General features: G+C 73.0%; 421 protein-coding genes, 2 tRNA genes, 1 other RNA gene and 11 pseudogenes (2 of these 435 cut by a window edge). 170 read left to right on the plus strand and 265 right to left on the minus strand.

Features of this window, described 5'->3' with window-relative positions; genetic code table 11:
• The 6 genes from O7618_RS18940 to O7618_RS18965 form a co-directional block, all read right to left on the minus strand.
• Positions 1-808, minus strand: partial view of a pyridoxal-phosphate dependent enzyme gene (locus O7618_RS18940; protein WP_091063502.1) — the 5' portion only. 158 nt of this gene lie to the left of the window's left edge; 808 of the gene's 966 nt are visible here — the first part of the coding sequence; the start codon lies at positions 806-808; its stop codon lies beyond the left edge, outside the window.
• 10 nt (positions 809-818) lie between these two features.
• On the minus strand, positions 819-1,163 hold the full coding sequence (locus O7618_RS18945) for a MoaD/ThiS family protein (protein WP_278107436.1): 345 nt from the start codon (positions 1,161-1,163) through the stop codon (positions 819-821).
• Positions 1,164-1,232: 69 nt separating this feature from the next.
• Complete coding sequence (locus O7618_RS18950; protein WP_278107437.1) at positions 1,233-1,721, minus strand: M67 family metallopeptidase; 489 nt, start codon at positions 1,719-1,721, stop codon at positions 1,233-1,235.
• A 55-nt stretch (positions 1,722-1,776) separates the two neighbouring features.
• Positions 1,777-2,280, minus strand: coding sequence for a DUF2017 domain-containing protein (locus tag O7618_RS18955; protein ID WP_278107438.1), 504 nt, complete (start codon positions 2,278-2,280; stop codon positions 1,777-1,779).
• The gene (gene clpS / locus O7618_RS18960) at positions 2,277-2,567 is read right to left on the minus strand and encodes an ATP-dependent Clp protease adapter ClpS (protein ID WP_091063492.1); all 291 of its coding nucleotides are present in this window, start codon (positions 2,565-2,567) and stop codon (positions 2,277-2,279) included. The genes O7618_RS18955 and clpS overlap by 4 nt, the downstream gene beginning before the upstream one ends.
• Positions 2,568-2,682: 115 nt before the next feature.
• Entirely contained in the window at positions 2,683-4,245 is a 1,563-nt protein-coding gene (locus O7618_RS18965; protein ID WP_278107439.1) for a hypothetical protein, read from the minus strand.
• Positions 4,246-4,442: 197 nt separating this feature from the next.
• Between O7618_RS18965 and O7618_RS18970 the strand changes: the two genes are divergently transcribed.
• Genes O7618_RS18970 through O7618_RS18985 form a run of 4 tightly spaced genes read left to right on the plus strand, consistent with a single transcriptional unit; the run spans position 4,443 to position 10,302 of the window.
• Complete coding sequence (locus O7618_RS18970) at positions 4,443-7,115, plus strand: LuxR family transcriptional regulator (RefSeq protein ID WP_278107440.1); 2,673 nt, start codon at positions 4,443-4,445, stop codon at positions 7,113-7,115.
• Positions 7,116-7,131: 16 nt separating this feature from the next.
• The gene (locus O7618_RS18975) at positions 7,132-8,418 is read left to right on the plus strand and encodes a nicotinate phosphoribosyltransferase (protein WP_278107441.1); all 1,287 of its coding nucleotides are present in this window, start codon (positions 7,132-7,134) and stop codon (positions 8,416-8,418) included.
• A 15-nt stretch (positions 8,419-8,433) separates the two neighbouring features.
• Positions 8,434-9,015 (plus strand): isochorismatase family protein, encoded by a 582-nt coding sequence (locus O7618_RS18980; protein ID WP_278107442.1) that lies wholly within the window; start codon positions 8,434-8,436, stop codon positions 9,013-9,015.
• A 39-nt stretch (positions 9,016-9,054) separates the two neighbouring features.
• Complete coding sequence (locus O7618_RS18985) at positions 9,055-10,302, plus strand: MFS transporter (RefSeq protein ID WP_278107443.1); 1,248 nt, start codon at positions 9,055-9,057, stop codon at positions 10,300-10,302.
• A 478-nt stretch (positions 10,303-10,780) separates the two neighbouring features.
• Here the strand turns inward: O7618_RS18985 and ctaD are convergent, their stop codons facing one another.
• On the minus strand, positions 10,781-12,538 hold the full coding sequence (ctaD, locus tag O7618_RS18990) for a cytochrome c oxidase subunit I (RefSeq protein WP_278107444.1): 1,758 nt from the start codon (positions 12,536-12,538) through the stop codon (positions 10,781-10,783).
• A 128-nt stretch (positions 12,539-12,666) separates the two neighbouring features.
• Positions 12,667-13,773 (minus strand): FAD-dependent monooxygenase, encoded by a 1,107-nt coding sequence (locus O7618_RS18995; RefSeq protein ID WP_278107445.1) that lies wholly within the window; start codon positions 13,771-13,773, stop codon positions 12,667-12,669.
• Positions 13,774-13,994: 221 nt separating this feature from the next.
• On the opposite strand from O7618_RS18995, the gene O7618_RS19000 reads away from it, so the two are divergent.
• Positions 13,995-15,131, plus strand: a complete 1,137-nt coding sequence (locus O7618_RS19000; protein ID WP_278107446.1) for a cellulose binding domain-containing protein — start codon at positions 13,995-13,997, stop codon at positions 15,129-15,131.
• Positions 15,132-15,192: 61 nt separating this feature from the next.
• On the opposite strand, the gene O7618_RS19005 is transcribed toward O7618_RS19000, so the two are convergent.
• On the minus strand, positions 15,193-15,975 hold the full coding sequence (locus O7618_RS19005; protein WP_278107447.1) for an aldo/keto reductase: 783 nt from the start codon (positions 15,973-15,975) through the stop codon (positions 15,193-15,195).
• Positions 15,976-16,045: 70 nt separating this feature from the next.
• Between O7618_RS19005 and O7618_RS19010 the strand changes: the two genes are divergently transcribed.
• Positions 16,046-17,071 (plus strand): DNA polymerase ligase N-terminal domain-containing protein, encoded by a 1,026-nt coding sequence (locus tag O7618_RS19010; protein ID WP_278107448.1) that lies wholly within the window; start codon positions 16,046-16,048, stop codon positions 17,069-17,071.
• An 8-nt stretch (positions 17,072-17,079) separates the two neighbouring features.
• A complete protein-coding gene (locus O7618_RS19015; protein ID WP_278107449.1) occupies positions 17,080-18,243 on the plus strand; it encodes a threonine synthase in 1,164 nt (387 codons plus the stop codon).
• 64 nt (positions 18,244-18,307) lie between these two features.
• Here O7618_RS19015 and O7618_RS19020 read toward each other — a convergent pair whose 3' ends face one another.
• The 3 genes from O7618_RS19020 to O7618_RS19030 form a co-directional block, all read right to left on the minus strand.
• A complete protein-coding gene (locus O7618_RS19020; protein WP_278107451.1) occupies positions 18,308-18,700 on the minus strand; it encodes a cupin domain-containing protein in 393 nt (130 codons plus the stop codon).
• A gap of 245 nt (positions 18,701-18,945) precedes the next feature.
• Entirely contained in the window at positions 18,946-19,350 is a 405-nt protein-coding gene (locus tag O7618_RS19025; RefSeq protein WP_278107452.1) for a hypothetical protein, read from the minus strand.
• Between the two features lie 693 nt (positions 19,351-20,043).
• Entirely contained in the window at positions 20,044-21,381 is a 1,338-nt protein-coding gene (locus O7618_RS19030) for a cellulose binding domain-containing protein (protein ID WP_278107453.1), read from the minus strand.
• Positions 21,382-21,568: 187 nt separating this feature from the next.
• Between O7618_RS19030 and O7618_RS19035 the strand changes: the two genes are divergently transcribed.
• Positions 21,569-22,672: a hypothetical protein gene (locus tag O7618_RS19035; RefSeq protein WP_278107454.1), complete on the plus strand. Its 1,104-nt coding sequence runs from the start codon at positions 21,569-21,571 to the stop codon at positions 22,670-22,672.
• A 1-nt stretch (position 22,673) separates the two neighbouring features.
• Here O7618_RS19035 and O7618_RS19040 read toward each other — a convergent pair whose 3' ends face one another.
• Both O7618_RS19040 and O7618_RS19045 read right to left on the minus strand, forming a co-directional pair.
• On the minus strand, positions 22,674-22,955 hold the full coding sequence (locus O7618_RS19040) for an iron-sulfur cluster biosynthesis family protein (RefSeq protein WP_278107455.1): 282 nt from the start codon (positions 22,953-22,955) through the stop codon (positions 22,674-22,676).
• Between the two features lie 232 nt (positions 22,956-23,187).
• Positions 23,188-23,334, minus strand: coding sequence for a hypothetical protein (locus O7618_RS19045; RefSeq protein ID WP_278107456.1), 147 nt, complete (start codon positions 23,332-23,334; stop codon positions 23,188-23,190).
• An 18-nt stretch (positions 23,335-23,352) separates the two neighbouring features.
• Between O7618_RS19045 and O7618_RS19050 the strand changes: the two genes are divergently transcribed.
• The gene (locus O7618_RS19050; RefSeq protein ID WP_278107457.1) at positions 23,353-23,916 is read left to right on the plus strand and encodes an aquaporin; all 564 of its coding nucleotides are present in this window, start codon (positions 23,353-23,355) and stop codon (positions 23,914-23,916) included.
• 75 nt (positions 23,917-23,991) lie between these two features.
• Positions 23,992-25,575 (plus strand): D-alanyl-D-alanine carboxypeptidase/D-alanyl-D-alanine-endopeptidase, encoded by a 1,584-nt coding sequence (gene dacB / locus O7618_RS19055; protein WP_278107458.1) that lies wholly within the window; start codon positions 23,992-23,994, stop codon positions 25,573-25,575.
• Between the two features lie 26 nt (positions 25,576-25,601).
• On the opposite strand, the gene O7618_RS19060 is transcribed toward dacB, so the two are convergent.
• The 5 genes from O7618_RS19060 to O7618_RS19080 form a co-directional block, all read right to left on the minus strand.
• A complete protein-coding gene (locus O7618_RS19060) occupies positions 25,602-25,913 on the minus strand; it encodes a hypothetical protein (RefSeq protein ID WP_278107459.1) in 312 nt (103 codons plus the stop codon).
• Positions 25,914-26,003: 90 nt separating this feature from the next.
• The gene (locus O7618_RS19065; protein ID WP_278107460.1) at positions 26,004-26,345 is read right to left on the minus strand and encodes a DUF1330 domain-containing protein; all 342 of its coding nucleotides are present in this window, start codon (positions 26,343-26,345) and stop codon (positions 26,004-26,006) included.
• Positions 26,346-26,447: 102 nt separating this feature from the next.
• On the minus strand, positions 26,448-27,323 hold the full coding sequence (locus O7618_RS19070) for a hypothetical protein (protein ID WP_278107461.1): 876 nt from the start codon (positions 27,321-27,323) through the stop codon (positions 26,448-26,450).
• A gap of 157 nt (positions 27,324-27,480) precedes the next feature.
• Positions 27,481-28,701: a hypothetical protein gene (locus tag O7618_RS19075; RefSeq protein ID WP_278107462.1), complete on the minus strand. Its 1,221-nt coding sequence runs from the start codon at positions 28,699-28,701 to the stop codon at positions 27,481-27,483.
• A gap of 275 nt (positions 28,702-28,976) precedes the next feature.
• Positions 28,977-29,570 carry a pentapeptide repeat-containing protein gene (locus O7618_RS19080; RefSeq protein ID WP_278107463.1) on the minus strand — a complete coding sequence of 198 codons (594 nt, stop codon included), beginning with the start codon at positions 29,568-29,570 and terminating at the stop codon, positions 28,977-28,979.
• Between the two features lie 66 nt (positions 29,571-29,636).
• Between O7618_RS19080 and O7618_RS19085 the strand changes: the two genes are divergently transcribed.
• Both O7618_RS19085 and O7618_RS19090 read left to right on the plus strand, forming a co-directional pair.
• Entirely contained in the window at positions 29,637-30,869 is a 1,233-nt protein-coding gene (locus O7618_RS19085) for a serine hydrolase domain-containing protein (RefSeq protein ID WP_278107464.1), read from the plus strand.
• Between the two features lie 61 nt (positions 30,870-30,930).
• Positions 30,931-31,572, plus strand: coding sequence for an NAD(P)H-binding protein (locus O7618_RS19090; protein WP_278107465.1), 642 nt, complete (start codon positions 30,931-30,933; stop codon positions 31,570-31,572).
• Here O7618_RS19090 and O7618_RS19095 read toward each other — a convergent pair whose 3' ends face one another.
• Both O7618_RS19095 and O7618_RS19100 read right to left on the minus strand, forming a co-directional pair.
• Positions 31,573-32,037 (minus strand): PPOX class F420-dependent oxidoreductase, encoded by a 465-nt coding sequence (locus O7618_RS19095; protein WP_278107466.1) that lies wholly within the window; start codon positions 32,035-32,037, stop codon positions 31,573-31,575.
• Between the two features lie 31 nt (positions 32,038-32,068).
• The gene (locus tag O7618_RS19100) at positions 32,069-32,710 is read right to left on the minus strand and encodes a hypothetical protein (RefSeq protein ID WP_278107467.1); all 642 of its coding nucleotides are present in this window, start codon (positions 32,708-32,710) and stop codon (positions 32,069-32,071) included.
• Between the two features lie 192 nt (positions 32,711-32,902).
• Between O7618_RS19100 and O7618_RS19105 the strand changes: the two genes are divergently transcribed.
• Positions 32,903-33,679, plus strand: coding sequence for a D-Ala-D-Ala carboxypeptidase family metallohydrolase (locus O7618_RS19105; RefSeq protein ID WP_278107468.1), 777 nt, complete (start codon positions 32,903-32,905; stop codon positions 33,677-33,679).
• Between the two features lie 111 nt (positions 33,680-33,790).
• Here the strand turns inward: O7618_RS19105 and O7618_RS19110 are convergent, their stop codons facing one another.
• From O7618_RS19110 to O7618_RS19125, 4 genes are all read right to left on the minus strand, one after another.
• Complete coding sequence (locus O7618_RS19110; protein ID WP_278107469.1) at positions 33,791-34,312, minus strand: hypothetical protein; 522 nt, start codon at positions 34,310-34,312, stop codon at positions 33,791-33,793.
• Positions 34,313-34,399: 87 nt separating this feature from the next.
• Complete coding sequence (locus O7618_RS19115; RefSeq protein ID WP_278107470.1) at positions 34,400-35,824, minus strand: DUF234 domain-containing protein; 1,425 nt, start codon at positions 35,822-35,824, stop codon at positions 34,400-34,402.
• Between the two features lie 70 nt (positions 35,825-35,894).
• Positions 35,895-36,566 carry a response regulator transcription factor gene (locus O7618_RS19120; protein ID WP_278110069.1) on the minus strand — a complete coding sequence of 224 codons (672 nt, stop codon included), beginning with the start codon at positions 36,564-36,566 and terminating at the stop codon, positions 35,895-35,897.
• A gap of 5 nt (positions 36,567-36,571) precedes the next feature.
• Entirely contained in the window at positions 36,572-37,810 is a 1,239-nt protein-coding gene (locus tag O7618_RS19125) for a histidine kinase (protein WP_278107472.1), read from the minus strand.
• A gap of 133 nt (positions 37,811-37,943) precedes the next feature.
• Here O7618_RS19125 and O7618_RS19130 point away from each other — a divergent pair, with 133 nt between their 5' ends.
• From O7618_RS19130 to O7618_RS19165, 8 genes and pseudogenes are all read left to right on the plus strand, one after another.
• Positions 37,944-38,843, plus strand: a complete 900-nt coding sequence (locus O7618_RS19130) for an ATP-binding cassette domain-containing protein (protein ID WP_278107473.1) — start codon at positions 37,944-37,946, stop codon at positions 38,841-38,843.
• Positions 38,840-39,631, plus strand: coding sequence for an ABC transporter permease (locus O7618_RS19135; protein WP_278107475.1), 792 nt, complete (start codon positions 38,840-38,842; stop codon positions 39,629-39,631). The genes O7618_RS19130 and O7618_RS19135 overlap by 4 nt, the downstream gene beginning before the upstream one ends.
• 2 nt (positions 39,632-39,633) lie before the next feature.
• Positions 39,634-40,338 carry a hypothetical protein gene (locus O7618_RS19140; RefSeq protein WP_278107476.1) on the plus strand — a complete coding sequence of 235 codons (705 nt, stop codon included), beginning with the start codon at positions 39,634-39,636 and terminating at the stop codon, positions 40,336-40,338.
• A gap of 66 nt (positions 40,339-40,404) precedes the next feature.
• Positions 40,405-40,905 carry a hypothetical protein gene (locus tag O7618_RS19145; protein WP_278107478.1) on the plus strand — a complete coding sequence of 167 codons (501 nt, stop codon included), beginning with the start codon at positions 40,405-40,407 and terminating at the stop codon, positions 40,903-40,905.
• Between the two features lie 242 nt (positions 40,906-41,147).
• Positions 41,148-41,834: pseudogene (locus O7618_RS19150) on the plus strand (CDP-alcohol phosphatidyltransferase family protein); the annotation flags it as partial.
• 185 nt (positions 41,835-42,019) lie between these two features.
• A complete protein-coding gene (locus O7618_RS19155; protein ID WP_278107479.1) occupies positions 42,020-43,762 on the plus strand; it encodes a sulfatase in 1,743 nt (580 codons plus the stop codon).
• A gap of 13 nt (positions 43,763-43,775) precedes the next feature.
• A complete protein-coding gene (locus O7618_RS19160) occupies positions 43,776-44,531 on the plus strand; it encodes an FkbM family methyltransferase (protein ID WP_278110071.1) in 756 nt (251 codons plus the stop codon).
• A 15-nt stretch (positions 44,532-44,546) separates the two neighbouring features.
• Positions 44,547-45,086: a DUF1697 domain-containing protein gene (locus O7618_RS19165; RefSeq protein WP_278107480.1), complete on the plus strand. Its 540-nt coding sequence runs from the start codon at positions 44,547-44,549 to the stop codon at positions 45,084-45,086.
• Between the two features lie 4 nt (positions 45,087-45,090).
• On the opposite strand, the gene O7618_RS19170 is transcribed toward O7618_RS19165, so the two are convergent.
• Positions 45,091-46,071, minus strand: a complete 981-nt coding sequence (locus tag O7618_RS19170) for an MBL fold metallo-hydrolase (RefSeq protein ID WP_278107481.1) — start codon at positions 46,069-46,071, stop codon at positions 45,091-45,093.
• Between the two features lie 118 nt (positions 46,072-46,189).
• A complete protein-coding gene (locus tag O7618_RS19175) occupies positions 46,190-47,068 on the minus strand; it encodes a serine hydrolase (RefSeq protein WP_278107483.1) in 879 nt (292 codons plus the stop codon).
• Positions 47,069-47,106: 38 nt separating this feature from the next.
• Here O7618_RS19175 and O7618_RS19180 point away from each other — a divergent pair, with 38 nt between their 5' ends.
• The 7 genes from O7618_RS19180 to O7618_RS19210 all read left to right on the plus strand — a co-directional run bounded on the left by O7618_RS19180 (position 47,107) and on the right by O7618_RS19210 (position 53,969).
• Complete coding sequence (locus tag O7618_RS19180; protein WP_278107484.1) at positions 47,107-48,084, plus strand: LysR substrate-binding domain-containing protein; 978 nt, start codon at positions 47,107-47,109, stop codon at positions 48,082-48,084.
• A 40-nt stretch (positions 48,085-48,124) separates the two neighbouring features.
• Positions 48,125-49,288 carry an endonuclease gene (locus tag O7618_RS19185; RefSeq protein WP_278107485.1) on the plus strand — a complete coding sequence of 388 codons (1,164 nt, stop codon included), beginning with the start codon at positions 48,125-48,127 and terminating at the stop codon, positions 49,286-49,288.
• A gap of 134 nt (positions 49,289-49,422) precedes the next feature.
• A complete protein-coding gene (locus tag O7618_RS19190; RefSeq protein WP_278107486.1) occupies positions 49,423-50,277 on the plus strand; it encodes an aldo/keto reductase in 855 nt (284 codons plus the stop codon).
• Between the two features lie 109 nt (positions 50,278-50,386).
• Positions 50,387-51,370 (plus strand): aldo/keto reductase, encoded by a 984-nt coding sequence (locus O7618_RS19195; protein ID WP_278107487.1) that lies wholly within the window; start codon positions 50,387-50,389, stop codon positions 51,368-51,370.
• Between the two features lie 147 nt (positions 51,371-51,517).
• Positions 51,518-52,096, plus strand: a complete 579-nt coding sequence (locus tag O7618_RS19200; RefSeq protein ID WP_278107488.1) for an NAD(P)H-dependent oxidoreductase — start codon at positions 51,518-51,520, stop codon at positions 52,094-52,096.
• A gap of 5 nt (positions 52,097-52,101) precedes the next feature.
• Complete coding sequence (locus tag O7618_RS19205) at positions 52,102-53,115, plus strand: ATP-binding cassette domain-containing protein (protein WP_278107489.1); 1,014 nt, start codon at positions 52,102-52,104, stop codon at positions 53,113-53,115.
• Complete coding sequence (locus tag O7618_RS19210; protein WP_278107490.1) at positions 53,112-53,969, plus strand: ABC transporter permease; 858 nt, start codon at positions 53,112-53,114, stop codon at positions 53,967-53,969. Before O7618_RS19205 ends, O7618_RS19210 begins: the two co-directional genes overlap by 4 nt.
• Before the next feature lie 151 nt (positions 53,970-54,120).
• Here O7618_RS19210 and O7618_RS19215 read toward each other — a convergent pair whose 3' ends face one another.
• From O7618_RS19215 to O7618_RS19235, 5 genes are all read right to left on the minus strand, one after another.
• A complete protein-coding gene (locus O7618_RS19215; RefSeq protein ID WP_278107492.1) occupies positions 54,121-57,672 on the minus strand; it encodes an AAA family ATPase in 3,552 nt (1,183 codons plus the stop codon).
• Between the two features lie 103 nt (positions 57,673-57,775).
• Entirely contained in the window at positions 57,776-58,180 is a 405-nt protein-coding gene (locus O7618_RS19220; protein WP_278107493.1) for a hypothetical protein, read from the minus strand.
• The gene (locus O7618_RS19225) at positions 58,177-58,437 is read right to left on the minus strand and encodes a hypothetical protein (protein WP_278107494.1); all 261 of its coding nucleotides are present in this window, start codon (positions 58,435-58,437) and stop codon (positions 58,177-58,179) included. The genes O7618_RS19220 and O7618_RS19225 overlap by 4 nt, the downstream gene beginning before the upstream one ends.
• A gap of 13 nt (positions 58,438-58,450) precedes the next feature.
• A complete protein-coding gene (locus O7618_RS19230; protein WP_278107495.1) occupies positions 58,451-59,164 on the minus strand; it encodes a hypothetical protein in 714 nt (237 codons plus the stop codon).
• 133 nt (positions 59,165-59,297) lie between these two features.
• A complete protein-coding gene (locus tag O7618_RS19235; RefSeq protein WP_278107496.1) occupies positions 59,298-60,137 on the minus strand; it encodes a helix-turn-helix transcriptional regulator in 840 nt (279 codons plus the stop codon).
• Between the two features lie 99 nt (positions 60,138-60,236).
• Here O7618_RS19235 and O7618_RS19240 point away from each other — a divergent pair, with 99 nt between their 5' ends.
• The gene (locus O7618_RS19240) at positions 60,237-61,004 is read left to right on the plus strand and encodes an SDR family NAD(P)-dependent oxidoreductase (RefSeq protein ID WP_278107497.1); all 768 of its coding nucleotides are present in this window, start codon (positions 60,237-60,239) and stop codon (positions 61,002-61,004) included.
• A gap of 143 nt (positions 61,005-61,147) precedes the next feature.
• A complete protein-coding gene (locus O7618_RS19245; RefSeq protein ID WP_278107498.1) occupies positions 61,148-61,714 on the plus strand; it encodes a snapalysin family zinc-dependent metalloprotease in 567 nt (188 codons plus the stop codon).
• A 7-nt stretch (positions 61,715-61,721) separates the two neighbouring features.
• Here O7618_RS19245 and O7618_RS19250 read toward each other — a convergent pair whose 3' ends face one another.
• The 6 genes from O7618_RS19250 to O7618_RS19275 form a co-directional block, all read right to left on the minus strand.
• Positions 61,722-62,642, minus strand: coding sequence for a hypothetical protein (locus tag O7618_RS19250; RefSeq protein WP_278107499.1), 921 nt, complete (start codon positions 62,640-62,642; stop codon positions 61,722-61,724).
• Positions 62,639-63,988 carry a hypothetical protein gene (locus tag O7618_RS19255; RefSeq protein WP_278107500.1) on the minus strand — a complete coding sequence of 450 codons (1,350 nt, stop codon included), beginning with the start codon at positions 63,986-63,988 and terminating at the stop codon, positions 62,639-62,641. The genes O7618_RS19250 and O7618_RS19255 overlap by 4 nt, the downstream gene beginning before the upstream one ends.
• Complete coding sequence (locus O7618_RS19260; protein ID WP_278107501.1) at positions 63,985-64,293, minus strand: DUF6403 family protein; 309 nt, start codon at positions 64,291-64,293, stop codon at positions 63,985-63,987. Before O7618_RS19260 ends, O7618_RS19255 begins: the two co-directional genes overlap by 4 nt.
• Before the next feature lie 50 nt (positions 64,294-64,343).
• On the minus strand, positions 64,344-64,541 hold the full coding sequence (locus tag O7618_RS19265) for a hypothetical protein (RefSeq protein ID WP_278107502.1): 198 nt from the start codon (positions 64,539-64,541) through the stop codon (positions 64,344-64,346).
• A 69-nt stretch (positions 64,542-64,610) separates the two neighbouring features.
• Positions 64,611-66,998 carry a pentapeptide repeat-containing protein gene (locus O7618_RS19270; protein ID WP_278107503.1) on the minus strand — a complete coding sequence of 796 codons (2,388 nt, stop codon included), beginning with the start codon at positions 66,996-66,998 and terminating at the stop codon, positions 64,611-64,613.
• The gene (locus O7618_RS19275; protein WP_278107504.1) at positions 66,995-68,590 is read right to left on the minus strand and encodes an NERD domain-containing protein; all 1,596 of its coding nucleotides are present in this window, start codon (positions 68,588-68,590) and stop codon (positions 66,995-66,997) included. The genes O7618_RS19270 and O7618_RS19275 overlap by 4 nt, the downstream gene beginning before the upstream one ends.
• A 253-nt stretch (positions 68,591-68,843) precedes the next feature.
• On the opposite strand from O7618_RS19275, the gene O7618_RS19280 reads away from it, so the two are divergent.
• The gene (locus O7618_RS19280; RefSeq protein ID WP_278107505.1) at positions 68,844-70,301 is read left to right on the plus strand and encodes an NYN domain-containing protein; all 1,458 of its coding nucleotides are present in this window, start codon (positions 68,844-68,846) and stop codon (positions 70,299-70,301) included.
• A gap of 8 nt (positions 70,302-70,309) precedes the next feature.
• Complete coding sequence (locus O7618_RS19285; protein ID WP_278107506.1) at positions 70,310-71,059, plus strand: hypothetical protein; 750 nt, start codon at positions 70,310-70,312, stop codon at positions 71,057-71,059.
• Positions 71,060-71,264: 205 nt separating this feature from the next.
• On the opposite strand, the gene O7618_RS19290 is transcribed toward O7618_RS19285, so the two are convergent.
• The gene (locus tag O7618_RS19290; protein ID WP_278107508.1) at positions 71,265-72,527 is read right to left on the minus strand and encodes an AAA family ATPase; all 1,263 of its coding nucleotides are present in this window, start codon (positions 72,525-72,527) and stop codon (positions 71,265-71,267) included.
• A 185-nt stretch (positions 72,528-72,712) separates the two neighbouring features.
• On the opposite strand from O7618_RS19290, the gene O7618_RS19295 reads away from it, so the two are divergent.
• On the plus strand, positions 72,713-74,926 hold the full coding sequence (locus tag O7618_RS19295; protein WP_278107509.1) for a choice-of-anchor J domain-containing protein: 2,214 nt from the start codon (positions 72,713-72,715) through the stop codon (positions 74,924-74,926).
• 99 nt (positions 74,927-75,025) lie between these two features.
• Complete coding sequence (locus O7618_RS19300; protein ID WP_278107510.1) at positions 75,026-75,571, plus strand: flavoprotein; 546 nt, start codon at positions 75,026-75,028, stop codon at positions 75,569-75,571.
• Here the strand turns inward: O7618_RS19300 and O7618_RS19305 are convergent.
• From O7618_RS19305 to O7618_RS19325, 5 genes are all read right to left on the minus strand, one after another.
• Positions 75,546-76,316 carry a DUF6082 family protein gene (locus O7618_RS19305; RefSeq protein WP_278107511.1) on the minus strand — a complete coding sequence of 257 codons (771 nt, stop codon included), beginning with the start codon at positions 76,314-76,316 and terminating at the stop codon, positions 75,546-75,548. The two genes, O7618_RS19300 and O7618_RS19305, sit on opposite strands and share 26 nt — an antisense overlap.
• Before the next feature lie 34 nt (positions 76,317-76,350).
• Positions 76,351-76,965 carry a DUF6879 family protein gene (locus O7618_RS19310; protein ID WP_278107512.1) on the minus strand — a complete coding sequence of 205 codons (615 nt, stop codon included), beginning with the start codon at positions 76,963-76,965 and terminating at the stop codon, positions 76,351-76,353.
• Positions 76,958-77,227, minus strand: coding sequence for a hypothetical protein (locus tag O7618_RS19315; RefSeq protein WP_278107513.1), 270 nt, complete (start codon positions 77,225-77,227; stop codon positions 76,958-76,960). Before O7618_RS19315 ends, O7618_RS19310 begins: the two co-directional genes overlap by 8 nt.
• A 98-nt stretch (positions 77,228-77,325) precedes the next feature.
• Complete coding sequence (locus tag O7618_RS19320) at positions 77,326-77,670, minus strand: hypothetical protein (RefSeq protein WP_278107514.1); 345 nt, start codon at positions 77,668-77,670, stop codon at positions 77,326-77,328.
• Between the two features lie 64 nt (positions 77,671-77,734).
• Positions 77,735-78,631 carry an S-4TM family putative pore-forming effector gene (locus tag O7618_RS19325; RefSeq protein ID WP_278107515.1) on the minus strand — a complete coding sequence of 299 codons (897 nt, stop codon included), beginning with the start codon at positions 78,629-78,631 and terminating at the stop codon, positions 77,735-77,737.
• 250 nt (positions 78,632-78,881) lie between these two features.
• On the opposite strand from O7618_RS19325, the gene O7618_RS19330 reads away from it, so the two are divergent.
• Positions 78,882-81,206 carry a hypothetical protein gene (locus O7618_RS19330; protein ID WP_278107516.1) on the plus strand — a complete coding sequence of 775 codons (2,325 nt, stop codon included), beginning with the start codon at positions 78,882-78,884 and terminating at the stop codon, positions 81,204-81,206.
• Here O7618_RS19330 and O7618_RS19335 read toward each other — a convergent pair.
• The 4 genes from O7618_RS19335 to O7618_RS19350 form a co-directional block, all read right to left on the minus strand.
• Positions 81,190-81,684, minus strand: a complete 495-nt coding sequence (locus O7618_RS19335; RefSeq protein WP_278107517.1) for a hypothetical protein — start codon at positions 81,682-81,684, stop codon at positions 81,190-81,192. The two genes, O7618_RS19330 and O7618_RS19335, sit on opposite strands and share 17 nt — an antisense overlap.
• A 120-nt stretch (positions 81,685-81,804) precedes the next feature.
• Positions 81,805-82,065 carry a hypothetical protein gene (locus O7618_RS19340; RefSeq protein ID WP_278107518.1) on the minus strand — a complete coding sequence of 87 codons (261 nt, stop codon included), beginning with the start codon at positions 82,063-82,065 and terminating at the stop codon, positions 81,805-81,807.
• Entirely contained in the window at positions 82,065-83,057 is a 993-nt protein-coding gene (locus O7618_RS19345) for an FAD-binding oxidoreductase (RefSeq protein WP_278107519.1), read from the minus strand. Before O7618_RS19345 ends, O7618_RS19340 begins: the two co-directional genes overlap by 1 nt.
• Complete coding sequence (locus O7618_RS19350) at positions 83,054-83,266, minus strand: hypothetical protein (protein ID WP_278107520.1); 213 nt, start codon at positions 83,264-83,266, stop codon at positions 83,054-83,056. The genes O7618_RS19345 and O7618_RS19350 overlap by 4 nt, the downstream gene beginning before the upstream one ends.
• Before the next feature lie 258 nt (positions 83,267-83,524).
• On the opposite strand from O7618_RS19350, the gene O7618_RS19355 reads away from it, so the two are divergent.
• A complete protein-coding gene (locus tag O7618_RS19355) occupies positions 83,525-84,781 on the plus strand; it encodes a helix-turn-helix transcriptional regulator (RefSeq protein ID WP_278107521.1) in 1,257 nt (418 codons plus the stop codon).
• A gap of 54 nt (positions 84,782-84,835) precedes the next feature.
• Here O7618_RS19355 and O7618_RS19360 read toward each other — a convergent pair whose 3' ends face one another.
• Positions 84,836-85,861, minus strand: coding sequence for an IS3 family transposase (locus tag O7618_RS19360; protein WP_347405420.1), 1,026 nt, complete (start codon positions 85,859-85,861; stop codon positions 84,836-84,838).
• A complete protein-coding gene (locus O7618_RS19365; RefSeq protein WP_278104785.1) occupies positions 85,858-86,082 on the minus strand; it encodes a hypothetical protein in 225 nt (74 codons plus the stop codon). The genes O7618_RS19360 and O7618_RS19365 overlap by 4 nt, the downstream gene beginning before the upstream one ends.
• 430 nt (positions 86,083-86,512) lie before the next feature.
• Here O7618_RS19365 and O7618_RS19370 point away from each other — a divergent pair, with 430 nt between their 5' ends.
• The 4 genes from O7618_RS19370 to O7618_RS19385 all read left to right on the plus strand — a co-directional run bounded on the left by O7618_RS19370 (position 86,513) and on the right by O7618_RS19385 (position 90,547).
• Positions 86,513-87,040, plus strand: a complete 528-nt coding sequence (locus O7618_RS19370) for a very short patch repair endonuclease (protein WP_278110072.1) — start codon at positions 86,513-86,515, stop codon at positions 87,038-87,040.
• A 369-nt stretch (positions 87,041-87,409) separates the two neighbouring features.
• Entirely contained in the window at positions 87,410-88,726 is a 1,317-nt protein-coding gene (locus tag O7618_RS19375; protein ID WP_278107522.1) for an ATP-binding protein, read from the plus strand.
• Between the two features lie 574 nt (positions 88,727-89,300).
• On the plus strand, positions 89,301-89,525 hold the full coding sequence (locus tag O7618_RS19380) for a hypothetical protein (protein WP_278104785.1): 225 nt from the start codon (positions 89,301-89,303) through the stop codon (positions 89,523-89,525).
• A 32-nt stretch (positions 89,526-89,557) separates the two neighbouring features.
• Complete coding sequence (locus O7618_RS19385; protein ID WP_278109923.1) at positions 89,558-90,547, plus strand: IS3 family transposase; 990 nt, start codon at positions 89,558-89,560, stop codon at positions 90,545-90,547.
• On the opposite strand, the gene O7618_RS19390 is transcribed toward O7618_RS19385, so the two are convergent.
• From O7618_RS19390 to O7618_RS19415, 6 genes are all read right to left on the minus strand, one after another.
• The gene (locus tag O7618_RS19390; RefSeq protein WP_278107523.1) at positions 90,544-92,259 is read right to left on the minus strand and encodes a DNA cytosine methyltransferase; all 1,716 of its coding nucleotides are present in this window, start codon (positions 92,257-92,259) and stop codon (positions 90,544-90,546) included. The genes O7618_RS19385 and O7618_RS19390 overlap by 4 nt on opposite strands.
• A gap of 399 nt (positions 92,260-92,658) precedes the next feature.
• Entirely contained in the window at positions 92,659-94,731 is a 2,073-nt protein-coding gene (locus tag O7618_RS19395; RefSeq protein WP_278107524.1) for an AIPR family protein, read from the minus strand.
• A 9-nt stretch (positions 94,732-94,740) separates the two neighbouring features.
• Complete coding sequence (locus tag O7618_RS19400; protein ID WP_278107526.1) at positions 94,741-95,700, minus strand: PD-(D/E)XK motif protein; 960 nt, start codon at positions 95,698-95,700, stop codon at positions 94,741-94,743.
• A complete protein-coding gene (locus O7618_RS19405; protein WP_278107527.1) occupies positions 95,693-98,398 on the minus strand; it encodes a Z1 domain-containing protein in 2,706 nt (901 codons plus the stop codon). The genes O7618_RS19400 and O7618_RS19405 overlap by 8 nt, the downstream gene beginning before the upstream one ends.
• A complete protein-coding gene (locus O7618_RS19410) occupies positions 98,395-99,858 on the minus strand; it encodes an ATP-binding protein (protein ID WP_278107528.1) in 1,464 nt (487 codons plus the stop codon). Before O7618_RS19410 ends, O7618_RS19405 begins: the two co-directional genes overlap by 4 nt.
• A gap of 968 nt (positions 99,859-100,826) precedes the next feature.
• Entirely contained in the window at positions 100,827-102,986 is a 2,160-nt protein-coding gene (locus O7618_RS19415; protein WP_278107529.1) for an MMPL family transporter, read from the minus strand.
• Positions 102,987-103,032: 46 nt separating this feature from the next.
• Between O7618_RS19415 and O7618_RS19420 the strand changes: the two genes are divergently transcribed.
• From O7618_RS19420 to O7618_RS19430, 3 genes are read left to right on the plus strand one after another with little or no spacing between them, the layout of a single operon-like run.
• A complete protein-coding gene (locus O7618_RS19420) occupies positions 103,033-104,073 on the plus strand; it encodes a hypothetical protein (protein ID WP_278107530.1) in 1,041 nt (346 codons plus the stop codon).
• Positions 104,074-104,108: 35 nt separating this feature from the next.
• The gene (locus O7618_RS19425) at positions 104,109-104,474 is read left to right on the plus strand and encodes a VOC family protein (RefSeq protein ID WP_278107531.1); all 366 of its coding nucleotides are present in this window, start codon (positions 104,109-104,111) and stop codon (positions 104,472-104,474) included.
• 32 nt (positions 104,475-104,506) lie between these two features.
• Positions 104,507-105,241, plus strand: coding sequence for a DUF2071 domain-containing protein (locus O7618_RS19430; protein WP_278107532.1), 735 nt, complete (start codon positions 104,507-104,509; stop codon positions 105,239-105,241).
• 96 nt (positions 105,242-105,337) lie between these two features.
• Here O7618_RS19430 and yidD read toward each other — a convergent pair whose 3' ends face one another.
• The gene (gene yidD, locus O7618_RS19435) at positions 105,338-105,718 is read right to left on the minus strand and encodes a membrane protein insertion efficiency factor YidD (protein WP_278107533.1); all 381 of its coding nucleotides are present in this window, start codon (positions 105,716-105,718) and stop codon (positions 105,338-105,340) included.
• A 123-nt stretch (positions 105,719-105,841) separates the two neighbouring features.
• Here yidD and O7618_RS19440 point away from each other — a divergent pair.
• Positions 105,842-106,701, plus strand: a pseudogene (locus O7618_RS19440) (AraC family transcriptional regulator).
• Here O7618_RS19440 and O7618_RS19445 read toward each other — a convergent pair.
• Positions 106,698-107,951, minus strand: a complete 1,254-nt coding sequence (locus O7618_RS19445; RefSeq protein ID WP_278107534.1) for a phosphotransferase — start codon at positions 107,949-107,951, stop codon at positions 106,698-106,700. The pseudogene O7618_RS19440 and the gene O7618_RS19445 sit on opposite strands and share 4 nt — an antisense overlap.
• A gap of 108 nt (positions 107,952-108,059) precedes the next feature.
• Between O7618_RS19445 and O7618_RS19450 the strand changes: the two genes are divergently transcribed.
• On the plus strand, positions 108,060-108,206 hold the full coding sequence (locus O7618_RS19450) for a hypothetical protein (protein WP_278107535.1): 147 nt from the start codon (positions 108,060-108,062) through the stop codon (positions 108,204-108,206).
• 30 nt (positions 108,207-108,236) lie between these two features.
• On the plus strand, positions 108,237-108,653 hold the full coding sequence (locus tag O7618_RS19455) for a hypothetical protein (RefSeq protein ID WP_278107536.1): 417 nt from the start codon (positions 108,237-108,239) through the stop codon (positions 108,651-108,653).
• A 14-nt stretch (positions 108,654-108,667) separates the two neighbouring features.
• On the opposite strand, the gene O7618_RS19460 is transcribed toward O7618_RS19455, so the two are convergent.
• Entirely contained in the window at positions 108,668-109,822 is a 1,155-nt protein-coding gene (locus O7618_RS19460; protein WP_278107537.1) for a hypothetical protein, read from the minus strand.
• Between the two features lie 265 nt (positions 109,823-110,087).
• Here O7618_RS19460 and O7618_RS19465 point away from each other — a divergent pair, with 265 nt between their 5' ends.
• A complete protein-coding gene (locus O7618_RS19465) occupies positions 110,088-111,629 on the plus strand; it encodes a gluconokinase (protein ID WP_278107538.1) in 1,542 nt (513 codons plus the stop codon).
• Between the two features lie 22 nt (positions 111,630-111,651).
• Positions 111,652-113,169 (plus strand): SLC13 family permease, encoded by a 1,518-nt coding sequence (locus tag O7618_RS19470; RefSeq protein WP_278110073.1) that lies wholly within the window; start codon positions 111,652-111,654, stop codon positions 113,167-113,169.
• 273 nt (positions 113,170-113,442) lie between these two features.
• Here the strand turns inward: O7618_RS19470 and O7618_RS19475 are convergent, their stop codons facing one another.
• The 12 genes from O7618_RS19475 to O7618_RS19530 form a co-directional block, all read right to left on the minus strand.
• On the minus strand, positions 113,443-113,727 hold the full coding sequence (locus O7618_RS19475) for an antibiotic biosynthesis monooxygenase family protein (protein ID WP_278107539.1): 285 nt from the start codon (positions 113,725-113,727) through the stop codon (positions 113,443-113,445).
• Between the two features lie 35 nt (positions 113,728-113,762).
• A complete protein-coding gene (locus tag O7618_RS19480) occupies positions 113,763-114,521 on the minus strand; it encodes a MerR family transcriptional regulator (RefSeq protein WP_278107540.1) in 759 nt (252 codons plus the stop codon).
• Between the two features lie 54 nt (positions 114,522-114,575).
• Positions 114,576-115,208, minus strand: coding sequence for a hypothetical protein (locus O7618_RS19485; RefSeq protein WP_278107542.1), 633 nt, complete (start codon positions 115,206-115,208; stop codon positions 114,576-114,578).
• A gap of 119 nt (positions 115,209-115,327) precedes the next feature.
• Positions 115,328-117,607, minus strand: coding sequence for an EAL domain-containing protein (locus tag O7618_RS19490; RefSeq protein WP_278107543.1), 2,280 nt, complete (start codon positions 117,605-117,607; stop codon positions 115,328-115,330).
• A 199-nt stretch (positions 117,608-117,806) separates the two neighbouring features.
• Positions 117,807-119,360 carry a glycosyl hydrolase gene (locus O7618_RS19495; protein WP_278107544.1) on the minus strand — a complete coding sequence of 518 codons (1,554 nt, stop codon included), beginning with the start codon at positions 119,358-119,360 and terminating at the stop codon, positions 117,807-117,809.
• A 95-nt stretch (positions 119,361-119,455) separates the two neighbouring features.
• Positions 119,456-120,928 (minus strand): hypothetical protein, encoded by a 1,473-nt coding sequence (locus tag O7618_RS19500; protein ID WP_278107545.1) that lies wholly within the window; start codon positions 120,926-120,928, stop codon positions 119,456-119,458.
• A 145-nt stretch (positions 120,929-121,073) separates the two neighbouring features.
• Positions 121,074-122,144, minus strand: a complete 1,071-nt coding sequence (locus tag O7618_RS19505; protein WP_278107546.1) for a hypothetical protein — start codon at positions 122,142-122,144, stop codon at positions 121,074-121,076.
• 258 nt (positions 122,145-122,402) lie between these two features.
• Complete coding sequence (locus tag O7618_RS19510) at positions 122,403-122,636, minus strand: zinc-ribbon domain-containing protein (protein WP_278107547.1); 234 nt, start codon at positions 122,634-122,636, stop codon at positions 122,403-122,405.
• An 85-nt stretch (positions 122,637-122,721) separates the two neighbouring features.
• Entirely contained in the window at positions 122,722-123,549 is an 828-nt protein-coding gene (locus O7618_RS19515; RefSeq protein ID WP_278107548.1) for an SRPBCC family protein, read from the minus strand.
• A complete protein-coding gene (locus O7618_RS19520; RefSeq protein ID WP_278107549.1) occupies positions 123,542-124,102 on the minus strand; it encodes a helix-turn-helix domain-containing protein in 561 nt (186 codons plus the stop codon). Before O7618_RS19520 ends, O7618_RS19515 begins: the two co-directional genes overlap by 8 nt.
• A gap of 88 nt (positions 124,103-124,190) precedes the next feature.
• The gene (locus O7618_RS19525; protein ID WP_278107550.1) at positions 124,191-125,534 is read right to left on the minus strand and encodes a class I SAM-dependent methyltransferase; all 1,344 of its coding nucleotides are present in this window, start codon (positions 125,532-125,534) and stop codon (positions 124,191-124,193) included.
• On the minus strand, positions 125,531-126,916 hold the full coding sequence (locus tag O7618_RS19530) for an FAD-binding oxidoreductase (RefSeq protein WP_278107551.1): 1,386 nt from the start codon (positions 126,914-126,916) through the stop codon (positions 125,531-125,533). The genes O7618_RS19525 and O7618_RS19530 overlap by 4 nt, the downstream gene beginning before the upstream one ends.
• A gap of 93 nt (positions 126,917-127,009) precedes the next feature.
• On the opposite strand from O7618_RS19530, the gene O7618_RS19535 reads away from it, so the two are divergent.
• From O7618_RS19535 to O7618_RS19545, 3 genes are read left to right on the plus strand one after another with little or no spacing between them, the layout of a single operon-like run.
• Positions 127,010-127,480: a YbaK/EbsC family protein gene (locus O7618_RS19535; protein WP_278107552.1), complete on the plus strand. Its 471-nt coding sequence runs from the start codon at positions 127,010-127,012 to the stop codon at positions 127,478-127,480.
• 40 nt (positions 127,481-127,520) lie between these two features.
• The gene (locus tag O7618_RS19540; RefSeq protein WP_278107553.1) at positions 127,521-127,805 is read left to right on the plus strand and encodes a DUF427 domain-containing protein; all 285 of its coding nucleotides are present in this window, start codon (positions 127,521-127,523) and stop codon (positions 127,803-127,805) included.
• A gap of 58 nt (positions 127,806-127,863) precedes the next feature.
• Positions 127,864-128,574 carry an RICIN domain-containing protein gene (locus O7618_RS19545; RefSeq protein ID WP_278107554.1) on the plus strand — a complete coding sequence of 237 codons (711 nt, stop codon included), beginning with the start codon at positions 127,864-127,866 and terminating at the stop codon, positions 128,572-128,574.
• A 4-nt stretch (positions 128,575-128,578) separates the two neighbouring features.
• Here O7618_RS19545 and O7618_RS19550 read toward each other — a convergent pair whose 3' ends face one another.
• The gene (locus O7618_RS19550; RefSeq protein ID WP_278107555.1) at positions 128,579-129,868 is read right to left on the minus strand and encodes an MFS transporter; all 1,290 of its coding nucleotides are present in this window, start codon (positions 129,866-129,868) and stop codon (positions 128,579-128,581) included.
• Positions 129,869-129,939: 71 nt separating this feature from the next.
• Between O7618_RS19550 and O7618_RS19555 the strand changes: the two genes are divergently transcribed.
• A complete protein-coding gene (locus O7618_RS19555) occupies positions 129,940-130,944 on the plus strand; it encodes a helix-turn-helix domain-containing protein (RefSeq protein WP_278107556.1) in 1,005 nt (334 codons plus the stop codon).
• Here the strand turns inward: O7618_RS19555 and O7618_RS19560 are convergent.
• The 9 genes from O7618_RS19560 to O7618_RS19600 all read right to left on the minus strand — a co-directional run bounded on the left by O7618_RS19560 (position 130,909) and on the right by O7618_RS19600 (position 140,508).
• Positions 130,909-131,385: a hypothetical protein gene (locus O7618_RS19560; RefSeq protein WP_278110074.1), complete on the minus strand. Its 477-nt coding sequence runs from the start codon at positions 131,383-131,385 to the stop codon at positions 130,909-130,911. The genes O7618_RS19555 and O7618_RS19560 overlap by 36 nt on opposite strands.
• 129 nt (positions 131,386-131,514) lie before the next feature.
• On the minus strand, positions 131,515-132,066 hold the full coding sequence (locus O7618_RS19565; protein ID WP_278107557.1) for a hypothetical protein: 552 nt from the start codon (positions 132,064-132,066) through the stop codon (positions 131,515-131,517).
• Between the two features lie 403 nt (positions 132,067-132,469).
• Positions 132,470-134,422, minus strand: coding sequence for a VWA domain-containing protein (locus O7618_RS19570; RefSeq protein ID WP_278107558.1), 1,953 nt, complete (start codon positions 134,420-134,422; stop codon positions 132,470-132,472).
• A 2-nt stretch (positions 134,423-134,424) separates the two neighbouring features.
• On the minus strand, positions 134,425-135,867 hold the full coding sequence (locus O7618_RS19575) for a magnesium chelatase (protein WP_278107559.1): 1,443 nt from the start codon (positions 135,865-135,867) through the stop codon (positions 134,425-134,427).
• 77 nt (positions 135,868-135,944) lie between these two features.
• Positions 135,945-137,003 (minus strand): hypothetical protein, encoded by a 1,059-nt coding sequence (locus O7618_RS19580; protein WP_278107560.1) that lies wholly within the window; start codon positions 137,001-137,003, stop codon positions 135,945-135,947.
• Between the two features lie 73 nt (positions 137,004-137,076).
• Entirely contained in the window at positions 137,077-137,727 is a 651-nt protein-coding gene (locus O7618_RS19585) for a response regulator transcription factor (RefSeq protein ID WP_278107561.1), read from the minus strand.
• The gene (locus tag O7618_RS19590; protein ID WP_278107562.1) at positions 137,724-138,974 is read right to left on the minus strand and encodes a histidine kinase; all 1,251 of its coding nucleotides are present in this window, start codon (positions 138,972-138,974) and stop codon (positions 137,724-137,726) included. The genes O7618_RS19585 and O7618_RS19590 overlap by 4 nt, the downstream gene beginning before the upstream one ends.
• A 60-nt stretch (positions 138,975-139,034) precedes the next feature.
• The gene (locus tag O7618_RS19595) at positions 139,035-139,532 is read right to left on the minus strand and encodes a hemerythrin domain-containing protein (RefSeq protein ID WP_278107563.1); all 498 of its coding nucleotides are present in this window, start codon (positions 139,530-139,532) and stop codon (positions 139,035-139,037) included.
• 4 nt (positions 139,533-139,536) lie between these two features.
• Complete coding sequence (locus O7618_RS19600; RefSeq protein ID WP_278107564.1) at positions 139,537-140,508, minus strand: aldo/keto reductase; 972 nt, start codon at positions 140,506-140,508, stop codon at positions 139,537-139,539.
• A 416-nt stretch (positions 140,509-140,924) separates the two neighbouring features.
• On the opposite strand from O7618_RS19600, the gene O7618_RS19605 reads away from it, so the two are divergent.
• Positions 140,925-141,179 (plus strand): hypothetical protein, encoded by a 255-nt coding sequence (locus O7618_RS19605; protein ID WP_278107565.1) that lies wholly within the window; start codon positions 140,925-140,927, stop codon positions 141,177-141,179.
• 27 nt (positions 141,180-141,206) lie between these two features.
• On the opposite strand, the gene O7618_RS19610 is transcribed toward O7618_RS19605, so the two are convergent.
• Both O7618_RS19610 and O7618_RS19615 read right to left on the minus strand, forming a co-directional pair.
• Positions 141,207-141,782, minus strand: a complete 576-nt coding sequence (locus O7618_RS19610) for a hypothetical protein (protein ID WP_278107566.1) — start codon at positions 141,780-141,782, stop codon at positions 141,207-141,209.
• A 156-nt stretch (positions 141,783-141,938) separates the two neighbouring features.
• On the minus strand, positions 141,939-142,067 hold the full coding sequence (locus tag O7618_RS19615; protein ID WP_278107567.1) for a hypothetical protein: 129 nt from the start codon (positions 142,065-142,067) through the stop codon (positions 141,939-141,941).
• A gap of 309 nt (positions 142,068-142,376) precedes the next feature.
• Between O7618_RS19615 and O7618_RS19620 the strand changes: the two are divergent.
• A pseudogene (locus O7618_RS19620) lies at positions 142,377-143,145 on the plus strand (Scr1 family TA system antitoxin-like transcriptional regulator).
• Positions 143,142-143,336: a DUF397 domain-containing protein gene (locus O7618_RS19625; protein WP_278110075.1), complete on the plus strand. Its 195-nt coding sequence runs from the start codon at positions 143,142-143,144 to the stop codon at positions 143,334-143,336. Before O7618_RS19620 ends, O7618_RS19625 begins: the two are co-directional and overlap by 4 nt.
• Before the next feature lie 49 nt (positions 143,337-143,385).
• On the opposite strand, the gene O7618_RS19630 is transcribed toward O7618_RS19625, so the two are convergent.
• The 3 genes from O7618_RS19630 to O7618_RS19640 all read right to left on the minus strand — a co-directional run bounded on the left by O7618_RS19630 (position 143,386) and on the right by O7618_RS19640 (position 144,683).
• On the minus strand, positions 143,386-143,514 hold the full coding sequence (locus O7618_RS19630) for a hypothetical protein (protein ID WP_278107568.1): 129 nt from the start codon (positions 143,512-143,514) through the stop codon (positions 143,386-143,388).
• A 250-nt stretch (positions 143,515-143,764) separates the two neighbouring features.
• Complete coding sequence (locus O7618_RS19635) at positions 143,765-143,914, minus strand: hypothetical protein (RefSeq protein WP_278107569.1); 150 nt, start codon at positions 143,912-143,914, stop codon at positions 143,765-143,767.
• 622 nt (positions 143,915-144,536) lie between these two features.
• A complete protein-coding gene (locus O7618_RS19640; RefSeq protein ID WP_278107570.1) occupies positions 144,537-144,683 on the minus strand; it encodes a hypothetical protein in 147 nt (48 codons plus the stop codon).
• 225 nt (positions 144,684-144,908) lie between these two features.
• On the opposite strand from O7618_RS19640, the pseudogene O7618_RS19645 reads away from it, so the two are divergent.
• Positions 144,909-145,715 (plus strand): annotated as a pseudogene (locus O7618_RS19645) (aldo/keto reductase); the annotation flags it as partial.
• A gap of 39 nt (positions 145,716-145,754) precedes the next feature.
• Here the strand turns inward: O7618_RS19645 and O7618_RS19650 are convergent.
• Positions 145,755-146,675, minus strand: a complete 921-nt coding sequence (locus tag O7618_RS19650) for a lytic polysaccharide monooxygenase (protein ID WP_278107571.1) — start codon at positions 146,673-146,675, stop codon at positions 145,755-145,757.
• Between the two features lie 162 nt (positions 146,676-146,837).
• Here O7618_RS19650 and O7618_RS19655 point away from each other — a divergent pair, with 162 nt between their 5' ends.
• Positions 146,838-148,913 (plus strand): DUF4153 domain-containing protein, encoded by a 2,076-nt coding sequence (locus tag O7618_RS19655; protein ID WP_278107572.1) that lies wholly within the window; start codon positions 146,838-146,840, stop codon positions 148,911-148,913.
• Positions 148,914-148,966: 53 nt separating this feature from the next.
• Here O7618_RS19655 and O7618_RS19660 read toward each other — a convergent pair whose 3' ends face one another.
• The 3 genes and pseudogenes from O7618_RS19660 to O7618_RS19670 form a co-directional block, all read right to left on the minus strand.
• Entirely contained in the window at positions 148,967-150,310 is a 1,344-nt protein-coding gene (locus O7618_RS19660) for a SpoIIE family protein phosphatase (protein WP_278107573.1), read from the minus strand.
• A 10-nt stretch (positions 150,311-150,320) separates the two neighbouring features.
• Positions 150,321-151,418: a PAS domain-containing protein gene (locus O7618_RS19665; protein WP_278107574.1), complete on the minus strand. Its 1,098-nt coding sequence runs from the start codon at positions 151,416-151,418 to the stop codon at positions 150,321-150,323.
• Positions 151,419-151,549: 131 nt separating this feature from the next.
• A pseudogene (locus tag O7618_RS19670) lies at positions 151,550-152,306 on the minus strand (AraC family transcriptional regulator).
• A gap of 71 nt (positions 152,307-152,377) precedes the next feature.
• Between O7618_RS19670 and O7618_RS19675 the strand changes: the two are divergent.
• On the plus strand, positions 152,378-152,866 hold the full coding sequence (locus tag O7618_RS19675) for an anthrone oxygenase family protein (protein WP_278107575.1): 489 nt from the start codon (positions 152,378-152,380) through the stop codon (positions 152,864-152,866).
• Between the two features lie 62 nt (positions 152,867-152,928).
• Here O7618_RS19675 and O7618_RS19680 read toward each other — a convergent pair whose 3' ends face one another.
• From O7618_RS19680 to O7618_RS19690, 3 genes are all read right to left on the minus strand, one after another.
• The gene (locus tag O7618_RS19680; protein ID WP_278107576.1) at positions 152,929-153,816 is read right to left on the minus strand and encodes a hypothetical protein; all 888 of its coding nucleotides are present in this window, start codon (positions 153,814-153,816) and stop codon (positions 152,929-152,931) included.
• Between the two features lie 37 nt (positions 153,817-153,853).
• Positions 153,854-154,576 carry a hypothetical protein gene (locus O7618_RS19685; RefSeq protein ID WP_278107577.1) on the minus strand — a complete coding sequence of 241 codons (723 nt, stop codon included), beginning with the start codon at positions 154,574-154,576 and terminating at the stop codon, positions 153,854-153,856.
• An 84-nt stretch (positions 154,577-154,660) separates the two neighbouring features.
• Positions 154,661-157,423: a BTAD domain-containing putative transcriptional regulator gene (locus tag O7618_RS19690; RefSeq protein WP_278110076.1), complete on the minus strand. Its 2,763-nt coding sequence runs from the start codon at positions 157,421-157,423 to the stop codon at positions 154,661-154,663.
• A gap of 205 nt (positions 157,424-157,628) precedes the next feature.
• Between O7618_RS19690 and O7618_RS19695 the strand changes: the two genes are divergently transcribed.
• Entirely contained in the window at positions 157,629-158,954 is a 1,326-nt protein-coding gene (locus tag O7618_RS19695; RefSeq protein WP_278107578.1) for a glycoside hydrolase family 18 protein, read from the plus strand.
• 211 nt (positions 158,955-159,165) lie between these two features.
• On the opposite strand, the gene O7618_RS19700 is transcribed toward O7618_RS19695, so the two are convergent.
• Positions 159,166-159,621, minus strand: coding sequence for a DUF3592 domain-containing protein (locus O7618_RS19700; protein WP_278107579.1), 456 nt, complete (start codon positions 159,619-159,621; stop codon positions 159,166-159,168).
• Positions 159,622-159,790: 169 nt separating this feature from the next.
• Here O7618_RS19700 and O7618_RS19705 point away from each other — a divergent pair, with 169 nt between their 5' ends.
• The 3 genes from O7618_RS19705 (at position 159,791) to O7618_RS19715 (ending at position 162,022) form a co-directional block, all read left to right on the plus strand.
• On the plus strand, positions 159,791-160,618 hold the full coding sequence (locus tag O7618_RS19705) for an IS5 family transposase (RefSeq protein WP_278107580.1): 828 nt from the start codon (positions 159,791-159,793) through the stop codon (positions 160,616-160,618).
• A gap of 772 nt (positions 160,619-161,390) precedes the next feature.
• The gene (locus O7618_RS19710) at positions 161,391-161,615 is read left to right on the plus strand and encodes a hypothetical protein (protein WP_109904169.1); all 225 of its coding nucleotides are present in this window, start codon (positions 161,391-161,393) and stop codon (positions 161,613-161,615) included.
• Complete coding sequence (locus tag O7618_RS19715; RefSeq protein ID WP_278107581.1) at positions 161,606-162,022, plus strand: PIN domain nuclease; 417 nt, start codon at positions 161,606-161,608, stop codon at positions 162,020-162,022. The genes O7618_RS19710 and O7618_RS19715 overlap by 10 nt, the downstream gene beginning before the upstream one ends.
• Positions 162,023-162,802: 780 nt before the next feature.
• Here O7618_RS19715 and O7618_RS19720 read toward each other — a convergent pair.
• Together O7618_RS19720 and O7618_RS19725 are read right to left on the minus strand one after the other, a co-directional pair.
• Positions 162,803-162,875: transfer RNA gene (locus O7618_RS19720), tRNA-Ala, on the minus strand.
• 90 nt (positions 162,876-162,965) lie between these two features.
• Positions 162,966-163,556: a YqgE/AlgH family protein gene (locus tag O7618_RS19725; protein WP_278110077.1), complete on the minus strand. Its 591-nt coding sequence runs from the start codon at positions 163,554-163,556 to the stop codon at positions 162,966-162,968.
• A 149-nt stretch (positions 163,557-163,705) separates the two neighbouring features.
• On the opposite strand from O7618_RS19725, the gene O7618_RS19730 reads away from it, so the two are divergent.
• Both O7618_RS19730 and mdlC read left to right on the plus strand, forming a co-directional pair.
• Complete coding sequence (locus tag O7618_RS19730; RefSeq protein WP_278107582.1) at positions 163,706-164,545, plus strand: S-methyl-5'-thioadenosine phosphorylase; 840 nt, start codon at positions 163,706-163,708, stop codon at positions 164,543-164,545.
• A gap of 9 nt (positions 164,546-164,554) precedes the next feature.
• Entirely contained in the window at positions 164,555-166,150 is a 1,596-nt protein-coding gene (mdlC, locus tag O7618_RS19735) for a benzoylformate decarboxylase (protein WP_278107584.1), read from the plus strand.
• A gap of 1 nt (position 166,151) precedes the next feature.
• Here mdlC and O7618_RS19740 read toward each other — a convergent pair whose 3' ends face one another.
• From O7618_RS19740 to pruA, 8 genes are all read right to left on the minus strand, one after another.
• Positions 166,152-167,111: a hypothetical protein gene (locus tag O7618_RS19740; RefSeq protein ID WP_278107585.1), complete on the minus strand. Its 960-nt coding sequence runs from the start codon at positions 167,109-167,111 to the stop codon at positions 166,152-166,154.
• Positions 167,112-167,404: 293 nt separating this feature from the next.
• Positions 167,405-167,780: a transfer-messenger RNA gene (gene ssrA / locus O7618_RS19745) on the minus strand.
• Positions 167,781-167,856: 76 nt separating this feature from the next.
• Positions 167,857-168,336 (minus strand): SsrA-binding protein SmpB, encoded by a 480-nt coding sequence (gene smpB, locus O7618_RS19750; RefSeq protein WP_278107586.1) that lies wholly within the window; start codon positions 168,334-168,336, stop codon positions 167,857-167,859.
• Positions 168,337-168,445: 109 nt separating this feature from the next.
• Entirely contained in the window at positions 168,446-169,321 is an 876-nt protein-coding gene (gene ftsX / locus O7618_RS19755) for a permease-like cell division protein FtsX (RefSeq protein WP_278107587.1), read from the minus strand.
• Between the two features lie 66 nt (positions 169,322-169,387).
• On the minus strand, positions 169,388-170,068 hold the full coding sequence (ftsE, locus tag O7618_RS19760; protein ID WP_013284225.1) for a cell division ATP-binding protein FtsE: 681 nt from the start codon (positions 170,066-170,068) through the stop codon (positions 169,388-169,390).
• Between the two features lie 118 nt (positions 170,069-170,186).
• Entirely contained in the window at positions 170,187-171,308 is a 1,122-nt protein-coding gene (gene prfB / locus O7618_RS19765; protein WP_278107588.1) for a peptide chain release factor 2, read from the minus strand.
• A 45-nt stretch (positions 171,309-171,353) separates the two neighbouring features.
• A complete protein-coding gene (locus tag O7618_RS19770) occupies positions 171,354-171,869 on the minus strand; it encodes a PadR family transcriptional regulator (protein ID WP_278107589.1) in 516 nt (171 codons plus the stop codon).
• Positions 171,870-172,002: 133 nt separating this feature from the next.
• Entirely contained in the window at positions 172,003-173,631 is a 1,629-nt protein-coding gene (gene pruA, locus O7618_RS19775) for an L-glutamate gamma-semialdehyde dehydrogenase (RefSeq protein ID WP_278107590.1), read from the minus strand.
• A 552-nt stretch (positions 173,632-174,183) separates the two neighbouring features.
• Between pruA and O7618_RS19780 the strand changes: the two genes are divergently transcribed.
• Positions 174,184-175,191, plus strand: coding sequence for a hypothetical protein (locus O7618_RS19780; RefSeq protein WP_278110078.1), 1,008 nt, complete (start codon positions 174,184-174,186; stop codon positions 175,189-175,191).
• A gap of 10 nt (positions 175,192-175,201) precedes the next feature.
• Here the strand turns inward: O7618_RS19780 and O7618_RS19785 are convergent, their stop codons facing one another.
• Positions 175,202-175,711, minus strand: a complete 510-nt coding sequence (locus O7618_RS19785) for a hypothetical protein (protein WP_278107591.1) — start codon at positions 175,709-175,711, stop codon at positions 175,202-175,204.
• 194 nt (positions 175,712-175,905) lie between these two features.
• Here O7618_RS19785 and O7618_RS19790 point away from each other — a divergent pair, with 194 nt between their 5' ends.
• Complete coding sequence (locus tag O7618_RS19790; RefSeq protein WP_278110079.1) at positions 175,906-176,136, plus strand: helix-turn-helix domain-containing protein; 231 nt, start codon at positions 175,906-175,908, stop codon at positions 176,134-176,136.
• Positions 176,137-176,238: 102 nt separating this feature from the next.
• Complete coding sequence (locus tag O7618_RS19795) at positions 176,239-176,922, plus strand: Rv3235 family protein (protein ID WP_278107592.1); 684 nt, start codon at positions 176,239-176,241, stop codon at positions 176,920-176,922.
• Between the two features lie 110 nt (positions 176,923-177,032).
• Here the strand turns inward: O7618_RS19795 and secA are convergent, their stop codons facing one another.
• Positions 177,033-179,933 (minus strand): preprotein translocase subunit SecA, encoded by a 2,901-nt coding sequence (secA, locus tag O7618_RS19800; RefSeq protein ID WP_278107593.1) that lies wholly within the window; start codon positions 179,931-179,933, stop codon positions 177,033-177,035.
• Between the two features lie 170 nt (positions 179,934-180,103).
• Here secA and O7618_RS19805 point away from each other — a divergent pair, with 170 nt between their 5' ends.
• Both O7618_RS19805 and O7618_RS19810 read left to right on the plus strand, forming a co-directional pair.
• Positions 180,104-181,261 carry a GNAT family N-acetyltransferase gene (locus O7618_RS19805; RefSeq protein ID WP_278107594.1) on the plus strand — a complete coding sequence of 386 codons (1,158 nt, stop codon included), beginning with the start codon at positions 180,104-180,106 and terminating at the stop codon, positions 181,259-181,261.
• Positions 181,258-182,364 carry a GNAT family N-acetyltransferase gene (locus O7618_RS19810; RefSeq protein ID WP_278107595.1) on the plus strand — a complete coding sequence of 369 codons (1,107 nt, stop codon included), beginning with the start codon at positions 181,258-181,260 and terminating at the stop codon, positions 182,362-182,364. The genes O7618_RS19805 and O7618_RS19810 overlap by 4 nt, the downstream gene beginning before the upstream one ends.
• A 45-nt stretch (positions 182,365-182,409) precedes the next feature.
• Here the strand turns inward: O7618_RS19810 and raiA are convergent, their stop codons facing one another.
• From raiA to mtrA, 5 genes are all read right to left on the minus strand, one after another.
• Positions 182,410-183,054, minus strand: coding sequence for a ribosome-associated translation inhibitor RaiA (gene raiA, locus O7618_RS19815; protein ID WP_278107596.1), 645 nt, complete (start codon positions 183,052-183,054; stop codon positions 182,410-182,412).
• Positions 183,055-183,305: 251 nt separating this feature from the next.
• Entirely contained in the window at positions 183,306-184,007 is a 702-nt protein-coding gene (locus tag O7618_RS19820; RefSeq protein ID WP_278107597.1) for a ComF family protein, read from the minus strand.
• A 7-nt stretch (positions 184,008-184,014) separates the two neighbouring features.
• Positions 184,015-185,832, minus strand: a complete 1,818-nt coding sequence (locus O7618_RS19825; protein ID WP_278107598.1) for an LpqB family beta-propeller domain-containing protein — start codon at positions 185,830-185,832, stop codon at positions 184,015-184,017.
• Entirely contained in the window at positions 185,829-187,523 is a 1,695-nt protein-coding gene (gene mtrB / locus O7618_RS19830; RefSeq protein ID WP_278110081.1) for an MtrAB system histidine kinase MtrB, read from the minus strand. Before mtrB ends, O7618_RS19825 begins: the two co-directional genes overlap by 4 nt.
• A gap of 70 nt (positions 187,524-187,593) precedes the next feature.
• Positions 187,594-188,283 carry an MtrAB system response regulator MtrA gene (gene mtrA / locus O7618_RS19835; protein ID WP_091060316.1) on the minus strand — a complete coding sequence of 230 codons (690 nt, stop codon included), beginning with the start codon at positions 188,281-188,283 and terminating at the stop codon, positions 187,594-187,596.
• Between the two features lie 212 nt (positions 188,284-188,495).
• Between mtrA and O7618_RS19840 the strand changes: the two genes are divergently transcribed.
• From O7618_RS19840 to O7618_RS19860, 5 genes are read left to right on the plus strand one after another with little or no spacing between them, the layout of a single operon-like run.
• Positions 188,496-189,338, plus strand: a complete 843-nt coding sequence (locus O7618_RS19840; protein ID WP_278107599.1) for a hypothetical protein — start codon at positions 188,496-188,498, stop codon at positions 189,336-189,338.
• On the plus strand, positions 189,335-189,958 hold the full coding sequence (locus O7618_RS19845; RefSeq protein ID WP_278107600.1) for a DUF4129 domain-containing protein: 624 nt from the start codon (positions 189,335-189,337) through the stop codon (positions 189,956-189,958). The genes O7618_RS19840 and O7618_RS19845 overlap by 4 nt, the downstream gene beginning before the upstream one ends.
• A complete protein-coding gene (locus tag O7618_RS19850; RefSeq protein WP_278107601.1) occupies positions 189,955-191,226 on the plus strand; it encodes a DUF4350 domain-containing protein in 1,272 nt (423 codons plus the stop codon). The genes O7618_RS19845 and O7618_RS19850 overlap by 4 nt, the downstream gene beginning before the upstream one ends.
• The gene (locus tag O7618_RS19855; protein ID WP_278107602.1) at positions 191,223-192,200 is read left to right on the plus strand and encodes a MoxR family ATPase; all 978 of its coding nucleotides are present in this window, start codon (positions 191,223-191,225) and stop codon (positions 192,198-192,200) included. The genes O7618_RS19850 and O7618_RS19855 overlap by 4 nt, the downstream gene beginning before the upstream one ends.
• Positions 192,197-193,507, plus strand: a complete 1,311-nt coding sequence (locus O7618_RS19860; protein WP_278107603.1) for a DUF58 domain-containing protein — start codon at positions 192,197-192,199, stop codon at positions 193,505-193,507. The genes O7618_RS19855 and O7618_RS19860 overlap by 4 nt, the downstream gene beginning before the upstream one ends.
• Here O7618_RS19860 and O7618_RS19865 read toward each other — a convergent pair.
• Complete coding sequence (locus tag O7618_RS19865; protein WP_278107604.1) at positions 193,485-194,438, minus strand: stage II sporulation protein M; 954 nt, start codon at positions 194,436-194,438, stop codon at positions 193,485-193,487. The two genes, O7618_RS19860 and O7618_RS19865, sit on opposite strands and share 23 nt — an antisense overlap.
• Positions 194,439-194,479: 41 nt before the next feature.
• Here O7618_RS19865 and O7618_RS19870 point away from each other — a divergent pair, with 41 nt between their 5' ends.
• A complete protein-coding gene (locus O7618_RS19870; protein WP_278107605.1) occupies positions 194,480-195,406 on the plus strand; it encodes an RDD family protein in 927 nt (308 codons plus the stop codon).
• Between the two features lie 38 nt (positions 195,407-195,444).
• Here the strand turns inward: O7618_RS19870 and efeB are convergent, their stop codons facing one another.
• From efeB to efeU, 3 genes are read right to left on the minus strand one after another with little or no spacing between them, the layout of a single operon-like run.
• A complete protein-coding gene (gene efeB, locus O7618_RS19875) occupies positions 195,445-196,767 on the minus strand; it encodes an iron uptake transporter deferrochelatase/peroxidase subunit (RefSeq protein WP_278107606.1) in 1,323 nt (440 codons plus the stop codon).
• Positions 196,764-197,894: an iron uptake system protein EfeO gene (efeO, locus tag O7618_RS19880; RefSeq protein WP_278107607.1), complete on the minus strand. Its 1,131-nt coding sequence runs from the start codon at positions 197,892-197,894 to the stop codon at positions 196,764-196,766. The genes efeB and efeO overlap by 4 nt, the downstream gene beginning before the upstream one ends.
• A 30-nt stretch (positions 197,895-197,924) precedes the next feature.
• Positions 197,925-198,917 (minus strand): iron uptake transporter permease EfeU, encoded by a 993-nt coding sequence (gene efeU / locus O7618_RS19885; protein ID WP_278107608.1) that lies wholly within the window; start codon positions 198,915-198,917, stop codon positions 197,925-197,927.
• A gap of 178 nt (positions 198,918-199,095) precedes the next feature.
• Here efeU and O7618_RS19890 point away from each other — a divergent pair, with 178 nt between their 5' ends.
• Positions 199,096-200,790: a hypothetical protein gene (locus tag O7618_RS19890; RefSeq protein WP_278107610.1), complete on the plus strand. Its 1,695-nt coding sequence runs from the start codon at positions 199,096-199,098 to the stop codon at positions 200,788-200,790.
• Positions 200,791-200,839: 49 nt separating this feature from the next.
• Entirely contained in the window at positions 200,840-201,385 is a 546-nt protein-coding gene (locus tag O7618_RS19895) for a hypothetical protein (RefSeq protein WP_278107611.1), read from the plus strand.
• A gap of 63 nt (positions 201,386-201,448) precedes the next feature.
• On the opposite strand, the gene ahcY is transcribed toward O7618_RS19895, so the two are convergent.
• The 11 genes from ahcY to O7618_RS19950 all read right to left on the minus strand — a co-directional run bounded on the left by ahcY (position 201,449) and on the right by O7618_RS19950 (position 214,276).
• Positions 201,449-202,948 carry an adenosylhomocysteinase gene (gene ahcY / locus O7618_RS19900; RefSeq protein WP_278107612.1) on the minus strand — a complete coding sequence of 500 codons (1,500 nt, stop codon included), beginning with the start codon at positions 202,946-202,948 and terminating at the stop codon, positions 201,449-201,451.
• A 265-nt stretch (positions 202,949-203,213) separates the two neighbouring features.
• Positions 203,214-204,374 (minus strand): mannose-6-phosphate isomerase, class I, encoded by a 1,161-nt coding sequence (manA, locus tag O7618_RS19905; RefSeq protein WP_278107613.1) that lies wholly within the window; start codon positions 204,372-204,374, stop codon positions 203,214-203,216.
• Between the two features lie 3 nt (positions 204,375-204,377).
• Positions 204,378-205,421 carry a cation diffusion facilitator family transporter gene (locus O7618_RS19910; RefSeq protein ID WP_278107614.1) on the minus strand — a complete coding sequence of 348 codons (1,044 nt, stop codon included), beginning with the start codon at positions 205,419-205,421 and terminating at the stop codon, positions 204,378-204,380.
• 28 nt (positions 205,422-205,449) lie between these two features.
• Positions 205,450-206,646, minus strand: a complete 1,197-nt coding sequence (locus tag O7618_RS19915) for an SIS domain-containing protein (RefSeq protein WP_278107615.1) — start codon at positions 206,644-206,646, stop codon at positions 205,450-205,452.
• Positions 206,643-206,849, minus strand: coding sequence for a Trm112 family protein (locus O7618_RS19920; protein WP_278107616.1), 207 nt, complete (start codon positions 206,847-206,849; stop codon positions 206,643-206,645). The genes O7618_RS19915 and O7618_RS19920 overlap by 4 nt, the downstream gene beginning before the upstream one ends.
• Before the next feature lie 182 nt (positions 206,850-207,031).
• Complete coding sequence (locus O7618_RS19925) at positions 207,032-207,979, minus strand: hypothetical protein (protein WP_278107617.1); 948 nt, start codon at positions 207,977-207,979, stop codon at positions 207,032-207,034.
• Between the two features lie 114 nt (positions 207,980-208,093).
• Positions 208,094-208,765: an endonuclease V gene (locus O7618_RS19930; protein WP_278107618.1), complete on the minus strand. Its 672-nt coding sequence runs from the start codon at positions 208,763-208,765 to the stop codon at positions 208,094-208,096.
• On the minus strand, positions 208,762-209,082 hold the full coding sequence (locus O7618_RS19935) for a hypothetical protein (protein WP_278107619.1): 321 nt from the start codon (positions 209,080-209,082) through the stop codon (positions 208,762-208,764). Before O7618_RS19935 ends, O7618_RS19930 begins: the two co-directional genes overlap by 4 nt.
• A 148-nt stretch (positions 209,083-209,230) precedes the next feature.
• Positions 209,231-213,478 (minus strand): toxin glutamine deamidase domain-containing protein, encoded by a 4,248-nt coding sequence (locus O7618_RS19940; protein ID WP_278110082.1) that lies wholly within the window; start codon positions 213,476-213,478, stop codon positions 209,231-209,233.
• 24 nt (positions 213,479-213,502) lie between these two features.
• Entirely contained in the window at positions 213,503-213,859 is a 357-nt protein-coding gene (locus O7618_RS19945; protein WP_278107620.1) for a hypothetical protein, read from the minus strand.
• A gap of 3 nt (positions 213,860-213,862) precedes the next feature.
• Complete coding sequence (locus O7618_RS19950) at positions 213,863-214,276, minus strand: YbaB/EbfC family nucleoid-associated protein (RefSeq protein ID WP_278107621.1); 414 nt, start codon at positions 214,274-214,276, stop codon at positions 213,863-213,865.
• Positions 214,277-214,357: 81 nt separating this feature from the next.
• Between O7618_RS19950 and O7618_RS19955 the strand changes: the two genes are divergently transcribed.
• A complete protein-coding gene (locus O7618_RS19955; protein WP_278107622.1) occupies positions 214,358-215,590 on the plus strand; it encodes an SUKH-3 domain-containing protein in 1,233 nt (410 codons plus the stop codon).
• A gap of 6 nt (positions 215,591-215,596) precedes the next feature.
• Here O7618_RS19955 and O7618_RS19960 read toward each other — a convergent pair whose 3' ends face one another.
• Positions 215,597-217,036: an aldehyde dehydrogenase family protein gene (locus tag O7618_RS19960; protein ID WP_278107623.1), complete on the minus strand. Its 1,440-nt coding sequence runs from the start codon at positions 217,034-217,036 to the stop codon at positions 215,597-215,599.
• 142 nt (positions 217,037-217,178) lie between these two features.
• Here O7618_RS19960 and O7618_RS19965 point away from each other — a divergent pair, with 142 nt between their 5' ends.
• On the plus strand, positions 217,179-218,615 hold the full coding sequence (locus O7618_RS19965; protein ID WP_278107624.1) for a gamma-aminobutyraldehyde dehydrogenase: 1,437 nt from the start codon (positions 217,179-217,181) through the stop codon (positions 218,613-218,615).
• Between the two features lie 67 nt (positions 218,616-218,682).
• Entirely contained in the window at positions 218,683-219,972 is a 1,290-nt protein-coding gene (gabT, locus tag O7618_RS19970; protein ID WP_278107625.1) for a 4-aminobutyrate--2-oxoglutarate transaminase, read from the plus strand.
• Positions 219,973-220,031: 59 nt separating this feature from the next.
• On the opposite strand, the gene O7618_RS19975 is transcribed toward gabT, so the two are convergent.
• Entirely contained in the window at positions 220,032-220,691 is a 660-nt protein-coding gene (locus O7618_RS19975; protein ID WP_278107626.1) for a hypothetical protein, read from the minus strand.
• Positions 220,692-220,843: 152 nt separating this feature from the next.
• Between O7618_RS19975 and O7618_RS19980 the strand changes: the two genes are divergently transcribed.
• The 4 genes and pseudogenes from O7618_RS19980 (at position 220,844) to O7618_RS19995 (ending at position 223,831) form a co-directional block, all read left to right on the plus strand.
• Positions 220,844-222,127 (plus strand): transcriptional regulator, encoded by a 1,284-nt coding sequence (locus O7618_RS19980; RefSeq protein WP_278107628.1) that lies wholly within the window; start codon positions 220,844-220,846, stop codon positions 222,125-222,127.
• Positions 222,112-222,906: pseudogene (gene adh, locus O7618_RS19985) on the plus strand (aldehyde dehydrogenase); the annotation flags it as partial. The gene O7618_RS19980 and the pseudogene adh, both read left to right, overlap by 16 nt.
• On the plus strand, positions 222,906-223,253 hold the full coding sequence (locus tag O7618_RS19990; protein ID WP_278107630.1) for a DUF779 domain-containing protein: 348 nt from the start codon (positions 222,906-222,908) through the stop codon (positions 223,251-223,253). The pseudogene adh and the gene O7618_RS19990, both read left to right, overlap by 1 nt.
• A gap of 98 nt (positions 223,254-223,351) precedes the next feature.
• Positions 223,352-223,831 carry a hypothetical protein gene (locus O7618_RS19995; RefSeq protein WP_278107632.1) on the plus strand — a complete coding sequence of 160 codons (480 nt, stop codon included), beginning with the start codon at positions 223,352-223,354 and terminating at the stop codon, positions 223,829-223,831.
• Here the strand turns inward: O7618_RS19995 and O7618_RS20000 are convergent, their stop codons facing one another.
• The 9 genes and pseudogenes from O7618_RS20000 to O7618_RS20040 all read right to left on the minus strand — a co-directional run bounded on the left by O7618_RS20000 (position 223,832) and on the right by O7618_RS20040 (position 231,832).
• Positions 223,832-224,143, minus strand: a complete 312-nt coding sequence (locus O7618_RS20000; RefSeq protein WP_278107633.1) for an XRE family transcriptional regulator — start codon at positions 224,141-224,143, stop codon at positions 223,832-223,834. It abuts the gene before it with no gap.
• Positions 224,140-224,533: pseudogene (locus O7618_RS20005) on the minus strand (type II toxin-antitoxin system RelE/ParE family toxin). Before O7618_RS20005 ends, O7618_RS20000 begins: the two are co-directional and overlap by 4 nt.
• Before the next feature lie 39 nt (positions 224,534-224,572).
• Positions 224,573-225,586, minus strand: a complete 1,014-nt coding sequence (speB, locus tag O7618_RS20010; RefSeq protein ID WP_278107635.1) for an agmatinase — start codon at positions 225,584-225,586, stop codon at positions 224,573-224,575.
• Entirely contained in the window at positions 225,583-226,785 is a 1,203-nt protein-coding gene (locus O7618_RS20015) for a saccharopine dehydrogenase C-terminal domain-containing protein (RefSeq protein ID WP_278107637.1), read from the minus strand. The genes speB and O7618_RS20015 overlap by 4 nt, the downstream gene beginning before the upstream one ends.
• Positions 226,785-227,684, minus strand: a complete 900-nt coding sequence (locus O7618_RS20020) for an FAD-dependent oxidoreductase (RefSeq protein ID WP_278107638.1) — start codon at positions 227,682-227,684, stop codon at positions 226,785-226,787. The genes O7618_RS20015 and O7618_RS20020 overlap by 1 nt, the downstream gene beginning before the upstream one ends.
• Positions 227,681-228,514, minus strand: coding sequence for an ABC transporter permease (locus O7618_RS20025; RefSeq protein ID WP_278107639.1), 834 nt, complete (start codon positions 228,512-228,514; stop codon positions 227,681-227,683). Before O7618_RS20025 ends, O7618_RS20020 begins: the two co-directional genes overlap by 4 nt.
• Positions 228,511-229,425 carry an ABC transporter permease gene (locus O7618_RS20030; RefSeq protein WP_278107640.1) on the minus strand — a complete coding sequence of 305 codons (915 nt, stop codon included), beginning with the start codon at positions 229,423-229,425 and terminating at the stop codon, positions 228,511-228,513. The genes O7618_RS20025 and O7618_RS20030 overlap by 4 nt, the downstream gene beginning before the upstream one ends.
• Positions 229,422-230,642, minus strand: a complete 1,221-nt coding sequence (locus tag O7618_RS20035; RefSeq protein ID WP_278107641.1) for an ABC transporter ATP-binding protein — start codon at positions 230,640-230,642, stop codon at positions 229,422-229,424. Before O7618_RS20035 ends, O7618_RS20030 begins: the two co-directional genes overlap by 4 nt.
• A gap of 5 nt (positions 230,643-230,647) precedes the next feature.
• Positions 230,648-231,832 (minus strand): spermidine/putrescine ABC transporter substrate-binding protein, encoded by a 1,185-nt coding sequence (locus tag O7618_RS20040; RefSeq protein WP_278107642.1) that lies wholly within the window; start codon positions 231,830-231,832, stop codon positions 230,648-230,650.
• A 206-nt stretch (positions 231,833-232,038) separates the two neighbouring features.
• On the opposite strand from O7618_RS20040, the gene O7618_RS20045 reads away from it, so the two are divergent.
• Positions 232,039-232,551: an Lrp/AsnC family transcriptional regulator gene (locus O7618_RS20045; RefSeq protein WP_278107643.1), complete on the plus strand. Its 513-nt coding sequence runs from the start codon at positions 232,039-232,041 to the stop codon at positions 232,549-232,551.
• Here O7618_RS20045 and O7618_RS20050 read toward each other — a convergent pair.
• A complete protein-coding gene (locus tag O7618_RS20050) occupies positions 232,530-232,733 on the minus strand; it encodes a DUF397 domain-containing protein (protein ID WP_278107644.1) in 204 nt (67 codons plus the stop codon). The genes O7618_RS20045 and O7618_RS20050 overlap by 22 nt on opposite strands.
• Positions 232,724-233,495, minus strand: a pseudogene (locus O7618_RS20055) (helix-turn-helix transcriptional regulator). The gene O7618_RS20050 and the pseudogene O7618_RS20055 overlap by 10 nt, the downstream one beginning before the upstream one ends.
• A gap of 554 nt (positions 233,496-234,049) precedes the next feature.
• On the opposite strand from O7618_RS20055, the gene O7618_RS20060 reads away from it, so the two are divergent.
• A complete protein-coding gene (locus tag O7618_RS20060) occupies positions 234,050-235,396 on the plus strand; it encodes an aspartate aminotransferase family protein (RefSeq protein WP_278107645.1) in 1,347 nt (448 codons plus the stop codon).
• 8 nt (positions 235,397-235,404) lie between these two features.
• On the opposite strand, the gene O7618_RS20065 is transcribed toward O7618_RS20060, so the two are convergent.
• On the minus strand, positions 235,405-235,782 hold the full coding sequence (locus O7618_RS20065) for a DUF3499 domain-containing protein (protein ID WP_278107646.1): 378 nt from the start codon (positions 235,780-235,782) through the stop codon (positions 235,405-235,407).
• A gap of 154 nt (positions 235,783-235,936) precedes the next feature.
• On the opposite strand from O7618_RS20065, the gene O7618_RS20070 reads away from it, so the two are divergent.
• Entirely contained in the window at positions 235,937-236,386 is a 450-nt protein-coding gene (locus O7618_RS20070; RefSeq protein ID WP_018787548.1) for a metallopeptidase family protein, read from the plus strand.
• Positions 236,387-236,444: 58 nt separating this feature from the next.
• Here O7618_RS20070 and O7618_RS20075 read toward each other — a convergent pair whose 3' ends face one another.
• The 6 genes from O7618_RS20075 to O7618_RS20100 form a co-directional block, all read right to left on the minus strand.
• Positions 236,445-236,705 (minus strand): WhiB family transcriptional regulator, encoded by a 261-nt coding sequence (locus O7618_RS20075; protein WP_013284161.1) that lies wholly within the window; start codon positions 236,703-236,705, stop codon positions 236,445-236,447.
• A gap of 458 nt (positions 236,706-237,163) precedes the next feature.
• Positions 237,164-237,508 (minus strand): phospholipase, encoded by a 345-nt coding sequence (locus O7618_RS20080; protein WP_278107647.1) that lies wholly within the window; start codon positions 237,506-237,508, stop codon positions 237,164-237,166.
• 12 nt (positions 237,509-237,520) lie between these two features.
• On the minus strand, positions 237,521-238,918 hold the full coding sequence (locus O7618_RS20085; protein ID WP_278107648.1) for a DUF4331 domain-containing protein: 1,398 nt from the start codon (positions 238,916-238,918) through the stop codon (positions 237,521-237,523).
• Between the two features lie 71 nt (positions 238,919-238,989).
• Positions 238,990-239,280, minus strand: coding sequence for a hypothetical protein (locus O7618_RS20090; RefSeq protein WP_278107649.1), 291 nt, complete (start codon positions 239,278-239,280; stop codon positions 238,990-238,992).
• A gap of 151 nt (positions 239,281-239,431) precedes the next feature.
• On the minus strand, positions 239,432-241,927 hold the full coding sequence (locus O7618_RS20095) for a bifunctional FO biosynthesis protein CofGH (RefSeq protein ID WP_278107650.1): 2,496 nt from the start codon (positions 241,925-241,927) through the stop codon (positions 239,432-239,434).
• Between the two features lie 137 nt (positions 241,928-242,064).
• The gene (locus O7618_RS20100) at positions 242,065-243,099 is read right to left on the minus strand and encodes a hypothetical protein (protein WP_278107651.1); all 1,035 of its coding nucleotides are present in this window, start codon (positions 243,097-243,099) and stop codon (positions 242,065-242,067) included.
• A 99-nt stretch (positions 243,100-243,198) separates the two neighbouring features.
• Between O7618_RS20100 and cofD the strand changes: the two genes are divergently transcribed.
• Positions 243,199-244,146, plus strand: coding sequence for a 2-phospho-L-lactate transferase (cofD, locus tag O7618_RS20105; RefSeq protein WP_278107652.1), 948 nt, complete (start codon positions 243,199-243,201; stop codon positions 244,144-244,146).
• Entirely contained in the window at positions 244,143-245,228 is a 1,086-nt protein-coding gene (locus O7618_RS20110) for a coenzyme F420-0:L-glutamate ligase (protein WP_278107653.1), read from the plus strand. Before cofD ends, O7618_RS20110 begins: the two co-directional genes overlap by 4 nt.
• Before the next feature lie 28 nt (positions 245,229-245,256).
• Here O7618_RS20110 and O7618_RS20115 read toward each other — a convergent pair whose 3' ends face one another.
• A complete protein-coding gene (locus O7618_RS20115) occupies positions 245,257-246,255 on the minus strand; it encodes a helix-turn-helix domain-containing protein (RefSeq protein ID WP_278107654.1) in 999 nt (332 codons plus the stop codon).
• A 270-nt stretch (positions 246,256-246,525) separates the two neighbouring features.
• Here O7618_RS20115 and O7618_RS20120 point away from each other — a divergent pair, with 270 nt between their 5' ends.
• Positions 246,526-247,104, plus strand: coding sequence for an NUDIX hydrolase (locus O7618_RS20120; protein ID WP_278107655.1), 579 nt, complete (start codon positions 246,526-246,528; stop codon positions 247,102-247,104).
• 31 nt (positions 247,105-247,135) lie between these two features.
• Here the strand turns inward: O7618_RS20120 and O7618_RS20125 are convergent, their stop codons facing one another.
• Both O7618_RS20125 and O7618_RS20130 read right to left on the minus strand, forming a co-directional pair.
• Positions 247,136-248,227, minus strand: a complete 1,092-nt coding sequence (locus O7618_RS20125; protein WP_278107656.1) for a sugar phosphate nucleotidyltransferase — start codon at positions 248,225-248,227, stop codon at positions 247,136-247,138.
• 55 nt (positions 248,228-248,282) lie between these two features.
• The gene (locus tag O7618_RS20130) at positions 248,283-249,428 is read right to left on the minus strand and encodes a glycosyltransferase family 1 protein (protein WP_278107657.1); all 1,146 of its coding nucleotides are present in this window, start codon (positions 249,426-249,428) and stop codon (positions 248,283-248,285) included.
• 150 nt (positions 249,429-249,578) lie between these two features.
• Between O7618_RS20130 and O7618_RS20135 the strand changes: the two genes are divergently transcribed.
• Complete coding sequence (locus O7618_RS20135) at positions 249,579-250,268, plus strand: TIGR03089 family protein (RefSeq protein WP_278107658.1); 690 nt, start codon at positions 249,579-249,581, stop codon at positions 250,266-250,268.
• Positions 250,269-250,380: 112 nt separating this feature from the next.
• Here O7618_RS20135 and O7618_RS20140 read toward each other — a convergent pair whose 3' ends face one another.
• Both O7618_RS20140 and O7618_RS20145 read right to left on the minus strand, forming a co-directional pair.
• Positions 250,381-252,351, minus strand: a complete 1,971-nt coding sequence (locus O7618_RS20140) for an acetoacetate--CoA ligase (protein ID WP_278107659.1) — start codon at positions 252,349-252,351, stop codon at positions 250,381-250,383.
• A gap of 302 nt (positions 252,352-252,653) precedes the next feature.
• Positions 252,654-253,169: a hotdog domain-containing protein gene (locus tag O7618_RS20145; protein ID WP_278107660.1), complete on the minus strand. Its 516-nt coding sequence runs from the start codon at positions 253,167-253,169 to the stop codon at positions 252,654-252,656.
• A gap of 23 nt (positions 253,170-253,192) precedes the next feature.
• Between O7618_RS20145 and O7618_RS20150 the strand changes: the two genes are divergently transcribed.
• Entirely contained in the window at positions 253,193-253,846 is a 654-nt protein-coding gene (locus tag O7618_RS20150; RefSeq protein ID WP_278107661.1) for a hypothetical protein, read from the plus strand.
• 57 nt (positions 253,847-253,903) lie between these two features.
• On the opposite strand, the gene O7618_RS20155 is transcribed toward O7618_RS20150, so the two are convergent.
• Positions 253,904-255,067: an acyl-CoA dehydrogenase family protein gene (locus O7618_RS20155; RefSeq protein WP_278107662.1), complete on the minus strand. Its 1,164-nt coding sequence runs from the start codon at positions 255,065-255,067 to the stop codon at positions 253,904-253,906.
• A gap of 242 nt (positions 255,068-255,309) precedes the next feature.
• On the opposite strand from O7618_RS20155, the gene O7618_RS20160 reads away from it, so the two are divergent.
• Together O7618_RS20160 and O7618_RS20165 are read left to right on the plus strand one after the other, a co-directional pair.
• A complete protein-coding gene (locus O7618_RS20160) occupies positions 255,310-256,737 on the plus strand; it encodes a UDP-glucose/GDP-mannose dehydrogenase family protein (RefSeq protein ID WP_278107663.1) in 1,428 nt (475 codons plus the stop codon).
• Positions 256,738-256,900: 163 nt separating this feature from the next.
• Positions 256,901-261,814 (plus strand): permease, encoded by a 4,914-nt coding sequence (locus O7618_RS20165; RefSeq protein ID WP_278107664.1) that lies wholly within the window; start codon positions 256,901-256,903, stop codon positions 261,812-261,814.
• 332 nt (positions 261,815-262,146) lie between these two features.
• On the opposite strand, the gene purE is transcribed toward O7618_RS20165, so the two are convergent.
• The 3 genes from purE to O7618_RS20180 form a co-directional block, all read right to left on the minus strand.
• On the minus strand, positions 262,147-262,638 hold the full coding sequence (purE, locus tag O7618_RS20170; protein ID WP_278107665.1) for a 5-(carboxyamino)imidazole ribonucleotide mutase: 492 nt from the start codon (positions 262,636-262,638) through the stop codon (positions 262,147-262,149).
• Positions 262,635-263,795: a 5-(carboxyamino)imidazole ribonucleotide synthase gene (locus O7618_RS20175; protein ID WP_278107666.1), complete on the minus strand. Its 1,161-nt coding sequence runs from the start codon at positions 263,793-263,795 to the stop codon at positions 262,635-262,637. The genes purE and O7618_RS20175 overlap by 4 nt, the downstream gene beginning before the upstream one ends.
• 100 nt (positions 263,796-263,895) lie before the next feature.
• Complete coding sequence (locus O7618_RS20180) at positions 263,896-264,390, minus strand: hypothetical protein (protein ID WP_278107667.1); 495 nt, start codon at positions 264,388-264,390, stop codon at positions 263,896-263,898.
• On the opposite strand from O7618_RS20180, the gene O7618_RS20185 reads away from it, so the two are divergent.
• Positions 264,364-264,891, plus strand: coding sequence for a helix-turn-helix transcriptional regulator (locus O7618_RS20185; protein WP_278107669.1), 528 nt, complete (start codon positions 264,364-264,366; stop codon positions 264,889-264,891). The genes O7618_RS20180 and O7618_RS20185 overlap by 27 nt on opposite strands.
• A 38-nt stretch (positions 264,892-264,929) precedes the next feature.
• Here the strand turns inward: O7618_RS20185 and O7618_RS20190 are convergent, their stop codons facing one another.
• Both O7618_RS20190 and O7618_RS20195 read right to left on the minus strand, forming a co-directional pair.
• Entirely contained in the window at positions 264,930-266,966 is a 2,037-nt protein-coding gene (locus tag O7618_RS20190) for a thioredoxin domain-containing protein (RefSeq protein WP_278107671.1), read from the minus strand.
• 85 nt (positions 266,967-267,051) lie between these two features.
• Positions 267,052-267,942: a hypothetical protein gene (locus tag O7618_RS20195; protein WP_278107672.1), complete on the minus strand. Its 891-nt coding sequence runs from the start codon at positions 267,940-267,942 to the stop codon at positions 267,052-267,054.
• A 212-nt stretch (positions 267,943-268,154) separates the two neighbouring features.
• Between O7618_RS20195 and O7618_RS20200 the strand changes: the two genes are divergently transcribed.
• Positions 268,155-269,177, plus strand: coding sequence for a phosphatidylinositol-specific phospholipase C domain-containing protein (locus O7618_RS20200; RefSeq protein WP_278107673.1), 1,023 nt, complete (start codon positions 268,155-268,157; stop codon positions 269,175-269,177).
• 49 nt (positions 269,178-269,226) lie between these two features.
• Here O7618_RS20200 and O7618_RS20205 read toward each other — a convergent pair whose 3' ends face one another.
• The 3 genes from O7618_RS20205 to mca form a co-directional block, all read right to left on the minus strand.
• Positions 269,227-271,716, minus strand: a complete 2,490-nt coding sequence (locus O7618_RS20205) for a bifunctional diguanylate cyclase/phosphodiesterase (RefSeq protein WP_278110084.1) — start codon at positions 271,714-271,716, stop codon at positions 269,227-269,229.
• 221 nt (positions 271,717-271,937) lie between these two features.
• A complete protein-coding gene (locus O7618_RS20210) occupies positions 271,938-272,222 on the minus strand; it encodes a hypothetical protein (RefSeq protein ID WP_278107674.1) in 285 nt (94 codons plus the stop codon).
• A 48-nt stretch (positions 272,223-272,270) separates the two neighbouring features.
• Entirely contained in the window at positions 272,271-273,152 is an 882-nt protein-coding gene (gene mca, locus O7618_RS20215) for a mycothiol conjugate amidase Mca (RefSeq protein WP_278107675.1), read from the minus strand.
• A 246-nt stretch (positions 273,153-273,398) separates the two neighbouring features.
• On the opposite strand from mca, the gene O7618_RS20220 reads away from it, so the two are divergent.
• Both O7618_RS20220 and greA read left to right on the plus strand, forming a co-directional pair.
• Entirely contained in the window at positions 273,399-273,833 is a 435-nt protein-coding gene (locus O7618_RS20220) for a DUF4307 domain-containing protein (protein WP_278107676.1), read from the plus strand.
• A 146-nt stretch (positions 273,834-273,979) separates the two neighbouring features.
• Positions 273,980-274,480 carry a transcription elongation factor GreA gene (gene greA / locus O7618_RS20225; RefSeq protein WP_278107678.1) on the plus strand — a complete coding sequence of 167 codons (501 nt, stop codon included), beginning with the start codon at positions 273,980-273,982 and terminating at the stop codon, positions 274,478-274,480.
• 133 nt (positions 274,481-274,613) lie between these two features.
• Here the strand turns inward: greA and ilvA are convergent, their stop codons facing one another.
• The 4 genes from ilvA to O7618_RS20245 are packed head-to-tail and all read right to left on the minus strand — an operon-like array spanning position 274,614 to position 279,365.
• Positions 274,614-275,834 carry a threonine ammonia-lyase gene (gene ilvA, locus O7618_RS20230; protein ID WP_278107679.1) on the minus strand — a complete coding sequence of 407 codons (1,221 nt, stop codon included), beginning with the start codon at positions 275,832-275,834 and terminating at the stop codon, positions 274,614-274,616.
• The gene (locus O7618_RS20235) at positions 275,831-276,739 is read right to left on the minus strand and encodes a DUF4328 domain-containing protein (protein WP_278107680.1); all 909 of its coding nucleotides are present in this window, start codon (positions 276,737-276,739) and stop codon (positions 275,831-275,833) included. Before O7618_RS20235 ends, ilvA begins: the two co-directional genes overlap by 4 nt.
• A gap of 53 nt (positions 276,740-276,792) precedes the next feature.
• Entirely contained in the window at positions 276,793-278,205 is a 1,413-nt protein-coding gene (locus tag O7618_RS20240) for an amidase family protein (protein ID WP_278107681.1), read from the minus strand.
• Between the two features lie 17 nt (positions 278,206-278,222).
• Positions 278,223-279,365 (minus strand): cystathionine gamma-synthase, encoded by a 1,143-nt coding sequence (locus O7618_RS20245; protein ID WP_278107682.1) that lies wholly within the window; start codon positions 279,363-279,365, stop codon positions 278,223-278,225.
• 96 nt (positions 279,366-279,461) lie between these two features.
• Here O7618_RS20245 and O7618_RS20250 point away from each other — a divergent pair, with 96 nt between their 5' ends.
• The 11 genes from O7618_RS20250 to O7618_RS20300 all read left to right on the plus strand — a co-directional run bounded on the left by O7618_RS20250 (position 279,462) and on the right by O7618_RS20300 (position 290,414).
• Entirely contained in the window at positions 279,462-279,788 is a 327-nt protein-coding gene (locus O7618_RS20250) for a hypothetical protein (RefSeq protein ID WP_278107683.1), read from the plus strand.
• An 81-nt stretch (positions 279,789-279,869) separates the two neighbouring features.
• On the plus strand, positions 279,870-280,313 hold the full coding sequence (locus O7618_RS20255; RefSeq protein WP_278107684.1) for a nucleotidyl transferase AbiEii/AbiGii toxin family protein: 444 nt from the start codon (positions 279,870-279,872) through the stop codon (positions 280,311-280,313).
• A gap of 32 nt (positions 280,314-280,345) precedes the next feature.
• Positions 280,346-280,762 (plus strand): HIT domain-containing protein, encoded by a 417-nt coding sequence (locus tag O7618_RS20260; protein WP_278107686.1) that lies wholly within the window; start codon positions 280,346-280,348, stop codon positions 280,760-280,762.
• Positions 280,763-280,894: 132 nt separating this feature from the next.
• Complete coding sequence (locus tag O7618_RS20265; protein WP_278107687.1) at positions 280,895-281,869, plus strand: Fic family protein; 975 nt, start codon at positions 280,895-280,897, stop codon at positions 281,867-281,869.
• 76 nt (positions 281,870-281,945) lie between these two features.
• Positions 281,946-282,608: a peptide-methionine (S)-S-oxide reductase MsrA gene (gene msrA, locus O7618_RS20270; protein WP_278107689.1), complete on the plus strand. Its 663-nt coding sequence runs from the start codon at positions 281,946-281,948 to the stop codon at positions 282,606-282,608.
• Between the two features lie 192 nt (positions 282,609-282,800).
• The gene (locus tag O7618_RS20275; RefSeq protein ID WP_278107691.1) at positions 282,801-284,591 is read left to right on the plus strand and encodes an N-acetylglutaminylglutamine amidotransferase; all 1,791 of its coding nucleotides are present in this window, start codon (positions 282,801-282,803) and stop codon (positions 284,589-284,591) included.
• 2 nt (positions 284,592-284,593) lie between these two features.
• Positions 284,594-286,432, plus strand: a complete 1,839-nt coding sequence (gene ngg, locus O7618_RS20280; protein ID WP_278107692.1) for an N-acetylglutaminylglutamine synthetase — start codon at positions 284,594-284,596, stop codon at positions 286,430-286,432.
• Positions 286,429-287,613, plus strand: a complete 1,185-nt coding sequence (locus O7618_RS20285) for an osmoprotectant NAGGN system M42 family peptidase (RefSeq protein WP_278107693.1) — start codon at positions 286,429-286,431, stop codon at positions 287,611-287,613. Before ngg ends, O7618_RS20285 begins: the two co-directional genes overlap by 4 nt.
• A gap of 305 nt (positions 287,614-287,918) precedes the next feature.
• The gene (locus O7618_RS20290; RefSeq protein WP_278107694.1) at positions 287,919-288,848 is read left to right on the plus strand and encodes a ribonuclease Z; all 930 of its coding nucleotides are present in this window, start codon (positions 287,919-287,921) and stop codon (positions 288,846-288,848) included.
• On the plus strand, positions 288,845-289,354 hold the full coding sequence (locus tag O7618_RS20295) for a GNAT family N-acetyltransferase (protein WP_278107695.1): 510 nt from the start codon (positions 288,845-288,847) through the stop codon (positions 289,352-289,354). Before O7618_RS20290 ends, O7618_RS20295 begins: the two co-directional genes overlap by 4 nt.
• A 115-nt stretch (positions 289,355-289,469) precedes the next feature.
• A complete protein-coding gene (locus O7618_RS20300) occupies positions 289,470-290,414 on the plus strand; it encodes a trypsin-like peptidase domain-containing protein (protein ID WP_278107696.1) in 945 nt (314 codons plus the stop codon).
• 62 nt (positions 290,415-290,476) lie between these two features.
• Here O7618_RS20300 and O7618_RS20305 read toward each other — a convergent pair whose 3' ends face one another.
• Positions 290,477-291,847 (minus strand): cystathionine beta-synthase, encoded by a 1,371-nt coding sequence (locus O7618_RS20305; RefSeq protein WP_278107697.1) that lies wholly within the window; start codon positions 291,845-291,847, stop codon positions 290,477-290,479.
• Between the two features lie 74 nt (positions 291,848-291,921).
• Complete coding sequence (locus O7618_RS20310; protein ID WP_278107698.1) at positions 291,922-292,278, minus strand: YkvA family protein; 357 nt, start codon at positions 292,276-292,278, stop codon at positions 291,922-291,924.
• 130 nt (positions 292,279-292,408) lie between these two features.
• Here O7618_RS20310 and O7618_RS20315 point away from each other — a divergent pair, with 130 nt between their 5' ends.
• Genes O7618_RS20315 through O7618_RS20330 form a run of 4 tightly spaced genes read left to right on the plus strand, consistent with a single transcriptional unit; the run spans position 292,409 to position 297,110 of the window.
• Positions 292,409-293,455 (plus strand): SGNH/GDSL hydrolase family protein, encoded by a 1,047-nt coding sequence (locus O7618_RS20315; protein ID WP_278107699.1) that lies wholly within the window; start codon positions 292,409-292,411, stop codon positions 293,453-293,455.
• Positions 293,452-294,264 carry an SGNH/GDSL hydrolase family protein gene (locus tag O7618_RS20320; protein ID WP_278107700.1) on the plus strand — a complete coding sequence of 271 codons (813 nt, stop codon included), beginning with the start codon at positions 293,452-293,454 and terminating at the stop codon, positions 294,262-294,264. The genes O7618_RS20315 and O7618_RS20320 overlap by 4 nt, the downstream gene beginning before the upstream one ends.
• Before the next feature lie 58 nt (positions 294,265-294,322).
• The gene (locus O7618_RS20325) at positions 294,323-295,585 is read left to right on the plus strand and encodes an acetyl-CoA C-acetyltransferase (RefSeq protein ID WP_278107701.1); all 1,263 of its coding nucleotides are present in this window, start codon (positions 294,323-294,325) and stop codon (positions 295,583-295,585) included.
• A 40-nt stretch (positions 295,586-295,625) separates the two neighbouring features.
• On the plus strand, positions 295,626-297,110 hold the full coding sequence (locus O7618_RS20330) for a CYTH and CHAD domain-containing protein (RefSeq protein WP_278107702.1): 1,485 nt from the start codon (positions 295,626-295,628) through the stop codon (positions 297,108-297,110).
• 141 nt (positions 297,111-297,251) lie between these two features.
• On the opposite strand, the gene O7618_RS20335 is transcribed toward O7618_RS20330, so the two are convergent.
• The 3 genes from O7618_RS20335 to O7618_RS20345 form a co-directional block, all read right to left on the minus strand.
• On the minus strand, positions 297,252-297,572 hold the full coding sequence (locus O7618_RS20335) for a hypothetical protein (RefSeq protein WP_278107703.1): 321 nt from the start codon (positions 297,570-297,572) through the stop codon (positions 297,252-297,254).
• Between the two features lie 80 nt (positions 297,573-297,652).
• A complete protein-coding gene (locus tag O7618_RS20340) occupies positions 297,653-298,486 on the minus strand; it encodes a Bax inhibitor-1/YccA family protein (RefSeq protein ID WP_278107704.1) in 834 nt (277 codons plus the stop codon).
• A 110-nt stretch (positions 298,487-298,596) separates the two neighbouring features.
• Positions 298,597-298,677: transfer RNA gene (locus O7618_RS20345), tRNA-Leu, on the minus strand.
• A gap of 103 nt (positions 298,678-298,780) precedes the next feature.
• Here O7618_RS20345 and O7618_RS20350 point away from each other — a divergent pair.
• Positions 298,781-300,595, plus strand: coding sequence for a hypothetical protein (locus tag O7618_RS20350; protein ID WP_278107705.1), 1,815 nt, complete (start codon positions 298,781-298,783; stop codon positions 300,593-300,595).
• Between the two features lie 59 nt (positions 300,596-300,654).
• Here the strand turns inward: O7618_RS20350 and O7618_RS20355 are convergent, their stop codons facing one another.
• The 11 genes from O7618_RS20355 to O7618_RS20405 all read right to left on the minus strand — a co-directional run bounded on the left by O7618_RS20355 (position 300,655) and on the right by O7618_RS20405 (position 309,740).
• The gene (locus tag O7618_RS20355) at positions 300,655-301,989 is read right to left on the minus strand and encodes an NAD(P)/FAD-dependent oxidoreductase (protein ID WP_278107706.1); all 1,335 of its coding nucleotides are present in this window, start codon (positions 301,987-301,989) and stop codon (positions 300,655-300,657) included.
• 102 nt (positions 301,990-302,091) lie between these two features.
• Positions 302,092-302,652, minus strand: a complete 561-nt coding sequence (locus tag O7618_RS20360) for a hypothetical protein (RefSeq protein WP_278107707.1) — start codon at positions 302,650-302,652, stop codon at positions 302,092-302,094.
• A 55-nt stretch (positions 302,653-302,707) separates the two neighbouring features.
• Positions 302,708-304,072 (minus strand): DUF58 domain-containing protein, encoded by a 1,365-nt coding sequence (locus O7618_RS20365; RefSeq protein WP_278107708.1) that lies wholly within the window; start codon positions 304,070-304,072, stop codon positions 302,708-302,710.
• Positions 304,072-305,070, minus strand: coding sequence for a MoxR family ATPase (locus O7618_RS20370; protein ID WP_278107709.1), 999 nt, complete (start codon positions 305,068-305,070; stop codon positions 304,072-304,074). Before O7618_RS20370 ends, O7618_RS20365 begins: the two co-directional genes overlap by 1 nt.
• Entirely contained in the window at positions 305,070-305,651 is a 582-nt protein-coding gene (locus O7618_RS20375; protein ID WP_278107710.1) for a hypothetical protein, read from the minus strand. Before O7618_RS20375 ends, O7618_RS20370 begins: the two co-directional genes overlap by 1 nt.
• Positions 305,648-306,385, minus strand: a complete 738-nt coding sequence (locus tag O7618_RS20380) for a DUF4129 domain-containing protein (RefSeq protein WP_278107712.1) — start codon at positions 306,383-306,385, stop codon at positions 305,648-305,650. The genes O7618_RS20375 and O7618_RS20380 overlap by 4 nt, the downstream gene beginning before the upstream one ends.
• A 20-nt stretch (positions 306,386-306,405) precedes the next feature.
• On the minus strand, positions 306,406-307,119 hold the full coding sequence (locus O7618_RS20385; RefSeq protein WP_278110085.1) for a uracil-DNA glycosylase: 714 nt from the start codon (positions 307,117-307,119) through the stop codon (positions 306,406-306,408).
• Between the two features lie 19 nt (positions 307,120-307,138).
• The gene (locus O7618_RS20390; protein ID WP_278107713.1) at positions 307,139-307,825 is read right to left on the minus strand and encodes a dienelactone hydrolase family protein; all 687 of its coding nucleotides are present in this window, start codon (positions 307,823-307,825) and stop codon (positions 307,139-307,141) included.
• 252 nt (positions 307,826-308,077) lie between these two features.
• Positions 308,078-309,055, minus strand: a complete 978-nt coding sequence (locus tag O7618_RS20395) for a hypothetical protein (protein ID WP_278107714.1) — start codon at positions 309,053-309,055, stop codon at positions 308,078-308,080.
• The gene (locus tag O7618_RS20400; protein ID WP_278107715.1) at positions 309,052-309,384 is read right to left on the minus strand and encodes a PadR family transcriptional regulator; all 333 of its coding nucleotides are present in this window, start codon (positions 309,382-309,384) and stop codon (positions 309,052-309,054) included. The genes O7618_RS20395 and O7618_RS20400 overlap by 4 nt, the downstream gene beginning before the upstream one ends.
• A 68-nt stretch (positions 309,385-309,452) precedes the next feature.
• The gene (locus O7618_RS20405) at positions 309,453-309,740 is read right to left on the minus strand and encodes a hypothetical protein (RefSeq protein WP_278107716.1); all 288 of its coding nucleotides are present in this window, start codon (positions 309,738-309,740) and stop codon (positions 309,453-309,455) included.
• A 100-nt stretch (positions 309,741-309,840) separates the two neighbouring features.
• On the opposite strand from O7618_RS20405, the gene O7618_RS20410 reads away from it, so the two are divergent.
• On the plus strand, positions 309,841-310,020 hold the full coding sequence (locus tag O7618_RS20410) for a hypothetical protein (protein ID WP_089157072.1): 180 nt from the start codon (positions 309,841-309,843) through the stop codon (positions 310,018-310,020).
• A 160-nt stretch (positions 310,021-310,180) separates the two neighbouring features.
• Here the strand turns inward: O7618_RS20410 and O7618_RS20415 are convergent, their stop codons facing one another.
• The 7 genes from O7618_RS20415 to eno are packed head-to-tail and all read right to left on the minus strand — an operon-like array spanning position 310,181 to position 314,816.
• Positions 310,181-310,558 carry a Fic family protein gene (locus O7618_RS20415; protein ID WP_278107717.1) on the minus strand — a complete coding sequence of 126 codons (378 nt, stop codon included), beginning with the start codon at positions 310,556-310,558 and terminating at the stop codon, positions 310,181-310,183.
• Positions 310,555-310,758 (minus strand): Arc family DNA-binding protein, encoded by a 204-nt coding sequence (locus O7618_RS20420; protein ID WP_278107718.1) that lies wholly within the window; start codon positions 310,756-310,758, stop codon positions 310,555-310,557. Before O7618_RS20420 ends, O7618_RS20415 begins: the two co-directional genes overlap by 4 nt.
• Positions 310,759-310,806: 48 nt before the next feature.
• A complete protein-coding gene (locus O7618_RS20425) occupies positions 310,807-311,736 on the minus strand; it encodes a Ppx/GppA phosphatase family protein (protein ID WP_278110088.1) in 930 nt (309 codons plus the stop codon).
• Between the two features lie 37 nt (positions 311,737-311,773).
• Positions 311,774-312,286 (minus strand): amino-acid N-acetyltransferase, encoded by a 513-nt coding sequence (locus tag O7618_RS20430; RefSeq protein WP_278107719.1) that lies wholly within the window; start codon positions 312,284-312,286, stop codon positions 311,774-311,776.
• A gap of 1 nt (position 312,287) precedes the next feature.
• The gene (locus O7618_RS20435) at positions 312,288-312,845 is read right to left on the minus strand and encodes a DUF501 domain-containing protein (protein WP_278107720.1); all 558 of its coding nucleotides are present in this window, start codon (positions 312,843-312,845) and stop codon (positions 312,288-312,290) included.
• Between the two features lie 22 nt (positions 312,846-312,867).
• On the minus strand, positions 312,868-313,503 hold the full coding sequence (locus tag O7618_RS20440; protein WP_278107721.1) for a septum formation initiator family protein: 636 nt from the start codon (positions 313,501-313,503) through the stop codon (positions 312,868-312,870).
• Between the two features lie 29 nt (positions 313,504-313,532).
• Complete coding sequence (gene eno / locus O7618_RS20445) at positions 313,533-314,816, minus strand: phosphopyruvate hydratase (protein ID WP_278107722.1); 1,284 nt, start codon at positions 314,814-314,816, stop codon at positions 313,533-313,535.
• A 212-nt stretch (positions 314,817-315,028) separates the two neighbouring features.
• Between eno and O7618_RS20450 the strand changes: the two genes are divergently transcribed.
• Entirely contained in the window at positions 315,029-315,721 is a 693-nt protein-coding gene (locus O7618_RS20450; RefSeq protein ID WP_278107723.1) for a hypothetical protein, read from the plus strand.
• A 4-nt stretch (positions 315,722-315,725) separates the two neighbouring features.
• Here O7618_RS20450 and O7618_RS20455 read toward each other — a convergent pair whose 3' ends face one another.
• From O7618_RS20455 to mfd, 4 genes are all read right to left on the minus strand, one after another.
• Positions 315,726-317,345, minus strand: coding sequence for a DUF885 domain-containing protein (locus O7618_RS20455; RefSeq protein ID WP_278107724.1), 1,620 nt, complete (start codon positions 317,343-317,345; stop codon positions 315,726-315,728).
• Between the two features lie 314 nt (positions 317,346-317,659).
• Positions 317,660-318,646, minus strand: coding sequence for a nucleoside triphosphate pyrophosphohydrolase (locus O7618_RS20460; RefSeq protein ID WP_278107725.1), 987 nt, complete (start codon positions 318,644-318,646; stop codon positions 317,660-317,662).
• Positions 318,643-319,398: a hypothetical protein gene (locus tag O7618_RS20465; RefSeq protein ID WP_278107726.1), complete on the minus strand. Its 756-nt coding sequence runs from the start codon at positions 319,396-319,398 to the stop codon at positions 318,643-318,645. The genes O7618_RS20460 and O7618_RS20465 overlap by 4 nt, the downstream gene beginning before the upstream one ends.
• Before the next feature lie 47 nt (positions 319,399-319,445).
• Complete coding sequence (mfd, locus tag O7618_RS20470; protein ID WP_278107727.1) at positions 319,446-323,081, minus strand: transcription-repair coupling factor; 3,636 nt, start codon at positions 323,079-323,081, stop codon at positions 319,446-319,448.
• A gap of 781 nt (positions 323,082-323,862) precedes the next feature.
• Here mfd and O7618_RS20475 point away from each other — a divergent pair.
• A pseudogene (locus O7618_RS20475) lies at positions 323,863-323,946 on the plus strand (cyclase family protein); the annotation flags it as partial.
• A 118-nt stretch (positions 323,947-324,064) separates the two neighbouring features.
• On the plus strand, positions 324,065-324,187 hold the full coding sequence (locus tag O7618_RS20480) for a hypothetical protein (protein WP_278107728.1): 123 nt from the start codon (positions 324,065-324,067) through the stop codon (positions 324,185-324,187).
• Between the two features lie 353 nt (positions 324,188-324,540).
• On the opposite strand, the gene O7618_RS20485 is transcribed toward O7618_RS20480, so the two are convergent.
• Complete coding sequence (locus tag O7618_RS20485; RefSeq protein WP_278107729.1) at positions 324,541-325,581, minus strand: S66 peptidase family protein; 1,041 nt, start codon at positions 325,579-325,581, stop codon at positions 324,541-324,543.
• A 51-nt stretch (positions 325,582-325,632) separates the two neighbouring features.
• Here O7618_RS20485 and O7618_RS20490 point away from each other — a divergent pair, with 51 nt between their 5' ends.
• On the plus strand, positions 325,633-326,667 hold the full coding sequence (locus O7618_RS20490) for a hypothetical protein (protein WP_278107730.1): 1,035 nt from the start codon (positions 325,633-325,635) through the stop codon (positions 326,665-326,667).
• Positions 326,668-326,791: 124 nt separating this feature from the next.
• Positions 326,792-329,578 (plus strand): phosphoenolpyruvate carboxylase, encoded by a 2,787-nt coding sequence (gene ppc, locus O7618_RS20495; protein ID WP_278107731.1) that lies wholly within the window; start codon positions 326,792-326,794, stop codon positions 329,576-329,578.
• 65 nt (positions 329,579-329,643) lie between these two features.
• On the opposite strand, the gene O7618_RS20500 is transcribed toward ppc, so the two are convergent.
• Complete coding sequence (locus O7618_RS20500; RefSeq protein ID WP_278107732.1) at positions 329,644-330,471, minus strand: hypothetical protein; 828 nt, start codon at positions 330,469-330,471, stop codon at positions 329,644-329,646.
• 54 nt (positions 330,472-330,525) lie between these two features.
• Between O7618_RS20500 and O7618_RS20505 the strand changes: the two genes are divergently transcribed.
• Positions 330,526-331,668, plus strand: a complete 1,143-nt coding sequence (locus O7618_RS20505) for a DNA recombination protein RmuC (RefSeq protein ID WP_278107733.1) — start codon at positions 330,526-330,528, stop codon at positions 331,666-331,668.
• Positions 331,669-331,670: 2 nt separating this feature from the next.
• Here O7618_RS20505 and O7618_RS20510 read toward each other — a convergent pair whose 3' ends face one another.
• Together O7618_RS20510 and O7618_RS20515 are read right to left on the minus strand one after the other, a co-directional pair.
• Positions 331,671-332,075: a hypothetical protein gene (locus O7618_RS20510; protein ID WP_278107734.1), complete on the minus strand. Its 405-nt coding sequence runs from the start codon at positions 332,073-332,075 to the stop codon at positions 331,671-331,673.
• A 37-nt stretch (positions 332,076-332,112) separates the two neighbouring features.
• A complete protein-coding gene (locus tag O7618_RS20515) occupies positions 332,113-333,099 on the minus strand; it encodes a 4-hydroxy-3-methylbut-2-enyl diphosphate reductase (protein WP_278107735.1) in 987 nt (328 codons plus the stop codon).
• Between the two features lie 69 nt (positions 333,100-333,168).
• Between O7618_RS20515 and xseA the strand changes: the two genes are divergently transcribed.
• Positions 333,169-334,425: an exodeoxyribonuclease VII large subunit gene (xseA, locus tag O7618_RS20520; protein ID WP_278107736.1), complete on the plus strand. Its 1,257-nt coding sequence runs from the start codon at positions 333,169-333,171 to the stop codon at positions 334,423-334,425.
• 13 nt (positions 334,426-334,438) lie between these two features.
• Positions 334,439-334,651 (plus strand): exodeoxyribonuclease VII small subunit, encoded by a 213-nt coding sequence (locus O7618_RS20525; RefSeq protein ID WP_278107737.1) that lies wholly within the window; start codon positions 334,439-334,441, stop codon positions 334,649-334,651.
• Between the two features lie 84 nt (positions 334,652-334,735).
• Here the strand turns inward: O7618_RS20525 and O7618_RS20530 are convergent, their stop codons facing one another.
• Complete coding sequence (locus O7618_RS20530) at positions 334,736-335,572, minus strand: hypothetical protein (RefSeq protein ID WP_278107738.1); 837 nt, start codon at positions 335,570-335,572, stop codon at positions 334,736-334,738.
• 89 nt (positions 335,573-335,661) lie between these two features.
• Positions 335,662-336,351 carry a DUF4245 family protein gene (locus O7618_RS20535; protein ID WP_278107739.1) on the minus strand — a complete coding sequence of 230 codons (690 nt, stop codon included), beginning with the start codon at positions 336,349-336,351 and terminating at the stop codon, positions 335,662-335,664.
• A gap of 160 nt (positions 336,352-336,511) precedes the next feature.
• Between O7618_RS20535 and glpX the strand changes: the two genes are divergently transcribed.
• Entirely contained in the window at positions 336,512-337,543 is a 1,032-nt protein-coding gene (gene glpX / locus O7618_RS20540; RefSeq protein WP_278107741.1) for a class II fructose-bisphosphatase, read from the plus strand.
• 26 nt (positions 337,544-337,569) lie between these two features.
• Positions 337,570-338,496, plus strand: a complete 927-nt coding sequence (locus O7618_RS20545) for a DMT family transporter (protein WP_278110089.1) — start codon at positions 337,570-337,572, stop codon at positions 338,494-338,496.
• Positions 338,497-338,540: 44 nt separating this feature from the next.
• Here O7618_RS20545 and O7618_RS20550 read toward each other — a convergent pair whose 3' ends face one another.
• A complete protein-coding gene (locus tag O7618_RS20550; protein WP_278107743.1) occupies positions 338,541-339,470 on the minus strand; it encodes an NAD-dependent epimerase/dehydratase family protein in 930 nt (309 codons plus the stop codon).
• 140 nt (positions 339,471-339,610) lie between these two features.
• Between O7618_RS20550 and O7618_RS20555 the strand changes: the two genes are divergently transcribed.
• Positions 339,611-340,297, plus strand: coding sequence for a TetR/AcrR family transcriptional regulator (locus O7618_RS20555; RefSeq protein WP_278107744.1), 687 nt, complete (start codon positions 339,611-339,613; stop codon positions 340,295-340,297).
• A gap of 19 nt (positions 340,298-340,316) precedes the next feature.
• Here the strand turns inward: O7618_RS20555 and O7618_RS20560 are convergent, their stop codons facing one another.
• The 6 genes from O7618_RS20560 to O7618_RS20585 all read right to left on the minus strand — a co-directional run bounded on the left by O7618_RS20560 (position 340,317) and on the right by O7618_RS20585 (position 345,568).
• Complete coding sequence (locus O7618_RS20560) at positions 340,317-341,285, minus strand: NAD(P)/FAD-dependent oxidoreductase (RefSeq protein ID WP_278107745.1); 969 nt, start codon at positions 341,283-341,285, stop codon at positions 340,317-340,319.
• 107 nt (positions 341,286-341,392) lie between these two features.
• A complete protein-coding gene (locus O7618_RS20565; protein WP_278107746.1) occupies positions 341,393-342,052 on the minus strand; it encodes a rhomboid family intramembrane serine protease in 660 nt (219 codons plus the stop codon).
• 102 nt (positions 342,053-342,154) lie between these two features.
• Positions 342,155-342,856, minus strand: a complete 702-nt coding sequence (locus tag O7618_RS20570) for a lytic transglycosylase domain-containing protein (protein ID WP_278110090.1) — start codon at positions 342,854-342,856, stop codon at positions 342,155-342,157.
• A 292-nt stretch (positions 342,857-343,148) separates the two neighbouring features.
• Positions 343,149-344,555: a PhoH family protein gene (locus O7618_RS20575; protein ID WP_278107747.1), complete on the minus strand. Its 1,407-nt coding sequence runs from the start codon at positions 344,553-344,555 to the stop codon at positions 343,149-343,151.
• A 261-nt stretch (positions 344,556-344,816) separates the two neighbouring features.
• A complete protein-coding gene (locus O7618_RS20580; RefSeq protein ID WP_278107749.1) occupies positions 344,817-345,230 on the minus strand; it encodes a hypothetical protein in 414 nt (137 codons plus the stop codon).
• Positions 345,227-345,568: a hypothetical protein gene (locus O7618_RS20585; RefSeq protein ID WP_278107750.1), complete on the minus strand. Its 342-nt coding sequence runs from the start codon at positions 345,566-345,568 to the stop codon at positions 345,227-345,229. Before O7618_RS20585 ends, O7618_RS20580 begins: the two co-directional genes overlap by 4 nt.
• 264 nt (positions 345,569-345,832) lie before the next feature.
• On the opposite strand from O7618_RS20585, the gene O7618_RS20590 reads away from it, so the two are divergent.
• The 3 genes from O7618_RS20590 (at position 345,833) to otsB (ending at position 347,683) form a co-directional block, all read left to right on the plus strand.
• Entirely contained in the window at positions 345,833-346,273 is a 441-nt protein-coding gene (locus O7618_RS20590) for a helix-turn-helix transcriptional regulator (protein WP_278107752.1), read from the plus strand.
• Between the two features lie 163 nt (positions 346,274-346,436).
• A complete protein-coding gene (locus O7618_RS20595; RefSeq protein ID WP_091060788.1) occupies positions 346,437-346,790 on the plus strand; it encodes a hypothetical protein in 354 nt (117 codons plus the stop codon).
• 71 nt (positions 346,791-346,861) lie between these two features.
• Entirely contained in the window at positions 346,862-347,683 is an 822-nt protein-coding gene (otsB, locus tag O7618_RS20600; RefSeq protein WP_278107754.1) for a trehalose-phosphatase, read from the plus strand.
• 98 nt (positions 347,684-347,781) lie between these two features.
• Here the strand turns inward: otsB and O7618_RS20605 are convergent, their stop codons facing one another.
• From O7618_RS20605 to O7618_RS20620, 4 genes are all read right to left on the minus strand, one after another.
• Positions 347,782-348,552 carry an isoprenyl transferase gene (locus tag O7618_RS20605; RefSeq protein ID WP_278107756.1) on the minus strand — a complete coding sequence of 257 codons (771 nt, stop codon included), beginning with the start codon at positions 348,550-348,552 and terminating at the stop codon, positions 347,782-347,784.
• Between the two features lie 31 nt (positions 348,553-348,583).
• Complete coding sequence (locus O7618_RS20610) at positions 348,584-349,858, minus strand: geranylgeranyl reductase family protein (protein WP_278107757.1); 1,275 nt, start codon at positions 349,856-349,858, stop codon at positions 348,584-348,586.
• A gap of 117 nt (positions 349,859-349,975) precedes the next feature.
• On the minus strand, positions 349,976-350,815 hold the full coding sequence (locus O7618_RS20615; RefSeq protein WP_278107758.1) for a hypothetical protein: 840 nt from the start codon (positions 350,813-350,815) through the stop codon (positions 349,976-349,978).
• Between the two features lie 40 nt (positions 350,816-350,855).
• Entirely contained in the window at positions 350,856-352,697 is a 1,842-nt protein-coding gene (locus tag O7618_RS20620) for a phosphoenolpyruvate carboxykinase (GTP) (protein WP_278107760.1), read from the minus strand.
• 426 nt (positions 352,698-353,123) lie between these two features.
• Between O7618_RS20620 and O7618_RS20625 the strand changes: the two genes are divergently transcribed.
• Positions 353,124-353,660: a GtrA family protein gene (locus tag O7618_RS20625; RefSeq protein WP_347405426.1), complete on the plus strand. Its 537-nt coding sequence runs from the start codon at positions 353,124-353,126 to the stop codon at positions 353,658-353,660.
• A 63-nt stretch (positions 353,661-353,723) separates the two neighbouring features.
• Complete coding sequence (locus tag O7618_RS20630; protein WP_278107763.1) at positions 353,724-354,410, plus strand: GtrA family protein; 687 nt, start codon at positions 353,724-353,726, stop codon at positions 354,408-354,410.
• 25 nt (positions 354,411-354,435) lie between these two features.
• Here O7618_RS20630 and O7618_RS20635 read toward each other — a convergent pair whose 3' ends face one another.
• Both O7618_RS20635 and O7618_RS20640 read right to left on the minus strand, forming a co-directional pair.
• Entirely contained in the window at positions 354,436-355,005 is a 570-nt protein-coding gene (locus tag O7618_RS20635) for a PH domain-containing protein (protein ID WP_278107764.1), read from the minus strand.
• A 139-nt stretch (positions 355,006-355,144) separates the two neighbouring features.
• Positions 355,145-356,020 carry a biotin--[acetyl-CoA-carboxylase] ligase gene (locus tag O7618_RS20640; protein WP_278107765.1) on the minus strand — a complete coding sequence of 292 codons (876 nt, stop codon included), beginning with the start codon at positions 356,018-356,020 and terminating at the stop codon, positions 355,145-355,147.
• A 72-nt stretch (positions 356,021-356,092) separates the two neighbouring features.
• Here O7618_RS20640 and O7618_RS20645 point away from each other — a divergent pair, with 72 nt between their 5' ends.
• Positions 356,093-357,676, plus strand: coding sequence for an acyl-CoA carboxylase subunit beta (locus O7618_RS20645; RefSeq protein ID WP_278107766.1), 1,584 nt, complete (start codon positions 356,093-356,095; stop codon positions 357,674-357,676).
• A gap of 70 nt (positions 357,677-357,746) precedes the next feature.
• Here O7618_RS20645 and O7618_RS20650 read toward each other — a convergent pair whose 3' ends face one another.
• The 7 genes from O7618_RS20650 to O7618_RS20680 all read right to left on the minus strand — a co-directional run bounded on the left by O7618_RS20650 (position 357,747) and on the right by O7618_RS20680 (position 362,651).
• Positions 357,747-358,622, minus strand: coding sequence for a hypothetical protein (locus tag O7618_RS20650; RefSeq protein WP_278107767.1), 876 nt, complete (start codon positions 358,620-358,622; stop codon positions 357,747-357,749).
• The gene (locus O7618_RS20655) at positions 358,615-359,118 is read right to left on the minus strand and encodes a SigE family RNA polymerase sigma factor (protein ID WP_278107768.1); all 504 of its coding nucleotides are present in this window, start codon (positions 359,116-359,118) and stop codon (positions 358,615-358,617) included. The genes O7618_RS20650 and O7618_RS20655 overlap by 8 nt, the downstream gene beginning before the upstream one ends.
• 57 nt (positions 359,119-359,175) lie before the next feature.
• Positions 359,176-360,159, minus strand: coding sequence for a 2-dehydropantoate 2-reductase N-terminal domain-containing protein (locus O7618_RS20660; protein WP_278107769.1), 984 nt, complete (start codon positions 360,157-360,159; stop codon positions 359,176-359,178).
• 47 nt (positions 360,160-360,206) lie between these two features.
• Complete coding sequence (locus tag O7618_RS20665) at positions 360,207-360,377, minus strand: ABC transporter permease (RefSeq protein ID WP_278107770.1); 171 nt, start codon at positions 360,375-360,377, stop codon at positions 360,207-360,209.
• Between the two features lie 106 nt (positions 360,378-360,483).
• Entirely contained in the window at positions 360,484-361,227 is a 744-nt protein-coding gene (locus tag O7618_RS20670) for a M50 family metallopeptidase (RefSeq protein WP_278107773.1), read from the minus strand.
• Positions 361,228-361,458: 231 nt separating this feature from the next.
• The gene (locus tag O7618_RS20675; protein WP_278107774.1) at positions 361,459-361,932 is read right to left on the minus strand and encodes an NUDIX domain-containing protein; all 474 of its coding nucleotides are present in this window, start codon (positions 361,930-361,932) and stop codon (positions 361,459-361,461) included.
• Complete coding sequence (locus O7618_RS20680; RefSeq protein WP_278110091.1) at positions 361,929-362,651, minus strand: helix-turn-helix transcriptional regulator; 723 nt, start codon at positions 362,649-362,651, stop codon at positions 361,929-361,931. Before O7618_RS20680 ends, O7618_RS20675 begins: the two co-directional genes overlap by 4 nt.
• A 277-nt stretch (positions 362,652-362,928) precedes the next feature.
• Between O7618_RS20680 and O7618_RS20685 the strand changes: the two genes are divergently transcribed.
• Complete coding sequence (locus O7618_RS20685; protein WP_278110092.1) at positions 362,929-363,168, plus strand: flavin reductase; 240 nt, start codon at positions 362,929-362,931, stop codon at positions 363,166-363,168.
• 52 nt (positions 363,169-363,220) lie between these two features.
• Here O7618_RS20685 and O7618_RS20690 read toward each other — a convergent pair whose 3' ends face one another.
• From O7618_RS20690 to O7618_RS20710, 5 genes are all read right to left on the minus strand, one after another.
• A complete protein-coding gene (locus O7618_RS20690; protein WP_278107775.1) occupies positions 363,221-364,504 on the minus strand; it encodes a site-specific integrase in 1,284 nt (427 codons plus the stop codon).
• Positions 364,494-364,685 (minus strand): helix-turn-helix domain-containing protein, encoded by a 192-nt coding sequence (locus O7618_RS20695; protein WP_028191248.1) that lies wholly within the window; start codon positions 364,683-364,685, stop codon positions 364,494-364,496. The genes O7618_RS20690 and O7618_RS20695 overlap by 11 nt, the downstream gene beginning before the upstream one ends.
• Entirely contained in the window at positions 364,682-366,031 is a 1,350-nt protein-coding gene (locus tag O7618_RS20700; RefSeq protein WP_278107776.1) for a replication initiator, read from the minus strand. The genes O7618_RS20695 and O7618_RS20700 overlap by 4 nt, the downstream gene beginning before the upstream one ends.
• Positions 366,032-366,131: 100 nt before the next feature.
• The gene (locus tag O7618_RS20705) at positions 366,132-367,469 is read right to left on the minus strand and encodes an FtsK/SpoIIIE domain-containing protein (RefSeq protein WP_278107777.1); all 1,338 of its coding nucleotides are present in this window, start codon (positions 367,467-367,469) and stop codon (positions 366,132-366,134) included.
• A 26-nt stretch (positions 367,470-367,495) separates the two neighbouring features.
• Positions 367,496-367,819: a hypothetical protein gene (locus O7618_RS20710; RefSeq protein ID WP_278107778.1), complete on the minus strand. Its 324-nt coding sequence runs from the start codon at positions 367,817-367,819 to the stop codon at positions 367,496-367,498.
• A gap of 161 nt (positions 367,820-367,980) precedes the next feature.
• On the opposite strand from O7618_RS20710, the gene O7618_RS20715 reads away from it, so the two are divergent.
• On the plus strand, positions 367,981-368,547 hold the full coding sequence (locus tag O7618_RS20715; protein WP_278107779.1) for a GntR family transcriptional regulator: 567 nt from the start codon (positions 367,981-367,983) through the stop codon (positions 368,545-368,547).
• 492 nt (positions 368,548-369,039) lie between these two features.
• Here O7618_RS20715 and O7618_RS20720 read toward each other — a convergent pair whose 3' ends face one another.
• Complete coding sequence (locus tag O7618_RS20720; RefSeq protein WP_278107780.1) at positions 369,040-369,468, minus strand: hypothetical protein; 429 nt, start codon at positions 369,466-369,468, stop codon at positions 369,040-369,042.
• A gap of 504 nt (positions 369,469-369,972) precedes the next feature.
• On the opposite strand from O7618_RS20720, the gene O7618_RS20725 reads away from it, so the two are divergent.
• Complete coding sequence (locus O7618_RS20725; protein ID WP_278107781.1) at positions 369,973-370,533, plus strand: Uma2 family endonuclease; 561 nt, start codon at positions 369,973-369,975, stop codon at positions 370,531-370,533.
• A gap of 93 nt (positions 370,534-370,626) precedes the next feature.
• Positions 370,627-371,379, plus strand: coding sequence for a GH25 family lysozyme (locus O7618_RS20730; protein WP_278107783.1), 753 nt, complete (start codon positions 370,627-370,629; stop codon positions 371,377-371,379).
• Between the two features lie 71 nt (positions 371,380-371,450).
• Here the strand turns inward: O7618_RS20730 and O7618_RS20735 are convergent, their stop codons facing one another.
• Together O7618_RS20735 and O7618_RS20740 are read right to left on the minus strand one after the other, a co-directional pair.
• Positions 371,451-371,666, minus strand: a complete 216-nt coding sequence (locus O7618_RS20735; RefSeq protein ID WP_278107784.1) for a hypothetical protein — start codon at positions 371,664-371,666, stop codon at positions 371,451-371,453.
• An 87-nt stretch (positions 371,667-371,753) separates the two neighbouring features.
• Positions 371,754-373,748, minus strand: a complete 1,995-nt coding sequence (locus tag O7618_RS20740) for a serine/threonine protein kinase (RefSeq protein ID WP_278107785.1) — start codon at positions 373,746-373,748, stop codon at positions 371,754-371,756.
• Positions 373,749-373,839: 91 nt separating this feature from the next.
• Between O7618_RS20740 and O7618_RS20745 the strand changes: the two genes are divergently transcribed.
• The 5 genes from O7618_RS20745 (at position 373,840) to O7618_RS20770 (ending at position 378,424) form a co-directional block, all read left to right on the plus strand.
• Entirely contained in the window at positions 373,840-374,052 is a 213-nt protein-coding gene (locus O7618_RS20745) for an acyl-CoA carboxylase subunit epsilon (RefSeq protein WP_278107786.1), read from the plus strand.
• Between the two features lie 101 nt (positions 374,053-374,153).
• Positions 374,154-374,606: a hypothetical protein gene (locus O7618_RS20750; RefSeq protein ID WP_278107787.1), complete on the plus strand. Its 453-nt coding sequence runs from the start codon at positions 374,154-374,156 to the stop codon at positions 374,604-374,606.
• Positions 374,607-375,867: 1,261 nt separating this feature from the next.
• Entirely contained in the window at positions 375,868-377,094 is a 1,227-nt protein-coding gene (locus O7618_RS20760) for a S8 family serine peptidase (protein WP_278107789.1), read from the plus strand.
• A 10-nt stretch (positions 377,095-377,104) separates the two neighbouring features.
• A complete protein-coding gene (locus O7618_RS20765) occupies positions 377,105-377,761 on the plus strand; it encodes a Maf family protein (RefSeq protein WP_278107790.1) in 657 nt (218 codons plus the stop codon).
• 9 nt (positions 377,762-377,770) lie between these two features.
• Complete coding sequence (locus O7618_RS20770) at positions 377,771-378,424, plus strand: O-methyltransferase (protein WP_278107792.1); 654 nt, start codon at positions 377,771-377,773, stop codon at positions 378,422-378,424.
• Positions 378,425-378,504: 80 nt separating this feature from the next.
• Here the strand turns inward: O7618_RS20770 and O7618_RS20775 are convergent, their stop codons facing one another.
• The 4 genes from O7618_RS20775 to O7618_RS20790 form a co-directional block, all read right to left on the minus strand.
• The gene (locus O7618_RS20775) at positions 378,505-379,866 is read right to left on the minus strand and encodes an MFS transporter (protein WP_278107793.1); all 1,362 of its coding nucleotides are present in this window, start codon (positions 379,864-379,866) and stop codon (positions 378,505-378,507) included.
• 104 nt (positions 379,867-379,970) lie between these two features.
• A complete protein-coding gene (locus tag O7618_RS20780) occupies positions 379,971-380,726 on the minus strand; it encodes an ABC transporter permease (RefSeq protein ID WP_091060882.1) in 756 nt (251 codons plus the stop codon).
• A 17-nt stretch (positions 380,727-380,743) separates the two neighbouring features.
• A complete protein-coding gene (locus O7618_RS20785; protein WP_278107794.1) occupies positions 380,744-381,703 on the minus strand; it encodes an ATP-binding cassette domain-containing protein in 960 nt (319 codons plus the stop codon).
• 94 nt (positions 381,704-381,797) lie between these two features.
• On the minus strand, positions 381,798-382,391 hold the full coding sequence (locus tag O7618_RS20790) for a PadR family transcriptional regulator (RefSeq protein WP_278110094.1): 594 nt from the start codon (positions 382,389-382,391) through the stop codon (positions 381,798-381,800).
• Between the two features lie 132 nt (positions 382,392-382,523).
• Between O7618_RS20790 and O7618_RS20795 the strand changes: the two genes are divergently transcribed.
• Together O7618_RS20795 and O7618_RS20800 are read left to right on the plus strand one after the other, a co-directional pair.
• On the plus strand, positions 382,524-384,278 hold the full coding sequence (locus tag O7618_RS20795; protein ID WP_278107795.1) for a biotin carboxylase N-terminal domain-containing protein: 1,755 nt from the start codon (positions 382,524-382,526) through the stop codon (positions 384,276-384,278).
• A 119-nt stretch (positions 384,279-384,397) separates the two neighbouring features.
• Positions 384,398-385,838, plus strand: a pseudogene (locus O7618_RS20800) (GuaB1 family IMP dehydrogenase-related protein).
• 3 nt (positions 385,839-385,841) lie between these two features.
• On the opposite strand, the gene O7618_RS20805 reads toward O7618_RS20800, so the two are convergent.
• Complete coding sequence (locus O7618_RS20805; protein ID WP_347405388.1) at positions 385,842-387,461, minus strand: MFS transporter; 1,620 nt, start codon at positions 387,459-387,461, stop codon at positions 385,842-385,844.
• 56 nt (positions 387,462-387,517) lie between these two features.
• Between O7618_RS20805 and O7618_RS20810 the strand changes: the two genes are divergently transcribed.
• The 4 genes from O7618_RS20810 (at position 387,518) to O7618_RS20825 (ending at position 392,455) form a co-directional block, all read left to right on the plus strand.
• On the plus strand, positions 387,518-388,036 hold the full coding sequence (locus O7618_RS20810) for a MarR family transcriptional regulator (RefSeq protein ID WP_278107796.1): 519 nt from the start codon (positions 387,518-387,520) through the stop codon (positions 388,034-388,036).
• 62 nt (positions 388,037-388,098) lie between these two features.
• A complete protein-coding gene (locus O7618_RS20815) occupies positions 388,099-388,620 on the plus strand; it encodes a MarR family transcriptional regulator (protein ID WP_278110095.1) in 522 nt (173 codons plus the stop codon).
• Positions 388,614-390,347 (plus strand): ABC transporter ATP-binding protein, encoded by a 1,734-nt coding sequence (locus O7618_RS20820; RefSeq protein WP_278107797.1) that lies wholly within the window; start codon positions 388,614-388,616, stop codon positions 390,345-390,347. Before O7618_RS20815 ends, O7618_RS20820 begins: the two co-directional genes overlap by 7 nt.
• Before the next feature lie 158 nt (positions 390,348-390,505).
• Positions 390,506-392,455: an ABC transporter ATP-binding protein gene (locus O7618_RS20825; protein ID WP_278110096.1), complete on the plus strand. Its 1,950-nt coding sequence runs from the start codon at positions 390,506-390,508 to the stop codon at positions 392,453-392,455.
• Between the two features lie 73 nt (positions 392,456-392,528).
• On the opposite strand, the gene thrS is transcribed toward O7618_RS20825, so the two are convergent.
• Complete coding sequence (gene thrS, locus O7618_RS20830) at positions 392,529-393,746, minus strand: threonine--tRNA ligase (RefSeq protein WP_278107798.1); 1,218 nt, start codon at positions 393,744-393,746, stop codon at positions 392,529-392,531.
• A 562-nt stretch (positions 393,747-394,308) separates the two neighbouring features.
• Between thrS and O7618_RS20835 the strand changes: the two genes are divergently transcribed.
• Positions 394,309-395,121, plus strand: a complete 813-nt coding sequence (locus O7618_RS20835; protein WP_278107799.1) for a VTT domain-containing protein — start codon at positions 394,309-394,311, stop codon at positions 395,119-395,121.
• 64 nt (positions 395,122-395,185) lie between these two features.
• On the opposite strand, the gene O7618_RS20840 is transcribed toward O7618_RS20835, so the two are convergent.
• Positions 395,186-396,589, minus strand: coding sequence for an NAD(P)H-quinone dehydrogenase (locus O7618_RS20840; protein WP_278107800.1), 1,404 nt, complete (start codon positions 396,587-396,589; stop codon positions 395,186-395,188).
• Positions 396,590-396,754: 165 nt separating this feature from the next.
• Here O7618_RS20840 and O7618_RS20845 point away from each other — a divergent pair, with 165 nt between their 5' ends.
• Complete coding sequence (locus O7618_RS20845; RefSeq protein ID WP_278107801.1) at positions 396,755-397,210, plus strand: gamma-glutamylcyclotransferase; 456 nt, start codon at positions 396,755-396,757, stop codon at positions 397,208-397,210.
• A gap of 74 nt (positions 397,211-397,284) precedes the next feature.
• Here the strand turns inward: O7618_RS20845 and O7618_RS20850 are convergent, their stop codons facing one another.
• The 4 genes from O7618_RS20850 to O7618_RS20865 are packed head-to-tail and all read right to left on the minus strand — an operon-like array spanning position 397,285 to position 400,645.
• A complete protein-coding gene (locus O7618_RS20850; RefSeq protein ID WP_278107802.1) occupies positions 397,285-398,247 on the minus strand; it encodes a GNAT family N-acetyltransferase in 963 nt (320 codons plus the stop codon).
• A gap of 41 nt (positions 398,248-398,288) precedes the next feature.
• Positions 398,289-399,029: a hypothetical protein gene (locus tag O7618_RS20855; RefSeq protein ID WP_278107803.1), complete on the minus strand. Its 741-nt coding sequence runs from the start codon at positions 399,027-399,029 to the stop codon at positions 398,289-398,291.
• A 43-nt stretch (positions 399,030-399,072) separates the two neighbouring features.
• Entirely contained in the window at positions 399,073-400,020 is a 948-nt protein-coding gene (locus tag O7618_RS20860) for a hypothetical protein (RefSeq protein ID WP_278107804.1), read from the minus strand.
• The gene (locus tag O7618_RS20865) at positions 400,013-400,645 is read right to left on the minus strand and encodes an MBL fold metallo-hydrolase (protein WP_278107805.1); all 633 of its coding nucleotides are present in this window, start codon (positions 400,643-400,645) and stop codon (positions 400,013-400,015) included. The genes O7618_RS20860 and O7618_RS20865 overlap by 8 nt, the downstream gene beginning before the upstream one ends.
• A 123-nt stretch (positions 400,646-400,768) precedes the next feature.
• On the opposite strand from O7618_RS20865, the gene O7618_RS20870 reads away from it, so the two are divergent.
• Complete coding sequence (locus O7618_RS20870) at positions 400,769-401,731, plus strand: DUF4349 domain-containing protein (protein ID WP_278107806.1); 963 nt, start codon at positions 400,769-400,771, stop codon at positions 401,729-401,731.
• On the opposite strand, the gene O7618_RS20875 is transcribed toward O7618_RS20870, so the two are convergent.
• A complete protein-coding gene (locus tag O7618_RS20875) occupies positions 401,688-402,947 on the minus strand; it encodes an amidohydrolase (protein WP_278107807.1) in 1,260 nt (419 codons plus the stop codon). The genes O7618_RS20870 and O7618_RS20875 overlap by 44 nt on opposite strands.
• 482 nt (positions 402,948-403,429) lie before the next feature.
• Positions 403,430-405,013, minus strand: a complete 1,584-nt coding sequence (locus O7618_RS20880) for a methylmalonyl-CoA mutase family protein (protein ID WP_278107808.1) — start codon at positions 405,011-405,013, stop codon at positions 403,430-403,432.
• Positions 405,014-405,217: 204 nt separating this feature from the next.
• Here O7618_RS20880 and O7618_RS20885 point away from each other — a divergent pair, with 204 nt between their 5' ends.
• Positions 405,218-407,233 carry a serine/threonine-protein kinase gene (locus O7618_RS20885; RefSeq protein ID WP_278107809.1) on the plus strand — a complete coding sequence of 672 codons (2,016 nt, stop codon included), beginning with the start codon at positions 405,218-405,220 and terminating at the stop codon, positions 407,231-407,233.
• Positions 407,234-407,282: 49 nt separating this feature from the next.
• A complete protein-coding gene (locus O7618_RS20890) occupies positions 407,283-408,947 on the plus strand; it encodes a phospho-sugar mutase (RefSeq protein WP_278107810.1) in 1,665 nt (554 codons plus the stop codon).
• Positions 408,948-409,031: 84 nt separating this feature from the next.
• On the opposite strand, the gene O7618_RS20895 is transcribed toward O7618_RS20890, so the two are convergent.
• Positions 409,032-409,712: a GPP34 family phosphoprotein gene (locus tag O7618_RS20895; RefSeq protein ID WP_278107811.1), complete on the minus strand. Its 681-nt coding sequence runs from the start codon at positions 409,710-409,712 to the stop codon at positions 409,032-409,034.
• 128 nt (positions 409,713-409,840) lie between these two features.
• Entirely contained in the window at positions 409,841-410,473 is a 633-nt protein-coding gene (gene upp, locus O7618_RS20900) for a uracil phosphoribosyltransferase (protein WP_181571631.1), read from the minus strand.
• Positions 410,474-410,610: 137 nt separating this feature from the next.
• Here upp and deoC point away from each other — a divergent pair, with 137 nt between their 5' ends.
• The 10 genes and pseudogenes from deoC (at position 410,611) to O7618_RS20950 (ending at position 421,769) form a co-directional block, all read left to right on the plus strand.
• Entirely contained in the window at positions 410,611-411,570 is a 960-nt protein-coding gene (deoC, locus tag O7618_RS20905; RefSeq protein ID WP_278107812.1) for a deoxyribose-phosphate aldolase, read from the plus strand.
• A 5-nt stretch (positions 411,571-411,575) separates the two neighbouring features.
• Positions 411,576-413,006, plus strand: a complete 1,431-nt coding sequence (locus tag O7618_RS20910) for an aldehyde dehydrogenase family protein (RefSeq protein WP_278107814.1) — start codon at positions 411,576-411,578, stop codon at positions 413,004-413,006.
• Positions 412,999-413,823 carry an aldehyde dehydrogenase family protein gene (locus tag O7618_RS20915; protein ID WP_278107816.1) on the plus strand — a complete coding sequence of 275 codons (825 nt, stop codon included), beginning with the start codon at positions 412,999-413,001 and terminating at the stop codon, positions 413,821-413,823. Before O7618_RS20910 ends, O7618_RS20915 begins: the two co-directional genes overlap by 8 nt.
• Positions 413,824-413,855: 32 nt before the next feature.
• The gene (locus O7618_RS20920; protein ID WP_278107817.1) at positions 413,856-414,308 is read left to right on the plus strand and encodes a BlaI/MecI/CopY family transcriptional regulator; all 453 of its coding nucleotides are present in this window, start codon (positions 413,856-413,858) and stop codon (positions 414,306-414,308) included.
• 10 nt (positions 414,309-414,318) lie between these two features.
• Positions 414,319-415,224 carry a M56 family metallopeptidase gene (locus O7618_RS20925; RefSeq protein ID WP_278107818.1) on the plus strand — a complete coding sequence of 302 codons (906 nt, stop codon included), beginning with the start codon at positions 414,319-414,321 and terminating at the stop codon, positions 415,222-415,224.
• A 100-nt stretch (positions 415,225-415,324) separates the two neighbouring features.
• Complete coding sequence (locus tag O7618_RS20930) at positions 415,325-416,575, plus strand: cytochrome ubiquinol oxidase subunit I (protein WP_278107820.1); 1,251 nt, start codon at positions 415,325-415,327, stop codon at positions 416,573-416,575.
• A 10-nt stretch (positions 416,576-416,585) separates the two neighbouring features.
• Complete coding sequence (locus tag O7618_RS20935; RefSeq protein WP_278107821.1) at positions 416,586-417,608, plus strand: cytochrome d ubiquinol oxidase subunit II; 1,023 nt, start codon at positions 416,586-416,588, stop codon at positions 417,606-417,608.
• The gene (gene cydD / locus O7618_RS20940) at positions 417,605-419,284 is read left to right on the plus strand and encodes a thiol reductant ABC exporter subunit CydD (RefSeq protein ID WP_278107822.1); all 1,680 of its coding nucleotides are present in this window, start codon (positions 417,605-417,607) and stop codon (positions 419,282-419,284) included. Before O7618_RS20935 ends, cydD begins: the two co-directional genes overlap by 4 nt.
• Before the next feature lie 14 nt (positions 419,285-419,298).
• Positions 419,299-421,017: pseudogene (gene cydC / locus O7618_RS20945) on the plus strand (thiol reductant ABC exporter subunit CydC); the annotation flags it as partial.
• 59 nt (positions 421,018-421,076) lie between these two features.
• The gene (locus O7618_RS20950; protein ID WP_278107824.1) at positions 421,077-421,769 is read left to right on the plus strand and encodes a permease prefix domain 1-containing protein; all 693 of its coding nucleotides are present in this window, start codon (positions 421,077-421,079) and stop codon (positions 421,767-421,769) included.
• Positions 421,770-421,777: 8 nt separating this feature from the next.
• Here O7618_RS20950 and O7618_RS20955 read toward each other — a convergent pair whose 3' ends face one another.
• On the minus strand, positions 421,778-422,119 hold the full coding sequence (locus O7618_RS20955) for a helix-turn-helix transcriptional regulator (protein WP_278107825.1): 342 nt from the start codon (positions 422,117-422,119) through the stop codon (positions 421,778-421,780).
• Positions 422,120-422,235: 116 nt separating this feature from the next.
• Between O7618_RS20955 and O7618_RS20960 the strand changes: the two genes are divergently transcribed.
• The 3 genes from O7618_RS20960 (at position 422,236) to O7618_RS20970 (ending at position 427,016) form a co-directional block, all read left to right on the plus strand.
• Positions 422,236-423,207, plus strand: a complete 972-nt coding sequence (locus tag O7618_RS20960) for a DNA primase (RefSeq protein ID WP_278107826.1) — start codon at positions 422,236-422,238, stop codon at positions 423,205-423,207.
• Positions 423,208-423,270: 63 nt separating this feature from the next.
• Positions 423,271-425,667 (plus strand): transposase, encoded by a 2,397-nt coding sequence (locus O7618_RS20965; protein WP_278107827.1) that lies wholly within the window; start codon positions 423,271-423,273, stop codon positions 425,665-425,667.
• A gap of 125 nt (positions 425,668-425,792) precedes the next feature.
• Entirely contained in the window at positions 425,793-427,016 is a 1,224-nt protein-coding gene (locus O7618_RS20970; protein ID WP_278107828.1) for an ABC transporter substrate-binding protein, read from the plus strand.
• 117 nt (positions 427,017-427,133) lie between these two features.
• Here the strand turns inward: O7618_RS20970 and O7618_RS20975 are convergent, their stop codons facing one another.
• The 4 genes from O7618_RS20975 to O7618_RS20990 all read right to left on the minus strand — a co-directional run bounded on the left by O7618_RS20975 (position 427,134) and on the right by O7618_RS20990 (position 432,324).
• A complete protein-coding gene (locus tag O7618_RS20975) occupies positions 427,134-427,727 on the minus strand; it encodes an ATP/GTP-binding protein (RefSeq protein ID WP_091061022.1) in 594 nt (197 codons plus the stop codon).
• A 1-nt stretch (position 427,728) separates the two neighbouring features.
• Positions 427,729-428,106 (minus strand): DUF742 domain-containing protein, encoded by a 378-nt coding sequence (locus O7618_RS20980; RefSeq protein WP_278110097.1) that lies wholly within the window; start codon positions 428,104-428,106, stop codon positions 427,729-427,731.
• A 100-nt stretch (positions 428,107-428,206) separates the two neighbouring features.
• Positions 428,207-428,611, minus strand: coding sequence for a roadblock/LC7 domain-containing protein (locus O7618_RS20985; protein WP_013283992.1), 405 nt, complete (start codon positions 428,609-428,611; stop codon positions 428,207-428,209).
• Positions 428,608-432,324 (minus strand): nitrate- and nitrite sensing domain-containing protein, encoded by a 3,717-nt coding sequence (locus tag O7618_RS20990; protein WP_278107829.1) that lies wholly within the window; start codon positions 432,322-432,324, stop codon positions 428,608-428,610. The genes O7618_RS20985 and O7618_RS20990 overlap by 4 nt, the downstream gene beginning before the upstream one ends.
• Before the next feature lie 360 nt (positions 432,325-432,684).
• Between O7618_RS20990 and O7618_RS20995 the strand changes: the two genes are divergently transcribed.
• Positions 432,685-433,122, plus strand: coding sequence for an ATP-binding protein (locus O7618_RS20995; RefSeq protein ID WP_278107830.1), 438 nt, complete (start codon positions 432,685-432,687; stop codon positions 433,120-433,122).
• Here the strand turns inward: O7618_RS20995 and O7618_RS21000 are convergent, their stop codons facing one another.
• Complete coding sequence (locus O7618_RS21000) at positions 433,123-434,199, minus strand: adenosine deaminase (RefSeq protein WP_278107831.1); 1,077 nt, start codon at positions 434,197-434,199, stop codon at positions 433,123-433,125. It lies immediately after the preceding gene.
• 47 nt (positions 434,200-434,246) lie between these two features.
• Positions 434,247-434,666: a PPOX class F420-dependent oxidoreductase gene (locus O7618_RS21005; protein WP_278107832.1), complete on the minus strand. Its 420-nt coding sequence runs from the start codon at positions 434,664-434,666 to the stop codon at positions 434,247-434,249.
• Positions 434,667-434,730: 64 nt separating this feature from the next.
• Between O7618_RS21005 and O7618_RS21010 the strand changes: the two genes are divergently transcribed.
• On the plus strand, positions 434,731-435,582 hold the full coding sequence (locus tag O7618_RS21010; protein ID WP_278110098.1) for a putative RNA methyltransferase: 852 nt from the start codon (positions 434,731-434,733) through the stop codon (positions 435,580-435,582).
• On the opposite strand, the gene O7618_RS21015 is transcribed toward O7618_RS21010, so the two are convergent.
• From O7618_RS21015 to O7618_RS21055, 9 genes are all read right to left on the minus strand, one after another.
• Positions 435,579-436,259 (minus strand): DUF4272 domain-containing protein, encoded by a 681-nt coding sequence (locus tag O7618_RS21015; protein ID WP_278107833.1) that lies wholly within the window; start codon positions 436,257-436,259, stop codon positions 435,579-435,581. The genes O7618_RS21010 and O7618_RS21015 overlap by 4 nt on opposite strands.
• A gap of 99 nt (positions 436,260-436,358) precedes the next feature.
• On the minus strand, positions 436,359-437,639 hold the full coding sequence (locus O7618_RS21020) for a thymidine phosphorylase (protein WP_278107834.1): 1,281 nt from the start codon (positions 437,637-437,639) through the stop codon (positions 436,359-436,361).
• 143 nt (positions 437,640-437,782) lie between these two features.
• Positions 437,783-438,496 carry a cytidine deaminase gene (locus O7618_RS21025; RefSeq protein WP_278107835.1) on the minus strand — a complete coding sequence of 238 codons (714 nt, stop codon included), beginning with the start codon at positions 438,494-438,496 and terminating at the stop codon, positions 437,783-437,785.
• Between the two features lie 95 nt (positions 438,497-438,591).
• Positions 438,592-439,872 carry an ABC transporter permease gene (locus tag O7618_RS21030; RefSeq protein WP_278107837.1) on the minus strand — a complete coding sequence of 427 codons (1,281 nt, stop codon included), beginning with the start codon at positions 439,870-439,872 and terminating at the stop codon, positions 438,592-438,594.
• A 2-nt stretch (positions 439,873-439,874) separates the two neighbouring features.
• Positions 439,875-441,233 carry an ABC transporter permease gene (locus tag O7618_RS21035; RefSeq protein ID WP_278107838.1) on the minus strand — a complete coding sequence of 453 codons (1,359 nt, stop codon included), beginning with the start codon at positions 441,231-441,233 and terminating at the stop codon, positions 439,875-439,877.
• The gene (locus tag O7618_RS21040; RefSeq protein ID WP_278110099.1) at positions 441,230-442,840 is read right to left on the minus strand and encodes an ABC transporter ATP-binding protein; all 1,611 of its coding nucleotides are present in this window, start codon (positions 442,838-442,840) and stop codon (positions 441,230-441,232) included. The genes O7618_RS21035 and O7618_RS21040 overlap by 4 nt, the downstream gene beginning before the upstream one ends.
• A 202-nt stretch (positions 442,841-443,042) precedes the next feature.
• A complete protein-coding gene (locus tag O7618_RS21045; protein WP_278110100.1) occupies positions 443,043-444,116 on the minus strand; it encodes a BMP family ABC transporter substrate-binding protein in 1,074 nt (357 codons plus the stop codon).
• Between the two features lie 277 nt (positions 444,117-444,393).
• Positions 444,394-444,735: a hypothetical protein gene (locus O7618_RS21050; RefSeq protein WP_278107839.1), complete on the minus strand. Its 342-nt coding sequence runs from the start codon at positions 444,733-444,735 to the stop codon at positions 444,394-444,396.
• A gap of 258 nt (positions 444,736-444,993) precedes the next feature.
• Positions 444,994-445,518: a hypothetical protein gene (locus tag O7618_RS21055; RefSeq protein ID WP_278107840.1), complete on the minus strand. Its 525-nt coding sequence runs from the start codon at positions 445,516-445,518 to the stop codon at positions 444,994-444,996.
• Positions 445,519-445,882: 364 nt separating this feature from the next.
• On the opposite strand from O7618_RS21055, the gene O7618_RS21060 reads away from it, so the two are divergent.
• Positions 445,883-446,470: a TetR/AcrR family transcriptional regulator gene (locus O7618_RS21060; RefSeq protein ID WP_278107842.1), complete on the plus strand. Its 588-nt coding sequence runs from the start codon at positions 445,883-445,885 to the stop codon at positions 446,468-446,470.
• A 55-nt stretch (positions 446,471-446,525) separates the two neighbouring features.
• Here the strand turns inward: O7618_RS21060 and O7618_RS21065 are convergent, their stop codons facing one another.
• The 4 genes from O7618_RS21065 to O7618_RS21080 form a co-directional block, all read right to left on the minus strand.
• On the minus strand, positions 446,526-448,322 hold the full coding sequence (locus O7618_RS21065) for a glycoside hydrolase family 13 protein (RefSeq protein WP_278107844.1): 1,797 nt from the start codon (positions 448,320-448,322) through the stop codon (positions 446,526-446,528).
• Positions 448,323-448,459: 137 nt separating this feature from the next.
• Positions 448,460-449,371, minus strand: a complete 912-nt coding sequence (locus tag O7618_RS21070) for a sugar ABC transporter permease (protein WP_278107846.1) — start codon at positions 449,369-449,371, stop codon at positions 448,460-448,462.
• Positions 449,368-451,011, minus strand: a complete 1,644-nt coding sequence (locus O7618_RS21075) for an ABC transporter permease subunit (RefSeq protein ID WP_278107847.1) — start codon at positions 451,009-451,011, stop codon at positions 449,368-449,370. The genes O7618_RS21070 and O7618_RS21075 overlap by 4 nt, the downstream gene beginning before the upstream one ends.
• A complete protein-coding gene (locus O7618_RS21080; RefSeq protein ID WP_278107848.1) occupies positions 451,011-452,264 on the minus strand; it encodes a maltose ABC transporter substrate-binding protein in 1,254 nt (417 codons plus the stop codon). Before O7618_RS21080 ends, O7618_RS21075 begins: the two co-directional genes overlap by 1 nt.
• 196 nt (positions 452,265-452,460) lie before the next feature.
• On the opposite strand from O7618_RS21080, the gene O7618_RS21085 reads away from it, so the two are divergent.
• Together O7618_RS21085 and O7618_RS21090 are read left to right on the plus strand one after the other, a co-directional pair.
• A complete protein-coding gene (locus tag O7618_RS21085; protein ID WP_278107849.1) occupies positions 452,461-453,531 on the plus strand; it encodes a LacI family DNA-binding transcriptional regulator in 1,071 nt (356 codons plus the stop codon).
• A gap of 252 nt (positions 453,532-453,783) precedes the next feature.
• A complete protein-coding gene (locus tag O7618_RS21090; RefSeq protein WP_278107850.1) occupies positions 453,784-455,418 on the plus strand; it encodes a glycoside hydrolase family 13 protein in 1,635 nt (544 codons plus the stop codon).
• 132 nt (positions 455,419-455,550) lie between these two features.
• On the opposite strand, the gene O7618_RS21095 is transcribed toward O7618_RS21090, so the two are convergent.
• The 5 genes in view from O7618_RS21095 to trpS are tightly spaced (at most 56 nt apart) and all read right to left on the minus strand, a layout consistent with a single transcriptional unit that may run on beyond the window.
• A complete protein-coding gene (locus O7618_RS21095; protein WP_278107851.1) occupies positions 455,551-456,012 on the minus strand; it encodes a hypothetical protein in 462 nt (153 codons plus the stop codon).
• A gap of 52 nt (positions 456,013-456,064) precedes the next feature.
• The gene (locus O7618_RS21100; protein ID WP_278107852.1) at positions 456,065-456,460 is read right to left on the minus strand and encodes a GntR family transcriptional regulator; all 396 of its coding nucleotides are present in this window, start codon (positions 456,458-456,460) and stop codon (positions 456,065-456,067) included.
• A complete protein-coding gene (locus O7618_RS21105) occupies positions 456,457-457,404 on the minus strand; it encodes a YihY/virulence factor BrkB family protein (RefSeq protein ID WP_278107853.1) in 948 nt (315 codons plus the stop codon). Before O7618_RS21105 ends, O7618_RS21100 begins: the two co-directional genes overlap by 4 nt.
• A 56-nt stretch (positions 457,405-457,460) precedes the next feature.
• Positions 457,461-458,006, minus strand: a complete 546-nt coding sequence (locus tag O7618_RS21110) for a 2'-5' RNA ligase family protein (RefSeq protein ID WP_278107854.1) — start codon at positions 458,004-458,006, stop codon at positions 457,461-457,463.
• Positions 458,007-458,020: 14 nt separating this feature from the next.
• Positions 458,021-458,218 carry the 3' portion of a tryptophan--tRNA ligase gene (gene trpS, locus O7618_RS21115; RefSeq protein WP_278107855.1) on the minus strand. It continues 828 nt past the right edge of the window, so only the last 198 of its 1,026 coding nucleotides appear in the window; its start codon lies beyond the right edge, outside the window; the stop codon is at positions 458,021-458,023.

Genomic DNA, 458,218 nt, shown 5'->3' on the forward strand with positions numbered 1-458,218 from the left:
CGTGCAGGATCGCGCCGGTGGAGAAGCCGGCGAAGATCCCCTCCACCTCGACGAGCTGCCGGGTGCGCAGCACCGCGTCCCGGGTGCCCACCGAGAAGCGCCGGGACAGCACCCCGGCGTCGTACAGCTCGGGCACGTAGCCCTCGTCGATGTTGCGCAGGCCGTAGACCAGCTCGCCGTAGCGCGGCTCGGCCGCCACGATCTGGATGCCGTCGACCTTCTCGCGCAGGTAGCGACCGGTGCCCATCAGCGTGCCCGTGGTGCCCAGCCCGGCCACGAAGTGGGTGACGCCGGGCAGGTCGTGCAACAGTTCCGGCCCGGTCGTCTCGTAGTGCGCCCGGGCGTTCGCCTCGTTGCCGTACTGGTAGAGCATCACCCAGTCCGGATGCTCGGCGGCGATCTGCTTCGCGGTGGCCACGGCCTGGTTCGAGCCGCCGGCGGCCGGCGAGAAGATGATCTCGGCACCGTACATCCGGAGCAGTTGCACCCGCTCGGTGGAGACGTTCTCCGGCATCACGCAGACCAGCCGGTAGCCACGCAGCTTCGCCACCATGGCCAGCGAGATGCCGGTGTTGCCGCTGGTCGGCTCCAGGATGGTGTCGCCCGCCCGCAGCCGGCCGGCCTCCTCGGCCGCCCGCACCATGAACAGGGCCGCGCGGTCCTTGATGCTGCCGGTCGGGTTCCGATCCTCCAGCTTCGCCCAGAGCCGCACCGGCGGCGCGCCGTCGGGCACCGTCGGGGAGAGCCGGGGCAGGCCGACGAGCGGCGTGCCGCCGCAGGCGTCGAGCAGGCTGTCGTACCGCGCCATGCCGGCCCGCCTAGCGGGCGGCGGTGGCGCGCGCCGCTACCGCGTGCGAGGCGATCGCGGCGGCGGCGGCGAAGCCGAACGCGCCACCGGCCACCGCCGGCAGGATCGTCACGCTGTCGCCGTCGTTGAGCTTCGCGTCGAGCGCGCCCAGGAAGCGGACGTCCTCGTCGTTGACGTAGACGTTGACGAACCGGTGCAGCGCGCCGGCGTCGGTGACCAGCCGGCCGCGCAGGCCGGCGTGCCGGGCATCCAGGTCCGTGAGCAGGTCGGTGAGCGTGTCGCCGCTGCCCTCGACGACCTTCGCGCCGCCGGTGTAGCTGCGCAGGATGGTGGGGATGCGAACCTCGATGGCCATGGTGTCTCGTGCTCCTCGTTCAGGATCGTGCCGGGTGACGGGAAGGAAAGGTGCGCCGGTGCGCTGGGGTCAGCGGCCGGAACACTCGTAGTCGACCGTCGCCGGGCTCTGCCCGAACATGTAGGACTGGACGGCGTTCGGATCCACGGCGGCGTCCACGATCTCGACCGGCTCCTCGGCCACGACGCCGTCGACGATCCGGAAGGACCGGATCTCCTCGGTGTCCGGCTCGCGGGTCGAGACGAGCAGGTAGTGCGCACCCGGCTCGCCGGCGAAGGAGACGTCCGTGCGGGACGGGTAGGCCTCCGTCGCGGTGTGCGAGTGGTAGATGACGACCGGTTCCTCGTCGCGGTCGTCCATCTCGCGCCACACCCGCAACTGCTCCATCGAGTCGAACTCGTAGAACGTCATCGAACGGGCGGCGTTGTCCATCGGGATGTGCCGGGTGGGGGAGTCGCTGCCGGCGGGGCCGGCGACCACGCCGCACGCCTCGTCCGGGTGGTCCCGACGCGCGTGGGCGACGATCGCGTCGATGATCGACCGGTCGATGCTCAGCACGCCGACCAGCCTAGCGCCTGGCCGTCCCGGGCGGCGAGGTGGCGACCGTCACCACTCAGTCGATGAGCGCGTTGAGCAGGGACTCCTGGAGATATCCGAGATAGGCGTAGACCGACAGTTGGAACACCCGGGACGACGCCGGGTCGGTGGCGACCGCGTCGTCGAGCTCCTCACCCAGGTCGGTGCCGTCCTTGATCTCCAGCCGGACGCCCATCGCCAGCCGGGCGTCGTTGAGCGCCCGCAGCCACGCCTCGGCCGCCTCGGCGTCCAGCCGCACCTCGCCGCCGGCGTCGCCGTCGGGCAGCGCGGCGAGGATCGCGCCGGCCTGGTCGATCTTGGCGGTCTTCAGGTCGCCCTCGGTGTAGCGGCGGAACTCGGCGGTGCCGGCGTCGTCGTCCGGATAGACCTCGGGGAAGAGCCGGCCGACCACCGGGTCACCGTGGTCGAAGCCGTCGGTCAGCAGACCGACCACCTCGGAGGCCACCTTGCGCAGCACCCGCACCTCGTCGACGGCGAAACCGGCCACGTAGCGGTCGCCCCGGCGGCGGAACATGCTCATGACCTCTCCACGGTCGCCCACAGCCCGTACGCGTGCAACTGCGCCGCGTCGTGCTCCATCCGCTCCCGGGCCCCGCTGGAGACCACCGCCTTGCCCTTGTGGTGCACGTCCAGCATGAGCTGCTCCGCCTTCTCCCGGCTGTATCCGAACAGCTTCTGGAAAACCCAGGTCACGTACGTCATCAGGTTGACCGGATCGTCCCAGACGATGGTCACCCACGGCCGGTCGGAGACCGGCACCTCTTCGGTGTCCGGCGTCTCGACCGGCGCAACCTGTGGAGCCGCCATGCCCCCCATCGTGCCACCGGATCCGCCGAACCGATGAACCGGAACGCCGCGCCGGTCGGGTTCGCCCGCCCGGACCGCGTACGCGGGGCCGGAGCCCCGCGCGGCGGCCCCGGTCTCAGGCCAGCAGGATGCCGTGGTCGACAGCATCGGCGAGCACCACGCCCAGCGAGAGACGGATCACCTCGAAGCGGCGGGACACCTCGCGGGACAGTTCGAGTTCGACCTCGCGCAGCGCGCGCTGGGCCCAGGACCGGGCCGCGTTCGGGTCGTCGTTGCCGGGTGCCCGCCAGTGCTGCCAGCAACCGCCGTTGAGCGCCACCCCGATCGGCGGGAGCACCTCGTCCCGCGCCGCGCCGGGCAGCCCGGCCAGCGCGTCCAGCGCGCCGGTGCCGGTCAGCCCGGCCACTCCGGCGGTGCTGGTGACCAGGAGCACGCGGTCCAGCTCCCGGCCGTCCGGGTGGTCGGCCAGGCCCCAGCGCACCGCGTGGGTGATCCGCACGCGCACACCCTCGGCGAGCGGCGCGCCGAAGACCCGGGCGGCGGCGTCGTCGACGATGCCGCGGACCGCCTCGTCGCACTGGGCGGTGGCGAGCATCGACATCGCCTCCAGCTCGCGGTCGAGCAGCTGCGGCAGGCCGGCGCAGCCCACCCCGAAGACGATCTCCTGCACCACCCGGAGGTGGATGTTGGCCAGCTCCAGCGCGAGATGCTGGCGGATCCGCTGGGCGCAGGAGCGGGCTTGGCGGTCGATCCGGTCGGCGAGGTCGGTCGGGTCGACGCCGGCCAGCACCGGCACCCGACCGTGCGCCCCGGGCGGCTCGGGCGGCCGGGCGCTGGCCCGACGCAGCCCCTCGTCGGCGGCCCACCCGACCAGCGCGCGGCGCAGGTTCGGCAGCTCGGCCCGCCGGGCCGGGAACCACCGGGCCGAGGCGAGCGCGGGCACCGCGGCCAGCAGCGCCGCGCGGTGGGCCGCGATGGAGACCGCCACCGGGTCGAGCCGGCCGGCGGGGCCGGGCGGGCCGGATCGGGCGGGCGACGGCACGGACGCCCCCGTGCCCTCCGCCGTCGCGCCGTCCGCCGGCGCCGCCCGGCCGGTCACACCGGGGGTGACGGCGAAGAACACCGTGACGCGGGCCCGCGCCACCTCGGCCAGCAGGTGCAACTCGGCCGCGCTGAAGGCCTGGTCGGCGGAGATCACGAAGAGCAGCGCGCCGGCACGGCCGACGGCGTCGCGCAGCGTCAGCCCGCCGGCCACGCCGAGGGTGGCGGTGTCCGGTGGGTCGAGCACCGCGAAGTGCCGCAGCAGCGGGTCGGGCAGGCTGAGCTCGACCCGGCGCGGCGGTCGGGCCAGCGCCGGGCCGGCGGCGAGCGGGTCGGCGCCGTAGGCGTGCGGCGAGCGGTAGCCGGGGACGTACGCGGCGCGGGTGGCGACCTTGGCGTGGTTGACCAGCAGGTAGCTCCCGGCGGGCACGACCAGGGTGCCGGCGTCCACCCCGAGCAGGCCGGCGATCAGCTCACGCCGGCCGGCGCCGCCCGGGCCCGCCACGACGACGGCGAGCGGCTCGCCGGGCCCGGGCTCGGTCAGGCCGAGCCGGGCCGGCAGCAGGGCGCACCGTGGTGGCTCGGCACGGCCGCCCCGATCGGGCACGTCGACCGAGGGGAGTGGACCTGGTCTCATCAGGTGGCCTCCCGGTCAGGCGGCCGGCGCGTCAGCCCGGTCGCGGATTCTCCCTGGCCAAAGGGGATGGCTGAAGCCTACGGCTGTCGTGCATCCGACACCGAACACATTCGGTACTCATGAGTAAGCGGCAGATTACTCAACTTCACTGCGTGACGGCGCGCACGCGGACGGCACTCCGTCGATATGCTGCGTCGATGACCAGGTGGGAGTTCGTCGGCCGCACGGATGAACTCAACCGTCTGTTGTCGGCGGTCGGCGATCCGGACGGGCGCGGGCTGTTCTTCAGCGGCGACGCCGGCGTCGGCAAGAGCCGGCTGCTGCGCGAGGGCGTGGCCGCGCTCTCCCCCGAACGCCACGCGATCTGGTCGGTCGCGGCCAGCGCCACCACCGCCGCCCTGCCGTTCGGCGGGCTGGTCCAGATGCTGCCCGCCCCGCAGCCGCAGGGCCTCTCCCCCGCCGGGATCCTGCGCTGGGCGGTGGACCTGCTCCAGGAGCAGGCCGCCGGCCGGCCCATCGTGCTCGCCCTCGACGACGCGCACCTGCTCGACCCGCCGTCGGCCGCGCTGGTGCACCTGATCGCCCGCTCGGAGAACGCCACCGTGATCGGGACGCTGCGCAACGGCGAGCAGATCCCGCTGCCGATCCGCGCCCTCTGGACCGACGACCTGGTCGACCTGGTCGAGCTGGGCCCGCTCGGCCGCAGCGAGACCACCGGCCTGCTCGCCGCGATCCTCGGCGGACCGGTCGACGCCGGCTCCTCCGACCGGCTGTTCCGGCTCTCCGCCGGCAACCCGCTGCTGCTGCGCGAGCTGGTGCTGGCCGCCGACGGCGAGCTCCGGCGCACCTACGGGATCTGGAAGTGGACCGGCCGGCTGGAGCTGGCGCCCAACCTGACGGAGCTGATCGACACCCGGATCGGCCAGCTCACCCCCGGCGTCCGGGCGGTGGTGGAGCTGGTCGCCTTCGGCGAGCCGCTCGGCCTGCACCTGCTGGAGCAGGCGGTCGAGCCGACCGACGTGGAGGTGGCCGAGGAGCGCGGTCTCATCACGATGGTCCGCGACGACCGGCGGCTCAACGTCCGTCTGGCCCACCCGCTCTACGGGGAGGTGATGCGCCGCCAGTGCCCGGTCAGCCGCACCCGACGGCTCCAGGCCACCCTCGCCGGCCTGCTGGAGCAGGTCGGCAAGCGGCGCCGGGACGACCTGCTGCGGGTCGCGGTCTGGCGGCTCGACTCGGGTACGGCGCAGAACGTGGCGCTGCTGCTCGACGCGGCCGTGCAGGCGTTCGGCCGTTACGACGTGCCGCTGGCCACCCGGCTGGCCCGGGCCGCCCTGGAGGCCGGCGGCGGCACGGACGCGGCGGAACTGCTCGCCACCATCCTGATGTTCGGCGACCGGCCGGAGGAGGCGGTCCGGGTGCTCGACCAGGTCACCGACGAGATCCACGACGACCGGCGGCGCAGCCGCTGGCTGACCGTCCGGGGCATGGTCAGCTACTGGGGGCTCAACCAGGACTCCACGGTGGAGGACATCGCCGCCCGTGCCGAGGAGCTGACCGACCCCGCCGACCGCGCCCGGGTCCGCGCCTTCGAGGCCATCATGCGGCTGCACCGGCTCGACGTCGACGTCGCGGTGCGGCTGGCCCAGGAGGTGCTGGACCGCCCGGCCGCGCCGATGGCCGCCCGGGAGCTGGCCCGGTGCACCCTCGCCCACCTCCAGGCCGCCCAGGGCCAATACCGGCGCAGCGCCACCGCCATCGCCCGGGTGCAGGCCGAGGCGGCGTGCTGGCGGTCCGACATGCCCTACCTCCAACTGGCCATGGAGCTGGCCCGGGGCACCCGGCTCGCGCTCTCCGGCGACCTGGCCGGCATCGACGCGATCGTCGCCGACGAGTTCGCCGACCTGGCCGGCGCCGGCGACTTCCGGCTCGGCACCGGCTACCTGGCCATCCTCCAGGCGTACGCGGCGCGGCTGCGCGGGCGCGGCGACGACGCCCTCAAGACCAGCCTGGGCGCCTGCGCGGTGCTCGCCACCAGCCGGGTCTACGCCGGCCTGGCCCACGCCGAGCGCGCCCAGGCCGCCGCGCTGCGGGGGGACGCGGACCACGCGACCGAGGCGATGGCCGAGGCGGACCGGACGCACGCTCCCGGGATGGCCGTCCTCTATCCCTGGCTGGAGCAGGCCCGGGGCGCGGCGCAGGCGGCGGCGGGCGATCTGCCGGGCGCCACCAAGCACCTCTGCGCGCTCGCCGACCGACTGCGGGAGGACGGCCTCGCCGGCCACGAGCTGCTGGTCCTGCTCGACCTGGTCCGGCTCGACCAGGCCGCCGCGCCGGTCGGGCCGACCTGCACCGACGGTGGCCGGCGCAGCGTGGCGCAGCGCCTGGCGGAACTCTCCGAGCAGGTCGACGGCGTACTGCCGCCGCTCGTCGCCCGCTACGGCCGGGCCGCGCTCGACGGCTCCCCGGACGACCTGCTCGCGGTGGCCGACGGCTTCGCCGACCGGGAACTGGTCGTCTACGCCGCCGAGGCCACCGCGATGGCGCTGTGCCGGCTGCGCGACACCCGGGCCGCCGCGACCGGGCCGGTCCGGGAACGCCTCGCCGGCCTGATGCACCGCTGCGACGACATCTCCACCCCGGCGCTGCGGCTGTTACGCCCGGCGCTCAGCGACCGCGAGTGGGAGATCGCCCGCCTCGCCGCCGACGGGCTGACCAGTCGCGCCATCGCCGAGCGCCTCTACCTGTCGACCCGCACGGTGGAGAACCACCTCCAGCGGGTCTACAGCAAGCTTGGCGTCACCCGGCGTAACGAGCTGGGGGCCGCGCTGCGCTCGATGCCGGGGCACGACGGCACGGATGCCGCCTGAACTCTAGGCTGGGGCGGTGAGCACCCTTCGCCCCGCGCTGCTGACCGACCAATACGAGCTGACCATGGTCAGTGCCGCGCTCCGGGACGGCACGGCCGACCGCCGCTGCGTCTTCGAGGTGTTCAGCCGGCGGCTGCCGGCCGGCCGGCGGTACGGCGTGGTCGCCGGCACCGGCCGGCTGGTCGAGATGATCCACGAGTTCCGGTTCGACCCGGCCGAGATCGACTTCCTGCGCCGCACCGGGGTGGCCGACGACCGGGCCGCGCAGTGGCTCGCCGACTACCGCTTCACCGGTGACGTCGACGGCTACGCCGAGGGCGAGCTGTTCTTCCCCGGCTCGCCGATCCTCACCTTCTCCGGCACGTTCGCCGAGTGCGTGGTGCTGGAGACGCTGGTGCTGTCGGTGCTCAACCACGACTGCGCGGTCGCCGCCGCGGCGGCCCGGATGGTCACCGCCGCCCGGGGCCGCGCGTTGATCGAGATGGGCTCCCGTCGGGCGCACGAGGAGGCCGCGGTGGCCGCCGCCCGGTCGGCCTACCTGGCCGGGTTCCGGTTCACCTCCAACCTGGCCGCCGGGCAGCGCTACGGCATCCCCACCGCCGGCACCGCCGCGCACGCGTTCACCCTGCTGCACGACGACGAGCGGGCGGCGTTCGCGTCCCAGGTGGCCACGCTCGGCAAGGACACCACGCTGCTGGTCGACACGTACGACATCGCCCAGGGCATTCGCAACGCCATCGCGGTGGCCGGGCCGGAGCTGCGGGCGGTCCGGATCGACTCGGGCGACCTCGCGGTGATCGCCCAACAGTCCCGTGAGCTGCTCGACTCGCTCGGCGCCACCGAGACGAAGATCATCGTCTCCGGTGACCTCGACGAGTACGCGATCGCGTCGCTCGCCGCCGAGCCGGTCGACATGTACGGCGCCGGCACCGCCGTGGTCACCGGCTCGGGCGCGCCCACCGCTGGCCTGGTCTACAAGCTGGTCGAGGTGGAGGGGCGGCCGGTGGTCAAGCGCTCCGAGCACAAGGCCACCATCGGCGGCCGGAAGGTGGCCGTCCGCCGGCACAAGCCCACCGGCACCGCCACCGAGGAGGTCATCGTGCCGCAGGGTGTGCCGGACCGGCAGCCCAACGACCGGCTGCTCCAGCACTCGTACGTGGTGTCGGGGGAGCCGGTGGCGCTGCCGACGCTGGACGAGTCCCGGGAGCACCTGCGAGAGTGCCTGATCTCCATCCCGTGGGAGGGGCTCAAGCTCTCCGGCGGCGACCCGGCGGTGCCGGTGACCGTCGTACCCGCGACCTGAGAAGGGACCGACCAGATGGCGAACGCCTTGATCATCGTGGACGTGCAGAACGACTTCTGCGAGGGCGGCTCCCTCGCGGTCGGCGGCGGGGCCGGGGTGGCCGGCGGCATCTCCCGGCTGCTGGCCGCCGAGCCGGAACGCTGGGACCACGTGGTGGCGACCAAGGACTACCACGTCGACCCGGGGGCGCACTTCGGCGATCCGCCGGACTACGTCGACTCCTGGCCCCGGCACTGCGTGGTCGGCACCCCCGGCTCCGAGTTCCACAGCGAGCTGGACACCGGCCGGGTCGAGGCGATCTTCCACAAGGGCGAGCACGCGGCCGCGTACTCCGGTTTCGAGGGCCACGCGCCCGACGGCGAGTGCCTGGCCGACTGGCTGCGCCGCCACGACGTGGACCGGGTCGACGTGGTCGGCATCGCCACCGACCACTGCGTGCGGGCGACCGCGCTGGACGCCGCGCGGGAGGGCTTCCGCACCACGGTGCTGCTGGAGCTGACCGCCGCCGTCGCGCCGGACACGCTGGACGTGGCGCTGCGGGCGCTGGACGGTGCCGGGGTGGCGATGGTGGGCGAGCCTGTGATCAGGACCGCTTGACCAGGTAATCGCTTGCCGTTGTCGGACCCGACGCCCAGGATGGCGCGGGAGGTACGGCCCGTCGTGAACCTGAAGCCTTACCGGGAGGCGCTCGCCCTGCCCGGCCTGCGGTCGTTGCTGCTGGTGTCGGTGCTGGCCCGCGTCCCGCTGACCGCGGTCGGGGTGACGCTCACCTTCTACGTGGTGCTCGACCTCGGTCGCGGCTACGGCGCGGCCGGCCTGGTCGGTGCCGCCTCGACCATCGGCGCCGCGCTCGGCGCGCCGCTGCTCGGCCGGTTGGTCGACCGCCGGGGGCTGCGGCCGGTGCTGCTGCTCTGCACCGTCGCCGAGGGCGTGTTCTGGGCCGCCGCGCCCGCCCTGTCCTACCCGGTGCTGCTGCCCACCGCGTTCCTCGCCGGGCTGCTCGCGCTGCCGGTCTTCTCGGTGGTCCGCCAGTCGATCGCCGCGCTGGTGCCGGCGGAGCGCCGCCGCCCGGCGTACGCGCTGGACTCGATGTCGGTGGAGCTGTCGTTCATGGTCGGCCCCGCTCTCGCGGTGGCCCTGGCCACCGCTGTCACGCCGCGCCTGACGCTCTGGGCGGTCGGCGCCGGCATCGTCGCCTCCGGTATCTGCTTCTGGCTGCTGAACCCGCCCACCCGGGCCGCCGACGAGCCGGCCGGACCGCAGCGCCCGGTGCCGCGCCGGGAGTGGCTCACCCCCCGACTGCTCGCCGTGCTGGCGGTCAGCCTGGCCGCCACGCTGGTGCTGGGCGGCACCGACGTGGCGGTGGTGGCGGTGCTCCGGGCCGGTGACGAGGTGGGCTGGACCGGTGCGGTACTGGCCGCCTGGGCGGTCGCCTCGCTGGTGGGTGGCTTCGCCTACGGCGCGGTACGCCGCTCGTTCCCGCCGCTGGCGCTGATGGCGGTGCTCAGCCTCACCACCATCCCGGTCGGGCTGGGCGGCTCGCACTGGTGGCTGCTGTCCCTCGCGCTGATCCCGACCGGCGCGCTCTGCGCGCCCACCATCGCGGCCACCTCGGACGCGGTCAGCCGGCTCGCCCCGGCCGGCGTCCGCGGCGTCGCGATGGGCCTGCACGGCTCCGCCGTCACCGTCGGCATCGCCCTGGGCGCGCCGTTGGCCGGCGCGGTGATCGACGCGTCCGCGCCGGCCTGGGGGTTCGCGGTCACCGGCGCGATCGGGTTCCTGGTGGCGCTGGCCGTGCTCCCGGTCGAACTGCGCCACCGCCGCACCCCACCACCCGCCGTTCCCGCCGTCCTCGACCAGGACCTGGCCCCCGCCGCCCCCTGACGCCTCCCCCGCCGCCCGCCCACCCCGGCGCGGGCGGAACACCATCGCGCGAGCGCGCGGCCGAGTACCCGCCGAGCCCGCCCGGCGGACGCGGCCCGACATGCGCGGGCCCGGCGGACACGGCCCGACGTGCGCGGGCCCGGCCGGCGGACGCGGGCCCGCCGGACATGGACCGACGTGCGCGGGCCCGGCGCTGGAGAAGGGTCCAGTTTTCAGCGGTATACCTCTCAGGCATATTTATGCCTCCGAGGTATACCGCTGAAAAGTGATGTCTTCTCCGGTCACCTCACGCTCCGTGCGCGAGCGCCGAGCGGATGCGATCGTCGCGCGCCGCGAGCTGATCCGGGGGCTGCGGCACCCCACCGTGCTCGGCCGTCACCGGATGGACCCGTCGGCCGGACCAGGGCCGGCGGCACGGAACGGGCGCCGCGCCCCGGGTGGGGTGCGGCGCCCGTTCGGTGGTTCGGCGCGGGATGGGTCAGCGCTGGTCGAGGTTGCCGGCGGTGTCCTCCCGGTAGCTGGCACCACCGTTGACCTCGCTGGTCAGCGGCTTGGCACCACCCTCGGGCGGCCCGGCCACGCTCTGCCCGGCGGCCAGCTCGGGGAACTTCGCGTCGAAGGCGGGCCGCTCGGAGCGGATCCGCGGCATCCGGTCGAAGTTGCGCAGCGGCGGCGGGCAGGAGGTGGCCCACTCGAGCGAGTTGCCGTGGCCCCACGGGTCGTCGACCTCGACCACCGGGCCGGTCTTGTACGACTTCCAGCAGTTCCAGATGAACGGCAGGGTCGAGATGCCGGTGATGAACGCCCCGATGGTGGAGACCATGTTCAGCCCGGTGAAGCCGTCGTCGGCCTGGTAGTCGGCGTACCGGCGGGGCATGCCCTCGGCGCCGAGCCAGTGCTGCACCAGGAACGTGGTGTGGAAACCGATCATGGTCAGCCAGAAGTGGATCTTGCCGAGGCGCTCGTCGAGCATCCGGCCGAACATCTTCGGGAACCAGAAGTAGATGCCGGCGAAGACGGCGAACACGATGGTGCCGAAGAGCACGTAGTGGAAGTGCGCCACCACGAAGTAGGAGTCGTGCAGGTGGAAGTCGAGCGGCGGGCTGGCCAGCAGCACGCCGGTGAGACCACCGAAGAGGAACGTCACCAGGAAGCCGATCGCCCACAGCATCGGCGTCTCGAAGGTGATCTGCCCCCGCCACATGGTGCCGATCCAGTTGAAGAACTTCATCCCGGTGGGCACGGCGATCAGGTAGCTGAGGAAGCTGAAGAACGGCAGCAGCACCTGGCCGGTGGCGAACATGTGGTGCGCCCAGACGCTCATCGACAGCGCGGCGATGGCGACCGTGGCGGCGACCAGCCCCTTGTAACCGAAGATCGGCTTGCGGGAGAACACCGGGATGATCTCGGTGATGATGCCGAAGAACGGCAGCGCCACGATGTAGACCTCGGGGTGTCCGAAGAACCAGAACAGGTGCTGCCACAGCATCGGCCCGCCGGTCGCCGGGTCGTACACGTGGGCGCCGATGATGCGGTCCGCGGCGAGCGCGAACAGCGCGGCCGCCAGCAGCGGGAAGACCAGGATCGCCAGCAGGCTGGTGACCAGCATGTTCCAGGTGAAGATCGGCATCCGGAACATGGTCATGCCGGGGGCGCGCAGGGTCAGGATCGTGGTGATCAGGTTGACCGCGCCGAGGATGGTGCCCAGACCGGAGATGGCCAGGCCGACCACCCACATGTTGGCGCCGACGCCGGGCGAGTGCTCGACGGTGCTCAGCGGCGTGTAGGCCGTCCAGCCGAAGTCGGCCGCGCCACCGGGGCTGATGAAGCCGGCCACGGCCAGCGTGCCGCCGAAGAGGTAGAGCCAGTAGGCGAACGCGTTGAGTCGGGGGAACGACACGTCCGGCGCGCCGATCTGCAGCGGCACCACGTAGTTCGCGAAGGCGAACACGATCGGCGTCGCGAAGAACAGCAGCATGATCGTGCCGTGCATGGTGAAGAGCTGGTTGTACTGCTCGGGCGACAGGAACTGCAGCCCCGGTCGCGCCAGCTCGGCGCGCATGATCAGGGCCATCAGGCCACCGATCATGAAGAACGCGAACGCGGTGACCATGTACATGATCCCGATCTGCTTCGCGTCCGTGGTGCGCAGCAGCCGCGCGATGGCCGACCCCTTGACCGGCTCGCGGACCGGCCAGGGCCGGGTCACGACCGGCTTGGGTGCGACGGTGGTCACGAGTGGCCTCCGGTTCTGGGTTGTCCCGCTCGGCGCGCTGGTCATCGGCGCAGCCGTCATCCGCAAGGAGGATAGTCCCCGGTAGGTGGCCCCGCCGCGTGGGGTGGGCGGCTACGATCTTCGGCCCGCTACGGCGGTCCGGTGAGGAGTCGGTAGTGCTCCCCGAAGATCCGCCCGCCACGCCCGCGCAGCACCGGGTCGCGCAGCGCCGGCGGCACGTCGCGGGTGCGGTTGCGGTCCCGGGTCCGGTCCCGCACCCAGCGGGTACGCGGCCGGCGGCGGCTCTCGTACGCGAGCAGCGCGGCCTCGACGCTGCCCGCCGCCCGGAGCGACTCGGCGAGCACGACGGCGTCCTCCAGCGCCATGGCGGCGCCCTGGGAGAGGGTCGGCGCGACGGCGTGAGCGGCGTCACCGACCAGCAGCACCCCGCCGTGGAACCAGCGGCCCAGCTCGACCTCCTCGGTGCGTTCCACGTGCACCGTCTCCAGCGCGGCGAGCACCTCGGGCACCGGTCCGCCGTAGTCGCCGAACAGTTCGCGGAGCCGGGCGAGCGGGTCGGCCGGCAGGACGCTCCCGGCCTCGTCGGCATAGCAGTAGAGCCGGCCGGCGCCCAGCGGCACGACGAGGAAGCCGGCGCGCTGCCCGAGCAGGCCGGTCCAGTCGGCGATCCGCGGGCCGCCCTGCACGACGGCCCGGTAGACCACCTGCCCGGCCGGGCGGGGTGGACCACCGAGCGCGGCCAGGGCGCGTACCGCCGAGCGTGGCCCGTCCGCGCCGACCACCAGGTCGTACTCCCCGCCGGTGCCGTCGGTGAAGCCGACCGCGACGCCGCCCGGCAACGGCTCGACGGTGCTCACCTCGGCGCCGTGCCGGACCGCGCCGCCGGCGCCGGTGAGCAGGACCCGGTGCAGTTCGGCCCGGGGCAGGGCCCGGCACTCCCCCACCCCGGCCCAGAGCGCGTCGAGGTCCACCTCGCAGAGCGGCGCGCCGGCGGCGTCGAGGAAGCGCTGCCGGTGGATCACCTCGCCGAGCGGCCGCAGCGGGCCGTCCAGGTCGAGCCGGCGCATCGCCCGGGCCGCGTTGCCGGGCAGGTAGAGGCCGGTGTCGGTGTGCTCGGTGGGTGGCAACCGCTCGGTGACGTCGGGCCGGAACCCCGCCAGGCGCAGCGCCCGGGCCACGGCGAGGCCGGCGATGCCCGCGCCGACGACGAGGATGCGCAGGGGAGAACCACCCATCGTGGGGTACGCCTCCGGAGGGGGGTCGGAACGCGTTGGAGGCAAGACACTACTCGCCGCAATCAGGCGGCGGAAGGGCCCGCGGACCCGTCGGCGACTCTCTTAACCGGTTCAGTTGCACATCGGTTTCAAACATGTAAATGTGTTCTGGCGAACTTGGGAGCGCTCCCGCACGTACCCCCCGACAGTCCCGGCGCCCCCGCGCCGAACCAAGGAGCATCATGAAGCGTTCACTCAGAGCCCTCGCCGCGGCCGGCCTGCTGGCCGCCGGCAGCATCGTCGCCGTCGCGCTCGGCGGCACCGCTTCGGCCGACACCCAGATCTGCGAGCAGTACGGCTCCACCACCATCGGCGGCAAGTACGTGGTGCAGAACAACCGCTGGGGCACGAGCGCCCAGCAGTGCATCAACGTCACCTCGACCGGCTTCTCCATCACCCGGGCGGACGGCTCCGCGCCGACCAACGGGGCGCCGGTCTCCTACCCGTCGATCTTCGTGGGCTGCCACTACACCAACTGCTCCCCCGGCACGAACCTGCCGGTCCAGGTGAAGAACATCAGCAGCGCGCCGGCCAGCATCAGCTACAACTACGTCGGCGGCGCGATCTACGACGCCGCGTACGACATCTGGCTCGACCCGTCACCCAAGCGCGACGGCGTCAACCAGATGGAAATCATGATCTGGCTCAACCGGCAGGGCTCCATCCAGCCCATCGGCTCACCGGTCGGCAACGCCAGCGTCGCCGGCCGGACCTGGGAGGTCTGGCGGGGCAGCAACGGCTCCAACAACGTCATCTCGTACGTGGCGCCGTCCGCCGTCCCCAGCTTCAGCTTCGACGCGATGGCGTTCATCAACGACACCCGCAACCGGGGCGCGATCACCAACGACTGGTACCTGACCAGCATCCAGGCCGGCTTCGAGCCGTGGCAGGGTGGGGTCGGGCTGGCGGTGAACTCGTTCTCGCAGAGCGTCAACACCGGCAGCAACCCGCCGCCCACCAGCACGCCGCCGACCACCACGCCGCCGCCCTCGGGCAACACGGCCTGCACGGTTACCTACCGGTCGACGAACGTGTGGAACAACGGCTTCACCGCCGAGGTGACGATCAAGAACACCGGCGCCAGCACGATCAACGGCTGGACGCTCACCTACAACCTGCCCTCCGGGCAGAACGTGACCAGCGCGTGGAACGCCACCGTGACGCAGAGCGGCTCGGCGGTGACCGCGCGGAACGTCGCCTACAACGGCACCCTGTCCCCGGGCGCCTCGACCAACTTCGGCTACCAGGCCACGCTGAACGGCAGCTTCTCCGCGCCGAGCAGCTTCGCCCTCAACGGCGCCACCTGCGCCCGAGGCTGACACCACGACACGAAGGGGCGCGGTCCGCACCGGACCGCGCCCTTTCGTCGCGTACGCGGCGTCAGCCGCCGAGCGCGTCGATGTCGCGCATCTCCTCGGCGGTCAGCGAGAACCCGAACACGTCGGCGTTGGCCCGGATCCGCTCCGGCGTGACCGACTTCGGAATGACCACGGTCTCGTGGTCGATGTGCCAGCGCAGCACCACCTGCGCGGGCGAGACGTCGTGCGCCTGGGCGATGCGGGCCAGCACCGGGTCGGACAGGTCGCTGGTCTTGAACGGGCTGTAGCCCTCCAGCGCCACCCCCCGGTCCCGGTGGGCGACGTGCGTCTGCCGGTCGTACAGCGACGGGCTCCAGCGGATCTGGTTGAGCGCCGGCGTCTCCTCGGTGGCCTGGATCAGTTCGTCGAGCTGCGAGATCGAGTAGTTGCTCACGCCCACCGCGCGGGCCAGGTTCTCGTCCCGGGCGGCGAGCATCTCCCGCCACACCGGGATGCTGTCGCCGGGCGCGGGCGGCGGCCAGTGCACCAGCCACAGGTCGACGTACTCGGTGCCCAGCGCGTCGAGGCTGGCCTCGATGGTCTCCCGCTCCCGGCCCACCCGGTCCGGCGGCAGCTTGGTGGTGATGAAGAGGTCCTCCCGGCGCAGTCCGCTCTCGGCGACCGCGCGCCCGACCTCCTTCTCGTTGCCGTACATGGTGGCGGTGTCGAGGTGCCGGTAGCCGGCGTCCAACGCGGCGAGCACTGCCTGGTAGCCGTCCTCACCCGTCGCCTGCCAGGTGCCGAAGCCGAGCATCGGGATCCGGACGTCGCCGGTGAGGGGAAGGGTGGGCTGGTCGAGGTCCATGCCGACGGTTCTACCCCTGATCGTCGCCGCCATGCCGGCGCGCCGGCCGGACGTGCCGGAGAATACGGGCGTGGCGGACCGGCTGGAGGACTACCGGCGCAAGCGGGACGCGGCGCGTACCCCGGAACCGGTGCCGGCGGGGGCGACGCGCCGGAAGCGGCCGACGGGGCGCGCGCCCCGCTTCGTCATCCAGCAGCACCACGCCCGGAGCCTGCACTGGGACCTGCGGCTGGAGCAAGACGGCGTGCTGGCCTCCTGGGCGGTGCCGCGCGGCCTGCCCCGCGACCCGGGCCGCAACCACCTCGCCGTGCACACCGAGGACCATCCGATGGAATACCTGACGTTCGCCGGGGAGATCCCGGCCGGGGAGTACGGCGGCGGGCGGATGACCGTGCACGACAGCGGCACCTACCGCGCGGAGAAGTGGCGCGACGACGAGGTGGTCGTGGTGCTGGACGGCGAGCGGACGAAGGGCCGCTACGTCCTGTTCGCCACCGGCGGCCGGGACTGGATGGTCCGCCGTACCGACCCGGCGCCGCCGGGCTGGACGCCGATGCCCGGGCTGCTCCGCCCGATGCGGCCCGCCGAGGGGAAGCGGCTGCCGCGCGACGCCGCCTGGGGGTACGAGCCGCGCTGGGCGGGCGTGCGGGCGATGGCGTACGTCTCCGGTGGCCGGCTGCGGCTGCTCGACGGCGACGACGCGGACGTCACCGGGGCGTACCCCTGGTTGCGGGCGATGGCCGAGGGGCTGGCGCCCACCGAGGCGGTGCTGGACGGGGTGCTGGTGCGGATCGATCCGGCCGGGCGGCTGCGCCCGCCGACCCGGCGCGACGGCCAGTTCCTCGCCGTCGACCTGCTCTGGCTGGAGGGCGTGTCGAGCCTGGACGTGCCGTACGCGCAACGCCGTGGGCTGCTCGACTCGCTGGCGCTGGCCGGCCCGCACTGGCAGACTCCGCCGTGGTTCCCGGGCGTCGGCGCGGACGCCCTGCGGGCCGCCCGTGAGCAGGGGCTCCCGGGAGTGGTGGCGAAGCGCCTCGACTCGGAGTACGAACCGGGTCGGCGCAGCCGGCACTGGCTGAGCATCGACGCGAGCTGAGGACCACCGTGCACCTGACGCACCTGGAGTGCCCGCGCTGCGGCCTCGACCACCCGGCCGACAGACCGCAGAACCTGTGCGGCTGCGGTTCCCCGCTGCTGGCCCGCTACGACCTGGCGGCGGTGGCCGCCACCACGTCCCCGGAACGGTTCGGGCTGCGCCCGGCCGACCTGTGGCGCTACCGGGAACTGCTGCCGGTGGCCGACCCCCGGTTCGTGACCACGCTGGGCGAGGGCTGGACGCCACTGTGGCACGCCCCCGCCTACGGCCACGAGATCGGGGTGGACGAGCTGATCGTCAAGGACGAGGGGCTCACGCCGACCGGGTCGTTCAAGGCCCGGGGCGCGGCGGTCGGCGTGAGCCGGGCCCGGGAGCTGGGGGTCGAACGGATCGCCATGCCGACGAACGGCAACGCCGGCGCGGCCTGGGCGACGTACGCGGCCCGGGCCGGAATGGGCGCGACGATCGCCATGCCGCTGGCCGCGCCGACCATCTGCCGGCAGGAGTGCCTCGCCGCCGGGGCGGACCTGCGGCTGATCGACGGCCTGATCAACGACGCCGGCCGGGAGATCGCCGCGCTGGTCGCCGCGTCCGGCGGACGGATCTTCGACGCCGGCACGCTGCGCGAGCCCTACCGGCTGGAGGGCAAGAAGACGATGGGCTACGAGATCGTCGAGCAGCTCGGCTGGCAGGTGCCCGACGTGATCATCTATCCGACCGGCGGCGGCGTCGGGCTGATCGGCATCCACAAGGCGCTGCACGAGCTGCGCGAGCTGGGCTGGGTGGAGGACCGGCTGCCCCGGTTGGTGGCCGTCCAGTCGACCGGCTGCGCGCCGGTCGTGCGAGCGTTCGCGGCCGGCGAGGCCCGGGTCACCCCGTGGCCGGACGCGCACACCGTCGCGTTCGGCATCACCGTGCCCGCCCCGCTCGGCGACGAGCTGATCCTCGACGCGCTACGGGAGACCGGCGGCACCGCGATCGCGGTGGACGACGCGGAGATCCTCGGCGACCTGCGCAACTTCGCCGCCCGGGAGGGGCTGCTGCTGTGCCCGGAGGGCGCGACCTGCCTGACCGCGGCCCGGCACCTGCGTGCCGGCGGCTGGATCCGGCCCGGGGAGCGGGTCGTCGTCCTCAACACCGGCGCCGGCATCAAATACCCCGGCCTGGTGTAAGGAGGGGCCCCTTCTTAACGCTTCCGGTAGAGGAGGGGCCCCCTGTTAACACGCGCGCCCGCGCTCAGGACGTCGGCGGCTCGTCCTCGCCGGCCTCCTCGGCGGCGTCCGCCTCCTCCTTCGTCGTGTGCACCGCGCCGTCGGCGTGCTCCGGCGGGCCGTAGACGGTGTAGAGCACCAGCGGGTTCGGCCCGGTGTTGACGAAGTTGTGCTTCGTGCCGGACGGCACGACGACCAGGTCCCCGGCGACGACCTCCTTCTTCTCCCCGGCCACGCGCGCCTCGCCGGTGCCACTGACGAAGGTGAGGATCTGGTCGATGCCCTCGTGGACCTCCTCGCCGATCTCGCCGCCCGGCGGGATGGTCATGATGACCAGTTGGGTGTGCTCCCCGGTCCAGAGCACACGGCGGAAGTCGGGACTCTTCTCGGCGACGGTCGCGATCGTGAAATGCTCCATGGCCGGCACATACCCCGATCCCGCGCCCGCCACGCCGGGAGTGGCAGATGGTGGAATTCCCCACGACGCTCGGGTTTGAGCGCGCCGAGAAAGGGCATCTGCTGGCGACAAGACCGGTGCGGGACGGGCCGGTCGAGCCAGGTCCCCGCTGACGTACCGCCGTACGGCTGCGCCGGTGGGAGACGGCCAGAGCGCGGCGACGCTTCGACCTCGGGGTCGTGCGGCGCCGCGCGCTCGTGTACCGGTCAGGCGAGCACGGCCAGGTGGAACGGGCGGTCCGCGTGCCCGCCGGCGGCGTGGGTCTCGACGAAGACCGCGTTCGCGATGCCGGCCCGGGGAGCCACGGTGATGACGCCCTGCTGGGCGAGCCCACCGCCGGTGGCCGGGCCCACGGTCCCGACGTACGCCGCCCGGGCGACGTCCTGGTCGAAGGCGACCTGGTACATCCCGGCCGCGAGCCGGGTGGACGAGGTGGCCCCGAGGCCACGGATCAGGGTGCCGTTCGCGTCGACCACGGCGAACAGCACGCGGGCGGTGGCCGGCAGCCCGACCGCCGCACACGAATTGATCTCGGTGTCGACCCGCGCGGCCTCTTGCGCGTTCGGGGCGGGCTGACCGGGCGATCCCCTCCTCGGTCTGGGGCTGGGCATGGTGATCCTCTCTCCCACCGGTGCGCCGGCGGGAGGCGTTCGTGGTGCGTCCCGGCGATCAGCGGCGATCACTCTGCTGCTGTCGACGCTATGCCGCGCGGCCACCCGTCAACCAGCGACAGCCCTGTCCGATCACGGACAGTAGACGCCTCTGAGCTGCTGAAACGTCAGTCGTGGACGTCGCTGACCGGCACCGCGTCGCGGCAGGTCACCACGCGCACCCCGGCGGTTCCGCACTCGGCGAGCACACTGCCGCAGGCCGTCCCGAACCCGCGCCGCTCGGCCCCGCCTCGGGTACGGCGAACGCGCGCGCCACGTCCTGCTCGGTGCGCACCCCGCCGGCCGTGCCGGTGATGTCGCACCCACCAGGTCGACGGCGGCGAGCCCGACGAGCGTCGCCGCGGGCTCGTGGCGAGCCAGCCGGTGACGGCGAGGCGGGTGCGGCGGTCCAAGTCACCGGGTCTGCCCCGCAACCGGGTCGGGTGTCCTACCCGACGACCAGTCCGCGCCCGGCGGCCGGCGGCCGACGACCGACGACCGACGACCGACGACCGACGACCGACGACCGACGGGACAACTGGACGGCACCACGACCGACACGGAACGACTGGACGGCGGCGCCCGGGCGCCGCGCCGGTCGAGCGGTCGACCCGGAGGCCGGGTGCGGAACCTTCCGCACCCGGCCCGCGCGGTTCACCGCAGGGTGCAGCGCAGCTCCGCGGGCGGCTGGTTGTCACCGGAGACGACCAGCCCCCAACTGGTGACACCGCCGGCCGCCAGGGCGCCGTTCCAGGCCGCGTTCGTGGCGGTCACCCGCGCGCCGGACTGGGTGGCCGTGGCGTTCCACGCGTTCACCAGCCGCTGCCCGCCGGCGAAGGCGACCTCGCTGCTCCAGCCGGCCGCGGCGGACGTGCCGGTGTTGCGGACGCTCACCTCGGCCTGGAAGCCGCCGGCCCACGCGCCGGTGACCGTCCAGGTCGCCGCGCAGCTCGACCCGGACGGCGGCGTGGTGGTGGCGGTCGGCGTCGCGGTCGGGCTCGGTGGGACGGTCGGGCTCGGTGGGACCGTGGGGCTGGGCGAGCCCGTCGAGCCGTCCGACGTGGTGTAGGCGACCGGCGTGTACGCGGCCGAGCAGGTGCCGCCGCACGCGGCGGGCAGGGCGAACCGGTAGACCCGGCCGCCGTTGACGAGCGCGCCGGTGACATCCCGTACCCGGATCTGGAAGTCCGTGCCGCCCGCGGTGGTGGCGCCCAGGATGTACGACTGGCCCATGTCGCTGTTCATGGCGGCGGCCCGCCACACCCCGTCCGCCAGGTACTCGACGCCGTGGATGCCGTTGGCCAGGTGGGAGACCGCGATGGCCGGCCAGTAGCGTTGCGCGCCCCGCAGGAACGCGATCCGGATGTCACCGGAGTAGCCGGGCGCCGGCACGAACGACCAGGACACCCGCCGGTTGTTCCAGTGGTTCGGGTAGAGGTCGCCGACCGGCACGCCGGCCCTTGCGAAGCGGTTCAGCGAGCCGGTGGACAGGTCCAGGTGGTTGCGGTCGTCCCGGCACCAGGCGTTGCCGTCGCCGCAGGAGTCGGCGACCACCATGGTCAGGGTGGCGCCGTCGTAGCCGTCGGCGACCCAGGAACCGTTGCGGCAGAACGGTTGCCCCGGCGCGCCGTCGTTCGTGCCGGTGCAGCGGTCGCCGATGGTCACCTGGACGAACCGGCCGCAGTTGAGACCGTTGTTCCACAGTCCCACCCGGTCCGCCTGGTCCGGCGGCAGCGGCCGGACCGGGTAGGACGTGTAGTCGCCGGGCAGGTCGTAGACGTTGAGCGCGACGAAGTCCGGAGAGTCCAGTTCGGACTGCGGCAGGCCGCAGCCACCGTACGGGGAGCCGAGACCGTCGAAGTGGGTGGCGTTGCCGGTCACCGGGGCGGGCGGGTCGTCGACCGCGAGCGCCGGCAGTTGACCGGCGACGAGCAGCGCGGCGGCGCCGGCGGCCAGCGCCGCGACGAGCCGGAGGCGGGACTGCGGGATCATGGGTTGGCCTTCCGGGCGGGCCGACCCGGGCACGGGGCGGCTCAGGAGTGGTCATGGGTGCCCGTCCATGCCCGGCCGTGCCCGCGGAGACCATGCCACCACCGCCTCCTGCGGGCTGTCAATGGCCGTCCCCGCGCCCGGACCAACGCCCTGGTGACGCAGAGCAATCGAGTCGCTACATTGAAGTATGGTGCCCGTACCCGGCGGCCGGCCGCCGGACCCGGTCTACCGTCCCGTGCTGGCCGCTCGCCGGGGCGAACTCGAGGCCCTGACCCACCTCGACGACACCGCCGTCGGCCTTCTCGCGCCGATCGTCGACGTCACCTCGACCGACCCGGGCACGCCGGACGCGCTCGGGCGGCTCCCCACCGGGATCCTGCCCGCCGTCGACGCGTCCGCGTTGCCCGACGCCCCGGAACACGATCCGGTCCGCTGGGGCGTACCGCTGGTGCCGGTGATCGGTCTCGCGGAGAGTGACAGGCGGTTGGCGGCCCACGGCGCGGCGGCGCGGGCCTGGGCGGGTCGTGCGGTGGTCCGGCTGCGGACCGGCCCGGACCGCGCCGGGCCGGACGCCACCACGGCGGCGGCGGAGCGGGTGTGGCGGTCGACCGGGCTGGCGCCGGAACAGTGCGACCTGTTGCTCGACGCGGGAGACGTGTGCTGCCTGGCCGATGTCCGGCTGGCCGAGCCGCGCGTGCGGCGCGCGGCCCAGTGGGCCCGGCGGCACGCCTGGCGGTCGGTGACCCTCGCGGCGGGTGGGATGCCACCGACGCTGTCCCGGTTGCCCACCGACGAACCGGTCCGCCTGGACCGATTCGACTGGATGCTCTGGCAGCGCCTGGCCGACCTGCGGCTCGGCTACGGCGACTACGGGGTGGGTTGCGCGGTACGCGACGCGGACGGCCCGGGCGACCGGTTGCCGACGCTGCGCTGGGCGGCGGGTGGCGCGTGGTGGATCTACCGCTGGTCCCGGCGGGGCGGGCGGGGCGACGAGCGCTTCGCCGACCTGTGCCGCACGCTGGTGGCCGCCCCGCACTGGCCGGCGGCCGGGGCGGGGTTCTCGTGGGGCGACCACGAGGTGCTGCGCCGGGCGCGGCGCGGCGCCGGCGCCGGCTCCGAGGTCTACTGGATCGCCTGGAGCACCTCGCACCACCTGGCGTACGTGCTGGCCACGCTGGTCGGGCCGGACCGGGAGCGGCGCGGCGACTCCTGGCGGGCCGACCAGGACGCCCCGGAGTGGGGGCGCGCCGGCCGGCCGCAGCGCCGCGGGGAGTCCCGCAGCGCCGGCTGAGTCACTCCTTCTCGGTGAACCCGAACTGGACGACGCCCTCGTCGTCCACGACCGCGTCGACAGCGGTGTCGTTGAGCAGCTCGGCGGCGTCGGAGTCCAGGAAGATCCGCGCCCCCTCGGTGTCCACCACCTGGTCACCCCGCACGGGCTCGGGCACCAGCTCGATGGAGAGCGACCCGGCCTCGGTGTCCGCGGCGATCCGCAGCCCGCCCGCCTCGGCGAGGTCCTGCTGGGCGGCGAGGTCGCGGATCACCAGGACGGCGTTGTCGGTCATGGTCAGCATGGCGGAACTCCTCATGGCTGGGGTGCGAAGGCTCGCGGGCGACTCGGCCCGCGCGGTCGGCTCGCGACCGGAGGAAGCGGACGAAGCGGTGTTCGCCGCACGGAAGGGGGGCGGTCGGACGGCCCCTCCCCACCCACCGTGCCCGCTGCCGGTGGATCCGTCAAATAGAGCAGGATGATCGGCTGCGGCCGGCGTGAACAGGCGTTTCCCCCTCCGGATGGCCGGCGGCTCCCTAAGCTCGGGGTATGGGCGACCCGCGCAGGTACGCCGCCGAGTTCCTCGGCTCGCTGCTGCTGACCTTCTTCGGCGTGGGCAGCGCCGTCTTCGCCCGGGTCGAGGGCGGCGTGGTGGTGGTCGCCCTGGCCTTCGGCGTCACCATGCTGGCGCTGGTTACACGATGGGGCCGCTCTCCGGCGGCCACATCAACCCGGCCGTCACGTTGGGTGTGCTGCTCTCCGGGAAGATCTCCCCACTGGGGGCGGTGGCGTACTGGATCGCGCAGTTCGCCGGCGCGACCGTCGCCGCGTTCGTGATCTGGGCGCTCACCCGGTGGGGTGACGTGGTCGACCAGACCGGCGCGCTCGGCACCAACGGGTACGGCGTGCACATCAACCTGGGTGGCGCCGCCGTGCTGGAGACGGTGCTGACGTTCCTCTTCGTCCTGGTGGTGCTGGTGGTGACCGGTCGCGGCGAGCACGCCGCGTTCGCCGGAGTGCCGATCGGCCTGGCCCTGGCCGGGGCCCACCTGGTCGGTCTCACCCTGGACGGCACGTCGGTCAACCCGGCCCGATCGTTCGGCCCGGCCCTGTTCGAGGGTGGTTCGGCGCTGCGCCAACTCTGGGTGTTCATCGTCTTCCCGCTGCTGGGCGGCGCGCTCGCCGCCCTGGTCGCACCGCTGATCCTGCGTCCGGGCACGGGTGGGCGAGGGCCGGCGGCACGGGTGGCCACGCCGCGACCCTGAGCCTGAGCCTGAGCCTGACGGAAACTTTCGCTCTGGGATCTATCCCGCAGGAAAGCTCCATGACAGCATCTCCACATGCATCGTCGTCTCTTTCCCCGGGCCCTCGCGGCGCTGGTGCTGGTCGCCACCGCGGCCACCGCCGGCGCCCCGAACGCCACGGCCGAAGCGCCCACCCCGGCGCAGACCCGGCTGCACGCGACCATCGACGCGGTCCTCGCGGACAGCCGGCTCGACGGTGCGCAGGCCGGCGTGGTCGTGGTCGACACCGCCACCGGCCGCACGCTCTACGACCGCAACGGAAACCGGCGACTCGTCCCGGCCTCCAACACCAAACTGCTCACCTCGACCGCGGCGATGGAACTGCTCGGCCCGGGGCACCGCTTCACCACCGATGTCAGCGCCGGCGGGCCGCGCCGTGCCGGGCTGCTCTCCGGCGACCTCTACCTGCGCGGCGGGGGTGACCCGACCATCCTCGCGGCGGACTACGACCGGCTCGCCGCGCAGGTCGCCGCGGCGGGCGTCCGGGTGGTGACCGGCGATCTGGTCGCCGACGACACCCGCTACGACCGCAGCCGGCTGGGTCCGGACTGGACCTGGGACGACGAGCCCTACTACTACGCGGCGCAGGTGTCCGCGCTCACCGTCGCGCCGGACACCGACTACGACGCCGGCACCGTGATCGTCAACGCCACGCCCGGCGCCCGGGCCGGCGCGCGGCCGAAGATCACGATGACCCCGGACAACGACTGGCTGCGCGTCGACAACCGGGCCGCGACCGTGGCCGGCGGCGAGACCACCCTCTCGATCGAGCGGGAGCACGGGAGCAACACCGTGGTGGTGACCGGCCAGATCGCGGTCGGGCAGGCCGCCGAGAGCGACTGGGTGACGGTCTGGGAGCCGACCGGGTACGCCGCCGACGTCTTCCGCTCCGCGCTGCGCCGGCACGGCGTCCGCGTGCTGGGCCGTACGGTGCTCGGCGCCGCCACCCCGGACGACGCCCGGCCGCTGGCCCGGCACGACTCGATGCCGCTGGCCGACCTGATGGTGCCGTTCCTCAAGCTCTCCAACAACGGGCACGCCGAGGTGCTCACCAAGGAGCTGGGTCGGGTGCTCTCCGGCTCGGGCACCTGGTCCGCCGGCCTGACCGCGATCGGCGAGTACGTCGGCGACGCCGGGATGGACACCGGCACGCTGCGCCAGCGCGACGGCTCCGGCCTCTCCCGCCGCAACCTGATCCCGCCGGCGCAGTTCGTCACGCTGCTCTCGGCGGTCCGCGCCGAGCCCTGGTTCGACACCTGGTATGCCGCGCTGCCGGTGGCCGGCAACGCCGACCGCTTCGTGGGCGGGACGCTGCGCAGCCGGATGGCCGGCACCGCCGCCGCGAACAACGTGCACGCCAAGACCGGCAGCCTGACCGGTGTCTCCGGCCTCTCCGGTTACGTCACCGACGCCGACGGCCGGCTGCTGGCCTTCTCGATCGTCCTCAACAACTACCTGACCTCGTCGGTCAAGGGGCTGGAGGACCAGATCGCGATCGCCCTGGCCACGTACTCGGAGAAGGAGACCGCGACGGCCCGGCGGACGGTGCCGAGCGCGCCGGAGGCGCCGCGCGTGCCGGAGGGGCGGGAGTGCTCCTGGGTGAAGCCGGTCCGCTGCTGACCGGGCCGGACCGACCGGTCGGGCGCTCAGGCGCCGGGCCGGTACGGGCGCGGGTCGGCGGTGGGGTCGCCCCGCTCGACGAGCGCGTCGATCTCGGCCGGCGGCAGCCCGCGCAGGCCGAGCACCCGCCGCCCCCAACGGTGCAGCCGGCACGGGTGCGGGCTGGCGTCGTTGCGGCAGATCGTCCCGCCCGACCAGGTCCGGGGCGCGTGGACCACCACCGCCCGCACCGCGAACTGGACGTCCTCGACCGTCACGTACGGCGGCAGCGGGATCTCCCGCAGCGCGCCGCCGTCGGCGGGCTGGCGGGCGAGGGTTACGGGCGCGGGGCGGCTCATCGGTTTAGCCTCCACAGTGGATGGCCGGGCGGGACATCGAGAACGTACGACGCCCGACCCGGCCCGCGACGGACAAACTGTCCCGATGGCTCAGCCGAGCGACGCCCGCATCCGGGCGGCGGTCCGCGCGGCGTCGTAGTCCGGGCCGACCCCGTCCACGATGATCGTCTCGCCCTCGATGTTCCGCGTCCGCAACGGCAGGATCTCCTGGTACGCGGGCGACGCGTACCAGGCCCGGGCCCGCTCGACGTCCGGGAACTCGACGATCACCACGGTGCCCGGCCAGTGTCCTTCCAGGACCTCCGGGTCGGCTCCGTGCACCCGGAACCGCCCGCCGAACGGCGCGAACGTCGACTGCACCTTCTCGATGTACTCCAGGATCTCCTCGTTGAGCTGCGTCGGACGCAGGTTGGCGAGCGCGAAAGCGGGCACGGCCCCTCCCCGGGTGACGGCGCCGGCGGACCGGCGCGGCAGGTGTCACCGATTCTGCGCGGACGAGCCACGCCGGGTCGATTACCCGGGAGGTAACGGCGGTCAGCGCAACGCGACGGCCTGGAGGCTGACGTTGCCGCACTGCCCGAGGGACTCTTCGACGGTCCAGCTCAGCAGCAGCTTCACGCCGCGCGGCGCCCGGAACCGGACGGTGAAGTCGGCGGTCATCGCGGTGTGCGGGTCCTCCATCCGGAGGGTGCTGGCCGGACCGCCGGCCACCCGCACGTCGAGTCGGCCGCGGGCCATCCAGAGCCCGGCGTAGAGGTGCACCGTGCGCGGTTCATCGTTGCCGGTCACCGCCAGCCGGAAGCCGTTGCCGCGGTCGCAGGTGTAGACCCCGGACATGGTGCCGCTGGCCGACGCCACCGGGACGCCGTCCCGCCAGGCGTACTCCTCCGGGTTGTTGCTGAAGCTCTCCCGCTTGCCGCGGCCGCCCTCGTCCCGGATCTCGCCGGACCCGCCGCGCTTGCGGACCGGCCGGTCGGCGCCGAGCAGCCCCCACTGGACCCAGTCGACGGTGCCCACGGCGGTGAGGTCGACCCGGGCGGGCACCTCGGCGCGGCTGACCGCGACGGTCGGCGGCGCCGCGGTGGTGGGAGCCACGGTGGACGGTGTGGGGCTCGGCGACGGCGGACGCTGGCGGGGACGCAGACCCGGGGTGGCGACCGCGCCGTCGCCCTCGCTGGGCAGACCGACCCGGCCGGTCGGCGCCACCGGCAGCACCGCGCTCTCCTCGCGGGGCGTGTCGTGCCGCTCGGCGCCCAGATAGGCGACCAGCGCCGCGAGGCAGAGGAACGCGACCAGGCCCTCCAGCATCAGCCGCCGCCGGCGCCGCCACCGGCGCAGCGCCGACCGGGTGCGCGGGCGGGCGTCGCGGTGCGAGCCGGGGCCGGGTCGCAGACGGTCCTCGTCGCCCACCACACCTCCGCTTCGTGTAGCGCTGCGCCGTTCGGGAGCGGCCGGAGCGCGACGGGCTTCACGGTGTCACCGGCCGGCCCTTTGCGCCATATGTGAGCCGACGGGCGTTTCCAGTTCGTTACCAAGCGGTAGTCGGGCGCACCGCTCGCGCGGGCGGTCAGCCTACCGTGACCGCCTCCAGCGACACCCCGTCGTTCTCCCCACCGGTCACGGTCAGGGCCCGCCACGTGATGAGCAACCGTGCCCCGCGCGGGGCCCGGAAGTGGATGACGTACTGGTGGAAGCGGTCGCCCCGGGCCAGCGCCACCTCCCGGACGGCCGGGTCGCCCCCGCCGGAGAGGGATACGTCGAGCCGGGCGCCGGCCGAGAACACGCCGACGAACAGCCGGACCGTCCGCAGGTCCCCGCTGCCCGCCACGGCGAGCGAGAAGGACTTCCCGGCGCCCCGCTGGAAGACCCCCGCCCGGGTGCCCTCCTCCCGGGCCTGCGGGGTGCCGTCGGTCCAGGTCAGCGTCGACACCCCGGCGTTGTGCTCCAGCCGCGGGCCGCCCGGGTCCTGGATCTCCCCGGTGCCCCGCTGCTTGCGCTGCACGCTGTCCGCGCCCGCGCCGCCCCAGTGCCGCCAGTCCCGGGTGCCGAGCAGGCTGAGTGACACCGCCGCGGGCACCGCCTGCTGGTCCACCGTGAGCAGCGGACCGCCGGGCAGCGCCGGCTCACCCGTCTCGGGCACCACGGTGGCCGGCGCCGCGGTCGGCTCCGTCGGCGCCGCCGCCGGCACGCCCGCCCGGCGCGGGGGCGCGGCCGGCGGCCGGGCGGAGTAGGCAAGCGCCGCCACCGACGCGGTCAGCGCCGCGGCGACCAGCACCGCCCGCCGACGCCGACGCCGGGCCCGGGCCGCGCCGACGCGGGTGGCCGGGCTCTCCGGGGCGGTCCCGGCCGCCGGCCCGAGAACTCGCCACCGGGTGTACGCCGCGCGCAGCCGGACCGCGAGCGGCCCGCCCAGCCCGGCGAGCCGTGCGCGCAGGCTCTCCGGGGCGGTGTGCCGGCCCGGCGCCGCTCCCCCACCCGACGGGTACCCACCCGTGGACCCGGACCCGCCCGGGGGCCGCCAGGTGTCCCGCTCGGCCCGCGCCGACGGTCGGCCGGAGGCCGGGGCGGCCGCTCCGAGTCCGGTCGGCGCGGGCCCCACCAGCGGCACCCGCTCGGACGTCGCCCCGAGCGGCGCGGGCCCGGCCACACCTGGTCCGGCGAGGTCCGGATCCTCGGGCAGACGACGCGGCCCGGCGGGCGGGGGCGGCGTGGCGGCCGGCCCGGCCGGAACGGCGGGCAGCCAGCCACCGACCCGGATTCCGGACTGCGTGCTGTCGTCCTCAGCCAACGCCCCTCCCTCGGCCGCAGGCGCGGGCGGCCCGTCACCATGGCTCGCCGCAGGGCAGGATGACACATGCTTCGATCTTCGAAAAGCCGTCGGAGCGGGACAGATTTTCCACCGGTCGCTCCGGGCGCGTCACGTCGAGAAGAAACGGAGCGTCGAAACCGATATATCTCAGCGTCATCGCCGTGACTCCCGGGTATGCCGCTCGCGAGTGACTCAGCCCAGGATCTCGTTACCGAGCGTGACGGGAGGTTCCGTGGCGCACCGGGCCCCGCGCGTCAGCCGACCTGAAATCCGAGCGCCTGGGCGAGCGAGACGGCCTGCTCGACGTCGACCCGCGCCCCGGCGCGCTCGACGGCGGTCGGGTCGAGCGTGGACAGGTCGCTGCCGCGCAGGTCGGCACGGGTCAGCTTGGCGCCGCGCAGGTGGGCGCCGGACAGGTCGACCCCGGTGAGCACCGCACCGGTGAGGTCGGCGCCGGCCAGGTCGACCTCGCGCATCCGCACGCCGGTGATGCGCGCCCCGCGCAGGTCGGCGCCGGGCAGGGCGACGAAGGACCAGTCGCCCCGGTCGATCCGCAGCGGTCGCGTGTCGCACCTGTCGAAGCTGCTGCCGACCAGCTTGCAGCCGGTGAACTCGGCCTCGAAGAGGTTGCAGCGGGTGAACGTGCAGCGGGTGAACGCCGAGTCGGTGTGCCGGGAGGCGTTGAACGCCACGTTGCCGAAGACGCACTCGGTGAAGATCGCGCCCCGGCTGACCGCCTCGGTCAGGTCGACCTGGAGGAACTCGCAGCGCACGAAGTGCCTGTCGACCAGTTCTTCGGCGTACCAGTCCTGGTCGCGGTAGGTGACGTCCTCGGCGAGCTCCGGCATGCCGCCGACACTAGTGTGTCCGGCGGACACTTCCGGCTCGCCGTACCGGCGGGTAGGTTCGCGGGCGTGAGCGTCGCAGTGAGCACCGACCCCGGCCGTCTCGGCTTCGATCCCGCCCGGTTGGCGCGGATCGACGAGCACTTCGCCCGCTACGTCGACGACGGTCGGCTCGCCGGGTGGCAGGTCGTGGTGACCCGCCGGGGCGAGGTCGCCCACTCCTCGACGTACGGGCAGCGCGACCGGGAGGCCGGTACGCCGGTCGAGGCGGACACGCTCTGGCGCATCTACTCGATGACCAAGCCGATCACCTCGGTCGCCGCGATGATGCTCTGGGAGGAGGGCCGGTTCGAGCTGAACGACCCGGTCGGTCGCTGGCTGCCGGAGTTCGCCGACGTCCGGGTCTACGACCGGGGCTCGGTGCTCAAGCCGTACACCGTGCCGGCGACCGAGCCGATCCGCGTCTGGCACCTGCTCACCCACACCGCCGGCCTGACGTACGGCTTCGCCCAGGTCTCGGTGGTCGACGGCCTCTACCGGGCGGCCGGCTTCGACCTGGGCGTGCCGCCGGGCACGGACCTCGCCGCGGCCTCGACCGGCCTGGCCCGGCTGCCGCTGCTGTTCCAGCCCGGGACGAGCTGGAACTACGGCGTCTCCACCGACGTGCTGGGCCGGCTGGTCGAGGTGATCTCCGGGCAGTCGCTCGCCGTGTTCTTCACCGAGCGGATCCTGCGCCCGCTCGGGATGACCGACACCCGCTGGTGGGTGGACCCGGCGGACGCCAAGCGACTGGCCGCGCTCTACGCCCCGCACCCGGCGACCGGCCAGGCGGTCCGCGCCGACAAGATCGGCCGGAGCGCGCTGGCGGAGCCGAGCTGGCACTCCGGCGGCGGCGGGCTGGTCTCCACCGCCGCCGACTACCACCGCTTCACCCAGTTCCTGCTGCGCGGCGGCGAGCTGGACGGGGTGCGCCTGCTCGGCCCCCGCACGCTGCGCTTCATGACCCGCAACCACCTGCCCGACGGCCGGGACCTCGCCTCCTTCTCCCCCGAGGGGTTCAGCGAGACCGTGCTCGACGGGATCGGCTTCGGGCTGGGCTTCGCGGTGGTGCTGGACCCGGTTCCGTCGCGGGTGCCCAGCAGCGTGGGCGAGTACTACTGGGGCGGCATGGCCAGCACCGCGTTCTGGGTGGACCCGGTGGAGGATGTCACCGCGCTGCTCTTCACCCAGCTCATGCCGTCGAGCACCTACCCGCTGCGCAGCCAGTTGCGTCAGCTCGTCTACTCGGCGCTGGTCGACTGAGCCGTGCCGGTTCCGGCGGAACCGCAGCCGCCCGGCCGCCCCGCTGCCTAGCCTGTGAGGCATGAGCGACATCGTCGTGTTCGGCGCCGGCGGGACGGCCGGCTCCCGGATCGCCGCCGAGGCGGTCGAGCGGGGGCACCGGGTCACCGCGGCGGTCCGCCGCCCGGAGGCGGTCGGCTACCTGCCGCCCGGCGTGCGCACGGTGACCGGCGACGCGACCTCGGCGCGAAGCGTACGCGAGCTGGCCGAGGACGCGGACGTGCTGGTGGTCGCGATCGGCGGCGGCGAGCGCGACCTGTGGCGCGACGCCGCGCGGACGATCGTCGACACGCTCCGGGAGCTGCCCGACCCGCCCCGGGTGATCCACGTCGGCGGCGGCTCGACGCTGCTCACCCCGAACGGCACCCGGTTCCTGGACGAGCCGGACTTCCCGGCCGAATACCGGGACTCGGCGCGGGGGCAGGCCGACGCCCTGGAGTTCTACCGCTCCTCGGCCGACGGCGTGACCTGGACGTACGTCTCACCACCGCCGCTGGAGTTCCACCCCGGCGAGCGGACCGGGCACTACCGCACCGGCACCGACCACCCGGTCACCGACGCGCAGGGCCGGTCGGTGCTCACCTACGAGGACCTGGCGGTGGCGATCGTGGACGAGATCGAGAACCCGAGGTTCGGCAACGCGCGGTTCACCGCCGCGTACTGATCAGTCGGCCAGCCGGGCCGGGAACCCGCCGGTGGCGATCGGACCCCACGACTCGATCGTGACCCGGATCAGCGACTTGCCCTGCGCGACCATGGCGGCCCGGTACTCGTCCCAGTCCGGGTGCTCGCCGGAGATGCTGCGGAAGTAGTCGACGAGCGGCTCCAGCGCCTCGGGCAGGTCGAGCACCTCGGCCACGCCGTCGACCTGCACCCACGGACCGTTCCAGTCGTCGGAGAGCACGCACGCCGACACGCGGGGGTCACGGCGGATGTTCGTCACCTTGGCCCGCTCGGGATAGCTGGAGACGACCAGCCGGCCCTCGGCGTCGACCCCGCAGGAGACCGGGGAGGACTGCGGGCGGCCGTCGGCGCGGGTCGTCATCAGCACGACGCGGTGCCGGGGGCGGAGGAACTCGGTCAGGGCGTCCCGGTCGACCCGGGTGTTGCGCGCGATGCTGCGTGGCATCCCTCGGTTCTACCAGGCCCGGGGGCGGATCTCAGCGCGGGCGGGCGGCGGCCCGGCGCGGGGAGACCTGCTCGGGCACGCGGGGGCGCGCGGTGGGCCGCCAGGCCCGGCCGTTGGCGTAGATGACCCGGAAACCCAGGTACGCCGCCAGCGGCGCCCAGTGTGCCGAGCCCATCCGCAGCTCGGCCGCGTTGTGCCGCTGCCCGTTGGCCAGCACGTCGAGCAGCACGGTCTCGAAGGCGGCCGACTCGACCCAGTCGACGTCGCGGGTGAAGCCGCAGATCAGCGCCGCTCCGGTCACGTCGAGGAACTCGCGGAGCGTGGCGTCGGAGGCGCGCAGCACGGAGCAGCTGCCGAAGTAGAGGCGACGGCCCTCGCCGCGACCGGCCATCCGCTCGGCCACGTCGGACAGCTCGACCGAATCCCAGTCGGTGAGGCAGAGCCGGCTCGGCTCGCCGTGCATGGCGAAGAAGCCGACCCGGTGGTCGGCGTACTGCTTGAGCAGCCAGCGGTCGAGGAAGTAGAACAGCTCGTCGCGGGTGGCGGCGTCCTTGTGGATGTAGCGGATCCGGCCCAGCCGTTCGAGCAGGTCGAGCGTGGGCAGGACGGACCCGCGCTCGTTGAGGTCGCGGTGCCACTGCCCCTCGACGCAGAACACGCCGCCACGTGCCAACGCCCACCTCCCCCGCGCGAACCGGGCCCGGGAGCAGACGTTACCGCGCCCTCCGACCAGGACCGAATGTGAGAACAATTTCCGCTAATCGCCACGAAGCCCCCGGTGGGCTGTCACGGTGGGAAGGACGGGACGTACCGGTCTTTCCGCCCGTCCCGGCCTCAGATCCGCTCTCTCATCGGGAGGACTCCTGTGCGCGTCAACACCCTGAAGCGGGCGGCCGTCGCGTTCGCGCTGGCCCTGCCCGGGGCCGCCGTCGCGACCGCCGTCGCCGCGCCACCGGCCCACGCCGACGGCTGCTACACCTGGACCCGGACGCTCGCCTCGGGCAGTTCGGGCACCGACGTCCGGCAGCTCCAGATCCGGGTGGCCGGCTGGGCCGGATACGGCGGCATCGTGCGGGTCGACGGGCGGTACGGACCGGAGACGGCTGCCGCCGTACGGCGCTTCCAGGCCGCGTACGGACTGCGCGCCGACGGCGTCGCCGGCCCGCAGACGTTCGCCAAGATCTACGCCCTGCAGGACGACGACTGCACGCCGAAGCACTTCAGCTACGCCGAACTGGACAACGGCTGCGGCAAGGGCGGGTGGAGCGGGGGGCCGCTCTCGGCGTCGGCCACCCGGGAGAACGCGCTGCGCGCCATGTGGAAGCTGGAGGCGCTGCGGCGCAGCCTCGGCGACAAACCGCTCTACGTCACCAGCGGCTTCCGCAGCATCGCCTGCAACCGGCAGGTCGGCGGCGCCTCGGACAGCCAGCACCTGTACGGCGGCGCGGCCGACCTGACCTCGCGCAGCCGGACCCTCTGCGAGATCGCCCGCTCGGCCCGGGACCGGGGCTTCAGCGGCATCTACGGCCCCGGCTACCCGGACCACGGCGACCACGTGCACGTGGACTCCCGCCGGGAGAACACCAAGGACAAGTCACCGAACGCCACCGACTGGTCCGCCCCGAAGTGCGGGGTCAACTGACGGCACACGCCGGACGGCCCGACGCGGGAGTGGGGGCTCCCCGCGTCGGGCCGCCGTCCCGGCCCGGCCCGGCCGGCGCGGCCATCGCCGCGCCGGCCCGCACGCCGGGGGTCAGCTCGCCCTGGGCCAGCGCGGTCGGGCCACCGGAGCCGGTGGCGTGCTCGACCCGGTGGCGCGCGTCGGCCGGCCGACGCCGGGGCGTACCGGCGGGGCGGTGACCCGCGGGACCGGCCCGCGCGGCACCTGGCCGGGTGCGAGCCGGGCGGTCGAGCCGGGACGGACGGGCTGCGCCGAACCCGGGCGGGGAGCCGCACCCGGGCGGGCCGTCGACGGCCCGCTCAGCACGAACGGGAACGGCACGTGCACGAACGGGTTGCCGTGCCGGACCAGCGCGTCGATCTGGCGCTCGTTCAGCCCGTGTGTCTCCAGCACCCGCCGGCCCCAGCGGTGCAGCCGGCAGGGGAACGCCGCCCCGTCGTTGCGGCACTTCGGCCCCGCGGGCCACTCCTCGGCGGCATGCACCACCACCGCCCGGACAGCCAGGCGGACGTCCTCGGGGGTCAACGTCGCCGGCACCGGCACGTCGCCCAGGATCTGGTCGATGGGATCCCTCGACTGCTCACCAACTCGCACGGCAGGCCTCCCGCAGCTCGGCAGCGGTGCGGCGGACCGGCCGCACCACATCCTCGTCCACTGGTACGGCCGGACACCGGCAGGAGTTCAATCCCGCCACGCGGTGAGCAGTTCCTCCGGCCCGAGCACGGTCACACCGTCGACCGCACGCCCGCTGCGCACCACGGCGACGACCGGAGTGTGCTCGTCGGCTCCCGGCAGTTGTGCGCGGTGGTGGAGGAGCCGGCTCAGGTCGTGTGCGTCGAACGGCCCGTGCTCCAGCCACTTGACGGAGCCCACGAAGGTGATCCGCTTGGCCACCGGCCCTCGGTCGCCGCCGACGAGGTCGATCTCGGGATCGTTGGTACGGGTCCAGAAGCCGCTCACCACCGCCGTGTCGGCCGGCAGGTGCCCGGACGGCAGCCGGCGCAACGACTCTCGGACAACCGGTTCGACCGCACGCCCTCGCCAGGAGGTCCACGAGGAGTCGATCCGGGCCAGCGTCAGGTCTCCTCGACCACGCTCGATCTCCGAGAGGTAGGGCCCGAGGAAGGCGAGCCAGAAGCGCAGGTGCGGATCGGCGACGACGTAGCGGGTCTCGCGGGAGGCCCGGGTGGACAACGGAAGGGCTGCCTCGACGATCCGCTTGTCGGTGAGCAGTCGGAGCGCACGATGCAGCGACGCCTGCGGGATGCCGCCCGCGGCTCGGGCGATCGACGAGAAGGTGCGTTCCCCGGCCCCGATGGCGCGTAGCACCAGGTCCGGCTGGGACTGCGGGGGAAATTCGGCGGCGAGGGCCCGCTCGCCGCTCACGAGCAGGGCGGAAGTGGAGTCCCTGACCGCACCGGCGAGGTAATCGCGCAAACCCTCGCCAGGCGCCCAGTCGTCGACCACGAGCGGCAGACCGCCGGTGACGAGATAGGCGTCGATCGCGTCCGCAGGCGCGAGTTCGAGCATCTCACCCACGTCGGCCGGGCTGAGCGGTGGTACCACCATTTCCGTGGCGCGCTGGTGGAAGGGACGCCCGTAGTCGTTCAGCGCCTCCATCATCGCCAGATCGGACCCGACGCAGATCAACAGGACCGGCCGGCGGGACAACTCACGGTCGAAGACCTTCTGCAAGGTTCCCTCGAAGCCAGGATCAGTGGCGATCAGATAGGGCATCTCGTCGAGCACGACGACGCTCGGCCGGTCGTTGGGTAACGCGGCGGCAAGCAGGGTGAGTGCGGCGTCCCAGGTGGCCGGTGCCTGCCCCGCGAACAGTCCCGCGCCCGGGAGCGTCGAGCCCGCCACAGCCGACACGAACAGCGCCAGATCGGCGGCGGCGGTCGGCTGCGCCGAGGCGGTGAAGAACAGATGGGGCACATCCACGCGTTCGACGAACTCCTCCACGAGTCGCGACTTGCCCACCCGGCGACGCCCACGCATGAGCAGCGCCCGCCCCGGCCGCCCGGCTCGACCGCCGCGCGCCACCCGGCCGAGCATCCCGTCGAGCTGCGCCAGCTCACGAGTCCTGCCGACGAACCCATCCATGCGATCACCACGAAGCTCTCGTTAACGATAGTCTCATCCTTGATACTATCAATAATGAGAGACTTCCCGGTCAGGCCGGGTCGGCGTCCTGCACCAGCAGCGCCACCTGCACCCGGTTGTTCAGCTCCAGCTTGGTGAGCAGCCGCGACACGTACGCCTTCACGGTCGCCACGCTCATGAACAGCTCGGCGGAGATCTCCGCGTTGGTCCGCCCCCGGCCCAGCAGCAGCGCCACCTCCCGCTCCCGCTCGGACAGCCCACCCAGCAGCCGCACCGCCCGCTCCCGCCTCGGATCCGGGCCGGGCGTCGGCGCGGCGGCCGTCACGTGAGCGATCAGCTTCCGGGTCACCGCCGGGGACAGCGTCGCCTCCCCCGCCACGACCCGGCGCACCGCCGCCACGATCTCCGCCGGCGGGGTGTCCTTGAGCAGGAAGCCGCTCGCCCCGGCGCGCAACGCCCGCAGCACCTGCTCGTCGGCGTCGAAGGTGGTCAGCACCAGCACCTCGGGCGGGTCCGCCGAGGCCCGCAGCGCCTCGGTGGCGGCCAGCCCGTCCACCCGGGGCATCCGGATGTCCATCAGCACCACGTCCGGGGCGTGCGCGGCGACCGCCGCGGGCACCTCGGCGCCGTCGGTGGCCTCGCCCACCACGGTCAGGTCCGGCACCCCGCCGAGGATCATCGACAGCGCGCCCCGGACCAGCGGGTCGTCGTCGACGATCAGCACCCGCACCGGCCCACTCAGCCCGCTCACGCGGGGACCGCCCAGGGCAGCCAGGCGGTCAGCCGGAAGTCGCCGTCGGCGTTCCGCCCGTGGTCGAGGCGGCCGCCGGCGAGCGAGACGCGCTCGGCGACGCCGACCAGCCCGGTGCCGGTGCCGGGAATCGCGGTCGCCGGCCCGCTCACCGGCCACGGGTTGCTGATCTCGACCACCAGGCCGCCGCCGGGGCCGCCGGCCAGCCGGACCGTCACCACCGCGCCGGGCGCGTGCTTGCGGGCGTTGGTGAGCCCCTCCTGCACGATCCGGTAGGCGCTGCGCCCGATCGCCACCGGCACCTCGGCCGGCTCGGTCACCTCGTCGACCACGCTGACGCGTACCCCGGCCTGCCGGCTCTCGGCGACCAGCGCCGGCACGTCGCCGAGCGTCGGCTGCGGCCGTTCCGGGGTGGCCTCGGAGCCCCCCTCGGCCCGCAGCACGCCGATCACCTCGCGCAGGTCCTGCAACGCGGCGTGCGCGCTGGCCCGGATCACCCCGGCCGCCCGGGCGACCTCGTCGGCCGGCGCGTCCGGGCGGAACTCCAGCGCCCCGGCGTGCAGGCTGAGCAGCGAGATCCGGTGGGCGAGCACGTCGTGCATCTCGCGCGCGATCCGGCCGCGTTCGAGGTGCCGGGCCTGGTCCAGCCGGAGCTGCTGCTCGGCCTCGGCCCGCTCGGCGCGGTCGCGCAGCGACAGCACGAGCTGGCGGCGGGCCCGGACGAACAGCGCCCACGCCACCACGATGCCGAGGAAGAGCACGGTCCAGGCCGTGGCGGCCCAGAGCGGCATGGCCGGGTCGGGGCGAAGCGCGATGAAGGGCAGCGAGGTGACCACGTTCCAGGCGACAAGCGTCAGCCCCACCCGCAGCGGCCGGTGCACCAGCACGGTGAACAGCACGATCAGCAGCGCCGCCCCGGCGGTGACCGAGAAGAACGTCAGCGGCGCGGTGGCCACGGCCAGCCCGACCGGCCAGCGGCGGCGCAGCCAGAGCGCCCCGGTCGCCAGCAGTCCGACGATCAGGTCGACACCGATCAGCCAGTCCGGCCCGATGTTGAGCGCGAACTCCGGGTCCCGGCTGACCGCGTCGTCGTGCGCGACCGCCACCCAGAGCAACGCGATCAGGAACAGCAGGCCGTCGACGAGCCAGTCCCGCGGGGTACGGCGGGGCGCCCGGGCGGGCACCAGGGAGCCCGGCAGGAGCCAGGGGTGGTCGGGTGGGACAACGCTGCTCACCTGCCCAATGCTAGGGAGCCGTCCGGACCGGCTACCAGCTACCAAAGTCGACGTCTGCGGTGAACCGAGGTCGGTGCCGGCGGCGACCGCCGGCCGCAGCGGATCACCGGATGGCCCCGGCAGGCTTCTCGGCATGATCGAAGTCGACCATCTGACGAAGCGGTACGGCCCGCACTCCGCCGTCGAAGATGTCACCTTCCGCTGCGAACCGGGCACGGTGACCGGATTCCTCGGCCCGAACGGCGCCGGCAAGTCCACCACGATGCGCATGATCTGCGGGATGACGCCGCCCAGCTCCGGCGGGGCCACGGTGGCCGGCCGGCCCTACCGGCAGCTACCCAACCCGGGGCGGGAGATCGGCGTCCTGCTCGACGCCTCGGCCCAGCACGCCGGCCGCACCGGCCGGGAGACGCTCACCCTGGCCGCCCGCACCATGGGCGTGGACCGGGCACAGGTGGCCGCGAAGCTGGACCTGGTCGGGTTGAACGACACCGCCGCGCGGCGACGGGTCGGCGCGTACTCGCTCGGCATGCGGCAGCGGCTCGGCCTGGCGCTGGCGCTGCTGGGCGACCCCCGGGTGCTGATCCTGGACGAGCCGGCCAACGGCCTCGACCCGGAGGGCATCTACTGGATGCGCGGCCTGCTGCGCGACTACGCCGACCGGGGCGGCACGGTGCTGCTCTCCTCGCACCTGCTGCGCGAGGTGGAGGCGGTGGCCGACCGGCTGGTGGTGATCGGCGGCGGCCGGGTGGTCGCCCAGGGCGGCAAGGACGAGCTGCTGGCCGGCGCCGGCACCCTGGTCCGCGCCCGGGACCAGCACGCCCTGCGCCGCACCCTGGACCGCGCCGCGCTCCCGGCCACCGCCGGCACCGACGGCGGCTTCGTCGTCCGGGCCGAGCCGGTGGCCGTCGGCCAGGCCGCGGCCGACGCCGGGCTGGTCCTCACCGAGCTGCGGCCGGCCGGCACCGGCGGCCTGGAGCAGCTCTTCCTCACCCTCACCGCCGGCGCGTCGACCAAGGAGGCCGTCCGATGACCACCGCCACCGCTGGAGTTCCCACCGCCACGCCGACGCGGCACCAGCCGGTCGCCGGCCCGTCGCTGGGCCGACTGACCGGCGTGGAGCTGCGCAAACTCGTCGACACCCGGGCCGGACGCTGGCTGTTGATCAGCATCGGGCTGATCGCGGTCGCCATCGTGGTGGTCCAGCTCTTCGTCACCGACGGTCCGGAGCAGACGTTCACCGCGTTCTTCACGCCGTCGCTGCTGCCGGTGGGGCTGCTGCTGCCGGTGCTGGGCATCCTCTCCATCACCGGCGAGTGGTCCCAGCGGACGGCGTTGACCACGTTCGCGCTGGTGCCCCGCCGGGAGCGGGTGATCGTCGCCAAGCTCGCCGCGGTGGTGCTGGCCGCGCTCGCCTCGGTGCTGGTGACCCTGCTCGTCGCCGCCGCCGGCACGCTCGCCGCCAAGGCCACCGGCGGGGCCGGCGCCTGGACGTTCGACTGGCGGCTGCTGCCGTACGCGGCGGTGTTCCAGGTGGCGAACGTGCTGATGGGCGCCGGGTTCGGCCTGCTGCTGCTGAACACGCCGCTGGCGATCGTCACGTACCTGCTGCTGCCGACCGTGTGGAGCGTGCTGTCGGCGATGATCAAGGCGCTGCGCGAGCCGGCCGGCTGGCTGGACACCTCGCGCACCATGGAGCCGCTGCTCAGCCCGGACGTGACGGCCGGGCAGTGGGGTCGGCTCGGCGTCTCGCTCGCCGTCTGGATGGTCCTGCCGCTGGTCGCCGGCCTGGTCCGCACGATGCGGCGGGAGGTGTCCTGACCGTGTCGGTGCGGGAACCCGGCGACGTCGTGGTCGACGGCGGGGTCGGCGAGCTGGTGGTGATGTGGGCCGGGTTCCCGCTGCTCGGGGCGGGACTGGGCGCCGGGGTGACCGCCCTGTCGGGGTGGATCGCCGGGCTGTCCCGGTTCCCGTTCCAGGACGTGTTCGGGCTGCTCGACAGGTGGCCGGCCGAGCGGTCCTACCCGCTCGGCGCGGGGGTGGTGGCGCTGGCCGGCGTGGCGCTGGCCGTGGTGGGCACGCGGGAGCGGCTACGGGTCACGGTCGGGCGCCGGTCGGTGCGGCTGCACCGGGACGGGCACGGCCGGGACCTCGCGCGGGCCGAGGTGACAGGCGTGTTCACCGACGGCAAGGCGCTGGTGCTGTTGGACGGAGCCGGCGGCGAGCTGGCCCGGGAGCGGTCCGACCTGGGCGCCGAGCGACTGCGGGAGGCGTTCACCGGGCAGGGCTGGCCGTGGGTCGACCGGGATCCGCACCGGGACGCGTACCGGCGGTGGGTGCCCGGGCTCCCCGGGCTGCCGGCCGGCGCGGACGCGCTGCTGCGGGCCCGGGAGCGGGCGCTGCGGGACCGCCACGACGCCGAGGTCAGGGAGCTGCACGGGGAGCTGGCCCGGCTCGGCGTCGTGGTGCGCGACGAGCGGAAGCGGCAGTACTGGCGGCTGGTGGACCGGGACGGCGCGCCCGGCTAGTCGCGGGCCGGCACGATCGGCGGGGGCCGTCCTACACTCGGGGCCCCCGCCCGATGGGAGTTCCCGTTGCGTCCTCGGCTCGCGCCCCCGGCCCTGGTCCTGGCCCTGCTGCTCGCCGGCTGCGGCGGCGGCGAGACCGAACAGGTAGCCCTCCCGCCGCCGGCGAGTCCCACGCCGAGCACTGTGGTGCCGCTGACGGCCAAGGAGGCGAAGGGGCGCTACCTGGCGGTGGTGGCGGCGTACGACATCGCCCGCGACGAGTTGGCGGAGGCCGAGAAGGCGGGCCGACCTTGGCGGTCGGTGCGGGAGCGGGCCGCGGCGGTCGCCACCGCCAACGAGGCGTGCGCCGGTGAGCTGCGCGCGCTGCGCTGGCCGACGGCCGTGCAGGCGCCGATGGCGGCGCTGCTCGCCGAGCACGAGGTGGCGCTGCGGCACTGGAAGCTCGCGACCACCGCCGGCGACGCCGCCGACCTGCGCCGGGAGATCCGGGCCGCCGCCGCGCACGACGGCGTCCGGCAGGCGGCCAGGGTACGCGCCGCGCTGGGCCTGCCTCGTCGCGCCGCCTGACCGGACAACGGCCCGGCCCGTGCCCGGGCCGACGCCGTCGGGCCGCTCGCCGGTCAGCCGGGCCACCTCTCGCCAGGGCCGTCAGTCGCTCCTCCACGCTCGCCCCGGGACGAGCGGCGCATCCGACGCGGGGCTCCGACGCGAAGGACAGTCGTGATCGTGAGTTTTCGGCATCAGAGCGAACCGTTCGGGCATGTTCTGCGTACAGACCGGTGGGTCGTGGCGCGCAATTCGGAGGCACAGTGACAGCGGTTCGGACTGATCCATTCGCGGGGGCGATCCTCCAGGTGGGGGTGTTGGCAGGTCTCGCCGGCACGGTCGGCCTGGGTCCGGCCGGCTGGCTGGCCGGCCTCGTCCACGGGGTGGTGACGCTCGCCGTGCTCGGTCACGGGCTGCGCCGCTCGGGCGCGGACCGGCTCGGTCCGGCCGACTGGGTGACGCTGGGCCGGGCGACGCTGGCCGGTGGCGTGACCGCGCTGGTGGCGGACTCGTTCACCCGCCCGGTCGCGGTGCCGGTGCTGGTCGTGCTCACCGCGGTCGCGCTCTCCCTCGACTGGATCGACGGGCAGGTGGCGCGGCGCACCGGCACGGTCAGCGCGCTCGGGGCCCGGTTCGACATGGAGGTCGACTCCTTCCTCGTCCTGGTGCTCTGCGTCCACGTCAGCGGCCAGCTCGGCCCGTGGGTGCTGGTCATCGGCGCGATGCGGTACGCCTTCGTGGTGGCCGGCTGGGTGCTGCCCTGGCTGAACGGCTCGTTGCCGCCGCGCTACTGGCGCAAGACGGTCGCCGCGATCCAGGGCATCGCGCTGGCCGTGGTGGCGGCGGACGTGCTGCCCCTCGTGCCGGCCGGCGCGCTGCTGGCCGGCGCGCTCGCGCTGCTGCTCGAGTCGTTCGGCCGCGACGTGCTCTGGCTGTGGCGGCACCGCGCCGACGTCACCCGCCCGCAGGCCGTCCGTCCGCCGGTCACCCGCCCGCGGGCGGTCCGTACGCCGGTCGCCGCCCCGGAGGTGGCCGCGCGGCCCGGGACGCCCCGCCCGGTGGCGACGCGCCGGGGCGGCTGGGAGCCCGCCGCCCCGGTGCTGGTCGGCCGGGCCGAGGTCGGCGGTCGGCGCCCGTGACCGACGACGACCGGACTCCGCCCCCGACCGACCCGCGGGCGCGCACGACCGGCGGCACCGCCTCCGAGCCGGGCGTGCCGCGGGACGTCGGCTCCGGGAACGCGGCCACCGCGGCCCCGGGCGTCGGTGCCGGCGGGCGTCGCCGGGTCCTGCCGGTGCTCGCCACCGTGCTGGCCGGAGTGCTCGTGCTGGGTGCCCTGGTCGCGCCGACCGACGTCGCCGACCTCACTCCCGCCGCGTTCCTGCGGATCCCGGTGGAGGGGCTGGTCGCGGTCGCCCTGCTGCTCGTGCTGCCGCCGAGGCCGCGCCGGATCGTGGCCGTGGCGCTCGGCGCGTTGCTCGGTCTGGTCCTCGTCCTCAAGCTCGCCGACCTGGGCTTCTCGACCGTCCTGGACCGACCGTTCGACCTCGTCGCCGACTGGGCGTTCCTCGGCGCCGGCGCGGAGTTCCTGGCCGAGTCGTACGGGCGGCCCGCCCAGGTGGGAGCCGTGGCGGTGGCCGTGGTCGCGGTCGTCGCCGTACCCGTGCTGGTGACGTTGTCGATGCGTCGGCTGGCCCGGTTGCTGGGCGAGCACCGGCTCGTCGGCGCGCGTACCGCCGCGGCGTTCGCCGCCGCCTGGGTGGTCTGCGCCGTGCTCGGCGCGCACATCGTGCCCGGGCTGCCGGTCGCCGCCGACACCGTCGCGGCCGGCGTCTGGGATCGCACCCGGCAGGTCAACGCCGGCCTGCACGACCAGGAGCGGCTGACCGACCAGCTCGCCGGCGACCCGTTCCACGACGCCCCCGGCGACCAGTTGTTGACCGGGCTGCGCGGCAAGGATGTCCTGGTCGCCTTCGTGGAGAGCTACGGCCGGGTGGCGGTGGAGGACCCGGAGCTGGCCCCGGAGGTGGACGCCGCGCTCGACGAGGGGACCCGCCAGCTCGCCGCGGCCGGCTACGGCAGCCGCAGCGCGTTCCTCACCTCGTCCACCACCGGCGGGGGCAGTTGGTTGGCGCACGCCACGCTGATGAGCGGCATCCGGGCGGACAACCAGTTGCGCTACACCAACCTGGTGCGCAGTGACCGGCTGACCCTCAACGGCGCGTTCAAGCGCGCCGGGTGGCGCACCTCGCTGGTCATGCCGGCACTCACCCGGGCCTGGCCGGAGGCCGACTTCTTCGCCCCCGACCGGGTCTACGGCGCCGAGGACCTCGGCTACCGGGGGCCGACGTTCAGCTTCTCCTCCCCGCCGGACCAGTTCACCCTGGAGGCGTTCCAGCGCGCGGAGCGCGGGCCCGGGCACGCGCCGGTGATGGCCGAGATCCCGCTGCTGTCCAGCCACATCCCGTGGTCCCCGGTGCCGAAGCTGGTCGACTGGGACGACCTCGGCGACGGGTCGGTCTTCACCGGCACCAACCACGCGGACCGCGCCGACGAGGGCACTCGCGGGGCCTACCGCAACTCCGTCGTCTACTCGCTGCGCACCCTGGTCTCCTACGTCCAGCGGTACGGCGACGAGAACCTCGTGCTGGTCTTCCTCGGCGACCACCAGCCGGCCCGGGCGATCACCGGTGCGGGGGCCGGCCGGGACGTGCCGATCACCGTCGTGGCCAAGGACCCGGCCGTGCTCGGCCAGATCGCCGGCTGGGGCTGGCAGGACGGCCTCAACCCCGCCCCGGACGCCCCCGTCTGGCCGATGGAGTCGTTCCGCGACCGGTTCCTGCGGGCCTTCGGTCCGCAGTCCAGGACTCACAGTTAGGAACGTCGTGACGATGCTCGCACGGGCCTGGGGGATCACCCGGTCCCTGGCCATCTACCACGGTCAGCCGGCCAAGCACCGACGCGCCCGGGAGCTGTACGGCCGGTTCCTCTCCCCCGGCGACCTCGGCTTCGACATCGGCGCGCACGTCGGCGGCCGGGTCCGCACCTGGCGGCGGTTGGGCGCGCGGGTGGTGGCGGTCGAGCCGCAGCCGGACTGCCTGCGGGTGCTGCGCCTGGCCTTCGGCCGCGACGACGGCGTGACGATCGAGCCCACCGCGGTCGGCGCCCGGGCCGGTCGGGCCCGGCTGGAGCTGTCGTCGGCGACGCCCACGGTGTCCACCATGTCGTCGACCTGGATCGACTCGGTCACCGCCGACCCGAGCTTCGCCGGGGTGCGGTGGGACCGGTCGGTCGAGGTGCCGGTGGTGACGCTCGACGACCTGGTCGCCCGGCACGGCGAGCCGGCGTTCTGCAAGGTCGACGTCGAGGGCTTCGAGGTCGACGTGCTCGCCGGGCTGAGCCGGCCGGTGCGCGGGCTCTCCTTCGAATACCTCCCACCCGCGCACGACGCGGCGCTCGCCGCGCTCAACCTGGTGGAGCGGCTGGGGGCGGAAGCGGGCGGATACCGCTACAACTACTCGCCGGTGGAGACGATGCGGTTCGCCTCGGCCGAGTGGCTCGACGCGGCGGGGCTGGTGCGGCTGCTGGAGACGTACCGACCGGCCGGCCGCTCCGGCGACGTCTACGCCCGGCTGGCGTCCGCCTGACCTAGGCTGGCGACCATGACCCGCTACGCCGCCCTGCTGCGGGGCGTCAACGTCGGCACCACCCGACTGGCGATGGCGGACCTGCGCCGCGTCGTCACCGGCCTCGGGCACGACGACGTCAAGACCTACCTGCAGAGCGGCAACGTGGTCTTCAGCAGCCCGCCCACCCGCGACGAGGTGCTGGCCGAGGGCATCGCGAAGCGGCTCGCCGACGAGCTGGGCCTGCGCGTGCCGGTCCTGGTCCGGGACGCGGGCGAGCTGGCCGCGGTGGCCGACGCCAGCCCGTACGCCGGGCGCCAGGACGACCCGACGCGGGTGCTGGTGGCGTTCCTGTCCGCCGCGCCCACGGCGGCGCGGGTCCGCGCGCTGGCCGTGCCGTCCGGCGAGGAGATGGAGTACGCGGTGGCCGGCCGGGAGCTGCACCTGCACTACCCGGCCGGCAACTACGGGCGGACGAAGTTCACCACCGCGTACCTGGAGAAGACGTTGGGCGTGGTGGTGACGGTGCGCAACTGGAAGTCGGTGCTGGCGTTGCGCGACCTGACCGCCGGTTGACAGGTCAGAACCGGTACGCGGTGTGGTAGTCGGGCACCAGCACCCGGCTGCGCGGTGACACCCGGCGCACCTCGGCGATCAGGGCGTCCAGGCGGGCGCGGTCCGTGGCGGCGACCGTCGGCGGGTTGACCAGCGGGGTTTCGAAGTTGTCCCAGTGCACCGGCACCACGACCTTCGGGTGCCCCAGCGCGGCCATCAGCCGGGGCACGTAGTCGGCGACGGCTGTGGTGGCGGCGGAGGCGATCATCGCCACGTCCGGCGCGAGCCCGGTCAGCTTGCGCTCGTCGAGGTCGCTGGCGCCCATGAAGAACACCGACGGCCCGCCGTCCACCCGGACCTGGTAGGCGAGCGTGTCCCCCTCGGGCAGGTCGGAGATCCGCTCCGGGCGCGGCGGCGGGCTGACCCGGACGCCGGGGAAGGCCATCGACCAGCCGGCGTTGCGGCTGTGCAGTGAGCCGACCACCTCGACCGTGTAGCCGTCGAAGTCGAGCACCTCCCCGCCCTTGACCGGGGCGAGCTGACCGGCCGGCAGCCCGTACGCCAGACCCAGGTGGTAGGCGGTGAGCGTGCCGAGAACCCGGGCGCCGGTCCGGGCGGCGATGTGCGGCACGTCGTTGTAGTGGTCCCAGTGGGTGTGGGTGACCAGGATGTTCTCGGCCCGGTCGGCGAGCCGGTCGACCACGTCGGTGGCCACGGTCAGCGGGGTGTCCGGGCGGAACCCGCCGGTGAACAGGCCGGTGTCGTAGCGGCTCAGGTACGGGTCGACGAGCACGGTCCGGTCGCCGATGTCGATCCGCCAGCCGGCCGTACCCCACCAGCGGAAGCTCACCGCGCCGGGTTTCCGGCCGGCCGGGGCGGCAGTGGTGGTGGCGGCCCGGGCCGGGGCGCCGGCGACGAGCCCGGCGGTGGTGACGGCGGCGGCGCCGACGGCGGTGTCGCGCAGGAGGCGGCGGCGGGTGTGGCCGGTCGGTCGGTTCTCGGACATGGGTCGTCCTCCCCGTTCGGGTTCGTGGGATCGGTCGACCCACTCCACCACCGGACCGTCGGCCGTGTCCAAGATCGAAAGCCGGCAGGTTCGATATCCGAACCGATATCACCGCAGGTCAGCGCAGGGATTCGACGGCCGTCCGGGCGGCCTCCCCGATCGCCAGGTCCACGTCGATCCGACGGGTGTCGAGGCGGTCGGTGCGCGCCAGGACCGCGACGGCGTACCGGTCGCCGCCGGGATACTCCGCGACCCCGGCCTCCAGGTGCAGGCCGGGCAGGGTGCCGGTCTTGCCGGCGACCCGGACGCCGGGCGGGAAGCCGGCCGCGAGCCGGGTCCAGAAGAGCTGCCGGGCCATCAGCTCCCGGACCGTCGCGCAGGCCGCCGCCGGACCGGCCTCGTCCCGCCAGATCAGGCACAGCAGCCGGGTCAGCTCCCGGGCGGTGCTGGCGGACGTGTGCTCCGGGTCGAAGACCCGCATGGCCCGGACCCGCTCCGGCGGCAGGGTGGGGAAGATCCGCGCGAAGTCCGCCTCGGTCCGCGCGCCGACGTCGGCGAGCATCGTCTCGACCAGGTGCCGGGGGCCGCCGACGATCCGGGTACGCGGTAGCCCCAGCTCCGCGGCGAGCATCGACGGCACGTCCGGGCCGACCCGGCGCAGCAGCAGGTCGGCAACCGTGTTGTCGCTGACCGACATGGCGAGGTAGGCGAGGTCGCGCAGCGACATCTCGACGTCGTCGGCGCAGCCGGCCACCCCCCAGCCGCCGAGCCGGTCGGCGCTGCCGACCAGCACCCGCTCGGTCGGGTCGAGCTGACCGGCGGCGACCTGCCGGGCGAACTCCAGCACCAGCAGGATCTTGAAGACGGACGCGATGACGATCCGCTCGTCGGCCCCCAGCGCCACCTGGCGCGCCGGATCGTCCACGTCGGCCACGTGCAGGCAACCGGTCAGCCCGGCCCGCCCGAAGATCTCCGCCACCCGCTGCGCCGCGTCCACGCCGACACGGTAGTCAGCGCGCGGGTTAGGGTGCGCGGGTGGACCTGCTGCGACACCTGCGGCACTTCGTGGTGGTCGCCCGGGAGCTGCACTTCGGTCGCGCCGCCGAGACGCTGGGCATGGCGCAACCCCCGCTGAGCCAGTCGATCCGGCGGCTGGAACAGGAGTTGGGCACGACCCTGTTCGACCGGTCGCAGCGGCGGGTCCGCCTCACCACGGCCGGTCAACTGCTGCTGGGCGAGGCCGACGACCTGCTCACCGGGGAACGCCGGCTGCGCCTCCTCGCCGACCGGATGGGCCGGGGCGCGCTCGGCGCGCTGCGCGCCGGCGTACCCCCGGAGACGCCGGCCGTGACGCTGCGTGCGTTGCTCGACGGCCTGGCCGCGCGTGCGCCCGGGCTCGACCTGGATCTGCACGAGCTGACCAGCGCCGAGCAGCGGCGAATGTTGGCGGAGGGTCGGCTGGACGTCGGCCTGCTGCACCACCCGGTCGAGGAGGCCGGGCTGCGGTTCGGCGAGCCGGTGGACGTGACGGTCGGCGCGTTGCTGCCCCGGTTCTCGCCGCTGGCCCGGGGCCGCGAGGTCGCGCTGGCCGACCTGGCCGGCCTGGATCTGGTCACCGCGCCGCCGGCCACCGCGCCCGGCTGGCACGCGCACCTGCTGACCGTGTGCCGGCGGCACGGCTTCATCCCGCGCCGGGTCCGTCCGGCGGGTAACCCGGAGTTCCTGCTCGGCCTGCTCCTCGCCGGCGGCGCGGTGGCCGTCGAGCCGGCGACGCTGGCCCGTCGGGAGCCACGCCTCGCCTGGCGGCCGCTCGCCGGCGCGCCGCTGGTCCGGCGGATCTCCGCGGCCTGGCCGAGCCGGACGGCGCACCCGGCGGCGCCGATGTTCGGCCGGCTCGCCGCCGAGGTGCTGGCCGCGCCGGAGGTGCCGACCGGACCGGCGCCCCGCACGCCGCCGGAGCGCCCCTGGCCGGTGCTGTTCGAGGCCGGCCGGGGCGAAACGTTGCCGCGATGATCTCCCGGAGTTCACCGGACACCGGCTAGCATCGTCGTTCATGAATATCAGGAGCATCACCCGCTCGCGACCCGGGCGGCTGATCGCGGCGGTCGTGCTGACCGTCACCGTCGCCACCCCGCCGGCGGTGACGAACGCGGCGTCGGCGGCGGCCACCCTGACCGTGTCGCAGGCGCTCGCCGCGCAGGACGGCCGCACCGCCACGGTCAGCGGCTGGGTCGTCGGCCAGCCCACCGCCACGAACACGGTGATCACGTCCGGCTACACCGCGGACACCGCTATCGCGATCGCCGACCAGGCCGGCGAGACCAGCACCGGCCGGATGCTGTACGTGCAGGTCACCGCCGCCTGGCGGAGCACCTTCGGGCTGCTGACCAATCCGTCCCTGCGCGGGCGGCAGGTCACCGCCACCGGCACCCTGACCGCCTACTTCAGCCACGGCGGCCTGAAGAACCCGAGCGCGATGAGCCTGGGCGGCGGCGCCACGCCGAGCCCGACCCCGACCGGCACCGCCTCGCCCGGCGCCTACTACGCGGCCGCCGCCGGCAAGACCGGGCCCGCGCTGCGCACCGCCCTGCACACCATCATTAAGGTGCAGACCACGCTCACCTACGACCAGGTGTGGGAGGCGCTCAAGGACACCGACCAGGACCCGGCGAACCCGGTCAACGTGATCCTGCTCTACAGCGGCCGCTCGCAGCACAAGACCGCCAACGGCGGCGGCGCCGACGACTGGAACCGGGAACACGTCTGGGCCAAGTCGCACGGCGACTTCGGCACCGCCACCGGCCCCGGCACCGACGTGCACCACCTGCGACCGGAGGACGTGTCGGTCAACTCGGCCCGTGGCAACAAGGACTTCGACACCGGCGGCAGCGCGGTCGCCCAGGCGCCCGGCTGCTACACCGACGCCGACTCGTTCGAGCCGCGCGACGCGGTGAAGGGCGACGTCGCCCGGATGATCCTCTACATGGCGATCCGGTACGAGGGCGACGACGGCTGGCCGGACCTGGAGCCGAACGACTCGGTGGCCAACGGCGGCGCGCCCCGCCTCGGGCGGCTCACGAAGCTGCTGGCCTGGCACGAGCAGGACCCGCCGGACGCCTTCGAGCAGCGCCGCAACCAGCGCATCTACGAGCGCTGGCAGGGCAACCGCAATCCGTTCGTCGACCACCCGGAGTGGGCGCGGGCGATCTGGGGCTGACGCTTGTCCCAGATCACCCACCGGCGGCGTGAGGACGCCCGCGCAGCGGGTAGGAACACCGGGTGGCACGGCCCGGACGCCGGCTCGTGGAAGCGCTTCCGGGCACCCCCGAACGATCGGAGACGAGGCACGACATGGCCGACAACAGCGTTCCGGACATCTCGCTCAACGACGGCAACTCCATCCCACAGCTCGGCTTCGGGGTGTTCCAGATCGAGCCGAAGGACACCGCGAAGGCGGTCGGCACGGCGCTGGAGATCGGCTACCGGCACATCGACACCGCCCAGATGTACGGCAACGAGGCCGAGGTGGGTCAGGCCGTCCGCGCCTCCGGGCTGGACCGGGGCGACATCTTCGTCACCAGCAAGCTGAACAACGGTTTCCACCGCCCGGACGACGCCCGTAAGGCGTTCGAGCAGTCGTTGCGGGAGATGAAGTTCGACTACCTCGACCTGTTCCTGATCCACTGGCCGCTGCCCACGCTCTACGACGGCGACTTCGTCTCCACCTGGAAGGTGCTGGAGGAGCTTCGACGCGACGGGAGGGTGAAGTCGGTCGGCGTGTCCAACTTCCAGGTCGCCCACCTGGAGCGACTGGCCGCCGAGGCGGACGTGGTGCCGGCGGTCAACCAGATCGAGGCGCACCCCTACTTCGGCAACGAGGAGGTGCGGTCGTACGACCTGTCGCACAACATCCTCACCGAGGCGTGGTCCCCGATCGCCCAGGGCAAGGTGCTCGACGACCCGACCGTGGTGGACGTCGCCGAGCAGGTCGGGCGCACCCCGGCCCAGGTGGTGCTGCGCTGGCACGTGCAGCGCGGCGACATCGTCTTCCCGAAGTCGACCACCCCGAAGCGGATCGAGGAGAACTTCGGCATCTTCGACTTCACGCTCGACGACGCCGCGATGGACCGGCTCACCGCGCTGGACAAGGGCGAGGATGGCCGGCAGGGCCCCAACCCGGACACGTTCGACTACGTGCCGAACTGACCCACTACGCGCCGCAGGGGCCCCGGACGACCGGGGCCCCTTCCGTCGGTTGACTTCGCGCGCGCTCGAAGGGGCAGGGTGACCGGAACGCTCCGACGGGAGGAATTCCATGCGCTACCGCACCATCGGCACCGACCCGGCCACCCGCCGCGAGGTCAGCGTGCTCAGCCTCGGCGCGATGCTCTTCGGCACCGCCACCGACGAAGCCACCTCGTACGCGATCCTCGACCGCTACGTCTCCGCCGGCGGCACGTTCGTCGACACCTCCGACAACTACGCCTTCTGGCAGAACGGCGGGCAGGGCGGAGAGAGCGAGGAACTGCTCGGCCGCTGGCGGCGCAGTCGCGGCATCGGCGACGAGATCGTGTTCGCCACCAAGCTGGGCGCCCGCCCGCTCGCCCCCGGCACCAGCTACCTGGACAACCCGGAGGGCCTGTCCGCGAAGGTGATCCGCGAGGCTGCCGAGCGCAGCCGGGAACGACTCGGGGTCGACCGGATCGACCTGCTCTACGCACACATCGAGGACCGGACCGTCCCGCTGCGGGAGACCGTCGAGGGCTTCGCCGAGCTGGTCGCCGAGGGCACGGTCGGGCTGCTGGGCGCGAGCAACCACCGCGCCTGGCGGGTGGAGCGGGCCCGGGGGATCGCCGCGGCGGCCGGGTTGCCCGGGTACGAGGTGCTGCAGTACCACCGCAGCTACCTGCCGCCACGGGTGGACCTGCCGAGCGCGCTGGACCCGGACGGCGACGTCGGCTGGGTCGGCCCCGACCTGGCCAGCTACCTCCGGGCCGAGCAGCAGCTCACCCTGGTCGCGTACTCACCGCTGCTCAAGGGCGCGTACGCGAAGCCGGAACGGCTCGACGAGGCGTACGCCCTGCCCGGCACCCCGGCCCGGCTGGCGGCGCTGGAGGCGGTGGCCGCCGAGACCGGCGCGACGGTCAACCAGGTGGTGCTGGCCTGGCTGATGGGCGGCGACGTGCCGGCGATCCCGCTGGTCGGCTTCTCCTCGGTGGCGCAGTTGGACGAGGCGCTGGGCGCGGTGGGCCTGGAGCTGACCGCCGAGCAGCGGGCTCGGCTGGACGCCGCGCACTGACCGGCCAGCGTCGGTGCTCCACCGGATGATGCGTACCTCGGTCATGCCGCCGATCGGACCAGGAACCCTTGACAGAAGGCCCGCCAGAAGAGATCTGGCGGGCCTTCTGGCGCCTGCGGGGTGAGGCCGGCAGCGAGGGAGGGTGGCATGACGCCGTTACGGCTCGCCGTGATCATCGGCAGCACCCGGGAGGGGCGGGTCGGCGACCGGATCGGTCGCTGGTTCGCCACTCAGGCCCGCGGCCGGGCCGGGCTGGTCGTGCACGAACTGGACCTGGCCGGGTACGCCTTCCCGGCCGCGCTGCCCGCCGAGCCCACGCCGGCGATGCGGGACTTCGTCCGGCAGGTCGCGGAGGCGGAGGCGTTCGTCGTGGTCACCCCGGAGTACAACCACAGCTTCCCGGCCTCGTTGAAACAGGCGATCGACTTCGCGTACGACGAGTGGCAGGCCAAGCCGGTCGGCTTCGTCTCGTACGGCTGCCGGTCGGTCGGCCTGCACGCGGTCGACCAGCTCCGGACGGTCTTCACCGCGCTGCACGCGACGACCGTGCGGGACACCGTCGGCGTCGACCTGCTCGACGGCGAGCCCACCGGGCACGGCGAGGAGCGGCTCCGGCATGACGTCCGGGTGCTCCTCGACGAGTTGTGCTGGTGGGGTCTGGCGTTGCGCGAGGGTCGCGCGGCACGCCCGTACGCCTGCGGAGAACCATCCACGTCAGAGAGGTAATGATCATGAGTAACCGGAACACCGGCCTGGCCGTCGAGGCCGACGGCCTGGTCAGGTCGTTCGGCTCGACCCGGGCGCTCGACGGCCTGGACCTGCGGGTTCCCGCCGGCACCGTGTACGGGATGCTCGGGCCCAACGGCGCCGGCAAGACCACCGCCGTCCGGGTGCTGGCAACGCTGCTGCGGCCCGACGCCGGCACCGCCCGGGTCTTCGGCCACGACGTCGTCACCGAGGCCGACGCGGTCCGCGCCCGGATGAGCCTGACCGGCCAGTACGCCTCGCTGGACGAGGACCTGACTGGGGCGGAGAACCTGGTTCTGCTGGGCCGGCTGCTCGGGCTGGGCCGCCCGGCGACGCGGGAGCGGGCCGAGGCGTTGCTCGCCGCGTTCGGGCTGACCGAGGCGGCCGGCCGGCAGGTGAAGAAGTACTCCGGCGGGATGCGGCGGCGCATCGACATCGCGGCGAGCATCCTGAACACGCCGGACCTGCTGTTCCTGGACGAGCCCACCACCGGGCTCGACCCGCGCAGCCGCAACCAGGTGTGGGAGATCGTCCGGGCGGTGGTGGCGCACGGCACCACCGTGCTGCTGACCACGCAGTACCTCGACGAGGCCGACCAGTTGGCCGGGCGGATCGCGGTGGTCGACCACGGCCGGGTGATCGCGGAGGGCACCCCGGGCGAGTTGAAGTCGTCGGTCGGCTCCGGCACCGTCCACGTGCGACTGCGTGACGCCGGGCAGCGGTCCCGGGCCGAGCAGGTGCTGCGGACCGCGCTGAGCGTGCCGGTGCAGCTCGCGGCGGACCCGGTGGCGCTGACCGCCCGGGTCGGCGAGGACGGCACCGACCTGGAGGCCGGCGAGCAGGCGGCACGCGCGCTGGGCGAGCTGGCCCGCGCCGGCATCGTGGTGGACGACTTCTCCCTCGGCCAGCCCAGCCTGGACGAGGTGTTCCTGGCCCTGACCGACCATCCGGCCGTCGCGACCGACGAGCGGGACGACGAACTGGAGGCGGCGCGATGAGCGACACCGCGACCACCACGACCGGGCGGGCGCCGTCGGTCTATGTACCGTCCACCGAGGCGCTGGCCACCGTGCTCGCGCCCGGGGAGCGGCCGGCCCGGCCGAGCGCGCTGTCGGCGTCGCTGACGTTCGGCTGGCGGGCCGTGCTGAAGATCAAGCACGTGCCGGAGCAGTTGTTCGACGTGACCGCGTTCCCGATCATCATGGTGCTGATGTTCACCTACCTGTTCGGCGGCGCGCTCGCCGACAGTCCGCGGGCCTACCTGCAGTTCTTCCTGCCCGGCATCATGGTGACCAGCGTCGTGATGATCACCATGTACACCGGGGTCGGGTTGAACAACGACATCGAGAAGGGCGTCTTCGACCGGATCCGTACCCTGCCGGTGTGGCGACCGGCGGCGCTCGTCGGCATGATCTTCGGTGACGTGCTGCGCTACGTCCTGGCCGCGGTGGTCATCCTGGCCGTGGGGCTGGTGCTCGGTTTCCGGCCCGACGGCGGGTTGCTCGGGGTGCTGGCCGGGATCGGCCTGCTGGTGGTCTTCTCGTTCGCGTTCTCCTGGGTGTGGACGTTCTTCGGCCTGGTGCTGCGCAGCGAGAAGTCGGTGATGGGCGTCAGCATGATGGTGCTGTTCCCGCTGACGTTCCTGAGCAACGTGTTCGTCGAGCCGGCCACCATGCCCGGCTGGTTGCAGGCGTTCGTCAAGGTCAACCCGGTCACCCACCTGGTCGCCTCGGTCCGGGCCGCGATGGCCGGCTCCACGGACGCCACCAACACGATGTGGCTGCTGCTGTGGAGCGCCGGCTTCGTGGTGGTGTTCGGAACCCTGACCATGCGCCGCTACAACCGTCGCTGACCCTTTGATCCACACCAGCTCGCGAGGTGGCGGGGTTCGCGCAACCTGGACCCCACCACCCCGGCCACCGTCTCGGGAGCCGGAGAGATCTTGGAAGGAATGCGCCCCTCCAGGCGCCGTTTTTTTCCAAGATCTCGGGTGGTGGCGGCGGTCAGAGGCGCCAGGGCACCGGCTCGGCCGGCAGGTAGCGGCAGGTGCCGCCCGTGGTGACCGACTCCCGCAGGTGCGCGGCGAGCGCCGGGTGCCGCTGCTCGACCCGCCGTAGCGTGTCCCGGATCCGGCCGGTCACCGCCTTGCGCGCCCGTTCGGCCTGGTCGCCCAAGCGGCGGGTGCGCCCGGCCAGCCCGGCGGCGGCACGTAGCTGGTCGAGCAGGGCGGCGCGTTCGGCGTCCAGGGCGGCCAGCCGTCGCTCGTCGTCGCGCAGCGCGGCCCGGTCGATCTCGTCGTCGAGCCGCCGCACGTGCTGCCGGTAGCGGGCCTTGGCCTCGTCGTCGAGCACCGGGTCGGCGCCGAGCCGGCGGGCGGCGACCAGCTCCGCGCCGGCCGCCGGGTCCAGCAGCTCGACCGCGGGCACGTCCACCCCGGGCCGGCTCAGCAGCAACCGCAGGTCGTGCAGGCCCTTCGCGTCGGGCAGGTGCACCACCACGCCGGCCCAGGCGAGCCGCCACACCGACCCGTCGAAGCAGAACTCCGGCCGGCCCGCGCCAATGCCCTCGCCGGAACCGTCGATCCCGTCCACACCCGGACCGCCCGCGACGCGATCCCCCGCCGCGCCCGCACCTCGATCGCCCGCCGAGCCGGACCGATCGCCCGTGGCCGCGCCGATCGCCAGGCCAGACCACCCACTGACGCCGGGACCACCGGCCGGGCCGGACCGAACGCCCACGCCCGGAGCGACCGTCACGGCCGCCCCGACCGGCGAAGCCGGCGCGGGGAAGCCGACCACCACCGCGCCGGACGTGTCCTCACCGGAGGCAGCCACCACGCGATTCCGCCCGGCCCGCCAGTCGGTGCCGTCGTGGCCCGCGGCGCCTGCCGTCCGGGCGGAAGTGGCGGGCGACCCGGCCGCACCCAGCCGCTCGACCACGTGCGTCATGCCCAGCTCGCGCGCCTCGGCCTCCGTCTCGACCCGCACCCGGGCCGCCTCGGCCGCGTCACCCGGACCGCCGCGCCCGAGCAGCGCGGTCACCAGCCCGACCCGGCCGAGCACCGACCAGGGACGGGCGCCGAGGCGGTCGGCGGCGTCCCGGGCCGCCGCGTAGCCGGCGACCGCGGCGTCCCACCTCCGCTCCGCGGCGTCCACCCCGGCCAGCCAGAGGTCGACCGGGCCGCCGATGTCGCAGCCGAACAGCGCGACCAACCACCGCCCCCGGTGCGGGGCCAGGGCCGCCCGCGCCTCGGCGCAGCGGCGGGGGTCGCCGCTCGCGGCCGCCGCCTGGGCCCGCGACCGCAGCCACAGCGTCGACACCGGTCGGGGGTACGCGGTGCCCGCGGCCTCGATCGCGCCGGTGAGCCGCACCAGGGTCGCCGTGTCGCCGCGCTCGGCGGCGGTGATCGCGCGCAACAGCTCCACCTGCGGATGACTGGCCACGCCGGGCTGGTCGAGCAGCGCCTCGGCCGCAGCGAGGCGGCCGCGCAGCAGCAACAGGGACCAGCGCAGGTGGTGCGCCATGAAGGCGTGGTCCGAGTGCTCCCACTCGCCGAAGCGCGCCATCTCGGCGTAGCACGCCTCGGCGGCGGCGAAGTCACCCCGGAAGGCGGCGATGATGCCGCTGTCGACGGCCGCCGCCATCCGGTGCCGGGCCACGTCGCCCGCCCGGCAGCCGTCGACGAACGCCGCCAGCTCCTGCCGGTAGGCCGGGTCGCCCAGCTCCAGCAACGCCACCCAGCGCAGCGAGGTGGCCCACAGCTCGGTGTCGCGGTCGCCGCCGCGCCGGGCCACCTCACGGATCTCCGCGGTGACCACGGCCCGCTCCCGCGCGGTGCCGAGCCCCCAGGTGGTGTCGTGGCGGGCCCACAGGCTGAAGGTGAGCGCCTCGTCGTCGCGGCCGTGCCGGGCCAGCGTCTCGGTGGCGGTGATCAGGTCGGTGACCAGGGCACGCGTCGACCGCTCCGGGTCGGGCGGGCCGATCAAGCGCGCGTACGCCTCCCGGACCAGCGCGTCGGCGTCGAGGCGGCGGCGGGTCACCGAGTGCTGGCTGCGGGCGGTGAGCGCCACCCGGGCCAGCACGGCCGGCTCGGCCAGCCCACGGGCGAGCGCGGCGGCGTCGACCAGCAACTGTTCGGCCTCGCCCGGGGTGCCGGCGTGGTGCAGCAGCCCGGCCAGCTCCAGCAGCAGCCGGACCCGGCGGGTCGGCTCGTCGGTCAGGCGCAGCGCCCGCCGGAAGTGCCGCACCGACTCCTCCACCGCCAGCCGCCCACCGGCGTCCCGCGCGGCGGCCACCAGGAGGTCACCGGCGCGTACCGGATCGAGGTCGGCACCGGCGAGCCAGGCGTGCCGGGCCAGGTCGGCCGGGATGAGCCGGTCGGCGAGCGCGTCGGAGCGGTCGACGGCCCGCACCACGGCGGCGTGCCGGGCGCGGCGTTCGCCCTCCGGCAGCCCGTCGTAGAGCGTCTCGCGAACCAGGTCGTGCACGAAGCCGAAGCGGCCGCCGCCCCGCGCCAGCACCAGCCGGGCGGCGGCGGCCCGGTCGAGCAGCCGGTCGACCTGCGCGGCCGGGCCGGGCAGGCAGGCGGCCAGCGTCTGCCGGTGGAACTCCCGGCCGAGCACGGCGGCGACGGTCAACGCCTCGACCACCGGGGCGGGCAGTTGGTCGAGCCGGCGGCGCACCGCCTCCCGCACGCCGGGGGCGATGGTGTCGGCGAGCCCGTCGGTCTGCCAGAGCCGGGCGGTCTGCTCGACGAAGAACGGGTTGCCGCCGGTGCGCCGGTGGACCTCGTCGACGAGGCCCGCGCCGGGCTCGCGGCCCGCGGTGCGACTGATCAGGGCCGCCACCTCGTCGCGGCCCAGGCCGGTCAGCGTCACCGTGGTGGCCTTGGCGGTCAACGGCAGCAGCAGCGGCCGCAGCCGGTGGTCGCCGGCCTCGACCTCGGCGTCCCGGTAGGTGCCGATCAGCAGCAGCCGCTCGAACCAGGTGTGCTGGGTGGCAAACTGGAGCAACCGCAGCGACGCCGGATCGGCCCAGTGCAGGTCGTCGAGGATCACCACGACCGGCCGGTGCTGGGCGACCGCGACCAGCGCGCTGGTCACCGCGTCGTGCCGGGCGAACTCGGCCCGCCCGCCGTCGTCACCCGGCTCGACCGGATCGTCACCGCCGGATCCGCGCTCACCGTCCGCGGCGCGCTCGCCGACCGTGGCGCCCTCGGCGGCGCGCTCGCCGAGCAGGGCGGCCAGCCCGGCATCGGCGGCCTCCCGGGCCGGTGCCGGGTCGCCGGTGGCCAGGGCCAGCCGGCGCAGCACCTGCACCCAGGGCCAGTAGTCGGGAGCGGTGTCGGAATCCCAGCAGGCAGCGCCGAGCACCAGCGCCCCGCGCCGACGGGCCTCGTCGGCGGCGGCCGAGACCAGGGTGGTCTTGCCGATGCCCGGCTCGCCCGTGACCAGGACCAGGCCACCGTGGCTGTCGGCCACCCGCGTCACCTCGGCGCGCAGCAACCCGGCCGGGTGCTCCCGCCCGATGATCTCCTCGCCGAATCGCGGCTCCATGACCTCCCGACGCTAGTCGACACCTCCGACAGGCAGCAGCGCCATTTCTGCCGCCGGGGGTGCCGGCCTGGTCGGGGTCCGGGGGCGCGGCGGCGACCCGCGCTCAGCGGGCGTCGGTGACCACGTGTGAGCAGGCCGGGCAGGCCGCCGGCCCCTGCTCGGCGAACCACCGGCAGGTGCGCCGGATCGCGCACTTCGGCAACGTCTCCTCGGCCGGCGGAGCGGTGTCGGCGTACGAGCCGGCCATCCGGGCGCCCAGCCCGCAGTGCGAGCCGGTCCAGAAACCGCAGGACGAGGTGACGCAGGGGCCGGCGAGGCGGACGTGCGACTCGATCGGCCCGCCGGATTCGTCGACCGTGGCGAGCGCCACCTCGGCCGGAACGGCCGGAGTCACGTAGGCCACCCGGCCCGCCGGAGTGATCATGCCGAGGAACACGGTGGCGTTGGACGCCGGGGTGCTCGGGCACATCCGCTCCGGCGGGCCGGCGGATCGGGCGGCGTCGGTCACCGCTGGATCCAGAACCCGATGTCGTTGATCTTCTGGCCGAGGTCCTGCGCCGACTGGCCGTCGAGCACCCAGAGCCCGTACCACTCCGGACGCAGCCGGATGTTGCCGTGCCCGAGGGTGAGCGGGTTGGTGAGCTTGGCGTCGGCGGTACGCAGCGCCGCCAGGCCGGCCTTCTGGATCTCGCCGGCGATCAGGGTCTGTTGGTCGGCTGTCAGGTCGACACCGTCGACCACGAAGCGGAACTCGTTGCGGGCCATGTGCTACCTCCGGTCACTCGTACGATTCGGTGCCCAGCCCGCGACGCAGGCTGATCCGGGTGAAGGCCGCCCAGCCGAGGTGCGAGGCGGCGTCGGTGGGCGCTCCGGCGCGGGCGAGGACCCGAGCGGCGCTCTCCGGCCAGCGCCCGGCGGTGGCCGCCGGGTCGCCCCACAGCTCGCGGCAGGCGGCTACCGCGAACGCGACCTGCTCCGGCGCGCCGGTGAAGCCGGCGGGTCCGTCGCCGACCCGGACCGTGCCGTCCGGCCGGGCCCGCACGCTCGGGAAGTGGTGGTGCAGGCTGGCCAGGGTGGCCAGGTGCGTGGCGTCGCGCCGGGCGGCGGCGAAGCCGGCGTGCAGCTCGTCGGCGCGGCGGTAGCGGATGGCGTGCAGCACCAGCGCGTCGCCGGCCGGTTCGATCCGGGCGACCAGGTGCGCGGGCGCGCTCCACGCGGGGGGCGAGTTCGCCGACCAGAACGCCAGCCAGGCGGTGAGCCGGGCGTGGAAGTCGGCCTGGATCCCGACCGGCCGGGCGGCGCCGTCGGGTGTGCGCAGCGCGGCGGTGGCGACCCGGTCCCGGGCCGCCGTCGGCGTTCCGGTACGGGCCGGAGCCGCCGCCGCGGTGCCGGTGGTGCTGGCGACGGCCAGGCCGGTCAGGGTGACCGCCGAGGCCGCCGCCGCGCCGGCGAGGAGTCGCCGACGGTCGAGCGGGTGTCCGTTGTCGTTCATCGTCGGCCCTTCGTCGACGGCAGTGCATCGACGCTACCGACCGGAAGGGATCAGGAGAACACCGTGCGTGACGGGAGGTTGACAGCAAAGCCGGGGATTCCCAGCGGCGTGAATGACCGTTCCTGTGCCGGGTTCACGCCGGGAAGCGCTCGTGCCCGAGCACGGCGAGCAACCGCAGCTTCTCCGCGCCCTCGCTGCGCGGCGGCGCGGTGAGCACGAGCAGCGCCTGCGACTGGTCCTCGGTGAACAGCACCTGGCAGTCCAGCTCGATCGGGCCGAGTTCGGGGTGGATCAGCGTCTTCTGGTCGGCGAACCGCTGCGCCACCTCGTGCCGGTCCCACAACCCGGCGAACTCGGCGCTGGCCGCGCGCAACGCCCGGACCAGCTCGCCGGCGCGCGACCGCGGCCCCATCGACCCGTACGCGGCGCGCAGGTTGGCGACCTGGGCGCGGCTCTGCCGGTCGTGGTCCTCGGCCGGGTAGCGCCACCGCTCCCCCGGCTCGGTGAACCACCGGTAGACCTCGCTGCGGGCCAGCCCGGTGTGTTGCGACCGGTCGCCGAGCAGTGCGGCGGAGAGCCGGTTCTGCACCAGCGTCTCCCCCAGGTTCGACAGGATCAACGCCGGCGTGTCGGCCAGCCGGTCCAGCACCCGCAGCAGCGCCGGCGCGACGTGGGTGGCGGTGCCGACCGCCTCGGGCGGGCTGTTACCGGCCACCCGGAACAGGTAGTCGCGTTCGTCGCCGGTCAACCGCAGCGCCCGGGCCAGCCCGGCGAGCAGGTTCGGGCTCGGTTGCGGCCCGCGCCGCTGCTCCAGCCGGGTGTAGTAGTCGGTGGACATGGCGGCGAGCGCGGCGACCTCCTCCCGGCGCAGGCCGGGCGCCCGGCGTCGGGCTCCCTCCGGCAGCCCGACGTCGCCGGGGCGCAGCGCCTCGCGGCGGCGGCGGAGGAAGTCGGCAAGGGCGGCACGATCCATTATCCGAGTATCCGCCGGGCGGCGGCGCGAACCAGGGATCGGCGATCCCCCGATGACTGATCTCTGCACCGGGCCGGACCGACGGACCATGCTGGGGGCATGGACATCTCCGGAAACACGATCTTCATTCCGGGCGCCACCAGCGGGATCGGCCTGGCGCTGGCGCTCGCCCTGTGGGACCGGGGCAACACGGTGATCGTCGGCGGCCGGCGCACCGAGCTGCTCGACGAGATCGCCGCGGCCCACCCCGACCTGGACACCGTACCCGTCGACACCACCGACCCGGCGAGCATCGCGACGGCGGCGGAGGCGGTGCTGGCCCGACACCCGGACCTCAACGTCCTGGTCGCGATGGCCGGCGTGATGCGGGTCGAGGACTGGCGCTCGCCCCAGACGTTCCTCGCCTCGGCGGAGGAGGTGGTGACCACGAACGTGCTCGGTCCGATCCGGCTGATCGGCGCGTTCGTCGAGCACCTGACGAAGCGGGGGGACGCCACCATCGTCACCGTCTCGTCCGGCCTGGCGTTCGTGCCGCTGCGCGTCACGCCGAGCTACAACGCCTCGAAGGCCGCGATCCACATGCTCAGCGAGTCGATCCGGCTCCAGCTCGCCGAAACCGGCGTACGGGTGGTGGAGCTGGTGCCGCCGGCGGTGCGCACCGGGCTGCTGCCCGGGCAGGAGACCAGCGAGTTCGCCATGCCGTTGGACGAGTTCGTGGCCGAGGTGGTGACGCTGCTGGAGACCCGGCCGGACGCCACCGAGATCCAGGTCGAGCGGGTGAGGTTCCTCCGGCACGCCGAGGCGCGCGGCGACTACGACCAGGTGGTCGCCACGTTGAACGCGGCCGACCCGCACGCCGCCACCTGAGCCGGGCGTTAAGAGGGGGCCCCTCCTCTACCGCAGGCGTTAAGCGGGGGCCCTTCCTTCTCCCCAGACCTTGATATCGATAGATTCCTATCTATACGCTGTCGGCGTTCCCGCACACCCCCCATCCCCCAGGAGTGTGAACCATGCGCAAGCCGAAGCTGTCCCGGATCCTCGCCACCCTCGCGGCCGTGACGCTGTCGGCGCTGGGCGCGGTCGCCGTCAACCCGGCACCGGCCTCCGCCGCGGTCCGCAACGTCTGCTACAACACCAGCCAGGCCGGCCCGTTCGCCAGCTACGCGGTGCAGGCGGCGTCGATCTGGAACAACTACACCAACAACATCAACATGGCCCAGTGCGGGTCGAACCTGATGATCTACTACACCTACGGCGGCGGGTCCTACGCCCAGCGGACCAGCCTCGGCAACGGCCGCGTGGTCATCGACTACTACCAGGCCCAGCAGTACTCGCCGCTGCGCATCATGACGCACGAGATCGGCCACATCCTCGGCCTGCCGGACAACTACAACGGCAACTGCGCCATCCTGATGTCCGGCGGCAGCGCCGGCACCAGCTGCACCAACCCGTACCCCAGCTCGGCCGAGGCCGCCCGGGTCGACTCGCTGTTCGGCTTCGCCGCCCGCAGCGCGACGCCCGCCCAGGTCTTCAGCGGCAGCTGGCCGGCCGCCACGGTGGTCGGCGCCGGTCGCTGACGGCGCCTCACCGACGGGGTCGGCGGGTCACCGCCGGCCCCGTCCGCGCGTCCGGACCGTCGGCCAGGTCCGCCGCCCGGCGGCTCAGCTCCTCGACCCGCTCGCGCAGCCGACCCACGGAACCCCCGGCGTCCACACCGGACACCTCGTCGAGCAGCCCGACGTAGTCGGCGGCCAACCGCCGGGAGGCCGGACCGCCGGTGGCGTCCAGGTCGATGATCTGCTGGGCCAGCACGGCGGTGGCGGCGCCCAGCGCGGCCCGCTCGTCGGCCCGCGCGTCCCGCCCGGCCCGCCGCGCGTCGGCCAGCCGGCCGGCCCGTCGGCCGCCCCACCAGAGCACCGCCGCGCCGGCCACCACGCCGCCCACCGCGCCGCCGGCCAGCAGGTAGCGGGGCAGCGACGGGCTGATGGTCCGGCCGCCGTCGGGCACCAGGCCGGTGCGGACCAGCCTGTCGTAGTTGAGCACGATCACCTTCAGCGCCTCGACCGGCCGGTCCACGAACGCGTCCGCGCCCTGGCCGATCACGGTCTCCACGACCATCGACCGGCCGATGTCGCGCGGGCTGTCGCCGCCGAGACGGGAGCAGCCGTACGTGTCCCAGTCGTCGCCGTCGCGGCTCATCGCCAGCACCAGCGTCCCCTGCGTGGCGCGCTCGGTGTCGGCGCAGGCCCCGGGCAGGTCGGCGCCCGGCTCCATCATCAACACCACCAACCGCCGATTGCCGACGACCCGTTCGGCGGCGGCCCGGTCCAGGTCGACGCCGGGTGCCGCGTAGACCGACGAGGCGCGCACCTGCCGGGCCGCCGGCCCGTCGAACAGGCCGCCGGACCACAGCGCCCAGCCGGCCAGCGCCAGGCAGGCCAGCACCGCCCGGCCGAACGCGGTGCCGACCAGCCGGCCGAGCACCCGGCGCGGGGCGCCGGTCACGACAGCCTCCCCTGCAGGTAGACGTCCGGCCGGTAGCCGGGCATCCGCACCTCCCGGGCCACGCCGTCCAGCTCGGCCTCCGCGTCGGCCAGCAGCCCGCGTACGTGCTTGTCGGGCAGCCCGTCGTCGAGCGCGTACCGGGCCGAGCGCAGCCGGCCGATGCCCCGCACCAGCGCCGGGTCGCTGCGCGCGTCGGTCAACAGGGACAGCTCCACGGCCAGCGCGGAGAGCCCGGCCAGCCGCGCCGGCGCGCCACCCGGCCCGAGGTCGCCCGGCCGGCGCCGACCGGCGCGCACGGTACGGATCGACAGCGCCACGAAGCCGGCCACGCAGCCGGCGAAGAGCCACGGCAGCGCCGGCAGCGCCACCCGCAACGGGTCGAACGGCCGGTAGGGCAGCGGCCTGTCGAACAGCCCCGCGTAACGCACGTCGGTGACCCGGGCCAGGTACGCGCCGAGCACGTTGAGCTGCGGATAGGAGTAGCGGCTGAGCCGGCTGCCGTACTGCGCGTAGAAGCTGGCGCCGGCCACCTCGGCGAAGTCCGCCGCACCCGGACCGTGGTACTCGATCCAGCCGCCGTACATCACCACCAGAGGTCGGTCCGGGGCGAGCCGGTGCAGCGCCGGCCCGTACGCCGGCAGCGGCGTCCCGTACGGCTGGGCCGGGAGCACGACGAACCAGGCCCCGCCCGGGAATGCCTCCTTCGCGGTCTGCTCCGGGAGCCGGGGCAGTGTCGCGCCGGGAGCGACCCACCGGCCGGTCGCCCGCAGCGCGGCGGTAACCGGGGCCAGCTCGCCGGCGGTCGGCTCCCGCCAGCGCAGGTCGTCGCGGTCCGGCGGGGCGGGCTGCTCGCGCAGCGCGGCGAGCAGCGTGAGCACCTGGTCGGTGACGTCGTCGGTGGCGAACTGGGCCCGCCAGCCCGGCAGGTCGTCCGGCGTGGCCGCCAGCACGCCGCCGCTGACCTCGGTGCCGACGATCCGGATCTCGGCGTTCTCCACGTCCTTCACCCGCCGGCGTTCCGCCTCGTCCAGCCCCGGCGGCGCGACCAGGATCCGGGTGCCGCCGGGGCCGGCGGCGGCCCGCACCCGCCCTTCGTCCCAGCGGGCGACCGCGCCGGGCAGGCGGACCACCGGCTCGGCCGCGACCAGCGCGGTCATCTCCTCGACCGAGGGCACCGACGCGTCGCTCAGCTCACCGGCGGAGCCCTCGGCGGGCAGCGACGCCGACGACGGCGACCGCCCGTAGCTGACCTCGACGCTCTGCCGCTGCGCGACCAGGAACACCGCGAGCACGGCCGCCGCGACGGCCAGCAGGGACCAGCGCAGCAGTTCCCGGCGTACCCTCACGCGCCGGCCCGCCACAGCTCGTCGGCGCGGCGGGCGTGCCCGGCGGCCTCCCGGGCCGCGTCCGCGCCGCCGCCGGGCGCGGCGGCGAGCAGTTCGGCGCGGGCCAGCAGCCGCTCCGCCTCGGGCACCGGCGTGGTCGACGCGTCCCGGCTGACGGTGGCGTCGTGGATCGCCGCCCGCGCCGACGACCAGGCGACCTTCCGGCGGTCGGCGCGGGCGCGCCGCCGGGGCAGCAGCGCGGCCAGGAAACCGGCCGCCACCGCCACCACGGCCCCGCCCAGCCAGGGCAGCACGCTCACGGTCATGATCCCTGTCTAACGCACCGCCGCCAGCCGCGCGCGGCGAGGGCCGGCGCCTACGACGACGACGAGTAGCCCTCCTCGAAGCCGTCCATGAACGCGCCGGCCACCCCGGAGACGACACACCCGGCGCAGCAGAGGATCACCAGGATCGCCGGCACCACGACCCACAGCACCGTCACCCACCGGCCGGTGTCCTGGTGCGGCTGCGCGGGGTACGACGGCTGGTGCTGGTACGGGTCGTGTGAATACATCCGGCCATCCTGCCCACCGCCCGCCACCGCCGGAAGATCCGTTCGGACCGCGCGGCCGGACCTGAGGTGTCAGTCCCTGGCCGCGGTGGCGTTCTCCTGCACCACGTGCGCGCACCCGTCGACCCGGCAGGTGTCCTCCAGCAGCGACCGGATGGCCGGCGTCACCCGCAGGTTCTGGGCGAAGCCCACCATGTCCGCGTAGAGCTGGCTGTGCGTGCGCTCGTACCGGCGGCGCTTCGGGATGGCGGTGAGGAAACCGGCCCGCACCGCGCCGGTGAGCACCGAGCCCGGGTCGACGACGCGGCGCCCCGACAGCAGCCCCTTCTCGTCGAGCGAGTCCCGTCGGTAGTGCCCGTCGGGTCGGACGAACTTCAGGAACAGGAAGCGCAGTTGCAGGGCGGTCGGGCAGGGCCCGACGAAGGGTCGTTCCCGGCGGCCGTCCACGCCCAGCAGGCGGACGAAGTCGGCCACGTCCTCGATCGCCGGCCGGTCGTCGATCTCGGCCGAGACGAACCCGGTGAGCTGCCCGAAGTCGGCCTCGGCGAGCGTCGGCAGGCAGGCGTCGAAGCGGGTGCCGTGCAACGTGGCGTCGGACAGGTCGCACCCGGTCATGTCGCAGTGCTGGAACCGGGTCGACTCCAGGTTCGCGCCCCGGAAGCTGACCCCGACCAGCGACAGGTCGGCGAACGTCAGGCCGGACAGGTTCTGCCGCTCCAGCGGCGCGTGCGGCAGCAGCCGGTCGCAGTCGGGCAGCCCGAGCAGCACCTGGAGCATGTTGCGGAACGCGGTGGGCGTGACGGTCGCGCTGGCCAGCCGGTTCAGCAACTCCTCACCGGCGGCGAGTTCCCGGATCCGGGCGCAGAGCACCCGGATGGCGAACGAGTCCGGCGGGAAGGGCCGGCAGTCCAGCAACTGCGCGAACCGCACCGGGTTGACCGCGAAGTAGCGGGCGGCCCGGATGCCGATCTGGTGCTCGAAGATGACGTCCTGGGCGAAGCGGACCCGCTGGCGTTCCGAGGCGGCGCGGAACACCGGCAGCCGGCAGATCGCGTCGGTGCACCGCTCGCGCTCGGCGTCGGAGAGGTCGTGCGGGAGCACGAACTCGGCGAGTTCCCCGATGTCGTGCACGGGCACGCCGCGGTTGTCGTTCTCCAGCTCGGCCACGGCGACGTCGCTGATGATGTCCAGCAGGTCCAGCCGGGTGACCATGCTCTCCTGCAACTGCTCCTTCTTGTACTCCCGGTCCATGATCGCGTCCACCGCGTCGTCGACCAGGTTCATCTCCGAGTAGTCGTCGGGGATGCCGTCGGTCTGGCCGAGCGCGACCCGTTCGGCCAGCAGCTCCGCGTAGTAGGGCGTGCCACAGAGGCGCATCAGTTGCGGCTTCGCGTCCAGGATGTCGAGCAGTCGTCGGTCGTCGTCCTGGAGCCGGATCCGGGCGAACGTCCGGATCGACTGCGGCTGCCAGGGCAGCAGCCGGAACTCCTCGACGTACTCGTGCGCCACCGCCAGGAAGTCCCGCAGCGCCTGGTTGGAGCTGAGCAGCGAATCCCGCACGCAGAGCAGGATGCGCGGGGTGGTCGGATTGTCCGGCCGGGCCACGATCTCGCGGATGTACTCGAAGAAGTCCGGGTCCTGGGCGATGACCTCGTCCAGCCCGTCCAGCAGCCAGCTCGCGAACCCCCGGGTGAGCATCCACTGGAAGGTGGGCTGCTTGACCGGGCGGGCCACCTCGGTCTGCAACAGCGCGTCGACCATCGGGCCCAGCGCCGGCGCGCTGGCCAGCGCCGCGTAGTCCGGCAGCAGCGGCAGCGGCCGGTAGGCCCGCCGGAGTTGCTTCTTCGCCTTCTGGAAGTTGGCGTAGAGCGTCGCGAACAGGGACTGGAACAGGACGCTCTTGCCGAACCCGGCGGGCGCGGTGACCAACACGATCGGCCGATCCCAGCCGCGTTCGGCGTCGAACCGGTGGGCCAGCTCGGCCAGCAGGTCGGTGCCGACCTGCCCGGTGCCGACCGCCTGGAACGGCTGCGGGGTACGCCCGCGGGCGGCGGCCTCCCCGTCGCGACTGAGCTGCTGCGCGGCGGTGCCGGCCATCGCCGAGGTCGGCGAGTCGTCCCACTTGAACCGGGCGTCGAAGAACTGGATCGGGACCCGGATGTCGACGTTGAACTCGTGCTTGGCGAGCCGGCGGAAATCCGTGGACAGGCCCTGGGTGGACTCGACCAGCAGGAACTTCGCCCCCGGCGTACGAGCCTCCTCGCCGAAGCGTTGCAGCAGGCTCGCCTCGCGCCGGTGCAGGTCGTCGGCGTCCGGGACGGTCGGGCACCAGACCGTCATGTGCTCGCTGTTGTCCGCGTACGCGGCCCGCCGGGCCCGGATGACCTCGCTGCGGCTCTCCCCGGGAACCGACCACCCCTCCGACTCCAGGAACGTCACGGCCTCCTCGTAGAGCGTCATCGCGCATCCTCCATCAGGAATCGAACGGGCTCCCACCGGTCCGGGCGGCCGACGACGTGCAGGTAGGCGCAGGCCCGGCTGACCGCGATGTAGCTGGTCGTCCAGTCCTCGTCGCCGTCGTCGGCGTACACCACGGCCGGCGCCTCGCACCCGTGGAACTGGCGTACGGTGCAGACCGCCAGCCCGTCGCCGCGCAGCCCGCCGCTGGTCCGCACGCCGTGCTCGGCGAGCAGCCGCCGGATGGCGGCGTGGTGGGTGCGGGTGGCGGTCACCAGCACCGCCTGCGTCGCCGGCAGGTCCTTCAGCACCTCCAGCACCGCGTCGACGCAGGTCGCCACGATGTCGGTGGCGCCGTCGGCCAGGCGGGGCCGGCGGCCGGCCGGCCCCTCGACCGGGCCGTGCAGCATCCCGGCCACCCGCGCCACCAGCTTGGCGATGGGCAGCGTGTTACGGCAGTTCTCGGTCAGCCAGAACTCGTTGAAGCCGCCGCCGGGACGCCAACTGCCGGTCCGGTCCCGCTGGTAGGGGTCGGCGAACAGCACCACCGAGCCGTCGGGCCGGACCAGGTCGCGCAGCGCGACCAGCAGGTCCTCGTCGTGGCTCTGCGCCTCGTCCACGATGAGGCAGTCCAGCGGCCGGCCGTACGCCTCGACGAGGCTCAGCACCGTGGCCCACAGCGGCTCGCCCTCGTAGCCGCCGAGCCGCTCCGCGCCGAACAGGTCGCACAGCACGTCCTCCGGGTCACCGGAGCTGACTCCGGGCACCCGCAGCTGTCGCCGGATCTCCAGGCGCAGGTCGCGCTGCTGGCCGATCACCGCCACCCGCAGCCCCCGGGCGGCCAGTTCCCGGGCCCGTTCCTGGGCCAGCAGCGTCTTGCCGGTCCCGGCCGCGCCGAGCACCAGCGACGCCTGCCTGCCGGAGGTGGCGGCCAGCACCTCCAACTGCCGGTCGGTGAGCTGGATCTGACGGCGGGTCCGACGGTCCAGGTCGTCGGCGGCGAGGTCGACGTCGTACTTGAGGGTGCGCGCGACCACGGCGGTCGGCGCCAGCGCGGCGAGCGCCAGGTCGAAGTCGGCCCGGCTGCTCCAGCCGCGTTGGTCCCAGTGGGCCATCACGCGCTCGACCAGGACCGGCGCGTGTTCCAGCGAGGCCGCGGTCAGCACTATCGTGTCCGGGGCGTTCGGGCCGAGGTTGCCCGACGGCCGCCCGTCGGTGAAGACGACGCAGTGCCCGGCCGGCACGTGCCGGATGCCGGTGCTGCGGCGCAGCCAGCCGGCCAGCGCGTACCGGTTGCGGACAGCCTGGTCGAACGGGTCGGTGAGCGGGACGTCGTCGCCGCGTCGGCGCGCGAACCACTGCCGGCCGGTCACCCGGTAGGCGCCGTCCTTCACCTCCATGATCAGCAGCCCGTGCCGGGGGTGGAGCAGGACGAAGTCGGCCTCGCCGATCCGCAGGCGCGGCTGGCCGACGTCGACGTACGACAGGTTGTGCAGCACGCACCACGAGTCGTTCAGCGCTCGGAGTCGTTCGAAGACGACCCGCTCGCCGCGTGTGGCGTTCGTTCGCGGGTGCTTCGGGTAGAAGCGCGCCACAATCGCCTCCGGGGTGGAGAACGAGCAGGGAACCCCATTGTCGGCGCGTCTCCGACCGGCCCTGCTCCACCGGAATTGCCGTCCTGGATGGACCTTCGGTCATCCTACGGTCACACGCCGCACACCGAAACGCTTCGACGGCGTCGCACAAGCGACGGAGATCGTGCCCGAACGGATGAAGCGGCAGAGGGCGGGCAGGGGGCCAGAATTCGGAAACGACGTACGGCTCGATCAGCTCGGGGAGGAGCCGCCGATGCCGGTCGGAAGCAAGGGTGTCCTGCTCGTCGACTGGGACAATCTCAGCAGCGCGGTCATCAAGCGTGGTCATCTGGCCGAGCGGGGCATCGTCGACGCGCTGTGGCGCGACGCGACCACGAGGTGCGGCGGCCACCTGCACTACAAGCACATGGCCGCGGTGCGGTTCGACGGCACCATCAGCACCGCCATGGCCGAGCACCTGATCGACGCCGACGTGGTGGTCAGCCTCAAGGAGCAGGCCGACATCCACCTGACCGTGCTGGCGATGGACTACCTGCACCAGGGCTGCGGCCACTTCGTCCTGGTCACCGGCGACCAGGACTTCATCCCGCTGATCCGCCGGCTGCTGCGCGACGGCTGCCAGGTGACAGTGGTCTACGGCGACCCGGACCGGCTCTCCCCCCAGTTCCGGGGCATCCTCACCCTGCCCGGGCTGGACTCGCTCTGCATCGACGACATCTACGCCCTGCGGAAGCTGCCGCCGTCCACCTGCCGCGACGTGATCGGCCTGCTCGAACTGCAACGCCGGGGCTTCATCCTGGGCGGCCGGGAGACCGGTGAGCGCACGGCGCTGCTGGCCGGCTGGCGGATCCTGGACAACGAGGACGAGAGCCGCTACTGGGCGCTCGTGGAATCCGTCGGACGCAAGGTCACCCGCACCGACGCGGCGGCCCGCGACAGGTCCGGGTTCTCGCCGCGCAGCATGACCCGCACCTACCTCGACATCGACCCGGAGCGGTTCACCGACCTCGTGGCCGTCGACTTCGTGCTGCGGCGGCTCGCCGCCCGGGCGAAGGGCTACACCCTCGCCCAGTTGCGCACCGGGCCGCTGCAGACCGACGACGGGCCCCGGCTGCACCGGGTGCTCGACGCGCTCACCGGCGTGGGGCTGGTGCGCAAGGGCGCCGACGACACCTACGCGGTGACCACGGAGGACCTGGCCCTGGGCTATCTGGAGCCGTTGTGGCGGGTGCACGCGGCGCTGGCCGTGGAGTGCTACCGGCGGCAGCGGCGCACCATCCCCTACCGGAACCTCACCGGGCTGCTCAACGCCAGCGGTGTCGGCCAGGGGCCGGACCGCCGGGCCGCCGGGCGGATCAACCAGGTCGTCCGGTACGCCGCCGCGGCCGGTGTGGTCGACGCCGTCGCGGTCGACGGCGAGCGCCACGCGATCGCCGTCGACTCGCCGCTGACCCGGACGATCGAGACCGCCTACCACGAGCTGTACCGCGAGTTCGCCGACCGCGCCCCGAGTCCGGTGCCGGAGAGCCAGGTCCTGGAGTTCATGACCGTGCGGGACCGGACCCGGGCCGAGCCGGTGTTCGGCTACGACTCCCGCGACCGGCACCGGATCCTGCGCGTGCTCGCCCAGTCCCGGGCGCTGACCTGGCGCGACGAGAAGGTCACCGTGCCCCGGACGCGCTGGGGCGACTCCGGCTCGTCGTCCGCCTAGGGGGGCCGGTGCTGCGCCGAACGGCGGCCCGCCTGCGCACCCTGCCCCGGCACGGGCTGACGATCGCGGGGGCACTCGCGGTGTGCGCCGCCGCCGCCGCGGTCGTGGTGGCCGTCGCCTGGCCCACCCCCCGGGCCGCCCCCGTCGTCGGCTCCTTCGCCGCCATCGCCTCCACCGTCGGGGCGCTGGCCGCGATCCACCTCTCCCGGCAGGCGCTGGCCCGCACCGACCGGCAGCTCGAGGAGTCCCGCCGGTCGCTGGTGCTGAGCCGCTACCCGCTGCTGCTGCCGGTGCACCAGGCGGTGGCGTTCCCGGACGGCGGCGGGATGGTGGCCCCGCATCCACCCGCCGAGGAGCGCTATGCGCTGGCCTCCGCGCCGGCGCCCGCGTACGCGTTCCTGGCGCTCACGAAGGACCGGCTGGTGATCCCGGTGGAGAACGTCGGCGCCGGGCCGGCGCTGCGGGTCAGCGGGACGCTGTGGTGCTCGGACGGCCGAAGCGGCCCGGTGACCGGCGTGCCGGCGCTCGCCGCCGGCCAGAGCGGCGTGCTGGCGGCCGTGCTGCGCGACGCCCGGCGGCCGGCTCCCGCGCAGGTGCGGGCGCTGGTGGCGGACGACGGCGGGCCGGCCGTGGCCTACCAGCTCGACCTCGACTACGTGGACGTCTTCGCGCATCCCCGCCGCACGAGCGCGCTGTTCGACCCGCGCGGGCGTGGCGCCTGGCACCACCTGCCGGGCGACGACCCCGGCGCGCGCTGAGCCCGGCCCGGCCGGAAAAGGGGAAAGCCCCAGCAGCGAGGCTGGGGCCGGGTATTGAGACGGCTCGGACCACGACTACATGTCAGCTCGTCGTCGCCAGCCACCATCTCCCCTATGAGCAAGGTTAGGGTCACCCTCCGCGAGCGTCAACTCGGTCACCCGGACGGGACCGGCCGCCGATCAGGTCACCGACGCCGCCCGCCGGTCAGGCCCGATGCGTGTCGAGGTGGGTGAGGACGGTCTGGTTGGCCTCCCAGCCGTCCGGGAACTTCACCGGCACGTCCAGGTGCACCCGCTCGGTCGACGGGTAGGCGTCGAGCAGCTCGCCGATGCCGGCCCGGGCCACCACCACGCAGGCGTGCCGGTGCCGCGACGCCAGCACGCACAGCCGCCCCGACTCCAGGTGGAAGGCGGTGGCGTCGCGCCGGCCGGAGAGCGGGTGCAGCACGATCGTCACGTCGTACTCCCGGCCCTGGAGCCGGTTGGCGGTGTCCACGGTGATGCCCGCCCCGGCCGCGCCCAGCCGGGAACGGATGGCCGCGACCTGGTCGCGGTGGGCGGCGCCGACGGCGATCCGGTCCGCGGTGACCGGCGCGCCGCCGGGCGCGGCCTCGCTGACCGCTACCGCGCCGCGCCGCAACACCCGCAGGGCCAGCTCCGCGCAGGCGGTGGCGGCCTCGGCGTCGGTACGCACGGTGTGCCGGGCGGGCAGCTCGTGCAACGCCCAACCGGTGGCGGCGGCCAGCTCGACCGAGGCGTCGTAGCCGTCGCCCGGGCCCAGCTCGGTGAACGTGAGCGCCCGGTCGGCCGGCCCGGTGCCGGCGCGGAACCCGGTGAACGGGTAGAACGCGGCGGAGACCACCGGGGCGGCGGAGGCGGGCAGCCGCCACGACACCGGCAGCCGGTGCACCGGCAGCTCCGGGTTGTGCCGCAGCAGCGTGGCCACCGCCGACTGCATCGGATCCCAGGTCAGGCCGGTCCAGCGGGCGGTCTCGACGGTGGAGAACGGGTCGAGCTGCCCGGGGTCGCCGACGAACAGCGCCCGCTCGAACCGCCCGGCCACGCGCAGCAGCGCGTCGGCGCGCATCTGGTACGCCTCGTCGACGATCGCCCACGGCCAGGTGCCCTCGGTGAGGGTGGCCAACTTGGCCGCCGTGGCGATGGTGACGGCCGGCCCGCCCAGGTCGGCGACCTTCGCGGCGACCCGGACCGTCGCGTGACCCGCGACCCGCTCGGTGGGCCGGTAGTCGGCCGCCGAGAGCCGGCCGATGCGCAGCTCGGGCGCCCTGCGGGCGAGCCGGTCGATCAGGTCGTCGACCTGCTCGTTGGTCTGCGCCACGATCATCAGCGGGTCACCGGTGGCGGCGATCTCCGCGCCGGCGCGGACGACGAGCGTGCTCTTGCCGGCGCCGGGCGGCGAGTCGACCACCACGCCCCGGTGGGCACCGGAGCGCACATCGCTCAGCACACTTTCGATGACGTGCAAGGCCGGGCCCCTTCTTAACGCATTCGGTATAGGCGGGGCCCCTTCTTAACACGTTCAACTGGTTGCCAAAGGCAACGGCGTGGCGTACGAACGACGGTGAATATCACTCCGGTGGATACGACGGTGACCCCGTCGGCCGGATTCCGCACACCCGACAAGGGGGGCCAATGGCACGCAGCCGGATCGCCGGTACCGCAGCCATCGCACTCGTCCTACCGTTCCTCGGCGTCCTGCCCGCCACCGCCGCGTCGGCCGCCCCGGCCACGGGGAAGGCCAAGCCGGTCGTCGACGACACCCGCGAGCTGACCCGCAAGGACTTCACGCTCGACGGCAAGCCGGTGAAGACCCCGGCCCGTTACCAGAAGCGCGCCCAGGCGCGGTCGAAGGCCGCCGCGGCCACCACGCCCCCGGTCGGCACCGTCCGGCAGTGGCTCGGCATGGACGACTTCCAGGGCACCTACTACCGCAAGGACTACACGCTGCGCGGCGTCGGCGACAACGTCGAGGTGTGGGTCGCCAACGACATCGCGTTCCCGGCCGACGACTGCCGCAACCAGATCCCGACGTCGACGCAGATCACCGACGCCCAGGTGCAGAGCTTCGTGCACGAGTTCGACACGAACATGTACCCGAAGGAGACGGTGGCGTTCAGCCGGCCGCCGGACCGCGACGGCAGCAACTCGCAGATCCCGCCGGACGCGCAGGGCAACGGCGGCGACTACTCCGGCGGCGGCAACAAGACGGTCACCCTGATCGACAACGTCCGGGACGACAACTTCTACGACTTCCCGGCCGCGCCCACCTACATCGCCGGCTTCTTCTCGGCGCAGCTCAACGAGCTGTTCGACCGCAACGTGATGACCGTCGACGCGTTCGACTGGCTGCACCGCACCGGCGCCAACCCGCCGGACGAGCCGACCGACGACCTGTGCACCAGCCGCCCGGCGCGCCCGTTCAGCTACGAGGGCACGTTCGCCCACGAGTGGCAGCACCTGGCGCACTACTACAGCGACCCGTTCGAGACCACCTGGATGAACGAGGGCCTGTCGGACTTCGCGCAGACCCTCACCGGGTACGTGGACACCAAGGCCACCGTCTTCGACCGGGGCGCGGACAGCCACCTCTACTGCCAGCAGGGCTTCGGCACGGTCAAGACGCCGTACAACGCGAACCCGCGGGACTGCGGCGGGCCGGAGAACTCGCTGAACCTGTGGGGCGAGAGCCCGAACCCGAACGCGGTGCTCGCCGACTACGGCAACGCGTACGCGTTCATCCAGTTCCTCTACGACCGGTACGGCAACGACATCGTGCACCGGCTGCACAACGACGCCGACCTGCAGGGGCTGGCCAGCCTGGACGCGGCGCTCAAGGCCGAGGGCGCGAAGAACATGTACCAGGTGATCCACGACTACCAGACCATGACGCTGGTCGACAAGATCGTCGGGGAGTCGCGCACCGGCATCATGCTCGGCGTACCGAAGAGTCGGGTGACCACGAAGAGCCTGCGCTCCACCGTCAACCTGGCGAACCCGGCCGCGTACGCCACGCCCGGCGCGGCGCCCAACGGCGCCGACTACGTCCCGCTGTCGAAGGCCGACGGGACCGTGCTGCGCGGCCGTGACCTGCGGTCGCTGTCGTTCCAGGGCGCGAAGACGCTGCCGGCGCTGCCGCTGGCCTGGACCGTGGTGACCGACGACCCGGACCGTCCCGGCAACCCGGTGCTGTTCTCCGGCAACGTCAACAACACCGACGCTGCGGCGGTCACCCCGGTGACCGTGCCGACCGCCGACCCGACGTTGCGCTTCGTCGCCAAGTACGGCGCGGAGCTGGGCTTCGACTACGGCTACGTGGTGGTCTCCACCGACGGTGGCGCCACCTACACGGCGGTCGCCGGCGACAAGACCATCGACGGTCCGCTCGGCCCGGCGCTCAACGGCACCACCGACGGGTTCGAGCCGCACAGCTTCGACCTGTCCGCGTACGCCGGGAAGAACATCCTGCTCGGCTTCCGCTACGTCAGTGACGGCGGCGTCAACGAGGGCGGCCTGCTCGTCGACGACGTCACGGTCGGTGGCACCACGGTCAGCGACGGCAGCAGCCTCGCCCCGTTCGACTCGCCCACCGAGATCAAGCCGATCGCCGTCGCCAACTGGAACGTGCGGCTCATCGGCCTGGACGAGAAGCACTCGCTGGCCTGGCAGTTCGAGTTCGACGGCAAGTCGAGCCTGACGCTCAACCGGCTCCAGCTCGCGCTGCTCGCGCTGTTCCCGAAGGTGGTCGCCGTGGTCGCCTACGACGAGCCCACCGAGCAGGTCCAGCAGTACGCCCCGTACACCCTGAAGGTCAACGGCGTGGTGCAGAAAGGCGGGGCCCCCTCTTAACGCCTCCGGTATAGGAAGGGCCCCCTATTAACAACCTGCCCCGCCCGAGCACCCGCAGACGGTGCTCGGGCGGGGCCGTTTGCGGGTAGAACTGGCGGCATGAGTGAAGCGCCGGTGCTGCACCTGGTCGTCTGCGCCGCTCCCCCGGCCCAGCGGGTCGGCGAACTCGCCGAGCTGCTCGCCGCCGACGGCTGGCGGGTCTGCCTGATCGCCACCCCGACCGCCGCGAGCTGGCTCGACCGCGACGCGCTCGCCGCGCAGACCGGTCATCCGGTACGCGCCGAGTGGCGCCGTCCCGGCGACCCCGAACCGCACCCGCCGGCCCACGCCGCCGCGGTCGTGCCGGCGACCTTCAACACGCTGAACAAGTGGGCGACCGGGGCGAGCGACACGCTGGCCCTGGGCGTCCTCAACGAGCTGCTCGGCACCGGCCTGCCGATCCACGTCTTTCCCCGGGTGAACGCCGCGCTGTCGGCGCATCCCGCCTACGCGCCGAACTTGAAGTTACTGCGGGACGCGGGCGTGGTGGTGCACGACGGGGACGTGCTGCGTGCGCCGGAGGAGATGACGCCGAGCCGCTGGGCAGCCGTGGTCGACGCGCTGCGCCCTGCCAGGCGGCCTACGACTGGTCCCGTCGAGTGGTAAGTCGCCGCGCCAGGTAGCCGCCGGCCAGAGCCAGGCCACCGCCGAGGAGTACACCCCGCGCGAGGTGCACGGCAGGACGGTTGGGCAACGGGTCGCCAGGTGCCGGGCGGGCAGCCGCCGCATCGGCTGCCGGACCCGCCGTGACAGCCATCTGATAGCGCCGGTCCATGACCAGCGTGAAGCGCCGGGCACGGCGCGACGTCTCGGCCTTCATCCGCGGGCCCCTCGCCTCCGCCCAGAAGCGTCGCCCGGCGGCGCCCTTGAAGAACTGGTCGGCCAGCACCTCGAGGTGGGGCTCGCTGAGCGTGTCCACCTCCCACATGAGCTGCCAGTGGGTCACGATCAGATTGCTGTAGACGTGCTTTCGGAACCAGCCCAGATCGGTCGACTCCTCGATCGGGCCCCAGCACTCCAACAGGTCGGGGTCGTCGATGGCCATCTTGAGCAGGTCGGTGTGCAGCGCCCGGAGGGCCTGCTCCCGAGCCGCCTTGGCCTCGCGCGCCTGCACGATCAGGGAGACGACCACCCCGATGAGCGCAAGGGCGGCGAGGATAGCGGAGGCAGCGCCGTATGCCTGGCCGACGTTGCCGAGCAGGGGCCAGTCGTAGCCGGGACGGTCACCGATCCAGAGCAGGCCGAGCGGGGTGAGGAGCACCGCGACGAGGACGGCCAGCACGGCGAGCAGGAGTGCGGTGGGCGTTGCCGACCGGCGAGCGAGGCTGGTGACCATCCGCAGTCCGGGCACGCCTGCCTCCAGGGTCGCTGGTGCCGGCAGGCTACTACAGGTGGGATGTGGAGGGCGTCCGGCCGTCGACCTCCCGATAGAAGAACGATTCGAACGGCTCAGCCTCGTCGAGCAACGCCAGAATCCGGGATCGGCAGCCCTCGACGACCCTGGGTTCGACGGCCTTCTCCGCACCGACCGGAAGCCCTGTCTCGTCGTAGCGGACGTCGTAGACGGCGCGGCTGCCGGCCACCATCAGCTCCGGTATCCGGCCGTGCGCCCGCTCCGTCTCCGACACCGCCCCGGCGTCGAGCACGCGGATCCGCTCCCCCGCCTCGGCGCGGAAGCGGAGGAAGTTCAGCTCCCAGATCAGGTACGGCGTGAGAGGAAGCTCCACGATCCGCAGGCGGTGCAGCCCGGAGCCCAGTGTGTCGAGACGGGCGAAGAACTGCACCAACTCGGGATTGGGCTGGGCGGCGATCCGCAACGCCTCGTCCCACCGGCCGGCGGCGAATGCCTCCCAGCTCGGGCTGCCCGGCTCGCGGAACGTCTGGAGCCGCTCGGTCTTGAGGATCGTCCCGTCCACGGTTTCCACCGTGGCGTAGAAGTCGGCCTCGTACTCGGGCAGGCTCATCCGTTGCGCGGAAGCCGCCCGCAGAACGTCACGCATCCGGGATGTCCGGCTTGGCGGCACGGATCATGCTGCGCGGGATCACGACCAGCCGCTCGTCCTGGCCGACGCTAACCCCGTCCGGCAGGCGCCCGTCGTACGCGTCCGTGAGGTCGCGGCCGATGACTGCCACGTCGCCGTTGGAGAGTTCCCAGATGTCGGGGCAGGTGGTGGTGCCGCCGCTCTCGCCCAACTCGGCGGCGGACCGCCCGAGCCGCCGGGCGAAGGTCGCCGCCGGTTCCGCTTCCCATCGACCAGCCATCGTCAACTCCTCGGAGTAACGGGTCGAGCACTCAGAATAGCTAGGGCCAGCGAACGGCCGCGCATGGGTTTTCGCAAACTGAAGTAGATCTCCGATGGTCAGCGGGTCCGGGGCGCCTGACGGTTGAAGCGGGGTCGCAGCGCCAGGACCAGCGCTTCCTTCGTACCCTCGGGGTTGTCGGTCTCCTGCCAGCGGACCTCGCACCGCCCCAGCCACCCGGCGATGTCGCCGCGGGTCGCGGCCCTGCCCGGCGTATCGAGGAGCTGGCCGACCTGGTCGTGCAGCACCGACGAGTCGCGGTCGCCGGTGTAGCCGACGTAGGCGACCACGCCGCCGTCGAGCACCAGGTGCACGCCGGGCGCGGCGGGCGCGCCGGCGACGACATCCTTGGTGTACGGCTGGGGCGGCGTGAACCGGGCCAGCGGGTCTTCGGTGTGCGACACGCGACGGACGGTACCGGCGCCCGGGTCATCGCGTGACCCTGCACGGCTCGGCGTGACGGAGCGCTCACCCCGGGTTCAGCAGGTGGTCGAGGCCGGTCATGGTGGACTGGAAGTCGACCCGGTCGGCGGCGTGGAACCGGCGGAAGAACCAGTCGGGTACGCGGGGCTGGCCGCAGCGGGTGCGGAACAGCAGGTCCTGCACCTGCCGGGCCAGTCCGAGAAGGTCGGTGGCGGCCGACGGGTCACGGATGGCCGAGGTGATGTGGTCGTGGAGGACGGCGGTGGCCCGGTCGCGTTCGACGGCGACATCGCGTTGCCCGCGGTAGATCTCGACGCCGAGCAGCAGCGCGCCGAGCGACGGCACGAACCAGGCGAGCAGCAGGTGGGCGACGGTCAGGCCGGCGAGCACGCCGTAGACGACGCCGGTCGCCGCCCAGGCGGCCACGGCGGCGAGCACGGTGTACGCGTAGCGGCGGCGCAGCCGGGCGCCCCAGCCGAGGCTCTGTTGCTGGCAGGCGAGCACGTCGTAGGGCGCGGGGAGTTCCGGGATCTCGTAGTAGTCGCGCAGGTAGCGTTCGGTGCCCCGGAACGCGCGGTCGAGCCGGCTGATCTCGGGCGCGGTGACGCGCTTCCCGGCCGCGACCTCGTTCCAGGGCAGGCCGAACAGGTCGACGTCGAACATCTCCTGGATGGTGGCGGCCCGCCGGAGTTGCCCGCGGGACCAGGTGGCGAGCCCGAACGCGTTGACGACGGCCCAGAGCGCGCCGAGCGCGGTGACGGCGGTGGCCGACACGCCGATGAAGGCGACTACCGCGCCGGCGCCGGCGATGACCACGGAGACCGAGGTACGCAGCGCGTCGAGGCGTTGGGCGCGGCTGTGGCAGACCGACATGGCCCGCAGCAGCGCCATCATCGTCGGCTCGGTCTGCCGTCTGAGCAGGGAATCAGTCCGGTCCGTCACGCCGTCCTCCCGGTCCCCCGCACCGAGAATACATTCAATACCTTGGATCTCACACCGGGTAGTCGATTGTTACCGGTCGGCGCGAGAGCGGTTTCCGAAAAGTAAGGTTTCTCCCCGGGCGTCGAGTACCACCGGCTTCGTCGGAAGTTCCGGGTAGATTTCGACCCACGCGACCAGCGCACCTCCCGGCGGCCACACCCTCGGTCACCAGCGCCTTCCCATCCCTTCAGGCCAGAAGGTTCATACCACTATGGACGACCCCCCAGGTGACAGACCGGTGTGGCTCCAGCGGGACGACCCGCTGGTGTGGGAGGCGCTGGAGCGGTGGACGGCCGGCCACGGCACGGTCGAGGTGCTGTCGCGGCACGGCCCGATGTGCGGCTACAGCGGAGCGCGGCTGTTCGTGGTCAAACTGAACAGACCGGCGGGCCTGGGCCGCACGAGCAGTCACAAGCTGCTGGTCAAGGTCCACCCGGCCGGCGGCGGCCAGCGGCCGGAGGTGAGCCGGCACGCTCAGGCACGGGCCGACGCGCCCGGCTTCGCCGAGCGGCACATGGTCGAGCAGCACCACGGCTCGTACCCGGTGGCCGACGGCCGTCAGCTCTCCTTCCAGGACGTCGCCAACGGCGGCGATCCGGTCCGCACGCTGGACGAGATCGAGGACGACGACCAGCTCGTCGAGGCATTCCGCAAGGTCGTCGAGGTCCTGCTCGACGACTGGAACGGTGGGACCGCGCCCGTCGGCCGGTCGACCGCGCCCACCACCGTGCGGGAGTACGTCAGACGCGAGTTGGCGGTCACCGGGGCGCTGTCGGAGGTGACCGCCGCGGCCGGCCGGCTCGGCCTGGGCGATCTGAGCGGCACGCAGGTGGTCGTCGACGGCCGGAGGCTGCCCAACCCGCTGCGCCTCACCGAGGGCGGCGGGCCCCACGGTGACCTGCGCGTCGAATACCTGACCGGCCTGACACACGGTGATGCCCACGGGGGAAACGTCCTCTTCGCGGTGCGACCTGACGGCACCGTCTGCCCGAACACGTTCACCCTGATCGACTTCGACAGGTACGAGATCGACGCCCCGCTGACCCGTGACCTGGTGGCGCTGCTGCTCGCCACGGTCCTGCGCTGGGTGGCGCCCCGCCCCGGCCCGGACGGGCAACGACCGCAGGGCCTGCCGCCGAAACAGGCCGACGCTCTGCTGACCTGTCTGGTCCACCCCGACCGGCCCGAGCCGAGCAGCCTGCCGCCCGCACTGGCCCGGCTGGTACGCCTCACCTACGAGGCCGGTCGGCGGTATGCCACGTCCGGGAACTGGCGGCGGGAGTGGGGCCGGCAGTGGCGGCTGTCGCTGATCTCTCAGGCGCTCACCGCCGTCACCCTCGACAACCTCGGGCCGGAGGGCCACCGTTGGGGCTTCCGCCTGGCCGCCTACGCGACGAAGGCGCACCACGAGGACACGGCGACCGAGGCGCCCCCGAGGGTCGACCAGTCGTTCCTCGGCGACGACACGCCGGTCGTCGACCTGGCCCCGCCTTCGTGGCACGCGCCCGCACAGCGCGGGCACGAGGCGCGTCGCTTCCGCGAGTCGGCCCCCACCGGTGGCGACGGGGAGCGCGCCGGTCGGCCGTACGTCGTGCGGCCGGTCGGCGGGACGCGGGGCCGGCACGTCGCGGCGACCGCCGGCACGTGGCCTCGCCGGCGCCGGCTGGTCCTGCCCCTGACACTCGTCACCGCGCTCGGCAGCCTGGTGGTGTACCTCGTGGCGGAGGGCGCGTCGGACCAGGGCGGCCGGCCGCCGATAACGGTGCTGCCGCCCGGTCGGGCCGAGACGTCGCCCGGCCGTGGCGGCCCACGCGAACCGGCGCCCCCGGAGCCGGTGGACCCCGGCCCGAAGCTCGGCCAGATCGCCGACCGGGTGGCCCGGCGGACGGAGCCGCCGCGCCAGGGCCGGTACGCGTTCACCTGCCTACGCGTCTGGTCGCCAGAGAATCTCGTGCCCGGTTCGGACGACCCGACGCGCTATCGCGAGGAGTGGCTCTGGTGGACCCGGGAGCGGTCCGGCCGGCAGACCGTCCATGCCGTCGACGGCGGCCGGCGGTCGCAGCCGCAGGACGTCCGGTACGACCGGGGCGACCTGACCGACGTGCCGCCGGACCCGTCGGTGGACCTGGCCGAGCTGCGGGCGCAGGTGGACGAGGTGGTGCGGCAGATGCCGCCGGAGCTCCGCAACGCGGCCGGCACGCTGGAGGTGGTCTCCTGGATCTACCGGTTCCGGCCGCTGACCGCTCCGCAGCGTGCGACGCTGCTGCGGCTGCTCGCCGACACCGACGGCATCGTCCAGCAGGGCCGGTACCCGGACCGCGCCGACCGGTACGGCTATGCGATCAGCGCGGTCGACGGCGCGGGCCGGCGGGAGACGCTCCAGTTCGACGAGGAGACCGGGCGACTGCTCAGCCACCAGACGACGAGCACCGACGACTTCCTGGTCAGCTACTACCTGTTCCTGCACAGCGACCGGACCGACACCATCGCCGACGCGCGATGCGGCGACCCGGCGTCGGTCAGCATCTACGGCTGACGTGTGTCGCCCAGTCCCGCCAGGGCGCGGCGTCGGCGCGGACCGGATTGCCGAGGCCGACGCTGAACAACGCCATGTCGTTGTAGTAGAACGTCGCCGAGCCGCTGGACATGTTGTAGTGCGCGGACCCGATCCGGAACTGCCACTGCCAGGTGGCGAGGTCCTGCCGGCCGCAGGAGGAGAGCTTGCCCCGGGGGTAGCCGAGGTTCGGCCGGTCGTAGAAGCAGAACCAGCCTCGGGGGCAGTCGGCCAGCGCGTAGGCGCCGGCCGGCGCGCGCAGCGTGACCAGCAGTGCGCCGCCGCCGTAGCTGATCTCGTCGGCGCCGACCGGCACCCCACCCGGGTGGGCCGCCAGGTAGTCGGTCATCTCGCGGTTGACGGCGGCCATCCCCGGCGACGGAACGGGCACGGCCGCCGCGATCAGGAAGCCGCCGAGGACGGCGGCCACCACCATTCTGTACGCCCGGAAAAATGCCATGCCACGCCCCCCGAAGACAGTTACCGCGGCTTCTGTCCAAACAGAATAGGAAGGCGTCTTCCCTGATCACCAGGCCCCGCGTCGCACAAGTTGGCTGCCGCGCCGATATTCCGGCACCACTCAGTCGATGGAATTTCCAACGCTGGAACATTCTGATTGCCAATTGCGCAGCGCGGTTTTGATCCGGCGGTTCTCGGCGTTCACCATGCCGAGCTGACGCGACCGCTCGGCCAGCTCGTAGGCGAGGCGGTGCAGGACGGCGTCGACGTCCTCGACGCGGTATCCGCGCCGCAGCCGCGACGTCAGCGGCAGCTCGATGGCCTCGATCCGGCCCGAGGTGAGCGGCCCGGCCAACGCGTGCCGGCTGCGGTAGACGGCCATCACCGGTCCCCGATCACCGGCAGGTGCAGCCGCCCGGCGGGCACCCCGGCGAGGCTCAGCCAGCGTCGGGCGGCGGCGAGCATGGCGGGCGGGCCGCAGACGTGCACGTGCTGGCCGGGCCGGTGGTGGTAGGTCGCCAACGCGATCGCGGTGCCCTGCTCCGCCGGCTCGGCCTCGGGGTCGTCGGAGAACGCCGGCACGATCCGCAGCCAGTCGTGGGCCTGCTGGAGCTTGTCCAGCGCGACCGCGTCGTACAGGTCGGCGAACGTGCGGGCGCCGACGATCAACGTGACCCGCCGCCCGCCCGGCGCCTCGGCGACCTGTTCCACCAGGGCGCGCAGCGGCGCCAGCCCGGTGCCGCCGGCCACCAGCAGCAGGTCGCCTCCCCCGTCCACCAGCTCCAACCCCGAGTCCTGCGGCGCGCCGAGGTGCAGCAGCTCACCGGGGCGTACCTCGTCGACCAGGCTTCGCGAGACGCCCCCGGACGCGACGGCGCGGACATGGAGTTCGACCGTGCCGTCCCGGCGGGGGACGTTTGCCGGCGACAGCCACCGCCACCGCCCCGGCCGGCGCGGCGTGCACACCGGCAGCGCCTGGCCGGCGCGGTGCGGCAGCCGCCGCCACGGCCGTACCGTCAGCACCGCCACGCCCTCGGCGGCGCGGTCGTGGTCGATCACCTCGACCGGCCACCAGGCCGGGCCGTCCCCCACCCGCGCGGCGGCCCGCTCGACCAGCCGCCACGCCCGCCACCAGCCCATCCCCGGCGCGGGCAGCAACGCGCCGCCGACCGCCGCCGCGTGCCAGGGCCGCAGCCCGAACCTCCGGTACGCGCACCCGAGCACCCGCAGCAGCGCCAGCCGCCCCGCCCGGTCGTCGCCGCCCTCCAGCAACCGCAGCAGGGACGCGTGCAGCAGCGGCGCGTCCCGCTCCGGCAGCAACCCCGGGCAGCGATCCTCGACCACCGCCCAGAACCGGCCCGCCTCCTCGGTCACCGCGCCTCGCCCGCGCCGAAGCCGGCCGCGCGCAGCGTGCCGTGACCCCACCGGGCCAGGCGACGCGGGTATAGCACGCGCTCGCTGCGGCACAGCCGGCCCTGCGGCCAGCGCTCCGGCACGTGTACGCGCACGGCCAGCTCGGCGAGGAGCAGATCCTCGTCGGTGACCGGGGTGCGGTCGGGGAAGTCGGCGAGTACGGCGGACATCGGTGGGCGCCTCCGGGGTCGGGCTTCTGTCGTGGAGTGGCGCCGAGGCGGGCGGGGTCGGCGGATCGCCGCGATCGGGGGACGCGGCACCGCCGGAGCCCGGCACCCGCCCCGGGCCATAGGACCAGCCTCGGATGAGAGGGGATGAGGAACTACAGCGTCGAAGGAGCCCGTATGACGCAGAAATGAGGCATCCACCGCCCCACGATCTCGACGCGCGGTGACTACATTGACGACGGAGCGGAGGGAGGTCCGAGCGTGGCCCTGAAGCGGCAGCGGCTCTGTCAGCGGCGTAAGGCTCTCGGGTTCAGCCAGGAACGTCTCGCTGACACCGTCGGCGTGGAGCGGTCCACCGTGGTGCGGTGGGAGAACGCCGAGACGGACCCGCACCCCTGGCACAGAACCCGGATCGCCTTCGCCTTAGGCGTTACGCTCGAACAGGTCGACGACATGCTCGCCGACGTGTCAGTGGCCAAGCGCCGAGGACAAGCCATGGCAAACAGCAATCAGGACCACGACGCCAGCAGCACCGCCGCTGCCCGGCCGGAGCTTCTCAGCGACGTGCGGAGCTTCCTGACCGACTACCTCACGCCGCCGACCCAGCCAGTCCAAACCCTGGCCCACCTTCGACGCTCCATCCGACGCATCCACGATCTCTACCAGCGAGCGAGCTACACATCCGCTGCCCGCCTTTTGCCAGACGTACTGCGTCAGGCAACCGCATTGTCCGATTGCCCGGCAGGGCCCGACCGTAGAGACGCCTGTCGGCTTCTCGCCGCCGCCTATCTCGCAGCGGCCAAGCTCGCCGCCAAGGTCGGTGATGGAGAGACCGCCCTGCTCAGCGCCGACCGAGCCGCGAACGCCGCCAGGCTCAGCGACGACAAGGCCCTCGTCGCGATCGCGGCGTACCAAGCCGCCTGCGGCCTCCTGCGGATGCCGGGTCGAGCCGCCGAGGCCGAGGAAATCACGCGCAGCAGCATCGACCGCCTAGCCGCGAGTGGTTCGACAGCCGACCCCGACCTGCTGTCCGCCCATGGTGCGCTGCTCCTCCTCGCGGCCGTCATGTCCGCCGGACAGGGCAACACCAAGGAATCCGCTCAGCACCTGTCACAGGCGGAGCGGCTGGCCGCAGACCTCGGCACGGAACAGAACCGGTTATGGACCGCCTTCGGCCCGACGAACGTCGCCATCCATTCGGTCTCCGCCGCCGTCCACTCACGGAGAGCCGATCAGGCCCTCGAAGTTGGCTCGCGCCTCGACACGTCACGGCTGCCCGCCGTCATCGTGGGACGACGCGCTCAGGTGCACATCGACCTGGCCGCAGCGGCGTTCATGTCGACCACCGACAGGCCCACCGCCGTACTGCATCTCCTCGAAGCCGAGCGGGTAGCCGCAGAGGCGGTGTACGCCAACGTGCAAGCACGAGCAGTCTTGCTCGACCTCATGACCAGGGAGCGGCGAGCGGCGACGCCCGGGCTGCGCCCGCTGGCAGAGCGAGCAGGCTTACTCGCTTGAAGCGCCGGAGACCCGGAGCCTGTCAAGTCAACTGAGACATTTTCTTGATTTTGTTTAGCTTTGTGCTGCTGGTTGGTTGGGCACGGGCGAGGCGGTGGTCTGTTCGGGGTCGCTGTTGTCGGGTTTGTTGATCCATGCCCGGTCCGGGAGGCGGGGCGGGCGTGGACGGCGGCGGCCGAACCGTTGCGGGTGCGCTGCCCAGGCCGCGTCGAGGGTCTGTTGCCGCTGTTCACGGATCTGCCCGGCGGTGCCGTGATGCACCGATGCCGGGGTGTGCAGGCCGACCCCGGAGTGCCGGTGCTCGTGGTTGTAGTAGGTGTAGAACGCCTCGCAGTGCTGCCGGGCGTGCTGGATCGACCCGAACCGCTCGGGAAACGTCGGGTCGTACTTCAACGTCTTGAAGCTCGCCTCGATGTACGGATTGTCGTTCGATGTCTTCGGACGGCTGTGGCTACGGCCGATCTTCAGATCGGTCAGCAGCTGGGTGACGGTCTTGCTGGTCATCGCGGCGCCACGGTCGGCGTGCACGGTCAACTGATCGGCATCGACGCGTTCGCGGGCGGCCGCGTCAGCGATCAGCGCCTCGGCGAGCTGGCCGTCCTCGTGCGCGGCGACCAGGTGCCCGACGACGTAACGGGACCAGATGTCGATCACGGTGTAGAGGTGGAACCAGACGCCCTTCTGCGGGCCGCGCAGCTTGGTGATGTCCCAGGACCAGACCTGGTTCGCCGCGTCGGCCACGAGTTCGGGTTTGGTGCGGGCCGGATGGCTGGCCTGGCTGCGGCGTTCGCCGCTCTGCCCGGCAGCCCGCAAGATCCGGTACATCGTGGACTCCGAGCACCACCAGCGGCCCTCGTCGAGCTCGCGGGCCCACACCTGCGCCGGCGCCAGATCTTGGTACTCGGGCCGGTTTAGCAGTTGCAGCACCTGCTCACGTTCCGCCTCGGACAACGCCGACGGCGGTGGCCTGCGCGCGGTCCGCGGCCGTGAGATTAGCGGTGGTACGCGGTGCCGGTAGAGCGTCGCGCGGGAAACACCGGTCAGCCGGCAGGCCCCGGCGATGCCCCACGCCGGGGTCAGCGCCTGCTGTGCCTCGGCGAGGACGGGTTCGGCATCGGCGCGGAATCCGCGCTCTCGGAGAGCAGTTCCAAGAGCGCGTGCGCTTTTCCCATGATCTGCAACGCGGTCTCAGTCTTGGCCAGCTTGGCCTGCAAGCGGGCGTTCTCCCGCTGAAGACGGGCAAGTTCGGCGCTCTCGGCCTTCTTCGCTGCCCGCGCGGCCGATTGCCGCCGGTCCGTCAAGCCGGCCGACGCTCCGGCGTCTCGGGCCTTGCGCCAGTCGAGAATGTGTGACCCGTACAACCGTTCCCGGCGCAGAATCGCCCCGCGAGCCGCCGCGTCCGGCGCCGCGTCGTACTCGTCCAGGATCCGCGCCTTGAACTCTGCGGTGAATGTCCGCCGCTGGGGCCGGGCGTCCGGATCCAGGCTCTCGTGGGGCTTCGACGTTATGCTAATGATCTCTCCTCAGGACCGTCCAGGAAGAGTATCCCCTGGTAGACGGGCTGTCTCACATCAGCGTGACAGGGAGGGACCCGTCATGGGCGCGTGGATCGCAATCTGCGCCCGGCCGCGAGCCGTTATGCCAACGGTCACGGCGCGATGGGTTACTGGTAGACATGGTTAGCCTTGGTCGTGGGGGCGGAAAGTTCACTTGACCGAGGTGACAGACGTGATGACCCGATCCGACGACGGCGGTCTCCTGCCGAAGGATGGCTCCAAGGTCTGGGTTACCACAGCCCAGGGATCGCATTTGCGAGGACGGCGTACACGGGACACAGCTCCCGAGATGGCGTTGCGCCGCGCCGTGCACGCTCTCGGTTTCCGGTTTCGCCTGGGGCGAACCCTGTTCAACCGGTGCCGGCCGGACCTCGTGTTTCCCGGTCCACGCGTCGCGGTGTTCGTAAACGGATGCTTCTGGCACGGATGTCCACAACACGGACCCTCCCGGTTCCGGGGTCCCAATGCTGAGAAGTGGGAAACAAAGATCGCCACGAACAGGGCCCGTGATCAGCGGGTCGACAACGAGTTGGTCGAGGCCGGTTGGCAGGTGATCAGGGTGTGGGAGTGCGAGGTGCGCCGGGAGGCTGGGGAGGCGGCGCATCGGGTTGCTGTCGAGGTGCGTGGCCGGTCGCGCGCGGCCACCACCCGCCAGAGTCTGGTCGGCCCGACGGCTGTTGGTCAGCACCCCGCTGCTGGATAACTTTGGCTACCTCCCGTATGCCGGCACTGCACGGCCTATCGCGAGTCGAAGTGCGATCCCGCCTGCTGTCCGTCACATCTCCTCGACCGAGCGGTTCAACCTGGCCGCACCGGCGCACTCCGTCGTACCCCTGTTCTAATCTGGCTGGCATGCGGGAAGCGCGGCGTCGCACGTGGGGGTGTCACGCTGATCCCCCGCCGACGAAGACCGGGGTTGGCAAAAAGCCCCTCCCAGTTCGGGTAGGGGCGCTCGCGCCTGCTTCCGCGCCACAGGTAGGTTTCTGGCGCACCGGTGTGCGTCCCGCGGGGTGGGTTGCGGAGGAGTATGACATCCTGGTCCCCGTCATCGTTTTCGACCGTAGGAGGCGTCGTGAGCGCTCGGAACCTCTACAGCGTGGCGCCGTCTGCTGCGCGGTTGACCGACTCGCTGCGCGACATCGGTTACGACTTTCCGACCGCGGTGGCCGACGTGGTGGACAACAGCGTCGCCGCGGGTGCGAATCGCGTCGAGATCGACATCGTGTTCGACGGCTCCGACTCGTGGGTGATGGTCGCCGACGACGGCGAGGGCATGAGCGCCAACGGTCTGTTGGAGGCCTTGCGCTACGGCAGCCGGCGTGACTACGGTCGCGGTGACCTCGGCCGGTACGGGCTGGGGTTGAAGACCGCATCTCTGTCGCAGTGCCGGTCCTTGACGGTGGTCAGTCGCCGGAGGGCGGCCACAGCCCGCACTGTGTCGCGGATGATCGATCTCGACCTCATCGCCGAGATGGATGACTGGGTCGTTGCCGAACCGGCGAACGACGAGCAGGTCCTCAAGGCCCGCGAGACGGTCGCGGACACGGGGGGCACCGTGGTGCTCTGGCGCGGACTCGACCGCGTTTTGCCCGAACGTAAGCCAGACGGCGGCTGGGCGCGTCGCCGGTTGGAAGCACTGGCGGGCAGGACGGCTGACCATCTGGGTACGGTTTTCCACCGTTTCCTTGAGGGTGAGGTCGGCGGCGGCCTCGTGATCACGGTCAACGGCGAGAAGGTTCGGCCGTGGAACCCCTTCGCCCCGGACGAGCCAGCACGGGAGGTGCTTCCTCCCCTCCGTTTCGAGGTGACCGTCGGTGAGGCCACCGGAACGGTGTCATTGCAGCGGTACGTCCTGCCATCCCGCGACCAGTTCTCGTCGCAGGCGGAGTTCGAGCGACTCTCGGGCCCGCTGAACTGGAACCGTCAGCAGGGCCTGTACGTCTACCGTGCCGAGCGGCTGGTCCAGTGGGGCGGCTGGAACGGCATGCGAGGCATCGATGAACACACTAAGCTCGCGCGGGCAGCGCTGGACTTCGACACGGATCTTGACGTGGTGTTCAACATCAACGTGGCGAAGATCAGGGTGGCGATGCCGCCGCAGTTGCGTCAGCTGCTCGAACGCCCGGTGCACGAGCTGTGCATGCGGGCGGACGACGCCTACCGCAAGAACTCGCGCGGTGCCTCCGAGGGCCCGAGGGTAGCCTCCGAGCAATTGGCCGCCCTGTCTCGCAGCGAGGCGTCCGGGGCGACGCCGCCCATGCCGGTTGTCGGCTTGGCGCTGCGAGCCGCTGCTATGCGTGCGGGTGAGTACGCCGCCCTGCAACGCATCGGGGAGAGGCTGCGGGCCGAAGCCCCTGACATCGCCGCCGCGCTCGGCTTCAGGGACTGACCAGCGGCTGCCGTTCGGTCCGACTGCCCCGTTTTGCTGCCTCGCTGCATGCCTTGTTGAGGGGGCAGCGTGGGCAGGCAGGGTCGGTGGGGCGGCAGACGGTAGTGGCAAGCTCGATCAGGCCGAGGTGTGCCCGCCGCGCGTCGGTGTCATCGCCGATCATTCGGGCGATGGCCAGACGCCCCGCCGTCATCCTGTTGCTGCGTTCGACGTGCTCGTCCTCGTGCGTGAAGCGGGCGGCGACGCGGTGGGTGCCCTTGGTGATGAGAACGGGTTCCTCCGCGTTCCCTCCCTGTCACGCTGATGTGAGACAGCCCGTCTACCAGGGGATACTCTTCCTGGACGGTCCTGAGGAGAGATCATTAGCATAACGTCGAAGCCCCACGAGAGCCTGGATCCGGACGCCCGGCCCCAGCGGCGGACATTCACCGCAGAGTTCAAGGCGCGGATCCTGGACGAGTACGACGCGGCGCCGGACGCGGCGGCTCGCGGGGCGATTCTGCGCCGGGAACGGTTGTACGGGTCACACATTCTCGACTGGCGCAAGGCCCGAGACGCCGGAGCGTCGGCCGGCTTGACGGACCGGCGGCAATCGGCCGCGCGGGCAGCGAAGAAGGCCGAGAGCGCCGAACTTGCCCGTCTTCAGCGGGAGAACGCCCGCTTGCAGGCCAAGCTGGCCAAGACTGAGACCGCGTTGCAGATCATGGGAAAAGCGCACGCGCTCTTGGAACTGCTCTCCGAGAGCGCGGATTCCGCGCCGATGCCGAACCCGTCCTCGCCGAGGCACAGCAGGCGCTGACCCCGGCGTGGGGCATCGCCGGGGCCTGCCGGCTGACCGGTGTTTCCCGCGCGACGCTCTACCGGCACCGCGTACCACCGCTAATCTCACGGCCGCGGACCGCGCGCAGGCCACCGCCGTCGGCGTTGTCCGAGGCGGAACGTGAGCAGGTGCTGCAACTGCTAAACCGGCCCGAGTACCAAGATCTGGCGCCGGCGCAGGTGTGGGCCCGCGAGCTCGACGAGGGCCGCTGGTGGTGCTCGGAGTCCACGATGTACCGGATCTTGCGGGCTGCCGGGCAGAGCGGCGAACGCCGCAGCCAGGCCAGCCATCCGGCCCGCACCAAACCCGAACTCGTGGCCGACGCGGCGAACCAGGTCTGGTCCTGGGACATCACCAAGCTGCGCGGCCCGCAGAAGGGCGTCTGGTTCCACCTCTACACCGTGATCGACATCTGGTCCCGTTACGTCGTCGGGCACCTGGTCGCCGCGCACGAGGACGGCCAGCTCGCCGAGGCGCTGATCGCTGACGCGGCCGCCCGCGAACGCGTCGATGCCGATCAGTTGACCGTGCACGCCGACCGTGGCGCCGCGATGACCAGCAAGACCGTCACCCAGCTGCTGACCGATCTGAAGATCGGCCGTAGCCACAGCCGTCCGAAGACATCGAACGACAATCCGTACATCGAGGCGAGCTTCAAGACGTTGAAGTACGACCCGACGTTTCCCGAGCGGTTCGGGTCGATCCAGCACGCCCGGCAGCACTGCGAGGCGTTCTACACCTACTACAACCACGAGCACCGGCACTCCGGGGTCGGCCTGCACACCCCGGCATCGGTGCATCACGGCACCGCCGGGCAGATCCGTGAACAGCGGCAACAGACCCTCGACGCGGCCTGGGCAGCGCACCCGCAACGGTTCGGCCGCCGCCGTCCACGCCCGCCCCGCCTCCCGGACCGGGCATGGATCAACAAACCCGACAACAGCGACCCCGAACAGACCACCGCCTCGCCCGTGCCCAACCAACCAGCAGCACAAAGCTAAACAAAATCAAGAAAATGTCTCAGTTGACTTGACAGGCTCCGGTTGTCCTCGTCCTGGGTTGGGATTGCGAGGACGGCGAGGTCGATTACCGAGGCGTCGACCCCGCGAAGGCTGTGGATCTTGTCGTCGTCGAGCAGGTCTGGTTGCAGGGTGAGCGTGCGCGCCAGTTCGAGCAGCCGCTCGGCACGGTGCTCGCGGTTGATCCACCGCCCGATCTCGACGAGTTCGTCGCCGGCGCCGACGGTGTCCTGCGGCTGCTCCCATCGTTCGAGCAGTGACCAAAGGATTCGTACCTGCTCGGGCGCTGCCCGGTCGAGGAGCATCTCCGCGGAGATGACCTGCCACCGTGTTCGGGCGCGCAGCCACGGGAGGGCTGGGTCGCTGAGGTCGTCGAACCAGGTGGCGAGGGCTTGGGCGATGTCGCGGCTGCGGTAGGCCACTGGCGTTGGGGCGTCCAGCGCTGTCATCACGGCGCGCCCGAGCTGGGTACCGAGCGCCGGGGGTACGGCGTTACCGATCTGACGGAACGCGGCCGACGGTGGGCCGGCGAAGCGGAACCAGTCGGGGAAGGTCTGCAGCCGCGCCGCCTCACGCACGGTCAGTGTGCGGTCCTGTCGGGGATGGATGTACCAGTAACCATCCTTGGCGATGTGCGCGGTGATGGTGCGGGAGTACGTGTCCTCGCTCAGGCGCTTGTACTTGTCGTCGAAGATGTCGTCGCGGTAGCGCTTGACGTCCTCCGGCAGGTCCGAGTACCGGGTGTCGGCGTCCATCATGTCGAAGGCACGCAGGTCGTCCTCGCGTACAGGTCGGGTGATGTGGTCGAATACCTTGCCCGTGTCCGCCTGTGCAACACCGCGACGCATCTGCCTCTGAAAGGCAGAAGCGGGACCGGCGTAGTCTGACCAGCCGTCGGCGCCCCCCTCGGGCCTCCAGCCGCCCTCGACCTCGGGTAGGTCGCCGATCGCGTTCCACACCGACACCCGGTCCGGTACCTCTGTCGGCCAGTCGAAGGCGACTCCATCTCGCAGCGCAACCAGGATCAAGCGCTGGCGGAACTGGGGTACGCCGTAGCGCAGGGTGTCAACGACCCGTTCCTCGACTGCGTAACCGATCGACTCCAACTCGTGAACCATGGTGCGGAGAATGAACATCTCCCGATCGAGCGCCATGTCGGGAACATTCTCCATGATCACGGCGGCAGGTCTGGCCAGTTGAATGACCTCCAGGAATGAGCGCCAAAGGTCCCGCCGTTCGTCGTGCGCCGGGCGGAGGCCATGACGGACCTGGTGACGGATCAGTGAGCGGCCCGCCCGGGAGAAGGGTTGGCACGGTGGGCCGCCAGACAGCAGCTCGATCCCCGCTTCCTTCACCAGGGCAGCGATCCGCCGAACGTTGACGGACTCCCCGAGGTCGCAGTCGAGGGTGAGACCGGGGTAGTGGTGTCGGTGCGTCTCGACGGACTCGGGGTCCCGGTCGGCTGAAAGGACCACGCGAAACCCGGCCTCGGTGAGGCCCAGACTCAGGCCACCTGCACCACTGAACAAGTCCGCCGCCAGCCGCTCACCCCGCTCACGGCAAGCTGCGGCGAAACGGAGGAACTCTTGGTCGTCCCCGCATGCCTTGGGGTGTGGCGCGAGACGGACGAACGGGCCGCGCACGAGCTTGACGCCATAGCCTGCCCGACGTCGTTCGACGGTGTCGTCCGTCACCTGTGCTACCTCCCCGATCGATCAAACGCCCTGCGCAGGTTACCTCTTTGGCCCGACGCCGTACCTCGGCTGCCCCGACGTTTCCATGACGGCTTGGTCGGCGGGTTCGGAGAGCCTCGTTGTGCTAACGGGCATGTGCCGCCCTCTTGACCGGCTGGGCCTCACCCATAAGTTGGCCTAAATTACCGGCGATGGATAACCCTTGCTGGTAGTGCCGCCTTTTGCGAGCACCGAGTATTCGCTTCGCGTACGAGTGTCGGGCATACGATGATATCCAAATGAGCTTCGACCACTAAAGCAGTTATGTCCTGCTCGCCATGGATCATCTTGTAGCTGCCGTTGAACATATCCGTGCGAGCACGACTGGCCAGGCCCCGAGAAGGAGTCGTGCCGTGACGTTCAGTGGCCGAGCTCAAATCCATTCTCCTCTGCGGTCCTGAGTAAGCCGAGCAATACGGCGCACTGCTTCTCGGATGGGATCCCTCTCTTTCGCCCGGCCGCGATGTCCAGGATGCCGAGGTGGGTGGGTGACGCAAGACGCCGCGCCACGGCGAACCGCCGCACCGATTCCCAGGCAGGCGCACCCATATGGAGAACCGTGGTCTGAGCCATGATCCCGGAATCGATCTTCTGCACCGCCACTGCGTCCGCGCGGCGTTGGGCGACCCGTTCGCGAGACTCCAAGGATGCCAGGAAAGCTTCTGGTACATCCACGGACGCCTTCCGGATCGACTCCCAGCATGCCTCCCGCTTGGCCCATTCCGTCACGTTCACGATGGGACGGCGCTCATCGGTAAGTAGGTCAAAGACCTTCTCCGCCACAACGAGACTGGTCTCCTCAACCTCAGGTGACACTGACTGCCGCGCCCAGATGAGGTCGAAGTCGAACGACTTACCCGGCGCGTGGGTCTCGACGATCACCGCCAACTTCGACATCGTGTACGTGACGATGTTCGCGAGGTAGCCGCTCTGGTACCAGCTCGCCTTGGCAACGAGTGCGCGGATGCGGTGGTAGAGGAGCGCTTTCGCCACGAGGTGCTTGAAGTAGACCTCGTTGAAGTTCGCCTCCGATGCCCCCCACTGGGCGGCCACCTGATCGGCGAAGGCTAGGAAGTTGCGCTGAGCGCCGGCGCTCACCAGATGGGGCTTCTTCGCCCACGACACCTCGTACTTCGCCGCGTCGGTCTTGGTGATGACCTGCCCCCGGGGGAACAGGGCGGCGAACTTCTTGGCGTCAGCCACGCTCAGCTTGCGTTGCTCGTTGGCGTACTGGCCCCGGGTGCGCTCGTAGAACCACTTGGTCTGGAAGTTCACACCGGGCTTCGCCGGCGCGAGGATCCGGCGTGACAGGTCCTCCATCCTCACGTGGAAGGGGCTGTTGGAGAAGAAGTCCGCCTCACTGACCTTGTTCTGGCTATTGGCGTAACGTGAGATACGCGGGACCATCTCAACCGCTTGTTCGGGCCGCACCACCACAAGCTTGGTCTGCACAAAGACATCGTCGAAGTATGGGATGTCCTTGTTGTCGCGGCGGACGTAGAACAGCGTAGCGGTGGTCTGGCCGCCGTTGACGATCTGGAGGTCGCGGATAGTCTTGATCGCTCGTCCGTCGGCCGTCCACTCCAAGTCGGTAGCCGTCGCCGTGATGCCGTTGTTGTAGGCGAGGAACCGTGCCGGCTCCGACAGCACTGTGGAGCGTATTCCCTTGTTCACTCTGCCGGTCGTGCTCAGGTAGGAGCGGACGTTGCCCTCCAAGAGCCGGCTTCCGTACCGCCCGTAGAGGTCTGCCAGTACGCGGGCAGGGATGGCGGTGAGGTAGGTCTTGACGTCGGAGGCCGTCTCGGAGGTCCGCAGAGCATCCAGCCCGCGCGGAAGCCATTCCGAGAGGTCGATTTCCAGCTCCTCGCGGCCCTGACTGGACTCATGCACCTGGAGCAGCCGGCGCAGGTCCCAGATGTGGTAGTCGATCCTGATTCCGTCACGTTCTGAGCTGTTGAACGCCTTCGCGCGTCCGCTCATCTCCATGTTGGTGATGAGGTACATCCGATAGCGGGTTACATTGCGACCGCGCATGCGGAGGTCCTCGGCGAGCTGGTACTCGGGCCCGCTCTCCTCTCGTCCCTGCTGGAAGACGCCGCGGACGGCCTCGTCGAGATAGGTGGCGAGCGACTGAAATGCCTTGCGGGCGTCGGCAGTAGACAGGGTCAGTGGCTCGTCCGAGTCCGCGAAGACTGACACCGCTAGCGCGACCGACCCGTCCTGGTCAGTCAGGTCGAACCCGTTCACAGCGACCGCACGTTTACGCTCGCCGGTGCCGACGAAGTGCAGAACGGTGAGCTGCTCAACCTCCTCCGCTTCCGCCAAGCGATCGGAAACCTCAGCAAGGAATGCTGTTGATCGATAATCGTTCTCAACCTCAGCCCGCGTATCCACGGTGTTCATGAGGTCCTTGTAAAAGTCCGCCAGGTCCATCAGTGCCCCCTACTCCGCGGTTCTGCGCCAGCGGTCGGTGATGAAGTCCTTGATCGCGCTGATCCGAATGTCGTAGGTGGCGCCTACGACTGCCTCCGGGATGGCGGAGCGCCGTATGGCCGGGAAATCAGGCGCCACGTTGTACTCGGTGCATTCCGTGGCGACGAACCAGTGGTCGGCGTAGCGACGGTCTGTGGAGTCGACCTGGAGCGCGTCGAGAGCCTTGTCGAAGGCGAGGGCGGCGTCCCGGTCAGCAACCAAGTCCGCACAGATTCCATCGACCAGCATCGGGAGGTTGACGGCGTCAGCGGTTCCTTCATCGACCTCGACCAGCGTCACCGTCGCCAGGATGATCGGGTCCGCGTCAAGTTGCTCGAGTGAAGAGATCCGGATGCTCTTCGCGTCGGTCCGCCGGGACTTGACCTCGTACCTCGGGCCCAGCGGGAAGACATAGTCCTGATGACTGCCGTGCGGGCCCCGCCAAGCCAGCGCGACCTTGGCTGCCTCCGCCCGCTGCCTCAGGAGGTGGACGCCGAACCACAGCTCGGCGATGAGTCCTCTCAGGGCATCCTCACTGAGCGGAGGTCGGGGTCCACGAGCAAACATCCGCTTCCACTCGGCGACGACCTTGAGCAGCGTCACCACGGCCTGCGCCTCGGTGGCCGCATCGGCAGTGCGGGACACCAAGTCGGTGGAGAACTGAAGGTACGGTTCGAGGAAACGGCGATCGGTCAGTGACAGCGCCAGTGTCCATTTATGGTCGCCGGTCCGCTGCCGCCGCTCCACCTCGATGATCCCGGACAGATCCGGGAGCGGCGGTTTGTCCTTGACGATGATGAAGATCATCGGGTCATCGCGGTCGTTGACGCCGACTATGAACCGGAGGGGGTGGGAGGAGTCGACCTCGAATTTTCCGGGACTGGGCGACGCTATGATTTGCCGCCAGCGTAGGACGAAGAGGTCAGTCATCGACCTCATCCGCAATCTCGGACTCGTCGATCTCGATGAACCACTTCCGCTGCGCGACCGTGTTGATGACGTACTCGACGTCGCCCCGTGAGTCCTTGGGATCACCGGCCCTGCCTGGTATGGCAAGCTTTACGGCAATGATGATCTTGTTACTATCAACCCCCTGCGGAAGCTTGTCATCCTGCGGCAGCAGCGGGTACAGCAGCATGGCTGGCCGGCGAAGGCGGCTGTAGAAGACCGTTTCCGGAGGATTCTTGCCTTTGCCATCGGCGCCTGCGTCAGCGACGGCAGCTTGGACGTCATTATTAGACAGGAGAACGCGGACGTCGGTGGGGCCCGCTAGTCGGCTACTCGTGCCGCTTACGCGCAGCTCCTTATCCGCCCCCCTGTCAATCGTTCGCCGCGGAGGGTAAAACTTCACACCAGCGAACTCCTCTGGGACCTGCTCCCTACTGCCGTTGACCACTACGACGTCCCAGGTCTGAAACTCAGGTGCGGTCGCATGCCTCGCGAATGAGCTGAGCGCCGACGCGGAGAAGATCGCGTCCGACGGGTGTGCCTGGTACTGGCTGAGGAAGTTGGCGATGACGCGCTTCGGTACGCCGGTCCATCGCGGCCAGCGACCCGTCACGTTTCGGGTGGCGGTGCTCGCGGCGATCGCGTCGCCGAGCCGCTGGAATGCCGACCAATTTTCCGAAATCACCTTTTTTTCAGAGGACAGCTTGGTGGTCTCGATGCGTTTACCGGCGAGAGAGATGGTCTTGCTTCGGGTCTCGGCGGCCCTCATCTTGTTTTTGGCGGTGATCAGCAGCGCGCCAGGGTGCTTCTTGACCGCGATGCCGAAATCCTCCGGAGTGAGCTTCTGGCGGAGCATCAGCCGAAGATCGCGGCGGAGTTCCTCCACCGAGTCCGCGACGTGCCGGTAGTCGGAGGCGGATGCCTTATCGATCCAAATCCGGCAGATGTCCTTGTAGCCGTCGCGGTAGCCGAACCAGCGCGCCATCTGCATCAACGTGTCGGAGGCGACGACCCGGCGGTAGAAGTAGCTCACCGTCAGGCCCTGGAGTGTCAGCCCTCGGCTGAGCACGTCACCGCCGACGGCGATCATCCGCTGCGGCCGGTCCCAGTGCTCATCCTCCTCACCCAGGACGCGGTCCTTGTCTGAGTTGAACAATTGAACGCGGATGTCCGCCGCCGCGGCCGCGAGTACGTCCAAGACCTCCTCCCACGTCTCTGTGATGTTCGGGTACCGCCGATTGAAGGTCTCCTTGACGATGTCGAGGGTCCTGTTCGGATGGCCCATGCGGTACTGGGCTGCGTGGGCCTCGATCTCGTTACGCAGCGTGAAGACCTCGTCCTGTACCGAGTCGAACACCTGGCTCTGCACGCGCTTGAAGCGGGAGACGTTCACGAGCATCGAGCGTGGCGCGCGTTGGCCTCGCAGGTCACGGACCGCGTTGGCGACGAAGAAGGTGCGGATCGCCTCGCGGAGGGACCCGGGTACTTCTCCGATGTTCCAGTGTGCTTTGTGCCCGAGACGGGTGAACTCCTCGGCGTCACCCAGTTCGACGAGCATCGCGCCGGAGGGCTCCTCAAGGGATCCGAAGGTGGCCTGTGAGCCCACGTAGTTGGACGGTGACTCAAGGCCGTAGATGTAGTGACGCGGGAACAGATCATTCTCGACCTCGTGGTCGATGAAGATGTTCGCGAACGGGGTCGCGGTAAACGCGACGTAGGAGCTTCGCGAGAACAGATCGAGGATGCCACGAATGCCGCTGTTGATCGTCGTCGGATTGTGGTCCTCCCGGGTGTTGACCGAGGCGTAGTCGGACTCGTCATCGAGGAGCAGCAGGGGAAGGGGCAGCTTGCCGCCTACCTTGCGCTGCCGGCCCAGCCATTCGGTGAGCGCTTCCAGCACCGCCTTGTTCTTCTTAACCACGAAGACGTAGGGCTCGGCTGAGTCGGTGCCGACCGTGATGTTGGATGCGGCGAGGCTGCTGGTCCGGAAGTCCTGGATTACCGTCGTCATGCCTTGGGCGTTTGCGAGCCGCGAGTCCAATGCCCCGACTCCGATGTAACGGGTCTGGGCGGGGATGCCGGGCCGGGCGACACTGAGGCTGGTGTCGCGACCGATGAGCCCCTCGTCGACGCGCTCCTGGGTCTGCTGACGCAGCGATTCCGTGTTCCCCGCCAAGACGATGATCAGTCGGTAGCCGGCATCGACCGCCTTGTTGAAGAGCGCGAGGTACGTAGAGGTCTTGCCGGACTGAACTTCGCCGATGACGAGGCCCCGACGCGCCCACGGACCCGCGGCAGTAGGGTCGCCTGCGAAGTCAAGGATCTCGTCGGTGAGCTCGTCCATCTTGTCGATGACTCGCGGCGGCCGCCCATCGTTCAACATCCACTGCTTGAAGTTGAGCCATCGCGACCAGTCCATCTGCCGCTTCTTGTCCTGCAGCCATGGCTTGAAGTCCTCGCCGACGATGGCGACGCCCTGCTCGACGTCGATGCTGAGCCGCTCCGTCAGCCGTCGGACCAATGCGGCGACATCCTCGTCAGTGGCGTCGGGCGCGGCCGCTCGGCGGTACTGCTCCACCATCTCGGTGAGGTGTACCTCCGAGTGGGTCCTGCCAGCGAGCAATGCGCCGACGACCTTCTCCAAGGCCGCGATCTGCTCCTGACTGTTTCCGTTGATCAAGACGCGGCCTTCCTCAACAGTGCTTCAGGGTTTCGGGAGAGTGTGAACGGTTCGACATACCGCAGTCGGGCGACGAAGTCGTCCGCGGACTCGCCGGTTCGGCTGAACACGGACCACAGGGTGACCGCGTAGTCGAGGAGCTCACCCTCGTCCGAATGCTGGGGCGCGTGCGCGCTGTCACCGCCTAGGCGGTTGTAGGCGTCCTCGACGGGAAAGGACGACTCGATGGTCCTCAACAGCTCACACAGCAGCCGACGTGCGCCGTTCTCCAGTTGCTCGTCAAGGGCGGCGAGCAGCGGGTGCTCGCGATTGAGCTCATATCGGAACGAGCCGCGTTCGTCGATAAGTTTCCACGTCCTGACGACCCTATCCGAAGCTGCCGCGGGCCGGCCCCGGTACAGCTGAGTGCGCTGACTCGGGTGGACGATCCGGTCCACCAAGCGCTTCAGCTGGTCTCTGATCTCCGTCGGCGGGACGGCCGCGGACTTCTTGATGTCAAGAGACCACAGGTGGTCGAGGGTGTTCGGGATGTCGACGCGGACGCGCGCCAGTTTGCCGAGGTCGTCCTTCGGCACAAGGCGGAACCAGGTTCCCCAGATGACTAGGCGCCTGGCCCGGTAGATGTAGAAGCCCTGGCTGTCGCGCAGCCGGCCGGCGATCTGCGCGGTCTCCTTATCGGTCTGCGAAAGCTTCGAGATGTAGGGCAAGGTAAACGGCTGAACGTCGATCCTTGCGCCAGCGATGGCAAAGGACTCGGCCGGCCCTTTCTGGGTGGCCCGGTGCACCGTGAGGAAGGGGTCGACAACCTTCAGCCGGACACCGTTCAGCGCCATCGCGACCTTGGGCTTGTCGTCCTCGCCCGAGATGAAGCGATGGAAGACGAGTGAGAGGTGCGCCCGAGCGTTGAGCATCTGCTCATTGAAGGCCTTGGCAAAAATTGTCTGGCTGGCCGAGGGGAGACGGTCGAAGTGCCGCCAGACGACCAAGGTCCCGCTCGGGTTCGCTTTGATCTCGTCGTAGCGGGGGAGGTTCGAGGCCTCCGCCTCGGAGAGGGTGAGCAGCGCCCAGCGCCTCGAGCGGGTGAGGTAGTCAAGGTCCCAACGCAGCGCCGTCACCACACCGTCCCGTTTGGTCACCACCGTGAGCTCGCGGCATTGGGAGAGTGACGCGGTCTTGAGTCCTAGTCCGAAGCGACCAAGGTCGTCGGGCCGCCTGCTCCTAGCGGCGCCCGTGCCCGCCAGACACATCGCAGCGCGAGCCTCGTCGGCGTTCATTCCGGTTCCGTCGTCGACGATAGCCAGGTAAGGCTCGCCCTCCGCGCTAAAGAACACCTCGACACGGTTTGCCTGCGCGGTGATCGAGTTATCGATCAGGTCGGCGACCGCCGCCTCAAGTGAGTAGCCGACGGCTCTAAGCGACTCCATCAGCTGAGGCTCCGGAGGGAGCTCCTCCTCGTTCACACTTTCTCTCCCGCTGGTCAGGTCTGTTACTAGTCGATGGTTCGAGGAGCCGAGCGGTCAGCCCGGCGGGGCCTGGCACATCCACGGATTACGACTCGCCTGCGACATGTGCCGCGACAACACGTACATCACAACCGACCTCCCCATGACGGTCTTTGGACCCTACCGGTCGGAGTCCCGTGAGCGGGAGTCCTCGGTCGTCAGCAATTCACTGACCGAGCTGACACGATCAAGGTCCGTTTCGACATGTTTCGGAGCCCGCTCGGACGAAAGCCGGCCGAAAGCGGTTTCCCGCCGCCATCGTGGCTTGCGCCCGGCTGCCACCATCCCGGCCGGAACCTCGGGGCGCGGGGCTTGACGATGGAGCTTCGCCGGCGCCGGCTCATACTCGCCGGCGGCATGACGAGGGTGGCCTTCGGTGCGTTCGTGCTGCTGTGCGTCCGCCGGGACAGCAGCTTCCGCGTGGTCGGGAATCTGGTCTTCGGGGCGCCCAGCCTTTGCTCGGCGCTAGTCCACGGTCATGAGCATGCGGCCGATCCGGTTCCACATCGGCGCTCCCGGACTGACCGTTCGGCAGGCCGACCTCAGGATCGACCGTCTGCGGCTGTGGACGGAGATCGACTGTCTGATCCTCGACAACAGGTGCTGGTCTCCACCTGCTACAAGGTCAACATGAACCCGTCCGCGGGGCTTCTGCTGATACCGGCCGACGGGTAGCCTCTCAATCTTTCGCTGACCCACCGGAGCCCGACGGACGGCCGCCCCTGCCTGGTACTCCTCGAACTCGACGACATGCGGGAGTCGTCGGACCAGGTGGCGTAGTCACTCGCCCGTTTCGGCGGGCCGTGAAGAGCTTCCTCTCGTCGCACACGGATACGACCGTGCACAGTTCGACGCGTTCCTCGACGACCTGTGCGCGGCGCTGGGTCGCTGGGAGAACGAACCGCAGGACGCCGACTAGCGGCCGGTCAGACCTCGGCCGCGCCCACCGGCTCCGCCGCCGCGTGCCGTCCCCCGCCGTCACGCCGCTCGTCCCCGTGCCCCGGCCACCACGCCTTGTGCCCGATCAATCCGGTCAGCGCCGGCACGAAGAACATCGACATCACGAACGCCGACAGCACGATCCCGATCGCCACCGCGAACCCCATCTGCTGGAGGAACGAGATCGGCGCGAGCATCAGCACCCCGAACGTGCCGGCCAGGATCAGCCCGGCCGCGGCCACCGTCGGCCCGGCGTGTTCCACGCCGATCGCCGCGGCCTGGTGCGGTTCGTGGCCCTCCCGGGCCTCCTCGCGTAGTCGGGCGATCATCAGGATGTTGTAGTCGGTGCCGATCGCCACCACGAACAGGTAGAGGATGATCGGCAGCTGGAACGTGACGCCGGGGTTGCCCTGGAGCCCCTGGAACACGTAGACGGTCGCGCCCAGCGTGGCCGCGAAGTTGAGCAGCACGGCGATCACCAGGTAGATCGGCGCGACGAGGCTGCGCAGCAGCAGCGCGAGGATGAGCGCGATCAGGCCGGCGGCGACCGGCAGGATGACCGACAGGTCCCGGTTGTTCGCCGAGTTGATGTCGGCGAAGATCGCGGTCGGGCCGCCGACCAGTGCCTTCGTACCCGATGGGGCCTTGTCGTGCAGCGCGTCCCGCAGGTCGTCGCGGACCAGGGTGATCGCCTCGTTGGAGACCGGGTTCTCGTCGAGCAGCAGGCTGATCCGGGCGACGCTCGGGTCGGTGGCGCTGCGTTCGGCCGGCTGCACCCGGGCCACGCCCGGCGCGCTCGCCGACGCGGCGGCGAAGTCGTTGACCTGCTGGTCGGTGAGCGGGGTGCCGTTGCCGGTGGTCAGGTAGACCTCGGTGGGCGCGAGCGCGCCGGCGGCGAAGCCGCGCTGGAGGTCCTGGGCGGCCCGCGCCGACTCGGTGTCCTGCGGGAAGCCGGCGCTGAAGTCGTAGTCGGCCTTGTAGCCGAGCACCCCGGCGGCGAGCGCGACGAGTAGCACGCCGGAGGCCGCGGCCACCACCGCGGGCCGGCGGCCGACGACGGCGCCGAGCCGCCGGGACAGGGTCGCCTTCGGCGTACGCTGCCACGCCTTCGACGGCCAGAACACCCAGCGGCCGAGCAGCGACACGATGGCCGGGATCAGGGTCAGCGAGGTGACCAGCATGACGCCGACGGCGATGGCGAGCGCCGGGCCGAGCGAGCCGAAGAAGCCGAGCGAGGCGAGCAGCAGCACCAGGAACGCGACGATGACCGCGCCGGCGGCGGACGTGATGACCTCGCCGACCCGCTGCACCGTGACGATCATCGCGGTGCGCTTGTCGTCGCCGGCGCGCAGCCGTTCCCGGTAGCGGAACAGCAGGAACAGGATGTAGTCGGTGCCGATGCCGAACAGCACGATCAGCAGGATGGTCTGGAGGTCCTGGCTGACGTTCAGGTCGAACGCCTTGCCGGCGGCGGCGACCAGCCCGGTGGTGACGGACATGACCACGCTGATCACCACGACCGGCAGCAGCGCGGCGATCGGGCTGCGGAAGATGATCAGAATCAGCCCGATGATGAGGATGATGGTGGCGACGCCGACGATCGCGAACGCCGAGTTGAATGTGTCCTCGTTGTCGACGAAGCTGGCCACGTCACCGGCCACCCCGGCGGTCAGGCCGCTGCCGGCCAGCTCCGGGCCGAGGGCGGCGCGCAGGTCGCGTACGGCGTCGAGCAGCTTCGGGGCGTCGGGGCTGTCGGCGTCGAGGCCGACGGTGATGATCTGCACCGACCTGTCCGGCGCGACGGCCTGCGGGCCGGTGAGGTAGCCGGTGGTCTGCGGGATGTTGCGCCCCTTGAGCGCCTGGGCGAGCTGCCCGACGCGGGCCTCGTCGGCAGCGGTGAGCGGCTTGCCGTCGGCGCGCTTGACCACGACGGTGGCGGTGGCGGTGGCCGCCTGCGGGAACGCCTTGCTGGCCAGCTCGGTGGCCTGCACCGACTCGTAGGAGCGCGGCAGGAAGCTCTCCTGGTCGGCGGAGGTGATGTCGCTCAGCGACGGGCTGGTGACCACGATCGCGATCGCGGCGAGCAGCCAGCCGCCGATCACCCACCAGGCCTTGCCGACGACGAACCTGCCCAGTCGCTCGAACATCGCTTCCCCCGTGTGTCCGACTGTGTCACCGGGTATCCTACCGTCGGTGACCAATCCTTTTCGGACGGCGCGCGCGGAGGTGCTGACGGCCTGGTTGCTGGCCACCGTACCGGCCCCGCTGGTCTTCTTCGGATGGACCCACCGCTGGGAGGAGGACCCGCCGGTCGTCGCCGCGCTGTGGTGGCCGGTGCTCGCGTCACCGGTGCTCGCCGCCGTGGTCGCGGCCGGTCAGCCGCGGCATCGCGGCCCCGCCGGCCCGGCGCTCGCGGTCGCCACGTCCACACTGGTCACGGCCCTGCTGCTGGGCGCGTCGCTGGCCTTCTTCCGCTGGGTGGCGCCGCTGACCGGCGAGGCCCGCTGGGGGCGGGCGCTGCTCGGCGGCCTGGCGCTCGCGGTGGTCGGGGCCCTGATCGGGTACGCCGTCGGCGGCCGTCGTGCCCACCGGGGCCGCCCGGCGTCGCGGCGCGGCTACCTGGTCGGCTGCCTCGCCGTCGTGTTCGGGGCGTTGCTGGCGCAGTCCGCGGTCCGGCTCGGCGCCGAGGGCAGCACGAGCGGGCTGGTCCCGAGCGAGTACGGCGGAACGGGCCCCTACGCCACGTCGGCCGGGCGGGTCACGGTGCCGGCGCCCGGCGCGTACGCGATCTTCGGGGTGGGTGACGCCCCGGCGGGCGCGGACTGCCGGCTCACCGACGCCGCCTCGACGGTCCGGGTGGCCGAGCCGGTCTCCGTGCCGCCCGGCAACTTCGGCGGTGACGCCACCGCGTTCGCCTGGGTCGCATCGGTCCGGTTGCCGGCGGCCGGCGCGTGGACGCTGGAGTGCCGGTCGTCGGACCCGCAGGCGTCCTACGTGCTCAGTGAGGTGCCCCGGGTGCGGGGCGCGGTCGGCGCGCTGATCCACTGGCCGGTGGGCCTGATCTGGCTGCTCGGCGCGCTTCCCGGCCTGCTGATCGGCGCGGACACCGCCCGGCGGCGGCGCACCGGCCGCCGTCCGGGTGGGACCGGGTCCGGGGGTGCGTCCGCGCCGCCGGACGAGGTCGCGGGCGGGGGTGCGGTCGGTGCGCCGGGAAGTGTCGTAGCCGGCTCGTAGCCTGGCGGGGTCATCGGCGATCAGCGGGAGGCGACGTGCTCGACCACTTCTCCGTAGCGGTGCGCGACCTGAAGGCCAGCGCCGCGTTCTACGACACGGTGCTCGCCCCGCTGGGCGGGCGGCGGATCATGGAGCCCGGCCCGATCGGCTACGGCGTCGACGCGCCCGACTTCTGGGTCGAGCCCGCGCCGGCCGACTCCGCCCCGGCGCCGCTGCACATCGCGTTCACCGCGCCCGACCGGGCGGCCGTGCGGGCGTTCCACGAGGCGGCGGTGGCGGCCGGCGCCGAGGTGTTGCACGCGCCGAAGGTGTGGCCGGAATACCACGCCGGCTACTACGGCGCGTTCGTCCGCGACCCCGACGGCAACAACGTCGAGGCGGTCTGCCACCGGCCGGAGTGACCGGCCGGCCCGCCGGGAGGCAGGATGGGCGGGTGGAGATCGAGCCGGTCGAGCACGCGCCCACCCGCGCCATCCGTCGGGCCTGGCTGGCGCAGCGCTGGCACGACCTGACGTTCCTGCACTGGGCGGCCCCGCCGGAGCGGGTCGCGCCGCTGCTGCCGGCCGGCACCCGGCCCGACACGATCGACGGGCTCACCTACGTCGGGCTGATCGGTTTCCGGATGGTCGGGCTGGGGTTCGGCCGGGGGCCGGGCATCCCTTATTTCGGCACGTTCTGGGAGACCAACGTGCGGCTCTACTCGGTCGACGGCGCCGGCCGGCGGGCGGTGGTGTTCCGCTCGCTGGACGCGTCCCGGCTGGTGCCGGTGCTGGTCGCCCAGCTGAGCCTCCGCCTGCCCTACAAGTGGTCGGCGATGCGGCTGGACCGCGCCGGCGAAACGCTCACCTACCGCTGCCGACGCCGCTGGCCCGGCCCGGCCGGCGCGTCCAGCCGGATGACCGTCCGCGTCGGCGCGCCGATCGCCGAGCCGACGCCGCTGGAGCACTTCCTCACCGCCCGCTGGGGCCTGCACACCCGGGCCCACGGGCGCACCCTTCACCTGCCGAACTGGCATCCGCAGTGGCCGCTGCACCGCGCCGAGCTGCTGCACCTGGACGACGAGCTGGTCACCGCCGCCGGCCTACCCGCGCCGGACGGCCCACCGGTCAGCGTGCTGCACTCCCCCGGCGTCCCGGTCGTCTTCGGCGGCCCCACACCGCTCCCCTGACTTCCAGTCCAGCCCGGTCTGGCGCGGTCAGCCCGGTCCCGCGCGGTCAGCCCGGTCCAACCGGTCCAGCCGACCGGCCAGCGCGGCCCGATATGGTCAGAGCAGCGGGTCGTGGGTGCCGCGCGGGACGCCCGGGCGGCAACGGCGTACCCGATCGGCGGCCAGCCGCCCGCCCACCGCCAGGCCGTGCCGTTCCACCGCCGCCAGTCCGTACGCGCTGCACGTCGGCGTGAAGCGGCAGGTCCCCGGCCAGCGGTGCGACAGCCGACGCCGGTAGCCGAGGATCGCCGCCCGCCCGGCCCGGTCCACGACCGGGGCGCGCGCGATGCCGGCGGTCACCGAGCCGAGGGTGAGCAGTGTCGAGAAGAGTCCGAGGTCGCAACAACCGGGGCCGTCGCAGTCGACCAGGTCGCAGTCGCAGTCACACCAGTCCCGGTCCTTCTTCTTTTTCTTGTGGCGCCGCTTCCAGTTGATCACGACGCCATGATGCGACACCCCCGCCAGTCGCCCCGGCCGGGCGACCGGAACGGGTCCGGTGAGGTCGAATCGGCGGGTGGGCGGCACCCTAGCGTCGTAGGCGTAACCAGGAGGGAGCATCGGGTGCTGGATCGGCTCAACCACGCCATGGACCACCTCGAACAACGGCTCGACCAGCCGCTCGACGTGGCCGCGCTGGCCCGGGTCGCCTGCGTGTCGGAGCACCACTTCCGGCGGCTGTTCTCGGCGCTGGCCGGGGTGCCGCTGTCGGAGTACGTACGCCGCCGCCGGCTCACAGTGGCCGCCGCCGACGTGCTCGCCGGCCGGGAGTCGCTGCTCGACGTGGCGGTCCGCTGGGGGTACGGCTCGAACGAGGCGTTCGCCCGCGCGTTCCGGGCCGTGCACGGCGTCGGCCCGGCCGAGGCGAGGCGCGTCGGATCGGTGCTGCGGTCCCAGCCCCGGATGTCCTTCCGGCTCGTCGTCGAAGGGAGCACAAGCATGGACTATCGAATCGTGACCAAGGAGGCGTTCCGGCTCGTCGGGTTGAAGGCGCGGGTGCTGCTGGTCCACGAGGGGATGAACCGCACATCGTGGCGTTCCTCAAGAGCGTGGACCCGGAGACCGTACGCCGGATCGAGGCGCTCTCCGACCAGGAGCCGCGCGGCGTCGTCAACGTCAGCGACGACCTGGCCGGTGACCGCGCGGAAGGCACCGAGCTGGACTACTGGCACGGTGTGGTGACCGGCGCGGAGGTGCCGGAGGGGCTGGACAGCCTGCCGGTGGCGGCCGGCGACTGGGCGGTGTTCCGCAGCTCCGGGGCGTTCCCGCAGGCGTTGCAGCATCTGTGGCGGGACGTGTTCACGCAGTGGTTCCCGTCGAACCCCTACGAGACGCGGCCCGGGCCGGAGATCTCCCAGGTGCGGATCGCCGAGGGCGGCGACACCGCCGACGCGGAGTTGTGGATCCCGGTACGCCGGGTCTAGCGTCGCGCCTCGGCTGCGGCCTGCGCCAACGCGGCCGGCACGTCGTGTACGTGGTAGGGATGTTCGCTCGGCTCGATGCCGGCGAGGAACATCGCGTACACGGCGGCCAGCCGCAGCGGCGCGACCGGCCGGAGCAGGTCGAGCGCCCGGCGCGGGTCGCCGCCCGGCGCGGCGGCCCGCCACCGGTCGGCCCACGCCTCGACCAGCCGGGCGGCGGCGGACGGGGCGAGGTCCTCGGTGAGGCGCAGGATGTCGAACCCGGGGTGGCCGACGAACGCGTCCGCCCAGTCGATGACGACCGGGCGGGTGCCGTCGCCGCGCACGTTGCCCGGGTGCAGGTCGCCGTGCACGAGCGTGTCCGGCAGCCCGCAGTCGCGGACCCGCCGCAGCCGCTCGTCGAGCCCGTCGAGCAGCCCGGCGGCCACGGACACGTCGTGCCCGGCCAGCCGAGCCCGGACCCATTCCGCCAGCCGCGCTCCCCGAAGATCGGGTACGCCGTTCCCGACCAGCCGGTCCACCGCCCCCACGGCCCTCATCTGCACCGCGTGGTGCGCCACCGCGATCCCGGCCCGCTCGACCTCCCCCGCCCCGTACCGGTCCTCCCCCCGCACGTCCTCCACCAGCACCCGCCCCTCCCCACCCACCGCCAGCACCACCGGCCCGCCGACGAGCCAGGTCAGGACGGTGGGCTCGTGGTGGGCGAACGTGGGGAGCTGCTTCAGCCAGGCCGGGCCGTGCGGGGTGTCCAGGCGCCAGATCGCGGAGAGGTTCCAGGTGCGCTGCTGCGCCACGGCGGTCACCGGGCGGCCGAGGCGGCGCAGCTCGTCGGTGGCCCAGGCGACGCTGCGGGCCGGGCCGCCGGCCTCCGCCCACGGCTGGCGCAGCGGATGCGGCGCGAGGTCCACGGCCGCCGGTTCCAGGGGTACGCCGGCGGGCTCGCGTTCCCGCGCGCCGTGCCCGGCGGGATCGCGTTCCCGCGCACCCTGCCGGCCGAGATCGCGTTCCGGCGCACCGTGACCGGCGGGCGGGCCGAGGAGCTGGGCGAGGTAGCGGACGTGGCCGCCGGGTGGGTGCGGACGGTCGGCGCCGAGCAACCGCAGCACGGCCACGTCGACGCCGTGCCGCCGGCGGGCGCCGTCGACGACCGAGGCCACCTGCTGCCACCACGGGTCCGGCACCTCGAACGGGGGCAGCGCGCCGAGCGGCCGTCCGGCGGCGTCGACCAGGACCACTGTCACGGTGCGGGACACGGCCGGACGCTAACCGAGCACCCCTACGGGAGGCGAGCGGATTCATCCGGGAGCGGCGCGGGGCCGACCCCTGATGTCCCGGCGGCCGGCGGCGGACAGGCTGAGGCAATGAGCCTTCTCGATTCCCCGACGCATGCGGCGATCCGCTGGTTGCGGCCGGTAGGTGTGACATCGGCGTCGCTGCTGCTCGGCTACGGGCTGCTGCGCCTGCTCGACCGCCTGGACGGGCACAGCGACAAGGGCGCCTGGGCGTGAAACACCGGGCACACCCTGTTCCTGGTCGGCGTGCTCGGGTTCGCCGCGCTCATCGTCGGGCTGCACGGTGTGCTGCGTACCCGGTCGGGCCGGCTGCGGACGCTCGACGACGTGGCCGCGCTGGCCGGCCTGGTCGGCGCCGCCGCGTTCGTCTGGGTGATCCTCGGTGACCTGTTCCCGCGCCTCGCCGACGCGGTGGACACCCCGGGCGTGGTGCTGTTCGGTGGCCCGGCGCTGTTCGAGCTGGGCCTGCTGGTGCTGCTCTACCGGGCGGCGGCGACGCGGCTGCTGCCGGTGTGGGCGCCGGTGCTGGTGCTGCTCGGGTTCGTGGCGATCGCGGTGAACCTGGACCTGCTGCCGGTCGGCGCCGCGCTGGTCCTGTCCGGCCTGCTGCCGCTGCGCGCCCAGGGTGTTAAGCGGGGGCCCCGCCTATACCGGAAGCGTTAACAGGGGGCCCCTCCTTACATCCAGACGGTGCGGCGCGGGCCGCGGTGGCCGGCGCACACGTCGCGCTGCCCGCCGGTGCGGCTGATCGCGCCGTCGCGGCACTGCACCAGCCAGCCCCGGCCGGACCAGAACCCGGACGCGCACTCGAACCAGTCGCACACCTCGGCGGCGGGCCTGCGGACCCGCTGGCCGCCGCAGAAGTCGTACCCGAAGGGGTTCGGCGGCGCGCCGCAGCGGCGCTCGACGGTCGGCTGCGGGTCGGCGCCGCGCGGCGCGGACGGGCTGCGGCGCGGCTCCGGGCCGGTGCTGGGCCGGACCTGCACGGCGGGGGCGACCGCCGGCGGCGCGGGCGAGGCGGTGGCGGCCGGGGTGGCGGCGGCGGCGCGTTCCGACCCGGCCCGGGTGGGCGGGTTGGACTCGACGAGCATCGCCGGCACCGCCAGCGCGAGCGCCGCGCCGACCGCCACGGTGCGCCGGCCGCCCGGCAACCGTGCGGAGAACCGGGCCTGGGCCGGGGTGAGCACCGCCGGGCGTCGCGGGCGCAGCTCGGCGTGTTCGGCGAGCAGCTCGTCCAGTTCGGCGACGACCGCGGCACGCTGCTCGATCGCGTCGGCGAACGCCAGCGTGAGCGTGAACCGGAAGTCGGCCGCCGCGCCGGTGGGCAGCAGCAGGCCCGAGGTGCGCCGCCGGTCCAGCACCTGGATCAGGGTGACCGGCGCCGCCGGGTCGTGGGACAGTCCGGTCATCCGGCCGTACGTCCAGTCGCGCCGGCCGCGGCCGCCGAGCAGGACGAGGCGGCGGTTGGTGAGCACGGCCAGCCCGGCGTCGACGACCCGGATCCCCTCCGGGCGGCGTGGGCGCAGCACCGGCGGGTCCGGGTCGACGGTCAGGTCGGGGGCCGGCAGCACGGCGGTGTGCCGCACCTCGACCAGTTGCGCGGCCGGCAGCGTCCAGAAGACCACCTCGCCGGGGGTCAGCTCCATCGGCAGGCCCACGCCGGCCCGCTCCGACCCGTGGAAGGACACCGCGAGGGTACGCAGGCGGCGCAGCTCGTCGTCGCGGCGGCGCCACGCCTCGTCGGCCGCGCGGAACGCGCGCTGCCGCCGCTCGTTCTGCCGGTGCGCCCACCGGTAACGCCATGTGGAACCCGTCGAATCAGTCATCGCCACGCCGACTCCTCCGCCGCGCGAGCCCACCAACCGGGGTGTCACCGGTATCAACGGCCGGGCAGGGGTGCGAAGACACGCGAAAGTCACTAATTAGACCGATTGGTTGATTGACGGACGCGATCGGCGGAAAACGCCGCGTCGATCCATGTTTCGTGCCGGGCCTCGTCCGGTCGCTCCGCTTCGCCATGCGGGCCGCTGGACTCGTCGGTAACGTCAGCCGCAGGGCCGGGCGTACGCGGCCCCCGCTGGGAGCGGAGGTGCACCGGTGGGCGACCCGACCGTCGTGCTGGGCGTGGACATCGGCACCACCAGCAGCAAGGCGGTCGCGTTCGACACCGACGGCCGGCAACTGGCCAGTCACTCGATCGGCTATCCGCTCCAGGAGCCGCACCCGGGCTGGGCCGAGCAGGACCCGGACGTCATCTACCAGGCCGTGCTCGGGGTGATCCGCGCGGTCGTCGACGAGCTGGGCGCGCCGGTCGCCGGCCTGTCCTTCAGCACCGCCATGCACAGCCTGATCGGGCTGGACGCCGAGGGCAACCCGCTCACCCCGTCGATCACCTGGGCCGACTCCCGGGCCAGCGCGCAGGCCGAGCGCCTGCGGGCGGCGCCGTCCGGGCTGGCGCTGCACCGGCGCACCGGCACCCCGGTGCACCCGATGGCGCCGCTGCCCAAGCTGGTGTGGTTCGCCGAGCAGGAACCCAAGCTGCACGAGCGGGTCTCGCACTGGGTCGGGATCAAGGACCTCGTCCTGCGGCGACTGGCCGAGGCGCTGGTCACCGACCACTCGGTCGCCTCGGCCACCGGCCTGATGGACATCCACCGGCTGGCCTGGGACACCGAGGCGCTGCGCATCGCCGGCATCACCGAGGAGCAGCTCCCCCAGCTCGTCCCCACCACCCACGTGCTGCCCGGGTTGACCGCCGACGCGGCCCGGGCCACCGGCCTGCCGGCGGACACCCCGCTGGTGGTGGGTGCCGGCGACGGCCCGCTGGCCAACCTCGGCCTCGGCGCGGTACGCCCCGGCGTGGTCGCCTGTTCGATCGGCACCAGCGGCGCGATGCGGGTAATGGTGGAGCGCCCGGGCGTGGACCCACTCGGAGGCGTCTTCTGCTATGCGCTGACCGAGGACCGGTGGGTGGTCGGCGGCGCGATCAACAACGGCGGGATCGTGCTCCAGTGGGCGCACGACGCGCTCGCCCCGGAGCTGGGCGAGGACGCCGAGGAGGAACTGCTCGGCCTGGCCGTGCAGGCGCCGGTCGGCTCCGGTGGGCTGATCATGCTGCCGTACCTGCTCAGCGAGCGGGCGCCGCACTGGAGCGCGCTGCCGCGCGGCGCGTACATCGGGTTGACCCACGGCCACGGCCGCCCGCACCTGGTGCGGGCCGCGCTGGAGGGGGTCTGCCAGCAGCTCGCGCTGGTCCTGGCGTCGGTGCGCGCGGCCGGCAACGAGGTCCGCGAGGTGCGCGCCAGCGGCGGCTTCGCCCGCAGCCCGCTGTGGCGGCAGATCCTCGCCGACGCGCTGGGCACGCCGGTGCGCTTCCCGGCCGGGCACGAGGGGTCGGGTTTCGGGGCCGCCCTGCTCGGCATGCAGGCGCTCGGCCTGATCTCCTCGGTCGAGGTCGCCGCCGACCTGGTCCGGATCGACGAGACGGTCCACCCCGATCCCGCCGCCGCCGCGACGTACGCGGCGCTGCTCCCCCTCTTCTCCGAGTTGTACGACGCGCTCGTGCCCACGTTCGCGTCGCTGCGACGGCTGGCCCCGAGCCTGCCGCCGGAGCCACCACCGACCGCCCCTCCCCGATGACCAACCAGAGGTCGTGATTGCCGTGGTAACACTGCTCGCCGCGCCGGCGGAACCACTCACGAACGCCGGCGACACGCAACTCGTCATCGCGGCCCTGCTGGGCATCGCCGCGGTGGTGCTGCTCATCGCCTGGGGCAAGGTGCACCCGTTCCTGGCGCTGATCCTCGGCGCCGCGGTGCTGGGCGTGGTCGCCGGCGTCTCCGCCGACAAGGTCGTCACCTCGTTCAGCGGCGGGGTCGGCTCCACGGTCGGCGGCGTCGGCCTGCTGATCGCGCTCGGCGCGATGATCGGCGGCATGCTCGCCGAGTCGGGCGGGGCGGACAGCATCGTCGAACGGGTCGTCGGCCGGGTCTCCGGCGGCGCGCTGCCCTGGGCGATGGCCGGGGTGGCCGCGCTCATCGGCCTGCCGCTCTTCTTCGAGGTCGGCGTGGTGCTGCTGGTGCCGATCGTGCTGCTGGTCTCCCGCCGGGTGGACGTGCCGCTCATGAAGATCGGCATCCCGGCGCTGGCCGGCCTGTCGGTGCTGCACGGCCTGGTGCCGCCGCACCCGGGCCCGCTGGTGGCGATCGACGCGCTCGGCGCCAACCTCGGCCAGACGCTCGCGCTGGGCCTGCTGGTGGCGATCCCCACGGTGATCATCGCCGGCCCGGTCTTCGGCAACTTCATCGCCCGCTACGTGCCGGCCACCGCGCCCGAGGCGCTGCTGCCCACCCGCCGCGACCTGGCGGTCGCCGGTGACCGCAGCCCGACCCGCCCGGGTGACGGCCGGGTCGACGCCGACGGCGACCTGGTCACCGAGGACGACCTTCTCAACCCCGGCGCGGGGCGTCCGGGCGCGTCGATCGACGAGCCGGCCGGGCCGCGCTCCCGCCGCGCGCCCGCCCTCTGGGCCGCCGTGGTCACCGTGCTGCTGCCGGTGGTGCTGATGCTGCTGCGGGCCGTCGGCGAGCTGACCCTCGACGAGGGCACCGCCGGCCGCAGGGCGCTGGACATCGCCGGCACCCCGATCGTGGCCCTGCTCGCCGGCGTCATCTTCGCCATGATCTTCCTGGGCTACCGCAACGGCTTCAGCCGCAGCCAGGTCTCCGGCTTCCTGGGCGGCTCGCTGCCGGCGATCGCCGGCATCCTGCTGATCGTCGCCGCCGGCGGTGGTTTCAAGCAGGTCCTGGTCGACGCCGGCGTGGGCAACCTGGTCGCGAACGCGGCCGAGGGCGCCAACCTGTCACCGCTGCTGCTGGGCTGGCTGGTCGCGGTCGGCATCCGGGTCGCCACCGGCTCGGCGACGGTCGCCACCATCACCGCCGCCGGCATCGTCGCGCCGCTGGCCGGCACGCTCCAGGGCCCCGAGGTGGCGCTGCTGGCGCTGGCGGTCGGCTGCGGCTCGCTGTTCTTCTCGCACGTCAACGACGCCGGTTTCTGGCTGGTCAAGGAATACTTCGGGCTGACCGTGGGGCAGACCATCAAGAGCTGGTCGGTGATGGAGACCATCATTTCCGTGGTCGGCTTCCTCGGCGTCCTCCTGCTCGACGTCTTCATCTAGCCGGCCGCCGCGCCGGCCCGCCTGGGCGGATGTCCGTCCGCGACCGCCTTTGGAGCTGATAGCACCGACGACTCGGTCGGTCATGCCGACCGGCGGCGCTGTCGGGGACAGCGGGCACGGCCGGGCGCGGGCCCCGCCGGCCGGTGACATCACCAACGACTCAGCTCCAAAGGCAGTCCGAAGCGCACTCTGGCGGAGACGCGGAGACGCGGACGAACCGGCGGGACCGGTCCGCGGAGCGCCGCCGCCGAGGTCGGGCGGCGGCGGTGGCGGTCAGGGGGCCTCGACGCCGGCGATGCGGAACTTGTGCACCTCGGCGCCGAGGATCGCCGTGATCTGCTCGGCGTCCGGTCCGGAACTCCGGAACGCGAGCAACTGCTCGTCGGACTCCCACCGCTCGTACACGTTGATCCGGCCCGGCTCGACCAGGTCGGCGCTGACCGCGAAGTCGACGCAGCCGGGCGCGGCGCGGGCGGCGCGGACGGCGTCGGCGCAGGACGCCAGATAGGCGTCCCGCCGGGCCGGATCGACGTAGAGGGTGCCGGCGACGATGAACATCCGGCCATCGTGCCAGGAGTGCCGGCGATGCCGGGTCAGGACCGGCTGATCGCGTTGGCGTGGATCGCCTCGTTCAGATAGGCGGCCATCCCCGGCCGGATCGCCTCGAAGTACGCGGTGAACCGGGGGTCCGCCACGTACATGTCGGCCAGCCCGGTGTGCATCTCCAGCGGGCAGTCGTACCACCACTCGGTGATGAGCCGGCGGTGCTCCTCGGCCAGCGCCATCGCCTCCGGCCCGTCGGCCGGCGCGCCCGAGTCCATCAGCGCGGCGAACCGCCGGCCCCAGTCCTCGTTCACCTCCTTGTTGCGCAGCCAGTCCTCCTTCGAGTAGCGACCGGCCCGCTCCTGCGACTGCCGGTACGCCTCGGTGTCGCCCCAGCGCCGCTCGACCTCCTCGGCGTGCTCGTCCGGGTCGACGTCCCCGAACACCTCGAACCGCTCCTCCGGCGTCAGGTGGATCCCCAACTTCCTCGCCTCCATCGCGCGTTCGATCGCCGCCACCATCTCCTGGAGCTTGCCGATCCGCCCGGACAGCAGCTCGTGCTGCCGGTTCAGGTGCGCCACCGGGTCGGCGGCCGGGTCGTCCAGGATCTCGGCGATCTCGTCCAGCGGGAACCCCAGCTCGCGGTAGTAACGGATGAGCTGCAGGCGGTCCAGGTCCGCGTCGTCGTAGCGGCGGTAGCCCGCCGGCGTGCGTCCGCTGGGCCGCAACAGCCCGACCTCGTCGTAATGGTGGAGCGTGCGGACCGTCACCCGGGCCGCACGCGCCACCTGTCCCACCGTGTATGCCATGGTTCCCTCCCTTCCACGACCGAGGCTCCCGCCTCCCGCGGCGTGAGGGTCAAGTCAGGTGGTGATTCTCTCCTGCGCCGGAGCGGCGAAGGCGGCGTTCGCCGGGGTACGCACGGCGTGCACCAGGCCGGCGGCCGAGAGCAGCAGGAGCAGCGCCGCGCCGAGGTACATGGCCAACGCGCCCTGCTCGGCCTTGCGGCCGAACTCGCTGAAGCCGTACGAGGTGAGCAGCAGGCCGCGCAGCGTCTCGCCCTTGAACACGGTGTCCCGCTGGGCGCTGACGTCGGCGAGCTGCTTCTGCAGGTCGGCCAGGTTGGCGGCCTTCGCCTGCTCGGCCTGGGCCACCTGCTCGCCCAGCGCGGTCTGCGGCTCGCCGAGGTCGGCGTACGTCTTGCCGCCGGCGATCGACGTCAGGTGCAGGCCGATGAACTCGTTGGCGTAGCACTCGGCCTGCTTGCCGGTGGTGAGCTGCTGTCCGGCGTACTCGCGCAGGCAGGCCGACTTCTGCTCCTCGTCGGTGAGCTGTCCGGCCGGCTTGAAGCTGATGTGCTGGGCGGCGAGCTGGTCGTGCACGTAGTTGTTGGCGAAGTTGGCGTTCGTCGTCAGGACGACGCCGACGACGAGCAGCAGGACCGCGAGACCCAGTCCGCAGATGCTGAACAACAGGTCGAGTGTGCGTCGCTTCATCTCTGGCTCCCGGCTGGAGGGGATTGACGAGAACCATCGTGGCGGCGGCCGGGGTGCCCGGAGCAGGGTCGAACCCCCCGTCCCGGCCGGGACCTTCGACCCGTGTGGGCCCGGGCCGGTCAGCGGGTGGCGTCCGCGGCGGCCAGCGCGGGCAGCAGGTCGGGCAGGGCGGTCGGGCGGCCGTACCGCCAGCCCTGACCCTGCCGGCAGCCGATCGCGGTGACCGCGGCGTGCTGCGCGCCGGTCTCCACCCCCTCCGCCACCACCGCCAGGTCGAACGCGCCGGCCAGCCGGTTGACCATCTCCACGGTGGCGTACGCGCGGGCGTCTCCGGCATCCAACCGGGACACGAAGGACCTGTCGATCTTCAGCTCGGTGGCCGGGATCCGATGCAGGTAGCTCAGCGACGAGTAGCCGGTGCCGAAGTCGTCGATGGCGATGCGGATGCCGAGGTCACGCAGTTGCGCCAGCCGGTCGAGCACCGCCTCGCTGCCCTCGATCAACGCCGACTCGGTGAGTTCCAGCGTGAGCGCGCGGGGCGGCAGGCCCGCCGCGCCCATCGCGCCGGTGACGGTGGCGATCAGGTCGGGCCGGCACAGGTGGGCGGCGGCGATGTTGACCGCGACGGTCACCTCGGGCGCGTGCTCACGCCAGGTCGCCGCCGCCCGGCACGCCTCGTGGATCACCCACCGGTCGATGGCCAGGATCAGCCCGGTCTCCTCGGCCAGCGGCAGGAACCGCGCCGGGGTGAGCACGCCGAGACGGGGATGCCGCCAGCGGACCAGCGCCTCGGCGCTGCGGACCGTGCCGGTGGCCAGGTCGACGATGGGCTGGAACTCCATCAGCAACTGGCCCTCGTCGACCGCGCGGCGCAGGTCGGCGATCAGCTCGGCCCGGCTGACCGCCGACTCGCGCAGCTCCGGCGTGCACGTCCGCCAGGCGGACTTGCCGGACGCCTTCGCCGCGTACATCGCGATGTCGGCGTCGCGGAGCAGGTCGGTGTGCGAGCTGTGCTGCGGGCCGTACTCGGCGACGCCGATGCTGGCCGACGGGTGGACGCCGAGGTCCTCCTCGCCGGGCAGCGGTTCGAGCGCGGCGAGCAGCCGGACCGCGAGCCGCTCGGGCGACACCGGGCGGTCCCCGGCGACCAGCACGGCGAACTCGTCGCCGCCGAGCCGGGCGATCATCCCGTCCGGGCCGATCGCGTCCCGCATGCGCTCCGCGGTGGTGGTGAGCAGGCGGTCCCCGGCGGCGTGCCCGAACCGGTCGTTGACCTGTTTGAAGCCGTCGAGGTCGAGCAGCACCACGGCGACCGGCCCGCCCTCGCGCAGGGCCCGGCGCAGCCGCCGGATGAAGGTCAGCCGGTTGGGCAGGCCGGTGAGCTGGTCGGAGTAGGCGAGTCGGCGCAGCCGGGCGACCAGCCGCAGGTTCTCGTTGGCGGCCAGACCCTGCCGCAGCGCGAGCACCCCGAGCAGCGCCATCATGCCGACGAAGACCAGGTGCGGGGTCTGCCCGGTGGGCCGCCGGGACAGCATCACCGCGACGATCGCGCCGCCCACCGGCAGGTACGGCAGCGCGACCCGCCACCACGGCGGCAGCGGCGACTCACCGGCGTCGTCGTCGGCGTCCCCGCCGCCCGGCGGCGGGTAGCGGGTGGCGAGGCCGACCAGCAGGTAGCTCAGCGGCCAGCAGACGTCGACCGGGTGCCCCGGGGCGTAGCTGCCGTGCGCGACGAGGGAGACGTAGACCGCGTCGGCGCCGGCCCGGATCGCCAGCCCGGCGCCGATCACGGTGAGCGCCCGCCACATGTGCCGGCCCGGCCCGGCGACCGCCACCAGGATGGTGAGCTGCATCAGGTCGAACATCGGGTAGAGCAGCCCGAACGTGCGCAGCGGGTCGGACAGGTCGGCGTCGGCCAGGTCGCGGAACACCACCACCCAGCCGACCGGGATGAGGGCCAACGCGACGATCACGCCGTCGAGCAGCGTGCGGGCCTGCCCGACCAGGCTGCGCGGGCCGGCCCGGGAGCACAGCAGCGCGGCGGTGCCGGTGACGATGCCGGCGGTGAAGAGGCCGCCGACCAGCGGCGTGTGCGGCAGGTCGATCCCGCCGAGCCGTTCCACGGTCCACACCGCCCGGCCCAGCGCGGCGAGCAGCATGGTGGCCGCGAGGAGCCCCCAGAACCGCCGCAGCGCGACCGGGTGCCGGCGGGCCGCGCCGACGCAGAGCACCGCCGACCAGCTCGACACCGCCATCGCACCGAGGTCGCTGACCAGGGCCGCGCCGGGCAGCGCGGCGACGAGCCAGATCATCTCCCCGAGTACGACGACGGCGGCCGCGACGAGTCCGACACGGCCGGCGAGCGGTTGACGGGCCGGCGCCGCGACGGCGAGGCTCACGTCGTGCTGGGGGACAACGATGCGCTCCGGCTCTCTTCCAGACGTGCGCCCTCGGCGACGAGGACCGGACGGCGGACGACGAACGGCGCAAGCCTAGTCAGCGCCGGGAGCCGCCGCCAGAGTCGTGCGTTGTCGGTCACCGGACCTGCGCGGGCTCGCGGTCCGGCCCGGCGCGGTGGCCGGGCCGGACCTGTCGTCCTCACTGGACGCTGACGTTGTCCACGTAGATCGCCGAGGTGCCGCTCGCACCGGAGCCCGGCACGAACTGCACGCCGATCTCCCGCACGTCGCCGAGGTTGGCCACACCGGACAGCGACAACGACAGGTTCACCCCGGCCGACGTCACCGCCACCGTGCCGCCGTCGAACCACTGCCAGCCGGCGCCGGTCTTGACGTACAGCTTGGCCTGACTGCCGGCGCCGAAGCTGCCCCACGGCGCGACCCGCGCGGTGGCCCGCAACGTGCCGCGCCCGCTCAGGTTGGTGGTGGCGGTCTTCTTCAGGTACGCCGCCCCGGCGGCCAGGTTGACGTCGGACTTGAGTGAGCGGATGCCCTGCGAGGCCCACTCGGTGACCTGCCACGGCCCGCCGGTGACGCCTGCGCCGGTCCAGCCCTCGGTGCCGGTCTCGAAGCCGTTGAGCAGCGTCCCGCCGGACGGGGGCGGGGTGGTGCCGCCGCCACCCGGCTCGGTCACGGCGCCCAGGTCGACCTCGCCCCGGTTGGCGATCCAGGAGTTGTTGAACAGCGTGCTGCCACCGGAGTTGCGGGCCGGGCCCCAGCCGTCGTTCCAGGCCAGGAAGTAGGAGGTCTTCGGGTAGCTCTGCTGGAACGCGGTGACCCAGCGCCCGTAGTCGAAGGAGCCCTGGCTGTCCGGCCCGATCTCGGCGAACGCGAACGGCTTGCCCAGCCCGACCAGTTCCCTGTACGCGGACTGGATGCCGGAGACCTGCGGGTTGTCGTCGTAGGCGTCCATCCCGACGATGTCGACGTAGGAGCCGCCCGGGTAGTAGGCGGTGCGGTTGCCCCGGCTGAAGTCGGCGGAGTAGACCCAGAGCAGGTTGTCCAGCCCCTTGGTGGTGGTGAGGTAGCCGTACATCTGCTGCCAGACCTGCCGGAACGTGTTGGGGTCGCGGTTGCCCCACCAGAACCAGTCGCCGTTGACCTCGTGGAACGGCCGGAACAGCACCGGCACCCCGGCGTTCTCCAGGTCCTGGAGGCCGGCGGCCATCTTGTCCTGGAGCTGGCGCCAGCGGGCGCCGGCGGCGGTGGACGGGTTGAGCAGGTCGGCGAAGTTGCCCATCGGCGTGTTCAGCCCGCCGCCGTTGGCGTTGGCCGGGCTGGGCAGGTGCACGCTGATGGTGACCAGGCCCCCGTTGGCGGACCAGGACTTCAGCGACGGGTTGCAGGAGTGGTCGACGAGCGCGGTGATGTCGTTGTTGGTCGCCCAGCCGGAGCCGTAGTCACAGCTCAGGATCGCCGGGTACTGGCCGGTGGCGGAGCGCAACTCCTCGGTCTGGGTCAGCGAGAAGCCGCTGTTGCTGTAGCCGCCGAAGAAGCCGGAGGCGATCCGGTTGCTGCTCCGGTTGGGCAGGTGGGCGAGCCAGTTGAGCACGGAGCGGGTGGCGGTGGACGCGTTGGCGTTGACCGGGGAGACGGTGTGCGCCTCGGCCGGGGTGACGACGGAGAGCGCGGTGGCGGCGGCCAGGACGGTGGCGGCGGCGGTCGACGCGAGGCGGAACCTGCTTCGTCGCATGGGGCACCTTTTCGGGTCGGGACGGTGGTGGTGCGGTGCCCACAAGTGCACTACTGAACCGATTAAGTTTCAAGCATGTAAATGAGTTGATACCACTACTCCTCGTGGTGCTGCGGTGGGCCACCGTGCGTCCACGGCGTCTCCTCCGGCGCCGGAAACGCGCCACCCGGCAGGAAGCCGTCCGACAGGCCGGTCAGACAGACCCGCTCCCCCACCTCCGGCACGCTGCCGGCCGGCGCGGACAACCCCCGACCCATCCCGCCGGACAACTCCAGCACCACAGCGGTCTTCCCGTCCGCGCCCGGCGTCACGAACACCACAGTCGCGTTCTGCCCCGGCCGGGCCGGCGAATACAGCGTCGCGCCCACCGGCATCGGCACCGGCTCGGTGGTCACCACCTGGATCCGGGGCCGCAACACCGGCCGCCTACCCGAGTCGTCCACCCGCTTCGGGTCGGCCAGCGTCACCTCACCCACGAACGCCTCCCCGGCCAGCCGGTGCTCCGCCATCACCAGCGGATCGTCGTAGGCCCGCTGCACCGCCCACGCGGTCAGCGCCCGCTCCAGCCGCTGCAACCGCAGCGCCGCCGCGACCGCGCCGTCGCGGCGCGGCTGCGGACCGCCACCGGCGTCCACGTGCTCCGCGAACCCGGTGAACGCGTCCCGGTCACCGGCCCACCGGCCGGCCACCCGCGCGCCGGGCGGCAGCGCCCGGAGCAACCCGACGCCGCGCCACATCAGCTCCCAGGTCGGCGCGAGCTGGTCGCGCAGCAGCCCGCGGAGTTCGTCGTACGCGGCGGCGCGGGCGGCCGGGTCGTCCTCGGCCGCCGCGTACGCCTCGATCGCCGGGGCCAGCCGGTGGTTGTCGAAGTCCGGGTCGGTGGCCGGTCCGGCCGGCGGGCACACCGCCGGATCCTCGGCCCACGCCGCCGCCTCGGCGCCGGTCGACCCCGGCGGCGGATCCAGCCAGCCCAGCACCGCCGGCAGGTGCAGATCCTCCACCGCGCTCTGCCCGGTCGCCCATTGCAGCGTCAACGCGTCGGTCAACGCCAGCAACGCCGACGAGCCGGGCTGCTCGGCCCGCTCCGCGAAGAACGTCAACCAGCGGCCCAGCAGCGGCACCGACGGGTGCACCGGATGGTCGCCGTCCGGGCGGCGGAACCGGGTGGACCGGCCGAACAACCGCAGGAACGTGATCCCGGCCGGGTTCGGCACCAGCAGTTGCGGCGCGTCCACGTAGCGGTGGCGGACGTCGCGGCCCCGGTCCACCGCGACCGCCTCGGTCACCTGACGGAACGAGTCCAGCCAGGGCAGCAGCACACCGGCCAGCTCGGCGGCGAACGCGAACCGCTGGTCCCGGTTGCGCGGCTGCGGCACGACCAGCAGCCGGGCGTCGTCCGGCGCGGACCCGACCAGCGCGGCCAGCGGGGCGTTCGCCTCCCCGGCGAGGGACAGCGGCACCAGCACCAGCGGCCGGTCCGACAGGTGCAGGTGCCGGACCGTGGCCACCGGCTGGGCCCGGCCGGCGGCGACCGCCTGCGCCCGGGCCAACGCGCGCAGCGTGCTCACCGTGACCCCTCGACCCGCCGTCGGAGCCCGGCGGACACGCGACGGTCACCCCACATCCGACCCACCGGCGCGGCACCACCCGACACCGCCCCGGCGGGCACGCGACGGTCACCTGGCGGGGGTCGACGCGCGCTTCGGGGCGTACTCATGCGGGGTCTCCGGTGAGGGCGTCGGCGCGCAGGCGCGCGGCGGCCCGCAGCAACGCGGCGGCCTCCGCCTGCTCCGGCTCCGGGGCGCGCCCGCCCTCGGCGAGCGCCAGCACGTCCGCCACCTCGACCACGCCGCCGAGCGCCTCCCGCACCGGGCGGCCCAGCGCCCCGGTCTGGCCGCGCGCCTCGTGCCGGCAGAAGTAGGCCAGCTCGCAGACGGCCAGGCAGTCCGGCGCGTAGCGGGCCGGCACCCGGCGCAGCGCGGCGGCCAGCGCCGCCGGGTCGGCGGCCGGATCGGCGGTGAAGTCGGCCGGCACGGTCGCCAGCAGGTCGTCGACGCGGGCCATCCGGGCCAGTTGGCGGCGCAGCACCAGCAACTGCTTGCGGACGTCGAGCAGGCTCGCCACCGGCCGGTTGCCGAAGTCGCGCGGACAGACCAGCACCACCTCGTGCGAGACCAGCTCCGGGTCGCGTCCCCCGGCGGCGAGCAGCTCACGCAGCGCCAGCACGTAGACCGCGGACTGGATCGCGGCGGCGGCCACCTTGGCCGGGTCGGCCTGCCCGTCGATCACCGGGAACGACTTGATCTCCACCACGTGGAACCGGCCGGCCAGCCGGGCGGCGACCAGGTCCGGCTCCAGGTGCACCCGCCGGCCGGCCACGTCCAGCCCGAGCAGCGGATGGTCGAACAACGCCGGGCCGTCACCGTCCGCGGTCAACGCCGCGCGGGACCGCTCCGGCCGATCGTCGTCACCACCCAGATCCGTCCAGGTCGCGCCGGGCGGCACCGGTACGCCGAGCCGCTCCGCCACCAGCCGCAGCAGTTCCACCCCGCCGTCCGCCTTGAGCTGCGCCTCGAACGCGTTGCCCCGGCCGATGGCGAACCGGGACTGGCCGAAGCGGGCCGGGAAGCCCAGCCGCTCGGCCAGCGCCGGCTTGTCCGCGCCGGCGCTGTCCAGCACGGCCCGCCGGGTGCATCCGGGATTACCGGTCAGCGCCGCGATGGTGCGGGCGTTGTGCCGCCGCGGCGGCCCCCCACCCCGAATCTCCCCCAGCCGATCTTCCACCCGGTGAAGTGTAAGGAGGGGCCCCTTGTTAACGCCTCCGGTAGAGGAGGGGGCCCCTGTTAACACCTGCGCCACCGGCTCAGCGGCCGGCGGAGCGGTTCCACGGGGAGCGGGGAGACAGCGCTCCCGCCGTCGGGCGGCTACGGCGACGGTGCCGACGGCCGGGCGTGCACGGCGGGCGGGCAGCGGTGTGCACCGGTACGGCGGGCGGGGTGGCCGGCTGCCGCCCGATCAGCCAGCAGAGGAAGCGGGTCACGGTCAGCCGACCGGGAGGCGCTCGGCCTCGGCGCGGGAGATGTCGTACTGGGCGCCGCAGAACGTGCACTGCTGCGCGTAGCGGGTGCGAACCGGGATCAGCGGGATGAAGAAGAGGCTGAACTTGGTGATCCGCCGGGTGATCACCTGGGCCGCCTGGTTCCCGCAGTGGCGGCAGACCTGGTTGACGACGCCGGATCGGTCGACCTTGGTCCGCAGCCCGAAGATGAAGAACATCGCCCGCCATTACCCACCGGCGGCAGGTGTTAAGCGGGGCCCCCTGCTATGCCGAACGCGTTAACAGGGGGCCCCTCCTTACACCTCAGAGCCAGATGGGGTGCCAGGCGGGGAGTTCGTGGAAGCGGCGCAGCTCGGCCAGGCCGGCGACCGTGCCGGTCCAGGCCGCGTACGGGGGGTTGCCCTCGTCGAAGCCGGACTGCACGAACGTCAGCTTCGTCCGGCCGCCGGACTCGGCCAGCTCCCACGTGCTCACGCCGGTGGGTCCCCAGTCGACGGAGAGGGCGCGCCCCGGCGTCACGTCGAGGATCTTGGCCGCGTAGCCGGTCTCGAAGCCGCCCATCGCGTAGCGGCCGCCCGCCCAGGGCTCGATGCCGATCGGGTAGCCGAACCAGGCGCTGGCCTGCTCCGAGTCGGTCAGCGAGGTCCACACCTTGTCGACCGGGGCGTCGATCAGCAGCTCGCCGCGCAGGTCGGCGGAGGTGAAGTCGGTGCGCGGCAGCAACGGCCGGCCCTCCAGGTGGGCGTTGAGGTTGGCGACGCAGAGCGCCCAGTAGGTCTGGAGCACGCCCCGGATGGTGCTGCCGTTCATCGCCTCCTCCAACGAGAAGTGGCTCTGCCGCAGGGTGAGGACGGTGGCGTCGCCGTCGGGCGCCAGCTCGAACTCGGTGGTGGTCTCCACCCCGTCGAGCGTCCAGGCGAAGCGCAGCGACTTGTCGTCGGCGTGCAGCAGCCGTTGGTGCGGCGCGTCGCCCTCGGGCGTGAAGCGGCCCCAGAACTCGTAGCGCCGGGGCAGGTCGACCTCGACGTGCTCGGCCAGCCACACGCGCAGCTCGCCGGGGTCGGTCAGGGCGCGGCGGACGGTCGCCACGTCGGCGGCGAGGCGGGCGCGGACGGTCAGCGGCTCACTCATGGTTGTCGCCTTTCGGGTAGCAGGCCACGGCGAGCTTGAAGGCGTCCCCTTCGGCGCCGCCGTAGCGGGTGAACAGGTCCCGCAGCGTCGACTGCAGGTCGTGCAGGAACTCCTGGCGCCGCTCGGCGGGCACCCGGATCTCGCCGGACACGCCGATCGAGGGCAGTTCGGGGGCGGCCCGGTCCAGCGCGGCGATGTCGGCCTGGACCTCTTCCATCAGGTCGAGCAGGTAGCCGAGGCTCAGCTCGTCGCGCGCCCGGCGCCCGTCGCCGATGCGGCCGACCAGCTTCGGGGAGAGCCAGTAGGAGCGGGCGACGGCCTGGTAGATGCCTTCGGTGATGCCGCGCACCCGCCGGTCGGCGACCTGCTCGGCCAGGCCGGCCGCGACCAGTTGCTTGACGTGGTAGTAGACGCGCTGCGGCGTCTGGTCCAGCCGGGCCGCGACCTCGGTGCAGGTGTGGGGCTCGGCGAGTTGCCGCAGCACCTCGATGCGTTGCGGCTTGAGCAGGGCTTCGGCCTGCTCGCGTTCTTCCAGGTACAGGACGTCTCTCATGGCAAAATCAGTTTGTACGTACAAAACTTCTTTGTCAATAGGATCGACGAGAGGCCGCGCGGTCGGCGCGGCCTCTCGTCGGTACGGGTCAGGGCGTCCAGTCGGGACGCAACGGATAGCCGTTGACCCCCTGCGGGCCGTTCTGGGTGGCCAGCACCTGGTGCAGTTGGATGCCGTTGCGCTCGAACGCCATCCGGGAGCCGGCCATGTAGAGGCCCCACACCCGAGCGGTGCCCGCGCCGACCTCGTTCACGCAGAAGTCCCAGTTGTCGACCAGGTTGCGGCACCAGCCGGCGAGCGTCAGCGCGTAGTGCTGGCGCAGGTTCTCCTCGTGGTGCACCTCGAACCCGGCGTCGTGGATCTCGCTGACCAGTCGCCCGGGGCCGGCCAGCTCGCCGTCCGGGAAGACGTACCTGTCGATGAACGCGCCGGAGCGGTGCGGCGCCCGGTTGTCGGCGCGGGTGATGCAGTGGTTGAGCAGCCGCCCGCCCGGCTTGAGCCGGGACCGCAGCGCGCCGAAGTAGGCCGGGTAGTTGCGCACCCCGATGTGCTCGGTCAGCCCGATCGAGGAGATCGCGTCGAACTGCTCGCGCGGCGCGTCCCGGTAGTCGAGGTGCCGCACCTCGGCCAGGTCGCCCAGCCCCTCCCGCTCGATCGCGGCCCGCGCCCACTCGGCCTGCGCCCGGGACAGCGTCACCCCGAGCGCCTTGACGCCGTACTCCCGGGCCGCGTGCCGGACCATGCCGCCCCAGCCGCAGCCGACGTCCAGCAGCCGCATCCCCGGCTTGAGCGCCAGCTTGCCGGCGACCAGGTCGTACTTGGCCCGCTGCGCCTCCTCCAGCGTGTCGCCCGGGCTGCGGAAGACCGCGCAGGTGTACGTCATGGACGGGCCGAGCACCTTCTCGTAGAAGGCGTTCGACACGTCGTAGTGGTGCGAGATCGCGCTGCTGTCCCGGACCTTCGAGTGGCGCAGCCCGGTCATCACCCGCCGCCAGCGCGGCGCGGCCTCCTGCGGCGGAGGCGGCGGTGGTCGCAGCCGCTCCCAGCCCAGCCCCTTGACCAGGGCCAGCGCGTCGGCGACCGGCGGCATCCGCAGCGGCATCTCGTCCTTGAGCACCCGCAACGCCTCGTAGGGGTCGCCCGGGTGCACGCCGTCCAACCCCAGGTCACCGCTGACGTACGCCCGGGCCATGCCCAGGTCACCCGGCGCGGTGAGCAGGTAGGACAGGCCCCGCTCGGTGCGGATCGAGAGGGTGATCCCGGCGTCGGCCGGGCCCACCGCGCTGCCGTCGTAGCCGGTCACCCGGACCGGCAGGTCCCCGGTGGTGACCGCGCGGATGACGTCCGCCACGGTGGGTCCGGTGCGCCGGCCGCCCGCCGGGGGGCCGGCGGAGGCGCTCGCCGCCCCCGGTGTTCGGTCGGTCAGGCTCATGCTCGGGATACCGCCTTCTCGTACAGTCCGGTGAGTCGGTGATCCGGGTCGTAGCGGTCCTTCACGGCGCGCCAGGTCTCCCCGCCGTAGAGCCGGTCGAACGCGGCCCGGTCGTAGTACGCGTCGGAGTAGAGCGACTTGTGGCCGCCCGACTCCGACACCATGTGCTCGATCCGTCGGTTGACGTCGCCGTCGGCCGCGCCCGCGGTGATCGGCACGCTTCCCCAGAAGCCGATGTTCACATACGTTTCGCCCGGTCGGAGCGGATATAACGGCCAGGCCCGGGCCGATCCCGGACCGGCCGGCTCGCGCAGCCGCAGCGGGCAGAGCCACACCGGATTCATTTTCACGTGCCCCGCGAACCAGCGGAGGAACTCGGGCGTCCGGTCCAGCGGGATCTCCACGTCCTGCACGACCCGCTCGCGCGCCGGGCGGCCCCGCCACCTGTCGACCCGGGCAGCCACCTGATGGCGGTGCTCCAGCCGCACGATCCTGTGATAGACGTCGCTGCGCCGGTAGCGCTGCGGCCAGACCCGCCGGACCAGCGGGTGCTGCACGCCGAACGCCGACGAGCACCAGAACCAGTCGGTGTCCCACCGCCAGAGATAGTCGTACCCGGTGAGCGTGTCCCGTGTGCGGCGGCGCAGCGAGCGGTAGTAGATCTCCTGGCCGGTGTAGTCGGACGGGCGCCCCTCGGCCTCGTCGGTGAACGTGGCGAGCACCAGGTAGGACTCGCCGGGGCTGAACATCACGCCGTCCATGGCGTCGACCGGCTCGCCCGCGAACGCGCCCTTGTCGACCACCTCGCCGATCGCGTCGACGAGCTCCGCCAGCCGGGTGAACCGGATGTTGCGCAGCGCCACCCGCCGGCCCACCGGCTGCAGCTCGATGCGCAGCCGGGTGGCGTAGCCGAGGCTGCCCAGCGAGTTGGGGAACGCCCGGTGCAGGTCGGCGTGCTCGCCCTGGGGCCGGGTGGTGACCAGCTCCCCCGCTCCGGTGAGCACGTCCATCTCCACCACCGACTCGTGCGGCAGGCCGTTGCGGAACGAGGTGGACTCGATGCCCAGCCCGGTCACCGCGCCGCCCAGCGTGATGGTGCGCAACTGCGGCACGACGAGCGGCATCAGCCCGTGCGCAAGCGTCGCGTCGACCAGGTCCTCGTAGGCGCACATGCCCTGCACGTCGGCGGTGCGGCCCGCCGCGTCCACGGCGAGCACCCCGGTCAGCCCGCGCACGTCGAGCCCCGGCGTCCGCGGCGCGGAACGAGGGCGGAACAGGTTCGAGGTCTGCTTGGCCAGCCGCACCGTCTCGCCGGCGGGCACCGCGGCGTAGGACCGCCGGAGGGCGTCCACCGCCCGTTCATGATCACGGACAGCTCGCATGAGATCATTTTACGCCAGGGTACGACAGTTCGTGGGATGTCCACGGTGGCCTTTCGCCGTCCCGTCGGCGACGCGCGGGTTACCGTGACGACCATGGTCAACCCCGCGCTCAGCGCCCTCGACGCCGCCGGACTGCCCTACCGCGTCATCCGGCACGGGGCGGTCGCGAGCCTGTCCGAGGCGGCCGCGGCGCGCGGCGTCGAGGTGCCCGACGTGGTCAAGACGATCGTGGTCCGCCGTGGCGAGGGCGACCACCTGTTCGTGCTCACCCCGGGTGGCCGGGTCGTCTCCTGGCCGAAGCTGCGCGCCCTGCTCGGGGTGAGACGGATGTCCCTGCCCGACGCCGCCGCCGCGAAGGAGGCCACCGGCTACGCGCGCGGCACCATCACGCCGTTCGGGTCCACCACGGCCTGGCCGGTCGTCGCCGACGAGCGGCTGCGCGGCCGGGAGATCACGCTCGGCGCGGGCGAGCCCGGCCTCGCCGTCGCGGTGGACGCCGACACGGCGCTGGCCGCACTCGACGCCACCGTCGCCGACGTCACCGACCCGGAGCCCACCCGCTGACCGGTGGCCGGCGCGCGGCCACCGGCATAGCGTGGAGGGCATGCCGAAAGCAGTCTGGAACGACCTTGTCGTCGCGGAGAGCGACGACACCGTGCTGGTCGAGGGAAACCACTACTTCCCCCGGTCCGCCCTGCGCGACGACCTGATCCGCCCCTCCGACACGCACACGGTGTGCCCGTGGAAGGGCATCGCCTCCTACTACACGCTGGAGCACGACGGCGCCACCAGCGCGGACGCGGTCTGGTACTACCCGGAGCCGAAGCCGGACGCGGAGATGGTCCGCGACCGGGTGGCGTTCTGGAAGGACGTCCGGGTCGTCGACTGAGCCACCGGCCGGCCCTGTCGACTGGCCCTCGGACGCCTCGGTGGGTCAGGATGCCCCCATGGCCGAGGAGCACACCGACCCGCCCGGCACCGTCTACGGCGCCCGCCCCGCCCGTGGCGCCCGGCTGCCCGGGGACCCGCTGATGCGCGTGGCGCTGGGCGTCGGCCTGGTCGGCGTACTCCTGGGGGTCTTCTTCGCCACCGGCGTGCTGGGTGGCGGGGCCGACCGGCAGGTGGTGCCGGCGGCGGCCGCGCCGACCCCGGCGGAGAGCGAGTCGAGCGCGGCCCCGCCGACGACGGAGGCCGCGCCCCCGCCCACGCCGAGCGCCGGGCCGACCACGCCCGCCGCGCCGGTGGCCACCCCGAAGGTGGTCCGGGGCGTGCCGTCCGGGCGCTGCGTCGGCGTCACCGGCGACGAGCCGGAGGGCGCGCGGGCCGCGCTCGCCGACTGCACCGGCGGGCCGGAACAGCAGTGGGTGGTCACGCCGGTCTCCGCCGACACCTACCTGCTGGTCAACGCGGCCAGCGGCAAGTGTCTGGACGTCAACGCCGCCAGCGGCGACGACGGCGCCGCCGTGTTGCAGTGGTCCTGCAACGGTCAGCCCAACCAGCAGTGGAAGCTCAACCCGACCGGCGCCGGCCCGGTGCTCCTGGTCGCCGTGCACAGCGGCAAGTGCGCGCAGGTCCACGACGCCGGCACCGACGCCGGGCGGGAACTCGAACAGGCGCCGTGCACCGGCGCCGCCGAGCAGCAGTGGGCGCTCGGCTGACCGGTCAGCCCCGGTAGCTCCAGGCCCGCCGGCCGACCGGCGCCGGCAGCGCGAACGCCGGCTCCCCGACGCGCCGGCGCAGCAACAGCGAGAGCCCGGCCGCGCCGACCGACAGCGCGCCGGCCACGTACCAGGCCACCGCGTAGTCGCCGAGCCGGTCGCGGACCAGGCCGGCGCCGGTCGCGGCGACCGCGGCGCCCGCCTGGTGCGCGGCGAACACCCAGCCGAAGACCACCGCCCCCGACGCGCCGAACCACTCCCGGCACAACGCCACCGTCGGCGGCACGGTCGCCACCCAGTCCAACCCGTAGAAGACGATGAAGACCAGCATGCTCGGCCGGGCCGCGCCGGCGAAGAGGCTCGGCAGCACCAGCAGCGACGCCCCGCGCAGCGCGTAGTAGGCGCCGAGCAGCAGCCGGGCGTCGACCCGGTCGGTGAGCCAGCCGGAGACGATCGAACCCGCGATGTCGAAGAGCCCCACCACGGCGAGCAGCCCGGCGGCCGTCGTCTCCGGCATCCCGTGGTCGTGCGCGGCCGGCACGAAGTGCGTGCCGACCAGCCCGTTGGTGGTCGCGCCGCAGATCGCGAAGCCGCCCGCGAGCAGCCAGAACGGCCGGGTCCGGGCGGCGGCGGCCAACGCGCCGACCGCGCGGGCCGCCGCACCGCCCTCCGGCCGGACCGGCGGGGCGACAGCGGTAGCGCCGTAGGGCGGCCGGCCCAGGTCCGCCGGGTGCTCGCGCAACAACCACACCACCAGGGGTACGACCGCCAGCGCGGCCCCGGCGACGACGAGCGCCGCCGTGCGCCAGCCGTGGTCGCGCACCAGCACCGCGAGCAGCGGGAGGAACACGAGCTGACCGGCCGCCCCACCGGCGGTGAGCACGCCGGTGACCAGGCCCCGACGCCTCACGAACCAGCGTCCGGTCACCGTCGCCACGAAGGCCAACGCCATCGACCCGGTGCCCAGCCCGACCAGCACGCCCCAACAGAGGACGAGCTGCCAACTCTCGGTCATCGCCACGGTCAGGCCGCTGCCGGCCGCCACCAGCAGCAGCGCGCAGGCGACCACCCGGCGGATCCCGAACCGGTCCATCAGCGCCGCGGCGAACGGGGCGGTGACGCCGTAGAGCAGCAGGTTCACCGAGACGGCGGCGGAGATCGTGGCGAGCGGCCAGCCGAACTCGGCGTGCAGCGGGTGCAGCAGCACCCCGGGGGTGGCGCGGAAGCCGGCCGCGCCGACCAGCGCCACGAAGGCGACCGCGGCGACGAGCCAGGCCGGATGCAGTCTTCTCACCCCGCGAGTCTCGGCCGGCCGGGGGGTGGTGGACGAGTGGCCGGGAAGCCATCGTGCGCAACAATCGGGCCATGGCCGTCGTACCGCACCGCGTCGCGGTGCTCGCCCTGGACGGGGTGGTCGCCCTCGACCTCGGCACCCCGGCCCAGGTCCTCGGCGCCGCCCGCACCGAGGACCGCACCCCGCTCTACGCGGTGACCACCTGCACCGCGGGCGGGCGGCCGGTCCGCAGCACCGCCGGCTTCCAGGTGCTCCCCGACCACGGGCTCGACCTGCTCGACACCGCCGACTCGGTGATCGTCCCCGGCATCCACGCCGGCCCACCGCTCGCCGACGGCACGGTCACCGAGGAGGTGGCGACCGCGCTGCGCGCCGCCCACGACCGGGGCGCCCGGATCATGTCCATCTGCACCGGCGCGTTCGTGCTCGCCGCCGCCGGTCTGCTCGACGGCCGCCCCGCCACCACCCACTGGGCGTACGCGTCCCGCTTCCGCAAGCTGCACCCGGGCGTACGCCTCGACCCCGAGGTGCTCTTCGTCGACGACGGCCGGGTGCTCACCTCGGCCGGGGTGGCCGCCGGCATCGACCTCTGCCTGCACGTGATCCGCACCGACCACGGCAGCGCGGTGGCCAACCGGGCGGCCCGACGCTGCGTCGTGCCGCCGTGGCGCGACGGCGGTCAGGCACAGTACATCGAACGACCGGTGCCCCGGGTCGCGGAGACCGGCACCGCCGCCACCCGGGAGTGGGCCCGGCAGCGCCTGCACGAACCGGTCACGCTGCGCGACCTGGCCGGGCACGCGCGGATGAGTGTCCGCACGTTCACCAGACGCTTCCGTTCCGAGACCGGGCTCAGCCCGGCGCAGTGGCTGCTCCAGCAGCGCACCGAACACGCCCGGGTGCTGCTGGAAACCACCGACCTGAGCGTCGACCGGGTCGCCCGCGATGCCGGCTTCGGCACCACCGCCGCCCTGCGCCAGCACTTCCACACCCGGGTGGGCGTGGCGCCGACGGCCTACCGCCGCACCTTCCGCGCGCCCTCAGGCCAGGTGGGGTTGGCGGCGCAACGCGCGTAGCTGGGTCAGGTGCAGCGGCAGGTGCACCCGCACGTGCAGGTCCAGCGCCCGCCCCCAGGGCAGCGACTCGTCCACGTCCAGGTCGAAGCCCTCCCGCAGCACGGTCTCCACGGGCGTCTCGGCGGCCGGGCCGAGCCGCGCGGCCAGGGCACAGAGCTTCTGACTGGTGCCGCGCAGCAGCGCGGCGAGCCCGTCCAGCCCGCCGCACTCGGAGACGAGCGCGTCGAGCTGCGGCCGGTGGATGGTGTCCACGTCGTAGTAGGCGAACGGCGAGCCGGCCAGCACCGCCTCCGTCGCCTCGCTCATCAACTCGTCGTTGGCGGCGAGGTGCGCGACGATCTGCTCAGCGCTCAGCTCGCCCTCCGGCGGCGGCCCGAACCCGCCCGCGTCCACCTCCGCGAGCAGCTCGTCGTACGCCCGCCGCAGGTCGGCGGCGTCCACCTCGTCCATGCCCGCATCCAACCCCGGCCGCCGCCGGCCGCACCCCGGCTACCCGGCCCGGTTCACCCGTTCCGGGTACGCGGAAAGGCCGGCACCCGTCGTTCGGGTGCCGGCCTTTCGCGATGCTGCTTACCTGGTCCAGTGCTGGGCGACCAGGTCGGTGGCCTGCTTCTCCCACTGGGCGTAGGCGTCCGGGTACGCGCTGACCTGCACGGTCTGGGCGGCCTCGGTCAGCGGCATGTCCTGCCAGCCGTCGACCTGCTTCAGGCCCTTCAGGAACGCCAGGGTGGCGTGCTCGGGGTCGGTGATCTCCTCGGGCGTGCCCCAACCACTGGAGGGGCGCTGCTGGAACAGGCCCAGCGAGTCGTGATCGTTCTTGTCGCCGAGGTGGCCGAGGTTCTCCAGCTTCGACTCCTGCAGGGCGGTGGCGATCGAGACGACCGCGGCGCGCTCGGGCAGGCCGGCCTTCTTCGTCGCCGCGACGATCGCCTTCACGTTCGCGGTCTGCTCGTCGTTCAGGCTGATGCTCGACTGCTCACCCTGCGCGCTCGCGGCGGCCGTGACCGGCGTGGCGGCGTGGGCGGGAGTGTCGGCGTGCGCGGCGATCGGACCGGCGAACACACCACCGGTGAAAGCCAGACCAGCGACACCCAGGATGCTCTTACGCAGGATCGTGTTCATGGTGGGGGCTCCATTCGGGGGTCGACACACCCGCGGGGGCGGGGTGTGGGCACCGTCAGGCGCTCAAAAGATCAGGGGGGTCGGCTGCTCGCGGTGCGGCGCCGGGAGTGTGTGCAACGACCGGCCGGCCACGGTCATTCCCGCGGGGGCGGGGCTGTGGGGCTTGCCTTCCTCGGTCGTTCACCGGGTTACAACGCCCCGCACCCCGCCCCGATTCCACCGCCCGAGTGCCGCCCACCACCCCCGAACCGGACAACACACCCACCCGGGTGGATACCACCCCCGGTCGCGGCGCGGGAGCCGGTCGTGCTCTGGCCGGCCGCCCACCGGTTCGCCCCCGTGCACAGCGGTCGCGCCCACCCGATGGAACGCCATGGGCGCAGCCCGCCCGCGCGTTGTCACCTCAGCGGCGGCCGTGGCGGGCGCGTAGGTAGTCGGAGACCACGTACTCGCCGAGGTCGTCCAGGTCGGGGGTGAACATCCGGCCCTTCGACCGACGGGCCACCGCGTCGACGAACCGGCGCAGCCCCGGGTCGTCACCGAGCATGAACAGGTTGAGCGTGGCGCCGTAGCGGGTCAGCCGGTCCACCTCCCGGATCGTCGCCTCGATCGTCTCCGGCAGCGGCGGCCAGTGGAAGTACGCCTCGCCGTCGTCGGGGTCCAGGTGGGCGGTGGGCTCGCCGTCGGTGACCACGAGCACCACCGGCTCGGCCCCCGGGTGGCGGCGCAGGTGCCGGCCGGCCAGCCGCAACGCGTGCTGGAGGTTGGTGCCCTGTTGCATGTCCGGCTCCGCCGCCGCCAACTCCTGCTGGGTCAGCGGCATCGCCTCCCGACCGAAGCCGACGATCTGCAACGCGTCCTGCGGGAAACGGGTGGCCGTCAGGTGCGACAGGGCCAGCGCGGTCTGCTTCATCGGGCCCCACCGCCCCTGCGAGATCATCGAGTAGGACAGGTCGACGCAGAGCACCACCGCCGCCGACGCCCGCCGCTCGGTCTCCACCACCTCGAAGTCCTCCAGCGCGAGCTGCACCGGCACACCGGTGCCGGCCCGGCGGACGGCGCGGGTGAGCGTGCGCACCACGTCCAGTGGCTGCTCGTCGCCGTACTCCCATTGGCGGGAGCTGCCGCTCACCTCGCCGGCCGCGCCCGCCGTACGCAGGTCGTGCTGGCCGCGCGGGCCGGCGGTCAGGTCGGCGAAGATCCGTCGCAGCGCGGTGCCGGCGAGCCGGCGCAGCGCCTTCGGGCTGAGCGTCAGCCCGTCGGAGTCCCGGCTCACCCAGCCCTGGCGGCGCAGCTCGCGTTCCAGGTCGCGCAGGCGGCGCACGTCGTCGGCGGCGTCGCGGCCCAGCGTCCGGGCCACCGTGTCGACGTCGACGTCGTCCAGGGTGGCGCCGGCCTGGTCCTGGTCGAGGGAGTCGAGCAGCTCGTCGAGTTCGGCGATCTCGTCGAGCGCGCCGGCAGCCTCGCCGTAGCCGAGCGGCTGGTCGCCGCGCACCCGCTCGCCGCGCTGCCAGTTCAGGTCGGGACGCAGCGACCGCAGGTGGTCGTCGAGTTGGGACAGCTCCCCGGCGAGCCGGTCGCCGAGCGACTGGCGCATCAGCCCGGCCAGTTCCTCGCGTTGCCGGTCGGACAGCGACCGCATCAGCCGCTCCCCCGCCGCCGCCCGGCGGGCCAGCACGTCGATCAGCTCCTCGACGTCCCGGGGCTGTTCCGGGAAGAACCGGCCGTGCCGGCGCATGAACTCGGCGAACGCGTCGGTGGTGTCCTCCGCGCGGGCGTGCCGGGCGAGCAGGTCGTTGAGGTCACGCATCATGTCGGCGAGTTGCTGCTGCGCCTCCGGGTCGGCGGCGGCGCGCGCCGCGTCCCGCAGGCCGGTGAAGCGCTGCTCCAGCACCTCGCCGCGCAGCCCGTCCATGATCCGCTGGTAGGTCCGGCGCGCCTCGGCGCTGGTCCAGTCGTACCCCGCCAGCTCGGCCACCGCGCGGGCGGTGGAGCGGGGCAGGTTGTCCAGCACCGCCTCGGCGAACCGGGCGTCGTCGCCGTCGCGCCCGCGCAGCTCGTCGCGTTCGGCCGCGAGCGCCTGGTCGAGCAGGGCGCGGGCCCGGGTGACCGCGCCGTCGAGGTCACCGCGGCGCAACGCCTCCCGGCGCAGCCGGCGGGCCCGGGCGGCCAGGTCGGCCAGACCGCCGCGCCCGTCGGGGCCGCGTCGCAGCAGGTCCCGCAGCGCCTCCCGCAGGCTGCCGCCGTTCAGCACCTCCGCGCCGACCGCGTCCACCGCGGCGCGCACGTCGTACGGCGGGGCGAGCGGATCGGGTCCGCCGCGCCACTGCCCGTACCGGAACCGGTTGCCGGCCATGGTCAGCCCCGGCCGCCGTAGACGGTGCGCCCGGAGTCGGTGAGGTCCTTGCCCAGCCGGCGGGTCAGGTGCAGCCCTTCCAGGACGAACTCGACGCCGGCGGCGGCCTCCTCCGGCCTGGGCGCGTCGCCGAGGCCGAGCCGGTCGAGCACCTTGGCCAGCCCCGGCACGGTGCCGACCTGACGCAGCAGCTCCGCCGAGGAGACCAGCTCACCGGTCTCGATCACGGCGCCCTCGGCGACCAGCGCGGTGAAGCCGGACAGGTCCAGCCCGGCCAGCCGGGCCCGGAACGTCTCGGCGGTGGCGGTCCGCAGCAGGTGCCCGAGCACCTCGATCTCGCGCCCCTCCTCGCCGCTCTCGAACTCCACCTTGCCGCGCAGCGTGGAGGTCACCGAGGTGGCGTCGCCGACGCGCGCCACGGGCGCCTCGGCCGAGCCGGAACCGGCGGCGAGCAGGCCGGAGCGGCGCAGCGCGGCGGCGGCGACGGTCTCCGCGGCGGCGATGGCGAACCGGGCGGAGACGCCGGAGCGCGGGTCCACCGACGGCGACTCGCGCACCTCGCGGGCGAACCGGGCGAGCACCTCCAGCACGTGCTCCGGCACGTCGGCGACCAGCTCGGCCTCCTGCCGGATCAGGGCCAGCTCCACCTCCAGGTCGAGCGGGTAGTGGGTGCGGATCTCGGCGCCGAAGCGGTCCTTCAGCGGGGTGATGATCCGGCCCCGGTTGGTGTAGTCCTCCGGGTTGGCGCTGGCCACCAGCAGCAGGTCCAGCGGCAGCCGGAGCTGGTAGCCGCGCACCTGGATGTCGCGCTCCTCCAGCACGTTGAGCAGCGCCACCTGGATGCGTTCGGCCAGGTCGGGCAGCTCGTTGACGGCGAAGACGCCCCGGTTGGTGCGGGGCACCAGCCCGAAGTGGATGGTCTCCGGGTCGCCGAGGGTGCGCCCCTGGGCGAGCCGCACCGGGTCGACGTCGCCGATCAGGTCGCCGACGCTGGTGTCCGGGGTGGCGAGCTTCTCACCGTAGCGCATCGCGCGGTGCAGCCAGCCGATCGGCAGGTCGTCGCCGGCCGACTCGACGAGCGCCCGCGACGCCGGGGTGAGCGGGTGCATCGGGTGTTCGTTGAGCACCGAGCCGGGGAGCACCGGCGTCCACTCGTCGAGCAGCGCGCCGAGCGAACGGATGAGCCGGGTCTTGCCCTGCCCGCGCTCACCGAGCAGCACCATGTCGTGGCCGGCGAGCAACGCCCGCTCGACCTCGGGCAGCACCGTGTCCTGATAACCGACGACGCCGGGGAAACGGTCCTCGCCGGCGCGCATCCGGGCGAGGAGGTTCTCGCGAAGCTCCTGCTTGACCGTGCGGTAGCGGTGACCGGTCGCGCGCAGCGCGCCGAGCGTGCCGGGCAGCTCGGCGGGCGGGACCGGGGAGATCTGGGTGTGAACGCTCACCGCACCACGCTAGCTCGGATTTCCCGCACCGCCCGGTGGTCGGTCCCGCCCCGTGACCGGGACCGACCACCAGTGGGTCAGCGCCCGCAGCGCCGGCAGACGCCGCGGCGGCGCAGCAGGTAGGCGTACGTGGCCGCGCCGAGCGCGACACCCCAGAGCGGCCAGAGCAGCATGGGCAGCGTGGTGAGGCTGAGTCCGCCGGTCAGCTCCCAGAACCGGGGGGCGGTGACCAGCCCGAGGGAACCCGCGGTGACCGCGAGCGCGACGAGCGTGGCGGGCACGACCGCGAGCGACACCGGCACCCGGCGGCCGGCCAGGCCGACGGTCCACCGGGGGAACCGCTCGCCCCAGGGGCGGACCAGCCCGAGCGTGAGCACCGCCCCGACCAGCGCGAAGGCGGCCAGCCCGGCGCCCGCCCAGACGAGCCCGGTGTCGCGCATCTCGTCGAGGAAGTCGCGGGAGATGCCGAGCGGGATGCCGGCGGCCCAGGCGAGCCGGGTCAGCGCGTACAGGGCGGGGATGACCGCGGCGGTCCAGGCCGCCCGGCGGCCCCAGCGCGCCGCGGCGGCCGCGGTGGTCCAGCCTTCGACCGCGTCGTCCCGGCCGCAGGCGGCGCAGGCCCCGGCGGTACGGCGTTGCCAGCCGAGCACGGTCAGGGCGAGCAGCACCCCGCCCGCCATCGCGGCGGCCTTGCACAGCAGCGTCCAGGTGAACGCGTCGGCGTAGTCGACGGGCGGCCAGCCGAACGGCGCGCCGACGAGCAGGATCGGCGCGTAGCCCAGGGTGATCAGCACCCGGGTGTCCGGCACCACCACGGCCAGCACGAACGCGACCGTCCAGCCGTAGCCGAGCAGCAGCGCGCGCAGCGGTCGGGACGGGTGGGCGACCGGACCGGCCGTGGCCAGCGCGACGATCGCGGCGGTGAGCAGCAGCGCCGCGAACAGCGCCGGCCCGACCGACTCCGGCACCAGCCGGAGCAGGTTGACCTCGCGGTCCCGGTCGTGGTGGCCGAACGGATAGCCGGCCCCGGTCACGGTGCAGATCAGGGCGAGCACGCCCCAGAGCGCGAGCCAGCCGACGGCGAGCGGCGCGGTCCGGGACCGGTGACGGGTCGGTGCGAGCAGCGTGGCGGTCATGGTTCGAGCGTCGCCTCCCGGCGCTCCGGAACCCTCCCGTGGCGGGGTGAGCCGCCTCCCCCGCCCGGGGGACTCAGCCGGTCGGGACCACGAACCCCGACTCGTACGCGGCGATCACCGCCTGGGTGCGGTCCCGCACCCCGAGCTTGGCGAGCACGTTCCCGACGTGGGTCTTGACCGTCTCCACGCCGAGCACCAGCCGGGCGGCGATCTCCGGATTGGAGAGCCCGGCCGCCATCAGCCGCAGCACCTCGCCCTCCCGCTCGGTCAGCCGGGCGGCGTCCAGCCGGTCCCCGCCGCGCCGCCCGTACGCGCCGACGAGCTGCCGGATGGCGGCCGGGAAGAGCAGCGACTCGCCGGCCGCCACCACCCGGATCGCCTCCACCACCTCGCCCGGGCGGGCCCGTTTGAGCAGGAATCCGCTCGCGCCGGCGCGCAGCGCCTCGTAGACGTACTCGTCGTTGGCGAACGTGGTGACCACCAGCACGCGCGGCGGGTCGGCGGAGGCGGCGAGCAGCCGGCGGGTGGCCTGGATGCCGTCGATGGCCGGCATCCGCACGTCCATCAGCACCACCCGCGGTCGCAGCCTGGCCACCAGCGGCGGCACCTCCGCGCCGTCCGCCGCCTCGCCGACGACGCGCAGGTCCGGCTGGGCGTCGACGATGGCCCGCAGGCCGACCCGGATCAGCTCGTCGTCGTCGACGACGAGCACGTCGATGGTCACCCGCTCTCCTCCCGGGGCGCCGGCAGGGTGGCCCGGACCCGCCAGCGCTCCCCGTCCGGGCCGGCGTCGAGCCGCCCGCCGAGCAGCAGCACCCGTTCCCGCATGCCGTCCAGCCCGCGCCCGCCACCGGTCGCCCGGGCGCCGCCACGCACGGCGTTGACCAGCTCGATCTCCAACCCCTCCGGGGGTACGCCGACCCGCAGCGTCACCGGCCCCCGGCCGTGTCGGGCCGCGTTGGTCAGCCCCTCCTGCACGATGCGGTAGCCCTCGCGGGACACCACCGCGGGCAGCGCGTCCAGCGGACCGCCGACCCGGGAGTCGACCGCCAGCCCGGCGGCCCGGGCGGCGGTGACCAGCCCGTCCAGCCCGGCCAGGGTGGGTTGCGGCGCGGTGGGCGCCGGCCGCCGCCCGGCGTCGCCGTCGCGGAGCAGCCCGAGCACCTGGTCGAGGTCGTCCATGGCCCGCCTGCTGGTCTCCTCGATGGCCCGCAGCGCCCGCCTGGTGAACTCGGGGTCGGTGTCGAGCAACTCCCGCGCGGCCCCGGCCTGGAGCGTCGCCACGGTCAGCGCGTGTCCCACCGAGTCGTGCAGCTCCCGGGCCAGCCGGTTGCGCTCGGCCAGCCGCACGGCGCGGGCCTCCAGCGCGGCGATCCGCTCGGCCTGGGCCGGGCCGAGCAGCACCGGCGCCATCGAGGCGGCGAGCGCGCCCAGCCCGGCCACCGCGTAGCCGAGCGCGACGAGCACGACCATCCCGGCCAGCCCGGCCGGCACCGGGCGGGCCGGGTCGAGCGGGCCGAACCGCTCGCCCGGCCCGGCCCCGGTGTCGATCCCGGTCAACCCGACGAGGAACACGAGCGCCATCGGGAACGCGCTGATCGCGGCGAACAGCACCGCCGCGCCGGTGCCCAGGTGCATGGCGATCCAGAGCGCGGACCGCAGCCGGGTCTCCCGGTCGACGCGGTGACCCGGCAGCGGCTCCGGCAGGTCGACCGCGAGCAACGCCCGGGCGGCGGCGATCTCCAACGCCCGGCTGCCGGCCAGGAACACCGGCACCACGGCCAGCCCGGCGCCGACCAGCAGCAGCCCGAACCCGAGCGGCCGTGGCACCTCAGTGCTGGTCAGCAACTGCGCGAACGCGACGGCCAGCAGCACGTAGGGCAGCGCGAGCACGCCGCCGAGGAGCAGGAACACGGCACGTCGCCAGGTGCTGCCGCGCACCAGCGGCGCGAACACCACCCGGACCGTCATCCGGTCATTGTCCCGCCGCCACCGGCCGCGCGACTCCCCCGCGCCGGGGAGATCGGCCGATCAGCGGTGCTCGCGCACGTAACCCTGCGGGTCCTTGTCGCGGAACGGCAGGTCCCGGCCGTTCTTGTGCTCGCCGTAGAACGTCAGCCAGCGCGCCCCCAGCTCGGCCCGCAACTCCACGCTCGCGTGCCGGCGGAAGTCGGGCAGCGCCTCGTCCTCCTCCTCGGCCAGGTGCTCACTGTTCTCCTTGCGCGCCTCACCCACGGCCGCCCACCAGGCGTCCGAGCCGACCTCGTGCAGCTTGGCCTCGGCGATCGCGTCGCGGATCTTGTTGTGGTCGCCGATCGCGTCGGCGGTCTCGTCCTCGCCGTCGTCGCCGTGCTTCACCAGGTGCGGATAGAGGATCGCCTCCTCCGCCTCGGCGTGGATGTCCAGGTGCAGGGCGAGCGCCTCCCAGACCGCCAGCATCTCGGCCGGGTCGCGCGCGTCGTCGAGTCGGGCGAAGCCGCGCCGGAAGGCGGCGTGGTCGTCGAGGATCAGTGCGGTGATGTCGTCCATGCGGTCACTTCTTTCCCAGTCGGGCGCGGATCATCCGGGGCACCGCGGCCAGGCCGGTGACCGGCCGGAACGCGTGCGCGGCGGCGACCAGCGCGGCGTACTCGTCGTCGGTGAGGTCGATGTCGGCGGCGGCGGCGTTGCGTTCCATCTGCTCCACCCCGGACGCGCCGGGGATCGCCACCACGTTCGGGTGCCGCAGCACGTAGGCGAGCGCGATCTGGCTGGGCGTGGCGTCGTGCGCGTCGGCCACCTCGCGCAGGGTGGCGACCAGCTCGGTGCCGCGTGCCAGGTTCTCCGGCAGGAAGTACGGGTTGGCCCGGCGCACCGCCCCGGCCGGCGGGTTGGTGGCGTCGTAGCGGCCGGAGAGGAACCCCTGCGCCAACGGGCTGTAGGCGATGACGATCCGGCCGGCCTGTTCCGCGTACGGGATCAGATCGCCTTCGGGGCCGCGGTCGATCATGCTGTAGCGGACCTGGTTGCTCAGCACCCGGCGGCCCAGCGCGGCCTCGGCGAACCGCCACCGGCGCAGGTCGTAGTTGCTGACCCCGACCTCGCCGACCAGCCCGACGTCCTGCAACGAGCGCATGCCGCGCATGGTGGTGGTGTCGGCGACCACCGGGTTCGCCTGGTGCACCTGGTAGAGGTCGATGCCGTCGACGCCGAGCCGGGCCGCGGAGGCGACCGCCCGCTGCTGCACCACCGGGGCGACCGGGAGCAGCGGGAAGATCTTGCTGGCCACCACCACCTTGCCCCGGTCGTCACCGAGCGCCGCGCCGAGGATCCGTTCGCTGCGGCCGAAGCCGTACAGCTCGGCGGTGTCGAAGAGGGTGACCCCGAGGTCGAGCGCCCGCCGCACGATCTCGGCCGCCCGGCGCTCGTAGTCGGGGCCGTAGCCCCACTCCCGGGAACCGAACTGCCACGTGCCGAGGCCGATCTTGGAGATGGGCTTGGGGGTGTCGAGCCGCACGAAACGCATGTCGACGACGCTACCCGCGCCGGTGGCACCGCACGCCTGTTCGCCGGGCGCGGCAGAATGATCGGGTGGCCTACCTCGCCAGCGACGACCGTTACGACTCGATGCACGTTTCCGTGGAATGCCGCAAGTTTCGTCAGTTCTGGTGAGTATACCTAGCGAGGGAGAGAGAACTAAGAACTAACCGGGGATGACGGAACTTCGTCAGTTCCACGGAAAACCATCACTCGCTTTTGCCACGCCTCTGCCCCGGCGCTGCCCCCGGCGTCGTTCAGCGGCGGCACCCGCTCACCCGGCGCGTGTAAACAGGCCCGCCCCAGGTCGTCCCTCACGGGGGAAGGAGACGGCCCCAGGGCGGGCGGCTCAGGTGGCGCGGGTCGGTGTCAACGTGGCGCGAGGCTGGGTGCCATGCTGGCGGTATGAGCGAGCTAACCCGGGAAGAGCTGCTTACGCTGCTTCAACTGGTGGTGCGACTTCAAGGTGAGGTGATGCTGAAGCTTCTGGGGGACGGGTCCGTCCGCCACCTCGCCAACTCCTTTGACGGCTTCGACGAGCTGCCGTCGGCGGAATCGGACTCTGCCCGGTTGATTCAGGGGCTAGAGCGCTTGGGCCCCCGCTTGCGGCTGGCGCTGGGGGAGATCGTGCACCCCGACGAGGCCCGGCCGCTGACGTGACCGAGCCTCGCTGCGCGCTAGCGGGGGTTACCGCTGGCGAAGTCCTCCGCCCCCGCCCGAGGCGGACAGGGTCACGCAGGCGTAGTGGCTGGCGGTCACCTTGGCCGTGTTCCCGTTGGACGAGACATAGTAGTAGGCGAAGCCGATCGTGTCCACGCAGTACTTCACGGTGCTGGTGGCGGGCCACCGCACGCCGTAGCTCGGGCCGGTCCGGTCGCAACTGGTGATCGGACCGGTTGCGCCCGTGCCGGAGTTGCTGCCGGTCTTGACGATCGATCCGCCGTTGTCGCGGATCTTCCACTCCAGGTTGAGCTTCCGGTACGCCCGGTTGCTGGTCGCCCACCCGCTCGACAGGCCGGTCGTGTAGACCGTGGCGTCGCAGATCTTCACGCCGCTCTGGACGGCGCAGATGGGGGTGCCCTGGTAGATCGTGCCGCGCACGTTGCCAGCGGCGGGCGGCGGCCAGGTGGAGAACGACGACGGCTTGACGGCGGCCCCGGCCGATCCGGTCATCAGCGCCAGTGCCGCGATGCAGACGGCCATCCCGGTGACGGCGGCCCGCATCAGTCGCGCGAAGGTGCGGGGTGTGCTGCAGGGGTGCATAGAAAGCCCTTCTGTGCTCTCGCTGCGGATGGGGGATTCCTTATTCGCGTTGCGTGCTGGTAGGGCCTAAGGCGTGTGCGGCAAGGTCGTCTCCGTCCGATAGCGGGGGCCGGTTCGGCGTGCGGCCGGCGGACGGGAACGGCAGCATCGACGAGATCACCACCGGCCCCCGTTCGCGCGGAACGTCTGGGCCGGCGTCAGGTTGCCGACCCGGCCCGGGGCCATCACGGGAAGATCGTCGGCCGGCTCGGTGGCCGTCGGGTAGCCATGGCTCGGGACAGTCATGGTCGGGAAGACCTCAGTCGGAGCGGTAGCCCACGCCGGGCGCTGCGGTACCGGGCGCGGGCCGGGCTTCGGCGAATCGGGGTCACAGCGCCACAACCGGAGTCGCATGGTGGTGTCTCCTTCGCGGTGGCCTTATGTGGGGCCGCTCCGCTGACCCTCGGAGCGGCCCCGATACGTACACGATCGCCGGGCTACTCACCTCCACCGGCCGCGCCGTCTACAGAGCACCTGCCGGAGGGTTGCCGTCCAAACACACTCCGTAAGACAATGTCTTTCGGGCATCTGGTTTGGGACGGAATTGAGCCCGCAATGAATCACTCGTTCGTCGCAGCGACGACCGAGACAGGGCAGATACCCGAAAGCCTCGCAGCTCAGCTCGCCGTAGACCCGAAGACGGTCGCCCGCTGGGCAAACCCAGGACACATCCCGCAGAGTCGGCACCGCGCGAAGGTCGCTCAGGCTTTGGGGCGGGAGGTTCCCGACCTCTGGCCGGATGTCCAGAAGCGACGCGAGTCGGTGTGGTTCCGGCCATGGACCGAGCACGAACGCGACGCGCTCACCCTGCGGTGGTTCGAGCTGGCATGGGTACCCGGCCTCCTTCAGACCGAGGCACACGCGCGGGCCACCCTCGCGGGCGAAACGCTGACCGGCGAGGGAGGTCGACCGGCTGGTCTCCGCGCGCATCGGCCGCCAGTCCGTCCTACGCCGCGAACGCTCGCCCCTGCTGACCGCCGTTATGGACCAGGGGGTCCTTCACCGGACGGCCGGCGGGGACCGGGCCATGATGCGGGCCCAGTGCGACTACCTCGCCGAGTGCGCCGAGCTGCCATCGGTGCAGATTCTCATCGTGCCGTCGTCCGTCGGCATGTACGCGGGCCTGGGTGGGGCGTTCATCCTGGCTGACCTGCCCGACGGTTCGCGGATGGCGCACGTAGACGGCCAGGCCAGCGCGCAAATCATCGACGCGAAGGCGGAAATTGCTACCCTTGACCGGCGGTGGTCCCGTATCACTGGAGACGCGCTTCCGCGAGCGCTGTCACTAGAACTCATCAGGAAAGCGGCCGAAGCATGGACGTGACCGGCGCGCAGTGGTGCAAGAGCACGAAGAGCGGCAACAACGGCGGTGCGTGCGTGGAGGTCGCCGACAACCTTTCCGGTGTCGTCCTGGTTCGTGACACCAAGGACCGCGAGGGCGGAACGCTCGCCTTCCCGCCGTCCGTGTGGGCGAGCCTCGTCAGCATGGCGAAGGAGATCGGCCCGCTCGGCTGACTCACGTACGGCAGGAGCCCCGGCGATTCGCTCGGGGCTCTCGCGTGGGTCAACGGTTGAGCAGCGACCGCCAGGCGGCGAAGCCGGCATCATCGGGCCGCAGCACTTCATAGCCGGCGGGCACCGGGCCGTCCGGCGTCAGGGTCATCCGGCGGACCAGGATTGACCCGTCCGGCATCCGGCGCGGGGATCGGGCCGGGCGGCGGCCACGGGTTGCTCTTGGTAGGGCATGGGCGGAACTCCGGGGTGTCGGGCGTATCGGTACGGTACCCAGCATGGGTTCTCTCAGGCCGTGGCATGTTGCCACGCTTTGCTGTCTCGTCTCGTCCGCCGCGCTCATTGGCGGCGTGCTCTGGCTGCTGGCTAAGCGGAGGAACCGCGGATAGCCGGGGCCGACCGGTGACGTTCCGGCCGACCCCGGCGGGCGGTCAAGCGGTGGCCGGGGCGGCGGCCATGGCCGGGCGGATCGCGGCCAGGTGCCGGCGGGCAAGCTCCCGCATGTGGTCGTAGCTGCCGACGGCGGCGATGACGGTTACGGCCACCGTCCCGGCCAGCGAGGCGACGCGGCGGGCGTTCACAGGTCACCGGCCAGCGCTTCGGAGCGGCAGGGGCCGCAGTTGCCGGCAGGGGATCCCCGGTGCCGCGCACAGTGCGCGGCGGTGGGGTTGGGGGAAGGGCTGCGCCGCGATGCGAGCGCTTGCCCTCTTGGTTATTGATGGGCAAGGACGGTTCGTAGGACGGGGGCGTCCGGCCGCTCGGTCGTGTACGTCCGGTCGCTCGGTCGCCTACGTCCGCCCCCGCCCGGTGCTGTAGCGGGAGGACGCGGCCGTACGGTCGGTTATCCACAGGCTCCGGCGTCTCGGTCGGGCGGCCCGACTGCGGCTCCGCGAACGGGTCGAGCGCGCCGGGAAGCGGCCGACGGCGCTCCGTCGCCAGGTCATAGACAACGGGCCGGCGGTCCGCCGTGTGCCGCTGGTCGCCGCGCCGGATCAGGCCGAGCCGTAGCAGCTCGTCCAGGTCACGCCGGGCCGACCGGACCGACCGGACCGACTTGCGGGCGTATTGCGCAAGACGCTCCTGAGACGGGAACGCCGCGCGGCCGTTGGCGTGCGCGTGGTTAGCGAGGCGATCAGCACCGCGAGGCACTGCGGCGGCACGTCGGGGCGTCACTGAGCGCCCACGACACAGCTTCGATGCTCATCAGGCAGCCGCCCCGGCGAACACCTCGGCCAGGGCCACCACCGGCACACCGGCATACGCGGCGGCGACCGGTTCGGCCAGCGCCGAGCAGTCGCCAACTGTGACGACCAGCTCAGCGGCGTACACCGCCGCACGATCGGCGGCCATCGCGTCGAGCAGCCCGTAGCGTCCAGCCCGGCGGACGGGGTCGCGGTGGTCACGGCACAGCCGGCGGCTGTCAGCAGGGCGGCGGCGCTGTTCAGCGCGGCGGAACGGTCAGCGGCGGCGCACAGGCACCATGTGGTCACTGGTCGGGGGCTCCGTCCCGATCTGCGGCCCCGGCGGTGGTAGGACACCCCGGGGCCGAACCGTCGGCGAGGCCGAAACTAGGTTCACTACGGCTTGCCGCCGGGCGCGGCGGAGGAGGCGTTCGGCCGGCTACTCGCCACCGACCTCAAGGCCCACCGGGACGAGCTGGTGGTGTCCAGCAAGGCCGGCTACCTGATGTGGCCCGGCCCGTACGGCGAGTGGGGCTCCCGGAAGTACCTCATCTCGTCGCTGGACCAGTCGCAGCGCCGGCTGGGTCTGGACCACGTCGACATCTTCTACTCGCACCGGTTCGACCCGGACCCGCCGCTCGAGGAGACGATGGGCGCGCTGGACACCATCGTCCGCTCGGGGCGGGCGCTCTACGTCGGCATCTCGAACTACGACTCGGAGCAGACGCTGCGGGCCGCCGAAATCCTCCGCGACCTGGGCACGCCGCTGCTGATCAACCAGCCGTCGTACTCGATGCTCAACCGCTGGACCGAGGCCGACGGGCTGCGGGACACGCTGGCGCGGGTCGGCGCCGGCTGCATCGCCTTCAGCCCGCTGGCCCAGGGTCTGCTCACCGACCGCTACCTGGGTGGCATCCCGGCCGACTCGCGCGTGCGCACCAGCGCCTTCCTCAACGAGAGCGACCTGGACGAGGCGACCATGGCGACCATCCGCGCGCTCGCCGAGGTGGCCCGCCGGCGGGGGCAGACGCTGGCGCAGCTCGCCCTGGTGTGGGCACTGCGGAACCCGCGGATGACCAGCCTGATCATCGGCGCGAGCAGCGTCGCCCAGTTGGCGGGAAACGTCGCCGCGCTGGACGGTCTGGACCTGGCCGGCGAGGACCTGGCCGAGATCGACCAGATTCTCGCCGGAGCGCGGTGACGGCCCCGCCGGTCGACCGCGTCGACCGGGCAGCCGGCCTCACCAGATCCGGCGCCGTCCGGCACGGTGGTTGCGGACCCCGCAGGGCCGTCCGGGGGGCGGACCGCCAGCGCGCCGCAGGCGCAACCCGACCACGGCCGCGAACAGCACCGTGAGCCCGACGACCGCCGCGCCGACGAGCATCGGCCGGGAGAGCGGGCCGGTCTCGGTCACCGCCGCCACCGGCACCCCCGCCGGCTCGCCGCCGGTCGCCGACTCCGAGCGGGTACGCGGGGCCGCCGCGCTCGCCGCCGGTGTGCCCGACCGGGTGACCCGCGTCCCCGAACCGCCCTGGGCGGCCCGGAAGACCACGTCGGCGCAGGAGTAGTAGGTGTCCTGGGTGTTGGAGTTCTGCCAGATGACGTAGATGACGTGCCGGCCCGTGCGCCCGGTCGGCAACCGCCCCGGCATCTCGTACGCGCCGTCGCGGATCGGCGGGTCGGTGACCGCGAGGAACGGCTTGGTCTCCACGTCGGCCCAGGTCAGCCGCTGCGGCGGGGCGTACGAGTCGGTGGTGACGTAGAACCGGAACGTGCCCCGGTGCGGGATCGTGGTGCGGTAGCGGAAGGTGTGCCGGGCACCGGCGGTGAGCGTGGTGGCCGGCCAGTCGGCCCGGGGCAGGTCCAGCCCCCGGTAGGCGGAGAGCCCGCCGCTGCACAGCTCGCCGTCCGGGATGCGCTCCCGGTCGCGCCCGTCGATCCGGGCCACCCGGATGGTGTCCCACTCGCGGACCGCCGCGCCGGCGGCGATCGCCGCCCGACAGGCGGGCGTCGCGGCCCGGCCGCCTTCCGGTCCGCACGCCGCTGCCCGGCTCATCGGGCTGGTCGGCGCCCCGTGGGCACCCGCCGGTGCGGCGGTGAGCAGCAGCATCGCGGCGACGGCGACGGCGGCGAACGCGGCGAACGCGCGGCGTGTGCTCATGTGATCGACCTCCCGCGCACTGGTACGTGCCGAAGGCGGCAAAGGTTCGATGCCGCCGGTGCCACGACCGGTCAGGCTCGGTCGGCCGAACGGAAGACCGGGGCGGCGGGGCGACCGGAGTGGGCCCTACAGTGACGGCACCCTGTGATCAAGGAGCGCGCCTTGCCCGAGCCGGCACAGCCTTCCGAGCCCCCCCGCATCCCCCCGGCGGACGGGTCCCCGCCCGGTGAGATCCCGCCCGGCGCCCGGCCGTACCTGCTGGTGCTGCCCACGACGGAGGGCGCGCCGCCGCCGGTGGCGTGGCCCGGCGCGGCGGGTGAGCCGGCCTGGGCCATCCCGGTCAGCGTGCCGCCCGGCACGCTGGGCTACGCGCTGTTCGTGCCGCTGGTCCCACCGGTCCCGGCCGGCGTGCCGGCGCAGCCGTCCGCGCCGGCCGTCGAGTCCCGGCCGGACCAGCGCTCCGCCGGGGCCCCCGCACCGGGCAGCGCGGCCGGGCCCGTGCAGTCCACCCCGGCACCGCCCGGTCCACAAGCCACCCCGGCGCCGCCGAACCCGCATGGCCCCCCGGCGCCCTCCGGTCCGCAGGCGGCCCCGCCAGTGGCCGGTCAAACCGCCCCGGCGCCGTCCGGCGCAACGCTGCCGCCGGGGACCGGGCCGGCGTACCAGGACGTCCGGCCCTGGGCCAACTACCCGCCACCGCCGGGCTGGGCCCCCCGACCGCCGAAGCCCCGCACCTCCTTCCTCGGCGCGACGTGGCCCGGGCCGAAACCGGCCACCGGCCGGGCGGTGCCGCTGGCGGTGCTGGCCGGGGCGCTCGGCAGCGCGGTCTTCGTGCCGCTGGGCCGCGTCGGCGTCGGCTGGTTCCTCGGCTGGCTCACGCTCACGCTCGGGGTGCTGCTGGCGGTCCGCACCCGGACCGCCGAGCTGCCCCGCGCCGACCGGCTGATCCGGGCCGGCTGGGCGGCGGCGGCCCTGGCGCTGCTCGCCGTGCCGGCGTTCCGCAACGCCTGGTGGCTGGTGACGTTCTGCGTGCTCGGCGCGCTGGGCTGCGCCACCCTGGCGATCGTCGGCGGCCGGCTGGTCCGCTCCATCCTGTTCGGCCTGTTCGCCACGCCCTTCGCGGCGCTGCGCGGCCTGCCCTGGGTCCGCCGGCACGTCGCCGCCTCGCCGGAGGCCGGCGCGGTCCGCAAGGTCACCGTCTCGGTGGCCGCCACGCTGGCCGTGCTTGTCGTCTTCGGCAGCCTGCTCGCCTCGGCCGACGCGGCGTTCTCCGAGGCGGTGGGCGCGCTCGTGCCCGACGTCGACCTCGGCGTGGTGTTCCGGGGCCTGTTTCTGGCCGCGGTAGGCGGGCTGATCGCGGTCGCCGCGGTCTACACGCTCGCCGCCCCGCCCGAGCTGTCCACCGTGGACTGCACGAGCGAACGCCGGCTCAGCCTGCTGGAGTGGGCGCCGGCCATCGGGGCGCTGACCGTGCTCTTCGCCGGCTTCGTGGTGGTGCAGTTCACCACGCTCTTCGGCGGGCAGCGACACGTGCAGCGGGTCGCCGGGCTCAGCTACGCCGAGTACGCGCGCAGCGGCTTCTGGCAGCTGCTCTTCGTCACGCTGCTGACCGTGGCGGTGCTCGGCGGCGTGACCCGCTGGGCCGGCCGCGAGCGGCCGATCGAGCGCACGCTGCTGCGCGTGCTGCTCGGGCTGCTCAGCGCGCTGAGCGTGGTGATCGTGGTGTCCGCGCTGTCCCGGATGTGGACCTATCAGAAGGTCTACAGCTTCACCGGCGAGCGGATCTTCGTGATGGCGTTCGAGATGCTGCTCGGCGCGGTCTTCCTGATGATCCTGGCCGCGGGCGTGCGGTGGCGGGGCCGGTGGATCCCGGGCACCACCGTGGCGCTGACCGTGGCGATGCTGCTCGGCCTGGCGCTGCTCAACCCGGAGGACTACGCCGCCCGGCGCAACACCCTCCGGTACGAGCAGACCGGCAAGATCGACGCCTGGTACCTGCGCGCGCTCTCCGCCGACGCCACACCGGCGCTCACCAAGCTCCCCGACCCGGTGCGTCGCTGCACGTTGAGCTGGATCGCCGACGAACTCGCCGAGCCCGACCCCTGGTACGCCTGGAACCTGGGCCGGCACCGGGCCCGCCAGGCCCTCGACCGGGTCGGCCCGGGCGCGGTCGGCGGCCCGAAGGACTGCCGCCGCGCGGACCAGTTCGACCTGCCGAAGACCCGGCGACCCCGCTGACCTCCGCCGCCCCGGGCCGCGCACGTCGTGGCCCGGGGCCCGGTTGGCCCTCCTCAGCCGCCGACGCGCAGCGCGAGGATCGCGATGTCGTCGGCGACCGGGCCGAGCTGGTAGGCGGCCACCCCGTCGCGCACCAGCTCGACCAACCGCCGCGGTTCGCCGTCGGGCGCGCCGCGCAGCAGTGCCACGAGTCGTTCCTCGCCGAAGAGGCCGCCCGGCCCGCGCGCCTCGATCACCCCGTCGGTGTAGAGCAGCACGGTGTCGCCCGCCGCCAGGGCCACCGACCGGTGCCCCAGCCGCACCTCGGGGAAGGCCCCCAGCAGCACACCGGGCAGGTTGATCACCTCGACCCGCCCGTCGGCCCGCCGGACCAGCGCCGGCGGGTGGCCACCCGAGGCCAGCTCCAGGTCGGCACCGCCGTCGCGCAGCCGCAGCCGCAGGCACACCACGCTGAGGAACCGGTCCACGTCCGGGTCGTTGCGCAGCCGGGCGTGCAACTGGCGCAGCGCGGTGGCCGGCTCGGCCAGGGCCGCGGTGATCCGCAGCGTGTGCCGGGCCAGGCCGGTGACGGAGGCGGCGTCCACGCCCCGGCCGGCCACGTCGCCGACCACGAGGACCCACTCCCGGCCGGCGGCGCCGTCGACCGGGAACACGTCGTAGAAGTCGCCGCCGACCCCGACCGAGTCACCGGCCAGGTAGACGGCGGCCAACTCCGCGCCGGGCACGTGCGGCAGCCGCGAGGGCAGCAGACTGCGTTGCAGGCGGACGGCGGTGGCGTGCTCCCGCTCGTAGAGCTGCGCCCGGGCGAGCGCCTGACCGGCCAGCCCGGCCAGGGTGACGAGGAAGGTGCGGTGCGCCGGCTCGAACTCCTGCGCGTCGGCGTACCCGAAGATGAGCACCCCGGCGGCGGTCCCTCGGCCGTGCAGCGGCACCATCGCCCACGACCGGTGCGGGCTGCGTCGCACCGCCTCGGCCACCTCGGGATAGTCGTCGACCAGGGGTCGGATGTCCGGGAAGAAGCGGGGTTCCTCGTCGCGGAAGGTCGCCGCGATCGGATGGACGGCGTCCCGCCCGACGGCCTTCCACCGTGCCGGTGGCTCCTGGCCGGTGGGCGCGAACCGGATCTGCCGGCCGCTCTCGTCCATCAGCGCGACGGCGGCGAGGGCCGCCTCGGCGGCCGCGCCGGCGCCGTCCCGGACCGCCTCGACCACCTCGGCCACGGAGGCCGCCTGGGAGAGCGCGGCGGTGAACTCCTGCACCCGGCGGGCCCGCAGCTTCTCCCGCCTGCGGCGGGTCACGTCGGTGACCAGGACGGCCACCGCACCGGCCCGGCCACCGCCGCCGGGCACGGCGAGGAAACTGCCGAGGTACGTCCGCCCCGCCCGGACGAACTCCACGTCGCGGACCTCACCGGCGGCCGAGATGATCCGCCACCGGGTGGCCGTCCCACTCCGCCAGGACGGCGTTGATCCGGAGGTAACGCAGGTCGGTGTCGAGCAACGCGACGCCGATCGGCGCGTTCTCGACGAGCGTGTCGAGCGCGGTGAGCATGGTGGCCCGCTCGGCGGTGACCTGCTCGACGCCGAGCGTCGCCCGGTCGGCCACCTCGTCGAAGACGGCCGCGACGCCGACCGGCCCGACCGGCGTCGCCCCGTGCACCGGGTAGTAGCTGCCCCGCCACCGTCGCCGGCCGGGCCGGCCCGGGGTGGCGCCGACGACGTCCAGGTTGACGATCGGTCGCCCCGTGTCGAGCACCTGCCGGAGCTGCCCGGCGAACGACTCGGGCAGGTCCGGCAGCACCTCGCGCAGGTGCCGCCCCACGTGGTCGGCGGCGGGCCGCCCGTTGATCTCGGCGGCCCGCTGGTTGACCGTGACGAAGCGCAAGTCCCGGTCCAGCACGCTCACCCCGACCGGCAGGTGGAGCAGGACCGTCGCCAGCAGCGCCTGGTCGATGGCGGTGCCCGTCGGCGCCCGCCCCAGAGCGGCCACCGGCGAGGGACCGGGCGGCCCGGGTTCGTCGGCGACCGGCCGGCGCGCGCCGTGCCGCAGACCGGCCGCGCGTACCCGCCGGGCGGCGGTCGCGGCGAGTGTCGTCGCCGCCGACGCCGTACCGGGCGGCACCACGCCACGGAAGCCGAGGCTGATCGCTCCGATGATCGTGCCGTCGGCGCCGGGATGCCAGAGCGGCGCGGCCACCAGACCCTCGACGTCGGCGGTCGGCAGGCTCGCGGTCGCCGGGAAGCGGATCAACCGATCCCGGAACGAGTCCGCCTCGATCACCTCGCCGGTGCGGGCGGCCCGGGAGATCCCGACCGGGGCGGCGAGCGGGAAGCGGGCCCAGGTCTCGGCCAGCTCGGGCACCATGCCGACCTGGTCGACCAGGTCGAGCTGCGTGCCGCCCGGGTCGAGCAGCACGAGGACCGCCACCTCCGCCCCGGTGCGCCGCAGGACGTCGGACGGAAGCAACTCACCGTCACCGACCGCGAGCCCGGTCCGATACGTCACGCTGCATTCCCCACCCGACCCCAGGGCCGAACGCACGGGCCCGAGCAGACGCTACCGCCGCCGGCACGTCCGGGCGAGCCTTCGCACACCGGGCCGCTCCGGGGCTGTCGGTCAGCTCACACGCGCTCCGGTCAGTCGGCCCTGCCGGGCCCGTCGACGTGCTGACGCGGGCTCACGCCGTAGCGGCGTTTGAAGGCGGTGCTCAGCGCGAACGAGCTGCCGTAGCCCACCCGGCGGGCCACCGCGCCGACCGTGGTCCCGGGCTCGCGCAGCAGGTCCGCCGCGAGCGCCAGCCGCCACCCGGTGAGATACGACATGGGCGGCTCGCCGACCAGCCCGGTGAAGCGCCGGGCCAGCGCCGCCCAGCACCGCCTCCTGACCGAGGTCGTCCTTGACGATCTCGGCGGCCAGCAACGGGACCAACGGCGAGTCCCAGGACGCGTGCGGGACGACCGCGAGCGTCGGCAACGCGTCCAACAGCCGCCGCCCGACCGCGCCCCGGATCGGGTACGTGCCGGTGAGCAGCACGGTCCGGCCGTCCGGGCCGTTGCCCCAGGTGCGTACGCCGAGGGTCGTCATCTCGAACAGCTCGCGCCCGTCCGGCGTGGTGCAGCGCTGGCCCGGGTGGATCACCACCTGCGGCGGCGTGGCCGGCTCGTCCGCGACGGTGTACGGGTCGGGGCCGCGCACGATCGCCACGTCACCGGCGCCGAGCGACACCGGTGTGCCGGCTCCGGGCACGATCCAGGCATCCCCGCGCACCACCGCGACCACGGTGAGCGGCGCCTCGTCCCGGATCAGCATCGACCAGGGCGGGGTCAGGATCGAGCGGAGCAGGAAGGCGCCCCGGGCCCGGGGCCCGTCGAGCAGGCCGGCGACGGCGTCCACGGAGACGATTACACACAGGATCGCCCGTCCTGGCCATGGGCCGTCTCACCGCGTGGCGGTGGGATGGACACATGCGACTCGTACAGCACCTGTCGTTGCTCGCGGCCACGGTCGGGGCCGGGTTGATGGCCGGGCTCTTCGCCGCCTTCGCCTACGCCGTGATGCCGGCGTTGCGGGGCGCCGACGACCGCACGTTCGTGGACGCCATGCAGCGGATCAACGTGACCATCGTCAACGGCCTCTTCCTGCTGGTCTTCCTGGGCACGCCGGTGCTCGCCGCGTTGTCGGCGTTCCTGGCCCGGCGGGGCGTGGGCCGGGCGGCGCTGCCGTGGATCGTCGCCGGGCTGGTCCTCTACCTGGTGATGTTCGCGGTCACCGCCGCGGTCAACGTGCCGCTGAACGACGCGCTCGCCGCGGCCGGCACGGCGGACTTCGCCGCCGCGCGGCAGCGGTTCGAGGCGTCCTGGGTGGCCTGGAACGTGGTCCGGGCGCTGGCGAGCACGGCCGGCTTCGGCGCGCTGTGCGGGGCGCTGCTGGTCACCGGCCGCCCGGTCGGTTGACGCGGTCGCGGCGACCCACCGCCGTCCGGGTCCGGACGGCGGTGGGTGACGGAGGCCGCCGGCTAGAACCCGCTCCACGGGCGGGCCGAGCACTTCCAGGTCTTCCCGTCGTCGTGCGAGACGCAGACCGCGAGCACCTTCCCGATGACCGGAAGGCTGAAGGTGAAGATGTGCGCCCGCGTCTTCGCGTACGGGACACCGGACTTCTCGGCCACGTCGACCAACGCCCAGTCGGGATCCGGTGCATCCACGGTCGCCACCCGCCGCAGCGATTCCACGGCCCCGCCGTCGAGGAGCGTCCTGACCTCGTCGGCCGAGGGCTCCCGGTCGCCGACCAGGGTGTCCACGGCGTCCGGTCCGGTGACGTCGACGCCGTTGGCCTTCTCGAAGGCACTCTTCACCCCGCCCACGGTGGTGTCACCGGTGAGGTCGAGGGTGAGGATCTGGTCGGCTCCCCGGCGCGACAGGAGGCATTCCCAGATGGACTTGCCGTTGGCGACGCACATGGTCAGACACCAGTCCCGACCGCCGGGCACCGACGAGGCGAAGATCAGCGACGTGGTCGCGGTCCCCCCGCCGTCGACACCGTCGTAGCTGCCGTCGGCGAGGTCGGCCATGGTCGTGTCGAGGATGCCACGGTCGCCCGGCATCGTGCCCACGACCTCGACGCCCTCGACCTTCTCGCCGGCGACGAGCGCTTCGAGCTGATCGCCGGTGAGGCTTCGACCCCCGGCGTCGATGGCCAGCACCGTGTCCAGGTCGCCGACGGGCCGGCCGGTCAGGTCCTCGAACTGTCGAAGCATCGTCCCCGGAGCGCCGGGGTGGTCGGTGATCGTCGTCCGCGCCTCCTCCTCGGCCGCCTGCGACGGGGAGTACGAGGCAGTCAGCGCGACGATCAGGGCCGCGGCGACGACGGTGGCGCGCCTGGTGATGTTCCGTGGAGCTGTCATTTCGTCCTCCTCGTTGTCTCGGTACGGTCGCGACGGCCTACCACCGGCACTCGAACACGGCGCCCACGCCGCTGGTCGACGGCCACCAGCGGCAGTGCCGGTCGATCCAGTCGTCGATCCCGCTGATCGTGTCCACGATCCACGCGAACACCGCCTTGATCGCGCCCCAGAGGCTGAAGTAGACGACAGTCGTCTCGGGTGTGCCGCCGGCCTCGTCGACGATGTCCTTCACCGACATGGCGGCATCCGGCTTCTCGACGGTGCCCAGCACCCGCACCCCGGTGTCGTCCTTGCCGGCCAGCAACGCCGCGACCTGCTCCGGGGTCCGCTGCTTGCCGTCGTCGACCGCCACGATCGCGCGATCGATCACCGTTCGCCCGCTGCCGGAGACGGCCTGCTCGATGGCGGCGATCTCGCCCAGCGTGAGGTCGCCGCCGAGCGCGGGGCCGGTGAAGCGGCGTACCGAGACGGCGCCGGACGGACTGATCCAGATCTCGTCCGACGTGATCATGTCGTCCGCGTCGAACGGCGCCCAGGCGAACGTCCACTTCCCGCCGACGCAGCGGAACTGGCCCTGCTCCCGGCCCTCGGGCTCGGTGCCGGTCCGGACGACCGTGCCCTGGTCGTCGGTGTACTGGACCACACAGTCGGTGTCCTTGTCCGGTGTCTCGTCGGTCCCGGCCACGGCTGCGGAGGACATGGCCAGCAACGTCCCGCTGACCACCCCGAGCACCGCGAGGCGGCGCGCCAAGCGATTCATCGCACACTCCATTCCTGGAAGGAATCTGGTGTCCGCAGCGTGCCGGGCCGCGCGGAAACGGCCCGGAAAGGACGTGGAAAGCGGTCAGCGACGGGGGGCGGCGTCGAGCTGTCGCAGGTCGGCGCGGATCGAGTCGGCGTCGGCGTCGCCGAGTTCGTCGAGGATGCTCAGCGCGCGGTGCCATGCGGCGCGGGCGGCGTCGAGATCCGCGAGTGCTCGGTGGCTGCCGCCGAGCTTGACGTACGTGCTCGCTTCGGCGTAGCGGTCGTGGACCTGCGTGAAGAGCTCCAGGGCGTGCTCGTAGCAGGCGATCGCCCGCCGGTCGTCCCCGAGCTGGTGTTGGGCGTGGCCGAGGCTGTCCCAGGTGTCGGCCTCGCCCTGCACGTCGTCCACCTCCCGCAGGATCCGCAGTGCCTCGCCGCACGATTCGAGGGCCCGGTGGTAGTTGCCGAGCAGCGCCTCCTGCCAGCCGACCGCGTTGAGCGTGTAGCCCAGCCCGGCCCGGTTGCCCGCCGCCCGGAACAGGGCCAGCGCCCGCCGGGAGTGGTCCAGCGCCTGCCGGTGGTGCCCCTGCCGCTCGGCCAGTTGACCGAGGTTCAGGCAGGTGTGTGCCCGCCCGGCGTCGTCGCCGACGTCGGTGAACAGGTCCAGTGCCTGGCCCAGGTGGTCGCCGGCCTCGTCGTACCGACGGAGCCGGGAGCAGGCGAGGCCGAGGCTGCGATGCGTGTGGGCCTGCCCGGCCCGGTCCCCGATCCGGGACGCGGCGGCGAGCGCGATCTGCTGGCTGCCGAGCCAGTCCTGCCAGTGCCCCTGCCGGTGCAGGAAGCCGGCCATGGTCCAGGCGAGCCGCCAGGCGTGTCCCTCGAACCCGGACCGCGCCGCGAGCGGCACCGCGGCGAGCAGGACGGGAAGTTCGGCGGTGAGCCACGCCGTGGCGGCCGCCTTGCCGGCGGGGCGTTCCGGCGTCACGCCCGCCCGGGGCGGCGCGAGGCTGATGTCGCTGAAGTGCGGATGCAGGGCCAGGTCGGCGGCGTACGCGGCGTGCAGGTAGTGGTCCAGCAGCCGGTGCACGGCGGTCCGGCGCTCGGCCGCCGGTTCGGCGGTGTCGGCGAGACCCGCGGCGTACGCGCGCAGCAGGTCGTGGAACGCGAACCGCCCGTAGGTGTGCTCGGTGAAGAGGTTAGCCCGGGTCAGCTCGGCGAGCAGCGGGCCGCTCCCCTCCCGGGCGACGCCGGCCAGGCTGGCCACGGCCGGGGCCGAGACGTCCGGGCCAGGATGGAGGCTCAGCAGCCGGAACAGCCGGATCGCGGGCGGGCTGAGTGTCCGGCACGACCAGGAGAAGACCGCCCGGACGTCGGTGACCTCGTCGCCACCGTGGAAGGCGTCCAGGTCGCCCAGCTCATCGGCGATCGCGGCCAGTGAGAAGTGCCGGTTGGTCGCGGCGCGGGACGCGACGACGGCCAGAGCGAGGGGCAGCCGCGCGCATCGGACGGCGATGTCGTCGGCCGCGCCGGGGTCGGCGTCGACCTGGCCGGCGCCCAGTCGACGGACCAGCATGTCCCGGGCTTCGTCGAGGCTCAGCAGGCCGAGGTTCACCGGTTCGGCGCTCTGGGTGACGACCAGCGGGACGAGTTGGTCGCGGCTGGTGACGACCGCGAGGCAGCCGGGCGAACCGGGCAGCAGCGGTCGGACCTGGTCCGCGTCTCGTGCGTTGTCCAGCACCACCAGCAGGCGCTTGCCCGCCACCGAGGTTCGGTACAGGCTCACCATGAGATCCGGTTCGGTGGGTATCCGCGCCGGCGGAACCCCGAGCGCCTCCAGGAACCCGTGCAGCACTCTGGCCGGCTCGGTCGGTGTGGCCGCCGGGTCGAAGCCACGCAGGTTGGCGTAGAGCTGCCCGTCGGGGAAGCGCGCCGCCGCACGGTGCGCCCAGTGCACGGCGAGCGCGGTCTTGCCGACGCCTGCGGTGCCGGACACCACCACCGCGCCGCCTCGCCCGGCGAGCGCGTCGAGCGTGGCGATCTCCGCGTCCCGCCCGGTGAACGTCGGCAGCGCGGGCGGGAGCTGCGCCGCCACCGGGGTGGGTGCCGGCACGGGCGCGGCTATCGCCGGGTCCTGCCGCAGGACGGCACACTCCAGGTCCCGCAGCCGCGGGCTCGGGTCGACACCGAGGTTCTCCCGGAGAGAGTCGCGCAGCCGGCGGTACGTGGCGACCGCCTCGCCCTGCCGGCCGTCCCGGTAGAGGGCGAGCATGAGCTGCGCGTGCAGGTGCTCGTCGAAGGGGTGCTGCCGGACCAGCCGTTCCAGTCCGGGGACGAGCCGGGCGTGCTCGCCGGCGGACAGCCGGGCCTCGACGAGCGCCCGTTCGGCGTCCAACCGCAGGCGGGCCAGGTATTCCGCCTGCTCCTCGAGCCATCCGGCGCCGGCCACGTCGGCCAGCGGCGGGCCACGCCACAGGGTCACCGCGGCGGTCAGGTGGGCCAGCTGTTCGGTCCGGTCCGCCGAGCGCCGGGCCAGGTCGAGCAGGTGCTCGGCGACCTGGACGTCCGTCGAGCCCGGCCCGGTGTCGAGCAGGTAGCCCGGCCGGCGGGCCACGATCGACCCGGGATCGCCGAGCACCGCGCGCAGGTAGGACACGTGGCGCTGCAGCGTGGTCGCGGCGGTGGCCGGTGGCTGCCCGCCCCACACCACCTCGACGAGCCGGTCCACGCTCACCACCCGACCCGCCCGCAACGCCAGGGTGGCCAGCACCGCACTGCGGCGTACGCCGTTGACCGCCTGCGGGCGGTCGGCGACGACCACCTCCACCGGCCCGAGCAGCCGGACGCGGACGCCCGCACCATCCATCGATCCCACCGAATCACGCTAATTCCCGGACCTGGCGGGCCCGATCCGTTCGTCGCGCATTGGACACCACCCGCGCGAGGAGGTGTGGTCCCCGCCGGTGCGTTCACGGCGGGGCCTTGACCCCGGCAAGAGCAGCACCCCAAACTTCTTCAACATCAGGAAAGTTTGTTCACTGTTTCGCATCGCCAACCGCCCGGGAGGGCACATGCGCGGAACGTTCCCCCGCCGGCTCGCCACCTTCGTCACCGCTCTGACCGTCCTCGCCGCCGGCACCCCGGTCGCCGCCGCCCAGGCCTCGCCATCCAGGGCGTCGCAGCCCGACGGCTTCCACCGGGTCGGCTATTTCACCCAGTGGGGCATCTACGGCCGGGCCTTCCCGGTCAAGAAGCTCGACACCTCCGGGGCCGCCGCGAGGCTGACCCACATCAACTACGCGTTCGGCGACGTCACCGCCGACGGGCTCTGCGCCTCGGGCGACGTCTGGGCGGACTACCAGCGCCCGGTGTCGGCCGAGGAGAGCGTCGACGGGGTCGCCGACGCGGCCGGCGAGTCGCTGAACGGCAACTTCGACCAACTGCGCAAGATCAAGGCGAAGCACCCCGGCCTGCGGGTGCTCCTCTCGCTCGGCGGCTGGAGCTGGTCGACGTACTTCTCCGACGCGGCCCTCACGCCGGCGTCCCGGCGGGCCTTCGTCACCTCCTGTGTGGACCGGTTCATCAAGGGCGACCTGCCGGTGGTCGGCGAGGTCGGCGGAGCCGGCTCGGCCGCCGGTGTCTTCGACGGCATCGACCTGGACTGGGAGTGGCCCGGCTCGGCGGGTGAGCCCGGCAACATCGTCCGCCCGGAGGACAAGCAGAACTTCACCGCGCTGGTCGCCGAGTTCCGCCGCCAGCTCGACGGCTACGGCCGGGTCACCCGCAAGCACTACGAGCTGACCGCGTTCCTCCCGGCCAACCCGGTCGCGATGGACGCCGGCTTCGAAACCAGGAAGATCTTCAAGGACCTGGACTTCGCCACCGTCCAGGGCTACGACTTCCACGGCACCTGGGAGCCGGTGACCAACCAGCAGTCCGCGCTGCGCCGGCCGCCCGCCGCTCCGGACAACCCGGACTTCACCGTCGATCGGGCCGTTGGCGGATGGCTCGACCGGGGCGCTCCGCGCGGCAAGCTGGTGCTCGGCATCCCCTACTACGGCCAGGGCTGGACCGGCGTGACCGGCGGCGGCAACGGCCTGTTCAAGCCGGCCACCGGCCCGGCGGCGGGCACCTGGGCGCCCGGCAACGAGGACTACAAAGTGCTCAAGAACCTGCCCGCGCGGGGCTACCGGGTGCACCGCGACCTGCGTGCCGGGCACGCCTGGCTCTTCGACGGCACCACCTTCTGGACCTACGACGACCCGGTCACCGTGCTGCAGAAGACGCTCTACATCCGCAAGGAGCGCCTCGGCGGGGCGATGGTCTGGTCGCTCGACGGTGACGACGACCGGGCCACCCTGACCCGGACGATCGCCGCCGGCCTCTGGACCCCCTGACCCACCCGCGCCGCCGCGCCGCCGCGCTTCCCGAGTGGAGACGCGGCGGCGCGGCCGTTCGAGGGCGCGGGCAGGCCGCGGCCAGATCAAGCAGAACGGCACCTCACGACGAGAGATGCCGTTTGAGGCGGTCTCACCATGAGTCGGCGACTCCGCGCGGACCTGCCGCCCCGACCAACGCCGAGGCGGCAGTCGGATCCCGCCAGACCACCTAATCGCGCCGAGGACCCGTTCTGATCAACGCGAGTGAGATCACGATTACGGCTAGGCCGAGGCTTGCCAGGACGGTCGGCGCCTGCAGGAGCAGATCCTCCGTCGCGTACCCGTCGGGCGTGGCAGCCCGGGTCGGATCCGTCCGGTCGACGCGTACGTCGAGTACCTCCCCGACGCGGAACTCACTCTCGTCGAGTTCGCTGGAGAACCGCTCCCGGTGCCGCACGCCGTCGAACGTGTAGTCCACAGTCAACCTCGTGGCGGCGAACGACCGGCTTATCCTGAACCGATCGACGTGGACCACGTGGCCCGTCGTCTCGGCGCCGACGCGAACCCGCTCGTCGATCGCCTGGTTCAGCCGCACGGTGAGCAGCATCCCCCCGGCGACCAGAAGGGTGCCCAGGGCAACCCAGAGGACCAGCTTCACCTCTCGCCGGCCGAACGGGCTCGCCACTGCCGGCCCTCCTAATTTCTCGGTTCACACCGGTCAGCTGCCGGGGGGAACTTCACATGTATCAGATCAAGTTCTTTCAGAGCGCGTTTGGTTTGTGGGTGGGTCGGGTGTGTCGCACAGTGGGTCCGGTCGATGGTTGTAGCCGGTTCGGTAGACAGGTATGGATCGAGTGCGGCGATACCCGTCTGACCTGACCGACGCCGAGTGGGAGATCATCGAGCCGATGCTGCCGTCCCCGCAGTGGATGGGCAGACCGGAGAAGCATCCACGGCGGGCGGTCATCGACGCCATCTTGTACGTGGTGCGCACCGGTTGCGCGTGGCGGTACCTGCCGGTGGACTTCCCGCCGTGGCAGACCGTGTACGCGCACTTCGCCCGGTTGAACAGGCGGGGTGTGACCGAGCGGATCCTGACCGAGTTACGCGAGCAGATCCGGGTGGCTCACGGCCGCGAGCCCGAGCCCACGGCGGGAATCATCGACTCGCAGAGCGTGAGAGGCGCCGACACCGTGCCACGGGACTCCCGCGGCTACGACGCCGGGAAGAAGATCAACGGCCGGAAACGGTTCATCGTCACCGACACCCTCGGCTTGCTGGTCACCGTCTGGGTACTCGCGGCGTCATGGCAGGACCGCGACGGCGCCAAAGGCGCCCTGCTCGCCACCTACGCGGCCACCCCCATCCGGCACGTCTTCGCCGACTCCGGCTTCGCCGGCCGTCTCGTCGACTGGGCCCGTGACCTGCTGCGCACGACCGTCGAGATCGTCCGCAAACCCGCCGACCAACGAGGGTTCGTCGTGCACCCACGCCGCTGGGTCGTGGAGCGGACCCTGGCCTGGCTCACCGCGCACCGCCGCCTGGCCCGCGACTACGAAACCCACCGCGCGACGTCCGAGGCCATGATCAGATGGGCTGCGCTCGGCGGCATGCTCCGCCGCCTTGCCCGAGGCGAAGCCGCCACCCGCCAACAACGCCTCACCTTCAACACACCCGACTGACAGCAATGTGAAACGCGCTCTGAGAAGGGGCGGCCGTTTATTGCAGGAACCTGAGGCGAAATAGCCGAGCGCCGGATCCGGCGGTTGCGCATCGGCGCCGACGGGCATCCCGAACGAGCACGACCAGCAGGCCAACCGCCACCGGCAAGGCAGCGGCGGTGGCAGACCAACCAAGGTCGACAGGCAGCTCCGCACCCGGCGCCTCCATCTACGTGCGGCAAGGCCACAGGCGAGGACGTCGCCCTCGGTGAACGGCGTGCCCCGACCTGCAGCAACTGGTGGACAGCGGCCAACAACAGGCTCGCCCTCGAAGATGTCATCTCAGTATCGCAAGCGTCCGCCGTCAGCACCGTGTCACACCTCGTACAGGCGCAGTGACGGCTGGGCCGACGAGACCTGCTGTCATCCAAGGGACAGTCAAGGCGAAGTGTCAACGACGGCGGGACTGAGTTGCGTCGATGCGACTGATGAGCAGCTGGATCGCTGTGACGGCCTGCGTACATCGGCCGGCACGTAGTCTTCAAGGCCCTCGGCTGCCGCCGAGTATAGGTAGGCCGGAGAACGAGCACGATAGCACGTACGGGTCGCCCCTGTACCACCACCCGGAAGCCGAAAGATTTCATGAAGGAGCAGTGCTCCGGGCCGAGACCGGCCTCGGCCTGGGCCTGGGCCTGCAGCACAAGTTTCTTATCAGGGAGGTAGGAGCGGCGGTCGGATCCGTCCCACGTCACCGCCAGCATGATATCGTGATAACACCCGAGGGAGGTGTCACATGCCCAACATCCTCGTCCGCGATCTCAGTCAAGAAGCCGTCGACCGCATCGACGCGGCAGCCGCCAGCCTCGGACTGTCTCGCAACGAGTACCTACGCCGCAAGTTCGAGGAGAACATCAGCCCCGCCGGCGAGCGGACGGTCACAGCCGAGGACTGGCAACGGTCCGCAGAGGCATTCGCTGATCTCGCCGACCCCACGGTGATGGAGGCAGCGTGGCGGTGACGAGCTGGCTGATCGACAAGTCCGCGTACGTACGACTCCAACTGGGCCAAACGACGAACCGCGACGAGTGGAGCGCACGCATCAGCCGCGGGCTCGTCCGACTCTCCACCATCACCCGCCTCGAACTCGGCTACTCCGCACGCTCCGGAGAAGCGGGACGCCGACAGTTCGCCGCCCCACCGCTGTCCCTGATGCCAGTCGAACACCTCACACCTGCCATCGAAGACCGGGCACTGGAAGTGCAGATGCTGCTCGCTGACCGCGGCCAGCACCGCGCCCCGTCAATCCCCGACCTGCTGATCGCGGCGACCGCTGAAAAGACCGGCCTGACCGTCCTGGCCGTCGACAAGGACTTCGACCTCATCGCCGCGCTCACCGGCCAGCCGATCGAAACCCTGCCCGGCTGAGCCCACAGACCACGTACGCATGCCGCCACCGTCAATCGGCACCGCCCGCCACCCAACCGTGCATTGACGCGGCAGCGCCTCCTACGTCCGGTCAATATGCCTCCCGCCGTCCGGCGGCAACTGTTCACCGCTGCACCACTCGGCTCGACCGCGACAACCGCAGCGCGCAACCCGAGCCAACCTGTTGGCCCACCGCGTCTGCCGATTAGCTCACGGTCAGCTGACGCCCTCAACAAGCGCACCAGATCAGCTGGCGACGCATCGCCGGATGGTAGGACCGCCGTGGTAGACACCGCCGAACGCGATCACGCACGGTACCATCTCGACGACGCGCTGCATGGCCGGTGATGATCAACTGTCTTGGACGGCACGTTCAGACCATCCCTCATCGATCGACACGACCGCCTGCACGACACGGGCAACCCTGAGCGCTTCGGCAGCGGCCGGGGCCCCGAACGTCCACCAGTCCATGATCACCCGCTGTGATGTCCGTCCCCGAGAACAGGCATCGAGCGGGTAACACAGCGGCGGATCCGCACGTAGCGGCATTCAGCGACACCCGCCGCACCACACCAATCTGCGCCCCACATTTCGACCTGGGCACCTCGGACGGCCCGAGGGGCAGCAATAACCCCTGTTCAGAGGCGACTTCCTCGGGCGCTTCAACACTGGCTGCCGCAGCGCAGTGTGGGGCGCTGCGTGACCAAATCTGTGACCAAAAAATCAAGAAAAGCGGCATTCCTCGATGAGAAATGCCGCTTGACCTGCACAAACACAAGGTGGAGCCGAGGGGACTCGAACCCCTGACCCCCACACTGCCAGTGTGGTGCGCTACCAGCTGCGCCACGGCCCCTTGCGGTCGTCCCCGGTCGCCCGGGCACGGGAAGAACTATACACACGCCGCCAGGCATGGTCATCTCGCGGGGGGTCCCCCCGGCGAGGGTCAGTTGAGCGCCACGTCGGGCGGGAAGTGGGCCACCGCCGCCATCATGCCGCCCTGGCGGCGCAGCACCATCGGCCAGAGGTCGTCCGGCCGGTCGACGAAGGCGTCACCGGGCAGCGCGTCCAGCACGAACCAGGACCCCTCCTCGATCTCCCGCTCCAACTGGCCGGCGCCCCAGCCGGAGTAGCCCGCGAACACCCGGATCCCGCCGACCGCGTCGCGCAGCTTCTCCGGGTCGACCGAGAGGTCGATGGTGCCGACCGCACCGGAGACCCGGTGGAAGCCCTTCACCGGTTTGACCGGGTGGCGCATCCGGGCCAGACAGATGGCGGAGTCGGGCTGGACGGGACCGCCCTCGAAGAGCACCGCGGGTTCCCGCGCCAGATCGCTCCAGTCGCCCAGGACGTCGGCCACCGGGACCTCGGTGGCCCGGTTCAGCACCACACCGAGGGCACCGCCGGGCTCGTGGGCGACCAGCAGCACGACCGTACGGTCGAAGTTCGGGTCCTTGAGCACAGGTGTCGCGACCAGCAGTCGTCCGGTCATCGACTCCATGGCTCGGCCACCGATCGCCTGCCCCTCACCCTGCATGTCCGACACCCGTCAGTCGTGCGCCCGTGCGGGCCCGACGCCGCCAACCGTCCACCCTGTCGACGCCATGTCACGCACCATAGCTTGCGTCCCGCCCGCTGGCTAAGGTCTGACCGGCGGGTGATCGCAACGGATCGAGGGAGGGTCGGATGGCTGCGGAGGCCGAACTGGCGGTGATCGGCGGGTCGGGTCTCTACGCCCTGCTCGACGGGGTGGAGCACGTCCTCGACACCCCGTACGGCGCGCCGTCGGATCCGGTCACGATCGCCGAGGTGGGCGGGCGCCGGGTGGCGTTCCTGCCCCGGCACGGACGCGACCACCGGCACCCGCCGCACCGGATTCCCTACCGGGCCAACCTCTGGGCGTTGCGCTCGCTGGGCGTACGCCAGGTGCTGGCGCCCTGCGCGGTCGGCGGCCTCCGGCCGGAGCTGGGCCCGGGCACGTTCGTGGTGCCGGACCAGTTGATCGACCGCACCAGCGGGCGGGCGCAGACCTACTACGACCGGGGCGCGGTGCACGTCTCCTTCGCCGACCCCTACTGCCCGGCCGGGCGACGGACGCTGCTGAACGTGGCGGCCAGGCGGGACGTGCCGGCGGTGGACGGTGGGACGGTGGTGGTGGTCGAGGGCCCGCGCTTCTCGACCCGGGCGGAGTCGCGCTGGTACACCTCGATCGGCGGCACCGTGGTCAACATGACCGGGCACCCGGAGGCGGTCCTCGCCCGCGAGTTGGCGCTCTGCTACACGTCGATCGCACTGGTCACCGACCTGGACGCGGGTGTCGAGGCGGGTGAGGCGGTCACCCAGGAGGAGGTGTTCCGGGTCTTCGCGGAGAACACCGACCGCCTGCGCGCGCTGCTGCTGGACGCGGTCGCCGCGCTGCCCACCGAGCGGGGCTGTCCCTGCGGGGCCGCGCTGGACGGCATCAGGCTCCCGTTCCCGCTGCCCGGAGACCCCGAAGCGCCCGAAAAGTCGGCTTCCGCCCGCTAGATTCAGGCGATGGCGACGGTGCGCGAGGCGACCTACGACCTGCTGCGCGCGCTCGGGTTGACCACCCTCTTCGGCAACCCCGGCTCGACCGAGGAGCCGTTCCTCGCCGACTTCCCGGCCGACTTCCACTACGTGCACGCACTCCAGGAGGCGTCCGCCGTCGCCATGGCCGACGGCTACGCCCAGGGCACCGGCCGGCCCGCGCACGTCAACCTGCACACCGCGCCGGGCACCGGCAATGGCATGGGCAACCTGGTCACCGCGTGGCACAACCGCACCCCGCTGATCGTCAGCGCCGGCCAGCAGACCCGCGAGATGCTGCTGATCGAACCCCGGCTGGCCAGCCCCCGGGCGGTCGAGCTGGCCCAGCCGTACGTCAAGTGGGCCCACGAACCGGCCCGCGCGCAGGATATCCCGGCGGCCTTCATGCGGGGGTACGCGTCGGCGGTGCAACCTCCCGCCGGGCCGGTCTTCCTCTCCCTGCCGATGGACGACTGGGACCGGACCGCCGACCCGCCGCCGCAGGTGCGTACCGTCGCCACGCGGATCGGGCCGGACCCGGACCGGCTGCGCGGCTTCGCCACCGCGCTCGCCGCCGCCCGCGCCCCGGTCCTGGTGCTCGGCGCGGCGGTGGACCGGGCCGACGCCTGGCCGGCGGCCGTGGCGTTGGCCGAGCGGCTGGCCGCCCCGGTGTGGGCGGCCCCGGCGCCGGAGCGCGGCGTCTTCCCCGAGCGCCACCCGCAGTTCCGGGGCGTGCTGCCCTATGCGATCGGGCCACTGTCGGAGGCGTTGCGCGGGCACGACACGGTGCTGGTGGTCGGCGCGCCGGTGTTCCGCTACTACCCGCACGTGCCCGGCGACTACCTGCCCGGCGACGCCCGGCTGCTGCACGTCACCGACGACCCCGACGAGGCGGGCCGGGCACCCGTCGGCGACAGCCTGCTCGGCGATCCCGGGCTGACCATGACCGCGTTGCGGGAGCTGCTGCCGCCGACCGACCGGCCGCCGCCCCCGCCGCGCGAGCCGCCGGCGCCGCCGGAGCCCGCCGACCCGCCCAGCGCGGACGGACTCTTCGCCGCGCTGGCCGACGCCTGGCCGGCGGAGGGCGTGCTGGTGCAGGAGTCACCGTCCAACCTGTCCGCGCTGCGCCGACGGCTCCGGATCGACCGGCCGCGCTCGTACTTCACCATGGCCAGCGGCGGGCTGGGCTTCGGGCTGCCCGCGGCGGTGGGCCTGGCACTCGCCGAGCGGGACACCGGGCGCGGCCGACCGGTGGTCGCGGTGATCGGCGACGGCTCGTTCCACTACTCGGTGCAGGCGTTGTGGACCGCGGCGCGGCTGCGCCTGCCGCTCGCCGTCGTGGTGCCGGTGAACCAGCAGTACGCGATCCTGAAGGCGTTCGCCGAGCTGAAGCACACCCCCGGCGTGCCCGGGCTGGACCTGCCCGGACTGGACGTGGCGGCGGTGGCGCGCGGCTACGGCTGCGCGGCGGTCGCGGCGGTGTCGCCGGATCGGCTCAACGTGGCGCTCGCCGACGCGCTCGCCGCGGACCGGCCCACGGTGCTGCCGGTGCCGATCAGCACCGAGGTGCCCCGGATCCTGTGACTCAGCCGGCGCGCAGCAGCAGCGGGGCACCACTGCCGACGTCGAGCACGGTCCGGGCGCCCAGCGGGGCGGCGAGCGTGACGCTCACCGGCTTCAGGACGAGCTGCGCGGTGCAGATGACGGTGGACCTGACCACCGAGGCGCCGACCACCACCACGTCCGGCCGTTCCAGCAGCAGCGGGGTGGGCGCGCCGTCGCAGGCCCCGACGCCGACCACGTAGTCGAGGCGGTTGCCCGCCACCGCCCGCAGTTCCTGCGCGGCGACCAGACCGTCCGGCAACCGCCGGCCGTCCGCCGCGCCGCCTGGCGCATCGCCCACCGCGCGCGGCGCTACCGCCACCCGGACCACCGGCGCGGTCAGCTCGTCCACGGTGAACACCCAGGCCGGCACGTCGACCCGGCCCCGGCTGGTCCACACCGGCGTGGTGTCGAGCCGCGCCGCGGTGACGGTGAGCGGCACGCACGGCGTGGGCGCGGTCGTCGACACCGGGGAATCCGGACCGGGCTCGACGGTGGGCCCGCCCGCCGCCGGCCGTCCGGGCCCCGACGGCGCGCCGGGCCGGCCGTCGCAGGGCGGCGGATCCCCCTGGTCGAGCTGGGCGTAGGCGTCGGCGGCGCTGACCAGCGGCACCCGCAACACGCCGTCGGGGAACCGGATGGTGCCGTCCGGTGGCACCGCGGTCGGCATCCGGATCTGGTCCCGGTACCACCCCGCGGCGAAGGCCACCTTCGTCTCGTCAGTGAAGCCCGGTTCGCCGGCGAGCACGGTGGCGTCCTGGAGCGGGACGTATCCCTGGTGCCACCGCGGCCCGGGGCGCCAGCGCCCGGCCACCTCCTCGGCCCGCTGGGTGAACTCCGGCCGCTGGTCCGGGGCGGTGGGCGGTGCCGAGCCGGCGCCGGGCGCAGCGCAACCGGAGAGGACCAGGAGCGGCAGCCCGAGCAGGGCGAGAGATCGGCGCATACGGATCGGACGACGCGCGGGCCCGATCGGTTCCCCACCGTCCCGTCGACGGCCGTCACGCGACGTGATGCCCCCAAAGGAACAACCTACTTCTCAACGGTATACCTCCTGGTCATGAATATGACTCTCCGGCATGTCGCTCGAGACCGGTGCATACCGTTCGCCGCGACACGCCCGACGTCCCGCCGCCGCCGGTCGGCGAGGCGCCGGGCATCACCTCATCTGGCTCATCGGCACCGGCTGCCCCGGAAGACGACTGTGCGCCCCGGTCCGGTGGACCGGGGCGCACAGGGTGGTGGAGGTGCCGGGAATCGAACCCGGGTCCTTCGCCGGTTTGTCAGGGCTTCTCCGAGCGCAGCTCGCTGTGCCTCTACTCGGCCCCACCGCTCACGCGAGCAAGTTGGTGTGACGGGCCCAGTCGCTGATTGATCTCGCCGCACGGACCCCGCGACCGGGTCCGATTGGCCAGCCTCCTAGCTGATGCCGGCTAACTGGGTCGAAGGCACTCCCAGGCCGACAGACTTGCTACTCGCCTCAGGCGGCGAGAGCGAAGTCAGCGCGATTGTTCTTGGCGCTTATTGGTTTCCGACGACCGATTTTCGAGACGACGTCGGCTTCCTCGGCTCGCTTCCCCTGTCGCTGCGTACGAAGTCGAAACCAGTCACCCCCTCGACGGGCCACCTGATGTGGTGGCACCGACAAGCGTAACGCCTGCCGCAACCGGATTCATCCCGAGGCCGGCGGGTCAGTCGTCCATGCCCTTGCCGCGCCGGCCGGCCGCCCGCTGGATCTCCCGGTCGGCGTCCCGTTTGGCGAGGTCCTGGCGCTTGTCGTAGGACTTCTTACCCCGAGCCAGGCCGATCTCCACCTTCGCCCAGCCGTCGGAGAAGTAGACCTGCAACGGCACCAACGTCAGCCCGCTCTCCTTGAGCTTGCCCAACAGCCGGTTGATCTCCAGCCGGTTGAGCAGCAGCTTGCGGGTCCGCCGGGGCTCGTGGTTCGTCCAGGTGCCCTGCGCGTACTCCGGGATGTGCATGCCGTGCAGGTAGAGCTCGCCGTCGCGCTCCTGGGCGAACGCGTCGACCAACGACGCCCGCCCGGCCCGCAGCGACTTGACCTCGGTGCCGGTCAACGCCATGCCCGCCTCGTAGGTGTCGAGGACGGCGTAGTCGTGGCGCGCCTTCTTGTTGGAGGCGACCACCTTGCGACCCTTCTCCCGTGGCACCGGCGCCACCCCCTTCCAGTCGTTCGAAGATCATGCTACCGGAACCACAAGAGCCCTCCCGCGCCGTTTATTCCGGCGCGGGAGGGCTCCGCGGAGAGCCGTACGGTACCTAGACCCGCAGGTAGAAGCGGAGCGTGACCCAGGCGGTGATCGCGCTGACCAGACCACCGACGGCGGCCATCAGCGGGAAGGTCAGGAAGATCTCGGACCAGGAGATCGGGGTGATCAGGCCCTCCAGGGCCGCCATCGAGCTGCCGGCCGCCACCGTCTTCACGCCGATCAGCGCGAGCAGGCCGAGGATCGAGCCGATCAGACCGGCCACCACCGCCTCCAGCACGAACGGCGCCTGGATGAACCAGTTGGACGCGCCGACCAGCTTCATGACCGCGACCTCACGACGCTTGCTGTACGCGGCCACCTGGATGGTGTTCGCCACCAGCAACAGGGCGGCGGCGGCCATCACGATCGCCAGCGCCAGCGCGCCGTTCTGGATGCCGGTCAGCACGCCGAAGACCTTGTCGAGCAGCTTGGACTGGTCGACGATCGTGTCGATGCCCTCGGCGGTCTTGTACTGGTCGTAGATCTGCTTGTACTGCTGCGGGTCGTTGAGGGTGATCCGGAACGACTCCGGCAGTTGGTCGGCCTTGACCGCGTTGACCAGGTCGGGCGCGTCGGCGTACATCTGCTGGAAGCGCTTGTACGCCTGGTCCTTGTCGACGAACTCGATGTCCTTGACCAGCGGGTCGGCCTCCAGCTTGGCCTGGAGCGCGGTGCGCTGGTCCTCGGGCGCGTCGGTCTTCAGGAAGATCGAGACCTGGACGTTCTCGTAGTAGAGATCCTTCATGTCGCCGACCTTCTGGTACAGAAGGCCGCTGCCGCCCAGCATGAACAGCGACACCGCCATGGTGATGATCATGGCGACCGTCATGGTGACGTTGCGCCACAGTCCGACCAGTACCTCGGACAGGACGTACTTCATCCGCATCGGGATATTCCTCCGGCTCTCCGGCGTGAGGTGTTCGTCGTCAGGGTCTACGCGCCGTCGTCAGGCTCAGCCGTAGACGCCGCGTGCCTGGTCGCGCACGATGCGGCCGCTCTCGATCTCGATGACCCGGCGGCGCATCTGGTTCACGATGTTGGAGTCGTGCGTGACCATCACGACGGTCGTGCCGGTGCGGTTGATCCGGTCCAGCAGGCGCATGATCTCGATCGACGTGTCCGGGTCCAGGTTTCCGGTCGGCTCGTCGGCCAGCAGGATCAGCGGCCGGTTCACGAACGCCCGGGCCACCGCGACACGCTGCTGCTCACCACCGGAGAGCTCGTGCGGGTAGCGGTGCTCCTTGCCACCGAGACCCACCAGCTCCAGCACCTCCGGCACGACCCGACGGGCGACCGCCTTCGTCTTGCCGATCACCTCCAGCGCGAACGCCACGTTCTCGTACGCGGTGCGGTTCGGCAGCAGCCGGAAGTCCTGGAAGACACAGCCGATCGAACGCCGGAAGTGGGGTCGCTTCCAGGAACGCATCGACGTGACGTCCTTGCCGTTGACCACGACGCGGCCCTTGTTGGGGGTCACCTCGTGCAGCAGCAACTTGATGATCGTGGACTTGCCGGAGCCGGATGGACCGATGAAGAAGACGAACTCGCCCTTCTCGATCGAGACGGACACGTTGTCGAGCGAAGGCCGGGACGCCTTCGGGTACGTCTTCGTCACTTGCTCAAGCTGAATCACGGGTCGAGAGTCTACGCGGTGTAACCGCAGAGCCAAGCCCCACGCCCCGCAGATGCGGTTCGCGTCATCGATTTACCGGGTCAGCACGAGATCGATGACGCGCTGCGTCGGAGCGTGATCACGCACCGTCAGCGGTGAGCTGCTGCTGCTTCCGCCAGCGGATTCCCGCCTCGATGAAGCTGTCCAGCTCACCGTCGAAGACGGCGGACGGATTGCCCGTCTCCTGCTCGGTACGCAGATCCTTCACCATCTGATAAGGATGCAGGACGTACGACCGCATCTGGTCGCCCCACGAGCCGGCGGCGTCGGTCTTCAGGCCGGCCATCTTGGCCTGCTCCTCCTGCCGCTTGCGCTCCAGCAGCCGGGCCTGGAGCACCCGCAGCGCGGAGGCCTTGTTCTGCAACTGGGACTTCTCGTTCTGGCAGGTGACCACGATGCCGGTCGGGATGTGCGTGATCCGGACCGCCGAGTCGGTGGTGTTGACGCTCTGCCCACCCGGGCCGGAGGAGCGGTAGACGTCGATCCGCATCTCGTTCTCGGGGATGTCGATGTGGTCGGTCTGCTCCACCACCGGCAGCACCTCGACGCCGGCGAAGCTGGTCTGCCGGCGACCCTGGTTGTCGAACGGGCTGATCCGCACCAGCCGGTGGGTGCCGGACTCCACACTGAGCGTGCCGAACGCGTAGGGCACCTTCACCGTGAAGGTCGCCGACTTCAGGCCCGCCTCCTCGGCGTAGGACGTCTCGTAGACCTCGGTCGGGTAGCCGTGGCGCTCCGCCCAGCGCAGGTACATCCGCAGCAGCATCTCGGCGAAGTCCGCCGCGTCCACGCCGCCGGCGCCGGCCCGGATGGCGACGAGCGCCTCCCGGGAGTCGTACTCGCCGGAGAGCAGCGTGCGGACCTCCATCTCCTGGATGGCCTTGGTCAGCCCGGTGATCTCCGACTCGACCTCGGTCAGCGCGCCCGGGTCGGACTCCGCCTGGGCCAGCTCCAGCAGCACCCCGGCGTCGTCGAGGCGGGAGCGCAGGTCGCCGAGCCGGCCGATCTCACCGTTGACGTACGAGAGCTGCGACGTCACCTGCTGCGCCTTGGCCTGGTCGTCCCACAGGTCGGGCGCGGAGGCCTCCTGCTCCAGGCGGGCCTTCTGCTCGTGCAGCTTGTCGAGGTCGAGCACGGCCTCGATGTTGCGCAGGGTGGCGTCGAGTTCCTTGAGCTGTTCGGCGTAATCGGCAGCGGTCACGACAGACAACAGTACTGCGTCGGTCCGTCAACCTCGCGCAGGTGGTCAGCCGACCGGTGCGGTCTTCAGCCAGGACAGCGCCGCCCGGTGGTAGGCGACCGCGAACTCCAGCGCGCTGGCGTCGTAGCTGTCGCCTTCCTTCTTCGCGTTCTTGACCTGCTCGCGCACCGCCGCCAGCGCCTCGGTGTGGTATTCGTTCGCCGAGGCGTACAGGTTCTTGAGCTGGCTCGACGAGTGCAGGTTGCCGAAGGCCATCCGTAGCGCGATCGGGTTACGGATGGTGTCCTTGCCGGGATTCTCCGCCAACCAGCGGGAGAATGTCCGTTTCCCGGCCGCCGTGAGCGCGTACGGCTGGCTCATCCGCGGCCCGGGCTTGCCGAGCCGCACCAGACCCTTCTCGGCCAGGACCGGAAGTTCCCGGTAGACCTGGCTGCGGGTCATCGACCAGTACGGCGCCAGCCGGCGCTCGGCAGCGGCCATCAACTGACCGCCAGTCATCGGGCCGTCGTGCAGCAGACCCAGCAGGGCCGCCGCCGTCGGGTTGACTCCGGAATCCGCCATGCCCTCTAAGCTGCCACTTTGTCGGCTCTGGCGTCCAGGATTTGCCGTTTTCGCCACTCCTAGGCGGTCCAGAGTGCACTGTCGGGTAGGGAAGAGGCCCGCCTCATGGTCGAGGCGGGCCTCTTCGCACAGGTCAGCCCATGTGCGGGTAGGTGTGGTCGGTCGGCGGGACGAAGGTCTCCTTGATCGTCCGCGGCGACGTCCAGCGGACCAGGTTGTGCCAGGAGCCGGCCTTGTCGTTGGTGCCGCTGGCCCGGGCGCCGCCGAACGGCTGCTGCCCGACCACCGCCCCGGTCGGCTTGTCGTTGACGTAGAAGTTGCCCGCCGCGTACCGCATCCTCTCCGCCACCTGGTCGACCACCCGGCGGTCGGTCGCGAAGATCGACCCGGTCAGCGCGTACGGCGCGATCGACTCGGCCTGCGTGACCACCTCGTCGAACCGGGCGTCGTCGAAGACGTGCACGCCGAGGATCGGGCCGAAGTATTCGGTGGTGAAGGTCTCGTGCGCGGCGTCCGAGCACTCGAAGAGCGTCGGCCGGACGAACCAGCCGACCGAGTCGTCGGCGGTGCCGCCGGCCAGGACCCGGCAGCTGTCGTCACCCTTGATCAGCTCCAGCGCGGCGGTGTGCCGGCCGAACGCCTTGTCGTCGATCACCGCGCCGCCGAAGTTGCTGAAGTCGGTCACGTCGCCGTAGGTCAGCGCGTCGGCGGAGGCGGCGAGCCGGTCCCGCAGCCCACCTTCCCAGATCGAGCGCGGCACGTACGCCCGCGAGGCGGCCGAGCACTTCTGCCCCTGGTATTCGTAGGCGCCCCGCAGCAGCGCGGTGTGCAGGGCGTCCACGTCGGCACTCATGTGCGCGACCACGAAGTCCTTGCCACCGGTCTCGCCGACGAGCCGGGGGTAGCCCCGGTAGCGGGCGATGTTGTCACCGACGGTCCGCCAGAGCTGCTGGAAGACCTTGGTGGAGCCGGTGAAGTGGATGCCGGCCAGGTCCGGGTCGGCGAGCACCACGTCGGAGACCTCCTCGCCCCGCCCGGTGACCATGTTGATCACGCCGGGCGGCAGGCCGGCCGCCTCGAACAGCCGCATGGTGAAGTGCGCCGCGAACTGCTGCGTCGGGCCCGGCTTCCAGACCACGGGGTTGCCGAGCATGGCCGGCGCGGACGGCAGGTTGCCGGCGATCGCGGTGAAGTTGAACGGGGTGACCGCGTAGACGAAGCCCTCCAGCGGCCGGTGGTCGAAGCGGTTCCACACGCCGGCCGAGGACATCGGCTGCTCGGCCAGGAGCCGGCGGGCGAAGTGCACGTTGAACCGCAGGAAGTCGATCAGCTCGCAGGCGGCGTCGATCTCGGCCTGCACCGCGGTCTTGGACTGGCCGAGCATGGTGGCCGCGTTGAGCGTGTCGCGCCACGGGCCGGCGAGCAGGTCGGCGGCGCGCAGGAAGATCGCGGCCCGCTCCTCGAACGGCAGCGCCCGCCACATCGGCGCGGCGTCCTTGGCCGCCTGGACCGCGGCACGCGCGTCGTCGTGGGTGGCGTGCCCGGTGACGCCGAGCACGTGCGCGTGCTTGTGCGGCTGGACCACGTCGGTCGACTCACCGCCGGCCATCCGCTGCTCGCCGGCGATGGTCATCGGCAGCTCGATCCGCTCGGCGGCCAGCTCGGCCAGCCGCCGCTGGAGCCGCTCCCGGTCGGCGCTGCCGGGCTCGTAGGTGTGGACCGGCTCGTTGCGCGGCTCGGGGACGGAGAAGACGGCGTCCATCACAGGCTCCTGTGCGATCTCGACGGCGATGGCGAAACCGGACCCGCGGGCCCCGGCCGGGCGGCCGGATGCCGGACACCGCGCGGTGGACCGGTCGCGGCGGCGGGACCTGCGCCGATTGTTTCACGCGGCCCGGCCGGAGACCCGCGCTCCCCGGGGGCGGCACCGCACGACGGACACCGCGCCCAATTTCGTACCCTCACCCTGGCCCCCTCGCTTCTGACGAAACGTCGGCCATCGGCTCATCCGACCAGCGATTCTTCGGCACCCCATTGGCCCGCTCCCCGACCCCGCCTCGCCCTCCCCACGCCGGGCCACGGTCCCGGCGGCCCGCGCGGGTCCGCGGCTTTCCGACGTTGATCCACTCCATCTCGGCGAGGTGGCGGCATCGTCGTGCTCCGGAAGGCGCCACCTCGGCGACGTGGCGCCGATCCGGGCGGGCGGCCGCAGCGCCCGCCCGCACCGGCCGGCGGGACGCGCCGCGTACCCTGGATGGTCGGTGACCTGCCCGGCCCGGCGCTGGGGGAACCGGCGTGCGTCGAAAGGGAGACGATGAGCAACCAGCCCGGCAGCTCCACGGCCGCGGAGCCGGACCGGCCCGAGGCCGTCGAGCCGCCCGCCACCGACCAGGCCGCCGACGACGACGCGCCGGCGAGCGGCCGACCGGGGTACGCGCCGGGAGCACTGCCGCTGGCCGTGCTCTCACTGGCCTGGCTGGTGGCCATGCTCTGGTCCACCCGGGAGGCGATCACCTCGACCGCGGCCGGGGTGACCGCGATCAGCCTCTCCGCGTACGCGCTCCCCGGCGTGATCACCGCGGCGCTGGTCACCGGCGCGGCGGTCGCGTTGGCCGCCACCAACCGGCTCGGCCGCCCCTCCCTGCGCTTCCTCACCACCGTCGCCACCGGGCTGCTGGTCGGGCTCGTCGCCGCGGTGGCGATCAACCTGACGTACGCCGACAACGCCACCACCAACACCTTCGCCGGCACCGCCGCCGCGGCCGCGATCATCGGCGGGGCTACCGCGGGTGCGCGCCAGGCGCGGGTGGTGGCCGGGATCGCCGCCGCCACGCTCGCCGCGCAACTCTTCGTGGTGCTGTTCAGCCGGGCCCGGGACCCGCTCTCCGACCTGTTCGGCGCCGGCGACACCCAGCAGTCGGTGCTCGACGCCGCCAAGTGGGTGTCCCGCACCGAGTCGCTGCTCGCCGGCCTGCTCGCCGGCCTGGTGGCCTACCTCTACCTCACCTGGTCGCGCCGTCGGGCCGAGCGCCGCGACGGCGCGGCGACGCCGCTGCGCTGGCCCGCCTACCTGGTGGCCGGCGCCGGTGCCGGGCTGCTCCTGCTGCTCACCGAGGTGATCATCCGGATCGGCGGGCGCGGGCTGCTCGACCTGGCCGCCGCGCTCAGCGAGGCCGACCAGGTGGCGCAGACGGCGCTCGGCACCTCGCGGGTGGACAACGGGATCTGGGTGCTCTTCGTGGGCGCGCTCACCACGCTCATCGCGTTCGGGCGCACGCTCGGCCCGCGCGTCGACGTCGACGAGGACGAGCCGGCGGCCTGAGCCGGTCGCCTCAGCCGACGTCGCGCAGCAGCAGGTCCAGCTCGGTCACGTCGTACCACTCCAGCTCGTGGTCCTCGACGCCGTCGACGGTGAACTGGGCGTCCGGGTCGCCGGCCTGCGCCTCCGCCACCACGTCGACGGCGGCGGCCACGTCCTCGGCGGCCTCCGCGCCGTCCACGTGGATCGCCGCGATCGACGTCACCGGCACCGGCCCGGTCGGCCGGATCACGCTGGAGCCCAGCTCGCCGTCGCCCCGACCGACCGCGCCGGCCGGCAGGTCGGCCGAGACCACCACCCGCCGCCGCGGGGCGGCGGGATCGGCCCGCAACAGCAGCAGCGCGTCCTGGGCGGCCCGGGTGAAGGCCACGTACTCCAACTCCTCCTCGTCGCCCTCGGCATACCACTCGCGCAGTTCCGGGGTGACGGCGTGCGCCGCCTCGACGGTCAGGCCCTCGTCGCGCAGCCGGGCGAGCATCGGCACGGTCCCCGGCAGGTACACCCGGACAAGCTCGTCGGTCACCGGTTTCTCCCCGCACTCTCCGCCGTCCGCCGGCGGGCGCCGGCTCCGGGCGCCGATCATGCCGTACGCCGTCACCGTCATACACCCCGCACCGGTCCAGGAGAAGTCTCCGGCCGGTGTGTCCGCCGAGGCGGGCCTGGGCGGTGTCGTGGCGTGATGGCAAACTGAGGCAAACGAAGCCAACCTCGGGAGTCATCGTGGAGTCGAGATTCCTGCTGCTGTCCGACGTCGCCGCCGAGCTGAACGTCTCGGACTCGCAGGTCTATCACATGGTGCGCAGCGGTGAGCTGCCCGCGATCAAGATCGGCGGCCGGGGCCAGTGGCGGGTCGAGCGGGCGCGGCTGGAGGAATACATCGAGCGCAAGTACGCCGAGACCGCCGAGTGGGTCCGCGGCAACCCGCTCGGCGAGCGCGACGCGGAGTGACCCCGCACTGACCGTCGGCCATTGACGCCCGCGCCTTCGGTAGCCAAAAATGAGAACTTGTTAGAGGCAAACGAAGGCAAACGCAAGGATTCGAGGGCTCACATGGTCGACACCCGCCGTCCCCGGTCACCGCGTCCACCCGCCCGGCTGCGGCCGGCGCCGCCGCTCGACCCGCCGTGCACCGACGACGACCCGGTCTGGAGCCACGGCCAGCTCGCCCTCGACCTGATCGATCCGCGCCGCCGGGACCTCGGCCGACCGCCGGGCCGCACGGCCGACACCCCGCCCGGCCGGACCCACCCGCCGGCCTCCGGCGTGTCCGGCCACGTCAACGTGGCCCCCGGCGGCCCGGCAGACGGCACCGCGACCGCAGGTGGCGCGGCGGGTGGGTTCCCGGTCGGCCGGCTGCCCGGCGGGCCGGCGGTGTCCGCGCTCGCCACCGCCTCACCCGAGGCGGCCCGGGCGGCACACCGGTTCGTCCGCACGTTCCTGGAGATCGTCAACGGCTTCCGGCCGCCCGGGCAGATCCGGCCGCTCTGCCTGCCCGACGCCGCCGGCCGGGTCTCGGCCGCGCTGACCCGGGCGGCCCGGCGGGTGACCCCGGTCCGCCGCCGCAGCGCCCGGCCGGCCCTGCTCCTACGCCGCCTGCGGGTGTGCGAGCCCCGGGCCGGTGCGGTCGAGGCCACCGCCGTGTTCGCCGGCGCGGGCGACGCCAGCTGGGCGATCGCCCTGCGCCTCGAGCACCGCCGAGGCAACTGGCTCTGCCTCGTGCTGGACGTCCTGTGACGCCCTGATCCACACCACTTCGGGGAAACGGCGCCTGCCCTGCTGCTGGACGGCGGGACGCCGACGGGCCCCGGCCGGTGGCCGGGGCCCGTCGGGCGATGCGCTGAAGATCAGTTACCGCCGTTGGGCGAGCCGTGGCAGCGCTTGTACTTGCGGCCGGAGCCGCACGGGCACGGCGCGTTCCGGGACGGGCCCTCGCCGCCGTCGGTCTGGGGCGACGCGGCCCGTCGAGCGGTGCTCGCGGCGACCGCCTGACCACTCGCCCCGGCCGGGGACCGGCGCGGCGTCGAGGCGGCCGGACGCTCCGACGGCTGGCCGATGCCCAACGCCGGCGCCTGCTGCTCGGCCCGCTCGATCACCGGGGCGCCGCGACCGGCCTCCCCGTCGACGGCGGGCGCGGAATATTGCAGGCCCTGCTGCTGCGGGGTGCGGTTGAGACCCTTGGCCCGGATCTCCACCGGCTTCTCCAGCAGCTGCACCTCCTCCTCCGCCTCCGGCTCGGCCTCCTCGACCTGCACGTCGAGGTTGTAGAGGAAGCCGACCGTCTCCTCCTTGATGCCGTCCATCATGGTGGCGAACATGTCGAAGCCCTCGCGCTGGTACTCGATGACCGGGTCGCGCTGGGCGTAGGCCCGCAGGCTGATGCCCTCCTGGAGGTAGTCCATCTCGTAGAGGTGCTCACGCCACTTGCGGTCGATCACCTGGAGCAGGACCATCCGCTCGAGCTGGCGGACCGCCTCCTCGCCGAGCTGCTCCTCCCGCCTGTCGTACGCGGCGTTCGCGTCCTCCTTGAGGCGGGCGAGCAGGAAGTCCTGGTCGAGGCCGGCGCGGGAGCCGACCTCCTCCTCCAGCTCCTCGACCGTGACGCCGACCGGGTAGAGCTGCTTCAGGCTGGACCAGAGCTGGTCGAGATCCCAGTCCTCCGCGTAGCCGTCGCTCGTCGCGCCGACCACGTAGGCGCCGACCACGTCGTCGATCATGTTGCGGACCTGGTCGGAGAGATCCTCGCCGTTGAGCACCCGGAGACGCTCGGCATATACCACCTGGCGCTGCTTGTTCAGCACCTCGTCGTACTTCAGGACGTTCTTCCGGATCTCGGCGTTCTGCCCCTCGATCTGGGCCTGCGCGCTCTTGATCTGGCGGGTGACCATCTTCGACTCGATGGGCACGTCCTCCGGGATGTTGAAGCGGTCCATCACGGCCTCGACCGCGCCGGCCCGGAACCGCTTCATCAGCTCGTCCTGCAGCGACAGGTAGAAGCGGGACTCGCCCGGGTCGCCCTGCCGGCCGGCGCGACCGCGCAGCTGGTTGTCGATCCGGCGGGACTCGTGCCGCTCGGTGCCGAGCACGTAGAGCCCACCGACGGCGGCCACCTCCTCCGCCTCGGCGTCGCAGGCCTGCTTCCAGGTCGGCAGGATCTCCTCCAGCGCCTTGGCGTATTCCTCAGGCTGCTCGACCGGGTCGAGGCCGCGCTGCCGCAGCTCGTTGGCGGCGAGGAACTCGGGGTTGCCGCCGAGCAGGATGTCCGTGCCGCGGCCGGCCATGTTGGTGGCGACCGTGACCCCACCCTTGCGCCCGGCCTGGGCGACGATCTCCGCCTCCTTGGCGTGGAACTTGGCGTTCAGCACCGAGTGCGGGATGCCGCGGCGGCGCAGCATGTGCGACAGGATCTCGGAGTTCTCCACCGAGACGGTGCCGACCAGCACCGGCTGACCCTGCTCGTGCCGCTCGGCGATGTCCTCGACGACGGCGTTGAACTTGGCCTTCTCGGTCTTGTAGATGACGTCGGGCCGGTCCATCCGGACCATCGGCCGGTGCGTCGGGATGGTCACCACGCCGACCTTGTAGACCTTGTTGAACTCGCCCGCCTCGGTCTGGGCCGTGCCGGTCATGCCGGAGAGCTTCTCGTAGAGGCGGAAGTAGTTCTGGAGGGTGATGGTGGCGAGGGTCTGGTTCTCCTGCTTGATCTCCACCCCCTCCTTGGCCTCGATCGCCTGGTGCATGCCCTCGTTGTAGCGGCGGCCGTGCAGGATGCGGCCGGTGAACTCGTCGACGATCAGGACCTCGCCGTCGCTGACGATGTAGTCCTTGTCGCGCTTGTAGAGCTCCTTGGCCTTGATCGCGTTGTTCAGGTAGCCGACCAGGGGCGTGTTGACCGACTCGTAGAGGTTGTCGATGCCGAGCCGGTCCTCCACCCGGGCCACGCCGCACTCGGTGACCGCGATGGTGCGCTTGGCGTGGTCGACCTCGTAGTCGCCCTCGCCGTCGGTGCCGGGCTGGAGGCGGGCCACCACGGTCGCGAACTCCTGGTACCACCGGGCGGAGTGCTCGGCCGGACCGGAGATGATCAACGGGGTGCGGGCCTCGTCGATGAGGATCGAGTCGACCTCGTCGACCACCGCGAAGAAGTGGCCGCGCTGGACCAGCTCCTCCTTCGACCAGGCCATGTTGTCGCGCAGGTAGTCGAAGCCGAACTCGTTGTTGGTGCCGTAGGTGATGTCGCACTCGTAGGCCGCGCGGTGCTCGGTGGCGGGCCGGTTGGGCAGCACCACCCCGACGTTCAACCCGAGGAACTCGTGCACCCGGCCCATCCAGGCGGCGTCCCGCTCGGCCAGGTAGTCGTTCACGGTGATCACGTGCACGCCCTTGCCGGCGAGCGCGTTCAGGTAGACCGGCATGACCGAGGTGAGCGTCTTGCCCTCACCGGTCTTCATCTCGGCGATGTTGCCGAAGTGCAGCGCCGCGCCACCCATCACCTGGACGTCGTAGGGCCGCTGGCCGAGCACCCGCGAGGCGGCCTCGCGGCACACCGCGAACGCCTCGGGCAGCAGGTCGTCGAGCGTCTCGCCGTCGGCGAGGCGCTCCCTGAACTGGTCGGTCATGCCGCGCAGCTCGTCGTCGTCGAGGTTGACGTAGTCGTCCTCGATCGAGTTGACGGCGGCCGCGATGGCCTTCAGCCGACGCACCATGCGGCCCTCGCCGGCGCGAAGGACCTTTTCCAGAATCGACACGGATCAACGCTCCCCTAGACGGTCTCGAACCATCGTAGGCGCTCCGGCGCGGCGATGGTCACTGGTGGCGGCGGTCCGGACCCGCGAACCCGACATAACACCGCGACCATGTGCCCGGTGGCCGCAAATCGGGTTACGCCGTCCGCGAACGATCCGGCACCATGGCTCGGATGGAGCCTGTGGAGATCGTCGAGGACGGGCTGTTACTGCGCCCCTGGCGGGCGGCGGACGCCGACGAGGTGCACCGCGCCTGCCAGGACCCGGACATTCAGCGCTGGACCACCGTACCTCGCCCGTACCTGCCCGAACACGCCCTCGCGTTCGTGACCACGATCAGCGCGACGGCCTGGGCGCAGGACACCGGAGCGCCGTTCGCGGTCTGCGACGCCGACACCGGTGAGCTGCTCGCCTCGTGCGGCCTGGTCTCCGTCGACCGCGCGCTGGACTCCGCCGAGGTGGGTTACTGGACCGCGCCGTGGGCCCGCGGGCGCGGCGTCGCGGTACGCGCCACCCGGGCCGTCGCCCGCTGGGCGTTCGACGCGCTCAAGCTGCGCCGGCTGACCTGGCAGGCCGAGATCGGCAACCACGCCTCCCGGCTGGTCGCGCTGCGCGCCGGCTTCCGGGTCGAGGGCGAGCTGCGGCTGGCCCACCCCGCCGACGGGGGCCGGCCGGAGGGGTGGATCGGCTCGCTCCTCCCGGCCGAGCTGACCGCGCCGGGCGCTCCGGTGCCGTACGGCCCGGCCACGCTCCAGGCCCGCCGCGCGGCGGTCTTCGGCCGGCCGCAACCCGTCCTGTTCGCCACCGCCGGCGGCACCGAGCTGCGGCTGCGCGCGCTGGAGGAGAAGGACCTGGCCGAGGTCGTCCGGACCTGCCAGGACGAGGAGACGGTGCGCTGGACCACCGTGCCGCACCCCTACCGGCCCGAGCACGCCGAAGGCTACCTGCACGACCTGGTGCGGCCGGCCTGGGCCCGGGGCACCGCGGCGATGTTCGCGGTTGCCGACCCGGAGGACCGCTACGTCGCCTCGCTCGACCTGCGGATCCTCGCCGCCGACCCGCTGGTGGCCGACGTCGGCTTCATGACCGCGCCGCACGCCCGGGGCCGGGGCTATCTGCCGGCCGCGCTCATCGCGGTCTGCGCCTGGGGCTTCACCACGCTCGGCCTGGCCCGCGTCGAGTGGCGGGCGAACGTCGGCAACACCGCGTCCCGCCGGGCCGCCGAGAAGGCCGGCTTCACCGTCGAGGGCACGCTGCGCGGCGGCATCCCGCACCGCGGGGAACGACAGGACGTGTGGGTCGGCGGGCTGCTGCCGCAGGACCTCAGGTGACCCCGGAGACGATCGAGGCGTACGGGGTGCGGCTGCGGCGGACCCGGCCGGGCGACGTGCCGGACCTGGTGGCCGGCTGTGGCGACCCGGAGACCCGACGTTTCCTGCCGGCCCTGCCCGACCCCTACGACGCGGACAGCGCCCGGTGGTGGATCACCGAGGGCGAGCCTGCGGTGTGGGCCGCCGGCGGCTGCGCGTACGCGATCGCCGCCCCGGACACCGACCGGCTGCTCGGCGGCATCGGGCTGACCCGGCTCGCCCCGGCCCGGGGGGACTTCGAGATCGGCTACTGGGTGGCGCCGTGGGCCCGTGGACGGGGCGTGGCGACCGCCGCCACCCGGGCGCTCGGCGAGCGCGCCTTCGCCGCCGGCGCGGCCCGGCTGGAACTGCTCACCCACCGGGAGAACGAGCCGAGCCAACGGGCCGCGCTGGCCTGCGGCTACCGGCACGAGGGCGTCCGCCGGGCGGCGAGCGCGGCCCGCGACGGCGGACGCCACGACCTGGTGGCGTGGGTGCGACTGGCCGACGACCCGCCCGGGCCGACCGCCCGGTTGCTGCCGGACCTGCCGGGCGGCCGGCTCGGCGACGGCGTGGTGACGCTGCGCCGGCTGGCGCCGGCGGACGCCGACGCGCTGCACCGGCTGCACACGCTGCCGGAGGTGGTGGCGAACCGGGTGCCGCCGGTGCCGCCGGATCGGGAGTCGATCGCGCGTCGCTGCCGGCTCGCGGCCGGTTACTGGTTGGCCGGTGACGCCGCCGACCTGGCGATCGTGGACGCGGCCACCGGCGCGCTGGTCGGCGGCTGCGCGCTGGGTTACGACGAGCCGACCGCCGGCCAGGCCACGGTCGGCTACAGCCTGTTGCCCGAGGCCCGGGGCCGAGGGCTCGCCACCCGGGCGATCCGCCTGCTGGCCGGATGGGCCTTCGACATCGGCGTCGCCCGGCTCTGGGCCGGCACCCGACCGGAGAACGTCGCCTCCCGACGGGTGCTGGAGCGGGCCGGCTTCCGGCGCGAGGGGCTGCTGCGCGGGCGGATGCCCGGCGCGGACGGCGCCCGCACCGACGCCGTGGTCTACGGCCGGTTGGCCTCGGACCGGGACTGAACGGGCCCCCGCGTGCGGCGGGGGCCCGCCTCGTCGGCCAAGGGGTCAGGTGTCGAGCGAGATGATGCCGTAGTCGTAGGCGCGGCGGCGGTAGACCACGCTCGGGCGGCCGGACTCCTTGTCGAGGAACAGGTAGAAGTCGTGGCCGACCAGCTCCATCTGGAACAACGCGTCGTCGACGGTCATCGGTTCGGCCGGGTGGACCTTCTCCCGGGCGATGTGCCACGGCTGGTCGTCGGATTCCTCGGGACCGTTCTGGTCCGGGCGTTCGGCCACGGCGGTGGCCGTGCCGTGCCCGTTGAGCGAGGCCAGGCCGGGCCCGTCGAGGTCGGCCACCGGCAGGCCGGCGGTCGCGGCGGCCACCGAGAGCGGCGCGTGCCGCCCGCGGTGCACCCGGCGGCGGTCGGCCGCCCGACGGAAGCGGGTGTCCAGCTTGGCGATGGCGGCGTCGAGCGCGCTGTAGAAGTCGTTCGTGCAGGCCTCGGCCCGGATCACCGGACCACGCGTGACGCAGGTGATCTCCACCCGCTGGCAGTGGTCGGCCTGGCGCGGATTGCGCTCGTGGAACAACTCGACATCAACGCGGATGAGCTTGTGGTCGTAGCGTTCGATCTTTGCGAGCTTTTCGGCTACGTGCACCCGGTAATGGTCCGGCACTTCGACGTTACGGCCCTTGACCACGATGTCCACGTGACCTCCCTTGTTCGGACGGTCGTTCGGTCCGGATCTTTCCGGTCGACGCGCCTGGGAGGACTCCGCTCGGCGTCGACCGGTGGTGTTCGGCTACGCCTCCTTCCGATGCCGGGGGAAGGTTGGCATCCTCACTACCCCCGACACCGAAACGCTAACTCCTGTTGGGCCCCCCGTCACCCCCGGTTGCGGAGAGCGGTCGCGAAATTTAACACCTCATACACCATGGGGTGAAAGGGATGCACGAAGCGTCACCGACGCCGCCACTTTTGCGTTGCGGCGAGCACCACCGCGACCTTTGGCGTCATTCCCGCGGCGTGCAATTTCCGGCTCACCGCCGCCAGCGTGGCGCCGGTGGTGACGATGTCGTCGAGCAGCACCACCGTTCCGGCCGGCCGCACCGACGCGGACCGGCGCAACCGGAACGCCGACTCGGCCGCCGCGGCCCGACCGGCGCTGTCCAGCGCCACCGAGTCCGGGCGGGGCGACGCCCGCAGCGGTCGCCGCACCTGAACCGGCCAACCGGCGGCACGCAGCCGGGCCGCCGCCGGACGCGCCATCCGGTCCAGATGGTCGCCGTACCGCGCCCGGGCCGCCCGGGCGGTGTCCGGCACCGCCACCAGCGTCACCGGGCCCGGCCGCCCCACCGCCACGGCCACCACCTCGGCCAGCAACGCGCCCAACGGCCGGGCCAGCCCGTGCCGACCCCGCTCCTTGTACGCCAGCAGCCCCTCCCGCAGCGCTCCGGCGTACGGGCCGAGCGCGACGCAGGGCGGCAGACCGGGCGGGGCCGGGTCGGGGCGGGTCGGCGCCGGCCGCAACGACTCCAGCTCGCCGACGCAGCGTGGGCAGAAGCCCTGCCGCAGAACCGGCGCGCGCGCGGCGCAGCCGGCGCACCCGGCCGGCAGCACCAGATCGGTCAGGTCCGAGAAGAGCCCGCCCAGATCCGGCATCGGGGCCTCAGTAGAGGAAGAAGGGCGCGGTCGGGTTGACCACCCGGCTGCCCGCCGGCACGTCCAGCACCTGCTGCCGCTTGATGAACTCGAACGGGTTGTTCTGGTAGGCCGCGCCGTTCGCCTCGTACATGAAGGAGAACGCGGGCAGCCCGCGGTCCCCACTGCCCGGATATCCGGCGAGCTGGGTCACCGCCGAACCGACGTCGTTCTTCAACGGGGACTCGAAACCGCCGTCGACGCTGAGCTGGTGGATGACCGGACGCCGGTCCGGGTCGTTGCCGGCGAGGACGAGCTGGTCCTCCGAGATCCAGTCGGCGGCGGTGACGCCGGTGAGCAGCGTCGGCAGCCGACGCGGCTGGCCCACGCTGACCACGCCGCCCTCGACGTTCACCGGCGCGACGTAGATCGCGCCGCCGGCCACCAGCGTGATCCGCTGGCCGTCGAGCGACCCGGCCACCGCCACCACCTTCCCGGCCACGTTGAGCGGGACCGGGCTGAGCACGGCCGACCCGTCGAACCGGCAGAGCTTGCCGTCGGCCGCCACCAGGCCCGCCGGGTGGGCCCGGTCCAGCGAACGCAGCCAGGTAGGCCGGCTCATCGTGCCGAACGTCGCCGCGCTGCTGGCGAAGACGGTCACCGGGTCGAGGCCGGTGCCCACCTTGAGCCGGAGACGCCGCTCCGGCCCGGTCACCACCAACGCGGCGAGCACCTGGTCGTCGGCGCGGGCGATCGACGCGGAGACCACGTTGCGGTTCTCGGCCGCCGGAAGCGGAACGGCGCCCCGCCGCTCGCTGGCGAGCGCGAGGGGATGGATGACGCCGTCGTAGACGGTGAACCGCGTCGGGTCCGCGCCACGCGGGTAGGCGTCGTGCTCGGTGCGCTCCCGCACCAGGTCGACGCTGAACCGCTTCTGGTTCTGGATCTTCAGGTCGAGCTGGCCGGTCAACTCCGGCAACGACCAGGCCAGTTGGGTGCCGAGCCGGGCCAACCGCTCCTCGTTGGCCCCGGGCATGTCCAGGTTGACCTCCCACTGGGAGTTCGCGCCGGTGGCGTTGTTGATCGGCCGGGTCCGGTCGGGCAGCCCGGTCACCCCCGGCTCCAGCCAGTCGGACGGGCCACCGGCCAGCCACTTCACCACCTCGGTGACCAGCCGCTCGGCCGGCACCGCCGGCAGGTAGCGCAGGTCGGGCACCAGGCGGGTCAGATCCGAGTTCCAGAAGTAGACCTTGTGCTGGCGGTAGTACTCGCGCAGCGCCGAGTCGCTGGTCAGCAACGGGGGTGGCAGCCGGGTGATCAACAGACCGCTGCCCGGGGGCTCGGCCCGGCGCAACTCGAAGACGTACTCGGTCTCGGTGGCCGTCGGCGGCCCCAGCGTGCCGTCGGCGCGCAACACACCGACCTGCTGCACCTTGATCCGCACCGTGCTGGTGCCCTGGTTGTTCGGCGGGGTGCTCTCGGGCTTCGCCCGCAGCCGCACCACGGTCAGCTCGATCTCGCTGCTCTGCGGCTTGCCCGGGAGCTGGTCGCGGGCCTCGGTGGCGAGGAAGCTGCGGGCCCGGGCGTAGGCCTGGTCCCGATCCCCGGCGGCGGCGGCCCGCAGGTAGTTCTCGATGAACGGCACCGGCTCGTCGCTGTCGGTCGGCGCCGGCGGCGCGGCCGGCGGGCCGTTGAGCGAGCCGGGCTCGGCCACCGGCACCGACCCGTCCACCTGGACGTCGGTCTCGGCCGGGATGCCACAGCCGGCGGGAATCAGCAGCGCGCCGGCCAGCAGCCCGACCAGCAGGCGCCGGGTTGTCGACCGCCGCCCGCTCCGCGCGCTCATGGCCGGGCCTCCGCGTGCTCGGGATCGGCGGGGCCGACGGCCAGCGCCCCGGCGCCGCTGCCCGGGCCGATGGCGAGCAGGCCGCCGTCGCGCGGGCCGCCGAACGGCAGGGTGGCGTCGGCCGGCACCAGTCGCAGCGGCGAGGTGGTGAGCCGGTCACCGGCCCGGGCCGGCAGGGTCAGCCGGAACTGGGCGCCCTGCCCCGGCGCGCCCCACGCCTCCAGCCAGCCGCCGTGCAGCCGGGCATCCTCCAGGCTGATCGACAGCCCGAGGCCGGTGCCACCGGTCTGCCGGGCCCGGGACGGGTCGGCGCGCCAGAACCGGTTGAACACCAGTTTCTCCTCGCCCGGCTTGAGGCCGACGCCGTGGTCCCGCACGGTGACCGCCACCGCGCTCTGGTCCATCCCCAGGGTGATCCGCACCGGCTTGGCCTCACCGTGCTCGACCGCGTTGCCGACCAGGTTGCGCAGCACCCGCTCGACGCGGCGCGGATCGACCTCGGCGATCACCGCCGTGCCCGGCAGGTCGAGCTCGATCGCGACGCCCACCCGCTCGGCCAGCCCGGCCAGCCGCTCGGTCACCCGGTGCACCACCGGCACCAGGTCGGTGGGTTCGCTGTCCAGCACCGCGAAGCCGGCGTCGAACCGGCTGATCTCCAACAGGTCGGTGAGCAGCTCCTCGAACCGGTCCAGCTCGGCCTGGAGCAGCTCGGCGCTGCGGGCCACCGCCGGGTCGAACCCGTCGCGCTCGGTGAAGATCAGGTCGGCCGCCATCCGCACCGTGGTCAACGGGGTACGCAGCTCGTGCGAGACGTCCGAGGTGAACCGGCGTTGCAGCCGGGACATCTCCTCCAGCCGGAGGATCTGCCGTTGCAGATTGGTCGCCATCTGGTTGAACGAGGCGGCGAGCAGGGCCAGGTCGTCCTCGCCGGAGACCACCATGCGCTGGTCGAGCAGCCCGGCGGAGAGCCGCTGCGCGGTGCGCGCCGCGACCCGGACCGGGGTGACCACCAGGCGGGTGACGAGGGCGGCCAGCAGCCCGAGCAGGAGCACCAGGGCGACGCCGGTGGCCACCACCGTGGCGCGGGCGTCGGCCGCCGTGGCGTCCTGCCGGGCCAGGGGTACGAGGTAGTAGAGCTCCACCTGCCCGAACTTGGTCGGCACCGGCGAGCCGTAGACCAGGTATTTCGTGCGCTCCCCGCCGAGCGTGCCGGTGCGGATCTGGTGGGCCACCTTGCCCGACGTCACGGTGCGCCGCAGCTCGTCGCCGATGACCGCCCGGACCGACACGTCGGGCGACACCCGTGGCTCGATGAACTCGGCGAAGTTGTCCGCGGTGATCGCCACCACCACGCCGCTGGTCTGCGTCGGGTCACCGCCGGCCAGGTAGTTGACCGTGCCGTCGATGGTGTCCTGGAGCTGGGCCTCCTGCGGCTGGCTGTAGAGGTTGAACTGCTTCGCGGCGTATTCGCTGCCGTTGCTCAGCCGCAACCGGACGTCGGTCTCGGCGTTCTCCAACAGGATGTTGGTGATCTTGTCGGCGATCAGGTAGGCGAAACCGCCCACCAGCAGACTCGACGCCACCAGCGTGATGGTGACCACGCGGACCTGGAGCGAGCGCCGCCATGCCTGGCGCACGCCCGCGACGAGCCGGGCCGACCGGCCGACCAGGTCGCGTCGGAGCGCCCGCACGGCGTGCAGCCGGCGGGACGCGTGCGTCGGCGGGTCGGGCAGCGAGGTGGTCACCACAGTGCTGCCCAGGTTATCCGGTGCCCGCCTTGTAGCCCACGCCCCGAACGGTGAGGATGATTTCGGGTCGCTCCGGGTCCGGCTCGATCTTGGCGCGCAGCCGCTGCACGTGCACGTTGACCAGCCGGGTGTCGGCGGCGTGCCGGTAGCCCCACACCTGCTCCAGCAGCACCTCGCGGGTGAAGACCTGGCGCGGCTTGCGGGCGAGCGCGACCAGCAGGTCGAACTCCAGCGGCGTCAGCTTCACCTCCTCGGCGTCCCGGCTGACCGTGTGCGCCGGCACGTCGATGGTGATCTGGTTGCCGGGCGGGCCGATGGTGAGCAACTCCGGCGCGACGTCCTCGCCGCGCCGCAGCCGGGCCCGCATCCGGGCCACCAGCTCCTTGGGCTTGAACGGCTTGACCACGTAGTCGTCGGCGCCGGACTCCAGCCCCAGCACCACGTCGACGGTGTCGCTCTTGGCGGTCAGCATCACGATGGGCACGCCGGACTCGGCCCGGATCGCCCGGGCCACGTCGATGCCGCTCATGCCGGGCAGCATCAGGTCCAGCAGGACGATGTCGGGCCGGCTGTCGCGGAACGCGGCCAATGCCCGTTCTCCGTCGGCGACGAAGGACGGCACGAAGCCCTCGCTGCGCAGCACGATGCCGAGCATCTCGGCAAGGGCGGGGTCGTCGTCGACCACGAGTACGCGGGCTCTCATGGGGTTTATCGTTCCATCCCCGTTCAGTCGGAGGTCGGAGTCTTGCCGGCACGGTAGCGCCGAGCGCGCCCACGCACCACAGCCGGCGGCGTGCCCGGCCAGCGTGGCGCGCCCACGGCGGACGGGTCCACCGGATGCGGACCCGCCGTGCAACCATGATCCCCCGGGTGTCGCCCCGCCCGCCACCTCTGCCCCGCCGTCCAGGAGTTCGCGTGTCCGACGCCGGCCCGATCGCGGTGCTCCCGCGCCGCCCGGTGACCGTCGGTGAGCTGCTGGACGCCGCCGTCCTGCTGCTGCGCGACCAGGCCCGGGTGCTCGTCCCGCTGGCCGTCCCGCTGGCCCTGGCCGAGCAGATCCTGCTCCACCCGGTGCGGATGCTGGCCGGCGCCCACCCACCCGGCTGGTGGCCGGGCGGCGAGCCGCGCCTCGGCTGGTACTGGCTGCTGCTCGCGGTCGGCGCCGCCACCGAAGCCATGATCATCGCGTTGCTCGGCAACCCGGCCGCGCGCGCCGGCGGGGCGGCGCTGCTCGACCGCCGCCTGGCGCCGGCGGAGCTGCTGCGCGCGGCCCGCCCGGGCGCGACAGTGCTCGTCGCGCTCGCGGTGGGGCTGCTCGTCGGCCTCGCCGGGCTGGCCGGCCCCGCCTGGTTCGTGGCGTACGGGCTGCTCGGCCTCGTGGTGCCGGTGCTGGTGCTCGACGGGGTTCCGGCGCACCGCGCCCCGGGGCGGGCGGTCCGGCTGGCCGTCCGGGTCGGCGGGCGCGCCGCCGCCGTCCGGCTGCTCGGCTACCTGGGCTGGTGGCTGGTCCGGATCGGCATCGGGTTGGGCGTCCCCTACGGCCTCGGGCGGCTGGGCCTGTTCGACGTGTCGGCCTTCGCGCTGCCGGTGGCCGTCGCCGCCCAGGTCGCGGTGAACGCGCTCGCGTACCCGGCGCTGGCCTGCCTGGACGCGGTCCTGCACCTGGAGACCCGGATCCGCACCGAGGGATTGGACATCCGGCTCTCCCGGGCGCCTGCCGGCGTGCCGGAGCCCGTGCTGTTGGCGGCCCGGCGGTGAGCCGGTGGTGGACCGAGACGGCCGCCGCGCTCGGCGACGTGATACCCCTGCCGCTGGTCGCCTTGCTGCTGCTCGCCGTCGCGCTGCTCGCCGCGCTGGCCTGGTATTCCCTCCCGGCCTGGGTGCCCCGCCGGCTGCCCCGGTTCGCGCTGCCCCGGCTCCGCCGGCCGAGGCTGCCGCGCTTCCGGTCACCCCGGTTCCGACTCCGGCTGCCCCGGATGCGCCGGCCCGCCCGCCGGCGTCGGCCGGACCTTCCGGCGGCGCGCGTGCCCGCCCCCCGCGAGGCGCCGTCCGGGCCGACCGACCACCTCGGCGCGGCGGACCGGCTGGCCGCCGAGGGCCGGTACGCCGAGGCGGTCCGGGAACGGCTGCGCGAGATGGTCCGGCTCCTGGTCACGCGGCAGTTGGTGGAGCCACGGGCCGGGCTCACCGTCACCGAGGTGGCCGAGGCGGCGGCCCGGAACCGGCCGACGCTGCGGCCCACCCTGCACGCCGCCGGAACGATCTTCTCCGACCTCTGGTACGCCCAACGCACCGCCACCGCCGGGCACGACCAGCGGATGCGCGTCCTCGCCGCCGACCTGCGACGTGAGCTGACCGGCGAGGAGGAACCGCGGTGACCGCCACTCCGGCGCCGACGCGCCGCCGCCGGCACCGGATCCTGATCCCGCTCGGGCTGGGCCTGCTGCTGATCGTGACCACCCTGGTCCTGCACGGGGTGGACCAGCCCGACCCGGACGAACGCGGCTTCCTCTCTCCCGTGGCCACCGACGACGACGGGGGCAGCCGCCTCGCCGAGGCGCTGGCGGCGCAGGGGGTGTCGACGAGCCGGGCGACCGACACGGCCGCCGCGCTGCGTACCGCCGGGGCCGCGCCGAGCACGCTGTTCGTGCCGGCGCCCGACCTGCTGCGGCCGGACACCCTGGCCGTCCTGACCGCGTTGCCGCCCGGCAGCCGGCTGGTGCTGGTCGAGCCGTCCCGCCGCGCGCTCGTGGAGCTGCGCGCGCCGGCCGAACCGACCGACCGCCGCTGGGCCGCCCGGGCCCTGCCGCCGGACGCCGACGACGCGTCGTGCCGGCTGCCCGAGGCGGTGCGCGCCGGCACGGCCGCGGTCGACCGCCAGCGGTACGCCGGGCCGGACCGCGCCGACCGCTGCTACGGCGGCGCGCTGCTACGGATCCCCGGCGGCGTGGAGATCGTGCTGGTCGGCGCCAGCGACCCGTTCCGCAACGACCGGATCGACGAGTGGGGCAACCAGGTCCTCGCCACCGGCCTGCTCGGCGGCGGCGGCCGCCCGGTGGTGTGGCTGGACCTGCCCGCTCCCGAACCCGAACCGACCAGTCCGAGCCCGTCGCCGACCCGGGAGGTCGACGGCGCGCCCGCGCCGAGCGGGACCGCCTCGGCACGCCCCGAGCGGACGGATCCGCCGCCGGGTGTCGACAACCCGCTGTGGGGCGCGTTCCCGACCTGGTTCTGGGCGATCCTGGCGCAGCTCGCCGTGGCCGGACTGCTGGTGGTCCTCTGGCGGGCCCGCCGGCTCGGCCCACCGGTGGCGGAGCCGCTGCCGGTGACCGTCCGGGCCGCCGAGACCGTACGGGGCCGGGCCCGGCTCTATCGGCGGGCGGGCGCCCGGGACACCGTCGCCGCGACGCTGCGGGACGCCGCGTCGGACCGCATCCTGCCCCGGCTCAACCTGCCTCCCGACACCCCGGACGAGGAGGTGGCCGCCCGGGTCGCCGCCGACATCGGTGGCGACCCGCAACGGGTCGCCGAGCTGCTGCACGGGCCCACGCCGGGCACCGACCGGGAGCTGCTGGAGCTGGCCCGTGAGCTGGACACGTTGACCCGTACCCTGGCCCCGCATCCGAGCGAAGGAGAAACCCGGTGACCGGACCCGTCATCGCCGCTGCCCCGTCGGACGCCCGCGCCGCCCTGCACCGGCTGCGCGCCGAGGTGGGCAAGGCCGTCGTCGGGCAGGACGCCGTGGTCACCGGCCTGGTGATCGCGCTGCTCTGCCGGGGCCACGTGCTGCTCGAGGGCGTGCCGGGGGTGGCCAAGACGCTGCTGGTCCGCACCCTGGCCGCCGCGCTCGACCTCGACGCCAAGCGCGTGCAGTTCACCCCCGACCTGATGCCCGGCGACGTCACCGGCTCACTGATCTTCGACCCGCGCACCGCCGCGTTCACGTTCCGCGAGGGGCCGGTCTTCACCAACCTCCTCCTCGCCGACGAGATCAACCGGACCCCGCCCAAGACCCAGTCGGCGCTGCTGGAGGTGATGGAGGAGCGGCAGGTGACGGTCGAGGGCGAGCGCCGCCCACTTCCCGAGCCGTTCATCGTCGCGGCCACCCAGAACCCGGTGGAGTACGAGGGCACCTACCCACTGCCCGAGGCGCAGCTCGACCGCTTCCTGCTCAAGCTGACCGTGCCGCTGCCCGGCCGGGACGAGGAACTGGGCGTGCTCCGCGCGCACCACGCCGGCTTCGACCCGCGCGACCTGCGCGCCGCCGGCGTACGCGCGGTGGCCGGCGCGGCCGATCTCGCCGCGGCCCGGGCGGAGGCCCACGCGGTGCACGTGGCCGAGCCGGTGCTCGGCTACATCGTGGACCTCTGCCGCGCCACCCGGTCCACCCCCGCCCTGGAGCTGGGCGCCTCTCCCCGGGGTGCCACCGCGCTGCTCGCCACCGCGAAGGCGTGGTCCTGGCTGGCCGGCCGCGACCACGTCACGCCGGACGACGTGAAGGCGGTCGCCCGCCCCACGCTGCGCCACCGGCTCCGGCCCCGGCCGGAGGTGGAGCTGGAGGGCGTCACGGTGGACGCCGTGCTGGACTCGGTGCTGGCCACCGTGCCGACGCCGCGATGACCTGGCGGGCGGGCCTGCTGCTCGCGGCGGGCGCCGCGACGCTGCCGGCCTGGCCGGCGCCGTTCCTCGGCGTCGCCGTGCTGACCGCGGCGGTGCTGCTGCTGGTGGCCCTCGACCGGGCGCTCGCGGCCCCGCCGCACGCGCTCACCGTGCACCGGGTCGGCGACCGGACGGTCCGGCTCGGCGGCACCGCCACCGTCACCCTGCACCTGGCCAACCCGACCGACCGCACGCTGCACGCCCAGGTGCGGGACGCGTGGGTGCCGTCGGCCGGGGCACGACCGGAACGGTCCGCCCACGAAGTGCTGACCGTCCCGCCCGGCGGCACGGCCGCCCTGCCGGTCCGCCTCACCCCGACCCGACGCGGCGACCGGCCGGCGGTGGCGCTGACCGTACGCTCGCTCGGGCCGCTGCGGCTGGGTTTCCGGCAGCGGGCCGGGCGACCCGCCACCCCACCGTGGACGCTGCGGGTGCTGCCGCGCTTCGACTCCCGCCGGCACCTGCCGGAGAAGCTGGCCCGGCTGCGGGTCATCGACGGCATGCAGGTGACCCGGGGCCGCGGCCACGGCACCGAGTTCGACACCCTGCGCGAGTACGCGGTCGGCGACGACGTCCGGTCGATCGACTGGCGGGCCAGCGCCCGCCGTGCCGACGTGCTGGTGCGCACCTGGCGCCCGGAGCGGGACCGGCGGCTGGTCTGCGTGCTCGACACCGGCCGCACCGCGGCGGTCCGGCTCGGCGACGAACCCCGGCTGGACACCGCCATCGACGCGGCGTTGCTGCTCACCGCGCTGGCCGCCCGCGCCGGCGACCGGGTCGACCTGCTGGCCGTGGACACCGTCGTGCGCGCCCGGGTGACCGGCAGCGGCCGCCCGGCGTTGCTCACCCGCCTGGTGGAGGCGATGGCGCCGCTCCAGCCGGCGCTGGCCGAGACCGACTTCGAGCTGATCGCCGCCGAGGTGCTGCGCCGCGAGCGGCGACGCAGCCTGGTGGTGTTCTTCACCGCACTGGACCCGGGCGCGGTGCGGGAAGGACTGCTGCCGGTGCTCCCCCGGCTGGCCGCCCGGCACCGGGTGGTGCTGGCGGCCACCCACGACCCGGCGCTGACCGGGCTCACCACCGCCACCCCGACCGGCCCCGACGACCCCTACGCGGCCGCGTCGGCCTGGCGCGCGCTCGCCGAGCGAGGCCGGGTGCGCGCCGCCCTGTCCCGGCACGGGGTGACGGTGGTGGACGTGCCCGCCCACCGGCTCGCGCCCGCCGTCGCCGACACCTACCTGCGGCTCAAGTCGCTCGGTCAGCTCTGACCGCACGCCCGCCGAGCACCAGCGCGTAGGCCAGGAACGCCATCCAGACCAGGGCGCCGGCCGCCACCCGCGCGGCGGTCGGCAGCGGGGCCGGGGTGACGAACGCCTCCAGCAGCGCGGACACCGCGAACAGCCCGACCAGGCCGGCCGCCACCACGATCGCCGCCCGTCCCGCCTCGGCGACCGCCCGGCCGCGGCCGAGATGCGCGGGCGGGGCGATCCACGCCCAGGCCGTCCGCAGCCCCACCCCGGCGGCGATGTGGATGCCGGTCAGCTCCAGCAGGCCGTGTGGCGTGATCATGCCGAAGAAGACGTCCGCCCGGTCGTAGGAGATCATCACCCCGCCGACCACGCCGATGTTCAACGCGTTCTGCCACAGCAGCCAGAACACCGGCAGCACCAGCACGCCGGCGGCCAGGCACTGGGCCGCCAGCCAGGCGTTGTGCGTCCACAGGTGGAACGCGAAGGTCGGCGCGGCGAACTCGGTGTAGTAGCCGGCGAAGCCGGAGTCGACGAGTTGCCGGGCCGACTCGGCGCCGATGAACGCGGCGGCGGTGTCCGGGTGGCCGGCGACGAACCAGATGAGGAACGCGGTCAGCGCGCTGAACGCGGTCGCCACGCCGCACCACCACGGCCAGGCCCGGTAGAGGGCGGCCGGCAGGTCGGCCAGCAGGAACCGGCGCACCGACGCCCAGGAGGGCCGGGGACGACCGGTGATCCGGGCCCGGGCGGCGAGGACGAGGTGGGAGAGCCGCCCGACCAACACCGGCTCGGGAGCCCGGCTGCGCAGTGTGGAGAGGTGGGTGGCGGTGCGTTGGTAGAGCGTGACCAACTCGTCGACCTCGGCCGGGTCCAGGCGGCGCCGGGCCGTCAACTGCTCCAGCCGACGCCACTGCGCCCCGTGCTCCGCCGCGTACGCGTCGAGATCCACCAGTCCTCCCCCGTCCGGCGTCCATGGTGTTCACTGTCGGGGTGCGCGCGCAACCTCCGCCGTCCCGCTGGGCCGACGCCGGTCTGGTCAGCGGCGAGGCGGTGGAGCTGGACGTCCGGGTCGCCCGGCTGGGCTCCCGGGTGCTCGCCCTGCTCGTCGACCTGATCGTCCAGATCGGCCTCACGCTCGTGCTCGGCGCGGCGCTGTCGATGCTGGTGCTCGCGCTGCCCCCGGACGTGCTGGACGCCGCCCTGGCCGGCGGCCTCCAGGTGGTCCTGCTGGTGCTGGTGTTCGTCGGCTACCCGGTGGTGATGGAACGGTTCGTCGGTGGCCGGACGGTCGGCAAGCTGGCGGTGGGACTGCGGGTGGTACGGGCCGACGGCGGGCCGGTCGGCGTCGGGCAGTCGCTCACCCGGGCGCTGGTCGGCGTCGCGGTGGAGTGGCCCGGCCTGGTGCTGCCGCTGCTGAGCTGGGCGGCGACCGTGACGGTGATGCTCACCGACAGGCGCGGGCGGCGGCTGGGCGACCTGGTGGCCGGCACGCTCGTGGTGCACACCCGGGGCGCCGGGGTGTGGCGACCGCTGCCGCCGGCCGTACCGCCGCTGCTCGCCTGGGCGGCCACACTGGATCTGACCCAGGTGGACGACGGGCTGGCCCTGGCCGTCCGGCAGTACGTGGACCGGCTGCCGCAGCTCGCCACGCCGGAGGCGGTGGGGCTGGGCCGGGAGCTGTGGGCGGAGGTGGCGGCCGTGACGTCACCGCCACCGCCGTGGCGGGCGCCGGAGTGGGCCTACCTGGCCGCCGTGCTGGCCGAGCGGGGGCGCCGGGCCGCCCACCGGCTGGGTCGCACCCGGGTGGTCACCGACACGCTCTGGCCGGAGCTGGCCGGCACGCCGGCCGCGCCGGTCCCGACGCCGCTACGGCGGGCCGCGCCGGAGCCCGCCGAGCCCGGCCCGCCCCGCCGCTGAGCGCGGGGCCCCACGCCGACGCCCGCCGGCGGGCCGGCTCAGGAGAACAGCGCGCGGCCCCACCAGTCGGCCGCGTCGCGCACGCCGGGCGGGCAGGCGAACAGGCCGCTGGAGACGTGCCGCAGGTATTCGTTCATCGCGTCGTTGCGGGCCAGCCGGGTCTGGATCGGCACGAACTGCTTGCCCGGGTCCCGCTGGTAGGCGATGAAGAACAGCCCGGCGTCGAGCCGGCCCAGGCCGTCCGAGCCGTCCACGAAGTTGTAGCCGCGGCGCAGCAGCCGGGCGCCGCCGTTCTGGTCGGGGTGGGCGAGCCGCACGTGCGCGTTCTCCGCGATGACCGGTTGGCCGTCGTCGCCCTTCGCGGCGAAGTCCGGCTCGTCGAACTCGTCGCGCCGGCCCAGCGGGGCGCCGCTGCCCTTGGTCCGGCCGGTGATCGTCTCCTGCTCGGCCAGCGGGCTGCGGTCCCAGGTCTCGATCAGCATCCGGATCTTGCGGGTGACCAGGTAGGAGCCGCCGGCCATCCAGTCCGGGCCGTCGCCCGGCTGCACCCAGAGCTGCTCGCGGAGCAGGCCGGCGTCCTCGGCCTTGAGGTTGGCGGTGCCGTCCTTGAAGCCGAACAGGTTGCGCGGCGTGGCCTGGTCGCGCGACGTCGACGAGGTACGCCCGAAGCCGAGCTGCGACCAACGGACGCTGACCACGCCCATGCCGATCCGGGCCAGGTTGCGGATGGCGTGCACCGCCACCTGCGGGTCGTTGGCGCAGGCCTGGACGCAGATGTCGCCGCCGGACAGCTCCGGCTTGAGCGCGTCGCCGGCGAAGTGCGGCAGCTCGGCCAGCGCGGCCGGGCGGCGGGCGGCGATGCCGAAGCGGTCCCGGCCCTGGGCGTCGCGGAACAGCGACGGGCCGAAGCCCACGGTGACGGTGAGCTGCGACGGGGGCAGCCCGAGCGCCTCGCCGGTGTCGTCCGGCGGGGCCTCCGGCATGCCGTCGACGGCGCCGATCAGCCCGGCGTCCCTGCCGGCGGTCATCCGGGCCGCGGCGGCGGTCCACTCCTGGAGCATCGTGACCAGCCGGTCCCGGTCCTTGGTGACGACGTCGAACGCGACGAAGTGCAGCCGGTCCTGGGCGGCGGTGGTGATGCCGGCCTGGTGCTCGCCGAGGAACGGCACCGCTCCGGCGGCGGTCCCGGTGGCGGACGCCTGGTCGCCGCCGGCGAGCAGGGCGCCCGCGCCGGCCGCCGCTCCGGCCACGCCGGCCACGCCGACGCCGGCCAGGGTCATCGCCCGGCGCCGGGAGACGCCGCGTCCAATGCGGGTGTCGTTCGGCTCGCTCGTCGCGTCACCGCCGGCCGGGGTGGTCATCGCGCGACGGCCGCCGCGATCTTGCTGACCGGCTCGGCCAGCGCGTTGATGCTGTCCGAGAGCTCCTTCAGCTCGGTCTTGCTGAGCTGGGTGTGCAGCTTCCAGCCGTCGCCGGCCCGGTGCTTGCCGAGCGCGGCCTCGACGGTGGCGAACTCGGCGTCGAGCTGCTTGACCAGGTCCGGCGCGCGTTGTTCCAGGGCCGGACGCAGCGCGGCGACGGCAGCCTTCGAGCCTTCCAGGTTGGCGTTGAAGTCCCAGAGGTCGGTGTGCGAGTACCGCTCCTCCTCGCCGGTGATCTTGCCGCTGGCGACCTCGTCGAGGAGCGCCTTGGCGCCGTTGGCGAGCTGGAGCGGGGTGAGCTTCTCGGCGTCGGCCTTGGCCACGATCGCCTTGACGTCGACCAGGAGCTGGTCGGCGATCGGGCCGTCCTTGCTGATGTCGCCGGTGGTCCAGAGGTCCTTCTCGATCCGGTGGAAGCCGGTGAACTCCATGCCCTCCTCGATCACCTCCTCGCGGCCGTCGATCTTCGGGTCGAGGTCGCCGAAGCTCTCCGCGACCGGCTCGATCCGCTCCCAGTAGGTGCGGGTCACCGGGTAGAGCGCCTTGGCCTTCGCCACGTCGTTGGCCTTGACCGCGGCCACGAACTCCTCGGTCTTGGTCAGCAGCGCGGCGGTCTGGCTGCGCACGTAGCGCTGGTAGCTGGCGGTGGCCTCGGTGAGCGCGGCGTCCGGCGCGACGCTCGCGGCGGTGCCGCTGACCTTCAGCGCGCCCCGGATGCCCCGGCCGCTCATCCCCGGCTTGCAGGCGGTCTCGTACGTCCCGGCGGGCAGCTCGACGCGCAGTTCACGGCTCAGCCCGGGGGCGATGTTCTCGACCTCGCCCATCACCCGGTCACCCGCGGCGTAGACGTAGAACTCGTTGACCTTGGAGCCGCTGTTGGTCACCTTGAAGGTCACCTGACCCGCGTCGATCGCGGTGCGGCCGACCTCGCAGGCGGTGTCGGTGGCCTTGACGGCGATCGGGCCGCCCGCGGTGGCGTCGGCGTCGTCACCGCCCCCGCAGCCGGCCAGGCCGGCGACGGCGAGCAGCCCGGCGGCGGCGGGCGCGACGAATCGAGTGGTACGCATCGGTGCGGGTTCTCCTCGGAGACGGGCGCGTCAGGCGCGCGGGGGCGGGGCGGTGGCGGCCGGCTGCGACCGCTCGGCCGGGGCGTTCCGGGCCGGGGCGGCGGGCTCGGCGGCCGGCCGGATCGGCTCGGCCGGGGCTGCCGTGGGCTCGGGGGACCCGGCCGGCGTCGCGGACTCCGGGGCCACGGCGGGCGTGGCCGCAGGCGCAGCGGGCCGGGTCGGCTTGCGCAGGAAGAGCACGAGCACCGGCACCGCGTAGGCGACCCAGGCGATCAGCTCCAGCACGCTCGGCGCGGCGGTGATGTTGAACATCCCGGCGAGCAGCGCGCCGTACCAGGCGTTGGGGTCCAGCGTGGCGGAGATGTCGAAGGCCTGGTTGTTCAGGCCGGGCAGCACCCCGGCCTCCTGGAAGTCGTGCACGCCGTACTTGAGGATGCCGGCGGCGACCAGGATCAGCAGCGCGCCGGTCCAGGTGAAGAAGCGGCTCAGGTTGATCCTCAGAGCGCTCCGGTAGAGCCCGAAGCCGATTACCACGGCGGTGCCGATGCCGCCGATCAGGGCGAGCAGCGAACCCGCCCCGGTGCCGCCGGCCACGCTCTCGGCGGCGGCGTAGAAGATCAGCGCGGTCTCCAGGCCCTCCCGGACCACCGCGAGGAAGGCCATCCCGGCCACCGCGAGCGACCCGACGGCGAGCGCCTCGGTCAGCTTGCCGCGCAGCTCGCCCGCGATCGACCGGGCCGCCCTGCGCATCCAGAAGATCATCCAGGTCACGAAGACCACGGCGGCGACCGATGTCACCGCCTCGAAGAACTCGCGCGACTCGGAGGTGCGCAGCAGCGAGGTCGAGGTGTACTGGATCAGCGAGCCGAACACGACGGAGAGCGCCACGGCCAGGCCGACGCCGGCCCAGACCTGGGGCAGCCGGTCACGCCGCTGCGACTTCACGAGGAAGGCGACCAGGATGCTGACCACCAGGGTCGCTTCCAGGCCCTCCCGCAGGCCGATCAGGTACGTGGCGAACATCCGTTACTCCGTCGTAGGTCAGGCATGCCTCAGTTAACTTAGGGCAGCCATACCTTGCTCCTGGTTCGGGCCGGTCGTCAAGTCGTTCATGGCAACCTGACTCCCCCGCGCGGGCAGCTCGGGTGGCTGCCGGCCCCGAGGTCGATATGGTGGCCGGAGCCACGGCGGCGGGGGCGAGATGACCGAGGGGTTCGACGCGGCCGACTTCGGCCGGCAGTTTCAGCAGTTCATGCGGGCGATGTCCCGGCTCGCGCCGGCCCCGCCGCCGGGGCCCCTGTTCGACCGGCTGGAACGGCATCTCGGGCGGAGTCCGCTCGACATGCCGGTGGTGACGGCGACCTTCCCGCCGCACGAGCACGCCAACGTCGCGATCGCCCTCGACGCACTGACGTCCGCCAGGAGCGAGCCGGCCTCGCTCATCGGGGTACGAAGCCCGGGCCGCGAGTACGCCGGCCTGGGCGACATCGTGGACGGCGCCGCACGGCACCAGTACGGACTGGGCGCGACCGCTCTATGCCGGCACGCCGGCCGAACTCGCCGAACTCGGCACCGCGAGCGAACGCGGGGAGAGTCGCATCGAGCGCGGCTATGCCGCGGTCGTCAGAGATGCCACGAGGTCACCCCGATGAGCCGACAGATACTGATCGAGATACGTCGCTCGCCGCTGCTCTGGTGCGCTCCGGTGCTCATCGCGCTCGAACTGCTGCTGGTCTTCGGACGACCGGGCGAGTGGACGACGGTCTGGTCCCAGGCCAGTGCCCGCGCCCAGTGGCCCGTACTGATCGTGGGACCGGCCGTCGCCGCGGTCGCGACGTGGTCCGGCGGTCGAACCCGGCGCGACGGGATGCGGGAGCAGCTCAGTCGCGCCGCTCGCCCCGCCTGGACCGTCGAACTGGTCCGGTTCGCGGTCGTGGTCCTCCTCGGGCTTCTCGTCTACGCGGCTGCCCCGCTCGCGGTCCTCGCGATCGCGGCGGCGGACGGCGCGCCGGGCCGGCCCTGGCCCGGCTACCTTCTGCTGGGCGCCGGCACGCTCGTGACCTGTGCCGCGATCGGCCACCTGGCCGGGACCCGCTTCTCGTCCCGCGCCGCGCCCCCGCTCGCCGCGATCACGACCTTCACCGCCCTGTCCTGGCTCCAGGACGACCCGCGCTTCGCGCTGTCCGTGCTCTCCGGTCATCCACAGGTGGCGTTCGCGCCTGCCGCGCTCGGCGTTCGTCTCGCCCTGGCCGGGGCCGCGACGGTGGCCGCGGTCGCCGGTGCGGCGGTGCTCGGCCGGCGGGCGATGCGCTCCGGCATCCGGTTCGAGCGAAGGCTCCTCGCCGGCGGTGGCGTCGCCGCCCTCGCCCTGGTGGCCGCCATGCCGCTGACCGGGCCACTGCGTGTCGGGCGTCCGGCACCCGCCCGTCCCGTGTGCGCGGGCCAACAGCCGCAGGTGTGCGTCTGGCCGGAGGAGCAGCGTCATCTGGCGGACGCCGTGCACGCCTCGCGACGGCTGGCCGCCGCGGCGGTGAGTGCCGTACCGCTGCCGGCGACGCTGCACGAGGAGGGGCTCACCGGCACCGGCCCGCAGAGCGGATTCTGGGTCGGGTACTGGGACCGCGCCATGGTGACGTCGATGATCTCGATGGTGCTGCCCGCACGTTGGACATGTCCGACCATGGCCACGGATCAGCGCCGGGCCTGGGCGGAGAACAGCGTGATGCTGCGGACCTGGCTCGCCGTCCGGGTGACCGGCGACGACACTCTTCTCGACCGGACACCGCCACGGGTCCGGGACACGGTGCGGGAGGTGCTCGGCCAGGATCCACTCCAGCAGGCGTCCTGGGCCCGAGCCCGCTACCAGGTGGTCGGTGACAAGACCTGTGCCCAGTAGCGAGCTGGGCCGGTATCTCCGCGCCAGGCGAATCGGTCGGGCGGCGCCCGTGCTGGGGCTGCTGGCGGCGACGGTGGCCCTGGTCGGCCGGCAGACGGTCTACTTCCCGGCCGTCGGTGTCCATTCCGCCCCGGTCAACGCCCTGGTGCTGATCTCGTTGGCGTTCGCCGTGACGCTGTCGGTGCATCTGCACAGCGACATGTCGGACGTCGAATCCTCGTCGGCCAGGCCGCTCTGGCGCTGGGAGATGCTGCAGACGGTGGTGGGTGGGCTGACCGGCGTGGTCACCTTCCTCGGCCTCACCCATGTCAGTGGCGCCGGGCATCTGGCGTTCGGCGCCGCCCGCGACTTCCTCTTCTGGCTGGGTGTGGCGCTGCTGTCCGGTCGGCTGCTGAGTTGGGAGCTGTCCTGGGTGGCACCGGTCGTGCTGGCACTGGCCGTGGGGGTGGCCGGTACGGCCCCGACGGGCCACCCTCGCCCCTGGGCGGTCCCGCTGCTCCCGGCGGACTCGGTGCCGGCCGCCGCGGCATCCGGACTCGTGCTGGCCCCCGGGCTGCTCGTCCTGGGGAGAAGCCGGGCGACACGCGCCCGGTGAGGGGACGGATCATCCCGGTCGGCCCGTCCGGGCCGGGCGAGTGCCCGGCCCGGGAGGCGTCGATCAGTAGCGGTAGTGCTCGGACTTGAACGGGCCCTCCGGGGAGACGCCCAGGTAGGATGCCTGCTCCTTGGTCAGCGTGGTCAGCTTGGCGCCGAGCGCGTCCAGGTGCAGGCGGGCGACCTTCTCGTCGAGGTGCTTGGGCAGCACGTAGACGCCGATCGGGTACTCGTCGGTCTTGGTGAACAGCTCGATCTGCGCGATCGTCTGGTTGGCGAACGAGTTCGACATCACGAAGCTCGGGTGCCCGGTGGCGTTGCCCAGGTTCAGCAGGCGACCCTCGGAAAGCACGATGATGGCGTGGCCGTCCTCGAAACGCCACACGTCGACCTGCGGCTTGATGTTCTCCCGCGTGACGTCCGAGCGCTTGGCCAGGCCGGCCATGTCGATCTCGTTGTCGAAGTGGCCGATGTTGCCCACGATGGCCTGGTGCTTCATCCGGGCCATGTGCTCGTTGGTGATCACGTCGAAGCAGCCGGTCGCGGTGATGAAGATGTCGGCCTGCTCCACCACGTCGTCGAGCGTGGCGACCTGGTAGCCGTCCATCGCCGCCTGGAGCGCGCAGATCGGGTCGACCTCGGTCACCACGACCCGGGCGCCCTGGCCGCGCAGCGACTCGGCACAGCCCTTGCCCACGTCGCCGTAGCCCATGACGACGGCCATCTTGCCGCCGATCAGCACGTCGGTGGCCCGGTTGATGCCGTCGATGAGCGAGTGGCGGCAGCCGTACTTGTTGTCGAACTTGCTCTTGGTCACCGAGTCGTTGACGTTGATGGCCGGGAAGAGCAGGGTGCCGGCCCGGTGCATCTCGTAGAGCCGGTGCACGCCGGTGGTGGTCTCCTCGGTGACGCCCTTGATGCCGGCGGCGATCCGGGTCCAGCGCTGGGCGTCCTCACCGAGCGAGCGGTGCAGCAGTTCGAGGATGACGGCGTATTCCTCGGAGTCGGCGGACTCGACCGGCGGCACCACACCGGCCTTCTCGAACTCGGCGCCCTTGTGGACGAGCAGGGTGGCGTCGCCACCGTCGTCGAGGATCATGTTCGGGCCCTGCCCGTCCGGCCAGGCGAGCACCTGCTCGGTGCACCACCAGTATTCCGGCAGCGACTCGCCCTTCCAGGCGTAGACCGGGACGCCCGCCGGGGCCTCCGGGGTGCCTTCGGGGCCGACCACGATCGCGGCGGCGGCGTGGTCCTGGGTGGAGAAGATGTTGCAGGACGCCCAACGGACCTGCGCGCCGAGCGCGACCAGGGTCTCGATCAGGACGGCGGTCTGGACGGTCATGTGCAGCGAGCCGGTGATGCGGGCGCCGGCGAGCGGCTGGGCGTCGGCGAACTCGCGCCGGATCGCCATCAGGCCGGGCATCTCGTGCTCTGCGAGCCGGATCTCCTTGCGGCCGAACTCGGCGAGCGACAGATCCGCCACCTTGTAGTCGCCCTCGGCGAGGGTGCTCGGCCGGGCGCCGGACGACGGGCCGCTGGTGGCCGCCGGGAGGGTGCTGGTCATGGAAGCTCCTGTCGAAGGAAGTGCTGCGCAGCCTTCCACCCTACGCGCGTGAAGCCGCTCACCCAGGGCCGGTTGGCGGACGGGTGCCGGACAGCGCACGGGGCGGACGGTCGTGAACGGACTTTCCGCCCACGGCCCAGCCGCCCCGTGCATCCCCCCGGTTTGGTTCCCCGCGCGTTCCCGGACCTTCGTCGCGACAACGCTGCGCACTCATAACGTTACCGTCAGCCACTGAACTCCGGGCCGTTTCGCGAGATCAGGCGGATCAGCGCAGGCCGCAGGTGGCCACGAAGGCCTCACCGTCCCCGGCGAGCGCCAGCGCACCGCCGGCCGCCGTGCCGACCGCGGACTGGCCGGCGCCCAACGTCACCACGCCCACACCGTCGTCCACGGACAGCGTGCCGGCCCGGCAGAGCACCACCCGCGGACCGGGCAGCGTCAGCCGCACCCCGGGCGAACCGGCGCCCACCGCCACCCGGTGCAACGCGAAATCCTCCACCGGCACCGGCCAGGTCAGCACCCCCGGCGCCACCGGCTCCGCGCGCAGCACCGGATCGGCCAGCACCTCGAAGCGCAGCACCCGCAGCAACTCGTCCACGTCGACGCGCTTCGGGGTCAGGCCGCCGCGCAACACGTTGTCACTGGCCGCCATGATCTCGACGCCGGTGCCGCGCAGGTAGGCGTGCAGGTTGCCGGCCGGCATCCAGATCCCGTCGCCCGGCGCCAACCGGACGTGGTGCAGCAGCAGCGCCACCACCACGCCCGGATCGGCCGGGTACCCGGCGGCGAGCGTGCGCACCAGCGCGGCGTCCGGCGACGCCGGCCCGGCGGTCGCCGCCGCCAGCACGGCCGCCACCAGCCCCGCACGCTCCGCCTCCGGCCAGCTCAACAGCGCGCGCACAGCCTCCCGCAGGCCCGCCGGCCCGGTGCGCAACGCGGCCACCACGGGCGCCAGCGCGGGTACGCCGAACCCGGCGATCACCGCCGCCGACCCGGCCGGGTCGCGGAAGCCGCAGAGCGCCTCGAACTCGCTCAGCGCCACCAGCAACTCCGGCTTGTGGTACGGGTCGACGTAGTTGACCCGCCCGTCGTCGGCCGCGTGCCCGGCCCGCGCCTGCTCGGCGTCGGGATGCGCCTGGAGGCTCAGCGGAGCGTCCGCGGCCAGCACCTTCAGCAGGAACGGCAGCCGGGTGCCGAACCGGCCGACCAGCCGCTCACCCAACCAGTGCCCCGGCTCGGCCACCAGCAGCTCGGTGAGGCTCACCGGCCGGCCGTCCCGGTCTACGGTGGCCGGGGCGCCCGGGTGGGCACCCAGCCACAGCTCGGCCTCCGGCCCGTCGCTCGGCACCGGCCGGCCCTGCAACTCGGCGATCGCGGTGCGCGAGCCCCAGGCGTAGTCCCGGATCCGGCCCTGCAACAACTCCATCGGTCAGCTCCCGGGTCGTCCGGCCACCTCGTCGGCCGGCACGGCCTCCGGCGCGCCCGCGCCGGCGGCGTCGTCCTCCGCCGCCTCCGGCACGGCGGTGTCGGCGGCCTGGCCGGTGCCCGCCCGCTGGGCCGCCGCGCTCCAGATGTCCGGCTCCAGATAGATCACCCGGGCGATCGGCACCTCGCGCCGGATCCGCGCCTCGACGGCGTTGATGCCCCGGGCCAGCTCCTCCGCGCTCTCGCAGGCCGGCACCGCGATCTTCGCGGCCACCAGCAGCTCCTCCGGGCCCAGGTAGAGCGTCTTCATGTGGATGATCCGCTCGACCTCCGGGCCGCCGGTGACGGCCTGCTCGATCTTGGTCAGTTCGCTCCGCTCGGCGCCCTCACCGAGCAGCAGGCTCTTCGTCTCGATCGCCAGCGTGATCGCGATGACCACCAGCAGCACGCCGATCATGGCGGTGCCGGCGGCGTCCCAGATGCCGTTGCCGGTAGCCAGCGTCATGCCCACACCGAAGAGCGCGAAGACCAGACCCACGAGCGCGCCGAAATCCTCCAGCAGCACCACGGGCAGCTCCGGAGCCTTGGCCCGGCGGATGAACCGGATCCAGGTCTGCTTGCCCCGGATCAGGTCGGACTCCTTGATCGCGGTGCGGAACGAGAAGCCCTCCATCACGATCGCGGCCAGCAGCACCACCACCGGCACCCACTGCCAGCTCTCGATCGGGTGCGGGTCGGACGCCTTGTGGTAGGCCTCGTAGAGCGCGAACAGGCCGCCGAGGCTGAACAGGATGATCGCCACGATGAACGCGTAGATGTAGCGCTCCCGGCCGTACCCGAACGGGTGCTGCGGCGTCGCCTCCCGCTTGGCCCGCCGACCGCCGATCAACAGCAGACCCTGGTTGCCGGAGTCGGCCACCGAGTGGATCGACTCCGCCAGCATCGACGACGAGCCGGTCAGCAGGAACGCGATGAACTTGGTGACGGCGATGCCGAGGTTCGCCGCCAGGGCGGCGACGATCGCCTTGTTGCCCCCGTTTGCGCTCATTCCCCGCCTCGCTCGATGCCGCACGTGCTCACTGGTTTGCCAGCTCCTTCATTTCCGTGATGGCCGGAACCGCCATCGGGTCCAGCCCGTGTGCCAGAGCGAGATAGATCGAGGCGAAGTCGGGAACCGCCACCAGCGACGCGAGCCGCTCCAGCGCGGAGCCGCCCTCGGCGGTCACCACGTCGCACCGCACCCCGCGCCGCTCCGCCAGCGTCTGCACCGCGTCCGCGCGGCGCTCCTCCACCGCCAACGGCTCGTCGGTGTCGTCGTCGGCGTTGAGCCCGCCGTCGCGCAGCAGCACCAGCCGCAGCCGTATGCCCCGCTCGGCGGCGTCGTCGGGGTCGGCGAAGATGTCCCGCTCGCCCTCGGCCAGACCGCCGAAGACACCGTCGAGCAGGCCCACCCGGCCCCGGCCCGCCTCGCCCAGGGCGCCGCTGACCACCGGGTAGCGGGCGTTCGCCGACAGCGTGTCGCCGAACCGGCGGGCGGCCACGGTGGCCAGCGGGGACGACCCCCAGACGATCGGGATCGAGCCCGACAGGCCCAACGCGAGGGACTTCGCCGGGTTGACGAAGGACTCGGCGGTCGGCCGGCACCGGTCGGCGTCGGCGTCCAACCGGGCCGCGGTCTCGGCCAGGTCCGCCTCGTTGACCTTCACGAGGCCGAGCGTACGGGCGGCCAGCAGAACCGGCACGGTGAGCGCCCAGAGGCTGGCCCGGGCCGGCGCGCGCCGGGGCACCGGGATGAACGGCGCGCGGGCCCGCTCGGCCACCGACTGGAGTTGCGAGTCCGGCGCGCCGACCGCGACCAGCCGGGCGCCGCGCCGGTGCGCCGCCTCGGCCGCCCCCAACGCCTCGGGGCTGCGGCCGGACGCGCTGACCGCGATCACCACGTCCGCCGCGCCCACCCAGCCCGGCACGCCGGCGCTGCGGTGCGGGATGACCGGCACCGGACAGCGCGGCCCGGCGACCGTGGCCAGCACGTCACCGGTGCGCCCGGCGGTGCCGATCCCGGCGATGACCACCGCGCGCGGGCGCCCGTCGTCGCCGAGCACCGACAGGTTCGCCTCGGCGGCCAGCGCCGCCGACTCGCGCACCTGGGCGCCGGCCGAGGCGGTGAACCGGAGCATGCCACCCGGGTCGCGCTCGGCCAGCAGCGCGGGATCGTCCAGCAGTGCCTCGTCCGCGTGCCGGTGCCCGCTGACCCCGGCCGTACCGTCCATCACCGCGACGACCCGCCCCGCGCCTCGTCGGGCGCGGGCCCACCGAGCGCCTCGTCCAGGAGCAGCACCGGCACGTCGTCACGCACCTCGAAGACCCGACCGCACTGGGTGCAGGTGAGCGTCTGCGCCTGCGGGTCGTAGTCGAGCGGGGCGTGGTGCGTGTCCGGGCAGGCGAGGATCTCGAGCAACTGCGGGTCCAGGGCCACGGCGCGGCTCCTTCCACGTATGCGGTCTCACCGGGCGGCGGTGCCGTCCGGCGCACGCGATCTTAACGGCGAACCGCCCCCGGCACCGGGTCCCGTTCGACACCCGCCGATCGGACCGGCGACCGGGTCACCCCGCCGCCACTCACGGTCACCGTAACCCTGGTGACCCGCCGCGTTCCGGCTCAGTCCGGCATGCGGGGCAACACGCTCGTGGCGTCCTCGGCGGGCGGGGCCGGCGGTGCGCCGTACACGTTGCCCGTCGGCCGGGGCGGCGTCGCGCCCCCGTACACCGTCGGGGCCGGCCCGGGCGTCTGGGTGCGGTAGGTGGTGCTGCTGCGCGGCAGCGGGACCGGCGGCTGGTCGGCGGCCGGGCCGCCGTCCGTCCGGTCCGCGCGGCTGCGCCGCACCAGCAGGACGATGAGTGCGGCGCCGACGAGGACCAGCGCGATGCCGAACCACATGATGAGCGAACCTCCGAAGGACGAGTCGTCGGCGGCGGCGCCGGCCGCCGGGTCGACGGCGGCGGCCACCGGCGACGTGCCGGCCGGCTCGGCCGCGGTGGACGCGACCGCGCTGGGCTTGGGGGTCGGCGACGGCTTGCCGGACGGCGTCGGGCTCGGGCTGGGCGTGCGCTCGGCGCCCACCAGCCGGGCCGACCGGCCGGCCCGGCCGAGCACCTGGCCGTTCGCGGCGCGCGCCTCACCGGCCAGCTCCAGCCGCCCACCGACGGCACCGGCCAGGAACGTCACCCGGTAGCGCACCACGGCGCCCTTGCCCTTGCAGAGCGGTCGATCGACCGGCGCCACCTGCCCGGTGGTGACCACGCCGCCGCCACCAGCCACCGGTACCGCCTGCCAGCGCCCGCCGGTCGCCACCTGCACCCGGACCTGGTCCGCGCGCAGGCCCTCCAGCCTCAGCCCGAGCACGGCGCGCAGCTGCACGCACCCCTCGGCGCGCTTGCGTACCTCGATCGCCACCGCGCCCGCCGAGCCGCCCGCGGTGAAGCTGCCCACCGAGCGCAGCCCGACCCGGTCGCCCTCGGCCAGCGCCGGCGACGCCGGGGCGGCCACCAGACCACCCAGCAACGCGCCGACCGTGGCCCAGCGCTCCGCGTGCCGCCTCACCGACATCTCCACCTCACCGTTTCCGTCCCGGACGGGATCCGCCGGGTGAGGTTACTACCCGCGCGTCAGCGCCCCTGCTCATCGAACGCACGACAGTTGTGCCGCGACACGCGGCCGCCGTCAGCCCGGGCCGCCACCCGCCGCCAGCGCCCGCCGGCAGAGCCGGTCGGCCGTCCGGGTGGTCTCCGGCAGCCGATACCGCGGCGTCAGTGCCAGCACCCGCTCCACCGCCTCGGCCAACCCGATCCGGTGCCCGACGCTGACGAAGACCGGGCGGGTCCCGTCCCGGGTCCGCAACACCCGCCCCACCACCTCGCCGCCGTCGCGCAACTCGGCCCAGTCACCCCGCCGGGGCCCCGGCGGCGTCCACGACCCGACCAGCGGCGTCTTGCCCACCCCGATCGCCGGCAGCCCGGTCACCAGACCCAGGTGGCAGGCCAGCCCGAACCGGCGCGGATGCGCCACTCCGTGCCCGTCGCAGACCAGAAGATCGGGCCGGACGGCGAGCCGGTCCAGCGCCGGCATCTCGCGGAACGCGAACAACCCGGGCACGTACGGGAACGCCGGTCGCCCCGCGTGCACCGCCTCGTCCACCACGTCGAGGCTGCCGGCGTCGAGCACGGTGACGGCCGCCGCGAGGCGGTCACGAGTCTGCGCGTACGCGACATCCAGCCCGGCCACCGTGGTCGGCACGCCCGACCCCGGCCCGACCAGCTCGACCCGCGAGCGCAACTCCTCCTGTACGCGTCGCGCCTCCGCCACGTCGGCCGGCGGCCGGTACGGCACCGTCACGAGCGCTCGGCGTCCCCGCCCGTCGCGGCGCTGGCGACGGTGGGGTCGGCGCCGGGGTCACCGGCCCGCTGGAGCTGCTCCTCGAACATCACGAAGGTCCGCCGCCGGATACCCCGAACGAGCGCCTGCTCCTGCGGCGTCGGATAACGGCGTTCCTCACGAATGGTGTCCTCAAGCGCACGGACCGTCTCGTACAGAGCGAAGATCGGCCCCTCACCATGGAGATTGCGTCCGCGCTCCTGCTCCACGTACCAAACGAATTCGTCACGTCCGATCTGATGCACATCGTCACCACCCGCGAAGAGCACCTTGTCCACGAGGTTGTTAGCTACTCGCCAACCCCCTGTGTCTGGCGAGAGCCGCCAACCAGCGGCCCCGCCCCCTTCTGTCTTCACCAGCTTGAGCGGGGACTCGTAGTAGAGGAAGAACCTCGGAAGCACCAACCCGGTCAGGTCTGCCACCCTGTCAAACTCCCCCGAGCGCGTCCTGTAGGACGCTCCAGTAAATGCTCTGAGCGCGCCTGAGGAGGCCGTCCCGAACTGCCGTCTCGAACCTCGTCAACGGTCGATCACCCAACTCTGCCAGCGCATCCAGATCCCGCCGAATCTCGTACAACGCATGTTCCCACTTGGCCACGTCTTCGAGGACCGCGAGGTGCAGGCGCAACTCTCCCACGTGCCCGTTTGACAGAGCGACGTTCAGAAGGATGTCTCGGTAGCCGCTCCCCTGCGGGGATGCGAAGCGATCCTTGATGTCCAAAATTAAGACATTGGGGTCGTCAGCCAGGGAGCCCAGGGCCAGATAGAGGTCATCCAGCCTCTCGAACTCCACCTTCGCGCCCGCCAAGTCCTTAAGCCGGGCGGCGTTGTTGCCGTACTCGACCAGCTTGTCCAGCACGCGTTCACGGCCCTTGGGCTCCGTGCGCCAGTCCGGCCTGCCGTTCTCGCCCGCGACACCACGGGCGATCTGGTTGAGCTCCACCTGGGCTATGGCCGCGTCATCGTACAGCCGATCAAGGTACTCGCTGACGTAAGCCGAATCGTCCTTCCGGCTCTGTTCGAAGCCAGCCTGCTGGGCAAGTTGCCTTCTCGACGCAACCTTCCGAGTGACACCGCTCTGTTCGGCGGTCAACGGGGTGGGGAGAGGAATCCGCTCACCCTCAATGACGAGCTCGTCTGGCCCATCCATCTGGATGTCCGCCAACACGTCCTGTAGTACGTCGATGGCCTGCTGGTGGCTCGCCAGATGGTGCAGGGTCACCGGTCGGGCCGTCAGTGAGTTGGCGAGCTCCGGTGTTGCCAGCATCATCCGGACCAGGTCGGGTCGCTCCGCGAGCTGCCGCACCAGCGTCTCGGCCAGCAACTCCTCGCGCCGGGGCGGCGCCTCCCAGCTCTGGTCGAGCATCCGCTGGACTCGGGGCTCGGTGAACAGCCGCGTCAGGTCGCCGGCCGCGGTCTCGTCCAGCCCCGGCACCAGCCGTCTCAGCGTCGGCCCGTCGGCGTGCTGCGCCAATTCGACAGGCGTCACGCCGGCGGCGAAGGCGGCGTCCAGGCTGCCGCTCGCCGCCAGCGCGTCGCGCACGTAGAGCCCGGCGGCGATCCGTGCCGCGTGCGCCTCCCGGTGGGCACCGCGTACCTGGTCCGGCTTCGGCTCGGCCGGTGGCGCGCTGCCAGGCGGCGAGGCACCCGGCGGACGCTGGAACGTCGTCGACTCGCCGAGCAGGTGGACGCGGTTGAAATCCGGCGCGGCCCCGCCGTCGAGTGGTGGGTCCGGCAGCCGGGGCACCGGACGGGGCCGCGGCTCCGGCAGGACGGTGAAGTTGCCGGGCGGCCGGCCGGAGAGCGGCATCGGGCGACCGTCCGGACCGAGGACCAGGGCGTCCACGTCCACCACGTTGCCGACGAACGGCGCACCGCTGTGGCGGTAGAGCGGCTGATCCGCCACCGTCCCGCTCTGCGGATCGAGGTAGAGGACGGTGCCGTTCTGGTTGAGCGCCACCCAGGCGTGCGAGCCGCCGCCCTCGAAGCTGGTGATCAGGAAGGCGTAGCTGCCGTGTCCACCCGACGCCAGTTGCGCGTGCAGGTCGCGGTAGCCACGCTCGACCACCCTCCGCCGGTCGGCGCCCGTGGCTCCGGATCGGTCGGGCCCGCACAGGTCCTGGAACCGGCCGCCGGTCGTCTCCTCGACCCGCAGCGGCCCGTCCACCTCACCGCCGACCGGCCGGTGGACGTCGCCCGCGAGGTAGCCGTCGAAGGTACGCGGGGCGGCAACCCGTGGCCGTCCGTGCATCCACGTCTCGAAGAGCGACAGCGTGCAGTCCAGGCAGTTGATGCCCCGGGTGGCGTCGGCGGCCGGACCACCGTCGTTCGCCAGCCGGAACCACCCGCCACGCCGAGGGTCGGCGGTGCGAGCCACGGTGCCGTCCGGGTTGCGGGGCATGCGCCGTTCGAGATCGGTCTGGTGCAGTGCGAGCGGAGGCCGGAGACCACCACGTCGACCGTAGGGGCGCGACCGGTCGACAGGTGGTGGATGGCGGTGACCGCTCAGCGCGGACTCGTCGGCCGTCTCGACCGCGCCGGGCGCCAGGTCGGCCACGTCGTCGTTGATCCGGTAGAAATCGAGGTCGTCCTCGACCATGACCCGCTCCGGCAGGCGCTTGCCGGCGCGTACCGCGTCCGCTTCGTCGACCGCCCGATAGTGCAGCTGCTCCCGCAGCCGTCCCTCCCGCACGTGCTGGTCTGCAAGGTGGTGCTGCCCGGCCTCGCGCAGTTCGTAGCCCCTCGTCAGGAGCCAACGCGCCGCCTCGTAATGCTGCTCGGCGAGATCCCGCAGCTCCCTGACCTGCGACTGTCGCCTGTTCTCCTCGTGCAGCGCCCGCTGGGACGCCAGGTAGCCCTGGTAACGGCGCCGGTCCAACGCCTCGCGGTCGGCCGCCACGCGCGCGGCCCGCTGCTGCGGGGTCTCGCGACGCGGTGCGGGGCGGTCGGGCGGACCGTGGAAGGGGGCCGGGGAGTCGGTTGAGGGGCGCGGCGGGGCCAACGTCTCCAACAGCGGAAATCGGGGGTTCGGGGCTGGTCGGGGCTCCGGACCGATGGCCGGTGCGCCCGGGCTCGGGGTGGTGTGCGGGTGGACCGTCGGGGCCGTGGACGCGCCGATGTGTCCTTCGCCGCCTCCAGGGACGAGCCGGTCCGGAGGAGTCGTCACCACGGAGTACGTGCTGTCGGTGGTCGGTGGCGACAGCGTCACCGAGGCCGCCGCGTGCACCGGCGTGGCTGGGGGTGAGGCCATGTCGGGTGGGGCCGGGGCCAGACCGCCTCGGACGTCGGTCGGACCGACGAGGGAGGCACTGGCGGTCGGCGCGTCGACGGTTACCGAGGACAGCGTCGGAGTGGTGATGATCGCACCGTGCGCCGGACCGATCGTCACCGCTGGCGCCCCGGCGCTCTCCGAGGGCGACGCCGGGGAGGTGCTCGCCCCCGGCGCCGGTCGCGCCGAGTCCGCCGGAGAAGGATGAGTGCTTGCCGATGCGTCGATCGCGGGCGCGGCGACGGATGGGGTGCCACTGGTGAGATCGGTCCGAGCGTGACCGGCCACCGGCCCGCCAGTGTGGACGGACACCGCCGGCTCCGGTGGCCGCTGCGCCGGGATGGACGCGGCCGGATCGGTCCCGGGCGGCACGTCCAAGCCGACCGGCAGAGCCGTACTGCCGCCGAGCTTCCCGTCGAGCCGGTGGTGCAGCGCCGTGTCGGCCTGCCCCGTGGCGGAGCCGCTCACCCCGGAGGCCGCGGCGCGGGCCAGGTCCTCCAGCGACGGCCCTTGACCTGTCGCCAGCCCCGCCGCGGTCTCCGCGAGGCTCTCGCCGGCCATCTCCCGCCCGAAGTGCTCCCCGACCCGGGCGAACCGCCCGCTCGCGTGCCGACCGAGACCGGCGAGGGGCGCGGCCGCACCGCCGGCGAAACCGCCGAGCCCCGACGCGCCGACGTCGGTGAGGTCGAGGCCGTCCCGCCGGCCGGTGGAGTTCTGGTAGGCCTGGGTGGCCAGGCTGGTGCCGGCCTCCTGCCCGGCCTCCACCAGGCCGCCGAGCACCGCCTTGCGGGCGAGCCCTCGGGCACCGCTCTTGACGACCTCCTTGGCGGCCCGCTCGCCAGCCTCCTTCAGGCCCTCCCGGACGGCGTTGCGGGCCAGTTGGGCCACCAGCCGCTTGAAGATCTGCTGCACCGCGACCCGGGTGGCGGCGATCGCGGCACCGGCCGCCGGTGACGCCGTGCCCAGGGTCAGCGCGGTGACCACCACGAGGGACAGCAGTTCGACGACCAGGATGCCCAGCTCGATCCAGGCCTCCAGCTTCGCGCCCTCGATGTCGCAGCCGCAGGAGTCGACCAGTCGTCCCAACTCGTCGGTGGCCGCGGCCAGGACGTGCAGCGGGGCGTCCTCGTCGCCGGCCACCTTGTCCCAGGCCGTGTCGAACGCGTGGGCCACCAGGCCGACGCCGCCGTATCCGCTCTTCACCTCGCCGGCGGCGGTCACCGCGTCGTCACGCGGGCCGGTCAGGACGCCGGCCACGCCGTACCACTGGTCGGCCAGGTCCCAGACGGCGCGCTCGTTGCCCTCGGGCCATTCCACGCCGACCACCCAGTCGAGCGTCTCGTAGATCCAGCCGGGCAGTTCCCAGGGACAGTAGTCGAGCGGATGCGGGATCGGGCTGGGCAGCATGCTCACGCGCGGATCCTCCGGTGGTCAGCGCCAGGGCCGATGCGGGTTGTGCCGCTGGTGCGGGATCTGCCCGAGGTCACGGGCATTGCCCAGGTCTGTCTCGACGGTCGCGGTGACCGAGCGGACCACGTCGGAGCCGATCCCTTCGAGCGACCGGCCGAGCAGCTCCCAGGCCCGCAGCAGCGTCGCGGCGTAACCCTGGTAGTGCTTGTCGAACGCGGCGCCGATGTCGTCCCGCCCCCACGGACGTTGCGCGCCGGCCGCGGCAATCGGGTCACCGGTCTCCCGTCGCGCCGCGTTCACCGCCCGGCCGGTCGCGGCCAGGTCGGCGCCGCCGCGCCGGGCGCGCTCCGCGTCCAGCCAGATCTCTCCCCCGGTCACCGGTCACTCGCCGCGCGACACGGCCGCGTCGGCCCGGCCCAGTAAGGCGCCGAAATCATGGGTACGCAGGAACTCGACTGACGGCGAGCCGGGTGGCAGATAGCCGGCGACCAGTTCACGGGTGGTGGTGCCCGCGGCGGCGTTGGCCCGCAGCACGGTCTCGGTGATCTTCCGGCTCAGCGCCCGGGCGTCGCGGTCGTGGAACACCGCCGGGCTCACCTCGACGCTGATCAACTCACCTCGCGCCCCGACCACGGCGGTGACCTGGCCGTCGTCGGAGCGTTCGGTCACCCGCAACTCGGCCAGCCTGGCCTGGAGTTCATCCAGGCCGGACCGCAGGCGCTGGTACTGGCCGTACACCTCGTCGAATCGTGCGCGTAGTGCACGGTTCGCATCCCGGTCCGCACTCTCGGCCACCGCCACTCCCCTTCCGTCACCGTGGGTAGGGCCGACCATACCGGGTGCCACGAAATCCATGGGGTCCGGTAATTTCAGGTGGTGATCGAGCGACAGCAGGCCGAGCAGATCGCCTCCGTGTGGGCCCGCAGGGACTCCGACCGCCTCGGCTTCCCCTGCACGCCCGTGGTCGAGGAGTTCGACCTGGGCTACGTGATCGTGTCCACGGTGTCCACCGAGGCCCGGGCGCTGCCCGGCGACCTGCCGACCACGGTCATCGACAAGGAGACCGGCGAGGTGTCCACCTGGCCCCGGGTCCCGGCCGGCGCGGTGGAGGAGATGTACCGGCAACGCCGCCCGGCCGAACCGCGCGCCCTCCGTACCGTCGACCCGGCCGCGCAGTTGCTCCGCGAGCTGACCCGGCTGCCCACCCCCGGCGCCGCCGCCCACCTCACACTCGACGGGCGACTGCACGTGGCACAGGGCGCCAAGGGTGACGTCGAGCTGCGGCACCACCCGCTCGTCCGGTCCTACCTGGACGAGCTGCCCCCGGGCCATCTCGTGCGTGGCGGTGAACGGCACGCCGAGGTGATCGTCGTCTCCGACGCCCTGCACGAGCACGACCACCGCCGCGCAGCGGAGGGGCTACCGCCGCTCACCCACGAGGAGGCCCGCGAGCTGTTGGGCACCGGCCGGATCCAGTTCTTCCGGAGCCGTGAACCAGGTGATCCGGCGGGCGGCGCGGCCGAACTCCCCTGCGACTCGTGCGTCAGGTTCCTGGTGCGGTTCGCGGTCCTACCCTGGTCCGATCTGGCCTTCGTCGAGGAATGGCGCCCGGAGCCGCAGGACGTCGTCCAACCCGGACGGCTCCCGGACGAGGTGGCTCTCGCACTCACGGACGGCGGCTGGCAGGTCAGCATGTTCAACGAGGCCCTCGCGCTGGGTGCGATCGCCGAGACGATGGAGAGCACAGGGCAACACCACCAACACGAGATCTTCTCGGCCGCCGAGGCGGCGCTCACCGCGTTCCCGGCCGTCCTCAGCCGACGTCGCGGCCCCGGGGAGCAGGTGTGGATCAGTCGGTTCACCACGAATCCGCTGCGCGCCGCGCACACCGCCGACACCCTCGCCGACTTCGGCGCGGTCCTGGGCGCCCGCCTCTTCCCACTGGGCAGCGAACGTCAGGAGAGCATCCTCGCGGTCGACGAGCACGGCCGGGTCTTCGCCCTCGACCAGGCCGGCGAGTGGTTCCTCGGCGCCGACATCGACGCCGCCCTCACCACCCTGCTGCTCGGCCGTGCCCCCGCCCGGATCCGCGACGACGGCACATGGTGACCGGCTCTACAGCTCGACCCCGGTGAGCACCGTGACGCGCTGATCGGTGTAGTCCTCCATGGCGCTGCGCACCCCTTCCCGCCCGACCCCCGAGCCCTTCACCCCGCCGTACGGCATCTGGTCGGCCCGGTACGACGGCACGTCGCCGACGATCACGCCGCCGACCTCCAGCGTGCGGGCGGCGGCGAACGCCACGTCGAGCCGGTGGGTGAAGACGCCGGCCTGCAGCCCGTACGCGGAGTCGTTGACCGCGGCGAACGCGGCCCGGTCGTCCGCGACCGGGGCGACCACCAGCACCGGCCCGAACACCTCCTCGGCGCAGACCTTGGCGTCTGTGGGCACCCCGCTGAGCACGGTCGGTGGACAGGTCGCGCCGTCGCGCGGGCCGCCCGCCTCGACGGTGGCCCCGGCGGCGACCGCCTCGTTCACCCAGGCCTCGATGCGCCGCGCCGCCTCGACGGACACCAGCGGCCCGACGTCGGTCGACTCGTCCCGGGGATCGCCGGTGCGCGGCGCCTCGACGGCGGCGACGAGCCGGGGCAGGAAGCGGTCGTAGAGGCGTTCGTGCACGTGGACCCGTTGGACGGCGATGCACGACTGCCCGGCCTGGTAGTTGGAGAACGTGGCGATGCGCTGCGCGGCGAACGTCAGGTCCTCGTCCGTCGACCAGTCCGCGCAGATCACCGCCGCCGCGTTGCCGCCCAGCTCCAGGGTGACGTGCTTGTCGTGGGCGGTCCGGCGGATGGCGGCGCCGACCGACCCGGAGCCGGTGAACGAGACCACCGGCAGCCGGGGGTCGGCGACCAGTTCGGCGGCGCGCTCGTTGGGCAACGGCAGCACCGAGAACATGCCCTCGGGCAGCTCGGTCTCGGCGAGGATCTCGCCGAGCAGCAGCGCGGTGAGCGGGGTGGCGGGTGCCGGCTTGACCACGATCGGGGCGCCGACGGCGAGCGCCGGGGCGACCTTGTGGGCGACCAGGTTGAGCGGGAAGTTGAACGGGGTGATGCCGAGCACCGGCCCGCGCGGCACCCGCCGGACCAGGGCGATCCGCCCGGTCGCGGCCGGGTCGGTGTCGAGGCGTTGCAGGTCGCCGGAGAACCGTCGGGCCTCCTCGGCGGCCCAGCGGAACACCGAGACGGCGCGTCCGACCTCGGCCTTCGCCCACTTGACCGGCTTGCCGTTCTCGGCGGTGATCAGCGCCGTGATCTCGGTGGCGCGTTCGGCGAGCCGCCGGGTGACGTGGTCCAGGGCCGCCGCGCGGGCGTGCGCGGGCAGGGCCGCGGCGGCCGCCGCCACCCGGGCGGCGCCCGCGACGGCGGCTTCGACCTGGTCGGTGGTGGCGAGCGTGGTACGCCCCACCGCCTGCCCGTCGTACGGGTGGGTGACGGTCAACTCTTGATCGCCGTGGGCGGGGCGGCCGGCGACATAGCAGGCTCTCGGCTCCACGTCCGGCAGCGTAGACCAGAGACGCCCGCGCGGAAACAGTTGCCCAAACCCTTGTCTGCCTCGAATTCAGTAGCCAAGATGGCAGTCAGATTGCGAGAACCTCCGCTGACCTTCCTCCCGGCCACCCTCTCGGAGACTTGACATGAGCGACCGGCAGCAGCTGCGCAACTTCGTCAACGGCGAGTATGTCGACCCGGTGGACGGCGACTACGCCGATCTGGTCGACCCGTGCACCGGCGAGGTCTTCGCCCGGGCGCCGGTGTCCGGGCCGGCGGACGTGGACGCGGCGATGACGGCCGCCGCCACCGCGTTCGAGGGCTGGCGGGACGCCACCCCGGCCCAGCGGCAGCGGGCGATGCTGAAGTTCGCCGACGCGGTGGAGGCGCGGGCCGCGGAGCTGGTCGACGCCGAGGTACGCAACACCGGCAAGCCCCGGCAGCTCACCACCGACGAGGAGCTGCCGCCGGCCGTGGACGAGCTGCGGTTCTTCGCCGGCGCCGCGCGCCTGCTGGAGGGTCGCTCGGCCGGCGAGTACCTGGCCGGCCACACGTCCTACGTGCGGCGGGAGCCGATCGGCGTCTGCGCGCAGGTGACCCCCTGGAACTATCCGCTGATGATGGCGGTCTGGAAGATCGCCCCGGCGCTGGCGGCCGGCAACGCGGTGGTGTTGAAGCCCTCGGACACCACGCCGGTGTCGACGCTGCTGCTGGCCGAGATCGCCGCCGAGCACCTGCCGCCGGGCGTGTTCAACGTGGTCTGCGGCGACCGGGACACCGGTCGTACCCTGGTCTCCCACCCGACGCCGCAGCTGGTGTCGATCACCGGCTCGACCCGGGCGGGCATGGAGGTCGCGGCGGCCGCCGCGCCGGACCTGAAGCGGACCCACCTGGAGTTGGGCGGCAAGGCCCCGGTGGTGATCTTCGATGACGCGGACGTCGCGGCGGCGGCCGAGGCGATCGCGGTCGGCGGCTACTTCAACGCCGGTCAGGACTGCACCGCCGCCACCCGCGTGCTCACCGGCCCGGGCATCCATGACGACTTCGTCGCCGCGCTCACCGAGCAGGCCCGCAACACCCGCACCGGCGGACCCGACGACGCGGACGTGCTCTACGGCCCGCTGAACAACGCCAACCAGCTCGCCCGGGTCAGCGGCTTCGTGGACCGCCTGCCCGACCACGCGGACGTGACGACGGGTGGATCCCGGGTCGGCGAGCGCGGCTTCTTCTACGCCCCCACCGTCGTCTCCGGCGTGCGGCAGGCCGACGAGATCATCCAGGACGAGGTGTTCGGGCCGGTGATCACGGTGCAGCGGTTCACCGCCGAGGACGAGGCGGTGCGCTGGGCCAACGGCGTCGAGTACGGCCTCTCCGCCTCGGTCTGGACCCGGGACCACGGCCGGGCCATGCGGATGACCCGGCGGCTCGACTTCGGCTGCGTCTGGGTCAACACCCACATCCCGTTCGTCTCGGAGATGCCGCACGGCGGCTTCAAGCACTCCGGCCACGGCAAGGACCTGTCGGTCTACAGCCTGGAGGACTACACCCGGGTCAAGCACGTCATGCACAACATCGAAGGCTGACGTGAGCGCGAGGAGTGAGCCGGTTTTGCGAGCCCCGCAGTCGCGAACGAAAGAAGGGTGAGACCCGGTGTCTTCCAGCGAGGAGCTGCGCAAGCGCCGCGGATCGGCGGTGGCCCGCGGGGTGGGCAGCGTCGTCGACGCGTACGTCGACCACGCGAGCGGCGGCACGCTCACCGACGTGGACGGCCGGGAGTGGATCGACTTCGCGGCCGGCATCGCGGTCACCAACGTGGGCAACTCCGCCCCGAAGGTGGTCGAGGCGGTCCGCGCCCAGGTCGAGCGGTTCACCCACACCTACTTCATGGTGGCGCCCTACGAGTCGTACGTGGCGGTGTGCGAGCAGCTCAACGCGGTGACGCCGGGTGGTTTCGAGAAGCGGTCGGCGTTGTTCAACTCCGGCGCCGAGGCGGTGGAGAACGCGGTCAAGATCGCCCGGCACGCCACCGGCCGGCCCGCGGTGGTGGTGTTCGACCACGCCTACCACGGCCGGACCAACCTGACCATGGCGCTGACCGCGAAGAACATGCCGTACAAGCACCGGTTCGGGCCGTTCGCCGGGGAGATCTGCCGGGTGCCGATGTCCTACCCGCTGCGGGACGGTGGGCTGGACGGGGCGACGGCGGCGGCCCGGTCGATCGAGATGATCGAGAAGCAGGTGGGCGCGGAGAACGTGGCCGCGCTGCTGATCGAGCCGATCCAGGGCGAGGGCGGCTTCGTCGTACCCGCCGAGGGGTTCCTGCCGGCGTTGCGCGAGTGGGCGACGGCGGCCGGGGCGGTCCTCGTCGCCGACGAGATCCAGACCGGTTTCTGCCGCACCGGCGACTGGTTCGCCTGCGCCCACGAGGGCGTCGAGCCGGACCTGGTCACGCTGGCCAAGGGGATGGCCGGCGGGCTGCCGCTGGCGGCGGTGACCGGGCGGGCCGAGCTGATGGACGCCGTGCACGTCGGCGGCCTCGGCGGCACCTACGGCGGCAACCCGATCGCCTGCGCCGCCGCGCTCGCGGCGATCGCCACCATGCACGAGCTGGACCTGCCGGCCGCGGCCCGGCGAATCGGCGCGGTGGTGGGCGACCGGCTGCGCGCGATCGCCGCCCGCGACCCACGGATCGCCGAGGTACGCGGCCGGGGCGCGATGCTCGCCGTGGAGATCGTGGCGCCGGGTGGCACGACGCCCGACCCGGTGGCGACGGCGGCGCTCTCGGCGGCCTGCCACGCGGCCGGGCTGCTCACCCTGACCTGCGGCACCTACGGCAACGTGCTGCGTTTCCTGCCCCCGCTGGTGATCTCCGACCGTGAGCTGGGCCGGGGCCTCGACATCCTCGATGCCGCCTTCGGCCGGGAGGTGTCGGCCCCCTGATCGTGGAACACCACGGGCGTAGATCCCCCCAGGTTTCGCCCGTGGTGTTCCACCCCTGCTCAGCGCAACAGTTGCACGACGTTGCGGCGGACGACGTTCTTGCCCGGTTCGCGGATGGCGTCCATGGCCGCGACGTTGAGCAGGACGCAACTGCCGGACGGCCCGACCACGGTCACGGTGGTCGCCCGGTTGTTGTCCAGGTTGGTCACCCGCAGTCGGGTGCCGACCGGGAACTGGCCGCTGGTGGCGGCCGGCGCCCCGGCCTCGGCGGAGAACGTGATCGAGCCGGTGCAGACGCTGCCGCCGATCGGCTGGGCGTTGCCCGGGCGGGTCTCGACGGGCTGCGCGCCGCCGGGCGCCGGCGCGGCGGCGTCGAGGCGTTCCACCACGTTGCGCCGGATGACGTTCTTGCCCGGCTCCCGCACCAGGTCCATGGCGGCGGCGTTGAGCAGCACGCAACTGCCCGACGGCCCGACCACGGTGACCGTTGTCGCCTTGTCGTTGTCCAGGTTCGTCACCCGCAGCCGGGTGCCCGCCGGGAACCGGTCGCTGGTCGCCGCCGGCGCGCCGCCCTCGGCCGAGAAGGTCACCGACCCGGCGCAGACCGACCGTCCGGTCGGCGCGGTCTCGGCAAAACCCATCCCGGTGCCCACCGAGACGACCCCGACGGCGGCCACCGCCACGGTCGCCGCCAGCACGTGCTTACGCTGCACCCTCACGTTCACTCCCGTCGTCGGTGTCCTCGACGCCTGATACGGACGGCAGGCCCCAGCCGTTCACCGCGGCAGGTGTTAAGCGGGGGCCCCGCCTCTACCGAATGCGTTAAGCGGGGGCCCCTCCTTGCACCTACCATGGGTGGAGGAGGTCGGTGGTGGCTGACCCGTGGCTCGCTTTGGAGTTCGGCGCGGATCCGGCGGAGCGGATCGCGCAGGTCGGTGCCGCCCACGAGGCGTTCCTCACCGCCGGCACCGCCACCGGCCGGGTCCGGGAGGTGGTCCGCCGGTCCTGGGAACGCTCCGCCCGGCTCGACCCTGACGCCACCGCGCCTGTCGACCTCGCCGACGACGCGCTGCACAGCTATCGGGCCGCGCATCCGCTGGCCCGGGTGCTGCCGCTCTTCCGCGACCTGCTCGGCGGCATCGCGCAGGACGGCGCGCACCTGATGGCGGTCTGCGACGCCGGTGGCCGGCTGCTCTGGGTGGAGGGTCATCCGGGCGTGCTCCGGCACGCCGAGCGGATGAACTTCGTGCCGGGCGCCCGGTGGGACGAGGCGCACGTCGGCACCAACGCGCCGGGCACCGCGCTGGCCGTCGACCACAGCGTGCAGATCTTCGCCACCGAGCACTTCGTCCGGCCGGTACAGCGCTGGACCTGCGCCGCCGCGCCGATCCACGATCCGGTCACCGGCCTGCTGCTCGGCGCCGTCGACATCACCGGCGGCGACCACCTGGCCAACCCGCAGAGCCTCGCGCTGGTCCGGGCCACCGCCCGCGCCGCCGAAGCGTTCCTGGCCGGCGCCGCACCCGCCGCGCCGGGTGTGCCGCACGTGGCCGCGCTCGGGCGGGACGAGGCGGAGCTGCGCGTCGGTGGCCGACGCGTCCGGCTCGGCCGCCGGCACAGCGAGTTGCTGGTGCTGCTGGTCGCGCACCCGGAGGGGCGCACCGGGGAACAGCTCGGCCTCGACCTCTACGGCGACGACCGGTTGCATCCGGTGACGTTGCGTGCCGAGTTGTCCCGGCTGCGCCGCGCGCTCGGCGAGGAGGTGCTCGACTCGCGCCCATACCGGCTGCGCGGGCCGGTGCGCGCCGACTTCGGCACCGTCACCGAGCTGCTGGAACGCGGCGATCCGGCGGCGGCGCTGCGCGCGTACCCGGGATCGTTGCTGCCGGCCTCCGACGCGCCGGGAGTGGCGCGACTGCGCCGCCTGGTCGACGGCCAGGTGCGCGCGGCGGTGTTGGCGAGCGCGGACCCGGGTCTGCTCGCGGCCTGGACCGCGACGCCCACCGGCGCCGACGACCTGACCGCCTGGCAGGCACTGGCCCGGGCGTTGCCGGCGGGCGAGCCCCGCCGGCCGCTCGCGGTGGCACGGGCCCGCCAGCTCGCCGAGGAGTACGCGCTGCCGCGCGCAACGTTGCTGCAACGTCGCGGAAACTGATCATGCAGTACGCCAGCGAGAACATCAAACCGGTCACGCTGGAGCTGGGCGGCAAGAGCCCGAACCTGTTCTTCGACGACGTCAGCGCCGCCTCCGACGACTTCCTGGACAAGGCGCTCGAAGGCTTCACCATGTTCGCGCTCAACCAGGGCGAGGTCTGCACCTGCCCGTCCCGGGCGCTGATCCAGCAGGGCCATTACGCCGACTTCCTGGCCGCCGCCGTGGAGCGGACCGGGCAGATCACGCAGGGGCACCCGCTGGACACCGACACGATGATCGGCGCGCAGGCGTCCAACGACCAGTTGGAGAAGATCCTGTCCTACCTGGACATCGGGCGGCAGGAGGGTGCCAAGGTGCTCACCGGCGGTGAGCGGGCGGATCTCGGCGGCGAGCTGTCCGGCGGCTACTACGTGCAGCCGACCATCTTCGAGGGCGACAACTCGATGCGGATCTTCCAGGAGGAGATCTTCGGACCGGTGGTGTCGGTGACCTCCTTCGCCGACCTGGACGACGCCGTCAAGATCGCCAACGACACGCTCTACGGGCTCGGCGCCGGCGTGTGGACCCGGGACCTGACCACCGCGTACCGGGCCGGGCGGGCGATCCAGGCCGGCCGGGTCTGGACGAACTGCTACCACGCCTACCCGGCGCACGCCGCGTTCGGCGGTTACAAGCAGTCCGGCATCGGCCGGGAGAACCACAAGATGATGTTGGAGCACTACCAGCAGACCAAGAACCTGCTGGTCAGCTACTCCCCGCAGAAGCTGGGCTTCTTCTGATGGGTGACCCGGTGACAGTGACCCCCGCGGCGGCCGCCCTGATCCGGTCGCTGCGGGGGCAGCACGGCCCGCTCATGTTCCACCAGTCCGGCGGCTGCTGCGACGGTAGCGCCCCGATGTGCTACCCGGCCGGCGAGTTCCGCACCGGCGGCTCGGACCTCCTGCTCGCCGCGCTGACGGTGGACGGCGTGCCCGAGCCGGTGGGGTTCTGGATGTCGAAGGCCCAGTGGGACCTGTGGCAGCACACCCGGCTCACCGTCGACGTGGTGCCCGGGCGGGGCAGCGGCTTCTCCCTGGAGGCCCCGGAGGGCGTCCGCTTCCTCATCCGCTCCCGACTCGCCGACTGACAGTCCAAGATCTTGCAGCTCGCGGCCGCCACGGCGGTGGGATGCTGGCGCCGTCCACATCGGAGCAGCGTCCCACCACCGCCCGACAGGAGCCGCGCATGTACCCGGTCCGCCCGTCCCTGCTCGCCGCCTTCGCCACGGCCACCACCGTCACCACGCTCGGATTGGCGCCCGGCACCGCCGTCGCCGCGCCGGCGGCCCCGACCCCGGCCGGCGCGGTCGTGGCGACTCCGGCCCCGGCGGTCTCGGTCGACCGGTTCGGCACCGCCGACGCCCGCGCCCGCACCGCCACGGTCCGGGGCCGGTTCGAGTGCGGCGACGAGCGCGGCCTGGCGTACGTCGAGGTGCACCTGAGCCAGCGGGTGCGGCGCGCCTCGGTCACCGGCTTCGGGTTCGGTGTGATCGGCGCCTGCACCGACGACCGCACCGCCGGCACCTGGACCGCCACGATCCCCGCCGACGCCGGCACGTTCCGCCCCGGCCCCGCCACGACCACCGCCCGCCTGGTCGTCGAGCCCAACTCCCTCACCGAAACCACCGAACCGGTACGCCTCCGCCCCTCCTGCCCCCGCCCCTGATCAGGCGATCTGCCGGAGGTCGTCGCCGTAGTCGAAGATGATCCGCAGCCGGGCGCCGAGGGCGTTGGCGTAGCGGCTGAGCGTGGCCACCTCGTTGACGTCGAGATCGCCGTTCTCGATCTGACTCACCCGCCCTGGGGTGACCCCCATGATCTCGGCGACCTGCCGCTGGGTGAGCCCCAACCGCTTGCGCTCCTCGGCCAGGTGGAAGGCGTTCACCCATGCCTCGGTCCGGGCACGCTCCCGCGCGTACGCCTCGTCGTCGCCACCGAGTTCGGTGCGGACCTCGTCCCAGTCGTGGAACTCCGTCACGGCTCCCCCCTTCGTTCACGCTCGTTGTCGAGCCACGCCTTGTAGGCGATCTCCGCCACCGGGATGTTCCGCTGGTACCAGCGGCTCCAGTCGCCCGCTTTGTTGCCGGCGACCAGCAGGACGGCCTGGGACCACGGGTCGAAGACGAACAGCACCCGGATCGCCACGTCGCGACCGGAGCGGGGCCGCAGCTCCTTGAGGTTGCGCAGACCGCTCCCCCCGGAGCGTGTCCACGAGTGGGCGCCCCAGGCCGGGCCCGACCTCGACGAGCTTGTCCACGGCCACGCGCACGCTCTCGTACGACGCCGGATCGTGTTGCCGCAGGTCGCGCAGCCAGTGCCGGACCTCACCGGTGACCCTGACCGACGAACGCTTCCCGTCCGCACCCATACCTCGACTATAGCCTGAGCTAAACCCGAAGGGTCAGGTTCAGCGGGCGTCGAGGAGGGGTTGGGTGGGGTCCCAGGGGGTTCCGGTTTCGGCGTCTCGGCGGCGGCGGGCGATCGCGGACAGGGCCTCCAGGACCACGCGGTTGCCGAGGTAGGCGGTGATGTCGGCGTGGTCGTAGGGCGGGGCGACCTCGACCACGTCCAGGCCGACCACCGGCAGCTCGTAGCAGACGCGGCGGACCGCGTCGAGCAGCTCGCGGGAGGTCAGCCCGCCCGGCTCGGGGGTGCCGGTGCCGGGGGCCATGCCGGGGTCGACCACGTCCACGTCGACGGAGAGGAAGACGCCCTCGCACTCCTCGGTGGCGATGCCGAACGCCTCGGTGAGGCAGGTGTCCAGCCCGCGCGCCACGATCTCGGTCATCTCGTACGAGCGCATCCGCTGTTCCGCCATCCAGGCCAGCGTGTCCGGGCCGGGCCAGTAGCCGCGCAGGCCGATCTGGAGGAAGCGGTCGCCGCGTACCGCGCCGGACTCGATGAGCCGGCGCATCGGCTGGCCGTGCCCGTGCAGCGAGCCGAACTCGACGTCCCCGGTGTCGGCGTGCGCGTCGAAGTGCACCAGCGACACCCGGCCGAGCCCGTGGTGCCGGGCCACCCCGGTGGCGTCCGGCAGCGCGATGGAGTGGTCGCCGCCGAGCACCACCGGGATCGCCCCGGCGGCGGCGACCGCGTGCACGGCCGTCTCCAACGCGGCCAGCGAGCGCTCGATGTCGCCGCCGAACATCTCCACGTCCCCGGCGTCGTAGACGCAGAGGTCCTGCAACGCGTCCACACGCAGCGCCAACGACGGGCGGGAACCGTCGTGCGGCAGGTAGCAGGCCTGCCGGATGGCGGACGGCCCGAACCGGGTGCCGGGCCGGTGCGAGGTGCCGCCGTCGAACGGCGCGCCGATGACCACCACGTCGGCGTCGGCGTAGGTGACCGGCTCCTCGACCGTGCACGGCGGCACGCCGAGGAACGTCACGTCGGGGCCGTACATCGGGCCGTAGCGGGTCATCGCTCCTCCATCCCCCAGAGGGAACCGTAGCCGGTGAGCAGGTCGAGGAAGGGCTTCGGCGGGAACGCCTCGGGGCCGAGCACACCCGCGCCGGACCAGGCACCGGCGGCCAGCAACTCCAGCGCGACGACCGGGTTGACCGCGGTCTGCCACACCACCGCCTGGTGGCCGTACTCGGCCATCGACCACTCGTTGTCGACCACGTGGTACAGGTAGACCCGGCGGGCCCGGCCGTCCGGCCCGGCGCCGGTCACGTACGTGCCGGCGCAGGTCTTGCCGCTCATCCGGTCGCCGAGCGTGGCCGGGTCGGGCAGGGCGGCGACCACCAGGTCGCGCGGCGACACGTCGACGCCGCGCACCCGCACCGGTTCGGTCGAGTCCAGGCCCAACTTGTGCAGCGTGCGCAGCACCTCGATGAACTCCGCGCCGAGGCCGTACTTGAAGGTGACCCGCTTGGCCTTCACCCAGCGCGGGATGAGCAGCACCTCCTCGTGCTCCACGTTGACGCACTCGACCGGGCCGATGCCGGCCGGGAAGTCGAAGACCTCCGGCTCGCTGAACGGCTCGGTGGTGAACCAGCCGCGCTCGGCCTCCCAGATCACCGGCGGGTTGAGGCACTCCTCGATGGTGGTCCAGATGGAGAACGAGGGCGCGAACTCGTGGCCGGCGACGGTGAGGTTCGCGCCGTCGCGTACCCCGATCTCGTCGATCTCGGCGAACAACTCGTCGGCGGCGTAGCGGGCGAACACGTCGGACAGGCCGGGTTCGACACCGATGCCGCAGAGCGCGAGCCGGCCCGCGTCGGCCCACCGCTCGGCGACGGCGAACTGCTCGTCGCCGAGCTTCACGCCGGGCTCGGCGTAGGGACGCTCGGGGTGTGGCCGGGACAGCGACATGGCCATGTCGAGGTAGTCGGCCCCGGCGGCGAACGCGCCGTCGAAGATCGGCAGCACGAAGCGCGGGTCGACCGCGTTGAGCACGTGGGTGATCCGGTGTTCCCGGCAGAGCGCGGTGACCGCCTCGGCGTCCGACGCGTCGACGGTGGCGGCGACGAACCGGTCGCCGTGGCCGGCGACCGCCCGGGCGGCGCGCGCCGGGTCGTGGTCGGCGACCACCATGACCTGGAAGAACGAACGGCGGGCGGCGATGGATACGGCGGCGGAGCCGACGCCACCGGCGCCGACGAGCAGGATACGCATCAGGAGTCGAACCCCAGTCCAGAGCGGTCGAGAGTACGGAGCCAGAGGTTGCGCCGCCCGTCGCGCGCGTCGGCGCGGGCGAGCGACCAGCGGGTGAGGTTGATGCCGGCGGCCCGGAACGGCTCCGGCGGGAAGGCGTTGGTGGCGAGCGCCACCCGGGCGGCCCGCACCGCGCCCGGTGCGGCGTCCGCGCCGCCGGCCGTGGTGGCGCGCAGCGCGGCGCCGTCGGCGGCCAGCCCGCTGACGCGGGTGTGCTCGTGGATCCGCACGCCCAGGCCGAGCGCGGCCCGGCGCAGCCCCCAGGCGAGCCTCGCCGGGTCGAGCAGCGCCGTCCGGTCCCGATCCCACATCCCACCGAGGTACGTCGGCGAGGCCACCTCGGCGCGCACCTGGTCGCGGTCGAGCAGGCGTACGTCGCGGCCGTACCGGCGGCCCAGGTCGGCGTCGGCAGCGAGCCCGTCGAGCTGGTACGGCTCGACCGCCACCGCCAACTCCCCGGTGCGCTCGAAGTCGCAGTCGATGCCGTGCCGCGCCACCGTCGCGGCGATGGCGTCCAGGTTCTCCCGGCCGAGCCGTTCCAGCTCACCGATCTCGTCGGGGAACCGCTCGACGCCGTTGGCCAGCCCATGGGTGAGCGAGGCGGCGCAGAACCCGCCGTTGCGGCCGGAGGCGGCCCAGCCGCAGGTGCCGGCGTCGACCAGGAGCACGTCGCGGCCGGGGTCGGCCTCCTTGGCCAGCAGCGCGGTCCACAGCCCGGCGTAGCCTCCGCCGACCACCAGCAGGTCGGCGGTGTGCGCGCCGGTCAGCGGCGGCAGCGGGTCGGGGCGGTCCGGCCGGTCCAGCCAGTACGGGACGGGTGCGGCGTCGGCCAGCGCCCGACCGGTATGCGGGCGCGTCATGGCTTCCCCGCCGGGGTGGCGCTCACCGCGAGCGCGGCCCGCCGGGCGCGCCGGCCGCGCAGCGAGCTGGCCCCGACCAGCAGCAGCGCGATCACGAACATGGCCGTGCCGATCACGTTGACCTGCGGCGGGATGCCGCGCTGGGCGGCGCCCCAGACGTACATCGGGAACGTGACTGTGGCGCCGGCGTTGAAGTTCGTGATGATGAAGTCGTCGAAGCTGAGCGAGAAGGCGAGCAGCGCGGCGGCCACGATGCCGGGCAGCACCAGCGGCAGCGTGATCCGGCGGAATGTCTGCCACTCGCTGGCGTAGAGGTCCATCGCGGCCTCCTCCAGCCGCCGGTCCATGCCGGCGAGCCGGGCCTTCACGGTGACCACCACGAACGACACGCAGAACATCACGTGCGCGATGACGATGGTCCAGAAGCCCTGCGGCACCCCGGCGGCGACGAAGAGCGCGAGCAGCGAGGTGCCCATCACCAACTCCGGGGTGGCCATCGGCAGGAAGATCAGGCCGTTGATCCCGGACCGCCCGCGGAAGCCGTACCGCACCAGGGCGAACGCCATCAGTGTGCCGAGCACGGTGGAGACCACGGTGGCGATCAGGCCGATCTCCATGCTGCGCACCACCGCGTCGCACATGTCGGCGGTGGCGCAGGGGTGGACCCAGTTGTCCAGCGTGAACTCGTTGAAGTCGTAGGAGAGCCGGCTGGAGGGTCGGTTGACGGAGAGCCCGGCCACCACCAGGATCGGCAGTGTGAGATAGCCGAGGACGAGCACTGCCACGCCCATCACCCACCGGTCGGCGACCCAGCGCCTGACGTTGCTCACAGCACCTCCTCCGTGCCGGCCCGGCGCAGGTAGGTGAAGACGATCGCCAGGATCGCGGCCATCAGCAGGAACGACAGCGCCGCGCCCTGCGGGTAGTCGAGCCGGACCAGGAACGCCGAGTCGATGACGTTGCCGATCATGTATTCGTTCGGGGTGCCGAGCAGCTCGGCGTTGATGTAGTCGCCGGTGGCCGGGATGAAGAAGAGCAGCGTGCCGGCGATCAGCCCGGGCATCGACAGCGGCAGGGTGACCTTGCCGAACGCGCGCAGCGGGCTCGCGTAGAGGTCGCTCGCCGCCTCCAGCAGCCGGGGATCGAGCCGCTCCAGGCTCGCGTACAGCGGCAGCACCAGGAACGGCAGGAAGTTGTACGTCAGGCCGAGCACCACCGCGACCGGGGTGGCGAGCAGCCGGCCGTCCGGGCCGAGCAGGTGCACGTCCCGCAGCAGCCCGACCAGCGCGCCATTGTCCGACAGGATGGTCTTCCAGGCCAGCGTGCGCACCAGGAAGCTGGTGAACATCGGCGCGACCACGGCCACCAGCAGCAGGTTCTTCCACCGGCCGGCCTTCTGCGCGATCGCGTACGCGAGCGGGTACCCCATCAGCAGCGCGAACACGAGCGCGACCGCCGAGTAGAGGAAGGACCTGAGGAACTGCGGCCAGTACGCCTGCAACGCGTCCGGGTAGTTGCCGACCGCCCAGGTCATCGCGTATCCGGTGGAGAGCGAGCCGGCCGGGTCGTAGAGGCTGGCGGCGGCGAGTTGGAGCAGCGGCAGCGCGAAGAAGACCAGCAGCCAGGCCGCGCCCGGCAGCAGCAACAGGTACGGCAGGAGGCGGTGCCGCCGCCTCCGGTCGGGTGCGGGCGCGGCAGGCGTGGGGGGCGACGCCCCGCCGAGGTGCGCCAGCGCCGTCATGTCGTGGCTTCCAGACGCTGCGGTGGCGCGCCGACACCACCGTCCGCCGGTCCGCCGTCCGCTCGGCCGCCGCTCGTGGCGCCGGGCCGGGTGGCGCTGCCGTCGGCGGCGTCGCTGGTGGAGTCGTCGCGGGGCAGGACGAAGGAGTGCCGGGGATGCCAGTGCGCGGTTACCTCGGCGCCGGGCACCAGCCGGGCGTCCGGGTCGTTGTTGGCGGTGAACACCGACATCTCCTGCCCCCAGGCGGTGCGGAGCAGGAACTCGGTGCTCACGCCGGCGTAGCAGATGTCGGTCAGCACGCCGCTCACCGCGTTGCCCCCGTCCGGGACGCGCTCGCGGCCGGCGACCAGGTGCAGTTTCTCCGGCCGGACGCCGAGCCAGACCGGGCCCTGCCGGGACCGGGCCCGCTCCAGCGGGGTGGCGAACCGGTTGCCGTGCCCGGTGACCAGCAGGTCGTCCGCGTCGTGGCCGCTGACCTCGGCGGCGATGAGGTTGGACTGGCCGAGGAAGTTGGCCACGAACGGGCTGGCCGGGTACTCGTAGATGTCGGCGGGCGCGCCGAGCTGCTCGATCCGCCCGGCGTTCATCACCGCGACCGTGTCGGCCATCCACATCGCCTCTTCCTGGTCGTGCGTGACGTGCAGGAAGGTGATGCCGACCTCGGCTTGGATCCGCTTCAGCTCGATCTGCATCTGCCGGCGCAACTTCAGGTCAAGCGCGCCGAGCGGCTCGTCGAGCAGCAGCATCTGCGGGTGGTTGATGAGCGCCCGGGCCAGCGCCACGCGTTGCTGCTGGCCGCCGGAGAGCTGGGCCGGCCGGCGCCGGCCGTACCCGTCGAGCTGGACCAGCGCGAGCATCCGCTCGACCTGCTCGCCCACCTTGCGGATGCCGCGGCGGCGCAGACCGAAGGCCACGTTCTCGTGGATGTCGAGGTGCGGGAAGAGCGCGTAGCTCTGGAACACGGTGTTGACCGGCCGCTTGTACGGCCGCAGCCCGGTGATGTCCCGGTCGCCGAGCAGCACCCGCCCGCTGGTCGGCGCCTCCAGCCCGGCGACCATCCGCAGCGTGGTGGTCTTCCCGCAGCCGGACGCGCCGAGCAGGGCGAAGAACGAGCCCTGCGGAACGGTGAGGCTGAGGTCGTCGACGGCGGTGAAGGCGCCGAACCGCTTGGTGACGTCGGCCAGTCGCAGATCGCCGGCCGGTGCTTCCTGCGCCATCTGCCTCACGCCCCGATGACCTGCTGGAACTTGGTCTCATACTCCTTCTCGCGCTGTTCGTCCAGCGCCATGAAGACCTTCGACTTCGCCAGGATCGCGTCGTCCGGGAAGATCAGCGGGTTCTTGGCGAGATCCGGGTCAATCTTTTCCATCTCGGCCTGCGCGCCCTGCACCGGGCAGATGTAGTTGACGTAGGCGGCGAGCTTGGCGGCCACCGCCGGGTCGTAGTAGTGGTTCATCAGCGCCTCGGCGTTGGCCTTGTGGGTGGCCTTGTTCGGCACGAGCATGTTGTCCGACCAGAGCATCACCCCGGACTCGGGCACCACGAACTTGATCTTGGGGTCCTCGAAGCCGAGCTGGATCACGTCGCCGGACCAGCCGATGCACGCGGCGATGTCGCCCTTGGCCAGGTCGGGGGCGTAGTCGTTACCGGTAAAGCGGCGGATCTGCTTGCTGTCCACGGCCTTCTTGAGCTTGTTGAGCGCGTCGTCGAACTGGGCCGAGGTGAAGGTCGCCGGGTCGTGGCCGCCGGCCTGGAGCAGCAGGCCCATGGTGTCGCGCATCTCCGACAGCACGGTCACCTTGCCCCTGAGATCGGCGCGGGTGAGCAACTCGTCGACGGTGCGGATCTCCTTGGTCACCTTGGCGTTGTAGGCGAGACCGGCCAGACCGGACTGCCAGGGGACGGCGAGCTGGGTGTCCTTGTCGAACGAGCGACCGCGCAGCGACGGCAGCAGGTTCGCCTCGACGTTTCCAATCTTCGCCTTGTCCAGCTTCTGGACCCAGCCGAGCCGGATCATCCGGGCGGCCATCCAGTCGGTGAGCACCATGATGTCGCGGCCGGTGCTCTGGCAGCCGGCGAGCTGGTTCTGCACCTTGCCGAAGAACTCGTTGTTGTCGTTGACGTCCTCGGTGTAGGTCACCTGGATGCCGGAGGCGGCGACGAAGGCGTCCAGGGTGGGGCGCTTGGCCGCGTCCTTCTCGTCGGTGTCCATGTACTGCGGCCAGTTCGAGAACGCCAGCTTCTTCTCGGTTTCGGACAGGTCCTCGCTCTTGCATCCGGCCTCGGTCTGCTGGGCGCCCTTGGTGCCGCAGCCGGCGAGCGTGCCCGCGGTGGCGAGCAGCGCGGCCGAACCGAGGGTCCCGGTGAGCAGACCACGCCGGGTGAGCGTCCGGAGGGGACTACGCATGTGACGACTCCTTGGGGGGCATCGTCGGCGGCGGGACGGGGGCGGCTCGCCGGCGGGAGGGTCAGTGGCGATGGGGCACTGATCCTGACATGAGAAACCCTCCCTTACAAGGGATTCCGTTGCCGGAATAGCTAACGGCCACGAAATACGCCAGACTGCGCCGGGGCATTACGCTCAGCACAGAGAATCGGACATGGGGAGCGACGATGGTCAACCGGCAGTCGGAGAACGGCAACGGCAACCGTCGGGTCACCGTGCGTGAAGGATCCAACCACGCTCTGCTCGACGACGTGGCCAAGCAGATCATCGAGCAGCTCCAGGAGGACGGCCGGCGACCCTACGCGAGCATCGGCAAGGCGGTCGGCCTCTCCGAGGCGGCGGTCCGCCAGCGGGTGCAGCGCCTGCTCGACGCCGGGGTGATGCAGATCGTCGCGGTGACCGATCCGCTCCAGCTCGGCTTCCCCCGCCAGGCCATGATCGGGCTGCGCACCGACGGCGACCTGGAGCCGGTGGCCGACCGGCTGGCCGAGTTCGACGAGATCGACTACGTGGTGATCACCGCCGGCTCGTTCGACCTGCTGGCCGAGGTGGTCTGCCGCAACGACGCGCACCTGCTGGAGATCCTGCAGAAGCTGCGCGGGGTGCCCGGGGTGCTCTCCACCGAGGCGTTCGTCTACCTGAAGCTGCGCAAGCAGACCTACAGCTGGGGCACCGCCTGAGCGGGGGCGTGGCCGACGAAGGCCCGCCAGGCGGTCGGGGTGAAGCTGAGCGTGCCGCCGGCGCGGTCCTTGCTGTCGCGCACCAGCACCCGGCCGGGCAGGTTGTCGGCCACCTCGACGCAGTCGCCGCCGTTGTTGCTGCTGCGCGTCGCGGTGCGCCAGCGGGCGCTGGTCATGTCCATGTCTCCGCCACTTCCCTGATCAGCTCGATCGAGCGCCGGCGGGGCAGCGCCTCACCGGTCACGCTCTCCCACCTCCGACTCAGGCTAGCGACGTCGACGGGATCGGTCACGATCTGACCGCGGAGCTGATTGTCGAGATACGCCAATTCCGTCCCGTCGGGCAGCCGGCCCAGCACGAACGGGCCGGCGAGGCCGGTGTGCCACGGACCGTCGGCCGGGATCACCCGGACCTGGACGTGCTCGCACCCGGCGACCACCGCGAGATGCCGGAGCTGCCCGGCCATCACCGACCCGTCGCCAACCGGCCGGCGCAGCACCACCTCGTCGATCACCGCGACGAGTTGCGGCGGGTCGTCCCGGTCGAGGACGCGTTGACGTTCGATCCGGCTCGCCACGATCTCGTCCACCTCGGTGGGGGCGAGCAGCGCGCCCGTGTCCAGCACCGCGCGGGCGTACCCCTCGGTCTGGAGCAGGCCCGGCACGAGCAGCGGTTGGTAGGAGCGGATCGAGGTGGCGTCCTGCTCCAGCTCGGCCCACGGGCGGAACCACGGCAGGTCGCGGCGGCGGAACGGCTCCGGCCACAGCTCGGCCGCGTCCCGGCCCAGGATCCCGGCCACCGCGACCCGGGTGTGCGGATGCGGGATGCGGCCGGCCGCCAGCCCAGCGCGCCGCCGTCTTCGGGTCGATCCGCACCTTCGCCGCGAGCGACTCGGCCGTCTCGCCCCGCTCCGCCATCGCCACTCGCAGCACCTCGTTCGCCATCCGCGCCTCCCGTCCGGTCACCCATGGGCGGCACCGTAGCGACGCTCCGTATCGATGTCCGCACTCACCCGGCGTGTCGCGCCCGGATCTCTTGCCGACATCGGAGGTGGGCGACCGGCGCCCAGGAAAGGCCCCGGAGGTGTCCTCGCCGGCCGGGGGCCGCGTCCTCCCGAGCGAGCCTTTAGAGCTGATATCGCAAACGACTCAGAGTCTGGGAGCGCGAGGTGGCGGGAGAGCGGCGGACCGGGCGACGGGACGCGGGCCGACGGACCGGGCGGCGCACCGGGCGACGGGCCGAGCGAGAGTGGTGCCGCTACGGTGCCGCCTGCGCGATATCACCAACGACTCAGCTCCAAAGGGAGTCCGACCCCTACCTGCCGGCCCGTCCGGACCTCACGGCAGGAGCCGCGAAATCCGTCGATGATGTAAACAGTGGTCGCTGAATCCGTCGCGTCAGCACTCACTCACTTGCCATTTCGGCATCGGCTGTGGGATAACCGTGGGCAGAGCGGCCGGTGTCACCCCGGACCGGCCCGCGACCCGATGGGGCTGACATGGCCAACGCGACCGACCACCTCTGGATGCACTTCACCCGGATGGCCAGCTACTCCGCCGGCGAGGTCCCGACCATCGTGCGGGGCGAGGGCGCGTACGTCTGGGACGCACAGGGCCGCCGCTACCTCGACGGGCTGGCCGGGCTCTTCGTGGTCAACGCCGGCCACGGCCGGACCGAGCTGGCCGAGGCCGCCGCGAAGCAGGCCGGCGAGCTGGCGTACTTCCCGCTCTGGTCCTACGCCCACCCGACCGCCGTGGAACTGGCCGAGCGGATCGCCGCGTTGACCCCGGGCGACCTGAACCGGGTCTTCTTCACCACCGGCGGCTCGGAGGCCGTCGAGGCGGCGTGGAAGCTCGCCCGGGCCTACTTCAAGCGCACCGGCCGCCCCAACAAGCACAAGGTGGTCAGTCGCTACATCGCCTATCACGGCACCTCGATGGGCGCGCTGTCGATCACCGGCCTGCCCGGCATCAAGAGCGACTTCGAGCCGCTGGTGCCCGGCGGGATCAAGGTGCCGAACACCAACTTCTACCGGGCCCCGGAGCACGGCGACGACCCCGAGGCGTTCGGCCGGTGGGCCGCCGACGAGATCGGCCGGGCGATCGAGCGGGAGGGGCCGGACACGGTCGCCGCGGTGTTCCTGGAACCGGTGCAGAACTCCGGTGGCTGCTTCCCGCCGCCGCCCGGCTACTTCGCGCGGGTCCGCGAGATCTGCGACGCGTACGACGTGCTGCTGGTCAGCGACGAGGTGATCTGCTCCTGGGGCCGGCTCGGCGAATACTTCGGGGCCGTCCGCTACGGCTACCAGCCGGACATCATCACCACCGCCAAGGGCATCACCTCCGGCTACGCCCCGCTCGGCGCGATGATCGCCAGTGAGCGCCTGATGGAGCCGTTCCTCACCGAGACCGGCATGTTCGCCCACGGCGTGACGTTCGGCGGGCACCCGGTCTCCTGCGCGGTGGCCCTGGCGAACCTGGAGGTCTTCGCGCGGGAGGACCTGGTCGGGCACGTCCGGGCCAACGAGGACGCGTTCCGGTCCACCCTGGAGAAGCTGACCGACCTGCCGATCGTCGGCGACGTGCGGGGCGACGGCTACTTCTACGGCATCGAGCTGGTCAAGGACAAGGCGACCCGGGAGACGTTCGACGAGGCGGAGTCCGAGCGACTGCTGCGCGGCTTCCTCTCCACCGCGCTCTTCGCCGCCGGGCTCTACTGCCGGGCCGACGACCGGGGCGACCCCGTGGTGCAGCTCGCCCCGCCGCTGATCGCCGAGCAGCAGCAGTTCGACGAGATCGAGCAGATCCTGCGGGCCGTGCTCACCGAGGCGTGGTCCCGGCTGTAGACCGAGGGTCAGTGGTTGGGGGGGATCACCCGGAGGTGACCGCGGCGGCCCTGCTGGTGGGACGGCTGCGACTGGGGACGGGACTGGTCGTCCTCCGGCGGGCGCGGCGGAGTCGGGCGGGCGGCCTCGCGAACCGCCTCGGCGAGCGCGACCAGGTCGTCGGTGGTGGGCGGCGGCGGCTCGAACTCGCCCTCGTGCCGCACCACGTCCCAGCCGCGCGGGGCGGTCAGGCTGCGGGCGTGCTGCTCACACAGGTCGTACGTGTGCGGTTCGGCGAACGCCGCGAGCGGGCCCACCACCGCTGTCGACTCGTTGTAGACATAGGTCAATGTGGCGACCGCTTGCCGGGGGCAGCCGTTACGGGAGCAGCGCCGTGGTGACCTCACGTGCGGCAGGGTATCCCCATTACCGGGTCCGGCGCACCGCTTCGCGTTACGACACGCCCGTCATGGTGATCACAATTCGCCCGATCGGCGACCGGCACGCCGGGCGGGCCGCGCGACGGCGGCCGGCCCGGGTCACCGGGCTACCCTGTCCGTCATGACGAGCCCGCAGAACCGCCGCCCCGGCTCCGGCCGGCGCACCCACCGCGACCGGCACGGTCGGGGGCTGCGCGGGCGGCTGGTGCCGGCCACCGTGCCGCTGGCCCGGACCAAGGCCGAGGTCTTCGACGACCTGGTGCTCGACACCGTGGAGACGCTCGAGCGCCGGTTCGCCAAGGAGTTGGCCGGGGTGGAGTTCGCCGTCGAGGACGTCCCGCCGGACCTGAACGTCTACGACTCCGATGTGCTGGAGGACGGCGAGGTGCCGCTCGCCCGCCTGCTGCCGGGCCGGCCCGGCCGCCAGGAGGTGCCGCCGCGCATCGTGCTCTACCGGCGACCGCTGGAGTTCCGCGCGATGGACCGGGAGGACCTGGCGGATCTCGTGCACGACGTGATCATCGAGCAGGTGGCGAACCTGCTCGGGGTCGACCCCGACGAACTGGCCTGAACGACAGGGTCGGACCGTCGGACCCGGGCGGCCCCCACCGCCCCGGCCCGCACGCTCCTCAGGCGGCGACCCGCCGCTTGAGCTTGCGCCGCTCCCGTTCGGAGAGGCCGCCCCAGATTCCGAACCGCTCGTCGTGGCCGAGCGCGTACTCCAGACATTCCGTCTTCACTTCACACCGCGAGCAGATGCGCTTCGCCTCGCGGGTCGAGCCGCCCTTCTCGGGAAAGAACGCCTCCGGGTCGGTCTGCGAGCAGAGCGCCCGCTCCTGCCACTCCGGCGCGTTCCCGAGCAGGTCGGCCACCTCGAGCTGGCCGTCCATCGATTGCCTCCTTGTCGCGCACCGGCGTCATTCGCCGCTGCAACCCCCCACGCGAAAGGCGTGCTTGTCCGTACGGGCCCAATTGGTGCGCTTCCGTGCGAACAACCCCATTCAAATTACACGCGTGTAATGCGTGCGCCGTCAAGCCAAACTTGATAATGGAGTCGCCCTCCCGACACGTCCGGGACAGCCGCCGCGGCCGCCCGTAGCCTCGCAACCTGCCCTATCGATTCAGACCCCGGACGAGTAACGCCCTCCCCGGCGAGTTGCGCCAAGTTTTCTGCCGTGGCGCGGCGCCGGGTGGGCCGGTCGGACGCCCCCGCCGACCGCCGCCCAAGATCACTAATGGTGGGGCAAAGGGTAACGCGCCCGGCTGGGTACCGCCTGTCGAGGCCGGCAACGCCGATCGCGCCCCGTCCACCAGGTGGACGGGGCGCGTGGGCCGGCGGAGTGGTCGGTCAGTCTTTTCGCGACGGTGAGCTGGTCGGCCAGGTGAATTCGGTGATCGAACCGCCGGTGACGGAAACCGCGCCGGCCGGCGTGTCGTCGTCCCACCAGACGGTATATACACCCGCTTCCAGGTCCGGGTAGACGGCACTGTGGAAGACCCCGTCCAGGACGTGCCGCTCCCGCACCGCCGAATGGGTACGCCCGCCGTCGGTGTCCGCGCGGCTGATCTCGATCTCGCGCCCGTGCAGGTCCCGGCCGGTGTGGATGATCAGCGCGCCGGAGTCGCCGCCGAGGTCGAGCATGACGGTGCCGCTGTACGACGGGCCGAGGTCGTGGTGCCGGTGCTGGTGCATGCCGCGCCCCCGTCAGGACTTCTTCACCGGCGGGTTGTTGAACCCGTCGTACGGGGTGCCGAGGAAGGGGAAGTCGGCGAGGAACGGCGCGGTCACGTCGCCGGCGTCCAGGCCCGGCGTGACGGCGGCCGCCGCGGCGTCCGGCCTGAACGTCTTGTCCACCAGCGGCACGGTGAGCCCGGCGATCGCCCGCAACGCGATGGTCACCACGTCGTCGGTGACCCGCCGGCCGTTGGGGAAACCGGCCAGGTCGCCGCCGAGCACCCCGAACCGGTCCGGCTTGGCGCTGGGCCGGATCGCGGTGTTCAGCCGCAGCATGTCGGCCTGGGTGTCGCCGGTGGTGTTGGCGAAGCCGTCGATCAGTCCGGCCGGTACGCCGGTGAGCAGGATCGCCACCAGGTCGGCGCGGAGTTTCTTCGCCTTGTTCAGCTTGTCCAGGTTCGGAAACACGCCCGGGTAGAGCACCGGCAGCAGGGCGGCGAACTCGGGCCGCTCGACGAACCCGGCGAACCGCTTGTCCTCCGACGGCGGCAACGCGTTCCACAGATCCTTCTTGGACATCGGCACAACGACCTCGTTGAACAACGGGTTGCCGAGCCGCGACACCTGGGTGAACGGACCGGTGGCGAGGTCCGCCGACACCCGGTCCCCGAGCACCCGGACCTGCTGGCGGGACGCGCTGGTCCAGACGCCGATCGTGGACGCCCGGTCGGCGTAGCCGTACCGGCTGGCCTTGCGGCGCACCTTGGCCAGCGGCACCTGGATCGCGATGCTGTGCACGTTCAGCCGGTCCAACGCGTTGACCGGCTCACCCTCGGTCTTGAACAGCTTCTTGCCGGCCACGTGCAGCTGCTGGAACGGCCGCAGCGTGCCCAGGTCGAACACGCCGCCCAGGTCCACGAAGAAGCCGTCGGCGCGCTGCCCGGCGAACACCTTCTCCTCGGTGGACAGCCTGAACGTCGCCTGCTTCACCAGGTTCTGGTAGTTCGGCGTGGACAGCGGACCCACGTTGCACGGCGGGCACGGCAGCTTCGTCGCCAGCACGTGCTCGCGACCGTCCGCCACCCGGGTCAACCGGTAGAACTGGCGCCGGTTCCAGTTCTTGCTGTCCAGCGACTCGATCGGGCCGGTGTTGTAGAGAAAGCTGTTCTGATTCGTGATCTCGGTGGTGAATTCGAAACGATAGGTGACGTCCGGGTAACCGTCTCCGTCGTTGTCGACGTGGATCTCGTACCGGACGTCGTCGCCGAACTCGAAGAAGTTGGGGCCGCCGGACGGAAGCTGCACCGGCACGTAGTTGGCGATCAGCGTGACCGTGTCCGGCCGGGTCGGACTGACGAACGCGTAAAGATCGGAGCTGTCGGCGACCGGATCCTTGGCGATCTCCGGGGCCTCGCGGTGAGAGGACATGGCGGACCACACCTTCGTCGGGAAACGTGAGTCGGACCGGCGTCGGGAGCCCGCGCCGGGAGGGGCGGGAATCAGCGACGGGCGGCGCGCACCAGGCGGTCGGCCAGACCGCGGTCGCGCACCTCGACCCGGGTCGTGCCGACGAAGATGTCCATCGTGCCGGTGGCGGCGTCGCGGAGATGGACCACGATCGGCTCGTCGCGCCGGCTCGCGGACGGGGCGTTCTGCGCGGCGGACAGGCCCGGCACGGCCAGCGCCGCCGCGCCCAGGGTGGCGCTCGCGGCGGCGGTCAGCGTCTGCCGCCGGGTCAACCGCGGCCAGGCCCGCCGCCTCGGCGCGTCGGTGGTCTCGTCAGTGCTCATCGGCAACCTTTCCGCGACCGGCGCCGCAGCGCCGCAGGGGCCGGGCACCCGGACGCCGCCGGATCCCCGGGCTGGGGTCACCGGCGGCGGTCCTCGCCGCAACCGCCGCCGGCATCCACAGGTACGGCGCGGCGCGGGGAAAGGTTCGACGTCAGGCGGCGGTGTGACCGTACGCGGTCGTCCGCTTGCGGAACGGTCGCCCGGCCGCCTCGGCGATGGCCCGCAACTGCTCCTCGGTACGCGCCGAACCGTTGCCCGACCCGGCCATCCGGGAGATGGTCTCCTCCATCAGCGTGCCGCCGAGGTCGTTGCAGCCACCACGCAGCATCTCCACCGTGCCGGCGTCGCCGAGCTTCACCCAGGAGCACTGGATGTTGTCGATCCGGCCGTGCAGCAGCAGGCGGGCCATCGCGTGCACCACCCGGTTCTCCCGCCAGGTCGGCCCCGGCCGGGCGATGCCGGCCAGGTAGATCGGCGCGTTGGTGTGCACGAACGGCAGCGCCACGAACTCGGTGAACCCGCCGGTGCGGTCCTGCACCCCGGCCAGCACCCGGAAGTGGGCCAACCACTGCCCGGGGTGGTCGACGTGGCCGTACATCATCGTGGAGCTGGACCGGATGCCCAGCTCGTGGGCCGTGCTGACCACCTCGACCCAGGCGGCGGCCGGCAGTTTGCCCTTGGTGAGCACCCAGCGCACGTCGTCGTCGAGGATCTCGGCGGCGGTGCCCGGGATGGTGTCCAGGCCCGCCTCCCGCAGCATGCCCAGCCACTCCCGCACCGGCACGCCCGCCTTCGCGGCCGCGGTGACGATCTCCATCGGGGAGAACGCGTGCACGTGCAGCCCCGGCACCCGCGCCTTGATCGCCCGGACGATGTCGGCGTAGCCGGTCACCGGCATCTTCGGGTCGATGCCGCCCTGGAGGCAGACCTCGGTGGCGCCCGTCGCCCACGCCTCCTCGGCCCGGTCGGCGACCTGCTCCAGGGACAGCCGGAACGCGTCCGCGTCGCTCTCCCGCTGCGCGAACGCGCAGAACCGGCAGCCCACGTAGCAGACGTTGGTGAAGTTGATGTTCCGGTTGACCACGTACGTCACGTCGTCGCCGACCGCGTCGCGGCGCGCGTCGTCGGCGAGCCGGCACAGCTCGTCCAGCGCCGGCCCGTCCGCGCCGAACAGGGCCAGCGCCTTCGCCTCGTGCGCCGGCGCCAGCAACGCCGCCGGGTCGTGCGCCGCCAGGTTCAGCCCCGCGCGCAGGTCGCCGTCCGTGCCGCCGGTCGCGGGATCGCCGGCCGGATACCTGACCTTGTTGGCCACCTCGGACCAGTCGCCGTAGACGCTGTCGAAGTCGCCCCGCCGGTCCTCGGTCCGGCCGGTGACGTCGATGGTGGCGTGCAGGTCCGTGCGACCGCCGAAGACCTCCTCCGGCTCCTGCCAGGGCCGGCCCACCGGGCGGGCCTCCTCGACCGCCAGGCCGGTGACCGGATCGGCGAGCGCGGTCACGTGCGGCAGCAGGCGCGGATCCAGCCACGGCCCGCCGGCGCGCACGTACTCCGGGTAGACGGTCAGCCGCTCGCGCAGCGTGAACCCGGCAGCGGCGGTACGCGCGGCCAACTCGTCGAGCTGCGGCCACGGCCGCTCCGGGTTGACGTGGTCCGGCGTCACCGGCGAGACGCCGCCCCAGTCGTCGATGCCGGCACGCAGCAGCAGGTCGTACTCGCCGGCGATCAGGTTCGGCGGCGCCTGGATGCGGGCCTTCGGGCCGAGCAGCACCCGGGCCACCGCCACGGTCGCGGCCAGGTCGTGCAGCTCCGCGTCCGGCATGCCGCGCATCGCGGTGTCCGGCTTGGCGCGGAAGTTCTGCACGATCACCTCCTGGAGGTGGCCGTACTCCCGCATGGCCCGGCGGATCGCGAACAGCGCGTCGGCCCGCTCGACGCCGGTCTCGCCGATGCCGATCAGGATGCCCGTGGTGAACGGCACGCCGACCCGGCCGGCGTCGTCGAGCACCCGCAGGCGGACCGCGGGCTCCTTGTCCGGCGAGCCGAAGTGTGGGCCGCCCGGCTCCGACCAGAGCCGGGTCGAGGTGGTCTCCAGCATCATGCCCATGCTCGGCGCGACCGGCTTGAGCCGCTGCAACTCCGACCAGGAGAGCACGCCGGGGTTGAGGTGCGGCAGCAGGCCGGTTTCCTCCAGCACGGCCACCGCGCAGGCGCGCAGGTAGTCGAGCGTGGAGTCGTACCCGCGCTCGTCCAGCCACCGCCGGGCCGCCGGCCACCGCTCCTCGGGCCGGTCGCCGAGCGTGAACAACGCCTCCTTGCAGCCCTGCGCGGCGCCCTCGCGGGCGATCGCCAGCACCTCGTCGCGTTCCAGGTAGGCGGCCGGCAACCGGTGCGGCACGGTGGCGAACGTGCAGTAGTGGCAGCGGTCCCGGCAGAGCCGGGTCAGCGGCACGAAGACCTTCTTGGAGTACGTCACCACGCCCGGCCGGCCGGCGTCCCGCAGCCCGGCGTCGCGGATGCCACCGGCGACGTGGAGTAGCTCGTCGAGGGCCTCGCCGCGCGCGGTGAGCAGCGCGGCCGCCTCGTCCGTGTCCAGTGCCCGGCCGGTGGCGGCGCGGCCGAGCGCCCGCCGCACGCTCGCATCAACCATCGGCTCAGCCTATGCACCCGCACGGGGTGCAAGGAGGGGCCCCCTCTTAACGCCTCCGGTAGAGGAGGGGGCCCCGCTTAACACTTCGCGCCGGCCTGGGCGGGCGGCGGCGGTCCGCCGCCCGCCCGCCGGCCGGGTCACCGGGGCTGGTTCGGGTCCTCGCGGTCGAAGCGTTGGGTGCGCTCGTCGTCGCCCGGGGACGCCTGCTGGCCCGGCTCGGCGGACTGGCGCGGGATCGCCTGGGTCGGGTCGGCCGACGGCGGCTGGCCGAAGGGCGGCGCCGGCGGCGGAGCGCCGAACCGAGGTGCCTCGGACTGCTGGCCACCGAACGGCGGGGCGCTGGACGGCGGGGAGCCGAACTGCGGGCCGGGTTGCCCGGAGCCGAACTGCGGGCCGGGCTGGGCCCCCGGCGGCGGGGAGCCGAACGGCGGGGCCGACTGCGGGGCGTGCGGCGGCGCGGTGTTGAACGGCGGGGCCGACTGCGGCTGGCCGTACGGGCCGGCCTGCGGCCAGCCGGGCTGCGCCGGCGCGCCCCCGTGCGGGTAGCCCGCCGGGGCCTGGCCGGGCTGCGGGGGCACGCCGGCCGGCGGGTAGCCACCGGGCGCCGGGTATCCGCCGGGCTGGCCGGGCTGCTGCGGCCAGCCCGGCTGGGCCTGACCGTAGACGCCGGGCTGCGGCTTGGGCTTCGGCACGTAGTAGAGCGTGCGCCAGATCTTGAACACCACGTACGCGGCGACCGCGAAGATCGCCAGCCAGGCCACCCGGGTGAGCAGGCCGAGGAACGCGTCGAGCACCTCGCCGTCGGCGAGCCGGCCGACCAGCCAGGCCAGGAACGTCAGCGCGCCGAAGGCGGCGGAGAACGCGTACTCGCCGAACGCGACCTGGGTGATCAGTTTCGCCTTCGGCAGCACCGGGCGGACGTGGGTGGCGAGCAGGACGGCCAGCAGCGGCAGGACCGTCGCCTCCAGCCCGACGAAGGTGAAGAAGGCGCTGCCCGCCCGGCCGCTGAACGTGCTGTAGTCGTCGGCCGGCACCAGCAGGCGCAGCAGGCCGACGAAGAGCAGCACGGCGTTCGCGCCGAGCAGGACGAGCGCGGCCAGTTCGCGTAGCGGTTTGGTCAGTTGGCTGGCCTGCGCGGCGTCGCCGGACGCGGGCTCGGCGGGGCTGGTCACGAACTCCCCCAGGGGACGAAAGCGGACAGTTGGCGAAGTGAGCCTAGTCTCTCCGGCCATCGGGCGATCGACGGCGGCACGTGCGGAAGGATGGACGGCATGCGCATCGTGGTACTGACCGGCGGCATCGGGGGCGCCCGCTTCCTGCTCGGCGTCCGGGCGTACGCCCGGGAGGTGGGCGCCGAGGTGACCGCCGTGGTCAACGTCGGCGACGACCTGCTGCTGCACGGCCTGAAGGTCTGCCCCGACCTGGACAGCGTGCTCTACACGCTCGGCGGTGGCGCCGACCCGGAACGTGGCTGGGGTCGGGTCGGCGAGACCTGGACCGTCAAGTCCGAGCTGGCCGCCTACGGGGCCGAGCCGAGCTGGTTCGGGCTGGGCGACAAGGATCTCGCCACCCATCTGGTGCGCACCACGATGCTCAACGCGGGCTATCCGCTGTCGCAGGTCACCGAGGCGCTGGCCGCCCGCTGGCAACCGGGCGTACGCCTGCTGCCGGCCACCGACGAGCGCCTGGAGACCCACGCGGTCATCGAAGACGACCAGGGGCGGCGGGCGATCCACTTCCAGGAGTGGTGGGTGCGGTACCGGGCCGACGTGGCGACGCACCAGTTCGTGTTCGTCGGCGCGGACGCGGCGAAGCCCGCCCCCGGCGTGGTCGAGGCGATCGGGGCGGCGGACGTGGTGCTGATCGCGCCCAGCAACCCGGTGGTCAGCATCGCGCCGGTGCTGGCCGTGCCCGGCCTGCGCGACGCGGTGGCCGGCGGCCCGGCCCCGGTCGTCGGGGTGTCGCCGATCATCGGCGGCGCGCCGGTGCGCGGCATGGCCGACAGGTGTCTGGCCGTGCTCGGCGTCGAGTGCAGCGCGGCGGGGGTGGGCGGCCTCTACGGCGGTCGGTCGGCCGGCGGGCTGCTCGACGGCTGGCTGGTCGCCCCGGAGGACGCGGGGGCCGTGGTGCCGGACGTGCCGGTCGCCTCGGCGCCGCTGCGGATGACCGACGAGGCGGCGACCGCCGCGATGGTGCGTGCCGCGCTGGAGTTGATGTGAGGCTGGAGATCCTGCCGGTGCGGGGCATCGGCCACGTGACCGAGGGCGACGACCTGGCGGCGCTGATCGCCGGCGCGGCCCCCTGGCTGCGCGACGGCGACGTGCTGGTGGTCACCAGCAAGATCGTGTCGAAGGCGGAGGGCCGGCTGGTCGACGTGCCGGCGGACGGCCCGGAGCGCCTCGCCGAGCGGGACCGGGTGCTGGCGACGGAGACGGCCCGGGTGGTCGCGACCCGGGGCGCGACCCGGATCGTGCAGACCCACCACGGGTTCGTGATGGCCTCGGCCGGCATCGACGCGTCCAACGTGGACAAGACGCGGCTGGTACTGCTGCCGGTCGACCCGGACGCCTCCGCCCGCGCCCTGCGGGCCGCGCTGCGCGACCGGTTCGGCCTGGACGTCGCGGTCATCGTCAGCGACACCATGGGCCGCCCGTGGCGCAACGGTCTCACCGACGTGGCGCTCGGGGTGGCCGGCATGCCGGCGATCCGCGACCACCGGGGCGAGGTCGATCCCTACGGCAACGAACTCCAGCTCACCCAGATGGCCGTGGTCGACGAGCTGGCCGGCGCCGGCGAGCTGATCAAGGGCAAGTGCGACCAGGTTCCGGTCGCGGTCGTCCGCGGTTATCTCGACGCGACCCGCGACGACGACGAGGGCGCCCGGACGCTGGTCCGGGACGCCTCGCTGGACCTCTTCTCGCGGGGCACCGCCGAGGCGCGCGCCGACGGCCTGCGCGCGGCGGCCCTCCTCGCCGACGGCACCGGCGCGGCGCCGGCCGACCCGGCCGCGGTGGACCGGGCGATCGCCGCGGTCGCCGAGGTGGTCGCCTCCGGCACGGTCTTCACCCACGTGACCGACCGGGAGGTACGCGAGGGGCTCGCCGCCAGCGTGCCCGACTGGCCGGCCACCGCGACCGACCTGGTGCTCGGCGCGGCGCCGACGCCCGTCGACCGGGCGGATCTGGTCCGGTTCGGCGCGGACCTGCAACGCCTGCGCACCGCGCTGGCCGCCGAGGGTGTCGCCTCGACCCTGCTGCCGCCCCCGGCGGGCACCACCGCCAGCGCCACGCTGGCGCTCTGACCGCGTTCCGAGCCGCCCGGCGGGCGGGTCAGGCGTCGAGGACCGCGCGGCCCAGCGGCGTCAGCGTGTGCAGCACCGTGTTGCGGTCGCGGTTGCTGACCAGCAGCCCGGCGTTGCGCAGCACGGCGGTGTGCTGGCTGGCCGCGGCGGCGGAGATGTGCAGCCGACGGGCCATCTCGCCGGTGGTGCAGCCCTCGTCGGCGACCTGGAGCACGGCCGCGCGGGTGCGCCCGAGCAGCGCGGCGAGCGCCTCCCGCTGGGCGGCGTCGCTCTCCCGGCCACCGCCGGCCTCCGGGGTGAGGCCGCCGAGCCGGTCGACCGGATAGACCAGCACCGGGGGCAGGCTCGGGTCGAGCAGCGCCACCGGCGTGCGGGAGCAGAAGAACGACGGGACGAGCAGCAGCCCCCGGCCGTCCAGGTGCAACTCGCGGGTGTCCGGGTAGTCGAGCACCTCGAGCACCCCGTCGGCCCAGCGCATGGCCGGCTTCAGGCTGGCCAACAGACCCTCGGCGCCGCCGTCGAGCATGGCCCGGGCACGACGGGACCGGTCCGCCTCGACGGCGGCCTGGACCCGGGCCCAGTACGGCGTCACCGCCAACTCCTGGTAGCGCGCCATGGTTTCGGTGAGATCCTGGAGCACCTCGGGCTCGCCCCGGGCGAGCGCGCTCGCCGACGGCGGCAGCGCGGTCTCCCCGGCGAGCACGGTCAGGTCGCGGCGCAGCATGCCGAGCGGGGTGCCGCGGACCGCCTCCAGGCCGGCCTCGAAGCCCTCCCGGCTGGCGGAGGGGGTGAGGAAGTCCGGGAAGTAGCCGCGCGGCGGGTTGAGCGCGAGGAGCAGTCGGTAGCGCTCGGCGCCGGTGTCGGTGCGCAGGCCCCGCGCCACGCCGCGCCGCCAGGTCGTCAACAGTGGATCGCGGCCGCGCCCTTGGAGCAGGTGCAGACTGAGGACCAACTCCCAGAGCGGGTCCGCGGCCGGGGCGACCCGGGTCCGCAGGATGTCCTCGCTCGAGAAAATGATCTTCAACATGGAGCACTCCCGGGTGGACGGCGGATGTGCCCGCCACCCCTGGCACTTTACCCGGCGGTACTAATCTCCATCTTTAAGCGTGACGTGAAAGACCTCGACGCCGGAACTCAGGTTCGGCAGACTCTCAAGTGCCCGCCGACGCCGGGGCGCAGTGTCGACCCGGTCGCCGGCCGACGGGCGTGGCCGGACGGCACCACGAGGGTCTGCGGATTCGTTCCGCAGGGGTGCCGTCCGGCCCTCGCTCATCCGCGCGCTCGTAGAGTTGTCCGGGTGCCCGACACCGATCTCGCCACGTACGCCCACCTGCACGCCGACGCCGTCGCGGAGCTGAGCCGCTGGACGGCGACCAGCCCGGCGGCCGCCGCCAACGCCGACCGCACCCTGGCGCTGCTGGCCGCCGGCCCGGTGGCGATGAGCCGCGGGCACCGGCCCGGGCACGTCACCGCGAGCGCGTTGGTCCTCGACCCGACCGGCGGCCGGGTGCTGCTCTGCCTGCACCGCAAGCTGCGCCGGTGGGTGCAGCTCGGCGGCCACTGCGAGCCGGGCGACCGGACCCTCGCCGGCGCCGCCCTGCGCGAGGCCACCGAGGAGTCCGGGATCGCCGGCCTGACCCTGGACCCGACGCCGATCGACGTCGACGTCCACCCGGTCGCCTGCCAGGGCGGCTCCCTGCACTACGACGTCCGGTACGCGGTCTTCGCCCCGGCCGGGGCGATCGAACGGACCAGCGACGAGTCCGAGGCGCTCGGCTGGTTCCCGCCGGACCGGCTGCCGGAGCCGCTCGCCGACGGCACCGCACACCTGGTGGCGCCGGCACTCACCGCGCTGGCCCGCCGCGCCGACGGCTGAACGTCCCGCGCCGGCCCGACGGGCGCCCGGCTCAGACCAGGCCCTCCTCGCCACGCTCCTTGAGCTGGTCCACGACCTTCTTCACGTCCTGCGCCCGCTCGCGCGGGCAGACCAGCACCGCGTCCGGGGTGTCCACCACGATCAGGTCGTGCACACCGACCGTGGCGACCAGCCGGCCGGAGTGCGGCACCACCACGGTGCCCGTGGTGTCGTGCAGCAGCACGCCCGGCTTCGCGTCCCCGCCGAGCACCACGTTGCCGGCCGCGTCGGCCGGGAGCACCTCGCCGAGGGTGTGGAAGTCGCCGACGTCGTTCCAGCCGAAGTCGCCGGGCACGGTCGCCACCCGGCCGGCGGTGGCCGCGCCCTCCATCACCGCGTAGTCGACCGAGATCTTCGGCAGCGTCGGCCACACCGTGCCGAGCACGTCGTCCTGCTCCGGGGTGCCCCAGGCCGCCGCGATGGCCGTGATCCCGGCGTGCAACGCCGGCTGCTGGCGGGCCAGCTCGGTCAGGAAGACGTCCACCCGCCAGACGAACATGCTCGCGTTCCACAGGTGCCGGCCCGAACGGAGGTAGCCCTCGGCCACCTCGGCCGCGGGCTTCTCCTTGAACTCGCGGACCGGTCGCAGCGGCCCGCCGTCCACCGGGTCGCCGGTCTCCAGATAGCCGTAGCCGGTCTCCGGCCGGGTCGGGGTGATGCCGACCGTCATCAGCAGCCCCCGCTCGGCGCCGCGGATCGCCTCCCGCACCACAGCGGCCAGGCGGTCCGCGTCGCCGATCAGGTGGTCGGCCGCGAACGAGCCCATCACCGCGTCCGGGGCGCGGTCGGCGATCACCGCGGCGGCCAGCGCGATGGCCGCGCACGAGTCCCGTGGGGAGGGCTCCACCAGCACGTTCTCCTCCGGCAGGCCAGCCAGTTGCCGGGCCACCGCCGCGGCGTGCGCGGCTCCGGTGACCACGAGCGTGCGCTCCGGCGTGGTCAGCGGCGCCAACCGGTCGACCGTGGCCTGCAACAGCGAGGCGGGGGTGCCGGTCAGCGGGTGGAGGAACTTGGGATGGCCGGCGCGGGACAGCGGCCACAACCTTGTGCCGCTGCCGCCCGCCGGGATGACGGCGTAGAACATCAGCACATCATGCCCGAAGCGGGCGAGCCCCCACGGCGCGTCGGCGGCGCGCCGCTCAGGAACGTGCCCGCCGCCAGGCGGCGATGTGCACCTCGGCGCTGGACTCCCAGGTGAACTCCTTGGCCCGGTCGAAGCCCGCCTTGGCGAGGGAGAGCCGCCGCTGCTCGTCGTCGAGCAGCGCGGCCAGGTCGGTGGCGATCTGGTCCGGGTCCTCGCTGGTGTAGGCCACGGCGTCGCCACCGACCTCGGGCAGGGAGAGCCGCGGCGTGGTGAGCACCGGCGCCGCGCAGGCCATCGCCTCCAGGATCGGCAGCCCGAAGCCCTCGCCGTAGGACGGGTAGGCGGCGACCAGCGCCCCGCCGAGGAACCCGGGCAGGTCGGCGTAGCGCAGGTAGCCGGGGCGGAGCAGCCGCAGGTGCGACGGCACCTCGGCCACCGCGCGGTCGATGTCGTCGTCGTGGCCCTGGCCACCGGCCACCACCAGCACCGGCGGGTTGGGCCGGTCGGCCACCGCCCGGGCCCAGCCGCGGATCAGGTTGGGTACGTTCTTGCGCGGCTCCTTGGCGCCCAGGAACGCGATGTAGCTGTTGTCGCCCAGCCCCAGGCGGGCCCGGACCCGCGCCTTCTCCTCGTCGCCCGGGGCGTGGAAGGCGGCCTGGTCGACGCCGTGGTAGGCCACGTCGATCCGGGTCGGGTCGGCGTCCAGCAGCCGGATCAGCTCGTCGCGGGTGGCCTTGCTCGGCACGATCACCCGGGCGGCGCGGCGCAGCGAGGTCTTGATCGCGCTGCGGAAGAACGTCCGGCGGGACTTGTCGTAGTGCTCCGGCTCGGTGAAGAACGTCGCGTCGTGCACGGTCACCGTCACCGGACAACCGGCCCGCAGCGGGCAGGTGTAGAACGGCGAGTGCAGCACCTCCGCGCCGACCTGCTGGGCCAGCAGCGGCAGGCCGGTCTGCTCCCAGGCGAGCCGTGCCGGCCGGTGCGCCACCGCCGCCGGCGCGGGGATGATCTCGGCGCCGGGCAGCATCCGGGTGTAGCGCTCCAGGTCGGTGCGCAGGCTCACCACGGCCAGGTCGACGCCGTCGCCGCAGACCCGGCCGAGCGCGCCGAGCAGGCCGTCGACGTATCTACCGACGCCGCCGCGATCGGCGGGGACACTCGTGGCGTCGATGAGAACGCGGGGCGGGCGACCGGCGGTCACGGGGCGACTCCTCAGGTGGCGCGGTTGTGGGCAAGAACACTGTCGGCAAGCCTACGCCGGGCGGGGTGTCCGACGCTGACTGCGACCCGACGGTACGCCGACTTGTCGTTGTCATCGAGTACGCAGCCGGGGCGCGTATCGTTCGCGCCGATGGCCGACAACATTGCCCGGGTGTTCGCCGACGCGATCGCGTCCGACCCCACCCGACCACTGCTGACCTGGTATGACGACGCCACCGGCGAACGCACCGAGCTCTCCGGCGCGACGCTGGCGAACTGGGTGGCGAAGACCGCCAACCTGCTCGTGGACGAGGCCGGCTGCGCACCCGGCGATCCGGCCGGTGTGTTGCTGCCGCCGCACTGGCAGACCGCCGCGGTGCTGCTCGGCTGCTGGTCGGCGAAGCTCACCGTGGCCGACGCCCCGGCTCCGGTGGAGGTGCTGTTCACCGCCGTCGACCGGGTCGACGAGGCGGGCCGGTGGCCGGCCGGCGAGCGGTACGCGCTGGCGCTGGACCCGTTCGCGCTGCCGATGCGTCAGGTGCCCGCCGGGTGCGTCGACTTCGTGAGCGCGGTCCGCGGGCACGGTGACCACTTCACCCCGTACCCCGAGCCTGGTGAGGGCGACGCGGCGCTGCTGGCCCGCGCGGAGGCCCGCGCCGCGGAGCTGGGCATCGGCCCCGGCGACCGCCTCCTGGTCGACGTGACCCGGCACCCCGACCTGGTCGACTGGCTGCTCACCCCACTCGCCGCCGGCGCCAGCGTGGTGGCCTGCGCCCACCCGGACTCGACCCGCCTGGGCTCCCGCGCCGAAACCGAGAAGACCACCCACACCCTCCCCTGAACCCACCCCCACCCTCCCCGCGATCTTGCACCTGCCGCCCCACTCTCGGGGCGTTCACCCCTTTCGTCGGCGCAGAAACCGCAAGATCGGGCAGGAGGGGGCGGGGGCAGGGTCAGGAAGGATGGCGCTGTCGGGCCAGGGCGGCGAAGGCCGTCAGGGACTCGGGGTTGGCCAGGGCGCCCCTGGCCGCGGCGCGGTCGACCGGGGTGCCCGTCAGAATCTTCTTGACCGGGACCTCGAGCTTCTTCGCGCTGAGCGTGCGGGGCACGGCGCGGACCTGGTGGATCTCGTCCGGCACGTGCCGGGGCGACAGGGCGGTACGCAGCTCGCGGCAGATCTTCTTCCGCATCTCGTCGTCCAACTCCAGTCCGTCGGCGAGCACCACGAACAGCAGCAACTCTCCCGCGCCGCCCTCGTCGTCCTCCAGGTGCACCACCACCGAGTCGACCACCTCGTCGAGGCCCTCCACCACGGAATAGAACTCGGCCGTGCCGAGCCGCACCCCGCCCCGGTTCAGCGTGGCGTCGGAGCGGCCGGTGATGACGCAGCCGCCACGCTCGTTCACCGTGATCCAGTCGCCGTGCCGCCACACCCCGGGATAGACCTCGAAATACGCCTCCCGGTAGCGGGCGCCGTCCGGATCGTTCCAGAACCCGACCGGCATGCTCGGCATCGGCTCGGTGATCACCAGCTCGCCGAGCTGGCCGATGACCGCCGAACCGTCGGCGGCGCGAGCCTCCACCTTCGCGCCCAGCGCCCGGCAGGCGATCTCCCCGGCGTGCACCGGCAGCAACGGCACCCCGCCGACGAAGCCGGTGCAGACGTCCGTGCCGCCGGAGAGCGACTGGAGCTGGAGCTGGTCGCCGACGTTCTCGTACACCCAGGTGAAACCCTCGGCGGGCAGCGGCGCGCCGGTCGAGCCGAGGCCACGCAGCGCGGACAGGTCGGCGACCTCCCGCGGCACCAGCCCGGCCTTGCGGCAGGCCAGCAGGAACGGGGCCGAGGTGCCGAAGTAGGTGGTGCCGGTCTCCGCCGCCAGCCGCCACAGCGCGCCCAGGTCCGGGTGGCCCGGGTTGCCGTCGAACAGCACGATCGCCGCGCCCACCGCCGGCCCGGAAACCAGGAAGTTCCACATCATCCAGCCGGTGGTGGTGAACCACAGGAACCGGTCCGCCGGGCCCAGGTCGTGGTGCAGCGCCAGCATCTTCAGGTGCTCCAGCAGGATGCCGCCGTGCCCGTGCACGATCGGCTTCGGCAGGCCCGTGGTGCCGGAGGAGTAGAGCACGTAGAGCGGGTGGTCGAACGGCACCGGGGTGAAGGCCGCCGGCTCGTCGGTCTCCGCCGCCAGCTCCGCCCACGGCAGCGCGCCGTCGGGGGCCGGGCCGTCCGGGTCGAGGTACCCGATCGCGACGGTGTGCCGCAGCGACGGCAGCGCGGCCCGGATCGCGGCCACCTCGGCGCGCCGGTCGACCGGCTTGTCGCCGTAGCGGTAGCCGTCCACCGCCACCAGCACCGACGGCTCGATCTGCTGCCAGCGGTCGGTGACGCTGCGGGTGCCGAACTCGGGCGCGCAGGACGAGAAGATCGCGCCCAGGCTCGCGGTGGCGAGCAGCAGGACGTACGTCTCCGAGATGTTCGGCGCGTACGCCGCCACCCGGTCGCCGGGACCCACGCCGAGCCGGCGCAGGCCGGCGGCCACCCGGCGGACCCGGTCACGCAGCTCCGCCACGGTGAGCGTCTCCGGCGCGCGGGTCTGCCCGTGCGCGATCACCGCCGGGTCGTCGTCGCCGAGCCCCGGCATGCGCAGCACGTTCTCGGCGTAGTTGAGCGTCGCACCGGGGAACCAGCGGGCGCCGGGCATGGACCTCCCGGCCAGCGTCGCGGTCGGGCGCGTGTGTGCGAGCACCTGGAAGTAGTCCCAGATCGAGGACCAGAACGCGTCCAGGTCGGTCACCGACCACTGCCACAGCGCGTCGTAGTCGGCGAACTCCAGCCCCCGGTGCTCGGTCAGCCAGCGCAGGTAGTCACCGATCCGGGACCGTTCACGCACGTCGGCCGGCGGCGTCCAGAGCACGTCACCCACAGTTCCACCCTCCCCTGGGGCCCGGCACGACACTGTGCATGGGCCGTGGCGCCATCTTGCCCTACCTCGTGCCGCCATTCTCCGCACCGGCCCCCGCCCACGGGGCGTGCCCACCCCACACCCCCCGCCCCTCACCCATGTGGGCCAGACGTAAGGAGGGGCCCCCTGTTAACGCATTCTGCATAACAAGGGGCCCCGCTTAACACCCCGCGCCCCGGCACGACGACGTCAGCGCGGGCCGGGCCGTCAAGCGGGGCGCGTAGCTCTACCGGAGGCGTTAAGAGGGGGCCCCTCCTTACGCTTCAGGCGGCGCGGTGGGCCTGGATGGCGCGGCGGCGGGCCAGGCGGTGGGCCCGCCGGATCTCCGCCTCGCGGAAGCGGCGCTCGTCCTCGGGCGTCTCGGGCAGCACCGGACGCACCGCGCGGGGCGCGCCGCCGACGTCCACTCCCACGAACACGAGGTATGCCGTGGCGACCCGCACCGGCTCGTCCTCGGCCGAGTCCCAGCGCTCGCCCACCACCCGCACCCCGACCTCCATCGAGGTGTTGCCGGTCCAGTTGACCTGGGCGTGCGCGTGCACCAGATCCCCCACCCGGACCGGCTCGGAGAAGACGATCTCGTCGATGGAGGCGGTGACCGCGGTGCCACCGCTGTGCCGGGCCGCCGCCGCGCCGGCCACGTCGTCGACGAACTTCATCAGTACCCCACCGTGCACGGTCCCGTACAGATTGACATCGACAGCGGTCATGATGCGACTCAGCGTGACGCGGGAGTACGAGGTCGGCTTACCCGGCGGCACCACGGGATGATCTGTCATGGCGAAAACGGTACGGTGCGCGGATGCGACATCTCTGGAGCTTCCTCGCCGGGTTGGTGGTGGCGCCCGTCACCTGGGTGCTCGTCACCCTCGGTCAGGACGGATCTGGGCGGACCGTCAACCGCTGGGTGGAGATCGGTACGTACAGCACCCCGAACCTGATCGAGCCGGCCGTCTACCTGGGCGTCGTCGGCGTCCTGCTCGGCCTGCTCGGCACGCTGCGATTCTCGCCGCTCGGCCCGCTGGTGGCGGGGCTGCTGCTGGTGGCCCCCTACGTCGGGCTGTTCGTCGCGCCGTTCACCGTGCGGGACCGGGTCCCCGACGACCTGAGGATGCTCGGTGACCCGCTGCCGCTGCGCCAGCCGCTGGACAACGGCACGCTGTTCCTCATCGGCATGCTGCTGCTGATGGCCGTCTTCAGCGCGGGGCGGTGGCGGCGTCGACCCGAGCCGCGTACGGACGGGGCGGAGCTGACCCCGGCCGTCACCCCGGTGGAGCACAAGCCGGCGCTCACCGACTGGCCCCCGCCCGGCCCGCCGAAGGACCCGGACACGGCCCCGCTCACACTGGCCTACCCGGAAAACCCCACCGAACCCCTGCCCCGTCGCACCGGCGGCGAGTCGCCGTGGTCCGCGCCCCCGCGCGGCACCAACCGGCCGGACGACGAGGGACGTTGACCAGCGCGGGCGGGCCGGGTCGACCCCGGCCCGCCCGCCCGAACGCCTCGGCGCCGGTCAGCCCTTGAGCAGCTGGCGGGCCATCACGATGCGCTGCACCTGGTTGGTGCCCTCGTAGATCTGCGTGATCTTGGCGTCGCGCATCATCCGCTCGACCGGGTAGTCGCGGGTGTAGCCGTAGCCGCCGAGCAGCTGGACCGCGTCGGTGGTGATCTCCATGGCGGCGTCCGAGGCGAAGCACTTGGCGGCCGCACCGAAGTAGGTCAGGTCCGCGTCGCCCCGCTCGGACTTGCCGGCGGCGGCGTACGTGAGCTGCCGGGCCGCCTCCAGCTTCATGCCCATGTCGGCGAGCATGAACTGGACGCCCTGGAACTCGGCGACCGCCTTGCCGAACTGCTTGCGCTCCTGGATGTAGCCCTTGGCGTAGTCCAGCGCGCCCTGCGCGATGCCGATCGCCTGCGCCGCGATGGTGACCCGGGTGTGGTCCAGCGTCTGCATGGCGGTGGCGAAGCCGGTGCCTTCGGCGCCGATCATGCGGTCGGCCGGGATCCGGACGTTGTCGAGGTAGACCTCGCGGGTCGGCGAGCCCTTGATGCCGAGCTTCTTCTCCGGTGCCCCGAAGCTGACGCCCGGGTCGGACTTCTCGACCACGAAGGCGGAGATGCCCTTCGAGCGGGCTGTGGGATCGGTCACCGCGAAGACGGTGTAGAACTCGGAGACCCCGGCGTTGGTGATCCACCGCTTCACGCCGTTGAGCACCCAGTGGTCGCCGTCACGCACCGCCCTGGTGGTCATCGACGCGGCGTCGCTGCCCGCCTCCGGCTCGGAGAGGCAGTAGGAGAACATCGCGTCACCGGAGGCGACCGGCGTCAGGTATTTCCGCTTCAGTTCCTCGGAACCGGCCAGCAGCAGCGGCATCGTGCCCAGCTTGTTCACGGCCGGGATCAGCGAGGACGAGGCGCAGGCGCGGGCCACCTCCTCGATGACGATGGCCGTGGCGAGCGCGTCCGCGCCGGCGCCGCCGTATTCCACCGGGACGTGCGGGGCGTGGAAGTCGGCCGCCCGCAGCGCGTCGTAGGACGCCTTCGGGAACTCACCTGTCTCGTCCGCCTCGGTGGCATGCGGCGCCACCTTGGCCGCACAGACCTCACGGACCGCCTCCCGGATCGCCTCGTGCTCCTCCGGCAACCGGTAGACGTCGAACGACTGCTCTGCGGCCATGTCGGCCCTCCCCTTCCACCGCTATCATGCGCAGTCTGTGCCGCCCGGGGGTCGCCGACTGCCGCAGACTGAAGAATAGCCACCAGGCCCGACCGAACCCTACCGGCGGGTAGGCCCGCGACCGGACGTCGCCCGTCCGACCAACTACCCTCAAACAGAATCAGTCCCCTCGGTGCCCGGCCTAGGCGCCCCAGCAGATGCGACGCGAGGATGCGCCGCCAGCGCGAGCGGAGAAGACAGGCGTGACGATCCCGTACCCGAACTCCCAGCCGATGCCCGCCATCGCCGCGGTCACCCCGCCGTCGGGCTCGGCCCGGCCCCGGGTGACCTTCCTCGGCACCGGCTACCTCGGCGCGACGTACGCCATCTGCTACGCCGAGCTGGGTTACGAGGTGCTCGGCTTCGACGTCGACGCGGACAAGATCGCCAAGCTGAACGCGGGTGAGGTGCCGATCCACGAGCCCGGCCTCGACGAGCTGCTGCGGCGCAACCTGGCCGCCGGCCGGCTGCGGTTCAGCACCGACATCCAGGAGACCGCCGACTTCGGCGACGTGCACTTCATCTGCGTCGGCACCCCGCAGCGGGCCGACGGCATGGGCGCCGACCTGTCGTACGTCGAGGCGTCGGTGACCAACCTGGCCCAGCACCTGACCCGCAAGGCGCTGATCGTCGGAAAGTCCACCGTGCCGGTGGGCACCGCCGAGTGGGTGGAGCAGCTGGTCGGCAAGCACACCCCGACCGACCTCGGCGTCGAGGTGGCGTGGAGCCCCGAGTTCCTCCAGGAGGGCTTCGCCGTCGACGACGTGCTGCGCCCCAACCGGATCGTGGTCGGGGTCAAGAGCGAGTGGGCCAACGGCATGCTCTTCGCCGCCCACAAGGGCGTCTTCGACCTGGCCGCCACCGAGGACCGCGAGGTGCCCCTGGTGGTCACCGACTTCGCCACCGCCGAGCTGGTCAAGGTCGCCGCGAACGCGTTCCTGGCCACCAAGATCTCGTTCATCAACGCGATGGCCGAGGTCTGCGAGGCCGCCGGCGGCGACGTCACCCAGCTCGCCCGCTCGATCGGCTACGACCCGCGGATCGGCAACCGCTTCCTGCAGGCCGGGCTCGGCTTCGGGGGCGCCTGCCTGCCCAAGGACATCCGCGCCTTCCAGGCCCGCGCCCAGGAGCTGGGCGCCGGCGAGGCGCTGCGGTTCCTGCACGAGGTCGACCTGATCAACAATCGCCGACGCACCCGCGTGGTGCAGCTCGCCGCCGAACTGCTCGGCCGCCGGTCCGGCCCGGCCGGGCCGGACCTCTCCGGCACCCGGGTCGCCGTGCTGGGCGCCACTTTCAAGCCCAACACCGACGACGTACGCGACGCGCCCGCCCTCGCGGTGGCCGCGCTGCTCGGCAAGGCTGGTGCCGACGTGCACGTCTTCGACCCGCAGGGGATCGAGAACGCGCGTCGCGCGGTGCCCGGTCTGGCCTACGAGGACACCATGAACGACGCCGTCCAGGGCGCCGACCTGGTCTGCGTGCTCACCGAGTGGGCCGAGTTCCGCAACGCCGACCCGGTCGCCATGGGCGAGCTGGTCAACGGCCGCAAGGTCGTCGACGGGCGCAACTGCCTCGACTCCACACTGTGGACGCAGGCCGGCTGGGAGTACCGCGGCCTGGGCCGCCCCTGACCGATCGGCGCCGGACCGGCCGCCCCGGGGACCCCGCTCCCCGGTCGGCCGGTCCGTTTTTGTTGTCCGGAACGCGCCGGCAACTGTCGAAATCCCGGCCCGGTCAAGGCATGCTTCTGAGTGGTCCACAGTGCGACGGGCGCGGGCGGACGGGAGACTGGTCGTGGAGAGCTTCAGGTGCGCCGCGTGCGGGCGGGAGAGCAAACCGGCCGCCGTCTGCCCACACTGCGGCGCGGCGCAGCCCCAGTGGGCCGAGCACCTGGCCGACATCGAGCGCTCGATCGCCGAGATGAAGGCCCGCGACGCCGAGATCGCCCGCGAGCAACGACAGATCGCCGCCAAGATGCAGGCCGCCCTCTTCCAGCGCGACATCCTCGCGCACGCCGGTGAGGAGCGGATCAAGCAGGCCACCCGGCCGCACAAGGTGCTGCGCCGGCGTCCGGGCCGCCGCCCGCCCACCGCCGCCACCGGCGCCCCGCCCCGGGTGCCCCGGCAAGGCACCCCGCCACCCGCGCCCGACGATCCGCCCCCGTCGCCGCCCCGCGGGCGTCCGCAGTGGCTCGACGTCGACGATCCGGAGCACCCGCCGGAGGCGTCCTCGCGCGAGGTGCAGAACATCCCCCTCGGGCTGGGCGCGCTGCTGCTCGGCGTCGCGGCGGTGGTCTTCGCCGCCGTCGCCACCAGCTCGATGGACGCGTTGGCCCGGCTCGGCGTGCTGCTGGTCGCCACCGTGCTGATGCTGCTCGCCCCGCCGGTGCTGGCCCGCCGCGGCCTCACCTCGACCGCCGAGACCATCGCCGCGGTCGGGCTGCTGCTGGTGCCGCTGGCCGGCTACGCGGTCTGGGCCGTCGACCGGATCGGCGGCGGCACCTCGGGGGCCGCGTTCGCCGGGTCGATCTTCCTGGTCACCACGGTGGTCGCGGTCGGCTACGCGTACGGCACCGGGCTGCGCGCCCCCCGCTTCGCCACCGTGCTGGCCGCCCAGCCGGTGCTGCCGCTGCTGGCCTACGAGCGGATCACCGGCCCGGCCGGCTGGGCCCTGGTGCTCACCGTGGTGGCCGTGCTGGACCTGGCACTGGCCCGGTCGGCGGTGGTGCGGGAACGACCGGTCCGGTCGGATCTGCCCGCCACCGCGCCCCGGGATCCGGCGCCGCCCCCGCGGCGTGCCGACGACGACCGGCCCGAGTCCGCGCCGGAGGAGTCCGCCGAGGTGCTCGGCGGGGAGCCGCCGCCCACCGGCCCGGATGACGCCGCCATTCGACCGGTGCCGTGGCTGCGCGAGCTGACCTGGTTGCTGCACGGCGCGGCGGTCGCGCTCGCCCTGGCGTACGCGGTCACCGCCCTGCTGCGGTCCGCCACCGTGCCGGCGGCCGCGGCGGCCGGCACGGTGCTGCTGCTGGCGGCGCTGACCGCGCTGGCCGGCGCGCTGGTGCTGCGCCGTCCGCCGCTGCCCGACGTGGGCGCCGGCATCGTCACGCTCGCGGTGATCGGCGCGCTCGGCCGGGTCGCCTCGGTGGCCCTGCCCAGCCGGTCCCTCCTGCTGATCGCCGCGGTCATCGCGCTCACCGGGTTGGCCGTCCGGGTGGTTCCGGAGGCGGCCCGCCGGGGGCCGCAGCTCGCCGCCGCGGTCGCTCTCACGGTCAGCGGCCTGGTGGTGGCCGGCGGGGCACTGCGCGCCGGGCTGGCCCCGGTGCGGGCGGCGCTGCCCGCCTGGTCGGCCGACCTGAGCGACTGGCACGCCGAGCTGGCCCGCGCGGTCGGTCCGACGGGCTGGCAGCTCGCCGCGAGCGCGCTGCTGCTCACGATCGCCGCGGTGGTCGCGTTGCCGGTCGAGATCCGGCGCGAGTTCGCCGTGGTCGGCGCGGCGCTCACCGCGCTCGCCGTGCCGGCCTCGCTCGGCCTGGGCTGGGCGGTGGCCTGCTGGCCGATGCTGCTGACCGCGGTCGCGGTCGGGGTGCTCGGGCTCACCGCCGGCACCGCACGCGCCGCCGTGGTGCACGCGGTGACCGCCGCCGTGCTGGGGTCGGCCGGAGCCGGGGCGGCGCTCGCCCGGCCGGCGCTCACCGCGGCCGCGCTGACCCTGCTCTTCCTGGCCGGCGCGCTGGTGTCGCTCGCGCCCCGGATCCACATCGCCGCCGCCGCGACCGATCCGGTCTGTGCCTGGGCCGCCGGCGGGGCCGCGTTCGCCCTGCCCGGCGCGGGGGCCGCGTTCGTCGCCGCCACCGTGCCGAGGCCGCCGGCACCCACCCCGGCCAACCTGCGCGAGATCACCGTTCCGATCCTCGCCGCGAGCTTCCTCGCCGTCTGCGTGACGCTCGCCTACGCCGCGCTGGTCCAGGTGGCGCAGCGGCAGCTGAGCATGCCGCACGCGCTCGGCACGGTGTTCGGCGCGGTGGCCGTCGCCGCCGCCGGCTTCGGCGCGCCCGGCGCCACCTCGGCCGACGTCTGGGTGGGCGGCCTGCTGCTGATCAGCGCCGCGTTGCTGGCGTTGGCCCCGCGGATCGACGCCGGGCGCCGCGCCGACATGTCGCTCGACGGATCGGACCTGGCCCTCGCCGCCACCACGGTGGCGCTCGTCGCCACGCTCGCCCGGATCGCCGCGGTGCTCGCGCCGGGTGGCCAGCTCGTGGTGGCGGCCGCGCTGGTGCTGGTGGTGGCGGTCGCCGCCCGGGCGCTGCCGGAGGAGTGGCGGCGCGGGCCGATCCTCGGCATCGCGGCCGGCGGCACGCTCATCGGTCTCATCGCCGCCTGGAGCGCCCTGCGCGGCGGTGTCGGGGTGCTGGCCACCCCCGGCCCGATCTGGGCCGGTGACCTGAGCGGCTGGCCGGCCGCGCCCACCGGCGGGGCGACGTGGCAGGCACCGGTGGCGCTGGCGCTGCTGGCGGTGACCGCCGCCGTCCTGCTGCCGCCACCCTGGAAGTACGACGTCTCCGGCGTGGCCGCGGTGCTCGCCACCGTGGGCGCGCCTGCCGCGTTCGACCTGCCCTGGTGGTCGCCGGTGCTGGTCGGCGCCATGGTGGCCACGGTGTTCGGGACGGCGGCGGTGGCCGCGGCGGACCCGCGGGCCGCGTTGTCCCGGGCCACCGTGGCCGGGGTGGTGGCGCTGCACGCCACCGGCGCCGGGCTGGTCCGGCCCTGGACCACGGCGCTGGCGCTGGGCAGCATCGCGGTGATCGGGGTGACGGTGGCGGCCCTGGCCCGGTCGTTCGCGCCGACCCTGGTGGAGGACGTCCGCACCGAGGGCATGCCGCCGCACCTGGTCCAGGTGGGCGGCGCGGCCGCCGGGGCGGCCCTGCTCGCCCTGCCCGGCGCGGTGGCCGCGCTGTCCGCCGAGTTCGGCCGTCCCGCGCAGGTGGTGCTCACCGCCGCGCTCGCCGCCGCCAGCATCGGCCTGGCCGTGGTCGCGGCGGTCCGCCGGCAGGTGCCGCAATACCTTCCGTACGCCAGCGTCGCCGTCGTCGGCGCGGCCACCGTGACCGCCGCCGCCGCGCTCCTCGTCCACCTGCCGGCCGGCGTGTTCGCCGCCGCCGCGGCGCTGCTCGGCGTGCTCGCCGAACTGATCCGGGCGGCCACCGTGCCGCCGGCCGGCTCGGCCCGGCCGGTGCGCCGCTGGTCGGTGCTGCTGAACGAGGCGCTGCGCCGGGACCGGGACGATCCCACCGAGCTGCGGTGGCGGGTCAGCCCGGCCGCCGGGGCGCTGGCCGCGGCGGCGCTGCCCACCGCGCTGGCGCTCGTCACCCTGGCGCCGCCGCTGGTGGTGGCGCTCTTCTCCACATTCGTCGTGCTGGGACAGGTGTGGCAGGGGCCGCCGCCGGAGCTGCTTACCCCGCCGCCGGACGCGGTGGACCCCACCCACGTGCTCACCGCCCTGTTGCTGACCGCGACGGCGGCGCTGGCCGCGACCGGGTTCAGCGGCGGTCGCCGCTCCCGGGCGGTGCCGGTGGTCCTACCCGGGGCGGCCCTCACGCTGCTGATCACGCCGGTGGCGCTCGGTCAGGGGTGGCCGGTCACGGCGCAGGCCGGGCTGGTCGTGTTCACCATCTCGATGCTGGGGCTGGCGCTGACCCCGCCGCCGGCGCTGGCCGAGCCGGGCCGGTCGATCCGGGTCGCCCGGGTGCTGGTCTTCGTCATCGGGCTGGCCGCCGGTGGCGCCGGGCTCGCCGGCGCCCTCGCCACCCGTGACCTGACCCTCATCACGCTCGGCAGCGCGGTCGCCGTGGGCCTGGTCGCCGCGTTCTTCGGCACCACCCAGCGGGCCCGCATCCTCGGTTGGCTGTTCGCCTCGCTGATGGCGCAGCTCTTCGTGCTGACGCTGGGTCTGGTAGCCGGGCTCGCGCCGGTCTGGTCCGCGTTCGGGGTGCTGGCGGTCGGCGCGGCGTTGCAGGTGTTCGCCGCCACCCTGCCCCGGCTGCGCCGCCCCGAGGCCTACCGGGAGGCGGCCACCGTCGAGTGGAGCGGTTACGGCGCGGCGCTGATCGCGCTGGCCCTCGCGTACGACTCGCCCCGGCACATCGCCGCGCTGCTCGCCGCCTGGGGTGCGGTGCTCGGGATCGCGGCCAGCCGTCCGGGGCGGCGCCCGATGGAGCGGAACCTGCTGTTCTGGGCGGTGGTGGCCTGCGAGATCAGCGCCTGGTGGATCCTGATGCGGGTGTCCGACGTGGCCCTGCTCGAGGCGTACACGCTGCCGTTCGCGGCACTGGCCCTGCTGGTGGGGGTGCTGCAACTGCGTCACCGGCCGGACATGTCGAGCTGGGTGGCGTACGGGCCGGCGCTGGTGACCGCGTTCCTGCCGTCGCTGGCGATCGTGGTGGCGACCGACTCCAGCATGCTGCGGCAGGTGCTGCTGCTGCTCGGCGCCGTGGCGGTGCTGATCTTCGGTTCGACGAGCCGGCAGCAGGCGCCGGTGATCGTCGGCGCGACGGTGACCGCGATCGCCGCGGTGCACGCGCTGTTCAGCCTCGGTCCGTGGCTGGTGCTGATCCCGGTCGGCCTGGTCCTGCTGGTGCTCGGCGCGAGCAACGAGCGCCGCCGCCGCGCCCAGGAGCGCCTGCAGACCGCGCTGCGCGGGATGCGCTGAGGCGTCGCCGTGCCCCACGCGCCAGCCGTCGCCCTGCCCGGCGCGTCGACGTGTCGCCCTGCCCGGCGCGTCAACCGGTCACTTTCCGTAGCGGTCGGCCGAGGCGGCCCTCACCCGCCCCGCCGCCTTTGCTCTGCAGCTGCGGGCGCATCGGTAACCGAACGCGACCGCGAACGACCGCGCGGGATCCGAGCATCGGTACCAAACACCAGCCCGGAGCCGTGCTGCGTCGGTGGCTGCAGAGCAAAGGCGGCGACGGGCCATAGCCTCACGTCACGAATTTGGTTACTCTCCGCGACCGGGGGCTCGACACGGAGGGTGAGCGTTTCGGGTCAGCGCAGCGAGGCACGGAGCGCGGCTTCCTTCTCGGCGACCAGGTCCTCCAGGCTCGCCTGATAGCCGGCCATCTTCTCGCGCAGCACCGGGTCGGCGGCCCCCAGGATGCGGACGGCGAGCAGCCCGGCGTTACGGGCGTTGCCGATCGACACGGTGGCGACCGGCACGCCGGCCGGCATCTGCACGATGGACAGCAGCGAGTCCATCCCGTCCAGATACTTCAGCGGCACCGGCACGCCGATCACCGGCAACGGGGTGACCGAGGCGACCATGCCGGGCAGGTGGGCCGCCCCGCCGGCACCCGCGATGATCACCCGGACGCCACGGCCGGCGGCCTCCCGGCCGTACTCGATCATCTTCAGCGGGGTGCGGTGTGCGGAGACCACGCCGACCTCGTGCGGCACGCCGAACTCGTCCAGGGCGTCGGCGGCGGCCCGCATGGTCGGCCAGTCCGAGTCGCTGCCCATGATCAGCCCGACGGTGCTCATTGGCGTCCCTCCTGGAGCCAGCGGGCCGCGCGCGCGGCCCGGGCCCGTACCTCGGCCAGGTCGGTCCCGAGCACCGTGACGTGCCCGATCTTGCGGCCCGGACGCACCTGCTTGCCGTACAGGTGGACCTTGGCTCCGGGCGCGGCGGCGAAGAGGTGGTGCAGCCGCTCGTCGATCGAGATCCCGCCCGGCTCGCCGCCGAGCACGTTCGCCATCACCACCACCGGCGCGGTGAGCGAGGTGTCTCCCATCGGATAGTCGAGCACCGCCCGCAGGTGCTGCTCGAACTGCGACGTGCGGGCGCCCTCGATGGTCCAGTGACCGGAGTTGTGCGGGCGCATGGCCAGCTCGTTGACGACCAGCCCGCCGGGCGTGTCGAACAGCTCGACCGCGAGCAGCCCGACCACGCCGAGCGCGGTGGCCAGGTCGATGGCGAGCTGCTGCGCGGCGACCGCCTGCTCCTCCGGCAGGTCGGGCGCGGGCGCCAGCACCTCGACGCAGATGCCGTCGCGCTGCACCGTCTCCACCACCGGGTACGCGGCGACCTGCCCGAACGGCGACCGGGCCACCTGCACGGCCAGCTCCCGGCGCAGCGCCACCCGCTCCTCCGCCAGCAGCGGGGTGCCGCCGTCGAGAAGCGTCGCGGCCAGCTCGGCGGCCTGGTCGGCGTCGTCGACCATCCAGACGCCCCGACCGTCGTAGCCGCCCCGGGCGGCTTTGAGCACCACCGGCCAGCCGACCTCCGCGCCGAACGCGACGAGGTCGGCCGGCGACTCCACCGGACGCCAGGCCGGGTTCGGCGCGCCCAGCTCGCCGAGCCGCTCCCGCATCACCCGCTTGTCCTGCGCGTGCACCAGCGCCTCGGCCGGCGGGAACAGTTTCACGCCCTCGTCGGTCAGCGCCCGGACGTGCGCGTTGGGCACGTGCTCGTGGTCGAAGGTGACCACGTCGCAGCCCTTCGCGAACGTGCGCAGCGCGGTCAGGTCGGTGTGGTCGCCGTACTGGACGTCGGCGGCGACGAGCGCCGCCCCGTCGTCCGGAGCGAGTGCCAGCACGCGCAGCGACTGGCCGAGGGCGATGGCGGCCTGGTGGGTCATCCGGGCGAGCTGGCCGCCGCCCACCATGCCGACGACGGGGAGTCCGGTACGGGAGTCCATAGCGCCGCCAGCCTAGCCGGACGGGCGACCGGGCCGGACCGCGAGGGCGGATGGTCCCACCGGCCCGCCTTGCCGACCGGCCCGTCGACGCGGCCACGGGTCAGCCTGCGGCCGGCACCACGACCCGGCGGGGCGCGCGGGCGACCTCGCGGGCGGTGACCCGGGCGATCAGGACCGAGCCGACCACCGTGGGCGCGAACCAGGCGATCAGGTTGCCGTCGGTCATCTCCACGGCGAAGCCGGTGACGAACGCGATCACGGTGCTGCCCATCAGGTTCAGGTGCCAGATCCGCCAGCCACGCGCGCCGAGGCGAGGCGGCCGGCGACGGGCGATCCAGACGCCGCCCACCAGCCAGCCGAGCGTCAAGGTGCCGAGCACGGCCAGCCCCCACAGCCGGGCCGGATCGAGGGCGAAGAGCCCGAACGCGCTGAGGCTCAGGCCCAGCGTCGCGACCGTGTACGCCCAGCCGAGCCGGGTGTGGCGGCCCCGCCGCTTCGACGCGAGCAGCACCGGCAGCGCGAGCAGCAGGCCGGTGGCACCGCAGGCGGCATGGATGAGAACGGGCCGATGACGGGTTGGGACCTGCTGGAACACGCCCAGCAGCGGATCGGTGCGTTCTGGTCGCTGACCCAGAGCCAGGTCTACCGGGAACTCGCCGCCATGGCGTCCGCCGGGCTGGTCCGGGCCGGCGAGCGAGGGCCACGCGACAGGCAGCCGTACGAGATCACCGACGCCGGTCGCGAGGCGTTCGCCGCGTGGGCCGTCAAGCCTCCGGCCGACGAGACCATCCGCTTCCCGCTGCTGCTCACCGTGCTCTTCGGGCGGCATCTCCCGCCACCGCGGCTCGCCGGACACCTCGCAACGCAGCGGGCCGCGCACGCCGCCCGGCTCGACGAGTACGAGCAGGTGGCCGCAGCGCTGCCGGACGGGGCCGACGACATCGAGCCGTACGCGGTGGCCACGCTGCGCTTCGGCCTGGCCTACGAGCGGGCGGTGCTGGAGTGGTTCGACACGCTGCCCGCGGCGCTCCGGCCGGCGCCCCCGGACGACGGAACCGGGGCGAGCGGCGGGGCCACGCCGACCGCCACCGACTGACGGCCGACCGGGAGCGCCGGCACGTCCGCCCCGACCGCTCAGGTGAGCTCGGCGACCAGCTCGTCGACGCTGGTCACCGGCCGCCGGCAGACGAACCCCCGGCAGACGTACGCGGTGGGCCGCCCGTCGACCAGCGGCCGGTCGGCCAGCAGCGGAACCCCGGGCTGATCGCTGCGCCCGGCCACCAGCACCGCGCCGGGCGGGGCGTGCCGGCGGGCCGCCGCGACGAGCGGGTCACCCTCCGGGTCGTCGGTCACCACCGCGATCTCGTACGGCCCGGAGAGCAGCGCCTCGCCGACCGTGGCGGCGTAGCCGGTGAACCGGGCGTGCCGGTCGACGATCGGCGCGACGGTCGACAGCGTCCGCTCGGCCGCCTCCCGGTAGCCCGTCTCGCCGGTCAGCGCCGCGTACGCGACCAACGCCGCGACGATCGCGGAGCGGCCGGAGGGGGTCGCGTTGTCGGTCGGGTCGGCGGGGCGGGCGACCAGACGCTCGGCGTCGTCGGCGGTGTCGTAGAACCCGCCGTCCGGCGCCGCGAACCGGGCCAACGCCACGTCGAGCAGCTCGCCGGCCAGAGCGAGCCAGCGCCCCTCGCCGGTGAGCTGGTGCAGCGCGCAGAACGCCTCCGCCACGCAGCCGTAGTCCTCCAGCACCCCGGCCGGCTCGCCGACCACCCGGTCCCGGGAGACCCGGCGCAGCCGGCCGTCCACCAGGTGCACGGCGGCCAGGTGCTCGGCGGCGTCGCGCATCGCGCCGTCGGCGACGATGACCACGCCCTCCATCAGGTTCGCGTCCTCGTCGTCGGGGGACGCGTGGAGCGCGGCGACCTGCTGGAACTCCGCGAGCGCGGTGATCGCCAACCCGTTCCAGGCGGCCACCACCTTGTCGTCGCGGGCCGGTTGGGGACGGGTGTCCCGGGCGGCGAGCAGCCGGCCCACCACCTCGCGCCAGCGGGCCCGGACCGCCGGGTCGGCGTCGTCGACGTCCCGGGCCAGCCTCAGCACGCTCGCGCCCTCCTCGAAGGTGCCCGCTTCGGTGACGGTGAACAGGTCGGCGGCGAAGCGGCCGTCGGACTCCCCCAGCACCTCGACGAGCTGGGCGGGCGTCCACACGTAGGTGAGCCCCTCGACCCCCTCGGTGTCGGCGTCCAGGGCCGAGGCGAAGCCCTCACCGGCCCGGTGCAGCTCGTCGGCGAGGAAACGCGCGGTGTCGCGGGCCACCCGGCGGGCCAGCCGGTCACCGGTGACCCGCCAGAGCTGGGTGTAGACCCGCAGCAGCAGCGCGTTGTCGTAGAGCATTTTCTCGAAGTGCGGCACGGTCCAGTGGCCGTCCACAGAGTAGCGGGCGAAGCCGCCGGCGAGCTGGTCGTTCAGGCCACCGCGGGACATCGCCTCGGCGGTGTGCCGGACGATCTCCAGGCTGCGCGCCGAGCCGGTGCGACGGTGGTGCCGGAGCAGGAAGAGCAGGTTCATGTGCGGCGGGAACTTCGGCGCGCCGCCGAAGCCGCCGTTCGTCTCGTCGTACTCCTGCGCGAGCTGGGCGGCGGCGGCGTCGAGCAGCCCGGCGGTGAGCGGGGCGGTCACGCCGCCGACGGCCTGGGCGCCGCCGATCGCCTCGACCACGGCGGCGCCCTGGCGCAGCACCGCGTCCCGCTGCTCCCGCCAGGCGGTGGCGACGGAGCCGAGCAGGCGGATGAAGTCGGCCCGGGGGAAGTAGGTGCCGCAGAAGAACGGGGTGCCGTCCGGGGTGGCGAACACCGTCATCGGCCAGCCGCCCTGGCCGGTCATCGCCTGGGTGGCGGTCATGTAGACGGCGTCGACGTCGGGACGTTCCTCCCGGTCGACCTTCACGCAGACGAAGTCGTCGTTCATCAGCCGGGCCACCGCGTCGTTCTCGAACGACTCGTGGGCCATCACGTGGCACCAGTGGCACGCCGCGTAGCCGACCGAGATGAGCACCGGCACGTCACGCCGTTCGGCCTCGGCGAACGCCTCGTCGCACCAGGGCCACCAGTCGACCGGGTTGTCGGCGTGCTGGAGCAGGTAGGGCGAGGTGGCCTGGGCGAGTCGGTTCACCGTCCGACCATAGCGAGCGCGCGGGGTCGGCGCGCCACGAGTGCACCGGCCGGACCGGGACGGCGGCCCCGGCCCGGCCGGTGGGTCACCGGGTCAGCGTGAGCGTCGAGGTGTCCGTCACGGTGAACTCGTTCGAGTATTCGAAGTCGCGGACCGGCACCTCGGTGACGGCCTGCGCGGTGCCGCGCCGGAACCTCACGTCGGCCGGGTAGGTGGTGGCCGACCAGGGCACCGCCCGGCCCGGGGCGCACGGGACCTGGATGTCGTAGCGACCGCGCACCAGACCCGCCTTCTTCTGCTGCTGGGCCAGGTCGCCGCCCACGTCGATGGTCTCCGCCCGGGTGCAGGTCACCGTGCCGCGCACGGTGGCGATGCCCTTCTTGCTCACCGTGGCCACCGGGTCGACGGTCAGGGTGACGTCGAGCGCCGGCACCGGTGGCGGGTTCGAGATGTGGATCTCACCGCGCAGACCGCCGGTCGCACCCTCGCAGCGGATCTCGAAGGTGGCGTCGAAGCGCTCGACGTAGTCGAACGGGCCCCAGGCGGCGTCGAGAACGGTGAACGAACCGGTGCTCTGCGCGCAGGAGCGCCCCCAGCCGCCGTTGGCGAGGCTGATGCCGGCCACGTGGTTCTCGCCGTCGGGCTGCCCGACTTTCTGGTAGGTGTCACCCGCCTCCAGCGCCGGGGCCGTGAGGGCGAGGTCCCAGGTGTTGTCGAGGTCGTTCCAGAAGGCCATCTGGAACTGCTGCCCGTGCCAGCCCGACGCGTTCATCTCGTCGCCCGGTGTCGGCTGGGCGGAGCTGTAGGAGTAGGACCTGCCGGCGGTGATCGGATCACCCGGCTCGCCGGTGACGCTGAACGACCAGGTCTGCACCGGACGGGCCTGGGCCGGCGCGGAGCCGGCCAGACCGGCGGCGCCGGCCGTCAGCGCCGTCGTCGCGGCGAGCAGGACCCGTCGCCAGGAGCGTCTCGTCATCGTCGTCCCCCCCGTGTGGACATCCGCAGGACGTCGTCGCCGAGCGCTGCCCGAAGACTATGGCCGATCGCTCGCACCCGCTGCCCCGCACCGGCGAGATGTCGGCACCTCGACGACTCGCCACGGATCATCCTTCCACTATTCACCTTTGTCTATTTGAATCAGCGCATGCCCGGCGCGCCCACCGCCGGTACGTCCGAAGGAGACGGTCCATGCGCAGACTCCCCGCCCTGCTCGCCCTCGCCGCCCTCGCCGGCGCGCTCACGCCGGGCACCGCGTCCGCCGCCGTGCCGCCGGAGACCCGGTGGTCCGCCAGCACCGCCGTCGGGATCCACAACACGTACGAGCGTGGCACCTACACCTACCTGGCCCAGGCGCTCGACGCCCGGCCCGGGCTGATCGAGCTGGACGTCTGGCCGGACGTGCTCACCCGGCAGTGGCGGGTCAGCCACAGCAACCCGCTCGGCAACGACAACAACTGCGTGGCGGCCACCAGCGCCGCGCAGCTCTACACCGGCACCCGGAACAAGAACCTGGAGAACTGCCTGGACGACATCCGGCTCTGGCTCGGCGCCCACCCCGACGCCGGTCCGGTGGTCCTCAAGCTGGAACTCAAGACCGGCTTCAGCAGCCGTACCGGGCAGGGCCCGGCCCAGCTCGACGCGGTCCTCGCCGCGCGCCTCGGCGACCGGGTGTTCCGCCCGGCCGACCTGCTCGGCGGCCACCCCACCCTGGACGCCGCCGCCCGCGCCGACGCGTGGCCGACCCGGGCGCAGCTCGCCGGCAAGGTGCTCGTGGAGCTGATCCCCGGCACCGTCGAGGAGGGCAACCCGACCGACACCCTCTGGACCGACGTGGAGTACGCCCGCCACCTGGCCGGCCTGGCGGCTGCCGGCACGCTGGGCACCGCCCGGGCGTTCCCGGCCGTGCACCGGGCCCAGTCCGGCGACCCCCGGTCCCGGTACGCGGACACCGCGCTACGGCAGTGGTTCGTGCTCTTCGACGGCGACACCTCGGCGTACGTCGGCGGCGGCATCGACACCGCCTGGTACGACGCGAACCACTACCTGCTGGTGATGACCGACGCGCAGAACGTGTCGCCGGCCGTCCCCGCCGGTGACGCCGACGCGGCGGCGGCCCGGGTCGCCCAGTTGGCCCGCGCGCACGCCAGCATCGCCTCGGCCGACTGGGCCGCGCTGCCCACCGTCCTCGACGACGTGCTGCCGCGCGGCTGAGCACCCCGCACCGCGCCGCCGGAGGTGCCTCCGGCGGCGCGGATCCGGCTCAGGAGGCGCCGTCGGCGCGCAGCGGGAAGACGTTGTCGCGGGCGGTGTCGCGCAGCGAGCCGAGCACCGCGCCGATCTTGTCCGCCGGCATCGGCTTGAAGAAGTGGTAGCCCTGGGCGGCGGTGCAGCCCAGCTCGGCCAGCGCGGTGCGCTGCTCGGCCGTCTCCACGCCCTCGGCCACCACCCGCAGGCCCAACTCGTGGGCGAGCCCCACGGTGGTCCGCACGATCGCCGCCGCCTCCGGCGAGTCCGCCATCCGGATCACGAACGAGCGGTCCACCTTCAGCTCGTCCACGGCGATCCGGGTGAGGAACGTCAACGAGGAGAAGCCGGTGCCGAAGTCGTCGACGGCGAGCTGCACGCCCATCGTCCGCAGCGTGGCCAGCACCTCGTCGATCACCTCCAGCTCGCTCATCACCACCGTCTCGGTGATCTCCAGGACCAGCCGGTGCGGTGGCACCTGGTGCCGGCGCAACGCCTCCTCGATCTCGGCGGGCAGCCGGGGGTCGAGCAGGCTGCGCGCCGACAGGTTCACCGAGATGGGCACGTCCAGGCCCTCCCGCGCCCACCCGGCGGCCACCTCCAGCGCCTTGTTCAGCACGTAGCGGGTGAAGCTGCCGAGCTGCTCGCTGTTCTCCACCGGGCGGATGAAGTCGGACGGGCCGAGCCAGCCCCGGCGCGGGTGCCGCCAGCGGATCAACGCCTCCACCCCGGTCGGAGCGCCGGTGGCGAGGTCCACCGCCGGCTGCAACGCCAGCACCAGCTGGTCGTCGGCGGCGAGCGCCTCCCGCAGCTCCGCGAGCAACGCCAGGTGGTCGGTGCTCGCCGCGTCCCGGGAGCTGTCGTACGCGGCGACGCTGCCGCCACCCTCCTTCGCCTGGTACATGGCGATGTCGGCACGTCGCAGCAGCTCGGTCAGGTCGGCGGTGCCGGCGTCGGCCACCACCACGCCGACCGCCACCTCGACGGACATCCGCACCCCGGCCACCTCGGTCGGCGCGGCGAGGCGCTCGGCGACCTCCCGGGCCTGGCGCAGCGCGTACGCCAGCGGGGCCGTGCGGTCCTCGACCATCGGGACCGAGGTGAGCAGCAACGCGAACTCGTCGCCGCCGAGCCGGCCGAGCAGGTCACCGGGCCGGGTCAGCACCGCCAGCCGATGGGCGGTGAGCCGCAGCAACTGGTCGCCGGCGGCGTGCCCGAGGGTGTCGTTGACCTCCTTGAACTGGTTCACGTCCAGCAGCAGCAGGGCCACCGGATGATCGTGCGGGCGCTGCCGCAGCGCCTGGTCGCCGCGGGTCAGCAGGGCCGCCCGGTTGAGCAGCCCGGTGAGCTGGTCGTGCACCGCCTCGTACGACGACCGGGCGGTCACCAGCCGCAGCTCGCGGTGGGTCGCGGCGTCGTGCAGGGCGGCGGCCAGCGCGTCGGAGAAGGCGGCCACGCCGTCGCGTTCGGCGTGGCTGGGCGGGGCGGACCTGGCGAACCGCACCCGCAGCCGGCCCACCTCGACGGTGCCCACGGCGAGCCGCCGCACCAGTTCGTGCTCGCTCGGGCCGGCGCACGCCTCGGGCTCCGCCTCGCAGTCGCGCACCTGCCCGCCGAGGTCGGCCCGGTAGCGGCGCCAGCGCCCATCCCCGCGCGCCACGTCCACCTCGACCAGCTCGGCGCCGAAGAGGGTGAGCGCGCCGTTCACCGCGGCGGTCGCCACGCCGCGTTCGTCGAGCTGGTTGAGCGCGGCGGTGGCCTCGGCGAAGGCCCGCCAGGTGCGCCGTTCCGCGTCGGCCCGGAGCCGGTGCCGGTAGGTCTGCTGGAGCAGCCACAGCGGCGGCGGCAGGAGGAGCAGCCAACGTGGGTCCAGCTCCAGCAGCACGACCACCACCAGGCCGACCGCGACGTTGCCGACGAACATCGGCAGCTTGCCGCGGAGCGCGGCGAGCAGCGGCGGCCCGATCGGGATGCCGTGTCGCAGGGCGATGGTGGCGGCGCCGAGCCAGCCGGTGGTGACCAGGTACGTGGCCGCGCCGGCGGCCAGCGCGAGGGCCAGTTCCGGGGTGGGCGCGGCCAGCAGCGGCTGGCCGAGCGCGCTGGCGACGGCACCCGCCAGCGCGGTGGCCGCGGTGAGCGAGGCGGTGATGCGGACCAGTTCCAGCACCGGCCGCCGGTCGGACACCAGCGACATGGTGGTCCAGGCGGCGCCGGCGCCGAGCAGCGCCGCGGCCGGGAGCCAGCCGGCGGGCACCAGCCAGAGGCAGACCACGAGCGCGGCCTCGCCCCAGGTGATGCTGACCATGCCGGCCGCGGTGCGGAAGCGCAGCCGGGCGAGTTGGGCGACCGCGAAGGCGACGGCGGCGAGGCCGAAGCGCGCCGGACCGGGCAGCGGGTCGTCCGCCGGCAGGTGCGCCGGGACGCCGAGCCCGAGCACGGCGGCCAGCAGCGCGGTGACCGCGACCGCGGCGGTCAGCAGCACGACGCTCACCGGCGTGCCGCGCAGGCCGAGCCGGTCCGGGGGACGGTCGGCCGGCTCGGACGTCACGGCTCCGCTCCGGCGGGACGTTGATTCGGGGCACGGTCGGGACCCGCTGCTGCCCTCGACATCGGCGCCCCCTTCCGCGCAGGGTCCGGGGCCTGACGGTCCCCCCGGCGGAAGGCTAAGCCAAAGCCGGTGGTCGCAACAGGGGTGAACGACCGGCTCGGGCGTGATTCACGCGGTGTTCAGCCGTTGCGGCGCTGCTGGGAGCCGTTGGGAGCATTCGTCGGTGAATCCTGCTCGACGGCCCCGTCTGTCGGATCAAGGACTGCCGCGTCCGCCCGGCCCGGCTCGCCCGGGCGCGGGAACCGGTCGGGCAGCCGGCGCAGCCGAGCGTTCATGTTGCGGATGAGCAGGACGGTGGCGGTGGCCAGCACGATGATGAGGAAGAGGCCCATCGGGCCGGCCAGACCACCCGTGCGGGTGTCACCGAAGTTGTTCTCCGCGAGCACCTGGGCGGTGGTCAGCATGGTGTTCCTCCGATGTGCGGCTGACGACCAGGGTAGCTCCCGCCGACGTCAGCGGGCACGGCACGTCTCGCGCACCCCGGCGAAGAGGTCGGACTCGGGCAGCGGGCTGTCCACCAGCGAACGGGCGAGCTGGAAGTCCTCCGTCGGCCAGGCGCGCTGCTGCAGGTCCATCGGCACCTGGAACCAGAACCCGTCGGGGTCGATCTGGGTGGCGTGCGCGCGCAGCGCGTCGTCGCGGACCGGGAAGTAGGTGGCGCAGTCGACCCGGGTGGTGATCCGCTCGCCCTTGTCGGGTCGCTCCTCCCAGCGCTTCATCCAGTCGCCGTAGGGCGACTCGTGGCCGGCGGCGAGCATCGCCTCGTGCAGGCTCATGATCTTGGCGCGCGAGAAGCCCACGTCGTAGTAGAGCTTCAGCGGCTGCCACGGCTCGCCCAGCTCCGGGTGACGCTCGGGGTCGCCGGCCGCCTCGAACGCCGCCACCGCGACCTTGTGGGTCATGATGTGGTCCGGGTGCGGGTAGCCGCCCTCCTCGTCGTAGGTGGTGACCACGTGCGGGCGGAACTGTCGCATCAGCCGCACCAGCGGCGCGGCGGCGACCTCCACCTCCTGCAGCGCGAAGCAGCCCTCCGGCAGCGGCGGGAGCGGGTCGCCCTCGGGCAGCCCGGAGTCGACGAAGCCGAGCCAGGCCTGCTCGACACCGAGGACGGCGCGGGCGGCGTCCATCTCGGCCCGGCGGATGTCGCCGATGTTGGCCCACACGTCGGGGCGGTCCATCTTGGGGTTCAGCACGCTGCCCCGCTCACCACCGGTGCAGGTGACGACCAGGACATCCACCCCCTCGGCGACGTATTTCGCCATGGTGGCGGCACCCTTGCTCGACTCGTCGTCGGGATGGGCGTGCACCGCCATGAGACGCAGTTGCTCTGCCACCTTCGGCGCTCCTCGTCTGTGCCGGCCGACCGGCCCGTCCCCGGGCCGACCGGCTGACCTGCCGGAATCTCCCCCCGCGCCCGCGAACGCCCCCGTGACGGCCGGTCGGGACCGTTGCCGGAGTGGTCGGGACCACCCTGGCCGGTCGAAGCCGACCTGCCATCCTTGACTCAGCGCCGGGCTGGGAAGATGGACCCTGCCATTCTTGCCGATGCCGCCGACAACAACGCCAGGAGATACCCGCCGGTGAGCGAGACGCACACCACAGTCGCACCGGACACGCCCGTCTTCCCGCCCGGCCGGTACGGCCGCCGCCGGGAGCCGGGGCGCCGCCGGCCACTCCTGCTCGCCCTGGTGGTCGCGGTCGTGCTGGCCCTCCTCGGGTTGGGCGCCGCGAAGCTCTACACCCAGTACGGCGATCCCGACTACCAGGGCGAGATGATCAGCTACACCGGGATCACCGACTCCCGGGTGGTGGTCGACTTCCGGGTCACCGTGCCGCCGGGCGGCTCCGCCACCTGCCTGCTGCGGGCCCGCTCGCACGACGGCGCCGAGGTGGGCCATGTCGAGGCCACGGTGACCGCCGCACCCGGCCAACGCCACGTCCGGACCACGCGGGAGGTGCCGACCACCGCCCGGCCGTTCATCGGCGAGGTGCTGCGCTGCCGACCGGCCGGCTGAGCCGGACCCCCGGCGAGCCGCCGGGACACGCACCCCAGGTCCCGCCACCGGCACCCGGGGTGATCGACCACACCCCGACGGGTGCGGCACTGGTAACTTGGTGGTTTCACCTGTCAGCCAGTCCGCACCAACCGAGGAGATCGCCTGTGTCCACAAACGGAAACGAGGCGCCCGCCACCTGGCTGTCCCAGGACGCTCACGACCGCCTCCAGGCCGAGCTCGACGAGCTGATCGCCAACCGGCCGGTCATCGCCGCCGAGATCAACGCCCGGCGCGAGGAGGGCGACCTGCGGGAGAACGGTGGCTACCACGCCGCCCGCGAGGAGCAGGGCAAGGCCGAGGGTCGCATCCTCTACCTCAAGGAGCTGCTGCGCACCGCCAAGGTCGGTGAGGCGCCGGACGCCGACGCGGTGTCGCCCGGCATGGTCGTCACGATCTACTTCGACGACGACGCCGACGACACCGAGACGTTCCTGCTCGGCTCCCGCGAGATCGCCTCCACCACCGACCTCACCGTCTACAGCCCCGAGTCCGCGCTCGGCAAGGCGATCCTCGGCGGCAAGGCGGGGCAGACCTGCACCTACACCGCGCCCAGCGGCGCCGACATCAAGGTGACCGTGGTCTCCTTCGAGCCCTACTCGGGCTGACCCGCCGGCGGACCCGCGCCGGCCGGCTCGGGTCCGACCCGACCGAGGCTGACAGGCTCCTCGGCCCGAGCCACACATCGCCGAACGCCCCGACCGGATCATCCGGCCGGGGCGTTCGCGGGTGCGGGCGCGCTCAGCCCTCGCCCGCGAAGACCACCTGGTAGCCGCTGGCGCGCAACGCGCTGATCAACGTGTCCGAGTGCTCCACCCCGCGGGTCTCCACGGAGAGCGCCACCTCCACCTCGCCGAGCCGCAGGTGCGGGTTGGCGCGCTGGTGCACCACGTCCACCACGTTGGCCCGGTGCTCGGCGATCTCGCCGAGCAGCGAGGCGAGCTGACCGGGCCGGTCGGTGCAGCGCACCGTGATGCGCAGGAAACGCCCGGCCGCCGCCAGGCCGTGCTCGATCACCCGGAGCATCAGCAGCGGATCGATGTTGCCGCCGGAGAGCACCGCCACCGCCGGCGTGGCCACCTCCACGGCGCCGGCCATCAGCGCCGCCACGCCGACCGCCCCGGCCGGCTCCACCACCTGCTTGCCGCGCTCCAGCAGCATCAGCAACGCCCGGGAGATGTCCTCCTCGGAGACCGTGACGACCTCGTCGACCAGCTTGCGGACGTGGGTGAAGGTCAGCTCGCCGGGACGACCGACGGCGATGCCGTCGGCGATCGTGGCGAAGGCGGGCAGCCGGACCGGCTCGCCGGCCCGCAGCGAGGGCGGGAACGCGGCGGCGCTCGCCGCCTGAACCCCGATCACGCGTACGTCCGGACGCAGCGCCTTGGCCGCCACCGCCATCCCGGAGACGAGCCCGCCGCCGCCGACCCCGGTCACGATGGTGCGCACGTCCGGACACTGTTCGAGGATCTCCAGCGCCACCGTGCCCTGGCCGGCGATGACGTCCGGGTGGTCGAACGGGTGGATGAACACCGCGCCGGTCCGCTCCGCGAACGTCTGCGCCGCGACCAGAGACTCGTCCACCGTGTTGCCGACCAGCTCGATCCGGGCGCCGTACCCCTTGGTCGCGGCGACCTTCGGCAGCGGCGCGTTGACCGGCATGAAGACGGTGGCCTGCGCGCCGACCAGGCCGGCGGCGAGCGCCACGCCCTGGGCGTGGTTGCCGGCGCTCGCCGCCACCACGCCGCGGGCCCGCTCCTCGGCGGAGAGCCGGGAGATCCGCACGTACGCGCCGCGCACCTTGTACGACCCGGCGCGCTGGACGTTCTCGCACTTGAGCCAGACCGGCCCGCCGAGCGCGGCGCTGAGCGGCCGGGACGGCTCCAGCGGGGTGGTGCGGGTGACGCCGGCGAGCAGTTCCCGCGCGGCCTGAACGTCGGCGAGGCCGACCATCTCCGTCATGCCCCGATCGTGCCACCCACCCCCGGCGGAACCTGCGGCGACGTCGGCGACGGCCCGCCGGTACCAGGCGCGGAGGCACCGGGCACGGGCGCGGGGGCACCCGGCGCCGGCCAGCCGGGCTGCCCGTTGGGCCAGCCGGGCCAGGCGGGCACCGCCCGGGCGAGGCGGTCCTGCTGGGCGGCGGAGATCCGGCGGACCAGCACCACGAACGATGCCGCGGCGACCAGGCAGGCCACCGCCGGCACCAGGCGCGGCAGGAGCGCCTCCTGGTAGAAGTCGACGTAGGTGGCGAACTCCTCGTCGTTGCGCGGGAACTCGGTCAACCGGTCGTACCGGCCCTCCTCCATCTTCGCGACCACCCGCTCCCCGATCGAGAAGACCAGCCAGGCCGACCACCAGAGCACGACGAGCCCTGGCACCCGCCGACGCCACAGGCTGAACCGGGCCACCTCGGCCACCACCCGGACCGGCACGACGAAGTTGGCGATCGGCACCAGCCAACCGGCGATCGCCCAGGCGGCGCTCTGGGTCGGCGCGGCGCCGAACGCGTCCAGGTTCTTGCGCACCCGCCAGGTCCAGATCACCACGAGCGTCGCGGCGACCAGCATGGCCACGATGAACGGCAGCGTCACCAGCACCTCGGCCAGCACCGCGCCGAGCAGCACGTCCCGGTCGAGCTGCTCGGCGGCGGACCGGGCCAGGCGGACGCCCACCAGCGGGAACAGCGCGGAGAGCGTGAACAGCACGGCGGTCGCGCCGACCGCGACGCCGGCGGCCAGCCCCAGGCCCCGGACGGCGTACGTGGGCACGCCGGGCAGGACCGCGGGCTGGCCGTGGCGGGTGCCGCAGCGCTGGCACTCGTCGAAGGCGGGGGACGTGGCGTCGCCACAGGTCTGGCAGTGCATCTCAGGACCGTCCGAAGGGGTGCGCGCGAGGGGGGTGCGCACAACTTAGACGATCACGCCGCGGCGGGTGACCCCGTTCCGACCCGGGGGTAGCCGGGGGCGTGCCGCGTCCACGGCGCCTGCATCTCGAACTGGCCGGCGACCCCCAGCAGCAGCAACTCGGAGCCGGGCGGGCCGACGAACTGCACCCCGACCGGCAACCCGTCCGGGCGGCGGCCCACCGGCACCACGATCGACGGCAGGCCGGCGATGTTCCACGGCGCGGCGTACGGGGCGTACCGGATGTTCGTCCGCATGTTCGCCAGCCAGGACCGGCCGGACCAGCCGACGGCCTCCGGCGGCGGCCCGGCCAGCGCCGGGGTGAGCAGCAGGTCGACCGAGTGGTCGTCGAAGAAGTGCACCGACCGCTCGCGCCAGGCGGCCCGGTCTGCCTCCCGGACGTACCCACGGCGCTGCGCCCACTCGCCGAGCGCGACGTGCCGGCGGCTGCGCCGCTGGAGCTGGCGCGGCGCCACCCCGGCGGCGCGCACGTCGGCGGCGGCCGCCGCGAACCAGGTGGCGATGCCCTGCAGGCCGAGCCGGGTCGGGTAGACCGGGTCGGTGGGCACGGTGTCGTGCCCGGCGGCGGCGAGCAGCCGACCGGCGGCGGTGACCGCGTCGCGGTTCGACGAGTCCGGGGAGACGCCCTTCACCGGGGAGCGCAGCGACACGCCCACCCGCAGCCGGGGCGGCGGGACCAGCTTGTCCGGCCGACGACCGGCCAGCACCGAGAAGCCGACCACCGCGTCGGCCACCGTGCCGGTCAGCACGCCGTGCTCGGTGAGCCCGAACCAGTCGTCCGCGCCGAGCTGGCAGGGCACCACGCCCCGGCCGGGCTTGAGCCCGACCAGGCCGCAGCAGGCCGCCGGGATGCGGATCGAGCCGAGGCCGTCGTTGCCGTGGGCCATCGGCACCATCCCGGCGGCCACCGCGGCGGCCGCGCCGCCGGAGGAGCCGCCGGGGGTACGCGCCGGATCCCAGGGATTGCGGGTCACCGCGGTGTCGTCGTCGGTGAGGGCCCACAGGCCCAGCTCCGGCATCCGGGTCACGCCGAGGATCACCGCGCCCGCGCCGCGCAACCGGCGGACCACCTCGTGGTCGGCCTCGGCCACGCCGGTACGCATCGCGGCGGACCCGTTCCAGGTGGGCAGGCCGGCCACCGGCGTGTTCTCCTTGACCGCCACCGGCACCCCGGCCAGCGGAAGGTCGGCCAGCTCCTCCTGCTCGTCGACCTTCTCCGCCTCGGTGATCGCCTCGCCGCCGCGTACCGTGCGGAACGCGGCCAGTTCGGCGTCGACCCGGGACACGTGGTCGAGGTGGTCGGCCACCACCTGGGTGGCGGAGACGTCGCCGCGGCGTACCGCGCGGGCGATCTGTTTCGCGGTCGCCCCGACCCAGGTCGTCGGCAAGATGTCCGGCACTGCCACCCTCCGTCGTCCAGCGGTCAGCCCAGTGCCTGCTCCAGATCCGCGAGCAGGTCGTCGACCGTCTCGATGCCGACAGACAGTCGCACGAGATCACCGGGAACTTCAAGCGGCGAGCCGGCAGCGCTCGCGTGTGTCATCCGGCCCGGGTGCTCGATCAGGGACTCGACGCCGCCCAGCGACTCGGCGAGCACGAACAGCCGGGCCCGGTTGCAGATCTCGACGGCGTGCTCCTCGCCACCGGCCGCCCGGAACGAGATCATGCCGCCGAACCGGCGCATCTGCTTGGCGGCCACCTCGTGCCCCGGGTGCGACGGCAGGCCCGGGTAGATGACCTGGGCGACCTTCGCGTTGCCGTCCAGGAACGCGGCGATCCGCTCGGCGTTGTCGCAGTGCCGGTCCATCCGTACCCCGAGGGTCTTGATGCCGCGCAGGGTGAGCCAGGCGTCGAACGGGCCGTTGATCGCGCCCATCGCGTTCTGGTGGTAGCGCAACTCCTCGCCGAGCGCCCGGTCCGCGGCGACCAGCGCGCCACCGACCACGTCGGAGTGCCCGCCGACGTACTTGGTGGTGGAGTGCACCACCACGTCCGCGCCGAACGCGATCGGCTGCTGGAGATAGGGCGAGGCGAACGTGTTGTCGACCACCAGCAGCGCGCCGGCGTCGTGCGCCACGGCGGCCAGCGCGGCGATGTCGGCGATGCCGAGCAGCGGGTTGGTCGGCGTCTCCACCCAGACGATCCGGGTGGCGCCGGGCCGGATCGCGGCGCGGACCGCGTCCGGGTCGGAGACCTTCGCCGGGGTGTAGTCCAGGCCCCAGCGTTCGGCCACCTTCGCGAACAGCCGATAGGTGCCGCCGTACGCGTCGTCCGGGATCACCACGTGGTCGCCGGGCTTGCACACGGTGCGCAGCAGCGTGTCCTCGGCGGCGAGGCCGCTGGCGAAGGCGAGCGCCACCGGGCCACCCTCCAGCGCGGCCAGGCACTCCTGCAACGCGTCCCGGGTGGGGTTGCCGGAGCGGCTGTACTCGTAGCCCTCGCGGGGCGCGCCGACGGCGTCCTGGGCGTAGGTGCTGGTCTGGTAGATCGGTGGAATCACCGCGCCGGTGCGGGCCTCGGGGTCCTGGCCGGCGTGGATGGCGAGCGTCTCGAAGCCGTGACTCATGCCCGAGACGTTAGTCGGCCGGTCCGTCCGGCCGCCGGGAACCCGGGCGCGGGTCACATCCATGAGGTTGTCGGGCCGGTCGGCCATACTGGGCCGGTGAGTTCGACCGACGCGCTGCCGTCCCGCCTGCTCGGCGTGATCGACCGGATCCCAACCTCGCTGGAGGCCCTGGCCGGTCCACGAACGGGCCGGGTGAGCCTGCCGCTGAGGCTCGCGTGGTCGGGCCCGACCGATTACGACCTCGACGATGCGCGTGAACGGCTGACCCTCTACTGCCTTCTGCTCGACTGCGGCCAGCGGAGCGATGTCGTCCGATACGTCAACGCCGCGCTCCTCCGCCAGGACTGGCCGCGCATTCGACGGTTGACCGCGCGCCGCGTGACACGCCTCTGGGAGCGGCGTCTACCGGACCTCGCCGCCTGACGATGGACGAACTGCACCGTCGCCTGCTGGAAATCGGCTTCGCCGCCGGCGACGACCTGGGGCTGGTGCTCGCGGGTGGCTATGCCATGTGCGCTCACGACCTGGTTGACCGCCCCTCCCAGGACATCGACTTCGCTACGGCCGCTGCCATGCCGCTTTCCGGTGCTCGCCTTCGAGGACGCGATCGGGCTCAAAGTCCGCGCGTTGCACGACCGCGCCGCACACCGGGACTACATCGACGTCCGCGCCGCCAACGAGCGGCTCGCATGGTCTGAGCTGGAGCGTCTCGCCGCCCGCCATACCGCTGGATTCGCCCTCGAAGAACTGGCCGATCGTCTGGGTGGGGTGACGGAGCGGGACAGCCGGACCTTCCGTTCGTACGGGCTCACCGAGCCTCAGGTCGATGAGCTACGCCGGTGGGCGCTGCGATGGGAGGCGGACATCCGGGCGCGCCTGGCCAACGGCGAGACCGGCCCGACCGGCGTCCCCGACGACGACTGGGACACCTATCTCGACCAGCGGTGACGCACCGGTCCACCCGGTCCTAGGCTGCCTGGATGAGCGGGTGCGTGTTCTGCGGCATCGTGGCCGGCGAGGTGCCGGCCTTCACCGTCAGCGACGAGCCGGACGGGGTGGCGTTCCTGGACACCCGGCCGGTGTTCAAGGGACACGTGCTGGTGGTGCCCCGTACCCACCTGGTGACGATCGCCGACCTGCCCGCCGACGCGCTGCCCGGCTACTTCCGGCTGGTCCAGCGCATGGCGGTAGCGGTGGAGGCCGGTCTGGGGTCCGGTGGGACGTTCGTGGCGATGAACAACACTGTGTCCCAGTCCGTCCCGCACCTGCACACCCACGTGGTGCCCCGGACCAAGGGCGACGGGTTGCGCGGCTTCTTCTGGCCGCGTACCCGGTACGCCGACGACGCCGAGGCGGCCGACTTCGCCGGCCGGATCTCCGCCGCGCTGGACGGCTGACCGGAACCCGCCAGACATCCGCTCGGCGCGTCGACCGAGGGCGGCGAATTTGTTCGGTACGTTTTGATTCCTCGAACCGAACAAAATTGGGAGCAGGTCATGTCCGGCCCTGGGCGCCCTTCCCGCGCCGCCGTGTATCAGCGCATGGAGGAGGCGGTTGGCGAGCTGCGCGACCGGCTGGGCGGGCTACCGACACCTGCCGAAGCGGAAGACATCTGGGCCGAGATCTGGCACCAGGAGGCGCACAACAGCACCGCGATCGAGGGGAACACCCTCGTTCTTCAGGAAGTCGAGAAGCTTCTCGACGAGGGCCGGGCCGTCGGCGCCAAACCACTGCGGGACTACATGGAGGTGCGGGGCTACGCCGACGCAGCCCGTTGGGTCTACGGCCAGGCGCTGGAGCCCGGTGACTGGCCGTCCGACGCGCTGCTCTCGCTCCAAGAGGTGCGGCACATCCACCACGTCGCGATGACCCCGGTCTGGACCGTCGATCCGCACCCGCACGCTACCGATCTCGAAGGGCCCGGCAACTTCCGGCGCCACGAGATCGCACGCTTCCCCGGAGGGATGAAGCCCCCATCCTGGCCTGAGGTGGATGCGCGGATCCGCAGTTGGCTCGACCAGGTCGGAGAACTGCCGGCGAAGGCGGAGACTCCCCTCGCCGAGCGGTTGGCGGTGCTTCACAACGAGTTCGGGGCCATTCATCCGTTCCTCGACGGAAACGGCCGAACCGGCCGCTTGGTGCTCAGTCTCCTGCTCGGCAGGCTGGGTTATCCGCCCGCCATCATCTACAAGCGGGACCGCGACACCTACCTACGCGCCATGCGCCGTGCCGACGTCGGCGACCCGGGGCTGCTGGGAGAGCTGATCGCTCGCAGTGTCACGGCCAACCTCTACCGCTTCGTCATGCCGGCAGTGGCAGGTCCGGTGAAGTTGCTGCCGCTCCCGGCCTTGGCTACGGCCGACCTGTCCGAGAACGCCCTTCGCGTTGCTGCCATGAGGGGCCGACTGAAAGCCGTCAAGGCGGATGACGGCACGTGGCGGAGCGGCCAGAAATGGGTGAACGACTACACGAAGAACCGCTACCGGCGCGGTCGGCCCGCCTGACGGTTGCCCGAACGGGTAAGGAAGCGGGGACCGGCGCTGTTGTACACGCTGGGAAAGCCACGAGAGGAGTCCCACCGTGTTCCTCCGCCGCATGAAGGCCGAGATGATCTCTCCTGACCAGGCCCTGCCGGGTCGCCCGCTCGCCATGCCGATCGCCGACCGGCACGAGGTGCTGCCCTCTTCGCTGAAGGGGCCCTTCCCCGAGGGCGCGCAGGTCGCCGTCTTCGGCATGGGCTGCTTCTGGGGCGCCGAGCGCCTGTTCTGGACCCTGCCCGGCGTGATCACCACGTCGGCCGGTTACGCGGGCGGTTTCACCACCAACCCGACGTACGAGGAGGTCTGCTCCGGCATGACCGGGCACGCCGAGGTGGTCCAGGTGGTCTACGACCCGTCGAAGATCGCCTACGAGGACCTGCTCAAGGTCTTCTGGGAGAACCACGACCCGACCCAGGGCATGCGCCAGGGCAACGACGTGGGCACCCAGTACCGCTCGGCGATCTACACCACCACCGACGAGCAGCGCACCGCGGCGCAGGCCTCGCGGGACGCGTTCGCGCCGATCGTGGCCCGCGCCGGCAAGGGCGAGATCACCACGGAGATCGCCCCGCTGGGCGACTACTACTTCGCCGAGGACTACCACCAGCAGTACCTGGCCCCGACGAAGAACCCGAACGGTTACTGCAACCACGGCCCCAACGGGCTGAGCTGCCCGGTCGGCGTCGCCCGCACCGGGAGCTGACCCGGCGACCCGGGCCTGCGGTGTTCGTCACACCGTGGGCCCGGTGCATTTCCGGCATCCGCCGTCGGGCGGGCAGGAACCGGCGCCGTGACGGGCGACCACCCTCGGTGACGGCGCACTGTAGCAAGCTGTCACACGTTCGTCATCGTCTCAACAGGCGAACCGCAACAAGCTCTGGCAGCATTGGCTCGTATGTGCGGACTTGCGGGAGAGTTCCGCCGTGACGGTTCACGCGCCGACGTCTCGGCCGTGGAGCGGATGGCGGCCACGATGAGTGACCGAGGGCCCGACGACAGCGGCGTCTGGTCGCAGGGCCCGACCGCGCTGGGACACCGGCGCCTCAAGATCATCGACTTGTCCGCAGCCAGCGGCCAACCGATCGTCGACGCCGCCGCGGGCCTCACCGGGGTCTTCAACGGCTGCATCTACAACTACCGGGAACTGCGCGCCGAACTCCAGGCCAAGGGCCACCGCTTCTTCTCCTCCGGGGACAGCGAGGTCGTGGTCAAGGCCTACGCGGAGTGGGGTCTCGACTTCGTCGACCACCTGATCGGCATGTTCGCGGTGGCGATCAGCGAACGCGACACCGGCCGCCTGGTGCTGGCCCGGGACCGCCTCGGCATCAAGCCGCTCTACCTGGCCGAGAGCCCCGGCGTGGTGCGCTTCGCCTCGACTCTGCCGGCGTTGCTGGCCGGCGGCGGCGTCGACACCACCATCGACCGCGTGGCGCTCGCCCACTACCTGAGCTTCCACAGCATCGTGCCGCCGCCGCGGACCATCCTCGCCGGCGTCACCAAGCTGCCGCCGGCCACGGTCAAGGTGTACGAGGCGGACGGCACCACCCGGGAGCGGGTCTACTGGGACCCGGCGTTCGGGCGGGCCGACGAGCGGGCCGGCTGGTCCGAACGGGACTGGCAGGACGCGCTGCTCGACTCGCTGACCACCGCCGTGCGCCGGCGGATGGTGGCCGACGTGCCGGTGGGCGTGCTGCTCTCCGGCGGCCTCGACTCCAGCCTGGTGGTCGCGCTGCTGGCCGGCGAGGGGCAGGGTCGCTCCGGCCTCGGCACGTTCTCCATCGGCTTCGACGCGGTGGGCGGCCGGGAGGGCGACGAGTTCGTCTACTCCGACCTGGTGGCCAAGACCTTCGGCACCGACCACCACCAGATCCGGGTGCCCACCGGTGACCTGCTGCCGCCGCTGGAGGCCGCCGTCGCGGCCATGAGCGAGCCCATGGTCAGCCACGACTGCGTGGCGTTCTGGCTGCTCAGCCAGGAGGTCGCCCGGCACGTGAAGGTGGTCCAGTCGGGCCAGGGCGCGGACGAGATCCTGGGCGGCTACCACTGGTACCCGCCGCTGGCCGGGGTGGACCGGGAGGCGGCGCTCGACACGTACGCCAAGGCGTTCTTCGACCGCGACGCGGCCGGGCTGGCCCGGGTGCTCAACCCCGACTGGCTGGCCGACGGCGACCCGGCACGCGAGTTCGTGGCGGCGCACCTGGGCCGGGCGGGCGCGCAGACCGCTGTCGACGCGGGCCTGCGGATCGACACCCAGGTCATGCTGACCGACGACCCGGTGAAGCGGGTCGACAACATGACCATGGCGCACGGGCTGGAGGCCCGGGTGCCGTTCCTCGACCACGAGTTCGTCGAGCTGGCCGCGAGCTGCCCGCCGGAGCTGAAGCTGGCCCAGGGTGGCAAGGGCGTGCTCAAGGAGATCGGCCGGCGGGTGCTGCCGCACGAGGTCATCGACCGGCCCAAGGGCTACTTCCCGGTGCCCGGCCTCACCCACCTGGAGGGCAAGCTCCTCGACCGGGTACGCGACGCGCTCGGCGCCCCGGAGGCGCGCCGCCGCGACCTGTTCCGCGCCGACTACGTCGACGCGCTGCTCGCCGACCCGAATGCCGAACTGACCCCGTTGAACGGAAACAAGCTGTGGCAACTGGGACTTCTGGAAATGTGGCTCCAGAGCCACGGAATCGACTGACCATGACCGACACCCTCGCCACCGGCACGGCACGTACCGACCGGGAACGGGTGCTGGGCCGGCGCCGGGAACGCACCGGCCCGGGCGGCGACCCGGTCGCGCCGGGCACGCCGGAGCCGCGCCGCCCGGATCCCGAGCCCGCCGACGCCTCCGGCGTCGTGCTGGACTGCGGCTGGGGCCGGCTGGTCTTCGGCCAGACCTTCGCCGACCAGGTGCACGTGGCCGACGTGCTGCGCTCCGAGGCGAACGGCGCCCGGGACATCTGCATCTACCTGCGCGACCCGCACGTGCTGGTCTCCCGGCTGCCGGACGAGTTGTTCATCGACCCGTCGCTGACCTACCGGCTGCCGCTGGGCGAGCGCCGGCCGGCGGCCACCGAGGGCGGCGAGATCCCCGGGCTGACCATCCGGGCGCTGCGCGACGCCGAGGACGCGGACGCGGTGAACCGGATCTACGCCCGCAACGGCATGGTCACCGCCCCGGTCGAGGTGCTGGTGGACAACGCCGGCACCGACCGGTTCCTGCACCTGGTCGCCGAGGACGTCACCGGCGAGGTGGTCGGCACCATCACCGGCGTGGACCACGTCGCGGTCTTCGACGACCCGGAGAACGGCGCCAGCCTCTGGTGCCTCACGGTGGACTTCAACACCGCGCCGCCCGGCACCGGCCAGGCGCTGCTCACCGCGCTCGCCGACCGGCTGGACGAGCGCGGCCGGGCGTACGTGGACCTGTCCGTGCTGGCGGAGAACTCGGGCGCGATCCGGCTCTACGAGCGGCTCGGCTTCCACCGCACCGGCACGCTCTGCGTGAAGCGGAAGAACCCGATCAACGAGCGGCTCTTCCTGCCGGCCATGCCGGAGGGCTACGACGGGCTGAACCCGTACGCCAAGATCGTCGCGGACGAGGCGATGCGACGTGGCATCCGGGTGGAGGTGACCGACCCGCACTGGGGTGAGCTGAAGCTGACCAGCGGCGGCCGGACCATCCACACCCGTGAGTCGCTGTCCGAGCTGACCTCGGCGGTGGCGATGAGTCGCTGCGACGACAAGCGGGTCACCCGGCGCATCCTCACCGAGGCGGGGCTGTCCGTGCCGCGCGGGCGCACCGCCACCGGCGAGCCCGACGACGTGTCGTTCCTGAACGACGTCGGGCCGGTGGTGGTCAAGCCGGCGCGGGGCGAGCAGGGCAACGGCATCACCGTCGGCGTACGCACCCCCGAGGCGCTGACCGCCGCCGTGGAACTGGCCCGCCGGTTCTGCCCGGACGTGCTGATCGAGGAGCTGCGCGCGGGCGACGACCTGCGGGTGGTGGTGATCGACCACGAGGTGGTGGCCGCCGCGGTCCGCCGGCCGGCGCAGATCACCGGCGACGGGGTGCACGACGTCACCGAGCTGATCGAGCGGCAGAGCCGCCGCCGGGCCGCCGCCACCGGCGGCGAGTCCCGGATCCCGATCGACGGCATGACCCGCGAGGTGGTGGCCGAGGCCGGCTTCCAGATGCACGACGTGCTGCCGGAGGGGCAGGTGCTGGCGGTCCGCCGGACGGCCAACCTGCACACCGGCGGCACCATCCACGACGTGACCGCCGAGCTGCACCCGACGATCGCCGAGGCGTGCGTGACCGCCAGCCGGGCGCTGGACATCCCGGTCACCGGGCTGGACCTGCTGGTGCCGGCCCCGGACGCGCCGGAACACGTCTTCATCGAGGCCAACGAACGGCCGGGCCTGGCCAACCACGAGCCGCAGCCGACCGCCGAACGGTTCGTCGACCTCCTCTTCCCGGGCACGCGGGCACCGCAGCGACTCTGGTCGCCGGCCGGTGCGGCAGGCTCTGGGGCATGACCGCACGGAAACCCGAACCGCTCAAGCTCGACCTCGAATATCTGCGCCAGGTGCTGGTGGAACTGCTGGAGATCCCCAGCCCGTCCGGGCGTACCGACCACATCCAGCAGTACGTGGGCGAACGGCTCTCCGCGCTCGGGATCAGCTCCACGCTGACCCGGCGCGGGGCGCTGAGCGCCTGCCTGCCCGGGCCCCGGGCCACCGGCGCGGACCGCGCGGTCGTGGTGCACACCGACACCATCGGCGGCATGGTGAAGCGGCTCAAGGAGAACGGCCGGCTGGAGATCAATCCGATCGGCACGCACAGCGCCCGCTTCGCCGAGGGCGCCCACGTGCGGATCTTCACCGACGACCTGGACCGGGTGGTCACCGGCCAGATCCTTCCGCTGAAGGCGAGCGGGCACCGCTACAACGAGGCGGTCGACCTGCAGGGCGTCGGCTGGGAGCTGGTCGAGGTCCGGGTGGACGAGCCGGTCACCGACGAGGCCGGCCTGCGGGCGCTCGGCATCGACACCGGCGACTTCGTAGCGCTGCTGCCCAACCCGTCGATCACCCCCAGCGGGTACGTGAAATCCCGCCACCTGGACGACAAGGCCGGCGTCGCCGCCGTGCTGACCGCGTTCAAGGCGATGGTCGACGCGGGCGTCACCCCGGCGGTCACCGCGCACCTGCTGGTCACCGTCACCGAGGAGATCGGCCACGGCGCCAGCCACGGGCTCGACCCGGACGTGGCGGAGATCGTCTCGGTGGACGCGGCGGTGGTCGCGCCCGGCCAGCAGTCCCGGGAGAACGCCGCCACCCTGGCCATGGGCGACGGCGTCGGACCGTTCGACTACCACCTGACCCGCAACCTGGCCTCGATCGCCAAGGAGCACGGCGTCGACCTGGTCCGGGACGTGTTCGACTACTACCGCTCGGACGCGGCGTCGGCGGTCGAGGCCGGGGCGCACGCCCGGGTGGCGCTGCTCGGCTTCGGCGTGGACGCCACCCACGGCCACGAGCGCACCCACCTCGACGGCCTGCACCAGCTCACCCAGTTGCTCTGCCTCTATCTGCAGAGCCCGCTGGTCTTCCCCGAGTGGGACGCCGAGCCCGAGGGCGACCTGGCCAACTTCCCGTCGCTGGCGGTGCAGCCCGCGCACACCGACGGCCCTCGCGAGGGTCCGATCGGCGTGGAGTGAACGTCTGTGATCGAAATCCGTTGCCGAGGCCGCCGGGAAGTGGATAGCGTGGCGGTACACGGGAAAGGAGGTGGTCCAGACTTGTATAGCAATCGGACTCGTGAGGTGGCTGTCCGCTAGCCGCTGTCCTCGACAGTGAAAACTCGTCCGCCGCGAGGCGGGCACAGCACGATCGTCGAGACCGTGTGGCAGCGGTGCGGCGAAACCACGACAGCCACCCGACCCCCGGGGGTGCCGGCCCAGTCCAGCCGGCCCGCGCGCGAGCGCGGAAGCCCCGGGGGTCGCTTCATGTCTGGGGGACGACCTTGTCGATGCGCGAGCTGGTGGTGCTCGGTACGGCCAGCCAGGCCCCCACCCGGGCGCGCAACCACAACGGCTACCTGCTGCGCTGGGACGACGAGGTGATCCTCTTCGACCCGGGCGAGGGCAGCCAGCGCCAGATGCTGCACACCGGGATCACCGCCACCGACCTGACCCGGATCTGCGTCACCCACTTCCACGGCGACCACTGTCTCGGGCTGCCCGGCATGATCCAGCGGCTCTCCCTGGACCGGGTGCCCCGCCCGGTGGCCGTGCACTTCCCGGCCGGCGGCGCCGAATACTTCGCCCGGCTGCGCCACGCGTCCAGCTTCCACGAGACCGCCGAGCTGGCCGTCGAGCCGATCGACGCCGACGGGCAGCGGATCAGCCTGGGCATCGGCACGCTGGAGGCGCGCCGGCTGCGGCACCCCGTCGAGACGTACGGCTACCGGCTGGTCGAGCCGGACGGCTGCCGGCTGCTCCCGGAGCGGTTGTCCGCGTACGGCATCGCCGGTCCGGCGGTCGGAACGCTGCTCCGCGAGGGCCACCTGGACCTCGACGGGCGTCGCGTCAGCCGGGACGAGGTGAGCGTCGTCCGACCGGGGCAGCGGTTCGCGTTCGTGATGGACACCGGGCTCTGCGACGGGGTGTACGCGCTGGCCGAGCACGCCGACCTGCTGGTCATCGAATCGACGTTCCTGGCGTCGGAGGCCGCACTCGCCGCCGAGGTCGGCCACCTCACGGCGGGGCAGGCCGCGCGGGTGGCGACCGAGTCGGGGGTACGCACGCTCGTGCTCACCCACTTCTCCCAGCGGTACGCCGACCCGCGCCGGTTCCACGACGAGGCCCGGGAACACTTCACCGGGGACCTGGTGATCGCCGAGGACCTGCGGACGGTGCCGGTGCCGCCCCGGCGGGTACCGTCGCCGGGGTGACCGTCTCCTTACGCCCCGCGACCGAGGCCGACCTGATGGCGGTCGGCGCCCTGCACCAGCGTTCCCGGGTGGCGGCGTACTCGTCGTTCCTGCCGCCGGAGGCGCTGGCCGACCCCAGCGAGGAGGCGATGGGCTACTACTGGGTGGAGCGGCTGACCTGGGAGGGCGCGGACCACCGGATGACTGTGGTCGAGCGGGACGGGCGGCTGGTGGGCTTCAGCTACCTGGGTCCGGACGACGAGGGCGACCCGGCGACCGGCCTGCTCAACGCCATCCACCTGGAGCCGGACGAGCGGGGCCGGGGCACCGGGCGGGCGCTGATGGTGGACGCGCTGGCCGCCATGCGGGACCGGGGCTGGACGCGGGCGGCGCTGTGGGTGCTGAAGGACAACGCCGCCGGGCGCCGCTTCTACGAGCGCGGCGGCTGGCGCGCCACCGGCGAGCGGCGCACCGACCGCATCGGCACCGCCCTCGTCCCCCAGCTCCGCTACACGCACGCGGTGTAAGGAGGGGCCCCTTTTTAACGCATTCGGTAGAGGAGGGGCCCCCGCTTAACACCTCCGCCGTTCGCTCTCAGCGGATGCGGGCATGGGCGCGGACAGGTGCCGCGTTGGGGGCGACATGGACACCGAGGACACCGGGCGGGCCGACGACGCCGCGCTCGACGCGTACTCCCGGGTGGTGACCGGCGTGGCGGCGAAGGTGCTGCCCGCGGTCGCGGCCCTGTCGGTGCGGACGCCGCGCGGCGCGGGCGCCGGCTCGGCCGTGGTGATCGACCCGGACGGGTTGCTGCTGACCAGCGCGCACGTCGTGCAGGGCGCGAACGGCGGCGTGGCCGCCTTCGGCGACGGCACCGAGACCCGGTTCCGGGTGGTCGGCGCGGACCCGCTGTCGGATCTGGCCGTGCTGCGCGCCGAGGAGGTCGGCGTGTCGCCGGTCGAGCTGGGCGCCGCCGACCGGCTGCGGATCGGGCAACTGGTGGTCGCCGTCGGCAACCCCATGGGGCTCGCCGGGTCGGTCACCGCCGGCGTGGTCTCCGGGCTGGGCCGCTCGCTGCCCGCGCGGGACGGTCGGCTGGTCCGGCTGATCGAGGACGTCATCCAGACCGACGCCGCGCTCAACCCCGGCAACTCGGGCGGAGCGCTCGCCGACTCCGCCGGCCGCGTCGTGGGGGTGAACACCGCGGTCGCCGGGTACGGGCTGGGGTTGGCCGTGCCGGTGAACCCCACCACCCGGCAGATCGTCGCCGACCTGACCGGGCAGGGGCGGGTGCGGCGGGCGTGGCTGGGGGTGGCCGGCGCGCCGGTGCCGCTGCCGCCGGAGGTGACCGCGCGAACCGGCCAGCGGCGCGGGCTGCGGGTGGTGGAGGTGGTGCCGGGCAGCCCGGCCGGGATCTACCTCGGCGACGTGATCGTCTCGGTGGGCGGGCGACCGGTGCGGGACGGGCAGAGCCTGCAACGGCTGATGCTCGGCCCGGCCATCGGCGTCCGGTTGCCGGTGACCCTGCTGCGCAAGGGAGCGTACGTCGACGTGGTGGCGGTCCCCACCGAGCTGGGTGCCCGGTGAGGGGTGTTAATAGGGGCCCCTTCCTATACGCCAGGCGTTAAGAAGGGGCCCCGCCTTACATCTCAGTGGGCGCCGAGGTGGGCGAGCAGGTCCTGGCGGGTGAGGACGCCCTTGGGCTTGCCGTCGACGAGCACCAGCGCCGCGTCGGCCTTCTCCAGCAGCCCGACCGCCTCGCTGACCGGCTGCCCGCCGCCGATCATCGGCAGCGGCTCGCCCATGTGCCGCTCGATCGTGTCGTGCAGGTGGGCCTGGCCGGTGAAGAGCGCGTCGAGCAGGTCCCGCTCGGCGATCGAGCCGGCCACCTCGCCGGTCACCACCGGCGGCTCGGCCTTGAGCACCGGGAGCTGGGAGACGCCGTATTCCCGCATGTAGTCGATGGCGTCGCGGACCGTCTCGGTCGGGTGCACGTGCACCAGCTCGGGCAGGCCCCCCGGCTTGCCGGCGAGCGCGTCGGCCACGGTCGGCTCGGTGCCCGAGTCGTCCAGGAAGCCGTAGCGCGCCATCCACCTGTCGTTGAAGATCTTCGACAGGTAGCCCCGGCCGCCGTCCGGCAGCAGCACCACGATCACGTCGTCCGGGCCGGCCTTACGGGCCACCTCCAGCGCGCCCACCACGGCCATGCCGCAGGAGCCGCCGACCAGCAGCCCCTCCTCCCGGGCCAGCCGTCGGGTCATCTCGAAGGACTGCTTGTCGGACACCTCGACGATCTCGTCGGCGATCGACCGGTCGTACGTCGTCGGCCAGAAGTCCTCGCCGACGCCCTCGACCAGGTAGGGCCGGCCGGTGCCGCCGGAGTAGACCGAGCCCTCCGGGTCCGCGCCGATCACCTTGACCCGGCCCTCCGACGCCTCCTTGAGGTAACGGCCGATGCCGGTGATGGTGCCGCCGGTGCCGACACCGGTGACGAAGTGGGTGATCTTCCCCTCGGTCTGCCGCCACAGCTCCGGGCCGGTGGTCTCGTAGTGCGAACGCGGGTTGGCCGGGTTGCTGTACTGGTCGGGCTTCCACGCGCCGGGGATCTCCCGGGCCAGCCGGTCGGAGACGTTGTAGTAGGAGCGCGGGTCCTCCGGCGCGACAGCGGTCGGGCAGACCACCACCTCGGCACCGTACGCCCGCAGCACGTCCTGCTTGTCCTGGCTGACCTTGTCGGGGCAGACGAAGACGCAGCGGTAACCCTTGAGCTGGGCCACCAGGGCCAGCCCGACGCCGGTGTTGCCGCTGGTCGGCTCCACGATCGTGCCGCCCGGGCCGAGGATGCCGGCCTTCTCGGCGTCCTCCACCATCCGCAGCGCGATCCGGTCCTTGACCGAACCGCCGGGGTTGACGTATTCCACCTTCGCCAGCACCGTCGCCTGGATGCCCTCGGTGACGTTGCGCAGGCGGACCAGCGGGGTGTTGCCGATCAGCTCGACGACGTTGTCGTAGTACTGCACCTCGTTGTGCCCTTCGTCGCGCCGCCGTCGTGGGGCGGCCGGTCAGCCGGTTTCGCCGCCCAGCGTACGTGCCGTCAGGGGGCCACATGCCCCGGGATGACGGAGCCGCGACGTGCCTCCCACTCCAGGAACCGTTCGGTCTCGGCGAGCACGCTGCCGGCCAGCCAGGTGACCATGACCGCGTCGTCGGCCAGCCCGAAGATCGCCAACGGGATCTCCGGCAGCAGGTCGATCGGGGAGACGACGTACGCCGCCGCCCCGGCCATCAGCGCCAGCCGCAGCCCGCCGTCGTACTCCCTACGGCTGGTCGCCCGGATCATCCGGGGCAGCGCCGCCAACCGGACGCCCAGCGACGGCCCGCCGCGCGCCCCGGCCGCCAGCGCCCGGGCCAGCGCGGCGAACGCGGCGCTGCGCTTCAACGTCTTTCCCATGATTCCGCCCTTCTCCGCCGACCAGGGTGCGCCCCGGTGGCAAGCCCACCCCTCAGGTACCCAGAACGGCCATCCGCCAGCCACCCGATCAAGGACAGCGACGGTCGGGCCGGCGCGATACTGTCGGTTCATGGGGGACGCTGGTTCCGTCGCGCCGGTCCGCCGGCGACGCGCCTGGCGGATCGCCCGCCTCGCGGCGATCGGCACGGGCGCCACGGTGGCGGCCACGGCTGCCACCGGTGGGGTGCTGCTCGGGCAGGCCCGGCAGGCCCGGCGCACCATCCCGATGGCCGAGGCGCCCCCGCCACGGTGTGACGGCGTCTACGGCGCGCGCTTCCCCGGCCGGCCGGTCACCATGGTCGTCCTGGGTGACTCCTCCGCCGCCGGCTACGGCGTGCACCGGCGCCGCGAGACGCCCGGCTCGCTGCTGGCCACCGGGCTGTCCCGCCGCCTGCACCAGCCGGTCCGGCTGCACCGGTTCGCCGTGGTGGGCGCCCTGTCCGCCGGTCTGAAGCCGCAGGTCGAGTCCGCGCTGGAGGTCGCGCCGGACGTCGCGGTCGTGCTGGTGGGCGGCAACGACGTCACCAACCGGACCCCGCCCGCGATGGCGGTGCGCTACCTGGTCGACGCGGTTCGCACGCTGCGCGCCGCCGGTTGCGAGGTGGTCGTCGGCACCTGCCCCGACCTGGGCACGATCCGGCCGATCCAACCGCCGCTGCGATGGTTGGCCCGGCGCTGGAGCCGCCAGTTGGCGGCCGCCCAGACGGTCGCCGTGGTGGAGGCGGGCGGCCGGACGGTCTCCCTCGGCGATCTGCTGGGGCCGCGGTTCGCCGCCGAGCCCGGCCGGATGTTCGCCTGGGACCGTTTCCACCCGTCCGCGGAGGGTTACGCCATGGCCGCGGCGGCGCTGCTGCCCACCGTGCTCTCCGCGCTGGGGGCGGCGCCCGAGCGCAGGTCTTCGCTTGCCGGCCTGGAAGGCGTACGGTCGCTCCCGGAGGCCGCCCACGCGGCGGCCCGGCACGCCGGCACCGAGGTCAGTGGCGCCCAGCTACGGGGTCGCGACCGCGGGCCCGGCGGGCGGTGGGCCCAGCTTCGCCGGCGGGCCTTCTTCGGCGTCGGCGTGGTGCCCCGGACCGGCACCGCCGCCGACCCGGCGACGCTGGAGGGAACGGCATGAGCGGATTGAGTGAGGCGGCCCGGTGGGGCCGGACCGCGGCCCTGTCACTGCTGGCCGGCACCGTGGGCGGGGCGGCGGTCCTGGCCGGTCAGGCCATCGCCGCCCGCACCCGGGAGTACGCGCAACCCGAGCTGGGGCTGGTGCTGCGGGCCACGGTCGGCCGGGCCGACGCGCCACCGCTGCGGCTGGTGCTGCTCGGCGACTCGTCGGCGCTCGGCGTGGGCGTCGACCGGTTCGAGGAGACCATCGGCGGCCAGCTCGCCCACCTGCTCGCCGAGGGCCCGACCGGCCGGCGGGTGCACCTGTCGAGCGTCGGCGTCTCGGGCTCCCGCGCCACCGACCTGGCCACCCAGGTGGCCCGGGCGTTGCTCGGCGAGCGGCCGGACGTGGCGGTGGTGCTGATCGGGGCGAACGACGCCACCGCGCTGAGCCGGCCGGCCGACGCGGCGGCCTACCTCGGCTCGGCGGTCCGCCGGCTGCGCGAGGCCCACGTCGAGGTGGTCGTGGGCACCTGTCCCGATCTCGGCGCGGTCCGCGCGGTCGCGGCCCCGCTGCGGCAGGTGCTCGGCTGGTCCGGCCGGCGGATGGCGCGAGCCCAGACGGTGGCCGTGCTCGACGCCGGGGGCACGGTGGTCGACCTGGGCACCGAAACCGGCCCGGTGTTCCGGGCCGACGCCGGCACGCTCTGCCACGACGGCTTCCATCCGTCCGCCGACGGCTACCGGGTGTGGGCGCACGCGCTGCTCCCGGCGGTCGAGGCGGCGGTCGCGGTCGCGTTCCGGCACCGACGCCGGCCGCCGAAGGGGTGACATTTCCCGCCCGACGCACGGCTTCCTCGGCAAGTTACCCACGGGTTAACGTTGGTTCATGCCGATTGAGTCGCCCCGCGACGCCGTCATCGTCGCCACCGCCCGGTCCCCCATCGGCCGCGCGTTCAAGGGTTCCCTGCGCGAGGTCCGCCCGGACGACCTCGCCGCCACCATCGTCCAGGCCGCCCTCGACAAGGTGCCGGGGCTCGATCCGACCACCATCGACGACCTCTACCTCGGGTGCGGGCTGCCCGGCGGCGAGCAGGGCTTCAACATGGCCCGGGTGGTCGCCACGCTGCTGGGCCTGGACGGGCTGCCCGGCGCCACGCTGACCCGCTACTGCGCCTCCTCGCTCCAGACCACCCGGATGGCGATGCACGCGATCCGGGCCGGCGAGGGCGACGTGTTCGTCTCGGCCGGCGTGGAGATGGTTTCCCGCTACGCCCGGGGCAACTCGGACACCCTGCCCCCGGAGGCGCAGGCGCTCGTCGGCGGCGGCTGGGAGAACCCGCGCTTCGCGCAGGCGCGCGAGCGGTCGAAGGCCCGCGCGCAGGGCGGCGCCGAGGTGTGGGCCGACCCGCGGGAGTCCGGCGAGCTGCCGGACGTCTACCTCGCCATGGGTCAGACCGCGGAGAACCTGGCCCAGGTCCACGACGTCACCCGCGAGGACATGGACGCGTTCGGCGTCCGCAGCCAGAACCTGGCCGAGAAGGCGATCGCGGACGGCTTCTGGGCCCGCGAGATCACCCCCGTCACCACGCCCGACGGCACGGTGGTCGGCGCTGACGACGGCCCGCGTCCCGGGGTGACCCTGGAGGCGGTGTCCGGGCTCAAGCCGGTGTTCCGTCCGGACGGCCGGATCACCGCCGGCAACTGCTGCCCGCTGAACGACGGCGCCGCCGCCGTGGTGATCATGAGCGCCGAGCGGGCGGCCGAGCTCGGGCTCACCCCGCTGGCGCGGATCGTCTCCACCGGCGTCACCGCGCTCTCCCCGGAGATCATGGGGCTCGGCCCGGTCGAGGCGTCCAGGCAGGCGCTGGGACGGGCCGGCATGACCATCGACGACGTCGACCTGGTGGAGATCAACGAGGCGTTCGCCGCCCAGGTGATCCCGTCGTACCGGCAGCTCGGCATCCCCGAGGAGAAGCTGAACGTGATGGGCGGCGCGATCGCGGTCGGCCACCCGTTCGGTATGACCGGCGCCCGGATCACCGGCACCCTGCTCAACGCGCTGGAGTGGCACGACAAGACCATCGGTCTGGAGACCATGTGCGTCGGCGGCGGCCAGGGCATGGCCATGGTGCTCGAACGCCTGAGCTGAGGCCGGTTCACCACGGCCCCCGGCGGGTACCGGAACCCGTATGGCGACCGTCGTCGAACGCGAGCGCAAGTTCTCCGGCGATGACGGGTTCCGGCTGCCCGACCTGACCGGGTGCGGTGGCGTCGTGACGGTGTCCGACGCCACCGCCGCCGATCTGGACGCCGTCTACTGGGACACCGACGACCTGCGCCTGCTGCGCAGCGGGCACGCGCTGCGGCGGCGGACCGGTGGGCACGACGCGGGGTGGCACCTGAAGGTGGGCGCGGTCGGCGGCGCCCGGGTCGAGCACCAGTTCCCGGCCGGGGCCGCCGACGCCGGCCCGCCGTCCGAGCTGGCCGCGCTGATCCGCGGCGCGTCCCGGGGCCGCCCGGTCGCTCCGGCGGCGAGGATCGTCAACCACCGCCGCGAACGCCGGCTGCTGGACGCGGACGGTCGGGTGTTGGCCGAGGTCGCCGAGGACGACGTCCGCTCCGAGGATCTCATCGACGGCGTCGCGCGGACGTGGCACGAGATCGAGGTCGAGCTGGTCGACGGCGACGAGGAGCTGCTCGACGCGGTGGCCGCCCGGCTGGCCGGGGCCGGCGCCCGGGAGGTGCCGGTCAGCAAGTCCCACCGCGCGGTCGCCGGGCGCCTGGCCGGGTTCGACGACGGCCCGCCCGCCGGCCCGGCCGGGCCGGTCGTCGGGTACGCCCGGGAGCAGCGGGACACGATCGTCGGCAACCACGCGGCGGCGTACCAGGGGGACGAGGACGCGGTCCACGACATGCGCGTCGCGGCCCGCCGGCTGCGGGCCACCCTGCGGACGTTCCGCGGGCTGTGGGACCGGCGGGAGAGCGAGGCGCTCCGCGCCGAGCTGCGGTGGATCGGCGGTGAGCTGGGCCGGGTCCGCGACACCCAGGTGATGGCCGACCGGCTCGACCGGGCCGTGCACGACCTACCGGACGAGTTGGTGCTCGGCCCGGTCCCCGCGCGGATCGGCGAGCGGTTCGCCGCCGACCTGGACCGGTCGACCACCACGCTGCGGGCGGCCCTGGACGCCGACCGCTATTCCGACCTGCTGACCCGCCTGGACCGGCTGGCCGACGGCCCGACCGGCGAGGTCGACCGCCGATGGGTGGACCGACGGATCCGGCGGGTGGTGCGCCGGGCCGACGACCGGTTGGACGCGGCGCTCGGCGTCGACGGGCCGGCCGGGGACGTCGAGCTGCACGAGGCGCGCAAGAAGTACAAGGCGGCCCGCTACGCGGTCGAGGTCCGCGAACCCGCCGTGGGCCGGCCGGCCGCCCGGCTGGTGAGGCGGTTCAAGGCGCTCCAGGACCTGCTCGGCACCCACCAGGACTCGGTGGTGACCCGGGAGGTGCTGCGCCGCCACGCGCTGCGGGCGTTCGCCGAGGGCGAGAACACGTTCACCTACGGGCTGCTGCACGCCCGCCAGGCCGAGGCCGCCGGCCACGACCGGGCAGCGGTGCTGCGGGCCCGGGACCGGGCCCGACGCCGCAAGGTACGCCGCTGGCTGCGGCGCTGACCCGCCCTCGAAGCCGCCCTGATCGCCAGCACCCCCACCCACGACGACCGGCGCGCGAGTCGCGCGACGTCCGCCATCGACGCGACACCCCGTGTCGACGCCGGGGACGGCGAGCAGGGGGCAGAGGTCGAGGGCTCGCGATCAGAGGGCGGAGCGGGTCCGGGCCACCGCGTCGACGGCGCCGGCCAGCACCGGCTCCGGCGGGGCGGCCAGGGCCAGGTCGGCGGCGACCACCCGGAGCTGGTCGGGCAGGGCCAGGTCGCTGGGAAGCCGGGGCACCTCCCGGCGCGGCTCGCCGGCCGCGTCGGCGGCCAGGTTGGCGAGTTCCTGGACCAGCTTGTGCACCAGGTCCGCCCGGGACACGTTGCCGCCCTCGGCCGGCGCCGACCAGCGCGGCTGTTGCCAGTGCCCGACCTGTCGGACCAGCAGGGTCACCACCCGGTCCAGCTCCGCTGCGCTCATCACCGCCGAGTCTAGGGGGAGAACGGCGACGCCCGCCGCCGCGGCAGCGGCAGGCGGGCGTCGCGGGACGGGCGGGACGGTCAGTCGTCGCCCTGGAAGTAGCTGAGCAGCCGCAGGATCTCCAGGTAGAGCCAGACCAGGCCGACCACGATGCCGAACGCGGCCGTCCAGGCGTAGCGCTGCGGGAGCCCCATCCGGACCCCCTCCTCGATCTGCGCGAAGTTGAGCACGAAGCTCAGCGACGCCACCACGATGCAGACCAGGCTGAAGCCGATCGCGAGCGGGCTGCCGTCACGCAGGTGCGTGTTCACGCCGAACAGCGACAGCACCAGGTTGACCAGCATGACGCCGAACAGGCCGGCGATGATCGCCACCATGATCCGCGCGAACTTCGGGGTGGCCCGGATGATCCGCGCCTTGTAGATCATCGCCATCAGGAAGAAGACGCCGAAGCTGGCCGCCACCGCCTGCAGCACGATGCCGTCGTAGAGCGTGTTGAACGCCTTGCTCACCATGCCGACGAAGACGCCCTCGACGATCGAGTACGCCACCACGAGCGCCGGGTTCGCCATCCGGGAGAACGAGATGATCAGGCCGAGCGCCAGACCGACCACCGCGGCGCCGATCCAGGCGACGCCGACCAGGGCGTCCGGCACGAGCACCCAGGCCGCCGCGGCCGAGGCGCCGAGGATGGCGAGCATGAGGACCGTCTTGACGACCACGTCGTCGATGGTCATCGGGGTCACGGCGGGCGGGGCCACCGGCTGGCCGTAGCCGCCCGGGTAGGGCTGCTGCTGCGGGTACTGCTGGGGGTATCCGGGCTGACCGTACGGCCCGGGCTGGGCGTACCCGGCCGCCCGCTCACGCTCGGCCGCCTGGCCGAGCCGGGCGAGCACCGGGTTCGTGGACTTCACTTCTCAGGCCTCCCTCAGGGGGTCGTTCGCACGTAGACGTGCGTCTCCAGGGTAGACGTGGTGACCACAGCGCGTGCGGCGCGAAGCTGTGGGAAAGCTGAGAGTTCGGGTGCCCGGGGCGGGGGTCGAACCCGCACGCCTTTCGGCAGCCGCTTTTAAGGCGGCCGTGTCTGCCGTTCCACCACCCGGGCGGGTGACACCGGCGCGTCCGAGGAGCGGCGGTGCAGATCTCACCGTAGCGGCTGCGCCGCGCCTCGGCGTACCCCGGCGGGTGCGGCCGATAGGGTCGGGGCCGTGACCAGCGCCGCCCGCACGGCACCCGGGCCGGACCACGACCGGGTGGCCCGCCCGGCGGCGGTCACCCGGTGGTTGACAGCCGCCGCCCGTCGGCACCGCGCCGACCTGCTGGCCGGGCTGCTGTTCGTGGTGTTCGCCGGCTGGCTCACCCACGGCCTGTGGCCGGCGCCGGGCACCCGGATGCTCGCCCTCAACCCCGCCGACCAGACGCTCTACGAGTGGTTCCTGGCGCTCGACGCCCGGGTGCTGCGCGGCGACCTCGGTCTGGTCACCGACCGGCTCAACGCGCCCGACGGGGTCAACCTGATGGCCAACACGTCGGTGCTGGCGCTCGGCGTGCTGCTCGCCCCGGTCACCCTGGCGTTCGGCGCCCCGGTCACCTTCGCCCTGCTGGTCGCCGGCAACCTGGCCGGCACCGCGATCGCCTGGTACCTGCTGCTCACCCGGACACTGCGCGTCCACCGGCTGGCCGCCGGACTCGGCGCGGCGCTCTGCGGCTTCGGGCCCGGCATGGTCTCGCAGAGCAACGGCCACCTGCACATGACCGCGCAGTGGCTGGTCCCGGTGCTGGTCTGGCTGGTGGTCCGGCTGCTGCGGGCCGCCGACCCGGCCGGCCGGACGGACGGCCCGGACCGCCGCCGGACGGCGTCCTCGGCGTTCGGGCTGGCCGCCACCGTCTGCGTCGGCGTCTTCGTCGGCGAGGAGGTGCTCTTCCTCACCGCGCTCACCCTGGCGGTGATGGCCGTCGCCTACGGGCTGGCCGACCGGGACCTGGCCCGCCGGGCGCTGCCCGGCTTCGCCGGCGGGCTGCTCGGCACGGCCGGGCTGGCGCTGCCGGTGCTGGCGTACCCGCTCTGGGTGCAGTTCGCCGGACCGCAGGGGGTGGCGGACGGGATGTTCCCGGCGGTCTACTTCTCCGCCGACCTGACCGGCTGGACGCGGCTCTCCGCGCTGACGGTGTTCGGCAGCCCGGACTCGGTCCGGCTGACCACCGGTCCGGCCGAGTTCACCACGTTCCTGGGCTGGCCGTTGCTGCTGGTGGCGGCCGGCTGCGCGGTCTGGTCGGGGCGGCGACCGCTGGTGCGCGCCACCGCGACCGGGGCGCTGGTGATGGCCGCGCTCGCGCTCGGCCCCGAGGTCGTGGTCGGCCGGGAGCGCACCGGTGTGCCCGGCCCGTACGCGCTGCTGGACGGCCTGCCGGTGGTGGACGGCGCGCTGCCCACCCGCTTCGCCCTGGCGGTGCTGCCGCTGGTCGGCACCGTGCTCGCGCTCGCCGTGCACCGGGCGCTGCACGAGCCGGGCCCGGCCTGTCGGCTGGTGCCGGTCGCGGTCGGCGCGGCGCTGCTCAGCGTCTTCCCCACCCCGCTGCCCACCGTCGACCGGCCGCCGCTGCCCGAGTTCGTCACCGGCGGCCACTGGCGGCAGTGCGTACGTCCGGGCGGGGTGCTGGTGCCGGCGCCCACGGCCACCCCGCAGCAGCCCGGACCGATGCGCTGGGCCACCGCCACCGGCATCGAGTTCGGCATGCCGGAAGGCTTCTTCATCGGCCCGTACGGGAGCGACGGCTCGGCCACGATGGGCACCTGGCAACGCCCCACCTCGGCCCTGCTCGCCGACGTGGCCCGGCGGGGCGTGCCGCCGGCGGTCGGCGACCGGCAGCGCCGCCAGGCCGCCCGGGACGTTGACGCCTGGGGGGCGTCCTGCGTGGCGCTGACCGACGACACCCCGCACGCGCCGGCGCTGCGGCAGACCCTGGAGGCGCTCTTCGGTCCGGGCACCCGGACCGCCGACGCGTGGACCTGGCGCTTCTGACCCCGGGCACGGCGAGGGCCCCCTCCCGTACGTACGGGAAGGGGCCCTCGCGCGACGACTCAGACGCGCGCCGCGCCGACCGGCGGGGCGGACGCCTCGGAGAACTCCTCACGCGGGTCGTGCAGCTGGCCCAGGGCGACCACCTCACGCTTGAGGAAGAACGCCAGCGACCAGTCGACCACCACCCGGACCTTGCGGTTGAACGACGGGATCCGCGACATGTGGTACGTCCGGTGCATGAACCACGCCGGCCAGCCGGTCATCTTGATGCCGTAGACCTGCGCCACGCCCTTGTGCAGGCCGAGGCTGGCCACGCTGCCGGCGTGCTTGTGCTTGTAGTCGACCGGCTCACGCCCGCGCACCACGTTCGCGATGTTGTCGGCCATCCGGGCCGCCTGCCGCACCGCGTGCTGGGCGCTCGGCGAGCAGAAGTTGCCCGGCTCCTTGGTCAGGTCCGGCACCGCGGCGCAGTCACCGGCGCTCCAGGCGCCCTCGACCACCCGGTCGCCGTCCACGACCTGCAGCGTCGGCCGGCAGGTGACCCGACGCCGCTCGTCGCGCGGGAAGTCGGTCGCGTCCAGCATCGGCGACGGCTTCACGCCGGCGGTCCAGACGATGGTGTCGGAGGGGAAGCTGTCGCCGTCGGAGAGCTTCACCACCCCGTCGACGCAGGACTCCAGGCGGGTGTCCAGCCGGATGTCCATGTTCCGCTTCATCAGCTGCTGCACCGTGTAGGCGCCCATGTCCCGATCCACCTCGGGCAGCACCCGCTGCGTCGCCTCGACCAGCACCCAGCGCATCTCCTCCGGCTTCAGCTCGGGGTAGTAGCGCAGCGCGTCGCGGGCCATGTCCTCCATCTCGGCGAGCGCCTCGATGCCGGCGTAGCCACCGCCGACGAAGGTGAACGTCAGCGCCCGGCGGCGGACCTCCGGGTCGGTCGTGGCGGCCGCCACGTCGAGCCGGTCCAGCACGTGGTTGCGCAGGAAGATGGCCTCACCGATGGTCTTGAACCCGATGCCGTTCTCGTGCAGGCCGGGGATCGGCAGGGTGCGGGAGACCGAGCCGGGGGCGACCACCACGTGGTCGTAGGGGATCTCCCGGGCCGGGCCGCTGATCGGCTGCACCACCGCGGTCTTCCGCTCGTGGTCGATCCGGGTGACCGTGCCGGCCACCACCGTGCACTTGCGCAACTCCCGCCGCAGCGGCACCACAGCGTGCCGCGGGGAGATGTTGCCGGCCGAAGCCTCCGGGAGGAACGGCTGGTACGTCATGTGCGGCTGGGGGTCGACGACGACCACCTCGGCCTCACGGGAGCTCAGCTTCTTGGACAGGCGCAGAGCGGCGTACAGGCCAACGTGCCCGGCACCCACGACAAGGATCCGCTTCGGATTCACGTCATCCATCTTTCCCCGGGCGGCTCCGGTAATACCGCGCGAGACCCCCTTCTGTGACGGAGCACAACCGGTGTGACCTGCGCAACGCCTCACCGCGTCCCGTCATCTGCGACGCAGGAGCCACTCCAGCAACGCGCTCAGGCCCACCGCGACCAGCAGTCCGGCCACGGTCGCCGCCTGCGAGCCGCCGACGTCGCCGACCCCGCCGAGCCAGGCCAGCACGATGCCCAGCACGGCGCTGGCCAGCACCACCCCCCCGGCCCGCGCCAGCCAGCGCAGCACCACGTCCGGGTCGATCAGCCCGTCGTAGGGCAGTAGCGCGGCGAGCGCGCAGAGCGTGTGCGCCAGGTAGAGCAGCGTGGCCACCGCGAGCAGCCGCCACAGCGCCGGCGGCCGGTCGTAGCCGAGCGTGGCCAGCAGCCAGCCGGCGATCGTCACCAGCGCGGCGAACGTCGGCCAGAGCCGGCGCGGCCCGACCGCGGGCAGCACCGCGGCCACCGCCAGGGCCAGCAGCGCCCGCGGGGCCAACATCTGCACCGGGTACGCGAGCAGGAAGCCGGCCAGCACCACCAGGAAGATGCCGCCGCGCACCAGCAGCGGCAGCGCGCTGACCCGAGCCACCCGGTAGCGCACCCCACGGACCCGCTCGACTATCGCATTCATCGGGGCCGCCTTCCGTTCGCGACTGCGGGACTCCGCTGCGCTGCGTTCCTCGCGCTCACCGCACGCCCACCCTCGGTGCGGTCGCCAGCCGCGACACGTCCCGCAGCACCTCGTCCAGGCTGCCCGCGCCGGCCCAGCGCACCACCGGCACCCCGTGCTCCCGGAGCTGGCCGATCATCGTGTCCCGGTCCAGCCGCCACAGCCGGTACGCCACCTCGGCCCACCCCCGGTCCTTCGGCACCGGCAGCTCGGCCGGCAACGTGTCCACCGCCACCACGAACCGGCCGCCCCGGGCCAGCCGGGCCAGCATCTGCGCCGAACGCTCGTCGAGCAGCGGCGTGAGCACCACCACGAGCGCGTCCGAGGAGAGCACCTGCGGGCCGAACACCTGCTCGTACGGCTCGTGCGGGGAGGAGTCGGCCTGCACGTCGAGCAGCCACTCCAGCACCGTGACGTACTGCCGGCGACCGGTGGCCGGGCGCAGCCGCCGGGCCGACGGGCCGTACTCCAGCAGCGCCACCCGGTCGCCCCGGTGCAGGTAGTGCTCGGCGATCGCGGCGGCGGCCCGGACCGTGGTGTCGAGCACCGACGCCGGCCCGCGTACGCCGCCGGAGCGGCCCGCCTCGGCCAGCACGTCCAGCAGCACCACGACCTCGGCGTCCCGGTCGGAGAGGGTCGCCGCGACGTGCAGTTGGCGGGCCCGCAACGACACCCGCCAGTCGATGCGGCGCAGCCGGTCCCCGGGCGCGAAGACGCGTACCCCGGCCAGCTCGCCGCCCTCCCCCGGTCGCCGCGACCGGTGGCCGCCGACCAGCCCGGCGGCCCGGGGCATCGCCTCGACCGCGTCGAACGGCTCGGTGCGCGGATAGACCCGGGCCCGGATCGAGTCGGTGATCACGGCCCGGGACACCAGCAGCCCGCCGGCGGCGGCGACCCGGACGCCGGCCGGGCCGAACGGATGCCGGCCCCAGCGCAACGCGGTGCCGGTCAGCTCCAGGTCGACGGCGCTGCCCCGGGGCACGGAGGTGACGAACGGCCGGTCCGCGCCGCCGGAGCGGCTCACGTCCAGCCCGGCGCCGCCGAAGCCGACCTGCTCCACCCGCAGCCAGTGCGACATCCGGGTCCGCACCACCGCCACGTCGTAGCCGATCTGGTCCGGGTTGGCGACCGCCACCGTGGCGGCCATCGGCGCGTCCTCGACCAGGTGGGTGTCGGCGACGCCCAACTCCAGCTCGGGCTGGGCCGCCGGGCGGCGGCGCAGCGCGTACGCGGTGCCCAACGCGAACGGCGTGGCCAGCACCACCAGGTCGATCCGACCGAGCAGCACGGCCGCGACGACCAGCACGCCGGTGAGCAGCACGGCCCGGCCGAGCGCCCAGGTGGGCGCCCAGCCGCCCGCCGGCTCGGCCCGCGCGTCCATCAGCGCCCGGCGGCGTAGCTGGGCAGCGCGCCGCTGGCCGGCGCGGGCGTCGAGTCGAGCACCTCGCCGACCACGAACGACGGGTCGACCCGGCGCAGCCACATCTCCGGGCGCAGCGTGATCCGGTGCGCCAGGGCGGGTGCCGCGACCGCCTTCACGTCCTCCGGCACCACGTAGTCCCGGTTGGCCAGCACCGCCCGCACCCGGGACAGCAGCAGCAGCGCCAGTGAGCCGCGGGGCGACGCGCCGACCAACACGGACGGGTGCTCCCGGGTGGCCGCGGTGAGCGCCACCACGTAGCGGCCGATCGAGTCCTCGACGACCACGTCCTCCAGCGCGGCCTGCATGGCGCGCACCGTGCCGGCGTCCACCACCGGCTTGATCTCGGCCTCCTCGCGGCGGCGGGCGATGCGCCGGCGCAGCACCTCCCACTCCTCGTCGTGGTTCGGGTAGCCGAAGGAGACGCGCAGCAGGAACCGGTCGAGCTGCGCCTCGGGCAGCGGGTAGGTGCCCTCGTACTCGATCGGGTTCGCGGTGGCCAGCACGTGGAACGGCTCGTCCAGCCGGTAGGTCACGCCCTCCACCGAGACCTGCTTCTCCTGCATCGCCTCCAGCAGCGCCGACTGGGTCTTCGGCGGCGTCCGGTTGATCTCGTCGGCGAGCAGCAGGTTGGTGAAGAGCGGGCCGGCGCGGAAGGAGAAGTCGCCGCTGCTCTGGTCGTAGAGGAAGGAGCCGGTGACGTCGGCGGGCAGCAGGTCCGGGGTGAACTGGAGCCGGCGGAAGTCCAGGCCGAGCGCCTGCGCGAAGCAGCGCGCGGTGAGCGTCTTGCCGAGGCCGGGCAGGTCCTCCAGCAGCACGTGACCGCCGGCGAGGATGCCGGCCAGCACCAGTTCCAGCGCCTCGCGCTTGCCGACCACGACGGTGCCGACCGCGTCCAGGACGGCCCGGGCGAGCCGGCCCACCTCGGCGGGGGGCATGCTCCGGTCCACGTCGTTCATCAGAGTTTCTCCAGTTCGGCGACGATCACCGCGAGGTCGCGCGGCGTCGGGGGGCGGCGGGCGGGGGTGCCGAGGAACGTCCAGAGCGGCTCGCCGAGCAGGGCGCGGGCGCGCGCCGGGTCGGAGTCGCGGGTCACGCCGTGGCGTTGGCGCAACCGTTCGTCGGCCAGCTCACCTAGGCGGGGCAGCACCCGCTCGGTGAACCGCTCCCGGTTGTCGGCGCACCAGTCCAGCGGCCGTTCCCAGCCGTTGATGGCGGTCCGCAGCGCGTCCCGTGCGGACCAGTTCCAGGAGCCGGGCTCCTCGCCGGAGGGGGTCCGGGCGCCCGCGCGGGGCGGCGGCGGGGGCGAGAGCGCGGCGGTGACCCGACGGACGGCGAGCACGGCGAGCACGCCCGCCACGATGATCCAGATCGGCACCCGCAGGCCGACGGTGCGCAGGACGACCAGGATCACCGCCACGGCGGCGGCGGTGACCAGCACGGTCCGCAGCAGCCCGCGCGCCCGACCGCCGGCCGGCCGTTCGGCGGTGCCGGCGGGCTCCTCGCCCGAGCCGAGCAGGTCGTCGATGCTGGTGCTCATGCGACGCCGACCTCCCCGGCGGCCACGCTGGTCAGCTCGCCGCGCAGCCGGCGCAGCGCCGACCGGGCCTGGTCGCGGGTGCGCTCGTCGACAGGTCGGGTGGCGTAACGCGCCTCCCGGTAGACGTGCGCGAAACCGTCCAGCACGTCGGCGCTGGCGATCGCCGGAATGCCCGCCTCGGCGTCGCCGCGCAGCAGCCGGGTGACCAGGTCGGTGGGCGTGTCGCCGGTCTCGCGGGGCACCCCGGCGTCCTCGGCGGCCTCCTCCAGCCGGACCCAACAGGCGATCACCGCGGTCCGCGGGTCGGTGGACCGGTCGTCCAACTCCTCCAGCCCGGCGTCCAGGGCGGCCACCACCTCACGGGCGGTGCCCTCGGCGGTGCGCCGGGTGCGCCGCACCGGCACCGCGCGGGTGGTCCGGCGCAGCGCGCCGCGTACCACGCTGAACAGCACGTAGCCGACGGCGCCCAGCACGACCGCGAAGAGCAGCGCCACGGCGGAGGTGGCCAGCCAGTCCGGCACCCCGCCGGACGTGGACTCGGCGGCCCCCCGTGGTTCGACCGGGATCGAGGGCGGCGCCTCGGAGGGATAGTCGGGCACGTACGGGATGGTGTCCGCCGCGGGCGGGATCCGGCTGGCCCCGATGGCGGAGTGGCCGGCGGCGAGCGCGGCGGCCGCGAGCAGCGCCGTCACCGCGACGACCGGCCACCATCTGCGCAGCACGCCGAAAACCATCCCACCGCCTCAGGTGTTCCTCAGTCCACCCCGGACAGTTGCTTCGCCCGGGTGAACACGTCGTCCAGCATCGAGGGCGTGAGCCGGCCGGTGAACGTGTTCTGCTGGCTGACGTGATAGCAGCCGAGCAACGCCGGCACGGACTCGCCGGACCAGTGTGCCCCATGGCCGAACACCGGTCGCGGCGTGGGCGGGCGCTGTCCGTACACGTGGCGGAGCACCGGCCACCACGCGGCCCAGGCGAATGCGCCGAGCGCGACCACCACGCGCAGCGTGGGACGTACCAGTTCGACCTCGCGGTGCATCCACGGCGCGCAGGTGTCCCGCTCGGCCGGGGTGGGTTTGTTGTCCGGCGGCGCGCAGCGCACGGCGGCGAAGATCCGGGTGTCCCGCAGCGCGAGGCCGTCGTCGGCGGCGACGCTGGTCGGCTGGTTGGCCAGCCCGGCCCGGTGCAGCGCGGCGAACAGCACGTCGCCGGAGCGGTCCCCGGTGAAGACCCGGCCGGTGCGGTTGCCGCCGTGCGCGGCCGGCGCCAGGCCGAGGATCGCGATCCGCGCGTCCGCCGGGCCGAGGCCCGGCACCGGCCGTCCCCAGTAGCGCTGGTCGCGGAACGCGGCCCGCCTGACCCGGGCCACCTCCTCCCGCCAGGTGACCAGGCGCGGGCAGGCGAAGCAGTCGCCGACCGCGCCGTCGAGGTCGGCCAGGTCGGTCGCCCGCGCCGCGCGGGCGACCACCTCCGCGGGGGTACGCGTCTCAGCCAAGCTTCGCCCGGAACAGTTCCAGGGTGCGCGCCCACGCGGTGGCGGCGGCACGCTGGTCGAAGTGCTCCGGCCGGTCCTCGTTGAAGAACGCGTGCGCGGTGCCCGGGTAGTCGAACGTCTGGCAGGTGCCGCCGGCGGCCTCGATGGACCGGCTGACGCTCTGCACCCCGTCGGCGGCGGAGAGGCCGTCCGCCTCGGAGCAGTGCACGAGCGACGCCTTCCCGGCGTAGCCGGACCAATCGGTGGGCATGCCCTCCCAGGGCAGGCGTGGATAGAAGCCGGCGGTGGCGACGATCCGCTCGGAGGACGTGCCGGACCACAGGGCCAGGCTGGCGCCCGCGCAGAACCCGGCGCAGCCCACCTTGCCGGCCACCTCGGGCCGGTTGGCCAGGTATTCGGCGGCGGCGGCGATGTCGCTGGCCGCCTCGTCCATCTGCGTGCTGTTCAGCATCTGCCGGGGCTCGGTCGGCTTCACGGCCGGGCCGCCGTGCCGGAAGTCGGGCGCGAGGGCGACGAAACCGGCCTCGGCGAAGCGGTCGACCACGGCCTGGATGTGGGGCACCAGGCCCCACCAGTCCTGGATGACGATGACCGCCGGGCTGGCCACACCGCCGGAGGGTATCGCGAGATACCCCTCGCTCGTCCCCCCGTTGCCGGTGAAGCTCACCATCTCGCCCATGGGCCCGTCCTCCTAGCGGTCAGTCATCGTTGGCTGGTCGCACAGTTGGGTGTTACGTGCCGGTAGCGTGCCATGCGGTCACCGGCCCGGGGAAGACGGAAGAACAGTGTCATTCACCTCCTGTCGGTTCATCCGGACGGAGGGCCACCCAGGGCAGCGCGCCGGGATTCGCGGACACGCTGTCGAGCTGATGTCGTGGACGACTCAGCTCGACAGGCGTGGCTCACCGAGGCCCGGGCCGGGCCGACCGACTCAGCGCGTCGGCGTCGGCCCCGGTGTTCCGGGCGTGCCTGTCGCCGTCGGCGCGGGAGTGCCGGTCACCGTGGGTTCAGGGGTGCCGCTCGGCGCGGCAGTGCCGCTCAGCGCGGGCGCGGGTGGGACTGCCGGCGCGCCGAACGGGGCGCGCATGGCGCAGTACGGGTAGGCGTTGCGCGGCGCGGGCACGTTGCCGGACGAGTCCATGCAGTTCGGCCAACCGAGCCGGATCGGCACGCCGTTCTGGTCGAAGAGCTGTGCATCGCGGACCAGCCGCCCCTGCTGGTCGTAGACGAAGACGTCCTCGATCCGGTCGAGCCGGTGGTCGACCGACGTCTGCTCGTAGTTGCTGTAGACGTCGGTGTCGGCGCGCTGGTCCACCTCGGCCAGCACGGCGAAGGAGAACAACAGCAGCGCGGCGGTGGCGATCTGGTGCAGTTGCCGCCGCCACCCGGTGAGCCCGGCGGAGCGGCGACCCCACCACATCGACACGACGATCGCGCCCAGGAGCAGCAGCAACCCGGCGGAGCTGTTTCCGTTCACCCGGGGCACCAGACCGGAACTACCGTCCACGATTGCCGCCAGGAGCAGGGCGGCCAGCCAGCCGCGTACCAGCCACCAGGCCGGGCGCAGCGGGCGCAGGAAGTCGGTGACCCTCTCATGCCCGAGCACCGGGCCGAGCTGGCTGTCCATCAGGCGCAACTGGGTGACCGTCCGCTCCCGCACCTCGGCCAGGCGGTGGAAGCGCACGGGTCGCCGCCCCTCCCCAACGCCGGCTGCGCTGCGCAGCTCCGCCGCGTACGCCTCGGGCGCGCCGAGCCGGTCGACGAGCGTGCCGTCGCCCTCGGCGGCCACCTCGGCGAGGTGCTCCGGAAGGTCCTCGGTCAACTCGTCCCGGAGCGCCGGCGGGAGGTCGACGAGCGCGGCCCGCACCCGGTCGACGTAGTTCGTGATCTCCTGCCCAGTGACGGTCATGCCGCCATCCCCCGATCGTCGAGCAGTGCGTCCATGGTGGCGGCGAACGACCGCCAGGTCTTGCCGGAGCGGGTGAGCTGGTCCCGCCCCGCAGAGTTCAACGAGTAGTACTTGCGGTGCGGCCCGGACTCGCTGGGTACCACGTAGGTGGTGAGCAGGCCGGCGGCGAAGAGCCGGCGCAGGGTGCCGTAGACCGAGGCGTCGCCGACCTCGGTCAGGCCGGCCTCGCGCAGCCGGCGGAGGATGTCGTAGCCGTAGCCGTCGGAGTCCTTGAGCACGGCGAGCACGGCCAGGTCGAGGACACCCTTGAGAAGCTGCGTAGTATCCACGCTCCACACACTAGTGCGCATTGCGTAATACCGTCAACAACGCCATACCATTCGGTCGAACTCCTTGATCACCGGAGCGGCGGGCGGGCGGTCCACCCGACGAAACGGTCGAACAGTTCCTGCGGGTTCGGGTTCTGTCGCAGCAGGTCTGCGGTGGCGTCGAACAGGCAGGTCGCCATGTAGATCGACAGGGCCACGCGGTCGCACCGGTAGTCCATCAGCAACAACAGTCGGGCCGGCTGGCGCGGCCATGGGCCCACGCACACCCGGCACAGCCAGCGCGGTCGCATCGGCACGTGCGGCCGGACGGCCCGGCGACCGCGATCGGGTACGGGAGAGACATTCGGCGCGCTCATCCCCCGATCGTGCTCATGTTGTTATCGATCGTCAACGCCGATCGCTGTTATCGATCGTCAAACAATCGGCGGTACCTACCGTCAAGACGTGGTCGAGTTCGTGGGAATCGCCGAGATCCGAGACATGCTCGGCGGCGTCTCGCGCGCCCGCGCGTCGGTGGTCGCCTCCCGGCGCGACTTCCCTGCCCCGTATCAGGTGCTCAAGATGGGCCAGATCTGGCGGAAGTCGGACGTCGAGAAGTGGGTGCGAGAGCACCGACCGGACCTGTCTTCGGACTGAACCGCCCGAGACCTTGGAGGGAAATGGCCCTTGGAGGGGCACTCAGCTTCCAAGATCTCCCCGCCCCCGACGTGTGAGAAAGCTTGCCCATCGCATAGGAGCCCCCCGGTCCAGCCCGGCGATCATGATGTTGGCGGTGCTGGGCGTCCGCTGCGACTGATCAGACGTAGAGCTTGCGGAGTTCGCGAGCCACGTCGGGAACCTCAGTCATCGTGCCGCTGGCGACTGACATCACGAAGGCCTCGGCCTGGTCGACGTCGACATCCTGGATCGACACCTCGTTGAGGGCCAGGAAGACGCGTGCCGCCGCCCAAGCGAGCCGCTTGTTGCCGTCGATCAGCGCGTGGTTCATGCAGACCGAGTGCAGCAACGCGGCGGCCTTTCTCCAGAGATCCGGATACGCCTCTTGGCCGAACACCACGGTGGCCGGGCGGACCACCGCCGACGACAGCAGACCGAAGTCACGAATTTGCGGCGTCTCTCCCAGGACGACTGAGGCGATCTCCACGAGGTCGTCGACCTCGAGATAGCGGATCACTCGGCCAGCCTCCGCAGCAGCTCGGCGTCACGCTCAGCAACCTCACGCGCGAGATCTCGCACGCGAGCTTGGCGACTGCGCGCCGAAACGTACTCCTCCACGGCGACGACGATGGTGGCGTTCATCGACCGGTGTTCCTGCTCGGCGAGATCCTTCAGCCGCTCGTGCAGGCCGTCGGGAAGATTGACAGTGGTGACCATATGGAAATCATACCGGCCGTAGGCAGGGGCGGAACCCGTCCGAGGAGGCTAGGCGAGGCTCCAGGCGATGCCGTCGAGGATGTCGTGCTCGGAGGCGACCACCGACGGCATGCCGGCCCGCTCCATGATCACCCGCAGCACCAGCGCGCCCGCGCCGATCACGTCCGCCCGGCCGGGGTGCATCACCGGCTCGGCCAAGCGCTGTTCCCGAGTGGCGCCGAGCAGGTAGGCGGTCACCGACGCCACTCGCTCGTAGGGGACGCGGGCATGGTGGATGCGGCTCGGGTCGTACTCCGTGAGCCCTTCGGCCAGGGCGACCACCGTGGTGACCGAACCGGCGAGCCCGACCAGCGTGGCGGCCTCCCGGCCGGGCACGGCGGCCAGCGCCCGGTCCACCGCCGCCGCGATGTCCGCCTCGGCTGCGGCGATCTCCGCCGGGGTGGGTGGATCGCCGTGCAGGTGTCGCTCGGTCATCCGGACGCAGCCGATGTCCACCGAGATCGCCCCGCGCACACCGGCCTCCCGGGTGCCGACCACGAACTCGGTCGAGCCGCCGCCGATGTCGACCACCAGGTACGGCGGCTCGGCGTCGGCGGACAGGCCGCGCACCGCGCCGGTGAACGAGAGCCGGGCCTCCTCGTCGCCGGTGACCACCTCCGGCGCCACACCGAGCGTGCGCTCCACCATCGCCCGGAAGTCATTGGCGTTGGAGGCGTCACGCGAGGCCGAGGTGGCGCACATCCGCACCCGGTCGACGCCGGCCTTCTCGATCTCCGCCGCGTAGTCGGCGAGCGCCACCCGGGTGCGCTCGATCGCCTCGGGCGCGAGCGTGCCGGTCCGGTCGACGCCCTGCCCCAGCCGCACGATCTCCATCCGCCGGCTGACGTCCACCAGCGGCGCCGACGGGCCGGCGGACTCGTCCGGCAGGTCGGCGATCAGCAGTCGGATCGAGTTGGTCCCGCAGTCGATGGCCCCCACACGCGCGCTCACGCCGCCACCCTACGGCCCGGCCGGCTCACAGGCGCAGCAGCATCCGGGTGTTGCCGAGCGTGTTGGGCTTCACCCGCTCCAGGTCGAGGAACTCGGCGACACCCTCGTCGTAGGAGCGCAGAAGCTGCTCGTAGACCGGCTGCGGCACCGGGGCGCCGTCGATCTCGCGGAAGCCGAACGCGCCGAAGAAGCCGGTCTCGAACGTGAGCACGAAGATCCGGGCCACGCCCAGCTCGCGCGCCGCGTCGATCAGCTCGCCGACGATCCGGTGCCCGAGCCGGTGCCCCCGACACGACGGGTCGACCGCCACCGTCCGGATCTCGGCCAGGTCCTCCCACATGACGTGCAGCGCGCCGCAGCCGACCACCGTGCCGTCCGGCGTCACCGCGACCCGGAACTCCTGCACGTCCTCGTAGAGCGTCACGGTCGCCTTGCTGAGCAGCCGCCGGTCGTCGGTGTAGGTGTCCACCAGCCGGCGGATGCCGCGCACGTCGGCGGTGCGGGCTCGGCGGACCACGATCTGGTCGACGGTGGTCATCTCACTCCCCGGCGGGCACGTCCACGCAGGGACCGGCGGCCCACCACTTCTCCACCAGCGCCAGCGTCTCGTCGCCGAACGGGTTCACCCCCGGGCCGGCGGCGAGCGCGTGGCCCAGATGCACGTGCAGGCACTTCACCCGGCCGGGCATCCCGCCCGCCGAGATGCCGGCGATCTCCGGCACCTCGCCGATCGCGTCCCGGCGGGCCAGGTAGTCCTGGTGCGCGGCCCGGTAGCGGGCGGCCAGCTCCGGGTCCTCGGCGAGCCGGTCGGCCATCTCCTTCATCAGCCCGGCCGACTCCAGCCGGCTGCACGCCGCGGTCGCCCGGGGGCAGGTCAGGTAGAACAGCGTCGGGAAGGGCGTGCCGTCGGCCAGCCGGGGCGTCGTCTCCACCACGTCGGGCAGGCCGCACGGGCACCGGTGGGCCACCGCCCGGGTGCCGCGCGGGGTGCGCCCGAGCTGGGCGGCCACCGCGGCCAGGTCGGCCTCGGTGGCCGGCCGGCGCTCCGGCGGGGGTACGGAGTCCGCCGCCGGGTCCTGCGGTGGTACGACGCTCAAGGAAGTGCCTCTCGTGTGGTGCTCACTTGTCGGGGCGCTCGGCGTTGGCCGCCTGCACGCTCGACCACAGGGTGTCGTACCAGGGGTCGGGCGGCTTCGGCGGCCCCGGCTTCGCGCCCTTGCCGGCGTCCCTGGCGGCGCCGTCCGGGTCGGAGAGCACCACCAGCAGGGTCTCGCCGGGCTTGCCCATGAAGAAGCGTTCCCGGGCCTGCGTCTTGACGTACTCCGGGTCCTTCCACTTGGCCGCCTCGGCGGTCAGCCGATCGATCTCCGCCCGCTGCGCGGCCTGGGACGCCTCCATCCGCTCGATGTCGGCCTGCTGGTCCAGGTAGACCCGGACCGGATAGGTGTAGGCCAGGGCGAGCGCGATCAGCACCGCGAACAACACGGTGGCACGCCCGGTGAAGCGCCGGGGTTGGGGTGCGGTGAGCCGCTTGACCGGGCCGCCGGCCGCGCCACGCCGGGCCGCGCCCGGACGGTTCGCGGAGCGTACGCCCTCGGTGGCGCGGGACGCGCCGGGTGACCGCCCGGCGGCGCGCGTCTCCGCGCGGACCCCACCGTCGCGGGCCGTGGACCGGACCCGGGCACCGCCCGCCCGGCCGGCCTGACCCGGCCGACGGGCGGGCCGCTGGCCACCCGGTGTGCGGCGCTGCTGCATCGTCACACCCCTCCCCCGGAGCGCTGACCTCAGGCCGAACGGTAACGCGGGAACGCGCCGGCGCCGGCGTACCGCGCCGCGTCGGCCAGCTCCTCCTCGATCCGCAGGAGCTGGTTGTACTTGGCGACCCGGTCGGAGCGGGCCGGGGCGCCGGTCTTGATCTGGCCGCAGCCGGTGGCGACCGCCAGGTCGGCGATGGTGGTGTCCTCGGTCTCGCCGGAACGGTGGCTCATCATGCACGTGAAGCCGGCCCGGTGAGCCAGGTCCACGGCGTCCAGCGTCTCGGTGAGCGAGCCGATCTGGTTGACCTTGACCAGCACCGCGTTGGCGGCCCGCTCGGCGATGCCCCGGGCGATGCGCTGCGGGTTGGTCACGAACAGGTCGTCGCCGACGATCTGGATCCGGTCGCCCAGCGCGGCGGTCAGCGTGCCCCAGCCGCTCCAGTCGTCCTCGGCCAACGGGTCCTCGATGGACACGATCGGGTAGTCGCCGGCGAGCTTGGTGTAGTAGTTGCTCATCTCCTCGGCGCTCTTCGTGCTGCCCTCGAAGGTGTAGGCGCCGTTGTCGAAGAACTCGGTGGCGGCCACGTCGAGCGCGAAGACGATGTCGGTGCCGAGCCGGTAGCCGGCCTTCTCCACCGCCTCGGCGATCAGGTCCAGCGCGGCGGCGTTGGTGGGCAGGTTCGGGGCGAAGCCGCCCTCGTCGCCGAGGCCGGTCGACAGGTCCTTCTTCTTCAGCACCGACTTCAGCGCGTGGTAGACCTCGGCGCCGGAGCGGACCGCGTCCCGGAACGTCGGCGCGCCGATCGGCGCGATCATGAACTCCTGGATGTCGACGTTCGAGTCGGCGTGCGCGCCACCGTTGAGGATGTTCATCATCGGCACCGGGAGCAGGTGCGCGTTGGGGCCGCCCAGGTAGCGGAAGAGGCTCAGCTCGGCACTGCCGGCGGCGGCCTTCGCCACGGCGAGCGAGACGCCGAGGATGGCGTTGGCGCCCAGCTCGCCCTTGTTGTCGGAGCCGTCGATGTCGATCATCTTCTGGTCGATCAGCCGCTGCTCGCTGGCCTCGTAGCCGATGAGCTGGTCGACGATCCGGTCCTCGATGTTGGCGACGGCCTTCTCGACACCCTTGCCCAGGTAGCGGTCCTTGTCGCCGTCGCGCAGCTCGACCGCCTCGAAGGCGCCGGTGGAGGCGCCGGACGGCACCGCGGCGCGGGCGATCGTGCCGTCGTCGAGCCCGACCTCGACCTCGACCGTCGGGTTGCCCCGCGAGTCCAGGATCTCCCGGGCGACAATTCCCTCGATGGTTGCCACTGAGTCGCTCCTCGTTTGTGTGTTCCGGTCCGGTTCGGGCCGCGACGGTGCGGCTGAGGCAGGTGTTGAACGCAGCGTATCGGTCCCCGCCCTCCCGCATGCCGGTCGGGGCGGACCCCACGGCGGCGAATGAGACGGACATTGCCGCTTTACCGGTCGGCAACCGGCAACCGGTTTGCGAGAGGTTGCGTCGATCGACAAGGCTGGGCATCATGCCTGCCGCCTCGACGACTCTCCGCGTGCTCGCCGCCTCGGTCATCGCGTCGCTCTCGGTCACCGGCTGCCAGAGCCTGGACGACGCGGGCGTCGCGCTCGGGCGGGCCGACCTGGTCAACGACCTCGCCGCGCGGATGGACCGGGCGCTGGAGCAGACCTGGGCCGCCGACTACCAGCTCGCCGGCGGTCGGACCGCCTCTATCGCGCAGACCGCGAAGCCGCTCCGCTCCACCTACACCTGGCCCGGTGGCAAGATCACGGTGACCCAGGAGGCGGTGACCCGGTGCGCGAGCACCGCCGCCCGCACCTCCTGCACCGTGTCGCCGCCGGTGCTCACCGCCGGCAAGCCGTCGGTGATCGTCTACGACGAGGCCCGCAAGCTGGGCCTGGTCACCCCGCCGGCGGTGATCCGGCTGCTCACCGAAGCGGCGTTGGAGCCCGAGGCGGTCATCGAGCAGAGCGACACCACCCTCGCCGGGCACCACGCCACCTGCGTGGACGTCACCGACGCCGGAGAACGGTTCGCCACCTGCGTGACCACCGAAGGGGTGCTGGGCAGCTTCACCGGCACGCTCGACGGCAAGGCCGCCGAGGTCACGCTCAGTCGTTACACCGAGACCGTGGAGGCCGCCACGTTCGACCCGCCGGCGGGCGCCGGCGTGGTGGACCGGCGCACCAAGACGTCCTGAACCCTCACACCCCCAGCAGCGTGCGCAGGTGGCGCGGCGGCGGGCAGTCGTGCGCCAGCATCGCGTCGTGCCAGTCGCGCACCTTGACGCCGTCCGGCCGGGCGGCGGCGATCTCGGCCATCTCGCTGTAGCCGACGAAGTAGGTGGAGAGCTGCGTCGAGGTGAGCAACGCGCGCCGCCACTTACCGGCCGCCTCGCCCTCCTCCTGGAAGCCCCGCCCGGTCATCAGCGCCATCGCGTCGGCCTCGGGCAGGTCGTCGCAGTGCACGAGCTGGTCGAGCAGCGCGTTGATGGTCATCCGGAGCTGCATCTTGAGCTGCTGCAACCGCACCGGCAACCCGCCGAAGCCCAGCCCGGCCATCAGCTCCTCGGTGTAGACCGCCCAGCCCTCGATGAACACGCCGGACTCGGTGAGCGCGCGCACCCGGGTCGGGCCGGCGTAGCGGCGGGCGTGGGCGAGCTGGAGGAAGTGACCGGGCATCGCCTCGTGCACGGTCAGGTTGCGGATCATGTGGTCGTTGTATTCCCGGTAGAACGACTCAACCCGCCGCGCCGGCCAGTCCGCCGGGGTGGGCGCGATGCAGTAGAACGTCGGCACGTCGGCCGTCTCCAGCGGACCCGGCGAGTCGCAGTAGGCCACCGCCACACCCCGCGCGAACTCCGGCATCTCCTGGATCACGCAGGGATCCGCGACCAGGCTCACCAGGTCGTGGTGGCGGACGAAGTCGCTCGCCTCGTCGAGCGTGACCGAGGCCAGGTCCACGATGGTGGCGTCGTCCGGGTGCTCGGCGGCGAGCAGGTCCAGCGCGCGGCGTACCGTCTCGTCGTCGGCCGGACCACCGACCAGCTCGACCGCCGCCGCGCGGATCTCGTCGGTGACCCGGTCGAGGTTCGCCCAGGCGCGGCGCTGCACCTCGGCGGCGCCCAGCTCGGTGTCGAGCGTGTGCCACAGCCGCGCCTCCCAGCGCCGCCGGCCCAGCCGCGGGTCGCGCCCCGGGCCGGCGTCCGCCGCCAGCCCGGCCCGCAGCCACGCCACGAACTCGTCCAGCGCCGCGAGCGCGGCGGTGGCCGCCGGGCCCACCCGGTCACGCAGCGCCGGCGCCTGCGCGAGCAGCGCCGGCACCTCGTCGCGGACCAGCGCCGCCGCGCCGGCGAACTGCCCGACCGCCGTCTCGGCGTGAACCCGCGGCATGTCCCGCAGCGTCGCGCGCGCGGTCGCCAAGGCGTCCGGTACGGCCCGGAGGCGCCCCGCCAGGTGGGTCAGCCGCTCGTCGACCGGGGCGTAGGGGCGGGCCAGCAACGCGTGCAGCAGCGGACCCGGGTTGTGCCGCAGCGGATCCCACTCGTGGCCGCGGATCTCGGTGGCCTCGAACAGCCCCCGGTCGACCAGGCTGCTGAGCAGCGCGTGCTCGACGCCCTCCTCGACGTCGAGCACGTCCGGGTCGATCTCGGAGAGCGCGTCGGCGGCGTCCTTCAGCATCGCCCGGTCGGCGGCGAGCGCGTCGGCGGAGAGGTCGGGCAGGCGGTCGTCGTAGCGGTGGTCCCCGACGGAGGTGGCCAACCCGGGCCGGCTCTCCAGCAACGCCTCCACGATCCGCTCCGCGAGCGGCACGAACGCTTCCATTCCCCGACCCTACCGACCACCCCCGACGTCCCCACCCCCGCGCGGCTCGGCTCGGCTCGGCTCGGCTCGCGAGATCTTGGAAGGAAATGGCCCCTCCGGGGGCACATTCCTTCCAAGATCTGCAGATTTCCCGAGATGCGAACGCCGGATCTCGCACTTCGAGAAAGACACCACCCCGGCACCGCCCGGATCCGCGATCTTGCAGTTGCCGCCCCTCTTATGTCCGGTTCAGCCGATTCGCCGGGGCCGGAACTGCAAGATCGACGACGGCTGGAAACGCTCGCGTGGGGACGGGGAGGGGCGACGAGGGTGGGTCAGGGCTGGTCGGGGGTGGCGCGTTCGGCGGCGCGGACCGCCTCGGCGTACGCCAGGGTGGCGCGGCGGAGCGCCGCCTCCGGGTCGATGCCGGCCTGCCGGGCCGCCGCGACGGTGGCCAGCAGGCTCGCGCCCAGCCGCGCCTCCGCGTCCACCTGCGACTCGGCGAGCGGCGGCGGCACCGCCAACCCCACCCGGCCGGCGCGGTCCAGGATCTTCGCGGCCAGGGCGAGCGCGGGCTGGCTCAGCGCGATGCCGTCGAGCACCGACTCACGGGTCTTCTCGGCCCGCTTGATCCGCTCCCAGTTGGCCTCGATCTCCTCGATCGTGCCGGCCCGCTCGCCGGAGAACACGTGCGGGTTGCGCCGGACCATCTTGTCGACCAGGCCGCCGGCCACGTCGTCGACGGTCCAGCTCTTCCCCTCCGGCAGGTCCTCGGCCAGCCGGGCGTGCAGCAGCACCTGGAGCAGCACGTCGCCCAGCTCCTCCCGGAGCGCGTCGGTGTCGTCGGCGCTGATGGCGTCGTACGCCTCGTAGCACTCCTCGAGCAGGAATACGGCCAGGCTGCGGTGGGTCTGCGCCCGCTTCCACGGATCGCCGCCCGGCGAGGCGAGCCGGTCCATCACCTCGACCGCGTCGAGCAGCCGGGCGCCCGGCGGGTCCCAGGAGCCGTACATCAGCTCCAGCTCGGCCAGGCCCGGCTGGCGGGCCAACCGCAGCCCCAGCTCGCGGGCCAGCGCCTCGTCGCCGGCCGGGCCGGCCAGCCACACCGCGCCGCCGTGCGTGGCGGCGGCGTCCAGCAACGCCTGCGTCGCGCCCTCGGTCACCACCCGCACCTCGGCGCCGGCCGTCCGGACCGCCCGGGCCAGCTCACCGTCGACGCCGGTGAGGACCGGCGCGGAGCGGACGGCGTCCCAGGCGGCCGAGGTCAGCAGGCCGGCCGGCAGCCGGGGCGAGGTGACCAGCAGGACGATGCGCGCGTTCATGCGCCGGGCGCCGCCGACGGCTCGACCACCGGCGCCGACTCACCGGTCTCCGGCTCCGGCGTGGAGATGTCGGTGACTGACGAGCCCGGCTCGCCCAACGGCACGGAAACCGCCGGCACGTCGCCCTTGAAGGTGAGCACCGGGAAGGCCAGCGGCCGGTAGCGCGGGTTGACCGAGACGTCGTACCCGTCGATCGCGTCGGCGAGCGCCTTGCGGGTGGCCAGCGCGGAGCGGAGCTGCTCGCCGTCGAGCTGCCCGGCGGCGTCGGCGTCGGAGACGTCCGGCGGGATGGCGCCCGCGGCCCGGCCGGCGGCGACCACCGCGGCCAGGTCCTCCTTCGAAGGGGCGGTCGACTCGCCCACCGGCACCCCGGAGACGCAGGTGTAGAACTCGGCGACCTTCTTCGGGTACGTCGAGTCGGCGGGCAGCCCGGTCTGCTGGGCCACCTGCTCCGGCGTCACCTGGGCCTTCGGCTGGTAGCCCTTGTCGGCGGAGAGGGCCCGGCACACGTCCGACAACACCAGGGTGGCGACCACCTGGTCGCGGGGCGGCAGCAGCGCGTCGGCCTGCCCGGCGGTGGCCGGCTGGCTGGCCAGGCCGCCCCGGACCTCGTCGAGGATCGAGGTGACCTGGTCCTCGGTGACGCGGTGGTCACCGATGTAGGCGGCGACCCCGGGCTCGGTACGGCAACCGGAGAGGGCGACGAGGCCGACCGCCACGCTGGCGACGGCGACAAGACGGCGAGCACGCATGACGGTCACTCTCTCACGCCCCGCGGCCGGCTGTGACGCCGCCCACCTCACCGCGCCCCCGCAGGCTGCGCCGCCGCGACCGGATCCCCGAGGACATCCTTGAGGAGCTGGGCGCACCACTCCAGCAGCGCCTGGTCGCGCAGCGGCTCGCCGCCGACCCGGCGGGTGCTCGGCCGGAGCACGCTGACCTGGTCGAGCGCCTGCTTGTAGACCGAGTCGGGGTGGTAGCGCTTGAGCCGCATCTGCTTGGAGTCGGGCAGCGGCAGCGGGCCGAAGCGGATGTGCTTGCCCTGCATGGTCACGTCACTGAGCCCGTAACCGCGCGCCAGCAGCCGGAACCGCGCCACCGCCACCAGGTTCTGCACCGGCGCGGGCGGCTCGCCGTAGCGGTCCGTCATCTCGGCCACCACCTCGCGCAGCCGCTCGGCGTCGCGGGCCTCGGCGAGCTTGCGGTACATCTCCAGCCGCAGCCGCTCCACCCCGACGTAGTCGTGCGGCAGGTGCGCGTCGATCGGCAGGTCGATCTTGACGTCCGTCTCCTCCTCGGTGCTCTCACCCTTGAACGCGGAGACGGCCTCGCCGACCATCCGCACGTACAGGTCGAAGCCGACGCCCTCGATGTGGCCGGACTGCTCGCCGCCGAGCAGGTTGCCGGCGCCCCGGATCTCCAGGTCCTTCATCGCCACGTACATGCCGGCGCCCAGCTCGGTGTGCTGGGCGATGGTCGCCAGCCGCTCGTGCGCGTGCTCGGTGAGCGGCTTCTCCGGCGGGTAGAGGAAGTAGGCGTACGCGCGTTCCCGGCCCCGGCCGACCCGGCCGCGGATCTGGTGCAACTGGGCCAGGCCGAGCAGGTCGGCGCGCTCCACGATCAGCGTGTTGGCGTTCGGGATGTCGATGCCGGACTCCACGATCGTGGTGCAGACCAGGACGTCGAACTCCCTCTCCCAGAAGCCGACCATCACCTTCTCCAGCGCCTCCTCACCCATCTGGCCGTGCGCCACCGCGACCCGGGCCTCGGGCACCAGCTCGCGGAGCCGCCGCGCCGCCTTGTCGATCGACTCGACCCGGTTGTGCAGGTAGAACACCTGCCCGTCGCGGAGCAGCTCGCGGTGGATGGAGGCCGCCACCTGCCGGTCGTCGTACGCGCCGACAAAGGTCAGCACCGGGTGCCGCTCCTCCGGCGGGGTGGCGATGGTGGACATCTCCCGGATGCCGGTGATCGCCATCTCCAGCGTCCGGGGGATCGGGGTGGCCGACATGGCGAGCACGTCGACCGAGGCGCGCAGCGTCTTCAGGTGCTCCTTGTGCTCGACGCCGAAGCGCTGCTCCTCGTCGATGATGACCAGCCCGAGCTGCTTGAACCGGGTGGCCGCCTGGAGCAGCCGGTGGGTGCCGATGACGATGTCGACGCTGCCGTCGGCGACCATCTCCAGCGTCCGCTCGCTCTCCTTCGGCGTCTGGAACCGGGAGAGCTGCCGGATATTCACCGGGAACTGGCTCATCCGCTCGGCGAACGTGTTGTAGTGCTGCTGCACCAGCAGGGTGGTGGGCACCAGCACGGCCACCTGCTTGCCGTCCTGCACCGCCTTGAACGCCGCCCGCACCGCGATCTCGGTCTTGCCGTAGCCGACGTCGCCGCAGATCAGCCGGTCCATCGGGACGGTCTGCTCCATGTCCCGCTTGACCTCCTCGATGGCGGCCATCTGGTCCGGCGTCTCCTGCCAGGGGAACGCGTCCTCCAACTCCCGCTGCCACGGGGTGTCCGGCCCGAAGTTGTGCCCCTTGGACGCCTTCCGCGCGGCGTAGAGCTGGATGAGCTGGGCGGCGATCTCCCGCACCGCCTTGCGGGCCCGGGCCTTGGACTTCTGCCAGTCCGCGCCGCCCATCTTGTGCAGCGTGGGCTGCTCGCCGCCGACGTAACGGGAGAGCTGGTCGAGCTGGTCGGTGGGGACGAAGAGCCGGTCGCCGGGCTGGCCGCGCTTGCTCGCCGCGTATTCGATCACGAGGTATTCGCGGCTGGCGCCGTTGACGGTGCGCTGCACCAACTCGACGTAGCGGCCGATGCCGTGCTGCTCGTGCACCACGAAGTCGCCGGCCTTCAGCTCCAGCGGGTCGATGGTGTTGCGCCGGCGGCTGGGCATCTTGCGCATGTCGCGGGTCGACGTGCCCCGGCCGCCGGTGACGTCGTTGCCGGTCAGCAGCACGAACTTCGACGCCTCGTCGACGAAGCCGGCGGTCAGGCAGCCGCAGGAGACGACCAGCTCGCCCGGGGCGGGCGCGGTGGACACCTCCTCGGTGAGCCGGGCGCCGAGACCGGCGTCGCGCAGCACCTCGACCGCGCGCTGGGCGGGACCGTGGCCCTCGAAGACGAGCGCGATCGACCAGCCCTCGCCGGCCCAGCGCTTCAGGTCGTCGGCCACCCGGGCGGTCTCGCCGTGGTAGAGCGGGGCGGGCTGGGCGGCGAGGCTCACCGCGACGGCGTCGTCGGGCGTGACGTCGACCTCTGCCGGCGCGTCCTCCCAGGGCTGCCGGGCTGGCGCGGCGTCCGCCTCGACCAGGCCGAATGGGGCGAGCGTCCACCAGGGCTGGCGCAGGGCGCGGGCTTGCGCGCGTACCTCGGCCAGGGTCTTGAAGGCGGCGGCGCCGAGGTCGACCGGGGCCTGGCCACCGACGGCGGCCGCGGCCCAGCTCGCCTGGAGGAACTCCTCCGAGGTACGGACCAGGTCGTGCGCCCGGGTGCGGATCCGCTCCGGGTCGCAGAGCAGCACGTGGGTGCCGGCCGGCATGCAGTCGACGAGCAGCTCCAGCGCGTCGTCGCCGATCAGCGCCGGGGCCAGGGACTCCATCCCCTCGACCGGGATGCCCTCGGCCAGCTTGTCGAGGATCTCGGCCAGCTCGGGGTGCTCGGCGGCGAGCGCGGCGGCCCGCTGCCGCACCGACGGGGTGAGCAGCAGCTCGCGGCAGGGCGGCGCCCAGAGCTGCGGCACGCCCTCGATGGTGCGCTGGTCGGCGACGGCGAAGGTGCGGATCTCCTCCACCTCGTCGCCCCAGAACTCGACCCGGGACGGGTGCTCGTCGGTGGGCGGGAAGACGTCCAGGATGCCGCCGCGCACGGCGAACTCGCCGCGCTTGGTGACCAGGTCGACCCGGGCGTACGCCATGTCGGTGAGCCGGCGGGCCACCTCCTCCAGGTCGGCCTCCTCGCCGGCGGCGAGCTGCACCGGCTCCAGGTCGCCGAGGCCCTTGAGCTGCGGCTGGAGCAGCGACCGGACCGGCGCCACGACCACCCGCAGCGGCCCGGTGCGGCCGTGCGCGTCGGCCGAGTCGGGGTGGGCCAGCCGGCGCAGCACGGCCAGGCGCCGGCCGACCGTGTCGGAGCGCGGCGAGAGCCGCTCGTGCGGCAGCGTCTCCCAGGACGGGAAGACCGCGACCTGCTCCGGGGGCAGCAGGCTGCCCAGCGCGGAGACCAGGTCGTCGGCCTCGCGGGTGGTGGCGGTGACGGCGAGCACCGGCCGCCCGGCCCCCTGCTCGTCGGCGGCCACCGCCGCGACCGCGAACGGGCGCAGCGCGGCGGGGGCGGTGAGGTCGAGGCCGTCGACCTGCGCGGCACCGGAGCGCGCCAGGTCACGCGCCCGGGCCAGCCCGGGGTCGGCCAGGGCGGCGGCGAAGAGTCCGGTGAGCATCAGTGATCACTTCCAGCGGGTCGGCGCATGACGACGACCCCGCGTCCAGCCGGACGGGGGGTGCACCGTTCGAGCCTATCCCTCTCCCCCGACGATCCGGGCACGGCCGCTTTTCGATCTCGACGCCTTCCGGCCCCGGTTCCGCGACGCCGGCAGCGCCCGCCATTCGGATCTTGACGACCTTCGACGGAGCGTGGTGCGGTGGGCGGATGGTCGAGTATCGGGCGGTCTTCGACGCAGAGGTGGTCTTCGCCAACGGCGGCGGCCTGCGCACCGACGGGTTCCGGCTGGACGTGCCGGGCCCGGACGTCACCGACGACGAGCTGGCGGCGCTGCTCGTCCGGCACCTCGGGCTGCTCATGGTCGGCGAGGTGCGGATCAGCAACCGGAGCACGGTGGAGGAGCCACACAAGGGCGGGCGCGGCGTCGAGGCCCCGGCCGCCGGCGGGCGGCGCCTGATCGAACTGAGCCACGAGATCCACGACGGCCTGGTCACGCTCCCCGACCTGCCGGCCCCGCGAATCACCGACTGGCTGAGCCGGGCGGCCTCCCGACAGCGGTACGCGCCGGGCGTCGAGTTCCACATCGGCCGCATCGACATGATCGCCAACACGGGCACGTACGTCGACACGCCGTCGCACCGCTTCGCCGACGCCCCCGACCTGGCCGGGGTGCCGCTGGACCGGCTGGCCGACCTGCCGCCCTGGTGGTCCGCGTGCCCGCCGGCATCCGGGCGGTGGACCGCCTGCTGCTCGCCCCCTACGAGGTGGCCGGACTGGCGGTGCTGCTGCACACCGGCTGGGACGCGCATTTCGGCACCGCCGCCTACGCCGCGCCGGACGCGCCGTACCTGACCGGCGACGGCGCCTCCTGGCTGGTCGACGCAGGCGCGGCGCTGGTCGGCATCGACTCGATCAACATCGACGACATGACCCCGGCGGCGGCCGGCGCACACCGCGCTGCTGGCCGCCGGCATCCCGATCGTGGAGCACCTGACCGGCCTGGACGCGCTGCCGCCGACCGGTTGCCGGTTCACCGCCGCCCCGCCGCGGGTGGCCGGCATGGGCACCTTTCCGGTCCGCGCCTTCGCCGTCGTCGACGCCTGACCCGCGCCGCGCAAGATCCGCACCATTTCGCCGAAGTGGCGGGGTCAACAGCGCTCCGACACCGCCACATCGCCGAGATGGAGTGGATCTTGCCGCTCCGCGCTGCGCTCCCCCGAGGCCACCCCGGCGAGTGGAACCCCCTGGGCGCCAACCGGGAGCCGACACATCCATGGCGTTCCACTAGCCGGCACCCCGACGCGGTGGGTGGAACGCCATGGCCGTCAAAACCCTCTTTTGAGGGCCACAGCGTTCCACCGAGCCGGGTGGTGCTGCGGAGGGGGCGATCAGGCGGCGCGACGAGGACTCGTCGAGGGCGCACCCGGCGCCGGCGTGTTCGTGCGGGAGCAGCGCGGTCAGTAGCGCACCGCGATCCGGCGCTCGACCGCGTCGACCCGGATCTCCCCGCCGTACGGGATGATCAACTGCGGGTCGGTGTGACCGAGGTCGACGTCGAAGACCACCACCGGGTCGTCGGCGTACGGGCCGATCGCGCGCAGGATCGCCGCCCGCTGCTCCTCGCCCCACGCCAGCCGCTCCGCGACGGACAGCGGCCGGTCGAAGTCCCACGCCTTCGGTCGGCCCACCACGATCGCCGGGAAGCCGGCGAGCAGGCCGCGCTCGCCCAGGTTCCGCACGATCCGGAAGACCTCCTGAGCGGGCGGCAGCTCGTTGGAGGTCTCCACGACCAGCACCGAGCCGACCAGCTCGGCGGCGGACGGCACCCGGTCGACCGCCGCCAGCCAGTGCACGATCTCCAGGCAGCCGCCCCAGGTCCGGCCCTGGACCACCCGGGCCGGGCCGTGCCACCGCCAGCCCTCGCCCGGGTACATCGGCGGTTCCTCGGCCAGCGTCGCCGGGTCCCGCCAGTCGCACGGCTCGTCGCCCCACTCGGCGGCGGCGGTCAGGTCCCACCAGCCGGTGGTGAACAGCGCGGCGCGCAGCGAGTCGAGCGTCGTCGGGTGCGGCCTGCCGGAGCGGCCGAGGTGCACGAGCACCGAGCCGCCGTGGTAGGCCACGGTCCCCAGCCGGTACAGGTGGTTGAGCACGTTGGTGTTGTCCGAATAGCCGAAGTACGGCTTCGGGTTGGCCCGCAGCACCTCGTCGTCGAGGAACGGGGTGACCGTGATCAGGTCGTCCCCGCCCACGGTGGCGAGCACCGCGGTGATCGTCGGGTCGGCGAACGCGGCGGTCAGGTCGCGGGCCCGATCGCGCGGGTCGGCGCCCATGACGCGGGTGGTCGGATATTCCACCGGCTCCAGGCCGAGGTCCTCGCGGATCCGGCGCAGGCCCAGCTCGTACACCTCGGGGAAGAGACCCGGCAGGCCGGCGGAGGGTGAGACGACCGCGACCCGGTCGCCCGGCTGCGGCTTGGTGGGGTAACGCGGGGGCGTCATGATCCGACGCTATCGGCCCGCACCAGCGATTTCCGGCCATAGGCTGGGGCCGTGGACGACGAGCCGGAGCTGCGCACCCGGGACTGGCTGCCCCGCACGGCGGCGCTGGTGCTCGGCACCTTGGCGCTGGCCAGCGCGTTCATCGCCGCCTACGTCGGCGCGCTGCACAAGCCGGACCCGAAGGACGTGCCGGTCGCCGTGGTCACCAGCGACCAGCAGGCGCAGGCCGTGATGTCGGCCGTCCGCGCCCGCACCGACACCATCAAACCCGTCGGGTACGACAGCCGGGCCCGCGCCGTCGACGGCCTGAACGACCGCTCGGTGTACGCGGTGCTCAGCTCCACCTCCGGCGGCCTGACCCTGACCACCGCCAGCGCCGGTGCGCCCGCCGCCACCGAACTCGTCACCGACGTGTTGACCCAGGCCGCCCGGCAGGCCGGCGTGCCGCTCCAGGTCACCGACGAGGTGCCGGTCTCCGGCGGCGACCCGCGAGGCCTGGTCCCGTTCTATCTGGCGGTCGGTGTGGTGCTCGGCGGCTACCTGGCGTCCACCGCGCTCGGCATCTCGCTCGGCACCAGCCCGCGCGGGCTGCGCCGCGCCGGGTTGCGGATCGCCACCCTCGCGGTGCACTCCATTCTGCTCGGCATCATCGGCGCTGTGCTGGTCGGGCCGGTGCTGGACGTGTTCCCGCACGACGTGGGCACGATCGCGGTGGTCGGCGCGCTGGCCGCGTTCGCGGCCGGGATGGTCGCGACGGCCGTGCAGGCGTGGCTCGGGCTGCTCGGCACCGGCATCGTCATCCTGCTGCTGGTGGTGCTCGGCAACCCCGGCTCCGGCGGCATCTACGCGCCCGAGTTCCTGCCCGCGTTCCTGCGCGGCATGCACCGCTGGAACGTGCCGGGGCTCACCACCGACCTGCTCAAGTCCGCCATCTACTTCGACTGGCGCGGCAGCGGATGGTCGCTCGTCGGGCTGCTGGTGTGGGTGGCCGCCGGCCTGGTCGGGCTGCTCACCGCGACGCTGTTCCGGGCCCGCCGGCGGGCCGCGCGCACCGGTCCGGAACGGCGCGCCGCCGCAGAGGGGTGACCGGTCGGCGCGTCCCAGAGTGCAGATCATCACGCCGTCCCCCTCCTGCGTTCGGGGCACGCGCGGATACCATCCAGGGGAGTCGGACAGCGCTGTCCTTCGTCCTCGCGTAAGGAGCGCACCCGTGACCGACCAGCACGACCACGACGGCCCCGACGCCGCTCTCCGGGCCGACATCCGCCGCCTCGGCACGCTGCTCGGGCAGACCCTGGCCCGGCAGGAGGGCCGCCCGCTGCTCGACCTCGTCGAGGAGATCCGCGCCCAGGTCCGTTCCGACGCGCCGGCCGCCGCCCAGCGCCTCGCCGGGCTCGACGTCACCACCGGCACGAAGCTGGCCCGCGCCTTCTCCACCTACTTCCACCTGGCGAACATCACCGAGCAGGTGCACCGCGCCCGCGACCTGCGCCGCCGCCGCGCCACTCACGGCGGCTGGCTGGACCAGGCCGCCAAGATGATCGCCGAGCGTGGCGTGCCGGCCGAGGAGATCGCCGCCGCGGCCCGGCGGCTCGCCGTCCGCCCGGTCTTCACCGCGCACCCCACCGAGGCGGCCCGCCGGTCCATCCTGTCCAAGCTGCGCGCGATCGCCGACGAACTGGACGCCGAGACCGCCAACGCGATCCTCTACGGCGCCAGCGACGAGGGCCCGGCCAACCGCCGCCTCGCCGAACTGCTCGACCTGATGTGGCAGACCGACGAGCTGCGGCTCGACCGGCCGGACCCGACCGACGAGGCCCGCAACGCCATCTACTACCTCCGCGACCTGCACGCGGAGGCCGCGCCGCAGGTCCTCGACGACCTCGCCGACACGCTGCGCACGCTCGGCGTGGAGACGTCGCCGACGGCCCGCCCGCTGACGTTCGGCACCTGGATCGGCGGCGACCGCGACGGCAACCCGTTCGTCACCCCGACGGTCACCCGCGAGGTGCTGCGGATTCAGCACGAGCACGGCATCGAGGCCACCGAGAAGGCGATGGACGAGCTGATCAGCGAGGTCAGCGTCTCCCGCCGGCTGCGCGCGGTCTCGCTCGACCTCTCCGCCAGCCTGGCCAAGGACCTGGACGCGCTGCCCGAGGTGGCGCCCCGGTTCCGCCGGGTCAACGCCGAGGAGCCCTACCGGCTCAAGGCCCGGTGCGTGAAGGCGAAGCTGGCCAACACCCGGGAGCGGCTGCGCGCCGGGACCCCGCACGTGCCGGGCCGCGACTACCAGGGTTCCACCGAGCTGATCGCCGACCTGGAGCTGCTACGCGCCTCGTTGGCCCGCAACTCCGGGCAGCTCACCGCCGTCGGCCGACTGGCCTCCACCATCCGTACGCTCTCCGCGTTCGGGCTGCACCTGGCCACCATGGACATCCGGGAGCACGCCGAGAAGCACCACGAGGTGCTGGCACAGCTCTACGAGGCGGTCGGCGAGGTGCCCGACTACCCGTCGCTGAGCCGGCTGGAGCGCACCAAGCTGCTCGCCGACGAGCTGACCGGCCGCCGGCCGCTCTCCACCCAGGACAGCCCACTCACCGAGTCGGCCCGCAAGACGTTCGACGTGTTCGCCACGATCCGCGAGGCGCAGGACCGGTTCGGCCCCGAGGTCATCGAGTCCTACATCATCTCCATGACGCTGGGCGTCGACGACGTGCTCGCCGCCGTCGTGCTGGCCCGCGAGGCCGGCCTGGTCGACGTGCAGAGCGGCCGGGCCCGGGTCGGCATCGTGCCGCTGCTGGAGACCCCGGCCGAGCTGAACGCCGGTGGCGAACTGCTCGACGAGCTGCTGTCGCTGCCGGCCTACCGGGCGCTGGTCACGGCGCGGGGCGACGTGCAGGAGGTGATGCTGGGCTACTCCGACTCCAACAAGGAGGCCGGCATCACCACCAGCCAGTGGTCCATCCACCGGGCCCAGCGCGCGCTGCGCGACGTGGCCGCCCGGCACGGCGTACACCTGCGGCTCTTCCACGGGCGGGGCGGTACGGTCGGCCGGGGCGGCGGCCCCACCCACGAGGCGATCCTGGCCCAGCCCTACGGCACGCTGTACGGCGCGATCAAGGTGACCGAGCAGGGCGAGGTCATCTCCGACAAGTACACGCTGCCGGCGCTGGCCCGGGAGAACCTGGAGCTGACCGTGGCCGCCGTGCTCCAGGCCACGCTGCTGCACACCGCGCCCCGGCAGCCGGCCGAGATGCTGGAGCGCTGGGACGCGGCGATGGACGTGGTGTCCGAGTCGGCGTTCCGGTCCTACCGGTCCCTGGTCGAGGACCCGGACCTGCCGGCCTACTTCTGGGCGTCCACCCCGACCGAGCTGCTCGGCGCGCTCAACATCGGCTCGCGGCCGGCGAAGCGGCCGAACACCGGCGCCGGCCTGTCCGGCCTGCGGGCCATCCCGTGGGTGTTCGGCTGGACGCAGACCCGGCAGATCGTGCCCGGCTGGTTCGGCGTGGGCTCCGGGCTGGCCGCCGCGCGGGAGGCGGGCCTGGCCGACGTGCTCGCCGAGATGAACCGCAACTGGCACTTCTTCCGCACCTTCCTGTCCAACGTCGAGATGATGCTCACCAAGACCGACCTGAGCATCGCCCGCCGTTACGTGGAGACGCTGGTCCCGAAGAAGCTGCACTCGATCTTCGCGAAGATCGAGGAGGAGTACGAGCTGACCAAGCGCGAGGTGCTGGCGATCACCGCCACCCCGGCGCTGCTGGAGAACTCGCCGGTGCTGCAACGCACCCTCGCCGTGCGGGACACCTACCTGGAGCCGCTGCACCACCTCCAGGTGGCGTTGCTGCGGCAGTACCGCGAGTCCGGCGCCGCCGGGCGGGCGGTGGCCACCGCGCCGGGCGGCCGGCGGGCCCCGAACGACGGCACCGCGCTGGAGCGGGCGCTGCTGACCACCGTCAACGGCATCGCCGCCGGCATGCGCAACACCGGCTGAGATGTAAGGAGGGGCCCCCGCTTAACGCATTCTGCATAGGCGGGGGCCCCTTTTAACACCTGCGGTCAGAAGTCGCCGCCGCCGAAGTCGCCGCCGCCGAAGTCACCGCCGCCGAAGTCACCGCCGCCGAAGTCACCGCCGCCGGCGTAGTCGCCGCCGCCCTGGCCGCCGAAGTCGCCGCCGCCCTGGCCGCCGAAGTCGTTGCCACCCTGGTCGCCGTAGTCCTGGCCGTCGCCGAACCCGTCCTGGAAGCCCTCCTGGTAGCCGGACTCGTAGCCGTAGCCCGGGTCGGCGAACGCGGGCGAGAAGAGCGCGTCCGCGATCAGCATGCCGCCGAGCACGCCGGCGCCCGCGCCCAGCGCGGTCTTCCACCACGGCGTGGAATACCAGCCGGCGGGCACCGGCCGGCCCTGCATGTGACCGCCCGGGTAGTAGTAGGGCGTCCGGCTCCCCGGCTGCGGGCCAGCCCGGAACGTCTGCCCCTGCACGGCCACCTCACGCTCCTTGGTGAGCATGCCGGCGCCGCGGGCGGCCGCGAGCGGCGGCAGCTCCGGTCCCGGGTCGATGCCCATCGCCGTGCGCGCCGCCCGAATGTACGCCAGCCCTTCCAGCGCGGTCTCCCGCGCCAACGCGAACTGGTGCGTGGTGCGCGCCTGCTCCAGTTGCGAGCCGGCCGCGTTGTAGCGCTCACCGGCGTCGGCCAGCGCCTGGCGGACCGCCGGCTCGTCACCGTGCAGGTTCATCAGCTGACCGCCGAGCCGCTCGTACCAGCGCTGCGCCTCGGCGCGGGCGTCCGCCAACTCGTTCGCCCGCCGGGACCTGCTTCCCCACCGCCAGAACACCAGCGCACCTCCGAGCATCAGCACCAGGAACAGCCACAGGGCAACCTCCATGACTCGAACGTACCCAGCGCGCGCACGTCGTACCCGTTTGGCAAGCTCTCTGGCATGAGCTTCTCGACGCTGGCCGTGGTGGTGCTCTGCCTCGCCGCCGGCGGCGCGGTCGGCTGGCTGGCGGCCCGGGCGCGCTCCGCGGCCGACGTGGCCCGGCTGGAGGCGACGTTGGCGGCCACCCGCGCGGGTGAGGGGCGGCTGGAGCAGTCCATGCGCGCGTTGAGCTACGAGGCGACCGCGCAGTCCCAGGAGGCGGTGGCCCGGGCGGTGGCGCCGCTGCACGACACGCTCCGCCGTTACGAACAACGCGTCGCCGAGCTGGAGCACGACCGGGTCGACGCCTACGCCGAGCTGCGCGAACAGGTCCGTTCGATGAGCACGGTCTCGGGCGAGCTGCGCACCGAGACCAAGCAGCTCGTGGCCGCGTTGCGCGCGCCGCAGGTGCGCGGCCGGTGGGGCGAGCACCAGCTCCGGCGGATCGTCGAGGCGGCCGGCATGCTGGAGCACTGCGACTTCGACGAGCAGGTCACCGCCGCCACCGACCACCAGGGGGTCCGCCCCGACCTGGTGGTGCGGCTGCACGGCGGGCGCACGGTGGTGGTCGACGCGAAGGCGCCGTTCGACGCCTACCTGACCGCGATGGAGGCGCGCGACGAGCGCGGGCGGGACACCCAGCTCGACGCGCACGCCCGGCACCTGCGGGCGCACGTGGACAGCCTGGCCGCCAAGTCCTACTGGGCCGCGTTCGACCAGACCCCCGACTTCGTGGTGCTGTTCGTGCCGGCCGACCCGTTCCTCGACGTGGCGTTGCAGCGCGACCCGGCGCTGCTGGAGCACGCGTTCGCCCGCAACGTGGTGCTCGCCACACCGGCCACGCTGGTGGCGTTGCTGCGCACGGTCGCCTACTCGTGGCGGCAGGAGGCGTTGGCGCGCAACGCCGCCACCGTCCACTCGCTGGCCCGCGAGCTGTACGCGCGGCTCTCCACGTTGGGCGACCACGTGGGCAAGCTGGGCAGTTCGCTGGGCGGGGCGGTGACGGCCTACAACCGGGCGGTGGGTTCGCTGGAGTCCCGGGTGCTGGTGAGCGCCCGCAAGCTGGCCGAGCTGGGCGTCTCCGGTGACGAGTTGCCCGCCCCGGCGCAGGTCGAGCTGGCGCCCCGGCAGCCGCAGGCACCGGAGCTGCGGTCCGAGACCTGAGTTCAGCCCCGGCGGGCGGATTCGACCACGAACGGGGTGCCCTGCTGGCAGGTGGTCACCATGCCCGGCTCGGGCCGGCCGGTGACCTCCACCTTGGCGCCGGCCTTGAGCAGGTCGCGCGGGCCGCCGACCAGCAGGTGGTCGTCGAGCAGGAGGCAGTTCGGCTCGACCCCGGCGCGGATGGTGCCGCTGAGCGTGGTCTCGCCGACGCCCGGCGGCGTGGACGCGCCGCCCTTCCAGGTCGGGTCCGGGCGGCTCGGGCTCGCGCTCGGCACCGGGTCGGGCTGGCTGGTCGTCGGCGCGGCTCCGGTCGAGCCGGGGCCGGCGGGCTCGTCGTCCGGGCCGGCGCAGGCGGTCAGCGCGACAGCGGCGAGCAGGGCGACGAGCACCGTCCGAGGAGTCTTCATGTCGATTGGACGCGGTGGGCGGCTGATCCGTTCCCGGTCAGCCGCGGGCCGCGGCGGCCTTCATGTCGCGCTTGAGCTCCTGGGGCAGCGAGAAGGTCAGTCGCTCGTCGGCGGTGGTGATCTCCTCGACGTCGGCGAAGCCCCGCTCGGCCAGGTGCGCGAGCACGTCCTGGACCAGGTCGTCCGGCACGCTGGCGCCGGAGGTGAGGCCCACCGTGCGGGCGCCCGCCAGCCAGGCGTCGTCGATCTCGTGGGCGAAGTCGACGAGGTGGCCGGCGCGGGCGCCGGCGTCCAGCGCCACCTCGACCAGCCGGACCGAGTTCGAGGAGTTGCGCGAGCCGACGACGATCACCACGTCGCACTCCGGGGCGATCTCCTTCACCACGTGCTGGCGGTTGGAGGTCGCGTAGCAGATGTCGTCGCTGGGCGGCGACTGGAGCAGGGGCAGCCGCTGCTTGAGCCGGGCCACCGTCTCCAGCGTCTCGTCGACCGACAGCGTGGTCTGGGAGAGCCAGACCACCTTCTCCGGGTCGCGGACGGTGACCTGGTCGACGCTGTCCGGGCCGTCGACGAGCTGGATGTGCGCGGGGGCCTCGCCGGCGGTGCCGATGACCTCCTCGTGCCCCTCGTGGCCGATCAGCAGGATGTCGTAGTCCTCCTGGGCGAACCGCCGGGCCTCGTGGTGCACCTTGGTGACCAGCGGGCAGGTGGCGTCGATCGCCTTGAGCGAGCGCTCCTTGGCCTGCGCGTGGACCTCGGGGGCGACGCCGTGGGCGGAGAAGATCACGGTGGCGCCCTCCGGCACCTCCTCGTTCTCCTCCACGAAGATCGCGCCCTTGGCCTCCAGCGTCCGCACCACGTGCTTGTTGTGCACGATCTGCTTGCGGACGTAGATCGGCGCGCCGTAGAGCTTCAACGCCTCCTCGACGGTCTGCACCGCCCGGTCGACGCCCGCGCAGTAGCCGCGGGGGTTGGCCAGGAGCACGCGCTTGCCGGTCCGGGGAGTCGTCTCAGCATCAGTCACCCGACCATCGTACGTGCGCCGGCAGCGCCCTGCCCCGGGCTGTCGGCGCCGGGCCGTAGGGTGGGCGGGGTGAGCGCGGGTGAGGTGGGGCGGAGCACCCCGGCGGACCGGAGCACGGCCCCGGAGCGGAGCACGGCCGAGGAGCCGTGGCCGGTCCGGGTGGTCAGCCAGAAGGTCGGCGCCTGGATCGCCCGGCTCGGCTGGGTCTGGGTCGACGGTCAGGTGGCGCAGATCAGCCGCCGTCCGGGTGCCGCCACGGTCTTCCTCACCCTGCGCGACCCGTCGGCCGATCTGAGCCTGACCGTCACCACCAACCGTGACGTGCTCGACTCGGGCGCGCCTGAGCTGCGCGAGGGCGCCCGGGTGGTGCTGCACGCCAAGCCGGAGTTCTACGCCGCGCGGGGCACGCTCAGCCTGCGCGCCGACGAGATCCGCCAGGTCGGCCTCGGTGAGCTGCTGGCCCGGTTGGAGAAGCTGAAGAAGCTGCTCGCCGCCGAAGGGCTGTTCGACCGGTCCCGCAAGCGGCGGCTGCCGTTCCTGCCCGGGCGGGTGGGCCTGATCACCGGGCGGGCCTCGGCGGCCGAGCGCGACGTGCTGACGAACGCCCGCCGCCGGTGGCCGGCGGTCGAGTTCCGCACCGTGAACGTGGCGGTGCAGGGGCCGGGCGCGGTGCCCGACATCGTGGCCGCGCTCAAGGTGCTCGACGCCGACCCGGAGGTCGACGTGATCGTCGTCGCCCGGGGCGGTGGCGGCCTGGAGGATCTGCTGCCCTTCTCCGACGAGGCGCTGTGCCGGGCGGTCTTCGCCTGCCGCACGCCCGTGGTCAGCGCGATCGGTCACGAGACCGACGCCCCGCTGCTCGACTACGTGGCCGACGTGCGCGCCTCCACACCCACCGACGCGGCGAAACGGGTCGTGCCGGACCTGACGGAGGAGGTCCGGCTCATCGGCCAGGCCCGTTCCCGGCTGGAACGGGCCGTGCGCCATCTCGTCGACCGGGAGCAGCACCGGGTCGACCTGCTCCGCTCCCGCCCGGTGCTGGCCCGGCCGCAGGTGATGGTCGACCAGCGGTCCGTCGAGGTGACCGCGCTGCACGACCGTGCCGGCCGGTGCCTCGCGCACCGGTTGTCCGCCGCCGCCGACGACCTGCGCCACACCCTGGCCCGCCTGCGCGCGCTCTCCCCGGCGGCCACGCTCGACCGCGGCTACGCCATCGTTCAGCGCGGCGACGGCCAGGTGGTCCGCGCGGCATCCGAGGTGGCCAAGGGTGATCCACTGCGGGTGCGCCTCGCCGAGGGCGAGCTGACCGCCACCGTCGACGGCTGATGGAATGGGACCGATGACTGAAGCGACGAAGAACGAGCAGCTCAGCTATGAGCAGGCCCGCGCCGAGTTGGCGTCGGTGGTGGAGCGCCTGGAGGCGGGCGGCACCTCGCTGGAGGAGTCGCTGGCCCTGTGGGAGCGGGGCGAGCAGTTGGCCGGCGTGTGCCAGCGTTGGCTGGACGGTGCCCGGGCCCGCATCGACGCCGCCCGGCAGCGCGCCGAGGACTGACCGCGACCCGGAAAGCGGTACACCCCACGGGCATGTCCATGCCTGTGGGGTGTACCGCGGGGAAGCGCGCCGGACGGGCGCCTGTCAGTTGAACAGGTTGTAGAGCTCCGGCGGCGCCTCGACGACCTGGTCGGCCGGGGGCTTCGTCGCCGCGGCGGCGTTGCCGTAGTCGGAGTAGGTGATCTTCACGTCCTGGGCGGCGCTCTGCCCGGCGGCCGGGATCTTGAGCACCAGCTCGCTGAGGCGGCCCTGCGGGTCGACCTTCGCGGTGAACGGCACCGACTGGGCCTGCGCCCCGAGCGCGGTGATCACGGCCGGGTCGAGCGAGCCCGCCTCGGCGGCCTTCGACACGTCGACGGTGCCCTCGTACGCGCCGTCGCCGGTCTGCCGTACCTCGGTCACGCCCTGGGTGAGCACGGCACTGCCGGCCGGGTCGACCTTGTCGAAGTCGAAGCCCAGCGACCGGTTGCCCTTGATCCGGTTCTGGTCGAGGTGCTGGTACTTGCCGGTGTTGATGTTCTTCACGCCGGGGATCTGCGCCGCGGCGGTGCCGCCCAGCTCCAGCTTGACCCAGCTGTCCGGCTTGGCGTGGATGAGGTCCAGCTTCATCATCAGGTCCGACGACGGGTCACCGATGGTCACCTTCATGTCGGCGCTCTGGCTGGGCTCGTGCACCTGCCCCTCGGCGGTGGAGCCGGCGCCGGTCATGGTGAACCGGAAGTTGCCGTCGCGGATCGCGTTCGTGGAGTCGAGCAGCGCCTGCTTGGCCGCGCTGTTCGACGCCGAGGCGCTGGGGGCGACGCTGCCGGAGGCGCTGGGGGTCGCGGAGGCGTCGGAGGTTCCGTTGCCGTTGCAGGCCGCCAGGCCGGGAATGAGCAGCGCCGCGGCGAACGCGGTGGCGCTGAAGCGTCGTATCTTCACGTCAACCTCTCCAGGTGGGTCGTCCGGGCTCGTGTCCCTTCTGTTCCCTGAAGCGGGGTTCCGCAATCCCGGTCACCCGATGGTGGACGTCAGCGCAGCGAGGTGGCGAGCCGGCGCAACTCGGACTCCCGGGCGTCGCCGACCACGATCACCGTGCGGTTCGGTTCCAGCAGGACGAGTGCCTGCTCGTTGCCCCGGGCGGTGTAGCGCTGCCAGCTCAGCCCGTCGGGCAGGTCGGCCGGCCCCTGCGGCTGCCCGTCGCTCAGCTCGGCCGGCAGCAGCTTCTCGGCGGCGACGTTGCTCTCCACGAGCTGCGCGCCCCGGCCCTCGGGTGTCACGTACCCGATCCGCAGCGTCGCGCCGTCCGCCTCCGTCCGGAAGCGGGCGTTGACCGTGCGCCAGTCGTCGCCCAGCCCGGTCGGCGTGGCGACCGGGAAGGCGTTGGCCGACCGGGCCTGCTCCAGCGCGGGCGCCGGGTCGACGGTGACCGGTGAGTCGCCGCCCAGGAAGCCCCGGTAGAAGGCGATCAGCAGCGCGATCGGCACCAGCAGGATCAGCAGCGACAGCACCATGTCCTTCGGGGACCGCTCGGAGCGGGTCTTCTCCCCGCCGGGCGGCGGCGCCTGCGGCTCCCCCGCGTCGGCGGCCGGCGCGGACGACTCGACGAGCGCGGGCGGCCCGTCCGGTGGCGACGCGCCCGCGTCGGGTCGCACCGGCGGCTGGCCGTCGGGCGGGGTGGCGTCGAGCGGTACGCGGTCGGCAGGCTGTGCGGGTTCCACCCGGCCATTGTCGCAGCCGCACGGGTGAGGTGATCCTGGCCTCCTCCGCCCCGCCGGGGCGGCGAACCTGAGATCGTGTGAGGATCAGCGACAAAACCGGCGGCGGCGACGGCCGCACTCCCGCCGGTCCACCCCGCAACGTCGCGAGGAGGAGGCCGCCATGACAACCACCAGGACGCGGACGCCCCAGGATCTCGACCGCAATCTCGCCCTCGATCTGGTCCGGGTCACCGAGGCCGCGGCCATGGCCGCGGGCCGCTGGGTCGGCCGGGGCGACAAGGAGGGCGGCGACGGCGCCGCCGTCGACGCCATGCGCAAGTTGATCAACTCGATCCCGATGCGCGGCGTCGTGGTGATCGGCGAGGGCGAGAAGGACAACGCCCCGATGCTCTTCAACGGTGAGGAGGTCGGCGACGGCACCGGTCCCGACGTGGACGTCGCGGTCGACCCGATCGACGGCACCACCCTGATGAGCAAGGGCATGCCGAACGCGCTCGCGGTGCTCGCGGTCGCCGAGCGGGGCGCGATGTTCGACCCGAGCGCGGTCTTCTACATGGAGAAACTGGCCGTCGGCCCGATGTACGCCGACGTGGTCGACATCGACGCCGGGGTGGCCGAGAACATCCGCCGGATCGCCAAGGTCAAGGGCACCGACACCAGCGAGGTGACGGTCTGCGTGCTGGACCGCCCGCGCCACGACGACCTGGTCAAGCAGATCCGGCGCGTCGGCGCCGGCATCCGGCTGATCTCCGACGGTGACATCGCCGGCGCCATCGCGGCGGCCCGCGGCGAGTCGGACGTCGACGTGCTGATGGGCATCGGCGGCACCCCCGAGGGCATCACCGCGGCGTGCGCCCTCAAGTGCATGGGCGGCGTGCTGCAGGCGAAGCTCTGGCCCAAGGACGACCAGGAGCGGGAGAAGGCGCTGGCGGCCGGGCACGACCTGGACCAGGTGCTGTTCACCGACGACCTAATCACCGGCGACAACTGCTTCTTCGTGGCGACCGGCGTCACCTCCGGTGACCTGCTGCGCGGCGTGCGCTACCGGGCCGGCGGGGCGTACACCCAGTCGATCGTGATGCGGTCCAAGAGCGGCACGATCCGGGTCATCGACTCCTACCACCGGCTGGAGAAGCTCGCCCTCTACTCGGCGGTCGACTTCGACGGACGCCCGCTGGCCGAGCAGGAGTGACGACCGGGCCGGCGGCGCCGCCGACGTTGTCGAGCGGGAGGCGGATCGTCGGCGTCGGGCTGGCCACCGCCTCCGGCGTGCTGGTGGCCCTCCAGTCCCGGATCAACGGCGAGTTGGGCGTACGGCTGGCCGACGGGATCGCCGCCGCGGTGGTCTCGTTCGGCCTGGGCCTGTTGATCCTGCTGGTGCTGGTCCCCGCCACCGTGAGTGGCCGGCGGGGACTGGCCGCCCTGCGGGTCGCCCTGCGCACCGGGGCGCTGCGCCCGTGGCAGTGCCTGGGCGGGGTGTGCGGCGCGTTCCTGGTGGCGACCCAGGGGTTGACCATCGGCGCGCTCGGCGTGGCCGTCTTCACCGTCGCGGTGGTGGCCGGGCAGTCCGGCAGCAGCCTGCTCGTCGACCGGGCCGGGATCGGGCCGACCGGCCGGCAGCCGGTCACCCCGAACCGGCTCGTCGGCGCGGTGCTCACCGTGCTGGCCGTGCTGCTGGCGGTGGGCGACCGGCTCGGTGACCCCGGCGCGCTGGCGTTGGCCCTGCTGCCGCTCGCCGCCGGCGTGGGCATCGCCTGGCAGCAGGCGGTCAACGGCCAGGTTCGGGGGGCGTCCGGCAGCGCGGTGACGGCCACCCTCGTCAACTTCACCGTCGGCACGGTGGCGCTGCTGGCCACGTTCGGGGTGGAGGTGGCGGTGCGCGGGTGGCCGGCGGGCGGCCTGCCCGGCGAGCCGTGGCTCTATCTGGGCGGCCCGATCGGCATCGTGTTCATCGCGCTGGCCGCCGCGCTGGTCCGGTTCACCGGGGTCTTGCTGCTCGGCCTGGCCACGATCGCCGGGCAGATCGTCGGCGCGGTACTGCTGGACGTGGTGTTGCCGACCGAGGCCAGCCACCCCGGCGTGAACACGCTGCTCGGTGCCGCGCTCACCCTGGTCGCCGTCCTCGTCGCCGCCCTCCGGAGGTAAGGCGGGGGCCCCGCTCGACACGAGCGGTCAAGCGGGGCCCCGGCCTAGAGCGCGGCCGGGGCGCGCAGACCGGTGACGATCTCGTCGACGATCCGGTCGAGCGGGGTCGGGTCGATGCCGAGCGTGACGGTGGCGGCGGTGGAGTCGAGCACGAACGGCCGGGCGAACTGGTGCGCCGTCTCGCGCAGTTCCCGGGCGAACGGGTTGACCGCGCCGGCCGCCCAGAGCAGTGGGTAGGGCATCCGGGTCAGTCGGGGCGCGGGGGCGCCGGCCCGGGTCGCCGTCCGGACGGCCAACTCGCGCATCGAGACGGCGGGCGCGCTGGGCACGTGCCAGGCGCGCCCCCAGGCCACCGGGTCGGTGGCGGCGACGACGAGGGTACGGGCGACGTCCGGCACGTAGGTCCAGGTGTGCGGGGCGTCCCAGGCGACGGGCAGGAACACCCGCTGCCCGGCGAGCACCCGGGGCAGCACCATCATGGCGAGCGAGGTGCCGCCGACGCCGATGTAGTCGGAGCCGCGTACCTCGGTGACCCGGGCCCGACCGGCGCGGTGGGCGGCCAGGGCGTCGGCCCACATCCGGTTGCGGACCCGGCCCTTGGTGCCGGTGGCGGCGAGCGGGGTCGCCTCGGTCATCGGCGCGTCGACCGGGCCGTAGCCGTAGAGGTTGCCGACGGTGGCGAGCACCGCGCCGCTGCGCTCGGCGGCGGTGAGCAGCGCCGCAGCCAGCGGCGGCCAGTCCGTCGGCCACCTGTGGTAGGCCGGGTTCGCGCAGTTGTGCAGCGCGACCGCGCCTTCGGTCAGCGCGGTGAGCCGGTCGGCGTCGCCGGCGTCGGCGGCGACCCGCTCGACGGACGGGTGCTCGGGGCCGGTGCCGCGCCGGGTGACCACTCGCACCCGCTCGCCACGCTCGGCGAGGAGACGGGCGGTGGCGGTGCCGACGGGTCCGGCGCCGACGATCACGTGCAGGGCCATGGGAGGTCCACCTCTTCTGAAGCAGTAGTTCGAAAGGAGAGCGCCGCTCTCGAAGAAGAGCATGACCCGCGCTGCGGGCCACTGTCAAGAGCGGTGCTCTCGGTTTTGATTGGCGCTCTCATCCATGGCAGAGTGGGCGCATGGTCGCTTCCTCGCTCCGCGCCCGGGTCCGCGCCGGCATGATCGAAGAGATCAAGGCGGTCGCCCGCCGTCACCTGGCCACCGACGGCGCCGACCTCTCGCTGCGCGCCGTCGCCCGCGACCTGGGCATGGTCTCCTCGGCGATCTACCGCTACTTCCCCAGCCGGGACGACCTGCTCACCGCGCTGATCCTGGAGGCGTACGACGCGCTCGGCGACGCGGTGGAGACCGCCGACGCCGCCGTCGACGCCGAAGACCTGCGCGGGCGCTGGCACGCCGCCTGCCGGGCCGCCCGCACCTGGGCGCTGGCACACCCCGCCGAGTACGCGCTGCTCTACGGCAGCCCGGTCCCCGGCTACGCGGCCCCGGACGACACGGTCGCCCCGGCCCAGCGCCCCCCGATGACGTTGATCGGGATCCTCCGCGACGGGGTGGCCGGCGGCCGGCTCGCGCCGTCGGACGAGGACCTGCCCGAGCCGCTGCGCGGCGACGTGGCCGATCTGGTCGACCAGATCGGCATGGCGCTGCCGCCCGCGCTGATGGCGCGCGGGATGGCCGGCTGGACCCAGCTCTTCGGGTTGATCAGCTTCGAACTGTTCGGCCGGATCAACCGGGCGCTGCCGCACCGCGACGAGTACTTCGACCACCAGATCGACCTGATGGCCGACCTGATCGGCCTGCCCTGACCGGGGTGGGGATCCGGCCTCAGGCGCCGTCGGAGGAGTGGCCGGGGAAGAGGGGGGCGGTCGGGTCGATGGCGACGGCCGCGTTGTTGACGGCGGTCGCCGCCTCGCCGAAGCCGGTGGCGATCAGGCGCACCTTGCCCGGATATTCGGTGATGTCGCCGGCGGCGAACACCCGGGGCAGGTTGGTGGCCATCGCGCTGTCCACCCGGATGTGCCGCCGGTCGAGGTCGAGCCCCCACTCGGCGAGCGGGCCCAGGTCGGCGGTGAAGCCGAGCGCGGCCACGACGGTGTCCACCGGCAGTGTCTCCGCCGCGCCGCCGCGCACGGTCAGCTCGGCGTCGGTGACGCGTTCCTCGCCGTGGAGCCGGCTCACCTCGGCGTTGACCACGACCCGCACCGGCAGCCCGCGCACCCGCTCGACGGTGGCGGCGTGCGCCCGGAAGCGGTCCCGCCGATGGGCAAGCGTCACCGACCGGGCCAGCGGGGCGAGCGTGGCCGCCCAGTCGAAGGCCGAGTCATCGCCGCCGACGATGAGCACGTGCCGGTCGGTCAGCTCGGTCGGTTGAGGCACGAAATAGACGATGCCGGCGCCGGTGAAGCTCTCCGCGACCGGCAGCGGCCGGGGCGTGAAGCTGCCCAGCCCGCCGGTCACCACCACCGCGCCGCACGTCAACTGCTCGCCGCCGGCCAGCCCGAGCACCGGCCGCCCGTCGAGGTAGGAGAGCTTCTCCGCGCGCACGCCGAGCAGGTATTCGGGGTGGAACGGCGCGGCCTGGGCGACCAGGTTCGCGACCAGTTCCCGGCCCTTGACGGCGGGGAAGCCCGCGACGTCGAGGATCAGCTTTTCCGGATACATCGCGGTGACCTGGCCGCCCGGCTCGGGCAGCGCGTCGACCACGGCCACCGAGAGCCCCCGGAACCCGGCGTAGTAGGCGGCGAAGAGCCCGGCCGGACCGGCACCGATCACGGCGACATCGACCTCGCGCATGGCGTACCGTCACTTTCCGCCCGCGATGGATCAACAGGTGCTGATGCCGACGGTAGGCGGACGGATAGCGGTGGGCAAGCACGTCCCGCCGTGGGACGAACGCGTCGTCAGGGGTAGGTGACCGGCGGTGATCCGAGCCGGTCGTGCGCGCCGGAGTCGGACCGACGGCGGAACAGGATCGCCGCGACCACGCCGCCGAGCAGCCCGAACAGGTGGCCCTGCCAGGAGATCCGCTCATCGGTGGGGAGGATGCCCAGCAGTTGCCAGCCGTAGAGCAGGCCGACGAGGAGCACGACGGCGAAGTTCCACCAGCTTCGCTCCACCACGCCCCTGGTAATCAGGATGCCGAGGTAGCCGAAGATCACCCCGCTCGCGCCGACCACCACCGAGCTGGGCGATCCGGTGAACCACACGCCCAGGCCGCTGACCAAGATGATCACCGCGGTGGACCGGAGGAAGCGGCGGACGCCGGCGGCCAGCACGAACGTGCCGAGCAGGATCAGCGGGATGCTGTTGCTGTAGAGGTGGTTCCAGCCGGCGTGCAGGAACGGCGAGAAGAAGACGCCGTCCAGGCCCTGGATCCGGCGCGGGATGATGCCGGCGGTGACGTCGAGGTTGAGGCGCAGCCCGACGTCGAGCGCCTCGATGAGGAACAGCACCGGCACGACCGCGCACATCGCGACGAAGGCCCGGCCGAGCGACGCGTAGAACGCGTCGGTGCCGAACCGGTGGGGGTCTGAGCCGCGCGGGCCGTCCTGCCAGGTCACCCACCAAGAGCTATCAGTAAACGCGGCCCGCCGCCAGTCGGGGGCTCCATGACGACGGCGGGACACGCGGATCTCCGCGCGTCCCGCCGTCGATCGGGCTGATCAGTACCAGCCTTCGCTCTGCGACTGCTGCCAGGCGCCGCACGGGGTGTCGTAGCGGCCCTTGATGTAGCCGAGGCCCCACTTGATCTGGGTGGCCGGGTTGGTCCGCCAGTCGTCGGCCACCGAGCTCATCTTGCTGCCCGGCACGGCCTGCGGAATCCCGTATGCGCCGGAGCTGCTGTTCGAGGCCTTCGAGTTCCAGCCGCTCTCCTTCGTCCAGAGGCGGTCCAGACAGGGGAACTGGTCGATCTCGAAGCCCTTGTCGAGCATGATGGCGCAGCCGACCTTGCGGTTGCCGCTGTATTCCGCGCACGAGGCCGGGATCGGACCGTCGTACGGCTTCGACTTGGCCTCGGCTGTCGCCTTGGCCTCGGCCTCCGCCGCGTCCCGCTCCTTCTTGCGGCTCGCGGCGGCCGCCTCGGCCGCCTTGGCGCGCTCGGCGGCCTCCTTCGCCGCCGCCGCGGCCCGCAGCTTCGCCTGGTATTCCGCGGCCCGCTGCTTCGACGACCGCAGGCGATGGTCGGCCTGCCGTTCGCGCTGGTAGGTGTATTCAGCCTGGTCGACCTGACGGCCGACCTGCGCGGTCAGGCCCTGCTGCTGGGTCTGACGATCTTCGCCCAGGTAGAAACCGCCGGCGACCCCCACGGAGAGCAGGGCGACAGCGGCGGTACGGGCGCCGAACCGGCTCCACAGCCGACTCACGAAGTTTCCCTTCGTCGGAGGCAGGGACACGGCACCATGCGGGCCGAGATCGGCCGCGCCCGGGTGCCGCGAGCGCACCGACCCACCGGTCTTCACCGGCGCTCGTGGCTCCCGCCGTCCGTGGCGGAGAAGGCTCGACGAGTTCCCGGTGTGAATGGGACTCCAGTCACTGGAGTTGTCGGTGACGCTCGATGGACACCATCGCGCACGGTGAGGCCGGTGGGAAATCACCGAGGACAAAAGTGATTTGCGCCACACCTAAAATGCTGATGAAGTCGGACAAAAAGGTGCCTCAGCTCGGGATGTCCTCCAGCAGGTCGGTGACCATCGCGGCGATCGGAGATCGCTCCGATCGGCTGAGGGTGACGTGCGCGAAGAGCGGATGCCCCTTCAACGCCTCGATCACCGCGGTCACCCCGTCGTGCCTGCCGACCCGGAGGTTGTCGCGCTGTGCCACGTCGTGGGTGAGCACCACGCGCGAGCCCTGGCCGATCCGGGAGAGCACGGTGAGCAGCACCCCCCGCTCCAACGACTGGGCCTCGTCGACGATGACGAACGCGTCGTGCAGGCTCCGACCCCGGATGTGGGTGAGCGGCAGCACCTCCAGCAGCCCGCGCGAGGTGACCTCCTCCAGCACGTTCTCGTGCATCACCGCGCCCAGCGTGTCGAAGACGGCCTGCGCCCAGGGCGACATCTTCTCCGACTCCGAGCCGGGCAGGTAGCCCAACTCCTGGCCGCCGACCGCGTAGAGCGGGCGGAAGACGATCACCTTCTTGTGCCGGCGGCGCTCCATCACCGCCTCCAGGCCGGCACAGAGGGCCAGCGCGGACTTGCCGGTGCCGGCCCGGCCCCCCATCGAGACGATCCCGATCGACTCGTCGAGCAGCAGGTCCAGCGCGACCCGCTGCTCCGCCGACCGCCCGTGCAGGCCGAACGCCTCCCGGTCGCCGCGGACCAGCCGCACCGTCTTGTCGGGCAGCACGCGGCCGAGCGCCGAGCCCCGCGCCGAGTGCAGCACCAGCCCGGTGTGGCAGGGCAGCCCGGCGGCGGCGTCGCAGTCCAACGCGTCGCCCGCGTACAACCGACCGATCTCCTCCTCGGTCAGCTCCAGCTCGGCCATCCCGGTCCAGGTCGGGTCGCTGGCCTGGCCGTGCCGGTACTCGTCGGCGCGCAGGCCGACCGACGCCGCCTTCACCCGCAGCGGCATGTCCTTGCTGACCAGCGTCACCTCACGACCCTCGGCGGCGAGGTTGAGCGCCACCGAGAGGATCCGGGCGTCGTTCGACTCGTTTCGGAAACCGGGCGGCAGCACGCCGTCGTCGGTGTGGTTGAGCTCCACCCGCAGCGTGCCGCCCTGCTCGTTGGCGGGCACCGGCCGGTCCAGCCGGCCGTGCCGCACCCGCAGCTCGTCCAGCATGCGGAGCGACTGGCGGGCGAACCACCCCAGCTCGGGATGGTGCCGCTTGCCCTCCAACTCGGAGATGACCACCAGCGGCAGCACCACCTCGTGCTCGGCGAAGCGGTGGAACGCCGCCGGGTCGGAGAGCAGGACGGAGGTGTCCAGCACGAAGGCCGGGCCCGCTGGTCGAGGCTCCTCGGCGGCAGCGGCGGCGGCACGCCGGCTGCGGGTGGTCCGGCGGGTGGTGGCGGTCGAGGCCGGGGTCTGGTCGGCACCGGCGGGGGTACGGCGAGTGGTCACAGGCCTGCTCCGCGGATGGGCACCCGGCCACCCGAGTTCCGCCTCTTCCGGTGCCCGGCGGACACGGGGTCGGATGCGGGCCCCGTGCGCGAGGTCGCAGGTCCGGGCTGTCCGGCTGGCCCGGGAAAACCCCGTGCCATGCCTAGACGCTAATCCCCGTCGGCCCGCGCGGCTAGGGGTCCGGATGGATCACCGATGAACACCGGAGAAAGCGGCCGGGATGCCTGCCCCCTGCGCGCATCCCGGCCGGTCAGGAGGGCCTCAGCCGGGACGGCGAACCAGGGTTCCCACCCTGGGCCCGGCGGCCGCCGAGGTGAACGAGGAACCGGTGTACGTGGTGCCGGCGCGGGCGGCCGGCCCGCCGAGCTGAGCGGTCGCGGTGACCCGCACGGCCGGGGCTCCGGGGCGGGCGGCGACGGCCGCCGGCACGACGGTGCCGTCGAACGGCATGGCCGTCGTCACCCCGCTCGGCGCCGGTCCGGACAGCGCCGAGGCGATGGCGGCCTGGGCGTCTCGTCGCCTACGGTTCCAGGCGCCCCGGTCGCCGTCGAAGTAGCCCTGGCGGTAGCCGAACCGGTAGCCGATCCGGTAGCTGAGCTGGCCGTGCAGCCGGCCGGCGGCATAGCAGGTGGAGCCGAGCACCAGCACGAGCACGACGGCGAGGAAGGGGCTCACCGCTCGTCCGCCCCGGGCAACGGGTCGACCACCAGGAGCCGCTCCAGGTCGTCGGTGCTGACCTCCTCGACCAGCTCGACGCTGATCCGGCACCCGTCGAGGATCACCTCGGCGACGGACGCCCGGCGGATCTCGCCGCCGGAGTCGTAGACCCGCACGCTCAGTTCGGGACAGCCGAGATGGGTACGCCAGGCGTCCCACTCGGCGCGGTCACCGACGCTCATCGAGAGGTAACGGCAGCCTCGGGCGAGGTAGAGGCGCCACGGGGCGCTCAACCCGGCGGAGACTCCCTCCGCGATCAGGCCGAACGCCTGGGCGCGGGTCGCGAGCTCGGTCACGAAACCCCCTCCGCAACCGCGGAGTGACGCATGTGAGCACTCGTCGTCTCAAGCACGTGACACACCGTAAGTTGTCTCATGAGCGTGACAGTATCAGCTTTTCGTTTGTTTGCCGCCGTACTGGCGTCTATCTATTCTGCCCGGGTGGGACCCCTCAGAAGCAGCCCCGGATCGTTTACCGAAGAATCCGGACTAGCGTCACGTCGGCGTGACAACAGCGCGCCGAGTCACCCCCCGACGACCGCCGGGTCGTACCGTCACGGGGTGAGTGAGACGACCAGCGCACGGAAGATCGCTTTCGCCACCTTCGTCCGCCGGGCGCTCGACGACGCCCGCGCCATGCGGGCCTGGAGCGGCACCGAGGTCTCCCGGCGCACCGGCGTCTCCCGCCAGACCATCAACCGCTGGGTGCGCGGCGACTGGGCCAGCGACCCGGAGGCCGAACGCGTGGTCGCGTTCTGCGAAGGGCTCGGGCTCGACCCGGCGGCCGCGTTCACGGCGCTCGGGTGGGACCGGACGACCGGCCCCCGGGCCGCACCCGCCCCGCCACCGATGGACCCGGACGTCGAGGCGTTGCTGCGTCGACTGGTGGACTCGAACGTCTCCGACGCGGAGAAGTTCCACATTCGAGAAACCATTCGTTACCTCGCGTATCGCCCGACTCTCCCGCACGATGTCCGAAATAGAGGGAAACAGGCGGGGTAGTTCCTCAGATGGCGAAAGAACGGAAGGTCAGTCCCGATCGTTTCGCCTCGGGGACGGATCGGACCCGCTAGCGTCCACGTTTGTACTGCTAAGGGCTCGTCGTCGGCGGGGGGACGGGACACAGCCGAACCCAGCCCTGCGGGACAGAAGGAGGGGTCTGTCCATGACCCTGAAATGGTTGGCAGTCGTGGTCGCGGTGGTGTCGGTGACATCCTGCGTGACCGGCAACGTGGTGGTCGGCGTGCTGAACGGCGGGCAGCTTCCCCTGGTCGTCAATCTCCTCGCGCTCACCACGGCCGGCACAGCGGTGATCCTCGCCGTCGTCGCCGAGTTGCACGACCGGCTCAACGACCGGGTCAGCGCGCTCACCGAGTTCCTGGTGGCGCGGCTCAACGAGATCGAGGCGCACACCGGCGACCGGAACACCGGCTTCGTGGAGGGCTATCTGCTCAGCCACGGGCAGGAAGCGGCCGTGGTGCCGTTCGGGCGCCGGGGACGAGGAGCCGCCGAACGCTGACCCCCTACGTCGCCCCCGACGTCACATCTCGGCCACGAATACGCCGCCCGGCGCGGGGTACGCTGTCGCGCGTGCCGCCGTTGAATCTCAATCAGCCGTCGAAGACTCCGTTGGACGCCGAGCACGCCTGGCGTGCCACCGCCGCCCGCGCGGGCGACGTCGTGCTCTTCTTCGACTTCGACGGCACGCTCGCGCCGGTCGACGACGATCCCACCGCGGTCCGGCCGACGCCGAAGGTGCTCGCCGCACTGGAGGCGCTCGCCCCGCGCGTACGCCGGATCGCCATCGTCTCCGCGCGCCCGGTCGAGTTCCTCCGCGACCATCTCGGCGGCCTCGACGGCGTCGACCTCTACGGGCTCTACGGCCTGGAGCACAGCCACTCCGGCGGCGAGACGGTCACCGAGCCGGCCGCGCTGCCCTGGGTGCCGACCATGGCCGAGCTGGCCCAACAGGCCGAGGCCGAGCTGCCGCCCGGCGCCCTGGTCGAGTTCAAGCGGCTCTCCGTGGCGCTGCACTGGCGCACCGCTCCGCAGCTCGGCGACGTGGTGCAGGAGTGGGGCCGGGCCCGGGCCGAGCGGCTGGGCCTGCGCTGCCAGGCCGGCCGCATGGTGCTGGAGCTGAAGCCCCCGGTCGACCGGGACAAGGGCATGGTCATCGGCGAGACGGTCCGGGACGCCGGCGGCGCCTGGTACTTCGGCGACGACGTCTCCGACATCAAGGCGTTCGCCGCGCTGCGCGCCCGCGCCGCCACCGACCCCGACTTCCTCGGCGTATGCGTGGCCGTCGCCAACCCGGAGACCGGCCACGAGGTCGCCGACGCCGCCGACCTCACCCTCGACTCCCCCGCCGCCCTGGGCGACTTCCTCACCGCCGCCCTGCCCCACCTCTCCTGACCCGACCTACCCCACCCGCGATCTTGCACTTGCCCCGACAAATGGCGCACATGCCTCATTCGGCGGGCCGAAGGTGCAAGATCGGCGAGGGGCGGGGGTCAGACGCCGTAGCGGCGTTGGCGGGTGGCGTAGGAGCGCAGGGCGCGGAGGAAGTCGACCTTGCGGAAGTCGGGCCAGTTCAGCTCGCAGAAGTAGAACTCCGAGTGCGCGCTCTGCCAGAGCATGAAGCCGGAGAGGCGCTGCTCGCCGCTGGTCCGGATGATCAGGTCGGGGTCGGGCAGGCCCTTGGTGTAGAGGTGCTCCGAGATGTCGTCGACGTCGATCGTGGTGGCCAACTCCTCCAGCGTGCCGCCCCGCGCCGCGTGCTCCAGCAGCAGCGAGCGGACCGCGTCGGCGATCTCGCGCCGGCCGCCGTACCCCACGGCGATGTTGACCTGGGCCCCGCCGTCGCGGTCCCGGGTGCGCTCGGCGGCGCTCTTCAGCGCGGCCGCGTGCTGCGCCGGCAGCACGTCGAGCGCGCCCACCATCCGCAGCCGCCAGGGGTTGCCCTCCTCGGCCAGCTCGCTGGTCAGGTCCTCGATGATCTGGAGCAGCGGGTCCAGCTCGGCGGCCGGCCGGGAGAGGTTGTCGGTGGAGAGCAGCCAGAGCGTGACGTGCCCGACGCCGGCCGCGTCGCACCAGCGCAGCAGCTCCTTGATCCGCTCGGCGCCCATCCGGTGGCCGTCGTTCGGATCGACGAAGCCCATCTCCCGGGCCCACCTGCGGTTGCCGTCGCACATCACGCCGACGTGCGCGGGCACGGGCTTGCCCGCGAGCTTCGCCGTCAGCCGGCGCTCGTACACGGAGTAGAGAAGTTTCCGCAGAGTCATCACCTTGCAGGGTAGCGACCCGCGGGAAAGATCAGTGCCGCGGTGGCGCATCGCGGGACGGCCTGTCGCTTTCGCCCCGCCGGGAACGCGGTACCCCGGCGGCGACCGCGGCCAGGGTGCGGGCGTCCAACCGCCCGTCGCCGAGCCCCAGCTCCACCACCGTCCGGTAGACCCGCTCGTCCCGACCGGCCGCGGCCACCACCGCGTCCACCACCCACTGCCGCCGGGCCAGCCAGGCCGCCGCGGAGCTGTGCCGCAGGTGGGTGCCGAGCCGGTCGCGCAGCGCCGCCGCGTACCGGCGGGCCGCGTCGGCCGGGGCGCCGGCCGCCGCCGCGCCGGCCAGCGCCCCGGAGCGCAGCGCGTAGAAGATGCCCTCGCCGGTGAACGGGTTGATCAGCGACAGCGCGTCGCCGGCGAGCAGCACCCGCCCCCGACCCGGCGCCGGCCGGTGTGTCGAGAGCGGCAGGTGGTGCGCCCGCAGGTCGGTCACCGTCGCCGGGTCGGTGCCGGGCAGCAGCGCGGCCATCCGGTCCAGCAGGTGCGCGCGGGTCAGCGCCTCGCCGCGCAGCACCTCCCCGTACCCGACGTTCGCGCGCCCGTCGCCGATCGGAAAGGCCCAGGCGTACGCGGGCCAGCGCGCGGCCGACGTGACGATGAGCTGCTGGGGCGGGCCGGGCGGTGCGGGCGCGTAGCCCCGGATGGCGAGCGCGAGGTGCCGGTCCGGGTTCACCGGATGCCCGAGCGCCCGCCGCAGCACCGACCCGGCGCCGTCCGCCCCGACCACCACCCGGGCGGCCAGTTCACCGTCGAGCACCACCCGGTCCGCCGTCACCTCCACCCGGCGTACGGTGTGTCGCCGCAGCTCGGCCCCGCTCCGCACCGCGGCGCGGACCAGGCGCGCGTCGAACACCCGCCGGGGCACCGTGTAGGCGGGCCGGGGCAGGGGCCGGGCCACCGTGCCGCCGCCCGGGGAGACCAGGCGCAGCGCCGGCAGGGGCGGATAGCCGTCGACGGCGCCGGTCACCCCCAGCTCGGCGAGGACGTCGAGCGCGTGCGCGGCGATGCCGTCGCCGCACGCCTTGTCGCGCGGGAAGTCGTATCTGTCGAGCAGCAGCACCCGCGCCGCCCCGGCCCGCCGCGCCGCGAGCGCCGCCGCCGCCCCGGCCGGCCCCGCCCCCACCACCACGACGTCCCACCCGGAACCACCCACCCCCACATCCTCCCCCGCCCACCTCCGCGCTCCCGCCCACCACGCCCACCCACCGTGCCCGCCCGACGCTCGGACTCGCCCGGAGCGGGTGATCAAGGAGTTTGTGTCTTGGAACGAGGGCCCGGTGACACAAACTCCTTGATCAACGCGGCAGGGAGGCCGGGCCGGACCTGGTTGGGCCGGACGGGCTGGGTGGGGTGGGGGGTGGGGGTGTCAGGGGGTGGAGCGGTTCAGGGAGTACAGGCAGAGGGCGGCGGCGGTCACCAGGGGGGCGCCGTCGCGGATCAGGCCGTCGACGCCGAGCAGCCACCAGCAGAGCGGAAGGTCGAGCGCGAGCACGCCCAACGTCACCAGCACCAGCGCCCGGCGGGCCCAGTCCCTGCCGCGCAGCAGGAAGGCGGTGCAGAACAGCACCGCGTAGCTGGCCGCGATGCCGGCGCCGAACCAGACGAGCAGCGCGGGTACGGCGACCGCGCCCCGGTCCCGCACCGACCCGATCGCCACCAGCGCGGGCACCAGCATCAGCGGGCTGTAGGTGAAGGCCGCGACCCGGGCGGTGAGCACCCAGCCGTTGGCCTGCGGCCGCTTCGGCGTGACCTCCCGCCACGAGATCGTCCCGCCCTCGACCACCAGACCCTTGCGGTGCCGGACCAGGTGGGCACGGACCGCCCCGGAGCGGTAGAGCAGCACCACCACGGCGACGCAGAGCGCGGTGAGCGCGGCGAAGCCGAGCAGGCCGGGCAACGCGGGCACGCCGGCCCGGGGCACGACCAGCCGGCCCACCGCGAAGATCGTGGTCACCGCCAGGATCAGCCCGAACGGCCGGGCCGCCACCCGGCCGGAGTTGACGTGCCCGATCAGGATCAGGAAGCCGAGCGACCGGAGCATCGCCCAGCCGGTGCGCACCGCGAGGCCGAACTCCTGCTCCGGGGCGTACCAGTAGTTGAGCAGCTCGACCACGACCGTGGCCGCCGCGGTCACGGCGAGCAGCGTGGTCAGCGCCCGGACGGCGGACGGCCGCCGGACCTCGACAGGTTCGGCGGCCGTCCTCATGGCATCCGGTCTTGCCCGGTGCGGGCAATCGGCACACCTGCTACTTCTGCGGCTCCGCGTCGAGGCGGGCCCGCAGCGCGTCCAACTCGGCCCAGAGCACGCCGGGGAGCTTGTCCCCGAACTTCTCGAACCACTCGGTGACCAGCGGCAGCTCCTTGCGCCACTCCTGCGGGTCCACCTTCAGGGCGATCCGGACGTCCTCCGGGGTCATGTCGAGGCCCTCGATGTCCAGCGCGTCCTGCGCCGGGACCATGCCGATCGGGGTCTCCACGGCCTCGGCCCGGCCCTCCAGCCGCTCGATGACCCACTTGAGCACGCGGGAGTTCTCGCCGAAGCCCGGCCAGAGGAAGCTGCCCTCGGCGTCCTTGCGGAACCAGTTCACATAGTAGATCTTGGGCAGCTTGGCCTCGTCGCCGTCGGCGCCCTTGCCCATCTCGATCCAGTGCCGGAAGTAGTCACCGCCGTGGTAGCCGATGAACGGCAGCATGGCCATCGGGTCGCGGCGCACCACGCCGACCGCGCCGGACGCGGCGGCGGTGGTCTCCGAGGAGAGCGTGGCGCCCATGTAGACGCCGTGCACCCAGTCCCGCGCCTCGGTGACCAACGGGACGGTGTCCCGGCGCCGGCCGCCGAACAGGATCGCGTCGATCGGCACGCCGTTCGGGTCGAAGTAGTCCTCGGCCAGGATCGGGCACTGGGTGATCGGGGTGCAGAACCGGCTGTTCGCGTGCGAGGAGAGGTTCTCGCTCTCCGGCGTCCAGTCGTTGCCCTTCCAGTCGATCAGGTGCGCCGGCGGCTCACCCATGCCCTCCCACCAGATGTCGCCGTCGTCGGTGAGGGCCACGTTGGTGAAGACCGAGTTGCCACGGTCGAGCGTGCGCATGGCGTTGGCGTTGGTCTTCCAGTCGGTGCCGGGCGCGACGCCGAACAGGCCGTACTCCGGGTTGATCGCGTAGAGGCGGCCGTCCTGGCCGAACCGCATCCAGGCGATGTCGTCACCGATGGTCTCGACCTTCCAGCCCGGGATGGTCGGCTCCAGCATGGCGAGGTTGGTCTTGCCGCAGGCCGACGGGAACGCGCCGGCGATGTGGTAGACCTTGCCCTCCGGCGAGGTGATCTTGAGGATCAGCATGTGCTCGGCGAGCCAGCCCTCGTCGCGGCCCATCACGCTGGCGATCCGCAGCGAGTAGCACTTCTTGCCGAGCAGCGAGTTGCCGCCGTAGCCGGAGCCGTAGGACCAGATCTCCCGGCTCTCCGGGAAGTGCGAGATGTACTTGGTCTCGTTGCAGGGCCAGGCCACGTCCTGCTGACCCGGGGCCAGCGGGGCGCCGATGGAGTGCAGCGCGTGCACGAAGTCGGCGTCGTCGCCCATCGCCTCCAGGATCGCCGAGCCCATCCGGGTCATGATGCGCATCGAGGCGACCACGTACGGGCTGTCGGTGATCTCGACGCCGAACATGGGGTTCTCCGCCTCGACGGGACCCATGCAGAACGGGATGACGTACATGGTGCGACCGCGCATGCTGCCGCGGTAGAGCTCCGTCATCGTCCGCTTCATCTCGGCCGGCGCCATCCAGTTGTTGGTGGGGCCGGCGTCCGCCTCGTCGACGGAGCAGATGAAGGTGCGCTCCTCGACCCGGGCGACGTCCGTCGGGTCCGTCCGCGCGTAGAACGAGTTGGGCTTCTTCTCGGGGTTCAGCCGGATGAGGGTGCCGTTCTCGACGAGCTCGTCGGTGAGGCGACGCCACTCCTCGTCGGACCCGTCCACCCAGACCACCCGCTCGGGGGTGGTCAGTTCCGCGACCTCACGAACCCAGGCGAGCAGTTGGGGGTGGGACGTCGGGGCCTGATCGATACCCCGAACAGCAGCCGGAGCAACCATGTCACATCTCCTTGTGGTCGACGCTGACCGATCTATGGGATGCACGAGTTCTGGCGGGCGAGGCGCCGCCGTCGTGGAAACCTGGGATTGGGCTCAGCGTAAACCGGGCTGCCTCGCCAGTCAGTGGGACTGGTTGTGAAGAACTGCACAAGGTGCGGCCACGCTGCGGCATCGCGATCTGATACCCGCTTTCGCGCGCAGTTTCACGCAAATCCTGCGGTGAACCTCCATCGTCCCGGTCCGGGCGAGCGGGATTGCGTGACCGGCTCCACACATTCGGACCACCGGTTACCCTGTGCTCACGGATATCCGGCACGGGCCCCGTCGCCCACCCGGCGGCCGGGCGCCGAAGCTGCCGTGGTCGACTCGCCGTTGCAGTCGGTCCGGGTTGGGCGCAACCGGTACTCTCTGCGAGTGGCCGCGACGATGACCGGGGACCAACCGGGGGCTCCGGAGACCCGTCGGGGTCCGATCGGAGCCCTGCTCCACCGCTTCGGTCACCTCGTCCACGAGCTGAGCAAGTTCGCCACCGTCGGTGGTGTCGCCTTCCTCGTCGACTTCGCGCTCTTCAACTACCTGTCGAGCGGTCGCGGCATGCCGCCGCTGGTGGCGAAGACCATCTCCACCGTGATCGCCGCGACGGTCGCCTTCCTCGGCAACCGGTTCTGGACCTGGCGGCACCGGCAGCGCTCCCACCCCGCCCGCGAGTACGCGCTCTTCTTCTTCTTCAACGCGGTGGGTCTCGGCATCGCGGTGGCCGTCCTGGCGATCAGCCACTACGGGCTCGGCGCGATCTGGCCCCGGGTGTTCCAGACGCCGCTGGCCGACAACGTCGCCAGCTTCGTCGTCGGCACCGGCCTGGGCACGCTGTTCCGGTTCTGGTCCTACCGACGGTTCGTCTTCGTCGAGGCGGGAACACTCCCCGTTCCGGCACCGAACCACGACCGAGAGTCCGGGGCGTGACGCACCGCCCATCCCGACCCGCTGGGCCCAGCCGGCCCCGCCCACTGCCCTAAGGTGTTTCGCATGCCTGGAGTCCGTCTGCTGCCCGCGCGCTGGCAGAAGTTCATCCACGAGGCGCTCAAATTCGGCATCGTCGGCGGCATCAACACCGTCATCAATTACGCGGTGTTCAATGCGCTCGCACTCACGGTTTTCCGGGACGGTCAGCTCAAGGCGACCGTGATCGCCACCATCGTCGCGACGATCACGTCGTATCTGATGAATCGGCACTGGACGTACCGCGATCGACCGAAATCTGCGCTACGGCGCGAATACATCCTTTTCTTCCTGTTCAACGGCGCCGGTCTGCTCATCGAACTCGGCGTGCTGGCCCTGGCCAAGTACGGCCTCGGCGTGCACGGCCTGCTGGCGCTGAACGTGGCGAAGACCATCGGTGTCCTGCTCGCCACGCTGTTCCGCTTCTGGTCCTACCGGACCTTCGTCTTCCAGCCGGTGCCGAAACACGCCGAGGAGACCTGGCACGACGTCCCCCGGGACGAGTGGGACAACGTCGCCGAGATGGACCCGGTCGCCGAGCTGGCAGAGTCCGTCACCGAGCTGGAGGAGGAAGAGCCGCCGCTGGGCGCGAACCGCCCCGGCAGCGACTACACCCCACCGCAGGGCCGCACGGCACCCGCCGGCGGCGCGCTCGGCGCCGACCTGGACGCGGAACTCGCCGCCGAGCTGCGGCCCCGCCGCGCCCGCCGCTGAACGCTCCCACGGCCAGCGGCGGCGCTCAGGACGGGTCACGCAGCGACTTGCCCTCGGCCATGTCGGCCAGGATCTCGCGCATCTCGTCGTCACCCAGGCTGTGCTTGTCGTGGTGCGCCTCGACCAGCTCGTAGAGCTTCGTCTGCACCCGGTCCACGTGCGGCACGTCAGCGAGCACCGACTGGCCCCGCTCGCCGGCCGACTCGATGGTCAGCGTGCCGCAGCCGAGGATCCGCTCCACGAACCGCTGGTGCATGGCGTGGTCGTTGATCCGGGTCAGTGGCAGGTCCCGCCGGTTGCGGGAGAACACCCCCTCCTGGAGCAGCACCCGCTCGTTGGTGAAGAGGTAGTGCGTGGTGCGCCAGACCAGGAACGGCCACAGGCCCAGCCACAACGCCAGCACCAGGCCGAGCCCGGCGATGGCGTAGAGCGCGATCGTGCCGCCGTCGCCGTCGGGAAGCAGGAGCCAGCCGGCGACGACCGCCGCGACGGTGAGCACCAGCACCAGGATCGGCCGGATCAGGGCCTTCCAGTGCGGGTGCAGGTGCAGCACGACGTGCTCGTCCTCGGTGAGCACGTCTTCGGGGAACGCCACTTCGAACCTCCTCGCGGAAACCGGACGCGCTGACCGTAACCGGTCAGCGCACCCCGGCGGCATCGGCCGCGCGGGCGGCTGCCGGGAGTTAAGAGGGGGCCCCGCCTATACCTGAGGCGTTAAGAAGGGGCCCCGCCTTTCACCGAAGGTGGAGGACGTCGCCGGCGGCCAGGCGGAGCGGGGCGCCGTCGGCCTCGACCAGGAGCTGGCCGTCCGGGTCGACGCCGGTGGCGGTGCCGTGCACCTCGCGACCGTCCGGCAGCAGCACCCGCACCCGGCGGCCGACCGTGGCGCAGCCGGCCAGGTAGGTGTCGCGCAGCCCGCTGGCCACCGCGTCGCCACCCGCGTCGCGCCAGCGCTCGTACCAGTCGGCGAGCGAGCGCAGCAGCGACCGCAGCAACGGGTCGCGGTCGGTGGCGGTGGCACCGGCGAGCTGGAGCGAGGTGGCCGGCAGGCCGGTCGGGTTCTCCGGCAGCTCGTCGGCGCGCACTGTCACGTTCAGCCCGACGCCGACCACGATCGCCGGCGGCCGGTCGTCACCGTCACCCGGCACCACCTCGGCCAGCACGCCGGCGCACTTCGCGCCGTCCACCAGCAGGTCGTTGGGCCACTTCAGCCGGGCGTCCACCTCGGCCAGCAGGCGTACCGCCTCGACCAGCGCGACGCCGGCGAGCAGCGGCAGCCAGCCGTACCCGGTGACCGGCACCGGCGACCAGCCGCGCTCGGCGTTCACCTCACCGGGCCGGAGCAGCACGCTCGCCGCGATGCCGGCGCGCGGCGGCGACTGCCAGACCCGGCCCCGCCGCCCCCGGCCGGCGCTCTGCCGCTCGGCGACGACCACCAGGCCCTCCGGTTCGCCGGCCCGCGCCGCGGCGACCACGTCGGCGTTCGTCGAACCGGTCTCCGCCAGCAACTCCAGGCGGCGCCAGGGCCCGTGCGGCGCGACCAGCGCGCGGCGCAGCCGGGCCGCCGACAGCGGCGGGCGATCCAGGTCGGTGTACGGCGAGCCGGGCATCCGATCAGCGTACGACCCGGATGAGGCGCACTGCACAGCGTCACCCGCCTGAACCATCGTTATATTCCCTGGGTGACTACCGAGACCGGGATCAACATCCACACGACCGCCGGCAAGCTGGCGGACCTGGAGCGACGGCTCGACGAGGCGGTGCACGCCGGGTCGACGCGTGCGATCGAGAAGCAGCACGCGCGGGGCAAGAAGACCGCCCGGGAGCGGATCGACATGCTCCTCGACGAGGGTTCCTTCGTCGAGCTGGACGAGTTCGCCCGGCACCGCTCCACCAACTTCGGGCTGGAGCGGACCCGCCCGTACGGTGACGGCGTGCTGACCGGCTACGGCACCGTGGACGGCCGGCAGGTCTGCGTGTTCGCGCAGGACTTCACCGTCTTCGGCGGCTCGCTCGGCGAGGTCTTCGGCGAGAAGATCGTCAAGCTGATGGACCTGGCCATGAAGATCGGCTGCCCGGTCGTCGGCATCAACGACTCCGGCGGCGCGCGGATCCAGGAGGGCGTCGCCTCGCTCGGCCTCTACGGCGAGATCTTCTTCCGCAACGTGCGGGCCAGCGGCGTCATCCCGCAGATTTCCCTGATCATGGGCCCGTGCGCGGGCGGCGCGGTCTACTCGCCGGCGGTCACCGACTTCACCGTCATGGTCGACCAGACCTCGCACATGTTCATCACCGGCCCCGACGTGATCAAGACGGTCACCGGCGAGGACGTCGGCATGGAGGAGCTGGGCGGCGCCCGCACCCACAACGCCCGCAGCGGCAACGCGCACTACCTCGGCACCGACGAGGAGGACGCGATCGAGTACGTGAAGGCGCTGCTGTCCTACCTGCCGCCGAACAACCTGGACGAGCCGGTGGTGTTCGACGCCCCGGCCGAGCTGGCGATCACCGATGAGGACCGGGAGCTGGACACGCTGATCCCCGACTCGGCCAACCAGCCGTACGACATGCACCGGGTCATCGAGCACGTGCTCGACGACGGCGAGTTCCTGGAGGTGCAGCCGCTCTACGCGCAGAACATGGTGGTCGGCTTCGGTCGCGTCGAGGGCCGCCCGGTGGGCGTGGTGGCGAACCAGCCGATGCAGTTCGCCGGCACGCTCGACATCGCGGCCTCGGAGAAGGCGGCCCGCTTCGTGCGCACCTGCGACGCGTTCAACGTGCCGGTGCTGACGTTCGTGGACGTGCCCGGCTTCCTCCCCGGCACCGGCCAGGAGTGGGACGGCATCATCCGGCGCGGCGCGAAGCTCATCTACGCGTACGCCGAGGCCACCGTCCCGAAGGTCACCGTCATCACCCGTAAGGCGTACGGCGGCGCGTACGACGTGATGGGCTCCAAGCACCTCGGCGCGGACCTGAACTTCGCCTGGCCGACCGCGCAGATCGCGGTGATGGGCGCGCAGGGCGCGGTGAACATCCTCTACCGTGCCGAGCTGGCCGCCGCCGACGACCCGGCGGCGGTGCGGGCGGAGAAGATCGCCGAGTACGAGGACACGCTCGCCAACCCGTACATCGCCGCCGAGCGCGGCTACGTCGACGGGGTGATCCCGCCGCACGAGACGCGGACCCAGATCGTCCGGGCGCTGCGGGTGCTGCGCACCAAGCGCGAGACGCTGCCGCCGAAGAAGCACGGCAACATCCCGCTGTAGGTGTAAGGAGGGGCCCCCGCTTAACGCCTCCGGTATAGGCGGGGCCCCTTTTTAATACGCGCGGCCCGGCTCAGCAGCCGGGGTTGGCGGCGACGCACAGGTGCTCGGCTGCGGCCCGGGCCGTGTCCAGGAGTTGCGCCTCGTCCCCCTCGACGTCGCGGACGCCGGGGCGGAGGGTGCCCGCCGGCACCAGGACCGTCACCAGGTCACCCACCCGGACGACCACCCGGTCCTCGACCGGCTGCGCGACGCCCCGCGGGCGACCGGTCCCCGGGTCCGGTGGCACGGTGACGTCGTGCCGCAACAGCACCGACTGGTCGCCGGCGAAGCCGCTCGCGGCGACGCGCCAGCGGTGCACGACGTCGGCGGTGACCATCTCCCGGTCGGCGTAGACCTGGCCGGGGGTCCGCCACGCGCCGCAGGCCGTCACGACGCGCTCCAGGTCGCCGAGGAACCGGCCGGCTGTTCCGGCATCCAACCGGTAGACGTCCTGGGTGACGACCGCCGTGGGCATGGTCGGCGGGGGGCCGCCGGGAGCAGCCAACATGGTCAGTGACCGGGAGTAGCGCGAACGCGGCTCCTGCACCGGCAATCCCTGGGCGCGGCCGCACACCTGGAGAAGGTCGTCGACCCGCACCGGCTCGTCGAGGTCCGTCTCGGTGAGCACGTCGCCGGTCCGTACCGGGACGTCGACGGCGGTCAGCATGGCCTCCACGGGGATCTCCGTGTTCCCGCCCGCCGCGTCGCCGGGGGGCGGCGGCGAGGCGCCGGTCCGGTCCACCATCGTGGCGCCGAGCGCGGCGACCAGCACCACCGAGGCGGCGGCCAGCGCGGCGGTCCGCCGGCTGCGTCGCCGGGCCAGGGCCCGGAGCGCCGCCGGCTCCGCCCACCGGACGTCCCGCAGGTCCCGGTGCAGCACCTCCACGAGCGTGACGTCGTCAGGCATCTGCCGCCTCCTCCTGAAGATCCACCACGGCGAGCAGCCCGGCGAGCGCGGTCCGCCCCCGGGACAGCCGGGCCTTGACGGTGCCGACCGGCGCCTCGGTCTCCCGGGCCACCTCGGCGACCGGCATGCCGAGCAGGTAGTGCATCGCGATCGCGGTCCGCTGCGCCTCGGGCAGCCGGCGCAGCGCGGCGACCACGTCCATCGTCTCGGTGCTCGGTGCCGGCACGTCGCCCACCGCGCCGTGCCGCAGGTAGGCCCGGGCCCGGCTGCGCAGGCTGCGCCACCGGCTCACCGCGATCCGGCTGGCCACCACCCGTACCCAGGACTCCGGATCGTCGTAGGCGCGCACCGTCGACCACCGCTGCCAGGCCCGGATGTACGCCTCCTGCACGGCGTCCTGCGCCTCGGCCAGATCACCGGTGAGCACGTAGACGAAGCCGAGCAGCCGTTGCCGGCTGCCCCGGTAGAAGTCGTCGAAGTCGTCGCCGTCGGGCACCGTCACCTCCCCGTGTTCGCGAGGGACACGCCTGGCGGCGCCGTCCGGGTTGCCCGGTCAGCCGATCAATTTCGACAGCTCGCCCGCGCCGAAGCCACCGGCCGGGATGCGCTCGCGGACGGCGCGCCGCACCGCGGCCTGCACCGCCGCGTTGACCGGGGTGGGCACGCCGTGCTGGCGGCCGAGCAGCACGATCTCGCCGTTGAGGTGGTCGGCCTCGGCCGAGCCGGCGCCCCGGACCAGACTCTGCCAGGTGGAGCCGCCGGAGCGGGACTCGCCGTCGACCGGTCGGTGCGACACCAGGTCGCCGCGTTCGGCGGCCTCCTCCTCCCGGGTGGTGTGCGGGATGCCGGCGGCGGCGAGCGCCGCCTCGCCCTCGGCGCGTACCCGCTGCGACAGCGGCTCGGGGACGTCCGGGCCGAGCAGCGCCTGGAGGCCGTTGCCGAGGTTGGCCAGCAGCTTGCCGTACTTCCAGCGCATCACGTCGTCGCGCACCGGGGCGACGAAACCGGCGGCGGTCAGGTCGGCCGCGACCGCCCGGCTGGTGTCGTCGGCGCCGGACGGGTAGCGCCCGAGGTGCAGCATGCCCGGGTGCGGGTGCCCGTTGGCGACCACCACGCCCGGCTCCAGGTGGGTGGCGGGCAGCCACACGCAGACCGGGTGCACGCGGGCGAAGAGCCGCAACGCGGCCGGCTCGTTCGCCACGCCGTTCTGCGCGAGCACGACCGGCAGCCGCTCGCCGGCCGTCCCGCCGCCCTCCACCGGTGCGTCCACCCAACCGGCCAGCGCGGCGGCGGTGTCCTGCGACTTCACGGTGAGCACCAGCACGGTGTCGGCCGGCAGCGGCGGGCCGTCCGGCCCGGCCACCGCCGGCAGCCGGCCGGTCACCGTGCCGTCGGGCCGCCGCAGCGTCAACCCCCGCTCGCGCACCGCGTCCAGGTGCGCGCCGCGGGCCACGAGCGTCACGTCCCGGCCGGCCTCGCCGAGGAGTACGCCGATGGTGCCGCCGACCGCGCCCGCTCCGATGATCACGTATCGCATCCGTCCGATTCTGCCCGGCCGGGGCGCGCGCCGCCCGGGGGCGCGCGTCAGGAGCCGGTCAGCGCGTGCGCCGGGGCCATCCGGCTCGCCCGCAGCGCCGGGTAGAGCCCGGCGAGCGCGCCGATGAGCACCGTCGCGCCGAGACCACCGGCGGTCGCCCATACGGGTACGACGGTGGGCCAGCCCTGGGTGCGCGCGTACCCGCCGGTGGCGAGCACGCCGAGCGCGATTCCCCCGCCGCCGCCGCTCCCCGTGACGCGAACCTATCAACGTTTTTCTTGCCCGGAATTCGTCGAACCCCAGGTAATGGGGCTGCGCGCCGACTCAGAAGGTGATACCGGCCTCGGCCAGGATCGGGCCGGCGAGCAACAACCCGCCGGCAACCAACGCGCCGAGCGCGACCAGCAGGAAGACTCCCACCCAGGCCAGCGGCGGGACCGGCGTGAGCCGGGCGAGCTGGTCGGCGTCGGACTCCGGCATCCGGCCCCGGCTGCGCTGGCGCCGCAGCTCGAAGACCGGCCGCACGCCGCCGAACAGCAGGAACCAGACCGACGTCCAGGCGAACGCGGCCTGGACCTGGGGTGAGGTGTACCAGGAGACGGCGAGCACGACGCCGCCGGTGACCAGCAGCGACAACGCGCCGAACAGGTTGCGGATCAGCACCAGCATGGCCAGCAGCAGCACCACCGCCAGCCAGAGCAACAGCGTGATCCGGTTGCCGGCCAGCAGCCACGCGCCGCCGAGGCCGAGCAACGACGGCGCGACGTAGCCGGCGAGCAGGGTGAGGATCATGCCGGGGCCGCTGGGGCGGCCGGCCGAGAGCGTCAGCCCGGAGGTGTCCGAGTGCAGCCGGATGCCGTGCAGCCGGCGGCCGGTGAGCAGCGCCACCAGGGCGTGACCGCCCTCGTGCGCGATGGTCACCGCGTTGCGGGCGATCCGCCACGGCAGCCGGGTGGCGACCACGGCGAGCGCGACCACGGCGGTGAGCACCACCAGCAGCGGCGGCGGGTCCGGCTGGGCGCTGAGCAGGGTGTCCCAGAGCGTGGTGAGGCCGTCGATCAGGGGCATGGGCGGGGAGCCTACCGGCCCGAGCCGTGTCGTTCGACAGGCCGTGTCTCATAGAGTGTGGGATTTTCACCCCGTCACGCAGTGTGACTTACGCTCTCATGGCGCTTCACCTGGCCTTTTGCGTGTGGCACCAACTCGCCGCATCGAAATCTATCGGTGTTGACGGCGACGGTGACGGCAACCTGGGGAGACGTCCACGCTCACCGGCAGCCGGTGCATCGATGAGCGACGCTATCCGAGGTAGGGGGTGTCGCGGTACTCGGCGTGGTGGTGGAGGCGGAGGCGGACGGTGTCGTGGATGGGGATGTGGTCGAAGTCGGTGGGGTGGATGAAGCGGACCTCGGTGGACTCGTCGCTGACGGTCAGCGTGCCGCCGGTGACTCGGGCGAGGTAGGTCACGGTGAACTCCTGCCGCACCTCACCGTCGGCGTATGCGATGACGTGCGCGGGGTCAGTGTAGATGCCGAGTAGGCCGGTGATCTCGATGTCGAGGCCGGTTTCTTCCTTGACCTCGCGGATGGCGCACTGTTGGAGTGTTTCGCCGATGTCCATGGCACCGCCGGGTAGGGCCCAGTTGCCGGAGTCGGTGCGCCGTTGCAGCAGTACGCGGCCATGCTCGTCGGTGACGATGGCGGCGGCACCGGGGACGAGGCTGTTGGCGGCCGGTGCCTGGGGGTCGTGGTAGTAGTCGCGCCGGCCGGTCACCGGGTCTCCTTCGGGTAGGCGGTGGTGGTTTGCCAGATCTGTTCGAACTGGTCGGCGTGGGCGGCGAAGATGCCGTGCGGCGAGAGTTCGCGCAGGTGCAGGGCGGGGTGTTGGTAGCCGCGGGCGCGGTACAGGTGTGGGGTGACGATCATCTGGTGGTCGAAGCGGAACGCCGAGTTGTACAGGTGCACGGTGTGCAGGCCGATCTCCACGCCGGGCACGCCGTGGAGGGGTTCGCAGAAGTTGAGGGCGTTGCGGATCCGCCCGGGTAGGGTGCCGCCGATCTGTTCGAGGGCGTCGCGTTCGGCGACGTGCGGGCAGTCGGGGTCGGCGAACGCGAGCCGAACCTGTGCGCCGTTGGTGGCTTTGTCGGTGATGAGCTGCATGGTGTTGGGCAGCAACTCCAGGAGAAACGGGTAGGCGTAGCCGAGCAGGTCGATCCGCTTCGTGGCGCCGGTGAGCAGGGCAGCCCAGACGTGGTGGGGGATGTCGGCGCGGTGGGCGTAGGCGGCGACGACCTCAGCGGTGGCCTCCGCGCCGGGAGCCTGGTCGGGGCGGGTCTGCGGCCACAGGTCGGCCTCGGTTTCGCCGAGGGCGTCGGCGACCGCAAGGCGGGTGCGTTGGTGCGGGACGCGACCGGCGAGCCACCGGGTGACGGTCTTGACGTCGACACCGACGGCTGCGGCGAGGGCGGCCGGGTCGAGGTGGGCGCGGAGCATGGCCGCGCGGAGGCGGTGACTCATACCGTCCACGGTAGTGGACACGGTGGGACGCGCCGGGGTCATGCAAGTGTCCGGCATGGTGTCTGTCGGGACGTTGGGGTGCCCGGGGCTGGTTCGTAGGTTCTGCGGCAGGGCCTTGCCGGTTCGCTTGCGGCAGATTCGCCGGGCTGGTGGGTGCCAGGGGGAAGGGGTTGCCGCCGGCCCTGGGTTGGTCGGGTCGGGTGTCGGCGGTGGCCCCTTCCCCTTCCAACGAGCCCGATGGGTGGCGGGGTGGTTGTCGGTGCATCAGCCGGTACGGCCGCAGTGGATCTGCGCGGGGTGCGGGGCGCCGTGGCCGTGTCGAACTCGCAAGCGGCAGCTCGTGGCGGAGTTCACCGGCGCGCGGATATCGCTAATGCTGCACCTGTCGGCGTACCTGGTGCAGGCGTGTGAAGATCTACCGCACACCCCGTCGGGCGTCCTGCACGCACGGTTCCTGGCTTGGCCACGCTCAGCGGCACTGCGCAACGAGTAGCGGGAGCCCCGACCAGGATCATGGGTCCGGTCGGGGCGCCGCTGATCGGGTATCAGCCGTCTGCGGGTGGGGTGTCGTCGTCCGGGTCGGTGTCGTCGGGGTGCAGGGCGCGGTTCATGGCTTCGATGGCGTCGCGGTGCAGGCGGGGTCGGACGTGGGCATAGATGTCGGCGGTAACGTGCAGCCGGGCATGGCCGAGGAGTTCCTTGATGGTGACGAGTTCAACGCCCTGTTCCAGCAGCAACGTCGCGCACGTGTGTCGGAGATCGTGAAAGCGGATGTAGCGGACCTCGGCGAGGTAGCAAATCGTCTCGTGCTGACGGTGCACGTTGGCAGGATCGAGCGGCCCGCCCGTAGTTGAGGCGAACACCAGGTCGAGATCTGTCCAGGTGTCGCCGGCTTCCCGCCGGTCGATGTCCTGCCGGCGCCGGTAGCGGGTCAGCGAGGCGATGCAGTCTCGGGGTAGCAGGATCCGCCGTTGCGACGCCTCCGTCTTGGGTGGTTGGAAGGTCATGCCGCCTTTGGTGCGGGCGAGGGTGCGGCGTACAGACAGGTGCCCGGCATCAAGGTCGATGTCGGACCATTGCAGACCGAGGATTTCGCCGCGCCGCAGGCCGGTGCGTAGCGCGAGTTCGAACAGCGGGCCGTGGCGGTGGAACGCGGCGGCGTACAGGTACTTGCGGGCCTCGCCGGCGGTGAACGGTTGGTATCGGCTGCGTGCGGGGGTGGGGAGCCGGACCGGGGAGGCGACGTTGCGGTGCAAGAGTTCCTCCCGTACGGCGTGGGCGAGGGCTGCGGACAGGACCGCCCGGATGTAGCGGACGGTCGCCGGCTTCAGGTGGCGTTGGCAGCAGGCGCCGACGGCGCAGCAGCGGGGCCGGCGGTCCTTGCGCGGGTGGTGCGGGTCGCGGCGGGCGTCCCAGCCGCGGGCGCAGCACTGGCACACAGTTTGGATGGTGTCGAGGAAGGTGCGGACCTCGGTGACGGTGAGCGCGGCGAGCCGGCGGTGACCGATTGCGGGGATGAGGAACTGGCGGATGTAGGTGTCGTAGTTGGCGTAGGTGGTGGGGCGTACCTGGTGGACCGCCACGGTGGTCAGCCAGCGGGTGAGGTAGTCGCCGACGGTGAGCGTCGGGTCGGCGGTCGCGGGTAGGCCACGGTGGGACTCGGCGAGTTTGACTGCCAGCTTGTCGGCGGCTTCCTTGCGAGTGGCGCCGTAGACGCGGACCCGGCGGCTGCTGCCGTCGGCGGCCTGGACGTAGCCGGCGCCTTCCCACCGGCCGTCGGCGCGCTGGTAGACGGTGCCTTCACCGTTGGCGCGTTTCCTACCGGCCATGACCGGTCACCTCCCCGCTCAACTCACGCAGGTAGGCGGCCAGGGCCGTGGTGGGGATGCGGCGGCACCGGCCGATGCGCACCGACCGCAGTCGTCGGGTGCGGATGAGGTGGTAGACGGTGTGCTTGGAGACTTGGAGCCGGTCCATGACCTGGGCCACGGTGAGCAGGTCAGCAGTCACGCCCCACCTCCGGGTCCGGCGTAGCGCCAGTCGCCGACGACGAGCACGCTCGCCGGGTCGACGCCGGCCCGCTCGGCATGCCGGTCGGCCATCCAGTTGCGGCGTTCGGCGCGCAGGGCGGTGAGGGTGGTGGAGTAGGTGCGGGAGGTGGTGGCGAAGTGGCCCCGGAAGCCGAGGGTGTGCGCGTACCGGCGTAGCCGCAGCCGACCGAGGCCGGGTTGGACGCCCAGCCACCAGCAGGTGTCGACCAGCCGGCGGGCGTGCCCGCTCAGGTGCCGCAGGCTGGCGCCGGGTCGCCGACCAGTGCCCGCGCACCGGTGACACAGCACCGTCGTTGTGGGGTTGGTGCCGTGGCCATCGCAGGTGCGGCAGTAGATCGGGCCGAGGTCGACCCCGACCGTCTCGGCGGCCTTGGTGGCGTACTTTGCGACGTACCGGGCCACCACCGTCTCCGACATTCCATCAGCGCGGGTGATCGGGCGGACGTCGACCTGCCGGCCCCACCTCAACCGTCGCAAGGGCACCCGGCGACAGGCCGGGGTGGTCACCTCTACCCGCCGGATCGCGGCGCGGATCGCGTGGTCGAGTAGGTCGACGCTGGCCCAGCCGGCCGGGGCCGAGGACGGGCCGTCGGCGCCGTCCAGGCGGACGATCGCGTGCAGGTGCACCACGCCTCGGGCCTGGAACTCGGCGACCTTGGCGAACACCACCCGTACCTGCCGGGCCGCCACCGCCCGAGGCAGACCGGCTGCGGCAGCCAGGCCACGACGCGTCTCGGTCGTGAACCGTGCCCACAGCAGTCCGACGTGCGCGTTGAACAGAACCTGACCGGGGTAGTCGTAGCCGGCCGGGTCCAGGGGCGTGCCGATCGCCGGGTCGGCGGCGAGGTGCCACCGGCCGCAGCTACGACGCACGGGCATACGCCGGGTGCGGGGGTGGCAGGGGCGCGGCTGGCCGTGCCGGTCCGGGCCGAGGTGTACCGGCCCGAACGACGGCGCGGTCGCCGTGACGAACAGCCGGGGCCGGTCGGCGACCTGCGGCGGAGTGTTCTTCCCCCCATGCAGGCCGGCGGCGATCAGGTGGTAGGCGTCCAGCTTGTACAGCGCCGAGCAGGCCGGACAGACCGACGCGCGGCGGCTGCGGCAGCGCAGCCCGACCACCCGGCCCGATGTGGTGGCTGTATCGAAGCGGTCGACGATCCGGCCGGTGCCACGCTCGACGAGCAGACTGCTACCGGCGACAGCGACTGGATGCCGGCACTGGCCGACCTGCTGGGCGAGGTCGGTGGAGGCCGCGACGCGGAGCAAGCCGCCCGGGTCGGCCGGTATGGGGTGGGGTGACATCATTGAGGGTGGTTCCTTCTCAGTGCTGGGATAGGGGCTGGACCCGGGCAGCGCGGCGGAGTGTTCTTGGCGGAATGGGCCGCCGCTCTGCCCGGGGAACTCGTCATCGGGGTGCGGCATCGGCCACCGCCTCCCGCGTGGTCAACAGGTGCAGCGGGTCGCGGACCAGGTGCGCGGTCGCGGCAGCGATGGCATCGGCGGTCGCGTCCGGCACGTACGGCGCGCGGACCAGGGTGAACCCGGGCCGGCCCTGCGCGACCATCGACGCCACCCCGACGTAGGCCGGGTCCTGCAGCCGACGCGGATGCTCATTCGGCGCGGCCGTGATGTCCGAGCCGAGCACCGCCGTGGCCGCCTCCGAGGTGCGCTGCGCGAAGCTGATCGCGACCTGGCAGTTGTCGCGGACCTTCGTCGGGATTGCATCCCCGGTCGCCTTCTGCGTCGCCAGAACGACCTGGATGCCGACGTTGCGGCCCTTACGAATCAGCTCCTCCACCAGCCGGGCCGTCTCCCGGGCCAGGGCGTCGAAGCGCTTGGACTGCGCGTCGGTGCCCTTGGTCTCGTTCAGGAACGTGTGCGCCTCATCGATCACCACCACGACCAGAGGCCAGGAGGCGGACGGGCCGACGTGCCACACGTTCTTCACCCCGAGCACCGAGCGGATCGCGTGCTGACGGGCGACCATCAACTCCCGCACCCGGGTCAGATGGTCACGGACCTGCTCCGGGTTGTCCTTCGCCGACAGCCACGCGCGGGTGAACAGGTCGTCGTAGTCCGGGCCGCCCTTGCCGTCGATCAGCACGAACTGCACCGCCGGGCACGGGGCAAGCTGGCAGAACCGGGCGTTGAGGAACGACGTCTTGCCGTAACCCGCCAGCCCGGCCACCACCACGCCGGAAACACCAGCCGAGCGGATCGTGACCGGCTGACCGTCGGCATCGACGCCAGCGACCCACACCGCCGGATCCGTCCCGGCCGCTGCCGATTCGGTCCATGTCGCGGGTTCGGTGAGGGGGTCGTGCAGCAGCGCCCGTATCCGGACCAGGCCGGGACGGACCTGCGCCACCCTCACGAGCGGCACACGCCACACGTCGGCCAGATGCCCGGCCGCCTGCGTGAACTCCTCAACGCCGATACGGCCCACGGTGGAAGCGTCGACGCGCACACCCCACCGCTCGGCCGCCACCGTCACCGCCGGAATCAACTCCCGAGTCACGACCGTGCCCGGCGGACGGTTGGACCACCACGGCGGGCGGACCCGCTCGGACTGCACGAGCCCGACCTGGCGGGCAGTCCGCCGCCACGTGTACCTGATCCGCCACGCGACCCGCAGCACCGGACGGAGTTGCCTGCCTGCTACCAGGTACCGCACGGCGTGCGCGCCGAGCCACACGAGTACGGCCAGGGCGGCGACCGCCAGCACGACCGCCGGTACCGCCATGATCAGACGAACATCAGGGGGATGGATCATCCGGGCTTCACCGCCGTCAACGCCGACGCCCGGAAGATCTGCCAGGCCCGACCGTTCTTCTCCCCTGTCACGAACGTCAACCCGGACGCCTTGACCATCTGCCCCACGGCCAGGTCCTTCGGCACCGCCGGCAGCGGCACCGACACCCGCAACACCTGCGGCTGCCCACCCTCGACCGTCAACGCGAGGGGCACCTCCACCAACGGCGCACCCGTGACCCGATCCGTCGCGGCCACACCATTGGCCTTGTCCTTGAACTGCGGCGCCGGCACCGCCAGCACCAGCAGCGTCTGGCTGCCATCAATCGGCAACACCAACATGTTGTGTTCTCCTCTGCTCCGGTCCACGCCACTGCGGCGTGCGTCCCGTGCATATAAGGTGTCACGTGACACCTGTGACGGTCAAGAGGTGTTTAGAGACACGAGTGTCATGTGACGCCCATCCCGCCTGATCAACCCATGACGGCGGCTACGATCAGCGCATGGCCCACGACCCAGACGACAAGCGAGCCCTGTTCCAGCAGGTCGTCGACGACATCCTCGACCAGATCCGCGACGGACGCCTCAACCCCAACGACCCACTACCGTCCGCCCGCAAGATGGCCGACCTCTACGGCGTGGCCTCCATGACCGCCCAACGCGCACTACGCGAACTCCAACACCGACGCATCACCTACAGCGTCGCCGGCAAAGGCACCTTCGTCCACCCCGACGCCTTCGACCTACTACGCGGCGGCGTCCTCCGCGAACCCATCGACGACCCCGACCTACGCCGCCGAGTCACCGCCTACCTCGCCGACCAGCAGGCCATCACCATCCGCTACCACCACGCCCGCACCGCCGACGACAAGAACGCAGCCCTGCACGACCTGCTACGCCACGCCGACACCAACAGCGACCTCATCGACGAAGTGATCAAATACCAGGCCGACCGAGGCAACTTCGCCCAGCAGCCCGAACACCTCCGACGCCCCAGCAACGACGACGCGCCATCACCCGCCAAGCGCTCACGCAGCAGCCGCAGCCGCAGCCGCGCACCAAAGCAGTAAGCCAGCCGGATCAAGGCCCCCGACCAAGATCCGGCTGGCTCAAAACTGCTCTACAGGATCAAGAGCGGCCCGGCTGACGCCGGGCCACGCGCACGCGCTACGGCCTACGGCCCCGCGCGCACGCCCACCAACACCGGGCCAACCACGAGCCCCAGCCATCGACCAGCCGGGGCCGGACGATCCCTTCACCAGCCACTCTCAACGGACGCTTCCGGGGATCGACGCCGCACCGCTACGCGGCGCGCCACCGCACGCATACCTCCGCGCCGTGATCCCAGGCACTGTGCATGACATCGGCACATCGCCATACGTGCCTTGCCTTTGACGGCAACGGTGACGGCAACCCGAGCAGACGACCCCGACTGTCGACAGTCTACGACTACAATGCGTAATCGCCAGGAATTGGACTCGAAGAGCCAGGCAACGTTTACCCGGAACGCTGCCTGGCTCCTCCAGACCACCTTTGGGCATCAGTGCGATTTGCTGAATCCCTTATTCTGGATTCGCTATCCTCGCCAGCGAGAGGGTCTCTACACCTGCCTGCAGCGCCGAGGAGAGCTCCTCCTGTGCAGCACGCCGCCGCTCTCCCAATATTGCGTCCGCCTCCTGCATATCCGAAATTTCCTCGAATCGCCTCCATGCCTCATATACGGCCCGAGTCTGTTCAAGTGGAAGTCCGGCCAGGATAGCCGTCTCTTTAAGCCCACGCTGCAAGGCCTTCCCTTCCTTCAAGAACCACAGCGTAAACAGAGAGTGTTCTGCAATAAAGCGCCCAAGGAGCACAAGAACCTCGTGACCAAGATAGTCACACGACAGCATTCTTATCGCAAGGTTCGCCTCAACACTCTTACTAGGTTCTAGCAGCTCACCCGGCGGCTTCCACTCATCCGGAAGCTCACTGAGCCAATCAAAATCAGCCATTGGTACCGCCCCTGCTACTCCGACAACCAGCTTCCATGGACGCTAACCATGCTTCCTGAGTAGCCACTCAGTCGCAGCCTTCGTGCGTGTCGGTATGTCCGACACGCCGCCTGCCCGGAGAACCTGAGCACAATAAGTTACACAACTCTGCGCAGCTAGATTGTAACGTGGATACTGCCCTCTCGCCGTCCTCGCCATCATGACCTCGGCGTACGCCATTGCACCCCCCGGATTCGGCAGAGGAATGCGAACATTGATGGTGTTCGGCGATAGCGTCGCGGGGTCAAACTCAGCCACTCCGTTCGTCGGGGTGTTCACACCACCGAACTGCTCCGTGTGAAGCACTTCATCGCCGTTCTTGACGGTGATCAGAGCATGCTTCGCATCCGGGTCGAGGTGAACGATCGCTTCTCCGCAGTTGTGTACGAGCACCGGGGTGTTGCCGGCGAGCACATAGAGTGTGTGGAACTGATCGGACGAGGCGTCCGAACGGAGGTGAGGTCGGTGAGCGCAGCTCCCTTGGAGCCCTACAGCTCGCACGTGGGCCCGTGGACCGAGGCCGACTACCTCACGCTGGGCGACAGCCACGACCGCGTCGAACTGCTCGACGGGGGCCTGATCGTGAGCCCTGCCCCGAGTCGGCGGCACCAGCGGGTGGCACGACGGCTGGCGAACGCTGTCGAGATGGCGGCCGAACCGGTCGGCCTGTTCGTCTACGACGCCATCGACGTGCGGCTGGGAGCCGACCGGATCGTGATCCCGGATCTCGTCGTCACCGATGCTGACGACGACGGAGTGATCCTGGATGCCGGCCGCGTCGCGCTTGTCGGCGAAATCGTCTCGCCCGGCGACGCCGCCGCCGGCCGGCTGGTCAAGATGCAGCTCTACGCGATCGCCCGCATCCCGTTCTACCTGCTGGTCGAGCAGGACGGGGACACCCACTCGCTGCGGCTGCACCGGCTCGACGAGGGGCACTACGTCGAGGACCGCGTGGCGAAGGCTGGTGAGACGCTCAGCGTGACCGAGCCGTTCCGCTGGGCGATGGATCCGGCCACGCTCCGCTGAACGAAGTGAAAATTTTCTTGCATCCTATTGCGATCTAGGGCACTAACCTCCAAAGATGGGCGTCAATCAGTAGACGTCCTCTGGAGGCACCCCATGGCCCGTACCAGACTTTCCGTGCGCCAGCTGCTCGCCGCCGGCCTCACCGTGGCCGCCACCGCGGCCGCGGCCCTCGTGGCGACCGCCGGACCGGCCGCCGCCGCGACCACCCCCGGCGTCGACGTCTCCCGCTACCAGGGCAGCATCAACTGGACCAGTGCGCGCAACGCCGGCATCCAGTTCGCCTTCATCAAGGCCACCGAGGGCACCAGCTACAAGGACCCGAACTTCAACTCGAACTACGTGAACGCCTACAACGCCGGTGTGATCCGGGGTGCCTACCACTTCGCCCGGCCGAACATCTCCGCCGGCTCCACCCAGGCGAACTATCTGGCCAGCAACGGCGGCGCCTGGTCGGCGGACAGCCGTACGCTGCCCGCCGCGCTGGACATCGAGGCCAACCCGTACAGCGGTGGCTACTGCTACGGCCTGAGCACCACCGGCATGCGCAACTGGGTCCAGTCCTTCCTCAACACCTACAAGTCCCGCACCGGCCGGTACGCGGTCATCTACACCACCACGAGCTGGTGGAACCAGTGCACCGGCAGCTGGACCGGCCCGTGGGCCAACCACCCGCTCTGGCTCGCCCGCTGGTCCAGCACGCCGGGCGCCCTGCCGGCCGGCGCGTCGGTCTGGAGCTTCTGGCAGTACACCAGCACCGGCAGCGTCTCCGGGATCAGCGGCAACGTCGACCGCAACTACTGGAACGGTGACCGGAGCCGGCTGATCGCCCTGGCCAACAACACCTGACGGACGCACGGAAGCGGGACCGCCCCGATCTGGGGCGGTCCCGCTGTCGTCGTACCGTCTTGGTTCTCGCCTCAGGCCCGGCGCCGCGCGGCGGTCGCCATGGGCACGGTCGCGGGTCGCCGGGTCCAGCGCCACACCGCCACCCCGGCGACGGTCAGGGTGAGCACGCCGAGGACCGCGACCGGCGCGGACAGGCCGGCGGCGACCAGCAGCAGGACGGCGTCGCCGAGCGCGACCAGCATCCACAGTGCCAGCCGGGGGCCGGTGTCCCTGTGTCGGTAACCCATGTCGCACCTCCTTCGTCGTCGGGGTGTTCATACCCCCGACTACGGAAAGTCATGCGAACCAGTTTCACACCGGCGAGACTCCCAGCGTCAGTTGCGGCGATCCGGCACGAAGCCCTTGGTGATGATGTCGAAGTTGGGCAGGTTGGCCTGCCAGTCCTTCGCCGGGACCTCCCAGCGCAGCGCGAAGCCCCGGTTGCTGGCCGTCGCCACACCCCGGTTACGCACGTGGAACCGGACGTTGCCGCTGCGCGTCTCCAGCCAGTCCCAGTCGGCGCAGGTGCGGTAGTAGCCGTCGCACCGGGTGATGCTGAGGTACTTGTAGTTCCGGACGTAGTTCTTCCGGGCCGACTCCTTGCTCTTCCAGTCGGCCTCCGCGTCCTTCTCCGGGCTGTCCGTCCACTGCATGAACAGCACCCGATTGGTACCACCGACCTCGTAGAGCGTGACCTGATTCCCCTCCGCCTTGGCCTGAAAGTTCTTCGGGATCGGCACCTTGAAGCCGTTCGAGCCGGTGTAGTACTTCCAGCCGGCCGGCAGCACAAACCCGGTCGGGGACGGGCTCGCCGACGGCGACGGGCTGGCCGACGGGCTGGCCGACGAGGCGGCCGCGCTCGGTGCGGCGCTGGCGGTCGGCGCGGGCGGGCCCGCCGACGCCACCGAGGAGCCGGCCGTCGGCCCGCCGCCGTCACCGTCGTCGTCGCCGTTGTTGAGCAGGGGCAGGGCCACCGCCAGCCCAACCAGGAGCACCAGGACCAGCGCGCCGATCAGCAGGTTGCGCCGGTTCGGCGCGGTCTTGACGCCGGACGGCACGGTGGCCCGGCCGGGGGAGGGCGCCGGACTGACCGGGGCGGAGTCGGACGGGGCCGGGCGCTGCGCGGGAGCCGTGACCGGCTCCCCGTCGAGCCGGGTCTCGTCGAGCGCGGGGGCGGCGTCGTCCCCCCGGCTCTCGTCGAGCGCGGGGACGTCGTCCACCCGGGTCGCGTCGACCGGCGGGTCGGCGTCGAGCGTGGTCGTCGGGTCGGCGACCGGCGGCGACACCTTCGCGGTCGGGCCCGCGTCCGAGATGGGTGCCGGCACCTTCGCGGTCGGGTCGGCGGACGCCGCCGTACCCCCGGTGACCGCCACCCCGGACGCGCCGGCGGCCGCGCGTTGCACCTGGTCGTCGGCCGGACGCGGCGCCGGCACCAACGGCGGCCGCGGCGCGCGCGGACCGTTCGGCCCCGGCCGGCGTACGCCGTCCAACAGGGAAATGCTCTTGGCCCGCCGCCCGGCGGCCTTGCGCAGCATGCGCTCCGCCACCTCGGCGGTGATCCGCTCGTCCGGGTCCTTGCGCAGCAGCCCTTGCAACACCGGCTTGAGCGGCCCGGCGTTGCGCGGCGGCGGCATCGGCTCGGTGGCGAGCGCCGCCAACGTGGCGATGGCCGACGGGCGCGCGTAGGGCGACTTGCCCTCCACCGCGGCGTAGAGCGTGGCGCCCAGCGACCACAGATCGGCCTCCGGCCCGGCCGTGCCGTCCCGCGCCCGCTCCGGCGAGATGTAGGCGGGTGAGCCCAGCACCATGCCGGTGCGGGTCACGTTCGGGTCGCCGGGGATGGTCGCCAGGCCGAAGTCGGTGAGCACCACCCGGCCGTCCTCGCCGAGCAGCACGTTGCCCGGCTTGACGTCGCGGTGCATGATGCCGGCCTTGTGCGCGGCCTTCAGCGCGCCCAGCACGCCGAGGCCGATCTCGACCGCCTTGGCCGCCGAGACCGGGCCGTCCTCGGCGATCGTGTCCTGCAACGACTTCGACGCCACGTATTCCATGACGATCCACGGATCGCCGTCGGTGCGCAGCACGTCGAAGATGCGGACCACGTTGACGTTGTTGAGGCGGGCGATGGCCCGCGCCTCGCGCAGCGAGCGTTCCCGCATCTCACGGCGCTCGTCGGGGGTGAGGCCGGGCGGCGGGACCAGCTCCTTGATGGCGACGTCGCGGTGCAGCACCTCGTCCCGCGCCTTCCAGACGCGGCCCATGCCGCCCTGACCGAGCGGCGTGAGAAGCCGATACCGGTCAGCGACGAGTTGGGGAAGTGCGTTCGACATCGCAGAAACGGTACCCGGCCGCTCCGACGCGCACACCGCCGGCACGCCACTGTATGCCGACCGTCGAGTTCGCGACGCGTACCCTGGGTCCATGTCTGCCGAAGAGCCGATGTTCCGGGTCGTCCGTGGCGTGCCCACCGCCGAGGAGCTGGCCGCTCTGGTCGGCGCCATCGTGGTCCGCACCCGGCCCGTCGCCGCCGCCGCACCGCCCGCCGTGTCGCGGTGGTCGCGCAGCGCCCACCGCGCCGGCGCGACGCTCGCCGCAGGTCCCGGCGCGTGGCGCGCCTCGGGCCTTCCCCGCTGAAACCTTCCCCGCGTACGCGAGCCGGGCTGGGGCTGCCGGGATCCGCGCGGAGCCATTAACCTCACTCAGGGAAACCGTGCGGTGACGGGCAGGGAGGTCCGATGATCCCGGAGGACAACCGGCCAGCCGGCTGGCTGCGTGACTACGGCGGCATCGAGGCCGACATCCGACAGATGAGGGAGTTCGCCGACCGACTCCAGGACGAGGTCACCCGCAACTACGCCCCCCACCTGTCCTACATCGCCGACGACATGAAGGCCCTGGTGCCCAACCCGGCCGACGCCTTCATCGAGCTGGTCCAGTTCCTCCAGGCCCACCACGAGACGCAGAAGGCCGCGGTCAGCGCCGTCTGGGACCTGGCGCCCGCCACCGGCCGGCTCGCCGACGCCGCCGGCCGGATCGCCGCCCACTACGACGACTCCGACGCCTTCTCCTCCGCCCGAGTCGCCGACGTCGAGCGGGCACTCGCCACACCCACCACCACGGCCGCCCGCCCGACCCCACCACTGGCCGACCCCACCGGCCCCGACCAGGGGCGGGTGGTCCTGCCGTGATCGAACGGGGCGGCGGACGCACCTCCGGGCTCACCGACTGGCGGCTGATGGACGTGCTCAGCATGTGGGCGTGCCTGCACGACCAGGACACCACCGGCCAGTGGAAGCAGGTCGCCGGCTGGCGCAAGGTCTGCGACCTCGCGCTGGCGCACCTGGGCCGGCTGCGGGAATACCGTCGCGGGCTCGCCGAGGCGTGGCCGCCCGAGACCAACGCCGCCGCGCGGGCCTACGTGGGCGAACTCGACCAACTCATCGACCGGGTGCAGCGCACCCACGACGCGGCCGCCGCGAACTACGACGCGCTCGCCGCCGCCGCCCGCGCCATCGGCGGCGCCCGCGCCGAGTTGCAGCCGCTCTACGACGAGTACGCGACCAAGCTCGGCCAGAAGCGGGCTTACGAGGCGACGATCGCCGACCCGAAGGCGGTGGCTGGCAGCCGGTTGCCGGAACGTCCGCCGGTCACGAACGACGACCTGGAGCAGTTGAACGTACGGGCGCGCGGGTTGATGACGGGGTTGAGCGGGGAACTCCAGCTCGCCCAGGTCATGCTCCAACGCCCGCCAGCACCAGTTCGACCTGGTCGCCAGGTAAACGACCCTGATATATACGGACAGGCCCCACCTGCCATTCCGCCAGTTTTGCCGATTTCAATACCATCCTCAACAGGAAACCACACCCCCAAAATGGCGGCCCTTTCTGCAACGCCGGCACGGCCGTCGACACCCGCAGCGGGGGCTGTTGGGCCAATCTTGGGAGGGGCTGGAACGGCCCAATCACCTACCCAAGCGACCCCACCGATCAATACGACTCCCGCCGCATCACCCGGATACAGCGCCCAGGCCGCCATACCGCCACTGAACGGCATGGAGGGGCGCTTGCCCACTCGCCCCGAACTTTCCGTCCCCCCGAACCTCCGCCCTGGCGAAGGACTTGCGGTTCGCCCGTCGCCGCCCAGCCCTCCTCGGCCAACGCTTCCTAGCGGCTTCATCGGTTCGCCGCCCGGCACCGGCATCAGCCAGCCAGCGTCTGGCACTCCGCGACGAGTTAATCCCGTAGGAGGAGTAATCGGGGGAGGTGGCGCGGGGACTGCCCCAAGCGGATCTGCGGGTTCTAGGCCGGGAACAGGACGATTCACTCCACCGCTGGGGAACCAGAGCGCTTTCCCAGTAGGCGGTTCCCCGACCAACACGACCAGGATTGGGCGAATAGGTTCGAATCGAGAAGAATCGGATGAAAAACCGAACTGGGACCCGGATCACCCATGGCAGACGAGCCGAGGGGTCAACCCCGTAATGCTTCCCCCAGAAGAAGAAGGGCCAATAGATCCTGGCCCCGCAATTGGCTTCGACCGGTGAATTGGGCACCTTTCGCCGCAATAGCACTGCTGCTTCTCAGTGGAACTGGAGCTGCACCTGATCAGTCCAGCGCGAACTGGGAGGCGCCCGCGCCACGGGACAGAATACGAAACGACCAGTGGCATCTGCGTTTCTTGAAGACAGAGGCCGCCAACGCCGTAAGCCGAGGAAGCGGGGTGATAGTAGCAGTGCTAGACACGGGAGTTGATCGCCACCCCGATCTTCGCAGAAACCTACTGGTTGGCACGTCAACCATCCCAGGGAGCCCCGGCGACGGGCTTTTAGATAGAAATAGTCATGGAACAGGGATGGCTGGCCTAATTGCAGCCCATGGCCAACCGAACAATAAGGGAGCCCTGGGGATCGCTCCAGATTCTAAGATACTTCCCGTTAGGTCATCGGGGGCAGCCAACACTGGCCAGGCCGACGACCTGGCGGCCGGGATCGACTACGCGATCGCCCACCATGCGGGAGTAATCAGCATCTCTAGCAGTGGCGCCACGAGCACAAAATTGGTGAGAGCAATACAAGATGCGCTATCAGCAGATATAGTCGTTGTTGCGGCGGCTGGAAATAAGCCAGAAGACGCATACGTTGGCTATCCCGCCGAAGAACCCGGCGTGATCGCGGTCGGAGGCGTTGATCGTTCTGGGCTTCACGCCCCGGTTTCAGTTAGCGGCCCGGAGATCGACGTCGTAGCGCCTGCCGTTGACATCTACAGCACCAGCTATGGCGGCAAGTACTCGAAGGGCACAGGAACCTCTAGTGCCACCGCGATCGTGGCCGGGGCCGCTGCGTTGATTCGCTCCAAATACCCTCACCTCCCCGCGGCCGAGGTCGCACACCGGCTCACGGCGACTGCCGTCGACAAGGGCCCACCCGGCCGGGACGACGAGTACGGCTACGGGGTCATCGACCTGGTCGCCGCGCTCACCGCCGACGTACCCCCGATCGGTTTCGGGTCGAGCGGGGTCACCGCGCCGGCTTCGACGGCGGCCGGGCCCAGCGGCGACGGCGGCGGCACGGCTCGGGGCTTCGCGACCCTCGGTGTGCTGCTGGCCGCGGGCGGCGGTTATCTGGTCTGGCGTCGTCGTCGACGTGCCGGCGACCCGCCGCCGAGGATCAGCCGGTAGCGTCGGCGAGGTGTCGACCTCCGTGCCGTTGCGCCTCGTCCTGGCCTCGCAGAGCCCCGCCCGCCGCAAGCTGCTCCAAGCCGCCGGGATCGAGCCCGACGTGCTGGTCAGCGGCGTTGACGAGTCGCAGGTGGTCAGTGCTCGGGCCGAGGATCTGTGTCTGGAACTGGCACGGCTGAAGGCTCAGGCCGTGCTCGGCCGGCTGCGTCCCGCCGGGGGCGAGCGCACGTTGGTGCTCGGGTGCGACTCGGTGCTCGCGTTCGACGGGGAGATCCTGGGCAAGCCGGCCGACGCGGCCGACGCGACCCGGCGCTGGCAGCGGATGCGCGGGCGCAGCGGCGTCCTGCACACCGGCCACTGCCTGATCGACGTGGTGCACGAGGCCCGCGCGGAGGCGGTCGCGTCGACCACCGTGCACTTCGCCGACATCACCGACGAGGAGATCGCCGCGTACGTGGCGACGGGTGAGCCGCTGGCGGTGGCCGGCGCGTTCACCATCGACGGGCTTGGCGGCGCGTTCCTGACCGGTATCGAGGGTGACCCGGGCACGGTGGTGGGGCTCTCCCTGCCGCTGCTGCGCCGGCTCCTCGGCGAGTTGGAGCTGCGTCTTGTCGACCTGTGGACGAAGGTCGCGCCGGGGGGCCAGGAGATCGAGCATCTCGGCTAACGTCCGGGCATGACCACGAAGCCGTTGCCGCTGACCCCGGAACTGCACGCCTACCTGGTGGCCCACGGGTCCACCCCGGACGAGGTGGTCCGGGAACTGGCCGAGGAGACCCGGGCGGCCCTGCCGGCCGAGGCCGACATGCAGGTCGCGCCGGAGCAGGCGGCGTTCCTCACCTTCCTGACCCGGCTGCTGGGTGTGCGACAGGCGGTGGAGGTGGGCACGTTCACCGGGCTGTCCTCGCTGGCGATCGCCCGCGGGCTGGCCGAGGGTGGCCGGCTGACCTGCTTCGACATCTCCGAGGACTACACCGGCGTGGCCCGCCGCTACTGGGCTCGGGCGGGTGTCCAGGACCGGATCGAGCTACGCATCGGGCCGGCCGCCGAAACGCTGCGGGAGCTGCCCCGGGAGCGTCATCTCGACTTCGCGTTCATCGACGCGGACAAGGTCGGCTACCCGGTCTACTGGGACGAGCTGGTGCCGCGGATGCGTTCCGGCGCGGTCATCGCGGTCGACAACACGCTGCGCGCCGGCCGGGTGCTCGCCCCGCGCAACGCGGACGACCGGGCCATCGCCGCCTTCAACGACGAGGTTCTCGCGGACGTCCGCGTCGAGGCGGTCATGCTCCCGATCGCCGACGGGGTGACCCTCGCCCGGGTGCGCTGAGCCAGGTCGGCGAGGTGGCGGTATCCGGTGGGACCGGACCCCGCCACCTCGCCGAAGTGGAGTCGATCAAGAGCGCGTGGTCAGGCCGGCTCGGGGTGCAGGGCCCGGCCCAGCCGCACGGTCAGCAGCACGGCCACCGCGATGAACGCGGGCAGCAGCAGGAAGGCCGCGTGCGGTCCGACGCCGTCGGCCACCCGGCCGAGCGCGACGGGCGCGATCCCGAAACCCACCCCCATCGAGTACGACGACCAGCCCGCCGCCCGATCGGCGGCCCCACCGGCCACCGCGAGCGCGATGGAGATCGCCAGCGGGTAGTGCAGGGCGTTGCCCAGGCCGAGCACGACCAGACCGGTGACCGCGAGCCAGCCGACCGGGCTCGCCCAGAACAGCGTGAACCCGGCCAGTGAGACGGTGAGCGCGCCGAGCAGCAGCGACACCGGAGGCCAACGCATCGCGGCCCGGCCGCCGGCGAGCCGGCCGGCGAACATGCCGCACACGATCGCCGCGACGGCGGCCGACGCCCCGCCGGCGCTCAGGCCGGCGTGGGTCCGGAGCACGTCGGCGGTCCACAGCGACAGGCAGACCTCGATCGACCCGGTGACGGACATCAACACCCAGGCGATCCAGTACGCCCGCGGCAGCCGCTGCGAACCCGCCGGGGAGCCGGGATCGTAGCCGCTTGCCGTTGTTCTGCGACCCGAACGCGAACCGTCCGGGATCTCGCGCTCCCCGGCACCTGGCCGCGCGACCTCGGTGCCAGCCGACGCCCGGACGGCACCCGCAGCGGTGGATCCGGCTTCGACACCCGGACCGGCAGGCACGGGAAGGACCGCTGAGGCCACGGCAGGTCGGGCGGTAGCCGCGGCAGCGGGGGCGCGCTTCGGTCGGCGTACCCGGAAGGTCATGGCGGTGAGCGCGAGCAACGTGATCAGCCCGACCTCGACGGCCATCACCGGTCGCCAGCCGAGGCCGGCGTCGACGGTGGCGCCGATGGTCAGCGGGGCCAGGATGCCCATCCCGGCGCAGGCGGCGTTGGCCTCGGTGAGCGCGGCGGGCGCGGCCGGCCCGTGCCGGGCGGTGAGCACCACGTTGACTCCGCTGATCACCATCATGCCGAAGGTCGCGACGATCGCGACGGCGGCGATGGTGGCGGGCAGCGGGCGGAGCAGGCCGAGCGCGGTGACGCCGGCGGCCACGCCGGCCAGCCCGAGCCAGACGGCCGGGCCGCGGCCGAAGCGGCGGGCGACCGGGGCGAAGAGCGCGCCGCCGGCCAGGGCGCCGACCGCGATGCCGGTGCTGTGCAGGCCGGCGACCGCGGCGCTGGTGGCCTGTTCGTCGCGGAGCAGGGGTACGACCGGGCCGAACCCGTAGAGGAAGAAGCCCCAGAGGCCGAGCTGGCCGTAGGTCAGCCAGGTGGTCCGGTCACGGGTGAGGCGGGGCACCAACCCGACGCTACGCACGCGTGGCCGGCACCCCGCCAGCAGCTCTCGTGAGTGTGAGAAGGGGCCCCTTCTCTACTGGAGGCGTTAACAGGGGGCCCCGCCTTTCACCGCACGCTGCGGGCGAACTGGCGGGCGGCCCAGACCACGCCGGCCACGGCGAGCACGGCGATGATGCCGAGGCCCTGCCAGACGTTGTCGTTGCCGAGGTCGCCGTCGAAGAGCGCGCGGGTGCCGTCGACCGCCCAGGAGAACGGGTTCCACTTGGCCACGCCCTGCAACCAGCCGGGGGCGAAGGTGAGCGGCAGCAGGATGCCGGAGAGCAGCAGCACCGGTTGCGCGACGGTGTTCATCAGCGGGGCCAGCGCGTCCTCGCTCTTGACCTTGAGCGCGACGCCGTAGGAGACGGCCGAGGTCATCAGCGCGATGAGGGCGAGCATCAGGTAGGCCAGGAGCAGGTAGCCGATGAAGACGCGCAGGTCGAACAGGAGCGCCAGCACGGTGATGATGACGGCCTGGGCGATCAGCGAGACCACGTCGCGCAGGGAGCGGCCGAGCAGCAGCGCGAGGCGGCTGACCGGGGTGACCCGGGAGCGTTCGATCACGCCGGCGCGCAGCTCGGCGATCAGGCCGAAGCCCTGGAACAGGCCGCCGAAGATGGCCAGCAGGACGAGCAGGCCGGGCACGAAGATCTTGTACGCGGCGGCCTGCGTGGGCGCGTTCAGCGCCGGTTTGAGCAGGGGGGCGAAGAGCAGCAGGTACATCACCGGCTGGAAGACGCCGACGAAGACCCAGACCGGGTTGCGCAGCAGCAGTTGCGCCTGGCGCTGGAAGATCAACCAGGTGTCGCGGGCGAGTTTCATGACAGCTTCTCCGGGGGTCAGGACTCGCGCAGCGAGCGGCCGGTCTTGGTGAGGAAGACGTCGTCCAGGCTGGGGCGGTGCAGCTCGATCGAGCGCAGCTCCAGCCCGGCGTGGTCGAGGCGGCGCAGCACCTGCGGGATGGCGACGGCGCCCTCGTCGACGTAGAGGCGGAGGCCGCCCTCGTCGGCGGTCTCCAGCTTGGTCACGTACGCCTCGGTGTCGAGCAGTTGCGCGGCCTGCGGGGTGGTCGCGGCGTCCAGGCCGACGATCACCACCTCGCCGGAGATCTCGCGCTTCAGCTCGGTCGGAGTGCCCTCGGCGACCACCTCGCCGTGATCCATGATGGCGATGCGGTCGCAGAGCGCGTCGGCCTCGTCGAGGTAGTGCGTGGTGATGAAGACGGTCATCCCCTCGGTGCGCAGCCGGCGGATCTCGTCCCACATGTGCGCGCGGCTCTGCGGGTCGAGGCCGGTGGTCGGCTCGTCCAGCAAGACGATCTTCGGTTCGTGGATGATGCCGAGCGCGATCTCGACCCGTCGGCGCTGGCCGCCGGAGTAGGTCTTACACTTGCGGTCGGCGTACTCGCTGAGCTGGAAGGCGTCCAGCGCGCGGATGGCGCGCCGGTTCGCGTCGGCCTTGGCGATGCCGTAGAGGCGGGCCTGGAGCACCAGCTCCTCGCGAGCGCTGGACTCGTCCCAGGTGCTGCCGCCCTGGGGCACGTAGCCGATCCGGCGGCGCACCCCGGCCGGGTCCTTGAGCAGGTCGGCGCCGGCGACGGTGGCCTCGCCGCCGTCCGGCTCGATGAGGGTGGCGAGCATCCGCAGCGTGGTGGTCTTGCCGGCGCCGTTCGGCCCGAGGAAGCCGAAGATCTCCCCCGCGGCGACGTCGAGGTTGACGCCGCGCACCGCGTCCACGGTCTTCGTCTCGCGACCCGCGCGGGAGCGGAACGACTTCCGCAGCCCCCTGGTCTCGATCATTTCTGCTCCTGGTCGTCCGGGCCGGAGTTGCCCGGCCACCGGTCAGTGGTTCGCGTCGAGGCTAACGCGATATAGCTCTTATAGTCAACGTTGGTTATTTCGCGTCACCGTCGGTCCAGCCGGACCAGCCCTCCCCGCGCTCCATCCCCGCGGGCAGGTACGACACCCCGGACTCGATCCGCTCCGCGATCCGCTCGCACCACGCCGTCTCGGCCTCCGCCCGGGCCAGCCACAGCTCGAACATCCAGCCCACGTGCACCGGCTTGCGGGTGCGCACCCAGTCGGAGTCCAACGACGCGCGCATCGACTCGACGCCGGCACGCAGCAGATTGGCGCGGTTGCGCAGCGCCGCCGCGGCCTCGTCGCGAGGCATCGCCGGCAGGAACGAGAACGCCACCGCGAACGGGTCCGGCGACTCGTGCACCTGCCACCACTGCGCCCGCAGCAACGTCTCGAACTCGTCCTCCCCCTTCGCCGTCACCTCGTACGTGGTCCGGGCCGGACGGGCGCCCACCTGCTCGACCGAGACCGTCCGCAGCAGCCCCTCGTCGGTGAGCTTGCGCAGCGCGTGGTAGATCGACCCGGGCTGCACGTTGGCCCACTTGTCAGCACTCCAGCTCAACAGCTCGCGGCGCACGTCGTAGCCGTGCACCGGCTGCATCCACCTGACCAGGCCCAGAATCATCATCCGCGTCGCCGACACCGGACAAGCGTAATAGCCAAGTTTGACTACAGTGCGGCATCCCACACTGAGCGATCGTTAGGGCCGGTACACCGGCCGATACACTCCCGGCATCGACCTCCCGGGAGGAGCCCCAAGGTGCGCAAGGTCCTCATCGCCAACCGCGGCGAGATCGCCGTCCGCGTCATCCGCGCCTGCCGCGACGCCGGGCTGGCAAGCGTCGCCGTCTACGCGGACTCCGACCGGGACGCCCTGCACGCCACGCTCGCCGACGAGGCGTACGCCCTGGGCGGCGACACCGCCGCCGACAGCTACCTGCGCATCGACAAGCTGATCGACGTGGCGGCCCGGGCCGGCGCGGACGCCGTGCACCCCGGCTACGGCTTCCTCTCCGAGAACGCCGACTTCGCCCAGGCCGTGATCGACGCCGGCCTGACCTGGATCGGCCCCACCCCGCAGGCGATCCGTGACCTGGGCGACAAGGTGACCGCCCGGCACATCGCCCAACGCGCGGGCGCCCCGCTGGTCCCCGGCACGCCCGACCCGGTCGCCGGCGCCGACGAGGTGACCGCGTTCGCCACCGAGCACGGCCTGCCGGTCGCCATCAAGGCGGCGTTCGGCGGCGGTGGGCGCGGGCTCAAGGTGGCCCGCACCATGGAGGAGATCCCGCACCTGTTCGAGTCGGCCACCCGCGAAGCGGTCGCCGCGTTCGGCCGGGGCGAGTGCTTCGTCGAGCGCTACCTCGACCAGCCCCGCCACGTCGAGGCGCAGGTGCTCGCCGACCAGCACGGCAACGTGATCGTGGTCGGCACCCGGGACTGCTCGCTCCAGCGCCGGCACCAGAAGCTGGTCGAGGAGGCGCCCGCGCCGTTCCTCACCGACGCGCAGCGCGCCCAGATCCACGACAGCGCCAAGGCGATCTGCCGGGAGGCCGGCTACCACGGCGCCGGCACTGTGGAATACCTGGTCGGCGCGGACGGCACCACCTCCTTCCTGGAGGTCAACACCCGGCTCCAGGTGGAGCACCCGGTGACCGAGGAGACCGCCGGCATCGACCTGGTCCGCGAGCAGTTCCGCATCGCCGACGGGGAGAAGCTGCGCATCACCGAGGACCCGACGCCGCGCGGGCACGCCATCGAGTTCCGGATCAACGGCGAGGACCCGGGCCGCAACTTCCTGCCCGCCCCGGGCACCGTCACCGCGCTGCGGCTGCCCAGCGGCCCGGGCGTGCGGGTGGACACCGGCATCTCCGCCGGCGACGTGATCGGCGGCAACTTCGACTCGCTGCTGGCCAAGGTGATCATCGTCGGCGAGACGCGTACCGAGGCGCTGGAGCGGGCCCGCCGGGCGCTCGACGAGATGGTCGTCGACGGCATGGCCACCGCGCTGCCCTTCCACCGCCTGGTCGTCCGCGACGAGGCGTTCACCGCTGAGCCGTTCACCGTGCACACCCGGTGGATCGAGACCGGGTGGGACAACACCGTGCCGGCCTTCACCGCCGCCGCCGGCCCCGCCGAGGGCCCGGCCGAGCGCGAGACCGTCGTGGTCGAGGTGGCCGGCAAGCGCATCGAGGTGGTCCTCCCCGCCGGCCTCGGCGCGGGTACGGCCGCCGCCGCGCCCGCCGCGCGCAAGCCGGCCCGCCGTGGCGGCGCGGGCAAGGCCGGCGGCGCGGTCGGCGGGGACACGCTCGCCTCCCCGATGCAGGGCACCATCGTCAAGATCGCCGTGGCCGACGGCGACACCGTCGCCGAGGGCGACCTGGTGGTGGTGCTGGAGGCGATGAAGATGGAGCAGCCGCTGCACGCGCACAAGGCCGGCACGGTGAGCGGGCTGGCCGCCGAGGTCGGCGCCGTCATCACCGCCGGCGCCCCCATCTGCACCATCGAGGGGTAAGGCGGGGCCCCCTGTTAACGCCTCCGGTATAGGCGGGGCCCCTTCTTAACACCTCGCGCGGCGGGTGGTCTGGGCCACCAGCGGCGGCGGGGAGCGCCGGGAGCGGGAATGATGGCCGGGTGCGGTTCCTTCATGGCGCGGTCCCCGCGCACGACCTGACCTACAACGACGTCTTCATGGCGCCCAACCGTTCGGAGGTGGGCTCCCGGCTCGACGTCGACCTGTCCTCCGGCGACGGCACCGGCACCACCGTCCCGCTGGTGGTGGCGAACATGACCGCGGTCGCCGGCCGGCGGATGGCCGAGACGGTCGCCCGGCGCGGCGCCGTCGCGGTGATCCCGCAGGACATCCCGATCGAGGTCGTCGCGAACGTCGTCGGTTGGGTCAAGCAGCGGCACCTGGTGCACGACACGGCGATCACGCTCGGCCCGACCGACACCGTCGGCGACGCCATCCACCTGCTGCCGAAGCGCGCGCACGGCGCGGTGATCGTGGTCGACGAGGGCGGCCGGCCGATGGGCGTGGTGACCGAGGCGGACACCGTGGGGGTGGACCGCTTCGCCCAGCTCCGGCACGTGATGTCCACCGAGCTGCACACGGTGCCGGCGGACGCGGACCCGCGTACCGGATTCGAGCGGTTGTCGGCGGGCCGGCGGCGGCTCGCGCCGGTGGTGGACGACGCCGGCCGCCTGGTCGGTGTGCTGACCCGCGCGGGTGCGCTGCGCGCGACGCTCTACACGCCGGCCGTGGACGACCGGGGCCGGCTGCGCATCGCGGCGGCGGTCGGGATCAACGGCGACGTCACGGGCAAGGCCGCCGCGCTGCTGGAGGCCGGGGTGGACACGCTGGTCGTGGACACCGCGCACGGGCACCAGGAGCGGATGATGCAGGCGCTGCGGGCGGTCCGCAAGCTCGACCCGGGTGTCCCGGTCGCGGCCGGCAACGTGGTCACCGCCGACGGGGTACGCGACCTGATCGAGGCCGGCGCCGACATCGTGAAGGTGGGCGTCGGGCCGGGGGCGATGTGCACCACCCGGATGATGACCGGCGTCGGGCGCCCGCAGTTCTCGGCGGTGCTCGACTGCGCGGCGGCGGCCCCGCTCGCTGGGCCGGCACGTCTGGGCCGACGGCGGCGTGCGTCACCCGCGGGACGTGGCGCTGGCGCTGGCCGCCGGCGCCTCGAACGTGATGGTCGGCTCGTGGTTCGCCGGCACCTACGAGTCCCCCGGCGACCTCTACACCGACGCCGACGGCCGGCGCTACAAGGAGAGCTTCGGCATGGCCTCGTCCCGCGCGGTGAGCGCGCGGACCGCCGAGGACAGCATGTTCGACCGGGCCCGAAAGGCGATCTTCGAGGAGGGCATCTCCTCGGCCCGGATGTATCTCGACCCGAACCGGCCGGGCGTCGAGGACCTGATCGACGAGATCGTCTCCGGGGTACGCAGCGCGTTCACCTACGCCGGGGCGCGCACTCTGGACGAGTTCCACGACCGGGCGCTGGTCGGCGTGCAGAGCACCGCCGGCTACACCGAGGGCATGCCGCTGCCGACGAGTTGGTGAGCGTCAGGTGTTAACAGGGGCCCCCTCCTCTACCGAATGCGTTAAGCGGGGGCCCCTCCTTTCACCCAGGCGCAGGCAGGCGAGCAGGCCGATGAGCAGGAATCCGGCCGCGGTGAAGGCCGCGTAGCGGGTGGCGTCGGAGAAGGCCGCCTTCGCCTCCTCGGCGATCGGCGCGGTACGCGGATCCGCCGCCAGCCCGCTGATCGAAGCGCCGGCGCTCTCCTTCACCGCGGTCACCACCTGGTCCCGCCCGGCCGGGTCGAGGCCGGGCTGGTCGGCGAGCCGGTCGCCGAGTAGCCCGCCGAGGCCGGCGAAGAGCACGGTGCCGAGCACCGCGATGCCGAGCGCGGAGCCGACCTGTCGGGCGGTGCTCTGCAGGCCGGAGCCCTGCCCGCTGCGTCGCACCGGCACCTCGGCCAGGGAGACGCCGGTGAGCTGGGCGGTGGCCAGCCCGACGCCGACGCCGTAGACGAAGAGGAACGCCACCGGCGCCCACCAGCGGGTGTCCGGCGCGACCACGAGGCCCAGCCCGGCGACGCCGACCAGCTCGGCGGCGACGCCGAGCTGCACCACCCGGGCCGCGCCCCAGCGCTGGGTGAGCGGCGCGCCGATGCCGCTGGCCAGGAAGCTGCCGACGGCGAGCGGCAGCAGTGCCAGGCCGGTGCGGAAGGCGCTGTAGCCGAGCACGTTCTGGAACCACAGCGGCAGCGCGAAGAGCAGGCCGAACTCGCCCAGGCTGACGATCGCGGCGGCGAGGATGCCGTTGCGGAACGAGCGGATGCCGAACAGCGACAGGTCGAGCAGCGCGGGTCGGCCGGCCCGGTTGCGGCGCACCTGCTGGGCCAGGAAGACGCCGAGGGCGGCCAGGCCGGCCAGCGCGGCCACCGGCACCGGTGAGATCGAGGCGGTCCAGTCCAGGCCGAACAGGCTGAACGGCCGTTCCCGCTCCCACCAGCCGTAGGTGCGGCCCTCGATCAGCGCGAACACCACGCCGGTCATGCCGACCACGGAGAGCAGCGCGCCGAGCAGGTCGACGCCGCGTTCGGCGCGGTCGTCGCGGGACTCGGCGACCAGCAGCAGGGTGCCCACGATCACGGCGAGGCTGACCGGCACGTTGATGCCGAACGCCCACCGCCAGGAGTAGGTAGTGGTGAGCCAGCCGCCGAGCAGCGGCCCGAGCGCCGCCGCGCCGCCGATGGTGGAGCCCCAGACGGCGAACGCGATGCCGCGTTCCCGGCCGGTGAAGTTGGCGTTGAGCAGGGAGAGCGAGGTGGGCAGCATCATCGCCCCGCCGATGCCCTGGAGCACCCGGGCACCGATCAGCGCCTCGCCGGAGCCGGCGACCGCCGCCAGCACGCTGGCGACCACGAAGACGCTCACCCCGGTGACGAACATCCGCCGACGGCCGGACCGGTCGGCGAAGCGGCCGGCGACCAGCAGCAACGCCGCGAAGACCAGGGTGTACGCCTCCTGCACCCACTGCGCGTCGGTGGAGGTGATGTCCAGGTCCCGGATGATCTGCGGCACCGCGACGTTCACGATGGTCGCGTCCACGATGATCATCGCGACGCCGAGGCTGATGGCGAGCAGCCCGAACCAGCGTCCGCGCCCGTCGCTGCGCATTGCGTCCCCCTCTTTTAGCTAGATTTTCTAGCTACCCGAGATGCTAGCTTTAACCCGTGGAGGGGTCGCCGTCAACCGGAGCGGCCGGGCCGCCGCCGAGCAGCGAGGCCGCCCGGGCCCTGCGCGAGGTGCTGCGGATCGCCGGGGACACCCGGGCCGCGCTGGCCCGCCGACTGGGTCTCGGCGCGACCGACGCCGCGGCGATCGACCACCTGGTCTTCAGCCCCGAGCCGCTGGGCCCGGTCGAGTTGGGCAACCGGCTCGGCATCCGGTCCGCGTCCGCCACCACCCTGGTCGACCGGCTGGTGCGCGCCGGCCACGTCGCCCGCGCCCCGCACCCGCACGACCGCCGGCGGCTCAGCCTCCAGGTGACCGAGCACGCGGTCGGTGAGGTGCTGGAGGCGCTGCGCCCGATGCTGGTCGGCGTCGACCGGGCGGTCGCCCGGCTCACCCCCGAGCAGGCCGAGGCCACCGCGGCGTTCCTGCGCGAGGTGGCGGACGTGATGCGCGACTACGTGGCGACCGCACCGGACGAGCCCACGACCACCCGGCGCACCGGCTCCGACCCCGACTGAGGCGCTTCTCAGAAATTAGTTTGGGGCCTGATGGTACGGGCGCTAATCTAGCGCCCGTGAACATGGGACCGCTCGTCCGCTTCCCCGACGCGCTGCAACACGCGCCGCTCGGCCGGCTCGTCTCCATCGCCGGCCACGTCGTCGAGCAGCACTGGGGGCGCTACCTGGCCGAGCACCACGGCCTCACCTCCGCCGGCATGCGCGTGCTGATGATCCTGCTGCGCTCCGGCGACGTCACCCACCGGGAGATGGCGGAGCTGTGCTTCGTCCGGCCGGCCACCCTCACCGGCATCGTCGACACCCTGGAACGGGACGGCTTCGTCGTCCGCCGACGCAACCCCGAGGACCGTCGCACCGTCCAGCTCACGCTCACCGACAAGGGCCAGGAACACGCCCGCGCGATCATCGACATGATCCACAGCGACCGCCCACTGACCTCGGTCGACGCCGACCCGGCCAAGCGGGCGATCATCCGCGAATTCCTGACCGAAATCATCACCGGCATGTCCGACGGGGACCTCCGTCGGTTGAACCGGGACAGCGAGTCCGACACCGAGTCGCCAACCGGGAGACATCCGTGCTGATCCGCCTGCTCCAAACCCACCTACGCCCGTACCGACGACTACTGGCCGCCGTGGTGGCGTTCCAGTTCGTCGGCACGATGGCCTCGCTCTACCTGCCCAGCCTGAACGCCGACATCATCGACCGGGGCGTCGCCCGCGGCGACACCGACCAGATCCTGCGTACCGGCGGGTGGATGCTGGTGGTCAGCCTGCTCCAGATCGCCTGCTCGATCGCCGCCGTCTACCTCGGCGCGAAGACCGCGATGGGCTTCGGCCGGGACGTCCGGGCCGCCATCTTCGGGCACGTCAACCGCTTCTCCGCCCGCGAGGTCGCCCGCTTCGGCGCCCCGTCGCTGATCACCCGCAACACCAACGACGTCCAGCAGGTGCAGATGCTGGTGCTGCTGAGCTGCACCATGCTGGTGGCCGCGCCGATCATGAGCATCGGCGGCGTGGTGATGGCACTGCGCGAGGACGTCGGGCTCTCCTGGCTGATGCTGGTCTGCGTGCCGGTGTTGGCCGTCGCGCTGGGCCTGATCATCCGCCGGATGGTGCCCGGCTTCCGGCTCATGCAGACCCGGATCGACACCGTCAACCGGGTGCTGCGCGAGCAGATCACCGGCATCCGGGTGGTCCGGGCGTTCGTCCGCGAGCCCTACGAGACGGACCGCTTCCAGGTGGCCAACGCCGAGCTGACCGCGACCGCGCTGCGCATCGGCCGGCTCCAGGCGCTGATCTTCCCGATCGTGATGCTGGTGCTCAACGTCTCCAGCGTCGCGGTCCTCTGGTTCGGCGCGAGCCGGGTCGACTCCGGTCAGATCCAGATCGGCGCGCTCACCGCGTTCCTGCAATACCTGATGCAGATCCTGATGGCGGTCATGATGGCCACCTTCATGCTGATGATGGTGCCCCGCGCGGCGGTCTGCGCCGAGCGCATCGAGGAGGTGCTGGACACCGAGTCGTCGGTGGTGCCGGCACCGGACCCGGTCACCGAGGTCTCCGGCCGCGGTGAGCTGGAGCTGCGCGGCGCCGGCTTCCAGTACCCGGGCGCCACCGCGCCGGTGCTGCACGACATCTCGTTCACCGCCCTGCCGGGCCGGACCACGGCGATCATCGGTTCCACCGGCGCCGGCAAGACCACCCTGCTGACGCTCATCCCCCGGCTGGTCGACCCGACCGCCGGCTCGGTCCTGGTCGACGGCGTGGACGTGCGGGAACTGGCCCCGGACGAGCTGTGGCGGCGGATCGGGCTGGTGCCGCAGCGGCCGTACCTGTTCAGCGGCACGGTGGCGAGCAACCTGCGCTACGGCAACCCGGACGCCACCGACGCCGATCTGTGGGGGGCGCTGGAGATCGCCCAGGCGCGTGACTTCGTGACCGAGATGCCCGGCGGGCTGGACGCGCCGATCGCGCAGGGCGGCACGAACGTCTCCGGCGGCCAGCGGCAACGCCTGGCCATCGCCCGCGCGCTGGTGCGCAAGCCGGAGATCTACCTCTTCGACGACTCCTTCGCCGCGCTCGACCTCGGCACGGACGCCCGACTGCGGGCGGCGCTGAGGCCGGTCACCGCGGACGCGGCGGTGGTGATCGTGGCCCAACGGGTCTCCACGATCGTCGGCGCCGACCAGATCATCGTGCTCGAGGACGGGGGTGTCGTCGGGATGGGACGGCACGAGGAACTGCTGGAGAACTGCCCGACGTACGCCGAGATCGTGGCGTCGCAGCAGACCGCGGGGGTGGCGGCATGAGCGAACGCACCGAGCGCAGCGAGGGCCGTGAGGGCATGCCCGGCCAGCACGGCGTGAAGGCGGGGAAGGGCACGGCCGTCCCGCAGCAGAAGGGCGAGCCGAAGCGGCTGCCGGCGGCCGGGCGGCGACCGGGTGGCCCGCCGCACATGAGCATGGGCATGCCGGCCGAGAAGGCGATGCGGTTCGGGCCGTCCGCCCGCCGGCTGCTGGGGCGGCTGCGGCCGCACCGGGTCCAGCTCACCGGCGTGCTGGCGCTGGCGCTGGCCAGCGTCGGCCTGAGCGTGGTCGGGCCGAAGGTGCTCGGGCACGCCACCGACCTGATCTTCAACGGGGTGATCGGCCGGCAGTTGCCGGCCGGCACCAGCACCGAGGCGGCGGTGGCCGCGGCCCGGGCGTCGGGCAACGGCAACTTCGCCGACATGCTGGCCCGGATGGACGTGGTGCCCGGCGTGGGCATCGACTTCGGCCGGCTGGGGCGGGTGCTGGCGTTCGCGGTCGCGCTCTACGTCGTCGCCGGCGTCCTGATGTGGGCCCAGGGCTGGGTGCTCAACGGCGTGGTGCAGCGCACCGTGCTGCGCCTGCGCGCCGACGTGGAGGACAAGCTCAACCGGCTGCCGCTGCCCTACTTCGACAAGCAGCCCCGCGGCGAGCTGCTGAGCCGCGTCACCAACGACATCGACAACATCTCGCAGACGCTCCAGCAGACGCTGAGTCAGTTGCTCACGTCGCTGCTCACGGTCGTCGGCGTACTCGGGATGATGTTCTGGATCTCGCCGCTGCTGGCGTCGGTGGCACTTGTCGCGATCCCGCTGTCGGTGATCGTCACCGGCCAGATCGCCAAGCGGTCGCAGCGCAAGTTCATCGCCCAGTGGACGCACACCGGCGAGCTGAACGCCCAGATCGAGGAGGCCTACACCGGGCACGAGCTGGTCAAGGTGTTCGGCCGGCAGAAGGAGGTCGAGGCCGCCTTCCACGCCAAGAACGAGGAGCTGTTCGAAGCCAGCTTCGGCGCCCAGTTCGTCTCCGGGATCATCATGCCGGCGATGTTCTTCATCGGGAACCTCAGCTACGTGGCGATCGCGGTGGTCGGTGGCCTGCGGGTGGCCTCCGGCGCGATGAGCCTCGGCGACGTGCAGGCGTTCATCCAGTACTCGCGGCAGTTCACCCAGCCGCTGACCCAGGTCGCGTCGATGGCCAACCTGCTCCAGTCCGGGGTGGCCTCGGCCGAGCGGGTCTTCGCCGTGCTCGACGCCGACGAGCAGAGCGCCGACCCGGCCGAGCCGGCCCGGATCGCCGAACCGCACGGCCGGGTCGAGTTCGCGCACGTCTCCTTCCGGTACGACCCGGACCAGCCGCTGATCGACGACCTCTCCCTGGTCGCCGAGCCCGGGCACACGGTGGCCATCGTCGGCCCCACCGGCGCCGGCAAGACGACCCTGGTCAACCTGGTCATGCGGTTCTACGAACTGGATGCCGGACGGATCACCCTGGACGGGGTGGACGTCAGCACCATGCGCCGCGACGACCTGCGCGGCCGGATCGGCATGGTGTTGCAGGACACCTGGCTCTTCGGCGGCACCATCCGGGACAACATCGCCTACGGCCGGCCGGACGCCACCGAGGAGGAGATCCTCGCCGCCGCCCGGGCCACCTTCGTGGACCGCTTCGTGCGCAGCCTGCCGGACGGCTACGACACCGTGATCGACGAGGAGGGCAGCAACGTCAGCGCCGGCGAGAAGCAGCTCATCACCATCGCCCGGGCGTTCCTGGCCGAGCCGTCGCTGCTGATCCTGGACGAGGCGACCAGCTCGGTGGACACCCGGACCGAGGTGCTGCTCCAGCGCGCCATGGCGGCGCTGCGCTCCGACCGGACCAGCTTCGTCATCGCGCACCGGCTCTCCACCATCCGCGACGCCGACCTGATCCTGATGATGGAGCGGGGGCGGATCGTCGAGCAGGGCACCCACGACCAGCTCGTCGCCGCCGACGGCGCGTACGCCCGGCTCTACCGGGCGCAGTTCACCGGCGCGGTGATCGCCGACGAGGTGCCGGCGCCGACGGGACCGCCGGCCGGGATGCGACCCATCGGCACGCCGGTCGGGAACTGACGTGGACCCTGCGACAGTCCCGACACCGGGCACCGCCCGGGTGACCGTGGGTCACCCGGGCGGCGGGCCCGGGTCAGGCCGGCGGGAGCAGGTCGAGCGACCGGCTCGCGACCACCCCGCCGATGAGGTCCAGCGCGCGACCCACCGGCATCGGGTCGAGGCCACGCCCGTCGCGCAGGCGCAGCGAGAGCGAGCCGTCGGCCGCCTCCCGGGCGCCCAGCACCCCGACGTACGGGATGCGACGGCGGGCCGCGTCGCGGATCCGGGCGCCCAACGAGCCCCCGGCGTCGACCTCGGCCCGCAGGCCGGCCGCCTCCGCCTCCCGGCACAGCCGCCGGGCCGCGCTGGCCTGCGCGTCGTCGATCGGGAGCAGCAGCACCTGCACCGGGGCGTACCAGGCCGGGAACGCGCCCTCGTGCACCTCGATCAGGTGGGCGAACAGCCGCTCCATGCTGCCCACCAGGCTCCGGTGCACCATCACCGGCCGCTTCCGGCTCCCGTCCGAGTCGGTGTAGGACAGGTCGAACCGCTCCGGCTTGTCGAAGTCGAGCTGCACGGTGGAGATGGTCGACTCCCGGCCGGCGGCGTCCACGATCTGCACGTCGATCTTCGGGCCGTAGAACGCGGCCTCGCCGGGGGCCTCGACCGCGTCCACCCCGTCGAGCGCGGCGCGGAGCAGGTTCTCGGCCCGTGCCCAGCCGGCGTCGTCGCCGACGTACCGCTGCCCCGGCCCGCGCACCGACAGGCGGAACCCGGCCGGGCGGACGCCGAGCGCGGCGTGCGCCTCGCCGATCAGCCGCAGGATCTCCCGGACCTCGTCGCCGACCTGCTCCGGCGCGCAGAAGTTGTGCGCGTCGTTCAGCGAGATGGCGCGTACCCGGGAGAGCCCGCCGAGCACGCCGGAGCGCTCCGCCCGATACATCCCGCCCAGCTCGGCGATCCGCAGCGGCAACTCCCGGTAGGACCGGCCGCGCGCGGCGAACACCAGCGCGTGGTGCGGGCAGAGCGCCGGGCGGAGCACGAACTCGTCGTCGGCGCTCAGCCGCATCGGCGGGAACATGTCGTCGGCGAACCAGCCGAGATGCCCGGAGCGCTCGAACAGCTCCCGCTTGCCCAGCGGCGGCGAGTAGACGTGCCGGTAGCCGGCCCGGCGCTCCAGCTCCCGGACGTACTCCTCCACGGCGTGCCGGGCGGCGGCGCCGGCCGGCAGCCAGATCGGCAGGCCGGCGCCGGCGAGCGGATCGGAGACGAACAGCTCCAGGTCCCGGCCGAGCCTACGGTGGTCGATCATGTCGCTCTCCTTGATCGGGTACGACCCGGAGGCGAGCGGGCCCGGAACGCCGCGAGGCCCCGGAGCGGATCGCCCCGGGGCCTCGTCGACGGAAACGTCAGTGCGGCGCGCCGGGAACACCCGGCGTCGTGGTCCTCTCCGCGCTGCGCATGCGGTGACCGTACGGCCGGTGGGCCGGACGGCGCGACCGAGTTTCCGGTCGGCGGGTCAGCGCTTCTCGCAGGCGACGCCGTCCCGGTCCCGGTCCAGGTGGGTGTTCTTGGCGTGGACGGCGTTGGAGACCGTGGAAACCATCGAGCCTCCAGCGTGGAGTTTCCGCTAGGGCCCAAGATCGTATCTGGGGAGCGCAGACCGGGAGGCGCGCTGTCGCAGGCCCGACAGCGGAGAGTGGGTGCGGGTCGCCGGCACGGGACCTGCCGACGACCCGCGGCGGCCCGGGCGTCGGGAACGGGGGACCCGACGGCGCCGGTGCCGCGTCCCGTCAACGGTACGCCGGTGCGCGCGGTTCCGCCGCCCCGCTCCGCGCCCGGCCCGACCCGGGAACTCCGGCCGGGTGGCGCTCATGGCTGACCTCATCGCCCACGTCGCGTCGCCCGCCTGGGCGTACGCGCTGCTGTTGGCCCTGCTGGTCGCGGACGCCTTCGTGCCGGTGGTGCCGACCCAGATCGTGATGATCACCAGCGGCGCGCTGACCGTCTACGGCGGGCTCAGCCTGCCGCTGACCATCGCGGTCGGCGCGGCCGGCGTCTTCGTCGGCGACCTGGCCTGCTATCTGCTCGGCCGCACCGCGCCGGCCCGGCGGGCGGCCCGGCACGCGACGCCGGGCCGGACCCGCCGGGCCGTCGCCCGGGCCACCCGCCGGCTGCGCGAACCCGGACCGCTGGTGATCCTGCTGTGCCGGTTCGTGCCCGGCGGCCGGATGGCGGCGTGCTTCTCGGCCGGCCGCCGCCGCTACCCGTACCGCCTCTTCCTGGCCTACGACGCGGTCGCGGCGATCGGCTGGGCCGGCTACGGCACGCTCGTCGGCCACCTGGGCGGCGCGGCGCTCACCGGTTCGGCGTGGCGGTTGCTGCTTATCGGCGGCGTCGCCGCCGGCGGGTTCGCGGCGGCCGGCTGGGCGATGACCTGGCTCGGCGCCCGCCAGGCCGCGACGCCATCAGCCGGTGACCTTGTCGAAGGAGAATCGATCATGAATGACGGAGCGAACCGGCGCGAGATCCGCGCCGGAGCCCAGCGGCTCGACCCCACCTGGAACGATCCCGAGCGGGTGGCCCGACGTCGACAGCTCAGCGAGCAGATGCTGGCCGCGGTAGACGGCGCGCAGCCGGTCCCGGCCGGCGAGGAGCCGGACCGGGCCGGGACTCCGGTCGACTGAGCCCGGATCTCCGAGGACGTCGGAGTGCCGCAACCCGCAGCGCACCAGGTCCACTTGTCCCGCGCTACTCCAGCTCGTGCAGCATGAGCTGGCGGGCGGCCTCGGTGATCGAACCGGACAGGCTCGGATAGATGGTGATGGTGTGCGCCAGCTCGTTGACGGTGAGGTTGTTCTCCACCGCCATGGTGATCGGCAGGATCAGCTCGCTCGCCTTCGGCGCCACCACCACGCCGCCGATCACCTGGCCGCTGGCCGGCCGGCAGAACAGCTTGACGAAGCCGTCGGCCAGGTCGTCCATCTTCGCCCGGGCGTTGCCGGACAGCGGCAGCATCACCTGGCGGGCCGGGGTCTTGCCGGCGTCGACCTCGTCCTGCGAGACGCCGACCGTGGCCAGCTCCGGGTCGGTGAAGACGTTCGCCGCGACGGTACGCAGCCGCAGCGGCCGGACCGCCTCGCCCAGCGCGTGCCACATGGCGATCCGGCCCTGCATGGCCGCGACGCTGGCCAGCGGCAGCACCCCGGTGCAGTCGCCGGCCGCGTAGACGCCGGGCACGTTGGTCCGGGACACCCGGTCGACCGTGACGTAGCCGCCCCGGGCCAGCTCGACGCCGTATTCCGCCAGGCCCAGGTCGGCGGTGTTCGGGATCGAACCGACCGCGATCAGCGCGTGTGAGCCGGTGACCTGACGCCCGTCGGAGAGCACCACCTCGACTCCGTCGCCGACCCGGCGCACCGCCTCGGCCCGCGAGTTGTTGAGGATGCTCATGCCCCGGTTGCGGAACACCCGCTCGATCGCCATCGCGGCGTCCGCGTCCTCGTGCGGCATCACCCGGTCCCGGCTGGAGACCAGCGTGACCCGCACGCCCATGGCCAGGTAGGCGCTGGCGAACTCGGCGCCGGTGACGCCGGAGCCGACCACGATCAGGTGCTCGGGCAGCTCCGGCAGGTCGTAGACCTGACGCCAGGTCAGGATCCGCTCGCCGTCGGGCACGGCGGTGGGCAGCTGGCGCGGGGTCGCGCCGGTGGCGACCAGCACGGTGGAGGCTCCGACCGGGTACGCGGGCGAGCCGTCCGCCGGGGTGACGATCACCTGGTGGGTGTGGCCGAGCGTGTCCTCGCCGAGCCGCGCGGTGCCGGCCACGAACTCCACCCCGGCCTTGACCAGCTTGGTGTGGATGTCGGCGGACTGGGCCAGCGCGAGCCGCCTGACCCGCTCGTGCACCGCCCGGGCGTCGACCGTGACCGCCTCCAGGCCGTCGGAGTGGACCCCGAACTCCTCGGTGTCCCGATAGCCGGTGACGACCTCGGAGCTGGCGATGAAGGTCTTGGAGGGCACGCAGTCGGAGAGCACGCACGCGCCGCCGGCGCCGTCCGCCTCGACCACTGTGACATCGGCGTCCAGCTGGGCGGCGACCAGTGCCGCCTCGTACCCGGCCGGCCCGCCGCCGATGATCACGATCTGGCTCACAGGGCCGTCCTTTCGTTCGCGACTGCGGGGCTCCGCTCCGCTGCACTCCTCGCGCTCACCGGTCAAGCCCCTCGTCTTTCCTCACAGTGACTTTCTTCTCCCCGTCGCGTCCGACACGCACCGTCGTATTCTCCCCCACCCGTCGACCGGGCTATCGTCGTCGCCGTGCGTCTCTACGCCGCTTACGGCTCAAACCTGGACCCCGCTCGCATGCGCGCCTACTGCCCGCATTCGCCGATGGTGGGCACCGGCTGGCTGGAGGGGTGGCGACTCACCTTCGCCGGCGAGGACGTCATCGGCTGGGAGGGCTCGGTCAGCACCGTGGTCGAGGCACCGGGTGACCGGGTCTTCGTGGCGCTCTACGACATCCACCCGTACGACGCCGCCCAGCTCGACGAGATCGAGGGCGTGACCGCCGGCACCTACCGCAAGCTGACCGTCCGCGTCTCGACGCTCGACGGGGACGTGACCGCGTGGGTCTACGTCTTCGACGGCTACGAGGGCGGCCTGCCGACGTCGTGGTACCTGTCGGAGATCGCGAACGCGGCGGAGAAGGCGGGCGCGCCGGACGACTACGTCACCGAGCTGCGGTCCCGCCCCACCGGCACGGCGTCCGCGTAGCGCGTCTCCCACCCCGACAGTGTGCGCCGGGCGGCCACCCGCCCGCTCGGCGACCCCGTCGCGGGGGTCCCGGGTCACACCTGCGGGGCGGGCACGCTCCGCTCGTACACGTCGACCCAGCGCTCCTCCACCAGCCCGACCGAGTGGTAGAGGGTGACCGGCGCGGTCGGGTTGGCCAGGTCCACGCCCAGCCCGGCACGGGCGCGGCCCTTCGCCGCGTAGACCGCGAAGGCCCGGCGCAGCAGCGCCGCGCCCACCCCGCGCCGGCGGTGGGCCGGCAGCACGGACAGCGTCCGCACCCAGCCCGCGTCCTGCTCCACCGCCTGGTCGGAGGACTGGAGGGCACCGGCCGGCTCGCCGTCGACCTCGGCCACGAACCACTCGTCCCAGACCTTGCCGGAGGAGGGGAGCAGGTCCCGCCAGCGGTCGAAGTCGAGCGGCTCGTGGTCGAGCGTGTCCCGGAAGGCGGTGTCGTGGATCAGGTGGAACAACCGCAGGTCGGCCTCGTCGTCGGGACGCAGCGGCCGGACCGTCACCCCGGCCGGCGGGGCCGGCTCGGCGGGCAGGTCGGCCAGTGACCGGCTCATCCGGAGGTAGCGCTTGATCCGGGTGAACCCGGCCGCCACCAGCTCCCCCGCCCAGCGGGTCTCCGGCGCGTACACCCCCGCGCGGGCGGTCAGCGCGGGCACCTCCCGCTCGGCGGCCCGTTCGGCGACCCGGTCGAGCATCCGGGCCAGCAACGGCGCGCGCAGCTCGGCGCCCCGGTCGGGGTCGACGAGCACGTCCACCCACTCCCGGCCGACGCCCGTCGGGTTGTTCAGGAACGACCACGCCACCGCCGTCCCGTCCGGGTCGGTGACCAGCCAGGAGTCCCGGGACGGGTCGACGAACGGCGCGGTGAGCGCGTCCCGCACGTCCTCGGCGTCGAAGTCGGGATGGCCCACCGCGAACGTGTCGGCGGCGTGCACCACCGCCAGGATCGCGGGGACGTCGTCGAGGGTGGGGCGGCGGGCCGTCCAACCGGCGGGGAGCGTCACGCGGCCGATCCTGGCAGCCGGACCGCGCCCGCGCCTCCCAATTATCCGTGCCGGGCGTGCAGGCGCGCGGCGGTCAGCAGGTCGACGAGTTCCCCGCCGCCGGCCGCGCCGAGCGCGTGGAACGCCGGCGACACCAGCCGGTCGGTCACCGCCTCGGCCCAGATCCGCCGCCGCACCAGCGGACCGACGGGCGGATACGGCGGGGCCCAGCCGCAGGCCGCGGCACCCGCCTCGCCCTCCGGCCCGGCCAGCACCGCCTCCATCGGGGTCAGCCCGGAGGCCCGCACGGCCAGCAGGTAGGCCCCGGCGAAGTGCTCACGCAGCAGCAGCAGGCCGACCGCGGCGCGGGCGCCGGCGGACGGGTCGCGCATCGGCATGGCCCGCCAGGCGGCGAAGAGCGGCATGGCGCTGCCGTCCGCCGCGTCCACGGCCCGGCCGAGCAGCCCGGCCAGCCGGGACACGCCCGGCGCGTCGCCCAGCCGGGAAGTGCCCCAGCGGCAGCACTCGGCCAGGTTGGCGGCCGCCACCTCCAGCGGCGGCACCCCACGCGCCGCGGCGTCCCAGCCGTCCGCGACCGCGTCCGGGGCGATGAAGCCGAGCGCCGACGCCACCGTCTCGGCACGGACGTCGCCGAGCGCACCGGCCCGCCCGGTGATGTAGAAGGCCCACCCGGAGATGCCGAGCAGGCGGGCCCGGCGCAGCGTCGAGGGGCAGCGGGAGAACGCCTCCCCCAGCTCCAGCACCAGCGGCTTGCAGGCGGCGGCGACCTGCTCCGGAGTCATCGGCGACCCACCGCCGTCCGTCCACCCTGGCCGTTCATCGCGCTCAGTCTGCCCGTTCGGCACCGGCCTCGGCATCCCCCTCTTCGGCGTCGAGCGCCTCCAACACGGCCTCCACCTCGCCGGCCCGTCGCCGGGCGGCGGTGACCACCCGTTCCGCGGCCCGCCGGGCCAGCCGGGCCCGGCTCAGCTCCTGCTCGGCCACCGCCCGGCGGCGCTCCAGCTCGGCCAGCTCGGTCTCGATCCGGTCCAGCGTGGCCGCGCCGTCCCGCTCGGCCCGCTCGGCCCCGGACCGGTCCGTCTCGGCCCGGCCCAACTCCGCGCGCGCCTTCTCCAGTTCGCGGGTGGCCGTCCGCCGCCGCTTCGCCCGTTCGGCCCGCGCCGCCCGCTCGTCGCGGGCCCGGCGCGCCTCGGCCCGCTCGGCCGCCCGATCCGGTACGCGGGACCTCGCCGCCCCGGTCTCCTCCGCCTCGTCGCCGCCGGTGAGCAGCCGCAACTGGGGGCGGGGCACCTCGCCGAACCCGGCGTAGTGGCTGGCCCGCAGCAGCCGTCCGGCGCGTACCTGCTCGGCCACGTCGGTGTCGGAGAGCGCGGCGTTGAGCGTGGCCTCCACCTCGCCCAGCGGCAGCTTCCCGACCGGTGGGGCGGCGGGCTCGGCGGCGGCCAGCCGGCGTACCTCGGCGACGAGCGCTCCCACCACGGCACGGCGCTGGGCGGAGAGCTCTCGGAGCTTGCCGCCGCGCAGGTCGCGTTGCGCGGCACGGAGCGACGCGGCGAGCTGGGTCAGGTCGGCGACCAGTTCGGGTCGCCGGATCGCGAGCAGGTTGACCAGCCAGGCCGCGACGGTGGGTCGCCGCAGCCGGCCGATCTCCCGGGCGACACGCGGGTCGCCGGCCTCGCGCGCCTGCGCGGCGGCGGCGTCCCGGGCCGCGACGAACCTCTCCGGTGGCGTGGCGTAGAGCCGCCGGACCACCTCGGCGGGTACGTCAGGCATCGATCCGGGTGCCCGGCTCCAGACGGCGGTAGTCGGTGTTCGACATCGCGGTGTACTGCCGGTCGAGCACCCCGAATCCGTTGGCGTTGAGCAGCCCGTCGTGCAGCGCGTACGCCCGCCGGGGGGCGACCGCGCGGATGAAGTCGAGCACCTCGGAGAACTTCGACCAGGGCGCGTGGATCGGGGCGAACAGCGTGTCGACCCGGACGTCGTCGGGGACGAACAGCGCGTCGCCCGGGTGGTAGACGGTGTCGTCGAGGAGGTAACCCAGGTTCGGGATCACCGGCAGGTCCGGGTGGATGACGGCGTGCTGGCCGCCGTACGCCCGGACCGGCACCCCGGCCGCGGTGAACGACTCCCCCGGCGTGACCGCGACGAGCGCCTCGGCGGCGTCGCCGAGCACGCCGGCGAGCGACGCCGGGCCGTGCACCGGCACCGGCCGCCGCTGGAGCGCGGCGGTCAACGCGGCGACGTCCACGTGGTCCGGATGCTCGTGGGTGATCAGCACCGCGTCCGCCCCGTCCAGCGCCTCGGCCGCGGCGCTGAAGACACCGGGGTCGACGACGAGGACTCCCCCGTCGTGCTCCACCCGGAGACAGGAGTGGGCGTACTTGGTGAGCTGCATCGTGACTCCTCGATTATCGAATCGTGACGTCCTGAGCGCAGTCTGCCGGAACCGGCGCGACAACGCGTCGCGTCCGAGGTATCGGTCCCGGCTCGCGGGGCCGTCGACGATCGGAGCGGGGAGATGGGCGGACGACGACTCCGGGGCGTGGCCCTGGCAGCGGTGGGTCTCGCCGCGGTGCTGGCCGTGGGGGCCTGCAGCGCGGGCGGGGACAGCGGCGGGGACAGCGGCGGCGGGGACGCGGCGGCGCCGGCCGCCGAGGGTGGTGCCGGGCGGGACCAGGCGGCGCCCGGCGGGACCGGCGGCGCCGACCTGCGGGTGGACCAGCGGTCCATCGTCTACACCGGGACGATGCAGGTCCGGGTGGACGACGTGGACACCGCGGCGCGGGAGGCGACCACGGCGGTCACCGCGGCCGGCGGTTTCGTCGGCGGGGACCGGCGGTCGAGCCAGTCGTCCGACGCCCGGGCGGTGCTGACGCTGCGGGTGCCGGCGGAGAAGTTCGCCGGCGTGATCGACCAGTTGGCCGGCTACGGCCGGCAGGAACGCCGGGAGATCCGCACCGAGGACGTCACCGAGCAGGTGGTCGACCTGGACGCCCGGATCGCCACCCAGCGGGCCCGGGTGGAGAGCGCCCGCAAGCTGCTCGCCCAGGCCAACTCCGTGGACCAGTTGGTCACGCTGGAGAACGAGGTGGGCACCCGGCAGGCGGACCTGGCCGCGTTGGAGGCGCGCAAGCGCCGGCTGGCCGATCTCACCGCGCTCTCCACCATCACCGTGACGTTCCTGGGCCGGGACGCCAGCACCGCCGAGGAGGGCGCCGACCTCGGCTTCCTCAGCGGCCTCGGTGGCGGCTGGGCGGTCTTCCGCACCTCGGTGCGCGTGCTGCTCACCGTGCTCGGCGCGCTGCTGCCGTTCGCGGTGGTGTTCGGCGTACCGCTGTGGCTGCTGCTGCGGTGGCGACGCCGCCGGCCCCGGCGGACCCCACCGCCGGCCGCACCGACGCCGCCGGGACCGCCGTTCGGGCCGCCCGGCGGTCCGGTCAGCGCGCCGCCACCAGTGCCCGCAGCGCGGTCTGGACCATGAGGCGCACGCCCGCCTCGATGGCGCGCTCGTCCACGTCGAAGGAGGCCCGGTGCAGGTCCACGTTGGGACCGTTCCGGCCGACGCCGAGGCGGGCGAGCGCGCCGGGGACGTGCTCCAGATACCAGGAGAAGTCCTCGCCGCCCATGCTCTGCGGCGTCTCGGCGATGCCCTCCGGCCCGAGCGCCGACGCGGTGGCCGCGGTGAACACGCCGATCGCTCCGGCGTCGTTCGTCACCGGCGGGCGGCCCCGCAGGTATTCCAGGTCCACGGTGGCGCCGGTGGGGGCCAGTACGTCGCGCACCACCTGCGCCACGATCTTGGGCGCCTGGTCCCAGGTGTCCCGGTCCATGACCCGGAGCGTGCCGGCCGCGGACGCCTCGGAGGGGATGACGTTGTAGCGGGTGCCGGCCGACGCGTGACCGAACACCAGCAGCAGTCCACTGTTGGCCGGCACCCGGCGGCTGATCAGCGTCGGCACCTCGGTGACCAGCCGGCCGAGCGCGTCGACCAGGTCGACGGTCAGGTGCGGGCGGGCGGTGTGCCCGCCCGGCCCGGTGAGCCGGACGGTGACGTTGTCCGCGGCGGCGGTGATCGGGCCGACCCGCAGGCCGACCTTGCCCACCGGCAGGTTCGGGTCGCAGTGCAGCGCGAAGATCTGCACCACGTCGTCCAGGCCGCCGGCCTCGATGACCTCGAGCGAGCCGCAGGGCAGGATCTCCTCGGCCGGCTGGAAGATCAGCCGGACCCGGCCGTCCAGTTCCCCGAGGTCGGCGAGTTGGGCGAGCAGCATGCCGACGCCGAGCATCACGGCGGTGTGCACGTCGTGGCCGCAGGCGTGGCAGACGCCGTTCACGGTCGAGCGGTAGGGGACGTCCTTCGAGTCGCTCAGCGGCAGCGCGTCGATGTCGGCGCGGAGGGCGACCACCGGCCCGTCCGGGCGGCCGTCGATGTCGCAGATGACGCCGTTGCCCTTAGGCAGGAGGCGCGGCTTCAGCCCGGCGAGGGACAGCTCGCGGTGCACCAGGGCCGCCGTCTCGAACTCCTCGCCCGACAACTCCGGGTGGGAATGGATGTGACGACGGGTCGCGATGAGGCCGGGTACCCGCAGCGCGAGCAGATGGTCGAGCTCGAAGGGCAGGGGCTGGGAACCGGTCGGCGACTCGGGCCGGGACGACGCCAGCGGGCCGCCAGAAGACAGCGTCAACGCACTCGTCACGTCGAATTCTCGATCACTAGAGAGGGATGGATCATCGGGTAGGACAGCAGACAGCCTAGACCCTTGACGGTGACGCTGCGCAACATCCTTCGTGTAGCGGTCGGACCGCGCAGCGTCACGAACGCCCTGGTGGGAGTGCTCGAATATCTGCGGGACAGCAGGTAGATCGTGGTCGGACGCCGTCATCTGCACCCCACCTCCTACAACGCGTAACCGTTTCATCGGTCACCAAATAGCGAGTCGTCGTTCCGAATTGTCGCATTAGTCGCGGCAATTAACTGCCGCTCCGACAATTGGCCGACAACATTCGGCTGCCGGGCGACTCCTGACGGTGACATGACCGCGCCGTGCGCGACCGCACAGACTGTCCGTCCCGTTCACCCGATCGGGTTACCCCTATTCCGACATCGCACACCCGGACGGGACGCGGCCCGTGTCGGCGCACCCCGGGGTGCGCCGACACGGGCCGCCGTCGGGACGCGTCAGAAGCGGTCGCTCGGCCGGTGCACCCCCCACACCGCGCGCAGCGTCCCGCACACCTCGCCCACCGTGGCGCGGGCCCGCAGCGCCTCCCTCATCGGGAAGAGCACGTTGGCGTCGCCCTCGGCCGCGGCCCGCAACTCCGCGAGCGCCCGCTCGACCGCGCCGGCGTCCCGGTCGGCGCGCAGCTTGGCCAGCCGCTCCGCCTGCGCCGCCTCGATCGTCGGGTCCACCCGCAGCGGCTCGTAGGGCTCCTCCTCGTCGATCCGGAACCGGTTGAGCCCGACCACCACCCGCTCACCCGAGTCGATCTCCTGGGCGATCCGGTACGCGGACTGCTCGATCTCCCGCTTCTGGAAGCCGGCCTCGATCGCGTCCACCGCCGAGCCGTGGTCGGCGACCCGCTCCATCAGCGCGGTGATCGCGGCCTCCAACTCGTCGGTCATCGCCTCCACCACGTACGACCCGGCGAACGGGTCGACCGTGGCGGTGAGATCCGTCTCGTACGCCAGCACCTGCTGGGTGCGCAGCGCCAGCCGGGCCGCCTTCTCGGTGGGCAGCGCGATCGCCTCGTCGAAGCTGTTGGTGTGCAGCGACTGGGTGCCGCCGAGCACCGCGCCGAGACCCTGCACCGCCACCCGGACCAGGTTGACCTCGGGCTGCTGCGCGGTGAGCTGCACCCCCGCGGTCTGGGTGTGGAACCGCAGCATCATCGACTTCGGGTTCTTCGCGCCGAACTGCTCGCGCATCACCCGGGCCCAGATGCGGCGGGCCGCCCGGAACTTGGCGACCTCCTCCAGCAGCGTGGTGCGGGCCACGAAGAAGAACGACAGCCGGGGCGCGAAGTCGTCCACGGCCAGCCCGGCCGCGAGCGCCGCCCGGACGTACTCCACGCCGTTGGCCAGCGTGAACGCGATCTCCTGCGCGGGTGAGGCGCCGGCCTCGGCCATGTGGTAGCCGGAGATCGAGATGGTGTTCCACTTCGGCACCTCGGCCCGGCAGTAGGCGAAGGTGTCGGCGACCAGCCGCAGCGAGGGCTTCGGCGGGAAGATGTACGTCCCCCGGGCGATGTACTCCTTGAGGATGTCGTTCTGGATGGTGCCGTTGAGCGCCGCCCCGGGCACCCCGTTCTCCTCCGCCACCAGTTGGTAGAGCAACAGCAGCACGGAGCCCGGCGCGTTGATGGTCATCGAGGTGGAGACCTTGTCCAACGGGATGTCGGCGAAGAGCGTGCGCATGTCCTCGATGGAGTCGATCGCGACGCCGACCTTGCCGACCTCGCCGTGCGCGATCGGGTCGTCCGAGTCGTACCCCATCTGGGTGGGCAGGTCGAACGCGACGGAGAGGCCCATGGTGCCGGCGCGCAGCAACTGGTGGTAGCGGGCGTTGCTCTCGGTGGCGGTGCCGAAGCCGGCGTACTGCCGCATGGTCCACGGACGGGACGTGTACATCGTCGGGTAGACCCCGCGGGTGTACGGGTAGTCGCCCGGCTCGCCCAACCGGGAATCCAGGTCCGCCGGAAGGTCGGCCGCCGTGTAGACGCCCTTGATCGGGAAACCCGACTCGCTTGACCGCGCATCGCTCATTACCGGATGGTAGGACGCGGTCGCCACCGGACGGGTGAGGGATACCGCACACCGGGAAGCGGGCGGCCCACCGGAGGTGAGTAGCTGCCCACATACCGTCGAGTAGGTAAACGCCCGTCGCGTCGGGTTTCGCATCGGGCGTCGGAACCAGCAAGATAGAGGGGTTGTGTCCCAGCCCCCTCGATATCCCCCGGTGGCTTTTCTGTGACTCAGATTCCGACGTGGAGCGGTGGACCGGCCAGTCCCCCCACTGGACGCGCGGCGCCCGGCACCACCATCGGTGGTCGCTACTCGTTGCGCTCCCCGGTGGGCAACGGTGGCATGGGCACGGTCTGGCGGGCCACCGACACATTGCTGCGCCGCGACGTGGCGGTCAAGGAGGTCGTGCTCCCGCCGGGGCTCGCCCCCAGCGACCGCGACGCGCTCTACGAACGCACGCTGCGTGAGGCCCGCGCCGCCGCCGCCATCCAGCACCCGGCCGTGGTGCAGGTCTACGACGTGGTCACCGAGGGTGGCCGCCCGTGGATCGTGATGGAGCTGCTGGACGCCCGCAGCCTGGCCGACATGGTGATCGAGGACGGGCCGGTCGCGCCCCGCGCGGTCGCCAAGATCGGCATCGCCCTGCTCGGCGCGCTGGAGGTGGCGCACGCGCTCAGCGTGCTGCACCGCGACGTCAAGCCGGCGAACGTGCTGATCTGCTCCGACGGTCGCTGCGTGCTCACCGACTTCGGCGTCGCCCGGATGCCCACCGACGTGCAGCTCACCACGCCCGGCATGGTGCTCGGCTCGCCGCACTTCATCTCCCCCGAGCGGGCCATGGGCCAGGAGTTCGGCCCGCCGAGCGACCTGTTCTCGCTCGGCGTCACGCTCTACACCGCGGTCGAGGGGCGGCCCCCGTTCGACAAGGGCGACCCGATCGAGACCATGCACGCCGTGGTCGAGGATCCGCCGGCCACGCCGCAGCGCAGCGGCCCGCTCACCGGCGTGCTGATGGGCCTGTTGGAGAAGGACCCGGCCCGCCGGCTGGACGTGCACCGGGCCCGGGCCATGCTGCGCGAGCTGCTCGCCGGCCCGCTGACCAGCACCGCCACCGCCGTCAACTCGGTCACCGACCCGTACGCCGTGGTGCCGGTGCCGCGCCCGACCACGCCGCCGCCGGCCGCCCCGGAGCCCAAGCCGGGTGGGCAGATCGGCGGCCGGGCGATGATCGGCCCGAGCGAGTCGCTGACCGACCGGCTCGCCGCCCTGCGGCGCGGCGAGCGCCCCGGCGCGACGCCCGCGGCCGGCGCCGCGGCGCTCGACGAGACCAGTGCCGACGCGCTGGCCGGGCCGCTGCACACCCCCACCGGCGCGATGTCCGGGCCGGACGCGCCCGGGGCCACCCAGCGCATCTCGTCGGACGCCACGGTCCGCTTCGGCCAGGGCGCCGGCTCCGACGCCACCCAGCGCGTGCCCACCGGCCCGCCGGCCACCTACGGCGGCGGCGCCGACCCCACCCGCCCGGTGTACGGCGGCGGCAACCAGTGGTCGGTGACCGGCACCGGCCAGCCGTGGACCACCCCGGCCACCGCGCCGGCCGCGAGCGGCGGGGCGTTCGGTGCCGCGAAGGGTCTCGTCGGGCGGATCAAGGCGTGGCCCCGCAAGGTCCAGCTCGCTGCCGCCGGCGGTCTGGCCGTGGTGCTGCTGGTGAGCGTGATCGCGCTGACCAGCGGCGGCGACGACGCTCCCCCGCCGATCGTGGGCACCCTGCCGTCCAGCTCGGCCGCCGCCCCGCCGGTGGAGATGCAGCAGCAGACCACCAAGGGCATGACGGTCCAGATCCCGAAGGGCTGGGACCGCAAGACCGGTGGCGTCTTCGTCGACTACGTCGACCCACAGGACTCCGGCCGCAAGGTGCGCCTGCTCGCGGAGGACTGGGGTGGCACGTCGATCAGCTGGGCCGAGTTCGCCTCACGCAACCTGCGCGACAAGAGCAAGTCCTGCGCCAAGCCCTACGAACAGCTCGCGATGAACGAGACGACCCTGGCCGGCAAGCCGGCGGCCGAGTTCGAATACACCTGCGGCGAGGGTGACGCCAAGCGGCACGGGGTGTGGCGCGGCGTGGTGCAGGGCGACAAGGTCTACTCGTTCTACCTCACCGCCAGCGAGGCGACCTTCGCCGAGAGCAAGCCGATCTTCGACGCGATGGTCGGTTCTTTCCAGCTCACGGCGGCCAACTGAGTCGAGGCCGACGGCCAGTGGTGATCCGCCGCCGTGCTTTCATGAGGCCATGGCGGCGGATACCACTGACCTTGACGACCTTCGCGTACGCGCCGAGCACTGGCTCGCCGACGACCCGGACCCGGCCGACCGCGCCGAGCTGCGCGCCGTCCTCGACGGGCTGCCCGGCACGGCCGCCGAGCTGGCCGACCGGTTCGCCGGCCCGCTGACCTTCGGCACCGCCGGGCTGCGCGGCCCGCTGCGCGCCGGGCCGAACGGGATGAACCTCGCGGTGGTCACCCAGGCCGCCGCCGGGCTGGTCGGCTGGCTCGCCGCCCAGGGCGGCGAAGGCCCGCTGGTGATCGGGTACGACGCCCGGCGCGGCTCGCGTGCCTTCGCCGAGCGCACCGCGCAGGTCGCCACCGGCGCGGGCCGGCCGGCGCTGCTGCTGCCCCGCCCGCTGCCCACGCCGGTGCTCGCGTTCGCGGTGCGACAGCTCGGCGCGGTCGCCGGGGTGATGGTCACCGCCAGCCACAACCCGCCGCAGGACAACGGCTACAAGGTCTATCTGGGCGCGCGGCTCGGCGGGGAGCTGGGCGCCGGGGCGCAGATCGTGCCGCCGGCCGACGCCGGCATCGAGGCGGCCATCCGGGCGGTCGGCGCGCTCGCCGAGGTGCCCCTCGGCCCGGCCGGCCAGGTGCTCGGTGACGACCTCGTCGCCGCGTACGTGGACCGGGCCGCGGCGGTGGTCGCCCCGGCCGGACCACGGGACCTGAAGGTGGCGTACACGCCGCTGCACGGGGTGGGGGCGGCGGTGCTGACCGCCGCGTTCGCCCGGGCCGGGTTCGGGGTGCCCGGCGTGGTGCCCGAGCAGGCCGAGCCGGACCCGGCCTTCCCCACCGTCAGCTTCCCCAACCCGGAGGAGCCGGGCGCGGTGGACCTGCTGGTCGCGCTCGCCGACCGGACCGGCGCGGACCTCGCCGTCGCCAACGACCCGGACGCGGACCGCTGCGCGGTGGCGGTCCGCGACGCCGGGTCGTGGCGGATGCTGCGCGGCGACGAGGTGGGCGCGCTGCTCGCCGACCACCTGATGCGGCGCGGGGTGACCGGCCTGTACGCCACCACCATCGTCTCGTCGACGCTGCTGCGCGCCATGTGCGCGGCCCGGGGCCTGCCCTACGACGAGACGCTCACCGGCTTCAAGTGGATCGTCCGGGCCGGCGGCGGTCGGGAGCCGCTGGTCTTCGGCTACGAGGAGGCGCTGGGCTACTGCGTCGCGCCGGAGCACGTCCGGGACAAGGACGGCATCACCGCCGCGCTGACCGTCGCCGAGCTGGCCGCCGGGCTCAAGGCCGAGGGCCGGACCCTCACCGACCGGCTGGACGAGCTGGCCGCCGAGTTCGGCGTACACCACACCGACCAGCTCTCGGTGCGGGTGGCGGACCTGCGGGTGATCACGGACTCGATGGCGCGGATCCGGGCGGCCACCCCGACCACGCTGCTGGGGCACCCGGTCACCGAGGCGTCCGACCTGCTCCCCGACGCGGACGTGGTGATCCTGCGCACCGACGCCGTCCGGGTGGTGATCCGGCCCTCCGGCACCGAGCCGAAGCTCAAGGCGTACCTGGAGGTGGTGGAGCCGGTCACGGGCGGCGACGTCGCCGCGGCCCGGCACCGGGCCCGCGCGGCGGTCACCGAGCTGCGCACCGAGATCGCCGCCGCCCTCGGCCTCTGAGGTGTAAGGAGGGGCCCCCTCTTAACACCCGGGGTGTGAGAGGGGGCCCCTTCTCTACCGGAGGCGTTAAAAGGGGGCCCCTCCTTACACCGGGCGCTTGCCGAGGGCCTGGTCGACGGCTTGGGCGAGGGCGGCGACGACCAGGCTCACCGAGGGGCGCACCACGCTGTCGTCCAGGCTCACCGTGCCGGAGAAGCCGGCACCCGTCGCGATCTCCTCCAGGCGCGTGCCGGCCTCGTCGGCGGCGGTGCCGGTGAGCCCGAGCGCCGGCTCCATCCGCAGCACCGCGACCAGCGTGGCCAGCGCGGCGGTGCGCTCGTCCGGGAGCTGACCGCTGGTCAGCGCCTCGGCCAGCCGTCGCCGGATGTCCGCCTCGACGGAGGTGTCGGCGACCGGGTAGCGGTGCACGTGGATGAAGCCCAGCTCGGTCTCGTCGACGTCCCGGACCACGCCCCGGCCGCAGAGGTCACCGAGGATCTTCTCGCGCAGCCCGTGCCGCAGCCGCTGCACCCAGGACGACGGCGTGTGCGGGGTGTCCGCGGCGATCTTGGCGAGCACCGCGTCCGCGATCGGCTCGCCGGTGGGCGCCGGGTCGACCACCGCCAGGTTCCCGTCCGCGTACGCGACGCGGCCGGCCAGCGCCAGCTCCACCAGCACCGCGGCGGCCATGCCCAGGTCGAGGCTGATCCGCGGCATCGCGGCCTTGCCGGTTTCGTCGTCATACGCGAGGAGCAGCAGCTCCTCGGCGAGCGCAACACCAGTCATGGCCCGGAACGCTAGCGCCTCCCCGCACCCCGCGCACGGACTCGCCGAGGGTGCTCCCCCGCACCGCCCGATTCACGGAAAGAGGGCCCGTCCGAGCGGATCGGGCCCTCTTTCCGTGAATCGCCGGTTCAGAAGCGCGGCATGCCGCCGAACTGGCGGTCGCCGGCGTCGCCGAGACCCGGCACGATGAACATCCGATCGTTGAGGCCCTCGTCGATGGACGCGGTGACCAGGCGCAGCGGCAGGCCGGACCGTTCCAGCCGCTCGATGCCGACCGGCGCGGCCAGCACGCAGAGCACGGTGATGTCGGTGCAGCCCCGGTCGGCGAGCAGCCGGCAGCAGTGCTCCAGCGAGCCGCCGGTGGCCAGCATCGGGTCGAGCACCAGCACCGGCCGACCACTGAGGTCCCGGGGCAGCGACTCCATGTACGCCCGGGGCTCGTACGTCTCCTCGTCGCGGGCCAGGCCGACGAAGCCCATCGACGACTCGGGCACCAGGGCGAGCGCGGCGTCGGCCATCCCGAGCCCGGCCCGCAGCACCGGCACCAGCAGCGGCGGGTTGGCCAGCCGGGTGCCCTCGGTGGCGGTGACCGGGGTCTGGATCGAGTAGTTCTCGACGGGGAAGGAGCGCGCGGCCTCGTACACCAGCATGGTGGTGAGTTCGCGCAGCGCGGCCCGGAACGACGCGGAGTCGGTCCGGGCGTCCCGCATGGCGGTCAGCCGCGTCTGGGCGAGCGGATGGTCAATGACGGTTACGTCCACGATCGCTCAACCTACCGGTCGCCGGGCCGGCGTACGCCGGGTGCGGCCCGACCAGCGACGCCGCTCACGTATGCGGCGCCCCGGCGGCTGCGCCGTGACCAAGATCACTCGACTCGCGGGTGCGTACTATTCGGGGCATGACGGCGACAGCGACGTCGGCCCGGTCGGACCTCTCCGAGCTGGGACGATCCGAGACCGCTCTGCGGACCTTCCTGCACGGCCTACCGGGCGTGGACCAGGTCGGCGCGGAGCAGCGGGCGGCCCAACTCGGCACCCGCTCCATCAAGACCACGGCCAAGGCCGAGGCGATCGACCTGGCGATCCGGATGGTCGACCTGACCACCCTGGAGGGGGCCGACACCCCGGGCAAGGTGCGGGCGCTGGCCGCCAAGGCGCTGCGGCCCGACCCGGCGGACCCGAGCTGCCCGCACGTCGGCGCGGTCTGCGTCTACCCGGCGATGGTCCCGTACGTGGCCGAGGTGCTGCGCGGCAGCGACGTGCACCTGGCCAGCGTGGCGACCTCGTTCCCGTCCGGACAGGCCCCGTTGGAGATCAAGCTCGCCGACGTCCGGGCAGCCGTCGAGGCCGGCGCGGACGAGATCGACATGGTGATCAACCGGGGCGCGTTCCTGGCCGGTCGCTACCAGGAGGTCCACGACGAGATCGTGGCCACCAAGGAGGCGTGCGGGGACGCGCACCTGAAGGTGATCCTGGAGACCGGCGAGCTGGCCACCTACGACAACGTGCGGCGCGCCTCCTGGCTCGCCATGCTGGCCGGCGGCGACTTCATCAAGACCTCCACCGGCAAGGTCCCGGTCGCGGCCACGCTCCCGGTGACGCTGGTGATGCTGGAGGCGGTCCGCGACTTCCGCGCCGCCACCGGGCGGCAGGTCGGCGTGAAGCCGGCCGGCGGCATCAAGAACACCAAGGACGCGCTCAAGTACCTGGTCATGGTCAACGAGACGGTCGGCGCCGACTGGCTCGACCCGGACTGGTTCCGGTTCGGCGCGTCCAGCCTGCTCAACGACCTGCTCATGCAGCGCACCAAGCTGACGACCGGCGTCTACGCCGGCCCCGACTACTTCACCCTGGACTGAACGCGATGTTCGAATACGCACCCGCCCCCGAGTCGCGCTCGGTGGTCGACATCAAGCCCTCGTACGGGCTCTTCGTCGACGGGACGTTCGTCGACCCGTCCGACGGCGGCAGCTTCAAGTCGGTCAACCCGGCCTCCGAGGAGGTCCTGGCCGAGATCGCCGAGGCCGGTCGCGAGGACGTGGACCGTGCGGTCCGCGCCGCGCGCAAGGCGTACGAGAAGGTCTGGGGTCCGATGCCGGGCCGGGACCGGGCGAAGTACCTGTTCCGGATCGCCCGGATCATCCAGGAGCGCTCCCGCGAGCTGGCCGTGCTGGAGTCGCTGGACAACGGCAAGCCGATCCGCGAGTCCCGCGACGTCGACCTGCCGCTCGTCGCCGCGCACTTCTTCTACTACGCGGGCTGGGCGGACAAGCTGGAACACGCCGGTTTCGGCGCGAACCCGCGCCCGCTGGGCGTGGCCGCGCAGGTCATCCCGTGGAACTTCCCGCTGCTCATGCTCGCCTGGAAGATCGCCCCAGCGCTCGCGGCGGGCAACACGGTGGTGCTGAAGCCGGCCGAGACCACCCCGCTGACCGCGCTGCTCTTCGCCGAGATCTGCCAGCAGGCCGACCTGCCGGCCGGCGTGGTCAACATCGTCACCGGCGCCGGTGACACCGGCCGGGCGCTGGTCGAGCACCCGGGCGTGGACAAGGTCGCGTTCACCGGCTCCACCGAGGTCGGCCGGGCCATCGCGCGGGCCGTGGCCGGCACCCGCAAGAAGCTGACCCTGGAGCTGGGCGGCAAGGCCGCCAACATCGTCTTCGACGACGCGCCCGTCGACCAGGCGGTCGAGGGCATCGTCAACGGCATCTTCTTCAACCAGGGGCACGTCTGCTGCGCCGGTTCCCGCCTGCTGGTGCAGGAGTCGGTCGCCGACGAGGTGCTGGAGTCGCTGAAGCGCCGGATGGCCCGCCTGCGGGTCGGTGACCCGCTGGACAAGAACACCGACGTCGGCGCGATCAACTCGGCCGAGCAGTTGGCGCGCATCAGCGAGCTGTCCGAGGTGGGCGCCGCCGAGGGCGCGCAGCGCTGGTCGCCGCCGTGCGAGCTGCCCGACCGCGGCTTCTGGTTCGCGCCGACCATCTTCACCGGGGTCACCCAGGCGCACCGGATCGCCCGCGAGGAGATCTTCGGCCCGGTGCTGTCCGTGCTGACCTTCCGCACCCCGGCGGAGGCGGTGGAGAAGGCCAACAACACGCCGTACGGGCTGTCGGCCGGGATCTGGACCGACAAGGGTTCCCGGATCCTCTGGACGGCCGACCGGCTGCGCGCCGGCGTGGTCTGGGCCAACACGTTCAACAAGTTCGACCCGACGTCGCCGTTCGGCGGCTACAAGGAGTCGGGCTACGGTCGCGAGGGCGGCCGGCACGGGCTGGAGGGGTACCTCAATGTCTGAGCGGGTCGCGGTACGTAAGACGTACAAGCTCTTCATCGGCGGGAAGTTCCCGCGCAGCGAGTCGGGACGGTCGTATCTCGTGCAGGACTCCAACGTGTCGCTGGCCTCCCGCAAGGACGCGCGGGACGCGGTCGTCGCGGCCCGGGCCGCGGTGAAGGGCTGGGCCGGGGCGACCGCCTACAACCGGGGCCAGATCCTCTACCGGGTGGCCGAGATGCTGGAGGGCCGACGCGAGCAGTTCGTGGCGCTGGGCGTACCGGCCGACGAGGTGGACGCGGCGATCGACCGCTGGGTCTGGTACGCCGGCTGGGCCGACAAGCTGCCGCAGGTCTACGGCGGCGCGAACCCGGTGGCCGGCCCGTACTTCAACCTGTCGGCCCCGGAGCCGACCGGCGTGGTGGCCGTGGTGGCGCCCGAGGCGCCGGCGCTGCTCGGCCTGGTCAGCGTGATCGCCCCGGCGATCGTCAGCGGCAACACCGTGGTGGTGGCCGCCTCCCCGGCGACGCCGCTGGCGGCGGTGACGCTGGCCGAGGTGCTGGCCACCTCCGACCTGCCGGGCGGCGTGGTCAACATCCTCACCGGGAAGATCACCGAGACCGCGCCGACGCTTGCCGCGCACATGGACGTCAACGCCGTCGACCTGACCGGCGTGACCGACGCCGAGCTGGCGGTGGAGCTGGAGGTCAAGGCCGCGGAGAACCTCAAGCGGGTGCTCCGCCCGGCCCCGGCCGACCACGACTGGCACGCCGATCCGGGCCTGGCCCGGATGACCACGCTCCTGGAGACCAAGACGGTCTGGCACCCCAAGGGCGTCTGAGACAGGTCTACTACGCGGGGTAGGATTGACGGGTGACTCGGCTGGGGGACCTTGAGCGTGCGGTGATGGACGTGCTGTGGGACTCGGCGCCCACCACGCCCGACGGGGTGACCGTGCGCGAGGTCGCGGACGCGCTCGACGGGCGTGAGCTGGCCTACACCACGGTGATGACGGTGCTCGACCGGCTCGCCGGCAAGGGCATGGTGCAGCGCGAGCGGGAGGGGCGGGCCTGGCGTTACCGGCCCGCCGCCACCCGCGAGGCGCACATCGCCCAGCTCATGCTCGACGCCCTCGACCTCGGCGGCAGCCGGGACGCCGCGCTGGTGCGCTTCGCCCGCTCGGTGACCGGCACCGAGGCGGACGTGCTGCGCGCGGCGCTCGGCGCCGAGGCCGCCGGGACAGCTCCGAACGCCGGGCTGACCGACCGGGTCGAGGACCCGCGACGGTCCGCCGGGTCGGCGCTCGACGAGGCGACGGACCGGTAGGGCGGCCGCCGTGGCGTACGCCGTGCACTTCGCCGCGACCGTCCTGGCCTGCTGGCTGACCGCGCAGGTCCTCGCCGCCGCGCGGTGGACGTGGCGCGCCCCCCGGGTGGCGATCGTCTGCTGGCAGGCGGTCGGCCTGGCGCTCGGGCTCTCCGCGATGGGCCTGCCGATGGCGGTGGGTCTCGCCGCCTACGACCGGCCGACCGGGGGCGCCCTGCTGGCGCTCGCCGACGACCTGGTCCACGGCACGCTGCCGCCGGGCGTGGGCGCGGCGCACCTCGGCCTGGTCGGGGTGGGCTTCGGCATCGGCGCGGTGCTGCTCACCACGACCGTGCGCGCGGTGCACGGCGCGGTCCGCGCCCAGCGCCGGCACCGGGAGCTGCTGAGCCTGGTCGCCCGGCGCGACCCGACGGTGCCGGGCGCGCTGGTGCTCGACCACCCGAGCGCGGCGGCATACTGCCTGCCCGGGGTGCGGCCCCGGGTGGTGGTGAGCGCCGGCACTGTCGACCTGCTGGATCCGGCGGAGCTGGCCGCGGTGCTCACCCACGAGCGGGCGCACGCCCAGGAGCGGCACGATCTGGTGCTGCTGCCGTTCACCGCGCTGTGCCGGGCGCTGCCCTGGTTCGGCTGGGTGCGCGAGGCGCACGCCCGGGTGGCGCTGCTGGTCGAGATGCGCGCCGACGACAAGGCCCGGGAGCTGCACGCGGACGCGCCGCTGGCGGGCGCGCTGCGCCGGTTCGCCGCCGCCGGGCACCGGGTGACGCCGGCCGGCACGCTCGGCATCGGCGACCAGGATCTCGACGTACGCGTGCAGCGCCTGCTGGTCGCGGACCGCCCGCCGCGGCTGCTGGGCGCGACCGCGCTGGCGGTGGCCGGCACGCTCGTCGCGCTGCCGATCTCGTTGTTCCTGAGCTGACGACCCCTACGGGACTTCTCCGGGTTCGCGCGCCCCTATAGGTAGGCAAGCTACGTGTAGGGTCGCTATGACAAGCGAACCAACCCGTGGGAGAACCGCCGTGGATCCCCTGCTCCTCGCCCGCCTCCAGTTCGCCACCACCACCTCGCTGCACTTCCTCTTCGTGGTGGTCACGCTCGGCCTGGTCACCCTGCTGGTCGTGCTCCAGACCGCCGGCTATCTCACCGGCAAGCCGGTCTACGAGCGGCTGACCCGGTTCTGGGGTCAGCTCTACGTGATCAACTACGTGCTCGGCATCGCCACCGGGATCGTGCTGGAGTTCCAGTTCGGCCTGAACTGGAGCGGCCTGTCGCGCTACGTGGGGAACGTGTTCGGGGCGCCGCTGGCCATCGAGACGCTCGTCGCGTTCTTCCTGGAGTCCACGTTCCTCGGCATGTGGATCTTCGGCTGGCACCGGCTGCCGCGGGGGCTGCACCTGGCGCTGCTCTGGGGCGTGGCGATCACCGCGTACGCCTCGGCGTTCTGGATCATGGTGGCGAACGCCTGGCTCCAGCACCCGGTCGGCTACCAGGTGCGGGACGGCGTCGCCCACCTCACCGACTTCGGCGCGCTGCTCACCAACCCCACGTTCGGTTTCGCGTTCGGGCACGTGGTCTCCGCGAGCCTGGTCACCGGCGGCCTGCTGATGGCCGCGGTCAGCGCCTGGCACCTGCTGCGCCGCACGCCCGACTTCGCGCTGTTCCGCACCTCGCTGCGGCTCGGGCTGGTCACCGCGGCGCTCGCGGTCAGCGCGGTGCAGGGCTTCGGCTTCGCCCAGTTCGGCCCGGTCGGGCAGCTCCAGCCCACCAAGTTCGGCGGCGGCCCGGACCGGGACGCGACGATCGCGGAGTGGACCGCCCGGTTCGGCCCCGGCGACTGGGATCCGCCGGTGCTGTCCAGCGTCGGCCTCGGCTTCATGATCCTGATCGGCTTCGCGCTGGGCTGCGTCTGGCTCCTGCTGCCGCTGCTCTGGCGCGACTGGATCATCCGGCTGCGGTTCCCGCTCTGGCTGGTCCTGCTCGGCCTGCCGCTGCCGTTCGTGGCGGTGCTGCTCGGCTGGATCGCCCGGGAGGTGGGCCGCCAGCCCTGGGTGGCGTACGGGCTGCTGCCCACCGCGCAGGCCGTCTCCCCGGTCCCGGCCGGGCTGATGCTCGCCTCGCTGATCGGGTTCAGCCTGCTGCTCGGCGCGCTCACCGTCACCAACTGGGTGCTGCTGGCCCGGCACGCCGCCCGGGGCGCGCGCGACCCGCTGCTCGGCCGCCCGCCCGCGCCCGAGCACGACGACCACCACCACCAGCCCGTGTTCGCCTGAGGAGCCCGTCGTGGAGTTCGCCTGGTACGCCCTGCTCGGCCTCTTCTTCGCCGCCTACCTGGTGCTCGGCGGCTACGACTACGGCGTCGGCCTGCTGCTGGCCCGGCGCGCCGGCACCGGACCGGGCGACGCGCTCGCCCGCCGGGTCGCGCTCACCGCCGTCGGCCCGTTCTTCCTCGGCAACGAGGTCTGGCTGGTGGCCACGGTCGGCATCCTGTTCGGCGCGTTCCCCACGCTGGAGGGGGAACTGCTCTCCGGCTTCTACCCGGTCGTGCTCGGCGCGCTGGGCGGGGTGGTGCTGGTCACCGCCGGCGTGCAACTGCGCGGCCGGGCCGGCGGCGAGGTGGCCCGGGCCGGCTGGGACCGGATCGTGGTGGTCGGCGGCGTGCTCGCCGCGCTGGGCTGGGGCGCGCTGCTCGGCGGCCTGCTCCAGGGCGTGCCGCTCACCGCCGACGGGCACGTCGCCGGCGTCGGTCACGTGGTCACCCCGTTCGTGGCCGCCGCCGGGCTGGCGCTCGTCGCGCTGGTCGCGCTGCACGGTGCGACCTTCCTCACGCTCCGGCTGCCGGCCGCCGACGCGCCGGCGCTCGCCCGACTGGCCCGCGGCCTGGTGCCCGCCGCGCTCACCGCCGTCGGCGCGGCCACCGCGCTGGGCCTGCTCTCCGACCGGGTACGCGCCGCCGTGGCGCGACCGGCGGTCGCCGTACTCCTGCCGGTGGCGCTGGTGGCGGCACTGCTGGTGGCCCGCGCGGCGCTGCGCCGGGGCCGGGCCGGGGTGGCCTTCGCCGCCACCGCGACGGCGCTGGCGCTGCCCGCGCCGCTGGTCGGCGCCGCGCTCTGGCCCCGGGTCCTGGTCTCCACCACCGACCCGGCGACGTCGCTCACCGTCGCCGACGCGGCCGCGAGCCGCCCGACGCTGGCGCTGCTGGGCTGGCTCGTGCTGCCGCTCCTGCCGGCCCTACTAGGCTTTCAGGCGATGTGTTGGTGGGTGTTCCGGGGACGGATCGACGGCAGGGCACCGGTGTACTGGTGAACCGCCGCCCGTTCGACCCGCGTCTGCTGCGCCGGGTCCCCGCGGCCCGGCGCGACCTCGCCGTGCTCGCGGTGCTGGGCGGGCTCACCGCGCTGCTGGTGGTCGCCCAGGCCACCGCGCTGGCCACGCTGCTGGCGACCGCGATCGACGGGCGGCTGCACCGGGCGGCGCTCGCCGGTTTCCTCGGGGCGGTCACCGCCCGGGCGCTGGTGAGCTGGGCGCAGGGCACGGTGGCCGCACGGGCCGCCGCGACGGTCAAGGCGGCGCTGCGCGCCGATCTGCTGCGGGCGGTCGGCCGGCACGGCCCCACCTGGGTCGCCGGCCGGCGGGCCGGTCAGCTCGCCACGCTCGCCGGTCGCGGTCTGGACGCGCTCGACCCGTACTTCACCGGCTACCTGCCGCAGCTCGTGCTGAGCGTGACCGTGCCGGCGGCGGTGCTGGCCCGGATCGTGTTCGCCGACTGGAGTTCGGCGCTGATCATCGCGCTGACCATCCCGCTCATCCCGATCTTCGGCGCGCTGCTCGGCTGGCAGGCACAGGCCGCCACCGAGCGCCAGTGGCGGCGGCTGTCGCTGCTCGGCGGGCACTTCCTCGACATGGTGGCCGGGCTGCCCACGCTGCGCGCGTTCGGCCGGGCCCGGGCCCAGGTGGACGTGGTGCGCCGGATGGCCGACGGCCACCGCCAGGCCACCATGCGGACGCTGCGGATCGCGTTCCTGTCCGCGCTGGTCCTGGAACTCGTCGCCACGCTCTCCGTGGCGCTGGTCGCGGTGCCGGTCGGCATCCGCCTGCTCGGCGGCGGGATCACGCTCTCCACCGCGCTGCTGGTGCTGCTGCTCACCCCGGAGGCATACCTGCCGCTGCGGGCCGCCGGCAGCCGGTTCCACGCCAGCATGGAGGGGCTGACCGCGCTGGACGAGGCGCTCACGCTCTCCGCGACCACCGAGGCGACAGTGCCGGCCGCCGCCGGGCGCACGTCCCCGAGCGGCCGGGGCGAGATCCGCTTCGAGGGCGTGACCGTCGCGTACGACCGGACCACCGCGCTGCGCGACGTGACGCTGACCATCCGCCCCGGCGAGCGGGTGGCCGTCATCGGCCCCAGCGGCGCGGGCAAGAGCACGCTGCTCACCCTGCTCCTCGGCTTCGTCGCACCGACCGCCGGCCGGGTCACCGTGGACGGAGTCGACCTGGCCGGCGTCGACCTCGACGCCTGGCGCCGCGAGCTGGCCTGGGTGCCGCAGCGGGCGCACCTGTTCGCCGGGTCACTGGCCGACAACATCCGCCTCGGCGCGCCGGCCGCCGACACCGCGCTGGCCGGCGCGGTCGCCGACGCGGCGCTGGACGAGGTGGTCGACGCGCTGCCCGACGGGCTCGACACCGTGCTCGGCGAGCGCGGCCACGGCCTGTCCAGCGGGCAGCGGCAGCGGGTGGCGCTGGCTCGGGCGTTCCTCCGGGACGCCCCGCTGGTGCTGCTCGACGAGCCGACCGCCCGGCTGGACAGCGCCAGCGAGGCCGTCGTCCTGACCGCCACCCGGCGGCTGGTCGCCGGCCGGACCGCCCTGCTGGTCGCGCACCGGCCGGCGCTCCTGGCCGACGCCGACCGGATCCTGCGCGTCTCCGCCGGCCGGGTCACCGAACTGCGCCCGACCGCCACCGGCCCGGCGGTGCCCCGGTGAGCGCCGAGCGGGCGGTGCTGCGGCTGGCCCGGCCCTACCTGGGCCGGCTGCTCGGCGCCGGGCTGCTCGCCGCGGCGACCGAGTTCGCCGGGCTGGCGCTGATGGCGACCGCCACCTGGCTGCTGATGAGCGCCGCCGGCCAGCCGCCGCTCGACCGGTTGACCGTGGCGATCGTCGCGGTACGGGCGCTCGCGGTCGGCCGGGGCGTCTTCCGCTACACCGAGCGGCTCGCCGGGCACGACGCCGTGCTGCGCATGGTCACCGACGTCCGGGCCCGGGTCTTCGCCGCGCTCGCCGCCCGGCGCGAGTCCGCCGGCGGGCGTACCGGAGACGCGCTGAGTCGGCTGGTCTCCGACGTGGAGGCGGCCCAGGATCTGCTCCTGCGCGTGCTCGTGCCGGGGTCCGCGGCGGCGCTGGTCAGCGTGCTCGCGGTCGGGGGCGCGGCGCTGATCTCGCCACCGGCCGCCGGCGTCCTCGCGCTCGGCCTGCTGGCGGCCGGGGTGGCGCTGCCCGCGCTGGCCACCCGCCTCACCCGGCGCGCCGCCGACGAGGTGGCCCCGCTGCGTGGCGCGCTGGCGGTGGACGCGGTGGACCTCACCCACGGCGCCGCCGACCTGGCCGCGTTCGGGGCGACCGACGCGGCGCTGGCCGCCGCGCGGGGGCGGGCCGACCGGCTGGCCCGGTTGGAACGCCGGCTCGCCGCGACCGGCTTCGCGGTGGACGCGGCCGGCGTGCTGGTGGGCGGCCTGACCGCGGCCGCGGTGGTGGTCGTGGCGCTGCGCGCCGACGTGGGCGGGGTGCTGGTCGGTGTGCTCGCGGTGGGCACGCTGGCCGCCGTCGAGGTGGCCCTCGCCCTGGTCGCCGCCGCACGGCAACGCACCCAGCTCCGGGCCGGGCTGGCCCGCGTCGCCGACCTGCTCGCCGAGCCCGCCGCGACGACGCCGGCCACCGTCGCGCCACCGGCGTCGGGCGGCCACGACGTGCGGTTCGAGAACGTGACGGTCCGCTACCGGGCCGGGGCCGCGCCCGCGCTGGCCGGGTTCGACCTGGACCTGCCGGCCGGCCGCCGGGTGGCCGTGGTCGGGCCGAGCGGGGCCGGCAAGAGCACCCTGGCCGCGGCGCTCACCGGCGCGGTACGCCCCGCCGCCGGCCGGGTCACCGTCGACGGCACCCCGATCGCCGACCTCCCCGCCGAGCACCTGCCACGACTGGTCGGCGGCCTGCTCGCCGAGGCGTACGTCTTCCACGCCACGGTGCGGGAGAACCTCCTGCTCGGCCGGCCGGACGCCGACGACGCGGAGCTGGCCGAGGCGACCCGGGCGGCCGGGCTGCTGGACTGGGTCCGCGACCAGCCCGAGGGGTGGGACACCGTGGTCGGCGAGCAGGGCGGGCAGCTCTCCGGCGGGCAGCGGCAGCGGCTCGCGCTGGCCCGGGCGCTGTTGGCCGCCCCGCCGGTGCTGGTGCTGGACGAGCCGACCGAGGGCCTCGACCCGGCGGCGGCCGACGCGGTGCTCGCGTCCGCGCTCGCCGCCACCCCGTCGGGGCACTCGGTGCTGCTGATCAGCCACCGACTCAGCGGGCTGGCCGGTCTGGACGAGATCGTGGTGCTGGAGGACGGCGACGTGGCGCAGCGCGGCCGGCACGACGAGCTGGTGGCGCGGCCCGGCTGGTACCGGGAGCAGTGGCAGCGCCAGGAGGCGGCCGAGCGCGGCTATCTGGCGCTCGCCCCCTGAGCCGGTGGTAGGGGAATTCCCGGACGCGGCCCGTGGCCCGGCGGTGGCAGGCTGGTGCCATGCGCGTGGATCAGGAGGCGCGGGTCGAGGGCCGGCTGCGCGAGTTGTCCGGGTGGCTGCACGGGCCGACCCGGCTCAAGGCCGACCTGCTGACCGAGGCGCGGCACGCGCTCGAGGACGCCGCCGAGGCGTACCGGGGCAGTGGCCTGCCGCAGCCGGAGGCGGAGCGGCGGGCGGTGGCCGAGTTCGGCAGCGTCGCCCAGCTCGCGCCCGGTTTCCAGGCCGAGCTGGCCGCCGGCGCGTTGCGCGGGCTGGCGCTGCGCACGCTGGCGGTGGCGGGGGTGCTCATCGCCGCCGGCGACCTGACCTGGCAGGGGTCGAGCTGGAGCGCCGGACCGCGGCCGCCGGCGGGCTATCTGCTGCTCTCCGCCGCGCTGAACGGCATCTGGGCCTCGGTCGGCGGGTTGGCGCTGGCCGGGCTGCTGCTCGGCGCGCTGGCCGCCCGGCGGGGCTCCCCGGGCGTTCTCCGGTCGGCCCGCGTGGTCGGCTTCGGGCTGACCGGCGGGCTGCTGGTCGGCGCGCTCGCCGGCGCCGCGTTGTTCGGCTGGTCGGTCCGGCTGTGGGACGCCGCGCTGACCTGGCCCCCGATGATCATCGGGGTGGTGGTGGTGTCGGCGGCGTGGTTCGCCCTGGCCCGCTCGGCCCGCTGGTGGCTGCTGAGCGCGCGCGGCCCGCGGCTGGCCCGCCGGTGAGGAACGGATCAGGCCGGTGCCGTCGGCGGCTCGTCCGTGCCGAGGAAGCGGCCGACGGTGGCGCTGAACTCGCGCCAGCCGGCCCGTTCCCCGGCGAGCGCCCGGCCACCGGCGTCGGTGAGCCGGTAGGTTCGCCGCTCCCGGCCGTTGACCGTGCTCCAGGTGCTGGCCACCAGGCCGGCCCGTTCCAGCCGGCGCAGCGCCGGATAGATCGTGCCGGTGGGCAGGTCGAGCGTGCCGCCGCTGCGCGCCCGCAACGCCTCGATGATCGCGTAGCCGTGCCGCGAGCCCTGCTCCAGCACGGCCAGCAGCAGCGCGTCGAGGTGTCCGTGCAGCGCCTGCGCCTTCATGTGTAGAAAGCCTACTTGTCGGGGCTTCGGGACGCCACCGGGGTGCGGCTCCCAACCGGAACCGCTCGCCCACTAGGGTATGTGCGCAGAGTCACTCGGCGGCGCGACGCCGCCGGGTGGGCACCCGAACGCACACGGAGGTCAGCGTGGCCCGCCAGTCGCCCCAACGGCCCGACGCCGACGAGCCCGAGCTCGACGACACCGAGACGCCGGCCGCAGCAGACGAGGTCGAGGTCGACCGCCCGGCGGCGGACCGCGCACTCTGGGACGAGGTGCGGATCGACCCGGTGGAGATCGCCCTGCCCGCCGGCACCGGCTACACGCTGCGGGCCTATCGGCCGGCGCGCGAGCTGACCCCGACCGATGTCGCCGAGCGCGACCTGGACGACCCCTTCCTGGCCCGACGCCAGGTCGTCGAGGCCGAGGACGACGAGGAGGTGGTGATCCTCGACGAGGAGTTCGCCGCCCTCAACGACGACGAGGACGAGGACGAGGAGAAGGACGGGAAGCGCGCCGCGACCCGCCGCGGCATGGCCGACGACGACGACGCGGACGACGCGGACGACGCGGACGACGCGGACGACGACGATGCCGCGGGCGACGAGGAGGTGCCGGTCTTCCTCACCCACCGGGGCCGGCTGCTGCTGTTCAAGACGCCGGAGTCACTCGTCACTTTCATCCGTTCCGGTGCGCCCAACGATTTGTCCCAGCTGGACAGTTGGAATGAACTGTCCGAACGGTTGGAACCGGCCGACATCGCCCCTCTGGACGAGGACACCTACGAGCTCGACCTGGTGGTGGAGAACCTGCGCGGCGGGCACGACGCGTGGGATCCCGCACTCCTGATCGAGGCCGGGGAGATCGCCCGTGACCTGGCGTACGCCCTGCGCCTACCGGCCGTGCTCGACATGCTCTCGGCCGGCTCCAGCCTGGACGATCTGGACGAGGCGCTGCGTGCTTCCGTCAACGGCGGAGTCGGTGGTTTCCTCGGTCGCCGCCGGTTGAAGAAAATCGGGGCACAAACCGCAAGTTTGGGTTGGCGCACCATTGTCGGCAAGATCTCTGCGGTTGTGGACTGGCGCGACTGACCCGGAGCGGGGAGCATCAGTCTCTGGCAGAACAAGACCTGTGTCCGGGAGGAGGACGACGCCGTGGCGCTCGTGCGCGTGTACTGCGGTCTGGCCTCGGCAGATCCGGCCGACCGAACGGCTTCGGCCGGAACGACGCTGACGTCCGCTGTGGTCGACGACGCAGGCCGTCTTCTGCACGTCTGTGAGATCGGTGACGAGCCCGCCGGCTATGCCCGGCTGGTCGCGCTGCTGGTGGAGCGGTCCGGTGGGCCGAGCGGGGCGGCCATCGCCGCGGACAGCGACGACCACACCGTCACCTCGCTGCTCAGCGCCGCCGGCCGGCCGCTCGCGATCGCGGACGACGACTCGGTGGACGACTTCGCCGAGCGCTTCGCCGACGACGACTCCCTGGAGGAGATGCAGTCCCCGCCCGCCGAGCGCCGCGCGGTCGGCCTCGCCCGGGCGCTCCAGGCCGGCGCGCTCTCCGCGGTGAGCCTCCCCGCGCCGCGCGACCTCGCCGGCTACAAGCAGGTCCTGTCCGCGCACGCGGCACTGGCCAGCGGGCGGCACTCGGCGGCGGTGACGCTGCGCGAGGTGCTCCGCGAGCTCTACCCGGCCGCGCTGCGGGCCTACCCCGACCCGGCCGAGCCGGTCGCCCTCGCGGTGCTCGACGCGCTGCCCGAGCCGAGCATGCTGACCGGCGCCGGCCGTGGCCGGGAGATCGGCGCGGCCACCGACGCGGTTACCGCGCAGGTGGCCGCCGAGGGCCTGGCGGACACCGACACCGTCACCGAGGCGGTGACCGCGCTGCGCGTCGCCATCTCCGAGACGCCCCGACGAGCCACCGTCAGCCGGGTGCTCACCGCCGCCGTCGCCGAGACCGTGCGGCAGGCCGTCGCATCCGTCCGGGCCTGCGACGCCGGCTGCGACGCGCTTGTCGGCGCGTTGGCCGAACGGGCCACGCCCGCCCCGGCCGCGGGCCGCCGGGCCGCCGCCCGTCGCGGCGAGCCGGTCGACGAGCTGACCGCCGCACCCGCCGGTCTGCGGCCGGTGCGGCCGGCCCAGCCCGAGCCGACCGTCGAGCCGGTCGGCCGACGCAGCCGTCCCGAGCCGGAGCCCGACGCCACCGAGCCGGCGGGCCGGCGCAGCCGTCCCGAGCCGGTCCCCGGCGGTCGGCGCAGCCGCCCGGAGCCGGTCTCCGGTCCGGCCACCCCGAGCACGCCCCGACCGCTCGGCCCGCCGCCGGTGGCGCCCGCCCCGGTCGCGCCGCCGCCGGTCGCCCCGGCCCCGGTGACCCCGGTCGCCCCGGCCGCGGCGCTGGGCCGGCCGATGTCCGCGCCCCCGAGCCGTCCCGAGCCGACCGGCGCCCCGCTGCCCTCACGGGTCGACGGGCCGACCAACCGGCCGGTCTCCGCGCCGCCCCCGCCACCGCCCGGCATCACCCCGATCGCCCCGTCCCAGCGCGGTGCGGTGCCGCCGGCCGAGGCCGGCGAACCGTTCCGTCCGACGCTGACCACCGCCGCGATCAACAAGGCGCGGGCCGAGCGGCAGCGCACGGTCATCCCGCCGCGCCCGGAGACCACTCCGGCGGAGCCGCCGACCGGCGGGTTCAGTGCCACCGACCTGAGCATCCCGGTGCCGAGCCCCCGACCGTCCGCACCGGAGCCCGCACCGCCGGGCTCCCGGGCCAACTGGCCGCTCGTCAACAACGGCGACGACCAGGTCGACCGCGAGCGAGAGGCGCCCGCCTACCCGTACGGGCGGGGCGTGGACGCGCCGAGCGACCCGGGTCGGGTCACCCCGCCGTGGCTCGCCGACGACCTGCCGCCGGAGCCGCCGATGCTGCGGCTGGTCGAGCCGCCGCCGCTGGCCGACCGGGCGCTGCGCTCCGAACTGGACCGGCCGACCGACCCGGGCCTGGAGACACCGCCGCTGCGGCTCGTCGACCGGGGCGACGCGGCCCGGACGGCGCCCCGCGTCGAGATGCCCGCGCCGCTGGAGCGGCGGCCGGCGCCGAAGGAGCACCGGCCCCCGCCGGTCTCCGACGAGGGCGACGGCGACCTGCTGATCTTCGCGCAGGCCAAGTCCGCCTGGTTCGTCGGGCACGGCGACGAGGCCGACCTGGAGTGGGCCTCCACCGCCGACACCGGCTGGCAGGCCGCCGAGCAGGCGGCCCGCCCGGCGATCGGCGCGGAGACGAAGGCGGGCCTGCCCAAGCGGGTGCCGCAGGCCAACCTGGTGCCGGGTTCCCCGCTGCGCGAGGAGCGTCCACTGCGGATCGTCCGCAACGCGGCCAGCCTCGCTGAGAACACCACCGGCTACTTCCGGGGTTGGCGGCGCGGTCAGGAGATCGGCGGCTTCGCGGTCGGCGGTCGACCCGGTCGGGAGGCGGCCGGTGGCTGGGACTTCAGCCGCGACACCGGCGACCGCGACGACGAGCGGGAATACGAATACCGCTCGGCGGGCTACCGGTCCTGACGCCTGCCGCACCACCTGGTGTTCCTGCCCACACCCGGATAATTTGACGCCGGGTCCGGCCGGCCGGGAACATACCCGGCGGACCAGCGGCGGCGCGCGTTCGCCGTGGTGGGAAGGCGACTCCATTGGCGACACCGGCATTCGACTCCACCGTGCTCACCCGGCGGGGCGTCCTCGCGGCCGCGGCCGGCAGTCTGCTGCTCGCGGGTTGCGGGCCGCAGGGTCAGCGGCCCGACGACGGTGCCAGCAGCAGCAGCGCGCCCGGTGACCAGACTCTGGTCGTCGGCGTCAGCCTGGAACTGAGTGGCCGGGGCGCGGCGCTCGGTGTGGTGCAAGGGCGCGCGCTGGAGATCACCGCGGAGACGCTGAACCGGTCCGGGATCCCGGTCGGGAACGTGCTCCGGTCGGTCCGGCTGGAGATCCGGGACAACGGCAGCGACCCGGGGGTCGCCGGCCGGCACGCCGCCGAGTTGACCGGCGCCGGGGCGCACGCGCTGGTCGGTGGCGTCCTCGGCGACACCGCCACGGCCATCGCGGTGACCGCCCAGCGGGTCAAGACGCCGTTCCTCGCGCTGGGCTTCTCCGACCGCCTCGTGCAGCCGCTGTCCGAACGCACCTTCAGCTTCAAGCTCACCCCGGACGCCGCTGACATGGCTCGCCGGATGGTGGACCTGCTCGAATCGCAGCGCGTCGGCCGGGTGTCCCTGCTGGCCGAGGACGGCCCGCACGGCGACTCCGGCGTGCGGGCGCTCCGGGAGGCGTTCGCCAGCAGCACCGTGGACCTGGGACGCACGGTGCGCCTACCGGCCGGCGGGCGGAGCTTCCGCGCCGCCGCGGAGCGGGCCAGCGCCGGAAACCCGGACGCCGTCATCGTGTGGGGCACCGCACCCGACTCCGGCACCGCGGCGCGGGAGTTGCGCCGCGCCGGCCACCGGGGGGCTCTCTTCTTCGACGCCGGCGCGGTCGTCGACGACACGTTGAGCGACGCCAACGCGAAGGCCGTCGAGGGTGCGTACGCGGTGCACCCGGCCTGCCTCGGCGGTTCCGCGCTCATGGCCACCAGCGGAGCGCTGGTGGCCCGGCGGGACTTCGACTACCGCTACACCCGGAAGCACGGCACGTCGGTCGGCTTCGCCCCCTACGCGGCGGACGCGCTGCAACTCCTCGCCGCGGCGGCCCGGAAGGCGACGAGCCTCGACCGGGGCCGGCTGCGGGCGTTCCTGCAGACCCAGATGAGCGAGGGCATCGCGGGTGGGTACGCGTTCACGGCGAATCGACACGGGGGCATGGAGGCCGACTCGCTCGGCGTCTACCGGGTGATCCAGGGCGGCTGGTCCCGGTACGCCTGACCGTCCCGGCCGGACCGTCCTCGCCGCACGGTCCGGCCGAGGGGTGGCGACAGGTCCGGCGACGGACAGCAGGAAGCGCCCGGTGGCCCAAGGCCGCCGGGCGCTTCCGCGTGTCGGTCAGGCGGGCGCGACGGCCCGCGAGCGCCGCATGGTGAGCACGTACTCGACCAGCGAGATCAGCACGTGCTTCGTCGACTCCCGGTTACGGGCGTCGCAGGGCACCACCGGCACGTCGCGGGAGATCGCCAACGCGTCCCGGACGTCCTGCGGGTCGTGGTACTGCATGCCGTCGAAGCAGTTGATGGCCACCAGGTACGGCAGCCGCCGGTGCTCGAAGAAGTCGATGGCGGCGAAGCAGTCGGCGAGCCGACGGGTGTCGACCATCACCACCGCGCCGATCGCTCCCCGGACCAACTCGTCCCACATGAACCAGAACCGCGTCTGACCCGGCGTACCGAAGAGGTACAGGATCAGGTCACGGTCGATCGAGATACGACCGAAGTCCATCGCCACCGTGGTCGTCGTCTTGCCCGGCACCTGCCGGGTGTCGTCGACGCCCACGCCGGCGGAGGTCATGATCGCCTCCGTGGTCAGCGGCGTGATCTCCGAGACCGAGCCGACCAGCGTCGTCTTGCCGACGCCGAAACCACCGGCGATAACGATCTTCGCCGACGTCACGCGTCCGCTCGGCACCGGCGGCCGGTGCGACATGTCAGAGCCTGCGAAGTCCACTCAGCACCCTCTCCAGCAATTCAGTGCCCACCGCGTCGTCGGAGTCGTCCAGAATGGTCGGCTCGTGGACCGCGACCAGGCCATCCGTCGCCATGTCGGCGATGAGCACCCGGGCCACGCCGAGCGGGAGCTGCATCCGCGCCGCGATCTCGGCGAGCGACTGCACACGTCCGTCACACAACGCGGCTATGTACTGGTGTTCACGGCCCTGGCCACTGTTGCCAGTGGCCACCGCACGGCCGCGCACCGTCGTCTCGACGAGCGCCTCCAGGGCGATGTCGAGCCGGGGGCGGGTACGACCACGGGTCACGGCGTACGGCCGGACCAACGCTCCGGTCGGTTCGTCACGATCCGCCATGTCGCCGCTCACCTCCCTCGTACCCGACACCGGCTCGCCCCGGTGACACCCGTCGCTGTCGTTGTCGTTCCCGCTCCTGACCCACCGGCCAGCGCGTCATTCAGCCCATCATCCCCACAGCCGTACGCGGCTGTGGCGTCAGGGCGTCGCCCACCCGGTCGACGAGCAGGGCCATCTCGTACCCGACCTGGCCCACGTCGCAGCTGCGCGCCGCGAGCACCGCGAACGACGAGCCGTCGGAGATGGACATCAGGAACAGGAAACCGTTGTCCATCTCGACGACTGTCTGCAGCACCGCCCCGCCCTCGAAGCAGCGCGCCGCGCCCTGGGTCAGGCTGACCAGGCCGGATGCGATCGCCGCAAGCTGGTCGGCGCGGTCCCGCGGAAGGTCACGCGACGAGGCGAGAAGCAGGCCGTCGGCCGAGACCGCGACCGCGTGCGCCACGCCGGGCACCCGGTCGGCGAAGTTGGCGAGCAGCCATCCGAGATCCTGCGTAGTAGTCATCCTTGTTGCTCCTTCTGCCCGCTCCCGGCCACCGGGCCTGAGCCAGACTGCGAGGACTGCTGCCCGCCCGGAGTGCCCTCCGGGCCGGTCGTGTTGCTGTCGGTCGGGTGGTTACGGCCCCGCTGGACACCCCGATGGTAGGCCGAGAGCAGACCCCGGACGGCCTCCGGCGTCCGCCGCTGCACCGCCGGTGACGGCTTGTCGATGCTGCCCGGCACGAGCTGCGCCATCGGCGTCCGCTTCGGCAGGCCCTTCTGGGTGGTCTCCGCGACCGGCACCTCGGTGGCCGCCGAGGCGGCACGCCACCCGTCGTCCGCCGCGGTCTGCCACGGCGACGACTGCTGCGGCGCCGCCGGCTGCCGGGTGGGCAACCCCCCGGTGTACGCGGGACGGCCGTTCCCGTTCGCCGCCCGGTTGTCCCGCGGTGTTCCGCCGGCCGTCGGGGTCTGTGCCATCGGTGCGTTACCTGTCGTTGCGGGTGTCGGCTGCGGCACGGGTCGGCCGGCGGTGTCCACCTTGGCGAACTGCTGGGTCGCGGCACCGTTCGCCGGGGCCGCCGGGGCGGGCGTCGCGGCCTCCTCGTTCGGCCCCGGCCGGCGGGTGCGGAACCAGGCGGACTCGAGCTCCCGGAAGATCGGCAGCTCCATCGTCTCGTCCGCGTACCGCTGGCGGTTGCCGGCCTGCTGCGGCGCGACCTGCCGCGGCGCGGGGGCCGGCGGCGGGGCGGCGGGCTGCCGCTCGGCGGCGGACGGGGTCTCGGACCGCGGGACCCGGGGCAGCTCGGTGGTCATGTCCATGCCGCTGGTCTGTCGCTCCGAGGTGGCCGGAGCCGGGACCGGGGCGGCGACCGGCGGCCAGACCGGCGGCGCGCCCACGTGCGGCGCGGGCGCCGGGCGCGACGGCGGCTGGTCGGCCGGCGGCGCGGAGACCGGGTCGGCCATCGGGCCGGAGACCGGTGCCGCGGAGACCGGCCGGGTCGGCAGCGGGGTGCCGGAGACCGGAGCGGCGGACACCGGACGGGTCGGCAGCGGGTTCCCCGAGACCGGCGCCGCCGACACCGGACGGCCGGAGTACGCGTCGCCGGCGGCCGGTCGGCCCGAGTAGGGGTCGCCCTGGTACGGGTCGCCCGAGACCGGGTGGCCGGAGACCGGGGCGGCCGACACGGGACGGCCGGCGAACGGGTGGCCGGCGGCCGGCGCGCCGGAGACCGGCGGCAGCGGCGGCGCGGACACCGGCGGGACCGGCGGCGCGGAGACCGGGGGCGGGCTGTAGGGCCGCGCCTCGGGGCTGCTGGGGAGCTGCCGCGGGATCGCCGGCTGCTGGCCGCTGACGGCCGGGTCGCCGTCGCCCGGGTTGCGTCGCTGGGGCAGCGGATCGATCGACTGGCCGTTCGAGGGCCGGGGCGGGTAGCCGTCGCCGGCGCTCGCGTTGGCCCCGGTCAGGTCGGACCAGGCCGGCATGGCGCGACCGGCGTTGGCCGGGGTGCCGGCGCCGTTGCGGTGGCCCGGGTCGAAGGACCGGCCGCCGAGCGTGACCTGGTTGCCGGAGGCGCCGGGGTGCGGTGCCGGCGGCGGGTTGTGCGGGCCGTTGCCGAGGGCGGCCAGCGCGCCGAAGGCCGGTGCCGGGCCGGCGCCGAAGGCCGGCGCGGGGGTGCCGAAGGCCGGCGCGGGGCCGCCCTGCTGCGGGCCGGCGGCCGGGAGCGCCGGTGCCGGCTGCCCGCGCCCGGCGAGCGCGCGCGGCACCAGGACCGTGGTGGGCAGCGTGACGTCGGCGACGGTGCCCCGGTCGGCGGCGGGCCGCAGCTCGACCTTGACGCCGTGCCGGGCCGCCAACCGGGCGACCACGACGAGGCCCATCATCCGGGAGACCGCCACGTCCACCTGGGGCGGCGTGGCGAGTCGCTCGTTCAGGTCGTGGAGCTGGTCGGCGCTGATGCCGATGCCGCGGTCCTCCACGTAGAGCGAGGCGCGGTCGCCGACCCGGCGGGCCTCCACCATGACGTGCGAGTCCGGCGGGGAGAACGCGGTGGCGTTGTCGAACAGCTCGGCGACCAGGTGCACCAGGTCGTTGACCGCGTGCGCGGCGACCTCGATGTCCCGGTCGATGACGCCGAACTCGATCCGGGTGTAGTGCTCGACCTCGGACTGGGCGGCGCGCAGCACGTCGATCAGGGCGGCCGGCTCGCGCTGCACCCGGGTGGAGTCCGCCCCGGCGAGGACCAGCAGGTTCTCGTCGTTCCGGCGCATCCGGGTGGCCAGGTGGTCGAGCTGGAACAGCTCGGCCAGGCGGTCCGGGTCCTCCTCGCCACGCTCCAGCCGGTCGAGGTGACCGATCAGGCGGTCGACCAGGATTTGCGAACGGCGGGCCAGGTTGACGAACATGGTCGCGACGGACGCGCGCAGCGCGGCCTGCTCGGCCGCGGTCCGGACCGCCTCCAGGTGGACGGCGTTGAACGCCTCGGTCACCTGGCCGAACTCGTCCTTGCTGCGCACCGGCAGCGGCTCGGCGATCTGGTTGGCGAGCTGCACCGGGGAGAGCTGGCCGGTCACCTGCGGGTCGCGCAGCCGGGCGACCGCCTGCGGCAGGCCGTACTGGGCCACCGAGAGGGCGCCCTGGCGCAGGTCGCGCAGCGAGCGGGCCATCGAGCGGGCGACCAGGTAGGCGAAGAGGATGGCCAGCAGCAGCATGGTGAGCAGCAGGCCGGTCGTGAGGAACACCTGGCGTTGGGTGTCCGAGCGCAGCTCGTCGGCCTGCCGGACCACGTTGCCGTCGAGCCGGGACTCGACCGCGCGGATCAGCTTGGCGTTGCCCACCATGGCCTGGTCCCACTGGTCCGGACCGAACGGCGCGCCCCGCATGGAGCCGCTGTTGTTGGCCCGCATGAAGCCGGAGAGGTTTTCCGCCTTGCGCAGGTCCGGACCCTCGACGGTCCGGTCGAAGAACTCGGAGTCGGCCGGGGTGGCGACCGACCGGAAGGTTGCGAGCGCCTGGTCCTGGGCGGTGCCGCTGGCGATGAACTGCTCGCGCAGCGCGGGACTGTACTGCCCCTGGGTGAGCGCCTGGTGCACGACCACCCGGCGTTGGGCCAGGTATTCCTTCTGCCGGGCCACCGCGGCGGCGGCGCGCATCCGGTCGCTCAGGTCGTTGTCGCCGGCGAGCTGGGTGGTCGAGTCGCGGATCGACAGCAGGTCGTCGATCAGGCTGTCGTACACCTTCTTGGCGTCGTCGATCTTCAGCTTGCCGTTCAGCACCTGGCTGCGGGTGGCCGGCAGGTCCTCGAGCTGGTCGTCGATCTCGTTCAGCCGGGCCTCGAAGTTGCGTGGCAGGTCGTTGAGCTCGCCGCGCTGCCGCAGGTAGGGCGTCTTCGCCTGGTCGACCCGCTGGTTGGCCCGGTTGAAGGCCTCCTGGTACTGCGCCCGGGTCTGGATCTCCTTGGCGCCGAGGAAGAGCACCGAACCGGCCCGCTCGTCCTGCATCGTGTCGGCCAGGTCACCCGAGTAGCCGATCAGGCTGGCCAGGTCGCCGGCCCGGTTGGCACTGTTGAGTGTCTCCAGGTTCTCGACCAGACCGCTGGTGCCCACCACGACCGTGGCGATGGTCGGCACGATCATGATCAGACCGAGCTTGGACCAGATCGGCATGTCGCGCAGCCGGCTCGCCGGCCGGCTCAGCCGCGACAGGAAGGAGCCCGCCGTCGTTGGCCGTTTGCTCACGTCACCGCCCTCGCAAAACCGCGTCCGACGTCACCTGAGGGCAACGCCGAGCGACCGACCCGGCGGGTCGGACCTCCGAGATTCCATCACGCCGCCCCGCAAAGAGAAAGCCCAGGTTGTCCCTCACCGGAGGTGTGATGAGATGTTGATGCAATTTGATAGCAATCCGTCTGGTCGGAGTCACTGAAGGTAATGGAACGTCCGCACCGTGTCGTCCTCCTCGCCGGCCCCTCCGGCTCGGGAAAGTCGTACGTAGCACAGCGAACCGGGCTTCCGGTGCTGTGTCTGGACGACTTCTACAAGGACGGCGATGACCCTACGTGTCCCCGCCGGAACGGACAGGTCGACTGGGAGTCCCCGTTGTCCTGGGACGCGGACACGGCGGTGGAAACCATTGCCCGACTGGCCCAGGAGGGCAAGGCCGAAGTGCCGGTTTATGCGATCGGCGCGGACCGGAGGGTGGCCACCCGGCCATTCGACGTCGACGGATCGCCATTCTTCGTCGCCGAAGGGATCTTCGCCGCGGAGATCGTCGCCGAGTGCCGGCGCCGCGGCCTGCTCGCCGGGGCGTACGCGCTGCGCCGCCCGCGCGGCGCGACCTTCCTCCGCCGGCTCGCCCGCGACCTCGCCGAACAACGCAAGGCGCCGCGGGTGCTCGTCCGGCGCGGTCTCACCCTGCTGCGGACCGAGCCGGCCGTGCTGCGTCGCCAGACCGGGCTCGGCGCCGAGGCCGCCCGGGCCGGCGAGGTGCTGCGCGGGGTGGCCGCCCTGCTCGCCGGCCACCCGCGTCGGCGGTGATCAGCCGATCAGCTTCGCGTACGCCGGCTTGATCACCTCGTCGATGATCCGCAGGCGCTCGTCGAACGGGATGAAGGCGCTCTTCATCGCGTTGATGGTGAACCACTGGAGTTCCTTCCAGCCGTAGCCGAAGGACTCCACCAGCAGCGCCATCTCCCGCGACATCGAGGTGCCGCTCATCAGCCGGTTGTCGGTGTTCACCGTCACCCGGAACCGCAGGTCGCGCAGCAGCCCGATCGGGTGGTCGGCGATCGACGCCGCCGCGCCGGTCTGCACGTTCGACGACGGGCACAGCTCCAGCGGGATGCGCTTGTCCCGCACGTACGCGGCCAACCGGCCCAGCGCGGGCGGGTTGCCCGGGGTGATGTCGTCGACGATCCGGACGCCGTGGCCGAGGCGGTCCGCGCCGCACCACTGGATCGCCTGCCAGATCGACGGCAGCCCGAACGCCTCGCCGGCGTGGATGGTGAAGTGGAAGTTCTCCCGCTGGAGGTATTCGAACGCGTCCAGGTGCCGGGTGGGCGGGAAGCCGGCCTCGGCGCCCGCGATGTCGAAGCCGACCACGCCGGTGTCCCGGTGCCGCACCGCCAGTTCGGCGATCTCCTGCGACCGGGCGGCGTGCCGCATCGCGGTGAGCAGGGTGCCGACCCGGATCGGCGTACCCGCCTCGCCGGCCAGCGCGCTGCCCTCCCGGAACCCGGTGACCACCGCCTCGACCACCTCGTCCAGGGTCAGGTTCCGCTCCAGATGCTGCTCGGGGGCGAACCGGACCTCGGCGTAGACGACGCCGTCGGCGGCCAGGTCCAGCGCGCACTCCCGGGCGACCCGGCGCAACGCGCCCGCGGTCTGCATCACCGCCACGGTGTGTGCGAACGTCTCCAGGTAGCGCTCCAGCGAACCGGAGTTCGCCGCCTCGGCGAACCAGCGACCGAGCGCGTCGGGATCGGTGGTGGGCAGTTCGTGGCCGGCCTCGGCGGCCAGCTCGACGATCGTCGCGGGCCGCAGGCCGCCGTCGAGGTGATCGTGCAGCAGCGCCTTCGGGACCTTGACGATGTCCTCGTACGAGATTGCGACCATGCCCAGACCCTAGTCACCGGCGGTGTCGGCCGGGCAGCGGACCGGCTTCAGGGACGCCAGCCGTACACCCGCTCGACCGCCAGCCGCAGCACCAGGCGACCGTCGGCCACCATCGCCGCCCGGTAGTCCGCCCAGTCCGGGTGTTCGCCGCGGATCCGCCGGTAGACCTCGACCAGCTCGTCGACGGTCGGGTCGTCGGCGGCGGCGGCCGGCGGGGTGAGCGTGACAGTGCCCTCGGCCACCGCGTACGCCCCGCCGTCGGCGGTGGTCACGTGGAAGCTGGCCCGGGGGTCGCGGCGCAGGTTGCGCACCTTGGCCCGGTCACCCGTGGTGGAGCAGCGGATCAGGCCCGGTTCGGCCAGGTAGTCGAGGTTGGACAGCTGCGGGCGGCCGTCCCGGCGCAGCGTGACCAGCACACCGCGCCCACGCTCGCCGAACAGCTCCCACAGTCGCTCGCCGGTTGCCATGGCACCAATCTAGATCCACCCGACCGGCCGCCGGAATAGGATCTTCGGCGTGGCCGATCCCGCTCTGCTCCCGTCGGTGCTGACCCGGCTGCGCTGCCCGGTCTGCGACGAGCCGCTGGCCGAGGCCACCGCCGGCACCACCCGCGCGCTGCGCTGCGCGCGCGGGCACAGCTTCGACACCGCCCGCCAGGGATACGTCAACCTGCTCGCCGGCCGGGCCCCGCACGCCGGGGACAGCGCGGAGATGGTCGCCGCCCGGGCCAACTTCCTGGCCGCCGGCCACTACGACAGGCTCGCCGACGCGCTGGCCGCCGCCGCGAGCCGGGTCGGGACCGGGGATCCGTACCCCCTGGTGGTGGAGCCCGGCGCCGGGACCGGGCACTATCTCGCCGCGGTGCTGGCGGCGCTGCCGGACGCCGCCGGCCTGGCCCTGGACGTCTCCAAGCCGGCGCTGCGCCGCGCCGCCCGCGCCCACCCGCGCGCCGCCGCCGCGCTCGCCGACACCTGGCAGCGGCTGCCGCTGGCCGACCGATCCGTGCGCGTGCTGCTGAACGTCTTCGCGCCGCGCAACGGCCCGGAGTTCCACCGGGTCCTCGACCCGGCCGGCGCGCTGCTGGTGGTCAGCCCGACCACCGAGCACCTGGGCGAGCTGGTCGAGGCCCTGGACCTGCTGCGGGTGGACCCGGCCAAGGCCGACCGGGTCGCCGGCAGCCTGGGCGCCCACTTCGTGGCGGAGTCCGCCACCGAGCACCGGGCCCGGCTGGCACTGACCCGCGCCGAGGTCGGCACGCTCGTCGGGATGGGGCCCAGCGCCTGGCACGCGGATCCGGAGCGGCTCGCCGCGCGGATCGCCGCGCTGCCCGAGCCGACCCCGGTCACACTCGCCGTCCGGCTCGGCACGCACCGCCCGCGTTAGGTGGAGAGGTCGACCTCTTCCCAGCCCGGCGGCTCGTCGTGGTACGGCCCGCGTAGCACCACCGCCCACTCCAGCGCCCACCGGCGCTGCCCGATCGCGTTCGCGTCCACCAGCCCGGGCAGCGCCTGCCCGGCCCGCTCGGTCTCCAGGTAGGCCCAGTCCAGGCAGTAGTGCAGGTCGAGCAGCGCGGCAGCGTCGGCGGGATGTTGCGGGGCGGCCAGGATCCGGGCCCGCCACTGGGGGAACGTCTCCCCCGTGACCAGGTTCGGCATCCGCTCGACGAGCCGCTCGTCGACGGGCACGGTCGGGTCGAGCTGCTTGCTCAGGCCGAGCACCCAGGCCAGCGAGAAGAGCGCGTCGTGATGCAGTACGAACGACCTGTGGTCGCCCCGGCCGCCCATCACGAACTGCCACTCCGGCGGGGTGAGCATCTCCACCAGGTGCGACTCCAGCAGCCAGCTCATCGCGGCCTGCGGCGGCATGCCGAAGCAGCGGGCCAGGATCAGGTGCAGCACCGCGATCCGCGCCTCGATCTCCGGCGTGGGGCGCAACTCGATCTCGTCGCCCGGCTCCCAGACCAGCGGGAACTGCGGCGGCGGCAGCGGAAGACCCAGCCGGGACAACTCGTCGAGGCTCGCCTCACGGACGGCCCGGGGGTCGGGAGCGGATACGCGCAACGCCTCAGTCCCTGTCTGCTCGCCTCGGCTCGATGCCGGTCGGTCCCCCTGGCCTGCGAGGATAGCGGCTCCGACCGGGCCGGCACCATGGCCCGGCGGTCACCCGATCCGTTCGATCACCAGCGGCGTCGTGGTCGGGGCCGCCGGCGCCACCCGGATCGCCTCGCGCGCCTGCGCCAACGCGGCCGGGATCCGCTCGGCGTGCTCGGCGCGCAGCTCGAACAGCGGGTCTCCCACACGCACCGCGTCGCCCGGGCGCTTGTGCAGCACCACGCCGGCCGGGACGCTGACCGGGTCCTCCTTGCGGGCCCGGCCCGCACCGAGGCGCCAGGCGGCGACCCCGATCGCGTACGCGTCCACCTCGGCCACCCAGCCGTCCTCGGTCGCGGTGACCAGCTCCACCTCGTTCGCGGTGGGCATCGGGGCGTCCGGGTCGCCGCCCTGCGCCCGGATCATCGCGCGCCACGAGTCCATGGCCCGCCCGTCGCGCAGCGCGGCGGCCGGGTCGGCGTCCGGCAGGCCGGCCGCGTCGAGCATCTCCCGGGCCAGCGCCAGCGTCAGCTCCACCACGTCGGCCGGGCCGCCGCCGGCCAGCACCTCCACCGACTCGGTGACCTCGACCGCGTTGCCGACGGCCAGGCCGAGCGGGGTGGACATGTCGGTGAGCAGGGCGACCGTGCGCACCCCGTGCGAGCCGCCCAGCTCGACCATGGTGCGGGCCAGCTCGCGGGCGTCGTCGACGTTCTTCATGAACGCGCCGGAGCCGACCTTCACGTCGAGCACCAGCGCCCCGGTGCCCTCGGCGATCTTCTTGCTCATGATCGAGCTGGCGATCAGCGGGATCGCCTCGACGGTGCCGGTGACGTCGCGCAGCGCGTACAGCTTGCGGTCGGCCGGGGCGAGTCCGTCGCCGGCCGCGCAGATGACCGCGCCGACGTCGCGGAGTTGGGCGATGAACTCGTCGTTGGACAGCGCCGCCCGCCAGCCCGGGATGGACTCCAGCTTGTCGAGCGTGCCGCCGGTGTGGCCCAGGCCCCGGCCGGAGAGCTGCGGCACGGCCGCCCCGCACGCGGCGACCAGCGGGGTCAACGGCAGGGTGATCTTGTCACCGACGCCGCCGGTGGAGTGCTTGTCGACGGTCGGGCGGGCCACCGGCGACAGGTCCAACCGCTCGCCGCTGGCGACCATCGCGGCGGTCCACCGGGCGATCTCCGGGCCGGTCATGCCGCGCAGCAGGATCGCCATGGCCAGCGCCGACATCTGCTCGTCGGCCACCAACCCCTCGGTGTACGCGTCGACCACCCAGTCGATCTGCCCGTCGCTCAGCACACCCCCGTCCCGCTTGGCCCGGATGACGTCGACCGCCGTGAAAGCACTCACCTTTGAGTTCCCATCAGTAGTTTGCGATGTCGCGCCCCACGCACGTACGGACGGCGACCACGTCGGGCCTGGGCCGACCGTGACCGGCGCAGGGATCAAGCCTGACCGCCCGGAGCCGGGCACGGTCGGCCCGGGCCCCTGGCTCAACCCCACCGAACCGGGATCTCCAGCGGAGGCTCGCCCTCACCGGCCCAGAAGATCGCACCGGACGCGTCCACCACCACCACGCGCGGCGTCCGCGCCAACCCCCACTCGATCGCCCCGACCGAATCGTCCCAGGTCGGGCCCTCTTCCAGCACACCGGTCTCGGCGCCCTCGGTGTCGCCGGCCGATCGCTCCCAGTAGGCCGTCCAGACCTGCTGCCCGGCCGAGAGGTCGGGGTGCACGAACACGGTGCCCCGCCCCCGCCAGGCGGCCAGTCGGTCCGGCACCACGGGCACCGGGTGCTCGCCGGTCACCGCCTCGATGTCGGCCACGTCGAACGCGTGCGGCAGCAGCTCGGCCATCCGCAGCGGGCGGTCCTTCGCCTCGATCAGGCATTCCGGGCCGCCCTGCTCCCAGAGCAACTGCCGGCACCGGCCGCACGGCATCAGCGGCTCGCCGGTCGCGTCGACGCAGGACAGCGCCACGATCCGGCCCCCGCCGGTGGCGTGCAGCGAGGAGACCACGCCGCACTCGGCGCAGAGCACCACGCCGTACGCGGCGTTCTCCACGTTGCAGCCGACCACCACGCGGCCGTCGTCGACCAGGGCCGCTGCCCCGACCGGGAACTTCGAGTACGGCACGTAGGCGTGCCGCATGACCTCGGTGGCGGCGGCCCGCAGCCGCTCCCAGTCGATCTCCATCACGACTCCCATTCTGCCCAATTCACGCCGATCGGTCGCGGGCGCGGCCGGAGACGACGATGCCCGGCGGGTCGTCCCCGCCGGGCACGGTGCGTCGCGCGCGGCGATCAGCCCTTGATGTACGGCTTGCCGTCGGCGGCCGGCGCCCGGACCCGGCCGACCAGCCCGGCCACCGCCAGGATCGTCGCCAGGTAGGGCAGCATCGCCAGGAACTGGCTCGGGATGCCGCTGCCGATCGCCCCCAGGTAGGTGGCGAGCTGGTCGGCGAAGCCGAAGAAGAGCGCCGCGAGCAGCGCGCCGGTCGGACTCCACCGGCCGAAGATCAGCGCGGCCAGCGCGATGAAGCCCTTGCCGCCGATCATGTTCTTGGTGAACGAGTAGAGCGCCAGCGTGTACGACGCCCCGCCGACGCCGGCCACCAGACCGGCCATGATCACGTTGCGGTAGCGCAGCCGCAGCACCTTCACGCCGAGCGTGTCGGCGGCGGTCGGGTGCTCACCCACCGACCGGGTCCGCAGGCCCCACCGCGTGCGGAACAGCGCCAGGTGGATGACCAGCACCAGCAGCAGGCCGAGGTAGAGGAAGATGTTGCCGCGGAACAGCGCCGGACCGAGCAGCGGGATGTCCTTCAGCAGCGGGATCTCCCAGTTGCTGAACCGCGGCGCGCTGTTGTATTTCGCCGCGTCGGTCTGCATCAGCCGCTCGTAGAGGAAGCCGGTGATGCCGACCGCCAGCAGGTTGAGCACGATGCCCATGACCACCTGGTCGACCAGGTAGCGGATGGCGAACACGGCCAGCAGCAGCGAGATGAACGCGCCACCGATCGCGGCGGCCACCAGACCCACCCAGACGCTGCCGGAGATGCTGCCGAACAGCGCGCCGGAGAAGGCGCCCATCAGCAACTGGCCCTCGATCGCCACGTTGACCACGCCGGACCGCTCGCAGAGCACACCGGCCAGCGCGCCGAAGATCAGCGGCAGCGCCAGGACGAACGTGCCGCGCAGCACGTTGACCAGCGGCATGAAGTTGCGCCCCGCCGGGGCGGCGGAGACCTGCCAGCACAGGAAGCTCAGCACGAAGGCGACCAGCCCGGCGCCGAGCAGCAGGGTGAACCAGCGCTTCGGCACGCCGGCCAGCAGCGCGGCCCCGGCCGCGGCGGCGATGACCCCGAACAGGATCGCGCCGACCGTGCCGTTGATCTCCAGGGCGGCGCCGCCCTCGGTCTCGCTGAGCGTGAAACGCGCCTGCTGGTCGGTGGCGAGCGCGCCGAACAGCACCGCCGCGAGCACGCCCAGCGTCAGCAGGACGGCGCCCGCCTTGCGGGCCCGCGTCCAGAAACCCTCGTCGACCGCGGTGACCGCGACGTCGGGGACAGCCGTGGTGGACATGCTCACCAGCCCTTCGCGAGGCTCGTCTGCAGCCGGGCGGCGCGGGCCGCCCGGAGCTGGAAGATCGCCTTCACCAGGGCGGGCGCGGCGATGAAGATGACGATGAGCGCCTGGAGCACGGTGACCAACTCCAGCGAGATCCCGGAGTACGACTGCATCCGGTTGCCGCCGGCCTGGAGCGCGCCGAACAGCAGCGCGGCCAGCAGCACGCCCCACGGCTTCACCCGACCGAGCAGGGCCACCAGGATGCCGTCGAACCCGATCTGCGCGATCACCAGCGGGGTCAGCGCGTCGGCGGTGGAGCCGAGCACCATGTTCGAGCCGCCGAGACCGGCCAGCAGACCCGCGATCACCATCACCAGCACGTACGTCTTGGTGACGCTGATGCCGGCGGTCCGCGCGGCGTCCGGGTTGGCGCCCACCGCGCGCAGCTCGAAGCCGAGCGTGGAGCGGTTGAGGAGCCAGGCGATGAACCAGGTGGCCAGCACCGCGAGCAGGATGCCGGCGTGCACTCGCAGGTTGTCGCCGAGCAGCCGGGGTAGCTGCGCGGAGGACTCGACCGGCTTGCTGATCGCGTCGGCGCGGTCGGGGTTCTGCACCCCGCCCTGCACGATGATCCAGGACAGGAAGTAGATCGCCACGTAGTTGAGCATGATCGTGTTGATCACCTCGTGGGCGCCGGTGCGGGCCTTGAGGATGCCCGGGATGAAGCCCCAGAGCGCGCCGCCCAGCGCGCCGGCGAGCAGCGCCACCAGCAGGTGCACCCCCGGCGGCAGCGGCAGCGCGAAGCCGGCGACCGCGGCCAGGATGACACCGATGGTCGCCTGGCCCTGGGCGCCGATGTTGAACAGGCCGCCGCGGAAGGCCAGCGCCACCGACAGGCCGGTGAAGACCAGCGGCGCGGTGTAGGTGAGCGTCTCCGAGATCGGCCCCATCGCGGCGGTGAAGCCGACCGCGTCCGGGTCGAAGACCGCGCCCTTGAACAGGTTCGCGTACGCCTCGCTGACCACGGTCCAGCTCGCGTTGAACGCGTCCGCCGGGCGGGCCGTGATGTAGCCGTAGGTAGCCAGCACGTCCGGGTCGGAGACGATGATCAGCACCGCGCCGACGAGCATCGCCAGCACGACCGCGAGCACGGTCACGGTGACCGTGTTGGCCGCCCAGAGGTTTTCCAGGAACAGCCGACCCAGGCTGGGCCGGGGCCCCTCGGCCGGCGGCTGCTTCGGCGCGGTGGTGGCGACCGCCCGCTCGGTGTCGCCGGACGGCGCGGTCGGCGTCGCGCGGGCCTCGCTGCGCGCTTCCTGCGCCTCGGTCGCCGGCTCCTTGTCCGGGGAGCCCGACGCCGGGTTCGGGTTCGTCATGCCTCGTCCTCGTTGCCAGGGCCCTCGGGGGCCGGGGCGGCGGCGCTGCCCTCGTCCGCGGTCGCGGCGGCGCTGCTCTCGTTCGCGGTCGGGGCCGCGGTGTCCGGGGTGATGCCGGCCATCAGCAAGCCGATCTCCTCGCGGGGCGTGTCCGGGCCGACGACGCCGATGACCCGGCCGCGGTACATCACCGCGATCCGGTCGGCCAGGCCGATCACCTCGTCCAGCTCGCTGGAGACCACCATGACCGCGGTGCCGGCGTCCCGCTCGCGGACGACCCGGCTGTGGATGAACTCGATCGAGCCGACGTCCACGCCCCGCGTGGGCTGGGCGGCGATGAAGAGCTTCAGCGGCCGGGACAGCTCCCGGGCCACGATCACCTTCTGCTGGTTGCCGCCGGAGAGCGTGCCGACCGCCGCGTCGGCCGACGAGGTGCGGACGTCGAACTGCTCGATCCGCTCCTTCGCCGACTCCGCGATCGCGTTCGGCTTCAACGACAGCCCCCTGCCGAACGGCGGTCGGTCGTAGATGTCCAGCACCAGGTTCTCCGCCACGGAGAACTCCTTGACCAGGCCGTCGACGCTGCGGTCCTCCGGCACGTAGCCGACGCCGGCGCGCAGCACCTTCTTCGTCGACCAACCAGCCGTCGCCTCGCCGTCCAGGCTGATCGTGCCGGCGAGCACCGGGCGCAGGCCCATGATCGCCTCGATCAGCTCGGTCTGGCCGTTGCCCTGCACGCCCGCGACGCCGAGCACCTCACCGGCGTGCACGGTCAGGTCGACGCCGTCGACCGCGCGTACCTGCCGGTCGTCGTCGACGACCAGGCCGGCGACCTCCAGGATCGGCCGGCCCGGGGTGGCCGGCTGCTTGTCCACGGTCAGCCGGACGTTTCGGCCGACCATCAGCGCGGCCAACTCGTCCCGGCTGGCGCTCGGCTCGGCGGTGCCGACGGTCTTCCCGCGCCGGATCACGGTGATCCGGTCCGCGATCGCCTTCACCTCGCCCAGCTTGTGGGTGATGAACACGATCGACTTGCCGGCGGCCTTGAGCGACCGCATGACCGTCAGCAGCTCGTCGGTCTCCTGCGGGGTGAGCACGGCGGTCGGCTCGTCGAGGATCAGCAGGTCGACGTCGCGGGTGAGCGCCTTGACGATCTCCACCCGCTGTTGGATGCCGACCGGCAGGTCCTCGATCACCGCGTCCGGGTCGACCCGCAGGTTGTACCGCTCGGAGACCTCGGCGACCTCGCGTCGGGCCCGACGGCGGTCCAGCAGGCCGGCGAAGGGCAGCTTGACCTGTTCGGCGCCGAGCATCACGTTCTCGGCCACGGTGAAGACCGGCACCAGCATGAAGTGCTGGTGCACCATCCCGATCCCGGCGGCGATCGCGTCCGACGGTCCCCTCAGCTTCAGCGGCTTGCCGTCGACCAGGATCTCGCCCTCGTCCGGCTGGTAGAGGCCGTAGAGCACGTTCATCAGGGTCGACTTGCCGGCGCCGTTCTCGCCGAGCAGGGCGTGGATCTCTCCAGGCTCCACCGTGAGATCGATGTGGTCGTTGGCGACCAGATCACCGAACCGTTTGGTGATGCCGCGCAGTTCGAGTCTCAGCGCAACCTCCTGGAGTGCAAGCGATGGTGCAGCGTAGCCACTGCCGCGCCGCCACCGCGTCGGGTGGGGGTGTGGGGGATGAAGGTGACCGGCCGCCCCGGGCGTGGGGTCGGAACCCGTACGCCCGGGACGGCCGGATCGTGCTACCTGGTGCTCGCCGGCCCCGCTGCCGATGCTCTCACCGCGGCGGCCGGCGGGGCGGTCACTTGGTCGGCTGGGCCTTCGAGGTGACCGTGATGGTGCCGGCGGCGATGTCCGTCTTGATCTTGTCGACCTCGGCCTTCAGGTCCGCCGGGACCTTGCTGTCGAAGTCGTGGTACGGCGCGATGGAGACACCGGTGTTCGCCAGCGTGCCCACGAAGCCCGGGGTGGACTGGAGCTTCTCACCACCGGCGGCCTTCACCACGGCCTCCTTGACGGCCTCCGGGATGTTCTTGACGACCGTGGTCATGATCGCCGAGCAGTCCGGGGTGCTCTCGCAGCCGTCGACGTCGACCCAGATGACCGAGTACTTGCCGCCCGAGGCCTTGGCCGCGGCGGTGGTGCCGAGGCCGGCGCCGCCGGCGACCGGCATGATGATGTCGGCGCCCTGGGCGACCAGCGCGTCGGAGACCTTCTTGCCCTCGTCCTGCTTGACGAAGTCGTTGGTGAAGGAGCCCTTCTGGGTGGCCTTGTCCCAGCCGAGGACCGAGACGTTCTTGGTCTTGGCCTTGTTGTAGTACGCCACCCCGTCGGCGAAGCCGTCCATGAAGATGGTGACCGGCGGGATCGGCAGGCCGCCGTAGGTGCCCACCTTGCCGCTCTTGCTCATCCCGGCGGCCAGGTAGCCGGCCTGGAACGCGGCCTGCGCGGTGTCGAACTGCATCGGGTAGACGTTCGCCACGCCCGGGTTCGCGTCCACGATCGCGAACTGCTGGTTCGGGTTCGCGGTGGCGGCCGCCTTGGTGGCGTCCTGCATCAGGCCGCCGACGGCCAGGATGAAGTCGCACTTCTGGTCGACGAAGCCCTTGAGGTTGACCTCGTAGTCCGCCTCGGCCTTCGACTGGACGTTCTTGATGTCGATGTTGTCGTTCTCCTTCTTCGCCTCCTGGAGGCCCTTCCAGGCCGAGGTGTTGAAGGACTTGTCGTCGATGCCACCGACGTCGGTCACCATGCAGGCGCTGTACTTCTTGCCGCCAGTGCCGCCGGCGTTGTTGTTGTCGTCGTCCGGAGCCTCACCACACGCGGCGGCGCCCAGCACGAGGCCACCCGCCACGAAGGCGGAGGCGATCCGCATCCCACGCACAGAGCGCAAGACGTCTCCTTCCCATTGCGCCCGCGTCGTGCGCGGTACGCATGCCCTTGCGCCGGCCTGCGGTGTGCCGCCGGCGTCCCACGTTACGGACGGGAGCGTACGCCCGCGCCCACCCACCGGCCGACAATCGTGCACGACTGTTGAGCGTCCGTTACCCCGGCGTAACCCTTGGGTGGGGCAGATCACTTTTCCGGCTGGTAGGCGTGCGCGGTCGCGTCCTGAACGTCCGTTTCCTGATGCTCTTCCGTTGCCTGGCGGGCTACCGCCAGAAGACCGCGACCGCCGCGTTGAGCAGGGTCAACCCGATGATCGCGAGGAAGTGCCCACGGTTCACGGATTCCCGCTTACGGGAGAAGAAGACCATGACGAAGATGAGCAACGCGAGCACCAACTTGGTAACAAGCTTCGCCGGGGCCGGTTCGTCGCCGTCGCGCAGCGGCGCGGAGAGCCCGAGACCGGTCAGGATCTGGATCACCGCCCCCCACAGCATGGCCGCGTTGATCCGCAGCCGGCCGCTCACGTACTGGGCGACCCCGCCGCCGAGCAGCAGCGCGAAGCCGATCAGATGGACGTAGAGAAGGATCAGTCGAAGAGCTTCCACGCCGGCCATCCTCCCCCATCAACGACGCCCCGTAGTAGCCAGCTCGCCCAGGTGCCGTCATACCGTGACCTGGGCCGCCGCCGGCCGGGCCGGCACCGCCTCCGGGTCCACGCCGCCGCCCGACCGACGGCCGACGAGGACCAGGGCCAACCCGACCAGCGCGTACCCGGCCAGCACCGCCAGCGGGCGGCCGGCGCCCGCGCCGTCGAAGAAGGCCGCCGAACGCAGCAGGGTGCCGCCGGCGCCGACCGGCAGGAACTACCCGACCGCGCCCCACGGCTGCGGCAGCAGCTCGGGCGCGGCGGCGACCGCGGAGAGCGGGTTGCCGACCAGGAAGACGAGAAGCGCCCCGAGGCCGAGGCCGGCGCGGCCGAGCAGCGCGCCGAGACCCGCCACCAAGCCGGCCGCGGCGAGCGAGAACAGGCCGATCGCGGCCGCCTCCCGCCACGGGTCGCCGCCGAGCAGGCCGAGCCAGCCGGGCAGCACCGCGACGCCGGCCGCGCCGGCCAGCACCGCGTACCCGATCAGGCCGGCCAGCCGGGCGCGGCGGCCGGCGACCAGCAGCGTGAGCAGCGCGCCGGCCAGCATGCCGGTGAGCGCCAGCGGCAGGAACCCGGCGGCGAACCCGGCCCCGCGCGGGTCGTCCGGGTCGGCCGGCACGACCGGCGTCACCGGAACCGGGCGGCCGGCCGCGAGCTGGCCGGCGGCCTCGGTGAGCAGGGCGGCCACGGTCGGACTGGCGGCCGGCGCGGTGTGCAGGGCGACGCCGTCCGGCCCGACCACGAACGCGGCGTAGACCTCCCGGTCGCGCAGCGCCCGGTCGGCCGCCGCCGCGTCCGGCGGGGCGGTGACCGGGAAGCCCCCCGGGACGGGCCGCCGCGAGGCCGGTGGTCAGCTCGGCGACGGCCGGCGGCGGACCGGCCACGGCCACCGGCAGGTCGCGCGGCGCGAGGTGCGCGGCGGGCGCCGCGAACAGGGGTACGAGCAGCGCCTGCGCCATCACCACCACGCCGACGAGCAGCGCGGCGAGGGTCCAGGGCGAGCGGGCATCGCGATCTCCCTAAAACGAATGTTCGTTCTCTTGAGGCGAGCGTGCGCCGCCGCGCCGCGTTCGTCAAGAACGAACGTTCGCTTTAGGATGTGTGTCGTGCCACGCGTCTCCGAGCAGCACCTCGCCGCCCGCCGCCAGCAGATCCTCGACGCGGCCCGGCGCTGCTTCGTGCGCGACGGGTTCCACCACACCTCGATGCAGGACGTGATCAAGGAGGCCGGGCTCTCCGTCGGGGCCGTCTACCGCTACTTCCCCAGCAAGAACGACCTGATCACGGCCATCGCCCAGGCGGTCATCGGCACCGCCGACGCGACCTTCGCCGACCTGTCCACGGCCGAGCCGCCGCTGCCGCTGACCGGCGTGCTGGAGCGCGCCCTGACCTTCGTCGACACCCAACTCGGCCCGGACGGCGTGCTGCCGCTGGCACTCCAGGTGTGGAGCGAGGCGCAGCGCGACCCGGTGCTGGCCGAGTTCGTCGCCGCCACGTACACCCGGTTGCGCGGCCACTTCGTGACGGCCGCGACCCGGGCGCGCGACGCCGGCGAGCTGCCCCCCGACGCCGATCCCGCCGCCGTGGGCGCGGCGCTGCTCGGGCTGGTGCCGGGCTACTTCACCCAGCGCATCCTCACCGGTTCCCCGGACCGCGCCACCTACCTCACCGGCGCCCGCGCGCTCCTGCGCTGAGGTGTTAGGAGGGGCCCCTTGTTATGCAGAATGCGTTAACAAGGGGCCCCTCCTTTCACCAGCGCCAGAGCTGGAAGGTGGGGCCGTCCGCCGGCAGGGGCGCGCCTGGGCGCAACGCGGGCGCGCCGCCGTAGATGTTCTCGGCGGCGGGCAGGCCGGTCAGGTGGACCGGGGCGCCGTGGGCACGGCGGGCCAGCGCCAGCACCGTCCCGGTCGGCGTCTCGCGGAGGAAGACCAGCGTGTCCGCGTCGGCGTGCACCCACCGCAGGCCGCCGTGCCGCAGCGCCGGCTCGTCGCGGCGCAGCGCCAGCAGCGACCGGTACGCGTCGAACGTGCGCCGGTCCCAGCTCTCCGGCCGGTGCCACGGCATCGGGGTCCGCGAGCCCTCGCCGTTGGTGCCGGTCAGGCCCAGCTCGTCACCGGCGAAGACGACAGGGGTGCCGGGCATGGTGGCGAGCAGCCCGGCGGCCACCTCCTGCCGGGCCGCGTCGCCGACCACCGTGCGGATCCGGGCCGAGTCGTGCGAGCCGAGGAGCTGCCACGAGTGCGTGTACGACCGCCAGGAGACCAGCGACCGGTAGGCGTTCATGGTGGCCAGCACCGCGTCCGCGTCCCGCCGCCGCACCCCGCCCGGCGTGCCGAGGAAGTTCGGCACCGGGCCGTCGCCCGCCCGCAGCCAGGACCACACCGGGTCGGTGAACCCGACGTAGTTCATGGTGCCGTGCCAACCGTCGCGGTCCAGGTCGCCGGTGTGGTCGTGGCCGTGCTCGGCGAGCAGCAGCCCGTCCGGCCGGGTCTCGGCGACCACCTCGCGCAGCAGCCGCGCCACCTCGTGGGTGTACGCGTCCGCGCCGCGCCGGCCGGTCATGTTCGCCACGTCCACCCGCCAGCCGTCCAGCCCGTACGGCGGGCGCAGCCAGCGGCGCAGCAACGAGTCCTCGGCGGTGGCGAAGCGGCGGCGCAGCTCCGCGCTGCCCCAGTTGAGCTTCGGCAGCGACTTCACCCCGTTCCACGACTCGTAGTCGCCACCGGCCAGGTCGAAGTAGTACAGCTCGCGCTCCGGCGCGTCGACGTCGGAGATCGCGTTGGTGAACCACCGGTGCGCGTCGCCGGTGTGGTTGCTGGTGATGTCGCCGAGCAGCCGCCAGCCCCGGGCGCGTACCGCGTCGGCGAGCCGGACCAGCGCCGCGTCGCCGCCGAGCAGCGGGTCGACGGTGTCGAAGCTGGACGCGTCGTACCGGTGGTTGGAGCGGGCCGGGAAGATCGGGGTCAGGTAGACCGTGTTGACGCCGAGCCGGTCCAGGTGGTCCAGGCGCTCGGTGATCCCGTCCAGGTCGCCGCCGTAGAACTGGCGGGGCGTCTCCGGGCCACGGCCGATGACCGGGGTGTCCCAGTCACATCCGATGGCCCAGTCCGGGGCGGTGCGGCCGTCCGCGGCGGCCGAGCGGGCGAACCGGTCCGGGAAGATCTGGTAGATCACCGCGTCCCGGGCCCAGGCCGGCGGCGGCGCGTGGCTGACCAGCTTGAAGTCGCCGTGGTCCGGCACGTCGTGGGCGGCCGTGCCGGCCGCGTTCAGCCAACGGGCACCGTGGTCGCCGTCGAGCAGGAAACGGTAGTTGCTGACCGGGTTGCGGACCTCGACCTCGGCCCGCCACCACACGTCGCCACCGGCGGTCCGGTCGACCACCGCCTCGGCGAAGTGCGGCTCGCCGTCGCCGGTGGTGCGCACGTGCACCTGGTCGACGCCGCCGCCGGCCGGCACCCGGACGAAGACCGGCACGGTCTGCCCGAGCGCGGGCTCCTGCTCCGGCACGTAGGTGGCGGAGCCGTCGTGGTGGGGCTGAAGGGACATGGTGCGGCCTTTCGCGTCGTACCGACAGTGAGTGGGGCGACCGTCGCGGTCGGTCACCCGACCGCGACGGTCCGCCTTCCCAACCGCTGTGGTGTACGCCGACACGACGCCCTTGCCGCAGCGTGAGCCGAGGAGGCTCAGCCCTTTACCGCTCCGGAGGTGAGGCCGGAGACGATGTAGCGCTGGAGCAGTTGGAACACCAGCACCGTGGGGATCGCGGTGAGCAGCGTGCCCGCCGCGAACATCCCGAAGTTGTTGTTGCGCTCGCCCGCCACCAGGCCGTACATGCCGACCGCGAGGGTCTTCGACTCGGTGTTGGTGAGGAACACGTTGGCGATGATGAACTCGTTGATCGACCCGATGAACGCGAGCAGGCCGGTCACCGCCAGGATCGGCGCCACCAGCGGCAGCATGATCCGGAAGAAGACCTGCACGTGTGAGGCGCCGTCCATGGTCGCCGACTCGTCCAACTCCTTCGGCAGCGTGTCGAAGAAGCCCTTCATCAGCCAGGTGTTGGCCCCCAGCGCGCCACCCATGTAGAGCAGGAACAGGCCCCACGGGGTGTTGAAGCCGATCCCCGGGTAGAGGTCGGTGAGCGTGGTGAAGATCAGGAAGATCGCCACGATCGCCAGGAACTGCGGGAACATCTGGATCAGCAGCAATGCCAGCAGGCCGACCCGGCGCCCGGCGAACCGCATCCGGGAGAACGCGTACGCGGCCAGCGCCGACAGGAAGATCGACGCGAAGCTGGCCACGCCCGCGAGCAGCAGCGAGTTGAGGAACCAGTGGCCGAACGCGGTGCGGTCGAACAGGTTGGTGAAGTTCTCCAACGACGCACCGGTCGGCAGCAACTGGGTGGAGGAGAGCGTGCCGAGCGGGTTGAGCGCCGCCGAGATCACGAACAGGATCGGGAAGAGGCTGAACACCACGGCCAGCACCCCGACCAGGTGTCGCCAGCCGACCTGGGCGAACCACCGGCTGCGGGTCCGGCCGGCCGGACCGCGACCGGTGCCGCGGTGAGCCGCCGGCGTTTCCGCGAGGCTGGTCACGAGTACACCTCCTCCTGCTTGCGGGTGCGCCGGAAGCTGATCGCCGACACCGTCGCCACGATCGCGAAGATGAAGATCGAGACGGTGGCGGCCAGGCCGAACTCGGCGCCCTGGGCGCCGAACGCCAGCCGGTAGGTGTAGGTGATCAGCAGGTCGGTGGCGCCGTTGCGCGGGTTGTCCGGCGCGAACGGCCCACCCTCGGTGGTGAACAGGATCGCGTTGACGTTGTTGAAGTTGTACGCGAACGACGCGATCAGCAGCGGCGAGAGCGCCACCAGCAGCAGCGGCAGGGTGACCGACTTGAACGACTGCCAGGGCGACGCCCCGTCGACCGAGGTGGCCTCGGTCAGCTCCCGGGGGATGGCCTGGAGCGCGCCGGTGGCCACCAGGAACATGTACGGGTAGCCGAGCCAGAGCTGCACCAGCAGCACGGCGATCCGGGCCGACCAGGCCCCGCCGAACCAGTCGACGTTCAGCCCGAACAGGTTGTTGAGCAGGCCGAAGTCGGTGTTGAACATGTCCCGCCAGACCAGCAGCATCGCGAACGACGGCATGGCGTACGGCAGGATCAGCAGCACCCGGTAGAAGTTGGTGCCCCGCATCCGGGGCGAGTGCAGCGCGAGCGCGATGGCCATGCCGAGCAGGAAGGTGAACCCGGTCGAGCCGATCGCGAACGCGAAGTTCCACGCCAGCGTGCCGAAGAACGGCTTGGCGATGTTCGGGTCGGTGAGCACCGCGCCGAAGTTCTTCAGCCCGACGTTGACCTTCCAGCCCTGGGTGAGCCGCTCCCCGTCGGCGGCGACGAAGGAGCCGACCTTCTCGTCGGCGGTCCAGGTCTTGCCGGTCTCGCTGTCCTTGACGCAGTCGCAGTCGGCGTCGTACGCCCGGGCTGCCTTGCCCTCGTAGGCCCGGGTGAGGCCGTTGGAGCGGATGGCGCCGTCGTCGGTGGGCACGATCAGCGCGGTGACGGCGTCGCTGCGGCTGCTGGCCTGCCCGATGTTCAGCACGGTGTAGCCGTCGGCGGCGGTGATCTTGCCACTGAGGCTGCTGACGGTGACGTCGGCGGCGTCGAGTGGGCGCAGCCCGCCCGCGTCCCCGGCGAAGACCTGCTTGGTCTTCGGGTCGCTGAGCAGGAAGGTCAGGTCGCCGGTCGCCGGGTCGCCCTTGGTGGCGATGGTGAGGGCGTACTCGGTCGAGCCGGGCACCTGCTTCACCGAGGAGGTCTGGATGGCGACGACCGCGTCGTCCTTGCTGCCGCGGTGCCCGTCGCCGAAGTTCGTGAACGCGGTGCTCGCGGTGTAGAGCACCGGGAAGATCTGGAAGGCGATCAGGAAGAGCGTGCCGGGGACCAGGTATTTGGCCGGGATGTGCCGGCGGCCCAGGTAGAGGTAGAACAGGCCGGCGGTGGTGACCGCCAGGACGCCCAGTCCGAGCCAGTATCCGGCCTCGATGAGCGGGAACGCCGCCCAGAGCGCGATTCCGGCCACCAGGCCGAGCAGGACCACCTTGACGACGAGACCGGTCGCGGTGATCGGCGCGTGGTTCCGCGCGTTGCGGGAGGAGCGCGGGAGCCCGGGCCGAGCGGGCTCCCGGCCCGGGGTCCGCGTGGCGGACCCCGGGCCGGACAGCGGCTCGCTCATTACTTGATCTGGCCCTGGATGGTCTTGCCAGCGGCCGTGATCGTCTTGGCCGGGTCGGCGCCGCCGATGACGGCGGCCTCGGCCTTGCCGAACGGGTCCCAGATCGCGGCCATGGCCGGGATCGCCGGGAGCACCTGGCCGTTCTTGCCGGCCTCGGAGAACTTGGCCAGGTCCGCGTCCTCGCCCTTGACCTGGTCGAAGGCGGCGGTCAGCGCCGGCGGGCGCGGCTCGGCCTGGTAGAGCGCGACGGCCAGCTCGGGCTTGGTCACGTAGTTGGTGACGAACTCCTGGGCCAGGGCCTTGTTCTTGCCCTTGGCGGCGACGTAGAACGCCTGGACGCCCACGAACGGCTGGGCCTCCTTGGCGCCGGCGAAGCCGGGGACCGGGGAGATGTCGTACTTGATGCCGGCCTTCTTGGCGTCGGCCACGGCCCACGGGCCGGAGACCAGGAAGGCGCACTTCTTGCCGGTGAAGGTGGAGATCGAGTTCTCCGGGGTGATGGACCGCTTCAGCGCGCCCTCGCCCTTCTCACCGAGCTTCGCGATCTTCTGGAACGCGGCGATCGACTCCGGCTTGCCCACGCCCAGGTCCTTCGGGTCGTAGTCGCCGTTGGCGGCGGTGCCGAACAGGTAGCCGCCGGCCGAGGTGTACAGCGGGTAGATGTGGTACGCGTCGCCGTTCTGCCCGGACTGGAGGCAGAGGATCTCGCTGGCCTTCTTCTCCGCCTTGAGCTTCTTGCCGGCGGTGACCAGGTCCTCGATCGTCTTCGGCGCCTCGGGGGCCAGCTCGGTGTTGCGGATCAGCGCGACGTTCTCGGTGGCGTAGGGCACACCGTAGAGCTGACCGTTGAACGTGACGGCCTTGATCGCGGTCTCGTTGAAGCCGGCCTTCTGCTCGGCCGGCAGCTGGACCGGGTCGATGGCGCCGTTCTGGACCAGGTTGCCGATCCAGTCGTGGGCGCCGACCACGACGTCCGGGCCGCTGCCCTGCTGGGAGGCGGTGACGAAGTTGGTCTGCAGGTCCTTGGAGACGGCCTGGACCTCGACGGTCACGCCGTTCTCCTTGCCGAACTCCTCGGCGAAGGGCTTGAGGGCGGCGGTGCGCTTGTCGTCGGCCCAGATGACCAGCTTGCCACCGGTCGCCTTGCTGGCGGACTGCTCGGCGGCCGGCTTGTCGCTGCCGCTGTCACCACAGCCGGACGCGGCGAGCGCCAGGCCGAGGACGGCGACCACACCCGCGGTACGGATGCGCATCGGTACTCCTGTCGTCATGGCGGTCCGCCGGGGGAAGGGCAACCGCCAGTGGAACCTCTGAAATTTCTTGCTGACCGGCGCGGGGGTACTGCGCCGCTGCTCTCGCATGTTGCGGGGACGTTAGCAAGAGGTTGCAGAGAATGGAAGGGCTTGCAGAAGTCTACGCAAGACTTTGCCGTTGAGCTAAAGTGCCGCCATGCGCGCTCGACTGTCCGACATCGCCCAACAGGCCGAAGTCAGCGAGGCCACGGTGTCGCGGGTGCTCAACGACCGCCCCGGAGTGGCCCCGGAGACCCGGCAGGCCGTCCTCACCGCCCTCGACGTGCTCGGCTACGAGCGCCCGGCCCGGCTGCGCAAGCGCAGCGCGGGACTGGTCGGCCTGGTCGTGCCCGAGCTGGAGAACCCGATCTTCCCGGCGTTCGCCCAGGTCATCGAGTCGACGCTGGCGCAGAGCGGGTTCACCCCGGTGCTCTGCACGCAGACGCCGGGCGGGGTCACCGAGGACGAGTACGTGGAGATGCTGCTGGACCGCCAGGTCTCCGGCATCGTCTTCGTCTCCGGGCTGCACGCCGACACCGCCGCCAACCACGACCGCTACCGGGCGCTGATCGCCCGGCCACTGCCGATCGTCATGATCAACGGGTTCGCCCCGAACATCGCCGCGCCGTTCGTCTCCTGCGACGACCGGGCGGCGACCGAGCTGGCCGTCGCCCACCTGGTCGCACTCGGCCACCGCCGGATCGGCCTGATCACCGGCCCGGACCGGTTCGTGCCGGTGCAGCGCCGGGTGGCCGGCTTCCGGGCCGCCATGTCCCGGCTCGCCGGCGCCACCGAGACCGAGCTGGACGAGCTGGCCGAGCTGTCGTTGTTCGGCGTGGAGGGCGGCGAGGCGGCCGCCGGCCGGCTCATCGAGCGGGACGTCACGGGCATCGTCTGCGGTTCCGACCTGATGGCGCTCGGCGCGATCCGGGCCGCCCGGCAGCGCGGCCGGTCCGTGTCCGGCGAGCTGTCCGTGGTCGGTTACGACGACTCGCCGCTGATGGCCTTCACCGACCCGCCGCTGACCACCATGCGCCAGCCGGTGACCGCGATGGCGGTCGCCGCGGTGCGGGCCCTGGTCGACGAGATCAACGGCCACGCCGCCCCGCACTCGGAATACCTCTTCCGCCCCGAACTGGTGGTCCGCGGCTCCACCGCCGTCGCCCGCCCCGCCCCCTCGGTCAAGCGCCAGCGCCCCACCCCCGCCTCCCTCGCCGTCCCCGCCTGACCCCCGGCGATCTTGCGCTTTCCGCCCCGGCAAACGGGGTGAATCGCCCGCGACAAGGGCCACAGGTGCAAGATCGCGGGAAGGCGGCGCGCGGGGGGTGTCTCGGGATGCGGGACGGCGGGGCGTGCGCGATCGGGCTGGTCGGCGCGTGATCGCGGTCATTTCTTGCGCAAGTAATGCTTGACTCTTGCAGAGCCCGCGCGGCATTCTGCTCAGACACCCTGCGCCGCCACAGAACGGGAATCGACACCGATGACCTCCGCCCCCACCCCCGCGCCGCTGACCACCGACGACGACTGGTGGCGCTCCGCGGTCGTCTACCAGGTCTACGTCCGCAGCTTCGCCGACGCGAACTCCGACGGCGTCGGTGACCTCCAGGGCATCCGCGGACGCCTGCCCTACCTGCGCGACCTGGGCGTGGACGCGCTCTGGCTGACCCCCTTCTACACCTCGCCGCAGGTCGACGCCGGCTACGACGTGGCCGACTACCGCGACGTGGACCCGCTCTTCGGCGACCTGACCGACTTCGACGAGATGATCACCGATGCGCACGCCCTGGGCCTGCGGATCATCGTCGACCTGGTGCCCAACCACACCTCCAGCGCGCACCAGTGGTTCACCGCGGCGCTCGCCGCCGGCCCGGGCTCGCCGGAACGCGAGCGCTACCTGTTCGCCGACGGCAAGGGCGAGCAGGGCGAGCTGCCCCCCAACGACTGGGAGAGCATCTTCGGCGGCCCCGCCTGGACCCGGGTCGTCGACGGCCAGTGGTACCTGCACCTGTTCGACCCGGCCCAGCCCGACCTGGACTGGCGCCACCCCGAGGTGCGCGCCGAGTTCGAGGACGTCCTGCGGTTCTGGCTGGACCGTGGGGTGGACGGTTTCCGGATCGACGTGGCACACGGGATGATCAAGGCCGAGGGGCTGCCCGACGTCGGCTTCAACTCGATGACCACCGGGCAACGCCAGTCGGAGCTGCTCGGCAAGGGCCGGCTGCCCTACTTCGACCAGGACGAGGTGCACGACATCTACCGCGCCTGGCGGCCGATCCTGGACAGCTACCCCGGCGGTCGAATGGCGGTCGCCGAGGCCTGGGCCGAGACCCCGCAGCGGCTGGCCCGCTACATCGGCCCGGACGAGCTGCACCAGGCGTTCAGCTTCGACTTCCTCGACGCCACCTGGTCGGCCGACTCGTTCCGCAAGGTCATCGACACCGCGCTCGCCGAGTCGACGATCGTCGGCGCGCCGACCACCTGGGTGCTCTCCAACCACGACCGGCAGCGCCACGTCACCCGCTACGGCGACGGCGAGGTCGGCCTGCGCCGCGCCCGGGCCGCCGCGCTACTGATGTTCGCGCTGCCCGGCTGCGCCTACGTCTACCAGGGCGAGGAGCTGGGCCTGCCGGAGGTGCTGGACCTCCCCGACGAGCTACGCCAGGACCCGGCGTTCAAGCGCACCGGCGAGAGCCGCGACGGCTGCCGGGTGCCGATCCCGTGGAGCGGCGAGCTGGCCCCGTACGGCTTCGGGCCGGACGGCAGCGAGCTGAGCTGGCTGCCCGCGCCCGCGACCTGGCGGGCCCTCTCGGTGGCCGCCCAGACCGGCGCGCCCGGCTCGACGCTGGAGCTCTACCGCGCCGCGCTGCGGATCCGCGGCGAGCACCCGGCGTTGGCCGGCCTCGCCGGCATCACCTGGCTGGAGACCGAGCCCGGCGTGCTGGCGTTCCGCCGCGCCGCCGGCGACACCGAGCTGACCTGCGTGGTCAACCTCAGCGGCGCCGACGTGGCGGTGGCCGGCCACGGCCGGCCGCTCGTCGCCAGCGCCGACCTCACCGAGCGGGGCGAGGGACACGTCCTGCCGGTGGACGCAGCCGCGTGGTTCGAACGGCGCTGAGCCGGGTAACCCGCGAACGACCTGGTCGTCCGTTGTGCTCCGCGCCGACGGGCGGCTGGGCTGCCGACCCCTTGTGGTGGGGGGTGAGGTGGTACCGGCCCCCGGGAGTCCGCTCCCGGGGGCCGGTGTCCATCACGGTCGCGCCGGCGCTCCACCGCCCTTGGCGGTGAGCAGCGCGGCGATCCGGGCGAAACCGGCCCGCACCTCGTCGGTGTCCGGCGGGTTCGCCGGTTGCGGCTCCGGCCGACGCTCGGCGGCCAACTCCAGTTCGTCGTCGATGACGTCCTCGAAATCGCCGTAGAGGTCCGCCTGGTCGATCTCGGCGGCCTCGTCCGCGGCGGCGATCTGCGCGGCGGCGATCTCGCCGCGGATCTCCTCCGGGGTGAGCGCCGGCAGCATCGGCTCCACGACCGCCATCAGCTGCTCCTCGGCGACCACCGCCTCGGCCAGCGCCAACGCGTGCGGTCGCTCGTACGGGCCGCAGACCACCGGCTCCCACTCGTCCTCCGCGGCGAGCGGGCCGAACGTGATGATCCACGGCAGGCCCAGCATCGGCGAGTCGTCCGGCAGGTCCAGTGTCACGAGTGCGCCCACCGGCCCATCATTGTCGCTGCGCGCCCGCGTGGGGACGCCAATCCCCCGACTCTCACCGCTCAGGCGACCGCTCTCCACCGCGCGTACCGGCGTCCAGCGCCGCACGGACCAGGGCGAGCGCCCGCTCCGGCGGGACACCGAGGCGACGCGCCTCGGCCGCGTACCCGGCGGCGACCCGGTGCAGCCGGTCGATGGCGTCGTCGCGGCCGGGGGCCACCACCGTGCCGTGCCGGCCCCTCGTCTCCACCAGGCCGGCGGACTCCAACTCGCGGTAGGCCCGGGCCACCGTGTTCACCGCCAGCCCCAGGTCGGCGGAGAGCTGCCGGACCGCGGGCAGCCGGGTGCCCACCGCCAGCCGGCCGTCGCCGATGGCGCTCGCGAGCTGCGCGCGCACCTGCTCGTACGGGGGCACCGCCGACCCGGCGTCGACCCGGACCCACGGGCTCATCCCCCGCCCCCGGGGGTGCCCGGATCGGTCTCCTCGTCGAGCACGTCCGCCTCCACGTCCACCTCCCGTGCCCCCGCCCCACCCTCGGCGAGATCGACCACCCGGCCGTACCGGCTGGTCGCGGCGAGCGCGGCGCCGAAGAGCACCAACTGGTTGAGCAGGTAGAGGTAGAGCAGCAGGCCCACCGCGGTCGCCACCACCGTGTAGGCCGGGTTCCGCTCGGTGCGCACCACGTAGTAACGCCCCACGGTGTTGAGCAGCGTGATCCCGATGGCGACGGTCAGCACCGCCGGGCGCAGCCGCCGCCGGCTCATCCGCAGCCGCGGCACGGCCAGCAGCAGCGCGGCGGCCAGCACGGCGTTGACCAGCACGCTGAGCACCGCGCTGACCGTGGTCAGGCCGACCGAACCGGTGCTGCGCAGCAGGAACCGCAGCAGCGACTCCAACGCGTCGACGGCGGCGACCGAGACGAAGAGCAGCACGAAGACCGCGACCAGCACGCCGAGGTCGACCAGGCGGCGCACGACCAGGTTGCCGGGCTGCTGGTTGAAGCCGTACATCAGCCGCTGCGAGGAGCGGATCGCCTCCACCCACCCGATCCCGGTGAAGACCAGGATGATCAGACCGACCACGCCGACGGTGCTGCTGCTCTCGGCGATCTGCGCCGGGTCGAGGAAGGGCAGGTTCTCCCGCAGGAATTCGGCCGCCGCGCGGCTGACGTCCTCGTTGTCCCGCAGCACCGCGCCGAAGATCCAGTATGCGACCAGCGCGAGCGCGAACACGGCGAAGAAGCCGTAGTAGGCGATGGCGGCGGCGAGCCGACCGGCGAGCAGGTCGGCGTAGAGCGTCCCGGCCTGCCACAGGTGGTCGAAGATCGGCGAGCGACCGCGGGCCGCGTCGATCCGGCGCCCGAGGGCCGCCTCGACCCGGCCGAAGACGTTCACCCCGCCATCCTCGCCGATCGCCGCCCCCGGCGGAGGGGGCCCGGCCGGCCGGGTGCTCAGCGCCGGCCGCCGAGCCGGAAGTCGCGGCGAGGCTGCCACCGGGCCGCCCCGCTGTGCGAGAAGAGCGTGAACGCCTCCACCTCGAACAGCGCGGAGAAGTCGGCGAGGTCCTCGTACGCCTTGTCGAGCACCTCGGGCGGTACGTCCTGGGCCACCGTCACGTGCGGGTGGTAGGGAAAGCGCGCCTCGCGGCGCAGCTCGGGGGCCGAGTTGATGGCGGAGGCCAGCAGCTCGCACTCGCTGATCCCGGCCGCCACCGTCACGAAGACCACCTGGGTGACCGGGCGGAACGTGCCGGTGCCCCGTAGGTGCAGGGTGAACGGCAGGTGCGCGGCGGCCACCCCGGTCAGGTGCTCCTCGACGGCGGGCAGCGCGTGGACCGGGATCTCGGTGGGCCCGAGCAGGGTGACGTGGGCCGGCACGGCCTGCGGGTCACCGGCGGAGACCCGCCGGCGGGTGAGCATCCCGCCCCACGGCTCGGGGATGTCCACCGCGATCCCGATCTGGATCGTGTCCCCGCCGGCCGTCACGTTGTCCGACATCTCTGCGCCGGCCGCTACTCGGACCGCACCGGGGGGAAGAAGCCGACCCGGTCGTAGACGGCACGCAGCGTGCCGGCCGCGACCGCCCGGGCCTTCTCCGCACCCTGCGCGAGCAGCTTGTCCAGCTGGGCCGGGTCGTCCAGGTAGCCGTTGGTGCGCTCCTGGACCGGGTTGACGAACTCCCGCACCACCTCGGCGAGGTCCTTCTTGAG

The sequence above is a fragment of the Micromonospora sp. WMMD980 genome (assembly GCF_029626035.1).
Lineage (GTDB): Bacteria > Actinomycetota > Actinomycetes > Mycobacteriales > Micromonosporaceae > Micromonospora.

Excerpts from the sequence above, each read along its gene's own strand:
- O7618_RS19740 (WP_278107585.1), bottom strand. The coding sequence starts at position 167,111 with ATGCGCCGATCTCTCGCCCTGCTCGGGCTGCCGCTCCTGGTCCTCTCC.
- ftsX (WP_278107587.1), bottom strand. The coding sequence starts at position 169,321 with ATGCGGATGAAGTACGTCCTGTCCGAGGTACTGGTCGGACTGTGGCGC.
- O7618_RS20430 (WP_278107719.1), bottom strand. The coding sequence starts at position 312,286 with ATGACCACCGTCGACCAGATCGTGGTCCGCCGAGCCCGCACCGCCGAC.
- glpX (WP_278107741.1), top strand. The coding sequence starts at position 336,512 with ATGACAACCACCAGGACGCGGACGCCCCAGGATCTCGACCGCAATCTC.
- O7618_RS19040 (WP_278107455.1), bottom strand. The coding sequence starts at position 22,955 with ATGCTGACCATGACCGACAACGCCGTCCTGGTGATCCGCGACCTCGCC.
- O7618_RS19650 (WP_278107571.1), bottom strand. The coding sequence starts at position 146,675 with ATGAGCACACGCCGCGCGTTCGCCGCGTTCGCCGCCGTCGCCGTCGCC.
- O7618_RS20605 (WP_278107756.1), bottom strand. The coding sequence starts at position 348,552 with ATGACTCTGCGGAAACTTCTCTACTCCGTGTACGAGCGCCGGCTGACG.
- O7618_RS20375 (WP_278107710.1), bottom strand. The coding sequence starts at position 305,651 with ATGAGCACCAGCATCGACGACCTGCTCGGCTCGGGCGAGGAGCCCGCC.
- O7618_RS19680 (WP_278107576.1), bottom strand. The coding sequence starts at position 153,816 with ATGACAGCTCCACGGAACATCACCAGGCGCGCCACCGTCGTCGCCGCG.
- O7618_RS21090 (WP_278107850.1), top strand. The coding sequence starts at position 453,784 with ATGACCTCCGCCCCCACCCCCGCGCCGCTGACCACCGACGACGACTGG.
- O7618_RS19295 (WP_278107509.1), top strand. The coding sequence starts at position 72,713 with ATGGCACGCAGCCGGATCGCCGGTACCGCAGCCATCGCACTCGTCCTA.
- O7618_RS21030 (WP_278107837.1), bottom strand. The coding sequence starts at position 439,872 with ATGTCCACCACGGCTGTCCCCGACGTCGCGGTCACCGCGGTCGACGAG.
- O7618_RS20465 (WP_278107726.1), bottom strand. The coding sequence starts at position 319,398 with ATGCGTGCTCGCCGTCTTGTCGCCGTCGCCAGCGTGGCGGTCGGCCTC.
- O7618_RS19210 (WP_278107490.1), top strand. The coding sequence starts at position 53,112 with ATGAGCGACACCGCGACCACCACGACCGGGCGGGCGCCGTCGGTCTAT.
- O7618_RS20320 (WP_278107700.1), top strand. The coding sequence starts at position 293,452 with ATGAGCGGATTGAGTGAGGCGGCCCGGTGGGGCCGGACCGCGGCCCTG.
- mtrA (WP_091060316.1), bottom strand. The coding sequence starts at position 188,283 with ATGAGAGCCCGCGTACTCGTGGTCGACGACGACCCCGCCCTTGCCGAG.
- O7618_RS20440 (WP_278107721.1), bottom strand. The coding sequence starts at position 313,503 with ATGCAGCAGCGCCGCACACCGGGTGGCCAGCGGCCCGCCCGTCGGCCG.
- O7618_RS19695 (WP_278107578.1), top strand. The coding sequence starts at position 157,629 with ATGCGCGGAACGTTCCCCCGCCGGCTCGCCACCTTCGTCACCGCTCTG.
- O7618_RS20860 (WP_278107804.1), bottom strand. The coding sequence starts at position 400,020 with ATGCCTGACGTACCCGCCGAGGTGGTCCGGCGGCTCTACGCCACGCCA.
- O7618_RS19400 (WP_278107526.1), bottom strand. The coding sequence starts at position 95,700 with ATGACTGACCTCTTCGTCCTACGCTGGCGGCAAATCATAGCGTCGCCC.
- O7618_RS20150 (WP_278107661.1), top strand. The coding sequence starts at position 253,193 with ATGCGACATCTCTGGAGCTTCCTCGCCGGGTTGGTGGTGGCGCCCGTC.
- clpS (WP_091063492.1), bottom strand. The coding sequence starts at position 2,567 with ATGGCGGCTCCACAGGTTGCGCCGGTCGAGACGCCGGACACCGAAGAG.
- O7618_RS20625 (WP_347405426.1), top strand. The coding sequence starts at position 353,124 with ATGACCGGGGACCAACCGGGGGCTCCGGAGACCCGTCGGGGTCCGATC.
- O7618_RS19595 (WP_278107563.1), bottom strand. The coding sequence starts at position 139,532 with ATGGACGACATCACCGCACTGATCCTCGACGACCACGCCGCCTTCCGG.
- manA (WP_278107613.1), bottom strand. The coding sequence starts at position 204,374 with ATGGAGTTGTTGCAGGGCCGGATCCGGGACTACGCCTGGGGCTCGCGC.
- O7618_RS20870 (WP_278107806.1), top strand. The coding sequence starts at position 400,769 with ATGGGCGGACGACGACTCCGGGGCGTGGCCCTGGCAGCGGTGGGTCTC.
- O7618_RS19640 (WP_278107570.1), bottom strand. The coding sequence starts at position 144,683 with ATGGCCGCCGATCGTGCGGCGGTGTACGCCGCTGAGCTGGTCGTCACA.
- O7618_RS21035 (WP_278107838.1), bottom strand. The coding sequence starts at position 441,233 with ATGACGAACCCGAACCCGGCGTCGGGCTCCCCGGACAAGGAGCCGGCG.
- O7618_RS19095 (WP_278107466.1), bottom strand. The coding sequence starts at position 32,037 with ATGCCACGCAGCATCGCGCGCAACACCCGGGTCGACCGGGACGCCCTG.
- O7618_RS19580 (WP_278107560.1), bottom strand. The coding sequence starts at position 137,003 with ATGACCGCCACGCTGCTCGCACCGACCCGTCACCGGTCCCGGACCGCG.
- O7618_RS19805 (WP_278107594.1), top strand. The coding sequence starts at position 180,104 with ATGGAGCCTGTGGAGATCGTCGAGGACGGGCTGTTACTGCGCCCCTGG.
- O7618_RS20185 (WP_278107669.1), top strand. The coding sequence starts at position 264,364 with ATGACGGGTTGGGACCTGCTGGAACACGCCCAGCAGCGGATCGGTGCG.
- O7618_RS18970 (WP_278107440.1), top strand. The coding sequence starts at position 4,443 with ATGACCAGGTGGGAGTTCGTCGGCCGCACGGATGAACTCAACCGTCTG.
- O7618_RS19395 (WP_278107524.1), bottom strand. The coding sequence starts at position 94,731 with ATGGACCTGGCGGACTTTTACAAGGACCTCATGAACACCGTGGATACG.
- O7618_RS19135 (WP_278107475.1), top strand. The coding sequence starts at position 38,840 with ATGACCACCGCCACCGCTGGAGTTCCCACCGCCACGCCGACGCGGCAC.
- ngg (WP_278107692.1), top strand. The coding sequence starts at position 284,594 with ATGACCGACACCCTCGCCACCGGCACGGCACGTACCGACCGGGAACGG.
- O7618_RS19280 (WP_278107505.1), top strand. The coding sequence starts at position 68,844 with ATGCCGGTCGGAAGCAAGGGTGTCCTGCTCGTCGACTGGGACAATCTC.
- O7618_RS20135 (WP_278107658.1), top strand. The coding sequence starts at position 249,579 with ATGGCCGACAACATTGCCCGGGTGTTCGCCGACGCGATCGCGTCCGAC.
- O7618_RS19170 (WP_278107481.1), bottom strand. The coding sequence starts at position 46,071 with ATGTCCGAGAACCGACCGACCGGCCACACCCGCCGCCGCCTCCTGCGC.
- O7618_RS19615 (WP_278107567.1), bottom strand. The coding sequence starts at position 142,067 with ATGACTGTCCCGAGCCATGGCTACCCGACGGCCACCGAGCCGGCCGAC.
- O7618_RS20300 (WP_278107696.1), top strand. The coding sequence starts at position 289,470 with ATGGACACCGAGGACACCGGGCGGGCCGACGACGCCGCGCTCGACGCG.
- O7618_RS20365 (WP_278107708.1), bottom strand. The coding sequence starts at position 304,072 with ATGGACGCGCGGGCCGAGCCGGCGGGCGGCTGGGCGCCCACCTGGGCG.
- O7618_RS20615 (WP_278107758.1), bottom strand. The coding sequence starts at position 350,815 with ATGAGGACGGCCGCCGAACCTGTCGAGGTCCGGCGGCCGTCCGCCGTC.
- O7618_RS20975 (WP_091061022.1), bottom strand. The coding sequence starts at position 427,727 with ATGTCGCACCGGCCGCCGGTGCCGAGCGGACGCGTGACGTCGGCGAAG.
- efeU (WP_278107608.1), bottom strand. The coding sequence starts at position 198,917 with ATGTTCGCCACGTACCTGATCGGCCTGCGGGAGGGCCTGGAAGCGACC.
- O7618_RS20950 (WP_278107824.1), top strand. The coding sequence starts at position 421,077 with ATGCGCGTGGATCAGGAGGCGCGGGTCGAGGGCCGGCTGCGCGAGTTG.
- O7618_RS21100 (WP_278107852.1), bottom strand. The coding sequence starts at position 456,460 with ATGAGCCCGTGGGTCCGGGTCGACGCCGGGTCGGCGGTGCCCCCGTAC.
- O7618_RS19330 (WP_278107516.1), top strand. The coding sequence starts at position 78,882 with ATGGACGACCCCCCAGGTGACAGACCGGTGTGGCTCCAGCGGGACGAC.
- O7618_RS20360 (WP_278107707.1), bottom strand. The coding sequence starts at position 302,652 with ATGAATGCGATAGTCGAGCGGGTCCGTGGGGTGCGCTACCGGGTGGCT.
- O7618_RS20780 (WP_091060882.1), bottom strand. The coding sequence starts at position 380,726 with ATGAAACTCGCCCGCGACACCTGGTTGATCTTCCAGCGCCAGGCGCAA.
- O7618_RS20750 (WP_278107787.1), top strand. The coding sequence starts at position 374,154 with ATGATCCCGGAGGACAACCGGCCAGCCGGCTGGCTGCGTGACTACGGC.
- O7618_RS19825 (WP_278107598.1), bottom strand. The coding sequence starts at position 185,832 with ATGAGCGCGCGGAGCGGGCGGCGGTCGACAACCCGGCGCCTGCTGGTC.
- O7618_RS19525 (WP_278107550.1), bottom strand. The coding sequence starts at position 125,534 with ATGAGCCTGACCGACCGAACACCGGGGGCGGCGAGCGCCTCCGCCGGC.
- O7618_RS18995 (WP_278107445.1), bottom strand. The coding sequence starts at position 13,773 with ATGGGTGGTTCTCCCCTGCGCATCCTCGTCGTCGGCGCGGGCATCGCC.
- O7618_RS19000 (WP_278107446.1), top strand. The coding sequence starts at position 13,995 with ATGAAGCGTTCACTCAGAGCCCTCGCCGCGGCCGGCCTGCTGGCCGCC.
- O7618_RS20020 (WP_278107638.1), bottom strand. The coding sequence starts at position 227,684 with ATGACGCGCCCGCATACCGGTCGGGCGCTGGCCGACGCCGCACCCGTC.
- O7618_RS20740 (WP_278107785.1), bottom strand. The coding sequence starts at position 373,748 with ATGTCGAACGCACTTCCCCAACTCGTCGCTGACCGGTATCGGCTTCTC.
- O7618_RS20650 (WP_278107767.1), bottom strand. The coding sequence starts at position 358,622 with ATGCCTGACGACGTCACGCTCGTGGAGGTGCTGCACCGGGACCTGCGG.
- O7618_RS19540 (WP_278107553.1), top strand. The coding sequence starts at position 127,521 with ATGCCGAAAGCAGTCTGGAACGACCTTGTCGTCGCGGAGAGCGACGAC.
- O7618_RS20070 (WP_018787548.1), top strand. The coding sequence starts at position 235,937 with ATGACGAGCCCGCAGAACCGCCGCCCCGGCTCCGGCCGGCGCACCCAC.
- O7618_RS20395 (WP_278107714.1), bottom strand. The coding sequence starts at position 309,055 with ATGACCGTCACTGGGCAGGAGATCACGAACTACGTCGACCGGGTGCGG.
- O7618_RS20455 (WP_278107724.1), bottom strand. The coding sequence starts at position 317,345 with ATGGAAGCGTTCGTGCCGCTCGCGGAGCGGATCGTGGAGGCGTTGCTG.
- O7618_RS19335 (WP_278107517.1), bottom strand. The coding sequence starts at position 81,684 with ATGGCATTTTTCCGGGCGTACAGAATGGTGGTGGCCGCCGTCCTCGGC.
- O7618_RS19710 (WP_109904169.1), top strand. The coding sequence starts at position 161,391 with ATGCCCAACATCCTCGTCCGCGATCTCAGTCAAGAAGCCGTCGACCGC.
- O7618_RS19240 (WP_278107497.1), top strand. The coding sequence starts at position 60,237 with ATGGACATCTCCGGAAACACGATCTTCATTCCGGGCGCCACCAGCGGG.
- O7618_RS19130 (WP_278107473.1), top strand. The coding sequence starts at position 37,944 with ATGATCGAAGTCGACCATCTGACGAAGCGGTACGGCCCGCACTCCGCC.
- O7618_RS19185 (WP_278107485.1), top strand. The coding sequence starts at position 48,125 with ATGAATATCAGGAGCATCACCCGCTCGCGACCCGGGCGGCTGATCGCG.
- O7618_RS20085 (WP_278107648.1), bottom strand. The coding sequence starts at position 238,918 with ATGTCCTCTCACCGCGAGGCCCCGGAGATCGCCAAGGATCCGGTCGCC.
- O7618_RS20525 (WP_278107737.1), top strand. The coding sequence starts at position 334,439 with ATGACTGAAGCGACGAAGAACGAGCAGCTCAGCTATGAGCAGGCCCGC.
- O7618_RS20980 (WP_278110097.1), bottom strand. The coding sequence starts at position 428,106 with ATGGCGGATCGTGACGAACCGACCGGAGCGTTGGTCCGGCCGTACGCC.
- cofD (WP_278107652.1), top strand. The coding sequence starts at position 243,199 with ATGCGCATCGTGGTACTGACCGGCGGCATCGGGGGCGCCCGCTTCCTG.
- O7618_RS21005 (WP_278107832.1), bottom strand. The coding sequence starts at position 434,666 with ATGGCAACCGGCGAGCGACTGTGGGAGCTGTTCGGCGAGCGTGGGCGC.
- O7618_RS19510 (WP_278107547.1), bottom strand. The coding sequence starts at position 122,636 with ATGTTCTTCATCTTCGGGCTGCGGACCAAGGTCGACCGATCCGGCGTC.
- O7618_RS19195 (WP_278107487.1), top strand. The coding sequence starts at position 50,387 with ATGCGCTACCGCACCATCGGCACCGACCCGGCCACCCGCCGCGAGGTC.
- O7618_RS20390 (WP_278107713.1), bottom strand. The coding sequence starts at position 307,825 with ATGGGCGAGATGGTGAGCTTCACCGGCAACGGGGGGACGAGCGAGGGG.
- O7618_RS19370 (WP_278110072.1), top strand. The coding sequence starts at position 86,513 with ATGACCCGATCCGACGACGGCGGTCTCCTGCCGAAGGATGGCTCCAAG.
- pruA (WP_278107590.1), bottom strand. The coding sequence starts at position 173,631 with ATGGACGCCGTCTTCTCCGTCCCCGAGCCGCGCAACGAGCCGGTCCAC.
- O7618_RS20710 (WP_278107778.1), bottom strand. The coding sequence starts at position 367,819 with ATGTTGGTGTTGCCGATTGATGGCAGCCAGACGCTGCTGGTGCTGGCG.
- O7618_RS19115 (WP_278107470.1), bottom strand. The coding sequence starts at position 35,824 with ATGGATGGGTTCGTCGGCAGGACTCGTGAGCTGGCGCAGCTCGACGGG.
- O7618_RS19200 (WP_278107488.1), top strand. The coding sequence starts at position 51,518 with ATGACGCCGTTACGGCTCGCCGTGATCATCGGCAGCACCCGGGAGGGG.
- O7618_RS18955 (WP_278107438.1), bottom strand. The coding sequence starts at position 2,280 with ATGAGCATGTTCCGCCGCCGGGGCGACCGCTACGTGGCCGGTTTCGCC.
- O7618_RS19780 (WP_278110078.1), top strand. The coding sequence starts at position 174,184 with ATGAGCAACCAGCCCGGCAGCTCCACGGCCGCGGAGCCGGACCGGCCC.
- O7618_RS20200 (WP_278107673.1), top strand. The coding sequence starts at position 268,155 with ATGCGCAGACTCCCCGCCCTGCTCGCCCTCGCCGCCCTCGCCGGCGCG.
- O7618_RS21075 (WP_278107847.1), bottom strand. The coding sequence starts at position 451,011 with ATGAGCGAGCCGCTGTCCGGCCCGGGGTCCGCCACGCGGACCCCGGGC.
- O7618_RS20095 (WP_278107650.1), bottom strand. The coding sequence starts at position 241,927 with ATGGTTGATGCGAGCGTGCGGCGGGCGCTCGGCCGCGCCGCCACCGGC.
- O7618_RS19310 (WP_278107512.1), bottom strand. The coding sequence starts at position 76,965 with ATGCGTGACGTTCTGCGGGCGGCTTCCGCGCAACGGATGAGCCTGCCC.
- O7618_RS20325 (WP_278107701.1), top strand. The coding sequence starts at position 294,323 with ATGCCGATTGAGTCGCCCCGCGACGCCGTCATCGTCGCCACCGCCCGG.
- O7618_RS19590 (WP_278107562.1), bottom strand. The coding sequence starts at position 138,974 with ATGACGGTCCGGGTGGTGTTCGCGCCGCTGGTGCGCGGCAGCACCTGG.
- O7618_RS20380 (WP_278107712.1), bottom strand. The coding sequence starts at position 306,385 with ATGGTTTTCGGCGTGCTGCGCAGATGGTGGCCGGTCGTCGCGGTGACG.
- mfd (WP_278107727.1), bottom strand. The coding sequence starts at position 323,081 with ATGCTCACCGGACTCTTCGCCGCCGCCCTGGCCGACCCCGGGCTGGCC.
- O7618_RS19315 (WP_278107513.1), bottom strand. The coding sequence starts at position 77,227 with ATGGCTGGTCGATGGGAAGCGGAACCGGCGGCGACCTTCGCCCGGCGG.
- O7618_RS19770 (WP_278107589.1), bottom strand. The coding sequence starts at position 171,869 with ATGGCGGATTCCGGAGTCAACCCGACGGCGGCGGCCCTGCTGGGTCTG.
- O7618_RS19530 (WP_278107551.1), bottom strand. The coding sequence starts at position 126,916 with ATGCGAGCTGTCCGTGATCATGAACGGGCGGTGGACGCCCTCCGGCGG.
- O7618_RS19565 (WP_278107557.1), bottom strand. The coding sequence starts at position 132,066 with ATGAACACGATCCTGCGTAAGAGCATCCTGGGTGTCGCTGGTCTGGCT.
- O7618_RS19860 (WP_278107603.1), top strand. The coding sequence starts at position 192,197 with ATGACCTGGCGGGCGGGCCTGCTGCTCGCGGCGGGCGCCGCGACGCTG.
- O7618_RS20680 (WP_278110091.1), bottom strand. The coding sequence starts at position 362,651 with ATGCTCCGCGCCCACCTCGACCCGGCCGCCCTCGCCGCAGCCGTCGGT.
- O7618_RS19160 (WP_278110071.1), top strand. The coding sequence starts at position 43,776 with ATGCTCGCACGGGCCTGGGGGATCACCCGGTCCCTGGCCATCTACCAC.
- O7618_RS20835 (WP_278107799.1), top strand. The coding sequence starts at position 394,309 with ATGGCTGACCTCATCGCCCACGTCGCGTCGCCCGCCTGGGCGTACGCG.
- O7618_RS20890 (WP_278107810.1), top strand. The coding sequence starts at position 407,283 with ATGGCGGCGGATACCACTGACCTTGACGACCTTCGCGTACGCGCCGAG.
- mdlC (WP_278107584.1), top strand. The coding sequence starts at position 164,555 with ATGGCGACGGTGCGCGAGGCGACCTACGACCTGCTGCGCGCGCTCGGG.
- O7618_RS20335 (WP_278107703.1), bottom strand. The coding sequence starts at position 297,572 with ATGAGCGCAGCGGAGCTGGACCGGGTGGTGACCCTGCTGGTCCGACAG.
- O7618_RS18965 (WP_278107439.1), bottom strand. The coding sequence starts at position 4,245 with ATGAGACCAGGTCCACTCCCCTCGGTCGACGTGCCCGATCGGGGCGGC.
- O7618_RS20895 (WP_278107811.1), bottom strand. The coding sequence starts at position 409,712 with ATGACTGGTGTTGCGCTCGCCGAGGAGCTGCTGCTCCTCGCGTATGAC.
- O7618_RS20045 (WP_278107643.1), top strand. The coding sequence starts at position 232,039 with ATGGTCAACCGGCAGTCGGAGAACGGCAACGGCAACCGTCGGGTCACC.
- O7618_RS20825 (WP_278110096.1), top strand. The coding sequence starts at position 390,506 with ATGCCGGCCGAGAAGGCGATGCGGTTCGGGCCGTCCGCCCGCCGGCTG.
- O7618_RS20770 (WP_278107792.1), top strand. The coding sequence starts at position 377,771 with ATGACCACGAAGCCGTTGCCGCTGACCCCGGAACTGCACGCCTACCTG.
- O7618_RS20050 (WP_278107644.1), bottom strand. The coding sequence starts at position 232,733 with ATGGACATGACCAGCGCCCGCTGGCGCACCGCGACGCGCAGCAGCAAC.
- O7618_RS20485 (WP_278107729.1), bottom strand. The coding sequence starts at position 325,581 with ATGACGCCCCCGCGTTACCCCACCAAGCCGCAGCCGGGCGACCGGGTC.
- O7618_RS19260 (WP_278107501.1), bottom strand. The coding sequence starts at position 64,293 with ATGACCGTGAGCGTGCTGCCCTGGCTGGGCGGGGCCGTGGTGGCGGTG.
- O7618_RS20910 (WP_278107814.1), top strand. The coding sequence starts at position 411,576 with ATGTTCGAATACGCACCCGCCCCCGAGTCGCGCTCGGTGGTCGACATC.
- O7618_RS20210 (WP_278107674.1), bottom strand. The coding sequence starts at position 272,222 with ATGCTGACCACCGCCCAGGTGCTCGCGGAGAACAACTTCGGTGACACC.
- O7618_RS19555 (WP_278107556.1), top strand. The coding sequence starts at position 129,940 with ATGGCCGTCGTACCGCACCGCGTCGCGGTGCTCGCCCTGGACGGGGTG.
- O7618_RS20315 (WP_278107699.1), top strand. The coding sequence starts at position 292,409 with ATGGGGGACGCTGGTTCCGTCGCGCCGGTCCGCCGGCGACGCGCCTGG.
- O7618_RS20660 (WP_278107769.1), bottom strand. The coding sequence starts at position 360,159 with ATGCGATACGTGATCATCGGAGCGGGCGCGGTCGGCGGCACCATCGGC.
- O7618_RS20720 (WP_278107780.1), bottom strand. The coding sequence starts at position 369,468 with ATGGCTGATTTTGATTGGCTCAGTGAGCTTCCGGATGAGTGGAAGCCG.
- O7618_RS20670 (WP_278107773.1), bottom strand. The coding sequence starts at position 361,227 with ATGCCCCTGATCGACGGCCTCACCACGCTCTGGGACACCCTGCTCAGC.
- O7618_RS20760 (WP_278107789.1), top strand. The coding sequence starts at position 375,868 with ATGGCAGACGAGCCGAGGGGTCAACCCCGTAATGCTTCCCCCAGAAGA.
- O7618_RS19300 (WP_278107510.1), top strand. The coding sequence starts at position 75,026 with ATGAGTGAAGCGCCGGTGCTGCACCTGGTCGTCTGCGCCGCTCCCCCG.
- purE (WP_278107665.1), bottom strand. The coding sequence starts at position 262,638 with ATGAGCACCGTCGGGCTGATCATGGGCAGCGACTCGGACTGGCCGACC.
- O7618_RS20075 (WP_013284161.1), bottom strand. The coding sequence starts at position 236,705 with ATGGACGGCCAGCTCGAGGTGGCCGACCTGCTCGGGAACGCGCCGGAG.
- O7618_RS21065 (WP_278107844.1), bottom strand. The coding sequence starts at position 448,322 with ATGTCCCTTCAGCCCCACCACGACGGCTCCGCCACCTACGTGCCGGAG.
- O7618_RS20285 (WP_278107693.1), top strand. The coding sequence starts at position 286,429 with ATGACCGCACGGAAACCCGAACCGCTCAAGCTCGACCTCGAATATCTG.
- O7618_RS19725 (WP_278110077.1), bottom strand. The coding sequence starts at position 163,556 with ATGCAGGGTGAGGGGCAGGCGATCGGTGGCCGAGCCATGGAGTCGATG.
- O7618_RS18985 (WP_278107443.1), top strand. The coding sequence starts at position 9,055 with ATGGCGCGGGAGGTACGGCCCGTCGTGAACCTGAAGCCTTACCGGGAG.
- O7618_RS20235 (WP_278107680.1), bottom strand. The coding sequence starts at position 276,739 with ATGCACTGCCAGACCTGTGGCGACGCCACGTCCCCCGCCTTCGACGAG.
- O7618_RS19165 (WP_278107480.1), top strand. The coding sequence starts at position 44,547 with ATGACCCGCTACGCCGCCCTGCTGCGGGGCGTCAACGTCGGCACCACC.
- O7618_RS19685 (WP_278107577.1), bottom strand. The coding sequence starts at position 154,576 with ATGAATCGCTTGGCGCGCCGCCTCGCGGTGCTCGGGGTGGTCAGCGGG.
- O7618_RS19495 (WP_278107544.1), bottom strand. The coding sequence starts at position 119,360 with ATGCGACGAAGCAGGTTCCGCCTCGCGTCGACCGCCGCCGCCACCGTC.
- O7618_RS20735 (WP_278107784.1), bottom strand. The coding sequence starts at position 371,666 with ATGGGTTACCGACACAGGGACACCGGCCCCCGGCTGGCACTGTGGATG.
- O7618_RS20915 (WP_278107816.1), top strand. The coding sequence starts at position 412,999 with ATGTCTGAGCGGGTCGCGGTACGTAAGACGTACAAGCTCTTCATCGGC.
- O7618_RS19225 (WP_278107494.1), bottom strand. The coding sequence starts at position 58,437 with ATGGCCCGCAACGAGTTCCGCTTCGTGGTCGACGGTGTCGACCTGACA.
- O7618_RS19675 (WP_278107575.1), top strand. The coding sequence starts at position 152,378 with ATGCGACTCGTACAGCACCTGTCGTTGCTCGCGGCCACGGTCGGGGCC.
- O7618_RS20985 (WP_013283992.1), bottom strand. The coding sequence starts at position 428,611 with ATGACTACTACGCAGGATCTCGGATGGCTGCTCGCCAACTTCGCCGAC.
- O7618_RS20560 (WP_278107745.1), bottom strand. The coding sequence starts at position 341,285 with ATGCGCGAGGTCGATGTCGCCGTGATCGGTGCCGGTCCGGCCGGGCTC.
- O7618_RS19005 (WP_278107447.1), bottom strand. The coding sequence starts at position 15,975 with ATGGACCTCGACCAGCCCACCCTTCCCCTCACCGGCGACGTCCGGATC.
- O7618_RS20730 (WP_278107783.1), top strand. The coding sequence starts at position 370,627 with ATGGCCCGTACCAGACTTTCCGTGCGCCAGCTGCTCGCCGCCGGCCTC.
- O7618_RS19205 (WP_278107489.1), top strand. The coding sequence starts at position 52,102 with ATGAGTAACCGGAACACCGGCCTGGCCGTCGAGGCCGACGGCCTGGTC.
- O7618_RS21045 (WP_278110100.1), bottom strand. The coding sequence starts at position 444,116 with ATGCGGATCGCCTCCGCCTTCGTGGCGGGTGGCCTCGTGCTGGGCGCC.
- O7618_RS20460 (WP_278107725.1), bottom strand. The coding sequence starts at position 318,646 with ATGAACGCGCGCATCGTCCTGCTGGTCACCTCGCCCCGGCTGCCGGCC.
- efeO (WP_278107607.1), bottom strand. The coding sequence starts at position 197,894 with ATGCGTACCACTCGATTCGTCGCGCCCGCCGCCGCCGGGCTGCTCGCC.
- O7618_RS20035 (WP_278107641.1), bottom strand. The coding sequence starts at position 230,642 with ATGGCGCAGGAAGCACCGGCCGGCGATCTGCGACTGGCCGACGTCACC.
- O7618_RS19965 (WP_278107624.1), top strand. The coding sequence starts at position 217,179 with ATGAGCGACCGGCAGCAGCTGCGCAACTTCGTCAACGGCGAGTATGTC.
- O7618_RS20260 (WP_278107686.1), top strand. The coding sequence starts at position 280,346 with ATGAGCGGGTGCGTGTTCTGCGGCATCGTGGCCGGCGAGGTGCCGGCC.
- O7618_RS19045 (WP_278107456.1), bottom strand. The coding sequence starts at position 23,334 with ATGGTGACGCCGAAGGCCAGGGCGACCACCACCACGCCGCCCTCGACC.
- deoC (WP_278107812.1), top strand. The coding sequence starts at position 410,611 with ATGACGGCGACAGCGACGTCGGCCCGGTCGGACCTCTCCGAGCTGGGA.
- O7618_RS19795 (WP_278107592.1), top strand. The coding sequence starts at position 176,239 with ATGGTCGACACCCGCCGTCCCCGGTCACCGCGTCCACCCGCCCGGCTG.
- O7618_RS20145 (WP_278107660.1), bottom strand. The coding sequence starts at position 253,169 with ATGACAGATCATCCCGTGGTGCCGCCGGGTAAGCCGACCTCGTACTCC.
- O7618_RS19690 (WP_278110076.1), bottom strand. The coding sequence starts at position 157,423 with ATGGATGGTGCGGGCGTCCGCGTCCGGCTGCTCGGGCCGGTGGAGGTG.
- O7618_RS19060 (WP_278107459.1), bottom strand. The coding sequence starts at position 25,913 with ATGAGCCGCCCCGCGCCCGTAACCCTCGCCCGCCAGCCCGCCGACGGC.
- O7618_RS19515 (WP_278107548.1), bottom strand. The coding sequence starts at position 123,549 with ATGAGTGAGCCGCTGACCGTCCGCGCCCGCCTCGCCGCCGACGTGGCG.
- O7618_RS19450 (WP_278107535.1), top strand. The coding sequence starts at position 108,060 with ATGAGCCTTCTCGATTCCCCGACGCATGCGGCGATCCGCTGGTTGCGG.
- O7618_RS19020 (WP_278107451.1), bottom strand. The coding sequence starts at position 18,700 with ATGGAGCATTTCACGATCGCGACCGTCGCCGAGAAGAGTCCCGACTTC.
- O7618_RS20030 (WP_278107640.1), bottom strand. The coding sequence starts at position 229,425 with ATGACGGCGCTGGCGCACCTCGGCGGGGCGTCGCCCCCCACGCCTGCC.
- O7618_RS19215 (WP_278107492.1), bottom strand. The coding sequence starts at position 57,672 with ATGGAGCCGCGATTCGGCGAGGAGATCATCGGGCGGGAGCACCCGGCC.
- O7618_RS19990 (WP_278107630.1), top strand. The coding sequence starts at position 222,906 with ATGGGTGACCCGGTGACAGTGACCCCCGCGGCGGCCGCCCTGATCCGG.
- O7618_RS19480 (WP_278107540.1), bottom strand. The coding sequence starts at position 114,521 with ATGGCATACACGGTGGGACAGGTGGCGCGTGCGGCCCGGGTGACGGTC.
- O7618_RS19350 (WP_278107520.1), bottom strand. The coding sequence starts at position 83,266 with ATGTCCGCCGTACTCGCCGACTTCCCCGACCGCACCCCGGTCACCGAC.
- O7618_RS19890 (WP_278107610.1), top strand. The coding sequence starts at position 199,096 with ATGACCGAGGGGTTCGACGCGGCCGACTTCGGCCGGCAGTTTCAGCAG.
- O7618_RS19730 (WP_278107582.1), top strand. The coding sequence starts at position 163,706 with ATGGCTGCGGAGGCCGAACTGGCGGTGATCGGCGGGTCGGGTCTCTAC.
- O7618_RS19925 (WP_278107617.1), bottom strand. The coding sequence starts at position 207,979 with ATGTCGGTGAGGCGGCACGCGGAGCGCTGGGCCACGGTCGGCGCGTTG.
- O7618_RS21025 (WP_278107835.1), bottom strand. The coding sequence starts at position 438,496 with ATGGGAGTCGTGATGGAGATCGACTGGGAGCGGCTGCGGGCCGCCGCC.
- O7618_RS20555 (WP_278107744.1), top strand. The coding sequence starts at position 339,611 with ATGGTCGCTTCCTCGCTCCGCGCCCGGGTCCGCGCCGGCATGATCGAA.
- O7618_RS19270 (WP_278107503.1), bottom strand. The coding sequence starts at position 66,998 with ATGACGCTCTACGAGGAGGCCGTGACGTTCCTGGAGTCGGAGGGGTGG.
- O7618_RS20785 (WP_278107794.1), bottom strand. The coding sequence starts at position 381,703 with ATGATCGAGACCAGGGGGCTGCGGAAGTCGTTCCGCTCCCGCGCGGGT.
- ilvA (WP_278107679.1), bottom strand. The coding sequence starts at position 275,834 with ATGACGGAGATGGTCGGCCTCGCCGACGTTCAGGCCGCGCGGGAACTG.
- O7618_RS19340 (WP_278107518.1), bottom strand. The coding sequence starts at position 82,065 with ATGGCCGTCTACCGCAGCCGGCACGCGTTGGCCGGGCCGCTCACCTCG.
- O7618_RS21110 (WP_278107854.1), bottom strand. The coding sequence starts at position 458,006 with ATGTCGGACAACGTGACGGCCGGCGGGGACACGATCCAGATCGGGATC.
- O7618_RS19940 (WP_278110082.1), bottom strand. The coding sequence starts at position 213,478 with ATGCTGCCCAGCCCGATCCCGCATCCGCTCGACTACTGTCCCTGGGAA.
- dacB (WP_278107458.1), top strand. The coding sequence starts at position 23,992 with ATGCATCGTCGTCTCTTTCCCCGGGCCCTCGCGGCGCTGGTGCTGGTC.
- O7618_RS20175 (WP_278107666.1), bottom strand. The coding sequence starts at position 263,795 with ATGGACTCCCGTACCGGACTCCCCGTCGTCGGCATGGTGGGCGGCGGC.
- thrS (WP_278107798.1), bottom strand. The coding sequence starts at position 393,746 with ATGATCGACCACCGTAGGCTCGGCCGGGACCTGGAGCTGTTCGTCTCC.
- O7618_RS20550 (WP_278107743.1), bottom strand. The coding sequence starts at position 339,470 with ATGGCCCTGCACGTGATCGTCGGCGCCGGACCCGTCGGCACCGCCACC.
- efeB (WP_278107606.1), bottom strand. The coding sequence starts at position 196,767 with ATGACCACCCCGGCCGGCGGTGACGCGACGAGCGAGCCGAACGACACC.
- O7618_RS19475 (WP_278107539.1), bottom strand. The coding sequence starts at position 113,727 with ATGTTCATCGTCGCCGGCACCCTCTACGTCGATCCGGCCCGGCGGGAC.
- O7618_RS20805 (WP_347405388.1), bottom strand. The coding sequence starts at position 387,461 with ATGCGCAGCGACGGGCGCGGACGCTGGTTCGGGCTGCTCGCCATCAGC.
- O7618_RS19630 (WP_278107568.1), bottom strand. The coding sequence starts at position 143,514 with ATGCCGGACGGGTCAATCCTGGTCCGCCGGATGACCCTGACGCCGGAC.
- O7618_RS20865 (WP_278107805.1), bottom strand. The coding sequence starts at position 400,645 with ATGCAGCTCACCAAGTACGCCCACTCCTGTCTCCGGGTGGAGCACGAC.
- O7618_RS20690 (WP_278107775.1), bottom strand. The coding sequence starts at position 364,504 with ATGGCCGGTAGGAAACGCGCCAACGGTGAAGGCACCGTCTACCAGCGC.
- O7618_RS20115 (WP_278107654.1), bottom strand. The coding sequence starts at position 246,255 with ATGTTGAAGATCATTTTCTCGAGCGAGGACATCCTGCGGACCCGGGTC.
- O7618_RS20705 (WP_278107777.1), bottom strand. The coding sequence starts at position 367,469 with ATGGCGGTACCGGCGGTCGTGCTGGCGGTCGCCGCCCTGGCCGTACTC.
- speB (WP_278107635.1), bottom strand. The coding sequence starts at position 225,586 with ATGACCCGCTACGGCCCGATGTACGGCCCCGACGTGACGTTCCTCGGC.
- O7618_RS19190 (WP_278107486.1), top strand. The coding sequence starts at position 49,423 with ATGGCCGACAACAGCGTTCCGGACATCTCGCTCAACGACGGCAACTCC.
- O7618_RS20040 (WP_278107642.1), bottom strand. The coding sequence starts at position 231,832 with ATGCGTAGTCCCCTCCGGACGCTCACCCGGCGTGGTCTGCTCACCGGG.
- O7618_RS20955 (WP_278107825.1), bottom strand. The coding sequence starts at position 422,119 with ATGAAGGCGCAGGCGCTGCACGGACACCTCGACGCGCTGCTGCTGGCC.
- O7618_RS20620 (WP_278107760.1), bottom strand. The coding sequence starts at position 352,697 with ATGGTTGCTCCGGCTGCTGTTCGGGGTATCGATCAGGCCCCGACGTCC.
- O7618_RS20815 (WP_278110095.1), top strand. The coding sequence starts at position 388,099 with ATGGGACCGCTCGTCCGCTTCCCCGACGCGCTGCAACACGCGCCGCTC.
- O7618_RS20195 (WP_278107672.1), bottom strand. The coding sequence starts at position 267,942 with ATGACGAGACGCTCCTGGCGACGGGTCCTGCTCGCCGCGACGACGGCG.
- O7618_RS20090 (WP_278107649.1), bottom strand. The coding sequence starts at position 239,280 with ATGAGCACTGACGAGACCACCGACGCGCCGAGGCGGCGGGCCTGGCCG.
- O7618_RS20125 (WP_278107656.1), bottom strand. The coding sequence starts at position 248,227 with ATGTTCTACGCCGTCATCCCGGCGGGCGGCAGCGGCACAAGGTTGTGG.
- O7618_RS19820 (WP_278107597.1), bottom strand. The coding sequence starts at position 184,007 with ATGCCGGATCTGGGCGGGCTCTTCTCGGACCTGACCGATCTGGTGCTG.
- O7618_RS19265 (WP_278107502.1), bottom strand. The coding sequence starts at position 64,541 with ATGTATTCACACGACCCGTACCAGCACCAGCCGTCGTACCCCGCGCAG.
- O7618_RS19570 (WP_278107558.1), bottom strand. The coding sequence starts at position 134,422 with ATGGCCGGCAACCGGTTCCGGTACGGGCAGTGGCGCGGCGGACCCGAT.
- O7618_RS20405 (WP_278107716.1), bottom strand. The coding sequence starts at position 309,740 with ATGAGCGCGCCGAATGTCTCTCCCGTACCCGATCGCGGTCGCCGGGCC.
- O7618_RS20505 (WP_278107733.1), top strand. The coding sequence starts at position 330,526 with ATGAGCTTCTCGACGCTGGCCGTGGTGGTGCTCTGCCTCGCCGCCGGC.
- O7618_RS19535 (WP_278107552.1), top strand. The coding sequence starts at position 127,010 with ATGGTCAACCCCGCGCTCAGCGCCCTCGACGCCGCCGGACTGCCCTAC.
- O7618_RS20330 (WP_278107702.1), top strand. The coding sequence starts at position 295,626 with ATGGCGACCGTCGTCGAACGCGAGCGCAAGTTCTCCGGCGATGACGGG.
- O7618_RS20630 (WP_278107763.1), top strand. The coding sequence starts at position 353,724 with ATGCCTGGAGTCCGTCTGCTGCCCGCGCGCTGGCAGAAGTTCATCCAC.
- O7618_RS19030 (WP_278107453.1), bottom strand. The coding sequence starts at position 21,381 with ATGATCCCGCAGTCCCGCCTCCGGCTCGTCGCGGCGCTGGCCGCCGGC.
- O7618_RS20015 (WP_278107637.1), bottom strand. The coding sequence starts at position 226,785 with ATGCGTATCCTGCTCGTCGGCGCCGGTGGCGTCGGCTCCGCCGCCGTA.
- O7618_RS19080 (WP_278107463.1), bottom strand. The coding sequence starts at position 29,570 with ATGCCGGAGCTCGCCGAGGACGTCACCTACCGCGACCAGGACTGGTAC.
- O7618_RS18980 (WP_278107442.1), top strand. The coding sequence starts at position 8,434 with ATGGCGAACGCCTTGATCATCGTGGACGTGCAGAACGACTTCTGCGAG.
- O7618_RS19610 (WP_278107566.1), bottom strand. The coding sequence starts at position 141,782 with ATGCACCCCTGCAGCACACCCCGCACCTTCGCGCGACTGATGCGGGCC.
- O7618_RS19605 (WP_278107565.1), top strand. The coding sequence starts at position 140,925 with ATGAGCGAGCTAACCCGGGAAGAGCTGCTTACGCTGCTTCAACTGGTG.
- O7618_RS19520 (WP_278107549.1), bottom strand. The coding sequence starts at position 124,102 with ATGAGAGACGTCCTGTACCTGGAAGAACGCGAGCAGGCCGAAGCCCTG.
- O7618_RS20060 (WP_278107645.1), top strand. The coding sequence starts at position 234,050 with ATGGCCAACGCGACCGACCACCTCTGGATGCACTTCACCCGGATGGCC.
- O7618_RS19025 (WP_278107452.1), bottom strand. The coding sequence starts at position 19,350 with ATGCCCAGCCCCAGACCGAGGAGGGGATCGCCCGGTCAGCCCGCCCCG.
- O7618_RS19600 (WP_278107564.1), bottom strand. The coding sequence starts at position 140,508 with ATGCGTTTCGTGCGGCTCGACACCCCCAAGCCCATCTCCAAGATCGGC.
- O7618_RS20245 (WP_278107682.1), bottom strand. The coding sequence starts at position 279,365 with ATGAGTCACGGCTTCGAGACGCTCGCCATCCACGCCGGCCAGGACCCC.
- O7618_RS21080 (WP_278107848.1), bottom strand. The coding sequence starts at position 452,264 with ATGCGCATCCGTACCGCGGGTGTGGTCGCCGTCCTCGGCCTGGCGCTC.
- O7618_RS19995 (WP_278107632.1), top strand. The coding sequence starts at position 223,352 with ATGTACCCGGTCCGCCCGTCCCTGCTCGCCGCCTTCGCCACGGCCACC.
- O7618_RS20080 (WP_278107647.1), bottom strand. The coding sequence starts at position 237,508 with ATGCACCAGCACCGGCACCACGACCTCGGCCCGTCGTACAGCGGCACC.
- O7618_RS20255 (WP_278107684.1), top strand. The coding sequence starts at position 279,870 with ATGCCATGTGCGCTCACGACCTGGTTGACCGCCCCTCCCAGGACATCG.
- O7618_RS20855 (WP_278107803.1), bottom strand. The coding sequence starts at position 399,029 with ATGACTCCGGAGCAGGTCGCCGCCGCCTGCAAGCCGCTGGTGCTGGAG.
- O7618_RS19035 (WP_278107454.1), top strand. The coding sequence starts at position 21,569 with ATGGTGCCCGTACCCGGCGGCCGGCCGCCGGACCCGGTCTACCGTCCC.
- ahcY (WP_278107612.1), bottom strand. The coding sequence starts at position 202,948 with ATGACCAGCACCCTCCCGGCGGCCACCAGCGGCCCGTCGTCCGGCGCC.
- O7618_RS20790 (WP_278110094.1), bottom strand. The coding sequence starts at position 382,391 with ATGATGATTCTGGGCCTGGTCAGGTGGATGCAGCCGGTGCACGGCTAC.
- O7618_RS20275 (WP_278107691.1), top strand. The coding sequence starts at position 282,801 with ATGTGCGGACTTGCGGGAGAGTTCCGCCGTGACGGTTCACGCGCCGAC.
- O7618_RS19545 (WP_278107554.1), top strand. The coding sequence starts at position 127,864 with ATGGCCGAGGAGCACACCGACCCGCCCGGCACCGTCTACGGCGCCCGC.
- O7618_RS19245 (WP_278107498.1), top strand. The coding sequence starts at position 61,148 with ATGCGCAAGCCGAAGCTGTCCCGGATCCTCGCCACCCTCGCGGCCGTG.
- O7618_RS21085 (WP_278107849.1), top strand. The coding sequence starts at position 452,461 with ATGCGCGCTCGACTGTCCGACATCGCCCAACAGGCCGAAGTCAGCGAG.
- O7618_RS19235 (WP_278107496.1), bottom strand. The coding sequence starts at position 60,137 with ATGGATCGTGCCGCCCTTGCCGACTTCCTCCGCCGCCGCCGCGAGGCG.
- O7618_RS20745 (WP_278107786.1), top strand. The coding sequence starts at position 373,840 with ATGTCTGCCGAAGAGCCGATGTTCCGGGTCGTCCGTGGCGTGCCCACC.
- O7618_RS20640 (WP_278107765.1), bottom strand. The coding sequence starts at position 356,020 with ATGCCCGGCTCGCCGTACACCGACCTGGATCGCCCGCCGCTGTCGGCG.
- O7618_RS21000 (WP_278107831.1), bottom strand. The coding sequence starts at position 434,199 with ATGGTCGCAATCTCGTACGAGGACATCGTCAAGGTCCCGAAGGCGCTG.
- O7618_RS20595 (WP_091060788.1), top strand. The coding sequence starts at position 346,437 with ATGACCCTGAAATGGTTGGCAGTCGTGGTCGCGGTGGTGTCGGTGACA.
- O7618_RS19050 (WP_278107457.1), top strand. The coding sequence starts at position 23,353 with ATGGGGCCGCTCTCCGGCGGCCACATCAACCCGGCCGTCACGTTGGGT.
- O7618_RS19415 (WP_278107529.1), bottom strand. The coding sequence starts at position 102,986 with ATGTTCGAGCGACTGGGCAGGTTCGTCGTCGGCAAGGCCTGGTGGGTG.
- O7618_RS20370 (WP_278107709.1), bottom strand. The coding sequence starts at position 305,070 with ATGAACGACGTGGACCGGAGCATGCCCCCCGCCGAGGTGGGCCGGCTC.
- O7618_RS20310 (WP_278107698.1), bottom strand. The coding sequence starts at position 292,278 with ATGGGAAAGACGTTGAAGCGCAGCGCCGCGTTCGCCGCGCTGGCCCGG.
- O7618_RS20500 (WP_278107732.1), bottom strand. The coding sequence starts at position 330,471 with ATGGAGGTTGCCCTGTGGCTGTTCCTGGTGCTGATGCTCGGAGGTGCG.
- O7618_RS19910 (WP_278107614.1), bottom strand. The coding sequence starts at position 205,421 with ATGAGCGCAAACGGGGGCAACAAGGCGATCGTCGCCGCCCTGGCGGCG.
- O7618_RS19090 (WP_278107465.1), top strand. The coding sequence starts at position 30,931 with ATGAGCGACATCGTCGTGTTCGGCGCCGGCGGGACGGCCGGCTCCCGG.
- O7618_RS20420 (WP_278107718.1), bottom strand. The coding sequence starts at position 310,758 with ATGGTCACCACTGTCAATCTTCCCGACGGCCTGCACGAGCGGCTGAAG.
- O7618_RS19230 (WP_278107495.1), bottom strand. The coding sequence starts at position 59,164 with ATGAACGACAACGGACACCCGCTCGACCGTCGGCGACTCCTCGCCGGC.
- O7618_RS20880 (WP_278107808.1), bottom strand. The coding sequence starts at position 405,013 with ATGAGCGATGCGCGGTCAAGCGAGTCGGGTTTCCCGATCAAGGGCGTC.
- O7618_RS20700 (WP_278107776.1), bottom strand. The coding sequence starts at position 366,031 with ATGATGTCACCCCACCCCATACCGGCCGACCCGGGCGGCTTGCTCCGC.
- O7618_RS19485 (WP_278107542.1), bottom strand. The coding sequence starts at position 115,208 with ATGAAGCGACGCACACTCGACCTGTTGTTCAGCATCTGCGGACTGGGT.
- O7618_RS20155 (WP_278107662.1), bottom strand. The coding sequence starts at position 255,067 with ATGGCCGCAGAGCAGTCGTTCGACGTCTACCGGTTGCCGGAGGAGCAC.
- O7618_RS18945 (WP_278107436.1), bottom strand. The coding sequence starts at position 1,163 with ATGGCCATCGAGGTTCGCATCCCCACCATCCTGCGCAGCTACACCGGC.
- O7618_RS20510 (WP_278107734.1), bottom strand. The coding sequence starts at position 332,075 with ATGAAGACTCCTCGGACGGTGCTCGTCGCCCTGCTCGCCGCTGTCGCG.
- O7618_RS20715 (WP_278107779.1), top strand. The coding sequence starts at position 367,981 with ATGGCCCACGACCCAGACGACAAGCGAGCCCTGTTCCAGCAGGTCGTC.
- O7618_RS20450 (WP_278107723.1), top strand. The coding sequence starts at position 315,029 with ATGCCTGCCGCCTCGACGACTCTCCGCGTGCTCGCCGCCTCGGTCATC.